The following is a 461,373-nucleotide window of genomic DNA, read 5'->3' as shown; positions in this document are numbered from 1 at the left end:
AGAAAGTGATTCCTTCCCATCGAAATAATTTGGTCCATATTCATAGGTTTTCACAACAAATGAGATAAGACGATTTTTTTCCAAATCAAAATCCTTTCGATCCTTAATTATAAAAACAGGTGCGGTTCTGGAGTTTTTTGGATAGGGCTTTTCATTCACCACTCCTTTTTTTACGAATAACCTAAGCAAAAATCTCACTAAGGCATTTGGTTTAGGATGCTTGTCAGTATAAGCCATCTCATAGGCAACGCAACAATGAGCAAGCATCTGGTCAACACTCATTTTTCCCCACAGTGGAGTCGATTCTTGAGTCAGTGAATTTATCCTTTGGATTGTATCCTCATGAACCTTTTGGTCAAAAATATTTTTCATTTGCCATTAAAATTTCTCTTAAAAATGAAGATAAGAAATAGGCATCGGAAATGATTTTTTAAGCCTCAATTTTTGCCTTTCCATTCATGTGGTAATTAAACTAAGTGTAATCAAGGTGATACTTTGTATAAATTTTTGGAGATGACTTTGAACAGGAGGTAGTAGATAAGCCGAAAGCTATTAGAAAACTCTTCTTGGAATGACACTTCTTGGATATATGAGTTACTGGATTAGAGGTTGAACTATTAATGAAGTAAAAATTATGCGATTAACGAAATCTATTGTTATCGAAGACTTTGAATTATTGAAAATGAATGATATCAATCCACTTTTTATTCCCAAGAGTCTAAACTGTATTCTTAACTTTACTGGCTTAAACTATCCTTTGACTTTCTATTTTGCTGCATGACAATTACGCAAACAATAATCATTGCCATCATTGAGGGCTTAACAGAGTTTTTGCCTGTCTCATCTACTGGACACATGATTCTAGCATCCGCAGCCATGAATATTCATGAGGATGAATTTGTTAAGACCTTCGAAATATTCATTCAGCTGGGCGCCATTCTTGCCATTGCTCTGATGTATATCACTAGATTTCTTAAAGGAATTACTATTTATCTAAAACTATTGGCAGCATTTATCCCAACCGCAGTAATCGGATTGTTAGCTTATGACTATATCAAAGCTTATTTATTTAACCCAATCGTGGTGTCTGTGTCTCTAATAGTAGGTGGAATCATTCTTATTTTCATAGACAAAAAAGTAGTGAACTCTGAGACTGACGTAGACGAAGTAGAAGACATGTCCTATAAAAATGCTTTTTTCATTGGACTTTTCCAGTGTCTTTCCATGGTCCCAGGTACATCAAGAGCTGCCGCCACTATCATTGGGGGAGTGTTTAATGGCTTAAATAAAAAGCAGGCAACGGAATTTTCGTTTCTTTTGGCTGTGCCTACCATGATCGCTGCTTCTGGTTATGACCTATTAAAGACAGATCTGGCCTTTACAAACGAACAATTGACAATGCTGGGAATAGGATCAATAGTTGCTTTCATTACAGCATGGTTTGCTGTAAAAGTTTTTCTTCAGTTCGTATCCAAAAATGGTTTTACCGCATTTGGGTATTATAGAATTGCCTTGGGCATTTTATTTCTGATCTTCATGTGGGGAGCTGAGCTATAAGCTTCAAAAGTTTAACTGATCCTACAGAAAATAAAACTTTCTTAAACTGAAGTTAGATGGGAAATTTCTATAAGTAATAACCACTATTTTTCGAAAAATCCAAGTTAAATTCAGTCTATAGACCTTACTCATTATGAAGGCAAATCTCATTTTCTATCTTATTTTATTTGGATTGTCCCAAACACTCTTTGCACAAGAAAATTATAAGGCATCAGTTCTTGAATTTCAGCATGAACTGAATGAGGAATACAAAAACCCTGATGAATCACCGCTATCCGCCCAAGAACGTGAAGCTTTCGAAGGACATCACTTCTTCCCAATAAATGAGAAATATCATGTAGTAGCAAAATTTGAAAAGCTACCTCCACAAACTTTTTTTCAAATGAAGACTACCGCTAATTCCATTAAAGATTATGACATCTACGGGATAGCTACATTCACTTTGGATGGTACAGAATATAAGCTGAATATCTATCAAAGCCATCAACTCAGGACTCAGGAAAAATATAAAGATTATTTATTTCTTCCCTTTACAGATCAAACTAACGGGGATGAAACCTATGGAGGAGGTAGATATATGGGATTGACTATTCCTTCCGGAGATACGATTGAGCTGGATTTTAATAAGGCTTACAATCCGTATTGTGCTTATGCCACTGGCTATGCATGTCCTATTCCGCCAAAAGAAAATGATTTGAATATCCCAATTAAGGCAGGAGTAATGAAGAATAAATAGTCTTCATACTATCTTCTCAGATCTACTTCCAAGTCAACTATTATTCCTTAAAAATTAAGTATAAACACAAGGGCTTAAATTGGTTTATGCCCTTGTTGTTTATGTAATTCTACCATCTAGGATGCTCTTGTATATAATTATCCAGAGAGAATTTTCCTGAACCATAAATTAAAAACACAATTAATAAAATCAGGACAAGTAGGGATAATTCAAACTCCAGATTATTGGAAACCGAAAGAAATCCGGAATCAATATTCACGAAGAAAACAGCTACCAAGAGAATGGGGATCTGGAAAATCACTGCCACACGGGTAACTAATCCGAGGGCAATCAGAAAACCGCCCATTAAATGCGCAAAAGCTACGTAGTGAGCCAAGCCAAGATTAAAAAACTGCAGATCTTTATTTTTCATGAGATCCATCAGTGCGCTAGTGTTCGAAATGAATAGCACACCCTTGTACATAATAAATAATCCTAAGATTACACGCAGGAAATCAATCCACTGTGGATGATGTTTATCTGCCCAAGATTCAATTTTTGTGATCGCATTCATGTCATTTGGGTTTAAGTGTCTCGTTAAGTTACAAAAATTAACCCTTACATCTTTGACTTACAGCGAATTATAAAACAAATCCCGCTCCTGTAGACAACCAGTAATGTGTACTTCAGCTTTACGAATTTGGGCACAAAAAAGCCCGATCAATTTAATTGATCGGGCTTACAATTTTTATAAGTGTTCTTATTTACCTTTTTCTCCAATTGAAATCATAGCACATCTGAAACCGATATGGTTGGTAGCAGAGTCCTGATGCATAAATCTTCTTGTACCTGGAGCTAGCCAATATGCTACATCTCTCCACGAGCCTCCCTTGTAAACTCTAATTTCATCTGTAAGCATTGAGGTTTGATATTCATCTTCCTCATCACCTACACCGGAATTTCTAATAGGGTTGAGATCATCCATATCTTGATAGGAAAGTGGCCTATAGATATCCTGAACCCATTCATTCATATTTCCAGCCATATTGTAAAGACCAAAATCATTTGGAGCGAAGTCATAAACGTTTGTAGGAATGATATCTCCGTCATTTGATTGACTTCCTGCAATTCCGCCGTAATCACCTCTACCTCTTTTAAAGTTAGCTAGCATATCACCTTGCTTGCCTTTTCTTTTTACATTATAAGGATTTCTTACTCCTCTGCCATCCCATGGGTAAATTCGGCCATACTCTTGATTTTCATCCAGGTATTGTGTTCCGATCATTGCTTTTGCAGCATATTCCCACTCTGCTTCTGTAGGGAGTCTGTAGTCAGCAAGTGCTACACCTCTTTCGATAAGTTGGCTTTTTGTGAATGAAGAATCTATCCCTCTATCTTCTCTGATTACCTCCTGCACATATTCAGTTCTCCATTTACTGTATGCATCAGCTTGAACCCATGAAACACCTGCTACTGGATAGAAGTTGAAGCCAGGAAATCTAAAGTAGTAGGACTGATACATATCATTAAATGTCATCTCTCCACCAGCCCATACATTATCCCGAGGCTCAAGTTTAAGTAGAGAATCTGCACTTACTTTTTTCTTTATCTCGAAAAGAAACTCTCTGAAATCATTATTGGTGATTTCTGTTTCATCTAAATAGAAGTTAGCAAGAGTTACAGTCCTTTCTTGGTTGTCACGAAAAGCCATTACGTCTTCTTCCTGGGAACCGAGAACAGCTCTACCGCCTTGAATAAATTTCAGGTTAGGTCCTGGGATTTGTTCTGCATTTTTGGCTACAAAAAATTGAGTGGAATCATCTTCGTCAAAACTGAATTCAGCCCCAGTGGTAGCACTTCTTTTACCAGGATTATTTGCAGTTCTTCTCCCATATCCAGGAGATTTATTACAAGAGGTTAAAATAGAGCTTCCGACGATTGCCAAAGCTGCTACCCACATTCCCCATGATTTGTTACTCAGACACATATATGTAATTGTTTAAGGTCTTAACCAGTGTGCTAATATAAATGCAATGTCAAGCACTTCCAATGGTTTATGAAGATCTCCTGTTGATCCTGATTACAAAAAACAATCAAAATCCCAGAAAATCAACAAAATCGGTAGTCAAATCTGCAATTTTTATGCCACTAAAATATTTTCAAATTATGCTTCATTCATCTCTTTTAGCTTGATCTGTGCTTTAGAAATAGTCGAAACATTCGATAATGTAAGAATCAAACGATTCTTGTACTCCTTTATTTTGCAAAGTTTACTATTCATCTGGGCAAATCGCATTATTTTCTGGAATATTTCTGAAGCGTAATAATCGTCCCGGCTAGAAGGCAATAAATGACACTTCATTAGACCTCCCTTCAAAATAAGTTTCTCAATACCAAGCTTTTCAGCTTTCCATCTCAAACGAACGGTCTCCATTAGGTCTGTAACAGATTCAGGCAAAGGCCCAAATCTGTCCAACAACATCGCGGAAAATTTAGCCAACTCTTCTTCATTCTTGATTGCATCAAGTTTGGAATATAGTCCAAGTCTTTCGCTGATATTTCCTACGTATTCCTCTGGAATTAATAATTCCAAATCTGTCTCAATTGTACAGTCTTGTACCAAAACTTTGACCTTTTCTGCCAAGTCTGTCTCGAAGAGGGCGGCAAATTCATTCTCTTTTAGCTCCTGTACTGCCTCATCCAGAATTTTGTGATACATTTCAAAGCCCAAATCAGTAATAAAACCACTTTGCTCAGCACCTAATAAATTACCTGCTCCCCGGATATCCAAGTCCTTCATCGCTACCTTAAATCCATCCCCTAAATCCGAGAATTCCTCCAAAGTCTGCATTCGCTTCCTAGCCTCTGCCGTCAATCCAGACATTGGCTGAGTAAGCAGATAGCAAAAAGCTTTCTTATTACTTCTTCCTACTCGTCCGCGCATCTGGTGCAAATCGCTCATTCCAAACATGTGCGCACGATTAATAATAATCGTGTTAGCATTCGGAATATCGAGCCCCGACTCAATAATATTGGTAGAGACCAGTACATCGTATTCGTGATGGATAAAATCCACCATGACCTTCTCCAGTTTTTTGCCATCCATTTGCCCATGCGCACCAACTACTCTGGCATCTGGAACCAACTTCATAATGAGGTTTGCGATGGAGTCAATTTCTCCCACACGATTATGTACAAAGAATACTTGACCACCTCTTCTCAATTCATAAGAAACTGCATCACGGATCACTTCTTCCTGGAAGGTTTGCACTTCAGTAGTCACGGGCTGCCTGTTTGGAGGAGGAGTCGCAATCACGGACAAATCTCTAGCTCCCATGAGGGAAAAGTGCAAAGTCCTTGGAATCGGCGTGGCAGTTAAAGTCAACACATCTACATTTAAACGAAGATTTTTAAGTTGATCTTTTACTTTCACTCCGAACTTCTGTTCTTCATCAATTACCAAAAGTCCCAAATCCCTAAACTCAATATCCTTATTGACAATCCTGTGTGTACCTACGAGGATATCAATCTCACCGGTTTTTACCTGAGCTATGATTTCCTTGATTTCTTTCGCGGTACGAAAGCGGTTGATGTATTCCACTTTCACCGGGAAATTTTCCAATCGCTCACTAAAAGTCCGGTAATGCTGCATAGCCAGGATGGTCGTTGGGACTAAAATGGCAACTTGCTTTCTATCATTCACCGCTTTGAATGCAGCCCGAATAGCTACTTCTGTCTTGCCAAAACCTACATCTCCACACACCAATCGATCCATAGGATAAGATTTCTCCATATCCGACTTTACATCCTGTGTGGCTACAGCCTGATCAGGCGTATCTTCATAAATGAAGGAAGATTCCAGCTCGATCTGCAGTACAGAATCAGGATTGAAAGCAAAACCTGCTGCCGATCTTCTCTTTGCATAAAGCGCGATCAAATCCTTCGCTATATCTTTAACTTGCTTCTTTGCCCGGGATTTTTTGTTTTCCCAATCAGGTGAACCCAGTTTGGACATGGATGGAACGGTACCTTCTTGCCCAGAAAACTTGGATATTTTGTGAAATGAGTGAATGTTTACATACAGCAAGTCGTCATCCCTAAAGATCAAACGAACCGCTTCCTGCATTTTACCTGCCACATCTACTTTCTCCAAACCTGCAAAACGTCCGACACCATAATCCACGTGGACTATGTAGTCCCCAGGATGAAGTGATTTTAGTTCTTTAATTGTCAGTGCCTTTGATTTACTGGCTTTATCCCGGGTTTTGTAGCGATGAAAACGCTCAAAAAGCTGATGATCTGTGAAGCAGGCTATTTTTGACTGCTTATCATCAAACCCTTCACGCAAGCCAAGGAGCATGCTTTGTACTTGCAAAGTAGGATCTAATTCCTTAAAAATCCCCAGTAGTCTATCAATTTGCTTCGCATTTTCGGCTGTCAAAATATTTACAAATCCCTTCTTCTCATTGTCAGAAAGCTGAGTGACCAATAGATCAAAATTCTTATTGAAAGATGCCTGAGGCTGCGATTCCCAAGAGGACTGTTTGGCGTTTTTCAGATAAAACTGCTTGCCAAATTCCACTCTTGAGAAATTAGCAGAAATCGATGCGAAATCCGATCCCTTATCAAATAAGTCCTCAGGACTGAGAACAGTCTTTGTATTATTAGTTTTTTTGACAATTTGGTCGAATGCCTGAGCAGCTTTGTGAAAACACTCGTCCATCACATCAAGTGTCAGCTGATAATCCTTGATCCATACAATTGTTTTCTCCGGCAAAAAGCCCAGAAAAGATTGCCTGACTTCCTGGAGAAGCTTGGTCTGAATATTTGGAATCAAAGCGATTTGATCTACCCTGGCAATAGAGAGCTGAGATTCGGGGTCAAATGTCCGAATGCTTTCTATTTCTTTTCCGAAAAGCTCCAATCTGTAGGGATTTTCATTAGAAAATGAAAACACATCCAAAATCCCGCCCCGGATTGCAAATTGGCCAGGTTCATAGACAAACTCTGTGCGCTCAAAATCGTAGCTGGCCAGAATCTCAGAAACGAATTCCATATCCACCTGCTCTCCGACTTTTGCAGAAAAGGTATTTTCCTGAAGAGAGCGTTTATTGATCACCCGCTCATAGATGGCCTCTGGATAAGTAATGATAATCCGCGATTTACCCTTTTCCTCCAATACCAAATTGAGAATCTCAGATCTCATCAACACATTGGCATTGTCTATTTCCTCATACTGATAAGCCCGCTTAAAACTAGATGGGAAAATCATATGCTCTTCACTGTTAAGGAGATTCTGAAGATCAGAATTGAGGTATGCAGCTTCCTCTTTGTCTTGAGCTACAATAAGATGAAAACCTCCTTTTGCCTGAAATAGAGCTGAAAACAACACCATATCCAAACTGCCTGATAAACCCTTTATCTGGTAAGTAAGCTTCTCCCCACTGGAAATCTCATGGGCGATTGTTTGAAAGATGGGGTCTGATTGGTATATGGAAAGAAAATCCTGACGATCCAAAAGCGTGTGGTTTTAATAGTAGGTTGGCGGGCTAAAGTTAGTGCTTTATGAATTCTAACAATTGACTTCTAGCTCTTTTTCCCTGCTAATAAACACCTGAAAGCGATAAGAGTTCAGAAAGATTAGATGCTTATGAACCAGCGCTAATTGTTTATCTCCAAGGATACCTTCCTTCTTATATTTTTTACCAAAACAGCAATGCACTTTTTTTCCGTTGGAAAAAAATCTTTATAGGTATAGAAGCTTTCCATAAAGATGTTAATTAACTACTTTCTTATTACTCGCACATCACTTTTATAACTAATGCAAGTCCTCCCTTCATACACAAACAATTCCCTATCTTTGCACCCCGATCAAAAACAAAAACATGCCATCAACACTAAGTAGACGGCGTTGACACAAAAATCCATGAGTAGAGAAGTTCGCGTACGATTTGCACCGTCACCCACGGGTCCTTTGCATATTGGCGGGGTAAGAACCGCGCTTTATAATTATCTTTTTGCCCGCAAAATGGGCGGTAAATTCCTGTTAAGAATTGAGGACACAGATCAAACCCGCTTTGTCCCAGGAGCAGAAGATTATATAAAAGAATCTCTGGAATGGTTGGGAATTTCTCCAGACGAAAGCCCTTGGAATCCAGGTGACTGCATATTATATCGTCAGTCAGAGCGCAAGCCCAGCTACATGCAATATGCGGTTCATTTGGTAGAAGCCGGTCACGCTTATTATGCTTTTGATACTTCGGAGGAACTGGAAGCGATGCGTGAGCGATTGACTGCTGCACGGGTTGTTCAGCCGCAATATAACAGCATCACGAGAACTCAGATGAAAAATTCACTGACTCTTTCTGAAGAGGAAGTGAAGGAAAGACTGGCATCTGGTGAACCGTATGTGATCCGAGTGAAAATTCCACGTAAAGAAGAAGTGCGTCTGAATGATATGATCCGCGGATGGGTGATGGTTCACTCTTCCACATTGGATGATAAAGTACTGATGAAATCAGACGGAATGCCTACTTACCACTTGGCAAATATTGTCGATGATCATCTGATGAATATTACTCATGTGATACGTGGAGAAGAATGGCTTCCATCAGCTCCATTGCACGTATTGCTGTACAAATTTTTTGGATGGGAAGACACCATGCCAGAGTTTGCCCACTTACCGCTTTTACTTAAACCTGACGGAAACGGTAAACTTTCCAAGCGTGACGGTGACAAGTTGGGATTTCCGGTATTCCCGTTGAATTGGGAAAATAAGGAGAATGGAGAAAAGGCGTCCGGTTTTCGGGAGCAAGGATATTTTTCTGATGCTTTTTTGAATTTCCTCGCATTTCTTGGATGGAATCCTGGAGATGATCGTGAGATTTTCTCCTTGGCGGAATTGATCGAAGCATTCTCTATTGAGCGTATTGGCAAATCAGGGACGAAGTTTGACATTGCGAAAGCAAAATGGTTCAACGAACAATATCTGAGAGCAAAATCAAATGCAGAGCTTGCACCTTATGTGATAGCAGATGCTGAAAAGGAAGGGATTACCATCCTTCAGGATACTGCTGAAGCTCTAGTAGCTTTAATGAAAGATCGCGTGACTTTTCCTGCTGAAATCTGGCCAGGATGTAAGTTCGTAGTCGAAGCTCCTACTGAATTTGAAGAGGCGATTGCCAGTAAAAAATGGAATACTGATGCGGCTACTTTGCTTTCCGCTTATGCGGCTACATTAGAAGGATACACCGGAGACTTTGACTCAGAAAAAGCCAAAGTGATGCTGGGCGAAACTGCAGAAGCAAAAGAAATTAAATTAGGGAAAGTGATGCAGGCTGTAAGATTAGCTGTGTCAGGTGTAGGTGCAGGCCCGGATTTAATGGAGATTTTTGCTATTTTAGGGACAGAAGAAGTGGCTTCCCGAATTAGATTTGCGTTAGCCACACTAGAGGTAAACGGCTAAAAACACAAGCTATGACAAAGAAGAAAAAGAAAAACGAAGACCCGAAAGTTCATGAAGACTTGAACGGTTTCAAAATGGACATTAATTCCTTCGGTGAGATCTCCTCTTCCTTTTCTATTGATAAAATCAACGAATTTCTCAATAAAAATGTGGAGGATAAAAAACTAAAGGATAGAGACGATTTGAAATCTGATGAAAAGAAATAGATAAAATAATTTCTTTTTTCACTTGTACCACTATAAAAGCTCCTTTAGGGGCTTTTTTTGGTTTCCTGAAATCCTATCTTGTGTTTACAACTATGACTTCATTTCTTGCTGCATGAAAAGATTTTTTACAATTCTATTATTTATCAGCTCAATCCAATCTGTTCTTTCCCAGTCCGGCACCATCACTGGTATTGTGAAAGATTCTGAAACTGCACAAACACTTCCTTACTGTAACGTCTTTGTAAATAACACCACGATTTCCACAGTGACAGATATGGATGGCAAATTTACCTTTTCAGGAATAGAACCTGGGCAGATCGAGGTAAGTTTCTCTTTCTTGGGATATCAAGCAGAAACGAAAAAGGTGACGCTCAATCCAGGTGGAACCTCCACAGTAAATCTCAATATGAAACCCCTTGACCAAGAACTTGACAATGTGGAGATCAAAGCTTCCAGAGACAAATCATGGGAAAAAGACCTTAGAAAATTTGAGAATTTGTTTCTGGGAAATGACGAAGTTGCCGCCAAATGTATCTTGGAGAATCCATGGGTAATTGATTTCCCTGAGTCAACAGAAAAGGGCACTTTTATAGCCCAAGCCTTGCTACCCATTGAGATCACCAATAATTATTTGGGCTACAAAATCACCTTTGATTTAAAAGAGTTTTTCGATTCACCCACCAATTATAGAATCGCAGGCGCTGCCAGATTTGAAGAGATGACCCCAGCATCAGAAGATCAAAAAATAACTTGGGAGCAGAATAGATCTGAGACATATAGCAAATCTCCAATGAATATGTTTCGCTCTATGATTAGCGGAAATCAGGAAAAAGAAGGCTTTTACTTATATGGCGATAAACCCGGAGGATCTCCCAGCATGAATATGCGGTCAGATATTTTTGCCAATGAGCTGGGCAAATCTGTAGTTCCTTACAAACCGGATAACTTGATCACTCCTGCCAATAAACCAGGCGAATACCTTATTGCGATGAAGGGGAGAATTGAAATTCACTACCAAAAAGGCTTTTCTCAACTCAATACCTATAAAGATGCTCCTTATCCTGTTTCTTGGCTGGAGGTAAATAAGAATCAGGTACATGTCCGAGAAAATGGAATGATATTAAATCCACAGGATTTGGTGTTTTCAGGTGACATGGACAGAAAACGGATATCCACAATCCTGCCTTTGGACTATGATGCTGATAAAGCAATACAACTGAAAAACCTCGAGCCCACTGCTGCCAATTATCAGGAAAAAGTCTATTTGCATACTAACAAGCCTTACTATTACGCAGGAGATCAGCTTTTTTTCAAAGCTTATTTTGCGTATGGCAATCAATTTCTGAAAGACGAACTCAGCAAAGTATTGCACGTAGAACTAATCAATATGGAGCGGGATTTTGTCATAGAAAAGAAATTCCAAATCTTCAACGGAGTCGTTGTAGGAGACTTTTACTTGCCGGATACCTTGAGTCAGGAAAAATACTTTTTGCGTGCTTACACCAACTGGAATAGAAACTACGGCCCAAATCATTTTTTCGTAGAGCCTATATCCATACTCACTCCATTTCAACGGATTGACCAGTCTGAGGCCAAAACGTTTAGTGAGCCAAACAGGATTCGGATGCAGCCTGACAGAGAAAGCTACGGTAATCGTGAAAAAGTAACCTTATCATTTCTCACAGAAAATCAGCGAGGTGGTGCGATTCAAGCGAACCTTTCTGTTGCCGTTCTTGATCAATCACAGGTGGTACCAATAGAAGAAGTCGGATCTATAGAATCATTTTTAAAGCTTGAAGAAATTTCCCCTAGTATGGGTTTGGATCGCTTTTCCTATGAGATGGAAAAAAGCCTGACCCAAAAAGGTCTAGTCTTAGATGAAAAGGGAAAACCTCTGCAAGCTGACGTTACCGCATACGTAGATGATTTCAATGGAGTCGTAGAGCGAGAATCTGACAGGACTGGAGAGTTTACATTTGAAGAAATGGAGTTTTTTGGGACTATGAAGCTAGCATTTCAAGCTACAGATAAGAAAGGAAAACCTTCTGGAAAAATAGAACTTGTTGAAGAATTAAAAGTTCCATTTACCTTACCCTCAGGTACTTATTTCCCTAAATCAAACCAAGTAGCTGAACCCATTTGGCCTTTGGAAACCGAAGAAGAATCTCAAGAGCTCGAAGAAGTACTCGTAAAAGAAAAGACTGTGAAAAAACCCAGTTCTATTTATGGATCACCAGATTATGTAGTGGAAGGCAGCAAACTACTGTCCACTGGAAATACAGCTGATCTGGTGTCAAGTTTAGCTGGTAATATTCCTGGTATGCGAGTTACTATTGCAGGAGCATCTGGAAGGCAGCAGATCAGATTAAGAGGCGGTGCCGCTTCCATATCCGGATCCATGGAGCCTATTGTCATGGTGAACGGAGCCATTCTGGTAAGTTCAGGAAGCACGACAGCTGCAGACAATCTTCGGACTATTAATCCTGAAGATATAGAACGGGTAGAGATAGTATCCAAGACAGTTTCAATGCTAGGAGAACAGGGAAGAAATGGAGTGATCGCAATATTTCTTAAATCAGGAGCTGCTGGTAATATGGATTCACCAAATTTGACAAAAAGCAGCATGAGTGAGTTTACGATCGAAGGATATCAGCCTAGTTCAGATTTCTATAATTTGGATTATACTCAGGAGGAGATTCCTGAAGGCGCTGATCAACGACAGATATTATACTGGAATCCATTCCTTGTGACTAGTGAGGGAGGCAAAGTAAGCGTTAGCTTCTATACCAATGACAACGAAGCTCCTATGACAATCATCATTAGAGGTTTGGGAATGGATGGTCTTCCGATCTCCGGCACTTTTACAATCAATGCAAAATAACTGTCCTCAAAATTCTATTATTAGTTACTTTTGGGCATGAATAGAATTCTCCTATTGGGTATTTTAATACTAGCTTCATTTAAATTGTCTGCGCAGACTAGCGTAGGTATACGTGGGGGCTATTCTACTTCTACTTATTCATATCGACCTACTCCTAGCAGCAGACCCTCTTCTGCGGACGGAGTGAGTTCTCCTACTTTTGCATTGGTGTTCGAACATTTTAATGCAAAGAATGCAGGCATTGAAATAAATATACAGTTTCTCAGAATGGGATTCTCGCAAATTGAAGAAGAATCCGAACCTATCTTAACTAACGAAACTCAGTTTGACTATCTGAAGGTCCCTATTCTCTCTAGCTTTTTTATTGGTAGATCCGGAAGATTTCAGATCAAAGCGGGGCCACACCTTGGGTATCTGCTTCAGGCAAAAGACATTACCCGGGAATTTTCCGGAGACACGCCTATGGAAATCCCAACCTACGGAGGGGCAGATGATAAGCCTAGAAAAATCATGTATGGTCTTACTGCGGGTGCAGGCATTTCAAAACTTTTTGGTAAAAGTACCATCGCGGGCGAAGTTAGATTTTCTTACGACTTCACCAATCCAGAGGGACAAGAGCGAATTTTTGATATGAATTCTACAAATCTTGAATTCACTTTGTCTTATCTATTTAGGATCAAAGAGTCAAAAGTTCAACGGTAGCTATGTAATCAAGCCAAGTGATTATTAGCGTACACGTATTAAATTTTTCTCCGTCGGTGTCATATATTTAGCGCTTTTGCCGACTAACCTTTGTAAATGAATCGGAGCCAGCTAGATCATATCCTAAAAGCCCACCATCGGGATGCATACCTTTGGGCTAGGCAATGTTGCTCATTTGAAGATGAAATGGCAAAGGATGTGCTTCAGCAGTCGTATTTGAAGATTCTGGAAGGCCAGGCAAAGCTTAAAGATGCATCTAAGGCAAAAACATGGCTCTTTTCTATCATTAGATATACGGCGATTGACGAGATCCGAAAAGCTGGAAAAGTCGTTTCCCTTTCAGATTCCTATGATCCAATGGAGAGCCACGAGGAGATAGACTCGACCGACTATGAAGGAATAATCAAGCACCTGCCGGAAATGCAGCGAGAAGTAATTTTGATGGTATTTTATCATCAAATGACCATTGCGCAAAGTGCTGAGATCCTCCAAATAGGTTTAGGTACTGCGAGAACACATTATGATCGCGGGAAAAAGAAACTCAAAGAATTAATTACGAAAGTTCAAATCCAGGAAGAACATGGAAAATGACGAACAATTAGAACGGTTTTTTAACCAAATGAAAAAGCAGGATGAACAATTGGAAATACCTGATTTTCCTGAGGTCAAAACCCGAAAATTCAGCTTTTGGATACCGGCAGGAATAGCTGCTTCCATGCTGTTTGCATTCTTGTTTATCCAAGAACCCACACCTGTGGAGAGTGCTTCTCCTGAGGTAGTGATCATTACCCTTCAAACAGACGACCAAGGCGACCAGCATTTTACCATCGAAGAAAGCACCTTCTTGGACACTTGGGAATCTCCTACTGCTTCTTTATTGACAGAATACTAAACATTCAACTATCATGAAAAAAATACTATTTGTATACCTATTATGCTTTGCTGGTTTCGTCCATGGACAGCAAACCTATGTGCATAACCTTAAAGCGTCCAATCAGGATATTTTTCAGCGAAACCTATATTCTGCTGATCATGTCATGGAACTTCGCTCCGAACTCAAGCTAACCGACGCCCAAACCAACAATATCAAAAAAATCCATAGCGAAAATGCCGGTAAATTCAGCACAGTAAAATGGGACCTGGACGAAGAAACAAAAAAGCTAAAGGAACTATTGGACGAAACAAAAATCGATCAGGTAGCGGTTCAGAAGCAAATGGATAAGGTGCTAGCCCTGGAAAACTCCCTAAAAAAGCAACAACTCAGTACTATGGTGGCTATCAAAAATGAATTAACCTCTGAGCAACAGGAAATCCTACAGACTACTAGAGTGCAAACAGTGAATGGGGTTAGTATTTCTGGATACGGTTCAAATACATTTAGCCCAGCAACCGTAAATGGCATTTCGAGTGGTTATAAAGTTGGCAAACCACTTTATGAAGTTGCGGGAGTTGGCTCTATCTCAAGTCCAAAAGTAATTGTACACTCATCCAGTCCTAATCAAGAAGATGCTCCTCTTTATATACTTGACACCAAGGATGGCATGAAGCAATTATCAAATTTCAATAAAATTAATCCTGACGATATCGAAAGCATCAATGTCCTAAAAAACGAGTCTGCAACTGACACTTACGGTGAAAAGGGGAAGAATGGAGTTATAATTATTAAGCTTAAAGAAAATCGAAAAAAATAATCCAATTCTGGTTTAACATGAGTTAGGAGTCCGAAAATTCGGACTCCTAAGTTTTTGTAATTGGGATTAGTAAAAATCTCTTATTCTTTTAATCCAAAAATTTCCAACTCGCTTTGTGATCTTTTTTCAGTGGACTTCCAGTTACTTTAGCCCTTAATATTTCTACTGGCATAGCATTTTGGCTCATGATCAGATCGTGGTATTCTTTTTCAGTCATCTTTCCTGAATCCACCACTTCCTCACGCATTTTATAGAACTCTAGCGCCCCAATCATATAAGCTATCTGGTAGAGTGGACCGTATCTACCTTCGAAGGATCGTCGAACCTCAGCCTCAGCATTTGCCCGCTCATGACCTACTTTGTCCACCAAGAGATCAATACATTCCTGAGGAGTCATTTTTTCCAAGTGATAATTCAGGGAGAAAATAATTCGTGCACATCTATGCATTCTCCAGAAAAGCATTCCCACTTTGTCTTTAGCATCTCTTGGAAAATTCTTATCCCAAAGAATAAACTCCCAATACAGTGACCAGCCCTCTGTCCAGAATGGGGTACCGAACATCCTGCGGTGTGTCATATTTCTTTGGTTCATAAACTGCTGTAAGTGGTGCCCAGGAATCAATTCATGATGAACAGTGGCTCGGGAAAAATGAGGGTTATTCCCGCGCATACTCATCATTTTATCCTCATGACTCATCTCAGAAGTAGGATAAGCGATCTGAATCATCTCTCCTCCCAGAAAAAATGGACTTACACGTTGGCGCTCAGCAGAAATCATGATCGTTCTCCACGTTTCTTTTGCCAATGGCGGTACAGTTATTAAATCATTTTCTTCTACATAATCCGTGGCTTCCTCTGCCAGTCTAATTACCTCACCAGGCCACTCTCCAGCAGGGAAATAAGTTTCTTTCACCATTTCCAATGCCGCTTTCCAATCATCACCAAAACCCAATTCATTGGATGCTTTTAGCATTTCCTTCTCACACCAAGCAAATTGCTTTTCGGCTTCAGCGATCAGTTCCTCTGGACTGTAGGCTATCATTTCAAATGCCAATTGTTTTTCCAGTGCATCTCTCCCAATAGGTCGGCCGATGATTCCGCTTCCATCATCTTTCACAGAATTCGTATAGTGCTCACGCAATGCTTTAGCATAAGCCTTCATGCTTTCGTCCAGTTTCTTCCATGGCTCCGGCATCCACCAGGTGAACATCGGATCAAAATCAAAATAGTAACTATACGCCTCTCCAGTCACTTCATTCATCGACTCAACTGCACTTGCTGCCAAGTCCGCCTTTTGCCAACTGGTATATTTCGGAGTGGAAGTCAGGCCTTTGAGTTTGAAATCCACTTGCTTGGCGACATCATTCCACGATGCTGCCAAAGCCTGAGGATCTGGTTTTACTGCTCTTCTTCTTCCTTGATAGAATTTCTCCAAAGGGCCAGCAAATGACAAAACGCCTGACACTTCATCGAATGAAGTTTTTTCAATCTCCAGCTCTGCAAGTTCTTTTTCAAGGTAATTCCTGAATAAGACGTAATCGATTTTCCCGTCTTCAGACAGAGAACCGTAATTCAGCTTAGAGAGATTTTTAAGATATTCCTCAATAAACAATTTTATTCTGGAAAAATATTCGTCAGAAAGAGCGTTTGAATACAATCGTCTTAAAGCTCCATAATCGGCTTGATAGGTTTGAATTGTCTGAACTAATTCAGTGGAATATCCAAGCGTGGAGATTAAACACAAAATCAGGAATAAGTAGATTTTTTTCATATAGCTGGGAGAAGTGAAGCCTTAAATTAAATATTTTGGGCGTAAGTTCCCGGTAATGAAGTTTCATAGCACCCCATTAATGAAATTCTTTGATCAGCGGTAGAAAAATTATTTTTGGAGAGGAAGAATTAAAAGTAGGTTTTGATTTATACAATATATCGATAGATCGTATTCCCTATCACAATACAATCAATCTAGAAATTGTAGTAAAAAAAAAGGTCGTTTCGGATATGAAACGACCTTTAATAGATTATTTTCTCTTTCGAAGAAGTGCTACCAGTATCAAAACAAAAACAGCTCCTCCAATTACCCACGCCCATGGCTGTTGGTACCATTCCTTCTTACCAATATTGACATCTATGTCTAAGCCTCCATCCTGAGCAAATGCTGCGACAGAAAAGAACATGGTCATTAAGAATACAAATGCATTCTGCGAGTACTTTTTGATTTGATTTTTCATGGTTATTTAGTTTTTATTTAAATCTAATATTATAAGTAGCAGCTACACCAATTGTCTGGATATCAGCGGCATTATCCGAACCAAAAATCTGATTGTAAAAAGCGAAAATATTCCAATCGTAATTATGATAACCTACTTGCGGGCGAATATAAAATCCTCCATCACTACCGATATCTCCCGTCAAAAACGTATAACCTACGTCAGTTCCTACAAAAAAGCCAGTAGGCTCTGGATAATATCTTAACATTAAACCAAGTGGAACCGCACCAAAATTCTCAGCACCTACCACGTCCGATTTCTTAAAGTAATTAGTATAACCTGAAACTACGCCAAGTCCAAAGTTATCTGTTCTCATAAATTGACCAGCAACATCAACTCCAAAAGCAAATGAGGAATAATCACCAATATCACCTACGGGAGCTCCAAGATTAAGGCCAAGCTTCAGCCAAGAATTTTCTTCATTGATATCTTCAATATCACGCGTTGTTTGAGCATATGTAGCAAAAACCGCCGCCATCATGGTAATGGATAAAATTAATTTTTTCATAATTGGTTTGTTTTCGTCTCATTAGCCAAAGCCAATGCCATTAACCAATTAGCAGCTCTCCCAAACGCCTTAGCGACTCATTAAAAGCGTGTTAACATGAATTAACTTTTGGTTTATTCAAGCTTTAAAACTTAAAACAAAGTATTTCCAATGCCCGTTTTTGGGGATTTTTTTTCCCAAAAACTCAATTCCCAATCTCTTGTTACTTTAACTTCCTCCAATCTTTAGGAGTCATTTCCGTCAGGCTCTTGAAGGTTTTATTAAAATGTGACAAGGTCTGAAAACCTACCTGAAAGGAAATCTGTGCAACACTTAAATCTGTCTCCAAGAGTAATTTCTTAGCCTCAGTGATTCGCAATTGCTGCACATACTGCGTAAAAGTTTTACGGGTACGCAACTTAAAAAACCTGCAAAAAGCCTCTTTACTCATATATGCCTGCTCTGCTACTTCTTCCAAGGATATCTGTCTAGTGCTGTTATCTAGGATAAATCTCATCACTTGATCCATTCTGCGTCCATCCCTCTCGGTCATCGTTCGGAGGACCGGAATTTTATTAAGAGCAATTACATTCTCTGAATTAAAATCCAGAAGTGACAAAATGTGAATGCATTCCTGAAGTCTAACGAGACCAGAGAAATCTCCAAATCGAGAAACCAAATTGGCTATTTTATCATTGGTCTCACCAATGATTTTAAAACAACCAGTAATTTTTTCATTCAGATGAGTGAGTTCTTGAAAATCCTCCACTTCCGAAAAAGCTCCATGTATAGCTTTAAAGTCAAAAAAAATGGTGTTCCCTGCAATCCTGAGATCGCTTCCCTCCTGATAATAATCAGCATCACTTCTGAAAACATGAGGAATACTTTCAGCCAATAAATAAACATCTCCAGGCTCAAATCTTCCTACAAAATCGCCCACGAGAAGCTGCCCTCGCCCTTCTACTATAAGTGTCAGTTGAGCTTGGGGATGCTGATGTAGATTGTCATAGAAATGATTTCCACGATCTTCCTGATATTGGATAAACGATTTCTCAGACTTCGGGATTTGAAATGATATAACCTTGCTCATAAGGTAAAATACGCTTGGATTACTAAATTAATTGAAATAAAATTAATTTTTGATCAAAATAGAACCATTATTTACTAAATCACCACTTTCAAAGGCTTGCGTGATGATCTAATTTTGAATAAAAAAAGAAACGATATGAATTGGAAAGGTGTATTCCCCGCTGTGACGACTAAATTCCATGCTGACGGAAGTTTAGATATGGACCTATTTTTTAAAAACATTGACTTCCAACTGGAATCCGGAGTGCACGGGATTATCCTTGGAGGTACACTCGGCGAGAGCTCCGTGCTTTCTCAGGAAGAGAAAATTACATTGACTCGAGAAACTGTAAACTATCTTGACGGTAAAGTTCCTGTGATTTTAAACATTGCTGAAGGCGCTACTCAGGATGCTTTATTTTGGGCAGCAAAAGCCAAAGAGTTAGGCGCTGCAGGCCTGATGATACTTCCTCCTATGAGATATGCAGCTGACGCAAGAGAAGTAGTCGCTTATTTCAAAACTGTAGCTGACAGCACTGATCTACCAATAATGATCTATAACAACCCTGTAGATTACAAAACTTTGGTAACCATAGATATGTTTGCTGAGCTTGCAGAATGCAAAAACATTCAGGCAATCAAAGAATCAACACGGGACATATCAAATGTAACTCGCATGAGAAATAGATTCGGTGACCGTTTCAAATTGCTTTGTGGTGTCGATACACTTGCCATGGAAGAATTAGTAATGGGCGCGGATGGCTGGGTTGCTGGATTAGTTTGTGCTTTCCCTAAGGAAACAGTGACAATTTTTAACCTAATCAACGAAGGTAAAAACGAAGAAGCTAGAGAAATCTACCGTTGGTTCTTACCTCTATTGGAACTTGACATTCATCCTAAACTAGTTCAGTACATCAAGCTAGCTGAGCAGCATTGTGGAATCGGAAGTGAGCATGTAAGAGCACCAAGATTAACCTTGGTCGGCGAAGAGCGCACACGCATTGAGAAAATCATTACAGAAGGAATTGCCAATAGACCTAAGCTATAAGCCTTGGGCAAATGGCACCTGACTTGTGCTTTTTTTACTATCTTCAAGCTATTAACCTTTTAAACCTACAAAACCTATGATCGACGAAATTTTCATTGCAGCACACGAGGCTTTCCTTCACTACAAAAACCTTCCAGCAAATCTCAAAGCTGATTTCTTGGAGACCGTTGCAGAAATCCTGGAAGCAAATCGAGCGAATATAGTACCTGTAGCGGTAAAAGAATCTAATCTTCCTGAAGGTAGAATCAATGGTGAATTGGGAAGAACAACTGGTCAAATCAAGCTTTTCGCTACAATGGTGAGAGACGGAAGCTGGCTGGAAGCAACCATAGACCCAGGGGATAGACACCGGGAGCCTTTACCAAAAGCGGATATCCGAAAAATGCTTACTCCAATCGGGCCTGTAGTTGTATTTGGTGCAAGTAATTTTCCACTAGCATTTTCTACCGCTGGAGGAGATACTATTTCTGCCTTAGCGGCAGGTTGCCCTGTTATTTACAAAGGCCATCCTGCGCACCCAGAGACTTCTAGGTTGGTAGCGGAATGTATACATAAAGCCGTAATCAGTGCGGATCTTCCTGAAGCAGTATTTATTCATGTGGAAGGAGGAATCGAAATAGGACAGGCATTGGTGAAGCATCCTCTTGCAAAAGCAGTGGCTTTCACTGGTTCTCACAAAGGAGGCATGGCCCTGTTTGAATTAGCCAGCCAGCGTGATGAACCGATTCCGGTATATGCGGAAATGGGATCTGTAAATCCTGTTTTCACTTTTCCTGAGAAACTGGGAAATGAACTAGTTCCCCTTGCACAGTCTTACGTGAGTTCTTTGACGCTTGGCTCAGGACAGTTTTGTACCAACCCGGGATTGATTTTCGTACCAAGAGCACATGCCACAGCATTTGAAGCTGCCATGGCTAAAGAAATCAAGGAAATAGCTGGCTCACCAATGTTACATCCGGGAATTGCGAGTGCGTATTATGATTCCATAGAATATTATCAAAGTCGTCAAGAGCTTAAGTGGATTAAAGTAGCAGACCCAAAGCATCTTATCAACGGAAGCCCTGCCTTAGCGGAAATCAAAGCTGCGGATTGGATCGCTGATGACGTATTCCAAAAAGAAGTTTTCGGAGCATTTGCATTGATGGTCGTTTATGATTCGCCAAATGAATTGATGGAAGCAGCTAAAAAGCTTCATGGTCAACTGACAATTACAGTATGGGGAGATATTCCTGAGCTGAAGCAAAATGCAGCACTTATAAATATACTGGAAGAGAAATGTGGCAGATTATTATTTGCAGGTGTCCCTACCGGTGTTGAAGTAGGGTATGCTATGCAGCACGGAGGACCTTATCCATCAACGACAGATTCGAGAAGTACTTCGGTAGGTGCTGGTGCGATCAAGCGTTTTGCACGCCCAATTGCATTCCAGGATATGCCTTCTGATTTACTTCCAGACGCTTTGAAGAATGATAATCCAATGAAAATTGTAAGACAGGTTAACGGAAAATTTACGGTAGAGAAGATTAACTGATTTGGGATTTGAGATACGACATTATGTAAGACTCCATTTCTCATTGAAAACATGTACTCCTTGACCACATTTCTTCCTAATCAATGTCCAACTCTAAACCCCAATTTTCAAATATTCCAATTTTGAATTAATAAATGTCAACACGACACACTTTCTCCTGCATCGATGCCCATACTTGTGGCAATCCGGTGCGGGTAGTTTCGGGCGGAGTTCCCTTTTTGAAAGGTGAAAACATGCTGGAAAAAAGACAGTATTTTCTGGAAAATCTAGACTGGATCAGAACTGGTTTGATGTTCGAACCACGAGGTCACGATATGATGTCTGGGTCGATGCTTTTTCCTCCACACAATCCTGACAATGACGTAGCTGTGCTATTCATAGAAACTAGCGGTTGTCTGCCAATGTGTGGACATGGCACGATTGGCACAGTGACGATTGCTATTGAAGAAGGATTGATTTATCCTAAAACTCCAGGGAAGCTTAAACTTGAAACTCCCGCCGGATTAGTTCTCGTGGAGTACAAGCAAGAAGGTAGAAAAGTCAAGTCCGTCAAGCTGACAAATGTCAAAAGCTTCCTTGCAAATGAGGGTTTGGAAATAGAATCTGACGAATTGGGAAAATTGACAGTGGATGTTTCTTATGGTGGCAACTTTTACTGCATCGTAGATCCACAGGAGAATTTTCCTGGATTGGAGCATTTCAAAGCAGAACAATTGATCTCAATGGCTCGCTTCCTTCGCAAAAAGATGAATGAGAAATATGAGTTTGTGCATCCAGAGCATCCCGCGATCAAAGGACTTTCCCATGTGCTTTGGACTGGAAAAACGCTTGATCCTACGAGTACAGCTCGCAATGCGGTATTCTATGGAGACAAGGCTATTGACCGATCTCCTTGTGGAACTGGGACCTCTGCAAGACTAGCTCAATGGTATGCTAAAGGACTCTTGAAACCGGGAGAAGATTTCATTCACGAGAGCTTCATTGGTTCCATATTCATCGGAAGAATCGAAGAAGAAACAGAAATAGCTGGTAAACCAGCCATAATCCCAAGCATAGAAGGCTGGGCAAAAGTTTACGGATATAATACCATCATTCTTGATGACGATGATCCTTATGTACATGGATTCCAAGTGATTTAAATTGTACAAAATACAATGTCCCAAGTACAAAGTCTTTGTGACTTTACTTGGTACTTTGTACGTGGTACCTGGTACAAAAATATGAAACCAACAATCATTATCGGCGGCGGAGTAATCGGCCTTTTTACAGCCTATTTTCTTCAAAAAGAAGGAATTGAAGTCCAAGTAATTGATCAAGGCGACATGCAGGTAAATTGCTCCACTGGCAATGCCGGCATGATCGTACCAAGCCATATTATTCCTTTGGCAGCTCCGGGCATGATCAGTAAAGGGATTTCCTGGATGTTTTCTTCCAAAAGCCCATTCTACATCCACCCTCGACTCGATGCTAAACTGCTGAAATGGTGCTACCAGTTTTACAAAGCTGCCAGTCCAGCGCACGTAGAGCGAAGTGTTCCTGTTCTAAAAAATCTAAGCTTAGTCAGTAAGGCGCTTTACCAGGAATTTCGGGATGAGCATCCAGAATCAGCTATCGCCCTGCTGGAGAAGGGATTGATGATGATCTATCAGACTGAAGCAGTTGAAAAAGAGGAAATCGAATTTGCACACCTGGCAAATGCTAATGGTTTGCAGGCTGATATTCTTTCTCCAGAGGACATCCGAGGTTTTGAGCCAAACCTAGAGGTGAAAGCACGTGGTGCCGTTCGATTTCCTGGCGATGCACATTTAGACCCAGGGAAATTGTATGGGTTCCTGAAAAGTTACTTACTGGAAAAAGGAGTCAATTTTCTCCCAAATACACAAGTCACTGGTTTTGAAAAAAGTGGAAACAAAGTGAATGCTGTGCTTACAGATCAAGGAAAAATTGAAGCTGAGAAAGTAATTCTTTGTGGCGGATCATGGTCGGGAGAATTGGCTGATTTGTTAGGATTTACACTTCCGATGATGGGAGGAAAAGGGTATTCGTTCCTACAAGAAAACAAGCCTGAGATCATGCAATCATCGATTTTGACTGAGTCGAAAGTAGCTGTAAGTCCTTACGGAAAACAGATTCGTTTTGGTGGAACGATGGAAATCGCTGGGACTAATCAAAAAATAAATCTTAATCGTGTGAAGGGAATCTTCGAATCCATCAATCGCTTTTACCCGGACTTTGAAGCAAAATTCCCAGAAGAAAATAAAATCTGGAAAGGTTTAAGACCCTGCTCCCCTGACGGACTTCCCTATATAGGTATTGCTCCTGGCTACTCCAATGTGATGGTGAACAGCGGGCATTCCATGATGGGAGTGAGTCTGGCTCCTGCCTCCGGTAAAATCATCAGCGAACTTCACCAACAAAAAGATACGACCTTGGAATTGACAGGATTTGAAGTCGATAGATACATGTGAGTCATTTGAGGTTTTAAAAACCTTTAGTGACTTTTTATGATTACTATTTTTTCCACTATTTGATTAAATTGCTTTAATGGAATCAGAGGAGAAAGATCTTATAAAAGAGCCGTTTACAGAATACGGTGTTTATTCTTATGCAGACTATTTGACTTGGGAGATTGACGAAATGGTCGAACTCATCAAGGGGAAAGTGTTTCGTTCTGCAGCTGCAGCGCCTAGAAGAAAACATCAAGAGGTAGCTGGATTACTACATTCCCGATTTTTGGTTCATTTGGAAGGAAAACAGTGTAAGGTATATATTGCCCCATTTGACGTCAGATTACCAATCAAGTCCATACGGAATGAAGATATTTATACCGTAGTTCAGCCAGATATCTGTGTGGTTTGTGACCGTTCCAAATTGGATGAAGCAGGATGTGTGGGTGCCCCTGATTTGATTGTGGAAGTGCTTTCTCCAGGTAACAATAAGAAAGAAGTACGAAACAAATATGAGGTTTATGAGGAATCAGGTGTTCGGGAATATTGGATCATTCATCCTTCTGAAGAGACTATGATTATTTACAGTTTAGTAGAGGGAAAATATAAGCCTTCCCGACTCTTTTCGTCAGGCGATGTAGTAAAGTCAGAATGCATTCCCGGATTTGAACTGGATCTGGAAGAGTTTTTTGAGAAGATAGATTGATTTTTTCCCATATAAAAAATGGCTTCTCTGTATCTCAGAGAAGCCATTTTACTTTCTAACTAGTATTTATCAAGTCGTATAGACTGAGTTGAACATCACGTAATCCGTGGTCAAATCAGATCCCCAACCTATCCCTTGTTCTTCTCCTGTATTCAGTTCGAGTTCCACTCTGATATGAGATTCCCGAAGCAGCTTTTTCATGTAAGACTTTTCAAAATTTACAGGATTTCCTTTATCCAATACCTGAACTAAGTGGTTTTGATCTCCGATAAAGAGATTCACTTTCTTATAGTTAAAGGAAACCCCAGCATTCCCTGCCGCTGCAATAATTCTTCCCCAATTTGGATCGCGACCAAACATGGCCGTCTTCACCAAAGTAGAATCAGAAATAGCCCGAATCAGAGTTCTAGCTATTACTTCTGTTCTTGCTTTAGTCACTTTGTATTCGATAAACTTGGAAGCCCCTTCGCCATCGGAAACAATTAGTTTTGCCAAGTGAGTGAGGATTTGCAATAATTTTTCCAAGAAAATCGCATATCCTGGATCATCCTTACTTTTCACTTGTCTGTTTCCTGCCAAGCCATTCGCCATAACAGCTACCATGTCGTTGGTAGAAGTATCACCATCTACAGTGATCATGTTGAAAGAACGATCCACGCAATAGGAAACAGCTTCTTGAAGAAGCTTTTCTTCGATATTGAAATCAGTCACAATAAATGCGAGCATGGTAGCCATATTGGGATGAATCATTCCTGATCCTTTGGCCACGCCGCCCATATTGATCTTCACACCTTCATACTCAAAATCGATAAATCCTTCTTTGGCAAAAGTATCAGTGGTTAAAATAGCATTCGCCACAAAAGAACCTGCTTTTATTTCTCCGCTTAGTTTTGGGATATTGACTTTCAATCCTTCCACTACATCTTCGGTAGGAAATTCGACTCCGATGATACCGGTAGAAGCTACGATCACATCATCTTCAGGAATCCCCAAAGCCTCAGCTGTTGTGCGAACCATTGCCTCTGCGCCTTCGCGTCCTTGATCTCCTGTACAGGCATTCGCATTACCCGCATTACAGATAATCACCTGAGCTCGGTTATTTTCCAGATTTTTTTCCGTGATTTTGATAGGCTCAGCACGCACTTTATTCTGAGTCAAAGTACCAGCAGCTGCCGCCGGAACTTCCGAATAAATAATCGCCAAATCCCTTTTCATGGATTTTACTCCAGTATGAGCACCCCAGCATTTAATGCCGCGTACATTAGTAATATTTTTAATCATCTTTTTTAAATTAAGATTATTTACATCCTTTTTATTGCCAGTAAACTAACTAATTATAGAAACAGCTCAACTCTAGCATTAAGGCGACTTCGGTCACCTGTCATCGGTCTTCCGTCTCCTTAAGGTTTTAACGGCACTTGGTTTAATCCTTCTGACTCCTTCAAGCCAAACATTAAATTCATATTATGAACCGCTTGGCTAGCGGCGCCTTTTAACAAATTATCAATTGCTGAGATCACAATAACACGCTCCGTTCTTGCATCCCAAACTGGAAAGACATCACAAAAATGGCTTCCACGAACGTCTTTGATTCCTGGAGCCTGATTTCTCAATCTTACAAATGGCTTGTCCTTGTAAAAATGACGGTAGATCTCAGTCAATTTTTCCTGATTCATTTCGCCTTTGATTTTTGCGTAAGCCGTCACCAAAATACCTCTATCAACAGGAAGCAAATGCGGTGTGAATTGAACAGCAGTCTGATGGCCTGCTAGACCACCCAATTGCTCTTCTATCTCAATGGTATGTCTGTGTCCAGCGATCCCATAGGCTTTGAAATTCTCATTCACATTAGAAAAATGTGTTGTAGCACTCGCCTTAATCCCAGCTCCTGTAAGACCCGACTTAGCATCGATGATCAGAGATTTTTCCTCAACCAGTTGCTTTGCAAAAAGCGGAGCCATACTCAATATAGAAGCAGTTGGATAGCAACCTGGGTTTGCGACTAAAGAAGCTGATTTGATTTTATCAGCAAAAAGCTCTGGTAATCCATATACAGCAGTTGCAAATCCTTCTGGATAGCTGTGCTTTTTATTATACCATTCTTCATAAACCTCCTTGGTAGAGAGTCGAAAATCTCCGGAAAGGTCAATAATCTTTGCACAGGAATCCTTCCACTTCGCCACAAAATCCATGGATACACCGTGAGGCAATGCCAAGAAAATAACATCCAGCTTTTCCTTGCTTACCTCTTCAGCACTGACCAAAGGAATGTCTAGTCTAGTAAAAAACTGCGGATGTAAGTCCGAAAAAGGCTTGCCCACATGGGATTCTGAAGTGATCATTTCTATGGAAACTCCTTCGTGATTGAGAAGTAATCTCGCCAGCTCAGAGCCTGTAAATCCAGATGCTCCGACTATGGCTACTTTTAATTTTTGATTGCTCATATTAGGCTGCAACTGTAGTTTCGGTAAGGATTTCGTCAAACTTTTCAAGGAAAATATTCAGCTCATCTCTGCTGATATTAAGTGCAGGAACTAGCCTTAAAATATTTCCAGCTGTCGCATTGGCTACAATTCCTTCTTCCAATAAGCGAAGCACGTAAGGCTTAGCTTCAGATTTCATCTTTACTCCTAGCATCAAACCTAATCCTCTTACAGATTCTAGTTCATCATGCTTTTCAATCAGTACATTCAATTTACCTCTCAGCCACTCGCTGGTTTCCGTAGCTCTTTTGCATAGCTGCTCGTCATTGATCACCTCAATAGTTGCAATCGCTGAAGCCGCAACCAGTGGATTTCCACCGAAAGTCGTCCCGTGATCGCCAAACTCAATTGCACTTGCAACTTTCTCGTTACAAAGGACAGCTCCAATAGGCGCTCCACCACCAAGACCTTTGGCCAAAGTCATGATATCTGGCTGCACACCATAATGATCCTTAGCAAACCAATTCCCAGTTCTTCCGATGCCACATTGGATCTCATCAAAAATCAGCAAAACTCCTTTTTCGTCACACAACTTTCTCAATCCTTCCAAATATGCTTTTTCCGCAGGAACAACTCCACCTTCACCTTGAATTGGCTCTAGGATCACTGCTGCAGTTTGCTCATCAATGGCAGCCTCAATAGCTGCAAGATCATTAAAAGGGACTTGAGCAAAACCTGTAGGAATAGGTCCAAATCCTTGCTGATATTTCTCTTGTCCAGTAGCGATCGTCGCTAAAGTTCTTCCATGAAAGGAATTATGCATGGAAATAATTTTTCCGCCTCGACCCTGCTTGTGCGCATATCTACGGGCAATTTTGATCGCTCCCTCTACAGATTCAGCTCCACTGTTTGTCAGGAAAACACGATCCAAACCTGAGATTTTCACCAACAATTCACTTAATGCTACTTGCTGTGGGCTCACGAAAAAATTAGAAATATGCATCAACTGGGCAGCCTGATCCTGAATCGATTTCACCACCGTCGGATGGCAATGCCCAACATTATTAACAGCTATACCAGCTAATAAATCAATGTATTCTTTCCCATCTGCATCCCACAATCTTGAACCTTTTCCTTTAATAAATGCTAAAGGAAAGCGGTTGAAAGTTGGTAAGTAATTCTCTTTGTCCTTGGTATATAAATCTTGATTGTTCATAGTCTATTTTAGAGTTAAAGTGGTTCCAATTTTCTCATGATTGATCACATAGTCAGCGATTTGCTCTGGCTTGGTCCCATTCAAAATAATCGCTTTCTGTACCCCTTCTTGTAAAGCCAGTAAGCAGGATTGGATTTTAGGGATCATTCCTCCTTGAATTGTTGTCCCCATGTGTTCTTTCACAGCCTTTTCATTTAGTTCGTGAATGATAGATTCAGGATCTGGGTAATTGAGAAAAAGTCCATCCACATCCGTCAATACTATAAGTTGATCGGCATTCACAGCCGCAGCAAGTTTCCCCGCAAAAGTGTCCGCATTGATGTTATATGAAGTACCATCAGCTCCGTCAGCGACACATGCCACCACCGGTACGTAACCCGCTTGGCAGAGTAAATTAATCAGCGTATCATCTATTTCCGTGATTTCACCCACTAAACCAAGATCGACAAAACTCCCATCTGGGGATTTGTGCTGGTACTTTTTGGCCTGCACCATTCCTGCATCCTTACCTGAAAGACCGATGGCTTTTAAATTATTATGATTGAGCGTAGAGATTAAGTCGGCATTGACTTCTCCTATCAGAGCTTTTTGGATTTCTGCGAAAGCTGTAGCTTCCGTCACTCTGAGTCCATCCACAAATTGTGATTTGATGGCAGCTTTTTCTAGTGCTTTATTTATAAAAGGCCCACCTCCGTGCACCATGATGACTTCAAATCCCGCCTCTTGAAGTTTAAAAATCTGTGCTGCTATTTCTTGCTGCAACTGGGGATTGATCATCGCATTCCCACCATACTTGATGAGAATTCTTTGCTTAGACATTTCTACTTTTTTTATATTAAATTGATTTTTTCCAAACCTGGCTCTCCCTTATGGAGCGACAGAAATGGAAATAAATCAGAATTGAATTACAACTATTAAATGGTGATAACTTGATAAATACAGGTTTAACTTATTTAACCTGACACTTTTAAAACAACCTTCGTACCGAAAAAGGATATTTCCGAGATTACGTTAGTGTTATTGGAATAGTGAAACATAAAAGTCCTAAAAGACAAGCATCAATTAATTAATTGATGAAAAAGGTGACAAGCTGACAGTCCCAATGGAAAGTATTTGTATTATAAAATATAATTCAATCAATTCTTCCTCGGACTTTTATGAATTGAACAGCCAATAATCACAAATACAACTTAGCCTGCCATGTGATAGCAAATCAGAAAACCTATGAAGATTTTTCCATTACCTCCACCATTTTATCAAATCCCTTTTTGATTTCTGTGAATTGTCTAGCTCGAGAGGCTTCCAAATCTTCCTTCGTAGCATTTGTTGCAATTATGAATTGCTTGTAAATTTCAGAGAATTCTACTGACCGCTGATTACCTTCCAATCCCCAAGTGGCCAAATAGGCACCTAGCTTTTCTACCTTTAACCCTACATGGGGCACAGCGTAACTTAATGCCGTAATTGCTCCATGCAAACTAGTTCCGACATAGCACTTTGCATTAGCTATTAAGTACATAATGTCCCAGATATTGTCTGCATCAAAGTAAGTGAAAGGGCTTTTTAAAAGTGTCCCAATCTCTTGCAATGCTTCATGATCGTCATGATCCAGCGCTTTCCCGATTGGGCAAAGGCAGATTTCAGTAATGCCTTTTTGATAAATCTCATCCAGACCATCCGCAATAGTCTGTTCATGGCCACGCGTAGTTTTCTTATTTATTTGTGCAAAAACATACTTTCCGGCGTGCTCAGCCACATACATAGCAACCTCTGGTGTCACCCTTTTATGGAGAAAATTCAACGGGTAAAACTCGGACATCAAGATCGCTGAATCAGGAAAGAGGTCTGCGGTTAGACCATTTACCTTCAAATTATCAACCGTCAGTTGATCTCTCACAGCAAAATAATTTGCATTCTGAAGCTTTTCCTTTAGGAAATCATACTTTTCAAAAGTTGCTGCGCTCAGTCCAGAACCACCGAGAGAATTCAGCGTCACAGACTTCACTCCTGCAAAATCAGATTTATCAAACACAAAGGGAAGTGTGGTTTTTCCTTTCAGGATTTTCTTGGTCCAGCCATTCAAATCCAATAATTTATTTACTCTGACATGTCTCTTATTGATACGTTGGAAAAGTGGATTAAGAGCTGCATAGAGAGAATTCCATGTCACGCCCAGTGCCTCTCCGCCAGCAATAATCACATGAACAGGCTGATTTGGATCGCTACATGCTTTGTAGAATTTTTGTAAACCTTTAGTTGGCAACCCTCCAACATTTGTAAGATCACTCTCAACTAAACCGAAATATTCGAATTGAAAATCCTTTCCATAGGTACTCAATTGCCTTTCGATCACGAGTGGAAAAAGTAAATCCCCGTAATTATATCGGTCAAAGGCGCCAATAATTAAGACTTTTGTCATGTGCGTGTTTTTAGTAAATAAACCATTGACCTTAGTCCATGGCTCTTGGTACAGAACCTCAACTCTCTTGGAATATGCTTCAAGTAGTTTGTTAAAAGTTGAGTGTTTCCTAGTCGATGCTATCCTTGCAAAAAAGATACTTGATTTTAAATCCAGAGAAATTAAGCTGAGGAACTATTTTTGGTAAGATGGTCGTAAATTCAGTACAAAATCATCATAAGACTATTTTGAGCACCAAACCAGTTGCAGTCCATCGTATTTTTTCAGGTTCAGTCTGGGGGATTTTAGCTAAAATTCTCGATGCCGCCGCTAAGTTCATTACTATTCCATTATTGGTGGGCTATTATGGCAAAGCCGACTACGGATTGATCGCCCTGGCCTTTTCCCTTAATGCTTATTTAAGGCTCATGGATTTAGGAATGAATGTGGGTTCTGTACGCTTTTTCTCCATGTGGGAAGCAAAAGCTGACTGGGAAAATATCGGAAAAGCTTCCCGCTCCAGTATCATTTTCTATGGCACAATAGGATTAGTAAATGCACTGATATTTGTATTTATGGCCAATTACGGCCAGTTTTTCTTCAACCTAAAAACCGATCAGATCCCAACTTACCGGATCATGATGTACATACTTTCGGCAAGTACAGTCCTGAATTGGCTATCAAATGTGATCATCCAATTGCTTAGCGCTAAAGATGAACTTGGCTATGTAAACCGTGTCACGGTAGTCAGTAGTGTATTGAATTTTCTCGTGGCAATTATTGCGATTCACTTCAAGTGGTCGCTGCCACTTTATTTCCTATTCTACACTATTTCTACGCTTGTCCCTATTCCATTGAATATTTTAAAGTTGGGGGTATTCCCTATTCCTAGAATACAACTTCTTAAGCCGCAATGGGATGGAAAGATTTTTAGAGAAATAATCGGATACAGTTCTGCTATATTCTTGATGGGTTTATTTCAGCTCACAGCAAATGAATTGCGGCCAATTCTTTTGGCGAAATTCGCTTCAGGTATAGACGTATTGACGGATTATCGTGTGATCCAGACTATTGCGATGCTGATTATTTCCTTTGGTACAATCTTCCTGCAGGTGCTTTTGCCATCAGCATCCAAAGTATATCAGGAGGGAAATCATCCTAAAATGGAGAAGATGGTTTTTACCGCAACCCGATACATTTCTATCTTTTTGAGTTTTATTGTCTTTTTGCTGGTGTTGAATTCGGAATCAATCCTACTCCTCTATATGGGGAAAGATTACCTCCATTTGGCAGTTTGGCTGAACATCTGGCTGCTCACTGTACTGCTTAATATGCATAATACTCCTGTTGCCAGCCTAGTTCTTTCTTCGGGCAAAACCCGCTTCCTGATTTACTCTTCAGCGACAGCATGTATTTTATCAATTCCGATTACCATCATTCTAGCGCCCACGCTAAATGTGGGAGCTGCCGTAATTGGGTACTTAGCTTATATGATGATTCAAATAGGTTTTTTCTATATTTATTATATCCCAAAAGTGCTGAAACTTGATAGCAAGAAGATTTTCTTAGGTGCTTTTTCCCCTTCTGTTCTAGGGGCTCTTATTTCATTTGCAGCTGCTTTTGGTGCAGGTAAATGGATAAAGATGCCGGAAGGTCTGCTTGGAATGATTATCAGTTCGGTGATTTTCACTACGGTTTTTGCCGCAATTCATTTTCTGTTTATCATCAAATCCGCAGATATAGAATTTCTGCGCACCAAACTTTTGAAAAGAAAACCATCCAATGAGCAAGAATAAATTTTCGATCTGTATTCCTGCTTACAAGAGCAAATATCTGCAAGAATGTATAGATAGCATCCTTGCGCAAACTGTTGAGGACTTCGAACTGATCATTTTAAATGACTGCTCGCCCGAGCCAGTGGAAGAGATCGTATTGAAAAATGAGGATTCCAGAATCCGACACTTTAAGAACGAAAAGAATGTTGGCGCCTATGATTTGGTGGACAATTGGAACAAATGTCTAGAGTTATCTACTGGGGAATATATCGTCATAATGGGTGATGATGACCGTTTAGCACCGGATTATTTGGCTGAGTTTGAAAATCTCATTCAGAAATACCCAGAACTAAATGTCTACCATTGTCGCAGCAAAATCATTGACGATGATGGTAATGATGTCTTGCTGACACCAGCCCTTCCGGCATTTGAATATGTTTATGATTCGATCTGGCACCGCTTGCGTCAGCTCCGCTCAAATTATATATCAGACTACCTCTACAATACTTCAGCCCTGAAAGCTCAGGGAGGATTCTACAAACTTCCGCTCGCTTGGGGATCAGATGACATTACAGCTTTTATAGCATCTGCAAGTAGGGGAATTGCTCACTCGAACAAGCCAGTTTTCGAATACCGAAGCAACCGCCTTTCCATCACTTCCACAGGAAATGACCTGCATAAAATGATGGCAGATGTAAGTTACTCAGAGTGGCTGAGTAATTTTTTGCGTGATAATCCCCCACACTCTTCGGATACAGTAATTTATAAACATTTGCTGCGGGAAAAGGACAAATACATGCATGATAAGAAATTGTACACCATGATGCTTTCCATGCGTAGTAATCCATTCGAAAAAGCAAAGACATGGATGAATTCCAAGGATAAGTTCGGTTTATCAATTAAGGATATCGGAGTAGCGCTGGCGAAAAGTATCAAATCAAAAAGCTCCTGATACCGATGGCCTCACATACCAAAATCATCTTCAATCCCTGTGAAAACAAGGAAAATCAATACATCGCTATTTTGGTAAATGCGCTGGAAAAACACGGGTACGATGTGAACCGATTGGATGATTTTCTCTCTTCAAGCAAGCATTATAAATCCATCAAATTGCTTCATTTGAATTGGTTTGAAAATTTGGACGACAGCAGTGCTAAGAGCATGTGGAAGAGCTATTTCCGTAAATTGATAGTGCTAGCGGCAGTTAGATTGGGGAAGAAAAAGCTGGTATGGACGATGCACAATAGACTTTCCCACGAGAAAAAGTCGGGCAAATTAAGTAGAGCCTTAACCGAGAAAATCGTCTCACAAGCAGATGCGATCGTAATTCATTCAAAAGTCTCAAAGGAAATATTACGAAGCCAATACCCAAATCTAAACGCAAAAATTGTCCATATTCCTCATCCTGATTTCGTCGGTGTATATGGTCCGATGATTCAAGAAACCGACGAAAAAGAGAACAAAAAATTAAAGTTGCTTTTCCTAGGTGCGATCAAACCTTACAAAAACATTGAGTTGCTAATCGAAATAGCGAAGAAATTTCCAGAATCAGTTCATATAACCATAGCAGGAAACCCTAATTCAGAAGCTTATCGAAGTGATTTACGAAAATTAGCTGAGGGAGCTGGTAACGTTTCTCTTCAACTGAAATTCATCCCTGATAGTGATTTACCAAAATTTATTCATGAGGCCGACTTACTTATTCTTCCATATTCTCTGGAAAGCAGTCTAAATTCGGGAACAGTCATTTTAGGATTTTCCTATGGCAGAACAGTGATTTGTCCGAAAATTGGCACTATTGATGACTTAGAAGCAGGCGAAGATGTTTTTGATTACAGTTATTCTTCCCAATCCGAGCACATACAGGCATTAGAAACACAGGTTCAAAAAGCAATACATGTTCACCAAGCAAACCCGATTTTACTAATCGAAAAAGGTCATAGACTGAAGGATTTGATATTAAAGAAAAATAACAAACAAAACGTGACCGATAATTTGATCAGGCTATACGAAAGCTTATTAAATTAATACATCTTTTTTAGCTAACCCCAACTAATGAAAATACTATACATCAACTCTCTTTATAGTCCGCTGATTGAAGGTGGCGCAGAGATTTCCTTGAAACTGATTGTGGAAGGCATGAAATCTCTCGGACACGAGGTCGTGGTGTTGAGTTTGATGCCCGAAAAAGGATTGAAAAACGAGTTGGTTGATGGTGTAAAAGTCTACAGGGCAGGATTGCAAAATGCCTACTGGCCGTATTCCAAATCCAAGAAAAACATGCTTTCACGACTCAATTGGCATTATCAGGACCAGTTCAACGAAAGAATGGCAGATGTAGTCATGGAAATTTTGGAAGCAGAAAATCCCGATATTGTTTCTTGTCACAACCTTGCTGGTTGGTCAGCAAAAGTTTGGGAACCCATCTCAAAGACTGGAATTCCAATCGTACAAGTGCTGCATGATTTGTATTTGCTTTGTCCAAACAGTAACATGTTTAAAAATGAGCAAAGCTGCGAAACGCAGTGTTTCAGTTGTAAGCTTTTGCGAAGCCACCACGCGGAAAAATCAAAGCAAGTCTCAGCAGTAGTAGGAATCAGCAATAGTATTTTGCAGCGTTTTATTGATTTCGGATACTTCTCCAATGCTTCCAAAAACATTATTTATAATACGCGAACAATTCCAAATCCTGCCCCAAAACCTCTTAGAAAATCCGAACAACCGATTCGTTTTGGATATTTAGGTACTATTTCTAAAGTAAAGGGATTGGAATGGATGATAGAACAATTCAAAATATTGGACTTCGAAGCCACCTTGAGTATAGCTGGAAAGGGAGAAAAATCTTACGAACAGCATCTCAAAGAGTTGTCATCAGGATCAGCAGTTGAGTTTGTAGGTTATGTGAACTCCACTGAATTTCTAGCAAATATTGATGTACTTATTGTGCCTTCGCTTTGGGAAGAGCCTTTGGGAATGGTAGCAATCGAAGCATTAGCGAACCACGTCCCTGTAATTGCTAACAAAAGAGGTGGACTACAGGAAACTGTAAAAGATGGAATCAATGGACTCTATTGTTATGATCATTCGCCTGATTCCTTAAGTGCTGTGATGCGTCAGATTTATTTTGAGCCAGAGCTATACAATCAGTTTAGCAAGGCAGCAAGGGAGTCTGTTGCTTCTATTTTGGATGCTAATCGATTGATCGGAGAATATGAGACAGTTCTGAAAAAGGCTTTGAACAAATCTCAAATAGCTATTTCCAAATGAGTACACCGGAAATTACACTGACAAATCAGACCTCAGTCCTTGAAGGAAACCAATGGAAAGCTATTTCCATTGCTGAGACGCTGTTTTTGCTTTCGCTCATTTCCATGTTTCTCCCCGTGAAAATATATCCAGCTATTTTCCTGTTGAGTTCCTTCTTTTTTTACAGAGAAACTCCACAGATAAAGTTTCCAAATTGGTCAATTGCCTTGGCTGTTTTTAGCACCTATTCGGTAATCAGCTACTTGATTAATTATCCAGGTGAACCTCTTGCTCTGACCAACATCATTAAATTGATAATCAACTTTTGCTTTCTCTTTTTTGCAATAAACTGGCTTGGTTCCCGGGATAATGAGTCACTAGTTGCCAAGCTTGATGCGGTTCTTCTTACTGTATTGGCCTTATCGCTGGTGCAGCTTCTGATTTATCATCAGGCCTATGACTTCAAACTAATCTTCGGAAGCGAGTCCTCGGGTCAGGGAAGCGCACTGTATCGCAAATCATTATTTTATTGGGGATTGGATGACAAAAATATGTTTGGTGCACGCATAGCGCTAATGGGATTTTCCTTCATCTGCTTACCCGTTGTGTTGAAAAATAAGCTTGCCATCTGGAGAATAATTTTTGTTTTTCTGGTTGCTTTCCTAAGTCTTTCCCGCACACCAATAGTGGCTTTACTACTAGCTGTGTTTTTCCTAATCTGGATTTCTGTGGATAAAAAATGGAAAATCGGGTTATTAATTTTGATCGGACTATCACTTCCTATCGTTCTTCAAAAGGTAATACGAGTTGATTCTTTAACTTCTTCCAACGACGGAATGGGTGTCCGTCTCGTCTATTGGAAAGCTTTTTTTCAGCATTTTGATACGATTTCTCCTTTAGGAAATGGCTTCTTAAGCGCACCGGAATTTCTCGGAACTTATGCCGATTTCTATCGTGGAGAGCCACACATTCACAATACATTGATGTCCACTTATCTGGAAATGGGAATTGTAGGATTTATTGCCTACCTGGCATTCTTGGTGTGGTTTGTTAAAGATTGCTGGCTGAAGATGGACAATTCAAGACTTTGGCTTGCACTTTTCCTCCCCATTGTCGCCATTATGATGATTTTGTATTCCGGGTATGACAATGATGTGGTGATGTACTTCTGTCTAATCTACTTGATCGGTTCCCTGCAGGAAGTCAATTTCAAAAAGGTAAAAATCAGTTTATGAATTCACGGAAGAAGATATTGGTTGACAGTCGCTGGGCTGGAAATACCGGAATTGGTAGACTTTATAAAGAGGTAATGAAGTATGCTCCATCGGAAGCATCCTTTGAATTTGTAAGTAGTAAAATGGGATTGGGTAGCCTGCTATCTCCGCTGATGCTGGGTGAGGAAATTATGAAATCAAATGCGGAGGTTTTCTACAGTCCGTCGTTTATGCCTCCGGCTTTCTCCAAAAAACCTTTCATTTTCACCGTGCATGATTTGATGCATTTGTTTTACTATTCCAAGCTTCATAAGATTTACTATCAACAAGTGATAGCTAGGCTGGCCCCTAAAGCCAAGAAAATAATAACGGTATCTCACTTTAGTAAAAGCCAGTTAGTGGAATTACTGGGAATTCCTGAAAGCTTGATAAAAGTAATTTATAATGGGGTGGACAGCCATTTTCTTCATAATGAAGAAGAATTTGAAAGTTCAAGGCCTTATTTTCTGTACGTAGGAAATAGAAGGAAAAACAAGAATGTTCCAGCTATGCTCACTGCTTTCGCGAAAGCAAAAATTCCCCACGAATTCATGTTTTTTCTCTCCGGAAATTCAGATGTGGAACTTGAGTCGTTAATAACGAGTCTAGGCATAGAGAAAAGGGTTCGATATTTGGGATTCATCGAGGAATCAGATTTACCCAAAATATACAAGGGTGCCCATGCTACCTTGTTTGCCTCGCTGATGGAGGGTTTCGGTTTGCCGATAATCGAATCCATGGCTTCAGGCACACCTGTCTTGACTTCCGATACTAGCTCACTTCCTGAGATTGCAGGCGGATCTGCACTCTGTGTAAATCCTACAGATATTTCTGCGATTCAGGCAGGAATAGAAAAACTGGTAAATGACCGGACGTTTTATTTGGACTGCGTAGTGAATGGGCTCGAGCGGGCAAAGGATTTTAGCTGGGAAAAAACTGCAGCTGAAACATGGGAAACTATTCTTTCCTAAACCAACGTATGATAAAACATTTTCAAATCTTAGTTACATTCTTCATCGCGCTACCATTTTTAGGAATGGGCCAAACCGATTCGCTCGAGAGTGGAAATAAAATCAATGTGCTTGAAAATGGAATTTTGGCAAGGTCAACTATTGATCAAACAGAAAAAATCCAACAAATAATTGATCAGGCATCTGAGGGCGACACTGTTTTCTTCCCGGAAGGCCAGTATCTCATAAGAACAATCCTTTTAAAATCAGGTGTAAACATTCTTTGCGAAGGAATCATCAAACATCATGAGTCGGCAAAAGCTGGAGAGTATTCCATCGAAAAGCAAAACTCACCAAATCCTCTTGTTTTTGGTCAGGGAGTAAAGAATGTGAGTATTTCGCTGAATGGACAATCAAAAAACGAAGGAATCTATCTTCTGAAAAGCCACCAGATACGCATTTATAATACAGAACTAATTGGCGATTCGACCAAACGTAGAGCATTTCCAGGCATCATGACATTTGAGTCAAGCGGGATTGAGATTGCTAATACGAAAATCCACCATTTCGGAATGCCTCGAACAGAGACTCACAGCTATCAGCCGGGAACTGGTATCCGCATTTTATCCAGCAACACCATTTCCATCCATGATTCGGAGATATACAGAAATGGGGAGAATGGGGTATTTATCCACGGAAGTAGAAAAGTAGAAGTCATCAACAATGTCATACGGCACAATGGCATGTCTGCTATACAAGTAGCATTTGGCGATAGTGGCAAGGAGAAAGACTACAATTTTTCTTACAATATTCTGGATACAAATGCCTCGGATGCTATCGACATTAACAATAGATCTAAAGAAAAAGCAAAGGATATTGAGTGTTTGATTACTGAAAATATCACCTGCGGAAACGGCTATGTAAAGGGAGAATCTACTCCAGATGGGTCAGGAATCGTAACACTAATCAACGTCTCCAATGTGGCGATTTATAAAAATGAAGCCTATAGAAATAATAGGCCGGCTATCTATGTAGAGAGCTGTGGGTTAATTATGGCAAAAGAAAATTGGGCTGATAACCAAGTAGAAGTCACTCTCGATCTTGAAGAATTGCTCTTGGAGAAAAATAGATTCAGCAGCATTAATTTGATCGCTAACACGAAAGCGCAAAAAATTCATCTCAGAAATAATGAGATGGGTTCCCTTTCACTCCCAAATGATATCCAGGTAGAAAAGTTCGTCGTGGAAAATAACAGCTTTTCGAATGCTAATTTCAATTTCAACATGAAAGGAAGGATGCTTTTAACAGGTAACAAGATTAAAAACACTTCGAAGAATCCTGCGATTTTGATCACCAGAGCGGACGACGCACTTATAGAAAACAATGAAATTATCAGTCAAAATTTCTCAGCGATTATTCTTCGAAAAACGGCTAAAAACGTTCAGATAATAGGCAATCAAATACAATCTTTTAACACCGCCATTTTTGATGACAACTCTAAAGAATTGGTAGTGAAAAATAACAAAATCACATCCATCGCTGGTGGAGATGAAAATCAGGCATTTCGAAGTCACTATCCCAACAAGTTAACGTTGGAGGGAAATGAATATAGAGGAATAAAAAATACTGAAACGGTGCTACTCGTGGGTAATGGGAAAGCGAGCGTCGGTAATGAAAAACTCATCTCAGGCACAGCCAATTATGGAGGTGTGGACATTTCAGAAATTTATTTTTAAGCTATGCGTGTAAATCTTTTTATCCCTACACTGAATGCCGGTCCTATTTGGAAAGATGTGCTTGCCGGAGTGGCTATGCAAAACTACCCGATTTCTAGGTTGATTGTAATAGACTCAGGTTCCACCGATGGTACGCTGGATTTAATCAATGAGGAAACTTGCGACTTGATCCAGATTGACAAGAAGGATTTTGACCATGGCGGTACGAGGCAAATGGCAGCGGAAACTTTTCCAGATGCGGATGTTTTTGTCTTTCTTACCCAAGATGCAATCCTTGCAGATCCAGATGCTATCCGTGTGATGGTAGAGACCTTGGAAGAAAATTCTGAATTAGGAATGGTGTATGGACGCCAGCTTCCACATAGAAACGCCAAGGTTCTAGAAACGCATGCTAGACTGTTTAATTATCCGGCAGAATCTAAAATTCGGAGCTTGGAAGACGCTGATCGTTATGGAATTAGGACAATTTCTTGCTCAAATTCTTTTGCAGCATATAGAAAAACAGCCTTTTTTGAAGTAAATGGCTTCCCTGCCGGATCTATTTTAGGTGAAGACGTATTAATAGCGGGAAAAATGTTGCTTGATGGATGGAAAATGGCGTACCTTTCGAACTCCAAAATACACCACTCACATGATTATTCTGCCACTGAGGAATTCAAAAGGTATTTTGACATCGGCGTGTTCCATGTCAACAATCAATGGATATTCGAAAAGTTTGGCAGGGCAGAAAGTGAGGGCTTCAAATATCTCAAATCAGAACTCAAATACACTTTTAAGCACAATCCGCTATTGCTCCCAAAATGCCTAGTCGCTACTGGAGCCAAATTGATAGGATACAAGTTAGGTCTTCACTACCAATCACTACCTATCTCGCTTCGCAAGTCCTTTTCTATGACAAAGGCCTACTGGAGCCGCGCCTGATATTAGTTTATTAGGTAAATACACTCACGATGTGTGGATAGCCTCCACACAATTTATGTTAATTTCTTCTTAAAACGTCTTCAAATGGGTAAATGAGCCATATATGTACTTGGCACCCCAATTGGATAATGGATACTACCACAATATTTGACTTAAAATACTAAACCAATGATACGTAATTCTTCACACCAACAAGAGATTGTCTTTAAAGGCTACCAATCAGGGCGAATGATCCCTGACCTTTTCTCCTTAACTAATATTTCTAGAAGCTCAGTTTCACAAACAGTGAATGAGGGATTAGAATTAACTACAAGATTTGTAAAAAGAACATTTGATATTCTTTTTTCATCCGTTGCTATTCTTGCAGGCCTACCGGTTTTTCTAACCTTGATGTTGATTACTAAACTAACGTCAAAAGGTCCTATCTTCTACAAGCAGGAAAGAATCGGAAGAAATGGTGAGCCATTTAATATTTTGAAGTACAGAAGTATGATCGTTGATTCTGAGGTGAACGGTCCACAGTTGACTACAGATAATGATCCTAGAATTACTAAGTGGGGTAACTTCATGAGAAAAACTCACTTGGATGAACTTCCACAATTCTTCAATGTATTGATGGGTGATATGTCGATAGTTGGGCCTAGACCTGAGCGTGCTCACTTTATACAACAGATTGTTGCAAGACAACCAAAGTACGCACAACTTCTTACGCTACGTCCAGGTATTACATCCATTGGACAGGTTAATTACGGATATGCAGAAACTGTTGAAGAAATGTGTCAGAGAGTTCTATTGGATTTGAAATATCTGACTAGCATTAATTTATTAACTGATTTGAATATCATAGGTCAAACTGTGATGACCATGATCAACAAAAAAGGTAAATAATTAAGTTATAAAACGTTTAGTATAGTCAAAAGCGATCTCTATTGAGGTCGCTTTTTTTGTGCCATATTATACGAATATGTTACTGGTCATGTAAAAATCCCTAGATTTTAGGAATTCAAATTCTATTTTAGAAGTGTTTGTACTAATTTACCCAAAATGAAAAAAACAGTTATTGAAGATATTGGACTACTGATTTTGAGAATAGGAGCAGGAAGTATGATGTTGACACATGGCTATCCAAAGCTGATGAGATTGTTTGGTGACGAGCCTATTGAATTTATGGATTTTCTTGGTATCGGACCTGTCATTTCCCTATCGCTGGCAGTTTTTGCTGAGTTCCTTTGCTCTATCTTGATTATAATAGGTTTCAAAACAAGACTTGCTGCCATACCTTTGATGATCACTATGCTTACTGCAGCATTAGTTGCTCATGCAGCTGATCCATTTGGTAGAAAAGAATTGCCTTTACTATATTTCATCGTCTTTTTGTGCATACTCATTTTTGGGCCAGGAAAGTTCTCCATCGATGGCCTGAGCGACCGCAAATCCATGTACTACGGAGGATAAACTATCCAATCAATCGGGTAAAGCAAAAGCCACATAAGCGTCCCCACTTTTGGTGCCTTTCCCTCCACCACAGGCGATCACTAGGAATTGTTTACCACCTATTTCATAAACTGCAGGCGTGGCATGTCCCGAGGCAGGAAGTTTAGCTTCCCATAATATTTCACCAGTTTCCTTATCGAAAGCTCTGATTTTCTCATCCTTTGTAGCCGCGATAAAAAGGACACCACCAGCTGTAGCTACAGGACCACCATAATTTTCGGTGCCGGTAGGAGCAAATCCCTGGGCGCTTAACGAATCAATTTCCCCTAAAGTAACCTGCCATTTTTTCTTCCCAGTACTCATGTCAATGGCGGTCAAAAGACCCCAAGGCGGGTTTGATCCGTACATGCCATCTTTAGTGACCAACTTTTTATAGCCATCCATATAATAGCGAGGAAAAAGCTGTGAAGGTGCACCTTCCATTTCTTGCTTATCCCCTTCATCTGGGGCTTTATCCAAGAGATAGTCTAACAGAACCTTCTTATTTTCATCAGCTATATGAGCAAAAGAGGGCATCGCTCCCCTTCCTTTTTGAAGCAAAACAGCCAACGAATCATAGGTGTATTTTTCCTTCACTCCCAATAAACTTGGAATCGCCGGAGGGTTTCCTTTTCTATCTAATCCATGGCAATTCCCACAAAAGTTAGTGTAAACAGATTTACCAATATTTTCAAAATCCGCATTCGGAGTCATTCCTATTACCCAAGGAATTTGATTCGCATTCACATATAACGTCTGATTTGTAGGGTCAAAAGATGCACCGCCCCATTCTCCACCTCCATCCATTCCGGGGAAAAGTACCAGAGGTTTGGTCGGATGAGGAGGAGCCCAAGTATCTCCATAAATCGCATTTTCCAATTGACTGCGGATGTCAGCTTCCCACTGAGGTTTTAGATTTAAAATATTTTTGTCCTCGAAAACCATATTCATAAACGGCTCTGGTAATGATGGAATAGGCTGAGTCGGAGAAGTATACTCCCCCGGCATCGAAGACTGAATCATAGGCGTTTCTACAATGGGCCAAACCGGCTCCCCTGTCTCCCGATCAAAAACATAGGTCATCCCCTGCTTAGAAATCTGTGCGACTGCATCTATCCAATTTCCATCCTTCTGAATTCGAATCAGGTTTGGATTTGCAGGAAAGTCCCTATCCCAGACATCGTGATGAACTGCCTGAAAATGCCAAATTCTTTCACCTGTTTGGGCATTCAGTGCAATCAGAGAATTGGCATAGAGATTATCCCCTTTGCGATAGCCTCCCCAAAAATCATAGGTAGCTGAGCCGGTTGGCACAAATACGATTCCTCGCTCTTGATCCACCGTCATTCCAGCCCAGTTATTGGCGCCGCCAATCTGTTTTATATTCGCTGGGTCCCAAGTTTCATAACCAAATTCGCCCTCCTGAGGAATCGTGTGGAAAATCCATTCCCGCTCACCAGTTCTGATATTGTAGGCACGAATGTGGCCTGGTGCAGCATCCAATCCTTCGGAAAGTCGCATCCCAATAATCAACAAATCACCATACACCACGCCAGGAGCATTTGCTACAATCAGGAAATCCTCGCGTTCTGTATCTAATCCTTTTCGAAGATCAACTTTACCCTGATCTCCAAAACCCAGAATCGGCTCGCCTGTCTCTGCATTTACTGCCATCAACCAATTTCCCGCTCCAAAAAGAATTCGTTTATCATCACCATCCTCCCAATAGCTTACACCACGATTTGTTCCTGCCCAGGAATTTTCTCCTCCCAGCACCTCAAAAGGATCAAATCTCCAAACTTCCTGACCTGTTGCTGCATTTACTGCGAACACATTTAACGTAGGCGTGGAGCTATAAAGTAAACCATTTACTACAATCGGCTGACATTGAATTTGCGAGCGCTCGGTTGCATCTCCAGTATGGTATGTCCAAGCCACTTCCAGCTGGGACACATTTTCCTTAGTGATTTGAGATAAAGAAGAATATCTCGAACCATCTTCTGGGCCTCCATAGTGCGACCAATCGGTGTAGTCAATTTCTGAAGCTTTCTGCTGGCAGGCAGATAAAAGTAAAATAGAGCCAAAAGCAATAGGGAGGAAAGCTTTCATGGAATAGGTTGAGTTGGGTTTGAAAGCAAAATATTCAGAAAAATTCAAGTTACAATTCTCAAATTCAATAATCTAGAGAAAAACAAACAAGAACTTTGCGGTGCTTAGTTGGTAAAAACAACAATCAAGCTTATTGATATGCATTATACAGAGCTATCCTTTCCGCGCAAAAATTTTATGCACCCCATAAATCACAAAACCCAACGCTGTCCAGAGTACCATGTCTGTAATTTCCTCTAGTTGAGTGCTACTGAGAAGCCAGATCGTTGCTGCTATTCCCGCGACTGCCAAGGGTATTCCAAACTTTAACTTGTAGTAATCTGCATCTGGTTGACTTTTGCGCAAGCGAATCAAAGCTCCGCAAACCAATAGGTAAATCAACAATCTAGCGATAACAGAGATCGCCAGTGACCCCATAAAATCCCAGACTGTTGCGACGATAATAATCAGAACAGAAAAGAATAAAACTGCAACTGTTGGCGTGCGAAACCGGGGATGAACAAAGGAAAATATCTTAGGGAATTGCTGGGATTCGCTGAGCGCAAAAGGTAATCTGGAACCACTCAGGATCTGCACATTGAGTGTCCCCAAAATGGAAACTATTGCTCCAATAGTTATAAACAAGCCTCCACCATAGCCCATAATTCGGGACGCAGCATCAGCTAGGGGTTTGTCCGAAGTAGCTAATTGAGGAAGTGTTCCTATTGCCACTACCTGAATAAGAACATAAAAAACAGTAATGATCAGCGCTCCTGTCATCAAAGCAAAAGGAAGGTTTTTTCTTGGATTTTGGACCTCGCCAGAGATTACCAAACCAGCTTCAAATCCGCCAAAAGCAAAGATTAATAACAAGGCAGAATTAGCAAACTCAGGCATCTCTGGTGGTGAACTGAAATCAAAAGCATCAGCATTTAAAAAGAAAAGTCCAATCACAATAAATATCGTCAGCGGAAACAATTTTGAGACGGTCAGGATATTTGTGGTGCGGGTGGAATCTTTGATCCCAAGTAGATTAATCCCAGTCAAAATCCCTGTAATTACGACTATCATCAGAATTCTCATCCATTCTTCCTGAAAAACAGGAGAGAAAAAAGACATGTAAATGACCAGCAAATTGACCAAAGTGGCATAGCTAAAAAGCCGGGTTAGCATCAAAACCCAACCTACTGCGAAAGCAGGAAGATTGCCAAATGCTTCCTTAATGTAAAGGTAGGGTCCACCAGTTCTATCAAACCTAGAACTGACTTCCATAAAGACTAAGATGAGCACCAGCATTACTACTGCACAAACACCAAAAGCCAACAATGAATACGGTCCAGAAAGCGCAAATGCTTTTGCCGGAAGGCCAAAAATACCTGCTCCAATCACAGAATTAATAATCAAAAAAACCAGATCCCATCTGCGAATTCCGCGCTTTAACATAGTTTGAAATTGGGTGAATGAATTCTTAAAGTAGCTAGAAAAATCAATTCCTAATGAACAAATTCAATATTCAAAAATGAAAATATGATGTGCGGTAAATCGACTTTCAAACTCATGGAAGAAAAATTTTCAACCCTTCATCCGTTAATTCTGTTGGATAAATCTCCAAATTCCCGCAAGAACCCGCTTTTACCTCGCCTGTCTTCAGATCAAATCTGTATTGATGCAAGGGACATATAATTTCTCCTTCTGCGGTTAGCATCCCTTGGTTTAAGGATGCTCCTCGATGCGGACAATTCGCCTGAAAACCTTTGAAGAATTCACCTATTCTAGTCAGAGCAATTTCAAGCTCTCCCAAGTGAATTATATGAATAGCTTTCTCAGGAATAATTTCCAAAACTTGGCTTTTCGAACTACCCAAAAGGATTGTTTTCATAAGAAGCAATTTCTCTAGTCAAACCAACATCGAGCCTTTACATAAATAAAGCATTGGTTTTCTGACGAATCTTGTTGAATTTATAGGTGAATAAAATCCGATATTATCATGAAAGCAACTATACTTTTTTTTACAGCCATATTATTCTTTAGTTGGGCAGAAGCTCAAAGCTTAGAAGGAGCATGGAAACTTTCCCACCAAAATGGCAGGGAAGTGACGGATATGGAATACATCAAAATCTACCAAGATGATTATTTTGCTTTTGGTGCAAAGCGAATAGAGGATAATCATTTCGTCAGCGCAGGTGGCGGGCCATTTACCTATGATGATGATAATTATTTGGAGACTTTAGATTTCTTTACCCTAGACCCTTTACAGGTTGGGACTTCTAACAAATACACTTTGGATTGGGTAAATGAAAAAATGGTTATTTCATCTGAGATAAATGGGAAAATGCTCGTAGAAATTTGGGAAAAAGTATCGGAGGCGGAAGACGATCTTACAGGAAACTGGGTAATAACAGGCAGAAAAAGAGGAGAAGAAATCTCCAGGTCAACGCCCGGAGCAAGAAGAACGGTGAAAATTCTGAGTGGGGGTAGATTTCAGTGGATTGCTTTCAACTCTGAAACAAAGGAATTTTCAGGAACTGGAGGAGGTACTTACACTGCTAAGGATGGAAAATACGTGGAAAGTATCACGTTCTTTTCCCGGGACGATAGCCGGGTTGGAGCCAATTTAAACTTCAATTATGAGGTAATCGACGGAGAATGGCATCATAGCGGTCTCAGTTCAAAGGGTGATCCTATTTATGAGATTTGGACTCCTTATGCGATAGGATATCAGGACAAATAGGAATTTAAAATTCTAAAAGCTGAAATTAAAAAAAGGAGCCTTTTGAGCTCCTTTTTCTATTTCTTATGCTTCTACAGCATAAAGTTCTTTCAACTTCCCGACTGTATAGTCAACTTCTTCTATTGTATTGAATCTACTAAAAGAGAATCGAACTGTGTCCCGATCCGGAGTATGATTGATAGCTCTTAAAACGTGGGAACCTACTGTTGCTCCGGAACTACAAGCTGATCCTCCCGAAGCAGAAATACCTTCTAAATCAAGATTGAAAAGCAACATGCCGCTATTTGCTTCAGATGGTGGTAAGCTTACGCTCAGTACAGTGTAAAGACTTTTATCTAAATCAGCAGAAAGTCCATTGAATTCCACTCCTGGAATCTCACGCGTAAGGCTTTGAATAAAATACTTTTTGATTGCTTCTACATGAAGTTTGTGCTCTTCCATATCTTCATAGGCAATCTCCAAAGCTTTCGCGATTCCGATAATTCCGATCACATTCTCCGTTCCACCACGCATATTTCTCTCCTGAGCTCCTCCATGAATCAATGGGTGGATCTTTCTATCCTTTTTCACATAAAGAAACCCTGAGCCTTTAGGTCCATGGAATTTATGGCCACCAGCAACAATTGCATCTACAGGAAGGGATTTCATGTCATGAACATAATGCCCCATCGTCTGTACCGTATCTGAATGGAAAAAAGCACCGTATTCTTTTGCAAGTGATCCGATTTGATTCAAATCATTGATATTTCCTATCTCATTATTTGCATGCATGAGAGAAACTAAGCTTTTTGGATTTGCTTTCAGCAATTCTTCCAGCTGATTCATATCCAATTCACCTTCCTCATTTACATCCAGAATACTAAGCTTGATATGTCCTTTTTTCTCACAAACCTCAAGTGTATGTAACACTGCATGATGCTCAAGAGGAGATGTAATCGCATGGGTGATGCCGTGGCTTTCTATTCCGCAAACAATCGCTGTATTATCAGCTTCGGTCCCTCCAGAGGTAAAGAAAATTTCAGCAGGAGTAGCATTCAACAATTCAGCAACCTTCTTTCTGGATCTCTCAATCGCAGTCCTAACTTCTCTTCCAAAACTATGGACAGAAGAAGGATTACCATAATGATTTCTCATAAAAGGTATCATGGCTTCGATCACCCGATCGTCCATGGCAGTGGTGGCTGCATTGTCTAAATAAACTTTCATCGTACTCGTGTTGGGTTGTATATTCTTTACGGCGATTACCTGGAGGTATGCCAATAATCGTATTTCCTTTTGGTTGGCTGGACGGATGACCGATGACCGGTGACCGAAGTTGCCTCAATGCTAGAGTTACCTTCTCACTTTGAATTTATATATTTTTAATTCTGTGGAGCTTAAATCATGGAAGCGTTTACTACTTCTTTGATGTCAGCAATAAGCTTTTTAGCTAAATGTTCAGCGGTAGCTTCAGATTCAGACTCTGAGTATATCCGAATGATCGGCTCAGTATTTGACTTCCGCAAATGTACCCATTCCTTTTCAAATTCGATTTTGACTCCGTCTATATCGTTGATTGGATGGTTTTTATACTTCTTTTTGATCTCTAACAAAATTTTATCGACGTCAATCTCAGGAGTGAGTTCGATTTTATTTTTTGAGATATGATAATTAGGGTAAGTAGCTCTAAGTCTGGAAATTGTCTTTCCAAAATATGCTAAATGAGTTAAAAACAAACCAATTCCTACTAGGGCATCGCGACCATAATGAGAAGTAGGATAGATGATACCTCCATTTCCTTCGCCTCCTATTACTGCATCCACAGCTTTCATTTGATTTACTACATTCACTTCACCTACAGCTGAGGCATTGTAAGTTCCGCCTCTTTTTTCTGTGACGTCACGTAGTGCGCGTGTAGAGCTAAGGTTGGAAACAGTGTTTCCAGGAGTCTTTGACAGCACATAATCGGCAACTGCTACTAAAGTATATTCTTCACCGAAGGCCGACCCGTCCTCATTAATAAAAGCTAGTCTGTCCACATCAGGATCTACAACGATGCCTAAATCATAACTTCCTCTTTCCAACTTGTGAGAAATATCTCTTAAGTTTTCCGGAAGTGGCTCTGGATTGTGTGGAAAATGACCATCAGGAGTGCAGTACATTTCCTCTATTTCTGTCACACCTAAAGCTCTCAAAAGCATAGGAACCGCTATTCCTCCAGTGGAATTGACTGCATCCACTACTACTTTGAAATTTCTTGCTTTGATGGCTTCTACATCTACCAATTCAAGATCCAACACGTGCTGAACATGACGCTCGATGTAATCAGTGATTTGAGTATAGCTCCCTAATTTTTTCACTTCAGCAAAAGAGAAATCTTCCTTTTCGGCTTTATCCAAAATGTCCTTTCCTTCTGCATCTGAAATAAATTCACCCTTCGCATTGAGCAGCTTTAGGGCGTTCCATTGAACTGGGTTATGGCTTGCTGTCAGGATAATTCCTCCACCCGCTTTTTCCAATGGCACCGCCAATTCCACAGTGGGTGTAGTACTCAAACCAAGATCGATTACGTTAATACCCATACCCCGCAGAGTAGCCGAAACTAATCCAGAAACCATCTCACCTGAAAGACGTGCGTCTCTCCCAATGATTACCTTAGGATTGTTTGTTTTTTCGAGTACCCAAGCTCCATAAGCAGAAGCAAATTTGACTATATCTATGGGAGTAAGTCCATAGCCAGCTTTACCACCTATGGTACCTCTGATGCCAGAGATTGATTTAATTAGTGACACGTATGGTAATTTGAATTGATTAAAAACTAATAAATCCCGTCAGGTGACAGGATTATCTTTATTTGAATTTGGCCATGACCTTGTCCACTTCATTGTCGGGATTTCCGCAGGTGGTATCACCATCCATGGTTTTACCACAGAATCCACAAGTAGCTCCTTCTTTATTCAGATAAGGACTTTGGGAGGCACATGTCCCCTTGAATTCGCCGTTTTTGAGAAATAATAGCCTTACAGACATCATAATGAAGAATAAAGCAACGAAACCAAGTGTTAGAAATACGGTTGTCATAACGGATAAATTTGCGCAAATTTAAGGCTTTACTTCGAAAACGTCCACAAACCTAGCATAGTTTCCTCACCCATGACAAATTTGAGTACCCGAGCCGAGAAATTGGCAGCTTTTGATAGATTACTTACCATCATGGATGAACTCAGGGAGCAATGTCCTTGGGATAAAAAACAGACGACAGAAAGTCTCAGACATCTGACAATCGAAGAAACTTTTGAGCTTTCAGATGCAATTCTCGAAGGAGATCCAGACGAGATCAAAAAGGAATTGGGAGATATTCTCCTTCATATTGTTTTCTATGCAAGAATCGGATCGGAGGAAGGCAATTTTGATATGACTACCATGATCGATTCGCTTTGCGAAAAGCTAATCCGTCGTCATCCTCATATCTATGGAGACACCCAGGCCGAGGATGAAGAGGCAGTGAAGCAAAACTGGGAGAAAATAAAGCTTACCGAAAAAGGAAATAAATCGGTTCTTGGAGGTGTGCCTAAATCTCTTCCAGCCTTAATCAAAGCAATGAGAATTCAGGAAAAAGCCCGAGGAGTTGGTTTCGATTGGAAAGAAAAAAGTCAAGTCTGGGAGAAAGTTGAAGAGGAAATGCACGAATTCAAGGAAGAATTTAATGTAACTGAAGAAAAGGAAATCGATCCGGAGAAAGCCAGCGGCGAATTTGGCGACTTACTCTTTTCTTTGATTAACTATGCACGATTTATTGACATAAATCCGGAAGAAGCTTTAGAACGAACGAATAAGAAATTCATCAAACGGTTTCAGTATTTGGAGGAAGCAGCAAAAGATTCCGGCAAAAAACTTAGTGAGATGACCTTGGCCGAGATGGACGTATATTGGAATGAAGCGAAATTAAAAGCTAAAGGCTAAAAGACTACGTCGACAAAACCATATCCGCACTTCGCACCTTGTACTTTAGACTTAGTCACCAATTTTGATACTTGACACTTAAAAATAAAATGGCAAATCACATAATCTTCACCAATGAGGCTCCAGCGCCAATTGGACCCTATTCTCAGGCAGTTTTAGCAGGCAATACGCTTTATGTTTCCGGACAGATTGCTTTGGATGCAGAGACTGGCGAATTGATCAATGAGAATATCACTGAGGAAACTCATGCGGTGATGAAAAACCTAGAGGCTGTTCTTAGAGCCGCGGATTTCACTTTCAGCGATATCGTCAAATGCAGTATTTTTATCAAAAACATGGATGAGTTTGGCACAATCAATGAAGCCTATGGACAGTACTTCAAATCCAATCCTCCGGCGAGGGAAACTGTAGAAGTGAGTAAACTTCCTAAAAACGTAAATGTGGAAATCTCATGCATCGCCGTTAAATAAAAATTGAATCTCTTACCCTACGATAGCGAAACCTTAGTCAGCGCTCTTTCCAAAGAGGACGTGCTAAGTCATTTGAATCGTGTGACTAGGGAAGTCAATTATTTGGATCCGAGAACTCAGGTCAAAGGAGATATTCTTTTCAATGGCCTGATCGGTCAAAAAGGATTCAGAATTTCAAAGGTTGTGGATAGAGCCGACACATTTCTGCCTTTGATTTTGGGGAAAATTGAAACAACTCCCCGGGGATGCATACTTTTTATTAATTACAGATTATTTCCAGGAGCACTTTTTTTCATTGCTTTTTGGTCTGTCATTCTACTAGCCTTTACTGCATTTTATTGCTTTATACTTCCCAATTACGCCTATGCCAGCATATGTTTTGTGCTGGGAATTATTAATTACGCAGTAGCCTTGTATTTTTTTAACCGGCAGGTGAAAGCTTCACGGGCAGTCTTTCTTAAGCTCATCAACTTCCAAATGAAGGATTAGCCCTTCTTTTTTAGGGAAAAATGGCTTTTGGGGTTAATTTAGCGCCGCAAAAAAGATTCAATAAAACATACAATATGAGCATCCGCATAGAAAAAGACACCATGGGACCTGTAGAGGTGCCTGCTGACAAATACTGGGGCGCGCAGACCCAAAGATCCATTAACAATTTCAAAATCGGTGGTGAGAAAAACCGCATGCCTATTGAAATCACTAGAGCTTTTGCGATTTTGAAAAAAGCTGCTGCCTTGACTAATGCAGAACTAGGAGTTTTGGATCAGGACAAAGCAGATATCATCGGAAAGGTATGTGACGAGATCTTGGCAGGTCAGCACGATGATCAATTTCCTTTAGTAATCTGGCAAACTGGTTCAGGTACGCAGTCCAATATGAACTCTAACGAGGTAATCGCTTACCGTGCTCATGTGCTTCTTGGTGGTTCTTTGGAAGATGCCAAAAAGAAAATCCACCCAAATGACGATGTAAACAAGTCTCAATCTTCCAACGACACCTACCCGACTGCTATGCATATCGCCGCATACAAAATGGTAATGGAGACTACGATTCCTGGAGTTGAAAAACTTAGAGATACACTTGCTGAAAAAGCAGAAGCATTCAAGGATGTGGTGAAAATCGGGCGTACACACTTTATGGATGCAACTCCTCTTACCCTTGGTCAAGAGTTCAGTGGTTATGTGGCGCAGCTTAATCATGGCTTAAAAGCCTTGAGAAACACGCTTTCACATTTATCTGAATTAGCGCTAGGAGGTACTGCTGTAGGAACTGGTCTTAATACGCCAAAAGGATATGCTGAGTTAGTGGCGAAGAAAATTGCTGAACTTTCAGGACAGCCTTTTGTCACTGCTGAGAATAAATTTGAAGCGCTTGCTGCTCACGATGCCATGGTAGAAACTCATGGTGCATTGAAGCAATTGGCAGTTTCCCTGATGAAAATTGCCAATGATGTAAGAATGCTTTCATCAGGTCCTAGATCTGGAATCGGTGAGATTTTAATCCCTGAAAATGAGCCGGGATCTTCCATCATGCCGGGCAAAGTAAACCCAACACAAGTAGAAGCTTTGACCATGGTAGCTGCTCAGGTAATGGGAAATGATGTAGCTATTTCAATAGGCGGTTCAAATGGTCATTTTGAATTGAACGTATTCAAGCCATTGATCGCTTCTAATTTCCTTACTTCCGCTAGACTAATTGGTGATGCATGCGTGTCATTTAACGATCACTGTGCAGTAGGAATCGAGCCAAACACAGCTATGATCCAGAGACATTTGGAGAATTCATTGATGCTCGTGACCGCTTTGAATCCACATATCGGCTATGAAAATGCTGCTGCAATTGCTAAGAAAGCACATAAGGAAGGCACAAGTTTAAGAGAAGCTGCGATTGCGCTTAACTTATTGACTTCTGAGCAGTTTGACGAATGGGTGAAGCCTGAAGAAATGACGGGAAGTCTGAAGTAAATTTTCCCTAGTCTGCTTAAAAGGAGTAAAAAAATTAACACGAAAGGCTAGCCTATTACGGCTAGCCTTTTATGCTTTACTCAAAATATATATTTTGATGTGTGTTAAAACAAGATATCAATCAGTTTAAAACTACTCGCTTTTTGATGTCGCAACTGGTTTAGGAGTTTCCGCCACTAATCTCTCTGGTTCGCCTGGAAGTCTAATTGCAGCTAATCTATCTATGTAATCAGCTTTTGTTGACTCAAATGCTAGCTTGTTAGCGGATGAAATAGGCTCTGAAGGAGGTATTTTTTCTTTCAACCAATCTTCCTGTTTACCATTTTTCCAAAATCTAAAACATAGGTGTGGACCTGTCGCCAAGCCAGTGCTTCCTACATAACCAATTACTTGACCTTGCTTGATGCGAGCGCCAGGCTTGATTCCTTTGGCGATCTTGGACATGTGTAAGTATTGAGTCGTGTATGTGCCATTATGTTTGATTTTTACATAATTGCCATTGGCAGAAGTATAGCGGGCATCTATTACTGTTCCTTCACCTACAGATCTGATATCAGTACCAGTTGGGGCAGCGTAATCAGTTCCTAAATGAGCCTTGTAGCGCTTTTGAACAGGATGATATCTTCTCAAATTATACCGTGAACTGATTCTAGAATATTTCAACGGATCCCTTAGGAAAGCTTTTTTGAAACTATCTCCATTTTGGTCAAAGAATGTTACCTCACCGTTTTGCTCAAAAGGGATTGCATAGTAAGGAGTTCCTTTATGCTCAAAAAATGCTGTTTGAATGTCTGAAACACCAACGACTATACCATCGATGACTTTTTCCTGATAAGAAACTTTAAACTTGTCTCCTTTTTGCAAAGCTCCAAAATCCACTGACCAACCATATAAATCAGCAAATTGATCGACAATATCATATCCCACATTCTGCTTGAGCATTTCAGCTGCAAGATTACTTCTATCTTCAATAATTCCACCCACTTCTTTTTGAACATATTCGACAGGCTTTTCTGCCTTGTAAATATCTATTGAGTCAAGATTGAAAACCACGTACTCCGCGGGATTTGGTTCATAGATGAAAAATGCTGCTTGTGATGAATCTGGAGGAGTAACTACAGTGAATTTTCTGTTTGCCGCTATACCTCTTACATCAAAAATCTCTTTTGACTTTTTGGCTATTTGATCAATAATCTGATAGGGGACATTGAAAGGCGCGAGAATAGATCCGAGTGTCTGGTTTTTACTAACGGTTCCTTCTACAATATTCAGCCCTGTGACGTTGATTCCGTAAAGAAAAACTTGATTCGCTAGGGAATCAATCAATGGTGGTTCAACAATCTTAGGTTCCTCTTCAGCTTGGAAGGGAAGGCTGAAAAATTGGAGTGAAGATGCTGCGCCTATGGTGATAACGAGAGCAACAATTCCTATCCAAATCTTTTTCATTAATCTATAGTATTAAGGGAATTTTTGAAATTTAACTTAAAAAAGCAAAAATGGAACTCTAATCCAAGTTTTGGGATATAAACCTTTCCCTGCCACTTCACCAACTATCATACCAACGTATAAACTGATCTGATTATTTTATCAATTCATTTTGAGATACGCTTCAATAATTTTCACGATAGTTTCCGATTTCATGAAGATCTGAGCGATTTTATATCAAAAACTCAAAGAAATTACTGAAAAGAATGCTAATCATTCAATGATTCGTGTGTACTCACGGTCATTTCTTTATCTTTGACATCCCAAAAAAAACTAAATAAACAATGCTGAGAACGCATACTTGTGGCGAACTTCGCCTGGATCACGTAAATCAAGAAGTAACTCTTGCCGGCTGGGTACAGCGAGTTAGAAATAAAGGAGGTTTAATCTGGGTCGATCTTCGCGATCGATATGGTTTGACTCAATTGATTTTTGAAGAGGATTCCAGTGAAAAAGCATTGTTGGATAAAGCTGCTGAGCTAGGACGTGAGTTCGTAGTACAAACTACTGGGAAAGTAATCGAGCGAACTTCCAAAAATGATAAAATCCCAACTGGGGCTATTGAAATAAAAGTAACAGCACTGGAAGTCTTGAATGCTGCTAAAGTTCCGCCATTTATCATAGAAGACGAAACAGACGGCGGTGATGAGCTCCGTATGAAATACAGATACCTGGATCTTCGCAGAAATGTGGTTCGTGAGAAGCTTCAACTGCGTCACAAAATGATGCAGGAGACTCGTAAATACATGGATGCGCAGGATTTCATTGAAGTGGAAACCCCAGTTTTAATCAAATCCACACCCGAAGGTGCCCGTGACTTTGTGGTGCCTAGCCGTACCAATCCGGGAGAATTCTATGCCTTGCCACAGTCTCCACAGACATTCAAGCAATTGTTGATGGTTTCTGGTTTTGACAGGTACTTCCAAATTGTAAAATGCTTCCGTGACGAAGACCTGAGAGCAGATCGTCAGCCTGAATTTACCCAGATTGACTGCGAAATGGCTTTCGTAGATCAGGAAGATATTTTAAACACGTTCGAGGGTTTGACCAAGCACTTGTTCAGCACTGTGAAAGGTGTGGAACTCGAAGAAGTGAAGCGTATGACATTTGCCGATGCCATGAAGTATTATGGTAACGATAAGCCAGATCTTCGTTTTGAAATGAAATTCGTTGAGCTGAATCATCTTTGCCAAGGTAAAGGATTTAGCATATTTGATAATGCAGAATTGGTGGTCGGTATCTGTGCCAAAGGTGCCGCAGAATATACCCGTAAGCAACTGGATGCGCTGACTGATTGGGTGAAACGCCCACAGATCGGAGCCAAAGGGTTGGTTTACGCGAAATACAATGCAGACGGCACGATCAAATCCACTGTGGATAAGTTTTATTCTGCTGATGATCTTCAGGATTGGGCGGATGCATTCGGCGCAACTCAAGGTGACTTGATGTTGATCCTAAGTGGAGATGCAGATAAAGTTAGGAAGCAACTCTCCGAGCTTCGCTTGAAAATGGGTGAGGATCTTGGACTTCGTGACCGTACAGTTTTCAAGCCTCTATGGGTGATGGACTTTCCATTATTGGAATGGGATGAGGAAACTGCAAGATACCACGCTATGCACCACCCATTCACTTCTCCAAAGAAAGAAGACATTGCTTTGCTGGATTCTGATCCGGGAGCTGTAAGAGCTAATGCGTATGATTTGGTAATTAATGGTGTTGAAATAGGAGGTGGATCTATACGTATTCACGATAGAGCTACCCAACAATTGATGTTCAAGCATCTTGGATTCTCAGATGAAGAGGCACAAAAGCAGTTTGGATTCTTGATGGAAGCTTTCGAATATGGAGCTCCACCACACGGAGGGATAGCTTTCGGATTTGATAGATTGTGTGCGATTTTTGGTGGATCAGATTCGATCAGAGATTATATAGCTTTCCCTAAGAACAATTCAGGAAGAGATGTAATGATCGATTCACCAAGCAGTATTGCAGATGAGCAATTACAGGAATTGTCAATTCAATTGGCTGTTGTGACTAAAAAGTAATCCACTTCGAAGTTGAATAAATATCATTTACGGGCAAGTGTTTATTTTGTCAATCAACTTTTTTTCAAATGCGCAGATCTCCGGATTTGCGCATTTTTTCTATCACAAAATACGATTGTCATTCTTAACGGAGAGGAAGTAAAGCCTTATTACAAAATTCGGAAAAGAGACCCTTCGATCCCATGCTTCAAATGACGTTAACAAACACCAAATCAGAAGTCTTCAATCAGTTTCCTTAACTTGCAGTTCAAATCCAATTAGAAATCCTTGGAAGCAGATCAATACATACGAATCAATAAATACCTCAGCGAAGTTGGCTTTTGCTCTAGACGTGGGGCAGACAAGCTGTTGGAAGAAGGCAGGATAACTATCAATGGAAAAGTCCCTGAACTTGGTACAAAGGTAGGCCCACTTGATGTCGTGGCTGTAGATGGTAAGTCTGTTGGCAAGCCAAAACAAGTCCACACCTATATTGCTTTTAACAAGCCAGTGGGTATTGTGAGTACAACTGACGTCAAAGGAGAGAAGGATAATATCATCGATTATATTGGCCATCCTCAGCGAATTTTCCCTATAGGCAGATTAGACAAAGACAGCGAAGGGCTTATTTTTTTAACCAGTGAAGGTGATATTGTAAACAAGATTCTGCGCTCGAAAAACAATCATGAGAAAGAATATATTGTCACAGTGGATCGACCGGTGAATGATGAATTTATCAAACTTATGGGTGCTGGGGTTCCGATATTGGACACGGTCACTGACCCATGTCAAGTAGAACGCATCAGCAAATTCAAATTTAGAATCATTTTAACTCAAGGTTTAAACCGACAAATTCGAAGGATGTGTGAATATTTTGGATTTAAAGTAGTGCAACTGAAACGCATCAGAATCATGAACGTTCACTTGGATATACCCGTAGGTAAGTGGCGTGATCTGACCGAGAAAGAATTGGCAGAAATCAACGAGATGATCGCTGACAGCTCTAAAACATTTGATTGATCGCATTTACAGCTATCCATGTTTGGTTCTTTATGAAGTCAGGCCGGGAGAAGTCAAAATCCTCTTTATAACTAAAAAAACAATGCTGTTTTTGAATTAACATCATTGCCTAAGTTACCTCAGATCATTTTTTTCTTTCTGATAAACCCTTACATAATCAACTACATATTTGCCTGGAAAAGTAGAAAGTGTCGGATCACCACCATTATTGCCTCCGATAGCGAGGTTCAATAGAATATAATGAGGCTGGTGAAAAGGGTTAAAACCATCGGGGTTGACGGTTCTTGCCAAGTCCACCTCATTCAGTAATTCATTATCCAAAAAGAGTTTTATAGAATTTTCAGTCCACTCCATTCTCCAGAGATGGAATTTACTTGGCCAATCTGGGTCTTTTTTAAGAAAATTGGTGAACGGAATTTTAGCATCATCCCATTTAGCATTGTACTGTCCTTCATCAGCCCAGGCTGCATTGGCTAAAATAGTAGCTTCACCATTCACCCTATAATATTCCATTAAGTCGATTTCGCCATTAGACGGCCAAGGCTTAGTGATCCCAAGCGTCCAAATTGCTGGCCACATGCCCAACGCGGTATCAATTTTTGCACGAACTTCCATTATGCCATATTGAAATTCATAGTTGCCGCGGGTATTAATACTGGCAGAGGTATATTCCGCAAACTCCCGATTTGTTCTCCAATCCTTACTAGAAACATCGAAATTGATGTTTTTGACCTGTTCCCTTTTTCCTGTAATTACAAGGTTTCCCTCTAGCACTACCGCATTTTGTTCCTGATACCATTGCAGTTCATTATTTCTTTTGAATCCCTCTTCAAAGGTCCAAAGATCAGAATTCACTTTTCCCTCCTGATCAAATTCCTCCTGCCACACTAATTTATAATCTGTACCTGTTGGATTAAATTGCGCATGAGCTCCATTGGCAATTACAAATGCGAACATTAGAAGGTATAAGCGTTGCTTTAGCATTTTGAGATAATTTGGGACAAAAATCAGTTCAAGATAAGTCCGAAATGTTTTTATCCAAACCTGGAAGCTCTCGAAGAAATATAGAAATCGCAAAAACCATTGCCTTTGGTTTGAAGTGAATATTTTTTGATGAGAGTACCAAGACCGCCTTTATTAAGTTTATCAGCACGCATTTTTGCAGAATCTGAATTGAAATCAAATATTTCATACGAATAGAATAAGGGCAGGAATTGTCAGAAATTTTAAGTTATGAGGTAAATTGAAAATCTAGCATCTATCAATCACTTCCAATGATGGGTGATTGGTTTTCACTCAGCATTTAATTTTAAAATCTATGCTTTTCTCTTCATCAACGCATCAGGAATCAAGTTCTAAAATCGTGTTTCAATCTCAATTAGAAACTTCGTACTTGTGGAGAACTTCATCAAGTGAGGAAAGAATAGACAGATTAGTAAAAATCAGGAACTGGATAAAAGAACATCAGCAAGACATCCGGCATGCCTTGAAATTAGATTTCGGGAAGCCTGAACCTGAAACTGACCTCAGTGAAATACTTCCCGTCACAGCAGAAATAAATCATTCCATCAAAAACTTGAAAAAATGGATGACTCCCAAATCGGTTCCCACACCTCTTCCAATGCTGGGAACTTCCGGAAAAATACATGTAGAACCGAAAGGAAGATCTCTCATAATTTCTCCTTGGAACTATCCTTTCAATCTTTCTATTGGCCCGCTAATTTCTGCGCTATCTGCTGGATGCACTGCTATCATCAAACCTTCCGAGATGACTCCGAACACCTCTGAATTGATCTCTAAAATGGTTTCAGAACTTTTTAGGACCAATGAAGTAGCAGTTATATTAGGGGAAGTAGAAACTTCTAAAGCATTACTTGAGCTGCCTTTTGATCATATTTTTTTTACTGGAAGTCCTGCCGTTGGGAAAATTGTGATGAAAGCAGCTTCAGAACACCTGACATCAGTGACCTTGGAATTAGGAGGAAAATCTCCTGCTGTAGTAAGTGAAGATGCAAATACAAAGGATGCAGCGGAAAAGCTGGTCTGGGGAAAATATGTCAACTGCGGACAAACCTGCATCGCACCCGATTATTTGCTGGTGCACGATTCTCAATCGGACAGTCTCCTTATGGAAATGAAAGTGGCAATTCAAAAGATGTATGATCCTGAATTCAAAGGAATTGAACAATCTCCTGACATGGCCCGAATTGTAAATGAGAGGCATTTCAATCGCTTAGTAAACTTAATCGAAGATGCGGTAAACAAAGGCGCTAAAATCAGTTTTGGGGGAAAATCAAATCCTCATACCCAGTTCATAGAACCGACGATTTTAACTCATGTGACTGAAGAAATGCTAGTGACGCAAGAGGAAATTTTTGGCCCTATATTTCCAATTTTCTCCTATGACAAACTGGAAAAAGCTATTGCTTACATCAACTCCAAACCAAAACCGTTGGCGCTTTACTACTTTGGGAAAAATGATGAACAATCGGAAGTGATTAAGCAAACCAGCTCTGGAAATGTAGTAATCAACGACTGTGTATTACATTACCTTCACACGGAACTACCTTTTGGTGGAGTAAATACCAGTGGAATAGGTAAAGCCCATGGTTACTTTGGCTTCTTGGAGTTCAGTAATCAAAGAGGTGTTCTTAAGCAGCGGGTAGGACTTAATAATGTAACCTTACTTCGACCTCCATATGGAATCAAGGCCAAACAAATCATCGCTTCGCTCATCAAATGGTTCTAATCATCAAAATAAAGTAGGCCTAAAAACTTACCATTTGAGGGGCAAAAAATAAAAAAACCCGGGCTAGCCGGGTTACCAATTTTTTCAGACTCTTTCAAGTCCCGTAGATTGTGCTCTAGACTTTATAGCCTGAACTACTTTTTCCGAAGGTTGGAGCTGGATCTGATCCATTTGCTCTATTGTGCTCAGCATCTCTACATATTCTTGCATCAGTGAATCATCACTATGCAAGGCTTGCACTAAGAGTTCTTGCTCTACCTCTTTCATTTCCTGATAAATATATCTTATCAGGTCATTTGGGGTAAATGGTTTTATCATATGCAAAATTTAGTTGTTTCATCTTCTTCCGCATGTGAATTAGCGCGTATCGCATTCTTCCCAAAGCGGTGTTAATACTTACACCTGTCTGATCTGCAATCTCCTGGAAACTCAAATCCAAGTAGTGACGCATGATCAATACTTCCTTCTGTGTGTCAGGAAGCTCATCTATCAGTCTCTTCACTAACTCAATATTCTCGTCCCGTACTTGTCTATCTTCCACATTCTCCTCCGCAAATCTCAACGAATTGAAAATATTTGAGCCGTCTTCCATCATTATAGTGGGATATCTCTTAGCTTTTCTGAAATAATCAATAGCCAGATTATGAGATATACGCATCACCCATGGCTGAAATTTCCCTTCTTCGTTGTACTTGTCTGAATTTAGAGTCTTTACGACTTTCACAAATACATCTTGAAGTAAGTCCTCAGCTACCTTCTGATCCTTCACGATCAGAAATATTGTGGTGTACATTTTACTTTGGTATCGATCTACCAATAGATCAAAGGCTGCATCACTACCATTTCGATACTGTGCAATCAACTCGCTGTCCTTAGGACCAATTCGTTTACTCATTTTAAGTTGGTTTATAATAAACGTAAAGGTCTAGGCCATAGTATTTGGTTAGGTGAAAGAAAAAGAATTGTGGTTAAAAATATGATTTCAATAACAACTCTGCAAAGAAAATTCGATGATTTTAACTTTCAATGGGTGCTAAAGAAGGAATCAGAACTATATTTTACAAATCTACTTTTGACAAAATTATATTTGAATCTTTTCTAATTCAGACTTCACTCGAACCAATGTTAATGCCAAAAAATGTTAAAATCACTATTCAAAACAAAGTAATTTACAATAATCAAAACAGAAGATTTCAACTGCATTATGTAACTTCGCCTAGATAGAAATCAAAAAATACGATAATGGAATTGAGTGGAAAAGTAATTCAAAAACTACCCGAAGTAGGTGGAAATTCAAAAAGTGGCAACGCCTGGAGAAAGCAGGAATTCATCTTGGAAACGGGTGGACAGTATCCGAAAAAAGTATGTGTAGCTCTATGGGGGGACAAAATCGATCAGTTTTCTATTAATACAGGTGAGAATGTAACTTTAAGCATAGACGTAGAAAGCCGTGAGTACAATGGACGATGGTACACTGAAGTGAAGGCTTTCAAAGTCGATAAAAACGGCGGGGGATCTGCTGCTCATTCGGCAATGCCTGAGGTAGATTCCTTCCATTCTGAGGGAGAAGAAGACAAATTACCATTCTAAGACTTCTGCCATGTGGGACGATGATGACGATGATGAGGCAGGCTGGGATGAGGATGATGAATTCGATGCGCGCAAGGAGCACGAAAAGGTGTATAAACATCCACTGATGAAAAAAGCCAAGGATATCTTTGCCCTTACGCGTGCTTTAGTGGGAAGTCTTGATGAAGCCCGGAAGGAATTATATGGTAACATCATGATGGAAGACGCTATGGTAATGAGCGCCAAGTTCGCTGGAGCCGAAAGTATTTCGGATTATGTGCTGAAAATGGAAAAAGCTGTAATTATGAAAGTCCATGCCAAAAGCCTCAATTCAATGACCTATCAACTAGCGATGGAAGAAACCCATGCTGAAGAGCACTTGGAACTGTTGAGGGAAGCTATCGAAGAATATCGAAATCTTTTTATTGAATGGGTTCAGGGTTTTGACGCAGGCGAAAAATTTGATGATGGCTGGGGAATCTTTACCGATTAACCACTTCCAAATTGGAAACCAAAGTAAGCACCTACTCCCATCAGCACCAATGCTATTCCTCCCATGAGCACAAGCACATCAAGAGGAACTTCCCAAGGGACATCCCCGATCTTAAATCGAACGATCTTTTTCCAATTCATGGCAACATGTTAAAAATGCGGCTTTTCAGCCGCATTTTTTATTTCTTAAGTATTTCCCTCCAGCCTTTTGCTTCTATCAAAGCGGCAGATTCCTCTACCTTTTCTTTAAGTGTCTTTTTGTAAGCATCTAAGCTTTCTCCTATAGTAGAATCAAAAGAACCTACAATCGATGCAGCCAAAATCCCAGCATTTTTACCACCGTTCAAGGCTACAGTTGCTACAGGGATACCGCCTGGCATCTGCAAAATTGACAAAATACTATCCCAGCCATCAATGGAATTAGAGCTTTTGATGGGTACGCCGATTACCGGGAGACTCGTCATGGAAGCTACCATTCCTGGCAAATGCGCCGCTCCTCCTGCTCCCGCTACGATCACTTTGATCCCTCGCTCACGCGCCGAATGCGCATAATCAATCATCCGCTGTGGGGTCCTGTGCGCTGAAACCACAGTTAATTCATAGTTGACTCCTAATTCTTCAAGCATTTGAGCAGCCTCGGCCATGATCGGAAGATCAGACTGACTTCCCATGATAATTCCTACTTGTGGATTCATTGTATCGCTTTGATTTTAATTAATTCCTTTATCCTCTGTGCCTTTTCCTTCAAACCCTCAACTGTATCCGCTAAAATAGTCACATGTCCCATTTTCCTAAAAGGCTTGGTGATCTTCTTCCCGTACATATGAATGTAAACACCTTGCTCGGCAAGCGCTTCATTCTGTCCTTCCACTACTACAGGTCCGGTGAAGCCGTCCTCGCCAAGTAAATTTATCATTGCTGCTGGACACCTTAAATCCGGATTGCCAAGGGGCCAATTCATTACAGATCTAAGGTGTTGCTCAAATTGAGATGTGAAATTCGCTTCTATGGTGTGGTGTCCGCTGTTATGTGGGCGCGGAGCTACTTCGTTCACCAGTATTTCTCCATCTTTAGTGACAAACATTTCCACGGCAAGAATCCCAACCATCCCCAATTTAAGGATGACATTTTTGGCAATTTCCTCAGCTCTCTCGGCAACTTCTTTACTAATTTCTGCCGGAGCAAAAAGAAATTCAACCAAATTGGCTGTTGGGTGAAAAGCGCATTCCACAGCTGGATAGGCTATCAACTCCCCTGCTTCATTTCTAGCCACAGTCACAGCAATCTCCTTATCAAAGTCAATGAGTTTTTCCAACAAACCTGGCGCATCAAAGGCTTGATCCAAATCTGCCTCGGTTCTCAGTACTTGCACCCCACGCCCATCGTATCCTTCTTTTCCCAGCTTATTCACAGCGGGTAAAAAGCCCGAATTGTGAATAACTTCGGCTTTATCGGAAGTCAAAATAAAATCAGCAGTAGGAATACCGTGTTTTTGATAAAACTGCTTCTGCTTACGTTTATCCTTGATTAGACTTAAGATGTCAGGTTGTGGATAAACCTTCTTTCCCTCTCGCTGCAATTTTTCAAGAGCTTCAGTGTTAACACTTTCAATCTCTACCGTGATCACATCGCAGCCATGGCCGAATGCATAGACTGTATCAAAATCCTTGAGTGAGCCTACTGTAAAACGCTGCGAAATATCCTTACACGGTGCATTTGGATCCGGATCCAAAATGTGGATATCCTGGTTGTAATTGATTGCCGACTGAATGAGCATCCGGCCCAATTGACCTCCTCCGAGGACCCCCAAAATGGGTGATTGCGATGGTATAGCCATAATATTCTAGAAATGTAAACTAATCTCAGGAGGAAATCTACTTTTCTTGCTGAAAGCGAATTCCCATCAATTCCATGAGTTTATGTGCATTGAAACTCGGGCATGCTCCCCGTTTAATTTTATAGTCAAAGTCAATATTCTGATCGTGGATTTCGGAATGAAAACTATAATTTTTCACTGACTCCATTTTTTCCTCCAGTTCAGCAAGCTCTATATCATGAGTACTGATTATTCCCATGGCTCTCGTGTTATCCACCTGCCTAATCAGCGCTTCTGAACCTGCAATTCTATCTTCGGTATTTGTCCCTTTTAGAATTTCATCCAGCAAAAAGAAGATTTGCTCCCCCTTTTCAATCCTGTCAATCAATAGCTTGATACGACTTAGTTCTGCATAAAAGGAGCTCACGCTTTCCCCCAAATTATCAGAATTACGCATACTCGTATAAAGCTGAAATCCAGAAAACCCGAACTCCTTAGCAAATGGACGCAAACCTAGATTGACCAACACACAATTGATGCCCAGCGTTCGCATAAATGTTGTTTTTCCGCTCATATTTGCCCCAGTCAGTAAAATGATCCGTTGCTTCTCTTCGATAGCAAAATCATTTGGCACTGCTACTCCTGGCTTGAGCAAAGGATGTGAAACAGCGCTCCCCTTAATACCCTGAGAAACAGGAATAACTAATCCATTTCCACTTACTTCCGCTTCGAAGGCTCCCAAAGACAACAAAACCTCCCATGCTACCAATTGATCGGGAAAATTAGCCACAAGTCCTGCATGCTTATTCTTCCATGAAATCAACCTGAGGTACAAAAACAGATCAGTCCAAAAAAACAAGTTGAGAGGGATATAAAGAATATTTGCTCTATTCTGAACCCAAAGTCCTAACCTGTCCAACTGATCAAAAAGTGTGGACGCCTTCACCGATTTGGTCAAGAATGGAGCCTGCATTTCATTTAAATGTGCGGAATGAAACTTTTCGCTTTCCAGCACTGCAAGCCAATAGCGATAAGTCTTCAGCTGATTTCTGCTTGGGATAGAATCTGCAGCTTTTTTCAATGGTTTGAAAACCATCCCAAGAAATATCATCCCTATTAAAATCCATACACCAAGCAAGGCTCCCAGTAAAACCCCAAAATACGTCAGCACTGCCAATGTTAGCCCTCCAATGGGACCAATAAAAGCAACGATTGATATTACAATAGAGTTTTTATCCCTTTCATTCAGCCAATTGATCCATCCTGAATTTGACTTTTCTTCATTATAAAAAGCCAGACCTATGCTTTCCATAGCTAGGAGAAAATGTGGCTTAGTAGCTAGTTCAGCTGACGCTTCACGAAAAATCTCTGCTTTGGCCAGATCAAATGATGATTTCATTTTGTCAGCTAATGCCTCTCTCCCTTTTTTAGAAACGGTATGATTCAGCAACTGAAAAAGTGAATGATCTCCAAACAAATCCAAGTCATTGGTGAAAGGATGTGACTTTTCCTGAAATTCTGTCCCAGCGTCTAAGTCTTTCAGCCTTCTACTAATCCTCATTTCCTTCTGGAGATTTATTTTCTCCAAAGCAAGGTAAATAGCTTCCTGATCCTTGTGCTCATTGTATTTCCTGATCAGGAAAACAAACCCAGCTACTGAGGCAGCAAAAGCAATAAACAAAACGGGGCTTTCTGAAACGGACAATATAAACAATCCCCCCATCGCCACAAAGACAAGCAAGCGCAAGAAAGACAGGGATCCTGCCTTACTTTTCACACTTTTAAGTTTCTCTTCGAGACCGGAATTTTCAAAATCAAATCCTTCCATGTGCCAAAGATAGGAATTGAACTATGCTTAGTAATCAACTTGGCGCAATCCTTGCCACTTATTCAAATTTTATACGATTACCTGACGTTAACTACACAACCCAATTGATCCAGATATGCCTACCAATAAAAAGAAAGCGATTAACAAAAAAGAACCTGAAGTGGAAGCTGAAGATTGGGATCTTTCTGAAGGAATGGGAATACTCCCGAGTGATATTCCACTAACTCAAAACATAGGCTGCGTAGGAGGGAAATCAAAAAAGCCAGACTCCTCAAATCAGAAATCAACTAACTAATATAAACTAAACCAATGCGAAACACATTAAGACCAATCACCCTATTTCTTATCCTTTTTGGCGCCATTGCCACCAGTTGTAATATGAATGACGATCCAGTTCCTGACCTATCGGTAGTAAATGACAATACAGAGGTCAATGTAGCAATTGAAGACTTGGATTATCTAACGCTGACCGTACTGAGCAACTCAGGACTGAGCGCCAGAACAACCGCTGGAATTCCTGCAGGAAATATTTGTGAAGGCGCAGAAGTTAAACTTGACAACAGTGCCAAAACAATTACGGTTGATTTTGGTGATGGCTGTACCAGTACAAACGGCGTGACTAGAAAAGGTATTATCAAGTTGGCATATACAGGCAACTTGCTTTTCAACGGGGCAAAAATCACTACTACATTTGATGGGTATGAAGTAGATGGTAAAAAAGTAGAAGGTACTAGAACCATCACTAACAAAGGAGCAAATTTAGAGACCAATACATTAAGCTTGGAAGTAAGCATAACCAATGGAAAAGTGACTTGGCCTGATGAAACATTTGTGACTATTACCAGCGAGCAGTTTCGTGAAATCCAACTTGGTACTCAGGGAGAATATGAAGCTTCTATCACTGGAACAGCTTCAGGTATAAGTCGTGGTGGATTTGAATACACTTCATCTGTCACCACACCATTGATTTACACCAAAAACTGTATTGAATCAGGAGTGACTGCTCCGCTTTCAGGAATCTTAGCGTTAGATTTTAGAGGCATTCAGACGACAGTAGATTACGGAGATGGTGCTTGTGATTCAAGTGCAACGATTTTCTATCCAGGCGGATCTAAAGAAATAATTCTGGACTAATCCAAAACCCATATTTAAATCAAAACGGCTATCTTTCGAGGTAGCCGTTTTTTTTATGGATAAAAAAATAATCGAGGGTTTTGAACATATCCGGTATGAGGGTCTTTGCATAAATCCCGAAGATGCGATTGAGCGTTCCGAAAAGTTTCTTCTAGAAATGGATCAGCGACGGACAGTAAGAGAATTCGATACACGTCCGGTACCATTGAAAGTATTGGAAAATATAATTCTTACCGCCAGTACTGCTCCTTCAGGGGCACACAAGCAGCCTTGGACATTTTGCCTGATTTCGGATCCTACTATTAAAAAAAAGATACGATCCGCTGCCGAAGAAGAGGAAAAAATCAGCTATGCTTCAAGAATGCCAGATCAATGGAAATCTGATTTAAAACCTCTTGGAACTACCTGGGAAAAGCCCTTTTTGGAGGATGCTCCTTATTTGATTGTGGTTTTCAAACAGTCCTATGGGCTGGAAAACGGTGAAAAAATACAGCATTACTACGTGAATGAATCGGTGGGTATTGCTTGTGGTTTTCTGATTGCGGCTATTCACCAAGCGGGCTTGGTGGCAGTGACTCATACACCAAGTCCTATGAATTTCTTACGTGAAATTTTAGAAAGGCCATTTAATGAAAAACCTTATTTATTAATCCCTGTGGGCTATCCTAAGGATGAAACTTACGTCCCTGATATAAAGAGAAAGGCGCTAGCACAAATCATCAAGAAATTCTAAACACGAAAAGGCGATCAAAATTGATCGCCTTTTCATTGAGCTTTTTGCCTCTTAGGAATCAGATTCCTCTTCTGCCGCTTTTTCTTTGATCTGATGAACTACACGTTGAGGGAAAGGAATTTCTATTCCATGTTTCTCAAATTCAGAATTTATTGATTCCATTCCGTCAAAATACATCGGCCACATTTCCGAAGATTTCGCCCAGACTCTGACTACAATATCCAAAGAGCTATCCCCAAAATTATTTAGCGCAACAAACGGAGCAGGCTCTTTCAATGCCCTAGGATCATTATTAAAAATATTCAGAATAATTTCTTTTGCCTGTTTAATATTCGTTCCATAGGCTACTCCCACATTCAGCTCAGCTCTTCTGGTTTCTTGAGTACTCATGTTCACTATATCCGAGTTCGCCAAGCTACCATTTGGAATGATAACTTCCTTATTGTCGAACGTCATTAAGTGCGTATACAATATCTGAATTCGGTTAACCACCCCAGTATGTCCTTGGGCTACTATGACATCACCTATTTGAAATGGCTTAAAGCCTAAAATCAATATTCCGCCTGCAAAATTGGATAGAGAACCCTGAAGAGCAAGACCAATAGCCAGACCTGCAGCTCCAAATACTGCCAAGAAGGAACTTCCCGGCACGCCTAGGATCATTAAAACACCAACAAACATCACGGCAAAAAATACTATCTTAACAAAGCCGAACAGGAACTGGTTAAGTGATGGATTATTATCACGACGCTCTAAAAAGTGATTTAAACCATTAAGTAACTTTTTGATAATATATTTTGCTACAAAGTAAAAAACTAACGCAGCTAAAATTCTGACTGCAATACTTATAGCGATGGTAATACCTTGTGCATAAAGCACATCAGTAGTCTCTTTAGAAATTCCGAATTCTTCCATTTAAATTAACTTTTGGTTGATGATTTACTAAAATAAAATAATGACTTGCCAGCGAAAAGCCCAATGCCAACTGATTTCAAAATTATTAATTTCGGCAGATTCCAATATTCTTTTCCAATCTGACCTAGAAAAGCTCCTTAAGACAGATAGTGAAGCATCATGCCGTACCATTTTGGATTTGCTAAAAATCCTGGTTAGCCACTGTATGCTATAATAAGCAATTCGATGCCTATGGAGATCGTTGATCACTATGCCCAACCTTGATTTTTCCCTGAGAGACCTCAGCAATTGGACTAATTCGCTATCTGTAAAATGATGTGTAAAGAGCGTGCAAGTAGTTATATCTACTTTTTCTTCCGAGAATTCTGCCTCAAAAACATTTTGGACTCTCCAAATAACTTCAGGCAAGTCAGCTAACCTAACTGCTGCGAGGTCAATAATGTTCCTGTTGGCATCGATTCCTATAAAATTCACCTGTTTTTTGACACTTCTGGACCAATCTTTCATCACCCTGATCATATCACCTCCTCCACATCCTATATCTGCTATCATATAAGAGTCTTGGGGATGTCTTTTGAAAACCTGTGCAATGCCTGTTGTTGTCACATAGTTTCCTCCCAGCCAGCGATTGATAGTTTTCAGCTCTTTTAATGTTTGTTTCAGCTCTTCACCAGAGCAATTGAAATCATCCATCAACTCTTTTTGCTCACTTCGCTGCGAAAAAATACTCATTGCTTTTCCAGAAGTAAGGTTTCCAAAGTCAACCCAGGACCAAATCCCATAGATAGAATTTTTCCCTGAACCTTATCATCACGCATCATCCTTTCCAATACAAAAAGTATTGTAACGGAAGACATATTGCCGAATTGCTTTAAGACTTCCATAGCATGTTCATTTACAGCATCAGGCAAGCCAAATGCCTCCTGTACTTTCTGCAAAATCTGTTTTCCTCCGGGATGTATAGCAAAGTTACTCAACCTGGACAACCTAAATTTCTCTTCAAATTTCTCCTTCAATTTGATTATGCCTTGATCCAAGAGTACCGGAATATATTTGCTCAATCGCATTTCGAATCCAAAGTCCCCGATTCCCCAAGCCATATCCTCCTCACCTTCCCGAAGCACTTGGCTCAGGTATGAATCAATTTTCAATCCGGACTCGGAATTCATCACCAGCGCGGCGGCAGCTCCATCCCCAAAAAGTGAGTTGGCAAGAATATTATCTTCCACATACTCTTTCTGAAAATGCAACGTACAAAGCTCAACGCACACCAACATTACTTTAGCCTCAGGCTCTGCCTTAAGTATTTTATCTGCCAATTTCAATCCAGTGAAAGCCGCATAGCATCCCATAAAATGCAGACAATACCTCTCCACAGAATCATCCAACTCCAAGCGCTTCATTAAATCCAGTTCTACTCCCGGTGCCACCATTCCTGTACAGGAGACCAATATCAAATGAGTGATCTCTGAGGCTGATATCTTAGTTTTTTGAAGGCAATCAAATACAGCATCTTCACAAAGCTGAGGCGCAGTTTGTTGAAAAACGGCCATTCTAGCTTTTGTGCCTGGAAACGGCTCTAAATCCTTTGACTTGGGAAAAAATGTAAAGTCTTCTGGTTCAGTTTTTTCAAAATCATCCAAAACGCTGTAACGGCTGGAAATCCCGGATTTTCGATAAAGAAAATTCAGTTTCCTAGCTTCCTCTTCATCGAGCTGATGGGCTTTTTGCATAAAATATGCAATAGAAGCCTGATCAATCGGTTTGCCCGGATTTGCCAAGCCAATACTTACTAAACAACTATTCATAGGGAAATATTTGGACTCAAGGATTTTAAAGAGATTATTTTTTCGGGTGACATGCCAGAATTTCTCACCCTAATACAATGCCGAAAAGTTTCTCTCACCAAATATTTCATTAGATCAAGTTACTTGTTTATTTCTAAATTGGGAGAATGCTGTATAACTTCCCGTGTAGGAAAAAGTTATGATGCTTATTTAAATTAAACTATGGTTTCTATTTCCAGCCTTAAGCATCTTCGCATTCCTTTTTCGCTCTTTTTGATGCCAGTGTTCTTCTTTGCATTGGCACTCACTTCTAATCATAATGAGTCACGGATTCTATGGGTTTTTATAGCACTTCATCTTTTTCTCTATCCATCCAGTAATGGCTACAACAGTTATTTTGACAAGGATGAAGAAAGTATTGGGGGCTTGAAGAATCCCCCAAAAGTTACCAAAGATCTTTATTGGCTTTCCCTGATCTTCTTTCTGACTGCGCTCATAATAGGTGCGAGTATTAATTTCAGTTTTGCTCTCATGCTTTTCATCTATGGAGCAGTCAGCATGGCCTACTCGCATCCCTCTGTAAGAATCAAAAAATATCCGTGGCTTAGCTGGTTTATTGCAGGCTTTTTCCAGGGATATTTCACTTTTGCGATGACTTATGCTGGCATCAGTAATTTACAATGGGAAGTACTTTATAAGCCTCATGTACTTATTCCTGGACTTTTGACCAGTTTGATGCTGTGGGGAAATTACCCACTGACTCAAGTATATCAGCATGGAGAAGATGCCAGAAGAGGTGACCGCACGCTAAGTTTGGTCTTGGGAATCAAAGGTACATTTCTCTTCTCCGCAATAGCCTTTATGCTTACAGGGGCTGCTTTCGCGTGGTTTTTCCTTAACAGAAATCAAACTCAAATACTTTGGGTCTATCTAGCTGCTATGACTCCTATCATGATTTACTTTTTGATTTGGTTTAATTTCATCCGGTTGAATCCCACGAAGTACGCGAACTACAATTGGGCAATGGGAATGAATTACTTCTCCGCCCTTTCTCTAAATGCTTTTTTCATTTATTATTTCTTTGAAAACACGCAAATACTTCAGGCTCTCGGTTATTAAAAAGGTTTGCCGTGGGAATTTTGGATAATTTGGTTGGCTACAGCAGGTGCATGCTGAATTAGATTCTTCATAAAAAATGAGGTGACCTTATAGCCAATTACTTTCTGTACTATTCTTCCCAGCCAAAGCCTTTGTGCAAAAATTGATTTCCAGTTCCTCTCGTAGGATTTTTCTATCTCAATTCTGGATTTCCCGAGTAAAATTGCCTCCGCTGCAAATTTCCCCGATTGTATAGCCATCGCCATTCCATTACCAAAGAGTGGAGTGATTAATCCTGCCGCATCTCCCGCCATCAAGATGTGCTTTTCCACCGGGGCTTTCCTTTCAAAATTGATTTCGTTGATCACTTCCGGTCTTTCAAACAGAAACTCACTTTCATTAAATAGATGCTTAATATTCGGATTTTTCCATAAAACTTCCCGCTCCATCTGCTCGATGGAACCATACTTCCTGAGCTGATCCCGGTTTCCTAAATAACAAAAATTGGCCTTGCCATCTTCTATTGCATTCAAACCACAATAGCCTCCTTCAAAATTGTGAAGCCCGACCGCACTTCTATCAAAATCAGTTTTAATGTGGTATTTCACTCCTATATAGGGACTTCGCTTTTTCATAAAGTGCCGCTGCAACACTTTGTCGACTTTTGATCTCTTACCAAAAGCCCCGATGACATAATCACCTAGTATAAATTCACCGCCTGTCAGTTCAAGTCGAAATCGGTTTTCTACCTCGTCGAATAATACAGAGGTAACCTGAACGCCAGTTTTTACTTCTGCACCTTTTTCAATTATTTTTTGGAAAAGATACTCATCTAAAACATACCTACTAATACCAATCCCTCCAAGATCCAACGCAATTGATGTACTTCTTCCTGAAGTATCAGAAAACAGAAAACTATTCATGCAAGGAAAATCATAGCCTGTCGGCAACAGCTGCTCTCTTTGCAGAAACTCCATCACTTCATTGGATAGATATTCTCCGCACACACGATGAAAAGGATATTTTCTCTTTTCGATCAATAGTACATGATGCCCACTTTTAGCGAGCGTATAGGCCGAAGTAAGACCTGCTAATCCACCGCCAATTATCACTGTTTTGTATGACTTTACCACTGATTTACCTTTAATTCCACTATATAACCGATCATCAAAAATGAATCTGCCTTAAACTTCCAATAGGGAAATTCAGGGTTTAGAATTTACTTAACTAAATAATAATGATGAGAAATACCATACCCAAATTACTTAGAAGATTAACTCTGGTGTTAGGTGTAATGGGTGTTATGTTCTATTCTACAGAATCTTTTGCTCAGAAAAAGAAGAAAAAAGATTCTAAAAAAGAAGCTACAACACCAGCTACTCCTGCCAAACCAAAAGCCAATGATTCAGATCCAAAAGCTTACAAGGAAATAATCACTGCAAAAGCAAAATCAAATGACGGACTTTTTAAAGTTCACCAGATTGAAGATAAGTATTACTATGAGATTCCTGACTCCCTGCTTGGCAGAGACATGCTTATGGTCACCACTATCGCTAAAACCGCAGACGGACTTGGCTATGGAGGCGAGCGTACAAACACGCTGATGCTTCGCTGGGAAAAGAATAACAACGATATCCATCTAAAGGTTATTTCTGTAAATAACTACGCGGCTGACTCTCTTCCTATTGCCATGGCAGTGAAGAACTCAAATTTGGAACCTTTACTTCAGAAGTTTGCCATCAAATCTCTTGCGACAGATTCTACTGGAATTGTTATCGAGGTGACAGATTTGTGGTCGAAGGACGTACAAGCTCTGGGACTTCCTAAAGGAGCTCGGACAGAATATAAAGTAACCCGACTGGATACTGATAGATCTTACATAGATCATATTCACACTTACCCGATTAACATTGAAGCTAGGTATGTAATGACCTACATTGCCAGTGAACCACCTTCTAATAGCTCAACTGGCTCTATCACCTTGGAAATGAACTCTTCCATGCTTTTGCTTCCAAAAGAGCCAATGAAGCAACGCCTCGCTGATCAGCGCGTGGGTTGGTTCAGCCGTTCTATAGTCGATTATGGAGCGAATGCCCAGAAAGCAGCTAACCGCACTTTCCTTGATAGATGGAGATTGGAAGTAAAAGATGAGGATATTGAGAAGTTTAAAGCAGGAGAATTAGTAGAGCCGAAAAAACAAATCGTCTATTATATAGATCCCGCTACTCCAAAACAGTGGATTCCGTATTTGATAGCTGGAGTGAATGACTGGCAAGTCGCATTTGAAGCTGCCGGTTTCAAAAATGCGATTATCGCAAAAGAGGCTCCGACGAAAGAAGAAGATCCTGATTGGAGCCCCGAGGATGCCAGATATTCTGTGATCAGATATTTCGCTTCAGATATCCAGAATGCTTATGGACCTCACGTCTCGGATCCTAGATCGGGAGAGATCTTAGAGTCAGACATCGGATGGTATCACAATGTGATGAATTTGCTGAGAAATTGGTATTTCATCCAAACTGCAGCTATTAATCCTGACGCCCAAAGTGTGCAATTCAAGGATGAGGTGATGGGTAGATTGGTCCAGTTTGTCTCTTCACATGAAGTTGGCCACACATTGGGACTTCCTCACAACTTCGCCTCTTCTCACGCTTATCCAGTAGAAAAGCTAAGAGATCCTGAATTTACAAAAGCAATGGGAACAGCTCCATCTATCATGGATTATGCACGATTCAACTATATCGCGCAACCCGGTGACGAGGGAGTAAGCTTGATGCCAAATGTAGGCCCATATGACAAGTACGCTGTCGCTTGGGGTTATCGTCCTATTTTGGATGCAGCTACTCCTGAAGATGAGCAAGTAATATTGAACGAATGGATCATGGCTAAGCAGGATGATCCTGTCTATAGATATGGACGACAAGGCAACAGCTATGACCCTACTGCGCAAAGTGAAGATTTAGGTGACAATTCAATGAAAGCTTCGGACTATGGCATTGCAAACCTAAAGCGAATTGTGCCAAATCTTAAGAAATGGACAACTGAAACGGACAAGCCTTTCAAAGATTATGATGACTTAAAGGAAATGTATGGCCAAGTGATATCTCAATATAATCGCTACATGGGTCATGTAAAAACGAATGTTGGTGGGGTGGCTGAAGTTTACAGAGCTGTATCTCAGCAAGAACCTATTTACACACATACATCCAAAGACATCCAGAAGTCAGCTGTCGCTTTCCTAAATAAAGAGTTATTCGCTACTCAGGATTGGCTGATGAACGATGAGATTTTCGCAAGAACTGCTGATTTTGGAGCTTTAGAAACTATCCGCGGAGTACAGGTAAATACATTGAACTCTTTGCTGGATCTTGGTCGATTAGGTCGTGTGATTGAAAATGAAGCCTTAAATGGCAATGACGCTTATAAAATCACTGAATTATTTGATGACTTAAGAAAAGGTGTCTGGTCTGAGATTTCAGCAGGAAAAAGCATTGACGTTCATAGAAGAGCTTTGCAGAGAGCTTATGTAGAAAGAATGGAATACTTGATGACCAGTGATGGACCAACTATCCCTGCTGCATACAGAAGGTACCTGGGACCTCAGATCAATGCTTCCCAATCTGACATCAGACCTATGGCAAGGGGAGAATTAAAGACATTACAAAGAGATATTCGGTCAGCTATATCCAGAACTTCAGACAGAATGTCTAAACTTCATCTGGAAGACGCACTCGAAAGAATAAATGCAATCTTGGATCCAAAGTAAAAATTAAACAAAGAAAATGGGCGTCAAATTGACTCCCATTTTTTTTATTAACCCTCCAAGTAAATATTTTATTTAATCGCTTTGGTAAAATAAACGTCAAGACCTAACTCCTCTCGAAGCCATATGGAACAGGATATTTATAACTTGAAATCAATTTTTGATTAGTTTTGTTTCAAACACATGAGCATGTCATCACCTCTTTCCATTTTACAAAGTCATAAACTTCGCATCACAGATTGTCGTCAGGAAATCATCCGCGAGTTTCTGGACAAGCAAGTGGCTTTGGCCCATTCAGATCTTGAGGAATCATTGGACAGTCAGTTTGATCGGGTGACCATCTACCGTACACTTAAGACTTTTGTGGATAAGGATGTGGTTCACAAAGTTCTCGATGACAGTGGGGCAACTAAATATGCGCTTTGCTCGCATGAAGAGAAGGAGCATAATCACGAGCATGTACACTTCAAATGTGAAATTTGTGGGGAAACGACTTGTCTGGAATCCATCAACCTTCCTGGTATTAAACTACCAGCGGGATTCAAAAAGAAAGAAATGAGTTTGTTAGTGCAGGGAATTTGCGACAAGTGTCATTAAAATTCAACTGGCTCCGGAACCCTTGATTTCGGAGAATCACTTGGCCACAACACTCCCGGTGGCAAATCAATTTTGGGAGGAGTAAGATCTTCTACTCCACCATCTCCATCATCCTCACTGCTATCACCCTTTCTCAGGGATTTTTTGGTAATGGTAGCCATCACATAGATGAGAATGACATAAGCCAAACCACAAAGAATCAAATCTACTACAAGACTGCTCATGGTGAAAAATTTTAGATAATATAGTTGAATACCATTAGTAAATCAATGGCTAGCGCAATTTGTTTCAAAGGAAATGCCAGTTTTATGATTTAATTCGGCTTGCTAAATCCCACGGATAGGTGGATATTTGCGCACTGAAAAACCTAAGTGATGATCGTAAAAACAAAGAAATATCAGCTTCCTACCGGGACTTACATAAAAATTGCCCTTGTCAACATACTAAAACAACAGTGGTGGGTGATACCAATAGCTGTAGCTATCGCCTGTGGATATTTCTGGATTCCTTCGATTTGGTGGATTATAGGTGCAGTTTTAGCCTACGGATTATATGTATTGTTTTGGGCAATACAATTTACGGGAGTAACTCAGATGGAGCAAAACAAAGTTATCTTCGACAAGATGGCTTACGAAATTGACAGCCGCCAGATTTTGATGAAAATCAACACGAAGCAAGGAATGCCTGTACAATGGAATATGATTAAAACCGCCGAGAAGAGGAAAGACGCATACCTGCTTTACATGTCCAAAGCGCAGTTTATCCATCTACCATTCCGGATTTTTAATTCTGAAAATGAGCGGAAATTTATGGAAACTATCCTGAAGCGTAAAGAGCTGATCAAATAAGCGCTTCCCCAATATATAGCAAAAGCCTCCCGATTTGGGAGGCTTTTGCATTTACAGATATCAAATAATAGAGTAAAATTAAAGAGGACCAATTATGAATGTCATCAGCTAGGTTTAACTCTAATTGGATTTTATATAAGTAGAACTTGATGGATTAAATACAGTTTATTGGGGGATAGCTTCTACTAAAATCGGTTTGCCGGATTTATCGTAATACGTGCAGCTCATCTTTTCCGTATCAACAACCCATTTTTCAATACCTGCAGTTGCACAGTCGCTACAAAAAGTAGGGTAATCAGTTTCTCCTAGTTGATGTGCTTTCAAACGCGCTTTAAATTGTTCTACATCAGAAGTTTCAGAAACAATCATTACTTGATAGCTAGCAGGACTCGAGGTCTTATAGTCCTTAGCTCCATAATAGTCTGTGTGGCCGTCTGCTACAAATGTTTCATAAAAGCTAACACCCAATTTTTTGATATCCTGTATGTAAGCAGGAAAGTCTGCACCAGATTTCACTTTGCTGTGAACTTCTTTAATTTGAGCTATAGTAAACATGCTTTGCTATATGTTAGGTGTCTGGATTATTATTCTTTATACTTTAAAGATCTATCTTTTTGATAAATGAAATTTGATTTAGCGCGAATGGCTTTCTCTTTAAGTTAATTAAACTCAACCTGCTATGTAATTCTTGGATATTTGATTTATGGATCTAACTCTTTATTGGTTGGTAGTAAATAAGAACAGCTCCTCCACTGAAGCTTTTGGTTTTTACGAGTTTAAAAATAATCCTGTCATTAATCTCTTCAAACAGTGGTAAACCGCTCCCTTCGACCACAGGATATATGCACAATTGCAATTCGTCTATCAGGTTAAGGTTCAATAGTTGAATAATTAAACTGCGGCTACCAACTAAAATATCTCTCCCTGATTTTTTCTTAAGCTCTAAAATTTCATCTTTTAGGTCCCTTTTTGCCAGGGTTGCACTTTCCCAATCAGCATTTTGAAGAGTACGAGAAAAAACAATTTTTGGGATTTTGTCAATGGCTACGGCAAAGTCATTCATTGATTTTTCATCGGAAGGATTTTCGAGCAGAGTTCGCCAGAATTCCATCAATTCGTAAGTCTTCCTCCCGTACAGAATTGCTTCTCCCTGATCTAATAATTCTGTATAGTGTTGATGTATTTCCTCATCCGGCAGTCCAGCGGTGTGGTCACAAATCCCATCCAACGTCATGTTAAATGCTGCAATTACTTTCCTCATACCTTATTTATCTGATTGATTTTCGAAACTCCTTGTAAGATTGGCCTCAACATAATAAGTCAATTTTGCTTTTTTAAAATCTCACTTCACCTTTCCTATTATTATTTCTATAGCCTTATCCAGCTGGTTTTGGTTTCCTTGCACCCTATCCACAAATCCCTCTTCTACCCGGATATCCGGCTCAACTCCATCTTTCTCCAAGTTACGTCCATCCAGCGTATAGCATCCCCATGCCGGAAGTCGGTAGAAAGAACCATCCACCAACCCTTGACCTGAAGTGAATATGATCCATCGATAGGTTTCTGTTCCTACAATTGTACCCAAACCCAGTTGCTTAAAACCCTGTGCTGTCATCTCTGCGTCAGACAGTGACTGCTCATTGATCAGGAGTACTATTGGCTTGTCTGACGGGGAAAAGTTAGGCTGATTGGTCAAAGCGCCATCACGATATTTCCATTGCAGATAGCTCTTTTGACTTAAGAATTGCAATACCTCGTCGTGAACATTTCCACCAGTATTATATCTCAGATCAAGTATTAAACCATCCCGATTTCCTTTATTTGAAACCATGTATTGCAAAAAATGATGGAGCTCTGCTCCTCCCATATTTTTCATATGAACATAGGAAATACGATCACCGGTTTTCTCATTTACGTACGCTTCGTTCTCATCCATCCACTCGTCGTACAGCCAGTTCTTCATCTCAAAGTAAGAGGCTGGATGCACCTTCACCTTGACAGTTTCCCCCTTTCTGTTGAAAGTAAGCTCTACTTCCTTAGCTATAGTTGGTGCAATGAAATACGTCTCCCGGTTTTTGGACTTATCCACAGATATACTGTTCACCGCGATCAACTCATCACCTGGCAAGACAAGCTGTGGTTCCAAATCCATAGGACTATCTTTCAAAACTTTATCCACAACAAATGGAGCATCTTCTTTAAAGACTATACCCGTGACCATTGTTTTGCTACCTAAGTAAATTTCTTCCTCCGAACCATTGGAAGAAAACCCAAAATGTGAAGTATTCAGCTCACCAAGCATATCATTAAAAATCTCCCGAAGATTCTCTCTACTACGTACATACGGCAAAAATTCAGCATAGCGATCACGTAGTTCCTGCCAGTTTTGCCCGTGAAAATCACCATCGTAAAAATTCTGCTCCATACCTGCCCACGCTTCATAATACATCTGCTGAAACTCATTTTGAAGGTTTTTGGCAAAGGTTTCAGAGATTTTAATCTCCTCAGTTTTGTTAGAATTTGGATCCAGCGTACTGACTTTTCCACCAGCCAAAAGATAAAGTTTTTCCTTAGACTCTACGATTTCATAGCCTCCTATACGCTGGTCACTAACCTTCTCGGTTTTGGAATCTTCAAAATCTTCCAAGGTAGTTTTCCACAATTTGGATACTCCCTCATCATGATTTGAAGTATAAAAAACATGTGTTTTGCCATCCTTCTGGTAGATATATGGAGAGGATTGCTCTCCGAAACTTGGACCTATCTGCTCCAACCTATCCATGAAATCCCCGGGAGTTATTTTTACTTTCACTTTTTCTTCAGGCTTTTTATCTTTTTCCTCTTTGGACTTTTCAGCAAACAATTCATCTATCTTATCTGACTGAAAGAGGTCGGCAAACTTGTCCAACTTCATGCGGTAAAGGTGTGCATCAGTAGTTCCAAAAGGATAGCTCGCATGGGTACGATCAGTAATAAAATAAATGTACTTGCCGTCTGGCGACCAAACCGGATTTGTCTCAGTTACCAACGTTTCAGTAAGATTTAGTGTCTTCTTGGTAGCACGGTCATAGATCACTATTTCGCGCTCGAAATTGCGAATCGGGGAAAAGACTACATATTGATCGTCTGGTGAGAAATGAGCTTTAGGAGTATATAGACCCCAAAGCTCATCTTCCACCAGCATTTTACTTTCCAGTGTTTTTAGATCAATCTCACGTACTTCATTTCTGCCACTTATATAGACACCGAGACTTCGGTCCTTATTCAGCGTCAGCTCTCTGTTTTTATCCTTATCATCTGTCAGCTGTTTCTCCTCCCCTGGATTCTGTGCAGATATTGTAAACCAATTATGATAACCCTTTACTGTACGGGAGTATAATAAGGTCTTATTATCCGCTAACCACTTCACCTCTTCCACAGCTTCTTTGGGATCAATTGGGATCCGCTTTACAAACTTCCCTTTTACATCTGAGATAAAGAGCACTCCTCGAGACAGGAATGCCATCTTCTCTCCATCCGGCGAAACATCGAAATAGCTTAGATTACCCTCTACTTTTCTCGGGATATCTTGACCCAATGTTTGATTCTGGAATACACTGATTTCAGGCTTGGTAGTCTCTCCCGAAGCCACATCGTAAACGAATATTTGATAGTCCTTTCTGAAAACAATCTTCTTCCCGTTGGCACTTACTTTTGGCCACATGATAGAAGTGGGAAAATCTGTTAATTGAGTTTTCACTTTCCCTTTGAATGTATACAGATTATATTCCCCATTTGCTTCATCGGACATGAAGAAGACCTCTCCATTTTGATCTATCGTAGCACCGAAATCCTTGCCTTCATAATCAGTATATTGGGTAAAAGCTTTTGTGGTAGGATTGTAAGATTTGATATCGGGATTGTATTCACCTTTGTATCGCTTGCGGTGAGCGAAGTTCTTGCTTTCCCAGGTTTCATTGAAATAGATCTCACCTGTTTTAGGATTAATTACCGTATTGTGGATTGTGTTAAAGTAATGAGGAAAAAGTCGGGTTGGTGTGGACCCATCTAAATCAATGGAATACCCAGAGAAGCGATTATACCGGTCTGATGTGAAATAAATCTTATCACTATCCCAACTCCAGGATTCCACTTCATCCGTTGCTTCATGAAAAGTCATCTGCCGAATCTCACCTCCAGCAATGGGCATCACATATACATCAGTATTACCAAATTGCTCCGCAGAAAAGGCTAACCATTTACCATCAGGAGAAACTGCAGGCTTATTTTCTACTCCTTGCATAGCTGTAATCCGAGCAGATTGACCACCAGAAACGGGGACTTTCCACAAGTCTCCTTCATAGCTGAAAATGATGGTTTCTCCATCAGGAGTTAATGTAGGATCAGAAAGAAAGTAAGGTGAATTTGATGATTGGGATTTTGCTTGAAAAAAAGTGAGTATAAAAAAACAGGTCAGAAATAAATTTTTCATAGACATATGGTTTTTGGAATCTGTCTAATAAAGTTAAAAAAGCGAAGACAATAAAAAAGCCTGTCTATCAAGACAGGCTTCCTTTCATAAATTATCCATCCTTACATAGGAGGCATAATCACTGTATCAATCACATGTACCACACCATTGTCTGCCTCAATATCCGCTTTGGTGACGGTAGCATTGTTAATCATTGCTTTTCCATCCATCAAGGTTACTTCAATAGAGCTCCCCTCCACTGTTTTTGGCATTTGACCATTTTTGAGGTCTGCGGCCATCACTTTACCAGGAACTACATGGTAAGTCAAGATTTTAACAAGCTGAGCTTTATTTTCCGGCTTTAGCAAGTTTTCAACCGTTCCGGCGGGAAGTTTTGCAAAGGCATCATTGGTGGGTGCGAACACTGTAAATGGACCATCTCCTTTCAATGTTTCCACTAAATCACCCGCCTTTACCGCTGCAACCAATGTGCTCAAAAAATCCTGAGACATAGCTAGCTCGACAATATCCGCATCAACTTCCGTCTCGTGAATGCTTCTGGTCTTGGGTACAAATGATGATGCTATAACGAGCATCATTAACATCGTTACTATTCCTAATTTTTTCATGGTTGTTAAATTTTAGAGTTTTGTTGTTTCATTAGCCATAACAAAACGGATAAGTAATTGTTTTTCAATTTCTTAATTCATAAGATTTCAAAATACAGATGTTATAAAAAAGCTGATTCAATTGCCTTCAAAGGCCAAATTCATCACTTTCCAAAAAAATGATATTTAGAATTTCTGATATTTGGATATGCAAATCAAACTCATTGCAATCGGCAAAACTGACAACAAAGCAATTGTAGACCTGATAGAGGAATATGCAAAGCGACTTAATTTTTACATAAAGTTTGATTTAGAAATCATCCCAGACCTGAAAAACACGAAGTCCATTTCAGAGACAGTCCAAAAACAAAAAGAAGGAGAGTTAATTTTGAAAAAAGTGATCTCTTCGGACGATTTGGTTTTGTTGGATGAGCGCGGCAAAAGTTACAATTCCATCGATTTCTCCAGCTATATCCAGAAAAAAATGAACTCGGGTTTGAAACAGTTGACATTTGTAATTGGTGGGCCTTATGGTTTTTCGGAGGAGGTTTATGCACGTGCAAATGGAAAGATTTCCATCTCCAAAATGACTTTTTCACACCAGATGATTCGCCCGTTCTTTATCGAGCAGCTTTATCGTGGGTTTACTATCCTGAGGAATGAACCTTACCATCACGAATAGTTAGTAATCATTTGAACCAAGTATCAGAGGCTTGCATATGTAACTGATACTGAATATTGACCACTTACATTATTCCATTGTTAAGTTTTGGATTACTATATGTTTTAATGTTACCAAATTGTTAACTTTACTTAACATTGTTCGTGTAATAGTAACATTAGCTTCATCCAAGGTGAAAAAAGTATTTCTCACATATCTATTTATCTCTGTTTTTGGCTCTCTAGCCAATGCACAAGATGCTGTGATACCTTCGGAGGAAATACGTTTTGAAAGCAACACAGAAAAGGAATTTTGGGAAGCAGGTCGGGAAAATCCTTATTTACTTTTTAGAGCTGTAAGGGCCGAGCAATCTCTTTCAGATGAGAAATGGTTTGGCCTTCTCGCGGATTTGGATGACAAATACAATAAAAAAGGTAAGCATATAAATGTGCTTCGTCAGCTCTTTGAAAAATCCCATCAGCAATTATTTAAAACTTACGAACAGCATTCTACTTTTAATGACATGCTTGAGCAAGGAAAGTTTGACTGCGTGAGTGCTTCTGCTGCCTTAGCCTTGCTGTTGGATCGCTACCAATTTGACTATAAAGTAGTCGAAACAGATTACCATGTATTTATTGTGGTGAATTTTGAAGGAAAAGACATCATCTTGGAAAGCACACTTCCGATCGGAGGAATGATTACCGCACCTTCAGAAGTTGCTGCCTATCTGGAAAGTTACAAAGCGGACAACACTGTACAACTTCAATCACTTAATCAGCGATTAGGGGCACCAAAAATAGATCTTTCGGACAATGCTATTTTCAGGAAAGTCGATCTTATTCAACTGGCAGGATTACAATATTACAACGATGCCATCTCCCATTTTAATGAGCAAAGCTTCGAGCAGGCATCGAATCAATTAAAGAAAGCACTGAAACTTTATAATTCAGACCGCATAGATGGCCTAAAGGCACTAGCGGAAGAACAGGCAAATCTTACAGCTAGCTCAAAGTAATTTAAATTCTAATCTGAAAAGGGAGCTAAAAAGATTTTTGTGCTATTACGTGAAGAACTAACCTCCCAAATTTGATATAAAAAATGCCCTGTTCTGAGAAAAGGGCATTTTGATTTTTTAGTGATGATGATGTCCATCTGGACCATGTGCATGACCGTGTTCCAATTCTTCAGGAAGTGCGTCTCTTACCGAGATAATTTTGCCTACAAAAGATAAATCGTATCCTGCCAGTGGCGGATTGAAATCCATGTGGACCCCTATGTAATCAATTTTAGTAATCTCTCCGCGGATCTGACCCCCATTATTATCCTGCATAGGAATGACATTCCCAACTCGCAGTAAATCTTTGTTGATCTTCCCTTTTTCCTTAAAGTTTGCTTTTGGAATCACCGTCTTTTTCTCCTCCATATAATCCCCATACGCTTCATCATAGCTTAGATCCGCTGTAAATGAATCCCCTGCAGACTTACCCAGCAAAGCTTCTTCAAACTTTGGAAACACCTCACCTGCGTTATATAAAAAATAAAAGGGTTTGTCCTCAGGTATCGATTCATAGGGAACCATTCCCGTCTCACCATCGTCAACTTTCAGGTCGTAGCACACTGCTACCACTTTATTCTTCTCTATTTTCATAAATCTAATTAATCAAACTCCTATTGGAATATGTAAGCGAAACCAACCTGCCCTACGAAATTTTTCCGGTCATATCCCGGAACAAAATACTGATCAGGATTATTTTCCAAATACCATTTATAGTTCAATGTGCTTACATATTGCAATCGGGCATTGAGCAAAACATTTCCAAATTTCCAATCACCTATCAGTGAAGGTACAAGGTCAACATACTTATTTCTCCAATCTTTAGAAGCCTCGTATCGATAGTAGTAATAATCATTATTATAAACAATCCGCTCCATTTGGAAGCCAATTCTATTCATTTCATTCACCCAGGCAAACTCCACAAAAATCACATTGCTTCCCGGTCCATTTCCTGCGCCTAACACCTGGCCATTATTTGTGTAGCCGTCGACTACGTGATCATGAATATACCAAGTATTAAGAGCTCTAATATCTTCCCTGATGGTTTGTCCTGTTTGTGTCATTTCAGAACTGATCTGGAAATAATGTCCAGGTTGACGCAGATTCATCAAATGTGAAAAGCCAAAGGTAAATGCACGCCCTGCTTCAGGAGTTATCATGAAATCATTGAGTTTCCGGTCATTATCCCTAGTGCCGTATTCTCCATAGAATTCAAAATGTCCTTCAGGACTCAGCCATCTAAAAAAACCTGAACTGAATTGCTGTCTCTTTTCCTGTGTAGGATCTACAATATTCTTAGCTTTTTTTCTCCCATTCAATATAGGTAGCACATCTCCTATATCCGTGATATCTTTTCTATATACTTGGCTAGTAGATCCATACCCTAGGAATAGACCTGGCACCCATTTAGGCTGATAGGTAAGCACCATTCCAGACAAAAACCGCTTATTATCCTCAGGTTTTGGGACTAAAACACTATTTTCCTGAATTCGGTAATCGGGCCAAGGAGGTAAAAATCCGGAGGACTTTAAGAAGCCTCCAATCAATTGCCCCTCAAATGATCCAATAGTAGTTTCTACTGGCTTTCTGGTATTTGCAGTTAGGTGGACAAATCCCGGAGCATTATTTCCTAACAAGAGTGAACTTCTTCTTCCCGGTCCCCACCACAGATTCTCTGAAGAAACACCGACGGAATACTCCTTGAAATTATACCGGATACTGGATTGCCCTAAGTATGCCTGGTTATATGCATCAGTTCCAAATCTCTCGGGCATATCTATTCTATTCATATAATCATAATAGAATAGAATACTCAACTGATGCTCAATCGGAAAACCTAAATAATCTTTGTTTTGAGCCATCAAAAACTCAGGCTGAAATTGCACGCTTAAAGGCCCATACTCTAGATAAGCTCCCGGACTTAAAATAGTTTGGAATCCGCGGTTTGGAATAAAGGCTCCGTCATTGACACCAAAAGCATAAGTAGAATTGTATTGTAATTTTGCCACTGCCGGCATGATCAGAAATTTTCCCTTATTGTCTTTTCCAAAGAAGGTATGAACTTCTGACAAGTCCATATCAACGACTGAGCTATCTAGATCAAACCCATATTTTATTTTGAAGGCGGATTCGGGATAAAGCGGCCTAATCATGAATGAGGAGGAAGAATCCACATCTCCAAGCAACTGAGCCCGTCTCAAGTAATCATCCAATACTGGAGTTCCTACAGGCACAGTCTGAGCCGAAATATAATGACTCATTAAAAGAAACAGCAATGAGGTTCCAAGACAACTGTTCAAAAATTTCCTTGTGTTCAACATTCTCATTTCAAAGTTAAGGCTTCAACAGTTACTCCCGCAAGAGACCAGGACTCATCACATTTCGGATCCCCGGAATTCGTGGCTACCAAATCAGAGTCCATATAAATTCTGGCAGTTGAACTACTATGTTCAATGATTTTGGAAATGCTGTATCTGCTGGTATAGTTTGGTGTGGTGCCAAATAGACACAAGCCGGGCATATCTGTTTGAATGGCTCCAGTTTTAGGTCTATTGGTTTTAGTAAATGTATCTGGATAAGACTGGTATAAACAATAAGTTGATTCGCAGGGAGTATTGGAAAAAGTAGTCCTGAATACCTCTTCATTATCCACTCCAAAAAACCATTGATCTGGACCACTTACTCCGTCTGGAGTATTCCCATCCCAACTATCATGGATTAGGATTTCAAGCGTCACTTTCAGCAAGTTATGCGAAGGAATACCTGATAGATTCACAGCAACTTCCTCATTATGATAGTAGCCTACAATCGTATCATTCTCAAAAATGATAAATCTTCCATTTTCAAATCCTGCAAGATTAGCATCAGAAAAATCATTTGAATAGACTACTCGTTCTGACTCTAGAGTATCGGCACAGGAGAAAAAACAAATTATAGCCGTAAGCAGAATAAAGGCTTTTACTCCTTTTGACCAAAGATTACAATTCATCAAATTCAGTTAGTTAAGCAAATATAACCCTGCAAAGAAACAAAAAAGCAACCAAACCAGACTTACCAAAAGAAGGCTTATTTCCATTCCCTCCAAAATGATTTGCTATTTTTGGGCAGAATATAAATACAAGCGATGGCTACTTTTACTATTGTCGCAGGTGCGCGGCCGAATTTCATGAAAATCGCACCTATCATTCATCAGTTTATCAGAAAACAAAAAGAAGGAATTGCAGTCAAATTCCGCCTCATCCATACAGGTCAGCATTATGATAAAAAGATGTCTGGAGACTTTTTTGAGCAATTGAACATTCCTGAGCCTGATTCTAATTTAGGAGGCGGAGGTGGAACTCAGGCCGAACAAACTGCTGCCATCATGGTAGCTTTTGAAAGTGAACTGCTCGAAAATCGTCCAGATTTGGTATTGGTTGTAGGCGATGTCACTAGCACACTCGCTTGCTCCATCGCAGCCAAAAAGCTTCAAATTGACGTGGCTCATGTCGAAGGAGGAATTCGTTCGGGTGACTTGACCATGCCTGAAGAGATCAACCGAATGGTAACGGATAGCATCACAGACCATTTTTTCACTACCTCGGAGATTGCCAATGCTAATCTCCGAAAAAGTGGTATAGCTGAAGAAAAGATCCATTATGTGGGAAATACTATGATTGACTCATTGATGGCTCAGATGCCCAGATTTCAAAGGCCTGAAGGTAAAATCTTTGAAAGTCTAGTGCCAGGAGAATACTTCGTGTTGACAATGCATAGACCTGCAAATGTAGATCAAGAGCACAAGTTGAAAGCGATGATCGATGCCATCCTAGAAGGAACAGGAGGTCTTCCAATTATTTTTCCAGTGCACCCAAGAACTGCCAAAAATCTGCAGTCCCTTGGAATCTCTGCGCCAAACCTTCATATGAGTGATCCTCTTGGTTACTTGGAATTTAATTTTCTAGTAAAAAATGCAAAAGGAGTCATTACTGATTCCGGGGGGATTACCGAAGAGGCTTCAGTTATGAATGTGCCATGCATCACCTTACGGGATAATACAGAGAGAGCAGAAACCATACATCTGGGCACCAACGAACTGGTAGGTACAGATCCAGTAAAGTTAAAACCCTACTTGCAAAAAATCATGAATGGTGAGTGGAAGCAATATCAGGGAATTCCCCTTTGGGACGGAAAAACCGCTGAACGTATAGTCGAGATATTGATTGAGTCTTACTCTCTTAACTGATATGAGTGTGTCTGAAAGAATCAACTTCTTAATAGAAAAGTTAGGACTTAAAGCTCATCCAGAAGGTGGGTTCTATTCTGAAGCCTATCGATCCGAAAGAAGGATAAATACTGATGCAGGTGAAAGAGACCTAATGACATCTATCTACTTCCTTCTTACCTCAGAAAATGTTTCAAAATTCCATAGGATCAAAAGTGACGAACTCTGGTTCTTTCACGAAGGAAGCAATTTGACAATTCACACTTTAAGTGAGCTCGGTCATCAAAAACGCACCTTAGGAAATCCGTCAGCTAACGTTAATACTTCTTTTCAGCATTTAGTAAAATCCCACACCATCTTTGGTAGCACTGTAGATGCGCCAAATAGTTATGCATTGGTCTCATGTGTAGTTGCTCCAGGATTTGATTTCAAGGATTTTGAGCTCTTCGAAACCAAAGCTCTCCTTCACCAATTTCCTGAATCCAGCGAAATCATAAATAAATTGACATAAAAAAAGGCTCCAAAAGGAGCCTTTTTCAATTGTGGTAATTTGTCTTTTAGAATGAGAATGAAACTCTCATGTTAATTTTGGTCCCTGGAGTTAAGCTGCTGAAAATCTGATCTTCAGCTTGGTACGATTCATACACGTATTGCTTCTTGGAGTTCAGGATGTTATCCACACCTAACCCAGCTTGAATACGCTCATCCGCTCCAAAAGTCTTGTTGATGTTCAAGTTCAAGCTATTGAATGGTACAGAATACGTATCCGTCCTGTTTCCAAATCCTACATATTGTAAGGAAGATCCCTGCACATTATAGAAAATACCTGCTTCCCATCCGGTAGTGAATGAGTTGTAGCTCAAACCTGTATTGATCAGATAAGGAGCCTGACCAGCCATATCTCTCTTGTCATCGATCACTTGGCCTTCTCTAGCACTAAGTTGTCTGGATCTATATTCAGACTCTGACATTTCGATTTGCGATTTAGTAATGGTCACGTTGGTATTCCAAGTGAAATTTTCAAGACTAGGTGCGATCATCTTCAATGACTTTCTAAATTCTAGTTCCAATCCAGCAACAGTACCGTTACCCACGTTTCTTGGTTGGAAAGTACCTGGATCAGCAAGGAACTGCACCATTTCTATTGGCTTCTCAAAAGTCTTATAGAATGCACTTACTGATAGCATTTGTCCTCTATCCTGAAATGCTTCCCATCTCAAATCAAAGTTATTCACGTGAGTTGACACTAGATTTCCGTCCCAAAGAACCTCTGATCCACCATTCGTAGTCTCAGGATAAAGACCACCTATGAACGTTCTACCTGTAATCGGATCAAGGATTTCAGCATAAGAAAGTTCTTTGAAAGAAGGTCTTGCGATAGTTCTGGAAGCTGACGCACGGAAGTTTTGGTTTTCCTTCAGGTTGAAAATTAAGTTTACAGTAGGGAAGAAATCCATATCATCCAATACTTCTACCAAATCATAATTGATAGTTCCTGTTTGGTTTGTACCTGTATAATACTGATTGAACTTCTCAACTCTCAATCCGACAATCGCCTTTAACTTTTCAGTCGGGTTTGTTTCCAATGAAGCATAACCAGCCATGTTTGTTGCGATAGAATTATAGGCATTTGCATTAATTGGAATAAAGTCCGCATTGTATCTTACCCCATTTCTATTGTCTCCAGAGAAAAGATTCTCGTCAAGCAAAACCTCGTTTGGATCTCCATTGAAAAGGGTGTTTCCTGTTGCAAACTGGAAGCTTTGGATATTGAAATCACGCTGCTTGTATACATAGTTTCCACCAAATTTCACTTTACCTTCTCTTTCGAAAAGAGAGATTCTCCTGGTAATATCTCCTTTACCAACGACACTGTATTCTTCCAGATTTCTCCAGATTCTTGCAGGCAAGCCTACTTCCGTAGAAATTGTATTTGTTGGTTCTCTAAACCTTGTAAATCTAATGTCCGGATCATCAATAGTAGATCTAGTAGGAGCTACTTTCCAGTTGATTTCCCAGTCATTTCCATTTAAATAATGCGTACCACCTAGCAAAACACTTGTCAAGCCTCTTTGGCTGTATTCTAGGTTGTACTGCTTGGCTTCGAAATTTGCGCCTAGATTGGTATTGATAAAGTCAAATTCACCTGCTTTTGATTCACCATTCTGTAGGTGCATCAAGTTCAATTTAAATTTGGAATGATCTGTCTTCAATGCGATCCCCGCAAGTCCACCAAGCAACACATTATTTACTCCGAAGTCACCACTCTGTCTTTCCAAAGGTTCTAATTCAGTCTGGTTAGCCTCTCTTGGTTTGGCATACAAATTATATTCAGCATCCTGATAGAATTCAGTTTCATTTTTGTAGGTCAAAGCAAAATTGTAACCCCAAGTTGCTTTAGGTCTAGCGAATTGATTTCCAAGGGAGAAGCTCACACCCACGTCCATTAAGCTATTCGCTCTATATCCACCTAGCGTTTTGTTGAAGTTTCCAAGAATCTCTTGGTACTCCATTCCTTTTGCGCCATTAGGATTCCCTACTGCGTCACCATATTGAGGAATGTCAGTTCTTCCGTCTGTTGGAATTGCTCTCGTTCCATCATCAAAGCCTAAAAAGTCGGTATTTCCACCATCATATTTCAGATAGTTTGAGTTGAAGTGCATCGATGGATTGATCCCACCACTTAAGCTCAACCGCATAGTTTTTTCTTCAGGAAAATCTTTTGTTTCGATATCTACCACACCACCTGTGAAATCAGCAGGTAGCTCGGCGGTGAAAGATTTAGAAACAATAATATTATCGATCACATTGGTAGGAAAAATATCCATCTGAATGGTATTTCTATCAGGATCAAGTCCTGGAATATCCACGCCATTCAAAACAGTTTTGGTGTATCTGTCACCAAGTCCTCTAACGTAGATGTATTTGCCACCTTCAATGGAAACACCCGTCACGCGCTTAACAGCGGAAGCGGCATCGCCATCACCTATCTGGCGAAAAGTACTTGCCGAAATACCATCGATCAGGTTGGCTGCATTTCTTTTTACAGAAAGAAGAGCAGATTCCGTAGTTCTAATAGCAGACGCAGATACAGTCACCGTCTCCAGATCTGACGCTTCTTCGGCCATGAGTAGATCGTTAATCACGTTAACTTCTCCACCTTTTACGACTACTTCGGTAAGGTTGATAGAAGAATAAGAGATATAAGAAATCTGTAAAGTATAGGAGCCAGGAGCTACCTGAATTTCAAATTTACCGTCGAAGTCAGTGACTGCGCCGGTTGAAGTTTCTTTCACTAAGACAGAAACACCAAACAAAGGTTCGCCCGTACCTTCTTCGTAGACAGTACCACGGATAGTACCTGTTTGGGCAAAAGCAAATCCTGCTACTACTTGAGAAAGTACTATCAGAACTAAAATCAGGAATCCCTTCATGAGTGGATTTGTAGATTGATTTTTCATACAGCAATTAGATTGAATACTCAAAAAGAAGGAAGAAAGTAACCTTGCAAGTCTTTCCTTCCTTCTTTAAAAGTGTGTGTTATTTTAGATCAGAAATAGCTCCTGAAGCTGAAGTCCAAGACCATGTGTTAGCGAAAGCAGCCTTATTCGCACCGACAGTATTTGCACCGGCGGCTACAGCAGTCGCTGAAGCTACAGTTCCATTTTTGAAAACAGTTGCTAACGTAACACCGTCAGCAAGAGTAGCTTCAAGGTTCATGAATTTCAAGTCGCCACTAGCGAAAGTTGCCAACGTCTTGTCACCGCTTAGGGAAAGGTCACCACGTCCGTCTGTGGTAGCCGGATCAGCAAAGTTGAAAAAGTAAATGTTCTGGAAAGTACCTCTTGCTCCATCTCTGAAGTCACCTAGCTCAGCTACGTCATTTCCTATGATAGAACCGTTCATTAAAGTATGGCCAGCGTTGTAAGAACCCTCTGGACCGTCAATTTCAAGACAGTGATCAGTTTCGCCACCTGCAACTACGATAAAGTTATCAAGAGTACCAGCCCAAGCTTGGTCAGTATCCAAACCGTCATCACCAGCATTCCAGATGATTGCATTCTTCACGTTTACAGTTCCACCAAACCATTCGATTCCATCATCTTGGTTACCGATGACTTCTATGTTTTCGATTACAGTTCCTGTTCCAACAGCTCCTAAAGTAAGACCGTTGATTTCATTTCCTTCACCGATGTTAGCTCCACCGTGACGGATAGATACATACTTAAGGATTCCAGAATTATCTGCATCATCAGATCCACCGTAAAGTCCGTTCGTATCAGAAGGTGGAATACCTTCGATTTGAGTTTCGGTCACATCACCAGCAAGGGAAGCTTTAGCTTTACCTAAGATGATCAATCCACCCCAAAGTCCGGAAAGGTCTGCCTCAAGGTTAGGAGAAGCGATCTCACCAGGCATGATTTCGTCAGCTACAGTAGTGAAGATTATTGGGGAAGTTGCTGTACCCTGAGCATCAATTTTAGCGCCTCTTGCGATGATCAAAGCAGTAGCGTTAGATCCGGATCCAACTTCACCTTTTACAATTACGCCTGGCTGAATAGTCAGCGTGTTTCCAGAAGTTACTGCGATTCTACCTCCAAGGACATAAGTTTTACCTGTTTCCCAAGTAGTGTTAGAAGAAATGTTCGTATTTACCAATACGTCATCAGTTTCAGGATCAACAGGGACAACTGGTTTGTCATTGCCATCCACACAGCTAGTGAATCCAATCACTACTGCTGCAAACGTGAATAATAGGGAATTGAACTTTTTCATTGAGATATTATAATTGATTATGGTTTTGCCTTATTTGATGTTGCAAATCTGGCTCAATTTTTCACCTCAAAAGAATTATCTGAATTATGCTTTTTTTAATAAAGGGATCAGAACTTAATATTGGAATAACAAAAAGTGCATAAAAAAAGGCTTCTCTTTCGAAAAGCCTTTTTTTACAGAAATAGCTATTATTTCAATGTTACGGATTTGTTAATAGGAACTTTCTCCATCAGGATTTTTACCAGATCTCTTGTATTAATCCCATCTGCTTCAGCTTCATAATTCAAGATAATACGGTGATTTAAGACATCTTCTGCTATTTCCTTGATGTCTTCCGGCAACACATAATCTCTCCCATCCATGAAAGCGACTGCTTTAGAAGCCAAATTCAAATTGATACTCGCTCGTGGAGAAACACCAAACTGAATATATTTTGCCTCTTCCTTCAGTCCGTACTGAGCAGGAAATCTAGTCGCAAACACCAACTCAATGATGTAGTGTTCCAACGGCTCAGCCATTTTCACAGCGTTGATTTGACTGCGGATTTCAAAAATATCTTCCTTGGAAAGTATAGGATTGACCTCTGAGCTAAATGACATGTTAGCCATTCTTCTCATTACTTCCATTTCATCAGCCTTGCTTGGATAATCGATGTGCACTTTCATCATAAATCTATCCACTTGTGCCTCCGGAAGAGGGTAAGTACCTTCTTGATCAACCGGGTTTTGAGTAGCGAGTACCAAAAAAGGTTTATCGAGCATATACGTTGTATCACCAATAGTCACCTGCTTTTCCTGCATGGCTTCCAAAAGTGCAGACTGAACCTTCGCCGGAGATCGGTTAACCTCATCCGCCAAAATAACATTGGAGAAAATTGGTCCTTTCTTCACTTCGAAATTTGCTGCTTGCTGATTATAGATCATCGTCCCGATCAAATCAGCAGGAAGTAAATCCGGTGTAAACTGAATTCTATTGAAATCCAGGTGAAGCACTTTGGCCAACGTGTTTACTGTTAAGGTCTTCGCCAAGCCTGGAACACCTTCCAAAAGTATATGCCCATTTGTAAAAAGACCTATCATAAGCCTGTTTACCATCCGGTCCTGACCTACTACTACTTTTTTGACTTCCTGAATTACGTCTGCTATTTTTTCCTGATGCATGGAATCTGAATCTTTGAGTGCTTTTATCCGGAGACTAAAATAGAGGTTTTTGTCCCAAAGGACAATCTTAAATCTTAGAAGCGGTAATGCCTTACGATTAAAGGGAATTTATGATTTTTTAAGAAGGATTTTTCTTTTCACCTCAGAGTCGCAAAGCGCGCTAAGTTTAAAATGAAGATAATGCTAATCGTAAATCTCCTGAGCTAATTGAAAAGATTTAAAACTTACCGGGTAAGATCTTTGCGGTATTCTTTGCTAACTCGGCGACTTTGCGGTAAAAAAAATCATCTTCCCGATTTCCTATTCCCCTCGGTCTTTTTAAACCCAGTCAGGCCTAACTTATGGTAAATGGTTTTTTCATCGATCTCCTGCACTTCACCCACTTTAAATCCTTGAATGGATAATTTCTCCATTGACCAGCGAACCAGCCTTAGCGTAGGATGACCAATCGCTGCAGTCATTTTACGGACCTGACGGTTTTTCCCCTCTATTAACGTCAAAGAAATCCAGGTATCTGGAATGGAAGCCCGGTAACGAATAGGAGGATCACGGTCTGGAAGCGAAGGAATTGGATCGAGGATTTTAGCTATGGCGGGTTTGGTTTTATAATCACGCCCATCCACATTGATAGTCACACCTTGCATCAATCCTTTCAGAGATTCTGGCTCAGGAGTACCTTCCACTTGTGCATAATACGTGCGTTGATGACCAAAGCGTGGATTTAACAAATGATGATTCAGGGATTTGTCGTCGGTGATAATTAGCAGCCCTTCTGAGTCTTTGTCCAGTCTGCCGACGGGATATACCTCTTTCGGAAAATCAAAAAGAGAGGCAAGTGTCTGCCCCTCTCCAGAAAATTGACATAAAACCCCGAAAGGCTTATAAATGATAAAGTATCTAGCCAAAGTCAGTTAATTAACTTCCGCAGCCTACGCAGTCGATGCTGGAATCAGTAGGTTTTACGCCATCACGCTGCATTTTAAGATTATGAATTTTGTCTCGAATCTCCATGTCTGCAAACATGTCTCCGGTGATTTGTGATTCCAAAGCTTGGATTTGCTCGTTGTAGTTTTGAATTTGTACGTCGTTCATAAAAGTTATAGTTGAAGGGTTGAAATGATATCCTAAAATAGCCAGTGATCTTTAAAAGTTCCTGATCAAAGCCTCATTTTTTTCGTCAAAAATGATTCCAACTGAGCAGTAGAAACTTACCTTTCGAAAATTTATTAGAATAATGCCCCTTTCAGAACTTATAAATCTTCGCCAACTCTTACATCAAAATCCAGAGATTGCCGGCGAAGAATCTACTACAGCAGAGAGAATTTTAACCTTTTTCGCAAAACTTAATCCAGATCAAACTATCCAAAATCTCGGAGGAAATGGACTTGCATTCGTCTTCAAAGGGAAAAACCCAGGTAAAAGAAGCTTGTTTCGTGCGGAACTCGATGCACTACCTATTCAAGAAACAGGTGAACCACAATATAAAAGCAGGATTAAAGGCAAAGCGCATCTGTGTGGTCACGATGGACACATGGCTATAATATGCGGTTTGGGTCAAAAGCTTGCAGAACAAACACCTGAGAGTGGTGAAGTGGTTTTGCTTTTTCAGCCAGCTGAGGAAACTGGAGAAGGCGCACGATTGATTTTGGATGATCCGCAATTCGAGCAGATCAAACCAGATTATGCATTTGCTCTTCACAATCTGCCTGGCTTTCCGCTACATCAATTGGTTGTAAGGAAAGAAACATTTGCTGCGGGAAGTACAGGATTGACTATTGCCCTCACTGGAAAAACTTCCCATGCTGCCCATCCTGACGCAGGAATTAATCCTGCTTTTGCCATCGCCCAGTTAATTCAAAGGCTCCCAAAACTTCCAGAAAAACTGAAAAACTTTGCTTTAGTCACAGTAATCCATGCAGAAATAGGCAGCTTGGCTTTTGGGACTAGTGCTGGGAAAGGAAGTTTAAGTCTGACCATCAGGGCATTTGACCAGGCTGATCTGGAGAACTTAATCAAAATGATAATAGAGGAAGTCAAAAGGATTGCTTCGGCAGAGAAGCTTGGCTGTGAATTCAGCTTCGTAGAATCCTTCGCTGTTTCCAAAAACGATCCTCAAGCTGCCTCAATCGCTGAAGGTGTGATGAAAGAACAAGATTTGAAAGTATTAGAAAAACCTGAGCCCTTTCGCTGGTCCGAGGATTTTGGCTTATTTAGTCAGTCGTGTCCTTCCTATTTGTTCGGCTTAGGTTCAGGGGAAAACTGTCCACAGTTGCATGAGCCGACCTATGATTTCCCAGATGAGTTGATTGAAACAGGGGTAAAGGTATTTGAGGGGATTGCTAGGAAAGTGAATGGGTAATAAAGAGACCTTCCAGGTTTTTCAAACCTGGAAGGTCTCTGGAAGTTCAGCTTTCTTGAAAGCGAGCAACAGAAAAGCCTTGTGCGTAAAAAAACCGACTCACGCCGGCTTTTAATGTTCTTACAAATCTGAATATTCAGCTGGATAGAGCAGCTTCGTATAGTTTCGAGAAACCGTATTGGCGTATTCGGGCAGATCTTTCATAGCAGCCCAAGCTGGATCAGCTCCAAATACTTTCCAATGCTCATTTCTGATATCCATATTTTCATGGGTTGTCATATACACCAAGTTAGGCATGTTTGCACCCGCTATGGTTTCTGCATAGAAAATTGGACTGCAATTTATTCTGCTAAAAATATCCATCTCACCAGAGTTAAACATTTTCACTTTTTGCTTATATAACCTTTCAGTAGCCCCTTCATAGCTTCTCAGCTCATACACTCTATCCTTTTTGGCATTAGTCAATTCCGATTCTGTGAATTTAGGCTGACCAGTCATCGCCTGAAGAATAGAAGTTTCTATTCTTTTATAAGGAGGTTTATCGTGGGGAGCATTGATGTATGCACTTCCGGCAGTCTGATAAGTTTGGTCTTTTGCTAATTTGCCATCAAAAGCCAAGTACTCATCCATAGATTTAAAAGGCACAAATAAATAGACTGCCTTTCCAGCGTTGGGCTGGGATGCTATTGGTTTGAATACACCAACTTTAGCAATACCCTGCTTGTGCGCTGCAGGAATAAAAGCCTTTGCAAGATAGTCATCCAGCATTGCTTCTTGCTCAGCATTTTCGATATGATAGGTTCTCAATTCGTAAAAATCTCTTTTTTGGGCGAAGAGATTTGTACTAATGAAAACACACAAGGCGATAAAGCCAAGAGGAATTAAATTTCTCACTTTCATTTTAGGTTAGGTTTAATTGTTTAAGATAATTTTAATCACAGCGATTAAAATATAATTTCCAAGATATTTATAGAAAGAAAAGCCGACTCCTGTCGGCTTTCTTCTTATTGTTTGCTTTTAGCTTCTTTCATTGGATTGCTACCCGTAGATGCTCCTCTTGCAGCTCCATTTCCTTTGAAAAGATCAAATCTGGAAGGCTGATATTGTCTAGGCCAGTAATTACTTGATTCGTCGATATCCGCTGTTTCTCTTTTTGGATCGAGGATGATCTGAGTGACTTCCTTTTCTTTTACAAATACTTTTGTGACCTGAGTCTCATTTTTTCTCCAGATTTCCACTGGTATTCGATCAATCTCAGAAGTACCATCTGCGTATTGGAATTCCAAAATGATAGGCATCACCAAACCACCTACATTTTTAAAGGTGATCTCATAGAAATTCAAATCACTTTCCATCAGCTCTTTTTCCTTAGAAGAAAGACTAGCCATAAACTTCCTATAGCTCTCTTCATCTTCCGGCGTAACTGTGAAAGGGTCGTAAGTTGTGTAGAAATCGCGTGTAGCCGGGTTAGCTTCTATTACGGTTTCTTTTACTTCAGTTCTATTAAATTCCTTGGAAACATAATCTTCCTCCCGATCTGCTTCAGCTTTCATTGCAGCATTTCTTTCAGCAGGAGTACGGTTATCCATTTTGTATAATGAAACATTTTCAATGGCGATATCCACCGGCTCGGTACCGAAGAACCAGCCTCTCCAAAACCAATCTAGGTCTACTGCAGACGCATCTTCCATCGTACGGAACAAATCATCTGGAGTGGGGTGCTTGAACATCCATCTACGCGCATATTCCTTAAATGCATAGTCAAACAATTCTCTACCCATCACTGTCTCCCGAAGGATATTCAGCGCAGTAGCAGGCTTTGCGTAAGCATTTGGCCCAAATTGAATAATATTCTCAGAGTTTGTCATGATCGGCTCAAGTGTATTCACACTGCTTTTCATGTAAGGCACGATCTTGTGTGCCGGGCCACGACGTGAAGGGAAATTACGATCCCACTCCTGCTCTGCCATAAACTGCATAAAAGTATTCAATCCTTCATCCATCCAAGTCCACTGACGCTCGTCAGAGTTCACGATCATTGGGAAGAAGTTATGTCCCACCTCGTGAATAATCACGCCGATCATTCCATTCTTCACAGCTTCTGAATATGTGCCATCAGAATCTGGGCGCCCATAATTGAAGCAGATCATTGGATACTCCATACCGTTAGCGGCCTCCACAGAGATGGCAGTTGGGTAAGGGTAATCAAATGTATGAGCAGAATATGATTTGATCGTATGAGCTACTACCCGGGTAGAAAACTGACCCCAAAGCGGATTAGCTTCTTTAGCATAATAAGACATCGCCATGACGTCTTTTCCCCCTTGCTTTACGGCCATGGCATCCCAGATGAATTTACGCGAAGACGTCCAAGCAAAATCACGGACATTCTCAGCCTTAAATTTCCAAGTCTTCTTCTCAGACGACTTACTTTTTTCCAGTTCAGTCGCTTCATCCTGAGTACGGATCACAACGGGATTATCATAGGTTTTTTTCGCAGTATTCCATCTGTTCAACTCCGTAGCAGAAAGAACTTGACTCGCATTTTGAAGTTCACCAGTTGCTCCTACCATATGATCCGCAGGCACAGTAATGTTTACCTCATAATTTCCGAAAACCAATGCAAACTCACCGGATCCCATAAATTGCTTGTTTTGCCATCCTTCGAAATCTGAATAAACAGCCATTCGCGGGAACCACTCAGCCATGGTGTACAGGTAGTTGTCATCTCCTTCGAAATACTCATAACCTGGACGCCCGGAAATATAACCGACTCTATTTGTGATGTTGAAAGTCCATTCTACACCAAAAGTAAAGCTATCTCCAGCTTTCAGAGGCGTAGGTAGATCAATTCTCATCATAGTGTGGTTCACGGTCACGGGAAGAGGATTGCCCTTGGCATCCTTAACCTCAAGTACTTTATAGCCAAAATCATCATTTGCCCAGATTATACTTTCAAGAGACCGAAGCGTCATTCTATTATTGATTGAGCTTTCGGCAGCCTTTGGGGAATTTGAATCTGCACTTCTTTGATTTTCTTCCAATTGCACCCAGAGATAAGTCAATTGATCAGGAGAGTTGTTGATATAGGTGACTTTCTCAGAACCCTTAATAGATTGATTAGTATCGTCCAGTTCCACATTTATCACATAGTTAGCCTGCTGTTGCCAATACATGTGGCCCGGAGCTCCAGATGCAGTACGGTAAACATTCGGTGTACGAAGCATGGTACCGAGCTGCTCGAATCGCTCTGCGTGGTTCTGCTCCGAGTGCTGTGCAAAAGCAGGGAAAATCCCCGAGATTGCCAGTGCTGTAAGTGCAAGTAGTTTTTTCATTATCTATTTATTTATTCACAAATACTATTTTCTTTTTAAAGATCACCTCTCTAATGGTTCCCAAGGCATGTTCTTTACCAAAATTTTGCTTCCAACATCAGCATCAATGCCACACCAAACACCATGGATGCCACTACCAGAGTCCATTCCTTACGACTCACTCCAGCTATTCCTACTAAGATGGATGTGACTAGCAGAAATGCCCCCACAATAATCAGTTGGCCTAATTCCAAACCTAAATTAAATGCTAATAATGGCTGCCAAATGCTGGCTTCCTTTCCTAAAAGACTGCGCAGGTAGATAGAAAATCCCAGTCCGTGGATCAGTCCGAAGAAAAGAGCAAAGATATAATTGATGGAAACTCCTTTTCCTGAAGACGGTTTTGGTCTAAGAATGGTGATAAAAGCTGTAATGGCAATTGTTACGGGTATAAGAAATTCGATCAGGTTAGAATTCACGTTGACTAATCTGAAAGTAGCCAGCGCCAAGGTGATAGAATGTCCTATTGTAAAGGCTGTTACCAAAATCACGACTTTACGCCAATCTCTGGGAATAAATACAGCACAAAGTGCCAAGACAAACAGTATATGATCATAGCCATGGATATCCAAGATATGCTGAAGGCCTAGACGAAAATATAATTGAAATGAACTCATAGAAAAGGTGAAATACCTCTAAAGAAGTAAATTGCGCAATTATACAGGATTATTCCCAGAAAAGACAGACGACAGAATACCAAATGCACCAGTTTTACTTATATATGATCAGCTTGGGATGGCTGGTATTTGCCCATCCTTTCCACATCAGTTTAACAGAGATCAAATGGAACGAGGAGACCGAGCATCTTGAGATTTCCCAGAAGATTTTCTGGGATGACTTGGAAATAGCACTTAGCCAGCGTTACGATGAATCCATAGATTTTTTAAATCCAGCCAACAAGGAAAAACTAAGTAAGCAAATCGAATCCTATTTGCAGGAACAGAATATGATTTGGATTGAAGACCATACTGTGCCCCTAAATTTTATTGGCTATGAGATAGAGGAAGACGCTGCTTGGTTCTATCTGGAATCAGGAAAAGTTAATGCGCCAACTTCTATTAAAGTGAAAAACAGTGTATTGGTGGATAATTTTCCAGATCAAAAAAATGTGGTCCAATTTTTTGCCGGTACTTCTTCTCCCAAAAGCCTAATTCTTGGAAAGGGTAGTGAATCTGGAAGCTTGAATTAATAGATCATAACCCACTAAAAGTTAGAATAATAGATAAAACGTTTTATTCTTAAATCAATATTTATTTCATCTATAAACAAATGTTTAATTTTTTAATATAAGTCTGGATAATAACATAACTAATTAATTTTACTATTTATTTATACGATTTTACAGTAATATATTCTGCTTAGAAAGAATTCTTCGGAATATTATTAACAAATCAAAAATATCTATACATTCATAGTTAAGTCATGCTTTAAAGAGCATTACAATTAACCCCATCTCAAACCTAACAGGTTACACGAACCTGTTAAAAATTTTCTAAACTTATGTGTAAAACGATTTACCCAAAATCTCGTGCACTACCCCCATGGAAATACTTTCATGGCACTGTGCTCTCACTGCTCCTGTTAGTTTTTATGACAGGAATCTCTTTCGCCCAAAGCAGAAATGTTAGTGGCGTGATCAAATCATCCTCTGGCGAGACCATGCCTGGAGTGAATGTATTAATCAAAGGTACCACCATCGGTACGGCGTCAGACATCGATGGTAATTTTAGCCTAACGGTCCCATCTGACGATTCCATTTTAATTTTCTCATTTATTGGCTACACCTCGAAGGAAGTTCGAGTGGGTAACTCCAGTGAACTGAGCGTCATTCTGGAAGAGGATTTTTCTTCCTTGACAGAAGTGGTAGTGGTAGGGTATGGTACCCAGGAACGTGCTAAAGTGACTGGCGCTATTTCCTCAGTAGGCTCAGAACAGATCCGGGCTTTGCCAGTACCCAGTTTGGCATCGGCCCTCCAAGGTCGTGCAGCTGGTGTTAACGTCACCAATTCTGGTTCGCCTGGTACAGATCCAATTGTACGTATCCGTGGGATAGGTACAGTAGGGAACAATGATCCGCTATATGTAATTGACGGAATGCCAGCAGGAGGTCTGAATCAGATCAACCCTGCTGATATAGAGTCCATTGAAGTGCTAAAAGATGCTTCCACAGCTGCTATTTACGGATCAAGAGGTGCAAATGGAGTTATTTTGGTAACCACTAAAAAGGGTAAGCTAGGGAAGCCGCTGGTTTCTTTGGATTCTTACTACGGAATGCAAAAAGCATGGAAGACCCTTGATCTACTTAATCGGGATCAATACATCGCGTTCGGAAGAGAGCTTCTGGGCAATGCAGGTAATGAGGCTCCAGCTCGATTTGACAACCTGGGCGAATTTGCAAACAATGATATTGATTATCAAGATGAAATGTTTCGCTCTGCTCCCATTCAAGACCACAATCTAAGTGTTTCGGGAGGTACTGAAAATGTTCTGTATAATTTCTCCCTAGGATATTTTAGTCAGGAAGGAATAATGCGCGGGACAGATTTCGAACGGGTTTCCTTGCGTTCAAACACAGAGTTTAAAGTGCATAAAAGAGTAAAAATAGGTCAGACCTTGACGGTAGCCTACTCAAATAGAAATAATGAACCTTTTTCCGGTGGACGAAGCCAGCTGGAACATATCGTAAAAGCAGTGCCTTATATTCCTGTGAGGGACGCTTCCCGACCTGGAGGATTTAGAGCACCTGACCGAGTGGATGGATCTGATCCTGAAAATCCTGTTCTAAATGCTGAACTAAGAGAAAGTAATATTCAAGACTACAAAATATTGGGCTCCGCTTACATTAATGTAAATATTTTGAACGGACTTGATTATAAATTTTTGGTGGGATTGGACGTGGGAATTGGTGATGGATTTGACTACTCACCAAGCTTCGATGCCGGAGATTTCAGTATTTCAAATTTCGCAACAATCTCGAAAACCAAAACGAATTTTGTTTCGCCACTCTTTAGCAACCAGCTTACTTATTCCAAAGATTTTAACAAGCATCATTTTGATATCCTCGGAGTAGTGGAAAGACAAACTTCTACTTATAACAGCTTAAATGGTTCAGGTCAAAATTCCTTAACCAATGAGGTAAAAGAACTTCAGGGTGTTGAAAATCAGACCACCACTAGTACAAGCACTAACTACGCACTTATTTCTTATGTAGGCAGAATAAACTATGACTACGCACAGAAATACCTAATTAGCGCTAGTATCCGAAGAGATGGAGGTTCCAGATTCGGGCCAGATAATAAGTGGGGTACTTTCCCATCTCTATCCCTAGGATGGAGAGTGAGTGAAGAAAGCTTCATGAATAATCTTACTGCAGTAAGTGATCTGAAATTGCGGGCGAGTTACGGCGAAACAGGTAATGATCGAATAGGGGACTATGTATATCAAGCTACCATCAACTCAAATCTCTTCTACAACTTTGACGACAATCTTCTAACCGGAAGTACAATCTCGGCTCTCGCAAACGCGGATTTGAAATGGGAAACAACCATAATGAAAAACATAGGAATGGATTTGGGTCTTTTCAATGATCAATTCAGTCTTTCCTTGGAATGGTATGAGAATACAACTGAAGGAATGATTCTAGGTGTTCCTATCCCTCCATCATTAGGATACGATGGAGCTCCAGTGGCAAACGTAGGTACTGTCAAAAATACGGGCTTTGAAATCACGGCTGGATATGAATTAAAATCCGGTGATTTCCAGATGGGAATCGATGGAAATATGGCTTTTGTAAATAACGAGCTAACTTCCTTAGGTACAGGTAACACTATTTTTGGTCCTACCTTCCAAGGAGATGCCATGACGCTTACTGAAGAGGGACAGCCGATTGCCTACTTCTATGGATGGATTGCAGATGGAATTTTCCAAAGTGGAGAGGATACAAGTCAACAACCAGACGCATCAGCCGGTGACATCAAATTCCGTGATATTAATGATGATGGTGTTATCGATGCAAATGACCGAACTAATCTTGGCCACTACCTTCCTGATTTCAGTTATGGTGTGAATGTCAACGCATCCTACAAGGGATTTGACTTCACCATGTTTTGGCAAGGTGTTTCAGGTAATGAAATTTTCAACAATCTCCGTTATCACACAGAAGGTATGACCAGACTTTTTGGTGCAAGTGATGTAGTATTAGATCGATGGACACCTACCAATACTGATACTAATGTCCCAAGAGCAATTTCCGGTGATCCAAACAGAAACGCGAGAGCCAGCTCAAGATTCGTTGAAGATGGTTCTTATCTGAGATTAAAAAATATCTCCATAGGATATAGCATTCCAAGCTCCATTTTGAATACATGGAGTAAGGGTAACGTTTCAAAAGTAAGAGTTTATCTATCCGCCCAAAATCTGTTCACTATCACAGATTACACGGGATATGATCCTGAGATCGCGGCAAGAACCGGTATCAATTCATCCCTAGGAACCGGGATAGATTATGGTCAGTTCCCTGCTGCCCGTACGATCATGGGAGGTATTCAACTTGCATTTTAATTATAAATCAGAAAAATCATGAAAATAAGATCCAAGTTTTTAGCCATGATTATGGCTGCCGGATTAGTGGCCTGTGATGAGGAAATATTGAGTCCAGTAAATCCAAATCAATTAGGTACCGAGACTTTCTATCGGACCGGCCCTCAATTAATAGCTGCTATAAATTCAGTATATGCCACACTACAAGGAAATAACCTATACAACAGAGAATATTTCTTCTTGCAAGATTTGCTATCTGACGATGTAGAGTCTGGAGGCGCACAACTTGAGACTCCACGTGCCCAGGTTTTGAATTATGTTTTTGATGCCTCCAATCCTCAAATTGAAGCAAACTGGAGAGGCTGGTATCGATTGATACATCGGGCTAACCTAGTTTTAGAAAATGCAGAAAATGCTACAGAGAATATCACTGAAGATCTACGAAATAGAATTATAGGAGAAGCCTATTTCTTAAGAGGACTGGCATTTTATGAACTTTCTACTTTATGGGGTGGTGTTCCACTTATGCTTTCATCCGCAACTTCTCCTGAAGGACTTCCGAGATCTACACAGGATCAATCGTATGCGCAAAGCTTAAGTGATCTTAATGAAGCAATATCTAGACTTCCTCTTAGTTCAACTTACTCAGGTACAGATGTGGGCCGCGCAAGTAAAGGGACAGCACAAGCAGTTGCAGCGAAACTGTTATTGTTTCAAGGCGATTTCAGCGGAGCAAAACCCTACTTGACAGAAATCATCAATTCAAATCAGTATTCCTTGACAGATAGATATCTGGATAATTTTGAGGAAGAGGATGAGAATAATTCTGAATCAATCTGGGAAATCCAGTTCTCAGAAGCATTCGGAAACGCGGGCGGATGGAATGCAGACGGTACAGGTATCGCAGAAGTAACTTTCAGAGGTCAGGAATACGGTCCCAACGCATGGAGAAACTTAATCCCTAACTCCGGCCTAGTCGCATCCTACGAAAGACCAAGTAACGGTGCCCCCAAAGAAGACCCAAGAGTAAGTTATAACTTCTATAGGTTGGGAGATACCTTCAACGGCGGAGCCAGTGTCTTGGATGAGACTACTGTCCAAGGGGACGTTAGCAAAGCGAGTTGGAGAAAATATCAGACCATATACAAGAGAGCTAATGAGAACACTCAGTCTGGCATCAATTTCAGAGCAATCCGGTATGCAGATATTTTACTGATGATGGCTGAGGTAGAGAATGAACTTACAGGACCAGCTACTGCATTGCCATATCTAAATCAAACCCGCAACAGAGCTGATGTAAAAATGCCAGAATATCCTACTGCACAGTTTCCTACCGGGACTAAAGAGCAGACAAGGATTGCAATCCAGCACGAAAGAAGAGTGGAAATGCCAGGAGAGCAAGTTCGAAACCGGGACATCCGAAGATGGAGAAGATTAGGCTTTTTACAAAGCGAACCTATCACAGGCTATCAGTCTAAGCATGACCTTCTTCCTATTCCCACAGTGGAATTAGATAACAACTCGGCCCTGAGTAATGCTGATCAAAATCCTGGCTACTAAGCCATTTGAATAAAATTTAATGAAAATAGCCGGATCTCTCCGGCTATTTTTTGTCTACACAATTGAGGATTTTTAGTTACTCTACCTTTATTACTTCTACCTTTTCGCTTACACCATTTTCATTGATTGCTTCAATAGTGAAAAAGTAATCTTTGGTACGATCCATTGTTTTAAGCCAATATTCGTTGTTGCCTAAAACCATAATACTGGTATAGAGTTTATCAGGGGCAGTACCATAATAAATGTTATAAGCGTAGGCATTATCCAAGGGTTTCCATTTGATAAAAGCACTTCGCTTATCTTTTTCAGTTCTTAGTACTACGAAGTCCTTTACTTTTCCCGGAGCCTCTCCGTTTCCATTTCCAAAAATTCTGAATCCACTAAGTGCAAATTTTCCAGTTGGCATATGTACATTTTCCAATTTGATAAAGCGTGCCTGGACCGTCTCGGGCAGTTCAATATAATCATGTGGTACGTCAGTCAGATTGGAACTTTTGTCCACCAAGACTTTCCATTTTCTTCCATCGAGAGAATAATGCAGAATGTATTGATGGTATTGATCCGTGCGTTTACCCAAACGATCTGTAGCCACATCCTGATCTGCATAGTTTATTTGTACGGCGTTGACAGTACTTATTTTTCCCAAATCTGTCTGAATCCATTCTCCCTTTTCGCCACTTTCAGCGCTCCAGTAAGTTTTGAGATCTTCATCATTGGCTTTATTAGCAGTGTAATTCCCCAAAGTAGAAGATACAGTCATTGGCTTGTCATAATTAAGCAACATCCATCCGGTAAATTTGCCCGGAGTCTGAGAATCAGGAAGATAATGCGGATAGTCTCCAAAAGCTAAATTCGACCACATCACGCCATCCTTATCAAAACCGGCAGGCCATATGCCAAGTCTCCTTTCAAAAGTGTTTTTGACTGATATCATAATGGTACTCACATGCCAATAGTTTTGATTTGTGTCCTGAAAAGTTGCCCCATGACCGGCACCTCGTGCAAAACCTCCAAGCTTTATGCTCAATGGATCAGACTGTGGGACAAATGGGCCTAGTGGAGAATCTCCCACTACTACCCCGTCAGCATATCCGCTAAATTCTGTTCCAGGCGCACCGTATTGGAGATAATATTTGCCATTGTGGTTTGTCATATGAGCTCCTTCCATAAATGGATCTAAGAATGTATTATCCATGTGCTCTCCGAACCTTTGCCACCCAAATCGCTTTGGCTCCAGCAGATACATTTCCTTCCTCGTTCCAATAGGATCCAGAGTTTTGCTATCCAACTCTATCCCGTAAAGTGGATACTTATTTGAGCTTCCATTGTACATGTACAATCTCCCGTCAGTATCAGTGAAAAAATCTGGATCCCAGCCTCCAATTTCAAACTTCTCTACCAAGGGTTTCCATTTGTTTCCAATCGGATCTGTACTCATCCAGACTGTAAAGTCTTTTTCATAAGTAGAACCCATTACGATTACTGTATCTCCCATTACTCCCACAGCTGGTGCGCATAATTCATCGTATACCTTATTCCACGGTCGAAGAAATAGTCTTTCATGAAAAGTCCAGTCCAGCAAATTACTACTACTCCAATAACCCCATTGGTTGGTACTAAAGAGCAAATAGTCACCTTTGTAATTTACAATTACCGGATCAGCTGTAGCACGATGTCTACCCCACTCACTGAAATTGGGAATAGGAGTGTATCCGTAATCTATATTGATGGGGTTGCAGTAAGTAGTCTGCTGAGCTAAGAGCGCGAAATTCATCTGAAAAACCACTAAAAGCAAAAATAGGTATCGGTTCATAATGGGCATATTAGGTAGTTAAATTTAAAGAACTATACCTGAAATGTGCTTACCAAATCTTCGTTTCCACGGAAGCAGAAAGACTTATTTTATTTTGAGCAGATCTATATCTCTATTATCAGAAATAAAAAAGTCCGACCATAAGGCCGGACTTTGATTCTCTGTATTTCAGATTAAATTAATAACCTGGGTTCTGTTCGATAGGAGCAGTATTGTTATTCTGCAATTCTGAAAGTGGGATAGGCCAAACAAACAGGTCACTGCTATAAGCCAGTGAGTGATCAGTAGGTATGGCAATTGACGTAGTATAGAATTCAATACTAGTTATAGATCTAGAAGTAGCTTTAGGAGGTATACCATTCATATCACCAGAACCTGAAAGTCTGTGAATATCTGGCCATCTTCTTCCTTCTGCAAGAAATTCTATTCTTCTTTCATTCCAAATCGCTGTAAGTAAATTAGCTCCGAGTCCATCTACTGTGTAAGCAGGTACTGAAGCTGGAAGTGCCCGACTTCTTACTGAGTTTAGTAAAGTAACTGCTGCAGCGGTATTTGCACCACCTAATCTTGCATTTGCTTCAGCTGCATTTAGTACTACCTCTGCAAATCTCAAAATATTATTAGGATCTGAGTATGTAGTTGCATCTGTATATTTATCCGTGAAAATACCTAAGGCAGATCTTGTAGTCAATAGCGTTCTACGAGTATCCTCAGGATTCCAGAAATCCGCTCTCCAGATGATTGGACTGATTTTCACCAATCCTCTAGCTCCAAGGTCTGGGTTACCATACATAGCTGGCAAAGCTCCATTTACACCTGGATTAGAAGTAGCGGAATTGATAAAAGAGAAGATATTATCTGTACTTGTGCTTCCTCTAAAAGGGGTAGCTGGACTAGCAGTCACAGCATACTTTGTAGCGAGCTTATTGTACTCAGCCAATACTCCTGTCCAATCTTCCATATGAAGCTTGATTCTAGACTTCAAAGCAATTGCAGCACCTTTATTTGCTCGTCCTGCATCTCCTTCAGGAAGAAATCCCTCTGCAGCATCCAGATCAGCCAATAATTGGGCGTAATCCTCGCCTACGGTAGTTCTACCTACTGCTTCTCCATCAGGAACTTTAGTTACATCATCAATACCAAAAGTTCTGTATGGAATACCCATAGCTGATGGATCATCAGAATACGGTCTTGCAAAGTGAACCAAAAGCTCATGGTGCGCCAAAGCTCTCAAAAACAGCATTTCGCCTTTGTAAGCATTTCCTTCTTCAGAAGTCAACACGCCATCGGTAACTGCTACATCTAAATTTGTAAGAATGATGTTCAACCTATTGATCATTCTATAAAGTGATATCCACATCCCCTGATTATTTGCAGAGTTAGGGCTGTAAGAATTATTATATGTGATCTCATAGAATGCTTGATCATTATACATATCCTCTCCTCTCATATCACCCTGCTCCACATTTGCAGCACCAAAAGGATAGCCTCTTTGTACAGCATCTGCATAGAAACCACGTTGCGCTGACTCATATACACCCAATACTGCCGATTCAATTCTAGGTGCAGTAGAGAATGCTTCAGCATCAGGAATCAAGTTTGCAGGTGACAATTCAGTTACATCACAGGCAGTAGTAAGGCCGACTACAGCAAGCCCCACAAGTACCATTTTGATATTTTTTATTGCGAATTTTTTCATTTCATTATTCTTTTTAGGTCCGATAAATTAAAAACCTACGCTTAGGCCGAGTGTATATGTACGCACGATAGGAGCGACATTCCAATCAACTCCGAACTGCCTTTGATTTGAATAACTATTCGCTTCAGGATCCAATCCAGAATATCCTGTGAAGGTAAATGGATTCTGTACCTGGGCGAAGAATCTTGCATTGGAAATAGCTCCGTTGAATGCAGATTCCAAAGCAGCTGCAGGAATAGTATAGCCCAACACAATATTTTGGATTTTTACATAATCACCTTTCTCCACAAATCTTGAATTGGCAACTGAGTTTTGCCACATGTTCTGATCTTGACCTGAGTATAGCTTCGGCACATCAGTTACCTGACCGCTTTCAGTCCATCTATTAAGGATACTTGCGTGATTATTAGAGAAACCCATTCCAAGCAATCCTCTTTGGGATTCATTTAAGATATAATTACCACCTGAGAATCTGGTAAAGATTTCTGCGTCAAAGTTTCCAAATGTAAAGCTGTTTGACCAGCCTCCTTGCCATTTAGGTAAAGTACGTCCAAGGAAATCTTGAGTTGGACCAGAAGCAGCTGTAGACACATCAGATGGATTAGCAGGATCGTATGTCTTGAATCCAATGGCACCTGGCGTTAAGTTATACTGAACAATATCATCTCCAGAATAGTACATTGGGTTACCATTAGTTGGGTTAACTCCAGCCCATTTAGCACCGTATAGTTCCCCAATTGACCTACCTTCCTGAGTTCTGTTATAAGCGCTTGTGATAGGGCTATTCAAGTTAGTAAGTTCATTTTTGATGAAGGTAACGTTGAAGTCAGTATCCCAGGAGAATTTCCCTCTATTGATGACATTGGAAGCTACTCTCAGTTCAAAGCCTGAATTAGTCATTGCGCCAATATTTTGGTTAATGCTGTTACCAGGAACTCCTAAAGATGGAGCTGTCGGTGCTGCCAGGATCAAACCATCCACATCATTATTGAAATAATCTGCGGCAATTGTCACCTTTCCGATTGTTAAATCCAACCCAACGTTTAGTTTTTTGGAAGTTTCCCATTGAAGACCTGAATTGGCAATTCTGTTATAACCAATGCCAGCGCCTGCTCCACCCAATACAGGAGCATAACCGCCGAATGCAGCAAAAGAATCAATATCTGTGTTACCAACCTCAGCATAAGAAGCTCTAAATTTCAAATCAGAAATCAGCTCAGAATTGAAGAAAGCTTCGTCAGAAACTCTCCATCCAACAGATCCCCCAAAGAAGGTACCTCTTTTGTTATCCCCTACTAAGTCGGAAATACCATCATTTCTAAGTGTAAATGATGCTAAGTATTTGCCTTTGTAGCTATAGTTTAATCTACCAAAATATGAATCAAAACCTCTTTCCGTATAACTACCTGATGAGAATTGATTGTTATATGATCCTGTGATCAAATTGTTTCTTCTGTAATAATCATCAGAAATATCTGTTCCGGATCCGCTAAAACCGTAATACTTAGCAAATTGATATTCCAAACCTGCAGTTACATTCAAGCTATGATCTTCAGCAAAGACTGTCTGATAGTTCAACGTATTCTGCCAGTTCCAAAGGAAAGCAGGGTTAGTAGCCATGTATACGCTACCGTTTGAACTTCTACCATCACCATGTCTAGCATCTAAAGACTGGAAATCATCTGCCAAAGTCAAATCGACACCTATTTGGCTTCTCGCTGTCAATCCAGTCACTATATCAACTTCACCATAAGCATTTCCTATTACTCTGTGCGTGCGGCTTCTATAGATATTATTATCGATCACAAATCCAATGTTCGGAATATTGTTGTCCGGTCCGGCAAGGTTATTTCCAAATCCTGTCGTAGCTCCATTTGGTGTAACATTATATCCGTCAAATGCTGTATTTTCCTCATCGTAAATAGGCACGTTTGGTAAAGCACGGGTTGCATTGTAGATCGCTCCCGATAGAGAGTTAGATCCATTGTTTAGACCCAAAATCTCTGTATATGAGTACGACATTGACATTCCTAATCTTACAGCTTTTGAGATACTGTGGTCGACATTTGCTCTGAAAGAATATCTACTTAATTCATTTGGCTTAACTGCTGACTCCTGATCTGTATATCCTAATGAAAAGAAATACTTTGTAGCAGCAGATCCACCTGAAATGGAAAGATTGTGCTGCTGCACAAATCCCTTTCTAAAGATAAGATCTTGCCAATCTGTATTGACACCTGGATTTGCCAATGCTGGCTGGTTAGCATTTGTTCTTTTCTCATTAGCAATGATAACAAACTCATCACCTGTCAGTAAATCAAATGTGTCAACTGCTTCGTTGAAACCCATAGACGTATTATAGCTCACTTTTGCTTTTCCTTCAGCACCTCTTTTAGTGGTGATCAATATCACACCATTTGCAGCTCTAGAACCGTAAATCGCAGAAGCAGATCCATCTTTCAATACTTCGAAAGAAGATATGTCAGATGGATTAATGTTTGCCAGTGGGTTAGAATCATTGACAGCAGACCTGTCCGAACTTACTACGGGAACTCCGTCAATTACAATAAGGGGACCAGCTCCAGCGGTAAGTGAATTCACACCTCTGATACGGATAATGGGAGCAGCTCCCAAAATACCACTTGGTGTTGTAATTGATACGCCTGGTGCACGACCTGCTAGTTGCGACTCAAAAGAAGGCGCAACTAAGTTTTCGATTGATTTAGAATCAATGGAAGTCACCGAACCGGTTATCTCTCTTCTTTCCTGAGTACCATAACCTACTACTACCACTTCGTTAAGTGTCTTTACATCCACGTCCATTGTAACATTGATAACGGAACTGGAACCAATTGGCATCTCCTTAGTCAGGTAGCCAACGAAGCTAAATACAAGAGTGGTCGCATCAGCGGGAGCATCGATAGAATAACTACCGTCGAGATCTGTAATTACGCCTTGCGTAGTACCTTTCACCACTACACTCGCACCCGGTATGCCCTCAGGCTCTTCGGCCGAAGTAACCCTACCAGTGATGGTCTTACTTTGCGCCAGAACTGACGCGAGCGTCAGAATGGTGAAAGCAAAAGCTAATAAAACTTTCTTCATAGGTTGAACATTTATGTTAAGTTATTTTTATTACGAATATGATCGGAAAGTTTCAAATCAAAAAAAAATAGCATTGAATCAAAATCAAAATCTAAAAATAGATTATACTGAAAAAATGTTAAAAGATTAAATATTACAAATTTTCACCCTATTTCGAGCCTAAAACGAAATAAAGTTTCATTAATACCTTTAATGAAACTAATAATCATTGTTATTTACAAGAAAAAATATACAAAATATCGAATTACAAAGTTTTGCATTTAGTAATAATCACCTAATACTAAACTTCAACTCAATTTTGACGAACAATATTCTTCCCCAGATTAAAATAGGATTAAAAAATTATTAAATCTATCGTTACTGAAATTTCATGATTTGATCGAATAAAAATAATATTTCGAATAACTTAAGAAATGAGAAACATTATACTTAATCAAAAAAAGATATAAAAAAATCATTTCTGATCTGAATTTCTCTTAAAAAAAATCAAATTCTTCAAAAACTCTCCCCTAATTTCAATTTTTTTGAGCATTTCCATGTGGTCTCAATTCTTTTTAAAAGCATAATATGACTTACTTCTAATTTTCCATCGATATTCATTTCAGTAGAAAATTGAAGCATATTTTGAAATTGGGAATTCTTAATGTCTTTGAAGGCTATAGTCATATGAGGATGAAAATTCCTATCACTTAACTCATTAACTAGGTTCAATTCTCTTTTACAAAAAGAGTTAAGAGCTTTTTGAAAATCAAATAATTCTTGTCCAGCTTCTACATTTAGGTAGATAACTCGCTCTCCGAAAGTACGAACACCAGATACTTTAACAGTAATAGGATCATATTCACCCACAAACCCGCTTAGCTTTTCTATTAGCTTTTCCTCTTTAGCCTCGTTGTAAACAAATGGCATCTTCACTGTAATGTGAGCAGGGGATTTAAGTGCGTACTTCGCTTGAAACCGATCCCGAATTTCCAATTTCAAACCTGTAATTTGCTCCTGAAACTCCCCTTCTGGAACTATCGCCAAAAAATACTTTTGCATCACTTTCATTCCATCTGCCTTAAATTCTTGTTCGATTCATCAGGCTAAATTACCTCGAAAAAGAATTCATCAGGTAAAAACAAAAAAACTATTCGATAAACTGGATCAAAGCTTTAAATTAAGGGGAATTAACCCCAAACAGCTATGAAGTATTTTTATAAGGTCATGATAGGCCTCGACCTTACCGAGATGGATGATATCCTGATCAAAAAAACAATTATAATTCTCAAGTTCTTAGGAATAGATAAATGTTATTTTGTGCATGTCGCCAAAGACTTGGCAATTCCCCAAGAAATATTAGATAATCATCCTGAGCTGCTAGCTCCTGGTGATGAATCCATAGAAGCCCTGATTCATGAAAAATTAAAGCAGTACGATTTTCCTCCATCTATGGACATAGAAGTGTTCGCAGAGGAAGGCGCTCATCCTCTGGATACTTTTGTGAGATGGGCTAAAATAAAGGATGTGGATTTGATAATTATGGGCCGTAAGGAAACGCTAGAGGGATCTGGCTCTTTGGCAAAAGGTGTCGCCAAAAAAGCACCTTGCTCCATATTACTTCTTCAGGAAAAACGACCTCCGGGTCTACCGAAGAAGATCATGATCCCAACTGATTTTTCAGATCACACGGATTTGATCTATGATTTTGGGGAAAGAATATCCGAGGAATTAGATGCGGAATTAATACCTGTCCACTTATACGATGTTCCTCACGGCTACTCAAAAACAGGAAAGAGCTACGAGGAATTTGCGGAGATAATGAAGGAAAATGCCAAGAAGGATTACCAACGCTTTATCAATAAATTTGGCCATAAAGAACTTGAATGCCATTTTATTCTGTATGAAGGCGATACGCAAGGCAAGGCGCTGGTGGAAGAAGGTCAAAAGCTCGGTGCAGATATGATTCTACTTGGTTCAAGAGGTAAGACAAAATCCGCAGCGATTCTTTTAGGAAGTGTTGCAGAAAAGTTGGTAATGGCCAATAATGTGCTTCCTATGTTGATCTTTAAGAAAAAAGGTGAGACTATGGGATTCTTTGAAGCACTTTTTAAAGTGTAGAGAGGTTTTCTCAAAAACTGACCTGATCCACCTGCCCTTCATACTAATGGAGGGCTTTTTTTGGATCCAATTTTTGCTTTGGAAAGTCTTTTGTAAATTTATTTAGCAAAAGAATTTCTCTCTCTCACTACTTATGGCCATAAAAACAAAAAGTCGCGGGTTCAAGTGAATTCTTCCAGCTCAAAATATAAAATCAGAGTTTTTAGGCCCAAGAAATGAAAATAATTGAACGTTAGTCCCACTTAGCATTCATTTCAATTTCAAAATTGAGCAAAGAATCCCCGAGGCTGATTACTTTTGTGATTATTTATTAGCCGAAACGCCTTTAGGGCAACGCATGAGTTTTATTTCGAATTTATTTTCACCTTCCGACAATCCCAACTCGTTGGGAGCAAAATTTAGAAACCAGAGACAAAAAGATTTTGAAGAGTTATTCTTTAAGAATTTCTCCAAAGAAGATCCAGTAAGGGTACTTGATTTGGGCGGAGCATCCTATTTCTGGGATACGAGCAGGCTACTCACTATGCCAAATATTGAAATCGTACTTCTCAATTTACGCAAAGAAAAAACCTCTCACCCAAACATTAATTCTGTGGTAGGAGATGCCACCTATATGCCGGAATACGATGATAATAGCTTTGATCTGGTATTCTCAAATTCTGTGATAGAGCATCTATATTCTTGGGAGAATCAGAAAAAAATGGCAGATGAAATTATGCGTGTGGGGAAAAAACATTTTATCCAAACACCTAACCGAACCTTTCCTATAGAAGCACATTACGCAATTCCATTTGCACAATATCTCCCTCATGATTTGCTATATTTTTTCCTTACCAAAACAAAACTGAGCAGGCTCCAAAAATGGAATCCAAAAGATGCTCAGCAATATTTGGATGAAATACGTCTGCTTGATATCAAGGAAATGCAGCTACTGTTTCCAAACTCTAAAATGTACCAGGAAAAATTTATGGGATTGGTCAAATCAATTTGCGCTCACAATTTGTCTTAATCAGCAAATTGCAACCGGACTAAGTTTGCATAGAAGCCATCTTCTCTTCCAAGCAAGTCTGTATGATCACCTTGCTCCACAATTTCTCCATCGCTCAGCACATAGATCCTGTCTACTTTTCGGATAGTTGCCAATCGATGGGCGATAATTATTGTGGTTCTTCCTTTCATCAACTCATCCAAAGCTTCCTGAACCAAATGTTCTGATTCTGCATCCAAAGACGAGGTAGCCTCATCCAATATAAGAATGGAAGGGTCTTTTAATATCGCTCTGGCAATGGCCACCCTCTGTCTTTGTCCACCGGAAAGCTTGACTCCTCTTTCTCCCACTAAAGTATCTAAGCCGTCAGGGAATTGGGAAATGAATTGCCAAGCATTGGCTTTTTTAGAAGCTAAAATGAGTTCTTCCTCAGTCGCATTCGGTTTTGCGTAAGCAATATTTTCTCGAATAGATCCCCCGAAAAGCAATACTTCCTGAGGCACCATGCCTACATGAGAGCGGAGATTTTGTAAATCCCACTCATTCAATGGACGATCATCCACCTTAATTGAGCCCTTCTGTACGTCATAGAAGCGCATCAGCAATTGTATAATGGTTGATTTTCCCGCGCCAGAATGTCCGGCCAAAGCTACTTTTTCTCCAGGATTCACATGAACAGTCAGGTCCTTCAATACTTCCATTTCAGGCCTGGTCGGGTAGTGAAAACCTACGTGATCAAAGGTTATTTTTCCTTGGAAATTAGCAGTTTTTTCTCCCGTTACTGATTCTGGCTCTTCATCCAATATTTCCAATACCCGCTCTGAAGAACCTATAGCTTTCTGTACTTGTCCATATATGTCACCCAAGCCGGCGATCGATCCGCCAATGAACGTAGTGTAAAGCACAAAAGAAACCAGCTCACCAACACTCATATCCCCCGAGCTCACCAAACTCGCACCATACCACATCACAGCCACTATTCCTCCAAACAAAGCAAAAATTATAAATGAGATAAATGCTCCCCTATACTTTGCCGCTTTTAGTGCTACACCCACTACACGATTCAGTCCAGCACCATATCTGGTGGATTCAAATACTTCTCCTACAAAAGATTTCACAGTACTGATAGACTGGAGAGTCTCCTCCACTATCACGTTGGCTGCGGCCAGTTCATCTTGTGTGCTTTTGGAAAGCTTTCGGATAAATCTCCCAAATACCATCGCAATCACTACCAACACAGGAAAAGTAGCTAACATGAAAAACGTCAGCTTGGGGGTATTGACCATGAGAAAAATAACTCCTGCTACTAGCGTAACCACCTGTCTAAAAAGCTCCGCTAATGTCACGGAGAAAGTATCCTGAAGCATACTTACATCTGAGGTAATTCTGCTGATTAATTCTCCCGTCCTTCGCTTATCAAAAAATGTCATTGGCAAGCGTACCATTCTTGAATATAAAGCAAGGCGAATATCCCGCATGGATCTTTCGGATACCAATGCAAAAAGCCAAACCCTGAAAAATGAGAAAATGCTCTGCACTGCTAATATTCCTACCAAAATCAGCGCAATGGAATTAATATCGCTGACTATCCAATTCGTTCCTTGTGCAGTATCAATAAGCTTCCCTGCCACGAAAGGGAATGTAAGCAACGTCAGGGAAGAAAATAAAAGGAAAATAAGCCCCAAAAAGAATGATCCTTTGTAAGGCATTAAAAATTGAAAAATGCCTCCCAGTTTACTTAAATTCTGCTTATTCAACTTCCTCTTTTCATTCTCTTCCAAAGCAGTTCCTCTTTTCTTAGCCATCCTTTAATTTTGGTATTGAGGGCACAAACTTAAAGCTTTTTTGCAAGGATTTCTGCAGTAAAAGTGAAAGGTTTGAATAACAGCTATGACTAATAAATGAAGGGAAGAAAAAATGCGAATTTATTCCTCACAAATTTCCACAGAAACAATCCAATTAATGCTAGTTAGATTTCCAGCATTTAAGCATCTCATCCTCACATTTTGCAAATCCTTTGACCCGTTCTATAAATAAACTGCTACAGATCTAAATGAGGAAGTAAGCCACTACCTGCCCAATTGCGCATCAACTAATTCCCGTTTTAGCTTTCGCTCCCGATCAAGCATATTCTTGCGGTGATTGTCAAATTCCTCCTGCACTTCAGCCAAATCTTTCTGAGCCTTTTTGATTTTTTTAAAGCTACTGAAATATTGAAAAGAGAAAATAGCTAGCGCTCCTGCTAGCACAGCAACTAGTATCCACATAAAAGAGGAATAGACTGCTTTATGAATCCCCATTCCTAAAAAAGAAAAATTATCCTTTTCAGCGATCGCTTCCTGTTTCTCTGTCTCAGTAGAAACCAGCGTATTATTTAAGTTTCCAATAGAATCTTTTTGGCTTGCTATCAATCCTTTAAGATCACTCACTTCCTGTCTCATTGTCCGCATAGAATCCAGCATGTTGGACTTGAGCTGATCGAGATTGGTACGCTTTACTACTTTATATTCCTGGAAGTTATTTGAGATGCTGTAGATATAATCAAACTGGCTATCGATAGTGCCGGAATCTAAAGAACCTTTATTCTCTTCCACTTCTTGAGCATAGGAAGTCGAGAGAGAAATCATTAAGGATAGTAGAATCAGATTAAGGCGGAATAATATTTTCATCGGGAAATAAATTTTCAAACTGTAATGAAACGCTTCAATCCCCAATAAACATGCCTTGACAAGCTTATGCAAGTTTGAATTTCATAAATGTATAAATATTTAGTTTATAAAAATATCACTTTTCATTGATTTTCAGACAATTAAGATGTATTTTAAATTTATATTTTTAATCTAATTTTTTATGAAGCTCAAGACACTTAGAATTTGGCTTTTTTTATTGCCAGTCATCGGAATCATTGGAGTACTCCTGTATGTACAAGCTACAAATAATCAGAGAGAGCTAGAAAATCAACTCCTCCGAAGCATGGAAGCATCCAAAAATGACATCGTGAGAGCATTAAGCGATTACTACGACAGGGTAGACGCGTATTTCATGCAGCACGGAGCATCCATTGCAGCCAAATCTTTAACGACAAAAGAAGAGTCAAACAAGTTGACAATCATAAATCCTTTCAAACCCGCCTATTCTAACGGAAGGATTTTAAATGAAGACTTCCAGCCAAAAGATAGCCTTTTCATTAAAAACGGAGCTATTTACAGGAAAGATCTTAAGGTAAAAGTTGATAAAATAATCGACGAATTAAATAAGCAGAATATTCTTAAACCTTTGCAGATCAGGGACGAAAGAAAAAATGCCGTTGATCAAAATTCTGATGTTTCCTTAGTTGTCGACTTGGAAATCCCAATTTTTGAGCTCCTTAGAAAACAAGAGACCAATAAAATTTTCGAGCGCTTTTTCCTTACAGATAAAGTCGGAAACATAGTGTATCCCGATACAGAATATGGTGTTAGCTTGTTCCAGCCCACCGATTTGAAAATCGATACGCTAGGAGTTACCCATGCAGGAGCATCGATGGTCCCTATTAAGTTTTCTGAGAAAGAATCCAGGGCCTACATTTCCCCCATCCAGATTAATAGTCTAAAACTCTACACAGTAGGCGTCATCTCAGAGGACACCCATCAGAAAGTAGGTCTGCGGCTTAATTTCACTGTCCTCAGTATACTTCTTTTATTTTTGATGGTGCTGATAGCGTTGATCCCGATTTTGGGAATAATGAATCTGTCCAAAGGCGACAACCTAACTCAGGACAAAGTGACCAAAGTGGGTATTTCCTTATTGCTTCTTACAGTCATCATAGGATTTGCCAGTGCACAGTTTAAAAATAAACCAGATGATATAGGCTCCAAAAAGACGTTGGTGGATAGTCTTTCAGCATCTCTTGAGGATTCCCTTACATTTTATCAGCATAAGTTGAAGTCAATGATCAAATCTAATAATTGGACATCAAAAGAATCCAACTATAACGAGCTTATCTGGTTTCGGGACGATGGCTTTGTAAGGAAGATTTTCTACAGAGGGAAAGATGAAACGCTGGATTTTCAAGACGCGCCTTCCTCTGTAGACCTTAGCACCAGGATTTACTATTCCTATTTCTATGACCAAAGGAATGTCAACAATCGGAATGGCTTCTTTTTAAACTCACATTATAGCCGGTTTGATGGAGAACTTGAATCAGTAATCTCCAAGAATTTCTACGCAAATGATGAAAATGAAAAAGGTGTAAGAGCAATTACTTTCCGCTTAAACACGGATCCAAGTATCAGCGAAAATTATAGATTTCTTGTTTTTAAGAAAACTGGAAAAATCTTGCTGAAGAGCAAAAAAATAACGTCTCCGATCGACAATATCGAAGAAGGAATAAGTCCTGAAAAATGGCTGGAAATCAGCTCACTGATGGAAAACAATACAAATTCTCATCAGCAGATCCGTACTTCCTTATATCTGAATGGGTACCAATACAATGGCATACTGAAAAAAATCAGTGGAGTTAATTACGATCAGGATATTTGGATGCTTTTTTTGGTCAATACAAATTTGTCGCATTCTTATGCATCTCTTGTCTCAGCAGAGTCGCTTTTATTTGTTTTAGTTTATTTCTTAAGCTTAATTTTTAGTCTAATCATTCAAAAAAATTCCCGCAGATTTAAAAATAAGCACGGTACAAAATCATTCTTATTTTCCTGGCTGGAACCCACAGAGTCAAACCTTCCTCATCTAACATACCTTACTCTTTGCCATGCATGCTATGGAATTCTCTTACTGATCATCTATTACAATTGCGCAATCAGCCACATCTATTTCCTTGTTTTGATGATTTTTTCCGGCTTTTTGGTGTCTTTAGTCAACCTCTCCACATCTATTGGAACTGACCCTTCCCTAGATCAAACAGAATTTAAACTGAAGAAATATTCAGTTAGGACGCTTATACTGGGAGGGATTGTGGTTATGCTGTTTTTATGGATTGCACTCCAAATCCACGAAATTGTAATTCCAGCTTTGTTTTTGTTATTGATATCATCAGGCTTCATCTTAGCATGGTTTTTTTTAGTTAAACCCGTACAGAAATTACTATTTGTACGCAGCAGAGTAATGACACTTCCTATGTTCCTGGGAGTTTGGTTTTTGATTATCGGGTTTCTTCCGGGTTATTTTATAATGTCGAAAACACAGCAATTCGAACAAACAGTTTGGGATAAGCAGCAACTGACGATAAAAAAAGTGGCACTCGAAGAGGATATTGACCATACGCATCTGTACGAAGAAAGCAGAAGAAACTGGCTGTCCCTGATAGCAGATCCTTTTGATAGCAAAATCAGTAATTTTATAGCTCCTAACATTGAGACCATTCATGATGCTGTCAGAAGTCCTCAAAAACTAAACCCGACTTTGAAGAGCATTTTTCAAAATGGGACGATTGCATCGGTGTTCTTCATCATGTTTGTACTGCTCACCAAACAACTTCAGAGTATCATTTTTTTTCCGATTTTGGTGTTGAAGACCAAGCCTACCAATTTGCATTCACAACGCATATTTATTACCTGTCCAGACTCCGCTCTAATATTGGATTTTGTAAAGCAACACATTTCCCAAATCGATAATCTGGAAATTATCGACTTGTCAATGATGGTTCCCTTCGCAGACATTACTTTGAATCCTGTTAAAAGCATTTACCTCTTCATTAATTTCCACTGTAGAAAAGATAAACTTGAAGTAATCAACTTGATTGGCAAAAAAGATTTTAAGGGAAAGCAGATGATCATGACCTCTGGCAAAACTTGGCATGAGACATTTTCCACAATTGAAAATATTGACGATAGGATACTTTTTGCTGAGACATTCAGCGATTATGAATTCTTCATTTTACCTCTAGATGCAAGTCAATATTCTTCAGAATACAAGGGTGTGGTTAACCCACTTTATCTTCAAGCAAAAAATGAAGAGGAGCTTCAACTATCCACAGCCAAATTCGCAGACATTTGGTCGGAGCTGAATTTTCAGGAAAAGTTAGTTTGTCATGAATTTGCCCTGGAAAGGTTTTTAAACAAGGCGAGGTTAAAAACCATCCACGAACTGTTCAAGAAAGGCCTTTTGGCCGAAAAGGATGCAAAACCAAACTCCTTAATAAATCACTCTAAAACAGAATATTGGAAACGGTATGAATTCTTTAGCCGACTGTTCCAGATTTACATTCTCACCTATGTGAGCGAAGAAGAAATCAAAAGTTTCAGTGAATTTGAAAGCAAAAACGGCAATGCCCATCTCATCCAAGTTTCTGCTTTAAGCTTTGTGTTGATTTGCTTTGCCTTGATTGGTTTCTTTAACAGATCATTCTTTGATCAAATCTACGCTTACCTGACAGGTTCAGTTGGTTTGATAGGAAGTATTTATACTATATTAAATAGTGGCATAGCCAACTTCAAATTTGGCAAACCCAAAGCCTGAATGTGCACTATACTTCCTTAACGGTATCAACCTGAGAAGCAATCCAGGCAGGTCTTGAAGATGCTAAAAAAGTAATTCCGATCATCGCTAAACTTATCCAAAGGAAGTCGCTCCAGATCATTTTCACAGGATAGGCATCAACTACCGCAGAAGTAATCCCAAGTGACACCAAACCAAAAGATTGCTGAATCCAGCATACCAAATAGCCAAGAATCAACCCTATCAAAGCTCCGCTAAACGCAATCAGTGCTCCTTGCTTTAGAAAAATTCTTCGGATTAATCTTTCCTGTGCTCCCATGGCTTTCAGCACAGCGATGTCTTTCTTCTTTTCGATAGCAAGCATACTCAGAGAGAAGAAGATATTGAAAGAGGCAATCGCCAGAATAAAGGTAAGGGTGAGAAAGGTAAATAGCTTCTCCATTTTGACAGTGCGGATTAGCCCGGCATGTTGCTCGTCCGCATTTTTCACTAGGAAATCATCACCCAAATGAGCCTTCAGGCGTTTATGAACATCACTTATAGAATATCCCTCTGCTACTTTTACTTCCAATGAAGTTCTTTTATCACCATATTTAAGCAGATCCCGGACAAAGAAAAGTGGAGCAATCACGTATTCATCATCAAATTGGCGCTCTCCAATACTGAAATAAGCCACAGGATCCAATACTGCTGATGCGTAAAATTGGGAAGGATCTATGGTAGCTGCACTTCTAGGGGCTTTTGGGTAGTATATCTTGAGCGGGACATTCACATTATCCAGATTCACAGAAAGGAAAAAACCCACGCCCCGGCCTAAAATTGCAGCCGGATTTAGTTCCGTTCCAAGGGTAGTATCTCCCCAGAAATAACCTCTTGAGAATCGATCCTGATCCAGAAAATTATCCGAAACACCCTTTAATCTGCCAATCATCTGATTGCCATTATAATCCAGCAATGCATTGTCTTCAATCACTTCTGTAAGAATAGCTACTCCATCCACGCTTCTGATGCTATCCAGCCATTCCTCACTGGTCATAAAGCTTTTTCCGACGGTAGCCTCAATTTTCAGCTCAGCATCAAAGCTGGCAAAAAGACCTCTAATCAGATCCTCCAGCCCATTAAATACAGACATGACAATCACCAACGCCATCGTGCCCACGGCGACTCCTATCATAGAAATCCTGGACAAAATGGTGATGAAGTTCCGCTTCTTTTTGCTGCGGAAATATCTGGAGGCTATGAAAAAACTGAGATTCAACGATAGCTGTATTAATCCTCTTCCTCTTGGTCTTCTTCCTCTTCCGGAGCCGGTGGGATAGACAAATTGGAAATTACTTTATCCATATGCTGGGCATAGGCAGCAGAATCGTCAGGGAAAAAGGCGATTTCAGGAATTACCCTTACTGATTTCCCGATTCGCTTAGCTAGCTGATGTCTGATTTCCTTCTTGTGCTCATTGATCAAGTTAAAGGTAGCTTCAGGCTCCGCCAGCAAAAAGCTGAGGTAAACTTTTGCCAATCCCAAATCCGGGCTCATCAACACTCTTGTGATAGTCACCATAGCCCTGCCGACTAGATGTTTGGATTCTTTTTGAAATATATCACCTAGCTCCTTTTGGATGAGTTTGGCGTATTTTTGTTGTCTTTTACTTTCCATATAAAGTATTTGTGGTACAAATTTAGCGAAATAGTTGGGCAAGCTTTAATTTCGGGCAAAACCAACCAAACACTCTTCTCCAATTTACCTTGTTTAGCTTTTTCAAATTAAATGATCCCTTCAGGCTAATCGGCATAGGAATATACATTCTGTTGTTGACAATCGTCTATTTGACTCTCAATCCTTTCCCGATCACCAATCCACAATTGATGTGGATGCTGCTTGGAGAACGGCTTGGACAAGGGTATTTTTTGTATCAGGACATCATAGATGACAACGGGCCACTTTCCGCAGGGTTCTTTACTTTCATGGATTGGACCTTTGGGAGGAACTTGTTTGCTTATGAAGTAGTGGGTAGAGTTTTAATATCACTACAGATACTTTATTGGAACTCCATGTTGATCAAGTTCCGTGCTTTTGATGTAAATACTTACCTGCCGGCAATCATCATGGCAGCATTATTCCATTTTTCCTTTGACATGTTGAGCTTGAGTCCAGTGTTGTTAGGAAGTACATTTCTGATATTAGCTCTTGGTCAACTGTTTTCCCAAACAGTTCTTCAGAAGGATACAAGTGAATCTACTTTGCTAATAGGAATTTATGCGGGACTAGCTACGGGGTTTAATCCAAATTATATACTTTTTCTTCCCTACATGATATTTACGGGTATTGCCATCAGTAGCTTTTCCTTTCGTCAATTGATGCTTTCTTTAGTTGGATATTTTCTTCCTCTTCTGCTGATCTCCGTATTCTATTTTTGGAACGATGGACTGGAAGAAGCGATCCAGATCTGGCCACTCACTTTTCTTTCCCAGAAATATGAATACCAGTCTCTGTTAAACTGGCTGATTATTGGAATTTTCCCTCTTTTCTTAGCTGTGGTTGGCTATTTTATGGCCACAGTCCTACGTGGCTCTACGATCAATCAGCAAAAGCAAAGGCAGCTCATCATAATTTGGCTACTCTTTTCGGTTGCCGAGTTTTTCGTTATCAAGAAGCAGGCTGCGTATCAATTGGTGATTTTGATCCCTGGGCTCACCTATTTGATCACGCAATTTTTCCTGAACATCAAAAAAGAATTTATCGGCAAAATCGCTTTTTATCTCCTCGTCATAGGTCTTCCTGCATTCAGTTTTTGGTATTGGCAAAGGACTATTAATGATTCAGAGTATTTTGTGGATAAAACCGATAAAGAATACACGGGAAACATTTTGGTGCTAGGGGACAATCTTAGTCCGTATCTAGAATCCAGCTTGGGAGGTCCGTTCCTGAATTATCGCTTGAGCAAACTATACCTAGACCAAGAAAGAGGTCTAAGGGAAAAGGCGAGACTCTTTCAAATGCTTCAAAAGCAAAAACCTGCTATTGTGATAGATCCAAATGGAGATTTTGAGAAATTACTTAAGCAATTCCCAGCGTTGGAGGTACAATACAGCAAAACTTCAACTAATATTTTTAAGCTGAAGTAAAAATTACTAAACTCAATTTTAGCATTGGTATTAATCATTTGAATATCAATGTAATAAAAGTTACTTTTAGATAGGCCTTGTTAGCGCATTTACCTGGCTTTTTCATTGAAAAATTTCTGCAACTTAAAATACCCTAAACTCTTCGGAGAATTCAAAGTTGCCGGAAATAGTTAATCCTTTGTTTACCAATAGTGAAAAAGCTCAAGGTTGATGTGTGCAAATCTTGCATTTCAAATCTTTAAAAGTTGAGAAAACTGAGCGAATGCAAGGCTCTTTTTAGTCCTATATTTTTAACTATTGGTTCAATGGAGCAGCACAGTATAATTAGCGAATGCACCTTACTTTCTGAAGGTCTTCAGCACTATCTTACACTCAACAGACCAGCAAAAGTGGATATGATTTCTCTGAAAGAGATCAAAAATAAAGGAATTACCTCTTTTAGTGTGAATCACTTTATTTGGCTTGATGTAATTCCTGAAATCAAAAAGCTTGTCAAATTAACCCAGAGTCTGTGTCACCAAAGACCTTTGCAAAAGGTATTGGTATTCGGTGAATTCAGAGATTCAGCTAGAATCAGATCAATATTCAAGGCCGGAGCTTCTGGATATTTGCTTTCCAACTGTGGAAAACAAAGCATTGATGGAGCTATTCAGCAGCTAAATAATGGGGGTTATTTTGTAGATCCACAGTTGCTTAACGTATTAGAAGAAAGCCTTTTTCAAGCCAAGCCTGTCCTGTCAACAAACAATCTATTGACCAAAAGGGAAAAACAGGTGCTACAACTAATCGTAGATGAATATACGACCCATGAAATTGCAAATAAACTTTTTATCAGTTTCTGTACGGTCGAGACCCATCGCCTTCATTTGATCCAAAAGTTGGGGGTTAGAAATATGGCAGGTTTAGTAAGGGAAGCCATTTCTGCCAATTTAGTCCAATGATATCCATGAATTCCATGAGTTTTTAAAATCCATGAATACATGGAATTTATTGCAGGCATAATTGGTCAAATTTGATATTTCGTCTCAGAATTTAGACGGTAACCCTTCTCTGGGTAAACGTCTTTTTTCAGAGAAATTTTTGGCACCTTTTATTCTGCACCATGATAGATCAAGTTTTAAGTGCAATAGTTGAATTATTGAATGACCATATTGGCAATACCGAACCTGAGGTTTTGTTGGGAAATCTTGCCTTGATGGATTCCTCCCAGCAGGGTGCAGGCACAAATATCACCGATAGAGTCATTATGTCGGTGATCAATATTCAGGAGGAAAGTACGCTTCGAAATAACCCAGCCAACAAGCAAATCTATGACACTGCAGGCCTTCCCCGAGGTGTCTCCAGAAATCCCGGAATATACCTCAATGTCTTTTTGCTGATAGGTGCGAATAAAGAACAATACAGTACTGGACTTCAACGGATTTCACAGGTCATATCATTTTTTCAATCCAATTCCATCTTCACGGAAACACACATTCCCGGACTTTCAAATTTTGGGCTGGACAAAATCCTCCTAGACTTATACTCAGCCAGTTTCGAAGAACTTAACCAACTCTGGGGAATCATGGGAGGGAAATATATCCCCTCCGTGGTCTATAAAATGAGACTGGCATATTTCAGCAGTATAGAGGAAGGAATGGAGATTCCATTGGTGAAAACAATTGACTCCCAATTCACTAATAAGCGGCTATAATTATGGACAGGATTCTCGACAAGTTTGAAAAGTTATTCTCCATCCGAATTGCCCATGATGCCTTTCCTTTTGCCCCAACAAATGGTGGCTTCTTGACTCCACATGTCAGGATTAATCCTGATCCTACTACCGAGTCTATGTTTAGGAAGCATGCCATCCACTATCGATGGAAGAATGATATCTTGCTCTGCTTCGTAAAAATCCGCAACGGGGAAGATGCTCCATATTTCAGATTGCCCACGAGTTTCAGTGCCCGCTTTTTTATCAATCTGGGTGATCCCATAATCTCTCAAACAGCCGTAGCAGCTGATCACGGAAAGGGAAATATTTATCGCTTTCGGATCAATGTCAGAGCCTCGGCTACTTCCATGACTCTAGCCACTGCCACGCTAGGGCCCATCGCTTCTCTTGAGCCCGTGAAAACATTCAATCCAGGGAATCCAGGCTCTTGGAGCACGAGCATAGAAAATCTCAAGGGGGAGTTTGGAGTCATTGATCTGGTGACCGAAGGCTCTAGCACGCATCGATTGTATACGGACGTGTCAAATCAGCTTCTCTTTTACACCTCAGCCAATGGTAATGAAAAAGAACACCTGTTCACTATTCATTTAAATAATTAAAGAAAATTATAAACTAAAAATTATTTTCAAATGTCACAAATCAATGAATCCGCAATCAAGACGCCGGGAGTTTACATAAATGAAATCCCGCTCTTTCCGCCATCGGTAGCTCAAGTAGAGACTGCAATCCCCGCTTTTATCGGATACACGCAGATCGCCGTCAATGAAATCGGTGAGCCTCTGACCCAAGTGCCTACTAAAATCTATTCCTTAAAAGAATATGAAACTTACTTTGGCAAGGCCGAAAGTGAAGAAGGCATAAGCCTGACAATAATAAGGGAAACCCTTGCCGCAGATGCCACTATCACGGATCCATCTGAATTCACCATGTATTACAATCTCCGGATGTATTTCATCAATGGTGGAGGACCTTGCTATATCATATCTATAGGCAGCACTACTGACACGCCTGATTCGGAAGATTATGATAATGGGCTACTCGCCTGTGAAGCAGAAGATGAGCCTACCATCATTGTATTCCCGGATGCAATCAATACACTTGATGAAGGTGATTATTATACGTTGATGTCTTCAGCCATTGACTTGTGTGCAAAGTTACAGGATCGTTTTACCCTAGTAGATGTCCATACTCCGGGTACAAACAACACTACAACCATCAGTGGTTTCCGAACTGCCTTTACAAAAAATGACAATCTCAATTATGCAGCGGTCTACTATCCTTCACTGAAGACAACCTTTGATTTTGAATATAGTGAAGCGGATGTGGATGTAGTTATCAACACTGGTGGAGTAGATGCCGCAGCAGTGACTCTGGCATCTCTTCGCAGCAGTGAGACCGCTATCTACAATGCCTGTTTGGCCAAAATCAGGGAGAAATTGAGCCCTACTTTACCTCCTTCCTCTGCTATGGCAGGTGTCTATGCAAAAGTAGATGCCTCGAGAGGCGTCTGGAAAGCACCGGCAAATGTCTCTCTGAATGCAGTCTATGATCTAACTGCCAAAATCAGCGAAGCAGAACAAGGAGGAATGAACATCGATCCTACCACTGGCAAATCGGTGAATGCCATCCGAATGTTCCAAGGTAAGGGATATTTGGTCTGGGGGGCTAGAACCTTGGCTGGAAATGACAATGAATGGAGATACGTCAATGTGAGAAGGTTCTTCATTATGGTAGAGGAATCCTCCAAGAAAGCTACCATGCAGTTTGTATTTGAACCTAATGATGCTAACACCTGGGTGAAATTACGAGCGATGTTGGAAAATTACCTGACACTATTATGGAGACAAGGTGCGCTGGCTGGGGCAAAACCTGAACATGCCTTCTATGTAAGATGCGGGCTGGGCCAGACTATGACTGCTCAGGACATTCTCGAAGGACGACTCATCGTCGAAATCGGCATGGCTGCCGTCCGTCCAGCTGAGTTCATTATCCTACGTTTTTCTCACAAAATGCAGGAGTCCTAACCACTTTTTCTTAAAACTTTAAACCAGAATCATCATGGCTAATTATCCTCTTCCAAAGTTCCATTTTCAAGTTGATTGGGGTGGAACAAAAATCGGATTTACTGAAGTGACAGGTCTAGAAGTGACCATAGAGCCTATTGAGTACAGAGATGGCGCTAGCCCTGAATATTCCAAAATCAAAATGCCAGGAATGCAGAGCTTTTCCAACATTACACTCAAACGTGGCATTTTTAAAAGTGACAATGAATTCTACTTGTGGTGGAATACAGTGGCTTTGAATACTATTGAGAGAAGAGACTTGATCATTTCGCTCTTGGACGAAACCCACGCTCCAGTAGTAGTATGGAAAGTAAAAAATGCCTGGCCAATCAAAGTACAGTCTACCGATCTGAACAGTACTGGAAATGAAACGGCTATTGAAACCATAGAAATAGCTCATGAAGGGCTCACCATTGCAAACGAATAAGCTATGTTTCCTTATCCACCAGTAGGATTTCATTTTTCTGTCGTATTCCAATTATTTCCTCAAACCCCGAATGATTTTAGGTTCCAGGAGGTAAGTGGTCTGGACATGGAAATGCAAATGGAAACCATCGTAGAAGGAGGCCAGAATAGGTTTGTATGGGAGCTGCCCGTCCGGGCAAAATATACCGACCTGATTTTGAAAAGAGGAATGTTTATCGGCTCCGGGATTTTGATGTGGTGCAAAAATGCCTTCGAAAACTTTGTCTTCGAACCGGTGAATATCATCATCAGCCTACTTAATGAAAACCATATTCCTATCCAATCCTGGTACGTAGTCAATGCGATTCCTAAGAAATGGTCGGTTTCTAGTTTTAACGCCGAGCAAAATTCCATTGTTATAGAATCCATTACGCTGAGTTACCAATATTTCAACATCATCAGTCTGGATTCTGCCATTTCCTTGGTAGGCAATATCAGTGCATCAGGAAGTATTGGAATTTAATCCCAAAGATATGCCCATCGAGATACGAGAACTCCAAATCAAAGCAACCATAGGATCAAGTAATATTGATTCAGCTTCGCAAAGTTCAAAGCCTGCAAACCTGGATCGAATGAAGCAGGAGATTGTGAAAGAAGTCACTGAAAATGTGTTGAGAATGATTCAATTAAAATTGGAAAGGTAATGCTAGATCTAAGTCAAAAAGCTGAAAAACTATATGTCCAGGCCTATCGGGATGCAGAGTATCGAGAGGAGGTCTCCGGCAATAAATTCAATGCCTTAGTCAATCCCGCAAGCTATAGGGTTGCATACAAATTTGAATTCGATGAATCCCAGGCTCCAGGCACCTCCGGAACCAACATGAAATTCAATAGAATCCTTCCCGGAGATTTTAATTTCGACTTTTTGTTTGATGGTACCGGCGTGGTGAAAGATATGTCTGTGTTGAGTTTGGGTATTGCCAATCCCTTTGAAAAACCGGGAACTGTGACGGAACAGATCGAAGAGTTCAAACAAAAAATCATTGATTACCAGTCCGAAAAACATCGCCCCTATTATTTGAAAATCCATTGGGGAGAACTCCTATTTAAAGGTGTCCTGAAACAGATGGATATAGAGTACAAGGTTTTTGCACCGGACGGCAAACCTATCCGAGCTATCGCCAAATGTCAGTTTGCAGAAAGTATCGCAGATGTAGAGAGAGCTGCCAGAGAAAACCGGGAAAGTCCTGACATAACACACGAAAGGACATTTGGAGGTTCTGATCGATTGGATTTGTTGACTGAAAAAATATATGAAAAGAACACATACTACATCCAGGTAGCAGAATTGAACGCTCTGGACAGTTTTAGAAATATATCTGCCGGATCCAAAATCTATTTTCCCCCATTAGCTAAATAATTTAACTCCATGCCAACCTCAGCAACCAGAGACGTAGTCACTTATAAAATCCTATTGGGAAATGCCCCTTTTTCCAATCCGGATCAAGAAGTGTCTGGACAGATTCAAGTTGAGGAAATGATCATATATAATGAGTTGAATAAAATCCCCTATGCCACTATCAAAATATTGGATGGCTCAGCAGCAGACTCCGACTTTGCGATCAGCAGTAGCGGAGAGTTTGCGTTGGGAAAAAGCATCAACATACAAATGGGCTACAGCTCAGATGATGAATCAGTTTTTAGGGGAATCATTGTTTCCAAATCACATCTGGTGACATCCACTAGATCCAATCTTTTGCTTACCTGCAAACACGAGTCGGTAAAGATGACCATCTCCCCAAAAAGCCGACACTTCAATGACCTTACTGACAAGGACATAGTAGAGCAACTTTTAAGCGAAAATGGGCTTACTGATTTGGATATTCCCTCTTTTGGAAGTGCCCATGAGCAGCTGCTTCAGGCAAATGTGTGCGATTGGGATTTTGCGATGAGCAGGATAGACTCCACGGGCATGGCGAGCCTCATCAGCGGGCCGCAATTCAAAGTGTTGAAGCCAGACCCTTCCCTTGATCCTGTGGAAACCCTCACCTATGGCGCTAATATTCTTTCTCTCTTTTCAGAAACTGATATCCGGTCTCAAGCTACGGCGGTAAAGGCATTTTCCTGGGATTTTACCAATCAGTCCGTCCTGGAATTAGAAGGAACCGATCTGGCCTCGGCTTCTCCCGGCAATGTCCAAGAATCCACAATGGCCGAATTCAATGGGCAGGAATTTGAAATCAGGACCTCTGGGAAATTCACCAATGAAGCACTACAGGGAATCGCTGATGCGAAAAGACAGAAGCAATTCCTATCCAAAATAAAAGGTAAAGTGACCTTCCCAGGAACTGCAAAAGTCAAACCTGGAGATTGGGTTATGCTGGAAGGTCTTGGGGATCAATTCAACGGAAAAGCTTTTGTGAGTGCTGTACAGCATGAAATACGCCTTGGTAATTGGGAAACTGAGGCCACCTTAGGCTGGCAGGAGGATTTTTTCACAGAGAAATTCAACCCATCCTCAACCAGCTCTTCTTCAGGTCAGTATTCCCGGATCCAAGGACTTCATATAGGCATTGTCACAGACATCATGGATCCCTTGGGGGAAGGAAGAGTCAAAGTCCGGTTGCCATTGGTCAACCCCAATGATGCGGGGATCTTTGCCAGAGTGGCCACCTTGGATGCAGGGAATAATCGAGGAATATTTTTCCGGCCTGAGATTGATGATGAGGTCATCATCGGTTTCATCAATGATGACCCTTCCCACCCGGTGATCATTGGGATGGTTCATAGCAGCGCCAAACCCACTCCGATGCAGCCTGAAGAATCCAATGATAAAAAAGGATATGTCTCCAGATCAGAAATCAAGATTACCATTCATGACGGGGACAAAAGCATTGTCATTGAAACTCCGGGGGAAAGAAAATTCACCTTGGATGATACTGCTGGGATCATTCAAGTGGAAGATGCCTCGGGGAATGTAATGACCATGGATTCCAGTGGAATTGTCCTGGAATCGTCCAAGGAGATCATGCTAAAGGCCGGGACTACCCTAAGTTTTGCGGCACCGGAAATAACCATAAAAGCAGATGCAAAAATAAGTGCAGAAGCGGCAGCTGGATTAAGTTTAAAAAGCAACGGTACCACAGATCTCGAAGGTGCTATGGTAAATATTAAAGGAAGTCTTGTCAAAATAAATTAATAATAGAATGCCATTAGCAGCTAGAATATCAGACATGCATACCTGTCCCATGTTGAATCCAAATGGATCTCCTCATGTGGGCGGACCCATCCTTCCACCTGGTGAACCGACTGTACTGATCGGAGGATTGCCAGCGGCAAGAGTGGGCGACATGACTACTTGCGCAGGTCCGCCAGACACCATCATCACTGGATCCTTCTCCGTGCTGATCGGAGGCTTGCCTGCTGCTAGGATGGGAGATTCCACTGCCCACGGTGGAGTAATAATTATCGGATGTCCAACAGTAATCATAGGGTGATAGAATCATGGAAAAAATAAATCAGTCTTTTTTGGGAAGGGGCTGGAGTTTTCCTCCCCAGTTTGACAATGAGGGGGCAAAAACCCGAATGCTCCAAGACGAAAAAGATATTCAAAGCAGTCTTGAAATACTGCTCTCAACCAAAAGAGGAGAGCGGGTGATGCGCTCGGATTATGGATGTAACCTCCACGAGCTGACTTTTGAGCCTCTGATCACCACGTTCAAAACCTATATCAAAGACTTGATCAGAACGGCAATTCTATATCATGAACCGAGGATTGAGGTGGAAAAAATAGAATTAAATGACACAGGAGAATTGGAGGGTAGAATTCTCATTACGATTACCTACAAGGTCAGGACGACAAACTCGAGATTCAACTTTGTCTTTCCATTTTATAAAACAGAAGGTACTGAATTGAAATAATCAACGATGGCTTGCAATGATAAAAACCCATTGACCCGAGAAGGAGTAGACAGGCTCACCAGAAAACTCCTCTCCCTCCCTCCCACTTTTGCCAAAGTGGACGATAGGTCTATGGAGGAAATCCTTCTTTTTGCTAGAAAATATGCCGCTTACCTGAAATACAAAAACACGGATAATGCTGATCAAGGAACTTGGGAACCCTTGATGAAAATGGATATATCAGTCGTCTTGTCGGTTTTATTGGCTCTTGACCTCCTTCAACTCTCCGAATACCTTAAGCTACTTCGCAAAAAAACCAAATTGGCAATCGCAGCTGAGAATGATGCAGAAGCCAGCTTGCAATTCAAATATTTATTTGATCTGATTTTTTCTATTGCCAAGACCATCGATGAACAATGTGGATTATTGAAAGAAGATGCGGATTACCAAAAGAACATCCAATCCATCATCGGCTCAAAGTTAAATAGTCCATTTTCCAGGCTTTCAAATTTCAGAACGGATCAAGTGGCCTTGATTTCTGCCTCAGACCAAACGGACCCCACCGCACCGATCAACACCCTAAATTCGAATGAACCTCTTGTTTTAGAGTATTTTTCGCTGACCTCAGAAGGGATGAATTTGACAATTCCCGGAGCTTCCGTACATGTAAAAATAAGTCATATCATCAACCATAATATTTTCAACAATCAGATCACTGTCTTTTTGGGAGGTACTTCTACCATCATTCAAAATGCCCGGGAATCATTTGAAGCTTCATTGACCACCTATTCCAATCACGAACCCCATTATGGCCTTTTTCTAGCTTTTTTGAAACTCTTCAAAGCAGCCCAGGAAAGCCTCAACGACTTCACCAAAAGGCATCTTGACTTCTATTACAAAGATGTTTTAAGACTAAAAAACAAAAAACCTGTTCCAGATCAAGTGCATTTGACATTCGAACTGCAGAAGCATATCGGTCAACATCAGCTCGAAAAAGGGACGCTTTTCAAGGGAGGAAAAGACTTGAATGGAAAAGAAATGAGCTATAGTCTTTTGGAGGATGTGGTGGTGAACCAAGCGTTGGTCCAGGAAATCAAAGCGTATCAGATCCAGAATAAAAACCTCCTCGCATTTCCCGTGGTGAACAGTGCTGATGGAAAAGGGGAAAAATTCGAAGGAGATGATAAAAGTTGGTTTGCCTTTGGGAATCAAAAATCCGAAGCGACCCAAGAGGCAGGATTTGCCATCGCTTCTAATTTACTTTTCCTGAAAGAAGGCGAAAGGACGGTGACAGTTACAGTGCAGTTTGCCAAGCCATTGAAATCCAAACCAGGATTTACCTACTCCGGATACCAAAAAATCATTCCGTTTCAGGTCAATTTGACGGGAGAAAAAGATTGGCTAGTGAAAAATGTGGATGCCAAATACACCGAAAATCAGAAGACCTTGATTTTGGAATTTACACTTGGCGTAGAAGAACCTCCACTAATTCCTTATCTCGAAAAAACCCATCAAAAAAATATTCGCACGTCGCTTCCGCTGCTTACTGCCACTTTAGATCAGAAAATGAGCAATATGTGGTATGCGGATCTGATGAACAATCCAATCAACTCCATTCAGCTTTCTGTGGAGGTCATCGGGGTAAAGGATCTGGCGCTAAGTAGTGATGGTGGCTCCATCGATGCTTCCAAACCCTTCAAGCCCTTTGGTGATTTCCCTAAATTACACGCAGGTTTTTACATAGGTTCCAAGGAAATTTTTCAGAAAAAACTAGATTACCTAAGGGTAAATTTCCCCATTTCAGAACCTGTCACCTGTCAATACCTGCATGGGAATAGTTGGGATATCTATCCCAAAACAAAGTCAGGGCAAACCTATTCTATCCAACAAAACTCGGATGGCAATCTGTTGAAAGCCACCAATATGGATTTTGGTGCCAACACCTTTTTGCAGGCTACATCTTTTGAAGGAATTTTGAAATTCCGTTTGGACACCTCCAGTTATTCTCTGGCCAGTTTTATGGACGAAGTGAATAAGGCATTGGACAAGGTGGTCATAAATTCACAACAGAGCAATACTGTAGTTACAGCCAGGGCGGTTCGGGCTACTACCGATCCATCCGAAAGCATTGCCGACATAGGATCCATAGGCATCAAAGATCTGAGCGAGATAGGAGCTCTGACTGGGCTGAGCAAAGTGAGTGGAAATTCCGTCCCAGTGCCTAAAGAACTGATCTCTGAATCTTTCTCCATTGACTACTCGGCATCAGAGTTCATTCCAACAGTTGGCTCCAATCCCCGACATACCTTTTACCATTTGTATCCATTCGGTTATGGAAAGCCTATTTCGGATGAAAATCTCTCGTTGATCCCACGATTTATTTACAAGGGGGAGCTTTTAATCGGAATAGCTAAAGCTGCATTTCCTACCACGATTAATTTTCTGTTCCTCCTTTCTGAAGGAAGCTCAAATCCTTTGAAGAAGGAAGAACAAATCTATTGGTCTTATCTAAAAAGTAATGGTGAATGGCAAGTAATTGATTCAAGTAAAGTAGTGGATGGAACTATCAATTTGACCCGGTCAGGTATTGTCACGGTCAGTTTTCCGAAAGATGCAGGTAAAGGGCACACAATTGTCACTACCGACCTTGTGTGGTTGAAAGCATCTGTTGTGGATAACATCGATGCTGTTTGCAAAATTATTGACATCAAGGCCCAAGCGGGATTGGTGGAACTGGTACAAAACGAATCGGAAGGAATTGAATTCAGAAGTACACTTCCTGCTGGCACCATCAGCAAACTACAGCGCTCAGAAAGTGCCATCAAATCCATTCTTCAACCCGCTGATTCCTTTGGAGGAAGGGAAAAAGAGTCTGATGGCGATCAATACCAGCGGGTAAGCGAGCGACTTCGACACAAGCAACGGGCTATTACTATGTGGGATTACGAGCATTTGGTGCTGGAAGAATTCCCATCCATTTACCAGGTAAAATGTCTGAACCATACCGGATTCTATGAAAAAGAAGAAGAGCAGGTTTTCTGCGATAATTACCCTGGTCATATCACCCTAATCTGTGTTCCTGACCTTAAGAAAAAATCCAATGTCAATCCGCTCACTCCTTACACTCCCATCGGTACCTTGACGGATATAGCTCTTTTCCTAGGCAAAATCAAAAATCCTTTTGCCTTACTCCATGTCGTCAATCCAAAATTTGAAGAGGTCCAATTGGATTTTGAAGTACACTTCCATGATCACATGGATGAAGTTTTTTATAGGAATTTATTGGATATGGAAATTGAGAAATTCCTTTGTCCATGGGCTTGGGACAATGAAAAGAAAATCAATTTTGGAGGAAAAATCTCCAAATCCACCTTAATCAATTTTGTGGATGAAAGACCCTATGTGGATTTTTTGAGCTGCTTTAAACTCAACCATATCATCCGGGATAATGAGGGAAACATTGATCTAATTCAATATGATGTAGAGGAGATCGTAGCAACTACTTCCAGGTCGGTATTGGTATCCCATTTCGATGAGACCAGTCTGAGTGCTCCACGACATATCATTCAAGTAATCCAAACCTGCGACTGCTGATGAAAACCTCTCCCACTATACCCAAAAACCCCAAGCTAGCCCATTCTTTGGACTATGAGCTACTACGCAAGGAGGGAATGGAATACATCGAGTCCCTTTCTAGCAGCATCTGGACAGACTACAATTCCCATGATCCTGGAATTACGATTTTAGAGGCTCTTTGCTACGCCATTACTGAGCTAGGATATCGGGTAAATTTTGACATCAAAGATCATCTAGCGGAGGCCAATGGGCAGACATTCTTTACTGCAAGGGATATTTTGACTACGGCTCCATTGACCATAGCTGACTATCGAAAACTGCTGATTGACCTACCCGGTGTAAATAATGCCTGGCTCTTTACTGACGGAAAACAAGAAATTCCCATCTACCTCAATTGTGAAGAGGACTTGCTGCAATATGAGGCAAACAAACGTCCCCTGACCTTGAAAGGTCTCTACACGGTTTTGCTGGATCTTTCGGTAGATATGGAGCTTGGGGATATGAATTCAGGAGATATTGTATTGGAAAACATCGGTTTCCCATTTTCTCCGACCGAGGGTATTGACGCAGGAGAATTTCAAGTAAAATTTGAATTTCCCAGCATCAACCAGATCAATAAAAGGTTACTGGATATCGAGTTTACTGGTTTTACTTTAGAGAAAAACCCCAGTGTGCTTTGGGCTTATATTTTTAAAATCGAATTGATTAATGGTGAGCTAGTCGATTTAAATTTTAGAGTGAGTATTCCAAAAAACCCTTCCCAAGGGAAAATCCTGGACAGCCATCTAGAGACAATGCTTCAGGACAGTGGCTACGTAGATGTGGTTTTAAATACCTATTTGGCTAAAGTTTCCAAAGCAAATTTGATCATCAAAAACTGCATTAAAACCCTCCACGAAAACAGAAATCTATGTGAGGATTTCATCAGCGTAAAACCCATTGATTCTGAGGAAGTAGCATTTTGTTTTGATGTAGTAGTAAGTCCGGAAATAGACATCGAGAAGGTTCAGGCGGAAATTTACTTTACGATAGAAAACTACCTCAATCCTCCTATTACTTTTTACGCGCTTGGCGAACAGTTGAAGAAGGAAATTCCCGTTGAGGAAATCTTCGAAGGACCCAAGCTGGGACATGGTTTTATAGACACGGATGAATTGGAAAACGCTCAATTGAAACAGGTAATCTATGCTTCTGATATTATCAATTTGTTGATGGATCTAGAAGGAGTCAGAGAGATTAAAAATTTCATGATGACTAAATATGACAAAAACGGTAAGCCTGTGCCTGGCCAGATGGGCGTTTCTTGGTGCCTGCCCATCACTCCCATGCATAAACCCGTTTTAAGTCCTGATTATTCCAAAATATTATTTTTTAAGGATGGATTTCCATTCCTTTCCCGATATGAAGAAGTCCGGGATACGGTCCATCTTCTTCATGCCCAGAATAATTCGGGAAAACTGGTCCCAACATTTGAAGACTTACCGATCCCTAAAGGAAATCCAAGGGATACCTTAAGTCATTGGCCCATTCAATATGACTTGCCCATGGTGTATGGGGTCGGGGAATATGGACTTCCTCCCGAACCATCCAACTTGAGAAAAGCCCAACAGCTGCAATTAAAAGGTTACTTGATGTTTTTTGAGCAATTGCTGGCAGATTTTCTGGCACAGCTGACAGAGGCAAAAAATCTTTATTCTACCGATGTGATTCGGCAGACCTATTTTTCTCAATACTTAGGCACCATCAAAGAGGTGGGTGACATTCTTCATCCGGATATGGAAAAGGCTCTAACCAATGATCCTGGTGATCCCTTGAGTCAGGAGCTCTGGCAAAAGCTCTATGAAAACAAAAACCAATTTCAGGAAAGAAGAAATAGGTTTCTGGATCACTTACTGGCACGTTTTGCTGAATCATTCAGTGATTATTCCTTGATGATGTACCGCATCAACATGGAAAACATCAGTCTAGAAAAAATTGAGCCGGAGGAATTGATCGAGGTGAAGTCTAACACGCTTCGAAATTATCCAGAGATCAGTTATGGCAGATCCTTAGCATTCAATTATTTCCCTCAGGATGAAAATTATCAGCTGGACGAAACCAAGCTTTGGGATACATCAAATGTATCTGGCCTTGAAAAAAAAGTAGGTCAAATCACTGGGATCAAGGACTTTACCAGGCGGTTCTTGTATTGTATCAAAAATGTGGAGATACAATGTGAGGAAACTGAAGTTGGAGACGAAATCCATTGCGTACATACTTTTTCTCTCACCTCCATAAGCGGTGTGAAAATGGTCTCCAAACCCTATGAAGATAAATCCGAAGCTGAATCGGTTTTGGAAGAAGTCATGGAATTGGGAGCCAGCCTACAGAACTATCACTACACCACCAAACAGGTCAAACTAAAAAAAGGAAACTCCATCATTTTGACCAGTGAGAATACATTTCCCGATGAAGAGGAAGCAAATCTGGTGATTGAAGAGCTTGTGGCTGAGTTGTCAGGAGAATGCGGGGATCCAGAAGGATTTCATTTGATCGAACATATTCTTTTACGACCCAAGAGCAAAAATTTCAAACTCATGGAAGTCTGTCTTCATGATTGTGATTGTCCTTGCGAAGAAGATATCTACTCCTTTAGAGCCTCGGTAGTTCTTCCGCATTGGCCCAGACACTTCGATAACATGGCCTATCGAAGCTACTTCGAAAAGAAAATTGTGGAAGAAGCACCGGCCCACCTACAGCTGAAAGTCTGCTGGGTGAGTAATGAAAAGCTAAGGCAATTTGAAACTTGCTACAAACGATGGATCGAAGAACATGCAAGATTCAAACAGGATGGGCAAAACCTTACTGCGTATCAGGAGGCCAATGACCGCTTACTGGAAATATTGGCAAAACTCAACTCTGTGTATCCAAAGGCAACACTGCACGATTGTGAAGAAAGTGATGCCAACAAAAACCCTGTCATGCTGGGTAAAACAATTTTAGGAACTCAAAATCTATAATCATGCAGCCGTTATTATCATATCCCGTTTTTGAAGCTGATCAGGTTTTGTCCAATGGGCACTTGAACAACTTATTGAACTACCTAGAACAACAGGAGAGGCTGACGCGAATCAAGCTTATTGGAAGAGGCATCGTCTGCGGTTTGGAGATCCAATCTTCTGCCTCAGAAATTACCCTTAGCAAGGGATGTGGGCTCACCTCTCAGGGATACCTGATCCAACTCTGTGATACCAGTTATTCTTTTTATGCGAGTTATTCCCCACCTGCACTTCCTAGTGACCTTACTTTTTTGACCCAGTGTGGCACTGAGAATCGAAACAAAGTTCCTTTCTATCAACAAAAAGATATTCTGGAACTAATCCCTTCAGACGACAAACAATCAGATGGGAAGAAGCCATTGAATACTCTCAATTTGCAGGATTATGCCATTGTATTGTTTTTGGAAGCAGAGCAAATTGACTTAAAAAACTGCGACACCCAAGACTGCAATGACAAGGGTAGCAAAATGGAATTTGTCCTGAGAGTTTTATTGGTTCATAAAAAGTTTCTGGAATCCAGCAATAAAATTGGCTTTAATTCGATCCTGCTCAAGCGATACAATGTCCCGGTCCAAGAGCTTAAAACTTCAGAAGATATTTTAAAGGGATTTTTGAACATCACGGATGATGTTACGCTCACCCATATGTCTGAAAATTTGATCCGTTGTTGGGATAGGTTTGCTGTACAGTTGGGACTTCCGGAGGAAAATCCAATCAAAGATCTCAATCTGATCTCTTTCAAAAAGAAATTTTCCACTAGTTCTATTCAGAGAATTTACCTCCAATATTTCTACGATTTCATTCATGATCTATTTAAAGCTTATCTGGAATTCCGATCCAAAATCCGGGAAGCTTATGGAGCTTGTTGTCCTGAGGAGATGGAGTTTCCTCTTCATCTGACATTAGGAATGGCTCATGAAGACACGCGCTTAGGAAAAAACAACAGCTATAGAAATTATTTCGAGCCTTCTCCCATCCTCGGTGGACAATCAAAATCGCTGGAAGAAGCAGCCTCACTTTTGGAAAGGCTCGTGGCTATGATCCAGGCTTTTATGGGAGATAAATTGTCAGCCAATGAATCCATCCTAATCACCCCAAATTACCTGGGTCCAGAACCGATCAGTTTACGGTCAATTCCCTACTACTACGACTGGAAAACCATCAATCCAAAATGGTATTTTAGCAAAAATTTTAATGGAAACGAGCGATACAATCTAGGATATCGGGCTGCCAAACAAGCAGGTGCTCCCGAGCCTGTGAAAAACCCCTTACTATATGACATCGAGCGATACAATGCCTTTCGAATCGAAGGACATCTAGGAAAAAACTATAGAACCGCGCTCACAGATATCATCCAGCAGAAGAACAAATTCAACTTGCCTTTCGAAGTGCTGGCTCTGAATGCCATCGATCTTTCCGCGATTTTGAACGGAAAGGAAATCAAGTGCCACATTGAAGACCTTAGTTCCGACTATCGGGTGATGATCACCGGTATAGTCTGCCAACTCCAGCAAATACTTGCTTATGTGGGGAATTTAAGGCCGAAGCGTACAACCGATCCGACACTGAGTATGGCAGCGGTGAACTTCACGCGGGATTTTTATATTTCAAAAAACCTCGTGGATATGAGAAAGGTCATAAAATCTGACCTGTCAAACAACCAGCCACTCAGCATTTCCAATGAAGACATCATCAAAAATCTGGCACTGAGAGATGTAGAGGAGGGAGAGAAATTAGCAGATTTTGTCGCCAAAGATGTAAGCGCCTTTATCGTAAATGACAAAGCATTTTTTGATTACATCATTAAACAGCCCGATCTACTGCTTATTTTCTTGCAGCAATTGGCAGAAATCGTCAAATACCTTTTGGCCTACGATCTGGACAAATTTGACGCGGAGGCATATAATAAACTGTGGACTCCCTATTCCAAAACAGTTGTGAGTCTGATCAAGGAAGCGGCCAACTCAGAAAACGAGGAAATTAAAAGGTATTTCTCCTCCAGCAATACGGAATTGTTGTTCAAATGTGCCAACGAGAAGTTATTTGCACTGAAAGACGAATACCTCAAAAGAATCGAGGAATACCATGCGGCAACTATTTTCAGCGAATACTTTAAAAAACATCCCGGTATGGAGCATAAAGCTGGAGTACCTAAAGGAGGCACTTTTATTTTGGTATATAATGGGGCCACTGACTTGGTGCTGACATTGCCTGATTTGACTTTCAACAGAGAATTATTAGCTGGACTTTCTATAGCCACTCCTTCCCCAAGGCTGACAAACAATCCTCCTACATCGGTAAGATCTTCCTTGGCTTCTGAAGTCATTTCACGAACAGATGAAGCATTAAATGTAAAGTCATTGAACCGAACTGAATTTGAGTTTGCCTCCGAGCTTATTAAAAAGCTGAATCTCGGCGATGCCGCGAAAAATGTGCTGGATGCGCTCAATCTCAAAGACAGAGAAATAAGAGAGCAGGCGACTCCTATTGCCAAAGGAACCGTCATAGCAGATTTTTACCTGCCTTATTTATGCTGCAGTGAATGTCCTCCGATTGCGTACATCATTCCTGAGGAGGAGCCTGTAAACATAGGGCCAGTAGCGGACGCCGGGCAGGACCAAACATTTACGTTAGGACCAAATCAACCCATCTCCTTTACCTTGGACGGTACTGCTTCCAAAGACGAAGATGGTACCATCACCGCTTTTGCATGGTCTCAGATCAGTGGACCTCAGACGACCCTTAAAACTCCCAACAAACCTAAGGCATCTGGCGAAATCAAAACAGTTGGAGAATATGTCTTTGAACTAACCGTGACAGACGATAAAGGAACATCCAGTAAGGATTCTGTCAAAATCACTATTATTGAACCTGAGAATAATGGCCCTATTGCCAATGCCGGAAGAGATCAAACATTTACCATTGCTCCTAACCAACCATTATCTGTTACTTTGGACGGTTCTGACTCTAAGGATCAGGGTGGAACCATCACTGCTTTTGCCTGGTCTCAGATCAGTGGCAATCCTGTCACTTTAAAAACACCAAACAAACCCAAAACTGAGGTTGAATTCAGTGCTGACGGTGAATATGAATTTGAATTGACCGTCACGGATGATAAAGGAGCTTCCAACAAAGATTCGGTTAAAGTCACGGTAATTAGCCCACGTAATAATCCACCGGTAGCAGAAGCAGGAACTGACATTTCCATCACTATCAGAAATCCAAATAGTCCAGGTACCATTATTCTGGATGGAAGCAACTCCCGGGATCCAGAAAATGAAGCACTCACATTCAAGTGGAGCCTAGCCAGTGGTCCTGTCACGCCGACTATAACAAAGCCAAATCAGGCAAAAACAGAGGTCACAGGCCTGCTGGAAGGTGAGTACAAATTCATGCTGGAAGTTACCGACAACGCCGGCAGCAGCAATAGTGATACGGTCATTGTAAAAGTAAATGTATTGCCCGTGGACACAAGGACCAAGACCTGCGGCCCGCTTCCGGATGTGCTTGAGGCATTTGCGGCTTTCGACAAAACGCAACCAGATGATAATTTCAAAAGGTTCCAGGAGGCGTTTGGCCCTTATGCTGAAGTAAAAGAATTTTTCAAGTCGATGAGCACCATTTCAAGTTCCAATGTCTCCAAGCAAACAGATTTCTTCGCTGGTGCTTTTGGAACTGCCGGTTTGATCTCCAAATTAAGTGGATGGCTAGAAAAGCTCCAAAATCTTATAGTAGAGGTTAAAGAAATAAGAGCTTTTGCTTTCCAGCTGTATCAAATCCTGAGCACATTGGTCAGCAACATCGTCTGCATTCAAAATGAAGACTACGATATCGCCAAAATTCCAATGGATAAGGTCTTTGATGTGATTGAAGCACATGCGAAAAACTGGGCGGAATTAAAAGCCAGTGGAGCCTTTGGAAGAATAGAAACAGCTGCCATTGCAAAAATAGAAGCTGTATTTACCTCAGCCTCTGAGCAGACAAGAAATAACGGCGAAGCTTCAGCGAAGCCTAAATATTTGAGGAGATTAAAAATTATAGAAGGAATAATTTAAAGTGAAAGATGAGCCATAGCCAAATCCATAAAATCCAAACTACCTCCCTTCAAGTCCAATTTGATGGGATTGAAGAAGGATTGGGTCTTCAGGACCGGCTTGCGCTGGTGTTTCACGAGAAGATAAAGCCAGCATTGGAGAAAGAATTTGATCAGCTAGCAGATCCGAAGACTACCCTAGTGATCGATTCGCTGGTACTGGACTGTGGCTACCTACCAGACGAAAACTGGGAGGAAACACTCCATCAGCAAATTCTGGAGCAGGTGAGAAAGGAAATAGCAGCAAAACCTTCCAATCAACGCATGCAAATCTCAAAAGAGATCAAGGCTAATCAGGTATATTTTTTTTTTATGGCAAAGGGATATTTCCCTTGGAATAGCCCCTTTGCCTCAACTCGTGAAGTGGAAAAAGCAATTTCCATTGACATCGAGTTTATGGGAAGCTTGATGAAAGCAATGCAAAAATCCTCGCTAGTTACGGATCGCTTATTCCATTCATTTTCTACCACATTCATTTCAGGGATTTATGGGTCTTTGGGGAAAACAGTGAATCCTAAAATCCCAGTAGTTTACTCGTTCCTTCAAAAACAAGGCTGGGAAAATGTACAGAAAGAATTGCTGGGAAAATTGATCCTCCACGCAAATAAAAAACAGGAGTTGACCCATCTGGAATTCCTTAGCCTTCTTATTTATCTTATTCCCAAAGAAAAAATTTCAGATCTCGCGGGTTTCGTCGGGTCAGAACTCATCCAGGACAAGAATTTTCGAGAGGCATTTTCTACTGTAAAGGCAACAGCTAATACATCTGAATCATCCCGGAAGATCGACATGCTGGTTCAAGCATTAGGAGAGAACTATCCAGCTTCACTGAAGAAAATCGATTATTCAAAAATTAACCAAAGAATTCTTAAAGAAGTGAAGGAATCAACTCTACGGAATCGAAAGACAGAGAATTTATTGAATGAAAGAATTGCTGGGGCATCAGAAAATATCGTGGATGTATCAGAGGATATTTTTATTGAGAATGCAGGTTTGGTGATTCTGCATCCATTTATATCGGGACTTTTCGGTCACCTTCAACTGCTGACTGCTGGAAAATTTACAAAACAAGCAAATCAACATTTAGGCGCAAAAATCCTTCAGTTTTTGGTCTATGGAGAGAATGATTTGACTGAGAATTCTTTTGTCCTGAATAAGATCCTATGCGGAATGGATGTCTTTGATGTATTGGAATTAAGTCAGGAAATAGAAGCAGCTAGCAAAGACGAATGCGAGAAGTTACTTCAAGATGTTATTGGACATTGGGCAATTTTGAAAAACACCAGTGTGGACGGCTTGAGAGAAACTTTTTTGCAAAGGGACGGCAAAATCAGCCGGACAGAAAATGGCTGGAAGTTAAAAGTGGAAAGAAAAACTGTGGATATTCTGATGAACAAATTGCCCTGGGGAATCGGAATGATCAAACTTCCTTGGATGGATGAAATGATGTACGTGGATTGGGACTAAATCAAAAATGGCTTTGAAAGATTCTATCAAGAAAATAAAACAGGAAAAACCAGATCTGAGTAGAGGCTCATTTTTTCAGGCAAAGTTGAAAGTCAATCAGCCAAGTGACCGCTATGAGCAGGAAGCAGATAAGATTGCCCAAAATATCTCCTCCGCAAATCAGAAAGAAGCGCACTTATTTTTTAAACCCCAGATTTCGCGGGTAGTCCCTGGGGCAGAAAATTATCAGAAGCTTGCCGTCCCAGAACAGTTGGAAGCTAGCCTGAAGGAAGACTCAGAATCAGGTTCCAGCTTGCCCAAAGAAATAGGATCAACGATGGAGTCTAAGCTTGGCTATGATTTCAGTGATGTGAAAATCCACCATGGCCAAAAGGCGGAAGAGGCTAGCAGTAGCCTGAACGCTAATGCCTTTACTTATGGTAATGATATTTATTTCAATTCGAATAAGTACAATCCAGATTCTCGGGAGGGTAAACAGTTATTGGCACATGAGCTTACCCACGTGGTCCAGCAAAATGCCTCCCCAGCAACTCAAATCCAACGAGATGAGGAAGAGACCACTTCCGAAAATTCAGAAGAAGAGGAATTTGATTTCGATTATAATTTGCTCCCTCCAGCACTGCAATTCTCACTGGGGCAATGGATGCTGGAAGCAAATACCAGTCAAGTTGCACTGCAATTCACGCATGGACTGCTGAGAAGTAGATTTGGATACAATTACGGCGGAAATCTCACCCTTGGAGCTAGAACTCCCTCCAGAAGTGCAGAAGTGGGCTTTAACCCACATTCGCCTGCGGTTTCTTTCGGTTTTTCACAGGACCAATTTAGACTGGGAGCTAATGCAGACCTGACAACGGGAGGATTTGGATTAAACTTTGGATATGGCGCAAGACTATTGCCGATGCCATTTGACTTAGCTGCTCCGGTAAATAGGGGCTGGGGAGGTGCAAGCGGAATACTGGGAGACATTGGCTCCATGCAGGATCCCATAAGTTTCTATCAGTCACACGGCGACAATATCGATGACGTCATGGCAGCGGTGAAGGCTCTTCAACCTTTGGCCAATGAAGAGAATCGTGGCTTCGGTGCTGGTTTGAGGTTCAGCTACAATCCTCAGACCGGAGTATTGATACATGCTGGCGCTCAATGGATGTTTTAACTAACTAATCGCTATGGTACCCTACTTCGACTCGATCAAATTCCTGAATAAGAAGATCAGCGTGTTTGAGTTCTGGGGAACTATGGGAGTTATATTTTCTGCCATTTGCATGGTTTCATATGCCTATTTAGCCGGGCTTTCTGTCAGCATCACATTTATACTCCTACTTCTATCTATAGCTACTTTCTATGTTTTCGATTGGCTTTCCATTCAATTGACCGGAAAGGTAGAGTTGGTATTCTATCACTTGGCCTTGTATATCCTGATCGTTCATTTTAGCTTTTTGAAACTGCTAAGTCTTCCCCTGCTTTCCTATTTGGATATGTCGGTGATAGGGATTTCAGTGCATTTGATTCTGGGCAGGATCGGTTGTTTTTTGTCAGGTTGTTGCCATGGGAGGCCATATATAAAAGGAGTGAGCTATCAGATTTTTCATCTCAAAACAGGATTTCCCCGCAAATATTTTGGGATCAAAGTCCTTCCCGTGCAGCTGATAGAAGCGTTACTAGTAGGAATGGGAATAGTGCTTTTTACAGCTTGGAGATTTTATACAGGTATCCCTGGTAGCATTTTTCAGGCTATGCTGATGTGGTATTTTTTGCTCCGCTTCTTCCTTGAATTCTTCAGGGGAGATACTTCCCGCGGCTATTTTCTGGCGCTTACCTATTGCCAGTGGCTATCGGTACTGTTTGGAGGCCTTTTGCTTGTATTCAGCCAGCCAGTTGCTCCCTGGGTTTATTATTTCACGGTAAGCGTCAATCTACTGCTAGGAGCTGTGGTGCTTCTGACTGTGTCACTGTATTTTATGACCAATAAGGATCTAGAAAAATTCTACCCGGATCATCTCATGGAATTGAGTGAGACTTTTAGACATTTCAAAGCAGATAAGCTATATATCACATCAAAAGGATTGGGAATTTCTTTCAAAGTGATTCCCTTGGAAAACCACAGGAAAATTATTCTCACTTTTTCAAATTTTCATTCCTCCCCTTTTACCCAGTTGCTTTCCGATCGTCTAGCAGGCATTTTATATCATCAGCTAGGTGAAAATGTTCAAAGTCTCCGTAGCAGAAAAAATATCTTCCAATACATCAATAAATAGAAACTCCACTTAAAAAACAGAAACCATGAAAAACACTTCAGATAGCAGGAAAAAGTCCAGCCCGGAAAAATCAAGTGGTTTTTTTGGAAGCAAAAAAGATCCATTCTTTGAAAGAAAGTCCACTACGTTCAATGAGCTGAATTCCACTACCAAACAAAGTCTATCCGGGACTTTTGGAAATGATGTCTCCCAAACCGAGATCATCCAAGGCAAGGAAGGGGAGCAAGTGGCGCGGGATCACAATGCCCGTGCCGTCACCTTTGGAAATCAGATTTATTTCAATGAAGGTCAATTCCGCCCTGGCACTGAGGTAGGAGATGCGCTCCTAGCTCACGAAATGGCCCATATTTCCCAACAGTCAGAGGCAAAAGACTCCAGCAGCGTCTCTCATACCCAAGATCCCTCTCTGGAGCAAGATGCCAATTTTTCGATGTTGACATTTTTGCTGGGGAAAAAATTCGGAATGAAAGGAGATCCAAAATCCGGTAAGAAAAAATCCGGAATGAGATTCAGCGCTTGTCCTTCGGGCACCAGCCAAATAGAGCCACCATCCTACCTAGGGCCGCACTCCTTGGAAGCATTGGAGGAAATAAACAGAGTCATAGACAATACCGAAATCCTCTCCAGAGTGATCGTGGTGGGGGTAGCTGTAAATGCGGGGATGGCAAGTCCGGAAGAAAATATAGCTACCCAAGGCCCTGGAGACACCATCACCGCAGCATCCGAAGCCTTGCGCGGAATCCCGGCAATCCGCCGCGCAAGGATAAATACAATCATTGACTTTTTGTTTCTAGAACATGAAAACGACATGAATGATCAGGAGAAAGCATTCTGGAATCGAGTCAGAGAATTATTTTAACTGAACGATACATGAAAAAACTTGAGGAAAGCTATGATTTGCTAATCCCTTTTTTCCAGAATTGGATTAAAGCCAGACTGGAAGCTACATTTTCCAACAAGGAATTTATCCGGCCCACATTTGATTACAGCTTGCTGGATCCAGATCTGCCCATTTCCAAAATGATTGGCAATTTTAATCTGGACAGTGAGAATATTATCTTATTGATGACGGCATTGACGCCTCATTTGGAACCGGGATTGTTTGATCGGCTGGTCAAAGATTTCCTGCCTGAAGGAGGTGAATTTCCGGAAATTGGCGGCACCCGAACCAAATCCCATCGGGGATTACTCCCTACTGGAGAGACCGCACTGTTTTTGGTTGCCGGCAGTGTCACCAAAAACAGGCTGGCCTACCTTACTTATTTCGATGAGTCCAGTCCGCTTTTCAAAAACAAAATTCTATTTCTGGAACCTGTAAATAAATTTGACCCCAAGCTATGTGGTAGGTTGATCATCGATCAGGAATTCGTAGAAGTACTCACCACTGGGAAAATCGGAATACCTCCGCTGAGTATCAATTTCCCGGCTGAGCACTTGCATACATCAATGACTTGGGATGATCTGGTGCTTCCGGACCAAGTCTGGAAGCAAATCAATGAGCTGCAGATCTGGCTCAAACACAAAGAAACCCTGTTGTCGGATTTTGATCTGGGTAGGAAAATCAAACCGGGTTACAGAGCTTTGTTTTATGGACCTCCCGGAACGGGGAAGACGCTGACCGCTACTCTTTTAGGGAAATACACACAGAAAGATGTGTTTCGAATAGACCTTTCCATGATCGTCTCCAAGTACATCGGGGAAACAGAAAAGAATCTCTCCAATTTGTTTGACAAAGCAGAAAACAAAGACTGGATCCTTTTTTTTGATGAAGCTGATGCCATCTTCGGTAAAAGAACCGGAGTCAGGGATGCCCATGACAAATATGCCAACCAGGAAGTTTCCTATTTGCTTCAGCGGATAGAGAGCTACAATGGGCTGGTTATTTTGGCTTCCAACTTTAAAAATAATATTGATACGGCGTTTATCAGGCGTTTTAGTTCGCTGATATACTTCCCAGCTCCAAGACCTGAAGACCGTCTGCAGCTATGGACCAAGTCTATCCCCGGTCAATTCAACTTACAAGATGAAGGAATTCTGAAGGAACTTGCCGAAAAATACGAACTTACAGGCTCTCATATCATCAATATCATGCAGCACCTCACTTTAGCTTCCCTGGAAAGTGGAAACTTCAGCCTTTCCAATGAGTTGATTTTGAAAAGCATCAAAAGAGAAATGGAGAAAGAAGGGAAATAAGCACATAGGCTGAATACTCACTAAGATTGCAAATCTGATTAGACCAGCTTCATATTATTGGAAAAATTAAAATAAATCCCCACTTTAATTAGATGATTTACCAGCATTCTGTCGGAAACTTTAACTTCTCTTTTCCCGACCTAAAGACAGTTTTAGCAAAAGCGTCTCCTGAAAAATCCGGAGATCAAATGGCTGGATTGGCTGCAAAAAGTGAACAGGAACGAATTGCTGCCAAACTGGTATTAGCAGATTTACCCCTAAAACATTTTCTAGCTGAGGAAATCATCCAATCCGAAATTGATAATGTCTCCCAACTGATTCAAGATTCCTTTGATGCCAAAGCTTTCGAAGTAATCAGCCATCTTACCGTTGGAGGATTTAGAGATTGGCTTCTTGACTACAAAACTGATGGAGAAAAAATCAAACAGGTTTCTCCCGGATTAACACCGGAAATGGTGGCTGCCGTAAGTAAAATCATGGCAAACCAAGACTTGATTCTAGTCGCTTCCAAAATCGAAATTATTACCAAATTCAGAAATACTATCGGCCTGAAAGGCAATTTCTCCACGCGACTTCAACCCAATAATGCCACCGATGATCCAAAAGGCATCATGGCGAGTACCATAGACGGATTGATGTATGGCGTTGGGGATGCGGTGATCGGGATTAATCCAGCTTCAGATTCTGCAGATGCAACTTTGAAGCTGCTGGAAATGCTCGATAAGCTCCGACAGCAATACGATATTCCGACCCAAACTTGTGTCCTTTCCCACGTCACCACGACGCTTGAATTGATCAATAAAAAAGCGCCAGTGGATCTGGTTTTCCAATCCATCGGAGGTACAGAAAAAACCAATTCCAGCTTCGGCTTTTCCATGGAAAATCTAGATGAAGCATACCAAGCAGGTTTGGAACTGAATAGAGGGACAGTTGGCAATAACTTGATGTATTTTGAAACCGGGCAGGGAAGTGCTCATTCTGCCAATGCACATCACGGCATCGACCAGCAAACTTGTGAAGTCAGGGCCTACGCAGTGGCTAGAAAATTCAATCCTTTCTTGGTCAATACCGTCGTGGGATTTATTGGTCCCGAATACTTATACGATGGCAAACAAGTGATCAGAGCGGGCTTGGAGGATCATTTCTGTGGCAAACTAATGGGTTTACCGATGGGATGTGACATTTGCTATACCAACCATATCAGCGCGGATCAAGACGATATGGATAATCTTTTGACGCTGCTGGGCGTGGCTGGTTGCAACTTTATCATGGGAGTGCCCGGCGCAGATGATGTGATGCTGAACTACCAAAGCACTTCTTTTCATGACCAGCTTTATATCCGACAAGTGTTGGGCTTAAAGAGAGCACCGGAATTTGAGGAATGGCTTTTCAAAATGGAAATGACAGATCAGTCCGGCAAAATACTGGAAGTAAAAAGCGCAAATAAACTTCTAAGTATATGAGTAATGAAAGCGCTTGGGAAAAACTCAAATCCTATACGGACGCAAGAATTGCTCTTGGAAGATCGGGAGGAAGTTTGCCGACATCAGAATTATTGAAATTCAGGAAAGACCATGCCTTGGCAAAAGATGCTGTCTGGACGGAACTGGATGTCAACTTACTGGAACGGGAAATCGAAGGCCTGCAACTTTCAACTTTGAAATTAAGCAGCCAAGCTACCGATCGGCTCTCTTTCATCAAACGGCCGGATTTAGGAAGAAAACTTGATCAAATATCTATTGATAAGATCGATGCCTCTCCAAAGAACGAATACGATATTTCCATCATCCTAGCCGATGGCTTATCTGCGCAGGCAATCTCACTTCATGCCATTCCTTTTTTGAAGGAGTTTTTACCCATGATATCGGCATATGATCTTGCTCCGATTTGCCTGGTAAATCAAGGAAGAGTAGCTATCAGCGATGAGATCGGTGAGCTATTTTCCAGTAAACTATCCATAATCCTGATCGGGGAAAGACCCGGCCTCAGCTCCCCATACAGCATGGGAATTTATTTGACATACAACCCAAAAGCAGGAAATACAGACGAAAAACGAAACTGTATTTCCAATATCCGATCCGGTGGATTACCCTATTCCTATGCCGCCGGGAAACTAGCCTTTTTGACCTCAGAGGCACTCAGATTAAAACTTTCAGGTGTCCATCTCAAAGACACTTTTGACAGCCAACTTTTAAAAAATGACGACAGAAAACAGTGAATTAAAGCGAACGCTTGGACCTTTTATGCTTTGGGGTTTGGGCGTCGGCTATGTGATTTCGGGGATGTATTTTGGGTGGAATCTAGGACTTGCCGAGGGCGGAACCTTAGGTCTCGCAGTGGCTACCTTCTTTATCATCATCATGTATGTGACTTTTACCTTCAGCTATACCGAGATGGCATGCGCCATTCCCAAAGCCGGAGGAGCATTTGATTATGCCCGATTGGGACTAGGAAAAAACTGGGGATTCTTGGCAGGAATGGCCCAAAGTATAGAGTTTATATTCGCTCCACCTGCCATTGCAGCAGCGATAGGGGCCTATTTCAATGTCTTTTTCCCTGAGATCGGAGTTACTACGATTGCGATCACAGCCTACCTGATTTTCACGGCGATCAATATCAGCGGAGTGAAATTCGCCGCCTATTTCGAACTGGTTATTACCATTATTGCGGTCATTGAATTGTTACTTTTTTCTGGAGTCAGCTTTACTGCTTTTGAAGTGGAGAACCTCACTACGAATGCCCTTCCCAATGGTTGGGGAGGAGCTTTTGCAGCGATTCCATTTGCGATCTGGTTTTTCCTGGCCATCGAAGGCGTGGCCAATGTAGCCGAAGAAGCCAAAAACCCGCAGCGAAACATCCTGATCGGGTTTGGTTCGGCGATTCTCACCTTGGTGATTTTATGTATTCTAACCTTTACTTCCGAAGTCGGAGTGGATGGTTGGGAGGCGATCGTCTATCCTCCGGGAAGCACAGAGCCATCTGATTCTCCTCTGCCTCTGGCTCTTGCCAAAATTGTAGGAGAAAGCAATATCCTTTACCATTTGCTGATTACCGTGGGACTTTTCGGATTGGTGGCTTCTTTTCATGGGATTATTCTGGCTGCTGGTCGATCTACTTTAGAACTGGGACGTGAGCGCTACGTCTCCCCTTTTGTGGGGAAAGTAAATGCTAAAACCAAGACTCCAATGAATGCCCTGATCGTGAATATGGGAATCGGGATTCTGGCCTTGCTGACAGGTAAAACCGGTGAAATCATTACCATCGCCTGCTTTGGAGCCCTGACCTTATATATCGTCTCGATGATTGCTTTCTTTGCCTTACGGAAAAATCATGCGGACTTGGAGCGACCATTTCGGGTTCCGGCCTTTCCTTATTTCCCAGCTATAGCTTTGTTCATTGCAGTAATTGCGATGGTTGCGATGAGCATTTATAATCTAGAATTAATGCTGATTTTCTGGGGATTGGTAGGCTTTGGATATGTGAGTTTTCGGTGGTATCAGAGGGAGGGGTGAGGAAAATACCCTGTACTGGGTATAAAATTATAGTTGGAAATGCTTTTATTGGAAAGTCAAATTTTGCAGGTGGTTTAAATCAGGAAATCGAGTATTAGAAAAAGCAGTATTCAAGGCTATCGAATTAACAGAAATTATTAGGCAAAAAACGGACAGTGGCAATAACTGGCAATTAATTACCAAATTAGTTTTTTTACCAACGTTAATTGCTAGCCTAAAAAAATAGATATATAAACATAAAAATATGAACAAAGTAAAGCTCACGACATTAGTAAAATCAATAAAAATTGAAGGACTTTTTGGAATGTTTAATTATCTCATTGAATATCCGACAACTGAAAATGTTTTAATAATAACAGGACCTAATGGGTTTGGAAAAACTCAGGTGCTTAACATATTATTTAACCTTTTCAATAGGAAGTTCTTATTCTTCAACAAACTAGTATTTGATAAGATAACAGTATGCTTAAGTGGTAATATAAAAATTGTTATTGATAAGACTTCGATTTCGAATGAATATCAATTAGAACTTATTGAATTCGAAGAAGAAGTAATAAAAACACCAAAGAAAGATTTAAAATTTGGCTTCTATGAAAATGAACAGGAAATTGAAGTCTTTAATTACTCAGTAGACTTAAATGAAAATTTGATCAGGACAATTGATAGATACCTACCAGTTAGTAGAATATCTATTGACAAGTGGATTGACAGACGAAATGACCAGATTGTTGGTATTGATGAATTACTTCATATATACACCGACCAACTACCAACTGAAATAAGCAAAAATATCCTAAGAATTAAAACACTAAAAGGAAATGAAATTCTTAAATCTATAAATGTTCACCTAATTAGAGAACAGCGATTATTTAAGAAAGTCTCTAACCCTGAAAAAAATTATAGAAATGATAGGGAGCAGACAATCATGATTGAAACTATTCAATCTTATGCAAATGAATTAAGAGAAATTATTCTTGAAAGATCACAACAATCCTTTATTATTTCTCAATCATTGGATAGCACATATCCGAATAGACTTATTTCAGAAAAAAGTAGAGTTTCTAAAGATGAATATGATGAAAGATTTGAAAAATTGAAAATCAAACAAGACAAACTAACCAGAAACGGCCTATATGAAAGTAAACAGAAAGTATTAAGCTATAGTCAAGACGATGCAAAAGCCTTATTGGTCTACCTAAACGACCTTGAACAGAAATTAAGTGTATTCGATGAACTTCTTGAAAAATTAGAACTTTTCACAAGCATTTTAAATGAAAGACGATTCACTTACAAATCAATTGCAATTGACAGAGAAAAAGGCTTTTACTTCAAAACTACTAAAGAAAAAATTCTCGACTTAAATGAGTTGTCTTCAGGTGAACAACACGAAGTGGTCTTGCTTTATGAATTAATCTTTAAAACTAGGCCTGGTATAATGGTTTTGATTGATGAACCAGAAATTTCCTTACATATTTCTTGGCAAAAAGAATTCCTAGACGACTTATTAAGGATAATTAAAATTCAAGATTTTCAAGTTTTGATTGCAACCCACTCTCCATCAATCATAAATGACAGATGGGATTTAGTTTATAATTTGGAAATGAAAGACTAACATGAAAAAGTCGGACATTTCATATCAAGAGAAGCTAAATGAACTAAGGTTAGACATTTCGCATCCAAACAGTAAGGGTTTAAGTTTTATTTTACTTGAAGGCGAAACTGATATACGCCTTTTCAGGAAATTATTCAACCTAAATAATTGCAAAGTTGAAAATATACCAGGTGGTAATATAAAATTAGAAGAATGTGTTCAAAACTTAGTAAACATTTATCCTCTAATAATCGGAATAAGAGACGCAGACTTTATCCGAATTAACAAATCAGAATATTTACTCAACAACATGTTTTTAACCGATTTGCACGATATAGAAATAACGATATTAAATTTTGAGCCAATATTGAATGCAATTGTGTTTGAATATTCAAACATTAAAAAGGATAATCACTTGATTATTAAAAATGAGTTCATAGAAACAATTAAGCACATTAGCTTTCTGAAATTGCTCAATGACAAGGACAATCTTGAGCTCAATTTTAGTTCAGGTTTTCAAGATTTAATTTCATTTTCTAATAAAAAAATTGACTTTGAGCAGTATTTAAATAGAGTTATTGCAAAATCACCGAATGCAGTAATTAAAGACAAAGACAAATTGAAAGAAATGATTATTTTAATTGAAAATAGTGAACCAGATTTACTTCAAATTACAAACGGGCACGATTTACTAAATTCCTTTGCGAAGTATTTTAGAGAAGAAGAAAAAAGAAATGGAGTAAAAGGAGAAAATTTAGAAGCAACACTGAGGATGTTGTTTAATATTGACTTCTTCAAACATACTAATCTCTACCAAAAACTAAACGATTGGCAAAACCAAAACAATGTTGAAATCTTCGCATAAAAATTCAACTCCCATCTAGGTGTAGTTTGTAACTACACCTTTCTGTTTTTTTTAATTTTATACTTAGATATTTAACATTCAACCTTTTTACCTGAAGGTTCAGCCTCAGAACTTGAATGTTCAGGCTTTACTACTGAAACTTTATATCTAGAACATGAAATTTTATACGTTGATACTGAATGTTCGACCTTTTTACCTGAAGTTTCAGGCTCAGAACTCGAATGTTCAAGCTTTACCACTGAAAATTTATACCTAGAACATAAAATTTCATTCTTTGTAACTGAACCTTCACTCTTTTTACCTGAATCTTCAAACTCAGAAATCTTATCGTCCTTATTTTTTAGGAAATGCTCAAAACTTATAGGTATTGTAACCGTAAATACCTAAAAATATAATTTATCAATTTTTATTTTCTCTTTTTTACAACCAATAAACCCACTCTTTATGCGTAATCTTCTATTAGTTTTAATTGCATTCCTCGTTTCATTTAGCCTGCAGGCTCAAGACCTAAATTTTGGGCTCCGAGGAGGGCCAAGCTTCACGACTTTCGGAGGGGAAGAAGGTGGAGATGGATCTAAGTTCAAAGTTGGATTCCATATAGGAGGATATATCAACCTCCCTTTGTCGGAGACTTTGCAGTTCGAGCCAGGCATTCAATATTCCACCAAAGGTGCTAAAGGTACAGAAGCAGGAACTACTACCAGCATCCGAAATGGCTATCTGGATATCCCTTTGCTTTTGAAATATCAAGGTGCAGGAAATTTCTTTATCCTAGCTGGAGCGCAGCCATCCTTTCTGATGTCCTCGGCACTTATAGTTGGAAATGGTGACAATAAAGTAACCTTTGACGGAAACGATACCCGAGATCTATGGAAAGGCACTGACATTGCTGCTGTAGTAGGTTTTGGCTTCAACCTTGGAAGTCAAATGAACATTCAGACTACTTACGAACATGGTTTTGCAAACGTCAGTGAATTCTCTGATACAGTTTACAATCGGATCTTCAAACTCAGTATAGGAAGGAGCTTTTAGCCCACTCACAAAGTAAGTTCTGTACCACAAACTACAGGATGTATAATCAAGCTCCTTCTAGGTGTAGTGTTCAACTACACCTTTTATTTTTCCAAATTAAACTCCTCCAAAAACCCTATTAATCTTCCAAACCTGAGCCAATAACCTACAGTAAAACGAAAATTAATTTCCAATTTCAGATATATTGGGCTGTAATTAATTCATTTAGGATATGAAAAAAATCAGAGTTTTTGGAGCAATTTTTATAATCATTTTTTCCATTTCAGCTTGTACGCAATCATCTGAAAAAGTCTCGGAAGCCGAGGAAACTAACATTGATTCAGAATTTACACTAGCTAAACCAGAGGCTGTTGGGCTTAATTCAGTGATCATCAACGAACTGATAGATAGCATCCAAACTGGATATTACCCAAATCGTCATTCTTTGCTTATTTACAAAGATAAGCAGTTGGTGGTAGAAGAATATTTTACCGGCAAAGATGAAAACTGGGGTGATGATCTTGGAATTGTAACTTACAATGACAGCCTGTTGCACGATTTGCGAAGCGTGTCCAAAAGCGTGGTTTCTGCCTGTATCGGAATTGCGATTGCGCAGGGAAAAATCAAATCTGTGGACCAACCCATTTTTGATTTCTTTGAAGATTATCAACAATTTAACTCCGAGGGCAGGGAGGAGTTGACAATCAAACATCTGTTGACCATGACTTCGGGATTGAAATGGAATGAGGAAATATCCTATGACAATCCGGAAAACAGTGAAATTCAAATGATAGAAAGTGGGGATGCGATTGGATTTGTCTTAAGTAGAGAGATTGTGGATAAGCCTGGGACGGTTTGGAAATATAATGGGGGAACTACGGAGCTTCTCGCAGAAATCATCCATCGTGTTTCGGACAAAAATGTGCATGAGTTTGCAAAGGAATTTCTCTTTCTGCCGATTGGAATCTCAAACTCTGAGTGGACCATTTCCCCGGCTACTAATTCCCCTGCGGCTGCATCCGGATTACGTTTAACGCCAAGAGCTATGCTGAAATTTGGAATGCTTTACCTGCAAGATGGAATCTGGGATGGCAAACAAATAATCCCAAAGGAATGGGTGAAAGAGTCCTTTGAGCCCCATATTATGCGTCCAGATGGTCAGGGATACGGATATCAGTTTTGGATTTTGGATTACCAAATCGATGGAAAAACTTTGCATGTACCTGTGGCAGTTGGAAATGGCGATCAGCGTATTTTTTTCGACCTTCAAAATAAGATGCTGCTAATTACTACAGCCGGTAATTACAATCAGTGGGACATTGAAAACGATGCAAGTGCTTTGCTCAAAAAAATCTATTCCTCCTTTACACTGAATAATTGAAACCATAAGTTTTCCTATCTGATTTGCTAGGAAGCAATTTGCCAGGCGGAGCAGATAAACTGTTCAAAATACCCTAAATTGATTCGAATAGAAATTCTGCCAAACTTGGGGCAATGTTTTGAATGACTCATGAATTTTAACAAAGAAAATATTGCACGCTTTGGCATTGCGACCAAGGGTTTTGTCTACACCTTGATGGGGGCGCTCACTTTCATGGCAGCTATTGGTTCCGGAGGTTCGAAATCAGGTACCAGTGATGCGCTGAAGTTTTTACAAAATAATATGGTTGGTACCATTTTACTCGGAATCACGGCAGCTGGACTGGTGGCTTATGTATTTTGGCGTTTTTATCAAGCCATCAAGGATCCCGACAATGAAGGAAATGATCTCAAAGGAATAGGAAATCGGTTAGGGTTCTTTTCCAGTGGTGTTTTTTACGGTCTGTTGGCCTTTTCTGCTTTTGAGATACTTTTAGGATCTGGAAGTGGATCTGGAGACGGCCAAGAATCTATCATTGCAAGCACCTTAAATAAGCCATTTGGGCAGGTCATTGTACTGATAATAGCCACCATCTTCTTAGGAAGAGCTATTTTTCAGATGGTCATAGCCTATACGAACATGTACAAAAAGAAAATAAAAGCTCAAAATATTGAACCTAGAGTGCAAAAATTGATGGTTACCCTCGGAAAAATAGGCCATACCTCAAGAGGAATAGTAATCGGTGTAGTCGCATTTCTAACGTACAGGGCCGCATTTTCCTACAGTTCTGATGAAGCAGGAGGCACCAAGGATGCGTTTAGTTTTCTTCAGGATGAATTTGGTACACTTGTATTATCGTTAGTTGCCTTGGGCTTGGCTATGTATGGGATATTTTTGATAATAAATGCCCGCTATCGTGATATGAAGAGTGTATAAAACCAAAAGCAATTTTGGGTTTTGCTACTCAAGAATTTAATCCGATCGGTTCCCCGTGTTCGGTCTTCTGACCGGGTAAGCAAAGAAATTCTGGTTAATGGAAAGATTGCGGAAAATCATAATAAGTATCACCTACTTTCCCATAATCTGACTTCTGTGGAGCAAACCCCAAAAATGCAATTCATCCAATACTTTTTCTAAGGAGATGCCGTGCGGGGTTATTGAATATTGGACTTTCGGTGGAAATGAATCGAATACTTCCCTTTTGACTAGCTGATTTGTCTCCAGGCTTTTCAATTCCTTTGACAAAATCTTATCTGTGATTTCACCGACTTCCCTACTGATTTCTTTAAAGCGCTTCGGGCCTCCAGCCAAAGAAAATAAGATTAATAATTTCCACTTTCCTTCCAGTGCCTCCAAGGCATCTTTGATGGAAAGCATGGTTTTAGGACAACCTCCCTTTGATATCATAGCTTTATATTTTTCGATACTATCCCCGTAGATAGCGCTATCCATGGGGATAGTAATATCATTTGGAAAGCGAATTTATATAATCTTGGGTCTAGTAAACAAACCGACACACAGACTATGGCAATTCAAAAAAGATCAAACCCCTTAAATATTTCCCTTTGGATAGTGCAGATTTTACTTTCCCTCACCTTTATCTACGCAGGGTTTATGAAGTTATTTCTCCCAGCCGAGTTGCCTTGGCCTTGGATCAGTGAAAATCCTGAATTGGTCTGGATATCAGGAATAGTTGACTTGCTCGCTGGGTTGGGACTGACCTTGCCTTCCCTGCTTAGAATTCGACCTATTTTGACTGTGTATGCTGCTTTTGGAACCATCGCACTTATGATTTCTGCCATCCTTTTTCATGTATTGAGAGGCGAAGGAGACCAGATTGGGTTTAATGTTTTCATTCTTATTTCTGCTGCATTTATTGCCTGGGGCAGAGGAAAAAAATATCGATTGGTAGGAAGATAAAATGTCGGTGAGCTCCGGGAAGTATATAAGGGATAATTACCTCATGGGTTAACGGTGAGTCTAAAAAGTTTTCCTGATAATTTTAAGGTTTATTTCCTGTCAACCTTAGCTTACAGATCTACTCTACATGGGTAACCAGCAATTATTCACTGATCAATTAGTAGAAAAAAAACCATCCCGATTTCTCAGGATGGCTTTCTATTTTTATTTCGTTCCAAACTTATAGATACAAGTCTGTTCGTATTTTTCGCCAGGCTCCAAAATAGTAGAAGGGAAACTAGGCTGATTCGGAGAATCTGGATAATGCTGGGTTTCCAAGCAGAATGCTGATCTCAGTTCATATACTTTGCCTCCCTTTCCTGATACTGATCCATCAAGAAAGTTACCACTATAGAATTGGATCGCTGGCTCGGTAGTCCAAACTTCCATTTCTATTCCTGTCTGAGGAGAAGATATCACTGCTGCCTCTGTCAATTCATTTCCAGTCTTGTCCAACACCCAGTTGTGGTCATATCCACCACCGAACTTCAGCTGTTCGTTTTCCTGATCGATACGGTCACCGATTTTGGTAGGAGTAGTAAAGTCAAAAGGAGTTTCCTTCACTGATGCCACTTCGCCTGTAGGAATGAGTACCTCATCGACAGGAGTGTATTTGCTCGCGTTTAACTTTAGCGTATGGTCTAGCACATTGCCGTTTCCAGCACCATTTAGGTTAAAAAATGAGTGATGAGTCAAATTCACAGGAGTGGCTTTATCAGTTTCCGCTTCATAAGTGACTTTGAATTCATTTTCATCTGTAAGCGTGTAGATCATTTTCACTTTTAGCTCACCCGGAAAACCTTCTTCTCCATCTGGCGAAGTATAGCTGAAGATTAAACCATTATCCCCTGATTTCTCCACATCCCAAATCACATAGTCCATTCCGCCTGGACCACCGTGAAGCGTCTGTCCATTGTTATTCTGAGGAAGTGTATATTCCTCTCCATTCAATGTGAATTTCCCTTTTGCAATCCGATTGCCATAGCGGCCTATCGCTGCTCCAAAGTATTTCTCACCACTTGAAGTGTATTCGTCAAGGGTTTCAAACCCAAGTACCACATCCACCAAGTTTCCATCCTTGTCAGGAACCCAAAGATTGGTAACCCGTGCACCGAAATTGGTGACTTTCATTTTCATGCCATTGGCATTCTTGATTTCGTATGTTTCCACTTTTTTATCTTGAAAAGTTGTGCCGAAAACCTGCTCTTCCACAGTGTCCTCAACTTTAATTTCTTCTTTTGGTTTGCTATCGCAGCTGTAAAGTAAAATACCCAGTGCCGCAGCACCAAGAGTTTTATTGAAATGATTCTTCATTGGGCTTACTTTTTATATAAAGGTGAATGTATGCTTTTCATCTTTGACACATCGAATTTGATGATTTTTCTATCGTAAGTCATCAGTCCATTGGTCTCCACTTCCACATCGGTGGTCTGAGTGTAAACTGCCGCAGAAAGTCCCGCTTCCACTAATTCTCCTAAGCGTGTCATCAGACCAGCATAGCGATTGTACAGCTCTTCCTGGTTTTTGAAACTCTGGTAACCCCAGTTGTCTTTTTGCTGCCAAACGTGTCCATCTACAGGAAGGCCCAAACCTCCGAATTCACCCAAAACTATGATATTGTCCTTACCATAAATTTTTGGATCAGGCATTTTAGCATCTGGATAGTTATGCAAATCGATGATGTCACCCGCAATCTTGGTTCCTTCCATTTCGAAGTTTCCACCACTTGCACTGTTCACTAATCGTGAAGGATCATGATCTTTCGTCCAAGCTGCGATTTCCTTGGTTTTGAACTGACCCCAAGCTTCGTTGAAAGGTACCCAAACTACGATAGAAGGGAAATTATAGAAATCATCCATGATCTCTTTCCACTCCTCCTTGTAAATAGCCTCTGACTCAGGTGTTCTATCACGATCTGTTCCACTTCCCAGTACGGCAAGCTTCATCTCCCAACCGTTACCCATGTCTCCGCTAGGCATGTCTTGCCACACTAACATTCCCATTTTGTCACAGGCATGATACCAAGTTGCAGGCTCCACTTTCACGTGCTTTCTGATCATGTTGAAACCCATATCCTGAGTCTTTTGAATGTCAAAAACCATAGCTTCATGACTTGGAGCTGTGTATAATCCGTCAGGAAACCAGCCTTGGTCGAGTGGGCCATATTGGAATAAAAACTCACCATTCAGCATCATTCGCTGAATTCCGTTTTCATCGGGAGCCATGCTGATTTCTCTCAAAGCCGCATAGCTTCCAACAGCATCAAGGACCTTTTTGCCATCTACTAATTCTACTTTCAGATCGTAAAGTACTGGATTCCCTGGAGCCCAAAGTTCAGCATCTTTGATTGTTAACTTAGCGGTTTCGCTAGGAGATATTGTTTGCTCAGTGAGCATTGTTCCATCTTTCCAAGCAGACACTTTAACCTGTTGTCCTGAGGATTCTCCAGCAATTTCCGGTGTCACCAATATCTGCTTGCTTTGAATATCTGATGCATTTCTCAGTCCGGAAATATATGCTGCTGGGACAGTTTCCAGCCATACAGTCTGCCAGATTCCTGTCACTGGAGTGTACCAAATTCCGTTCGGATTGTTGATCTGTTTGCCTCGTGGCTGAGGTCCGTCATCATTAGGGTCCCAAACTCGAACTTGCAGATTTTGGGTTTTTCCTGATTTCAGATGCTCAGTGATATCGAAATCAAACGGATCATATCCACCTTTATGCATTCCTACACTTTGACCATTTACGAAAACTTCTGTCTCCCAATCCGATGCGCCGAAGTGCAATAAAACCTTGTCTTTGCTAGATTTCTTAGGAGTGTTAAAAGTCGTGTTGTACCAAAGTTCATTGTCCTTACCTACAGTTTTTCCGACTCCAGAAAGCGCTGATTCTACAGCAAAGGGAACAAGGATTTCCCCGTCAAAACTTGTTGGGACAGCTTGTCCTTTTGGTTTGATCGCATAGTCCCAAAGCCCGTTCAGGTTTACCCAGTTTTCTCGGGTCATCTGCGGTCTTGGATATTCCTGATGTACGTTTTCAGGAGTCACCTGAGTAGCCCATTCAGTCATGATCTTCCCTTCCACAGGCTTGTAGGTGGATGTTTGTGCTGTCGCTAGCTGCTGCGCAAAAAGCAGGCATGCGCCAATTATAAGAGTGTTCTTCATATGCATAAGGTTTATCGGTTTCTAATTATGGGGTAAAATCAATTCGTTTACTTAATGGTACTTTGTACATGATTCTTTTTACAACATTTTCAATAAATTTTCACTTCCTTGAAATGGGCAAAAGAATCTGTTGGTCCTTTGGCCACTAATCCAAGTCGGAAGCCCATTCCCCAAGGCACTAGATGCTTCACGTCTTGTGTCTCGCCTACTTGAATTGTTTCTCCGTCAACGATCGCTGAGGTAGTCATTTTATAACCATCCTCCATATTCAAAATCAACTTTACTTGCTCATTAACTGGGATTGTGACAGCAGCAATTTCTGTGGTTTTTTGGTTGATCGTTTCCCAAAGGATCAGCTGGTTTCCCTTAACAGAAATCCCCATGCCGGCTGGAGGAGCACCGAAGCCATTATTAGCCCCACCAATTACCGCCAATCCAGCTGCGGCTTTACCGTCAGGAATTACTGTCGCTTCGTATTGATAATCCAGAGATTTTGTGCCTTGAACCAATAGCGTTCCCAAGGTTTCATTTTCCTCAGAAGCCTGAAGTCTCAGTCCTTTTTTACCAGTTTCATACTGAATATCCTGCGTAACACGCCATTGCCAAATTGGATCCAGTCGTTTTTTGAAATTATCAGTGAATTCCAAGGAGGCTTTGCTTCGCTCGTATTTTTCGTCATTTGCAAAAACTGGCCATTCATCAGCAGTCCATTCTACTTTTTGCAATACACCTTGCCGACCTACATACACAGATCCTTCCTGATTATAAGCATGGTTTAATAACCAAAGCTCTCCATCTTTTTCCACTACAGTTCCATGTCCTGGGCATTTCCAATTCTCATTATCCTTGATGACTGGATTCATGTCATACTTTTCCCATGGTCCCAATAAAGTTTTGCTTCTTGCTACCCCAGTGACGTAATCGCAGGTAATCTCGCAGCAGCCACGGGCAGAATAAGTCGCATAGAAATAGCCGTTCTTTCTGAAAATGGCAATGCCTTCTACTAAACCACCTTCCCAATCCTGATCATTGTGGAAAAGCTCATGCTTCTCACCGATCAGTTTGGTGCGCTCCTCGTTCACTTCCTGAGCCCATATCGGAGTTTTTTGCCCCTTACTATTTCCATCTTCCTTCCAAAGGACATAGAGTTTGCCATTTTCATCACGGGTTTCAAAAGCATCGATCGATCCATATTCCTGAGCGACAAGTGGGCCATGATCTTTAAAACTTCCTTCGGGAGAATCAGCGCTAGCTACTGCGACGGAAAGCCTATTGCTTTCTTTATCCCTAGCGGTATAGTAAGCGTAGATTTTATTTTGCTCCGCATCATACGAAAGCTCGGGAGCCCAAAAGTTATTCTTTGCCCAATCTGGAGCTCCATCTGGAAAAACATAGTTTACCAGCTCCCAATTCACCAAATCATCGGACTTGAAAATTGGAAAAAGCGGTGCCCATTCATTGGAGGTGGCAGAAGCATAATATGATTTGCCAATCTTCACTACCGTAGGATCTGGACGGTCTCCCTCCAAAACTGGATTAGCAAAAGTCAGGCTTTGTGCTAGTGCTGAGCTAGAAACACCAATTATTAGGCAAAGTGTAGCAAGAATTCTATGATAATTAAAAAGCCTATTCATTAATTTTTGGGTTATTTTCTAATTGGGGAAATGCAGTAATCCTTAATCTCGCAGCGCCCATTGGCACCAGCGTCACGTCTACCACCGGCTGATCTGAGGTTTTCGGAAGGTCTTTTAATTCTCCCACCAATCCGTATTGATCCAGTTGCCACTCGGTAATCTGGCGGGCTTTTGCTACTATTTTAATAGGAACTTCTTCCAGGGAAAATGGAAAATCAGACTTTGGCCAATGTCCTTCCATAACTTCGAAAGAGGATGCAGGATCATTTTCGTCCACTACCAAACTGTAGTTCCAATCTGTTACCGGATGAATTTCCCAAGAAGGCCACTTTTTGGTATCTGCACCTTTCTGCCATTTGGAATCCCATTGTGCAGTCTCGTCACTGTCCTTTTTGAAATACTTTTCCCTGATTTTCAAAGAATAAGTCAAAGGACCTCTGCTTACGCTCAGACTATTGCTGTTTTTCTCCCAGGTTTTGGTTTGGATTTCCATTGGAAGTGTCAGTGAAATTTGATCTCCGTTTGTCCAAGTTCGGCTGATCTTAGCATAGCCGATTCCGGAAATATTCTCTTTGACTACTTCACCATTCACAGTGATAGAGGCTCCTTTTGCCCATGCAGGAATACGTAAATAAAGAGGGAAGTCTACCGCTTTTTCTGTGCTCAAGGCAAATTTGATTACTTCTTCAAATGGATAGTGCGTTGTTTCTTCGATGTTTACAACTGTTCCATCACCAACTTTTACTTCCACTTTGCTTGCACCATACATTGCCGCTACGACGCCATTATCAGGAGTTGCCATCCAGAGATTTTCTATAAAATAGGGCCAGCCTTGCGCATGATTATGCTGGCAGCAACGGGAACTGAAAGGATTCATCATCAAAAATGGGCCAGAGTTAGCAATTCCTGGCGAATGATTTTCCGCATCCAGCAAAGCCATATTAGGCGAGGTAATGTAATGTAAAGCCTTGAAATCAGGCATCACAGCCGCTGGATATGTATTAAATGCAACTTCTTCTGCATGATCTGCCCAGAAGGGATCTCCCGTGATTCTCAGTAAATGTTCATCGGAATTCATCTGCTCCACCATCCCACAAGTTTCAACGCCTTGGCGAGGATCAGCATAGCCCGGTCTGGCATTTTCATCCGAACCAAACATTCCTCCAGGCACCTGACCGAAGTGCTCGCGGATGATGTTAAAGTTTTCATAAGTGGCCTGAAGGTCTTTTTCGTTTTTGGTCAGCAGATAATACTGAGCTGGTTCGCGAAAAGCTTGCGCATGGTTTACATTGTGCCAATCGACTTGATCGCGATACCAATCAGGAACTTCGCCTCCATCACGTACTTCATAATAATTTTTTACCTGTTCTATTGGCAGGTCTCTACCTTCCCAATTGGAAGTGTTTTGATGGATTTTTTCTGCTAGTTCAAGCAAAAACTCATCTCCAGTTCGGTTGTAAAGCCAAATTACGCTGTGAAGATTGTCTCCACCACGCAGTCTTTGCCAGTATCCTTCGAGGAATTCTTCATCAGACACTGTCAGTTCATATTTGAAATAATTAGTCATAAGCGTGATCACCCGCTCATCCTGAGAATGCTCGTAATACGACTGCAAACAGTAAAGCATAATCATCTTTGCCCAAAAATCCGGATGATCTCCATCCATGAGTTTGGGTCCAAAATCACCGTTTTCCCGCTGACTGGTAAGCACAGATTCCAGCCAAATCATGGATTCATCGATCATTTCCTGATCATCCATGATGTAGCCGATATTGGCGTAGCCTTTTAGCCAATAAGGCACTTCTTCCCAGCCCCATTCACCAGTGCCGTCTTTAGAAAGCCACGCATTATTCTCTTTCTGAAGCCATGCAGATATCTCTCCGAGGTTTCCCGTGAGACCATTTTTCTGGCGAACCAGATATTCTTTTAAAAAACCCTCCGGCTTTACAGCTCCGACGGGGAGCTTGATCAGCGCACTGGGCGCAAGCGGCGCCCGGTTGCTGATGTAAAATTGATTTGTATTTTCTGTAGGAATTCTGTCAACAAGAGTGACTGAATTAGTGGAATTATTTCCAGTGTTACAAGAAACCAGTCCGGCACTAACAACTAGTGCCAGTGTTACTTTAAAGCGGTTTTTTAACATTCTTTGGAGGTTTTGGAACGATGAAAGTCCCCGAAATTGCAACACCTTGTTTCAAACTAGGTTTGATTTTAGTAGTATTTCTGGTGTATGTCTTTTTCATAATAGGTTTGGGTTATTGTTAAAGAATTTATTGAGTATAACTGCTAAAGTTAAGACAGCAGGACTAGAATGAAAACATTATCGGCATTACTAAATGCCGAAATTTCACTCTATCCAAACCGGCTGGGTAAATGCCCCGTTAGCTGCCACATCCCAAACTTCTAATCTGACCCATTTTTTACCTTTTATGTTAATAGGGAATTGAAAATTCTGTGTTTTAAAAGATTCTGTATTACTGAGATCAATTTTCTCCCGAGAGACACTTTCCCCGTCTCCGGAAATGATCTCAATATAATTAAGTGGGAAAGTCCAATCCACAGTAACTTTCACCTCTGCCTTTCCTCCACTTTCCATCTTCAGTGTCTCTCCACTTCCTTTTCCATTTACTGAGAAAGAAGGTAAAAGAATCTCTCCCGTGCCGGAGAAAAACTTGCCAGTCTGCATCGCATCCAGCACAGACTGCCAACCATCTTCAAATTTTGGAAGCTTGTCCATCTGTAGGTAGTTGATATTCATTGGTCCGTAGATTTCATAGTCAGGTTCCAATTTGAAAAGATCAGCTTCAGCGATTACGTATTTTCTTTCTCCCCAATTTGCCATATCGTCCATCAAACCCAACACTCTTCTTCCCATATTTGGAATAGACAAATCTGCAGGGATTACTTTCCAAGCCGCACCATTAAAGCGATCAGACTTGAAAAAGGCCTCCTCTTTGTACTTATCAGGAAATCCAGTTGATCCTTTGGTTCGAGCATGGGCTATCCAGGCGAGACCTTTTTCAGCTTCCAAAAGCTGTAACATCTCTTCCTTATTACCCACGCGGTATACTTTGCCATACTTCTCGGTTTCTTCTACAAAAGGCTGTCCTTCTTTCCGGGACATGATCCAGTATACAGGTTTCGGAAACATATTCATCCAATGTCCACCAAAGTGAACATTTGGCTCTTCGCCTGGAATCATCAAAAAATCTCCCTTTGACAGACGTGCACTTTCTTTGAACATAAGGTCCAATTCCGGCAATCTTCTCGGACCTGTATCCCCTGGATTTCCTGCCAAATGATACTCACCTAAATGCATAATATTTACACCCATACTTCGCAGCGCTTTGACATGACCAGGCACATCCGGCAAAGGTTTATTGGTCAGAATATCGTCCATATGCTCAGTGTGAAAATGACTTGCCATGGTACGATAGCCACTTAGCGGCTTGTATTGGTCATCATGAGTGTAAGCTTTCACATCTTGGAGAATTTGCCCGTCCTTGGAATCAGAAAGAAGAACAAAGAAATTCAGCCGCTGAAGGGTATTAGGAGGAGCATTGAACCAAGGAACGTGACGATTGTCTCCCATAAGGTCTTGTCGTATGCCTATCCCATATCCATCCACCATCTCCCGATTAGCTTCTCCATGCCATACATATTTTAGATTATAGGCATTGTCAAGTGGATAAAAATACTGGTGTGGGGGAGGAAAAATGGCCAGACTTCCAGCTTTTCCTTCTCCTATTATTGTTCTGTATTTGACTGCCAGATTCTCTGCAGGAGAATCAGTTTGAGTAGCCATAGAGGATTGCAAATACCCATCTGTATCAGACCAAAAAATCTCATCCCAAACATTGGAATCGCTTACTAAACCCGCATCGTAGATGATTGCCTTGGCATCCTCATCCGTGCTCATCACGGCTGCCATATTCATCAATGAACTGCCATGATATAGGGTAATTTCTAGAGCTCCTTCGAAATTTCCGGCTTTCAGGGAATTTATCTGAATGATCGTTCGCTTTCCCTGACTTTTGACAGTGATAGTTTCCTTTTCCAAATTGACCTTAAAAGCCTCGTATGGATTGTATGCCGTTCGGTCAAAAAAGATATTCCAACCGCTTTCCTTACTTAGATCCCGCTGCCCGACTGTGAGCAGAAACAGAGGATCGACATTTTGAGCGATTGGATAAACTCCCTTAGCGTTCTCCAGTTCGATACTGCTTATAAGAGGATTTTCTTTACGCATATCAATTTGCAAAGTCCCTTTTTCCTCAAGATCAGTTGGCCAGGAAATAATAACATTCCCATACTGCTCGGTGACGGAAGCGCCATTTTCAGATGAAAAATCTTTCAGATTAACTTTCGTCTGAGAGAAGGTAATGTGGCTGGATAAAAGAAGTAAAAAGCTTAAAAATATTTTATCTGAAGAATTCATGAAAACAGATTTAGTGAAAAACAGGTGATTCTTGTGAAGAAATGCTAGGTTCTTTTCCCGACACACTAGGCCAGCCGTCTACCCAAATTAGCCTATCTAATAGCAAAACACGCCGATTCGTGCCGTTATTCAGTTTAGGTTTTTGCTTAGCCATTCCATGATACAGGAGCCAATCCTGACCTTCGTCATCAGTAACAATTTCGGCGTTATGCCCTGGACCGGCATAGCCATTTCCGCTAGTATTTGTACCAACGACTAAAGTTCCAGAGTCAGTTTCCAACATGCTTTTACCATCCTGATCTAAATAAGGTCCTTCCAGATTTTCAGATCGCCCTACCAAAACTTTGTACGTGCTATTAGCTCCTTCACAGCAAGTTCCTGCTGATCCAAAGAGGTAATAATATTCGTTTTTTTGGAAGACATAAGCTGCTTCCAGATGGTTACCGGCAACTTGGATTTTTTGCCCTTGAGGCTTTAGGCCATCGGCAGTCAATTCTGTAAGAAATAATCCGTGGAAACTTCCCCAGATCAAATATTTCTTCCCGTCTTTTTCTATATAAAATGGATCAATTGAATTGGCGACACCAATTTCTTCGGAGTCAAAAACCTTTCCCTGATCTACAAAAGGACCTTGTGGATTTTTGGCAATGGCCAATCCTACCCCCGGATTTGGGTCTCCCCAGGTGGAAAATGAATAATACATGTAAAACTGATCCCCAACTTTAGTCACATCAGGTGCCCAAATACCGCCACGCTCTTTCCAGTCTGGTTTTTTGGCCATGGAGTTTCCTACCACTTCCCAGTTTACCAGATCCTTGGATTTGATCACAGGCACTAAATGATAGCCACCTTCTTCTCCCCAGTTGTCTTCTGTGCCATAGGCAAAAAATTCATCACCCACTTGAACGACTGAAGGATCTGCTAATACGGGCTCGAAAACAGGATTGGTATAAACTAGAGTATCACTTACTATTGGATCTGCAGAAGTTGTTTTTTGCTTATCCGCGGGAACAGCGCAAGACCAGAATATGAGGGTAAGATAGACGAGTAGATTCATGTGATAGTTTTTTCCAAACATAACTAAAAAAGCCGGCTCGTCCAGAACCCATCTCACTGGCTGGACTCCCCGGCTTATCCATAAGAGGCTTATAGATTTACTTTAACTATTTCTGAGAAGATTCTATCTTCAACTCCATCTATTTTGACTCCTACACGTGCGTAAGCATAGTCTTGTGTAGGAACTCTTTCAGGAACCGTCACTTCCAGCGCTATCGATGATAAGCTCTCCAGATCACCTCCACCCCTATTGGCAGTAGCTATACTGGTTCTATTATCCACAAATGCTGTCTTACTTACATACAGGGAAACCTCCTGTACGTTTTTAGCATCGACTCCTGTGATGATCTGATCCAGGTCGAAAGTCGCAGTCACATTATTCCCTCCAGCCACGATATTCGCGTTTCGGATCATATAATAAGGCATCACCTCTATGTCCATCGTAAGACTTCCTGTCAAGTTTACTGGAATTGTGTCGTTACCGGATTGGTCATTGGTGATTTTCCGAAAAGGTCCCTGATTATTTGGGATGATCATCTTATAATCTCCTTTGAAAAGAAGAGAGGAATAGGATCCATCCTGATCCACAGCCACACCGATATTACCAAGTCGCTGCCAGCCTGACTCCCAAAGCTCGATATATACGTCATTATAACTCACACCGATCGGCTCTCCTTGATAAGTAATTCTTCCATCCAATTGGAAGCTAGGCTCATCGTAATTATCATATTTACAGGATACGAGGGAAGCCGCTATTCCCATCATTCCCAGTATATTTTTGAAATTTAATTTCATGTCTTTTGAGTTTAGGGGAATACTTATTGATTAGGATTTCTGACAATTTTCGGATTGTTGTTCCGCACATCATCTCCAATCCAAGAGTAGTAATTTCCTAATCTGAATCGGTGGGCATTAAATACCGGAGCAGGAACAAACTCTTCAAAAAGCCATTTACCGTTGTTCGGAGAACCAGGCTCGTAGTATTTGTAAGGTTTTAACCCAAAAACCCGAGTGCTGATTGCCAAAGCATTTCCAGGATTATTCGTCAGATCTGTGGTTACACCATTCCAAACCCGGTGAGCCAGTCTCCATCTTTTTTTATCCCAAAGAACATGGTTTTCAAAAGCCAATTCCACTTTTCGCTCATGAACGATTCTATCAAAATCAATTTCACCTGGAGTCAAATCAATTGGAAAACCAGCTCTTCTTCTCACCTGATTCATATAATCGGCAGCTTTTTCAAGTTGCCCTAATTCAAAGGCAGCTTCCGCAGCATTCAACAATACTTCAGCATATCTGAATCTCACCAGCCAAACAGCTGATCCTGTACCTCTTTGACCAGAACCCACAGAAGTATCCACATATTTTCTCAGATAAAAACCATTCTGAGCAGACCATTCAAGTTGGTCTATAGGACCGTCAAATCCTACTACCTGTACAGAAGCAGAGCTTCCAGGAAGTTGTGCTTGTCCGCCTAATTGACCTGATGTGATCACGGAACCATCAGCTAATTTATATCCAGCCCAGATATCCACTTCCTTTCCTCGGAAAGATGATCCTGGTACGATTACCGTTCCCAACAATCTTGGATCTCTTCCTTCGAAAATATCCATAGGATCATCGTAATAAATAGGATTTCCAGAAGCATCCTTTGTTGGCAATTCAGCAAATGTATTGTCAAGCAATTCATAGGATTGTACCAAGTTAAGCGATGGGTTCATTTTACCTCCCGAGGTATTTTCTTCTCTTAGAGAGCGCGGAATATTCTCAATAGTGAATCCGTGAGTTCTTCCCTGTACAAGGAAGTCCTTGGCCATGATAATCTCAGGGTTAGCATTTTTGTTTAGGAAAATGTTGGTGTAGTTCTCAGATCTATCAGGATCCTGATCATACAATTCATAGGTTCCCAATCCCATTACTTCTTCAGAAGCTCTCAAAGCGGTAGTGTAATATCCATCAGCCATTCCGGAAGGAATTCCCACTTCTCCGCCAGGAAGTGATACTTCTGGAGTTATCTGTCCATAATTTGCTATGGATCCTGCATAAAGGGCTGCTCTGGAAATCAGGGCAAGTGCTGCACCTTTCGTAGCTCTGGAGCGAGTGTTTCCATTTGGAAGATCATCCTTCACAGCATCCATTTCAGCAATCACAAAATCATACACCTCATGCTCTTTTGCTCTAGCATATTGCAAATAGGAAGGATCGCCACTATAATCATATTCCAGTGGTTCCAAAATCAACGGCACGCCGCCCATTCTCTTTACATGCTCGAAGTAAACCATAGCTCTGATGAACTTGGCTTCGGCTAGAAATTGTGATTTTGATTCTGGAGAAATCTCAGTCGCAGCCTCACATTTCTGAATGAATAGATTCAAATCACGGATATATCCGTAATCCCACATTCCCCAGTTATCATAGCCATATTCTTGATTTTGATGTCTCCAATAATCTCCTGCATTACTGGCAAAAGTCTCATCGAAATTGGCGTATTCCCACCAGTTTTCTAATCCCTGATAGTCAGGAAGTCGATTGTACAAGTCAGCTAAAACTGAAAATACTAAATCCTCATTAGCCCAGACCTGATCTTCGCCGAGGATATCAGTCGGCTCTCTATCCAAAAACTCGTCATTGTTACATCCTGCAAAAGCCAGGAAAATGACTAGGTATATATATCTCAAATTTTTCATTGTTCGTTCTTTCGGGTTTATTAGAATGACACGTTGAAACCTACATTCACCACCTTGTTCTGTGGATACTGCAAGCCATTTTCATCTGCTACTTCAGGATCAATACCGAACTGATGCACATTATCCAATGCAAACAAGTTGTAGCTGCTGACGAAAATTCTGGCTCTATCCATATTCCACCTGTTAAGTAATTTCTCAGGAAGTGTGTAACCAAGCTCCAGTGTTCTCATTCTTAAGTATTTCACGTTGGTAAGCCACCAAGTAGAGTTTTTATTGTAGTTGCTATGACCGCCGGTATTGAATCTAAGTGGAGGATTTTCTCCGGCCACCCAAGGACTGTTGATATCGAGGATATCTTCTCTGTGATATCTGTCGTCATACATGGAAGCCAATAAGTTACCCCCATTTTGATATGGCCATCTCATTTCCCAGTTTTGATTGTAGGAGTACATTCCTCCTCCTGAGAAGTCAGCTGTCAAATCAAAACCTTTGTACTGGAAGTTAAAATTTAGACCGAAATTCAAGCTTGGCAAAGCACCTGACTGATAACCGATTGGCCGTTCGTCATATCCATCGATTTTGCCATCGTTGTTCACATCTTTGTAGATCAGATCACCTGGTAGTAATGTTTTGTTTCCCTGTCCATCAATGTTAACTGGATAGTCGTTGATTGCTTCGAAGGACTCAAACTGTCCAGTGACTTCATAGCCCCAGAAAATTCCATTGTAACGGTCTTCCCTTGAGTTTCTGTATTGATCCCAAGATGAACTGAATGTAGGATTGTAAGACTGAACGAATTTACTGCGGGCATAGGAAATGTTACCACCAATTCTGAATACAAAATCTCCAGCTTTGCCATTCCAATTAACCGCCAACTCAGCTCCTGAATTTGAATCTTTGTTTAGATTCTCATCTGTCAGTCCATATCCAAGTTCCAGTGGAAGGAATATATCATTTCTAACTCCTCTCAGGCCGGTTCTTTGTCTATTGAAATAATCTACCGCACCGGTGATTTTTCCACTACCAAAAGAGAAATCCAATCCTATATCTGTGATAGTGGCCACGTACCAGGAAAGGTTATCTATTGGCTGTCCAGTATTTGCCGATCCCTGAATGTTTTCTCCATCTACGATCACTGTAGAAGCTCCATATCTGTAACCTGACAGGTAATCAAACGGACCAATACCAATATTATCATCTCCAAGCTGGCCATAGGATGCTCTGATTTTCAATTCATCCATATTCATGTTTGCTGAGAAATTATCCATAAATCCCTCTTCTGAGATTCTCCAACCTGCGGACACAGAAGGGAAAAAGCCCCAACGATTCTCAGGAGAGAATTTCCAAGAAGCATCTGCACGTCCTGCTAACTCCAATAGGTATTTGCCGGCGTAGTCATAATTCACTCTTCCCACATACCCAATTCTCGCTTCTACCTGACGCTCGTCATTGTAAGTATCCGTATCAGCAAACTTGATGATATCCAAGAAATTATTGGTTGGCACCGAGTGAAGGAAGTTGTACAGTCTGGTTCGCTCGATACGCTCGTTAAGTGCAAAAGCAGCGAAATTATGCTTCTCACCAAAGGTCTTGTTATAGGTCAAAGACAATTGCCACACATTCTCCATAATCTTAGTTTGTCCACGGTCACGATACGGATTGTCATTTCCTCCTGAGCGGAAGTATTCATCTGTTTCTGGATTATACCCAAATACATCGTAGGTATATTCAAAGGTGTTGAACATATTGTCAGCCAGGTAATAGGAATACAATCCTTTGGCTTTCAACCCTTCTACTATTTCGTATTCAGCAGTAAAGTTGGTCTGTAATACCTGCCACTTATTTTCGTAAAAGCCTGTACGATCATAGTTCAACAGTGCCCAGTTGGTCTCGATGTTGTTGATGTTTGCAGGATAATCAGGATTATCATTGGCATAAGGACGCTCAGTAGGTCTGTTTCTAAAAAGAGCGAATCTTGGCTGCCAGTAATCATCTCCACCTGGGACACCTGGGTTTTCCCGGTTTTCAATCCGTCCATTGATCTGCATTCCTACCGTCAACTTATCAGTGATATTAGTCGTGATATTTGACTGAATGTTAGTTCTGTTGAACTCAAATTCGTCTGAGAAGACAGACTTTTGATCAAATCTTGTTACTGAGAGGTAATAGTTTGTTTTTTCAGATCCCCCTGATACAGAAGCGTTGAAATTGCTTTGCGGCGCGTTTCCCTGAATTATAAAATCTCTCCAGTTGAATGATTTGTAACCATACTCGGTGCCTTGGTCCCATTTTGCAAGTTCCTCCGCAGTAATATTGGTACTCCCAAATTGGTTGATGTCCGCATCTGCTTTGCCTAGCATCCACTCATAGGCATCTACCCCATCCGGAAATCTTGACCAATTTTGCAATCCATAATATCCATTGATATTAATGGTTGGTGTTTCGCCACGCTTGCCTTGTTTTGTTTTCACCACAACTACACCATTTGCAGCCCGTGAGCCATAAACGGCTGCGGAAGCATCTTTCAGAATTGTGATACTCTCAATATCTCCAGGTGCAAGGTTGTTGAACTGCCCTTCGTCCTTCTGGATTCCGTCAATTACAAATAGTGGAGTACCCATATTTCGAATCTGGAGCCAAGCTCCCGCTCCAGGACGGCCGTCTGGCTGACGGAAAGCTAGACCTGCCATTTTACCGGCAAGTGCTCCTGAAACTGTTGCTGACGGAGCTTTATCTATATCACGGCTAGTAACGTTGGCAATTGCGCCCGTGATTGTCTCCTTTTGCTGTTCGCCGTAGCCAACTACTATCACTTCATCCAAACTTCCCAAATCACTTTCTAACGTGAGATTGAGATCTGTTTGAGTACCTATGATTACCTCTTGCGTTTTAAATCCGATAAAAGATAATCTCAAGGTGGAATTATCACTCTTAAGTGTAATTGCAAATTTTCCGTCAAGATCAGTGACGGTACCGTTAGTAGTTCCTTTTTCAAGGATACTGACACCTGGCAAAGGTTCACCGGTGGATTCCTCCAGTACAGTTCCTTGGATTGTCGTGCCTGTCTGCGCCAAGAGCGGGATTACCGCCAGCATTCCTAAAAGGAGCATCAGACTAGACTTCATGAGAAGAATTCTTTTCATAAATAATCATTTTGGGTTAGAAATTATTTGAATAAATAGGTGTTCTTTTTGGGCAATAGTTTTCCATTTGCCTTTGAAAAGGCTTCATCTAAAAATGGAATTCGATTGAATTTGGTGTTGCCCGGACTTGGACAATCACTCAGCCGAGGGATTTGGCTAGATTGTAATAGTTATTTTATGCATAGCAAATTTTTAGGGTTTAGTGTAAATAATTGAGTTCGGAATAGGGCTAAATCAATAGGGAATGAGTTCTATTTCCGAAAGCATAAATGTAAATTTTCCATCAGGGGGGCTATATTAAAAAAGCTTCAAAAAATGAAAGATTTACTGCTAGATTTTATCAAAAAGTTTGTTAAAATGAAATTTTAACGAATAAAACAGCTATAAAATCGTTTAATAAATTAATATGTTTTGTAAAATGAGTGAAAATAAAATTAATCAGCAGAATCTTCTGAATTTATCCATGATTGGAAAAGACGCTCCGCAACCGATTTCGGAAAACGCAATCGTTTGCGGAGTAATTGTAACTTTTCAGTCAGCAAATGAAAATAAACCTCCAATTACCTGACATCGACTACAAAATTTGAAATCAAAATGAGCTAGCTAAAGGGATTTTGATAATTTCAGATTTACAACCCAAAACCCTATCGCCTTGTCAAAAAGTTTACTGGCAGGTTTTCTAAGCCTCATCCTTATACTTTGTATTTTCCGCCCAGGATTGGCGCAGGATAAGCGATACTATTTCCGGAATTACGATATTAATTCAGGTCTCTCTCACAACTCTGTTTTTTCTATTTTTCAGGATCGTCAGGGATTTATGTGGTTTGGCACCAAATACGGACTAAATCGATTTGATGGCCAGCGATGGAAAATTTACAATTCAGATTCTAAAGGAAATCCGGAAGACAAATTGGGAAGCGATTACGTGCACGTAATCCATGAAGATAAAGATGGAATTTTTTGGCTGGGGACGGATGAAGGAATTTATCTCTTCGACAAATCGCTGGACAAATTCACAGCTTTTCCCTACAAAACAGCTGATGGAAAATTTCCTTTAAACATTATTTCTTCCTTGACTGAAGACAAAGCTGGTAATATCTGGATTGCAGGTAATAATCAGGGGCTATTCAAGTTTGACTTTCAGAAAAAGGAGTTGAAATTAATTTCTCACGATCCAACCAAAAAAGGGAGCATTCCTTCAGGTAACGTTTCAGCTGTCAAAGTTGATGACCAAAATGTGGTTTGGATAGGATTGCTCAGTCAGGGAGTGGGACGGTACATCGAAGACAGTGATACTTTTTCCATGTATATGGATGAGGAAGGCAAGCTTTCCCAAGATCAGGTTTTAGGATTGCAAAACTGGGGAGATTTCATGCTGATCGGCACAAAAAATTCCGGGGTTAAAAAACTTGAAAAGAGTAGTGGGAAGGTGACGGACCTGCTAACTGAAGATGCAAAAGGAAACCCTATCTATGTTCGTGATATGTTCCAATTCAGCCAAAATGAATTAGGAATAGGAACTGAATCCGGGCTTTTCATTTATGATTTTGTAACCAACACCTTCCAAAACCTTCAAGAAAATTCGGATGATCCCTATTCACTTGCTAACAATGCGATTTATTCGCTTTGGAAGGATAATGAAGGAGGTATATGGGTTGGTAGCTATTTCGGTGGAGTAGATTTCCTACCAAACCAGTCTGTCAAATTCGAAAAATACTATCCTATCACAAATGCAAATACCATTAGCGGAATGCGGGTGAGGGAGATGGTAGGAAACGGTGACGGTAGAATATGGATTGGAACTGAAGATGCTGGGCTTAACTTGTTTGATCCTCAGACTGGGAAGTTTGAGCAATTGCCAACTGGGGATTCGGATCGGGAGTTGCCTTATAGAAACGTGCATGGCTTGGCAAAACAGGGGGATAAACTCTGGATTGGGACATTCAATACAGGTGTAAATATTTTAGACACCACTACAGGCAAAATCAAAAAAATCACTTCCAATACCCAAGGTTCTGGCTTGACGAATGATGACCCTTTTGCAATTCTTGCCGATAGCAAAGGCAAGATTTGGGTTGGGACCCCCTCTGGGCTATTTCTTTATGAAAAAGAGCTGGATAAGTTCAGAAAGATAGAGCAGTTTAGAAGTTACTTTGTTTACGATCTGCTTGAGGACAAATCCGGATTAATCTGGGCAGGGACGTATAATGATGGTTTGTTTAGTTTTAATCCAACTACTGAAGAAATTAGACAGTATACTCCTGATCCGTCCAAACCTGGAAGTATCCCGCATCAAACGGTAATTGATTTATATGAGGATTCTGAGCATACCCTTTGGATAGCCACAGCTGGTGCTGGATTTGCTAAATTCAATAAAGCAGATCAGACCTTTACGTCTTATACTATTGAAAAGGGATTCCCTGCAAATACCTATTTCAAGATATTGGAAGATAATTTTGGAGCACTTTGGATCACTTCCAATAAAGGTCTGGTACAGTTTGATCCAAAAACTGAAGCGCTAAAATTATATGATGAGAAAAGCGGGTTGATTCCTAGTCCTTTTAACTACCGCTCTGGCTATAAGGCGGAAGATGGCACCTTGTATTTTGGTTCACAGGGAGGATTTATTTCTTTTCAACCTGACAAAATCGAATCAAGTAATACCCCTTCCAAACTTATCTTCACTGGTATTGAGCTGTTCAACGAAGAAATTCCTATAGATCCTGAAGATGGAATTCTCAAAAAGTCCATTTTATACACGGATAAAATCTCATTGATGTCCCATCAAAACTCGCTGACTTTTGAAGTAGCATCGCTGGGTTACACGAATTCACAGAATTGGAATTTTCTTTATCGATTGAAAGGATTGGAAAAGGACTGGCGGCAGATGTCTGAGTCCCAAGCTATTTCATATTCATATTTACCTCCTGGCAATTACACGCTGCAAGTGAGGTCTCCTCAGATACAAGGCTCAGATTCTTATCAGGAGACTCAGCTAGAGATTGAGATTCTTCCTCCATTCTACAAGACACCACTGGCTTATGCTTTCTATCTCCTGCTTTCAATTTTGGTGATATACTGGCTCATAACTATCTATAAAAACCGTGTAAACAACCGTCATCTAGTTCAGATTAATTTGCTCGAAGCCGAAAAGGAAAAAGAACTCTACGAAGCTAAAATCGAGTTTTTCACCAATATCACTCATGAAATTAGGACTCCTCTTACTTTGATAAAAGGACCTTTGGAGGATATTCTGAGTAAGAATCGCAATACCGATCCTGAGGTGAAAAACGATCTATTAATCATCGAGAAAAACACAAACCGACTGATTGACCTCAGCAATCAACTGCTCGACTTCCGCAAAACTGAGCAGCGTGGATTTAAATTGAGTTTTCTTAAAACAGAGATTTCAGGAATCCTGGATGAATTATATTTCAGATTTAAAGTTACCACCAGCCAGTCAGGATTAAATTTCACTCTTGAAAAGTCCACCTCCACACTTTTTGCAGATGTGGATAAGGAAGCTATCATCAAGATTCTGAGTAATCTTCTGATCAATGCACTGAAAAATGCCGAGAGCATGATTCATATCCGGATGATCTACGATCCCACCCATCCTGCCCTTTTCCAGATCGAGATTTCTAATGACGGAGACCTTATCCCAAAGGAAATGGCCGAGAAAATCTTTGAGCCATTCTTTCAAATTGCGGATAATAACATTTCTAAAGCTAAACAGGGAACCGGATTGGGATTGCCTCTGGCCAAATCGCTAGCTGAAATGCATCACGGATCACTGATAATGGCCAACGATAGGGAGCTGAATCGGTTTGTGTTGGAATTGCCTATTAAGCAAAAAGAAGCCATACATTTTGAAGAGGAGAATGATCCTTTGATTGAAAATAAATCAACCGAAGAGGCAGATGCATTTGCTGAGAAGAGTATAAAAACAAAGAAAAAAGGAAGTCTCCCAGCCATATTATTAGTGGAAGACAATAAAGAACTACTCCAGTTTCTTGGGGAAAAGCTGAAAGGGAAATATGTGATTCACAAAGCAGCAAATGGTCTTTTGGCATTGGATGTTCTTAATAGAGAACCCATTGATTTGGTGATTTCTGATGTGATGATGCCTGAAATGGACGGCTTTAAACTCTGTGAACATATCAAATCAGATTTGGCTACCAGCCATATTCCAGTGGTACTTCTCACTGCAAAAAACAACATAAACGCCAAAATTACCGGTTTGGAAATGGGCGCCGACGTTTATCTGGAGAAGCCTTTTTCCCTGGAATTTCTTTACCTACAGATCAAAAACTTATTACAGCATAGAGATCAGATCAAAAAAGCTTTTGCCAGCCTTCCACTGGTAAATTCTGATACCATCGCCCATTCAAAGGCAGATGAAGAGTTTTTGAAGAAAATCAATGAAGCAATTTTGGCAAATATAGAAAATGAGCTTTTTGGTGTTTCCGAGCTGGCTGATCAGCTGCACATGAGCCAGTCGAGTTTGCTGCGCAAAATCAAAGGAATCTCCGAATTGACTCCAAATGGATATATCCGTCTAGTCCGTTTAAAAAGATCTGCAGAATTGCTGGGAGACGGACTTCATAGTATTGCTGAGATCAGTGAAATGGTGGGCTTTAATAGTCCTTCCTATTTCACCAAGTGCTTCCAAAAGCATTTCGGGGAGCTTCCAAAGGATTTTGTGAAGAAAGCTGATGTATTATAAGCATTAATTATCTACAATTGAAGACGTTTCCATGCGGGAAATTCTAACTCTATTGGGATTAGGGACTGATGAAATCTCCATCAATTGGGAATCAGTCTTTTATAAAAACTGCTAACTTTCAAAAAGAAGGGAATTTGCTATTTTTTGAAGTTTTGGGACTAATTCAAAAGTGTGTCAATACCTAGTTTTACAAACTAAGTGGAGTCAAAGAGCTGACTTTATCTGATCAACATATTGATAAACCCTGATAAACCGAATTAATCATGCGATTATGTAGAAACATCAACGTTCTATTCCTGCTGATTGTGACTATTTTTCTCAGTCACAGTTCAGTCTCTCTAGCTTCCAAAATCACAGGCAAGCCCGAACCTCGACGCGCCGAAGTACTTTTTCTTGGACATGCCAGTGAGCATCACAATTCCAGATTATATGCGCCTTGGCTTGCCACAGCACTTTTTGAAAGTGGGATTAACATTACTTACACTGAAAAACTCGAAGACCTAACTAAAGAGAATCTCTCCAAGTACGACGGTTTGGTGATTTATGCCAACCATGACGTGCTCTCAAAAGAGCAGGAAGCAGCGATGAAGAGTTTTGTGGAAAGTGGTAAAGGATTGATTCCGCTTCACTCAGCTACTGGCTGTTTCAAAAACTCGGATTGGTACATAGAAACTATTGGCGGTCAGTTTGCCTCTCATGGTGAAGGTGATTTTACAGGAACTATTGTAGCGCCAAATAATGAGGTAATGAAAGGATTGAAGCCTTTCGAAACCTGGGATGAAACTTACGTGCATCAGAATATCAATCCTGACATGACTGTGCTCATTGAGCGAGTAGATGGGGATCATAAGGAGCCTTACACTTGGGTTAGAAATGTGGGTAAAGGGCGTGTTTTCTATACTGCTTATGGACATGACGAAAAGACTTGGAAGAATGCAGGCTTTTTAGCTTTGGTGAAAAACGGCATTTTCTATGCAATGGGAGACGATGTAAAAGCAAGTGTCGCTGCTTTGAATATTCCGGATGTGTCCATCTACGATGAAACGATTTCTGATTTCACTAAAAGATATGAGGTGCCGAAAATGCAGGATGCCTTGGCACCTGAAGAATCTAAAAAACTGATTCAAAAGCCTGTTGACTTTTCGATTGAGCTTTTTGCTTCTGAGCCAGATATCCAAAACCCAATTGCTATGGCATGGGACGAAAGAGGAAGATTGTGGATCGTAGAGTCTGTGGATTATCCGAATACTTTTAAAGAAACTGATGGATTGGCGAATGACCGCATCAAAATCTGTGAAGATACCGATGGTGACGGCAAAGCTGATAAATTCACCGTTTTCGCAGATGGCCTGAATATCCCAACCAGTATGGTATTTGCAAATGGCGGAATTGTAGTGTCCATGGCGCCTGACTTTGTCTTTATGAAAGATACTGATGGTGATGATGTGGCCGATGTCAAAGAAGTCATCATGACTGGCTGGGGCAAAAACGATACGCATGCTGGGCCTTCCAATCTGCAGTATGGATTTGACAATAAGATCTGGGGAGTGACTGGCTACTCAGGTTTCAATGGTACTATCAATGGCGAGCAGATGAGTTTTCCTCAGGGGATCTACCGATTTGATCCTGATGGAAAAGACTTTGAATACCTAGCTGGATCCAGCAATAATACTTGGGGACTAGGCTTTTCTGAAGATAACAACGTCTTCATGTCCACTGCAAACAATACCCACGCTGGATACTATTCAATCCCAGCAAAATATCTACAACGCGTATTTACTAAAGCTGGTGAGGGAGAAGCAGCTCCAGAGTTTGAAATCCAACCGATCCAGAAAATCGATGGACACTACGATGCGCATGCGATGACACCAAACCTGAGACAGGTGGATGTGGTAGGTGGATTCACATCTGCTGCTGGATTTAGATTATATACTGCTCGGGATTTCCCTAAGGAATATTGGAACAGAATCGCTTTTGTAAATGAGCCAACGATCAGATTGACCCATAATGCGATCATAGAGCCAAATGGAGCAGGGTTCAGCGAAAAAGATGGATGGAATTTCCTAGCGAGCTCCGACGAATGGTTCGGACCTGTTCAGGCTGAAGTTGGCCCTGATGGAGCTGTTTGGATAGCCGATTGGTATAATTTCATCATTCAACACAACGTATTTGTGGAGCGTCAGGCTCCTTCAAGAATGGTGTTGCCTTTCGAGGATCAGCCACATGGTCAGGGAAATGCCTTCCAGAGTAAGCTTCGCGATACCAACCATGGCAGAATTTACCGTGTAGTTTATAAAGACGGCAGCAGTGACAAGTCTATGAAACTTTCTAAGGAAGATTCAAAAGGTCTGATTGCTGCATTGAAAAATGACAATATGTTCTGGAGAATGACTGCTCAGCGACTGCTTGTGGAGTCTGGAAACCAAAAAGTATTCGGTGATTTGTACAAGATCGTCAATGATAAATCTGTGGATGAGATTGGGCTGAATAGCCCGGCAGTTCATGCACTGTGGGCACTTCATGGCCTAGGTGTTTTTGAATCAACTAATGCTGAGGCGATCAAAGTAGCCACTACTGCATTAACACATCCTGCTGCTGGAGTGAGAAAAGCTGCAATCGCTGTTTTGCCAAATACCCAGGCAACGACTCAGGCGATCAAATCCGCTGGGCTAACTCAGGACAAAGATCTAAATGTAAGGATGCATGCAATCTTGAAGCTGGCAGAAGTTCCTGGAAGTGCAGAAGCTGGTGCAATGCTTTATCAGGCGAGTTTGGATGAGGCAAATGCCAAAGACGATTGGTTGCAAAAGGCGATTTTCGCGGCAGCAGCTGAGCAGGGTAAATTCTTTACAGATGCTGTTGGTTCTGACAAAACAGATCTTACCAATAGATTGATGACTTCCGTGGCAAACGAGAAATACGATTTGGGAAGAAGAAGCACGCTACAATATTCTCCGGATGTAAAAGGCAAAGCGATTTCTATTTCCACACAGATTTCCAAAAGAAGAGATGATGAGCCTTTCGGTGTGATCACGGCGCACGGCGATGCGCAGAATGGCTATTCTTTCTATCTGGAAGAAGGCAAATTACACTGGGTAGTGAAGCAAAACGGGAAATCTTTCGAAGCTGTAACGAACGCTGCTTTGCCAGAAAGCTATGAAACCGAAGCAACTATTTCCAAGGATGGAAAAATGGAAATTCTGGTAGATGGCAAGTCTGTCGCTACTGCCAAGGCAAATGGAGCTTTTACTGGCAAACTTGCGCCTAGTGTAAGATCTGGCCGTGATTTCGGAGGAGATAGAAATGTAGGTTCTTATAAAGACGAGTTCAGTTTTGAAGGCTACCTTAGAAACGTAGTATTAGAGTTAAAATAAGCATACCATGATTAAAGCAACCTTATTTCCCTTAGCAGCTATTCTGCTGCTAGGGAATTGGTTTTCTCCAAATGAGGTGAAATCGTCTGAAGCGATTGCTCTTTGCGAAGCAAAACCAAGTATAGAAAACATAGACCAACCAAAGAGTAATATCCGAATCGTGCGAAATGAAGAATTGCGTGAGACGACTATTTTACTGGAAATAGTACCGGAGATGATGAAGTTCGATCAGGATACTTTCAAAGTGAAAGCCGGAGATAAAATCATACTGGAAATTGACAATCTGGACGGTATGCAGCATAATCTACTTATCGCTAAACCTGGAACCTTGGATAAGGTAGGTGCAGCGGCAGATGCTATGCTTCGTGACCCAAAAGCATCAGAGAAATTTTATATACCTGAAGTTCCGGAAGTGCTTTTTTCCACAAAAATGATCGGACCTCAAGAACTCTATACCTTGACTTTCACTGCTCCGACTAAGTCTGGTAATTATCCCTTTGCCTGCACATTTCCTGGGCATTGGAGAATGATGAATGGTATCATGGTCGTGGAGGGATGATAAATGTTTGATGTCGGAAGAAGTGCTTCGGTCTTGGTGAAGAAGGAAATTAATGCTTCTGTCAACATTGTGGAAATTCATAAATGACCTAATAAATATTCTAAACACAACCCATAAATATGAACCTTAAAAAAACAATCATTCCTTTTCTTAGCCTATTGCTGGTTTTTGGAATTGGAACAAGCCTGCTGGCAAAGGAAAACCCTGCTAAAAAGCCAATCAAAGTATTGATGGTAGGTGGCGGATCCTCCCACGATTTTGACAAATGGTACAAAGGTGCCGACGTCGCCACTTTGGAAAGAGATGGCTTGGCAGAGGTAACTTATACTGATGATCCAACTTCCATTTTGCAACACTTAGGTGAGACCGATGTGCTCTTTTTGGCAAATAATCAGCCTATAGCAGACGAGGCTACCCGCAAGGCAATTTTTGCTTTTGCAGATGCAGGAAAAGGTTTAGTTCTGGCACATCCTGCGCTTTGGTACAATTGGAATGATTGGCCGGAATACAACAAAACCATGGTTAGTGGCGGGTCAAGAGGCCATAATGCCTATGGGAATTTCAATGTGGATTTGACTGAAAAGCATCCTGTTACCAAAGGCCTTCCAGCACATTTCTCTCTGGATGACGAGCTATACTATTTCAAAGTAGATGCAGCAGGTCCTGGAATCGAAATCCTGGCAAATGCAAGCAATGCTGATACAGATCCATTTCCTTCCATTTTCATTGTAAAAAATCCAAAGGCGAAAATCGTCGGCATTGCCTTAGGCCATGATGCAGCTTCACATGAGCTGGAAGCCTATCAGACACTAATTCGAAATGCAGTAAAATGGGCTGCGAAATAAGTTAAAAACCTATTTTCCCCCGGTCTGTGTCTGCACAGACCGGAATAATCTTAAACGAGTAGCATAATTACTCTGAATCTATTAAACCTATCTTTTTCAACAGTTAATCAAAAACCTAAAGCATACACTAATGAGTCAAAAACAAATCACTGTAGTTATAGTCGGACTGGGTTTCGGCAAGGAGTTTATTCCAATCTATCAAGCACATCCAAATATCAAGGCGGTGGGTATCTGTACTAGAAATCCAAAAACAATTGATGAATTGGCGACCAAGTTTAATTTGGACAGAAACCTTTGCTTCACCAATTTCGAAGATGTGCCAAAGCGTGACGATGTGGATGCGATTCATATTGTGACACCAGTTCCAGATCATGCAAGAATGACTTTGGCATCTCTGAATGCCAATAAGCACACAGCTTGTACCATCCCAATGGCGATGACTAAGGAAGATTGTGCTGCTATCGTGGATGCGAAGAAAAAGTCTGGCAAAGTCTATATGATGATGGAGACTGCACTATATACCCGTGAGTTTTTATATGGCTTGAACTTGGCAGAAACAGGCCAGCTGGGCAAGATACAAATGGTAAGAGGTTCGCATATTCAGGATATGAGCATGCCTGGCTGGGATGAATATTGGAAAGGTTTCCCACCGATGTTGAACGGAACGCATGCGATTTCTCCGCTTTTGAGAATCAACAATACAAAAGCTGAGACAGTAGTTTGTCACGGTTCGGGTCGTTTGAGCGAAGATTTGGCAAGCCGCTATGGATCTCCATTCGCAATGGAAACGGCAACTTTCACGCTTAAAAACTCAGATGTAATTGCAGAAGCGACTCGTTCTCTTTTTGATGTGGTTAGACAATATCGTGAGTCATACGATGTCTATGGCACCAAGATGTCCTTTGAATGGGAGCAGCTGGAGGATGAAAGCCATGTAATTTTTGATGGAGGCGAAAATGCCCGAAGAATTGATGTGCCTGATACAGATGAGTTGCTGATCGAACCAATCAAGCACTTCACCAAGAGACAGACAATCGACGATCCTAATCACGTGTCATTCCTTCAGGGAGCTGGTCATGGTGGATCACATCCACATTTGGTGCAGGAATTCGTCGCTGCCATAGTAGAAGGAAGAGATTCTGCTGTAGATGCGACTACTGCCGCAAATTATACCTGTGCGGGAATTTGCGCACACGAGTCTGCTATGAAAGGTGGGGAAAGAATTCAAGTTCCAACCTTCGACTAAGATGCAATTTGGAGTAAGTACATTTTTATGGGTATCGCCTTTCGATACCCATTCTTTTGACCTTGTGCATAAAGTGAAGGAGATGGGCTTCGATATCATCGAGGTCCCTGTGGAAGACAAAGAGTTGGTGGATTGGGATGCACTGAAAAAACTCACGGACGAACTTGGATTGCAAGTAAGTATCAGCGGAGCATTCGGAGCAGACCGGGATATTTCCAGTGAGGATCCTGACATTCGTGCAAATGGTTTGAAATACATCGAAGATTCCATCAAGATCGCTGCGAAAATGGGTAGCCCATTATTCGGCGGTCCGCTTTATTCTGCGGTGGGAAAGCTTCGCTCTATTTCTGCTGATCAGAAAAAGCAGGAATTCGATTGGTGTGTGGATAACTTGAAAAAAGCCTGTCAAACTGCGGAGGAATTTGGAATAACGCTGGGGTTGGAACCTCTTAATCGCTTTGAAAGTGATATGGTCAATACCGTAGATCAGGCATTGGAGATTGTAAAAGCTGTGGACTCTCCTTGGTTGAAAATCCAGCTGGATACCTTCCACAATAATATTGAAGAGAAAAATATTGCTGCATCCATCCGTAAAGTTGGCAAGGACTTGCTTTGCCATGTGCAGGGGAATGAAAGTGACCGCGGAACTCCAGGGACAGGGAATCTTGCCTGGGATGAGATCAAAGATGCTTTGGAGGAAATAGGCTACGAGGGTGCGATTGTGATTGAAACCTTCGGTGCTGTATCAAAGGAAATGGCAAAAGCTACTTGCATTTGGAGACCTTTAGCTGAAAGTCCCGATGCATTGGCTAGGGAAGGACTAGCTTTTTATAAGAGTCATTTTGAATAAAAGAGGCTTCGACTTCGCTCAGCCTGACTATACCTCCGTGGTCTGTGTCCTCACAGACCACTCAACCAATTTCTGTCTGTGAGACAAAGACTGATGTGTAACAGCTTTTAAAAACCCAATAATCCATCAAACTATGAACGTTACCCATATCCTTTTTATAGCATTTTGGTTTAGCCTGAGCCTTTTTTCATCTCCTGAGAAAAGCCCTATTCTTCTTGCAGACCCAACTATTTTCTATCATGATGGCACCTATTATCTCTATGGTACCAGTGGAAATGACAAGAATTTGGGTTTTGAAGTGTATGTTTCCAAAAACCTGAAATCATGGAACCGATCTGAGAAAAGCGATGGCTATGCGCTCAAAAAAGGCGAATCCTATGGAGATATTGGTTTTTGGGCACCTCAGGTTTTCGAGTACGAAGGGAAGTTTTATATGGCTTACACTGCCAATGAACACATTGCAATCGCAACTTCAGATAGTCCGTTAGGGCCATTTACCCAAGCAGAAAAGAAAGATCTGGAAGCGCCTGTGAAGCAGATTGATCCTTACATTTTCATTGATGATGACGGGAAAAAGTACATGTACCACGTACGTTTGACTGAGGGAAATCGATTGTTTGTTGCGGAATTAAAGGATGATTTTTCAGGTATTAAAGAAGAAACCTTGACCTACTGCTTCCATGCGGAAGAACCTTGGGAAAATACTCAAAATGTGGATTGGACAGTATCTGAAGGTCCAGCGATTATTAAGCATGAGGGATTGTATTACTTTATTTACTCCGCTAATGATTTCAGAAATCCAGACTACGCTGTCGGCTATGCGGTAAGTGAAAGTCCGATGGGACCTTGGAGAAAAAGTCCTACAAATCCTATTTTTGACAAAAGCGATGCAGGAATCAACGGTTCCGGGCATGGAGATTTTTTCTTCGATTCAAAAGGGAAATTTCGATACGTGCTACACACTCATAATTCGGATGAGAAGGTATCTCCCAGGAAAACGGCTTTGATTGAATTGGAATTTAAGGAGGATGGAAACGAAGCGGATCTTTTGGAAGTGAAGAAAGGGAGCTTTAAATTTCTAGAATTGAACTGATATAAGTTGGAAGGTTTCGACTTCGCTCAACCTGACAGCCTCTGAGGAAACTACAATAGCTTGTTACCTTGAGCACTTGAGAGACGAGAGTCTCGAAATCGAAAGGTTTAGCAAAGCCAAGGTCTGTGTCTCACGGACCACCACGATTTATGGTTTGTGAGGACACAAACCATGGCAAAAGACAATATAAATACTACCACAAACCATGACCCAAAAACCTACAATCCTTATGCTCGGCTGCTTCGATACGAAAGGGGAAATCTTCTCTTTTCTACGAGACTGTCTATTGGCACAAGGAGCAGAAGTGGTTACGGTTAATGTAGGTGCCATGGGTTCGACCACGCTATTTCCAATAGATGTGGAGGCAACTAAAGTCTCTGAAACTGGCGGAGGAAATCTAGAAGATATTCGAAGTAAAAATGACCGTGGCTATGCCATGGAAATCATGGGGCGGGGATCATCAGAAATATTGGAGGAGCTTTATAAGCAGAAGAAATTTGATGCAGTAATCGGTATGGGTGGAGGTAGCGGAACTTATGTTACGCTGAAGTCCATGCAAAACCTACCTCTGGGTTTACCGAAAATCTGTATTTCTACTTTGGCCAGCAAGGATCTTTCTGAGCAGATTGGGGCGAAGGACATTGTGATGATGCCTTCCGTGGTAGATGTAGCGGCATTGAATAGTATCATCAAACCAATTATCCAGCAAGCAGCTGCCGCAATAGTAGCAATGTGCGGTGTGGAGGTTTTCGATAAATCTACTACTTCTAAGCGCATTGCCATCAGCATGTTTGGTAACACTAGCGTTTGTGTAGGTTTTTGCACGGATTTGCTGGAGGCTAAAGGCTATGAAGTGATGACTTTTCATGCTAATGGTTTGGGTGGAAAAGCAATGGAAAGCCTTGTGCTCGAAGGTTGCTTTGCAGGAGTTTTGGATATTACCACCACAGAATTGGCTGACGATCTTTGTGCAGGTGTCTGTAGTGCAGGTGGACAAAGGTTGGAAGCTGCTGGGAAATTGGGAATTCCGCAAGTAGTGGTACCGGGATGCATGGACATGGTCAACTTTGGCACCATGGAGTCTGTACCGGATAAATACAAAAATCGTCAATTGTATAGCTGGGTACCAACAGTAACCCTAATACGAACTAATGCCAAGGAAAATCAAATACTAGGTGAGATCCTAGCCAAAAAACTAAATCATGCCACAGGCCCAACAGCTGTTCTTTTTCCGGAAAGAGGCCTTTCCCAAATAGATTCAGAAGGAAATGTATTTTATAATCCAGCCGTAAACCAGATACTTTCAGATTCAATCGAAAAGAATTTGAATTCGGATATCGCTTTTATAAACTTGCCTTTACATATCAATGAAAAAGAATTTGCTGAGAAAGCGGTGGAAACGTTGATGGAGATGATGAAATATTAGAGAAGAGAGATTGGAGATTAAGAGAATAAAAATTAGTAACATTTACTGCTTCTGGAGAAGCAGGACAACCTCGGACATCACGGTCTATATCCATACAAACTGGGGCTGAAGTTCAGCCCGAAAATACTCGCTAATTGCGTCCTCTGCGGAAAACTCTGTGTGCTCCGCGGTTATTAAAAAAGACAAACCATAAAAGTAAAAAATATGCCAAATCCATGGACAGGAAAGGGAAATCCCTACACCAGACAGGAAGTAAGAGATAGACTTAAAGAAACTTTAGCTCAGAAAAAAGCCATTATCGCTGCGGGAGCAGGTACCGGTATTTCCGCCAAATTCATAGAAAAAGGTGGAGCTGATCTACTGATTATCTACAATTCCGGTAGATTCCGTATGTCAGGACACGGATCAACTGCCGGTTTAATGGCCTATGGTGATGCCAATGCAGTAGCTATGGAAATAGGCGAATTTGAGGTACTCCCTGTGGTAGAAGAGATTCCAGTGATCTGTGGTGTTCATGGTTCTGACCCGAGAAGACGCATGTGGCATCATTTGCTGAAAGTGAAAGAAATGGGTTTTTCGGGCATCAATAATTTCCCAACACATTCCATTGTGGACGGGCATTTCCGTCAGGTTTTGGAAGAAACCGGCATGGGCTTCGACAAAGAAGTAGAAATGGTAAGAATAGCCAATAAAATGGATCTGTTTTCTATCGTATACGTGGCTTCACCTGAAGACGCAAGACAGATGGCAGAAGCTGGTGCCGATGCAATTATCTCTCATGTGGGAACAACTGTAGGAGGCTCCATTGGTGTAACTGGAGCGAGCTGTAGCATGGATGAGGCAGTTGCGAGGACAAATGAAATCGTTGCTGCAGCCAAAGCTGTAAATCCTGATTTATTCTTTTTGGCACATGGTGGTCCGATCAACACACCAGAAGACGTCCGTGAAGTTTTGGAAAAAGCAGATGTCCAAGGATTTGTTGGTGCTTCCTCTTTGGAAAGAATGGGAGTGGAGGAGTCGCTGACGAATTTGACCCGGGAGTTTAAAAAGCTGACGATTAAGTAGGTATTCTTAAAGTGGTCTGTACAATCACAGACCACTTAATTTTTAAGATTATTCTCTCTAAAAAATCTTTTGATAAACCTCCTCCAGTTTACTAACTGGCATTACTTCTATTTTATATTTATCAAGATCTAAGCCTTTCACGGCGTATTTTGATACAATGATTTTTTTGAAGCCTAATTTCTCAGCTTCTGCAATTCGGTTTTCGATGCGGTGAACCGCCCTTATTTCTCCTCCCAAACCAACTTCTGCCGCAAAGCAAATCTGCTCAGATACAGGTGTGTCTTCGTAGCTTGAAATCAAGGATGCACAAACTGCCAAGTCCAAAGCAGGATCATCCACTCTTAGTCCTCCAGCGACATTTAAAAAAACATCTTGCTGCCCAAGTCGCATTCCGCCTCGCTTTTCCAAAACTGCCAGTAACATATTCAAGCGCTTGGCATCGTGACCTGTACTGCTTCGTTGTGGTGTACCATATGTAGCAGGACTGACAAGAGACTGTATTTCTATTAGCAATGGGCGGTTTCCTTCCATCATGGCACCTATGGCCACACCGTTCAAGACTTCTTCTCTTTGCGTCAATAGGATTTCCGAAGGATTCGCTACAGGACGAAGACCTTCTACCCTCATCTCGTAGATTCCAAGTTCACGAGTTGAACCAAAGCGGTTTTTGGAAGTCCGCAGGATTCTATAGCTCATGTGTCTATCTCCTTCGAACTGTAAAACCGTATCTACCATGTGTTCCAGCACCTTTGGTCCTGCGATAGATCCGTCTTTGGTAATATGTCCAATCAGGAAAACTGGAGATCCGGTTTCCTTGGCAAATTTCATGAGTTCGGCAGTACATTCCCGAACCTGAGAAACTGACCCAGCGGCTGATTCCACATATTGAGAAGTCAATGTTTGGATGGAATCTATTATCAGCAAATCAGGCTTTAGCGCTTCTATTTGCTGGAAAATTTGCTGAGTATTTGTTTCAGAAAGTACGTAGCATTCAGGGTTTTTTGCAGACATACGATCTGCACGCATCTTGATTTGAGCCTCGCTTTCCTCACCGGAGACGTAAAGGATTTTCTTATTTTTTAGGATCAAGGCAATCTGAAGCATCAAGGTTGACTTGCCTATTCCAGGTTCGCCTCCTATCAGAACCAGCGAACCGGGTACGATCCCTCCGCCTAAAACCCGATCAAGCTCGGCATCTCCAGTTACATATCGTGGTTGCTCCTCGTAATTAACTTCCTGGATTTTCTTTGGAACACTTGCTTTTTTGGTACCTGATGTTGGTGTCTTCCAAGAACCTTTCCCTGATTCCTCCTTTTGGATCACTTCTTCCACATAGGTATTCCATTCCCCGCAAGCAGGGCATTTCCCAAGCCATTTGGGACTTTGTGCACCGCAGTTTTGACAGAAGAATGTTGTTTTTATTTTGGCCATGTGGAGTTAAGAATTACGAAATACGATTTACGAGATTTAAAGAACCTCAGAGATCAAATCAGTTAGTCAATTGTCTTTATTTTTATTGATGAGCATCGAACTGCTTGGTACTTTGTACTCAAATCAGTGCGCCTTCAGCCAATCCGTGCCTGTTCCAACCTCTACTTCTACTGGCACGGCCATTTTGATAGCGTTGGACATAAGTCCAGGAATGTTGGCTTTTAGAATTTCCACTTCATCCTTGTGCGCATCAAAGACCAATTCATCATGCACCTGAAGGATCATTTTGGACTTCAGTTTTTCCTTTTTCATCCATTTATGCACATCGATCATAGCAACTTTGATAAGATCAGCAGCAGATCCTTGGATTGGTGCGTTAATCGCATTTCGCTCCGCAAAGCCACGCATGGTAGCATTTCGGCTATTGATATCACGGAGATATCTACGACGACCGAGGATAGTTTCCACGTATTCGTGAGTTTTGGCCTTTTCGATTGCGCCATCCATGTATTCTTTCACTGCTGGGAATTCCTTGAAATAAGAATCTATAATTTCCTTGGCCTCTCCTCGTGGAATAGAAAGTCTCTGCGAAAGTCCGAAAGCAGAAATACCGTAAATAATCCCAAAATTGGCTGTTTTGGCTTTTCTACGCATATCAGAAGTTACTTCTTCAAGCGGCACTTGAAAGATCTTTGCCGCAGTAGTTGCATGAATATCCCGCCCCGTTCGGAATGCCTCAATCATAGATTCATCACCTGAGAAGGATGCCATGATTCTCAATTCGATCTGGGAATAATCCGCTGCCAAAAGGATGTGGTTTTCATCTCGAGGCACAAAAGCCTTACGAATCTCACGCCCTCTTTGAGTTCGGATAGGAATGTTCTGAAGGTTTGGATTGATGGAAGAAAGGCGGCCTGTCGCTGCCACAAACTGATTGTAAGTCGTATGAACACGGCCTGTTTTGGAATTGATCATCGTAGGAAGAGCATCTACATAGGTCGATTTCAATTTTACCATTTGGCGGAAATCCAGAATGTTTTGGATGATTTCGTGCTCATTTGCCAACTTGCTCAACACTTCTTCGCCAGTAGCATATTGGCCGCTTTTTGTCTTTTTTGCTTTAGGATCGAGTTTTAGTTTATCAAAAAGTACTTCCCCCAGTTGCTTTGGTGAAGCTAGATTGAAGCGAACTCCTGCCATTTCATAGACTGTGTTCTCGATCTCCTTACTTTCTTTTTCCAACAAAAGGGACATTTCTGCAAGACTATCCATATCAATCCGCACCCCTTCAAATTCCATATCCGCGAGTACAGGAATCAGGGGGTTTTCTACCTCACCAAAAAGTTTTTCCAGGTTATTTTCCTTCAGCAAGGGATCAAATTCTGCTTTCAATCTCAAGGTAATATCTGCATCTTCAGAAGCGTAAGCTGTAACTTCATCTTCTTCCACATCACGCATATTGCCCTGATTTTTACCTTTTTTGCCAATCAATTCTGTGATGGAAACAGGTTCATAATTCAGGTATTGCTTTGCCAGCCAATCCATGGAATGCTTCCCATCGGCATCGATCAGATAATGTGCAAGCATCGTGTCATACAGCACGCCTTTGACTTCAACATAGTAATTTTTCAATACCAAAATATCGTATTTGATATTTTGCCCTACTTTTAAAATGCTTTCATTTTCAAATACCGGCTTCAGTAATTCCAGAATTTTTAAAGTTTCCTCTCTACTTTCAGGACAAGGGAGGTAGTATGCTTCACCGGAAACATAAGCAAATGAAATCCCAACCAATTCAGCTTCCATAGGATTTACAGATGTAGTCTCCGTATCAAAGCAAAGCTCTTTTTGAATCTCTAAATACTCAACTAGCTCCAAGATTTCGGCTTCTCCTTTGACTTTATGATAATTTTGGATGTTGCTGTGAATAGTGTCAGGAGCTTTTTGCTCGACTAGGTTTACTGATTCTTCTTCAAATTCAATTTGCGTAGTAGCTGAAGAAGTGGAGGAAGGAGCTTCGCCAAATAGTCCTAGTTGCTCATTTTTCTGAATTGCTCCCTTCTTGTCCGTTCCCTTGAAAACCCTGGAAGCAAGTGTCCTGAATTCCAGTTCTGTGAAAATTGCGCGCACTTTTTCCTCATCAATTCCCTCATATTCCAAATGTTCTTTCACATATACTATTGGGACGTCGCACTTGATGGTCGCGAGTTCTTTGGAAAGAAGGCCTTGTGCAGCAAAAGTCTCCACATTCTCCTTTTGCTTGCCCTTGAGATCTGCCGTATTTTTCAACAATTCCTCGACTGTGCCATAGGTTTTTAAAAGTTTTACAGCTGTTTTTTGGCCAATTCCAGGTATTCCGGGAATATTATCTACTGCATCCCCCATTAGGCCAAGTATATCCCGAACCTGATCTACATGCTCAATATCCCATTTTGCACAGATCTCTTTTGGCCCCATGATATCCACACCATTCCCCATAAAGGATGGTTTGTATAGGAAAATATGGTCGTCCACAAGTTGACCATAATCCTTATCCGGTGTCATCATGTAAACGGTGAAGTTTTCCTTCTCTGCCTGCTTTGCCAAGGTGCCGATGATATCATCAGCCTCATACCCGTCCAATTCCAATATCGGGATATTGAATGCCTTCACAATTTCCTTAACCCAAGGGATACCAACTGCAATATCTTCAGGTTGTTCTTGACGATTTGACTTATAGGCCTCAAACTGCACATGTCTGAAAGTTGGTGCCTGCGTATCGAATGCCACCCCAATGTGGGTAGGTTTTTCCTTCTCTATCACTTCAAGAAGTGTGTTGGTGAACCCCAGCATTACCCCGGTATTCAATCCTTTAGAATTTATTCTTGGGTTTTTGCTAAAGGCAAAATGCGCTCTATAGATAAGCGCCATGGCATCAAGTAAAAAAAGCTTACAGGGCTGTTTTTGAGACATTTTATGATAATTTTTGGTAATAGGCCAAGTGTAATATAGACGCCTAAGGTACAAAATTTTGGCTAGGAGCTTGCCAAAATCCAGGCTTATCAAAGCTTCTTGACAGTCTTTGGCGGCAATTTTGGATGGAGGAATCCACAGACCATAAATTAACATAACTTATGAAAAAACTATTCGCCATTCTAGCCCTATTTGCTTCGACGCAACTGCTTGTCGCTGCCTCTGCAAATGATGATAATTCAAAAAAAGGCAAAACTGAATTGACAGAAGCTCAAAAAGAGAGACTCGCTGAGATAGAAGCAAGAGTCGATGAAATCAAGGCTATGGATTTTAGTACCATGAGCAAAGAAGAAAAGAAAGATGTCCGTATGGAGTTGAAGGATATGAAAGAAGAAGCTAAGCGTGCAGGTGGAGGAGTTTATATTTCCGTAGGTGCCATTATCATTATTTTATTGATCCTTATTCTAGTGACCTAATCCTTATTTACCACCAATCAACCATAAGGCTGACATCAATTTGTCAGCCTTTTTTTTTATCCGTTCTGGAAAAAGTTATTATTTGAATGAAAAAATTACGAAGTGTATTTTTTTAATCAATCATTTCACCCTGATCTAAGAGATAATTTTTCACCTGTAAGGCGCGAAGAAACACTACTATCAAAGGAATTAACCAGAGTATTTCATTGAAAATCAACATAAAAGCAGTTCTTTTATTCCAACCAAGCGCAGATACAAAATCAAGCCCAAACCAAATGGCAAGAATTATTTTTCCTGTAATACCTGCTATGATCAGGTATACCCAACTGATGGGATAAAAAGCGCTAAAAAAAATCATCAAACCAACTAAAATCCCCAATCCTCCATAATAATTCACGGGCAAGGACTCAATTACTGCATTGCCATCGGCAAGCCATTCCATAAGTGAGCTTCCCACCAGTCTAATTATAGCTGACCAAGCAAGTGTGTACATTCCAGCAAGGAGAAGAATTCCACGAAAATGCATAGGGAATACAGGAAAGGAAGGGTTTTCGTCCATGGGTTGATTAACTTGGATATTGGATTAGCGGTTACCTGCTTGAATCACTTTACTACAAAACTATTCAATGGAATTAAAAAACACAGTTTCATCACAGTCTTTTATACTAATCGGCGCTGCGGCCTGTTTGCTTCTGGGGTTTACAATTGGAAAAAACTCAGGTGAAATCACTCCTAACTCTATAGAAGGCGCATCCGAGATTTTTGGCTTGTCATTCTCTCCTGCGGAAAAAGATAGCATGATTGGCTCTTTGGAAAATCAGAGGAGCAGATATGAGTCTTTGAGGGAAGTTTCAATAGATAACTCTGTGGCGCCTTCACTGGTTTTCAACCCCCTACCTGCGGGATTTCAGCCTGATCAAAACCAGCAACCACTTAATTGGGGATTGCCAACAGAAGTTGACCTTCCTGAGAAGGAATCAGATATCGCCTATTTACCTGTTCATGAGCTTTCCGTTTTGATCAAGTCTAGGAAAATTTCAAGCGAACGACTTACCACCATATATCTTGATCGGATCAAAACATATTCAGATACACTTCAATGCCTTATTTCATTATTGGAGGATTCTGCGTTGGAAAAAGCTAGAGCAATGGATGCTGAATTAGCAGCCGGAAATTATCGAGGTCCACTGCATGGAATCCCTTACGGCATTAAAGATCTGTTGGCAGTAGAAGGTACGAAGACCACGTGGGGCGCTATGCCATTCAAAGATCAGGAGATCGATATGACGGCAACTGTAGTAAATAAATTGAATGATGCTGGCGGAGTATTGGTAGGGAAATTCACTCTTGGTGCTCTCGCGATGGGGGATGTCTGGTATGGTGGCGTGACAAAAAATCCATGGAATCTAACCCAAGGTTCCAGTGGTTCATCGGCCGGATCTGCCTCGGCAGTAAGCGCTGGACTGGTCCCTTTCGCTATTGGCACTGAAACACTGGGATCAATCGTATCTCCTTCCACTAGAAATGGCGTAACTGGGCTGCGCCCAACTTACGGCCGAGTAAGCAAAAACGGCGCAATGGCCTTGAGCTGGTCTATGGATAAAATCGGTCCGATATCGAGATCTGCTTTGGATGATGGGATAGTCTTATCGGTAATAAATGGAGAAGACCCTATGGATGCCAGCACTATTAAATCTTCATTTAATTACTCGTCTAAAACGGATGTAAAAAAACTAAAAGTTGGCTACTTCAATTCTTTCTTTGAAGGTGATGGCTCGGGCTCTCAAAACAACAACGACGTACTTGAACTTCTGAGAAATCAGGGATTTGAACTTCATCCTGTTGAATTGAAAACTTCTGTAAATCCTAGAGCAATTCAAATTATGCTTTCGGTTGAAGGGGCGGCAGCATTCGATGAACTGACAAGACTAGGTTGGGATGATCAACTGGTAGCACAGCATAAAAATGCCTGGCCTAATACATTTCGGGCTGCAAGATTTATTCCAGCCGTGGAGTATGTTCAGGCAGCCAGACAAAGGACCATCCTAATTCAGGAAATGCATGAGATCATGAAGGATTATGATGTGATCGTCACTCCTAGCTTTGGAGGTCAGCAGCTGCAGATCACCAATCTTACAGGACATCCGGCACTCTGCCTTCCAAATGGATTCAATGAGCAAGGCTCTCCTACTTCCATCACCTTATTGGCGAATCTTTTCGAGGAAGAGAAATTGGTTATGCTTGGGCATTTGATCCAGTCAGCAAGTGATTGGCAAGCCAAGCGACCACCTATGTTTGACAAATAGATAAAGAAAAAAGGCAAGAATTAGAGTATCCTTCTATTCTTGCCTTTTAATGTTTTATGCTATCCAATTTTATTTCTTAGGGCCAAGCACACCCTGAATTCTCATATTGTTAGCATCCATAAACCAAATCTTCTGAGTCGTCTCTATAGAATAATGATCAATTAATTTGGTGGAATTATTCATGTAAATTTCTCCCAGCGTAGTAGAGCTATAAAACATATTATCCTCTGCGATCTTGATAGATACAGAACTCACCTTGTCCTCGAAATACGTAACCTTGATGTATTTCACCTTGCCTTTAGAATTGGGGAAAAGCTCATGAGTCAATGTGGCCTTGTCCACCTTGGTATCATAAGACTTAATTAAAGAGGTCTTGTTAATATCTGCTTCTGTAAAAACGCTGAACTCCTCTTCCCAATCCTTTGTGGAAAAGGTTGACTCAACTTTATTTTCCTGCCCTTGAATCCTAGAAACTTTGATCACGTTGACGCTATCAATTTCTTGGATTTTCATTTCTATGAATCCTTTTAGATCGAAATAGGGAAGTTTTTCAAAAGTGTTTACAGACTCATCCACACAAGAAAATAGCCCAAAAATGGCCAGAAAGAGAATCCCGAAGGAAAAACCTTTAATCTGCTTCATTAAGTCAATAAAATATTTCCAGTCATATCTTCCGGCTTTTCTATTCCCATCAATTTTAGAATGGTTGGAGCCAAATCTCCTAATTTTCCGTCGGTAATGGTAAGCTTGTCATTTTTGTCTACCATAATACATGGTACCAAGTTGGTGGTATGGGCCGTATTTGGTGTGCCGTCTTCATTGATCATCATGTCACTATTACCATGATCTGCTATGACGATGATCGTATAGTCATTTGCCAAAGCAGTGGTGATCACACTGTCTGCGCATGCATCTACTGCTTCACAAGCTTTTACTGCAGCATCAAAGTCACCGGTATGGCCGACCATATCTGCATTGGCAAAGTTTAGGCAGATGAAATCAGCACTTTTCTTTTTCAGCTCTCCATTGATTTTAGATGCAATTTCAAAAGCACTCATTTCCGGCTTGAGATCATATGTGGCAACTTTTGGTGAGGGACAAAGCAATCTACTCTCTCCAATAAATTCCTTTTCCCTTCCTCCAGAAAAGAAGAAGGTAACGTGTGGATATTTCTCCGTTTCGGCAATTCTGATCTGCTTTTTATTCGCTCCTTCCAGAACTTCTCCCAGAGTATTATTAAGGTTGTCTTTTTCAAAAAGTACTTCTACTCCTTTGAACGTCGCATCGTAATTTGTGAAGGTGACATAATCAACATTTAGCTTTTTCATATTGAAATCCTCGTAATCGCGCTGGGTAAGTGCCTGAGAAATTTCTCTACCGCGGTCAGTACGGAAGTTGAAGCAAATCACCAAATCACCATCTTGTATGGTTGCCAGAGGTTTATTATCAGAACCAACATGGATGATTGGGCGGATAAATTCGTCAGTGACATTATTCTCGTAAGATTTCTTCATGGCGGCTATGATGTCTTTGGACTTCTCACCTTCGCCTTTTACCATCGCATCGTATGCTAGCTTCACTCGCTCCCAACGATTGTCTCTGTCCATGGCATAATACCTACCTACTACTGAAGCTATCTTCCCAGCAGAATGAGTCAAATGAGCTTGAAGATCTTCCAGATAACCTATACCGCCTTTCGGATCAGTATCTCTTCCATCTGTGAAAGCATGTATAAATACATCATCCATTCCGTGAAATTTTGCCGCATCACAAAGACCTTTTAGGTGGGAAATATGTGCGTGAACACCACCATCAGAAAGTAATCCCATGAAGTGGACTTTCCTTTTGGAAGCTTTAGCTTTGGCAAAAGCAGCTTCCAAAACAGGGTGAGCGTTTAATTCTCCATTTTCAACAGCAAGGTTTATTTTCACCAAATCCTGATAGACTACACGACCGGCACCGATGTTCATGTGACCAACCTCGGAATTGCCCATTTGGCCTTCCGGCAAACCTACTGCGAGACCGGAAGCTTCCAATTTAGCGTGTGGATATTTGGTGTAAAGGCTATCAACAAAAGGTGTTTTGGCTTTATCAATAGCAGAAACTGAGGGATTGGTGGCGATTCCCCAACCATCCAAAATCATTAAAAGTACTTTCTTATCCATACCACAAATATATTATAATTCAGAGCAAAGTAGTCCCGAAATCCCGATTAGACAAAACTTCAAAGGGAAGCAATTTGGTAAACTAAAAAACGTAGAACATGATTCCTTTTTTGGCGTAGTATTTGCCTAGCATGGGCAATGACCTCAGTATTAAGTTTAATCGTTTCAATTTTCTTGTTTTTCCAATCTCCTGAGACGGGAAGGATCGATACGTTAAATTCCATCGAAACGGTTATTTCTGCCATTGACAGTGGCTCAAGCAGTGACTTAGCCAAATTTTTCGATTCCAGTTTGTCCTTAAATGTCAACGGATTACAAGGAGATTATTCCAAAAATCAGGCAGAACTGGTTTTAAAAGATTTTTTTAAGAAAAATCCACCCACAGGATTTAACCTTGTTTTTCGCAGTGAAACCAATCCAAGCATGAGCTCTTATATCGGTGATTATCAGACTGGTCAGGGGATGTTTAAGGTATTTATAAAAGTGTCCCAACAAGCTGCTGATTTTAAAATCTATAGTCTGGAATTTGTGAAAGGCTGAGAATTTCAATACTCAGCGGTCCTTTTGCCAATCAAATTATTTTTAAAAGTGGATGTACGGTTTTTTAATCACTTTATATACTGAGACTTCCCTTAAAAAATGAGTTTGAGCAGTCGATATTGAAAGTATTATAGAAATTTAATCTTTCGATCAAACAAAAGAAATTTGCCCTTTTGCGCCGCTGCGGGAGCTTCAAATCCCTATTTTTGGGCATGAAACCATCCTATCTCTCAGAAGAAGCAATTTCCACTTTTATTGAGTCTGCCTTTGCCGAGGATATTGGCCCAGGTGATTATTCTTCACTTTCAGCTATTCCATCAGGTAAAACCGGCCACGCAAAATTACTTATCAAGGGTAATGGAATCATTGCCGGAGTTGAATTGGCGGAGAAAATTTTCAAGACTTTTGACTCAAATCTTCAAGTAGAATTGCTTGTAAAAGACGGAGATGAGGTGAAATTCGGAGATATAGGACTTATTGTAAGCGGGCCATCCGCATCCATTTTATCTTCAGAACGACTGGTTTTGAACTGTATGCAAAGGATGTCCGGAATAGCCACCTTGACCCATCGTCTCACAGAGAAAATCCTACACACAAAAGCCCGGCTGATGGATACGCGAAAAACCACTCCAAATTTCAGGTTAATGGAAAAGTGGGCCGTTCATATCGGCGGAGGTGTAAACCATCGATTTGCGCTCTATGATATGGTGATGCTAAAAGATAATCATGTGGACTTCGCAGGCGGAATTGAAGCTGCAATTGCGCAGACCAAAGCCTACCTTAAAGAGAACAACCTTGACTTAAAGATTGAAGTAGAAACCAGAAATCTTGAAGAAGTGGCCGAAGTGATTGAGATTGGAGGCATTGATTTTATAATGTTGGATAATATGGACTATGCCACCATGAGAAAAGCGGTAGAGATGGTTGGGGACAATTTTAAAACTGAAGCTTCAGGAGGTATTACAGAAGAGACATTGGTAGACGTAGCCGAATGTGGAGTGGATTTTATATCCATGGGTGCGTTAACCCATTCAGTTCAAAGCATGGATATCAGTTTGAAAGCATTCTAAATCTTGATCTTTGAAATCTTGGCTTGGTTTCTGCCTAAATTAAAGAACTAAACTGAACCAACTATGAAGAACATATTATATATTTTCTTAATTTTTTCACTCGCTTCCTGTAGCTCCAAATCATTCCCGGATTCTAAATGGGAAAACAAACAATGGACTCTAGTAGAAATTTTGGGAGTTCCAGTTCAGACTTCAGGCTTGGCCAGTGATGCCAATTTAATCTTTGATGCGGATGATCAGCGCGTAAGTGGATCCGGAGGATGTAATAGAATTTTTGCTCCTTACGAAATCGGTAAGAAAAACACGTTGAAGTTTGGTGAAGTTGGAGCCACAAGAATGGCTTGTCCGAATACCGCTTTCGAAAATAAATTCCTGGAAACAATGAAGTCAGTACGGTATTTTCAACAAGCCGGCGGACAATTGCTGCTGAAAAACGGCGAAAAGAAAGTGATAATGAAACTTCAATAGACTAAAGCCAATTTTTCTTTCTAAAGAAAATAAGCATTCCGATCACCGCTGCTGTCATTCCGGCAATGACAATAAAATATCCATATTTATAGTGAAGCTCGGGCATATTGTCAAAGTTCATCCCATAGACTCCTGCTACAAAACTCAGCGGAATAAAGATCGTGGAGATAATAGTCAGCACTTTCATGATGTTATTCATGCGGTTGGAAAGACTATTCATATAAAGATCTAGTACCCCCGATGACATATCCCTGAACACTTCCATAGTCTCAATGACCTGAATAGTGTTTTCATAAAGATCCCGAATAAAAGGCCTGGTTTCGGGACTGATTTTATCGTCCGCATATTTGTCAAAAGATCCAATTACTTCACGAAGCGGATAGACCGTACGGCGAAGATCCATCATTTCCCTTCTTTGGACATATAGAGAATTAAGCGTTTCATTTCCCGGAGAAGTCATCGCTTGTGACTCCAAATTTTCAATTCGCTCGCCCACATTTTCCATTACGATGAAGTAATTGTCAATCACGGCATCAAGTAGCGCATAAAGCAAATAATCTGCCTTCCGTTGCCGTATTGCTCGCTTTGGGTCTGTAAGCCTACTACGGACAAAATCAAATACATCTCCTTTTTTCTCCTGAAAAGTCAGAAGAATTCCATCTTTCAATACAAAGCTGACTTGCTCATCGTCTATAGGCGCTTCTGGTGATTCACATTGGATCATCTTCATGGCTGCAAAAAGATAATCTTCGAAAGCTTCCATTTTCGGGCGCTGGTCCACATTCAGAATATCCTCCATAGTTAGCTTATGTATCCCAAAGAGCAACCCGATTTTCTCCAGCAATTCTACATCATGCAAACCGATGATATCTATCCATAATACTTTCTTCTTTAGCTTTAGATGCTCCTCAAGCTGGTCCAGATGAATAGATTCTTCATATAGATCCCTCTCATCGTACGTGATGATATTGATTAATACCTTATCCAGCTTTTTCTCTCCAGTGTAAATCAAAGCACCTGGAGGTAAACCTACCTTGTGAGTATTGTTTTTTTTCTTCTTTTTAGGTTTGAAAAGCTTTTGAACAGATTTAAAATTTGGAGTTTGAGGGCTCATAAAAAACTCGGTTCTTTTTATTTGGAATTAAGAAAGTCGACATTTCTTTTTAGTCCAGCAAGTTTAGTGCGCTTTACTGCCGATTTTTTAAAAACCTTTCGAAAAGTTTCTTGGGTGATTTCTTTCCAATCAGCCTTAGAGATATCTTTTAGCTCAGCACTAGGAGCAAACCTAGGTTCTTGATGAGGCTTGGAAAAGCGATTCCATGGACAGACATCCTGACAGATATCGCAGCCGAAAGCCCAATTTTCCATTTGACCTTTGAATTCACTTGGTATCGCATCTTTCAGTTCAATCGTCAAGTAAGAAATGCATCGGGAACCGTCAATGACTCCATTTTCCACAATCGCATCTGTGGGACAAGCATCGATGCAAGCGGTGCAAGTACCGCAGTAATCCTTGGCAAGGGGAGAATCGGGAGTCACCTCTAAATCAATGATGAGTTCTGCAAGGAAGAAGAAACTACCTTGTTGTTTATTCAATAAAAGACTGTTTTTACCAAGCCAGCCAAGTCCAGCTTTTTGTGCCCATTGTCGCTCCATGACGGGAGCGGAATCCACAAAACCACGACCGTCGATTTCACCGATTTCATCACGTAGGGTTTCCAGAAATTCATTGAGTTTGTCTCGAATCACAAAGTGATAATCCTCTCCGTAGGCGTATTTGGCGAGCTTGATGTCGGAGTTACCTCTTGGCAATTCATCCTTTGGATAATAATTATAAACCAAAGAAACCACCGATTTAGCACCTTCCACGAGTTTGGTAGGATCAAGTCGCTTGTCAAAGTGGTTGGCCAGATAACCCATTTCACCGTTGTAATTTCGGTTAAGCCAGTCTTCCAGTCTCGGAGCTTCCTCTTCCAAAAAACCCGCTTTCGCTATCCCGCAAAAGTCAAAGCCCAGCCGTTTGGCGGTGGATTTGATAATTGAGGCGCTTTTTTCGGCTAGGGTCATTCGGTAAAGTTAAGGGAAAGGGATTAAGTGTAAAGTGTTGAAATCTCCAAGTATTTAATTTTACAATCACTTTTATACTATAGCATCGACACCAAACAACTGAGTGATATTCTTAAACTATTCCTTACTTGATAAAACTTTTCTGTTTTCAATTAAACTCATCAGCCACTTCATCTGTTACAGCTACTATGAAAGGATTTCGATTTACTCAGTTCGTACCCACTCAGGATCCTGAGAAGAATACGTTCGAGAATCTACTGAATATATTTTTGCAACTCGTCACCATGACTGGCGGTGATGTAGCTGAAGCCTTGAGTTGGCTTACCAATCTGGATAATCGCTACCAAATGACCAATCCAAATTATGGCATTGGAGATTTTATTGAAGACCTTAAAAGCAAAGGCTATCTAACCGAGGAAAATCAAAAAGGTGAATTCAAAATCACTGGAAAAGCCGAGCAGACCATACGCAAGTCAGCTTTGGAAGAGATTTTCGGTAAGCTCAAGCGAGGAAAATCGGGTCAGCATAAAACCACTCATTCTGGACAAGGAGATGAACGGGGTACTGATCGCAGAGCTTATGAATTTGGGGATAATCTGGATCAGATTGCATTGACGGATTCACTGCGGAATGCGCAGGCCAACCATGGGTTTTCTGGGGATTACTTATTAACAGAGGGGGATTTGGAAGTGGCGGAAAATGAATTTCGCTCACAAACTTCCACAGTGTTGATGATCGATATTTCCCATTCCATGATTTTATATGGCGAGGACAGAATCACCCCTGCGAAAAAAGTAGCTATGGCTTTGGCAGAATTGATTAAAACCCGCTATCCAAAAGACACTTTGGATATAATTGTTTTCGGAAATGATGCATGGCAGATTGAGATCAAAGATTTGCCTTATCTGCAAGTTGGGCCATATCATACAAATACTGTAGCTGGGCTTGAATTAGCCATGGATTTACTTCGAAGAAGGAAAAATCCAAATAAGCAGATTTTCATGATCACCGATGGCAAACCGACTTGCCTAAAAGTCGGAATCAAATATTACAAAAATGCTTTTGGGATAGATAGTAAGATTCTGAGCGAAACGCTGAAACTCGCCGCCCAATGTCGAAAGCTTAAAATACCGGTGACGACTTTTATGATTGCTTCAGATCCTTATCTGAAGGAGTTTGTGAAAGAATTTACCAAAGTGAATAATGGGAATGCCTACTACAGCAGCTTGAAAGGGCTTGGCGACCTGATTTTTGAAGATTATAGACGAAATAGAACGAAACGCTTTTAAGCAATATGGACTACCAAAAACTGACACCAAAGGAACTCACCCAGATAAAAACACTTGGCCAACTGAAGGCAGCTGGCTACCAACCCAAATCAATCAAAGAAGAACTTCGCGATAATTTGATTTTGAAGATCAAGCGAAAGGAAAACGTCTTTGAAGGAATCTGGGGATATGAGGATACTGTGATTCCAGACATTGAGCGGGCGATTCTTTCTCGACACAACATCAACTTACTTGGTCTGAGAGGTCAAGCGAAAACCAGGATTGCCAGAATGATGACACATCTCTTGGATGAATACGTTCCTGTAGTTTTTGGTGCGGAACTGAATGATGATCCTTTGCTACCCTTGACTTCTTTTGCCAAAGATTTGATTGAGGAAAAGGGCGATAATACGCCTGTCACATGGTGGCATAGATCAGATAGATATACAGAGAAATTGGCCACGCCAGATGTATCCGTGGCGGATTTGATTGGTGATGTGGATCCAATCAAGGCTGCTACAATGAAGTTGAGCTATAACGACGAACGTGTAATTCACTATGGTTTGGTGCCAAGGTCACATCGTTCCATTTTCGTGATCAACGAATTGCCGGATTTACAGGCTAGAATTCAAGTAGCGCTATTCAATATTTTGCAGGAAGGTGATATTCAGATCCGTGGTTTCAAATTGAGATTGCCGTTGGATATTCAATTTGTATTTACAGCCAATCCGGAAGATTACACTAATCGTGGTAGCATAGTGACTCCGCTGAAGGATAGAATAGAAAGTCAGATCATTACGCATTATCCTAAGTCTATAGAGATCGGGAGAAGGATTACCGCACAGGAATCCAATCTTAAAGGCAAGCCTGTGGATAATATCTATGTTCCTGAATTGATGAAAGACTTGATCGAGCAGATTGCTATTGAGGCTCGAGGTTCTGAATTTGTGGATGAGAAAAGCGGTGTTTCTGCGAGATTGACGATTTCGGCTTACGAAAACTTGATTTCCGCTGCTGAGCGCAGAATGTATATGAATGGAGAAAGCAATACAATTATTCGGATTGCGGATCTGATTGGAGTGATCCCTGCTATTACTGGAAAGGTGGAACTTGTCTATGAAGGCGAGCAGGAAGGCGCAGGTTTAGTTGCTTATAATTTGATCGGAAAAGCCATCCGTTCGCAGTTTGTAAATTATTTCCCTTCACCTGAGCAGAAGAAAAAAGAAAAACAAGGCAACCCATATGTGCTGCCACTGGCTTGGTTTGGAGAGGGGAATGAGTTGGATATTCTAGCTTCCCAAGCGGACAAGGAATATAAATCAGCACTTCATTCCGTTCCAGGATTGGAAGAGGTAGTGACTCAATTGGTAAAAGATATGTCGGAAAAGGAGAAGGAATTCTTTATGGAATTTGCACTTCATGGATTGGCGGAATTCTCTCAGCTGAGCAAAAAAGTGCTTGATACAGGATTACAATTCAAGGACCTTTTTAGCTCCATGTTTGATATGGGGCCGGGCGATGAAGATGATTTTGAGGAGGATGATTTATAAGGTTTAAAACCGCAGAGACGCAGAGGGCGCAAAGTTTATTAAGATGAACCTTGCGCCTTTTGTTTTAAAAGGGATTATTTAAAGATGCAACAATACCAAGGCGATTAGCGCTGGTAAACCCTGCACCCAAAAGATTTTTTTACTTGCCGTCAGTGCACCAAAAATTCCAGCAACCAACACACAACTCAGGAAGAATATCGCTACATAAAAGGCCCATTTGTGATCCTCAATGAACAGCGACCAAACCAATCCTGCTACCAGAAAGCCATTGTATAGTCCCTGATTGGCAGCTAGTCCTTTGGTTTTAGGAAATAATTCTGCTGGTAGGGATTTGAAAGTTTTTTTTCCGATTGTTTCCCAAGCGAACATTTCGAAGTATAAAAAGTATAGGTGAAGGGCAGCAATGACGCCAATGAGAATTTTAGCGAGGATTTCCATAAATCTTTAGAATTTAGACAATCTAGCAATCTCTAAGATTTGGTAAAGCATTTCAGTTTCTGAAAACTGATTACTGAGACTGCGAACTGTTGACTTATATTTGTTCCATGCCAGAAACCAATCTTCCTAAGGAATTCGAGTCTCAGATGCTCGAACTACTCGGTCAAGCCGAATTTGAGCAATTCAAAGAAGCAATTAATAATCCTTCCCGAACTTCCATCAGGTTAAATTCTGCCAAAACTTTTTCACTTTCATGGAAAAACACGCCCATACCATGGTCCAAAACGGGCTTTTTTTTGGAAGAACGACCTTCATTTACTCTTGATCCTGCGATACATGCAGGAGCCTATTATGTGCAGGAAGCATCCTCTATTTTTATCGAGCATATTCTTAATTCCCTGGAAATTCCCAAGGGAATTTATCTCGATTTGGCCGCTGCACCTGGCGGTAAATCAACCTTGCTTTCTTCCTATTTAGGTAGTGAAGGAATGCTGGTTGCCAATGAGGTCATCCAGCCTAGAGCTCAGATTTTGAAAGAAAATATTATCAAGTGGGGATTGGGAAATGCTGTGGTTACCAACAATGATCCTGGTCATTTTTCTCCTCTGGAGGGCTTTTTTGACTTGGTTCTTGTTGACGCACCTTGCTCTGGAGAAGGAATGTTTCGCAAGGATCCTCAGGCTAGGGAAGAATGGTCCATTGACAATGTGCAGCTTTGTTCTGCCCGGCAAAAACGGATCATGGATCAAGCCGGCGCTTTGGTTAAGGCTGATGGATATTTGGTTTACAGTACCTGCACGTTCAATGAGGAGGAAAATGAAGATATGATCCGGTTTTTGACGGAAGAGTTTTCGTATGAGCCGGTTCGAATTCCGTTAGATGCTAGTTGGAATATCAGGGAAACCGAGGTAGAAGCTGAAGGAAAAACATTTTATGGCTATCGATTCTTCCCGCATTTGGTGGAGGGAGAAGGCTTTTTTATTACGGTTTTGAAGCGATCAACAGAGGCTTATATCCAAGAACCGAAGCGAATAAAAGATTTCAAACATCCTTACCTGAAGGAAGTATTTAATCGGGAATCCAGCGATTTGGATGCGGAATTAGGGTTTGATGGTAGCGGAAAATTCTATACACTAAATGATTCTTATTTCAGGTTTTCCAAAGATTGGAATCTGCATTTTCAGAAAATTTCACACCATTTGAGCTTGAAGTATTTTGGAGTGGAAATTGGGAAAAAGCAGAAAAACGACTGGATTCCAAATCATGAGTGGGCTTTATCCACATTACCTAAAAAGAACTTCCCTTCCCATGAGCTTTCGGAAACTGAAGCCATTGAATTTTTGCGTAAAAATGAGTTTGAAATCCCTGATTTACCAGTTGGCTGGGTGTTGATAACTTATAATAACTTACCTCTTGGCTGGATCAAAAACTTAGGAAACCGTGTGAATAACTATTATCCGAAAGAGTGGAGAATTAGGCTATAAAGTTTAAAGTACGAAGTAAAAAGTCTCAAGTACAAAGTAGGTGGTCCATCATAGCATTGAAATGTTGGTTAAAACTGGTTGTTGGGGAATTGAAGTTTAGAAGTGCCTCCTATCTTCGATTTACTACAAGTAAAGATGCAAATGCGTATTAGGATTTGGTAAACACTTAGATTTAGGTGACTTCGGTCATCGGTCTTCCGTCCAGTATATCAAAGAGAATTTGGTTGCTGGCATCATTACGGGTAATTACATAATTTTCACTACTTTCACCGCTGAAATAGTTCTTAACTTTATTTCTTTATCAACCGGAAGAGGTTTTACTTAGCTGTAGATTAATAGGGAATCGTGTGAAAATCACGAACTGTCGCGCAACTGTAAGTAACATACCAAAGACGATCATCCTCGCATGTCCACTGTCGCCCACACCACGGAGACGGGAAGGACGATGAAAGTCGTTACAAGTCAGGAGACCTGCCTATTCCGAATTGACGATGCTTCCGCGAAATGAGGCCTTTTAGTCTAGTTTGATGCGTTTTCTTAGTATACTATTATCTGTGTCCCTCGGCTCAGACAATTCCTGCTATGCGCGTATTTTACTTTTCGATTTGCCCTCAATTCGCCTGCATGGTGAGATCGAGCTAAAGAGCTTTTAACTAATTATTCATCATTAAAAGTTAAAAGAGATGCAAACGCATAATCTTGGCTATCCGCGAATTGGTAGCCACCGAGAACTCAAAAAAGCCTGCGAACAATATTGGTCAGGTAAAATCACAACTTCTGATCTGCTTACATCGGGAGAAAAAATCCGAAAAGCGAACTGGCAGTTTCAAAAGGATGCTGGAATTGACCTCATTCCGTCAAATGATTTTTCATTTTACGATCAAGTGTTAGACATGTCTTTGATGGTCGGTGCCATCCCTGAGCGCTATCATGAGGTGATACTCCAAAAAGGAGGAAATGAGCTGGACTTGTACTTTGCGATGGCGCGTGGCTACCAGCAAAATGGACTGGACATCACTGCGATGGAGATGACCAAATGGTTTGATACGAATTATCATTACATCGTTCCTGAGTTTACCAAAAATCAAGAATTCAAATTGTTCTCCACCAAGGTTATTATGGAATTCACTGAAGCTAAACAAGTAGGAATAACGACCAAGCCAGTTTTGATCGGCCCAGTTTCCTATTTGCTTTTGGGTAAAGAAAAGGAAGAAGGTTTTGAGCGTATCGACCTGATCAAAAACCTCCTTCCAGTTTATCTGGAAATACTGAAAAAACTCGATTCTCTGCATGTGGAATATGTTCAGTTTGATGAGCCTTTCTTTGCGATGGATTTAACCGAGAAAGAGAAAAATGCTTTTACATACGTCTATAAAGAGATCAAAAAAGCTTTCCCTTCTCTTAAAATCACCCTTGCTAATTACTTCGATTGCTTCGGGGAGAACTTGGAAACAGCACTTTCCCTTCCCATACACACACTTCACTTAGACTTAGTAAGATGTCCTTCACAGCTAGACGACATTCTTGATTCGGGGAAATTGAATGCCAATGTGAAGCTTTCTTTGGGAGTAGTAGACGGCAGAAATATCTGGAAAAATGACTTTCAACATTCACTTTCGCTTATCAATAAAGCGGTAGATAAAATTGGTAAGGATCGTGTTTGGATAGCACCATCTTGCTCATTGATACATTCACCTTGTGATTTAGATTTGGAGGAAAATACAGAATCTCTTCCTGCTGAAGTGAAGCAATGGTTGGCCTTTGCGAAGCAGAAAATCAAAGAGGTGGTAGCTCTCAAAAAACTTGTAGAAGATGGTAGTTCCATAGAGAATTTGGATGTTTTGGCACAAAATCTACAAGAAGTGGAAGACAGGAAAAATTCCACTCTTATCCACAATGATCAGGTGAAAAACAGAGTAAATGCTATCAAATCAACGGATGATAAGAGGCGAAATGAGTTTTCTACTCGCCAGTCCATCCAAAAAAAGGCATTAAACCTCCCACTTTTTCCCACTACGACTATTGGCTCTTTTCCGCAGACCACAGAGGTAAGATCCTGGAGGGCTCGATTCAAAAAAGGGGATTTGACTAAGCAGCTGTATGAAAAGCTCTTGGAAGATGAGACTAGAGAATCCATTCTTTGGCAGGAAGAAATCGGCATGGATGTTCTCGTGCATGGAGAATTTGAGCGGAATGATATGGTCGAGTATTTTGGTGAGCAGTTGGCAGGATTTGCTTTTACGAAATTTGGCTGGGTGCAGAGCTATGGAAGCAGATGCGTGAAGCCGCCGATTATCTATGGCGATGTGTATAGACCGGAACCGATGACGGTTCGCTGGTCAGCTTTTGCGCAGTCGCTTACCGAAAAACCTGTGAAAGGAATGCTCACTGGCCCAGTTACGATTTTGCAATGGAGTTTTGTACGAAACGATCAGCCAAGATCTCAGACTTGCACACAAATCGCGTTGGCGATACGCGATGAAGTGATCGATCTTGAGAAAGCCGGAATAGGTGTTATTCAGATTGATGAGCCTGCTATCAGAGAAGGTTTACCTCTGCGCAAAGCTGACTGGCAAAATTACTTGGAATGGGCGGTTCGGGCCTTCCGACTTTCGGCAAGTGGAGTGAAAGATGAAACCCAGATTCACACGCACATGTGCTATTCGGAATTCAATGACATCATCCAGAATATTGCGGACATGGATGCCGATGTGATTACGATCGAGTGTTCGAGATCTCAAATGGAATTGTTGGATGCCTTCGCGGAGTTTAACTATCCAAATGAAATTGGACCAGGAGTATATGACATCCATTCGCCACGAGTGCCCTCGAGAACTGAGATGATCCAACTAATGGAAAAAGCTAAAGCTGTAATCCCAGCGGCAAATCTATGGGTGAATCCTGATTGTGGCCTGAAAACCCGTCACTGGGAAGAAACCAGAAAGGCTTTGATTGAAATGGTGGCTGCTGCGAAAGAACTTCGTGAAGCTGTTTCTGAGCCCGTGAGCTAAAAAATATGCCTGGCGGGTTTTGAATCCGCTGGGCATTTTACTTTTCAGGATTTCATCTTTGATGGGTTTTGTCTTGAATCAAAAAAATCGATTACATATATCACATCCTTTTCAATCCTATAGATTACTTTGATATTCATGTGAAAAATGCGCCGATGATTTTTACCCAAGTGAGATAAGAATGGTTCCTCCTGACCCAAAAAAGGGTTTTTTACCAGATTTTCTATTTTTTTAAATAGCTCGGCAACAATTTTATCTACAATAAATTCAGGTATTTCAAGTTCAAAAAGGTAGAAATTAATTGTATTATCCAATGATTTCCATGCTCCTTCGGAAAAGCGAAGTTTCATTTACCTAGTTTGTTGGATACGCGTCTTTTTATTTCATCCATATCCATCACTCTATCATATTTTATATCCTCCTCCGATGCCTGGGCAGCAGATAGTAACCTTTCTTGATAGTCAGCTTTATTGGCTAAAAAAGTTTTGATTTCCTCTAGCCATTCTTCACTTTCCACATCAGCGATCATGGAATATATATCTAATTTCAATTTTTCCTTTTTCATAATCGTTTGATTTAAAACACTCTAATATACGATAAAACCAATTTTAGTATTGCTTCGATCTAGCAATTTCGTAACATCAAACACCCAGCATCGAACATCCAACCTGCACTCAAATCTCCTCTACTACACTTTTCCCTTTAGACCGATCACCAGAAGTCCATTCCCAGGTTTCATGGAGACGGATTTTACCATTTTCTAGGATTTCTGGTTTGGAATGGCAGATACCAGTCATCAGTTCCCCAGCGGAATTCACCTGATGATAGCGCATCGTAATATTTCCGGCTTCATCTACCAGACCAATTAGATGTCCTTTGAGGATTTTTCCGCCAGAATATTCTGCAGTCAGAATAGTACCTTCTTGGTGATAGTGGAAAACTGTCTCGGCGGAGGTTTCGCCGTTTTCTGTGTTTTGCACTGCGCGGAAAGCACGGTTATTATAATTGATCGGATTCATTACAATTGATTAAGCCATTTTTTTGCTTCCTCATCATCTGTAAATGACTTCATCGGAATCGGCGGTTTCTGGAATTTGAATAAGATACGCATGATGAATTGGGAAAGTCCAGGCTTCGAAACCATTGCCATTGAGGTGTAGATTTCAGGAAGTTTAGCCGTGGAAAATTTCCTCGTAGCCTTATCAGGAACTGGTGAATCGCAAAGATAAATCAGCAAAGGAACTGGCTTATTTCCAGTAATGCTTTTTACCAAAGCCACATTGTCGGCTATCAGCTGGACCGTGCGCTTGATGGATTTGGAATAGGAATACAGAATTTTTCCATCGAAATAATAGTCCGCAATTTCGCCTTTGATTAGTGACGATTCGGCTGGTTTCTTCATGCGTTGACAAGATTCATTTCACTAAAATTAAGTCCTTTCGTGGAAATGTATGGCTTTTCAATAAATCCTTCCAAGTATCTTGTGAGTTCAAATCCCAAATTTTGACTTCGCCATGAGATTTATACTTCTAAGTTTTTCCCTACTTCTTTGTCTTAGTGCTCAAGCACAGATGTTTCCTCATGGAGAGGAATTTACAAGACAGGATACCCTTCGAGGTACGATCACTCCTGAGCGTGCCTGGTGGGATCTACAATATTATCATTTGGAAGTAAAAGTAGATCCCGAGACCAAGTCGCTTTCAGGCAAAAATACCGTGCGATACAAAGTGTTGGAAGATGCAAAGCGCATGCAGATTGACTTGCAAGCGCCTATGCAACTCACCAAAGCGGTGCAGGATGGAATCGAATTAGAAATTGAGCACGAGGGAAATGCGCATTTTATCACTATGAAAGCTTCGCAAAAAGTGGGAGAAGAAAAGGAAGTGATTTTGACTTTTTCAGGAACACCTGTGGAGGCAGTTCGCCCACCTTGGGATGGTGGATTGACTTGGAAAAAGGACAGCAATGGCCTTCCCTTTATTGCTAATTCCAATCAAGGACTTGGCGCTAGCATCTGGTGGCCAAACAAGGATCATATGTATGATGAAACTGATCAGGGAGTTTTGATGAGCGTGACTGTTCCGGAAAATTTGATGGACGTTTCCAATGGTCGATTGATAGGAACGGATCATGACAAGGACGCCAAGACCAAAACCTATCACTGGGAAGTGAAAAACCCAATAAATAACTACGGAATCAATATCAATGTGGGCGATTATGTCCATTTCGGAGAAAAATACAAAGGCGAAAAAGGCGAACTGGACATGGATTATTATGTGCTGCGGGAGAACTTAAAGAAAGCCAAAAAGCAATTTGCCGATGCGGCCAGAATGATGGAAGCCTTTGAACATTGGTTTGGACCGTATCCGTTTTATGAGGACAGTTATAAACTAGTGGAAGCACCCTATTTGGGTATGGAGCATCAAAGTTCTGTGACCTATGGGAATGAATATGAAAATGGCTATTTGGGTCGTGATCTGAGTGGAACAGGCTGGGGATTGAAGTTTGATTTTATCATCATCCACGAGTCAGGTCACGAGTGGTTTGCGAATAATATCACCTACCGAGATATCGCCGATATGTGGGTACATGAAGGCTTCACTTCTTATTCTGAGAACTTGTTCTTGGATTATTTCTATGGAAAAGAAGCTGGGTCAGCTTATACCTTAGGTTTGAGAAAAGGTATCAAAAACGATATTCCAGTGATAGGCACATACGGTGTGAATCAGGAAGGTTCTGGCGACATGTATAACAAAGGTCACAACATGCTGCATATGATCCGCCAGATTGTAAATGATGATGAGAAATGGAGATCAATATTGAGAGGCTTGAATTCTGAGTTTTACCATAAAACAGTCACCACCCGACAAATCGAAAATTACATCTCTCAGAAAGCTGGAATTGATCTAAGCCCTGTTTTTGATCAATACTTAAGGGATATTCGAATTCCTATTTTCAGCTATTATTTGGAGGAAGGTAAGTTGTTTTATCGTTGGGAAAATGTAATCGATGGATTCGATATGCCGGTGAAAATCTATGTCGATGGAAAGGAAATGGTTTTGAAACCTACTCAGGGTTGGCAATCAGTTGATGTTTCGCAGAAAAATGCCGAAATCATTGTGGATAAAGATTACTATGTTGGCTCGATGAATATTTTGGGAAATTAATTCAAAAAGGGAATAAGCACTTCCTTTGCTTTTTCTTCAGTGAATAGAACCAGGCCGGTCATGTTATCGCCTGGGTATTTGAAGACAATCATTTGATTTCCCAAACACTTCACCTCAAATCGCAGCGGAGGATCTATGTCATCGATGAATTCTAGAATTCCTTCAGGAGTTAGTTTACAGTCCAATTCGTATTCTTCACCGTTTTCTGTCTTAACTGAAGTACCATCTTCAAAGAAAGTGTAATAGGAGTTAATCTTTCGGGTTTCGTCTAGACAATACCAAGGGTTTGCAATTAACAGTTCTCTGGTAATTACCTTACCGAAAAAAATGATATCAACGGACAACTGATTGATAAAGTCGAACATAGCAATTCAATTTACTAATTCGTTTCAACTTTAGCTGTATAAGTTTTTAAGCTTTTAGATAGGAATTATTCTAATCCTTGATCTTGTAGATTTTTCCGTCGGCTTTGGTCATCAAATAAATTTGGCCTGTCTTGTCCTGTCCAAATTTGAGGTCCACTCGTTTGCTTCCACAAAGTTCCTGGAGATCCATTTCCTTTCCTTGAAAAGTAATTCCCCAACTTTTGACAGGGACATTGTTCAAGTCACTAAGATCTGCAAAAAGAAGGCGTCCAGACGTTATATTTCCAAAAACCCATTTGCCCTCAAGCGGGCCTGAAGGCATGAAATATCCTCCAATAATTGCTGCAATTTCATCGTGGTCGATTTGAATAATAGGGTGAGTAACATCTAGCTTATTATCCTGATCATTTATCGGATAAACACTGCCCATATCACCATAAGGATTGATAATGAAACTACCTTCTCTTATTGGCCAGCCATAAAATTTGCCCGGCTCGATTCGATTTAGTTCCTCTACGTTATGATGGCCAATTTCTGTGGCAAACATTCTACCTGTATTGTCCCAGAAAACACGGTTAGGATTTCGGAAACCGTAGGCATATACTTCTCCGGCCTTTCCTGCTTTCCCAACAAAGGGATTATTTTCAGGAATCCCATACTTGCCATTTTTACTATTTCTCTCTGCTGGATCAATGCGCATGATACTACTCCAGATTTTTGAACCCTGATGATCAGCCAAAAAAGCAAAGCCACTTTCCGCACTTCCTCCATCACCAAGAGCAATATAAAGCAAACCGTAACCCTCACTTCCGGGTTTGGAGTTTGGATTAAAAGCTAATTCCTGAACTCCATGAATCTGGGTTACTACATCTATTCGCATGAATTCACGTCCTTCTCCTTGAAAAGTAGGAGCTTCAGGATTATCAGTTTTCCATTCCGTCAATACCCATTGCATTGTGACTTTTATGCTATCTGCATAGTCAAAATCAGCGGGCATAGTTCCGGAAGGCTCTGTATGCGAAGTATATAAAAGCCCATTGCTGCTGAATTCGGGGTGGAATGCATAGCTCCCAAATCCTGTGGCCAAGCCTGGCTTAGAAACCAATTTTGGTCGAAGTTCTTTTAAAGGGAGATAAACTGAATGTTTCCCATCTTTTAGCTCGTAAAGTGTGCCATGCTGATCACTCACAAATGTCCTTCCCGAAACAGGCTCAGACTCCAATTTGGTGATCTTGGCTAGTGGTGGTTCAGGATTTGATGCGGGAATCTGGGTATAAAACTCTAGTTCTAATCGTACGCCGGAATCAGGAATACTATCGGGAATAGGATCCGCTAAACCAGTTTGAGGAACTGTATCGGGTAAAGTTGCATAAGTATGAATGTATGCCAAAAGTGAATTTATGTCCTGATCGGTCAAGCTAGAAAAAGCTGGCATGTAGGTATTATAAACTTCAAAAAGCGCTGCCGCTCTAGGGTCATTTGAATCGATGACTTTAGCAGGATCTTGAATGAAATTCCTAACCCATTCTGTTTCTACACTATGAGTGACCCCGCTAAGATTGGGACCAATTCCATTCTGCTGGAAATTGTGACAAGTGCTGCAATTATTTTCAAAAAGTACTTTTCCAGCTTGGATTTGCTCCTGATCAGTGCTGATATCACTGCCAAATTCATTTTTTTTTTGTGAACAGGAAAAAAGAGCTATTGCTGTAAAAAAGAATAGGATTACTGATTTATACATTGCTGCTAATTAGTGGTTTTACACTTTTGTGGCAAACAATTTATTTTGATCGGTTAAACTGTCCTGCTTATATAGTGCAATTTCGAAAAACGCAATAAATTTTGCTCTATATGGGCTATTGGTTTACTATGATTGTAAATGTTGTTCCGTGATTGAGTTCACTTTCTACTTCTATAGTTCCACCGAGACTTTGGACATGGTTGTACACCAAATAAAGGCCAATTCCTCTGCTGTCTTTTTGAGTTGTGAATGATTGCTGGAATCCAAAAATCTTATCCCCAACCTTATTCAAATCAAAACCTAATCCATTATCTGAAAATTTCAAGTAGACTTTATCACCAATCAGAGCAGAAGAAATTTTAATAACAGGTGAGGTGTGTGCTTTTTTATATTTTACCGAGTTAGTGACCAAGTTTAGGAAAATGCTTTCTAAATATGTGGCGTTCGAATTGATTTTAGAGATCGCATCAAAATTTACATCTATTCTTGCACCCGCATTTTTAAGAATAGAACCTATAGATTTAGACACATTCCTAACCACCTTTCGAAGATCCACCTCCTTAACTGGTATATAAAGAGATTTTTTTTCCTGTAATTCTTTTGAGTAGATATTTAGTTTATCCCGCAAATCTTCACAACACATTTTGAAAACCTCCATCAGTTCGAAGGTTTCTTTGTCCGTAATATGTGAATAGTTTATTAGCTCAAAAAGGGATAGCAGGTTATTGATCGGAGACCTTAGATCATGTGCAGTCATGTGCCCTATATGACGAAGATCTTTATTGGTTTCCGTCAAGTCCGCCAAAAGTGCATTTCGCTCAGCTTCCAGCTCCTTTTTAGGAGTTATATTCTTAGCTATCGCAAATACTATTTGAGAATCCTGTACGGGCTGGGAAGTCCAAGAGAGCCAAACTATTTCACCCGATTTAGTAACGTACCTGTTTTCGAAGTTAAGCAGAGGACAGGAATTAAGTAATTCAGTCCTTACTCTGGCAGTGGTCTGCTTATCTTCATGATAGATAAAATTATGAATAGGTGAATCGTACAATTCCTCATAAGAGTACCCCAAAAGTTGCTGTACGGAAGGATTTACTTTCTTAAAATATCCATCGAACCCGGCAATGCAAACTAAGTCAGGAGTCAATTCAAAGAAAATATCGTACTGGGAAAATTCCGAATTCATTATCGTGGGTTTATTGAAACTCTATTGCCAAAATATTAGCTAGAATAATCAAAGATCCATCGAAACAGAAAGAAATTTAATCATACGCATACTAGGTTAAGAATTGATTGCTACTTACTTCTATTTATTCTTGCTCGATCTTAAAAGTTTCGTCTTCCAAATAATGAGGATAGATTTTTCGATGTTGCTTTTTCACTTCTGTGATCAAAGCCTCGCGGAAACCCTCCACATTCAGTCCGCTTGCAGCAGCCATAAACACTGGTGGAATTCCGGTCTTCTTACCGTAAGCCTCCGCCAGCGCGTCGAAATCATGAAAATCAGCTTCTTCCAATTCCAATTCCGTCATATGCATGCTTTCTTCCTCGCTTGGCATAGTTTCTACCAGATCGATTTTATTAAACACAAGCAAAATAGGCTTGTCTCCGGCTTTGATTTCATTCAAAGTTTCGGTGACTACAGCGATATGATCCTCGAAATGCGGATGGGAAATATCCACAACATGTACCAAAAGATCCGCCTCACGAATTTCATCCAAGGTAGATTTGAAAGCTGCGATTAAGTGGGTCGGGAGTTTCCTAATAAACCCAACAGTATCAGAAAGTAGGAATGGAACATTTTCCAAAACCACTTTCCGTACAGTAGAATCTACCGTAGCGAAAAGCTTATTCTCAGCTAAAATATTTGTCTTGGTGATGAGGTTCATCAGTGTAGATTTTCCTACGTTGGTATAACCGACTACTGCTACCCGCACAATTCCTTTTCTACCTTTTCGCTGGGTTTCACCTTGCTTTTCTATCTCACGGAGCTTCTCTTTCAAAAGTGTGATTCTCCCTCTGATATCTCGCTTATCCGTTTCAATTTCCTTTTCACCTGATCCTCCACGTGTGGTCGTGCCCCCTCTCTGGCGCTCCAAGTGAGTCCAAAGGTTAGTGAGTCGAGGAAGTAAATATTGGAATCGAGCAAGTTCTACCTGCGTTTTCGCTTGGGCGGTTTGTGCTCTTTTTAAAAAAATGTCCAGAATCAAAAGAGATCTATCGTAGATCGTGACCTTCAGTTCATTTTCCAAGTTTCTCATCTGGGAAGGAGATAGGTCATCATCAAAAATGACCATGTCGACATCAAAATGCTTGATATACGCTTGAATTTCTTCAAGTTTTCCTGAACCCACGAAAGTCTTGATATCCGGCTTTTCCATTTTTTGGGTAAAGCGATGTACAGTCTTTGCGCCTAAAGTTTCTGTCAGAAATGCCAATTCATCCAGATATTCATCGGTTTGCTGATCAGTTTGATATTGACGTATTACACTTACTAAAATAGCCGTTTCCTCTTTGACGGCTGTTTCATGAAGTTTTTGAAGTTTTCGGGAATGTTTACTCATATTTTAATTGCTATATCGAAACAATGCGAATAACTGAAATATAGTTTCCTATTAGTCTCAGAACCCTCATTATTACTCTTGCATTTTGCGACTTCTTACTTTGGAGAACTTAAAGTTCGACATATTTCCTTAAAATTGATTAGGATAGTGAACTGTCTGTTGGTTATTTTGCCTTTTAAACGCGAAACAATAGCTCAAGATGGCCCAAATAAAAAAAGCAAACCTGAATGGTGTTTTAGAGATATTCCCTAGAATTTTTGAAGACCAAAGAGGATATTTCTTTGAATCATATCGTGAAGACTGGCTACTTGCTGAAGGTGTAACACATGGATGGGTACAAGATAATCAGAGTTATTCCCAGAAGGGAACCGTCAGAGGACTTCATTTCCAGAGAGGTGAATTTGCTCAGGCAAAACTGGTTCGGGTGATACAAGGAAAAGTTTTGGACGTGATCGTGGATTTGAGAAAAGACTCGGCGACATTTGGACAAAAATATTCTACCATCCTGGATGCGGAAAGAAACAATCTAATGTATGTTCCGGCAGGTTTTGCACATGGATTTTCTGTATTGGAGGATTCGATTTTTGCCTACAAATGTTCCAATTACTATAATAAAGAAAGTGAAGGTGGAATCCTTTGGAATGATCCCGCTCTGCAGATAGACTGGCAGGTAGAAGTTCCTATGACTTCTGATAAAGATGCTGTGTGGCCAACTTTGGAAGAATTCAAAACTAGCGAAGGAGGATTATAATGGGGTTTTTAGATCTGTTCAAGAAAAAGCCAGAGGAAATCGAAGAATTGGACCTAAGTTGGTTGGAGGTAGACATGCATTCGCATTTAATTCCAGGTATAGATGACGGGTCTAAAAACATGGAGGAATCCATTCAATTAATCAAGAGGCTTTCCGGTTACGGCTTGCGTAAAATTATTACCACTCCGCATATTATGGCAGAGTATTATAGGAATACTCCTGAGATAATCAATATGGGGCTGGAAGATCTTCGGAGAGCGATAAAAAACGAGGGTATATCCATAGAAATTGAAGCGGCTGCGGAGTATTACATGGATGAAATTTTCCTTGAGAAAATTAAAGATGGGGAAGAAATCCTGACTTTTGGTGACAACTACATTCTGGTAGAGACAGGGTTTATCAATAAGCCTCAGATGCTTTTGGAAATCATCTTTCAACTCGAAATGGCAGGTCTTAAACCTATTCTAGCGCACCCAGAGCGTTATCAATATTTAATCGCAGACAAAGGTCTACTTCAGGATCTCACTGACCGAAAGATTATCTTTCAGGTAAACCTGCTTTCTCTTACAGGTTTTTATTCTAAGCCTGTTAAGGACTTCGGCGAAATGCTGGTGGAAACAGGCTTGGTTAGATTTTTTGGTACTGACTGCCACAATCCACGTTATTTAGACATGATGGAGACTTTACCTAAATCAAAATTGTACAGTAAAATCAAGCAACTTCAGTTGCTAAATTCCTCTCTTTGATTAGTCATATTAGTCAATGAAAATTCTCATTACAGGCATTACAGGCTTATTTGGTAGCTATCTGGCTAAGGAATTTGCAGCTCTTGGTGAGATTCATGGCTTCCGCAGAAAAAAATCCTCTTTAAGACTTCTTGAAGGAATTGATTTTCAGATTATTTGGCATGAAGGTGAGCTTTCGGATATAGAATCTCTGGAGTCCGCAATCACCGGAATGGATTTGGTCGTTCATGCAGCAGGTAAAGTTTCTTTCGATTCCTATGACGAAGATAATCTACATCGAATCAATGTAGATGGCACGACTAACCTGGTAAATGCAATGCTGAATGTAGGGGTGAAAAGACTAGTTCATATAAGTTCTGTCGCAGCAATAGGCAGAAGCCCAGAATTGAGTGAAATAGATGAGAATTTCAAATGGGTAGAATCTCCTTACAATACACATTATGGGATTTCCAAATACTTGGCTGAGCTGGAGGCTTGGAGGGGAGAACAGGAAGGCCTGGACCTTATTGTGGTGAACCCTTCAATATTATTAGGAAAAATCAGTGATGACCGAAGCTCTTCAGATATCTATCATTATGTGTTGGAGGAAAATTCCTATTACCCCACAGGAGATCTAAACTACATTGATGTACGGGATGCAGCGAGACAAGTAAGGGAATTAGTGGAAAAAGAAGCTTGGGGAGAGCGCTTTATCTTAAACAAAGAGAAGATTTCTTATAAGAAATTCTTTGAAATCATGGCTTCCGTATTCGGAAAAAAACCACCTGCTACTGCAGTAAACCAAGTAATGCTAAAAACGGCCGTTTTCTTTAATAACTTCTTTAGGAAAATAGGATTGAGCAAAAGTCCTTTAAATAAGAAAACAGCAATGATCTCTCAGCAAAAAGTATTCTTTGATAATTCTAAAGTAAATAAGACACTTAAAAGTAATTATCGTAGTCTGGAAGACACCTTTAGATGGGCAAAGTAAACTTATTTTTGATCACCATCGTTTCTACTCCAACTCGCCAGATGAGATTCAGCTGTTTCTTACAAATGCGAAAATAAAATTTTAACAAATCGAGATTTTGAGAGACCAAATTAATTGGTAACTTAAATAAACCATAATACATCCTAATGACCGGAGATCACGATCACGATTGGGAAAATGATAAGAAGCTGGTAGAGCGATTTGAAAATTCCCTGCAATCCAATCTGGACCTTTATTTTGAAGAGGAAGAATTGGAAGATATCATCCGATTTTACTTTGATCAACAGAAGTTTCTAAAGGCTTTACGTGCTGCTGAGTTTTCTCTGGAAAGGTTCCCTTTTTCAGTAGAAATCAAGCTCTTGCAGGCTCAGTGTCTTATTTTCAACGACGAGTTGGAAGAGGGATTGGGTATTTTGGAAAACATCAATAATATTTCTCCCAATAACGAAGAGATTATTCTTGCTTTAGCTAACGCACACATCTTGGCAGGAACACCTAGAGAAGGAATTGAATTACTGGAGAAGTTTCTTCCATTGGCAGAAGATAAAGCAGAGGTATTTTACTCGTTAGGTAATCTATACCGTGTCCAAAACAATAACGAAAAAGCAAGTTTCTACTTTAAAGAAGCTGTAAAAAATCGCATCAATCATGAGGACGCTCTTTTTCAGTTGGCGATGATCACTGAGGAAGAAGGCTCTTTCGATGAGATACTTGATTTCTATCAGGAATTTATTGATCAAGATCCTTATAGCGCAGGTGCCTGGTACAATCTGGGCGTGGTATATAATCGCCTGGGAAGATTTGAAGATGCAATTAAGGCGTATGATTATGCCATTTTGATCGATGACACCTTCGCTTCGGCCTATTTTAATCTGGGAAATGCCTTAATGAATACCCAGCAGTATGAACTCGCATTGGAAGCTTATCAAAACACCATTAACTGTGAAGGCGCAAATGCGGAGAACTGCTGCTATATGGGTGCTGCATATGAGAAGCTGGATAAAATCGAGGAGGCTTTCAAATATTTTAAGAAATCTGCCAAGTTTGATGAGGAGTACGACGATGCCTGGTTTGGACTCGGAATGTGCATGTTGAAGAAGGAAAAATTCTTCGAAGCGATACATTATTTTAAAAAAGCGTTAAATCTTACTAAAGAAAACGCAAATTATTGGGTAGGTCTTGCGGACGCTGAATTCAATCTTGGCAATATGCAGGCAAGCTCCGAAGCTTATGAGGAAGCTATCAATCTAGAGCCCGGAATTCTGGAAACCTATGTGAATCTGGGACTTATATATTTCGAGCAAAACCGCTTTGAGGAAGCTATCGATGTGACCCGTGAAGGTATTGAGGAAATGCCGGAAGAGGCAGAGCTATATTATCGCTTGGTAGTGTACCTTATCAAAATGGGCAATTACAAAGAGGCGTTTTCATTTTTGGAAAATGGGTTAACTTTGGACTTTGAAAAGCATACCATCATGTATGATTTGATGCCGGAGCTTAAGCAGCAGAAAGCCTTATACAAGATTATTGCCCAATATCGAGAGCAAAATCTCGAGTCGTAACATTAAAACCTCGCTAATGAATTATGAGCTGAATAATATCCCTGTTCGGACTGAAAAGCCGCGAACCAAAGGATTTACCATGGCTATGGACAAAGGCCTAAGCCTCCGTGCCACAGAAGATTTTGTAGACAGTTGTTCTGATTTTGTAGACATCGTAAAGCTAGGCTGGGCAACATCCTATGTGACCAAAAACTTATCTCAAAAACTGGCAATCTATAAGGAGGCTGGAATACCCGTATACCTAGGAGGAACTCTTTTTGAAGCTTTTATTGTAAGAGGTCAATTTGATGACTACAGAAAAGTGCTAGATAAATACGATCTGTCATTTGCTGAAGTATCAGATGGTTCTATCTCTCTAAACCACGATAAGAAATGTGAATTCATTTCTACACTGGCCAAGCAAGTAACTGTACTATCTGAAGTGGGATCTAAGGATGCTGCTAAAATAATACCTCCTTACAAGTGGATAGAGCAGATGCAGACAGAGTTGGATGCAGGAGCTTGGAAAGTAATAGGAGAAGCCAGAGAAGGGGGAAATGTTGGCCTTTTCAGAGATTCCGGGGAAGTTCGACAAGGATTAGTGGAAGAAATTTTGACTCAGATCCCTGAGGAAAGAATCATCTGGGAGGCTCCGATCAAGTCACAGCAGGTCTGGTTCATTAAATTAATCGGTGCAAATGTGAATCTTGGAAATATTAGCCCTTCGGAAATAATTCCTTTGGAAACAATTCGACTAGGTTTGAGAGGGGATACATTTGATCACTTTTTGGGAGAAATAAAATTGTAATTCGACTTAACTCACTACAGGCTGATTGGAATATTCCTATCAGCCTTTATTTTTGACCATGGATTCTATTAGAAAGTATGTGCTCACCTACCTAAAGGGCATGAGCATGGGAGCGGCAGACATCGTACCGGGAGTATCCGGTGGTTCTATTGCGCTAATCACCGGCATATACGAAGAGTTACTTCGTAGTATTAATTCCTTCAATGGAGATAGTCTAAAGCTGTTGCTAAGGTTTGAATTCAAAGAATTCTTCAAAGCAGTGAATGGGGCCTTTCTAGTAAGTCTATTTTTGGGAATTCTTACAAGCATTTTTTCGCTATCCAAGCTCATCACTTATTTGATGGACGAGCACCCAATTCCACTATGGTCATTTTTCTGCGGGCTGATTTTGATCAGTGCCTTTCTTATTCTGAAAGACATCAAGAAATGGAGCATAGGCGTAATAATCGCATTAATCATCGGCACAGTTGCTGCGTATTTTATCACCGAATTACCGCCTACATCTAGTCCTGATGCACTATGGTTTACCTTTGTAGCAGGTGCTATTGCTATTTGTGCCATGATTTTGCCAGGAATCAGCGGAAGCTTTATTCTTCTGATTTTAGGGAAATATGAGCCAATATTACATGCAGTTTCAGAGCGTGATTTTGTTACTCTTGCTGTTTTTGCTTTGGGATGTATTGTTGGTTTATTGTCCTTCAGCCGTGTCATTTCTTGGTTGCTCAAACATTATTATTCCATCACTATAGGATTGCTTTCAGGCTTTATGCTTGGATCAATCAATAAATTATGGCCTTGGAAAATTGTCACAGCCTACCGAACTTCCTCTAGTGGAGAAGAAAAGCCGTTTTTGACTAAAAATCTATTCCCAAGTGACTACTTAGATCAGACAGGTTTTGAACCAAAATTAGTATTGGCTGTATCTGCATTCCTATTTGGGATTATTTTAGTGTATGGGATAGATCGTCTAGCAGCATATTTAAAGAAATCATGAGGAAATTCGGACTGATAGGGCATCCGCTTACACATTCATTTTCCAAGAAATATTTCAGCGAGAAATTTGAAAGGGAAGGTATAGAAAATTGTTCCTATGAATTATTTGATATTCCAAACGCATTTGAGCTAGATGATATTCTTAATGATAATCCAGAAATCGAAGGCATCAATGTGACCATTCCCCACAAGGAAGACGTGATCGCATTGATGGATGACTTGGAAGAAGCCTGCGAGGAAATCGGTGCGGTAAACTGCATTCATATTCAGGACGGGATTCGAACAGGATACAATACAGATTACATTGGGTTTAAAAATTCACTTTCTCCTTGGCTCGGTGGCGTAAAACCAAAAGCATTGATTCTAGGCACTGGAGGAGCTTCGAAAGCCATCACACAGGCATTAATAGATTTGGATATAGAGTTCCTGAATGTATCCCGCTCGGAAGATGAGGACCAAATCACATATGAGGATCTGGCCTCAGATCCAGAAATACTGAAGACTCATCATCTTATCATAAACACCACTCCACTAGGCACATTCCCAAATGTAGAGGGAATTCCAGCTATTCCTTTAGCGCAATTTTCTTCTTCGCATTTTGTGTATGATCTAGTGTATAACCCTCCGGTGACCACTCTAATGAAGGCCTGCCTTGATGCCGGAGGAAAGGCTAAGAATGGATATGAAATGCTTGTTTTACAGGCAGAGGCCTCTTGGGATATCTGGAATAGTTAATTATTCGTCGTGAAAAAAGCCATTCTCATTATTCAATGTCCTGATCAAAAGGGAATAGTAGCTGCAGTCTCCGGATTCCTTTATTCCTACCAAGGAAACATACTGGAAGTAGATCAGCATGTAGACGAGGAAATGGGTATGTTTTTTATGAGAGCAGCATGGGAATTAGATACTTTTTCTCTGGAGAAAGAAAAGATTGCTGAACAGTTTAAGTCAGAAGTTGGGCAGCGGTTTCAGATGGATTTTAAACTTCATTTTAATTTCCCAAAGCCGAGAATGGCCATTTTCGTTAGCAAACTTTCTCATTGTTTGTTTGATATTTTGGGCCGACACTATGCAGGACAGTTAGACGTTGATATTCCTTTGGTATTGTCAAACCATGAAAGTTTGAAAGAAATCGTGGAGGCATTTGGAATTCCATTTCATCATATTCCCCTTACTCCGAAAACCAAAGCTGCTGCCGAAACAAACCAGCTGGAGTTGATGAAGGCCAATCAAATTGATTTCGTGGTGCTGGCAAGATACATGCAGATCTTATCGGTAGAATTTATCCAGCATTTCCCAAATCGGATTATCAATATTCACCATTCATTTTTGCCTGCTTTTGTAGGGGCTAAGCCCTACCATGCCGCATTTGAACGAGGCGTGAAAATCATTGGCGCAACGGCACATTACGTCACAGAAGAATTGGATGCAGGGCCTATTATAGAGCAAGAAGTTGCCAGAGTTAGACATCATAATACAGTCGCTGAATTAGTGCAAATCGGTCAGGACGTAGAAAAAGTAGTGCTCTCCAAAGCCATCAAATATCACATAGATCGCAAAGTGATGCCGATCAATAACAAGACAGTGATTTTCTATTAAGGGATAATTTTCCTTGGAATGTCTTTGGGTAATCGGGTAAGCATTTCATAGTTTACCATCTGAGTAGACTCGGAAAAGGATGCGACAGTTATTTCTTTACCACCTTGCTTTCCGATGAGTACAACTTCATCTCCCACTTTCAGATCTTTAATTTTGCTGACATTCACAGCAATGGCATTCATAGTGACAGTGCCTACGACTTGGCAATATTGCCCCTTAATCAGCACCATGCCCTGATTACTCAGCAGGCGACTATATCCATGTCCATACCCTACTGGGATGATGGCAAGTCGGATATTTTCAAGCGCCATATAGCTATTACCATATCCAACAAACTCACCTGTCTTCACAGCTTTCAGACTCATGATGCAGCTTTTCCAGGTGATGAGACGTTTTAATGGGTTTTTATTTCCTTTGGGTAGAGAATTTAGCTTCGCAAAAAAAGTCTCCTTTGTAGGCCAAAAACCATATCCAGCTATACCGATTCTTACCATATCCATGATAGTTTCAGGGAAAATAAGAGTTGCAGCAGAGCAGGCTGTATGATATATTTTGAATTCTATATTCTGCCCGTTAAAAAATTCCTTAAAATCGTGATATCGTGCGATCTGGTTTTTAACTCTCACGAAATTGCTCACTGATTCTGCTCCTGCATAATGAGTACATAGCCCTTCTATAGAAATGAAATCAATATTTTTCAAGAGTTTTTCAGCAAGTTTTTCACGCTGAATCCAATCAAATCCAGTTCTATGAAATCCAGTTTCTACTTCAATATGAACTTTTGCCCTGACACCGATTTGCCTTGAAACGGAAATTGCTTTTTCAAGCCTTTCAAAGTCAAAAACATAAAAGCTGATTCCCTTTCTAATCAGTTCAGGAAGCTCTTCCAAGTGAAGCATTCCGAGAATCATGATTTCTGATCCTTTTTTTGAATTTTCTAAAACTTCCCAAGCTTCGTCTGAACTAAAAGTACTGAAATGACGAATTCCTGCCTTTTCAGCTATTTCGACCATTTGCGATATCCCATGACCATAAGCGTTTCCTTTTACCACAGCAGAGATGGTGGGTTTTGGCCCTATTTCAGAACGTATGTATCGGATATTCTGTCTGTAAGCTTTTGCGCTGATCTCAAGCGTAGATGTTGCAATCATTTTATACTGTCAATTGAAGTCAAAAAGTAAGGCTCTCTACCTCCTTATCCCAATTCTTGGTTAATTTTATTCATCTAAATTGATTCAAATGAAAAATACTTTTCAAGTTTCTGATCATAAAAGCCGCTGTCCATGGTGCCTTGGTTTCGAAGATTATGTTACTTATCACGATAAGGAGTGGGGAGTTCCGGTTTGGGATGATCAAATACACTTTGAATTTTTAATCCTTGAATCTGCTCAAGCTGGCTTGAGTTGGGCCACTATTTTGAAAAAGCGTGAAGGATATCGCAAAGCATTTGCGGACTTTGATTATAACGTGGTGGCAGAATTTCCTGAGAGTTATGTTCAGGAATTGATGCAAGATCCTGGTATAATACGGAATGTCCTGAAAATCCGCGCAGCAATAAATAATGCAAAACGCTTCATAGAAGTACAGCAGGAGTTCGGCTCATTTTCCAAGTATATCTGGAGCTTCGTCGGAGATAAACCTGTTAAAAACCGACTTTCTTCCATGGCTGAAGTCCAGACTACCACTATAGAATCTGATTTACTTGCCAAAGACTTAAAGAAACGCGGATTCAAATTTTTGGGTAGCACGACAGTTTACGCACATATGCAGGCAACTGGGCTTTACAATGACCATCTTGAATCCTGTTTTCGATTTAGCGAGGTATAGAACTTATACGAAGGCGAAGAATACTAGCCAGACTAAGAACAATATTGGCAATAAAATAGGTAGCGAGAATCGGATGATATAGCCAAAGAAAGAAGGCATTTTAATACCGTTTTGCTCAGCTATGGACTTCACCATGAAGTTTGGCCCATTACCTATATAAGTCATCGCACCAAAGAATACAGATGCGATCGCAATAGCCATCAATTCAAATGCGGAGTCGTGATACCCATCCGCAGCAAATTGACGTACTTCTTCAATATTGTTGATTGAAGCACCTTTAGACGCCATGGCTGCAGCTAGGAAGTTTAGGTAAGTTGGTGCATTATCCAAGAATCCGGACAGAACTCCAGTGCCCCAATACAGTGTGTTATGAGTGATCATTGCCGCACCTTCAGGGGATTTGGCAAAAGCCCCTACTAGCTCCAAGGCCGGCATCATGGTACCAAATATCCCTATAAATATAAAGGCCACTTCCCTGATAGGTTCAAAGTTGAATTCATTGCCTTTGATTGCTCGCTGATCTGCAAAACGGTAAGAAAGGAAAGCTACCGAAAGCATGATGATTTCTCGGATATAAGAGAATTTCTGTCCGTCATAGATGATGGCTGGAACACCTTCTATTACATTAGGATCCAGAAATACTGAGCAGATGATAATAAATAACCATCCAAAATTTTTCACCCCAATTAGAGATAGCTTGTTTGAATAAGTAGTCTCCGCCAGCTCACTATCATCATTAGCCCTTCCTAATTTTTTATCTATAAAATAGAATGCAGTAGCTAGTACCATTAGTGCAAACACCCACGCTGGCCAGTTATGTGCCAATGTCCAGAAAAATGGTATACCCTTTAAGAATCCCAGAAATAAAGGAGGGTCACCGATTGGAGTCAACGATCCACCAATATTACTTACCATAAAAATGAAGAAAATAATATGGTATGCCTGAATGTTACCTTTATTCAGACGGATAAAAGGCCGTATTAAAAGCATAGAAGCTCCTGTAGTTCCAATTAAATTGGAAATCAATGCTCCGACAATCAATAGAGTTACATTAGCAAAAGGAGTAGCCTTTTTGTCTATATCAATGAGGATTCCCCCAGAAGCAATATATAGTGAGGCAAGAAGCGCAATAAACTGAATGTACTCTGCCATGGCATGGACAGGTGCATGGACATTCCCGAGAATAAATAAATAATAGAAAACTACCAGCAACGCAAAGCCTATGGCAATTTTTGGATAATTTTTGTGCCAGAAGTGCTCATAAAATAACGGCCCAGTGGCAATCATTAGTAATAATGCAACGAATGGAATGACTAACCATATTGGTGCGGAATGGTGATCTTCTTCCCCGGTTTCTGCAAGGGCTTCTCCATGGACAACAGCTTCATCGGAATCACCATGATCCGCCTGAGCTAGATATACTTGCTCAGTATCAGTATTTTGGGCATATAGGGCTTGCATTTCCAGCCCGCCAAAAAACAATATTCCGAAAAGTATGGAGAAACATAGGACAAAATTCTTCATTAGGCTGATAGGGTATGCTGGGGGTTCTTTTCGGTTAATTTAAGCAAATATTCAATTGCTGCTAATCATTAGTGGCTTCCGCTAAACTACAGCTTTTGCCCGATACAGCACAATCTAAATTTGCCATCCTCATGGATTTAATCAAAAATTAACTACATGAAGTGATTGACAAAGTACGATTTTACACGAGTTGTGCTAGGGCTATACTAAAGGAGCTTTCAGCTAGTTTAACTTTTTCAGGATTTTTGGAATGTACCTTTTTTAAAGCTTCTTCAATCTTCTTACTTACATCAGTAAATATAGCCATATCAGTGACCTCTGCATTATCACTCATCAAATAGGCAAATACACGGGCCATACCACAATTGGCTATAAAATCGGGAATTACAGAAACCCGCTGATCTGTCCATACACCTATGGGGCCGAAGAATATCTCCGGATCGGCAAAGGGCACATTAGCTCCACAAGAAATAACTTCCAAACCAGAATTAACCATTCGCTGAACCTGATCTTGGGTGATAAGTCTGGAAGCTGCTGCCGGGATAAATATCTCATTGTTTAAATCCCAGATTTTCCCGTTTATCTCTTCAAAGGAAATTTGGTTTGGTGCGACTAATTTGTTTTTATTTCTAGCCAGAAATAGCTCCCTAACTTCATCTACTGAAAATCCCCCTTCATTAATAATTCCTCCATCCCGGTCTATAATGCCAACAATTTTGACTCCCTCTACAGCTAGAAAGCATGCAGCTGCGGCTCCTACATTTCCCCAGCCTTGAATGACGGCGCGTTTGCCATGGATATTCCCACCCCAAATGTTATAGTAATGTCTTACTGCTTCTGCTACTCCAAAACCTGTAATCATGTCTGCGACAGTATATTTTTTAGAGCCATTCGGAGTGAAAAGTGGATCCTCAAGTACTTTGGATACCCCCTGTCTGAGCTGGCCTATCTTCCGGATTTTTTCTGGCTCAGTTGCGTGATAGTAGCCATTCACTACACCTTCCTGTGGATGCCAGAGCCCGTAGGATTCGGTAATAGGGATTACTTCATGGATTTCATCCACATTGAGATCGCCTCCTGTACCATAATAACTTTTAAGTAAAGGGATCACAGCTTTGTACCAGCGTCGTAGTACCTCATCTTTCCGGGGATCGCTTGGATCAAAGTTGATTCCTGATTTAGCTCCTCCAATAGCGGGACCTGAAACAGTAAATTTCACCTCCATGGTTTTGGCAAGAGATTCTACCTCCCTCTTGTCCAATCCCTTTCTCATTCGGGTACCACCACCTGCAGCACCGCCTCTAAGACTATTTATCACCACCCAGCCTTCAGCTTCAGACTCACTGTCGCTCCATTCAAAAGTGATTTCAGGCTTTTTGTTCTCAAACTTTTTAAGTAATTCCTGCATTCAATTTGGGTTTATTATTGAGCAAAAATATAAAAATTACACTCTCCTGCTGTACTTAGTCTGACGGTGGTCAACTATATATAGTACCTCCTGAAGAATCGTATTTTGCCCCAGTGACGGAGGCGAGGCAATTATTTTCATTGCGTAGCCGCAATACACCCAAAAAACCAAAAATCAATGCTTCTTTGAATTCTATCAATTCATTGGAGGCTTTTACTTGAATCCAGTTAGAACCCAGCTGATGTTCCAGGCGCTCAATAAAAAAGGAATTGTATGCTCCTCCTCCCGTGATCAGAACCGAGGGAGTATCATTGCTTTGATTTTCGCTAATGACTTTTGCAATTTGATATGAGTAATGCTCCACAAGTGTTCGCAGGATATTTTTGCTAGAAAGTCCACTGGATGCAATCAATGGAATAAAATCATTTTCCAAATCTTCTCTCCCTAGGGATTTTGCTTCTGTAGTGCCATAATAAGGCAAAGCGTTCAGGGCATCCAGTAACTTTTCATCGATTTCGCCCTCTTTAGCCCATGCACCTTCTTTATCGTATTCTGCTCCTAACGTATTTGCCTGAGCATTAAGCAATAGATTAAATGGACAAGTATCGAAAGCAATTCTCCTACCTTTTGATTCCATACTGATATTTGCAATCCCTCCTAGATTAATACAGAAATCTATGCTTGAAAAAAGCAACCTATCTCCAATAGGGACTAAAGGAGCCCCCTGCCCTCCCAGTTGTATATCTTTCATCCGAAAGTCGTTGATCACTTTTTGCCCTGAGGCTTCACGAAGTGCCCATCCATTTCCTATCTGCAGGCTTAGGCCCTTTGAAGGCTGATGAAAAACGGTATGACCGTGTGAGCAAATTGCCAAAGGTTTGATCTGCTTCTCGCTGCAATAGTCTTTGACTTTTTCTCCCATCCATCTCCCGAAATCCACGTCGAGAAGCGACAAGTCCAGAGCCGTTATCCTATGACTATTCATAAGTTTTTGTCCCAAATCTTTTGGAAATGGAATTGTAGTAGCATCCAAGATTTCATAAGACCATTGATTGTGAAGCTCGTAACTGCAAAAAGCTATATCAAGTCCATCACCTGAAGTCCCGGACATCAATCCGATCATGGTATAATTAATAGGTCTCATGGGTTAAAGAATGTTAAGTGAAGTCTCAGACAAAGATAATTTAACAACTATAGAACGTCGCCTTTTTTATGAATGGCTATTTTGCGGAATATTAATTAAACTGGATGACAAATCTGATCATAGATATTAAGAACACTAGAATCAAAACGGCTCTCTTTGAAAGAAAAAAGTTAGTCGAAAAACGTGTTTTCGATGGATTAAAGTTTGTATTAAACTATTGTAAAATAGATGAAAATAACTCCTTTAGAGGAGGAGATATCAGTTCAGGTGCCGAAATGCGTATGAAATTGATGAACGATCAAACGGCAAGATTACCCCTAGTAGACCTGAAAGTGACAACAAATGATCTAATTGGCAAAAACACGATCACCTGTATGCAAATTGGATTTTGGTACAGTTTTAAGCTGGAACTACAAGGCCAAATCGAAGCATACACCAAAAAAATTCCGAAAATCGAGGTCTTTGTTAGCAGCAGAGATGCCCAATCTTTTGATTCATTGGCAAAAGACCTCATATTTGTAGTCCCAAATTTGGTCCTTTATGGATTGAATTCTATTCTAAACCACAATGTTGAGTAAAATCAAATTGCAATTGCTGGGTGTACTATGCACCCTTTTCTTATTTACGGAAGCCCAAGCACAGTCGAGTGCTTCCACTTACAGTGCTCTTGGTATCGGAGAATTTAATTATTCCGGTCTTACCCATAATCAAGCAATGGGGGGACTTGGTATCAGTTATGGAAGTATCTGGAATCCCAATGTGGTCAACCCAGCGCTTTCTACCAGAAATACGATTTTTAATTTTGAGGCAGCACTGAATTATAAAAAAATCGCAGCTGACAACGGTACTGAAAAATCAGATGTAGACGGTGGCGGACTGTCCTATGTAGCCTTTTCTCTTCCTGTGAAACCAAATAAAATGACGGTTGGCCTAGGATTGAATCAAATAACCAGTGTAAATTATCGCCTGCTAATCGAAAGTCCGGTAAGCAATACTGAAATTCAGGCTTTAAATTATATTGAAGGCGACGGAGGTATTTCGGAAGCTTATGCAAGCTTCGGGTTAATTGTTGCTAAAAATCTTAGTATTGGAGCACAGGGTTCCTACATATTTGGATCTACCATCAGAACGGATCAACTCACCCTGCTGGATGATGAAGGTACCCAAGTAGGCATCACCACAGAATATTATGAAAGATTAACAGTCAGTGACGTGGGCTTAAAACTTGGCGCACATTACTTTTTCCCATTGAATGAAAAGAGCAACCTACACTTGGGTGCCATCTATCAGCATTTAGGGGATGTTAATGGAAAAGCTTTTGCCAAGCTCGCTTCATTTGGCCAAGCTAGCGACCCCGATTCAGATGGCGACTTGATCGCTAATGATGAACCAGGAAGCATTTATATCCCCAATCGCTACGGATTCGGGGTTTCTTTTGAAAAAACCAACAAGTTTGTAATCGGTCTGGAAGGCCAATATCAAGACTTCAAAGAATATAGATCTATACTGGATGATCCTTTGCAACTGAAGGAAGCCATCAAAGTAGGTCTGGGTTTCCAGATTATTCCTGATTATCTTAATATTGATAACGGTCTATTGCGGGGCACTTATCGTGTGGGTTTGGAATACCAGCAGACACCATACTACCTGAACCAGACTAATATAAATGATCTTGGCATTAACTTTGGAGCTTCACTTCCTGTAAATCAACTTTCATTAGTGAACTTCGCAGTGAAAGTCGGACAGCGGGGAACCACAGATAATGGCCTCATCCGAGAAAGTTATGTAAACTTCACTTTAGGTTTGTCACTTAATGATAACAGTTGGTTTTACAAACGAGTATTTGAATAATTAACCAAACCAAACCATACAATCAAAATGGTTAAAGACGAGTCCCAAAACTTGGATTTAGACATGAAGATTAAATTGTGCCGAATTAAACCATTATGAAAATGAAAATTAAATCTACACTACTTGGGCTAGCAGCCCTGCTTGTTGCTGGAATGGTCCAAGCTCAGGATTTCAAATTCCCGTCAGATCCTGCGCAAGAAGCTAAAGCTAGAGAACTAAATGCTGCTTACACTGATTACATGAGTTCTGAACAGTATATAGAAGCTACTCACCCACTGCACTGGTTACTAGTCAATGTACCTGAGTTGAATCCTTCAATTTATCAGAACGGTACGAAGATATATGATGAAGCGTCAAAAGTTACTACCGATGAAGCTCAGAAGAGAGTGTATCAGGATTCTGTAATGGCTCTCTATGAGAAAAGAGGAGAGATTTATAATGATGAAGCTAAATGGATAGAAAATAAAGCATACTACGGTTACCAATATTACAAAGGAGATAAGGATAGACTAGCGGAACCAATTGCTGATTTCGAAAAAGCATTGGAACTTAATGGTACAATCAATTATCAATTGACTGCCGCATATTTCGATTTAATTTATAGAAACTATGCTTATAATCAAGCTTATACTGGTGAAGAGATTCTTGCCATACATGACAAAGTCAATAAAATGCTTGATGATGCAGCCGCTGATGGTACAGACGTTTCCAGCCAAAGAGCTACGTTAGAGACTCTTTTAGTTGCTATGGAACTGATTGATTGTGATTTCATTGAAAATACAATGGGACCAAAATTAGCAGCTGACCCAACAAATGAGGCATTGGCAGATCAGATATTTAAGTATTCTGTACAATACAAGTGCTTCTCTTCTAAATCGTTCTTGCAAGCTCTGGAAATTAAGCATGCTAAAGAACCATCTTTCTCTACTTCACAAGTGATTGCGATGAGATATATTCAAGATGATAAGTTGGCTGAAGCAGAGGAGATGTGGAAGCAAGCACTGACACTTGCTGAAAATGATGCTCAGAAAGCTGAAGGTCACATGGAACTGGCTACTATCTATGCTAAGCAAGGCAAAAAATCTGCCGCAAGAAATGAAGCTAAGGAAGCAGCAAATATAGATTCTTCTAGAACAGCTGATGTATACTCAATGATAGCAGGAATGTATATGAACTCTTTCAATGATTGTAAAGGTGGAGTGAGTGTAATCAAAGATAGAGCGGTATTTATTGCAGCATATAATGCTTATCAAAGAGCGGGAGATTCTAAGGGAATGGCTCAAGCTAGAGCGCAATTTCCATCTAAAGAAGAGGTCTTCACTGAAGGCATGCAAGTAGGTCAATCATTAAGCACTGGATGTTGGGTTGGCGAGACTGTAACTTTGGCTACAAGAGATTAATTAATTTTATTATACGAAAAGGCAGTCTTCGGGCTGCCTTTTTTGGTTTGTAAGCATGAAACTTTTTTCCAGTATCTTTGAGGTGTGAAGAATCTCTTATTTTCATTTATAGTTGTAGGCATGATGGTTCTGGTAAGCTCCTGCAGAGATGACGTGGATGCATCAGCCTTGGAAGTATATGATGGACCAATGAATTTGGCTCTTAATATACATCTGAAACGAAGTGACTCAGCCATGGTCAGGTCAGAGATCAGGGCGCCTAAGCAGCTTGAGTTTGCAAATGGAAACCTTGAGTTTCCGGAAGGAATAGAAATCCAGATTTTTGAGAAAGACGGCCAGTTGAGTACCACATTGAGAGCAGACACAGGATATTTTTTGAGTCAGGAAAATATTTACAAAGGTGAGGGAGATGTTCAAGTTCACAACTTGCTCAAAGATCAAAAGCTTCAATCTGAGGAGCTTTTTTGGGATACGAGAAAGAAAATAATATACACCGAGAAATTTGTGAGGGTTCAAAATGGAGGTACCTTTTCCTATGGTTCAGGATTTGAAGCAGATGAAACGTTCACCAATTATTCCCTTAAAAATCCTCATGATGGTCAGATCCCAATGTCAGATGACGGGCTTTAATTCGATCTTTAAGAAATTTATTCCTTGGTAATTAGAATTGAAATTCGGTACGCCTCTTCTCTATTTAATTTATAATGAAGTTACTTGACGCATTATTATTATCACTCTCTCTCGCGCTTATGATCGTAGGGATTCACCAGACTGTCACCCAAGGAGTGGGCGCTTCCTATGCTATTTTTATGTTTGCGGTAGCCTTGTTATTTTGGTTCCAATATCGCAAAATGCAAAAGCCAGAAGAACCCCCTACACCTAAGAAAAAAGCCAAACCAGGCAAAAAACGCTAAGCATGGAAGTAAGTTATGATTTTATTTATGTGATCCTTACGCTGGTATTTTCAGCTTTTTTTTCAGGGATGGAGATTGCATTTATTTCTGCGAATAAGCTACAGATCGAACTTCAAAATAAACAGGGAGATCTGACAGGGAAGATTCTAAGCATGTTTGTTCAAAGACCGGGACAGTTCATCGGTACCACTCTGATGGGCAACACGATTATGTTGGTGCTTTATGGGATTTTCATGGCATTCCTTATGGAAGATCCACTTAAAATGTTCCTGCAAAATTCATTTGGATTCGAGAGTGATGCAGTAGTACTCCTATTACAAACTATTATTTCTACTATCGTGGTTCTGGTGACGGCCGAGTTTTTGCCGAAAAGCCTTTTCATGCTCAACCCAAACAGCATGTTAAATTTTTTCGCCATGCCGTTTTGGATCATTTATATACTTTTTTACCCTGTCGTTTGGGCAGTGGTTGGACTTTCAAGATTCTTTATCACCAAGGTTCTGAGGTTAGAATATAGTGAAGATAAACCTGTATTTACGGTAACTGACCTGAACAGCTTCGTCCAAAACCATATACATAAGGGTAAGGAAGAAGGTCATGTGGAGATTGATACTAAAATTTTTGACAATGCGGTGGAATTCAAAACTGTACGGGTGCGGGAATGTATGGTGCCGCGAACAGACATTGTATCTGTAGAAGTGGAGGATACCATAGAAGAATTGAAGCAGGTCTTTGAAGAAAGTGGGCATTCCAAAGTGATTGTTTATCGAGAATCTATCGATGATGTCATTGGCTATTGTCACCAATTAGAGCTTTTCAAAAAGCCCAAAACCATTGAAGAAATTCTGACTCCTATTATAATTGCCCCAGAATCAGCATTGGCAAATGAGCTGTTAATTCAATTTATACAGGAGCGAAAAAGCTTGGCTTTGGTTGTTGATGAGTTTGGTGGCACTTCCGGGATAGTTTCTATGGAAGATATTATTGAGGAGATTTTTGGTGAAATCGAGGACGAATATGACAGCGACGACCTGATGGAACAGAAAGTTTCCGAGCAGGAATATCTGCTCAGTGCGCGTCACGAAATCGATTACCTTAATGATAAATATGGATGGGAATTGCCGATTGGAGACTTTGAGACCCTATCTGGACTGATTCTTTCCCTTACAGAGAACCTTCCAAAGAAGGGCGAATCCGTTACTTTTGAGTCCTATACGTTTACCATTGTGACCAAGCAAGAGCATAGAATTGAGACTGTTCGCTTGAAAATCAATAGCTCCGGAATTTTCTAGTTAAGCGTTTGATTCAGAATATATTTTGAATTTCGTTAGTAATGCTATTATTTTGCGACACTCTAAAAAAGCGTAGTAACAATAATGGCGTTAATTAAACAAATTAGACAAAGGACAGGTCTATTGATCGGCGTAATTGCCGGCGGATTAATTTTATTCCTCTTGGGAGGAGACTTATTAAGTCCAAATTCCACACTTCTCAGTTCCAGTCAAAATATCGTAGGCGAGATCGCAGGTGAAGATATCACTTACGAAGAGTATATAGCCCGAGTCGAAGAATTCAAAGCTGCCAATCAGCAACGTACTGGAAGAGTACCTTCTGAAGTAGAAATGTATTCCATCAGAGAACAAGCTTGGCAGTCTATGATCGTGGAGCGCGTGTTCAAAGAAGAATACGAAAAACTGGGTCTGACGATTTCGGATGCTGAACTGGTGGATTTGGTGCAGGGAAAAAATATTGTGCCTGAATTGCGTCAACAGTTAATCAACCCTCAGACAGGTGAGTTTGATAAAAGTCAGCTGGTATCTTTCCTTCAATCTCTGGAGACAGCAGATCCTGCTCAGCAGGCTTATTGGAACCAGCAAGAGCGTCTTTTCGCTGACTCTAGATTGAGAATCAAATATGATAACATGCTGGCAACTTCCGAGTTTGCTACGCAGGCTGAAGCTAAAGAAGAATACAAAGCAGCAAACACAATTGCAGATGCCTCCATTCTATTTGTTCCGTTTTATGCAGTAGCCGATGCGGACGTGACTGTTTCAGACAGTGAGATGGAAGCATATTTGAGTAAAAATAAAAGCAAATTCAAATCTGGAAATACGGCTAACCTGGAATACGTAAGCTTCAGTATTCAGCCAAGCGGAACAGATTCAGCTGAAGTAATTTCTCAGATCAATGAATTGACTGAGCAGTTGAAAACAGCTGAAAACGATTCTCTTTTTGTGTTGAGAAATTCCGAAGGACAATCTCCTTATTTGACTGTAAGACCTGGTGATGAACTACCAGCTAATTTGACTAACAACGTTTCAGACATTGAGCAAGGACAAACTTACGGTCCCTTCATCACGCCTAACTCTACTTACGTTTCATACAAAGTCTCTGATCAATACGAAGGAACCCCTCGCTTAAGAGCTTCACACATATTGTTCAGTACGGAAGGAATGGATGATGCTGCTAAAGAAGCTGTCAAGGCTCAGGCTGAAACCGTCCTATCTGAGGTAAAAGCTGATGGAAACTTTGAAGTAGCTGCAAGGCAATATGGACAGGATGGTACCGCACAGACAGGTGGAGATCTAGGCTGGTTTGCAAAAGCAGATTTCGTTTCGGAATTCGCAGATGCTGCCTATGCCGCCAAGTCAACTGGAATCCTTCCGAACTTGGTAGAAACAGAGTATGGCTACCACATCATCAAAGTGACAGAACTACCTAAGAGCACATACACTAAAGTGGCAACTTTAGAATTGGAACTGGTCGCTAGCGATGCAACTAGAAATGAGGCTTTCAGAAATGCAGATTCGTTTGCAGCTAATGCTGGAAATAGAAATGAGTTTACTGAAAACGCTGCGACAGATAATTATAGAATTCTACAGGCAAACAATGTGGACGCCAACTCAAGAAACATCAATAATCTTCAAAATGCCAGAGAAGTTATTCGCTGGGCATTCGATGATGGTACCTCTACCGGTGAAGTTTCCACTGTTTTCGAATTAGACAATGCTTACGTGGTAGCTACGTTGATAAGTAAAAGAGATGAGGGTGATGTAGAATTGGCTGATGTAAAGGAGCAAGTAGAAGCCCAAGTGAGAAATGAGAAGAAGGCTGAAGTCATCAAATCTAAGTTAGCTGACAAAACTTCTCTGGAAGATATGAAAGCTGTCTACGCAAATGAAGCTTCCCTAAATGAAGTTCCTGATTTGAAGCTTAGTGCCAATGTAATCCCTGGTGTAGGTTTCGCTCCTCGAGCTATCGGCGCTATCTTCGGAGTGAAGCAGGGAGAAATCACACAGCCCATCCGTGAAGATGTTGGGGTGATTGTAGGTAAATTAAATGCCTTGACTCCAGCAGCGGAAATAGGCGACTATTCTGCATATCAAGGCCAATTGACCCAAAATGCTTCCCAGCGTACGACATATTCTGTAATGATGGCGCTACAGGATCTGGCAGGCGTCAAGGATTATCGATATAAATTCTTTTAATAAGAAAGAAACTAGATTCGGAACCCATGCCATATAGCATGGGTTCTTTGTTTATATTCGAAAAGTAAAGTGCAATCAAGTTGACAAATGGGCAATAAGGAATTTGATAAAGAGAATTTTAAAGAGAAATTAGAAGCAAGTGGAGAGTTCCCACAGCTTTATATGTTTAAATTTATAGTTCCGAATGGAAAAGAAAGTGAGGTAGCAGCTCTATTTCCAAAACATGGAATGACTACTAAAGAGAGTTCCGGAGGAAAATATGTGAGTGCTACTATCCAGGCCATGATGAAAGATGCAGACCAGATAGTAAGCATCTACGAAGAGGCTGCCAAAATTGAAGGATTAATATCACTTTAAACTCATTGAAATTATGTGGAAAGAAGAAGATAATAAGCTTAAAAAAACATTCAAATTCAGCGATTTTAAGGAAGCATTTGCTTTTATGACCCGAGTAGCTTTTTTGGCTGAAGGAATGAATCATCATCCTGACTGGAGTAATTCTTATGATACAGTTGAGATTGCACTGACCTCACACGATAAAGGAAACAAGGTCACCAATAGGGATCATGATTTGGCAAAGGCAATTGATGGAATTCTTGAATGAGTGAAATTTCCCCTAACCTTTACTTAGTACCTACTCCCATTGGAAATTTAAAAGACATCACCCTTAGGGCGATAGAAGTCTTGAAAACAGCCGATGTGATCCTGGCAGAAGATACACGTACCAGTGGGCAATTGTTAAAACATCTGGAGATCTCAAGACCTCTTCAGAGTTACCATATTTTCAATGAGCACAAGACTGTCGAAAAACTGGTAGACAGAATGAATAAGGGTGAAGTGTTTGCTCTAATATCTGATGCCGGTACACCTGCTATTTCAGATCCTGGTTTTCTATTGGTGAGAGAAGTACTTGCTGCCGGACTCGATGTACAATGCCTTCCAGGAGCCACTGCTTTTGTTCCCGCTCTGGTGAATAGTGGTTTACCAAACGACCGTTTCGTATTTGAAGGATTTTTGCCGCATAAAAAAGGAAGAAAAACCAGGATAGATGGATTGATGGAAGAAGTGAGGACCATCATCTTTTACGAATCCCCTCACCGACTTCTTAAAACGCTGAGACAGCTTGCGGAAGCTTTTGGAGCGGAAAGGCAAGGATGTGTATCGCGGGAGCTCACCAAGCTTCACGAGGAGAACGTAAGAGGTACCTTAGCCGAGTTAATAGAATATTATGAGACCAATACACTGAAAGGCGAAATAGTCTTAACTGTGGCCGGAAAGAATCCAAAAACCTGATTTAACAATCAACCTTTATGATCCAAATTGAAAAACTAAAACAGCTTCTAGAGAATACTCAGGATATAGCCAAAGAAGCTGGCGCCTTCATCCGGAAGGAAAGGCAGCGTTTTAAAATTGACAGCGTAGAGCACAAAGGCTTCAATGACTTGGTCTCTTATGTGGACAAGGAAGCAGAAAAGATCATTGTGGACAAGCTATCCAAGATCCTTCCTGAGGCAGGTTTTATCACTGAAGAAGGAACTAATACTACAAAGGGAGAGGAATTCAATTGGGTGATAGATCCTTTAGATGGCACAACTAATTTCGTTCATGGTGTACCTATTTTTTGCGTAAGCATAGCGTTAATGCAGCATGAAGAGGTAATTCTCGGAGTAGTCTATGAAGTGAATCTACACGAGTGCTTTTACGCTATGAAAGGAGGAGGAGCATTTTGTAATGATACCCGAATCAGAGTAAGTGCAGCCGAGACGCTCTCCGCATCTCTGATTGCTACTGGATTTCCTTATTACAGTTTTGATCTGATTGATAAATATCTTGCTGTTCTGAAGATGCTAATGCAGTCTTCGCATGGGGCACGTAGACTAGGTAGTGCCGCTGCAGATCTTTGTTACGTCGCATCAGGGCGTGTGGAAGGTTTTTTTGAATACAACCTGAATTCCTATGATGTGGCAGCCGGGGCGCTGATCGTAGAAGAAGCTGGAGGTAAAGTCACTGATTTCTCTGGTGGGAGAGATTTTATTTTTGGCAGACAGATTTTGGCGACTAATGAGAGTATCCACGAGGAGATTCTTTCTAATCTGAAAAAAGCTTGGGCTTAACCTAAAAAGTAATACCAAATCATAATGGTCACAATAGAGATTGGGATTCCAAGTCCGGCTAAAAGCGTAGCGAGCTTCGGCTTGAGGTCATACTGAATTGCAACTATTGATCCTGTGATCATCGGAGCCATGCCGCTTTCCAGGACCGTGACTTTAAACTCGAGGCTTTCCTCAGGTAGGAAATTCCTATAAATCAACCAGACCATCATAGGAGCAAGTAACAGTCTATAGCCCATCCCAAACCAATAGTATTTGGAGCTAAGTGAATCGAAGTCTATTGAGAATTTTAAACCAATGGCGAAAATAGCCATCGGTGCCATTGTTTTTCCGATAACTGAAACAATAGGAATTAGAAATTCCGGGGTTTTCCATCCCAAAATGCTCATGACAATCGTCAACATTAAAAATCCAAAGGGTGGGAATTTCAGGATTTTCAAAGGGATCTCACGCAAGTTGCCTTCTTTGTGAGAATAAATAGAGCCTACCAAAATAGAAAGGGAGGAAACTAACAAGAAAGACCCACCTTGGTCTATCAGCAATGCAATAGGTAAAGCCTCCTTCCCATACAGACCTTCTACTACCGGAAAGCCCAAAAATGATGTATTCGCAAGACCAGCCACGATCACTAAGCATCCAGTGGTCTGATTATCCCATTTGAGAAGTTTTCCCAACAACCCAAAAATTAGCCAGGAAAGTAGAAAGGTAAACCATGCTGAGGAGATCGGTATCAGTAACTCTAATCCTGGATTTATTTGAGGGATATAGAGTAATGCAAGTGCCGGCAAAACTATGTTTAGTAGGTAGGCATTGACCCATTTGGTTATTTTTTCCAGCGGCAGATTTGATTGCTTCTGAAGAAACAGCCCCAGTAAAAGGCATAAAAATGCGATGATAGCTCCTGTCATGCTGCTTTTTATTAAAACGTAGTTTTTATTAACATAAAAATAATTTTGTATAATTGTACTTTGCTGGTTATCAGTATACTTTTGATTGAAATAATTCTTCGTCTATGACCAAACTTATACCGATTTTTATCAACGGAGGAAAATGGATTCAGCTCTCACAGCTTTCCAAGGAGCAATCTTCAAATCTGAGATCCTGGCTTCCGGTTAACTGTTTAAAGAAAATTATATTTCAGGGAAATGAAATTTCTGATTGCCTAGAGTTCGAAACATACGAGTACTGGTTTCGAAGTAATCAGGTTTCTATGCAAAAACAGGCTTTATTGGATTTTTAATCCAAGCCAAAGTTTTTTCTTTTCTCCTCAAAATACTTTCCTAACTCAGGGTAGAAGTCACTTTCGACTTCCGGAATCCCGTCCAGAATTAATTCCATATTACCTTCCATGGAATCGCTATTCACTTGCATCCCCTCCAAAAGGAAGATGATGTCCTCCAGTGTGAGCGCCTCATAGCTAGATGAGGGATACAGCAGGTATTCATTACCATAGAAATCTACCGCTTCAAATTGTATTTTTCCTTCCAACCAATGGGCATAAATGCTAATCTGCTCACCCCACTGACTCTCTGGGTAATTCATTTTCACTAATAAAACGGAAGTTGTTTCCTCTGTAAAATAGCTTTCAGGGCGGAATTTGAAATCAATCATCAGTCAAAAATAGTAATTCCTTAGAATAGAAATTCCCAAACCATTTTTTGGATTGGATAATCGGGACTTTCGGGCTATTTTTGGGCACATTTGCAGGTAGGCCTTCTGGGCTACCATTCCATAAAAATTGGCTTTCAAACCCCTGATTATGAAAAGAGACTCGCTTATTTTCGACCTTATCAATGAGGAAGAGGATAGACAAAAGAGAGGCATCGAATTGATTGCTTCCGAAAATTTCACCAGTAAGCAAGTAATGGAAGCCGCAGGAAGCGTGCTTACAAACAAATATGCGGAAGGTCTTCCCAGCAAGCGCTATTATGGAGGTTGCGAAGTAGTAGATAAGATTGAGCAGCTGGCAATCGACCGCGCCAAAGAGCTTTTCGGTGCTACTTGGGCAAACGTTCAGCCGCATTCCGGTGCGCAAGCGAATGCAGCAGTGATGTTAGCTTGCCTTGAACCTGGTGATGCCATTTTGGGTTTTGACCTTTCTCATGGTGGTCACCTCACTCATGGATCTCCTGTAAATTTCTCAGGAAAACTTTACGAGCCGTATTTTTACGGAGTGGAAGAAGCTACCGGAAGAATTGACTACGATAAGCTTCATGAGAAAGCGCTTGAAGTATCTCCGAAGATGATTATCTGTGGTGCATCAGCTTACTCCAGAGATTGGGATTATGCGAGATTGAGAGAAATTGCTGACGAAGTAGATGCAATTCTTTTGGCTGATATTTCCCATCCATCAGGATTAATCGCAAAAGGACTATTGAATGATCCGCTGGATCATTGCCATATCGTGACTACTACTACGCACAAGACGCTGAGAGGCCCAAGAGGTGGGTTGATTATGATGCGTGAAGATTTTGACAATCCTTGGGGCATCACTACTCCAAAAGGAGAAATCAAAAAAATGTCTGCACTGCTGGACATGGGAGTATTCCCAGGTACTCAAGGTGGACCATTGGAGCATGTGATAGCTGCTAAAGCTGTTGCTTTCCAAGAGTGTCTTTCTGATGAATACATGCATTATGTGCTTCAGGTGAAAAAGAATGCATCCGTAATGGCGGACAAGTTCGTAAGTCTGGGATATCAAATCATCTCAGGAGGAACGGACAATCATATGATGCTTATCGATCTTCGTAATAAAGACCTTACCGGCAAGATTGCGGAAGCAACTTTAGGTAAAGTAGATATCACGATCAACAAAAACATGGTGCCGTTTGACACCAAATCTCCTTTTGTCACTTCAGGTATGAGAGTAGGAACAGCGGCCGTGACTACAAGAGGCTTGAAAGAAGATGATATGGTGAAAATCGTCGGCTTGATAGATAGAGCTTTGACAAATCACGAGAATGAAGCCGAATTGGCTAACATCCGCAGCGAAGTAAATGCTTGGATGAATCAGTTTCCACTATACTAGAAATAGATACCACCCGTGGCGTTAGATCAATACCAAGAAGAGGAAGAAGAAGGAATGTCCTTTTTGGACCATTTAGAAGCTTTGCGTTGGCATTTGCTTCGTTCTGTAGCAGCAATTCTTATTTTATCTGTTGCGGCCTTTCTGGCCAAAAGCTTTGTTTTCGGCGTAGTAATATTAGGTCCTTCCAAGGTTGACTTTGTAACCTACAGGTGGCTTTGTGAGCTCAGTGACTATGTAGGCTTGCCAGCCCTTTGCATTGATGAATTGCCGTTTACCATTCAAAGCAGGCAGATGACAGGGCAGTTTACCATGCACATGACATCCAGTTTTGTGGTAGGTTTTATAGCTTCTTTTCCGTTTGTTTTCTGGGAAGTTTGGCGATTTATCAGCCCGGGATTATACGATCAAGAGAAAAATGCTGCAAGAGGAGCTGTCTTCTTTGTGAGTTTACTCTTCTTCCTAGGAGCTGGATTTGGATATTTTATCCTTTCTCCGCTTTCCATCAATTTCCTGTCAAACTACCAGCTGGATCCTTCCATTCTGAATGAGTTTGATATTACTTCCTACATTTCCACGCTGACCATGCTGGTGCTTGCATCGGCCATTATGTTCCAGCTACCTGTAGTGGTCTATTTCCTGGCAATGTCGGGATTGGTGACTTCCAGTATGCTGAAAGCTTACCGAAGACATGCAATAGTGGTTATTTTGGTTGTATCTGCAATCATTACTCCTCCGGACGTTATTTCGCAGATTTTGATCGCTATGCCGATTTTGGTGCTTTATGAAGCTGGAATCCAAATAGCAAAAAGACTGGAAAAGAAAAGAGCTAAGAGAAAAGCTCAGGAAGAAATAGATGATGCGCTTTAAATCTAGACGTTAGACATAAGTAGTAAGATTTTAGAATCTAGAGTCAAGAGCCAAAATATGAGGATCAAGGCTTTAGGGTAAAAGAGTTATTTGATAGAATAAAAATTAAAGACGCGATAGAAGACATTAATTACTAATGTCTTGTATCTAACGTCTTGTGTCTTCAAGGAATTATGGCAAAGAAAATAGCAATAGGAGGAGATCATGCGGGTTTTGAATATAAAACCAAAATGGTCAGTAAACTGGAATCCCTAGGATATGAAGTAAAGGATTTTGGTCCTTTCTCTAATGCTTCGGTGGATTATCCAGATTACGTACATCCTCTGAGTTCAGCTATTGAAGCTGGTGAATTTGACTTGGGTATTGTGATTTGTGGATCTGGAAATGGTGTGGCAATCACTGCCAACAAACATCAGGGAATCCGGGCTGCACTCTGCTGGAATGAGGAATTGGCTGCTTTGTCGAGACAGCATAACAATGCCAATGTAATTGCTATTCCTGCCCGATTTATTTCTTATGAATTGGCAGAAAAGCTCGCCGAGACTTTCCTTACTACTGACTTCGAAGGTGGAAGACATCAGAATCGGGTAAGTAAGATTGCATGTAGTTAAAAAATGCTGGAAGCCCGGTGTGAAATATTAAAGCCCAAACATGAATAATCAAGTTTGGGCTTCTTTGTAAAATAGATTATTGAATGTAGCTTTTTATAAGGTGGTATTGCCATTAGCAACTTCGCTTGCCAAAATCAGGGCATTATAAAGATTGGCTATTTTGCCGGATTTGGAGATTTCTGAAAAGCTCTTTTCGGCTCCTTCTGGACCACCCACGTGAACTTTTACCAAAGGTGAAATCCCTGACTCCATGATTACTTGTTTGACCTCCACTGCAGTCAAGGATGGAAAATAAGACCGGATCATTGCCGCCAAACCTGCTACTGCCGGTGCTGCCATCGATGTTCCTCCCTGAAATTCATAGGAATTCTCAGGCATAGTAGAATAAATCTCATCGCCTGGGGCGAAGATGTCTACATTTTCTCTTCCATAGTTTGAAAACACTGCAATCATATCTGTTCCATAAAAGGGAGTCAACGCCCCAACCGTGAGGTAATTGTTAATAAATTCCTGCGTGGGAGATTCGCGATGATCGTTAGGGAAATTCGGGTTATCCGAGGAGTCAAGATCTATCCCGTCATTGCCAGCCGCGTGCACAAAGAGCACATCCTTTGATGCGGCGTAGCTTAAGGCATCATACACCCATTCTGAATTGGGGGAAAAACCCTTACCAAAGCTGGCATTGATGACCTTTGCTCCATTATCTGCTGCATAGCGGATAGCAAGAGCGATATCTTTATCGTACTCATCACCATTCGGCACAGCTCTGATGGACATGATTTTCACGTTGGAAGCTACACCATCCATTCCCTTTTTATTGTTTCGGGTAGCCCCAATGATCCCCGTCACATGGGATCCATGACTTTCGTCAGGGCCGCTGGAATTTGGATTTCCGTTTCCATACTGATCATCTGAAATATCATAAGGATCATCTCCCACTGGTGTCCTCCCGTTGAAATCAACATTCAGGTTGTAGTTTACCTGAGTCTCATAATACTTGATGCCTTCCTGAAGATCCTTGATCGCTTCAGGAATCTCCTGTCCCATCGTCATTACCTGCATTAGCATGCCTACAGTTCTTTCTTCTTGAGCATTTTTAGGTTGATATGCTTTCAGATCATCAAGGCTATAGCTTTCCTTACTTATAGTTTCTTTAATATTCTTATCTGCCATGGTTACCATGGCTTCGATTTGCTTAAGCTGAGGAAGTGCTGCCTCGGCTTCTGGAAGTTTTTCATTTAACTTTTCCTGGGCAGCATTTTGATAAGAGGCGTCACCTATTTTTAGGCGAAGTATCCGAGCCATTTCCATCTGCTCATTATAGGATTCTCCCAGAAAATTGTATCCGTGTATATCGTCGATGTAACCATTCCCATCGTTATCAATACCGTCTCCAGGTTTCTCACCAGGATTGGTCCAGAGAATATCTTTAAAATCCTCATGATCGAGGTCAATGCCGGAATCTATCACCGCAACGATTACCTCTTCTCCTTTTTTCTTTTTCAGTAGTTCGGAATAGGCACGGTCAACACTCATTCCGGGAATAGTGTCCTTTTGCAAATCGAGATGGCCCCAATGCCGGGATTGCTGATCTGATAGTTCGGCTACTTTGGGGCTTGTATTTGTGTAGTTGATAGGAGGAGCTTTCAACACTAATGAGGAATTGCATCCCATCACTAGCAGGCCAATGCCAAGTCCTGCCATAATTTGAATTTTGCTTTTAATCATAGTTAAAAGTAACGACCAGTAATGAAAAGGAGTGGATAATTCTTTGTTAAAAATGGTGAAGGTCTTTAGGTTTTACTTGAATGGCTAAGACAGAACACTTAAAGGCTGTCGGTAGATATATTAATGACCTCTTTTTTGCTCATCTATTTTCGTCAGAAACTAGAAATCCGAAGCCTTTCTATAGAAGGAAAACCGCACTCTCATAAGACCAAAAGTCAGTTGCATAAAAACTATCAAGAGAGGTAACACTTACTGCAGTTATAGAATTTGCCGATACATTATCGAACAAAAAAATGTGAAATCGTGATTTGCCTAATTCCGAATCAACGAGCTAATGCATTGATAGTTAGATTCATTATAACTATATTCAGGAATAATTTTTCATTTTTAACATAACTACTTTTCTATGAATACTACAGATGTTATTATTTTTATTCAGACCTGGTTAAAACATAAGGGTTACTATTTGGGAGCAATCAATGGAAATTTTGACCCGGCAATTATTGAAGCAATCGATAAGACTCAAAAAGTTCCTATTATCTGGTCCACTAAACGAAAGATGGTTGGCATGCTTCAGATTATTTGTCTGGAATACGATGAAGACCCGGGGGACATCGATGGCTACATAGGCCCAAGTACGAAATACGCGTATGACAATGTAATGGCCTTTATCAACACAGGAAAGAAACCTGCTGTCTGGAGACCTGAAGAATTGATAACTCAGGTTCCCATTAAATGGCCAAAGCAAAATAGCACTGAGTTTATGGATTTCTATGGAGCTAAGGGAAGCCAGCTGGTGTATGCAGATTGTCCCTATCCTATGAAAATAGCTTGGAATCCAAATCAGGTGGTGAATAGGTTCTCTTGCCACACAAAAGTAAAAAGCAGTATTGAGAAGGTACTGAGAGAAGTGCTTAACCACTATGGAGACGATCAAGTAAGAAAGTTGAGACTAAACTATTTTGGTGGCTGCTATAATGATAGGCCCATGCGTGGTGGCACTTTGCCTAGTATGCATAGTTGGGGAATAGCGATTGATTTTGATCCAGCCAATAATGGATTACACTGGGGACGTGATAAGGCTACTTTTGCCCAGCCGGCTTATGAAGCGTGGTGGAATATTTGGGAAAAAGAAGGTTGGGTAAGTCTGGGAAGGCTGCGAAATTTTGATTGGATGCATGTGCAAGCCGCAACGCTTTAGCTTCTAATTTCAATACTGGTAGTAATTGTTACAGTAGATTTCATCCACAAATTTGGAAGTAGAAAACATGACCAGACTTGTGGATAATTATGGAAGAAAGTAAAATTAGAAAGCCATCTCATAAAGTTGGGATGGCTTTTCATATTAGTGTTATTTGATAGTTAGGTGATTTTCTGCTTCATTTACCGCAAATGATCTGCTCAAGGAAATGCTATAAAAATCATTGAGCGAAAAACTACATGGATTTGCTGGCGTATTCAAAAATTGTCTTCGAAATGCCAGCCAATTGCTCTGTGCTTTTATCGTAATCCTCCAGGTTTTTGGATAGCAAAACCAATACATACGATCTTCCATCAGGTAAGTATATAATTCCTGCATCGTGATGAACGCCGGTTATTGATCCGGTTTTGTGGGCTACTGATACATTTTTAGGGAGGTAAAAAGGGATGATGGTATTAAACTGTTGGTCTTTCAAGATCTTGATCATTGCTTCACAATCCTCTTTTGCACCTGCTTTGTTCTGAGCAATTGCGCTCATAATGATCATTAGATCTTTCGCAGTAGTGGAATTACTTAGGCCAAGTTCGTAGGCTTTGGTATCTTCTACGCCACGTAAAACTTCGATTTTAGAAGCACCCAAATCCCTCATCGTAGCAGTTACATTTTTTGCCCCGACCAATTCAATCAGAACATTCGTGGCAAGATTACTACTTACGGTAATCATGCTATACATCAAGTCTTTCAGCGCGACAGTTTTGCCTATTTTGCTATAGATGATATCATCACTGTCGTCCCCTACGTCCATACTGTACAAGCTGCTATCGACAATGCTCTTAAATTCATTTTTCAACAAAATAGAGTCATTGAGGTTAAGCTTCCCCACTTCCTGTTGCTTATAAAGCTCGATCATTACGGGTACCTTCATGGTACTGGCAGCATGAAATTCTTCGTCTCCGTTGATCAACAATGTGTCGCCTGGATCAGATAGATTATAATAAGCTACTGAGACATCACCCTGAATAGAATCAAGCTGGGCCTCAATAATCTTCTTAAACAGTTCCTTATCCGATTGTTCCTTCTCACATGAAATGAGAAAGCTAAGCGCCAAAACAGAAGCGAGTATATTTTTTAATAAAGACATGTAGGTAGAAAGGCTTGGTGGTTATGAGATTAAATTTACACCTAATGATCAGAAACCATAGTGCCAATTATCAAAAACGATGGCGTTGAAATGTAGCGTCGATGGTGAATATTTTTAAAGGCGGTAAGTTTTCCAGTCTTAGCCACAAAGCAAAGTGGACGTTTAACTTCAGATTCCCAATTCTTTCCAGATTTGTCAACTATTTTTGCTACGATGAAAATTTTGCTGATCGAAGATGAACCAGAATTGGCGGAAGTGATCCGCGCAAGTCTTGAGAAAGAACTTTACTTGGTAGAGCTTGCCGAAGATTTTGAGTCAGCGATCGAAAAAGTCGCACTGTACGAATATGACTGCATTTTGCTGGATATTATGCTCCCAGGAGGAAGTGGTTTGGATATTCTAGAAGAGTTGAAAAAAAACAAAATCGATGGCAATGTGATTATAATATCTGCTAAAGATTCATTGGATGATAAGTTGGTAGGATTAGAATTGGGAGCAGATGATTACCTGACAAAGCCTTTTCATATCGCAGAATTAAACGCCCGGATCAAGGCAGTTTTCCGTAGGAAAAATCTAAGTGGTGAAAACACCATTGTCACTGGAAATACAGTTTTGGATCTGAACGAGCGGGAATTTAAAGTGGATGGTTCTCCTTTTCCACTGAATAGAAAAGAGTTTAATATTCTCAATTATTTCTTGGTAAACAAAAATCGATTGATTACTAAAAATGCCCTTGCAGAGCACGTTTGGGGTGATCATATTGATCAGGCAGACAATTTTGACTTTATCTACTATCAGATCAAGAATCTACGTAAAAAGCTTCAGACTTCTAATGCGCAGATCGAAATCCAGTCGATCTATGGGGTTGGCTATAAACTCATCGAACTGTGAAGCTTCTTAATCAATCCATCAAATACCTGTCTGTTTCTATCTTCCTAATCGTCACTGTTTGGTCTGCGATTTTTTACGTCAACATGCTGGATGAGATCCATGATAGCATTGATGATGGGCTGGACAATTATAAACTATTAATCATCAAGCGAACTGAAGATGATGAGCAGATTTTTGAGCAAAAAGACTTTGAAGAGGGCAACTTCACCATTCATGAGATTTCAGAAGAAGAGGCATTGGGCATGCGGGATTACTTTACAGACACTCTTCTTTATATGGAAAATGAGGACGATCTGGAGCCTGTCCGTATGCTGACCTCAGCGTTCAAACATAAAGACTCGTATTATCAGCTTACCGTTTTCAACTCTACCGTGGAAGAGGATGATCTGATAGAGGATCTTTTTTATTCTATTATTTGGCTCTATCTGATTTTGGTAGTCAGTATAATCTTAATAAATAATGTAGTGCTGCAGCGACTTTGGAAACCTTTTTATGCGCTATTGAACGACCTAAAATCCTTTCGTATTGATAAAGAAAGTCCCTTGCCGAAGATCAACAGTGACACTAAAGAGTTTAAAGAACTGGAAGAAGCTTTGAATTCTCTGATTATTCATGCGAGAGAAACCTATTCCAATCAAAAGAAATTCACAGAAAATGCCTCCCACGAGCTGCAAACACCACTTGCGATCATTTCTACTAAGTTGGAGTTGATGCTGGAAAAGGAAAGTCTACACCCTGAAAATGTGGAAAATGTAGGACAAATATTACAGACCATCCAACGCTTGACACGTCTCAACAAGTCCCTTTTGCTGTTGACCAAAATTGAAAATAAGCAGTTCGCAGACAATAAATCTGTCCATTTCAATCAACTCGTCAATCAATCTGTGGAAGATTTGGAGGACTTTGCCAGCTTTAGAAATGTGGAAATAGCTGTCCAAAAAACCGCTGATCTCTATCAAAACATGGATGAAAGCTTGGCTTCCATTCTTATCAGCAACCTGTTGAGAAATTCCATTTTTCACAATGTGGAAGGAGGAAAAGTACAAGTAAAAATCAAAGAAAACTCCTTTCTCGTAAGAAATTCGGGCAAGGGAAAAGCCCTGGATAATTCAAAAATATTTGACCGCTTCCAGAAAGAAACCACCAATAATTCCAGCACTGGATTAGGACTTGCTATTGTACATGCAATCTGCAGATTGTATGGATTTGAAGTGAAGTATAGCTACGACGGAGAGCATTGTTTTGAGGTGAAAATGGGTAAAGGATTCTAAGCGGCTAAAATCAAAAGGTTAAGAGATCTGAAAAAAACTTTAAAGAGCTATCCCAACATTTGGCAAGAACTTACTTAAAGCTGGGGCATAGAAGCATACCACGAAGTGACATCTTTGATAAGTCTTTTAACTACTTCAGAATTGGCCTCGGCTAGGTTTTTTGTTTCTCCTGGATCTTCGGATATGTTATAGAGTTCCGGACGACTTCCGTCGTAGTCGCAAAGCAATTTCCACTTTCCATCCCTCACAGCAAGATCAGGTAGATTCTCAATTCCATAATAATTCTTTCGATCAGGAGGACGGCTATAGAAAATAGGAGCTTGTCGGGAATCATCAGACCTTCCCAGAATAGTTTCTATCACATTTTCCCCATCCGTCATGCTGGTTTTGGGGCTTTCTGTAAAAGCCAAAAGCGAGGGAGTAAAATCAATGGCAGAAAATACGGATTCCTGATTTCGGCTACCCACAGCACTCTTATTAATAAACCCTGGCCCCCAAACAATTAATGAAGATCGTATTCCTCCTTCGTAAAGATGAGTTTTGTAACCTTTCAAATCGCCTGCTTTGCCAGCTCCTAATTCCGGACCGTTGTCAGAGCAAAAGAGTATCAAGGTATTTTCTTTCAACTCTTCGTCAGACTGGATGTAATCAAACAGCTTTCCCATTTGCTTATCCATTGCCTCCAATACCGCCAAATACAAAGCTCTTTTACCAGCTTCCTTTGCCAATCCGTATTCTTCAAATGGAGGCCAATAAGGACTGTGGACATCATCAGGCCAAAGATTTACATAGAATGGCTTGCCTTCTTTATTTGCTTCCGACATAAAATTTATCGCAGCATCCACAAAGCCTGTGGTGATTTCAGAACGCTGCATCCAGGTAAAAGGCTCACCCAAAATCTCAGCATCTTGCCAAATCCTCCCGACGTTTCCCGTCTCATCTTTGGTCAAAGGCAGAAGTTTTGGACCCATCCCTTCGAAATTTGTCAAGGACTCATCAAAACCATATTCCTTAATCGGAGGAGCATCTGTAACGTCCCGCTGCCCACCCATGTGCCACTTGCCAAAGTGACCGGTGGCATAGCCAGCCTGTTGCAGATTTCTAGCGAGCATAGGAGCTGAAGGATCCAACCAATTGGCCATACCACGGGCACTATTATTCTTTTGATGATCCAGATAAGAGGTGATATTCCATCGCTGTGGATAGGTGCCAGTAGAGATTGCCACTCGTGAAGGGGAGCAAATGGGAGAGTTCACATAAAACTGCTCAAAGGAAATTCCCTCGCTGGCAATCTTATCAATATTCGGCGTTTGCGCGTCCGTGTTTCCAAAAGAGGACAAGTCTGCCCAGCCCATATCGTCAATAAAAATCAGGACAATATTGGGCTTTTTATTCTTTACCTGGGAATATCCAAAGGAATAGAAAGCCAGGAATAGTATCGTAAGAATGAGTAATTTCTTCATCAGTTGAGATTGGGTAATTGCAGGAAAATAATTCCGGAAAAATAGGACAATGATCAACCTAATTTAAAATTTTCGTTGTATGGAAACAATGTGATTTCGCATCTCTTGACCAATTTCTGGATAAAAGGCTGAGAGCATATTCAGGAGCGTATACTATAAAATCATTTTAACTTTTTGAGAGGTATTTTTCCATCCCTTACATTTTCCCAATTGTTTCCAGATTCCCCCTTTTTCTTTGAGGTATAACTTAAAACTATATACCAATGAAAAAGCAAATCACACTTATCGCCACAGTACTTTCACTTATTTCCACAGCTACTTTTGCTCAGGACATCCATGCAAGCGAAGTACCTTCTGTAGTCTCAAACAATTTCAAAAAGCAATTCCCCAAAGCAACTGACATCGAGTGGGAACTGGATGGGGAAAACTTTAATGTGGATTTTGAAATTGGCTGGGGTACAGATCATGAAATCTGGTATGACGCCGCAGGCAATATACTTAAACATGAAGAGGAAATCTCCAAAGGCAATCTCCCAAATGAAGTGACTTCAAAAATCAATACTGAATTCAAAGACCTAAGTATTGACGGAGTAAAGAAAATCACAGAAGGAAAGCAGGTCACTTACGAAGTTGAGCTTGAGAACTATAAAGAGGAATGGAAAGTGTTTTTCAGTACCACTGGAGAAATACTCCATAAAATCAACGACTAACCTTAGTCCATTTGATCCTTTTCCCATTGCCAAATCCAGTTGGCTTTTACCTCAATGAACAGCAAAATGTTTAAGAAACTCACACTTGCCACATTCCTAATTCTTATCAGCTTTACTCTGGTGCAGGCTCAAGAAGGAAATAAAGCGGAGCAAACATCTACCTTAGGATGGTTTGATAAAATCCATCTGGGCGGATATATGCAAGTTCGGTACAACGGATTGCAGAGTAATCCAGAACTGGAATGTGAGCAATGTGATGAGGGCTGGGGAGGGGAAGAAAATTCTTTGTCTCTTAGAAGACTGCGCTTTAAACTCTACGGTCAGATTCATCCACGTGTATTCTTTTACTTCCAGCCCGATTTCGCAAAATCTGTTGGCGATGCCCACCATGTCGGTAGATTGAAGGATGCCTACTTTGATTTGGGATTGGATAGGAACAATGAGTTCCGTCTTAGAATCGGTCAAAGTAAGGTGCCTTTTGGCTATGAGAATATGCAATCCAGCAGTCAGCGCCTTCCTTTGGACCGGGACGATGCGCTGAATAGTGGGTTAAAAGACGAGCGGGATGTTGGGGTGTTTTTTTACTGGGCAAACAAGCAACAGAGGAATATGATGAATGAACTGAAAAAAGACGGGATGAAGCACTCAGGTGATTTTGGAGTATTCGCTTTAGGGATTTACAATGGACAGACAGCAAATCATAAAGACAGAAACGGTAAATTCCACGTAGTCACCCGATTCTCTCTTCCTATAGAAGTGGGGAATCAAGTGATTGAGCCGGGAATTCAGGCATATCATGGCAAGTATGTATTGCAGGAAACAAGTCCTGAAATCAATGCAAATGCAAGCAAGGAATACCTGGATGAACGTGCGGCCGTTTCATTCGTGCTCTATCCGAAACCATTCGGGATTCAGGCTGAATATGTGATTGGTAAAGGCCCTGAGTTTAACAAAGAAACTCAGAAAATAGAAGTTCAAAATCTAAGTGGAGGTTATGTAACCTTCTCTTATATAACGGGAAATTTCATTCCATTTACCAGATTGCAATACTACGATGGAGGGAAAAAGCACGAAATGGATGCAAGAAGCTACACTGTAAAAGAACTGGAACTTGGACTAGAGTGGCAACCGATGAAAGCTTTTGAATTAGTGGCGATGTACACTTTCTCAAATCGTAGATATGAAGATTTCCAGGTGCAGGATAACCGACAAGCTGGAAGTTTATTGCGATTGCAGGCTCAATTGAATTTTTGAGTTTTTCACTTGACTTCGAAGAGAGTTTTATGAAAAAGTTTAATGGATTTCTCCATCGTTCATCTTGCTCAAAATACTGCCTGATAGGAAGATTGTTAGTTGGTCATTTTTGTTAATTCAATTTCAAGTCTGTCAAAATTTTCCTCGTTCTTGTCCACTGCAAAAGCTTTAATTTTTCGACATTCTTCTGCCGTATCAAACAGCATTTTGAAAACGAGTTTTGTTTTGTCAGGTGACATTTCTTCAAAACTTGCTACGACCTGGAAAAGAGGTTTAGAGTAGCGTTTCCAAGCAATTAAATAAGGTTCGTCTATTTTAATAAATTCACATTCATTATTGAAATTTCCCTTGTCAGGAGCATGCATAATGAAACTCCATCTGCCACCAACCCGAAAATCGAACTCGTTAAAAGTATTTGTAAAGCCTTTCGGTCCCCACCAATTTTTGAGATGATTTGGGTCAGACCAAGCCCGAAATAGTTTATTTATTCCCGTGTCAAATATTCTTGAACTTACTATTTCGCAATCTGGGGTTGTGTTTATAATTTCAGTTGCCATATTCCGATTCCTTCCGGCTTAATTGGATTATTTGAGTTTAAGTGTTGTGAATAATTTGCAGTTACAAACTGCCATGTACTCCAAAATTAGAGCAAATCAAAAATCTAATCTTATATAAAAGACTTATTGCCTGAAATAATCCCTCAGCTTTAAACTGAGGGATTAAATTGATTTCTTTTACTTCAAACTTGTATTAGGCACCGGAGCAACTTTAGTCCAAGGTGTCACATCCATTTTTCTTGGTGTTGGATAGACTTCATCCAACGTATTTCCATCGTAGATCCTTCCGTTTTTCATCACTTTGCTGATTGTATTTGTATTACGTATGTTTTCCAGAGGATTGCTGTCCATGATTACCAAATCGGCAAGTTTGCCTACTTCTATACTTCCTAAATCTTTATCCAACCCAAGTGCTTCAGCACCTGATATGGTTGCTACCTTAAGAGCGTTGTGATTGTTCATTCCTCCGCTTGCAACTGACCAAAGTTCCCAATGGTATCCTAAACCTTGGAGCTGGCCGTGTGAGCCAATACCTGCCAAGCCGCCCTGTTCATAAATTGAGTTGATTCCTTCTGCATGCTTGGAAAACACGTGATCTTCCGGAGCAAACCAACCTCCCAAGCCGCCTGCTCTTCTGCGGGCTTTGGCATTCAGTTCTTCGTAAGGGGTGAAGCGGTTCAGCTTAACATCGTGAAGCGGACTTTCGGTAGTGTAATAGAAGTTTTCTGCCCACGGACCTCCGTAAGCCACCAACAAGGTGGGCGTTACCGCCATTTTGCTTTCTGCAATGGTTTTCGTCACATCACCGTAAAGTGGATGGATAGGTATAGCATGCTCATGACCAGGATAGCCATCGATTAACTGGGTCATATTTAACTTAAAGTCCAATCCACCTTCAGTGGTTGGCATCAGCTTTTGCTCCTTTGCAGCCATGATTACCCACTGTCTGTGCTGGCGATTCCCAACTAGATACATTTTGATGTATTGGGTATTGAAGTATTTGCTGAATTGCTTCAAGACGTCTTTGGTCTGATCCAGAGACTTCAGATTATACATCCAGTAGCCAACCCCAGGTCCTGTAGAATAGATTCTTGGGCCAGGAATCATCCCGGCATCCACCATATTTCCGTAGGTAAGTACATCTGTGGTTGCTGTCTGAGGATCACGGGTAGTGGTGACACCATAAGCAAGATTTGCTGCATAGATCCAAACACTGTTTTTATGCAATCCCCAAGTTGGCCACATGTGGGCATGCGTATCTATAAAGCCAGGTGTGATGGTCTTACCCGACATATCCATGACTTTGGCATTTCCTGCATCCAATGACCCCGAGCTTCCTACCGCTTTGATCCGATTATTTTCGATCAGGATGTCTCCCTTTTCTATAACCTCATCCCCCTTCATGGTCACTATTCTTGCATTGGTCAGCAAAACAGATCCCTTAGGAATATCTTTCTCGTAGTAAACCTTTACCTGCTTTTCAGCTGGCTTATATGTCTCTTTTTCCTTTAGTTCAGCCTTATGTACGCTGTCCGCCTTGGCTTTTTCCTTGTCATTTTTCAATAGTTCTGCAAGAGCTTCTTTCTTTAGCTTCGCTACAGAATCTGCAGCTTTCACTGCTTCAGGCCCAAGTGCTTTCAACGCTGCGACGCTGTCTGCATCTGCCATAATTTTGGTTTTTTTAGCAGCTTTCACAGAATCTTCTACAGCTTCTGCTCTGTCTATGTCATACACCCAGTGTCCATTTCCAAGTGACCAATGGACTTTCTTACCATTTTCTTCCCAAGCCGGCCACTCGCCGCCTATTTCAGTCAGTTGGCGGGAAGGGAAATTACTTGAACTTGGATCGCCTACGTTGATACTTGGGGTTTTACCCACAGTTGGCACTTTAATGACATATACATTATTGTTCACTTGTGCCAAAGCAAGATTTCCTTCTGGAGCCATCAGAATAGTGCTAGCGCTGCTAGGTCTCATTTGAGGTTCCTGCGCAGTAGCTCCTTCTGGAAGCATACAATAGTTAACAGCATCTGCATTGGAAATTGGCATCCCCATTACATAGCGCACGTCTGTTGCTTGGCTAGGATCAGTAGTATGTTCATGTGTGTCATGAGATTCTGCAACGGATCCAAAAGGAGTAATGCCTGTGATTTTTGCATATTCCTTTTCATCCTTTCCACTCCAATTCACACTCAGCAAAGTCCCACCCGAACCATTCAGATACACTCTGGAAGTGTCTTTAGTGAAATGCACATTTCCGTGATTATTGGCATCCATGATCTTTCTGAACTGGCCTCCTGCAGCCGGTATCCAAATCAATTCAGCCTCTGATCCATCAATGCTTGCCCCTTCATTGTCTTTAAGCAGTCTATTTGCTCCTTTGAAAACAGCGATTCTATTATCGTAACTCCAAGCAGGCTGAGAGTATAGAGCTGTTTCTGTGCTTAATTTTGTAATGGTTCCTCTACCAGAAAGAGTTGCTTTGTAAAGATTCCCACCAGTTTCTTCTTCCCAGGTTACAAAAGCCAATTGATTTCCGTCTGGGCTCCAAGCTGGCATAGCTTCAGTGAAATTATTGGAAGTCAGTCTCCGCGGCTCTCCATCTGGATAATCCATCACATATAGTCTATCCAATGCTGTGAAAGCCAGTTTCTTACCATCAGGAGAGGGAACTCCATCCCGAATCTGGGTGACCAACGCAGCCGTGGTGTCTTTGATTTCATAATTGAAATAAAGGCGTGGTCCCATGGCAAGATTCACATCCACCTCAAAGGGTATTTCCTGAGGATCTCCGGATTCTGTAGGTATTTTCCAGATCTTTCCTCCATAGGATGCAAACACAAACTTACTGTCAGGGGTAAAAGCCATAGCAGGAAGAACACCCTGAGGAGCAATTGATTCTTGCTCATCACGCTGCACCGGGTAAGCCAACCATCTTTCGTCCCCTGACTTTAGATCCCTGATTACCAAACCGGTTTTCTCTTCCCATCTTGACCCGTAAACCATCCAGCGTCCATCCTTACTTAAGGTAGGTGTGAAAGCTGAGCCATATCTGGAGGTAATACCGCTAATTTCTCCTTTGTCAAAATCGTAGGTACCGATCTGATATTGAGGGAGCAGCGCATTGTAATTCCACGATCCCGACCGATAGGAGAAATAGATTTTCTTACCATCAGGACTTACCACCGGATCAATAGTTTTCATACTTGATGGTTCCTCATTCAGCTGGATTCCTCCACCCCCATCCTTATGATACATCCAGAGTTTGGTGACTCTCCTTCCCTTTGCTACTACGATGTAATCTCCATCGGGAGTCCAGGCAGCACTAGGCACATCACCGTTTTTATCCTTGGTGATTTGTACCGTGTCTTTTTTCATCATGTCGATGTACCACAGATTGTCACTTCCTTCACGATCGGAGGTAAAAAGTATTTTTTCCCCATCAGGTGAATAACGAGGATGGGTCTCATAGGCCATTCCAGATGTGATCGGAGTAGCTTTTCCACCGGTAATCGGAATAGTATAAATATCTCCCAAAAGATCAAATGCAAGTGATTGTCCATCAGGGCTCACATCAATACTCATCCATGTTCCCTCTTTAGTGTTAAATTTGACTTCCCGCTCAGGCTTGAGAGGTAGATCTTTAAACTTAGGAGAAATGATGGAGTCCTTCTTTGTGCTATCAGAAATGGAAATGTCTGAGTTTGACAAAAGCGCAAGTTGCTGATTGGATTTTGGTACCAAAGCTGCAAAGCTAAATGTGGCCCCAAACGCGAGAAGCACAGCTGGCTGTAAAAGTTTTTTCATGCTGATGGTGGAATAATTCGGCAATAATTTAACTCAAAACCTTGACTTCCTAAACATGAATTATTTGAAATGAGAAAGTATGAATAAAATCTAAAGACTTCGAAAAAACGAGGCGTGATATCGTATAATCTTTGGGGCAACTGTAAATCAGATTTTTTAGAAAACCTGCTCTAAGGACAGGTCAATTAACTGTATACCGGAGATTAAAATTATCATTAAACCTCCACCACTTTACTATTCTTTGAAGAAATTTTATTGCAAATAGACAGCGGTTTTTTGACTTTCTATGTAGAAAATCCGAGCTATGTTACCCATTTTTACTCTGAATAATCAAACCTTCTTTCCGGTAATGAAATCTAAGTTTTACTCTTTTCTAGCACTTCCATTTTTCTGCCTCCTCTCATTTACTTCCCTGGCAGGTGTAGACACCGTATCCACTTACAGCGCAGCTATGCAAAAAGAGATCAAAGCAGTAGTGATCACCCCAAAAGACTATAATGAGTCCAAAAATTACCCGGTGGTATATCTCCTGCATGGATATTCAGGGAATTATAAAAACTGGATCGAAAAAGTGCCGAAAATAGAATCCTATGCGGATTTATATAATCTTATTATAGTGACGCCTGACGGAAACTTTGGAAGCTGGTATTGGGATAGCCCCGAAGTCGAGAGTTCTAAATATGAAACCTATGTAGGAAAAGAGTTGGTAGAGTTTATTGACCAAAAGTATAGCACTATCCAAAGCCGGGAAGGTAGAGCAATTACTGGGTTGAGCATGGGTGGACATGGCGCACTGTATCTTGCATTTCGCCATCAAGAAACCTTCGGAACTGCAGGAAGTTTAAGCGGAGGGGTGGATATTGGGCCGTTTCCTGAGAATTGGGAGATGAAAAAATACCTAGGCAACAAATCCGCAAATCCTGAGCGCTGGGAAGAATATTCTGTGATGTATCAAAGCAACCGCCTGATTCCAAATAAACTGAAATTAATCATTAGTTGTGGTACCGAGGATTTCTTTTACGATGTAAATGTGAAACTCCATGAAAAACTGGTCTATAACAACATTCCCCATTCTTTCATAACAGGTCCAGGTGGGCATACTTGGGACTATTGGAGTGACGCCGTGCAGTATCAGTTGCTGTTCTTCCATACTTTTTTTGAAGAAGGGAAGAATAAAAGCTAATGTACATATACTCGGCAAATCTGCCGGTTCCCATCTTAACTAGCAAGCAGTCTAGCTGAGATTGAAATTATAATTTTACCCAAAGCCTACATTTATGTTAAACCGTCGTGATGTCATCAAACGGACAGCACTAAGTATCTCTGCTGCTTCTTTTGGACTTTTAAGTTTCAATATTCCGAAAAAAAACTCATACAAAATGGGGCTTCAGCTGTTTACCATCAGGGAACCAATGGCTGAAGATCCTATTAAAGCCTTAAAAACCATTGCAGGCTTTGGTTATCAGGATACAGAAACCTACGGATATGATGGAGCCAAAAAGCAATTCTATGGAATACCTGCGGAAGATTTCAAGAAAATTTTGGAAGATAATTCCTTAATAAGCACCAGTGGGCATTACGATTTTATCAAATTTTTCAACAGCTCTACAGAAGAGCTCCTTAGATATACTGACCAAAGTATAGAAGGGGCACATGCACTAGGACAAAAATATATCACTTGGCCTTGGTTGGATCCTGAAAACCGATCCATAGAAAAGTTTAAAGTATTAACCGGAAAGCTAAATAGAATCAGTGAGCGCGTGAACAAGGCCGGACTTGGTTTCGCTTATCACAACCATGATTTCGAGTTTGTAGATCACCAAGGCGAAAACGGCTACGACATAATTCTTCAAAACACAGATCCAAATCTAGTCAAACTTCAGCTCGATCTTTATTGGTTAGCCCATAGTGCCCCATTTACAGCGCATGAACTTTTCGTGAAATCACCTGGAAGATTTGTCATGTGGCATATCAAAGACATGGATAAAGTCAGCAGAGATTATACAGAAATGGGGAATGGATCGATTGATTATACTAAGATTCTCCCAGATGCCGCTCTGTCAGGAATGGAATATTATTACATCGAACAAGGAGGAAATTTTGCGGATAACCCCATTCAAAGTGTTAAGGATAGTGCAGATTACTTCCAAAAAAACTTGGCCCATTTGTTTGATTAACCCAAAGCGGAAGCGATGCCTGATTCAGAAGTAAACTATTAAGATATTGAATTGTTTTCACTGGCCCAGGAATCAATATAGGCTCAATAATCCACCAGCGGTACGGAAATCAGCGGTCCAAAGCATAATTTTAAACATAAATTAAATTAACTGTCTGGATTTCTTTTAGGCGGAAAAAACCAAATATATACACATGAAAAAGAGATACTTATTAGGTATTGGCCTAATGCTGCTACTTGGCAGCAATGTCCATGCGCAAAATGAGGTGATTGACAAAATCATTAAAGAGGAAACTGAAAACTCCCAACTAAAGCAGATTGCACATGAGTTGATGGACGGCATCGGTCCTAGATTAGTCGGAACACCTCAGATGAAGAAGGCACATGATTGGGCTGTAGAAAAATATAAGGGATGGGGAATCGAAGCCCGCAATGAGCAGTGGGGAGAGTGGAGAGGATGGGAAAGAGGAATTACCCATATAGATATGGTCGCTCCTTGGACTAGATCTCTAGCGGGAACTCAATTAGCGTGGAGCCCGGCTTCACCAAAAGGGGGAGCTCAGGGCGAGGTGATCGTACTTCCTGAGTTGGCGGATTCTGTTGCTTTCGCTAAATGGCTTCCTACAGTGAAAGGAAAATATGTGATGATTTCGGCTCCTCAGGTGACGGGGCGTCCTGATTACAACTGGGAAGAATTTGCTACAGAAGAGTCTTTCGAAAAAATGAAAGAAGAGCGTACTGAATCCAATACAGCTTGGAACCAAAGACTCCAGAAGACAGGAAAAGGAAGAAGAGAATTACCTCTTGCCCTCGAGGATGCAGGAGCTTTGGGAATTATTACTTCTTATTGGTCTCAGGGATTCGGTGCTAATAAAATCTTTTCTGCTTATACCAAGAAAGTACCTACGGTAGATCTTTCCCTGGAAGATTATGGCCTACTTTTCAGATTGGCTGAGGGTGGAGAAAAACCAATGATTAACCTTAACGCACAATCCAAGGAAAACGGGATGGTGCCAACGTTCAACACGATTGCTGAAATCAAAGGAACCGAAAAGCCTGACGAATACGTGATGCTTTCCGCACATTTCGACTCATGGGATGGCGGTACAGGAGCAACTGACAACGGAACTGGATCTATCATGATGATGGAAGTAATGAGAGTTTTGAAAGAAGTGTATCCTAATCCTAAGCGCACAATCTTGGTAGGCCACTGGGGTTCTGAAGAGCAAGGCCTGAATGGCTCAAGAGCATTCGTGGAAGATCATCCTGAAATGATACCGAAGATTCAGGCATTATTTAACCAGGATAATGGCACTGGACGTGTTGCCAATGTATCTGGACAGGGCTTCATCCATAGCTATGAGTATTTAGGCAGATGGATGTCAAAAGTTCCACGAAATATCACCACAGACATAGAAACTAACTTTCCTGGAAATCCAGGTGGTGGCGGATCTGATTATGCTTCCTTCGTGGCTGCCGGAGTGCCTGCGTTTTCTTTAAGTTCTTTGAACTGGTCCTACTTCAATTACACTTGGCATACGAATTTGGATACCTATGACAAAATCATCTTTGACGACGTGCAAAACAATGTAATCATGGCAGCTATTATGGTGTACATGGCAAGTGAAGAAGATGAGATGGTATCCAGGGAGGTACGTGTTCCGGTAGGAAGAGGCGGCGAGCCATCAGAATGGCCTGCTGTTCGATCTCCGACTAGAAAAGGTGGGGTTGATTAATTCTTAGAGCTCTAGCAATAATTTAAAGCCACGGAAATTATCCGTGGCTTTTTCATTTAAAAAAGTTTATATCTACACTGATCTGGAATACAGATATAAGAATCATTAGAGCGTTTTAAAAATACCAGCAGATTAATTAGTTGAGTGATTAAGAATTTTGAAAAACAATTATAAAAAGCTAATAAAAGAATAAGACCCATCCGACTTTTCAAGATAAAACGAATTGTTACATTGAAAGGAATAATGGATTTGGAAAACCTTTTGTAAATTTCAGATAAACTCCCTTGCTATGGATAGGATCCTCACTCTCTTTCTTCTGTCTTTTTTTTTCATACAAACCAACATTTTTGCCCAGCAAAAAATCCTAAGGGAAGCTGTTGAGCGAGCCGAAAAAGAAGGGTTTTCAGGGGTGATACTTGTAGCTGAAAAAGGGGAAATCCTATATGAAGACGCAATGGGAATGCGCAATTATGAAACTCGTATCCTCCTTCATGAAGATGATATCTTCGAGCTGGCATCAGTTTCTAAGCAATTCACAGCCATGATGATAATGATGTGTAAGGAAAAAGGCTTGTTGGATTTTGACGACATGGCTTCAAAATATGTAGAAACTCCCTATCCGGGAATTAGCATCCGAAACCTTTTGACTCACACTAGCGGCTTACCGGACTATCAGGCCATCATGGATGAGCACTGGGATAAAAGCAAAGTGGCAGGAAATCCCGATATACTTGAATACCTGCGGGAGTATGAACCTACTAAAGCGTTTGAACCAGGTGAAAAGTATGAGTACAGCAACACGGGATACGTTATTCTCGCCAGCATTGTGGAAAAAGCAACGGGTAGGGATTTTGTTGAACTAATGCGGGAGTGGATTTTTAAACCGCTTGGAATGAATAATACAGATATTCGTTCATTGGATGAAAAAGCAAAAGTGCAAACATTTGCGGCTGGCCATCTCAAGGATGAAAATGGAAAGTATGTCAATGCAAATACATTTCATTCTTCGGATTATACCGTCTGGCTTGGTAACAGAAAAGGCCCAGGTAGAGTGAGCAGCAATGCAGAAGATTTGTATAAGTGGGATCAGGCTCTTTACACAGAAAAACTGGTTTCTAAGGAGACGATGGATAAAGCCTACACTCCATTCAAACTAGACGAAGGTTACCTGAGTTATTACGGGTTTGGCTGGGAAATAAAACCACAAAGCCCTTTTGGAAAAATGGTCATGCATACGGGAGATAATCCAGGATACAAAACCATCATTGTTCGATTTATCGAAGAGAATAAGACCGTCATTATTCTAAACAACAACGCTCATCCAGATATGATGAGGTTGGTGGAAGCAGCTACACTATCCTTAGGGAAATGGTAGACCAAAAAGAAATTAGATAAATAGTCAGCTTATAAAGCTTCTTTATCGAGCGAATTTATTACCTGAATTGCAGTATCCTTCCTTCTCTTTTTATTACCTGATATGAGGTAAAATGGAAACCCGCTTTGCTCTGCCAGTTTCTTATATAAGTCTAGGAAGTAATTGCGCATTTCCAGTTCAGGATATTCCCGCTGCGGATCTGGAGTCCAAGGCAAATCAGTATCAGTCAGCAGAATCACATCATACTTGCGTTGTTTGATTTGATCCAAAACCCAAGGGTCAGTCTTCCCAAATCTATGCTCAGACCAAATTTGGATAACTCTCAGATCCGTGTCGCAAAAAAGGTATTCTTCAGCCTTATTTGCTGTTTTATCTTCCAAGGCAACTTGTCCTTTTCCGATTTTGACTAGATCCTCATAAACATATGCTCTTCCTAAATGTTCAAGGTATTCGCGCGCATATTCAGGAACCCAAGGTTCTTCAAAATGATTGGCCAAATCTTCGGCCAGCGTACTTTTTCCTGTAGATTCCGGACCGAGAATTAAGATTCGTTTTGGCTTAGACATTTTTCCTAGCTGATTTGATCCAGGCTATTAATCCCATGATGGCTAAAATAGTAAAGAATAGGTACTGAAAAGAGGTTAAAATTAAGCCTTTATAAAAATAGAGTGGCACAGCCACTAAATCTGTCAAAATCCAGAATATCCAATTTTCAACTTTCTTTTTGGCCATTAGCCACATCCCTACAAATGCGGAAGCTGTCGTAAACGAATCCCAATAAGGAACGTCGCTATCCGTAAAATTGACCAGCACATAGGATAAGATAAAGTAGGATAGGATAAAAATTGCTATAGAAATGGCCCATCCACTAGCTTTAAGCCATGTCACTGGTAATTCTACTTTTCCCTCATTAGGATGAGTCCATACATACCAGCCGTAAATGGACATGCTAAAATAATAAGCATTAATTCCCATGTCAGCATAGAGCTTGTACTGAATACAAATCCATACATAGATCAACGTTGAAATAATCCCGGTAGGATACACCCAGATGTGCTCTCTCATGGAATAAAATACCGAGGCAACTCCGAAAAATACGGCGATAGCTTCCAGCCAGGTCATATTCTGCAAGCCTTCCGCTAATCCATCCAGCAGGTATTGTAATTCCATTGCTCGAAATAACGAATTTTTGCGCTATTAAAAACTGTAAAAATAGATAAGCCTGCTTGATCCTTTATCAAGTAGGCTTTCATCTAGTGCGGTAAACGTGTCATCGGTGGACCATTTCTGGCAATTTTGGCATTACTGGCCGGAATTGCTCCCGAGGGAGTGTTAGTGACATAAACAGCAAAAAGCGTATTGGACACCCAAGTGCCCTGATTTGGTATGCTGGGAAAAGGATTCTGAGCTTCGATCCCACCGAAAATATATCCTGCTAGGATTTTACTGTCTGAAGGGACATTGCTCAATCTAATTACTCCATTGTCAAAAGCCATCAATTCAGCTTCCAGCGCTCTATTTTCTATAAATGTAATACTAGATCCCAACAGTCTATTGCCAACAATGGGATTTGGTAGAATAAATTCCTGGTAAGTGCCCGATGAGGATTGCTGAAAAGTGGTGACGTCGGCAATAAACGGCAGTCCATCGTTTCTTCCCTGAAAAGTAGCCGTATCAAATACCGCGCGCTGATCAGGAGTCTGAGAATAATAATACCTGCTAATTCCCCCAAACATGGTTTGATACATTGAGGAATCTTGGGGAGTTTCGTTATAAATTCTAATTACCGGACACTCATATTGGCTGAACATCTGATGAACGGACGAATCCATGGCAACCGTGGATGGTCCCGAGATGAAAATAGGGTAATCATATGCGCCGATAATTCCCGGTTTAAAAACCCCTCCCAGAGCAGTGATTATTTGTTTTCCAGTCGCAGGGTCTATGCTTTCAAATATATTTCCGTCTCTTCTGTGAAAAGGTTGATCGGCTCCGGAATTAGGAGTAGCACCATAAGCGGTGACTTTCAAGGATTGTGGGTCAAGACGGAAAACACGGATTTCATTAGAGTATTCCTGAGTAAAATCGGTCCCGCCAAATGCCCGGTATTGCCCATCAAACCTCTGTCCAAAAATCAGGTAAAAACTCCCGTTCATCATAAACAATTCACCTCCAGTTATCGCCAGCCTATCATCCTTACCGATCTGCATCATCGCTTCAATGTCACTTGCAGAAGCCCCGGATTTAATAGCTGCGGAGACATCTTCCAGTTTAAAGCGGATCACTGTGCCGAAAGTCACCATATCCGTCCCATCTGCTTTCCAGCCATAACCACCGAGGATATACATGTAATCGGAAGATTCATCATGATAGGATTGAAGATTGGTGCTTTGTAGCGGAGCTGAAAAATCATCACTCAGCTGGTTCACATCAAAGGACCATTGGTCACCCGCCATAGGATCGATGATATAAAGAAAATTATTTGCACTATCCTTCACGAAATTGTGAGCAGGAGCTGGATTGAAGGTATGCAGTCCTTGCCTTCTTCCTCCAGCTATAAAAAGTTCACCGTCCTGATTCATAGCGCTCACATAGGATTGCAAGCTCGGAAAGGCTTGCTTAGCTCCATAGTTCTGCTCCACAAACTCTATAGTAAATGGCAATGCGCCTTCAACCTCGTTGGAATCCAACATTGGTTTGGAGACCAAAACCTCTGGAGTCGCACTTTCCTCAGTCTTTTGTGAAGTGGAGCAACTGGAAAAAGCAATCACGCTGAATCCAATAACAGTAAGTTGTATTATTTGAAGTCGTTTCATGATGTCGGGGGAGTAATTGGAGTGTCTTGCATATTCTTGATAAAATATAAAACTGTCATGGTTCGCTCAGGAGACATATCCCTAGTCACAGGCATATACCTAGGGTCTGTCACATCTCTGCTCATGAAAAAAGGAATTGCTCCCCGATCTATTCCCAAAGGGCCTGGAGGCGACTTATAAAATCCAAAAGGAGGATTCAAAGCAAAAGTCTGGAATGAATTATAGTCGCTTAGGTTGATCTTCTCGGTCATTCCTGGAAATAGTTTTACATAACCTTGGAAGATATCCTGTATTTCCTCCCATGTCGGGTTTTCATTGATGGGATAAGCAGACCAAACCAAACAGGAAATCATTGCACTTTGAGAGATAGGCTGGGAAAGCAACTGATCTGGATCAGAAACATTGATGAAATAAAGTTGCCCGTCAAGCTGTGGAGTACGTGCCCCAGGATCAGAAAGCACATTGATAGTCACCGTAGCGTATCCATTTTCATTAGTCGGAGAAATAGCTGCCTCGATTGCGCCTTCAGCCTGGGGAGTGTTACCTGGATTGCTTGGTGGTACAGTTGCTCCTGGAGTATTCCCGTGCACGCTCACCACATCCACCTGAAGTTGTTTTCCTACCAAAGGCTGTTGAAGCTTACTTACATATACGCTAGTGGAAGCGGTAGTACCCGGAAATCCAGACATCCGGATCGGCCGGACCTCCACTTCTATATTGGTCTGGGTAATATCCTCCAGAAAAACTACCTGTGGACCAATGTCCGTTCGGGACATATTCAGACTGATCGCTCCGGTAAGTGCCAATGCCAGCTGTTGGTCAGTCAATGGCATTTCCACAATATGTGAATAGAGATTATAGCAAAACTCTGAATAATCCACATTTCCCAAAGACACCTGAGATCCATCAATCTGTGTAACCAAAGCTGTTAATGTACCCAAATCGACAGGCGCACCACCGGCTTTCTGTCTACAGATTCCATTTGCTAGATCTATGATTAGGAGCTTACGGCTTTGATCTATTACAAAAGGGCAATTGTTAAACATTGGCCAGTTCCAAGGCACACTCTTATCCTGAGTTCTACCCGCCAAGATTCTCGCTCCAGGATTATATCTTGGCTCGAATCCTAAAACAGGACCTAGTGATCCGGTGATTCTGCCGGTCTGGAAGTTGACATCTTCGGGTACATTGCGATATCCATCCACTATAAATCTCATAGAGATCAGGTATTCATCCTCTTCAAGTGTGGTCCGGCTTTTTAGCAAGGCTAAAACCGGCGAAACAGAATCATCGGGCCAGCTAACTTGTGGAACTCGTATGACTGTCTGGAAAACACCACAAGCATTCATATCACCACCGAAGCTATCCATGACATAATCTGAATCCTGCCAGCTTCTAGTAGCTAGGACCGCCACCCACCAAATTTGGTTTAAAACTGGCGGATCAACCAATCCTGTAAGACTCACCCCATCGGAAATAGGTATGCTCACCTGCATGCCAAAAATAGTTGGGACACCTTGCTGATATACGTCTATGTCAGCAATTTTAGCAGAAGAAGGATTGTCGGTTGTAATAAAAGGGAGATTCACCAATGGATCGGAGACTTCCCCATTTGCTCCGATAGCTGAAACTACAGTACACTCCTGCAGCTGAAAACGGTGGAGGCCTTTTGGATTTTGCCATGGAGAAGGAACTGTATTGTCCACTTCATAATGGGTGGGATCGTTATTTACGGTGGATGGATCTGTAAAAAATCTACCGTAAAAATTGATCCTGGGATAGGATAGATAACTCATAAATCTGGGCTTAAAATGAATAACTAAAATTTATCACTCTATTGACCCAAACTATTAAGAGCGCTTGGATCAAATTTTACTTTCTACAAAATACATCTCTACAAGTCCCTTGTTTTTCACCTCTATCTTTCCGCGTGGAGAGCAAGCAAATTTGCCCTTGATCAACTCGTAAGTGTGTCCACTAATGTTTATTTTACTTGCATCACCTGCTGTCTCCATTCTTGAAGCAATGTTTACAGTGTCTCCCCAGATGTCGTAAGCAAATTTTTTAAGACCCACGATACCTGCAATCACTGGCCCCGTATGTATACCTATCCGCATGCTTATGGCAGGTTTTCCTTCAGAAATTTTCGATTGCTCGTGTGCATGAATGAAGTCTTTAATTTCAAAAGCAGCCAAAATGATATTTGATGCGTCAAATTCCTTTTGAAGATTCAGTCCTCCGGCGCACATATAGCTGTCTCCTACAGTTTTGATTTTTTCCACACCGTATTTCTCCACAATCCGGTCAAACTCACAATAAAAATAATTCAGCTCAGCCACCAATTCTTCGGCAGAAAGCTTCTCGCATAGTCCAGAAAAATTCACAATATCAGTGAACATCACACTGACATTGCTAAAATGCCTCGCTTTTGATGTGCCATGATTTTTGAGCTCGTAAGCTATTTCAGGAGGCAAAATATTTAAAAGTAAATGGTCGGCCTTTTCTTTCTCCTCATTGAGCTGCTTCGTCCTCAGATGGATTTTATCTTCCATATTCTGATAAAGCAAAGCGTTTTCCAGAGAAATGGCCATCTGACTGGAAAGTATATTGATAAGATTTAGCCGCTCTTCGGTGAAAGCCCCCTCAATGAGGTTATTTTCCAAGTAGATAATACCTGTCACTTCGTTATGCTTCATGAGCGGGACAGACATAATGGATTTCATCCTTTCATGCTGAATATAAGTGTCCTTCGCAAAGCGGAGATCCTGAGTGGCGTTCTCCAAAATCAAGCTTTTACTGGTCTTGGCCACATACATAACCACTTCCTTTGCAATAGAATCAAATTGTTTCAGCGGAAGATTTTCAAAAAGTTTAGGTTCCGGAAATTTTGTGGAAGATTCGGATTGCACATTAAATCCTTCTTCATTTTTGAGAAGTAACACCATCCGCTGCGCTCCCGCATTTTCTATAATGATTCTCATCAGGATAGTTAAGAGGTCCTTCAGTCTGATTTCCTTCGAGATCGCTTCTGATGATTTCATCACGGACTTTAGATCCAAATCTTGATTGGAAAACTTCTGAACGTTGCCTTTATCATCCGCCCGCTGTCCAAATCTGAATTCTTTCTGGGAAAAATTGCTAGAACTCCGTTTAGAAGCCATTAAATCTGCAATTCCTTTAGCACCAAGCAAATCATAGGCGTATTCAGAATCACTCAAATGAATTGCCGCAATTTTCTTTTTTTCGCCAGTAAGATGCAATTCAAACAACCTTCTGTTTGCGAGTGCCTGCATCTGCAAGTATTCGTAATTCTCTGCAGCTTCCAAAGCCTGGTAATAGTGCTTTTGAGCACCATCTACTGAGCCTTTCACTCTCTCTAGTTCTCCTGCCAATAGCTCATACTTGTGCAAAAAATTACTTGGACTATGAAGGGAAAACTTCCTGAATTTACTTACAATTCCCCTCAATGCTCTCCCCCATTTGAGTTTATTCGTAGCATTAGCTTTAGGTAATAGTGCTGCCAATATTAATCCTTTGTAGAAATAATGCTCTGCTGTGTGAAGCATTCCCGGAGAATCCTTCAAGTACTGATCAGATTGTAGGGAGATCTTGTACGCTTCATCGTACTGCTCCCATAGATAGAGCGACTGCATCTTATTGATGTAATAAAAATGAGCAAAATGTCGGGAGTTAAATCCACTCAATTGCTGTATATAGTGCTCTTCATCAAAACTCTGGTCAGAAAAAGAAAGGTTGTTTACTGTCTGACCTTTTAAATTTTTTATCGCCTGATTTACCGCTGCGATGGTGAGTACAGCTTCTTCCAATTGGATTCTGTTGAGAAAATCCAAATAGGCTGCACTTGAATCCAGTATTGAATCAAACTGCACCCCGCGCATAAAATAACTTTGGACCATTGCACAACTTGCACAACTTGCATGGAAAAGGTCACCGACTTCCAATCCTGAATCGTAGGCATTTTGCCAATAAGTCTCCATTTCCAAGGCAGATTTTCTCCAGGGAATGGCAAAATATCCCGTTACAAAATTAGCCTCAGCTCTAGCCCCATAGCTATGGTATTTTTCTATAAGTGCCAAAGTAAGTTGCCCGATTTTATAACCTGTGGTTCTAAAGCCTAGAATACCGCTATGAAATACAGGACCGAATCCCAGGAAGCCGATAAATCCTCCATCCGTATTTCCATGTTTCAAACATAGATTAACCATGATGGCACAGACAAGCACACAAAGCTCCGGTCGGATCTGAAAAGCAGACTGCCCTGCTGCAGCCATAAGCAACATAGCCGTTTTGAGTTTTTGATCCTGCATCTCAGGCAGATTGATCAGATCTTCCACTTGGCGATTGCCCATCAGGCTTTTATATTTCACAAACTCTATCGCCAAACTGGGTGGAGAGAAAGTTGCGGGAATTTTGACCCCTAGCTCTGAAGTGACCTCTCTACAGGCTTTGTAAGCAGCATCAAAATTTCGAATGTTATTGAAAAATTGAATTTTTCGAATGGTAACTTTTGCTTTATCTACGACATCATCGGTATGCAGTAATGCTTCGTCAAAAAATGCCTCCACCACTGTATTATTTCCTACGAGGTGCTCCGATTCTGCACGCTGTAGATTGAGATTCCGAAAAACATGTTTGGGCAAATTGAGATTTTTAAGCTCTACCAGATCCATCGCTGTTTTAATATAGCTTAAAGCTGATTCGTACGCATTTGCATATTTTGCGCGAACGCTGGCGGCTATATTCAGCGAAACCAATTTTCTTAGGATTTTTTCATCATCAATCAGGCTTTGCGCAAAATTGAAATGATCAGTGACCGTATAGATGTGGTCTGAGTTCTCAATATTTCCAAGTTTGGCTGAAATACTCTTTGCTATAGCATAGCGCACTGCTTTCTTTTCCTGGTCAGGAAGCATTCCTAGGGCAGCCTGTTGAATCTTATCATGCTGAAATCCATAATCATCATCCCCAGACCGTTCCTTGGTTTTGATATTTTCGATGATGCACAATTTCTCTGCAAGCTTAAGCTGCATGTCCAATTCCTCTTCACTGATATCAACTAATCCGCTTAAAATTTCAATGGAGAATGTATTGCCAATGCAGGAGGCATATTTCAATGTGACCTGAACTTCAGCAGGAAGCCTGAAAAACAGCTCCGCCATCAGGTCAATGACATTATCAGAGATTTTTACCCGATGGGCTTTTTCAGCACTGTAGGTCCAATAGTGTGAATTATTCGATAAATAGATTGCTCCGCTTTCGTAAAGCGTAAGAAGGCACTGTCGGATAAAAAACGGATTACCAAGTGTCTTGCGGAAGATAATCTGAGCCAGTTCGGAGGATTTATCCAGTGGAATAGACAAAGAATCTGATACTATCTCAGCCACCGAATTCTGATCAAGTGGCTTTAATTCTATCAGCGTAGAAATAGTATTGTGCGCCTTCAGCCTATCCAGCATCAGCATAAGGGGATGAGATGGAGACACCTCGTTTTCCCTATAAGCACAGATAATCAGTAAATGCCGTAGGCTATGATCTTGCAAGGTTGTTTCCAACCATCGTCTGGTAGTAGAATCAAGCCACTGCAAATCATCCAGAAAAATACACATAGGATGATCCTGGCTGGCAAATGATCGAATGAAATTATTAAAAACCTGATTAAATCGGTTCTTGGATTCATTCATAGGCAACTGCGGCACCTCTGGCTGTGGACCAATTAGAAGCTCCAAATCCGGCATGATATCAATGATCAACTTTCCGGAATTTCCCACTGCGTGAAGAATACTGCTTTTCCAATATTCGCGCTGCTCATCACCTCTAATCAGAATCTGATCAACCAAATCATTCAACGCCAGCAAGAGCGAACTCAGCGGAGGATTCTTTTTGTATTGCTCGAACTTTCCCGAGATAAAAAAACCCCCTTCCAAATCGATGTACTTCTGAAACTCCCGAACGAAACTTGATTTACCAACCCCGGAATAACCACTAACAAGCGCTAGCTCGGCCTTTTGACTTTTGGTGCGCTGGAAAATCTCATTCAGCTGTGATAATTCCAGGTCTCTACCATAAATTTTTGAAGAGATCTGAAACTGATCCAAGTGATCTTGAGTGCCCAGTGTAAAATCAGTTATTTCGTTTATGTCCAAAAGTCTATCCAAACACTGCTGTAGATCATTTAGCAACCCTGAGCAACCCTGATATCTCTCTTCAGTATTTTTCTTTAAGAGTTTCAGAATCACTTTCTCCAGAACATCAGGAATATCTTTCCGGTATTTTTTTGGGGATTCCGGCAAAAGTGCCAAATGAGCATGCATTAATTCTACAGGGTCATTTAGCTTAAAAAGAGGCCTTCCTGTAATCATTTCAAATAACACTGCCCCAATGGAATACAGGTCAGTCCGGTGATCAATCGGTCGGTTCATCCGCCCAGTTTGCTCTGGAGAAATATAATGAAGCCCTAGTTCAAGGGCCTCACCCACATTAGAATAATTCAAATCCCGACCTCGCTCAATCGCAAAGTCAAATCCCCATACCTTGATTTCTCCGTGGCTGTCCACGATGATATTGGTAGGGTTAATATTTTTGTGAATAATATTTTTACTGTGCAGGTAGAGAACCGCTCTGGTGATTCCCATGGCTATTTTGAGGAAATCAATTATGTCCAGCTTACCTCTTTTTAAGTATTCTGCGAGCGTCTCGCCAGTGACATCCTCATTGACTAAAATCGGCAAATTCTCTAAATGCTCCAAGCCTATGGGTTGTACTATATTAGGATGGGAGAGTTTAGAGAGAATGGAAAATTCCTGCTTCATATGATTAAGATCGCGAAAAGTAGGATAAGCAGATCGGAAGGTCTGAATCGTCACGGGCTTGGAATCCAAGACACGATTCGCTTTATATACGATGTATCTGGAATTCTCCCTAACCTTATTGAGTATATTAAATCTTAGATCAGACATTTAAAAAATTTGGGTAATTGGTAGTAAGTGTTGGGTCATTTGGTAAAATAATAGTACAATTTAGCAGATGTATCTTAGTAAAGTACAAAATCCAATTAATTATTTTGTATGTAAAAAGTGTCAAACCTGCCTTTCACCACCTAAATATTGTATTCTGCCCTGAATTGAATCAAGCTATAATCAGGCGTTCGAATGATTCTATTGGTGACTTAAATAATAGCAAATCCTATTTCTCAACATTTAGTGAGAACCTTCCCAACTTTTTCCTGACTTTGACTGTTGGTTTTGTAACTTTGCCAGCTATGACTTTGAGCACTTTACCCGCTAAAACAGATATCGACTCACTCGATCCCAAAGAATTCATCATCATCAAAAACGCCCGGGTGAATAACCTAAAAAGTCTGAGCGTTGCGATTCCAAGAAATAAATTTGTGGTAGTTACCGGACTTTCAGGTTCTGGTAAGTCCTCTTTAGCATTTGATACACTTTTCGCCGAAGGACAACGCATGTATGTGGAAAGCCTTAGTTCCTATGCTCGCCAATTCCTTGGCAGGATGGAAAAACCTGATGTAGAATACATAAAGGGCGTGGCTCCAGCCATCGCAATCCAGCAAAAAGTCAACACCAAAAATCCAAGATCCACCGTCGGAACAACTACGGAGATTTATGATTACCTGAAATTACTTTACTCCAGAATAGGTAAGACGATCTCCCCAATTTCTGGCAAGGAAGTGAAGCATCATACCGTCACAGACATCGTGGATTATATTCAGTCTTTTGACGAGGGATCCAAAGTCATGATTTCATGTCCGCTACAAGTGGAGCGCGGAAGAAAAATTAACCAAGAGCTGGAATTGCTTTTACAAAAAGGCTACACTCGAATTTTGATCGATGATGAAGCCTATTATGTAGAAGATTTGCTTCAGGAAAAAAAAATCCAAAAAGGAGAATATGAGATCTTGATCGACCGTGTGTCAGTGCAAAAAGAAGATGAGGATAATCAGTTCCGAATTGCCGATTCTGTGCAGACAGCACTTTTTGAAGGTCACGGAGATTGTAAAGTGACTATCCCTGGTAAGGAGACCAAAAGCTTTTCAGATAGATTTGAGCTCGATGGAATGCAATTCGAGCTTCCTTCAGTAAACTTTTTCTCTTTTAACAATCCCTTTGGAGCTTGCCGAACTTGCGAAGGTTTTGGTAATGTGCTGGGCATTGATCCAGACTTGGTAATTCCTGAGAAAGATCTTTCTGTCTACGAAGGTGCGATTGCTCCTTGGCGCGGTGAGTCTTCCAAAGCTTGGGTGGAGCCACTTTTGAAAAAAGGAATTGAGTTTGATTTCCCAATACATCGCGCATATGAAGACCTGAACGAAAAGGAAAAAGCTCTTCTTTGGACAGGAAATAAATACTTCAAAGGGCTAGATGCTTTCTTCAAAGACCTGGAAACCAAAACCCATAAAATCCAATACCGGGTTATGCTTTCCCGCTTCCGTGGCCGTACCACTTGTCCGGATTGCAAAGGCACACGCTTGCGCAAAGATGCTTCTTATGTCAAAATCGCCGACAAATCCATTATCGATATTGTATTGATGCCAATAGATGAGGCATTGCCATTTTTCAATAATCTAGATCTTCCTCCACATCAGGCTAAGATCGCCAACCGATTATTAAAAGAAATCCAAAGTCGATTGGAATACATGGATCAGGTTGGGTTGGGTTATTTGACGTTGAATAGGCTTACTTCCTCGCTTTCCGGAGGTGAATTTCAGCGAATCAAATTGGCTACATCTTTAGGTTCTGCACTAGTGGGATCCATGTATATTTTGGATGAACCAAGCATTGGGCTTCACCCAAGGGATACAGATAGACTGGTTGGTGTGCTGAAATCCCTTCGGGACATGGGAAATACTGTCATTGTGGTGGAGCATGAGGAAAAAGTGATGAAGGCGGCAGATCAAATTATTGACATCGGCCCGGATGCTGGGGTTCACGGTGGAGAATTACTTTTTCAGGGCAGCATCGAGGAGCTCATGACTTCAGCCCAAACTCACACAGCCAAGTACCTTCGTGGTGAGGAGCAAATTTTCCAAAAGGATGGCAATAGAAAATGGAAAGATTCCATCTTGGTAAAAGGAGCTAGAGAGAACAACCTAAAAAATATTTCAGTCAAATTCCCACTTAATACACTCACCTGTATAACAGGTGTTTCCGGTTCGGGCAAGTCTACCCTAATCAAGAAAGTTCTTTACCCTGCCCTAGGTAAAATGTTGGGTACAGTCATCGACGAATCTGGTAAATACGATAAGATAGAAGGAGATTTCAAGTCGATAACTCAAGTAGAGTTCGTTGATCAAAACCCAATTGGGAAGTCTTCCCGCTCAAATCCAGTTACCTACGTGAAGGCTTACGATGCGATCAGAATGCTATTCTCAGAGCAGACTATTTCCAAGCAACGCGGATATAAACCAGCTTTCTTCTCCTTCAATGTCGATGGAGGTCGCTGCGAAAACTGCGCCGGCGAGGGTATCACTACTGTAGAAATGCAGTTCATGGCGGATATCACCTTGACCTGCGAGTCCTGCAAAGGCAAGCGGTTTAAGAATGAAATACTGGATGTCAAATACAAGGAGAAAGACATATCTGATGTATTGAATATGACCATAGATGAGGCTTTGGACTTCTTCAAGGGTAAAACTCAGATCATCAATAAACTTCAACCGCTTCAGGAAGTAGGCTTGGGATATATTGGGATGGGACAAAGCTCCAATACACTCTCTGGAGGTGAGGCTCAAAGAGTGAAACTCGCTTCCTTCCTAGGAAAAGGAGGCACCAAGCAAAGCGATCACATTCTCTTTATCTTCGATGAACCGACGACAGGACTACATTTCCACGACATCAAAAAACTCCTCCACTCTATCAATGCACTAATCGACCAAGGTCATTCGGTCATCATCATCGAGCATAACACCGAGGTAATCAAATCGGCTGATTGGGTAATTGACTTAGGTCCGGAAGGGGGAAACAAGGGAGGTTATTTGACTTTCACAGGAACGCCGGAATACATGATGAAGGAAGAAAACAATTATACTGCTAAGTATCTGAAGGAGGCTTTTGTGTAAATATTCAATTAGATTACTTCAAAAGTGCCCAACTCCTTTGTAATCTAATTTCTTAATTATCCTTAAAGTTGCGGTCAATTATTTTGGAAAGGTACACTTGATGGATATATTAATACCCAGCACTAATAAATTCAGATGTGTAAGTATCTAACTCAAAAGACACTATGATCCACCGTTTGCTAGTTTTCTTTATTTTGTCTGTCATTCCAATGATTTCTTCGGCACAAAAAAGAGTCGAGGTAAAAGATCCCGAAATTAAATTTAGCTATGTTTTGCCACAAGGCTGGGAGGTAAAAGACGACGGGTATGATTATAAGATTATATCCAATAGCATTGATAACACAGTTATATCCATGACTTACCTAGAGAGCGCTCAGGGATCTGGAAATTTTGAAGCAATAGGTGCACAATCTCTAGAAGAAAATTTTCTTTTTGATTTAAAATATGTTTTACCTGAGGAGTTTTCAAATTTAAAACCACAGGAAACCGGAAGCTCTACGATCGATGATACTTTTGCTAACTGGGTGAAGTTTCAACATGGTAAAAATGGAGACCAAGTGGGTATTTATTACATGTACGAAAAGCTCAACCAAACCTTTAAAATAACTGTGTCATCTCCGGCGGCACAATTCGAAAAAGCACAACCGGTTTTTAATTCAGTAGTCAACAGTTTCCATGCGGAAAAGCTGTAGTAAAAATAGTGCTTCTGAGGATAGCCGAAGACCTCAATTCGAGGCTTAGACCATATGGGAATCCTAGAAAATTATTCATCTTCTTAAAATCTTCCCCAATTCCGCAGGACTCACTTTTCAGATATCGGATAAATCTCTTCGAGTCTGCTAGTTACGATTCCATCGTATACAGCAAAGAGTGTTAATTAAATACGCCGTACTAGTCTATCACTCATTTAAGATGTATGAGCTTTTTTTTAATCGGTGTCAATGCAAATCACAATTCCTTATAACTTTCAGGATAGCATTTACACCACCCCCTATGAAAAAACTCTTACTCTTATCACTATTCGTTTTTTCGATCACCATCAGCTCTTGGGCACAGATCCAAACTCCAGAGCAGTTTTTGGGCTATAAGCCCGGAGATCGATTTACTCCCCATCACCGTATGGTCGATTACTTCGAGCATGTCGCTGCGAATAATCCAAATGTTAAACTCATCCAATATGGCGAGACCAATGAGAAACGTCCACTGATAATTGCAATACTTTCCAGCTCCGAAAACATGTCAAATCTGGAACAAATACGTACAGATAATCTGAAAAGAGCTGGTCTGATGGAAGGCTCTTCTACTACTTCTGTTCCGATCAACTGGATGTCCTTCAATGTCCACGGAAATGAATCTGTGGGAATGGAAGCTGCTATTTCATCCTTTTATACACTAGCAAATCCTGCTAATGCGACTTCTCAGGATTGGCTAAAAAATCAAATTGTGATCATCGATCCTGCTATCAACCCAGATGGTCGTGACCGCTACGCAAACTGGTACAACCAGAAAATGAACACTACGCTTCAGCCAGATTTGCAATCCGTAGAGCACAATGAACCTTGGCCTGGTGGACGTGCAAACCACTATCTATTCGACCTGAACCGTGATTGGGCATGGCAAGTGCAAGTGGAGTCTCAGGCAAGAATGAAAGTATATCAGCAATGGATGCCGCAGCTACATTTGGATTTTCATGAGCAAGGCATCAACAATCCATTTTATATGGCACCCGCAGCTGAGCCTCTTCATGAGCAGCTGAGTCCATTTCAACTTGAGTTTCAGGATATTTTTGGTAGAAATACTGCCAAGTACTTTGATGAGGCAGGAAGATTTTACTTCACCAAAGAGCGCTTCGATTTGCTTTATCCTTCTTATGGTGACTCTTACCCGATGTTTAATGGAGCTATCGGAATGACTATCGAGCAAGGTGGCGGTGGTCAGGCTGGTATTGGTGGATTTGATGCAGTTGGAGATACGGTGACCTTGAGCTATAGAATAGAAGGACACTACACTGCGGCAATGTCTGCGGCGGAAGTGACTAGTAAAAATGCTGATCGCTTACTTTCTGAGTTTGAAAAATTCTATAAAGACAATTCAACTAACCCTAAAGGGCAGTACAAAAGTTTTATCATCAAAGGTGAAAGCAATCCTGCGCAGGTAGCCAAGTTGCTGGAATTACTCGACAAAAATGGGATTCGCTATGCAAAAGCGGCTTCTAAATCCGGATTGAAAGGATTTTCCTATGGAACAGGAAAAACTGAATCCTTTGCCATCTCTGACCAGGATATAATCATCAGTGCCCACCAGCCAAAATCTGTTCTAACTCAGGTGCTTTTTGAACCAAATCCTGCCCTTCATGACAGTATCACCTATGATATTACAAGCTGGTCTATGCCATATGCATATGGATTGGATGCTTTTGCTGTAGAAACTAAGCTTGAAGCGGAATCAGCCTATGAGAAACCATCTTTCACTGAAAATCAAGTAGGCAAAACTCCGGTTGCGTACATTGCAGCTTGGCAAGGAACCCGTGACGTAGCTTTTTTATCTGCTCTTTTAAATGCTGGCATTCGGGTAAAATTTAATGAATTTGATTTCGAAGTGGAAGGAAAGAGTTTCCCTGCTGGATCACTGATGATCACCAAAGGGGGAAATGAATATGTTCCTAATTTTGACCAGAAGATGGTAGAGATAGCCAATAAGTTTGGTGTGACCCTCGCCACCACCATGAGCGGATACGTGGATAAAGGAAAAGATTTTGGCTCGCCAAATATCCGCATTCTGCAAGCTCCAAAAGTAGCACTAATCGGTGGAGAAGGCACCAATTCCCTGAACTATGGAGCTATCTGGCATTTCTTTGAGCAGGAGCTGAACTATCCATTATCCAATTTGGAAACTGGAAATATGTCTCGCTATGATCTTAATAAATACGATGTAATCATCATGCCATCTACCCGTGGAAGTGCGCTTACTGAATCTTCTCAGAAGAGCCTAATGGAATGGGTACGCGGAGGCGGAAAACTGATTGCCATCGACGGAGCCCTAAGTATGTTTGCCAATAAAGAAGGCTTTTCATTGAAGACTTATGACTCGGAAGATGACAAAAAGGCCGCTGAAAAAGTCGCTGATTCACTGGCGAAAGCTGAGCGTCTAGCTCCTTACCAAGAAGGTGAGCGTGTGGCGATCTCGGGAGGAGCAGCTGGCGCCATCTATCAAGTGGATATGGATGTCACCCATCCATTGGGCTATGGCACTGGTGGAAAATATTATACCTTGAAAAACAATTCCAGTCGATATGCCTACTTGAATAATGGTGTGAACGCAGGTGTCATCTCTTCAAATGAAGCCCATCGTACAGGCTACATTGGATACAAAATCAAATCTTCGATGGGTCAATCAATGGCAATCGGTGTTGAAAATGCCGGACGGGGTGAGATCGTTTACTTTGTAGATGATCCGATTTTCAGAGGATTCTGGGAAGCTGGTAAATTAGTTTTAAGCAATGCTATCTTTATGGTAGGACAGTAAGTTAGAGCCAAGAGATTAGATTCAAGAATTAAGAATATACAATAAAGACCGGCCACTTAAAAAGGGTCGGTTTTTCCATTATATAACTCCTCCGGTCCATACGAATCAAACATTTCCGGCAATTTTCATTAGGTAAGTATAACTTTTATGAATTGCCATACGTGCCAAGTTTTACCAATCTACCAATTCCTTTATGGTCTTTACCGCCCAAAACATACTTTTAATCAGTTCTCTTCTACTTTTAGCCGGAGTTTTAGCCAGTCGAACCTCCGGAAAAACAGGCGTACCACTGCTGTTGATTTTCTTAGGAGTGGGAATGCTTGCGGGTTCCGATGGCATCGGGGGAATAAAATTTGACAGCCCAGCGATCACTCAGCTACTTGGAATTATCGCACTGACCTATATCCTTTTCTCGGGAGGTATGGATACCAAGTGGCCAAGCATCAAGCCTGTTGTATGGGCGGGAGTTTCACTGTCCACCATTGGAGTATTGTTGACCAGTATGTCTCTAGGTGGCTTTGTTTATTGGATTACAGATTTATCTCTTTTGGAAAGTATGCTTCTCGGAGCAATAGTGTCCTCCACCGATGCCGCAGCGGTATTTTCTGTATTACGTGCGAAAAGTCTTGGGCTGAAAGGAAATATTCGTCCGCTACTAGAACTGGAAAGTGGAAGTAATGATCCGATGGCTTATTTCCTAACTATTTCTATTCTAGGTTTCATCACCTTGGAAACAAATTCTGTCTGGGAAATTATACCGCTATTTCTGATCCAAATGGCTGTTGGTGGATTGTTTGGATGGTTATTTGGACGAGCGATTGTATTACTTATCAATAAAGTTAAGCTGGACTTTGAAGGATTATATCCGGTGATGCTGCTGGCCATGGTGTTGATCACCTACACCGTAGTGGACCTTGCCAAAGGCAACGGATTTCTTGCAGTTTACATCGCTGCGATCACGGTAGGCAATGCAAACATGGCCCATAAGAAAAGTCTGATGAAGTTTTTTGATGGGGTGGCTTGGTTGATGCAAGTTGTGATGTTTATTACACTTGGGCTTCTAGTGTTTCCAAAACAGCTTTTCCCAGTTGCTGGTATCGCTTTAGGTGCTGCAATGTTTTTGATATTTATTGCCAGGCCATTAGGCGTTTTCTTCGCACTTTCCTTTTTCAAATTTAGCCTTAAAGAAAAAACATTTATTTCCTGGGTCGGATTGCGTGGAGCTGTTCCGATTGTATTTGCCACACTTCCGCTAATCGCAGGAATAGAGATGTCTTGGACGATCTTCCACATTGTGTTCTTTATTGTTCTTACCTCAGTAGCAATTCAGGCTCCCACGCTTCCTTTGGCCGCCAAGTTATTAGGACTTGCACTTCCAGCAGAACTTAAGCGAAAGACACTCTTAGATTTGGAACTATCAGATGATTTCAAAAATGCCGTAATGGAAATTCGACTGGAAAAAGACAGCGTGGCCAATGGTAAAAAAATTCTGGAAGTAGGTTTTCCTGCCAGCTCATTGGTGGTGGTGGTCAAACGTGACAGAAAATTCATCACTCCTAATGGCCACACCCAATTGATGGAAGGAGACAATCTAATGATTATGCTGGAAGATTCTTCTCAGGAAACAGCAATTAGAAATTTATTGCGAATTGGGTCTTAGCTCAAAGGAGAAAATAAACACTTCACTCATCGTACTTCTGTCTCTAGGGCTAAGAAATGCGTAATATTTTGATTCGAATTGAACAAGGGAATAATGGAAATTTGGCAGATGTATTCTTCGCCATTACTACGATAGTTTGTAATATTTTCGGTCAGACGTTTTCCCATACTCAAGTTTTTTTGAATTCTTGACTTTGCTTTTATGGAAGTTTTATCTCCTTGAAGAAAGCTCGGCCTTTTACCCAAAGCAAATTTTGAAGAGTATCCAGTCATCGCCTGGAAGCCCTGATTCACCCATAGAATCACCTGATCAAAGCCTGTCAAGACTAATGCCTCGTACCCAACTGCCAACTCTTCCTTGAGGTTTACTTGCCAGCCATTTAATTCTGATAGTTGCACAAGAGCTTGCAACTCCTCCATTTTTTTTGTCCTAAGTCCATAAGCAGGATTGCTGATATCCCAACTCATCAAAGGCATTCTCTTATCGGGATGTTTTTTCTTCATATTGAGTAAATCCCTGATAAGCGAAATTGTTCAAATTTCTTTAAGAATTAAAAAAATATTCCAATATCCTGGCGACTGAATCAGGAAACGACCAGCGAAGCGAAGTTCGATTCGCTGATGAAAAAGAATTATTACAGTATGTATTGAATATCCCATTTACTCAAACTTTTTACCTTCAGCTCGCCTTAAGAATAGAAGTAAAAAAATACCTGGGAATATTCACCTGTAAAGCGGTTCACTTCTTTTTTATTTATTATTTATTCATATTGAAACAATATGAATCCATTCAAGTAATTTATCTGAAATTAAATTCAACTGGCTTCTTTGCTAAAATTGGCAATTGCTATATTTTACTCAACATCAAACATTTACCAATAACCCAAAATCATGAAAAACCATAGACGCGAATTCTTCAAGAAAGTTGGCGTGGGCACCGCCGGCATTGGACTAGCTGCTAGCGTTCCATTTTCCACTCATGCAAATCCAATTGCAAAACAAACTGGCAGCGGCCAATTTCTTCAAATTGGAGATGACATTGCAATTGCCAGCACCGATTCTGGAAAAGTAAGAGGATACATCCTCAATGACGTATATACTTTTCTAGGTGTGCCTTACGGTGCAGATACTTCCGGAAAAAACCGTTTTATGCCTCCGCAAAAACCTGAAAAGTGGGACAATGTAAAGCCAACAATTTGGTGGGGAAATACTGCTCCGCAAATCATGGATAATCGCTATGCAAGTCCGGATTATTCCTTTGCGGATCATTGGAATTACGATGATGTAAGCGAAGATTGTTTGAAACTGAATGTTTGGACTCCAGCTTTGGACACCAATAAGAGACCTGTGCTTGTTTGGCTACATGGAGGTGGATTTACCAATGGAAATGGCATCGAGCAAGACGGATATCATGGAGAAAATATCAGCAAAAACGGAGACATCGTTTTTGTGTCCATCAACCATAGACTTGGCCCAATTGGTTTCACAGATCTTTCCGGTGTAGGTGGATCTAAATATGCTCATTCCGGAAATGTAAGCCAGCTGGATATTATCGCTTCTTTGGAATGGGTTCGGGACAACATCGCAAATTTTGGTGGTGATCCTACTAATGTGACGATCATGGGCCAATCCGGTGGTGGTGCAAAAGTTACAGCAACTATGTCCATGCCAGCAGCAAAGGGTTTAGTGCATAAAGGTGTTCCTTTGAGTGGCTCTATGCTCGTGGCCAACGACCAGGAGTATTCCAGAACTCTTGGGGAATATGTATTAAAAGAAGCAGGTTTGACAGCAGATAATGTAGATAAACTTCAGGACTTAAGCTGGAGAGAATACATAGACTGTGCTAACAGAGCTTTGGAAAAGATGCGGAAAGATCATCCGACCCCAGGTTTCAGAGGTGGATTTGGTCCTGTGGCTGATGGAGTAAATATTCCAAAAGGAGAGTTTTTCTCTGACCCTAATGGACTTGCATCAGATATTCCTATGATGATCTGCACCACTTTCCATGAGTGGAATCCTACCCGGACAGCACCTGAGTTGGAAAAGATAGAATGGGAAGGAGTAGCGGAAAAGCTAACTTCCAACTATGGCGCAGATACTGGGAAAATTATCGCTGCCTACAGAAAAGATTTCCCAGATGCATCTCCAGCAGATATTTGGGCAATGATTTTATCCAATAGAAGGGGCGCTATAAACACCGCAAATGCTAAATCCACTCAGAAAGCACCTGTTTATCTTGCTTGGTTTGGTTGGGAGCCTGAATTGTACTCGGGAAGAATGAAAGCATTTCATTGTATAGACATCTGCTTCTGGTTTGACAACACCGATAGGATGTACACACATACCGGTGGAGGAGATAGGCCAAGGAAGCTCTCTGAGAAAATGTCCACTTCACTTTTAGCCTTCATGAGGACAGGAAATCCAAACGCAGGAGCTCTACCAAATTGGACCGCTTACACTTCGGAGACTGGAGCTACTATGATTTTAAATGATACACCAATGCTAAAAAATAAACCGGATGGAAATGGTTTAGCTGCTTTGCCAGTGTAACCAAATTTAGAGTAAAACTTTTAAGCGCAGGATTCTATTGATCCTGCGCGCTTATTATTCAAATGTGCTTTCAAGATTAACCAGTCTATAGAATCCTGGAGGAATCATATAAAAAAGAGTTTGACTCTATGGATATTTGGTTTGATGTATTGCTCATTTTTAGGGTTAGCCCTGTCAAATTCTTTGTGATTCACTAATTCCTTTTTTGTGGCCAATCATTTGATTTCGATTAAATTGAATACTTAACCACAAGACAATGACAGACTTTTCTAATTACACAATTCCCTACGAAACCAATCCAGATTTTAGCAAGCCAGTTGCCTATTTTTCCATGGAATTCGCAGTGCACCAGCCTCTCAAAATCTACAGCGGTGGACTTGGCTTTTTGTCAGGATCACATCTACGCTCGGCATTCGAACTCAAACAAAATCTAATTGGAATCGGAATTTTGTGGAAGTTTGGTTATTACGACCAGAGCCGAAACCAGGATCTAACGATGAAAGCGGAGTGGTACGAAAAAATCTACAGCTTCCTTGTGGACACTGGAATCAAATACCAGATAACTATCCATAATAATCCTGTTTGGGTAAAGGCATGGTATCTGGCGCCGGAAACTTTTAAAAGTGCACCGCTTTTTCTACTTAGTACTGATTTGCCGGAAAACGATTACCTCAGCCAGACAATTTCCCACCGATTATATGATGCTGATACTGCGGCAAAAATTGCCCAGTTTATTTTGCTAGGCTTAGGGGGAGCCAAATTATTGGATGAACTAAATTTTAATCCTGAGATATATCATCTCAACGAAGCGCATGGGGTCAGCGCCGTATTTCATCTAATGAGAAAATTCGGGACTAAGGATGAGGTCAAAAAGCACTTGGTATTCACTACACATACGCCGGAGGAGGCTGGAAATGAGAAACACGACATTTATTTATGTGACGAGATGGGCTATTTCAATGGTTTTCCATTAGAAGAAGTCAGGGAATTGACAGGCATGGAAGGAGATCTTTTCAACCATAGTTTGGCGGCATTTCGTTTTGCAAGAAAAGCCAACGGTGTCAGTAAGCTACATGGGGAGGTAAGTCGAAAAATGTGGAGTAAGTACGATAACATACCTGAAATCACCTCGATCACCAACTCTCAGAACTATAAGTATTGGGCAGATAAGCCTCTTTACAAACTGATGGAAGAAGATGACACGAAGGCTTTTTTAGATAGAAAACATGCTTTGAAAAAAATGGCGTTTGAAATAGTCGCTGATCAGACGGGTCAATTGCTAAATCCAAATGTGCTGACTATCGTCTGGGCCAGAAGATTTGCTGGATATAAAAGACCAGATCTAATTACAAGAGATATTCAAAGGTTTGAAGCTTTAGTCTCCGACCAAGACTTTCCTATTCAGATTATTTGGGCGGGAAAGCCTTATCCTTCGGATTACGGAGCGATTTCCACATTCAATCAACTTGTTCATCTAAGCAAAAAATACCCAAATGTGGCAGTCTGCGTCAGTTATGAATTGACTCTAAGCCTGCATTTGAAGCAAGCCGCAGACCTTTGGCTTAATAATCCTAGAGTGCCTAGAGAAGCGAGTGGAACTTCAGGAATGACTGCCGCAATGAATGGAGCAATCAACTTCAGCACATTTGACGGGTGGATCTGTGAATTTGCCGAGCATGGCAAAAACAGCTTTATAGTTCCCACCGCAGATTACCCCAATCTTAGTATTCCAGAACAGGATAATTTTGACCTTCAAAACATTTACGATGTATTGGAAAAGGAAATCGTTCCCACCTATTATAAAGACAAAGATGCCTGGATAAAAATCCTACAACAAGGAATGAAGGACGTCCATGATAACTTCGAAAGTAATAGAATGGCAACTGAATATTATGAGATCATGTACAATAGCTAACTCTTAAGGTGAGTCAGGCTTCCTTATAATAATAAAAGGCGATTTCATTATAGAAATCGCCTTTTATTATTAGTAACCAGGATTTTGGTCTGATTGAGGATCCATTGCCTTATTGAAATTCAGCTCTTCCAGAGGAATCGGCCATAGGTAGTGTTTCTCGGAAATCATGATTCCTTTGTTTTTCATCACAAATTCCTCTGCTCTTCCCGTACGCTTAAGATCCAACCAGCGCTTCCCTTCAAACTGTGTTTCGTAGGCTTTTTCCTGAAGGATCGCATCCAAAAATTCATTCAAGTCTGTGATCAAGTAATCAATTTCGCTAGGTTGATTTGGAGAAAGACCAAATGCCCTTTTTCTAACCATATTTAATGCTTCCAAGGCTTCAGGATTTACAGCTCCGCTCAATCTCGCGTCTGCTTCGGCGTAAATCAGAAGCAATTCCGGATAACGGTAAATTGGCTGATTATTTCCCGCACCTGTATTATCGGGAGCCTGAGACTCAACGTATTTTCCATTAACAAGCGTGGAATCTCCAAGTCCAAAATCCACCACTTTCCAAAGCGCTTTTCGCAAATCCCCATCTTCCCATTCTTTATAAAATGGGTTGGTAGCATCACCATAATGCGCATATGCTCCACCAAAATTATATAGTCCTGTACTAGGATGATTCATTATCCACGGAAGTCCATTTCCTTGCCCCGTTTGTCTTGCAAATTGCAACGCAAAAATTTCTTCAGAAGTAGAAACCAAGTCCGGTCCAAATATTTTCTGCTGAATATCCGCTACAGAACTAATTGGAACGAGAGAAAACAATCCAGAATTCATTACTTCTAAAGCTAAAGTGGATGCCTTTTGATAATCTTCCAGCTGCAAATAGACGTCGGCTAGAAGTGTTTTCGCTGCCATTTTGCTTGGCCTTCCAGCTATGCTAGCAACATCCGGTAGGGCAAGCTCTGCTTCTGCCAAGTCTGCAATGATTAAGGAATATATCTCATCTGCTGAAGCTTTTGGCACATCTACCTCATCCACATTGAGATCTGTTCTCAGCGGTACACCTCCCCAATTTCTCACCAAATCAAAATAGGTCAAAGCACGCAAGAATTTGGCCTCTGCGATAAACTGCATGCGATCTTCCTCAGCTACCTCTGTTGCCAGCGGTGTGTTTTTGATAACCAAATTTGCATTGCGGATTCCTTGGTAGAAGCTATTCCATCTGGATGCAGCTGCATTTACATTGGTAGGATTGAACCCAACGAAATCATTGTATTGGGCGCGGCTTCCTCTTCCGTATCCCCAATCTGTGTGCGCACTTAGTACAGCAATCTGTTCGGATCGCACCATGCGGAGCGGAAAGTAAATGGAATTTACGGCAGCTTGTAAGTCCTCTCGGGTTTGGTAGAAATTTTCCGTCACAATAGTACGCGGCTCTTCTTCCAATAAGGATTCACAAGCGGTAAACATCAGCAAAGAGCAAAATGCCAATAGGATAGATTTCGGATTTCTCAGTGAAGAGTTGAAGGAATTTAGTATAGAAAAGTTAGATAACGTTTTCATGGGATTTAGATTTTGGGTTTAAAAAGTTGCGTTAAGACCAATGGTATATGACTTGGGGATAGGATAACTAAAGTGATCTATACCCAAACGATTATCACTTCCCTTACTGTTCACTTCAGGATCCCACCAAGAGTAATCCGTGATAGTCAAGAGGTTTTGTCCGCTGACATATAGTCTAAGACTTTGCATAAACTTTGATTCCTTGATCGGAAAATTATATGCAAGCATGATGTTTTTCATACGGAAATAAGATCCATTTTCCACGAAGCGATCTGAAACTCTAGCCACTGACCCCCGGCTGATCGCAGGATATTTTGCATCTGTATTTTGTGGGGTCCAATGATCCAGAAGAACTTCCTCAGGCATATTCAACCCCTGTCCATAATCCATTGTGCTGCTGATCGCACTTACATTTAAAATGTCATTTCCTTTGGTTCCTTGGAAAAACACATCCAGCTGGAAGCCTTTGTAGGTCATATTAGAATTGATTCCGTAGAAGAAATCAGGGTTTGGATCGCCTATATAGGTTTTATCACTTTCATTTATTTCCCCATCTCCATTCAGATCTCTAAACCGAATGGCTCCTTCTTCTGTGTAGCCATCTTCTTGATAACCCCAAAATTGTCCAAGCGGTCTGCCTTCTTCCATGATGGAGAAATTATCCGACACAGTTACTACGTTGATGAAGTTTGTCAGAATTGGTTCTCCGTCATTCAGACTTACTACTTTGTTTCGGTTGAATGAGATATTTCCATTTAAGTTCCAGTTAAATTCCTTATCCAAAATCTGTGCATCAAGGCTTAGTTCAACTCCCTTATTTTGAATTTCTCCAACATTAGCAATTGTAGTGGTATAGCCAAATGAGCTTGGAAGCCTAACCGTACTTAGCAAATCACTGGTTGTTTTTTGGTAATAATCTGCTCCTAGAATGACTCTGTTTTGCAAGATCCCAAAGTCAAGTCCTATATCGAATTGCTCGGTAGTTTCCCATTTTAAATCACCCGGCAAAGTAGACCCTGGAGCAAAGAAGCTGTAAAGTTCATTTTCAAATGGAGTGTATCCAGGAAAGAGTCGATTGAGCGTGGAATATGGATCGATAGCCTGGCTTCCGGTTTTACCCCAGCTTGCACGGATTTTCAAATCTGATATAGCCTGCTGATCCTGCATAAAGTTTTCCTCTGAGACTTTCCATGCGAAAGCTCCTGAAGGAAAATACCCCCACTTGTTCCCCTCACTGTATCGGGAAGAACCATCAGATCTGAACGTGGCAGTAAACAAGTACTTATTGTCAAAACTATAATTTACCCTTCCGAGATAGGAAAGCAACACGGATTTGGAATAGCCGGATGTAGGAATTCCGGGTACATCAGCGGCGCCAAGATTGTCAGTTTCGAAAATGTCACTCAAGAAACCAGATCCACCACCAGCTAAAAATGTTGTTTTGAAATCCTGGTAAGTAAATCCTGCCAAAACAGAAAGTACATGTTTTTCATTGAACGTCTTTTCGTAAGTAATCGTGTTTTCGTTAAGTCGGCTGAGGTATTGGCTAGTAGTGATGTTAGCACTTCCATTACTATTAATGAAATCCCGGGTTTGATAGGTATCTGTTCTATCATCCCGATTTTCGATACCACCAGCAATTTTAATTGTGATATCCGGGATAGGATTGTAGCTGATTGCTGCGTTAGCCAAAATTACGTTTGCACTGATAACAGTAGATTGCTCATTGATAAAGTTCATCGGGTTGATAATATCCGGTGAAATAAATGCGAAATCATCTGAAAGCACATTAATCGAACCGTCTGGATCGAATGGAGATGAAAGTGGAGAAGCCATCAAAGCAGCACCGATCATGGAATTACCTCGAGCCCCGCCTTCACTATCTCTTCTGGCCGTGGTTAATTTTGAAAGCGTACTGGAAAAATCAACTTTAAATTTTTCACTTATATCGTGGTGAATATTGGAGCGGAGAGAATAGCGGCTGTAATCACTTCCTTTAATTATACCATCTTGATCAAAAATACTTCCACCAACAGAGAATTGCGTTTTTTCTCCGCCTCCGGAAATGCTAAGAGAAGTTGATTTAATCGGTGCTTGTTCAAATACTTGGTCTTGCCAATCTGTTCCTTCCCCAAAGCTATTAATCTGGCCTTGATCAAAGTATGGAGCTAATCCATCATTTTCCGCCTGAATATTCATCAATTGAGCATATTGCTGACCATTCATCAGATTCAGTTTCTTACGCAGAGATTGCATAGTATAGTATGCGTCAAACTCTACCTGTGACTGCTCGGATCTTCCGCTTTTTGTGGTGATTAGAACAACTCCATTTGCTCCTCTCGAACCGTAAATCGCTGTTGCGGAAGCATCTTTTAAAACCTCTATACTAGCTATATCGGAATTATTAAGGTTAGTTGGGTTTCCAGAAAAAGGGAATCCATCGATCACATAGAGTGGGTCATTATCACCTTGTATGGAGTTTGCCCCACGTATCCGAACAGAAACTCCTCCTCCTGGAGCTCCATTGTTTTGGATCACCTGTACTCCAGGAGCCCTACCGTTTAGGGCCTGCAATACATTGGTGGTCGGGAAAGCATTGATTTCATCTGTATTGACTTGAGCCACGGATCCCGTCAGATCACTTTTTCTGGCTGAGCCATACCCGATCACCACAACTTCTTCAAGTTCTGATTCCTCATTTGCAAGTGTAACGTTGATTTCACTTTGTCCTCCGACTTTTACTTCTTTAGTAGCAAAACCTAGAAAAGAGAATAAAAGAACTGGGTCATTTTGAGAGCTTGGGATATCTATTTTATAGATTCCATTATCGTCTGCCACTGTTCCTGTTTCAGTTCCTTTGATTTGCACAGTTGCTCCAGGAAGAAAATTGCCATCTTGGTCGGATATCAATCCAGTCACAGTTTGGCTTTCATTCACTGCTTGCGATCTTGGAACAGTATCCTGGAATTCAAGCGATGTACCTGAATATCCGAAAATTGGATTGATGAACAGGGTAGCCAATCCGAGGGATAAAAAGATTGGTAGGTTATTTTTCATGGTAAAAGTTATTTAGCCGAGAAATAGTTGGTTGGAGTTTACTCTAGTTTGACTGATGGCATACGCTATTCCACTTATTGAAAAAATTATCGATCATGATAAAAATGTTAGTTTAAGCATTGTAAAACATACAGCAATTGGCTCTTTAGTCCAATCCTTGAATAAGCCAACTAATTCTAGATATGATTACTTATTGCACAGAATGAGGAAAATAAATACCATAATGTTCAGGCACTGTGCGAAAAAAAATCCCTGAATTTGATATAATTCAGGGATTTAGCTTTATGCGGTTTGTCCGGAGTGTTTACCCTCCCGGAATTCCTCAACCATTTTCTTATTGAAAGCGGCTAAATCTTTCGGGCTCCTTGAGGTCACCAATCCACTGTCGACGACTACATCCTCATCTATCCAGTGAGCTCCAGCGTTTTCGAGATCTTTTTTAATGGATTCAAATGAAGTTAGAGTTCGGCCATTTACTACTCCTGCCTCAATCAGCATTTGCGGACCATGGCAGATTGCAGCCACAGGTTTGTGATCAGCAAAGAAGCTCTTCACAAATTCTACAGACGCCATATCCCTTCTCAATAGATCAGGATTAATTACACCACCAGGAAGTACAAGTGAATCAAAATCTTTTGCGCTGACCTGATCTACGCGGGCATCTACCTTTATCGATTCACTCCATTCACCATGTTTCCATCCTTTGATATGATCATTTTCCGGGGAAATAATATATACTTCAGCTCCTTCTTTTTCCAATGCCCTCTGAGGCTCTATCAATTCCGATTCTTCAAATCCGTTAGTTGCAAGAATCGCTACTTTTACATCTTTTAATAAACTCATGATTTTTGTGGTTAAGTTGGTACTCACTTCCTACTAAGAGAAAGTCGCTTCTGTTCAGAAGCAAATTGAAGATCGCCAACGCCATTCCAAAAAATAAAATCCTCTGTAAGCACAATTAGAAGGGGTTGTTAGTTATTTACTTTTGTAATTATTCCACAGTTTGAGAATTGAACTATCAATTTTGGGATATAAACATAGACTATGAAAACACTATAAATTCGAATTTTTCATGGAATCGAAAATTAAGACTTAATGCTCGAGTGATAAAGATTTTTCAAATTGCAATTATCTCTTTCCCCATTCCAACAGCGCTGTTTATCCAAAATTTCATTATCGCTTCAGAAGTACTTCCGATATTTGAGCAAATAACTTCCTATGAAAAAATCTGTACAGTATCTTCTTTTCACGGTCATAAGTTTAGGTTCTCCCATCATCACTTTAGCCCAAGATATTATGCCTCCTCTTCTTCCATGGGATGGAAAAAGCAAGGAATTGATAGTGGATAAAACGCATAAATGGGTAACTCCTTTTGAACTATCTGATGGATTGGAATCTCCAACTTATGCCGAAACTATGGAGTGGATTGAGAACTTGGTAAAGGAATCTGAATATCTTGAACTAATTCCAATTGGAAAAAGCGAACAGGGAAGAGAAATTAAAATGGTGATTGCCACCAGTGAAAATAATAGCAGTCCCGAACAGTTATCAACATCGGATAAACCCCTAATTATGTTTCAAGCTGGAATTCATGCAGGTGAAATTGATGGAAAAGATGCGGGAATGATGCTACTTAGAGATATAAGTCAGGGCAACAAAATGGACCTCCTAGATATAGCAAATCTACTTTTTATCCCCATTCTAAATGTAGATGGTCACGAGAGAAGAAGCGAATTCGGCAGAGTAAATCAGAGAGGACCAAAAGAAATGGGGTGGAGAACTAATGCAGTAAACCTGAATCTTAATAGAGATTACACTAAACTCGAGACTGCGGGAATTCGGGCGGTAGCAGAAGTTATCAACAGTTATGATCCGGACTTATATGTTGATATTCATGTGACAGACGGAGCGGATTATCAGTATGACGTAACGTACGGGTATGTAGCGACAGGCGGCTATTCACCTGAGATTTCCGCTTGGCTAGGCACTTTTTTCCAGCCTGAAGTTGATCAAGCTTTGAAAAACCATGGACACATTCCTGGTCCATTACTTTTTGCGGCAAATGGTAATGATTTTACTGAAGGAAATATAGCGTTTTCCTTCAGCCCGAGATTTTCTCACACCTATGGAGATATCAAGCATATTCCTTCCATTTTGATAGAAAATCATTCATTGAAGCCCTTTGAACAACGTGTTTTGGGGACTTACGTATTTTTGGAGCAAGCAATAAAATCTGTTGGAGCGCATTTCGAGAGGCTAAAAGAAGCTATCGAAGCTGACAAAAACCAGAATCCGGAAAAGGTCACAGTTAAATTTGCTTTCAGAGAAACTCCTGCAGACTCTATGGAATTTTTGGGAATTGCTTCCAGAAAAGAGATTTCTCCAATTACAGGGAGAGAATATGTGGTATGGGAAGGGAAGAAAATAATTCAGCAAGTACCCAGCATTTTGATGGATAGGCCCGTAGAAAATGTAGCTGTACCTAAAGCTTATTATATTCCTGCAGAATGGTCTGAAGTGATCAAAAAAATGGAACTGCATGGAATAGAAATGGAGATTTTGGAGGAGCCAATAGAGTTAACTCTTGAGTTTTCCACAGTTAGCGATTACAAAATGGTCAATCAACCCTACGAGGGATTGATGCGTATGCAGTCTTTCGATCTGGATAAAATTGAAAGAAAAATCATACTCCAGCCAGGCTCCGCAAGAATCAGCACTATACAGTCGCTTGGAGAATTATCCGTCATTTTGATGGAGCCTGAGTCAGTAGATAGCTTTTTTCAATGGGGATATTTTAATTCTGTTCTAGCTCAAACTGAATACATGGAAACCTACATTATGGAGTCTCTGATTTCGAAAATGCTCGAAGAAGATGCGGATTTGAAGAAGCGATTTGAGGCAGAGAAAGCTTCGAATCCGGACTTTGCAGATTCCCCAAGAACAATCTATTCATGGTTTTATAAGCAGACTCCTTATTTCGACCAAAATTGGAAAGTAATTCCTGTGGGCAGAGAATGGTAAAAAATGTAGAAATATGAAAATTGAACATCTCGCAATTTGGGTTGACAAGCTGGAGCAAATGAAAGATTGGTACTGTCAGTCATTTAATCTCTCTGCCGGAGAAAAGTATATAAATGACACCAAAGGTTTTAGCTCATATTTTCTAAGTTTTTCATCAGGCGCTAGAATTGAATTGATGAAAGGAGCAGATATAAAGGGCACTTCGGGCCCAAGAGGTAAATTATCAGGCTATGCACATATTGCGATTTCAGTAGGTTCAAAGGAGAAAGTTCTCGAGCTCACTGAAGCATTTCGAATAGCAGGAATTACTATCGTCGGAGAACCAAGAACTACAGGAGATGGATATTTTGAGTCAGTTATAGAAGACCCAGAAGGAAATTGGATTGAGATTACTGTATAACGTTTACAGTGATTTAGATTCTCTGATTTTGTCCAGTTATCCTTTTTTACACTTCAGTCGCCAATTCTTACACTTCAGTCAGCTTTAATTTTTTCAACATAACATGACGTGCACTTTTGATTCAAATCTGAATCGAAATGAATCCACGACTACTACTTTTTATCGCCTTTCTTCTTTTGCAAACTCAGGCTTTTGCGCAAGCAACTATCCAAGGAAAAGTTCTCGATGAAAAAGGTGTACCCCTGCCAGGAGCCAATATCCAGATCAAAGGAAGCTATGACGGAGGTACTAGTGACCAAGATGGAAGTTATCAGTTCAAAACTTCTGAAATGGAGGCTCAAGTTTTGGTTTTCAAATTTCTTGGCTTCAAAACAGAAGAACTTGCGATTACTGTTGCGCAAGGTTCCAATGAAATTCAGCCGATCGAATTAATCGAGGCAATCACCGAAATGAACGCCGTGACTATCTCTGCCGGATCAATGGAAGCTTCCGATGCAAGCAAATCTGTGATCCTTAAGCCTCTCGACATCGTGACTACTCCAAGTGCGATGGGCGATATCATGGGGGCATTTCAGACACTTCCAGGCACAAGTACCGTGGGAAATGATGGGAGATTGTTTGTTCGTGGTGGAGATGCGAGTGAAGTGGGAATCTACATAGATGGAATGCGGGTAGGAAATGCCTACGGAACTACTGCCGGAAATGTACCGACCCGAACCCGATTCAACCCAAACCTATTTAAAGGAACATTCTTCAGCACCGGAGGCTATTCAGCTGAATACGGGCAGGCACTTTCCTCAGCCCTAGCTTTAAATACAAAAGACCTCTCAAAAAGAAGCCAAGGAGACCTAAGCTTGATGACTATCGGCGGAGGGTATTCTCATACGCTTGCTAATGATAAGCAAAGCATCACCGCAAGTGCCAACTACTTCAATCTTGGTCCATACCAAGGAATGATCAAGCAAGATGTTGATTTTGAAAAAGCTCCAAATGGCTGGGATGTAGAAGTCGCTGCACAAAAGAAAACCGGAGAAAATGGACTGCTTAAAGTAATGGCAAGAACTGAGTCAGGCGGAATGAGCCTCTGGCAGCCACTTCCTGGAATTGAAAAGCGGGTTTTGGTGGATCTAAAAAATAACTACAGCTATGCTCAGGCAAATTGGAGAACAACATTGAAAAATGACTGGATGATTTTTACAGGAATATCCTATTCTAATAATTTTGACAAGATCGCCTATGATAGCTTAATCATCGAGCGCAAGAGTGAATTAGCTCATATAAAAGCAACTGCCATCAAGGACTTTTCCGATCGGCTTTCTGCAAAATTCGGTGTTGAGCATTTCATCCATCCCTATTCTGAAAAGCTGGTTGCTGAAGGTTGGAAAAGAGATTTTGATGATCGTGAAACTTATCTTTTTACTGAGTGGGATTTCTATCTGAACAAGGACCTCGTTCTTAGGGGAGGTTTGAGAGGTGGTGCAAGCTCAGTATCTAGTGAGAAATGGTTGGACCCAAGATTCTCTATAGCCTATCAGTTAGCGGATAAAGGTCAACTTTCCTTCGCTGCTGGCAGCTTTCATCAATTGCCTGCTGAGAACTTCCGTGTGTTGAATACCAATCTAGAAAATTCCGAATCAAATCACTTGATTTTAAACTACCTGTTTTCCAAAGAAGGCTTCACATTCAGAGCAGAAACATTTTACAAATCATACGATCAGCTGGTAACATTTGAAGGATTGCCTGACGATCCAAAAGAATTAAAAAATGATGGATCTGGCTACGCCAAAGGAATTGATTTCTTTTTCAGAGATCGTGAGACTTTCCGAAATACGGACTACTGGATCACCTACAGCTTTGTGGATAGCAAAAGAAGCTTCAATCAATATGAAACCCAAGTTCAGCCAAGTTTCGCACCAAAGCATAATATCTCTGCAGTTATGAAGCATTTTATCGCTCCCCTCAAATCCCAGATCGGAGCCTCATTAGCCTTCAATGATGGCTACAGCTATACCAACCCAAACTTGGATGACTCAGAAATGAACTCCAAAACCAAAAGCTTTCAAAACCTAAGCTTGTCTTGGAGCTACTTACCAAAGCCGAACATCATTATTCATATGGCTTGCTCCAATGTATTGGGCAGAGACAATGTCTTCGGATATACCTACAGTCCAAAAACGAATTCCCAAGGTGTATTTGAATTCATTCCTCAAGGCCAAGTCGCTCCGAGATTCCTATTCTTAGGAGTTTTCCTCACTCTTTCAAAAGACAAAACAGCAAATAATCTAAACAATCTTTAATCCATAAAATCATGAAAAAGTCAATCTTAACCATCGCTCTTTCCTTTATTTTAATCGCTTTAGCACAAGCATCTGATCCAGCTTTCATAGCTGCTATGCAAAAGCAACTTGCGGCAAAAGCAACTATTGAAACCTTTGAACAATCCCAAGAAGTCACCAATGGATTTATGAGAATAGCTGATGCGACAGAAACAGAATGGCTCCCTTTTTATTATGGGGCTTTATTGAAAACAGAAGCAGCTTTTCGATTCGATATTGACAAAGATAAAATCTTAGACGAAGCCCTAGAATTAGTCAATAAAGCAGACAAATTAGCTCCAGGAAACTCCGAAATCACGGCACTTATAGGATATGTTTTGATTGGAAAAATATCTTTGGACCCTGCAAGCCGTGGTCAGTCCATGAGCCCAGAGGCAATGCAGCTGTTAGGAAAAGCCATTAACCTAGACCGTGAAAACCCGAGAGCAGTTTCTTTGATGTCACAAATGGAACTAGGCATGTCTCAGTTCTTTGGCACAGGACCAGAAAAAGCATGTGGAATGGCAAGAATGAGCTTGGAGCTTTACAAAAAAGAACAGACAAAAATCACAGAAGATTATATACTACCTACTTGGGGAAAAACCCAAGCTGATCAGGTAGCATCTAAATGCAATTAATACGCATCCACAAAGGGAAGTTCCTAACTTTCGCGTCAGAGAGAAAGGAATTGCCTCTTTTTAATTAATTTCCCAATATGCCAAAAGTTAACCAAACAGGTACTTACAAATCTAACGGTGGAATATTGAGCACCATTCCTAAGTTCATAATCATCAACCTAGGAATTGTGACGATTCTTATGTTGTATTTCTGCCCTAGATGCTTTTTAAGTTGGGAAGGAATCAAGAGTCTCGCACCAGATTTCATTTTCTCACTAGCTATCACCATTGCGATGAGTTATGGCGGCAATGCAGTGGAGGACTTTTACGATAAACGAATCTCATGGATTCATCATCCGGCTAAGAGATTTCTATTGACAAGCGGTACATATATGAGCTATGCTTTTATCGTATCATTTAGCTTAGTTTTTATGTATTCGTTTGTCAAAGGAAATTTTACTCTAAACAATATTCCGTATAAGCTACTATTCGAATATTCCCTAATGCCAATGGGAATAGCATTGGGGTTTATGGCTTTGTTTACTACACGATCTTGGCTGTTGGAATGGAGAAAGTCAGCACTTGAGGCCGAGATTCTTCGCAACGAAAAATTAGTAAGTCAATATCAGTCTCTCAAGGATCAATTGAACCCCCACTTTTTATTCAATTCCCTTAATGTGCTTTCCAGTCTAGTCTATGAAAATGCAGACAAATCTGCAGCTTTCATTCAGAAGCTATCCCGAATATATCGCTACGTATTGGAGGCACAAAAAGAGGAATTAATCGAGCTGGAAAAGGAAGAGAGTTTTGCCAGAAATTATCTGGAACTTCAGAAAATTAGATTTGAAGAAAGCTTACAGTTTTCTATAGATATAGAAAATCAAAATGGGTATATACCACCACTTTCTCTCCAACTCCTATTGGAAAATGCAATCAAACATAATATTGTGAGCCAAAGTGAACCACTGTTTATCCACATCTACAGAAAGGATGATGATTTATGGATTAGTAATACTTTTCAGCCTAAGTCTAGCCAAACTGAACCATCGACAGGAATAGGATTGAATAATATCAGAATGAGATATCAACTACTTTCTGAAAGAAATATGGAAGTAATTGAGACGGAAGATGAGTTCTTGGTCAAACTGCCAATTTTAGAGTTATCCACATGAGAATCGTTATTATAGAAGACGAAAAACCAGCTGCTAATCTGCTTAGAATGCAAATAAAGAGGCATTTTCCAGATGCTGAAATAATTAATAATTTAGACAGCGTCTCTAATTCTGTTCGATGGTTTCAACAAAATAATCAGCCAGATTTAATATTCAGCGATATACAACTAGCAGATGGAATCAGCTTTTCCATTTTTGAAAAAATAAGTTTATCCACACCAATTATTTTCACTACAGCATTCGATCAATATGCCATCAAAGCTTTTCAAGTAAACGCTATCGACTACCTTTTGAAGCCAATTGATCCGAATGATTTGGCTAGAGCTGTGGATAAGTTCAAAAGCAACCAAATCCGATCATCCATAGAATTGGATGTCTTGAAAACTCTACTTAATCCAACAAAATCAACCTACAAATCCCGGTTTTTGGTACGCTTTGGAGAGAAGATTCAAAGTATTCCAGTGGATGATATTTTGTATTTTAACAGTGAAGAACGGATAACCTTTTTGCATACACTTGATGGAAAAAAGTACGTGCTAGAAAGCACTTTGGAACAAACGGAATCCCAGGTAGACCCAGTAAAATTCTTTCGGCTAAACCGAAAATACTTGAGCAGCCTAAATGGGATAGATGGAATTTTCTCCTATTCCAATAGTCGTTTGAAAGTGACTTTGAAAAATTGCCGGGATCAGGATATTTTAATCAGCCGTGAAAAAGTATCGGATTTCAAAAGCTGGCTCGATCAATAATTTAGATAAATCGAATTTCTAATGTATTTTTTGAATGATGAATAAAGGCACAGATTACGAACGAAAGCAGGAAGAACTCACTTGGCTCGAAAATCTCCAGCGGAATAGCTGGGAACCAGAGGTGATAATATCAGGTATAACACTTGCATTTTTGTTTGTCTTCCCAGCGAAAATATATGAGTTCTCTGTTTACCTTATTCAAGAAGTTGGTGTGGGGTATCTTCCGAGTTTGTTGATACTTTTTTATCTGACCACGGTTGTTTCAGTTTTTAAGATATTTTTCGTGGTGCACCTTTGTCTTCGATTTGTGTGGGCAGGACTCTTAGGGCTTAGTTATGCATTTCCAGAAGGTGTCATCAATAAAAACCTTTTCAAAATGGCTCAGGACTATGAATATCAAAAGCCAGCAGATATGGTGCTCAGGTTAGAAAAAGTCTGCAGTATGACATTCGCCTATCCAGTTTCACTAGTGTTGGTTTTCCTGACTTTTACAGTCTATCTAGGATTATTGATTGGTATTTACGTCTGGTTCGATCTCAATTTTTTTATCATATATGTGATTTTCATGGTGAGTATGATTGGTTTCATGGCATTGACGTTTGCCAAAAAGAAAACTAAACTCAAAACATGGTATACTCAAAGTATGTTAAACTCTATTTCAGCCATATATCAAAGTAACATCGGTAAATGGCTAGCTGTAGTTTACGCTTTTTTGATTTTTGCTTTCTCTACTCCTATTATTATTTCTGATACTCAAGACTTCACTACTTTTAGTAATGATCGGGGATTAATTGAAAAGGAATTGGAGTGGTCAGCCAAGTATCTGCATTATGAAACAGAACACGATTTCAATACAAGGTATCCAAGAAGCTTTATCCCATCCGAAGAAATCAGTGACGACTATCTGAGATTAGGCATTGCCAGATATGAGGGAGATGGAAAAATAATTGAACAATTGAATACAGATTTTGCTAAAGAGTTAGATTCTCTGGGATGGAAAACCCTTGAAGAAACTGCAGACCTTCACCGGGTTTATATAGATGAAGAATTGGTTAAAATAGATTCTTGGTCGAAACATAGAATCGGAACCACTAAGCAAAAAATATATCAAACAGGAATAGATATCTCAAATCTTGAAAATGGTACCCATTCGCTTAGGGTGCAAAAACTGCTATTAGAATATGGATTTGTGGATAATGAGCCTACTCTGATTATTTTAAACCAATGGGATCAGTTTCAATTTGTTAAACGGTAAGTTTTTTTGTACCGAAATAGTTAATTTAAAAAGCACTCCGGTTCATCATTCATGAAAAAACTTACATTACTTAATTTTTTCTTCTTGAATAATGCGTCTAAGAAGAATTTGTGAGATCTAAGAATAAAAAATTCATAAAAAAAGCGAGACTATTCAGTCTCGCTTTTTACTTGTAGTTCGATTTCCTCTCCAGATTCATCTAAGAATCTGTATTCCGTCACGGGTAGGGAAGAATCTTTGATCAGTTTTATCCACTTATTATACTTGAAAAACCACTTCACTCTTCGGCTAATTATGCCGGTAGTAAAGTATGCGTGCAGGTAGGGATGCAGCCCAATTTGTATTTTACTCACATTCTGGATAGTAGCAATATGATCTACGTCTTTTTCTAGCTTATCAGCTATCAAGATGGACGCTTGTATTTTGCCGGTGCCGTTGCATGCCGGGCAAGTCTCTTTGGTCACAATATTGACCTCAGGCCTTACTCGCTGTCTGGTGATCTGCATGAGCCCAAATTTGCTCAGAGGCAAAACAGTATGCTTAGACCTGTCAAACTTAAGCTCGTTATTCATCGCTTCGTAGATGGCCTTTTTATTCTCGGCCTTCTTCATGTCGATAAAATCGACCACGATGATTCCTCCCATATCCCGGAGGCGGAGCTGTCTGCCAATTTCTTTAGCAGCAACCAGATTGGTTTTTAATGCCGTTGATTCCTGGTCACTTTCCTGGTTGGACTTATTACCACTGTTCACGTCAATGACGTGCAGGGCTTCTGTATGCTCGATGATCACATACCCTCCTTGCGGAAGGCTGACCGTCTGTCCAAACAGGCTTTTGATCTGCTTTTCTATTCCAAAATTTTCAAAGAGCTTAGCTTTACCAGTGTAAAGCTTTACAATTTTTTCTTTTTCAGGAGCTATGTTCCTGATGTAGGATCTGATCTGATCGTAAGTTGATTCTTCTTCTACGGTGATTGCGTCGAATGATTCGTTGAGCAGGTCTCTCACGAGTGAGGAAGCCATGCTCATCTCTCCAATTATTTTGTCGCGACTCTTGGCTTTCAGCAATTTACCCATGCCTTCTTCCCAGCTATTGAGAAGATTTCGAAGGTCTTTATCTAAGTCACTAACGGACTGACCTTCTGCCACTGTACGGATAATTACTCCGAAATTGGCGGGCTTGATAGAATTGATGAGTCTCAGGAGACGTCTTCTTTCCTCGTTGCTTCGGATCTTCTTAGATACGTTGACCGAATCAGAAAAAGGAACTAGCACTAGGTAGCGACCTGGTAGAGAGAGCTCACAGGATAGTCGAGGCCCCTTCGTAGAGATGGGTTCTTTGACGACCTGAACTAAAATCTGTTGATTTTTGGACAGAGGACCGGAGATTTTTCCAATCTTGTCGATTTCAAGTTCGTTTTCAAAACCCTTCAAATTATAATTGCCGTAGTTATTGTTGCGCACCATTTTGGTGAACTTCGTCAGGCTGTTGAAATTTGCCCCGAGGTCCTGGTAATGAAGAAAGGCGTCTTTCTCATAACCTACGTCAATGAAGGCTGCGTTGAGCCCATTGACGATTTTGCGGACCGTACCGAGATAAATATCTCCAACTTTAAACTGATTGTCCATTCCTTCGGAATGCAACTCAACCAGGCTCTTGTCTTGAAGGAGAGCAATTCGACTTCCGTTTTGAGCAGAATCGATTAACAATTCCGTACTCAAAATCTCGTCTTATTATACTATGTAAATGAACGTTTACTCAAATGACAATAAGAAGAAGTGTATTACTTCTTCTTATGTCTGTTTTTTCTTAGTCTCTTCTTACGCTTGTGCGTAGCGATCTTATGTCTTTTTCTTTTCTTTCCGCAAGGCATAGTCTTTGGATTTAGTAGTGTACAAATAATTTATAGCTTTTCGAGATAGCCTTCGATGCTTCCAAGGATCATCTCATCCTCAGTCATCGTTTTCACTTTCTCGAAATGAGCTTTCGCTTTGTTGTTTTGTTTGGCTTCGAAATAACTCACGCCTAAGTAAAACTGCCCCTGAAGGTTGTCCGGGTGATATTGGATCAATTCTTCGAATCTTTCAATGGCACGCTTATACTGGCCTGACTGCATAGATAGAACGCCCATATTGAACAACCCGTCCTCATTTTGCGGATCCTGCTCCAAGATTTCTCTTAGCATCGTGATTCCTTGCATTGGGTTGGACGAGGACACATAAGTCATCGCTACCTTAGTTTTCAAATCCAAACGGGTGGGATCATTATCCAACACCATTGTTAAATACTTTCGGGTCTGCTCGGCAGTGGAATTTACTTTCTCTGGATCAAGCGCAAAGCTGAATGCCTCATAATAGGCGTTTCCAGCTTTTTCTGCTAATTCCATGTTTGACTGCTGATCCGCTGCCAAACTTAGATAATATCCTGCACTATCGTACTTCCCAAGTTCCTGATAAATCGCAGCGAGTTCCTCAGTGGAAGATTTCAACTTCTCCTTGGAAGAGTTTTCAGCGATCTGAAGTTTCAGTGTATTTATCTGAACTCTCTGATCAGGACTTAACTCAGTCTCATGCATCGCTACCGGATCAGTGGATGAAGTGGAAGCAGGTGGGTTTTCCTGAGAAACTCCATCTGCTTTACTTTCATTGTCCACGACCACACTAGGAAGAGCATACAGTCCTCCGACTGCTATGACTCCTATTGCGATTAGTATGATCTGAGATCTTTTCATGTCAAAAGCTCTCCTGACTTAGTCCTGAGGCGCTAATTCTTTGATTTTTTTACTGTTCTTAATCTTCTCTACAAAAACCTTTGATGGCTTGAAAGCCGGAATGTAATGCTCGTCGATGACGATAGCTGTGTTTTTGGAGATGTTTCGGGCGATTTTTTTAGCTCTCTTCTTATTGATGAAGCTACCAAATCCTCTCACGTAGATATTGTCTCCTTCGGACATTGAATCCTTCACTACTTTGAAGAACGCCTCAATGGCTTGTGTAACATCATCCTTTTGGATACCTGTTTTGTCCGAAATCTTAGTGATTACTTCTGCTTTAGTCACTGTAATATTAATTTAGAAATTACGAAATAAGCTTAACAACCTATTAACCAAGTGTTTTTGGGACTGCAAATGTAAGACAACCATTGTAATTAAAAAACATATTCATAAAAATTAGCTTGATTTGTATGATAGATTAATATTGACTATGGTCCACAAAACCTCTGAATATCAGGCTTTTTCGCATCAAATACTAACTTGGTATAAGGAAAATCCAAGAGATTTACCTTGGAGAGAAACCCTTGATCCATATAAAATTTGGCTCTCAGAAATCATTCTTCAGCAGACTCGAGTGGCTCAGGGGTTACCTTATTATTATACTTTTGTGGAGAACTTTCCAACTGTAAAGGATCTTGCCTTGGCGACGGAAGAAGAAGTTCTTAGGCTATGGCAAGGACTAGGTTATTATAGCCGGGCGAGAAATCTTCATGCTTGCGCAAAAAGTATTTGGTTTGATATGGGTGGAGAATTTCCAAAAACCTATGATGAACTCTTAAAACTAAAAGGAGTTGGTAGCTATACCGCTTCTGCGATTGCCAGTTTTGCTTATGGAGAGGTTAAAGCAGTAGTAGATGGTAACGTTTTTCGAGTGCTCGCACGCTATTTTGGAATCGAGACAGACATCGCCGGCTCAAAGGCTAAAAAAGAATTTGAACACCTAGCCAATCAAATCATCCCAAAAGATCAACCAGCGGATTTTAATCAAGCAATGATGGATTTCGGTGCACGAAAATGCACCCCCAAAAATCCAGGTTGCGAGACTTGTCCTCTAAGCAACTCCTGCTTTGCATACCTATATAATATGGTGTCCGAACTTCCACTGAAGACCAATAAGGTAAAAATCAGGGAGCGACATTTTCATTATTATGTAATTAAGTGTGGTGAAAAATGGGTGTGGAAAAAAAGAACATCAGGAGATATCTGGGAAGGACTTTTTGATTTTCCTCAGATAGAATTCAGTGAAGGTAAAGAATATGTGCAGATGGAAATACCCTCCAGCTCGGAAAAAGAAACACTTCATTTACCAAAAAAATACCGACACATTCTGTCACACCAGCGATTAAATGCTATTTTCTCTGAAGTGGAAATCAAAGAAGAAAATAGGGAGGAACTGGAAAACTGGTGCGAAAATGAGGGGTTTGTGTTGGTAGCAGAAGAAAAGATTGAATATTTGGCTAAGCCAAAGTTGATTGTTAATTTTTTGAACGATCAAGGGATTTGAGTACCTTCAACTATTAGACTTTTTTAACCTTAAATTAAAACTAATTATGGCAGGAGTAAATAAAGTAATCCTAGTAGGAAATCTTGGTGCAGATCCAGAAGTAAAGTATTTAGAAGGTGATAATGCAGTTGCGAACGTTAGTCTGGCAACCACTGAAGCTTATAAAAACCGGAATGGCGAAAGAGTAGAACAAACAGAATGGCATGACCTTGAAATGTGGGGAGCACAGGCGAAAATAGCCGAGCAATACCTTAAAAAAGGAAGCCAGATTTACGTAGAAGGAAAAATCAAAACAGACAAATGGCAAGATGAGCAAGGACAAAATCGCTATCGAACCAAAATTAGAGTATTGAGTTTTACCATGCTCGGTGCTAGGCCAGATGGAGCACCAAATTCCGGAGCACCTCAACAATCCGCACAGCAAAGGCCCGCATCATCAGCGCCCACTTCTGCGCCTAAAGCACAGGAAATGGTTTCAGATACAGAAGATGACGATCTGCCGTTTTAATAATTTATTCCCCTGGAGACAATTTTCAGGGGAATGTTTTAATTTTGCATTAACCATTGCGGTTTAATACATGGACGATCCCTACCCGAGTTACCATTTACTAGCTCAGATAAGCATACCCTCGGTTAGCTACCTGATTGTAAATGGACTTATTTTTATAGTACTTTTAATAGGCTCTGCCCTAGTTTCTGGATCAGAGGTAGCATTTTTTTCCCTAAGCAACGAAGACTTGTTAAATCTGGAAGAGGAAAATACACCTCGAGGGAAAAAAGTTTTGAGCTTAGTTGAATCCCCGAACAAACTGCTTAGCACTATACTTATCCTGAACAACCTTATCAATATTGGGATAGTTACGCTGACCACATTTGTAGCTTGGACGATCTTTGGGAAAAATGCCACTGGAATTATCGTCATTCTGATACAGACCATCGGAGTAACTTTCGCGATTGTATTTTTCGGAGAGATTGTACCGAAGGTATATGCTAACAAAGCGAAAGTTAGTTTTAGTTTGATAATGGCGCCAAGCATCAGCTTTTTTTCCTCAGTGCTAAAACCGTTTTCCAATTTTTTGATGGCATTTAGCAGCTTACTGGAAAGACGAATTGAAAGGAAGGGTTATTCACTCTCTGTGAATGAGCTAAATCAAGCCTTGGATTTGTCCACAGAGGATGCTCCAAATGAAGAGCGGGAGATCTTACGTGGCATAGTAAACTTCGGTACGCTCACAGTAAAGCAGGTCATGCAAAGTCGCATGGATATTACTGCTATCGACATGGAAATAGATTTTCATGAATTGATGGATAAAATCAATAAAAGCGGCTATTCCAGAATACCAGTGTATGAAGAGACCATTGACAATATTCAGGGCATTCTTTATATCAAGGATTTGCTGCCATTCATTGAGCGTGACGAGGATTTCAAGTGGAATGAGTTGATCCGAAAAAGCTTCTTTGTTCCAGAGAACAAGAAGGTAGATACCTTGCTAAAGGATTTCCAGCTTAAGCGTGTTCACATGGCAATTGTAGTGGATGAGTACGGGGGAACTTCAGGGTTGGTCACTTTGGAAGATCTGATTGAGGAAATAATTGGTGAAATCAACGATGAGTTTGATGATCACGATGATATTTTCTTCCAGGAATTGGATCCAGCTACCTTTATTTTTGAAGGGAAAGTATCGCTCAACGATTTTTGCAAAAAGCTCGACTTGGATTCTCAGGTATTCGAAGACGTAAAGGGAGAAAGTGAATCACTAGGTGGATTGCTTTTGGAGTTAAATTCCAAATTGCCAAAAAACGGGACGAAGATAAAATTCGAAGATTTCGAGTTTACTATCCTAGCCGTAGATGCGCGTAAAATTAAGAAGATCAAAGTTCATTTAAATTCTCTTGACAAGGACGGCCTTGGTCCTCATACAGACTGATGTAGAGAGTATTATAAAATTTTTGATTTTTGCATTTTTGCCAAATATTATTTTAATGTACTTTTTGCAGGGAATGCATTCTAGGAGTCTCTAGTAATTTATACGAAAAATAATTTTATATTTTTTTTAAGATTTATTTAGTATCCTACTACGTTATATTTTTCTCAGTTTTTTATGAATTTGCTTGAAAAAGCATCCTAATTATTCAATAACTGTTAAAATATTAGCCTCAGATTAAATTTTTTATACCAAAAAGTTAATTACCAAAAAATCAAAAAAGTCAATTTCCATAAAAAATAAGGCACTAAAGCAGCCGTTTTGTTGCCGTAATTTTAATAGGACAATTTTTTTCTGTAATTTTTGGAAATTTTGAACCTAATAAATTCTATAAAAATGCAAGAAGGTTTGTATCGATCGGAGTTTGAGCATGACTCCTGCGGTATAGGTGCGGTTGTCGATTTGAGTGCAGTGCCCTCTCATGAGACAATTAGCGATGCCTTATATATGCTGAGCAATATGGAGCACCGTGGAGGACGTGGAGCTGATCCCAAGTCCGGTGATGGTGCCGGTATCCTGATTCAGGTACCTCATCAATTCCTTAAGGATATAACCGCCCGTACTGAAGTCAATTTACCAGAAGCTGGGTCTTATGGCGTAGGGATGACCTTTTTCCCGAAAAATAAGCAACTCTTCCATAAATCAAAAGAACTGCTAAATCAGCTGATCGAAGAATTGGATTTCGAGCTGATAGGCTATAGATCTGTACCTGTAGATGAGACAGTGCCAGGCTCAGCAGCATTGGAAGTAATGCCAAATATTGAGCAGTTATTTGTCAAGCATAAAAAAGGACTTACCGGCATTGAGCTTGAGCGCAAGCTATACGTACTTAGAAACTATTCAACTTCAGAAATCAATACGAAGATTCCTGGCGTCAATCAGTCATTCTATTTTGCCAGCCTAAGTAGCCAGACACTTATATATAAAGGTCAGTTGAGAACCGATCAGGTTTTGGCTTTCTATAAAGATCTTCAGAATCCAAGAATTGGGTCTGCATTTGCCATTGTCCATTCCCGTTTTTCTACCAACACATTTCCGAACTGGAGACTGGCGCAGCCATTCCGTTTTCTTTCCCACAATGGTGAGATTAACACGATCAAAGGGAATTTGAACAAAATGAAATCTAAGGAAAACCTCATGAAATCGAAATATTTCACTGATGAGGAGCTTTCCAGATTGATGCCAATCACCGATAAGCAAAAGTCAGATTCAGCTAATCTAGATGCAATGGTAGAACTACTGACTTTAAGCGGTAGATCTCTTCCACACGCGATGATGATGCTTGTACCGGAAGCGTGGCAGGATAATGAAGTCATGGACCGTGATAGAAAATCCTTCTATAAATTCCATGCATCTCTTGTAGAACCATGGGATGGGCCAGCAGCTTTGCTGTTTACAGATGGAAAATCTGTAGGTGCGACCTTGGATAGAAATGGATTACGACCACTTAGATATTTTATCACAAAGGATAATAGACTTATTCTTTCCTCTGAAGCAGGTGCTCTCCCAATACGTGAGGCTACGATTATCGAAAAGGGAAGGATTAGTCCAGGTAGAATGATATGGGCCGATTTGGAAAAGGGCCGTGTCGTATTTGATGAAGAAGTAAAGGGAGAAATCTGCAGAAAGCAGCCCTATGAGCAGTGGGTTGCAGATCAGCGAATCAAACTTCGTCTTGAGGATGCTCCTAAAACTCTAACTCATCCATATTCTACTGAGAATATTAAAAAACAGCAGACAATATTTGGATATACTTCCGAAGAACTGAAAGTAGTGTTAAGTCCTATGGGAGATACTGCCTATGAAGCTATAGGCTCTATGGGAGCGGATACACCTCTTGCAGTACTATCCAAAGAAAGTCAACATATTTCCAATTACTTCAAACAGTTATTTGCTCAAGTAAGTAATCCTCCAATTGATCCTATCCGTGAGCGATTGGTAATGTCGCTATTCACCCGTCTGGGTGTTGGGCAGAACATCTTGGAAGAAAGTCCAAAGCACACCAGACAGATCCATATTTCCCAGCCAGTTCTTTTAAATGAAGACTTGGAAAAGGTTAAAAACATGGAAGGCCAGGGCTATAGATGTGCTACTTTAACAAGTCTTTTCTTGGCGGATCATAAGCCTGGAAGACTTTTGGAAGCACTCGACAAACTTTGCAATGAAGCAGAAAAGGCGATCTCTGAAGGTAAAAATGTCATTATCATTTCTGATAGAAAGAGCACTGAAGAATATGCTCCGATTCCATCTTTATTGGCTATAGGAGCAGTTCATCATCACTTGGTGAAAAAGAAAATCAGAACAAGTGCAGGCTTAGTCCTTGAATCGGGTGATATCCGCGAAACACACCATTTTGCAACTGCGATTGGTTATGGAGCATCAGCAATCAACCCTTACATGGCATTGGAGTCATTGCTGGATATGTTTGAAAAAGGCGAGTTGCCAAACGCCAAAAATCAGAAGAAATTATTCAATAATTATCAAGCTGCTATAGGAAAAGGGCTGTTGAAAGTTCTTTCTAAAATGGGAATTAGTACCCTTCAGTCTTACCAAAGTGCCCAGATTTTCGAAGCAATTGGCTTAGGTCCTGAGGTAATAGATAGATGCTTCAAGGGAACAATTTCCAGAATTTCCGGAATTTCCTTTGACGAGTTAGCAGAGGAAGTATTAATACGACACAGAGCAGCTTACGAAACGGAAACTCCGATTCTTGAGCAAGGTGGAGTGTATCAATGGAAAAGAAGAGGAGAAAAACACCTATTCAATCCTGAAACTATCCATTTGCTTCAAAAATCTACACGCTTAAATGATTACGGGCTGTACAAAAAATTTGCAGCTAAAATCAATGAGCAAAGTAAAGATGCTCTGACATTAAGAGGCTTATTTGAATTTAAAAAACGAATCACCGTACCAATTGACGAAGTAGAACCTGCATCTGCTATCATGCGCAGATTTGCTACTGGTGCTATGTCGTTTGGCTCGATCTCACACGAAGCTCACTCTACATTGGCGATAGCCATGAACAGGATGGGTGCGAAAAGTAATAGCGGAGAAGGTGGAGAAGACGAGATTCGTTTTGAAAAGAAAGAAAATGGTGATTGGGAGCGCTCAGCTATCAAACAAGTCGCTTCAGGAAGATTCGGTGTAACGAGCAACTATCTGACTAACGCAGCAGAACTTCAAATCAAAATGGCTCAGGGAGCAAAGCCTGGAGAAGGTGGACAGCTTCCTGGACATAAAGTAGATGAGTGGATAGGTAGAGTAAGGCACTCCACTCCGGGAGTGGGATTGATTTCTCCTCCACCACATCACGATATTTATTCTATCGAAGATTTGGCTCAGTTAATATATGATCTGAAGAATGCGAATAGAAAAGCAAGAATTAATACCAAATTGGTATCTCAAGCTGGAGTAGGAACTGTAGCGGCAGGTGTGGCAAAAGCAATGTCTGATGTAATTCTGATCTCAGGAGCAGATGGCGGTACAGGTGCATCTCCGTTGAGTTCTATTCGCCATGCGGGTTTGCCATGGGAGCTAGGCCTTTCTGAAGCACATCAAACTTTGGTAAAGAACAACCTTCGTAGCCGTGTAACACTTCAAACTGATGGACAGCTTAGAACTGGTCGCGATCTTGCCATTGCAACACTATTGGGTGCTGAAGAGTGGGGAATTTCCACTGCGGCCCTGGTAGTAGAAGGTTGTATTATGATGAGAAAGTGCCACCTGAATACTTGTCCAGTGGGTATAGCAACGCAAAATCCTGAATTAAGAAAGTTATTTACTGGGGATCCTGATCACGTGGTGAATTATTTCCAGTTCCTTGTGCAAGATCTAAGAGAGATTATGGCGTCACTTGGATTCCGTACTATTGACGAAATGGTTGGGCAAAGTAATGTCCTTCAATCCACAGGTCACTTGAACCATTGGAAGTGGGATAAAGTGGACTTGAGTCCAATTTTCCACAAAGTGGAAGTTCCAGATCACGTAGGAATTCATAAGCAAATTGATCAGGATTTCGAGCTGAAAAGGGTATTAGACCGTCAGCTGATCAAAGCTGCTCATCCATCATTGGAACAAGCAATGCCTTCTTCCGGCAGTTTCCAGATCAAAAACATTGACAGGACTGTGGGAGCAATGCTTTCCAACGAGATTTCCAAAATATATGGCAGCCCGGGATTACCTGAGGATACGATCAACTTCAAATTCACTGGCTCTGCCGGTCAGACTTTTGGTGGGTTCCTTACCAAAGGCGTCAATTTCGAATTGGAAGGAGAAGCAAATGATTACTTTGGAAAAGGTCTTTCAGGTGGAAAACTGATTATCTACCCAAGTAGAAATGCCAAGTTCGTTCCAGAAGAAAACATCATAATCGGTAACGTAGCATTCTACGGAGCTACTTCTGGAGAAGCATATATTAATGGAAAAGGTGGTGAAAGATTCTGCGTAAGAAACTCTGGCGTTCAAACCGTAGTAGAAGGAATCGGTGATCACGGCTGTGAATATATGACAGGTGGGCTAGTAGTGAACCTTGGAGAAATAGGCAGAAACTTCGCTGCAGGAATGAGTGGTGGGATTGCTTATATTCTAAAAGAATACATCACTGAGATCAATCCTGAATTGGTGGACATAGATATTCTCGAAGAGGAGGATTTCAGCACAATTAAAACTTTCCTGAAAAGACACGTGAAACTTACCAGATCAGGTCTTGCAACTAAATTCTTGGATGATTGGGATAACGCCAAAGAAAAATTCATCAAGGTTATTCCTAGAGATTACAAGGCAGTTTTAGAGAAAAGAGCATTAGAACAATCAAAATCATTGGCGTAAAATGGGAGCAAAAGAAGGATTTATTCAATTCAAAAGAGAAACCCCGGTTACCCGTGACGCGAAAGCTAGAATAGGTGACTACAAGGAAATATATGAGCCATTTGGTGGCGAAAAATTAAATAATCAGGCTGCTAGATGCATGGATTGCGGAGTACCGTTTTGCCATAATGGATGCCCACTTGGTAATGTGATTCCGGATTTCAACGATGCGGTTTACAAAAACGAATGGGAGCAGGCAATAAAAATATTACGGAGCACAAATAATTTCCCAGAGTTCACAGGGAGAATTTGTCCAGCTCCTTGCGAAGCAAGCTGTGTTCTAGGTATCAATAAAGATCCTGTTGCGATCGAATTGATCGAGAAAAACATTGCTGAGAAAGCCTATGAACTGGGCCTGATCAAAGCAAATCCGCCTAAAAGAAGAACTGGGAAATCCGTAGCCGTAGTTGGCTCCGGACCAGCAGGCCTTGCTGCGGCAGATCAGTTGAATCAAGCAGGTCATGAGGTAACACTTTTCGAAAAAGACTCAAAGCCAGGAGGGTTACTTCGATTTGGTATCCCGGATTTCAAACTGGAAAAATGGGTAATAGATCGTCGAATTGAATTCATGAAGCAAGAAGGAGTGATTTTCTCATGTGATACTGAAATCGGCTACAATATTAAGGCAGAAAATATCCTGAAAAACTTCGATGCTGTAGTGCTTTCTACAGGAGCGGGTCAGCCAAGAGGGCTGAATATTAAAGGATCTGACGCAAAAGGAGTTCATTTTGCTATGGAGTTCTTAGGTCATCAAAACAAAGTGGTTTCAGGTGAGATCAAGGAAAATCCAATTTCTGCCAAAGGAAAACATGTCATCGTCATCGGTGGTGGTGATACTGGAAGTGATTGTATTGGTACATCTAATAGGCATGGTGCTGCTTCCATCACACAGTTGGAGCTGCTTCCTAAGCCTCCTCAACAAAGAAATACGTTAAATCCATGGCCAGAATGGCCAATGACACTTCGCACTTCGAGTTCGCATGAAGAAGGTGCTGAACGAATATTTTCTATTCTGACCAAAGAGTTTGTAGTAAATGATGAGGGTCAGGTAACAGGATTAAGTCTTGTTGATCTAGAATGGGTTCACAAAGAAGGTCGAATGGTTTTTGAAGAAATCGCCGGAACGGAACGTACTGTTCAATGTGACCTTGCATTCTTGGCAATCGGATACACCGGTCCTGCTCAAAATGGATTACTTGAAGCTTTCGGTGCTGAAACGATGGAAAACACACTTCCAAAGTCAAAAAACTATCAGAGCACTAATTCCAAAGTATTCCTTGCCGGAGATATGCGTCGTGGGCAATCATTGGTTGTGTGGGCAATATCAGAAGGTAGAGAAGCTGCCGTCAAAGTGGATGAATATCTCATGGGAGAATCTGCACTACCACAGAAAGATGAGTCTTTCTTTCAAGTAGATACGGAAATCGCAGAGTAGAATCTTCGATATACTTACAAAATAAAAATGCATCCCGAATATTCAGGATGCATTTTTATTTTTTTCTTTTTAAGACTAGTTGACGCCTTTTCTCCCTTTTCTAGGATCTCCTTCTATCTGGGCATTGGGCCTGCCTCTTCTACGATCTTCCATTCTTTCAGCTTTAATTTCCGTCCACTTAGTCCTTTGTTCTTCAGTTAACACAGCCTGAATTTTAGCATCCTGTTCTTTTAACTCAGCTCTTTTAGCATCCATTTGTGCTTTTCTAGCTTCCATTTCAGCCTCCTTTTTCATAGCATATTCAAGATTGATATCCAAAATCTGCTTTTTCTGAGCATCCGTTAGTGTAAGAGCCTCAGCCATTCGATCGGTATTTCTTTGAGCCCTTTCTTCCGGACTTGGTCTTTCACCCTCTCTTTTCTGTGCCATTGTGCTTAGGCTAATCATTAACAACAAGCCAGTAGCGAAAATCCATCTCTTCATGCGTTTTGTTTATTTAGTTACGTTGATTAGACAGCTCCTGCTAGTCTCGGTTTAATTGAAACCAAAAGGGTTTTTGTTAAGAAATCTAAAAGACCTATCTCTCCTCGGTCAATTCTTTACGCTCGCTTGGCCTCACTTCTTTTGGTTTGATCAATAATCTGAGACTTGGATCAAAGCTTAGGTAATTCCAAGACCAGTCCAGAAATATGACCACTTTATTTTTCACCCCAAGAATAGCCATCAGGTGCACAAATAGCCATGTAAACCAGGCAAGTATTCCTTGAAACTTAATAAAAGGCAAATCAACCACCGCAAGTTTTCTACCCACAGTAGCCATAGAGCCTAAATCTTTATATTTGAAAATCTTCCTTTGCTTCCCTTCCTCAATTTTCTGAAGATTATTCGCAAGACAAACCGCCTGTTGAATCGCAACCTGTGCTACCTGAGGATGCCCTCTAGGATAATCTTCTTGGATCATGATGCTAATATCTCCTAGCGCATAGACATCTGGACATCCTTTAATTTCTGAAAAATCATCCACATATATCCTCCCATTTGGGGCGTACATTTCATCCTCTAATCCACCAATCCTATTTGGCTTAATACCCGCAGCCCATAATAATGTCTGGGTTTGAATAGGCTCTTTGTCCTTCAATATAACTTCATTGCCATTATAATCTTGCACCATCGTGTTGAGCATCACATCTACTCCTAGATCCTCCAAGTATTTCAAAGCATATTCCTTGGATTTTTTGGACATTGGAGGCAAGAGCTCTGGCCCAGCTTCTATGAGAACTATCTTCATATTCTGAAAATTCAGCTCAGGGTAATCTTTGGGAAAAACATTGTTCCTGAGATCGGCCATTGCTCCCGCCAGCTCCACTCCAGTAGGACCTCCACCCACAATTACCATATTCATCAGTGATTTGCGGTCCTCTGACTTTTCTATATTGATCGCTCGCTCGTAATTTGAAATTATTTTATTCCGTATATAAAGTGCTTCTGACACAGTTTTCATTGGAGAAGAAGTCTCTTCAATGTTTTTGTTTCCAAAGTAATTTGTATCAGCTCCCATAGCCATTACTAGGTAGGTGTAATCCAGGTAGCCCATATCGGTATAGACTCGCTTTATCTTAGGATCAAAATGATCCACTTGGGCCATCCGAAAAGTAGCATTTTTAGTCCCGTGGAAAATCTTACGAAGAGGAAATGAAATAGCGCTCGGCTCCAATCCAGAGGTGGCCACTTGGTAAAAAAGTGGCTGAAATTGATGATAGTTGTGCTTGTCAAGGAGGATTACTTGAAATTTCTTATTCATCAGCTTCATGGCTAACTTCAAGCCACCGAAGCCAGCTCCCACAATTACTACTTTTGGCAAATCCGATTTAGGAATATTTGGCAGAGGTTGGGATAGAAAATCCGGCATGGTAAGAGTGTTTTAATTACTTATCGGGTACTGGATATTTTGGGCAAATTTCTGAATGGAAATTACCAAATCTTTTCTTTGAACATCTGATTTTTCAGCCTAAACGAAAAGAATTGCTAATTTTACCACCCTAATATTTATAACCATGGGAAGAGCATTTGAATTCAGAAAAGAACGAAAATTCAAGCGTTGGGACAAAATGTCCAAAGTTTTCACGCGACTAGGCAAAGAAATCGTAATGGCGGTAAAATCAGGTGGACCTGATCCTGCTTCAAATCCCAGACTTCGTACCATAATACAAAATGCCAAGGGTGCCCAAATGCCCAAGGACAGAATAGAAGCGGCCATCAAGCGTGCTTCAAATAAAGACGAGAAAGATTATGAGGAAGTAGTTTATGAAGGTTATGGGCCATTTGGAATCGCTGTAGTAGTAGAAACCTCCACAGACAACATCAATCGTACGGTAGCTAACGTAAGGAGCTATTTCTCCAAAGCCGGTGGTTCACTAGGTACTTCTGGCTCGGTGGTATTCATGTTCGATAGAAAAGCTGTTTTCCGATTTGCAAAAGCAGACTTTGATCTCGAAGAACTGGAGTTTGAATTAATTGATTTTGGATTAGTTGATATAGATGAAAACGAAGGAGAGATTTTCGTTTACACGGAGTTTGAAGACTTCGGAACAATGCAAAAAGCACTTGAAGAGAAACATATTGAAGTAATCAGCGCGGATTTTCAGCGCTTCCCCTCCACCCTTACTGAGCTTGATGAAGAGCAGGAAGAGATCATCAATAAGATGATCGAAAAAATGGAAGAGGATGATGACGTAAACCAAATTTTCACAAACATGGCCTAGGCACCTGCCTAGGCTTTTTTATTCTATGAATTTCCCCAAAAGAGAAAATTTTCAGGCTTCACAAAAGCCACTAATAATTGTCGGAAGCAAAAATCCAGTAAAAGTAGCCTGCACAGAGTCTGCATTCACTGAAGCATTCCTTAAGGGCTTTGTTGTAAACGGGATTCATGCAGCATCTCAAGTATCAAATCAACCCAGAGGTGATGATGAAACTTATCTGGGAGCAAGAAACCGGGTAATGAATGCTAAATCAAGCTTCCCGGAAGCAGATTATTGGGTGGGTATAGAAGGTGGTATCGCAGAAGATGAACGAGGAATGTATGCTTTTGCATGGATATTTATTGAAGATAAATCAGGATTGAATGGAAAATCAAAGACTGGCACTTTCTATCTTCCAGAAGGGATAGCCAAGCTAATTCATTCGGGTATGGAACTTGGTGAAGCTGACGATGAATTTTTCAAGCAAGAAAATTCCAAGCAAAATGGAGGATCTGTAGGAATTCTAACTCACGGAACTTTAACAAGACAAGGCTATTATAATCAGGCGATTATACTTGCCCTTATTCCATTTCTAAATAAGGACCTTTATTAAATGAAATGGTTTCTATAATTTTTTTATAAAAGTTTCTCATATTCGAAAAAAAAATGAGTATTATTGAATAATTGAAATTTAAAACTTTGATTTATCCAAATGTTACGGAATATTACAATTCGCTTTTGGACATCAACGGTAGTAAAAGTTGCTTAAATCACCCCTATCATTAAGTAGCTATAGACCTCTCAGATGAGAGGTCTATTTTTTTAAATTTCTTAAGAAATTGTGTAATGCAATTCTCCAATCTGGGTCCGCATCCCATTCGGGCCCAATATAGAGTTCATCTCGAACTAATAATTTGATGTAATATTTTACTACAATACGAGAACCTTCCTCGCTTTCTTTAGGCTCCAATCCCATGCTCTTCATCAAATCTGCCTCTCTTCCTTCTACCTTAACTAAAAGGAATTGGACTCTATCGCTAATCAACTCCTGATCCGTTTTTGCTTCTGTAAGCCATTCGATTTGATATGGATATTCCTGCTTAAGTACTTGCTCTATCCCGGATTTCTGAGCTGCTTGATCAGCCAAAATTGCCCCTTGCGATTTGCCATACATGTCATATCTAAAATAACTCAGCAAGCCTGTCTGCGCTGATGATCCTTCAATTGTAATTCCCAATTTAAATACATCAAGATTAAGAGGGTTACTTGCTAAAAACTTTTCACTGGTAGAAGTTTCCGCAGCTTCAACTGTAAGAAATTCAGGCACATCCAATACCAAGATATTATGAGAAGGTTGATTCTTCCCGATTAAGGCAAACTGACTTGCAGCCTCTCCTATATCACTACCACTAATTCCAAATAATGATGTAGAAGGAATAATCTGTCCGTCTCCCGAAAATGGCGCCACATGAATGCTCATTCTATCCTTTTGTCGGGTCACCAGAATAATATTTTTAACAATTCTGCTTTGAAATTCTTTAGCATAAACAGCCTGAACAGCCTCCGAAAGTGCTACTTTCTCCAACTCATAATATGCTACAGGATCCCCACCAGCTTTTACGAGGGAATTATGAATGCTATCTGCCACTTCCATCCATGTCATGACTGGTCTAGCTCCCGGATCAGCAGAAATAAATACCACAGATTTTCCATCAAAAAATGTCTGTGGTAAATTCCCCTGAGCAGAAACCAAGGAAAGATTTGTACATAGAATAATAACTAGCAGGATATTATATTTCATGAATTCAGAGGTGTGATCCACTAAGCTTATTAATTTTACCAATATACATAACGCAAAATACTTTCATTGATGCATCCAACAATCAAAAGTGCCCTAAGTTGTTTATTATTTCTAGTTATTCTTCAGGCAAACTGCCAAAGTATTGCTAGCAAAAGCCTACTGGAAAATATTAAGTTTTTGTCCTCAGATGAGCTAAAAGGAAGGAAAACAGGCAGCGAAGGAAACTTAGAAGCAAGGAAATTTATTTTGGATCAATTCAAAAGTATGGAACTGCAAACACATTACGAAGATCATCAGCAGAAATTCAGTTTTGAAAACAGAAGAGAAAAAAAGACCTACGAGGACGCAGTAAATATTGTGGGCTTCGTAGCTGGTAATTCCACCAAGAAGTTAATAGTCATTACAGCCCATTATGATCACGTCGGTATAGGAAAACCCAACGCATCAGGTGACTCAATATACAATGGAGCAGATGATAATGCTTCTGGAACGGCTGCGTTGATTGAGCTGGCAAAATATTTCAAAGAAAACAGGCCGGAGCATTCTATGATTTTTGCTGCTTTGGATGGCGAAGAGATGGGTTTACAGGGAGCTAAAGCGCTTGTGAAAGACTTTCCATTCGCTATGGATCAAGTCGTATTAAATATTAATATGGATATGATTTCCAGAAATGAAAAAGGAGAATTATACGCATCTGGTACATATTATAATCCATCACTAAAGACTATTCTGGAATCTGCAGCAAATGGATCCACTCCCAAGCTGATGTTTGGGCATGATGAGCCAAATACTGGCGGGGATAACTGGACCCAATCTTCAGACCATGGTCCTTTCTTCACTGCGAATGTCCCTCACATCTATTTTGGAGTAGAGGATCATCCAGATTATCATAAGCCAAGTGATTCTTTTGAAAATATAGATGAGGATTTTTATGTCAATGCGGTCAATCTTATCCTGAAGTGTACCTTAGCATTGGACGCAGAATTACCTAAAGAGTAGCGAATACTCTTTTCATTCATATACTTCTTACTTACATTAGAATTTAAAGCACGCTACTAACGCGATATTTTGGCTAAACCAGACTTCATCACCAGGCTCTTGATATGGAGGCTCAGACACATGAGCAACCAAACCTTTATCCTAATTCTTAGTGGGATAATTGGAATTCTCTCTGGCCTTGCCGCAGTTATTCTAAAACAAAGTGTTCATGCGATACAGCATTTTCTTACAGAAGGATTCTATAAAGAATATGCTAATTTTCTCTATATCATATACCCACTTATAGGTATTTCGGCGGCCTATTTCCTTGGAAAATTTATTTTCAAAGATGGAGGGGGTCATGGTATACCGGATATTCTATTTACAATATCAAAGAAACAAAGCATCATAGCTAGAGTAAAGACCTACAGTCGGGTGTTCACTTCTGCCATTACAGTAGGGTTTGGAGGATCAGTGGGTCTTGAAGCTCCTATGCTGGTTACGGGATCGGCCATTGGCTCCAATGTAGGTTCTCTGGTACATCTAAATGCCAAAAAGCGAACGCTTTTGATAGGTTGTGGAGCAGCAGCAGCGATTTCTTCCATTTTCGGAGCTCCTATTGGAGGAGTGATTTTCGCTATTGAAGTTATCTTGATGGAGATCAGTACAGCTAGCTTTATTCCGCTACTGATAGCCACAGTGACTGGTTCTTTGACCTCCATGGTTCTTATTGGTAAAGATTCAGCATTTAATTTCAAATTGACAGATAGTTTTCAGGCGTCGCATATGCCTTATTACTTACTGTTGGGAATTGCATGTGGATTGGTTTCTCTCTATTTCAGCCAAGCAGTGCGAAAGACAGAATCTCTTATGGAAGGTCTGGAAAGCCAAGCATTGAGAATTCTCTATGGGGGAGCTATTTTGGGAATCATGGTATTTTTCCTGCCTCCAATCTATGGCGAGGGGTATGATACCCTGAATACACTCATAGAGGGAAATTCAAGTCAGTTGTTGGAAAAAAGCCCCTTCTTTTCAATTATTGAAAATCCATATTTGATTATCGTTTTCTTGATTTTTATAATCCTGGTTAAACCTGTAGCAGCCGCAGTTACACTCGGTGCTGGCGGGAGCGGAGGAGTCTTTGCACCTTCACTTTATGTTGGAGGCATATTAGGTTTTCTTTTTGCGTATTCCAGCAACCTATTCCACTTTACGATTCCGCTTCCGCTGGCCCACTTTACTTTAGTCGCCATGTGTGGGGTAATGGCTGGGGCTCAGCACGCTCCACTTTCGGCAATATTCTTAATCGCAGAAATCACTGGAGGATACGAACTCTTCATTCCATTAATGTTTGTCTCAGCAATCTCATACGTCACCAAAACAGCTTATCAGAAAGATAGCATCTATATGCTACAGCTCAAGGAAAAGGGTCGACACCTTCCAGAATCAAAAGATCAGGAGCTACTTGAACTCATCACAATCACCCATGTAATCGAGCGGGACCTACTTCCAATACATCCTGATTCCAAACTGAAAGATTTAATCAGCCTTGTAAAAATCTCTAAAAGGAATATTTTTCCTGTTGTAGATGAGCACAAAGCTTTACGTGGAATAGTTACTTTGGATGATATCAGGGACATTATGTTTGATAGGGAAAAGCAAGAAAGAATTCTCATCAAAGAACTGATGCACAGTCCTCCAGAAATCCTATTGGCTACTGAGAATATGCAAAAAGCAATGGAGAAATTTGAATTATCGGGTGCTTGGAACCTCCCTGTAATAGAAGATGGTAAATATTTAGGCTTCGTGTCAAAGTCTAGAATCTTCAATGCATACCGAAAACGCCTCATTAAACAAAAGCAGGATTAATCGATTTAAGAAGAATCTTTGGAGGTACAGATTATCCACTTATTTACTCGCATATAATAAGAAGTTTTTTCAAGTTAGCCTCCTTTATCCACAATATTACCTTTAAAAACTTACTTATAAATATCTGAATTACTGATAGTTAGAAGTGTTGTGTTAATAAGTGTGGATAAATTATCTAAAATGTGGATAAAAATCTCTTGCATTTTTTAAACCGCAAATAAAGCCTTTAGAAAGGGGTTTTCCGCTATTTAAAATCTGTTGTGATGTCGCCTTTCAAATCCAAAAACACGTCCGATATCGCCCGTTTCTAAAATAAAATTCTGAACAAGCATTTTTCAGTTTAATAAAAATATATTCATGCATCCCTCAAACTCAATTGAAGGAATTATACTATCAAATCAGTAAAATAATCCAAATTTAACAGGGGAAATCCAACTCTTATATACCCATACCGATTGGAGGTAGATTATTCATTTGCCTCAGGATCCAGCTTTGTCGACCAGTGATATAGCCAGTTGGCTTTGCAGGCGACCAGCGTCGTGGATTAGGGAGTACTGCAGCGATGAGAGCAGCCTGATTACGATTAAGTTTGGCAGCAGGTTTATTGAAGAAGGTCTGAGAAGCAGCTTCAATCCCATAGATTCCATCTCCCATTTCTATCACATTCAGGTACACTTCCATGATTCGCTCCTTAGGCCAGATGAGTTCTACCAGTACTGTGAAATAGGCTTCAAGCCCTTTTCTTAGATAAGTTCTAGAAGGCCACAAAAACACATTCTTTACTGTCTGCTGAGTAATTGTACTTGCTCCTTTCACTCGCTTTCCCTTTTTATTATTCTCCCAGGCTTTTTCCATAGCATCAATATCAAACCCATGATGATCCAGAAATTTTTGATCTTCTGCAGCAAAAACAGCCTGTGGGGCGTTTTTGGAAATCTCACTAAAAGGTACCCAGTCTTTGCGAAAACGAACTTCCTTTTCTGAATCAAAGGTTTGCTCAAAAAAACGAATCACCATTAATGGTGTGATGGGCACAGGTAGAAATCGGTAGATTACAGTCAGTCCTATGGAAATAATAAAAAACCACATCGTGACTTTCCAAATCAATCTCCAAACCCATTTTAAAATCTTCATAAAACAAAGTTAAACTGTAGCACTAATCTGTACAAAATGGTAGAAGAAGACTGCATTTTCATCTTCTGAGAGTAAATCAAGATCATTTTCCATAGCCAAAATATCATGAGATGAAATTAGTCCGGCATCTATCATCCCTAAACCAGCACTTTTCATCAATCCTTTCCAATACTGTGTAATCTTTTTAAGGTCACCCGGAGTTCTCTGATCAAGATGAAATCCTCCATGAAATAATTCGATTTCTTTGTACCCAGCTTGCAAAAGCAAATTTCCAAGATTGGCTCCTATGTCAGGATTCCCCCCGATACTTCTCTGGAAACGATTATACGCATCATAGTATTTGGACAATCCAGATAAGGGAGGGTTAAAGTAAAAACTAGAATTAAATACCTCAGTAAACCAAAGTTTAGCACCAGAAAGTAAGTAGGGTTTAATAGCTTCCAAAACATCATAGGCATTAGGAATGTGTTCCAAAGTCCAGCAGACAAACAAACTATCATACTTCCCATCCAGCTTCAACTTTATAGCATCTTGGCAGACAAATCTTAGCCTATCTTCAGCAAAGGCCAAATTCTGTTTGGCTCTTTCAATTTGGCTTTGAGAATAATCAACGCAAGTTATCTCCACATTAGGATATAGTCTCAGCAAGGTGTCTGTCTGTGCTCCTACTCCTGATCCGATTTCAAGTAGCTTTTTGCATCCATCAAAATCGATTCTACTATAAATAAGGGATCCGAGCACTCCCGCCTGATCCATCAGTCGCTGCTGCTCAGCCGGGATAAATCCGTGTAAGTACGTCGTCATTTGCCTTCGATTTTGGATTCGAAATTATCATTTAAAAATAGGATAATGGTAATTATCCTATTTTATAGCTTCTTTAATATAATTGGCTCAGACATTTTTGACGCGACGCTTTCCATGATAAATTTTAGATCACCGTATTCCAATGCAGGAAATGTGGAATTTATTAATTCAACCTTAGAACTGACCTTCAACTCTTTTTCTAACGCATCTACCTGAAAAGAGAATTTTACTCCCTTGGAAGGAATTGTAATTACTTGATCCTCAGGAAAATCATCCAACACATATCCTTCGGGGATGGTGAAACTAACATTAAAACTTTCGAAAATCGGGAAATCAAATTCTATAGGAAGTATTCTGCTATCCTGAGTAAAAGGGTTGTTTGCGAAAGAAGAAAGTTCAAACGGCTTTACAAATACAAAGTCGTCAGAGGTTTCCACATCTGTTTTATACCGCATAGTCACCATTCGTTTATCCTTCAGCTGATTGTCATAAGTGAAATCAATTATTTCCGCATCAATCCCCATTTCCTTCAATGATTTCTCATAAGAACTATTCTCCAGCATATCTACAGCTTCCATTGCACTGTAATCCAAAAATCTCAGCGTATGGGAAAGTTGAAGATTTTGCGTGGAATCAACCTCCAAATTAACTAAGTGAATAATTCCAGAGCGATGCTTTACTTTGATATTATCTAATCTTCCTTTGTTTTCCTCCATGAAAAATCCTCTTGGAACAAACTTTCTCATCGGCACCAGACCAAAAGGGGTAATGGAGTCAGCGGCATCCAAAAAAACTTCTTCGCCATCTATCTTCGTTAGCAAAATAGAGCTACGAAATTGATTGATATATGGCTTTTCAATCAAAGTACTTCTACCTATTCCACGCTCGTTTACCATCACTATATAAGAATCTATACCCTCTAACTTCAATAAATGTGAAAGCAATAAATTCTTATCGAAGCTATTCCCTTCCTTCTTTACTAAAAAATCCTGCACCGTATAATAGGGTTCTAGCCAGCGTGAAGAGTATGCCTTATAATTTCTTGAAACGTAATCGAAAATCTTAATTGCAGTAGCTTTCTGGGTGGAGTCTTTAAATACTACTTCGGGGTATTTAGCTTTTGCGACCTTCCCTCCTAAATAGGTAGCTGTCTCAGTCCCTTTCAATAGCATATTTGCAGTCTGATTCCATGATGCATAAAAAATATCCGATGTTTCCACTGTTTTCTCATCCACATACTCACTGGTAAAGAGATATCCGTCTACTCTAACCTGAAAATCCATTATGCTTCCCACATGTGGCTCCTCAGGAAGAGAGTGAATATTCTTTACAGTCCAAGAATAGGTATTCTTTCTATCAGATATTTGAGCAACTTCCTGAAGTACCTTTCCCTGAGTGATCATTTGGTATTGGTAAAAATCAGGAGCTTTAAAAGTATATTTACTTACTAACGCAGGGATGTTTTTTTGAAAAGCCCAACCATCCAATAAACTAATGGAGCGATCCATTTTGGTGTAAGTATATTCCAAAATAGATCCTTTTTTCACATTTGGAAAAACTATTCGGAACTCAAACATCCCATCGCCTAAATCAACTTCTTTGATATGAACCTTATTGGAAAGCTGCACTATTTTTCTTTCCGCACCGTCCAGATAGCTTACTTGTGCTTTTAGCCTTGTGATATCCTCAGTTAGGTAATCTCCTTTGTAGAAAAGAATCCTAAAATCTCCAAAACCTTCTGAATTGTCATCCAAAACCTTAATTCTGAAGCTATAGTCAGTGTATATACCATTAATTTTAAAATAGGAGTTTGCCTCCTCATATAAGGTCACCTGTTTCGCTTCGGGTTCAAACGGGACAAGTTCAAGTGCTAATTCTTCTTCAGAATACTCACCAAATACAACCTGACCATGTGACAATAAAGGGAAAAGTAAAATGAGAAAGCAGGGGATTTTAAATCCCCCGAAATTCAGTCTCATTAGGGATTAGATTGCTTTTTTAAGACCACAGGCTCAGAAAGTTTTGATGCTACACTTTCCATAAAATACTTCAGATTTTGATATTCGCTTGCTGGGATCAGTGGAGCATTCACCATAAGCCTAGCTGTAATTTTAAGATTATCATTTATTATTGAAGGGGAGTAAATAAAAGTCACATATTCTCCTTCTATGGTATAACCCGCCTCCAGCGGATAATCGTCTATTTCATATCCGTTAGGGACACTAACTATAGTATTGTATGTCTCAGTAAATGCATATCCAAAATCAACTGGAAAAACCCGATACTCTTGTGTAAAAGGATTTTCTGCAAATGAAGAAAATTTAAGTGGACTAAAGAGAATCATTTCTTCATCAACATTCTCAGCGAATTTCATGTCAAAATTTATAGTTACCATATCCTTTTCTTCCAGGATATTATTCACTTTAAAATTTTCATAAACCACACCTTCTTCTTCATCGAAGAGCTTTTCCAAAGTTTCATTTCTTTTTTGAATCCCTTCTATCTTCTGAGCCAAGTTGAGACCTCTATAACTAAAATTTCGGAGAGAATTCTGCATCACCAATTGGCCTTCTTCATTTAACTTTACCTGACTGTAATATGAGGAATTGGAATTATGTTGAATGGCTATAGGAATTAGTCTGCTTTGTTCTTTTTGCAAATACAATCCACCTGAAACATGCTTGTCCAGGTCCACATATCCAAAAGGTGCATCCGAGAGAGACAAGTCCAAATATTGCGGTTTACCATCTAGATCAGCAAGCAAAATGATTTCATCAAACTGGTTTAGAAATGGAAAGGGAACTATGTCACTGCGGCCATAGCCTTTACTGCCGATCAAAACAGGTTCGCACGTTATTCCTTCAGACTTTAATACTCCCATTAGTGCCAACATGAGTTCCGCTGGGCTTCCTACTTTTGATTTTAATAGCTGATTAAGGTTTTGCTCCGGATAAATCCAATCTTCTCCCTCCACCCTAAAGTTATTTCTTAAATAATAGTAAGCATTTTTCGCAGTTTCTAACTGTGTATTTCCTTTTAAATTCACCTCAAGCAATTCCTTCTCAATGGGATTGCTTCTATAAAAACCTTTTTGATTATAAATAGAGATTACTTCATTTCCGAGCACCTCCCAAGTATTCAACATATTCTTCCATTCTGGTCCATTCAAACCTGAGATTTGGTACGATGCTAATTGAAACTCTATCCTATCCACATAATCCCTATAATTCTTCATAAATGGCTCTTCTTTAAGAGAATGAATATTCCTGAGAGTCCAACTATGATTATCATATTCAGAAGATTTTTCTACGTTTACTGAATAGTTTTGTCCTTGGCCCAGCGTCCTATATTCTAAGGACGGGATCATTTTAATCCCATACTTGCTATAAAGTGTAGGTAATTTATTTTGAAATGTCCACCCGTCGATGAATGTGATATTTTTATCAGCCTTCTTATATTGATATTCAATAATTGACCCTACCTGTACATTAGGAAATGAGATCCGCATCTCCCGATAGCCATCATTCAGATCCACATCAAAAATCCCATCCTTGGAAACCTTAATGGTTTCTCCCTTTCCATTTTCAAAATTTGTTGTCTGTGCTTTTATCGCACTTATGTTTTCAGTGCCTTTACCGCCAACGTAATAACGTACTCGAATATCAGCATACTCTTTGCCCGCATCTGCCAGAACTTTCAACCGAACATAATAGGTGGTTTCCAATATTCCTGAGAAGAATTTCGAGTCTCCCTGGGAGACCAATATTACGGCTGGAGCATCTTTCTCATAGGGCACTTCGGATAGGCCAATATCACTTTCATCGAACTCACCCATCTTATACGATTGGGAAAAAGCCAGACTGGAAACAAGTAAACAAACAAGGGTAAGTAGAGTTTTATTCATGTGATTGGGCAGATATGTTTTTGATAAAATAGAAATTTGTTGCGCCTAATGAGTTTATACGTTTTATAAGTTCTGTTTTAGATTCATCAGTGAATGTTTCATCGAGGGATAGATTAATTCCTCTGCTGACATTAAGCTTTTTTCCATCAAGCTTAGTCTGCAGCGTCACTTTTACTCCTTGTTCCTCCAGCACGATATTTTCAGATAAATTTTCAGCATCCATAGCTTCAGGAAGTTCAATCTGATATTCATCAATCTGGTTCAAAGAATTATTGGCAAGCATTTCCTCAGTTATCTTCCCCAAAAACGGCTTTAGAATCAGACGCTTGGAAGTATTCTGTACAAATTTCTGAATAAATCCATCGTAGCGGACGTCTGCCAATAACAGGGAGTCTTTGCGATCAACGTTAAGTTCATACTGATCTATGATCAAACCGGAGACAGGAGAATTGCGATTGAAATAATCCCTCTGCTGTCTGGTATCCATGTATTGCTTAACCGAGAGAATGTTCTCCGCAAAATTTCCCTCCACATTTATTTTTGTAGAGATGGTTGCATTACCTTCTTTGTTAATAATGACCTCATTTTTACTGTGTATAGCATTCCAGTCAGATGAATTATAGGAAGGTGTCTTGGTGAGGTAGCCACCTTTTTCATTGATCACCAGCACGTGCCTATCCTTGGTAAAATCTCCAAGAAATCCCGCAGGAAGAGAATTGGAAGTGCACTCCAGCCATATTGGACTTTTGCCATCTTTCATTGGAACTTGTAAGATCACGTGGTTGAACTGACTGGAGGGAAGATCAATCTCGATATCGTCAGCATCTTTTCCCGCTAGCACCAATGTGTAATTTGAAGGAATTTCAACTGCACTTAGCATAGCTTGCATTAGATTTGTCAAACCTTTGCAATCTCCATAAGAGTATTTTACAACATCTTCAGCAAGCATGGTCTGCCATCCACCAATTCCTAGCTGAATGCTTACATAGCGGTAGTTTTTTTGCAGATATCCATAGAGGATTTGAATCTTCTCATAGTCCGTTTCAGCCTTAGAGACCATTTCAAAAAGCTTGGCCTTAAAAGCTGGAGGTAAAGTCTTACGCCCTTCATTAAGTTTGTATTGCCAGGCAGCAAGTCCTGACCAATCTTCCATCTTTCCTACATAATCCCCCATGGCAAATCCTATAGGTGCTAGCAGTAGCTTGTGATCATCTTCCTTTTTCAAGTCGGGAGTTTGGACGGGCAGATCAGTTTCCACCCAAGTCACTTCTACTTTATTATCAACAATTTTTTCAGACTTTTCTCCAAGCAGATTCAGAGCTTTATACCGAATCCCAATTTTCTCCGGATATACTACTGTAAGTACAGACTTAGTTACCTTTTGATTATAGCGTTGTACTGGAATCCAATTACCAATTTGGAAATTGCTGGACGATTTTGTTTTTATTTTAACATTGACCTCAACTGGAAATTTGCTGCTTCTTATTTCATAATATTTATGTCTATTGTCGTCAAAGATGCTACTGGTGGAATATATAGAAGCATCATTCATATCTCTAGCCTTTGCTTTTTGTATAGTTTTACCACTCTCAGGATCTATTATTTCTATCTCTACATTTTCTATTTCTACAAGCTTATCATAGAAGACAGAAGTGAAGGCATGTGGTAATCCTTCCGGAGAAAAAATTGTAAATTTTCTTTCAATAGTTTCTATAACTTCATAAGAATCTAATATTTCAATTCGCTGATTTTCTGAAAGAAATGAGTGAACAGGAACTGGATCAACTTTAGTTATAGAATCAGCTGGATGTTGAAATCCAAATAACAAGTGAGCAACTACAATTATTAAATACATAAGAAAATCGCCTAATATATCGCACAAAGTAGAAGGATTTTTAATAAAACTAAACTTCTATTAAAAAAATAATTTTAGTAAAATATGCACTTATCTCAGCCCGTAAAGTTGCCTTAATACTAAATTATTTCGCTTGTAAATACGGGCAAAACTTCCCTAATTTGGCCTCTAACAAATGAAATAACCCCATGCCTCCTGTAATTATTGGTAGTTTTGAAGAGTTCGAACAGCATAACGGACAAGATCTAGGGACCTCTGAATATTTCCACATCACCCAAGAGCAGATAAATATTTTTGCCAAAGCAACACATGACCATCAATGGATCCACACGGACCCGGATCGAGCAAAAGTCGAAGGCGCTTTTGGTAACACGATTGCACATGGCTATCTCACGCTTAGCATTGTCCCTCATCTATGGGAACAAATTGTGGATGTGAGGAATTTAAAAATGATGATCAACTATGGCATTGAGTCGCTCCGATTTGCAAATCCAGTGCTCGTGGATAGTGAGGTACGTCTGGCTGCAAAATTAAAGAATGTAGCTAATCTGCGGGGAACTGTGAAGGCCGAGGTAGAGGTAAAACTCGAAATCAAAGATCAAAAGAAGCCTGCTTTTACGGGTGTGCTGATCTTCTTATATCACTTTCAGTAAGTCTTAGTACTCCTTATTTAATGTTAAAACTCTCTGTTTAAGCGAAATATAAATATAAAATCAATAGTACGATTAGGTAATTAAAAGTTGAGCAAATATATTAGTTGATGCCAATCTCTAATTATATGAAACTTATTTCAGCTCTTATTATCCTTTTAGCATTTTCATTTTTTGCTTGCGAATCACCTAGTTCTTCTTCAGAAACAGAAGTCAGTAATCTTAACTTAGAGATCACTGACTCAATTCGTATAGACTACATCGGTAAACTCAACCTCATGGATGTCAATCCGGATTTCAAAATGATTCTGCTTTTTGATCCTCAAAAAATGAAATTCGTCAGTACTGATTTTGAAGGAAAAATTCTCGGTGAATTCAGTAAAAACAGGGATGCTCCAGATGGATTTGGCTCTTACCCAATGGCGGCTGGAAGATTTAATGAAAACAAAAATATTCAGGTAGTTTCAATGTTTGGAATCTTCGAATACGACCTTGAAGGCAATTTGCTGAATAGTGCTAAGATCCCAAGAGATGAAATTCTACCTTTCAGTGGTAGGGCAGATGCTAAGCGTGAGATCAAATTTGTAAATGATAAAATACTTCTAGCTGGATCAATTGCTCGTGGAGAGTACAACAAGACCCAACCAGAGTTTTACGACACCTATTTGCAGCTAGTCTGGGCTGATCCTAAAACTACAACATTTGAACAGTTTCTATCATTAGATTCCGCCAGTATATTCCAAAACAACATGTCCCATGAGCCATCAACTCTGTCAACTTCCTTTGATGTGGTAAATGATCAGCTGTATGTCATTTCTGGGATAGATCCATTTTTGAATATTTACGAAATTGAACCTCCCTATTCCAAACTAAAAAGAATTCCTCTAGAGCTAACAGACTATAAATTAAATATGGGTGAGGATCCAAAAAAAGCAGACCCAAGAGCAATAAGCTATGATCCGTCATATGGTATTATTCAGAAATTGGTACAAGTCGGAGATAAGCTGTTAATCACTTATGAAACTGGATATAGTGAAGAGGATGCATTACGTTCACGGGAAAAGATGTCTCAAACAGAATGGGAAGATTTTTATTCCCGCCTCAAAGAAAAATATAAACTTCGCTACCAAATTCTTGATCTAGATGGCAAATTGCTCACTGATGCTGAAATCACTAACGGTCTCAGCGATATGTATGTTGGTCGTAATGGGGCACTCTGGTTTTTGGGAAAAGCAGAAACTGACGTAGAAGAGGATTTTTATACAGTTTACGAAGTGAATATTAAATAGAAAAGCCGGATCAAAGACCCGGCTTTATCAATCTACATTATCATTTAATCCAATCTATTTCTTTCTTCCGAACTTCCGGAGCTACTTTTTACTCGGAAGCTTTCTCCTTTGGAGAAATTATATTTTAAAGTAAACCGAACACCTTGATTACTTCTATATTGTCTGAAATTGGTATCTATGGCAGCAAAGTCAATGTCTGCTTTGATCACTTGCGTACGGAATAGATCAGTCCCATTCACTGAAAGGGTGATTTTGTCCTTCATGATTGATTTGGTCACTCCGGCATCCACCCATCCGAATCCTGCAATCTCGCCCTGTCCCCAGATCTGTGGTCCTAAATAGATGCCCATCACCTCTACTTTGAATCCCAATGGCAAGGTCAGATTATGCTGAGAGCGTATCATAAACGAGGTATTGGAAGTGTTTAGATAATCATCACCAATCTGTGATTTGTATTGGTTATAATTGACTTGCACCATATTGGAAGTCGCCCACCACTCTTTAATATCTACCGGGATGATTGCACGAAAGTTTGCATTGCGGGTTTTGTCAAAATTGTCTGTGTAAGTGGTCGTGGTGCGATCATCTTCATTCTGTACGAAAACTTGCATAAATGCGTCTTCAGTTTCACTATAGCCCAAGGTGAACTGATAAACTCCTTTCAGCACATGATTCATCTCAAAATTATTAGAATACTGAGGAGTCAGATTTGGATTACCAGTTTCTGTCGTCAATGGATCTATGTAGTATACAAAAGGATTCAATAATCGATAATTAGGTCTAGTAATTCTACGATTGACGTTGTAGACGATCTGGTAGTTATCACTTAGTTTATGCTGTAGGAAAGCACTTGGGAATAAATTGAAGTACTTCTGATTATTTATCTGATTTAGTGTTACAGAGTTACCCGTGATATCTGAATGCTCTCCTCTCAGTCCTACTTGATATGTCAATTTCTCTGAGAACTTTCCCTTGTAAGAAGCATATGCAGCGAGCACATTCTCATTATAAATAAAACTGTTGCTGCTTGGATCTGGGACGAATGGTCCGTCTTCTTGGGATTTACTCAAGTTTAGGTTGTTGTCAGATTTCACCCAACTGCCCTTCACACCAGTCTCAATAGTATTTCCTTTGCCAACCGGCTTCACAAAATCAACCTTTGCCGTGAATATATTATAGTACATATCATTTAATGTCAGAATCTTACTGTTCATGATCTGAGAAATATCCTCTCCGGTCCATTGCCTATTAGTGAGCAGGGATTCACTGTCCGAATTCATCCGGGTAAAGTCAACATCTGAACTAATCTTGGTTCCTAAAGTATCCAATTTAGCGTCGTAATGAAGGTTGGCAAATATTCTACTTCCTGTACCTTCAGCATCATTCTGAGAATCCAAATAACTTACCTCCGCCACTCCCGGAGTAATAATATCTGTCAATGAGTTATTATCATTTTTATCACGTGAGTCAGATGCCTGAATATTTAATCCAATATTCTGATTTTCGTTAATCTCATAATTTGCAGCCCCATTGAAAAAAAGGTTTTTGTTTCTCGTAGTAATCCTTGAATCCTGGCTGAAATTTGAAACGCCTTCCGGCAAACTGAAATTTCTGTTGATTTCCAAATCATTGAAATTTCCATAGTGATTATAATTCAGATTCGCATTTGTGCTCCACTTACCTTTCTTCACATTCAGTGCAACTCCAGTATTTGGCAACCACTGTCCATTATATAAGGCGCCAGCCTGAATATTTCCAAACATCCCATCTACTGTGTTTTTCTTTAGCTTGATATTAATCACACCTGCAGAACCCTCGGCATCAAATCTCGCCGATGGATTATTGATCACCTCAATACTCTTAATATTGTCCGCAGGCATTGAACGTAGGAAGTTTGCTAAATCTGTAGCACTCATGTAAGTCAATCGATCGTTGATCATTACTGTAGCTCCGGTGCGGCCATTAAGATTAATTATTCCATCCTGATCCACATATATTCCAGGAGATCTTCCGATCACGTCCAAAGCATTTGATCCTTCCGCCATTACAGTTCCCTCTACATTAATGGTAGTTTTATCAGGCTCGATGATGATTTCAGGTCGGGTGGATTGTACGGTCACCTGATCTAGTCCAGTCATTTCGTCCTGAACAGTCACTGTCCCAAAATCTTTTATCAATCCTGGAGCTAGCTCAAAAACCTCAGATTCGAAGGCGGTGAAACCAATAGAAGTAATTACCAATTTTACTTTGGCAGTTTTGGTAGATTCTATTAGAAAAACTCCATTTTCATCGGATACCGCTCCGTCTACAAGATTTCCACTGGAAGCATCGATTAATGCCACATTAGCATAAGGGACTGATTGCTCATTTTGGTCGATGATTTTTCCGGAAATCTGGCTAAGGTCTTTGGCGGCAAGGTTACTTAATCCGAAGAGGTAACAGAAAAGTGTCAAAAATAGTAAGTTGGTAGTTTTCATTTCAATAGTACTTTGTGTGCGTTGTATGCCACCTATTGAAAAAGAAATGCCAAGGCTTGGAAACAGCGATAATAAGCCATAAAAGCAACTTTTCCAGCTCGTCAAAAAAATGACTGTATCATAATCGTACAGTTATATCTCAGCTTTGAACATAAAAAAATCCCCGGACAGAAGTCCGAGGATCTTATTAATAGTCAGGCGAAGCCTATTTTTTTAATGCCTCTGCATAGTTTTCATTTGCTTGATCCCAATTGATTACATTCCAAAATGCTTCAATGTAACTAGGACGCAAATTCTGATAATTCAGGTAATATGCATGCTCCCACACATCGAGTCCAATGATAGGTGTTCCCTTGATTTCAGCTACGTCCATTAACGGATTATCCTGATTTGCAGTGGAAACAACTTCAAGAGAGCCAGAAGCAGTAAGAATCAACCAGGCCCAGCCTGAACCGAATCTTGTGGCAGCTGCTTTATTGAATACTTCTTTGAAAGCTTCAAAATTGCCAAACTTGGCATTGATTGCATTAGCTAGATCGCCAGTTGGAGCTCCACCACCTGTCGGAGACATAATCTTCCAGAAAAGGCTGTGATTGTAATGTCCACCGCCATTGTTTCTAACCGCTGTATTTGATCCAGCTACCAAAAGAAGTTCGTCTAAAGACTTGCTCTCTAGATCAGTTCCGGCAATTGCGTTGTTAAGGTTAGTTACATATCCATTGTGGTGCTTGCCATGGTGTATTTCCATAGTTTTTGCGTCAATGCTTGGTTCCAAAGCCGTAGTGGCATATGGTAAAGAAGGAAGTTCGAAAGCCATTGTTATTAGTTTTTAAGGTTAAAAGATAGATTTAAAATTGTGCAAATAATCTGCCTTAGCAACCAAGGCGGGCTGAAAAAGGTTCTCTAGGTTATAATTTCCTTCTATTTTCTTAATTTTTTAAAAAATTCAAGGAGAAGCTGTTCTGATTTTACAGCCAGACTACCGGAAAAGACTTTGGTTTTCGGGTGCAAAATCCCCGGATTGCTCTGCAAGTACCCTCTTCTCGGATCTGGAGCTCCGTAATGAATCTCACTGATTTGCGACCAGGAGAGGGCTCCTCCACACATTACACAAGGCTCAAGAGTTACATACAGCCTGCAATCAATCAAATACTTCGCTCCCATATAGTTTGCGGCGGAAGTGATAGCTAACATTTCTGCATGGGCAGTTACGTCATTGAGCTTTTCCGTTTGATTGTAAGCTTTTGCAATGATTCTATTTTTCGAAACAATCACAGCACCCACAGGTATTTCACCTTCTTCAAAGGCAATCTTTGCCTGCTTCAAGGCTTCGTTCATGAAGTACTCGTGGCTGTACAGTTCGATTTCCAAAATGACCTAGAAAAAGTCCAGAATCTCGTTTCTCACACCATCATTGATAATGAATGCAAGAATCAATGATACTACCAATCCGATAAATGCTTTGTACACATCATTTCTGGCAAGTCTGTAAGCTCTAAAAAGCCAGGCATTTCGCTTCTCTGCCTTAGCGTGCTTTCCTAGAGCGATTGCAAGCTCTCTACCGCCAAGCAACCCGATAAATACCCAAGTGGTACTCATAGGTACGTTACTGTAAAGTTTGAAGTAGAATAAGATAATAGCGTACACAAAATCCACAATAGTGGCTGCACGTACATCAGTGACGTTTGTTTTCTCATTTACAATGCCTTGGATTTTGTCTCCTTTCATATAGAAAAGAAAACCCAAACCAATAAATACAAACCCGGTATAGACTGCAAATTCCATCGGGCCCAATTGGCGAGGAAGAAAAACTGCAATATTTGCAGCATCCTGCATGATCCACACCGCCCATAAAGTACCTGAAGTGATCCATTGAAGGAAAATCCAATAAGGAGCTGGCTTACCTTTAAGATAGTTTTTGACAAATCGCTCAAGTACAAACCAAACGACAATAGCTATGGTAAATGCCAAAAGGTATCCTATAAAACTTTTAAACATCACATCCACGATGGTACCTGCCTTATAGGTGAATACGTTTAATAAAAGAAACGTCGTGGAAACTGGCATTCTCAGCCTAGTCATTATAAGGAGAACAATTGGCGCAGCAAGCTGAAGAAACACAAAGCTAGTAGGAGCTTTGTCAAGACCCGGCACGCTCAATCTCTGATAACTCACATCCCCATCAAAAGTAATCCAGCTGTAGGTCACAGTGATAACAAATATCAACCCCATAAATAACCATAGCCAATACCATTTCCGGTTATGGTTGGAGGCTATGAACGTACCTATGGTTTGTATACTATCATTTGCGATTGCAGAATAGGCTGCCAAAGCAAAACCAAACCACATTGCAGCATAGGTATAAGGAGTCAGTAAGCCGGCAATAGAAATAAGGACGCAGATGACAATTAAAAACGATTTCTCTTTTTTGGTGAAATCAAAGAGCGAATAAGCACTTTTGGAAAGCTTATCCTGGTTAATGTTTTGATCTAATTTTTTGTTGGCCATGGTTCGGCTTTTGTTCGGTCACGCAAAATTAAAGAAGATCTCCATGTATGCATGTTATGAAATTGTTAAGTAAACACATTTCAAGGTTTAAAAGATAGTTTTACCTTGTTTTTCGCAAAAAAATTTCAACTTTTGCCCAATATTTTATCAAAAATTTGGATTCTCGGATAAATAAAGAATGCTTTGATAAGCAGGCAATCCTGAGGTAAAAACGCAATAATAAACAGGGTAAAATTCTGAATCTGAGAGATGGAAAGCTTAGAGCTGGAAAAAGGCAAAATAAATAAGACGATAAGCTATCTGAAGATGCTTTTGGCACTTCTGTTATTCATTTTTGCGATTGACTTGCTTACTGTGGCGATGAGCCATTTAAACAACGAAGTGGCAGAAAACATACTTTTCGCCACCCGAAATCCATTCGTCAGCCTTTTTATTGGGCTTCTTATGACAGCCCTTATTCAGAGCAGTTCTACAGTCACGGCAAGTGTAGTCGCTGTAGTCGCTTCAGGCCACCTTAGCCTGGAGCAGGCAGTTCCAATGGTAATGGGAGCAAACATAGGAACCACACTTACTTCTACTTTAGTGTCATTTTCTTATATCATGAATCGAAAAGAATTCAAACGAGCCCTGTCTGCTGGAATTCTACACGATCTTTTCAACATCTTTACTGTTATCATATTGTTACCATTGGAAGTGTATTTTGGTTTTTTATCAAAGCTTTCCATATCCATAGCGAGCCTTTTCATTTCCGATGAATCCTACTCTGGGCCTGTGGTTTACAATAAGGTATTCACCAGGCCTATAACGGAATGGATATCTTCCACTATTGGTATTCCCTTCCTGACCATGATTCTCTCAGTCTTCCTGGTTTTTGCTGCCATTAAGCTGCTTTCCTCTTCAGTATATAAAGCATTTGTTCTTGACAATTTCCAGAACATCAATAATCTGATCTTTAAAAATCCGTTCATGGCTTGTGTATACGGCACCTTTTTTACTGCTGCCGTACAATCAAGTACTGTGACCACCTCTCTTATCGTGCCGCTGGTGGCAAATAAGAAAGTATCTCTTAAAAAGGCTTTTCCATTTATTATAGGAGCAAATATAGGGACCACCATTACCGCTGCGATTGCTGCTATCTATAAGACCGAAGCAGCGATAGCACTAGCGATAGTCCACTTTCTATTTAACCTGATTGGTGCGATGATTTTTCTACCTTTTCCGACGATAAGAGAAATTCCTGTGAGGCTTTCTGTGTATATGGGTGAAAAATCAGTAAAAAGTAGATTTCTGGGATTCGCCTATGTGCTGCTCACTTTTTTTATCATTCCCTTCTTGCTGATTTATTTTAGCAACGATTGAGATTTTCTCCAGGCTTCCATTAATGTTTTTGCAGAACTGGTTCCAATCCTATCTGCACCGGCTTTTATCAGCTCCTGAGCAACATCCAATGTCTTGATCCCTCCACTGGCTTTGATGCCTACTGAAGATGACAAATTCTCCCGCATCAACTTAATATCTTTTACATTGGCTCCGGAGGAAGCATATCCTGTGGATGTTTTCACAAAATCAGCCCCTGCATCCTGGCAGATCAAGCATGCTTCTACAATCTGCGGTTCACTCAAATTTGCCGTCTCGATGATGACTTTAAGTAATCGTTCTTCCTCGTGACATATCTTTGCGATCTGAGCAATTTCTATTTTGGGCCAATTCATTCCAGAATGAAATGCAGTCTGCGACCACACCAAATCCAGTTCATCTGCGCCGTTTCGGATTGCTTCTCTAGTTTCAAATACCTTTGTAGCGGTGCCAGTATATCCAAAAGGAAAACCAATGACTGTTACTAATTGAATGTTCTTCTCTATTAATTCTCTTCCCACTTTTTTCAGCCAAAATGGAGGAACGCATACACCAACAAATTGCTCCTCAATAGCCTCTCTTACCAACAGATCCACCTCTAAACCAGTCATAGTTGGCCTTAATAAAGTAGACTCTAAAAACCGATTTAGGTTATTCATGTTCTGATACAAAATCTGTGAGGTAAATAAACTCAATAGTCAAATCTCCATCTCTAGCAATGGTAGCCCTTTCAAGAATTCCTGCGTTTTCTTCCATAAGTGCCGGAATTACCCATTTAGTCAATTGCAAACCGAATTCATGACTTGCTTCCCTAGGAAGTTCACAAGGTAAATTATCAATGGCCATGACAGAAATACTCGTCTGACTTCCAAAGGCCGGTAACTTTTTTCCAGTCTGACGATCAATATCATAAACTGGTTCCCTGATCGTGGAGGAGGAAACAGTAGTAGGAATAGCACCTCCTACATCACAACTTATATCGGCAATCACTGAAAGCTGAAAATCCTCACTGGCAATATCTTTCATTTCAAATAGTCGTGGTGCATCAGCATCCCAGTAACCTCCGACAATCAGCATTTCTCCAGCTTCGGCAAACTTTTGAAAATGGCTTTCATAGCGCTCCGGAAAAGCATAGAACTCTTCCTTATCAAAGGCACCGTCAGATTTCCTCCGATAGTAATCTGCAGAACCCAGTTTAACAAATACAGCCTCTTCAAAGTATAGATGCAGAAAATCATGTATGGAAACCTCACGGATATTTAATGATTTTAAAATTTCCAAAGCTCCATTTCCTACACGACCCGATCCCGTCAAAACAATTTTCACTGGAGGTAACTGCACTTTGGAAAGTTCATGATGCAGGTCCATCAGATTGACACAGTCATTTGCACGCTTTAGATCAAACAGACCTGTCTTCTTTCCATACGTCCAAAATGCATTGTAAGCTCCTATGATACCAGCCCATCTTCCAAAAGCTACTACTCGATTTCCGTCACTATCTTTCAACGTCTCGTAGTCTATTAGCCGGATATTCTTATGTAAAACTGCTTGAAGCAATTTTCTATTATTCTTTTGCTTCTTGATGGTGTGGGAAAAGAAAAAATATGTTTTGCCCTCAATCAACTCCTCTACTGGTACTTCTTTCACTCCAAAAAGCACGTCACTATCAGAAATATCCTCAAATACCTGAATTCCAGCATCTATAAATTCCTGATCGGAAAAGGCTCGTGAGGAACTGGATTGCACCTGAAAAGAAAGCTTTCCTTTGTATTCTTCCTGAAGTGCCTTTAGTTGATCAGGAGTAAAAGGAACTCGTTTGTCTGGAGGGTTTTTTCCTTCACGGATTATTCCGATTTTCATAAAATTATAGTTGCTCTGAAACTTAATATTCCTCGATGAATTATGTGATTTTAGTACTGGGTTGGTCAATATTTTACTCACTTCATTCTGTACTGGCTGCTTCCAAGTTAAAAAAAATCCTGACGCGAAAATGGCCAAATGCTTACAAATGGTACCGCTTAGCTTATACCATTATTTCCTTGATACTCTTAGTAGGTATTCTTTTCCAGACATTGTCAATTCCCAAAACTATACTAATCCCAAAAAGTGATTTAACGAACTACCTGAGCTACCTATTTGCAGGATTCGGAACGATTATCTCCATGAAATCAATGAAAGGCTATTCATTAAAGAATTTTCTCGGTTTCGATCCATTATCAAAAGAAGGCGAAACATTAACCACTACTGGCTTATATGCCAAAGTCCGACATCCACTTTACTTAGGACTGATTCTAATTTTCTTAGGTTACTTTCTCTTTTCTGGTACGCTTAGTTCTGCAGTCCATTTGATTTGCCTGCTCATTTATTTGCCTTTTGGGATATATTTTGAGGAAAAAAATCTAGTAGCCCAGTACGGCGAAGCTTATCAGAAATATCAATCAGATGTCCCTCCACTATTTCCAAGGATGAAATCGAAATAATTTGCGAGAAAATTCTTAATCCAACCTTGGCAAACTCAATTTATATTTCATCGAAACAAGGCGAATCGCAATTATCACCGCAATGGATGCCAGTAAATTAATATCACGCGACACTCCAAAGTAGTTTAAAATCAAATAAAAAATTGCACCGGCAAGACATGCTGAAGCGTAAATTTCCTTGCGGAAAAGGATAGGAATTTCATTTGTAAGTGTGTCCCGGATCACTCCTCCCATTACAGCTGAGAACATGCCCATGATTGCTGCAATCTCAGGCCTCACGCCTAGATTTAATGCCTTTTCTACCCCGAGTACTGTGAAAAAGGCTATTCCAACAGTATCGAATAAAAAGAATGTTTTTCTAAGCTTGCTTAGAAAATTTGGGAATATGAATGCCGCCATAATCCCGCAAAGTATTGCATAAAGAAACCACACATCTCCAATCCAAACCAGAGGATAACTATCCAGCAGGATATCGCGGAGCGTACCTCCACCAATTGCTGTAATAAACCCAGTAAATCCAGCCCCAAACATGTCATGCTCGCGCTCACGGATCGCCAGCGCTCCTGAGATTGCAAATACAAATGTTCCAACCAGTTCTAATGCGTATTGTAAATCCATTCGGGATATTGATTTACTTTTGGTGTAACTCTATCATTCTCTTGGATTTATGCTTAGGGTTCAGACACAATTCAGAGTAACCAAGCTAGCAAATGATGAGTTAAAATTATGAACCTACTATACTTAGGTAAGAATTCAGATTATAAAAATCTATTTTATAAATATCCCCTTCCCGAACAATTACGAGGCGAAGAGAGCAAACCTAAAACTTCAGGCTTCCACAACATAATTGATAGAAGAAATGATACTGATCCTTCCTCTACAAAAGAGGCCTGAACTGTTTCAGAAATCTCACATCATTCTCAGTGAATAGACGCAAATCTTTGATCTGATATTTCAACATTGCGATTCGCTCAATACCCATACCGAAGGCAAAGCCAGTGTATTTCCTGGAATCAATCCCACAGTTTTCCAATACATTAGGATCTACCATGCCTGAGCCACCGATCTCTACCCAGCCACTACCTTTACAGACATTACAGCCTTTGCCTCCACAGATCAGACAAGTGATATCAATCTCCGCACTTGGCTCTGTAAAAGGGAAATAGGAAGGTCTGAACCGCACTTTGGTTTCCTTACCAAACATTTCTTTGGCGAAATGATACAAGGTGTTTTTCAAATCTGCAAAACCAACATTTTCATCCACATACAGTCCTTCCACTTGATGGAATATGCAATGTGCGCGAGCTGATATAGCTTCATTTCTATAAACTCTTCCTGGAGAGAGCGTACGGATTGGTGGCTTTTGATTTTCCATCACACGTACTTGCACAGATGACGTATGTGTTCTCAGAGCGATATCAGGATTTTTCTCAATGAAAAAGGTATCCTGCATCTCACGGGCTGGATGATTTTCAGGAAAATTAAGTGCAGTGAAATTATGCCAATCATCCTCTATCTCCGGACCTTCGGAAAGATTGAATCCGATCCGTTCAAAAATCTCGATTATTCTTTGACGTGTTGCGGTCAGGGGATGAATTCCTCCAAGAGCTTGGTTAGATGGAGGAAGAGTAAGATCAATATCTGCTGATTTTGACTTCTTATTTGCTTGATTGACTTTTTCGATAAGTTCCTGAAATCTCTCCTCAGCAAGTTGCTTTACACCATTCACTAACTGGCCGTAAGATTTTTTCTCCTCATTTGGGATTTTTCCCATATCGGCAAAAAGTGCTCCTACCACAGATTTCTTGGAGATATATTCCATTCTGTAGGCTTCCAGTTCTTCTGGATTAGTTGCATTAGCAGCTGAAATAGCGGCTTTTATAGATTCGATTTTCTCCTGGTACATCACTTACTTGTTAATCAAGCCACAAAGCTAATGCTTTTGAGCTTTTTTGGATATAAAAGCTAAGGGAATACACAATTGCCGTAGAGGTAAAGCTGTCATTGTTTTTTCAAAAGGATTTATTTTGATGCGCTCTAAATCCATCTAATCAAATCCGCTCGTATCTCATCACAAATACAGAAACAAAAAAAACATCAAACTAACCTGATTATGAAAATTCAAAATTTCTTTAAAGTGGCTTTGGCAGCCTTCATTTTTCTTTCTGCAAACATGGCTTTTGCTCAAATGGAAAAAACAGTTAAAGTAGGTGGCGCTGAAATGTACCCTTCCAAAAACATCGTGGAAAATGCAATAAATTCTGCTGATCACACCACGCTAGTTGCTGCGGTTCAAGCAGCAGATCTTGTAGAGACTTTACAAGGTGCTGGACCATTCACAGTATTTGCTCCGGATAATAAAGCGTTTGAAAAACTTCCAGCAGGAACTGTAGATACTCTTCTAAAGCCGGAAAACAAAGCACAACTTCAGGCAGTCTTGACTTACCATGTAGTTGCTGGAAAAATGGGTTCCGCTGAGATCGCCGAAGCAATCGAAAAAGGGAATGGAAAAGCAGTTCTTACTACTGTTCAAGGTGGTAAACTAACTGCTTGGATGAAAGGTAAAAAACTTTACATCACAGACGAAAACGGAACTGAATCCAAAGTAACAATCGCGGATGTATGGCAATCAAATGGTGTCATCCACTCGGTAGATACAGTGGTTCTTCCCAAAATGTAATCGTTGCTTGTTACCCAATTGCTAAGCCGACTCCAAATATGGAGTCGGCTTTTTTTTATTTATATACCACTAGTACAATCAGCAGTATTATTGATATAAATATTTCTACCTGATTCATCTACTATATCACAGGAGCTGCTATTAAGGACTGTGTTGTTTTTAAAAATATTAGGATCAGAGCCTTCCTCAAGGGCTAAAGAATTGATTCCATACATATATTGATAAGAAATTAGATTACCTGATATTTCATTTCCAGAATTAAAGTCCGTAATCAGAATACCTATCGTTCCATCACTTATATCATTGTTTTTAATTTCGTTATAGTCACAGTTGCCATTTAGAGCAATGCCACCTCCATACAGACGTACTCTATAAAAAGCGTGGACGGATACTGAATTATTTTTTATTGAATTTTCATTTAGATTACCACTTAAGCTAATTCCAGAAACAAAATATCTTTTTACAGTATTATTTAAAACAGTATTATTTTGGCTTACTCCAAGAGTTCCATCATTCATTAATGCTATCCCATTACTAGCTCCATCAATAGAATTCTTATGAATACTGGATCCACTTGTATTGCAAAGAATAATCCCATAATTTCCTACCAGTGGATAATCATTAATTACATTTTGACTGATGCTGAGATTGTCGGCGTTGTAGGAAAAAATTCCATGACTATCGCTATAAAGGTTAATTTCGAAATTTTGAATGGTGGTTTCATCTGCCTCGTCATTCAAAATAAATCCTCCCATTAATTGAACTGCTCCGACTGCTTTTATTTTTATGCCAGGCTTGCCAACAAAAACTCTCTCAAAGTAAGTACCAGAGCTAACCATAACACTTCCTCCTACACAAACATTATCCACAGCTTCCTGAATAGTTGGATAATCGGATGGCACTTTAATATTTGAATCACATCCTTTCTTCAAATGAGAGGCATTGGCTAACCTTTCCCGATTCTGTTGCTCATAAATCCTCATTTCCTTCTCAAGATCAAACACTTCAAATTCAGGAGTTGGTTTTTCCAACTCATATTGGTTCGGAAGGCTTTCGTCTTGGACGATACCCGTACAACCTGCTACAAAAAGTAAAAAGAGACCACATAAAAATAAATTTTTCATAAGAATACGCTAATAAATTAATGATGATAGAAATTGAGAAAATTAAACAAATGCTAGTTGAGCCGTTAGCTATTTTAAAGTTATGCTTGGCTTAACAACTCGCTCTTCACACTAATTTAAATGTATTTTGAATTAAAAAAAATGTAGTCGCTCATTTTGGTTTAGAAAGTTGCTGTTTATGTTTATCACATGCTGATTTTTCTATACCCTGTGCAAGAATAGGTTATGCTTCTTTTTCATGTTTGGGCAAAAAGTTCATGAGTAAAATTGTCTAGGCAGACGCAGGAGGAAAAGGAAATTCAATCTTTACTACAGTTCACTGGAGCATATCTAGTAAAAAGATGCAGGAGTAAAAATTAAGACAGCGACGATAACCGACTGAATTTAATTTACTTAAAAAAATTTTCGGCAATAGTCAATGATACCTCTGGGACCACGGTCATTCTTTCTATTAATCATGCTTTTTTTCCTAATGGGAAAGCCGACCCTTATTGGGATCGGCTTTTGATATTTACTCAGTTTATATCCTCTTTTGTTAGAAAAGCGATAAAAGAATTTGCCAAGATTATCACCTACGACTAGTTCAATCTTCCATGACTAGCATGCTGAATGAACATAAAAATCATATCAACTGACAAAACGGGAGGTAACCAAATTACTTATTTCTCAGTAGTGCAACCAAATGTGTTATTATTATAAACGTTTTTACTTGATTCATCTACAATATCACATCCTGTATTACCGAGAGCTTTATTCTCTTTAAAAATATTTGGATCTGATCCCTGTTTAAGTGTGGAAGCATAAATGCCGTATTGGATATTCTCGGAAAACTCGTTACCGATTATTTCATTACCAGCATTGTCATCATCGATTATTAAACCGTTCGTTCCTCTGCTCGCCACATTTCCTTTTATTAGATTATTGTCACAGGTATCATCAGAAGTAGAAGTCTCATTTTTTACAAGGACAATATTACCGTAAGGCAGGAGCCTGTAACTGGCAGCATCGACCACTGAATTATTCAACAATAAATTTTCATCCATATTTCCTCCTAGCAAAATTCCAACGTTAGTGAACTCACTTATTGAATTCTCTTCTAGCGTATTTTTATGACTAACGACTCCATTGTAAGAAAATAAGCTGATGCCATTGTTAGCTCCATAAATCTTATTTTTGTGAATATAGGACTCATTTGTCATCCCTAAGACAATGGCATTAATCCGGATGAATGGGTAAACATCAATCTCATTTTCACAGATATGAAGCTTATCCGCTTTGTATGATAGAATTCCATTGAAGTCGTAGCGAAGTATAATCTTAAAATTATGTACAGACGTTTCATCTGCTTCTTCATTTAGGATAAAACCTCCATACAATTCTACTTCATCAAGTGCCTTTAATTTAATCCCCGGCTTATTGATATAAACCTCTTCAAAATAACTTCCAGCGCTCACTATGACAGTTCCACCTGCGGTGACATGATCCACTGCTTCCTGTATGGTAGGATATTCGGAAGGAACTTTAGTAACAGCAGAACATTCTGTAATTGGGGAAGCATTAGTTAATCTTTCCTCATTCAACTGCGCATAGACTTGCATCCGGCCTTCGACTTCAGGATAGTCTAGAATAAGATTAGCAATTGGTTTTTCATATCCACTTTTTTCTTCTTTTGGATTTAAAATTTCTTCTTGGGAAAAGTATGTACAACTCGTAAAAACTGTAATGATAAGTCCAAATAAAAATAATTTTTTCATGAGTGTGCTTTAAATAATTAATATAAAATCATAATTCTGGCCACCGCCAGATTGATCTCTTCAACCAAATGCCCAAAAAGAACTAACTCTGATGATTTAACCTTCGCACGAATTTAAATGTATTTCGTAATAAAAAAAATGTGATTATACCTGTTGCTTCGGAAAGTTGTTGGAAAACATTTCAACTAAACTTTTACTCTTCTGATAACTTATCTGCTAGTTTTAACTAGCAAGAATATTGTATTGGGAAAACACAAAAAGTTATCCTAGGAACAGGCTTGGTTTCCTTCTTCCGATTCAGCTGCACAAGAAAAGAGAAAGATGAGAACAGATAATTGGTATACAATCTTCATTAACAAATAATATAGTTGTTTTACTAAAACTTAGTAATTCTGTTTATAAAAAAGACCGCCTGAAAATTTTCAGTCGGTCAAAAGATAATGTCATCTCGCAAAACTTAGTTCAAACTCCGAATTTCACGGCTTACCAAGTTCTTCCACCTCTTGGAGGTCCGCCTCTCCATGGCATTTGACCTCCGTCATTTTCAGGTTGTTTGAAATTTCCAATAATATAAGTGAAGGTAAGCAAACCATACCTTGTCAAAACATTGGTATAAACATCAGATACAGACACATCTGAAATTGTACGAGAAATACTATTATTCTGATTAAGAAGATCGAAGATCACCACCTTCAATTCAGCTTTATTGTTTTTGGCAAATCTGTAACCCGCTTCCATATTCCAAAGCCAGACCGACTGGTCAAATCCCTCTGAAAGCCCACGATACAAACTGTTGTTGATTGTATTGCCTATAAATAGTTTTCCTCCATTTGGTGAATAGTACAAGCGAAGATTTGATTCTTGGATGTAATAATTATTGTTAAGATTCTCTTGCAAACTTGAATTCACGATCGTGTAGGTTCCTGTAGTACTGATAGTAAAATCAAAGTCCTTGCTGATGTTCGAAGTGAAAGTTATTCCCTGACCCAGATTGATATTATCATTGATGTTCTTCTCTCCATTAATTAGGCCTGGAGATCTATTGAAACCAATGCGAGTGTTTAAGTTGATATTTGTTTTGATGCCTTTGATCGGAGCACCATAATTCATAAACATGTTGCTATTAAAATTTCCATCCAAGTTTACCGGCTGAGAAATCTGACCTCCCGGACGAAGTAAAATTTCACCATTAATCAACGTATCCTGGGCAGCAATATAAGTACTGCTGCCAATGTAATTCTTGGTTGCAGAAATGTTGGCAAACATGAAGAAAGTGCGGTTTTTCTCCATGTTAAACTTACCAATATTCGCAAATAAGCTATTTTGATAGCTTTGTGCCAAATTAGGATTACCCACACTGAGGCTCAAAGGATTTTGATTGTTAACCACATTCTGCAATTGGCTTACAGAAGGCTCATCTGTATTTGTTCTATACCTTAGCCGGAAATTAAGTCCAGACTCTCTGTTTCTATAGCTCACACTGGCACTTGGCAGGATATTATTGAAATCCCTTACAAAAACCCCTTCTGTGGGGAAGAATGCCTCATTATCCAATTTGGCGTATTGGTAATCTAAGTTGGCACTCACATTCCATCCTTGACTGTTGTAGGCATAGCCGGTTCTCAATCTCTGGGTAATGAATTTATTGTTGAATTCATTACTTAACGCTGTATCCAGAACGGCAATGTTTTCATCATTGAGCACTCTGGTCTTTTGATCCGAATCAGTTTTATTATTACCAACTTGGTAACCGATAGTTGCTATTGATTTTTCACCTAATGGTTCAGTCAGCGTAGCATTTATACGATAGTTAAAGCCTTTGGAAATTAAATCAGTTTGCTGTAGTGTAGTATCCAGTTGGTTTCTGTTATAATCCTTACTAGCGCCAGAAAGCTCAGAATCTTGATCATTGTTACTCCAAGAGGTATTAATATCTGTGGAAAGTGTTCTCCCTTTTTTATCAAACTTATAGCGGTAAGTCAAGTTGTTTCCTATACTAAAAGAGTTGGTCTCTGCATTCGTAATAGATCGCAAAGAGGAAAGAGAATCCGTATCATTTGCCAAAGTCAAAGCATCACGATCGCTAAAATTATTGCTGGTTCGAAATGAAATGTCAGGTGTTATGATCAAGGAATTTTTGTCATTGAGATCTGCCTCTATACGGGCATTAGCTCTGTGGTTAAAGTTCTCAACGGAATTAATCAAATTCTCTTGATAATTCTGAGTTGTAGTTTCGTTTATCACCGTTTGGCGGTTAGTGATTTGGCGTAAAGTATTCTGGGTATTATTGAAAAAGTAGCTGCCAGTGAAATTTACCTTAGACCCCCATTTGTCACTATAGTTTAGGCCCATCGCATTTGTAGTTATGGAACCAATATCATTTCCTCCATAGAAATTGTTATTACCGCCGCCAAATCCTCCCGGGCCTCTTCTTCTTCCTCCACCTGAGGAATTCGCATTAACTCCAGCAAGATCATCGCTTGAGAAATTCTGTTGATTTATGTTATTGAAAAGTCCTAATATGGAAATTCGTCTATCTCCGCTGAAGAGATTCATACTTCCTCCCGCATTGTATTTATCATCTGTCCCATAGCCGGCATATGCTCTACCAAACTGGCCATTCTTTCTATCTTCTCTTAAAATGATATTAATTGTTTTCGTATACGTTCCATCATCAAAACCTGTCAATCGGCTTTGATCGGACTTTTGATCTAGTACCTCTACTCTATCAATCGCATCTGCAGGAAGATTTCTCAAGGCGATGTTTGGATCAGAACCGAAAAATTCACGACCATCTACGAGAATTTTTTGAACATTTTCTCCCTGAGCTTGTACTTGGCCGTTTTGAATAGTTACACCTGGCAGCTTGCCAATGAGATCCTCTGCCATTCCGTTTTCCTTAGTTTTAAATGCATTTGCATTGAATGAAGTGGTATCTCCTCTCATTTCACCTAGTGGATTCTGACCTTCGATCACCACCTCGCCAAGCACCTGAGCATCTTCAACCAAGGTAAACACGCCCAGTTCCACAGGTTCCCTCCCAGTATGAGTTTTTGATATCGTTTCATAACCTATGAACTTTATCTCGATTTTAACAGAAGGTATAGTTGGCCTAGCAATCTCAAAATTGCCTTTAGCATCTGTTACAGTACCTGCCAAAAGCGAATCTGTAACTGTTTTTATCAAAACATTAGCCCCGGCCATCGGGGTTTTGGTGCCACCGTCCATCACAGTTCCTGTAAATTTCCTAACTGGTCGATCTTGCCCAGAAGGTCTTTGGCCAAAAGCTGAAGTGCCAAGTAATAGGCTAAAAATCAGGATAATAAAAGAGTAGTTTTTCTTCATGTCGATGCAAATTTCTACTACTTTGACCAATAGGCAAGGTCTATGGTTTATTCTGCATCGAAACAAAAATAAGAATGGAAGTGTGCTTGGATAAATGGTTCAAAAACCATTTAAAATTTCGAAGGGCTAGATCTTTTCCATCAAGTCTGCATAGGAAATGCTGAAATGACTGGTGTCATAAATGGCTCCTCCATTTTTAATCAACAAAACCTGAGGAGATTCATGGGGAACTCTAAATTCTTTCGCCACTAAATCAGAGATATGTCGACTTGCTATCAAATCCAAATAATAGGGAATCACCTTTTCTTCATCACCTTGTTTCCACTTTCGAAGTAACCTATCCAGAGACATACTGCTAATGGAGCATCTGGTGCTATGTTTAAAAATCATCACAGGCTTCTCCTCGCTTAGAGATTTGATTTCCTGTATTTGTTCCGCATCTGTCAGTTTATTCCAATTCATATGCTTGATTCTGTATTTTTGGGGCAATAGTTGTAGAAGAATTGCAGTTCATTAAGAAAACCAACTTTATTTATGAAAATACAGTTCATTCCTAGATTGCCTAAAATACTTTTGTCAATTATTATACCCACTGTATTTTTTTCCGCCTGCAAAAGTATAAATCCTGCTATAGATCCTGGCCCATCTTCTGCTCCTCAATTAGCTATTACGGAAATTAATGTGCCATTGGAAATCCCTAAGCAGACCCTTAGTAAGCTTCTTAATAGTCAGATTCCCAGTGTTTTGCTAAAAGAAAAAGGATTAAATATGGGAAGTGGTATCACAGGAGATTTGATGCTGAAAAGAAATGGACAAATCACCTGGATGGCACTTGACAATCAGCGTATCCAATTAACAGTTCCCATTAATGTTATCGGGGAAGTAGGACTCAAGCCAAAAGGTCTGGGAAACTTATTTCAGTCAAAACTACCCTTAGATGAGGATTTTTCTCCAGTTTTTGTGATCGATCCTGTGATTAATCCAGACTGGAGTATAGGTGCTGAGAGCTTCGAGCTCGTTGATTTAGGAGGAAATCTTGGCGTGGATGTACTGGGAATGCAAGTCGACCTCAGTGGACTACTAAGTAAAGAAATACGAAAGTGGGGAAATGAAAATCTGACAGGAGGGAAGGAAGTTGCTAGCTTGAAAACCTTGGTAGATCTTGCTTGGGCACAGGTGGGCAAGCCATTTTCAATTGATTGGATTGGTGGACAAGAAGCATTTTCTATCCAACCTCAAAACATCAGGCTGAACGAGTTTTTCGATGAAGAGCAGAATTACAATATCTGGCTAGGAATGCAAGGTAAAGTAAATACCCATCCAGCTGATGCAGCACCTTCTCGTGCATTTCCTCTTCCCGGGCTGAGCAAAAATGACAACTCCAAAAATGAGTTGGAAATAGTAATGCCTTTGTCTGTGAGCTATTCAAAACTTGACGATCTTTTAAAACAGAATCTAGAAGGAAAGTCATTTCGGATAGACAAAAAGACCACAATGATCCCTTCGAATATCAAGACACAGGCATTTGGGGACTTGTTAGCCATTAACATGGATTTCTCTGCCGAGCAGACTAATGGTAAGACGTTAAGTGGAACCTTATTCGTGGTAGGAAAACCAGAATACGATGTTACTTCGGAAAGTTTGATTTTTAAGTATGTCAATTTCAAAATGGAAAGTGGAAGCTTTGGAGCCCAAGCTGGTGTGGGTCTGAAAAAAGGCAAAATTATCCGAAGGATAGAGAGTAAAGCGGTTTTCCCGATTGGGGAATTACTCAAGGAAAGTTTGGGAAGTATCTCAGAGCGATTAGGATTAAGCACACCCATTATGAATCTGAAGATTGCTGATCTTATCGTCGAACCCTCAGGATTCTATCCTATGTCAAAAGAATTAGTAATACATATGAAAGCAACGGGTCACGTGGATGTACAGTGGAAATAAAAAAGCCGTCTTTGAGACGGCTTTCGTTCTCTAAAGAATTACTTCATCTTTTTCATCATGTTCAGCGCATCGAGTTTAATTTCGTCCTGATGAAAAGATTTTGAAATCTTATCAATCTTTGTTTTGAAGGTTTTTTCCATCTTCATTGCGGTAGCTGCTCTTAGAGCGAATTTTACCACAGAAGGATCAGAATCATCCAATGATTTGCTGAGTATGGCTTCGGCAGCTTTTGCACCTCTTTTCTGTGCACCAAAAGCAGCTGCAATTCTTACAGGAGCACTGCCTTTTTCCGCAGCCATTTGCAATATGTCATTTCCTGCTTCATCATCTATATACCCGACCAAGTAAGCCGCTTTAATGGATAGATTTTCATCACTACCTTGAACCAATTCTGAAAGAAAGGGTAGAGCTTCTTTACCAAATTTTTTCGCCCCTGCGGGATAATCCAGTTCATCTTGTCTGAGAAAAGCAAGGAGTTCTTGCGCATCAAAATCTTGCCCTGCTGTATTTGTGTTTGATTTTGCCATGATTTTTTCAGTTTAAAGTGGAGTAGTAAGACTAGAATTACGCATTTTGGTAATTTCACTTGAAATAAGATCCGGTGGAGGATTTGTGATGTTGAAAGTACCAAGACCAGTCATGAGACGGTTATTATCGCTCACGTGGTGAATCCCCAAGACGTGACCAAATTCATGACCTAAGGTCCATCGACTCGCTGATCGAACCACTACACAACCTGGCCTACCGGAGGGATGTGCTGCACAGCCATTGTAGCCAGGAACAGTGCTTCTTACATAGTAGACCACGATATCATTTGTACCTACAAAATTCCTATTACTAAAAAGGCTGACTTGTTCTGAAGTGACAGAGCCCATGATACATCCTCCTACATCCACATCCTTCAATGCAGGTAGATTAAGATTTTCGGTAGAAGCACAGTCAACTCTTACACCAGCCACAGCATATACTTCTTGCATAGCCGCTAATTGCTCGTTAATAGTAAAAGAGGTTGGTGTTTCTAAAATCTTAACGTGTACTCGGACACGCTCTTTCAAAACCCTTACTCCTGCAGTGGGTGACCAATAAATACTGCCATGCTGGAAGTGGGAAATTCTTGCCGCACCTCCAAATACTACTAATTCATCTGAAGTAGGATAGCCTAAATTACTTCTTTCCCATCCTAAGGAAGCCCAATGCGATCTTATCGCTCCGTGGACTTCATGCGCTCCAGTACTTGGAGACCAGTAAATACTTCCTCCTTGGAAGTGATTATACCTACCAACTCCATCAGGACAAGTATTCTCATTGGTTAGTGGATATCGGAGAAAGCTTCTTTCCCATCCTAAACTAGAATACTTACCTCTAATCGCTCCATGTACTTCCCACGCTCCTGAAGATGGACTCCAGTAGATACTGCCACCCTGAAAATGATTGTATCTGCCTATTCCGTCAGGACATGCTGATTCATCAGTGAGAGGATAGCCAAGCAAGCTCCTTTCCCAGCCCATGGATGACCATCTGGCTCTGATAAGCCCATGAACTTCGTGAGCTCCTATCGAAGGGTGATAGTAAATCGAACCGTTTACATAGTGCTGATACTTTCCAACTTCGTCCGGGCATGTAAGAATCGTTGTCGTATTAGTACCCAGCCAACCACTAGCTCCACCCAAGGCCCAATATTTTTGGGTAATGGGGTGAACTTGCAAGACCTGAAGCTGTTTAAGCAGCTCCACATTTAGCTCCTGTTTAAGGGCAACTTTTGGATCAATTGTTAGTTTTGCCATAGAATTAAAAGTTATAAATGAATAGAAAAATTCTACTCAAATTTACTTTTAATACATTGTATATAAGCCAGTTAAGAGTTCTGTGATTTGCGAAAATCGCAAAAAATGAAAATTTATTTAGTGTCAAATATTCTATATGGAAGCTATTCAGTAGTGAAGTGATTTTTTATCGTATTTTAATTATCTGACAAAAACAAAACTTACATTAACCACTACATCTAGTCAGTTTTAAGATTCTGACATATTGACAAATAAACGCTTGGGAATATTTATTGTAGATTTTAATTTATGAAAAAATACCATCCCATCATTCGTTACATCAGGCGCATCATGTGGTCTTTGATCGTAGCTTTTATGGTTGGCGTTCACAATTTTTACAAGCAGGAAATGGATTCCCCTGATTCAATTGTTTCTTCCATTCAATTGGATGAGGAGGATGAAGATTCTGCCCCTAAAGATTAGTATCCATCTTAAAATAATAAGAGCCAAGAATTATAACTCTTGGCTCTTTTAGTAATTGCTTATTTTTTCCCTTCAATAATCTTGGTCACTACATCCGGATCAAGCAGCGTGCTGGTATCGCCCATGTTATCAAGTGAGCCTTCTGCCACTTTTCGAAGTATTCTTCGCATAATTTTTCCAGAGCGAGTCTTAGGAAGACCAGGTACCAGTTGTATTTTATCCGGTTTGGCAATTGGGCCAATGATCTTCGAAACCATCTCTTTAATTTCATTGATTAGATTATCCTCCGTACGATTAGTCAAATCAGCAATCACATAAGCATAAATGCCTTGACCTTTGACCTCATGTGGATAACCAACCACTGCGGATTCTATCACCTTTGGATGCTCATTAATTGCATTTTCCACTTCGGCTGTCCCCATTCTATGGCCTGACACATTGATCACATCATCTACTCGACCAAGAATTCTATAATATCCATCGTGATCACGTTTCACGCCATCACCTGTAAAGTACATTCCCTTGTAAGTAGAGAAATAGGTTTGCTTGCAACGCTCATGATCACCATAAGTGGTTCGTATCATGGACGGCCAAGGGAACTTGATGCAGAGATTTCCCTCCACAGAATTTCCAGTTAGCTCATTTCCTTCTGGATCTACGATACAAAGCTGAACTCCTGGAAGTGGAAGCGTGGCATAAGCGGGTTTCGTGGGCGTAATTCCAGCAATTGGAGAAACCATAATTCCACCTGTCTCTGTTTGCCACCAGGTATCGACTATAGGACATTTATTCTTACCTATATGCGTATGATACCAGTGCCAAGCTTCTTCATTGATCGGCTCACCAACAGAACCCAAGACTTTCAAGGAGCTTAAATCGTATTTTTGAATTGGTTCTGTGCCATAGGCTTGAAGTGCTCTGATTGCCGTAGGAGCAGTATAGAAGACATTTACTTTATGTTTCTCCACAACAGCCCAGAATCGACCTGCATCTGGAAAAGTAGGAACCCCTTCAAACATCAATGTCGTTGCGCCAGCTAAAAGTGGCCCGTAAACTATATACGAGTGTCCTGTAATCCAGCCCACATCGGCGGTACACCAATAGACATCACCTTCGGAATATTGGAATACATTGTCAAAAGAATACTGGGAATACACCATGTATCCGCCTGTTGTATGAACCACGCCTTTAGGCTTACCTGTAGACCCAGAAGTGTAGAGAATGAAAAGCATGTCTTCACTGTCCATTTCTTCCGCTGGACATTGTTCCGACTCGGATGCAATTACCTCATGCCACCAGAAATCACGACCTTCTTTCATCGTCACCTCTTGCTTGGTGCGCTCATAGACAATAACTGTTTCCACTGAGCTTTTTTCCAAAGCCTCATCCACAACTGCTTTCACGGCTATTTTCTTGCTGCCACGGAAATTCCCATCAGAAGTCAATATCGCTTTTGCCTCACAATCATTTACTCTATCTGCTAGAGCTGAACTGGAAAAACCAGCAAAAACAACAGAATGAATAGCGCCTATTCTGGCACAAGCAAGCATAGCAATAGCTGCTTCAGGCACCATTGGCATATAGATAATTACTTTATCTCCTTTGCCGATTCCTCTACTTTTTAGTGCATTTGCGAAGCGATTTACTTCGTAAAAAAGCTCTTTATAAGTTAGCGTTCTGCCAGCTTCATTGGGGTCATTAGCTTCCCAGATAATTGCTGGTCGGTCACCAATAGTAAAAAGGTGACGCTCAAAAATATTCTCTGTAATATTAAGTTTACCTCCGATGAACCACTGCACATTTGGCTCGTCAAAATTCCATTTCAATACCTTTGACCATCGTTTTCTCCAGTGAAATGAATCTGCAATTCTAGCCCAAAACTCCTCAGGCTGGGTTACACTTTTTTGGTATTCGTAGAGGTACCCGCTGAGGGTATAAATTCTGTCACTCATGATAATCTTGGTTTATTGTTTTCAATTTCGGGTTAAATCTGCCCTAATTTAATGATCCTGCGCTTTACCAGCACCACGTGGAATCCTAATTTCCTCCACCATGTCCTGTACTTCCTGGGGAGGAGGAGGCGTGAGATGGGAAATAATCCCACATACTAGAAAATTAAGTATCATTCCTAAAGACCCAATGCCTTCCGGAGAAATTCCAAACCACCAGTTCTCTGCAGTACTCAATTCAGGACTGATAAATTTAAAATAAACGATATAGCCAATTGTAAATACTAGGCCGGTGATCATTCCAGCGATAGCGCCTTCTTTATTTATTCTCGTAGAGAAAATACCCATAATAATGACAGGAAAGAACGATGCAGCTGCTAAGCCAAAGGCAAAAGCTACAACTTGGGCGACAAAGCCAGGGGGATTTACTCCGAAATAACCGGCAAGAAGAACAGCACCGGCAGCTGCAAAACGGGCAATCCTTAATTCCTTTTTATCCGAAATATCTGGTCTGAACGTCTTAAATAAATCTCTTGAAACCGAAGTAGAGATCACCAATAATAAACCAGCAGCGGTAGAAAGTGCAGCAGCCATCGCTCCGGCGGCTACCAATCCGACTACCCAGTTTGGAAGCTTGGCTATTTCCGGGCTTGCCAATACCATAATATCTCTATCAATCGTCAGCTCGTTTGCATCCGGATCTGCCACATATTGGACTTTCCCATCTACATTCTTATCATCTACTTTGATCAGATCTGTTTTTTGCCAAGTGGCAATCCACTCTGGAAGCTCAGAAATATTCTTCTCTGAAGTAGTTTCTATAGCATTATACATTCCAAAAGCAGCAATCGCTGGAGCTGTGGTATAAAGAATAGCAATAAATACTAAAGCATATCCAGCCGAAAGCCTCGCGTCTTTTACCCGTGGAACGGTGAAAAAACGAACAATCACATGCGGCAATCCAGCTGTTCCAACCATCAAAGCCAACGTGATCATAAACATGTCCGTGATACTTTTCCTCCCGGAAGTATAAGCAGCAAAGCCAAGCTCAGTCAGCACTCCATCCAATTTATCCAAAAGTGGTGTGCCATCAGCGACAGTTCCGCCTAAGCCAAGCTGAGGGATAGGGTTTCCAGTCAATTGCATGGAAATGAAAATCGCAGGTACCATGTACGCGAAGATCAATACACAATACTGTGCGACTTGCGTGTAAGTGATGCCTTTCATTCCACCTAAAACAGCATAGAAGAAAACTATACACATCCCGATGACTACGCCCCATTCGATAGGAACTTCCAAGTATCTGGAAAATACGATTCCAACGCCTCGCATCTGCCCAGCTACATAGGTGAAGGAGATAAATAAGGCACAGATCACTGCAACCACTTTAGCAGTTTTCGAGTAATAGCGGTCTCCCACAAAGTCCGGAACGGTGAACTTGCCGAATTTCCGAAGGTAAGGTGCAAGCAAAAGTGCAAGCAAAACATAGCCGCCTGTCCAGCCCATCAGATATACTGAGCCATCATATCCAGCAAAGGAAATGATGCCGGCCATAGAGATAAAGGAAGCAGCAGACATCCAGTCCGCAGCAGTTGCCATTCCATTGGCTAAAGGTGAAACCCCGCCACCGGCAACATAGAATTCTTGGGTAGATCCGGCGCGTGACCAGATAGCAATACCAATGTAAAGTGCAAAAGATAGTCCTACGAGAATGTAGGTCCAGGTTAAAATTTCCATAGTTTTTTAGCTTAAAAAGTTATTCCTCGTCCACATCAAATTCCCTATCCAAACGGTTCATTCTCACCACATAGACAAAAATCAGAATCACAAAAGCGAAAATGGAACCTTGCTGTGCAAACCAAAACCCAAGTTTATATCCACCAAGTCGAAACTGATTGAGCTGATCGACGAAAAGAATTCCACATCCGAAAGAGACGACAAACCAGACAAATAATAGTATGAAAAGTGTTTGGAGATTCTTCCTCCAATAGGCTTTCATTTTTTCATTTTTTGCAGACATAGGTTAGGGTTTAGGCTAAGAAAATAAAACTTGCCTTGAAGCTAGCGATTGCATCCATAGGAATGCAAGCTGTTTTCCACGAAATATTCGAAATTTTACCGCAGGACCCTTAGATTACCTGAGATTATTTGGGAAAAAGCGCTCTTTTACGTACGAAAAGAATGGCTACAACCTGCCGTTATTTCATTAAAAACTCTGAAAGAATGGCTAACCCAGCGGCAAAAAAACTTACCAACAACTTATTAAGTTGGAATTTGTGATGAGGACTACTTTCGAAAAAGATTGTCGTGGAGATATGTAGAAATCCTCCGGCTACTAAACCGTATAGAATACCGATGCCCCGCTTTTCGAGAAGCCCAGTTTCAAACAAAAAGGAGCTTGACATCATCCCCAATGGTGAAGCCAGTGCAAAAAGTGTCAATAATATCAGTGTAGCTTTCTTGCTCAATGAACTCGAAAGCACAGCAGCCAAAGCAAATGCTGCAGGACCTTTGTGCAGGACTATTCCCAGCAGTACTGTTTTACTATTGTGAACATGACCAAGCACATGCTCTCCTTGATCCATCAATTCTCCATGAGAAAGGAGTGTTCCTTCAAGAAATGCATGAATAAATAATCCAAGCATAACGGTGCTCATGGCCTTGCTTCCCTGATGCTCATGTGCGTGAATGTGTCCATGCTCAATCCCACTAGACCAAAACTCCAATAATTGCTGTAAAAGAAATCCAATGAGGATATACAATCCCATACTCTTACTATCAAATCCACTGTCAAACAGTTCAGGAAGTATGTGGAGAATAGTAATTGAAAACAGGTAGGAACCTGCAAATACCAAAACCAAACGAAAGTATTTCTCCCTGAAACTAGGAGCAAAAAAAACCAATGATCCAGCGATCATTGCGGTAAGAAAAAGAAGCAAAAATTTAAATTCCATCGGCCTGAGTTACTTTTCTTTTTTATTGATGAAAAGGAAAAAGTTATAACTCAGGCAAAGGTAATAAAATTCAATAATGTTGCATTTAAAATTAATTTTCCTGAGGGAATGATAAGAATGGCTTCAGACTTTCACTAGCAAAAGTCTTAAATCCTCCCATCCCATCATCATAAATTAGGAAGACTTCAATTTCGTTTAACGCTGAGTCCAAAGCCATTGCTTTATCTTTTCCCAATACCATCATTGCGGTAGCATAAGCATCAGCGGTCATACAATTGTCTGCTAGCACTGTGGCTGAAAGTAGGGTGTGATTCACTGGATAACCCGTAGCCGGGTCGATTGTATGCGAAATTTTCACAGAGTCCCGAACATAGAAATTCCGATAATTTCCTGAAGTAGCCATTCCACGATCCTGCAAAGCAATGATGCTAATCAGGTCAGCTGCATTTGCAGATTCTATAGGTCGATTTACACCTACTTTCCAAAGTTCCCCTTTTTCATTCACTCCTTTTGCAACAAGCTCTCCTCCGATTTCTACCAGATAATTGGAAATCCCTTTCTTAATCAGAAATTCACCGACTACATCGGAACCGTAACCTTTTGCTATGGCAGAAAAATCAAGGTAAATTCCTGGCACTTTCTTGCGAAGTTGCTTCTGATCAAATTCAATTTTATTGAAGCCCACTGTGGTTAGGAGATTTCTAATATCCACGCTATCCTTAAGTTCCGGGCCACTTGGACCAAAGCCCCAAATGTTCACCAAAGGCCCAACTGTCGGATCAAAAGCTCCATTAGTATTATCATAAACGGTTTGGGATTCTTTTAAAACTGGCAGTAGGTAAGGCAAATTGAAATCCAGAGTATCTCCTTGGTTGAATTTACTTAATTCGGAGTCTGGGATGTAAGTAGAAAGGCTTTGGTTGAAAACCACCAAAAGTGAATCTATAGAAGATTGCAAATCCCGGTTTTCTTCATCCAAATAAGTGATATTATAAGTAGTCCCCATCGTTTTTCCCGAAAGGGTCATTTTTCCTGCTATGACCTCTGTCTCGGTCAGGGTCACTTCCGTTTGGTCACGGTTGCGCCATAGGTAAACTACCATAATTACGGTAAGCAAGACAATTGAATAGATGATGTTTTTCCGGGCGTTGGGGCGCATGAGCTAAAGGATTTGAGGGCGAATTTAATGCTTATTTTTCAGTTTCACAGGAAAGGCCAGGATTCAAAAATGCAGGGGAAGGCATTCGTATTTTTCTATATTTGTATGCGTAGGATAAATATATGAGAGAAGATTATTTAAGCGGGAACGATGAAAGTCTGAGCCCAAAGGACAAGGATTTCGAGAAAGCTTTACGGCCGCTGAGTTTTGAGGACTTCACTGGCCAATTCAAAATCGTGGAAAATTTGCGGGTATTCGTGCTGGCGGCAAAGAACAGAAATGAGCCTTTGGATCACGTGCTTCTACATGGTCCTCCAGGCTTGGGTAAAACTACCCTTAGTCATATAATAGCAAATGAATTAAATGCTGGTCTCAAAATTACTTCTGGACCTGTCCTGGATAAACCTTCTGATTTGGCGGGCTTGCTAACAAATTTGGAAGAAGGTGATGTACTTTTTATAGATGAGATACATAGGCTAAATCCTATAGTTGAAGAATACCTTTATTCTGCAATGGAGGATTTCCGCATTGATATTATGCTGGATTCTGGCCCGAATGCCCGTTCGGTCCAGATCTCGTTAAGCCCTTTTACGCTAATTGGAGCGACCACACGCTCGGGCCTTCTTACATCGCCGTTGCGTGCGAGATTTGGGATTAATTCCAGACTGGAATATTACGATGCTAAATTATTGACAGATATCGTGTCACGGTCTGCTGGAATTTTACAGACACCAATTGATGAAATCGCAGCTTATGAAATTGCCAGAAGAAGCAGAGGCACACCACGAATTGCAAATATGCTTCTTCGCAGAACTCGTGATTTCGCTGAAGTGAAAGGCGACGGTACGATCACACTGGAAATTTCTAAGATCGCGCTGGATGCGCTGGATGTGGACGTGAATGGTTTGGATGAAATGGATAATAGGATCCTGTTGACAATTATAGAAAAATTCAAAGGAGGTCCAGTAGGGTTAAGTACAATTGCTACCGCCTGTGGGGAAGAAGCAGAGACAATTGAGGAAGTTTATGAGCCATTTTTGATCCAAGAAGGCTATTTGAAGAGAACTGCCCGAGGTCGTATGGCTACGGAACTGGCTTATAACCACTTAAAAATCAAACCCAATTTCGGAATGGGTGGCTTATTTGAGGGAATATAAAAGGAAAAAACTCAACTCTATTTGCCAAATACATACGCTGATTTTCTAAATAAAATGTGCTAACAATACATGCAAAAAAACACCGTCGCTCATCAAAGACCGACGGTGTTTTTATATTTTTTCCCTTTTTTATCCGTAAATCTCCTCTAGAATTTGAGCTAAACGGACGCTTGCGGCAATTAATCGCTCTTCTAGAAGTGGACTGTTTTCGTAGCCATAAGCATAAGATATTTTATTGTTTTCGGGAAGATTATAGACCGCAGTCCTGGCTGAAACCGCCTCAGCAAGCCAATCCTGCATTGTCGCTGCCCGGTATCCTTTTTTTAACTCTTTATTTAATCGTCGGGAAAGCTCGTCGCCAATCTCCGTATAACTCATTGATTTGCTATCAAGAATACCGCTATCCCAAACAGCATGTAGATTGGTTGGTTTACCAAAGTATTCCAACCTAACATCATTTCCTCCTTTGTCTTCACCAGTTCCCACGTGTAGCGGCTGATGAATATCTTCTACCATGTGAATCAGCATTTTGAGCAATTCGGCTTCCTTCTCAGGAGCTAGATTCCCTTGCTTTAATTCTCCTTTTATGCGATTGATTTCAGCATACACGTTGCCACCTTTTTCCTGAATAGACTCATCGTAGTCACCAGCAATGCTAGTCATGTAATGCCATGAATAAGCATAGTCAAAGGCATGATCTGATTTGATCTCATCCATCCAAGTTCCGCTTCTTCCAATGGACATCGGGTAAAGGACTCTTTCTACTTTCTTTCGAACAGATTTCTTTATCTGTTTTTCGGCCATATATCCGATCAAATAGTGGCCTAACTGTCCCCAGGCAAAGCCCTGCATAGCAATAAATAAAACAAAAACTGTAGTAGTAAGGAGTTTTTTCATATCGTTCAAAATGAGAAGGGCAAAGATACTTCAGAAAAAAGGAGATAAGGTTACCGAAAGATTATGCTTTCTCAAGTTCTGAAACTGCCAGGAAAGCCATCAAACCTGATCCGATTTCCAATGCATCTTCATCAATATCAAATGTGGGAGTATGAACTCCTGATGTAATTCCTTTGGCTTCATTTCTTGTTCCTAACCTATAGAAACAACCTTCAACTTCCTGAGAATAGAAAGCAAAGTCCTCGGCAGCCATCCAAATATCCAGATCAAGTACGTTTTCTTCACCAAGGTAAGCTATCGCAGCCTGATGTGATCTTTGGGTCAACTCAGGATCATTCTTCAAAAATGGATACCCTTTCTTGATTTCAAAATCTACTTCTCCTCCCATACCTTCTACTATGCCATGAGCTATTGACAGCATTTTTTCATGGGCTTTTGCCCGCCATTCCTCATCAAGCGTCCGGAAAGTACCTTGGATTTTAACTTCATTAGGAATGACGTTGGTAGCTCCCAATGCCTCTACTCTTCCAAAAGAAAGAACGGAAGGGATTTTGGGACTTGCCGCTCGACTCACAACTTGCTGCAAGGCGACAATCATATGAGAAGCTATCAACACCGGATCGATCAACGTTTCCGGCATGGCAGCGTGACCGCCTTTTCCTTTTACAGTCACGTAGATTTCATCTGCACTGGCCATGTAAATACCAGGCCTAAAACCGACTTTACCAACTTCTATAAAAGGCATTACGTGTTGGCCGATAATTCCATTAGGGCGTGGATTTTCAAGTACTTTATCAGCGATCATCAACGATGCGCCTCCCGGAGCCACTTCCTCTCCAGGTTGAAAAATAAGTTTTATTGTACCTTCAAAGTCGTCTTTTAACTCATTGAGGATTTTTGCAGCTCCAAGAAGCGATGCGGTGTGTGCATCGTGTCCACAGGCATGCATAACACCATGGTTTTTAGATTTATAGAGAACCTCATTTGCCTCAATGATCGGCAATGCATCCATGTCTGCACGAAGCGCAACTACTCGTTTATTTGGGTTTTTGCCTTCTATCAGAGCCGCCCAACCCGTATCTGCTTTCGATTCAATATTAGTAATTCCGATTGCCTGAAGCTTCTCTTTTACATATTTAGAAGTATTGTATTCTTCAAAGGAAAGCTCAGGATTGGCATGAAGATGGCGACGATTTGCAATTACTTCTTCTTTATAGGCCTTGGCCAGAGATTTAATTTTGTCTTTCAACATCTTCTTGATTGAGTTCGTTTAGCGTCTTGAATTCTTCACGCTGAAAGCGATCCTGGATAATTCTCGCTGTTGGAAATTGTGTTTTTACTTCTGCGAAGCTTTTTTGGGCTTCAATTTTATGGGCGTATTTACCGACTTTCACCAAATATCGAGGTTGCTCATATTGCATTTCTGGTACTAGATCCGGGAAACTCGAAGCTAAATCATCGCGGGTTTTGAAGGCTTTGTTCCGATCAATTCCTGAATAAACCAATACTGAATATCCATTGAAGTAGGGTTCAGATTTATTTTTGCTGATCAAAGACGCTTGCACTTGTGTCAATTGATCATCAACTGCTTTAGCTGATTTGGAGGATTCCAAGGATGATTTGGACGCCATCTGCGCACGATAATCCGGATAGACCGGAAGAGAAGAGTTCAAATCTTCCTGATAACTGCCATAATTTGATGCAGAACCCGAAGTCCTACTTGTAGATTTACAACTTGCAAAAATCAGTACCAATCCTAAAACCCAGAAAATTCTCATGCTTTTTTAATTATCGATGATTACACATTTTCCTTCCTGCACATCCTGTTCCACACTTTTATACTTCACATCTGATTTAGTAGTGCCATTCGTGTATTGAACCGAAACCTTATCATTCCTGCCATATGCTTTATCTGATTTTCTTGGAGCTACTACCTGTGGAGCTGGTCTGCCTGCATTGGATGCAGCGGCAGCTGCACGGTTAGCGCCAGGGTTTAGCGTACTTCCAGCCTCTTCTTTGGAAGCTTGGACGTGAGTCTCTGCTACTCGTTGAGGAGCTGCAGCATGTACCTGATTCGGATCTTGCTTAGGCAAATCTGCTCTAGTCAGAAAAGTAGTCATATCTTCATTTAGCTTGCCGATAAAGCGCTTAAACATTTCAAAAGCTTCAAACTTGTAGATCAATAGAGGATCTTTTTGCTCATATACGGCATTTTGAACCGACTGCTTCAAGTCGTCCATATCTCGAAGATGTTCTTTCCAGTTTTGGTCTATTATGGCGAGTGAGACGTTCTTTTCAATTGCTCTCACTAAATCCCTTCCCTCAGAATTAACTGTAGATTCTAAATTAACTACTACACCGATCTGCTTGATTCCATCTGAAATAGGCACCATGATATCTTTCACTGTAGCTCCTCTTTCTTCCTGCACGCGTTTAAAAATCGGAAGAGCAGTATTCATCATCGTTTCGCTTTTCTTCTGATACGCTTCAAAAGCAATTGTATAAAGCTCCTGAGTCAATTGACCGGCATCTTTGGATTTCAGTTCATTTTCAGAAACATGATAGTCTATCCCCAATGTAGTGAACACATTCATTCTAAAATCCTCAGGGTCACTGCTAGACTTGCCGATATCTACCAAACCTTCACAGACATCGTACAAAATATTCAAAATATCCAACTCCAGTCTTTCACCTTTCAGTGCATTACGTCTTCTCTTATAGACCACTTCACGCTGTGAGTTCATCACATCATCATACTCGAGTAGCCTCTTTCTAGTACCAAAGTTATTTTCCTCCACCTTGCGCTGAGCACGTTCGATTGACTTTGAAATCATGCTGTGTTGGATCACTTCTCCTTCTTCGAGACCCATTCTATCCATTAACTTGGCAATACGGTCCGAACCAAAAAGACGCATTAAGCTATCTTCCAGTGACACGAAAAACTGTGAAGATCCAACATCACCCTGACGTCCAGATCTACCTCTTAACTGTCTATCTACGCGTCTAGATTCGTGACGTTCAGTACCGATAATGGCTAATCCTCCCGCTTTTTTAGCTTCAGGGGAAAGCTTAATATCCGTACCACGACCAGCCATGTTGGTTGCAATGGTAACCGTGCCAGCTTGCCCGGCAATCGCTACTACATCTGCCTCTCTAGCATGCTGCTTGGCGTTCAATACCTGATGAGGAATTTTCTTTAGTGTCAGCATTCTACTGAGGACCTCGGAGATTTCTACGGAAGTAGTACCCACAAGAACAGGTCTTCCGGCAGCAACTAGCTCATTGATCTCGTCACCTACAGCATTGAATTTTTCACGTACTGTTTTGTATACTTTATCATCCCGGTCAGATCTGATAATCGGCTTGTTTGTTGGAATCACAACCACATCCAACTTGTAAATCTCCCAAAATTCACCTGCTTCAGTCTCCGCTGTACCAGTCATACCAGCCAGCTTATGATACATTCTAAAGTAGTTCTGAAGGGTAATTGTAGCGTAAGTCTGAGTAGCATCTTCCACCTTCACATTTTCCTTTGCCTCAATGGCCTGATGTAATCCGTCTGAATATCGACGACCTTCCATCACACGACCGGTCTGCTCATCTACAATCTTCACTTTGCCGTCAACCAAAATGTATTCGGTATCACGCTCAAACATACAATATGCTTTAAGCAACTGATTCACAGTGTGAATACGCTGAGCTTTAACGCTATAATCTTTGATCGCTTCTTCTTTTCGAACAAGTTTTTCTGTATCTGTTATACTTTGTTCTTTCTCCAAATCCGCGATCAATATCCCAATATCCGGAAGAATGAAAAACTCAGCATTTTCATTCTTAGTAGTCATCGTCTCGATGCCAAGATCTGTCAAATCGACTACGTTTGTTTTCTCGTCTATAGTGAATAAAAGCGGTTCATCTGCTTCGGGCATTTGACGCTTATTATCCTGTAGGTAGTAATTCTCAGTTTTCTGAAGGATTACTCTTATTCCAGGCTCGGAAAGATATTTGATCAAAGGCTTGTATTTAGGCATTCCACGGAATGCGCGGAACAAAGCCAATCCACCATCTTTCTCGTTTCCATCAGCAATCATTTTCTTGGCAGAGCTTAAGAAACCCTGAACCAATTTACGCTGCTCATCCACTAAAGTCGAAACGCGGGGCTTCATATCGTCAAACTCGTGCACATCGCCTTTAGGCACAGGTCCCGAGATGATCAACGGCGTCCTCGCATCATCAATCAGCACAGAATCGACTTCATCAATCATTGCAAAGTGGTGCTTGCCCTGAACCAGATCTCCAGCTTCTCGAGCCATGTTATCTCTCAGGTAATCGAAGCCAAACTCATTATTCGTTCCATAGACGATGTCAGAAGCATACGCTTTCTTACGGGCAGCAGAGTTAGGAGTATATTTATCAATGCAGTCCACAGTCAATCCGTGGAATTCAAAAAGTGGCGCATTCCATTCGGAGTCACGCTTGGCCAAGTAATCATTCACTGTTACGATGTGAACTCCTCGTCCTGCAAGCGCATTAAGATAAGCGGGTAGGGTAGATACAAGCGTCTTACCTTCACCTGTAGCCATCTCGGCAATATTCCCTTTGTGTAGAACCATACCTCCGATAAGCTGCACATCGTAATGAAGCATGTCCCAAACAACTTCTGTCCCGGCTGCGATCCATCTATTATGCCAGATAGCTTTCTCACCTTGGATCTCTACATTCGGTTTGCTTGCAGAAAGTTCACGATCACGGTCGTTTGCTGTCACTATCAATGTGCCATTTTCTTTCAAACGTCTCGCTGTCTCCTTCACTACTGCGAAAGCCACTGGCAAAACCTTCTCCAAAACAACCTCCAAAGCAGCATTCCGATCTTTTTCGATCTGGTCAATCTGATTGAATAGCTGATCCTTTTCATGGATAGCTTTAGCCGGCAACTCATCCACTTTAAGTCTGATCGCAACGATCTTATCGTCAAATTCCTTTAAATGGGCGTTAATTTCAGCTTTGATTTCTCCAGTCTTGGCTCGCAATTGATCATCACTGAGGTTTTTCAATCCAGAAAAAGATTCATTGATCTTTGTTACGATCGGCAGAAGTTCTTTAATATCTCTGTCGGACTTGGTTCCAAATACTTTTGCAAGTCCCTTTGCTATAATATCTAACATGCTAGCTTATTGTTATTCTCTATCAGGGCTTCAAAAATAAGCCCTTTTTTTATAATTGATGATAAAACCAGTCCATCGGAGAAGGACTCAATTTATTGGTTAAACTTTTATTTGCCCGGCATAAACTTGCTCTGCAGGACCTATCAACCAGACTTCTTTAAAAGATCCATTTTCTGAAGCTTTAAAATTCACGCTTAGTTGGCCGCCAAGAGTCTTTATTTTAATCGTTGCTTCGCTTTGCTCTTTACCAAAAGCAATAGCAGCTGCAGTTACTCCAGTACCGCAGGAAAGTGTTTCGTCTTCTACTCCTCTTTCATAGGTACGAACGAAGATTTCATCAGCACTTACTTTTTGGACAAAATTGACATTGGTGCCTTTAGGAGCATATTCTTGGTCGTATCTTACTTTCTTACCTTCTGCGAAAATGGGATAATTCTGAACATCTTCCACAAATCGAATGTGATGAGGTGAACCCGTGTTGACGAAGGAATCTTCTCCTTTTTCTTCTATTCCGGCTACATCTCCCATAAGTAAATGCACCAGACCATCTTTCAAAATTGCTTCATGAGCCCCGTCAATAGCAAGGAAACTTGTCTTTTCTTCTAGAATCCCAAGAAATGATGAAAATGCAACCGCACAACGAGCTCCATTTCCACACATGCTTTGACTTCCGTCTGCATTGAAATAGATCATCTCAAAATCATAATCTTTATGATTTCTGATCAAAATCAGCCCGTCAGCACCTACACCAAATTTTCGATCGCAAAGCTTAGATACTAGTTTCAAATCAGTATCGTCAAACTTCTGCGCACGATCATCGATCATGACAAAGTCATTACCAGTTCCTTGATATTTGTAAAATGAAATTTCCATGGAAAATCGTTGTGGATATCGGGACAAAAACCCATCCAAGCCAATGTTGAAACACAAACTTAAACATCTTGTCACAAAAACAGACTTATTGTCTGATTCTCAATTTCAAATAAGTCAAAAATTGGTGCGTTTAGTTTGATTTAAAAGAATCCCTGATTAAAACATTCAGATCCTATCATTTCATATAATTTGAGAAAATTCTCAAATCACAGCCAAAAGCCAGTCTTTTTCATTTATTTCAAACTTTCATTTACATCAACATTATGCAAGATCCCAAGTCCCTTACTTCCGTAGCTCTATTTCACGAAACTTTCAAGCACCCAGTTTTGCCATCGCCTGTAATTCCTGAAAAAGTAAGATGCGATTTACGTGTTTCCCTTTTGGCTGAGGAACTGAAAGAACTGGAGGAGGCTATCGCAAATAATGATTTGGTTGAAGTAGCGGATGCCCTTTGCGATCTGCAATACGTACTTTCTGGAGCAATTTTAGAGTTTGGATTGGGAGAAAAATTCAAAACACTCTTCGACGAAGTTCAGCGCTCTAACATGAGTAAAGCCTGCAAAACTGAAGACGAGGCCAAAGCTACTGTGGCACACTACAATGCAAAGGGGACAGAATGCTTCTATGAAAAAGAGGGCGATCTGTATTTGGTCTTCCGGGAAGGTGATAGAAAGACTTTGAAATCTGTTGCTTATTCTCCTGCAGATCTCGCAGGAATCATCAAATCATAAGGATTCTATTACGGAAGTTTTCAACTCTGTACCCTGGTAATTCTTCAATTCTACAATCCGGGCCGGCATATTAAAGTCGGCCTTTTCTAATGCAGTTAGCACCATCAGAATGGCAGAGCTTTTCACAACTGCATCGGAAATACTTCGCTCAAAAGTATCTACCCAGAAAGTAACTTGGATATTTAAGGTACTTTCTGCAAGATCCGTCACCCAGACTTCAGGTGATTTTTTGCTTCCTAAAACCCCCGGAACTTCAGAGATCGTTTTTTTAATAAGAGCTAAAGCAACGTCATAATCAGAACCGTAGTCCAAGCCAACAATAAAATCATAGCGAAGAAAACCATCTATGGTGAAATTGATCAACGGATTTTTTAGAATAATCCCATTTGGGATAAAAACATCCTTGCCATCTCCGGTTTTGATCTGAGTATCTCGGAGATTCAGTGTCAGCACCTGGCCGCGCATTCCATTAATATCGACTATATCTCCAACTCTGAAAGGTCGCTTAAATGCCAAAATAATTCCAGCGAGGAAGTTTTCCCCAATGTCTTTCAGCGCAAAACCAATGATAAAAGCTGAAATCCCAGCACCAGCTAACATACCAGAGATAACTCCAGTCAGTCCAATAATTCGAAATACAATTAATAACCCAATCAAAATTACGATTGAACCAAAAATTCCCGCCAGGAAATTAGCGAGCAAGTCATCGTCCATTCTTTTGACTAATCTTTTACTTAGGAGTGTTCGGGACTTTCTGGCTAAAAAGAGAAAAAATAAAAATGTAGCCAGCGCAATTCCTCCAATAATCAACCAGTGTTTAACCGTGGGCCAGTCTGTTGACAAAAATTCTAATTCATTCATAGCTCTCAAAATACAAAAAATGGTTGGGTACCTTAAATTATTGGAATTCATTTATCTCTGAATTAAAAAATATAGGATTCTGAAACCGCTTAAAAACAAAAAGCCCCACATTTCTGTGAGGCTTATGGATTTATCTCCTTCAGGGAGGCTAGGAGCGGGAATCGAACCTGCCTGCAGCAGGCAGGCCCGCACGGCCTTACGGCCACAAGATTTTAACCATTTGATAAGAATCGTTTACCCGATGATGTCTTAAGAAATTTCTCATGTTCTCGGGCTTGGGGTCTGGTGGAAAATTCTTTTTGATATATTAAAATGAAAGGAGAGTATGGACGAGTAGTTCGCTCATATCCCGAATTATGCCTTTGAAGTCTATTTTCTAAATTAGAAGTAAGCCCGACATAAATGTAGTTCCTAGATATGCTCGAAATTGCGTAAACAGTAAACACAAAATAATATAAACAAAAAGCCCCACATTTCTGTGAGGCTTATGTACCAGGAGCGGGAATCGAACCTGCCTGCAGCAGGCAGGCCCGCACGGCCTTACGGCCACAAGATTTTAACCATTTGATAAGAATCGTTTACCCGATGATGTCTTAAGAAATTTCTCATGTTCTCGGGCTTGGGGTCTGGTGGAAAATTCTTTTTGATATATTAAAATGAAAGGAGAGTATGGACGAGTAGTTCGCTCATATCCCGAATTATGCCTTTGAAGTCTATTTTCTAAATTAGAAGTAAGCCCGACATAAATGTAGTTCCTAGATATGCTCGAAATTGCGTAAACAGTAAACACAAAATAATATAAACAAAAAGCCCCACATTTCTGTGAGGCTTATGTACCAGGAGCGGGAATCGAACCCGCACGGCCTTACGGCCACAAGATTTTAAGTCTTGTCTGTTTTGGTTTCATATGGCTCTAAATGTGGCCATTTGAACGAATATAGGCACTTTTTATTCCAGATCAAGACAGGTAAAATCAAGAAAAACCGCGATTTGTTGTACCTATGTTGTACCCAAATGTTGTACCTTTGGGAAAGAAGCCCAAACTCTTTTCCTTATGGCAACCATCAAAGCGGTACTCAGACCAAAGCCAAACGCCCAAGGGCAATACCCTATAGCGATCCGTATCACCAAAGACCGCCAATCGACCTATATATTCACAGGTCAGTATTTAGCCGATAAAGACTGGGACAAAGGTAAGTGCCGTGTCAAAAAGTCACATCCGAACTCTGTCAGGCTGAATAATCTCATCTTGAGCAAACTGGCTGAAGCGAACGACAAGGTAATAGAACTGGAAACCCAGAAAAAAGGAACGAGTGCCAAATCTATTAAAAAATCTGTTGCTGGTGAAAAAGAAGGCACATTTCTTAAGCAAGCTCAAATCTATCTGGACAACCTCAAGAAATCTGGAAAATACAACCGCCATAACAATGACAGCCCAAAGATCGAACGGGTAAAAGAGTTTGCAGGTGGCGATATTGCCTTTAGCGATATCACGGTTCCGTTCTTAAGAAATTTCCAAGCCTGGATGAAAGGCACACGGCAGATAACCGAACGAACTGTGGTTAATCATTTGGTTATTATCCGATCCATCTACAATCAAGCTGTCCAAGCAGGAGCAGCTGATTTGAAAAATTATCCGTTCGGTAAGGGCAAAATCAGTATCAAGTTTCCCGACAGTAAGAAGGTCGGCATGACCAAGGAAGAGATTGCCATGCTTGAAACTGCCAATCTCCCAAATGTGGGACAGCATCATGCCCGTAATATTTACCTGATCTCCTATTATTTTGCTGGAATGCGGGTTTCAGATGTACTCCGCATGAAATGGTCCGATTTCCAGAACGGAAGGCTTTACTACACCATGGGTAAGAACAGCAAAACAGACAGCCTTAAGGTTCCTGAAAAGGCACTGGAAATAATTGACCAGTACAAAAACGACACCCCGCAGCATGATCTTGTGTTCCCATTTCTCAAAAGCCTGCCTGATCTTAAGGATGAATTTGAGGTTCAGAAATACATCAAGGTCAAGGTTCGGAGCATCAATACCTATCTGAAAACCATTGCTACCGATCTTAAGATCAATAAGAAACTGACCATGCACGTTTCAAGACACAGCTTTGCCCAAGTGTCGGCTGATAAAATTCCGGTGCAAATCCTGCAAAAGCTCTATAGGCACTCCAATATCACCACGACTATTGGCTACCAGTCCAATTTCTCCAATAAGGACATGGATGATGCTTTGAATAAGGTTTTGAAATGAAATTTTATTGCTCCTCTCGGATCAAGTGCGTATGATGATGGAAACTTTTTAAGGATTGGATCATGTGGGGATATATCGCCGTTTTTTACCTTGGTTTAATGGTAGGGTATTTTGTCTGCGCTGTTGCAAGGAACTGGCGCATTCAGGGTGAAAACAATAATCCTGATGATTTCAAGCCTTAAACCTTCCTATCCATTTTTGATAGCTGAGTAATGCTCACATGAAAATTTCTGTAAAATCTAAAAATGCCATACTGACTCTTATTGGCATAGGATTGTTTTTCGCATTCTCACATCTCTATCCTGAACATATCAATGAAGTATCAGGGAAGGTGGTCGCTGTACAAGATGGTGACACGGTAACCATTCTGACGGATGAAAATAAAAGCGTTAAAGTCCGTCTTTCTCAGATCGATGCACCGGAGAAGAATCAACCCTTCGGTCAAAGTTCAAAACAGATACTATCGGATTTGGTCTATTTAAAAGAAGTATCTGTCATTGAGGATGATGTTGACCGCTATGGTCGAGTTGTCGCGACACTATATTTGAATGATCAAGATATTAATGCCCAAATGGTTCAAAAGGGTGCTGCTTGGGTTTATACGCAATACGTATATGACCACAATCTGTATCTGCTACAAGATGAAGCAAAGCTGGAAAAAAGAGGTTTATGGGCTTTACCTGAAAAGGATCAAATCCCGCCTTGGAAGTGGCGTAAAAAGAAAAAAACAACTACGCCGACTTTGGAGTAATAGAAGATATTTCTTCACAGTTTGAAAAATCAGACAAGTCAATTTTTGCGCCAAAAAAGATAATCTTCTCTAGGTTAGATTCAAGATTTTGAAGATTAAACTTCTTGGAGTATAAATCCAGCTTATCTTTTCTGTTTATAGCATTATCCTCAAGATCAAAATCTAAGTGCATTAAAAGCTTTTTTCCGCTTTCGGTAGCAGAAACAGCCAGTATCGTTTTGTCTTGATTTAAATCATAAAATTTTTTCAAATAGAGAAAGGCAGTATATAATAAGTACCCAGAAAAAATTTTACTTTGTTGTGTGTGATGATCTTTAATTGCGACGCCTGCAAAATAAATGAAATTAGCATTTTTCATTTCTTCTACGGGCAAAATATGGGTGTCCCTAATATCTTTTTCGCCCTTTTTACCACTGATAAATTCATGTGCAAATTCATCTGAAAGAGGAAGCATATCATAGTAACCAATTATGTTTCTATTTTTGTCTGCAAGCGTAACTAAAGAGTAGGGGTTTTTTTCGTACCAACTTTTGATGTACTTACTACTTGCGCTAGATTTCCCGTAATAGGAATTAGCAATTTTATTTAGAGGCTTTAAATATTTCTCTTGATAGGGAAATAATATTTTCGCTGAGTAACTATCATTAAAAAGTATTTGATCCAAAGGTAAGTTCTCTATTGTTTGATTTATTGGCTTAATAACCAGAACAATTATAGTACTAAGAACTAAGCATAAGATTAAAATAGACAGTTTAGAAAGGTCTCCTTCGATTTTAATGCTAGGCAGAAAAAAGATAAACGAGGCGGTAAAACCGACTATTGTCGCAAAAATTTGAATCCATGTGGGAAATACCTTGTAGAGGTATTGAATGAATGATCTCACTTACCTATAAATTTTTGCCATAGGAAGAAGTCTTGTCCGTACCAATGGTTTTTAATTTCTACGATTTTACTAAATCCATTTTTTTCCAGAACGTCTGAAGACCTTTTGTTTTCTGTTCTAGTATCACACCATATTTTATGACATTTTCTTGCTTCCGCCGAAAATTCAAGTTTTTCAAGTAGAAGTTTTGCTATGCCTTGTCTTTGATGATTTGGGCTAATACCGAACCACTCAAGCCATATGGTAAAATCATCAAATCGAGAAAAGCAAAAGCCAATGACTATCCCATCCTGTTTGGCTGAAATGATGGAAAAGGGGTCTTCTACCAATTTGAATTCCAACTCAGCTTTTGTGTATCGTTTGATTTCATTTTCTTTCGCTAGATCATTGTAATAAGGAATTGATTCAATAATCTCCAAAAAAAGTGATTCAATCTGCTCTAAATCTGTGGATTTGGCAAAGTCAATTTCAGTACCTAGCATAATTTATTACTCTGGGATCAGTTTTTATTGCTTTTCAAAGCAAATTATATTTTTTCGATAGAATATCAAGAAAAACAAAATATCAGTTCAGGCTTGCTGGAAAAACAGTAATTGCCGCCCTGAGATGTGTGAAAGGACTAAGGCTTTTATCGGGCAAATATAAATCATCATTTTGTTGAACAACTAATCATTGTCTTCGGGGCAAATAAGTAGGCTTTTTTAAGGATTTGATATTCTAGGAAAGTAGTATTTACAATTTAATTTTTATGGTGCTAACCTATTGGCTAAAGGAAAGAATTAAAGGAAAAAACCATGAAAGAACTGTTGATAGGTATGATGTTTACACTGATGCTTGCCGCCCCTGCAGCAGCAACTGAAATATCAACCCATGTTTTAGATCTAACTAGCGGCAAGGGTGGTGAAGATATTCCGGTCGTTTTATCGAAAAAAGAAGAGGGAAAATGGGTATCTATCACTAAGAGTAAAACGGGTGAAAATGGGCGTATAAAACAATTTGTAGAATACGCTGATTTTAAGTCAGGTACCTATAAACTTACTTTCGATATGACCAGTTACGATAACGGATCAAAGGTGCCGTTTTTCCCTGAGATTGATGTTATTTTTATGGTTGATGAAAAGACGGATCATTATCATGTGCCCGTTGTTGTCAGCCCCTTTGGATATTCGACATATCGCGGAAACTAAAAAAGATGGGCAAATCCTCTGAGGATGATTTTTCTGCCCTTACATAGTTTGTGTGTTCATAAATAAACCACAAACCCAAACGTTTGCAGTAATTTTAAAACAGAGATTAACGAGAATAAAATGATAACCATAGATAACTATTTAGACAGTCACTACATAAACCGAAGTAACTGGTTGAGAGCTGCCGTTTTAGGGGCGAATGACGGAATTATCTCCATCTCAAGTTTGGCAATAGGTGTTGCAGCAGCCAGCACGACAAGAGACCCCATTTTATTGGCAACAATTGCAGGACTTGTAGCTGGTGCATTATCTATGGCGGCAGGTGAATACGTTTCGGTAAGTTCTCAAACCGACATTGAAAAAGCTGACATTGAAAGAGAAAAACAAGAACTTAAAGAAATGCCGGAATCAGAACTTAAAATACTGGCAGAAATTTATGAAAGAAGGGGACTAAAAAAGGAAACCGCTTTACAAGTAGCAAAAGAGCTTACAGATGCAGACGCATTGGGAACACATATTCGAGACGAACTTGGAATAAATGAAATAAGTCAAGCAAATCCAATACAAGCGGCTTTTGCTTCGGGTGCTGCATTTACTGTTGGCGGACTATTACCATTGTTGGTAATTATCTTCGCACCAGTTTCAAGTATGGAGTACTTTCTATACGGCTTTACAATACTGTCTCTTGTTGTTCTTGGTGCAGTTTCCGCAAAGACAGGTGGTTCAAGTATAACAAAAGCAATAATCAGAATTGTAATCTGGGGGACAATTGCGATGGGCTTATCCGCCTTAGTTGGTTACGTTTTTGGTGTCAAAGTATAACCGGTATTTGCTCTAAGACGAAGGGAAGCTGGAAAAAAGAGGTTTATGGGCTTTACCTGAAAAAGACCAGATTCCACCGTGGAAGTGGCGGAAAAGAAAAAGACCTATTGACTAGGCTAGAAAACCATGCATTGTAAATCGGTATTTTATAAAGGATTTACAATGCGTTTCATATTTCCAATGCTTATCTCAGCCCTGCTAACATCGGCTTGCGCCTCTATTATTGATGGAACTTCACAAACTCTCACAATCAATACTACACCAGAGGGGGCCGATTGCGCCCTAAATAGAGAAGGAAGAACAATTGGTAGAATTGAACCTACTCCTGGAAGCGTAGTCGTAGAAAAAACCAAGCATGATATTTTTGTTGAATGTAACAAGCAAGGATACCACACCGCCAAATTTATAAATGAAAGCGGTACTGCTGGCGCAACATGGGGTAATATTGCCGCTGGCGGCTTAATAGGATGGGGTGTTGATAGTGCTTCAGGAGCTGACAATAAATATACTGAAATCATGAATATTTCTTTGAGCAAGAAATAAATCATAAACTGCATTCATCTGCAAAAGAGTAATACCCTTGCTTAGAAACGATTAAGTGATCTAGTAACTCTAGATCCAATAATTTTCCTGCTTCGCGAATTCTTCGCGTTAATCGCACATCTTGTTCACTAGGTTGAAGGTTTCCTGAAGGGTGGTTGTGCGCTAGAATTATCGAAGAAGCATTTGCCTTAAGAGCAGCGGCAAAGACAAGTTTCGGATCAACTATTGTTCCGGCAGTTCCACCAGAAGACAAATTATAAATCCCGAGAACGCCAGATCCTCTGCTTAGCAAAAGCAGCTTAGCTTCCTCAAGATATTCAATCTTGTCTTGATTCCAATTCTCGATGAATAGCCTATAGACATCCCTTGAGGATTTCACTTTAGGGCGTTGCGAGGCAGGAACCTTGGAGCGATAAACGAGCTCTACTTCTGCAACCCTAAAAAGATCCAATTCAGACATCGTTCCGACTCCTAAGCAAAAAAGTGAGGAGTGGTTATACAGTATTCTTTGACCAATTTGGGCAGATGAGTCGGGTAGAAAAGGGCAGTAAATAAGAAATAATAACTGTTAAAAAATTTTCTTTTGGGAGCAGATTAACGATTATTTATTAACGGTGGCGGTAGCACCAGGGTAGCACCAGCATTTTCAGTCGTTTTGAAAGTCTAATTAAGTTCTTGATTTATTGGTTGCGGGGGCAGGATTTGAACCTGCGGCCTTCAGGTTATGAGCCGACTTTTTGGACATATATACTGAATTTGATGGAGCTTATTATTCGTAACTATTCATTATAAAATCAATGACTTGACTTGCATTTTTGGGTGCCTGTGATATAACTCAATTTAACGGTTTTTACTCCCCAAGGTAGCACCAGGGTAGCACCAGAATATTGTCATATCACGAACCTGAGGGCCGCAAAATGGATACAACGACCTTTAATTTTACCAAAACAGCACTTCAAAATATTGAACCGTCTACGAGCTCTAAAAGAAGGGTTTACTATCGAGATAATCAGGTAAAAGGGTTGATTTTGGATGTAAGAAAAAGCGGAACAAAATCGTTTTATCTCTACAAAAAGGTCATGGGAAAGCCTGAACGTATATTCCTTGGTATATTCCCAGATATGAGTGTCGAGGTAGCACGAAAACAGGCATTTTTGAGGCTTGCAGACATTGCTGTTGGTAAAAACCCTCAAGATGAGCTTCGCTCATCGAAAAACGAATATACGTTTGAAAAGCTCTTTGAAGAGTACATGGAGCGATACAGTAAAAAACACAAGAAGTCTTGGAAATACGATGAAAGAGAGGTGCACAAATTCCTGTCTCATTGGTTCAAGAAAAAAATCAGCACCATTCGTAAATCAGAAGTCCAAAGACTGATTGAGAAAGTGCATGATGAAAATGGCCTTTACCAAGCCAATAGATTGCTAGAGCGTATCAGGCACATCTTCAATAAAGCAATCGAATGGGGCTATGAAGGGATCAATCCTGCCTTGGGTATCAAAAAGTACAAGGAGAAATCACGGGAACGCTTTGTACTGCCAAATGAGATGCCCTATCTTCTGAAGGCTCTGGAAGCGGAGCATAACCAAACGGTCAAAGACTATTTCTGGATGCTTCTATTAACGGGTGCAAGAAGGACAAATACCCTCCACATGCGATGGGAGGAGATCAATTGGGAAATGAAAGTCTGGACTATCCCAATGACCAAAAACGGCGAATCCCAAAAAGTACCCCTGATTGGTAAGGCAATGGAAATTCTTCAAACACGGAAATCACAAAGCCAAAGCCCTTGGGTATTTCCAAGTGATGATTTCCCAGATCAGCCATTGACTAATTTCAAGCGTCCTTGGAAAAAGCTTCTACAACTGGCTACCATGCAAATGTGGAAAGATGACGCAATGTATTCTGAAATGTTATCTAAGGAAAGTTTAATATCTTTGAGCTATAAGCATACAGAAGATGAATTTAAAAAAATTCAAAGAAAAGCTAAAAAGCAAAATATTACCTTACCTGTCGGTTTGACGGACTTGTACTTACACGATATCCGCCGAACCTTTGGAAGCTACCAAGCGATTACCGGAGCGAGCTTGCAGATCATAGGGAAGAGTTTGGGCCATAAATCCCCACTTTCCACGCAGGTTTATGCCCGACTAAACCTTGATCCCGTAAGGGATTCCATCGAAAAAGCTATGAGTGTGATGTTTGGCTAAGCCTTCGCTCACCACGCAACCTTTGATCCTATTTGTGATTCGATTGAGAAATCCATAGATGTTAAGTTTGATTAATTAAGAGAAACCTGCTGAAATATCATTGAAATTGCTTAATACTTCCAGAGTTCAATTGTTAAGATTTGTTCCTAAGGATATAAATCTATGATTTATATCTTTGATACAAGGAACAAATGATTTGAAGAAGGAAAAGTATTGAAAGGCAGTATTGAAAAATTAACTCCGTAAAGGCACAACTAAAACAGAATAAAATATTAAAGACACTAAGGAATGAACACAATGGACGGCAAATCTTTGAATCTTACGGACGACATCATTTCCAAATTAAAGGAAATCATTCCTGGTGCCTTTACTGAGGATAAAATCAATGTTGAGCAACTCAAGCAGATTTTAGGAGAAAGCATCAATACCGATTCTGAAAGGTATCAACTGAATTGGGCTGGTAAAACGGACGCATACAAAGTCCTACAAACCCCAACCACGTCAACATTAAATCCTTCTATTTCAGATTCGATAAATTGGGAGGATGCAGAAAATATCCTTATTGAAGGCGAAAACTTAGAAGTTTTAAAGGTTTTGCAGAAATCCTACTATGGAAAAGTAAAGGTAATTTGCGTTGATCCTCCTTACAATACTGGCTCCGACAGTTTCATTTATCCCGACAAATTTTCAGAAACAAAAGAAGAGTATTCACGAAGAGTTGGAGATAAAGACGAAGAAGGGCATTTGATGAAGGAGGGATTGTTCCGTCCAAATAGGAAAGAAAATGGTCAATTTCATTCCAATTGGCTTTCTATGATGCTTCCAAGAATGTTTTTGGCAAGGAATCTTCTAAGAGACGATGGAATCATTTTCGTTCATATAGACGATAATGAAATAACAAATTTGAGGCTTTTAATGAATGAGGTATTCGGGGAAGAAAACTACATTCAGGAAATAGTCTGGCAACGACATGCAGGTGGCGGAAATGATTCCAAATACTTCGCAGTTGATCATGAATATATTCTTTGTTATGCTAAGAATATTAATTCAATAGACAAACTCAGAATGCCTCTTTCACAAAATGACGTTGCTCAGTACAAACATAAAGACAAGCATTTTGCAACTTTAGGCCCATACAAGACCAAGTCGTTCTTAAGGATGCGTCCTGATGATCCTCGTCCAGGTCTCCAATATTCAATTAAATGCCCAGATGATTCAGAAATTTTCAATGAATGGAAATGGGAAGAAAATTCTTTCCTTGATGCATTAAAAGAAGATAAGGTAATTATTAGAAAAGACGATAAAGACCGCTGGGTTGTTGAGTACAAACTTTATCTTAATAGCTCAGATGGTGAAACAAAGGAAAAAGTACCTCGCTCACTTTTCCTCAATGAAGCTCGCAACAGCCAAGGAAAACAAGCCTTAACAAAAGTTCTGGGTAAGGCGAATATTTTCAATAATCCTAAGCCGATAGAATTACTAAAAACTCTAATTAATCTTGGCTCCACACATGATAATAATGATATAATTCTTGACTTTTTTGGAGGTTCTGGATCTACAGGCCAAGCAGTAATAGAGTTAAACAATGAGAAGAACGGTAATCGGAAATTTATACTCGTTCAAATGCCTGAAAAAACTGAGTCCAATACTGAAGCCTACAAAGCTGGCTTTAAGTATATCTCAGAAATTACAAGAAAGAGATTATCAAATGTAATTAAGCAAATAGGAAAGAGTGATGAGTCTCAATTACAGTTCGAGAAAAAGAGACCTCAAGGCTTTAGATTTTTCAGGCTGTCTCACTCTAACTTCAAAGTTTGGAGAAGTGATCAAATTACAAATGAAGACGAATTAAAAGCCCAAGTAGAACTGTTCAAAAGTTCACACGAAGACAACGTTGCGGAATTGAAATTCCTTTGGGAGTTAATGATAAAGAATGGTTTAAGCCTGAACTCAAAAGTTAATACTAAAGCGATTGCAAATTCAACAATCTATTATTTTGAGAAACCCAATATTTCATTTTGCTTCGGACAAGTAACAGATGCTGTTGTTAAAGAGTTGGTTTCAATTAAGCCAAACCTATTTATTTGTCTTGATAGCTCCTTCAATAGTGAGGATTGTGTTAAAACGAACATAATCTTAAAACTTCAAGAGAATGGGATAGAATTGAAATCAATATAAAAAGCTCAGCAAATGATTCTAACACCAGTAACTATAAATTGTCAGGTACCGCCAAACGCAAGATATTCGGCTCGTACCTTTAACATTATTCAGTGTTCCTTAATACGTGGCACTCCTGAATACAATTCAATTCTTGAACGATCAGAGCAGTTAGCCCGTCTCGTATGTGCTGGAGCAGCAAATAATGCCCAATTCGAACGGAACCTTCAAAGAAGAAGAATCGATTCATTTGGGGGCTTGTGTGCAGAATCTGGTTGGGAACAGTACATAAATTCGACATTCAATAATATTGCATCTCCAACCCCATTTACGAGTGCATCGGTGCAAATTGACATTCAATTAAATCAAGGACACCGTGTAGAAGTACGTTCTTCTTTTCCTCGGAATGGGGTAAGATTTGCTTTATGTAATACCAATGCAAACTTCAAAAATATTGGCCCTTATTCAAACAGCATAAAGCCTGGCGAAGTACAAAAAAATCTCTATTTGGCTGTATTGTTTGACACTCAGAAAGATAATTTACTTACCTCAGAAACAGTAACTTTTTCACTTGTCGGAGGCTCAACATGGGACATGATGGTAGAAAGAGGTGTTAATGAAACCTTAACCCCGTGGGATGATGATTCATTTGCAGTAAGGAGTACTTACCGTGTTGTTTACTTGAATAACGCTCTTGATGCACCTCAAGTAATTAATGCAATTGAGCAATTAGGTTATCAAAGACGTTATAGATGAAACTACAGTTTGATAAAAACCAAGAATACCAGCTTCAAGCCATTCAATCAGTCATTGACCTGTTTGACGGCCAGCCTTTGAGCAATTCAGATTTTGAGTTTTCTATGGCTGATACCAATAGCGGTAGTATTACCTTCACCGAGGCAGGTGTAGGCAACAATCTTGCCCTTAGTGAGGAAGAATTGCTCACAAACCTCAACAAAGTTCAGACGGAAAATGAGCTAAGAGAAGAGGAAATATCATCCGCCATTGAAAAGCTTTGGTACAATGAAGATGCATCCGTAAAAGGTGTTCTGGAAGGTAAATCAGTAGTAACCGAGTTTCCCAACTACTCAATAGAAATGGAAACCGGAACGGGCAAAACCTATGTGTATCTCCGCTCTATTTACGAACTCAACAAAGTGTATGGCTTCAAGAAGTTTGTGATTGTAGTTCCCTCCGTGGCTATCCGTGAAGGAGTTATCAAATCACTTCAAATCACTTTCGACCACTTGCAGGAAATCTACGAAAACCAACCTGCGGATTACAAGGTGTATGATTCAGGTCGTTTGACAGACTTGGGCAATTTTGCCAAAAGCAACGCCATTCAAATTTTAGTCATCAATATTGATTCCTTCACCAAAGATGCCAACGTCATCAATCAGGTAAGGGAATCAGGCATAAAGCCCATAGAGTACATTCAGAAATCCAATCCGATTGTGATTATAGACGAGCCGCAGAATATGGAAACCGATATTCGAAAGCGAGCTATTGCCAATCTCAATCCCCTATTTACGCTGAGGTATTCTGCAACACACAAGAACCTTTACAACCTGGTCTACAAGCTCGACCCGGTGAAGGCGTATGATTTAGGCTTGGTAAAGCAAATTGAAGTTGATTCTGTAGTGGCCAGAAACGACAGCTCAGGAGCGTTCATCAGTGTGGATGGTTTCCGTATGGCCAAGAAATCGGTTACTGCCAAGGTTTCAATATTCGTTAATGAAAAAACAGGCGTTCAGAAAAAACAGGTTTCCGCAAAGGTTGGTGATGATCTATACAAGCTGTCCAAAAATTGGGACATATATAAAGACGGCTATGTAGTCAATGAGCTTGATGCCGACAATCAGTTCATTGAGTTCTCAAGTGGTCAAATTGTCTATCAGGGTCAAGCCGTGGGAGGTCTTACCGACCAGATACTTAGGGAAATGGTAGATGCCACGGTAGAGAACCACTTCAAGAAAGAGAAAGAGCTGCAGGGCAAAGGAATCAAGGTCTTATCAATATTTTTTATCGACCGTGTGGCCAATTATCGTGAGTATGATGATGCAGGGAACACAATACAAGGAAAATATTCCGAATGGTTTGAAGAAAGCTATGCCAAATGGCAGAATATGCCAGCATACAGGGGTTTAATGAGCTTCAAGGCTAAAGATGTGCATGATGGATATTTCAGCCAGGATAAAGCAGGTAAATATAAAGACACCAAAGAAACGAGAACTACCAAAGCTGATGATGATACCTTCAACCTAATCATGAGAGATAAGGAAAGGCTATTGGATGAAAAAGTGCCGCTCCGCTTTATTTTCAGTCACTCTGCATTGCGTGAAGGTTGGGACAATCCCAATGTATTTCAAATCTGTACGCTCAATGAAACCAAGTCGGATATAAAGAAGCGACAGGAAATCGGTAGAGGTCTCCGCTTATGCGTTGAACAAACAGGAGCAAGAAATCTTGATCGTGCTATCAATAGGCTTACTGTCATTGCAAATGAATCCTATGATTCATTCTCCAAAGCACTTCAAAAAGAAATAGAAGAAGATTGTGGCGTGAAGTTCGAAGGTCGCATCAAAAATGCCAGAGCAAGAACCAGCGTAAGGCTCAAAGACAAATGGATAGAAGATTCTTTATTCCTTGAGCTTTGGGAGAAAATCAAAGCCAAAACAGAATACAAAGTTGATTACAGTACCGAAGAGCTAATTGCATATTGTGTCGCTGCATTGCAAGCAATGCCACCTATCGAGCGTCCAGTAATCTATCGTGAAAAGAATGTAGCAAAATTCGTTAGAGATGCCATGGGCAAGCTGATTGAATTAGGTGGGGAGCAGAAAAGCTCAAAGGAGAAAATGGTAAAGGACACCAATTATGAAATCCCTGATTTTATCGCTTATATCCAATCTAAAACAGAGCTTACCCGAGACACCATTACCCAAATCGTATTGAACTCAAACCGCTTGGGCGAAATCTTCAACAACCCTCAATTATTCATGGATAGCGTGGTACGCATCATCAAACATGAATTTGACCGCATCAAGATCAATGGTATCCAATACGAAAAGATTGCCGGACAGGTCTATGAAATGAAGTTGTTTGAATCCGCAGAAATTGAGCAGTATTTGGAAAATCTATTAGAGGTTAAGAAGCAAGCCAAAACACTTTACAACTATGTGGCAATTGATTCACTCAGTTCACCGGAACGCAGTTTTGCCGAAGATTGCGAAAGCAGGGATGATATACTTTTCTATGTAAAGCTTCCAAGAACATTTGTGGTCAAAACTCCAATTGGTCCCTACAACCCCGATTGGGCTTTGATTAAAAAAGAGGACGGTGAGGAAACCAAAATCTACTTTGTAGCTGAAACCAAAGATCCTAAAGCAGCAAAAGACCGCACCTTATTAAGAGATAGCGAACGATTGAAGATAGCATGTGCAGAGAAGCACTTTGAAGTGATAGACCATGTGAACTATCGTGTAGTTGGCTCAGTGAGTGAACTGAAAGTGTGATTAGTTATAATTTTTTGTATATTTAAATTCGTTACTTTGAAAACTTTATATAGAGTAACATTTGGTTACAATAGTGTTATCTAATGTTCAAAAAGAAAAGTAGCGATGTAGATTAATTAAGTTACTTTTACGGAAATTTTTAACAGGTTATGCTGAATAAAGAACTCTATACTTCAAAGATAGAGATAAATAATTTTTTTGTTCTGGAACTTCCATAGGCTGAAACAATACGCTTTAATTTAGCAAGATCCAGCTTTCCAGCTTTTTCTTTTGCCTTTGATAAAACCATCTCTTTATCCTCTGCCAAAGTGTCCAAGTTATTGACTAGATCGACCAATAGAAACTCAGGGCTGAGGTTCTTGGGAAACTTGGGCTTCATGTGGAAAAAGAACTTCCGTCCGCCAAGATCAAACTCACCATGGCGTTTGTGATTATAGACTACCCGCTTGTTGTACAGCTGAGTAGTGCCCACCTCCAGCGCATTGTAGGCATTGGGGGAGGTGATTAAAAACTCATCGTCCTTCAAGAAGGATCGAACCAAAGCGGACTCGTCCGGTGGAGCCGCTCCGAATACTGTTTCCTTTGGATAATAGTAAACCCCTTGGGACATTTTTTGCAAAGTCCCTTCGGTTAGAAGCTGTTTTAAATGACGATCCACGGAACTAGACCATCGTTCCAGATCGGAGCGGCGATATACGCTTCCACGGCGCAAATGGCGCTTTAATTTTCTTAAGGTGTCCATAATGACCAAATATAACACCGTTATGTCTTTTTGTCTATATTCTTATTGAAAATTCATGCAAATATGAATGTAAAAGGGTACTAATACACATTCATTTTCAGTAGGATAAATCCATTTAAATGAGGCGTTCAAGCCTATCGTTTTGCATTATTTTCTTGAAAAGCAGGGAAGCTAAACTCGATAATACGGCGGATTGAATGCGTTCAAGCCTACATTTAACCCTTCTTATCTAAACCTATTTGTTTAATATAGGATGAAATTCCTCTTCAGTTTTCGATTTACTATGATATAAGGATTGTATTCCTAGTTTCGGAATGGAAACGGGTTTCATATGGGCACGGAAAGGATTTTTATATGACACGCAATTTTCAAGATGATCCACAAAACCAGCTGATGGATCGAAAGACTGCCGCCAAATATCTCGGCATTTCACCCAATACCATGGCTGTTTGGGATTGCACAAAACGCTATGACCTCAAACCGCTCAAAGTCGGTCGTGCGGTACGTTACCGCAAATCCGATTTGGACGCTTTCATGCAGCGGAATTTGCAAAGTTAGCATTGAGCTGACCCCGTGAGGGCTTCAGCCCTTGCGACCTCATTTCTCAACATTTGATCTTATCAGGAGTCTTCGATGAACATCGAACAGGCTAAAGCTATTCCTATTTCTGAAATCCTAAATCGAGTAGGGCTCAAGCCTACACGCAGCTACAACCAAGAAAGCTGGTTTCTCTCTCCGCTTCGTGCTGAGAAAACCGCAAGCTTCCATGTTCACAATGAAAAAAACCTATGGTTTGATTTTGGCGAAGCCATAGGAGGTGATACCGTCCGATTGGCTCAGGCCATCTTACAATCCCAAGGCCACGCCAATTCCGTATCCGATGCCTTGAAGTGGCTGGATCGTCTGATTGGCAGCAATGTCGTCTTTGTGAAGTTTGAAAAGCAGCCTGAAATCAAAAAACAGCCTGTTTATTCTTTGGATTATGTTTCACCTATCACAAGGCCGCAATTAATTCACTACCTCCACAAGCGAGGCATTCCGTTATCTCTTGGCCAGCATTATTTGAAACAGGCTTGTGTCCTTAATACCAATACGGGACGGCTTATCACGGCTCTTGCTTGGGATACAGAAAATGGCGGCTTGGAATTGACAAAGCCAGGCTTCAAAGCCTCAGTCGGGGCAAAGACAATATCCTTCATCCGTGGCCGGAAATCAAAGCCGCCTGGCATCCATATTTTTGAAGGGATGATGGATTATCTCTCCGCCATTACGCAACTGGAAGGGCGACCGTTCCAAGACGATACCATTATCCTCAATTCGGTCAGTAATATGACCCAAATCCTGCCTTACCTCTACCAATACGGCTATTCGGTTGGCTACACGTGGATGGATAATGATGAGGCGGGGCGTAAAGCTCAAAATGCCCTCACACATATTTTCAAGCAAGAACACAGTCTCATGGTTCATACGCCCATGAATGAGGTTTACCGACCTTTTAAAGATGTCAATGCGTGGCACATGCAAAAGCTAGGTCTCTGACTTCCACACAAAGGATCTGATCCGGCTATAGGTGCCAGAAAACGGACAGGAAGCCAACAGCTCCCACATTTACAGACCTGAATACCTAAATCCAAAGTCTAAATACTCTCTGATTTTGGAAGGTATCAGGCGATTGATTTAGGGCGTGATGGACAATGGTTTTCCATGTTCTTTTCTCAACGAGGCAGACGGTTTTGGGACAGGAGATGTACCGCAAGCGTTCCCGTCTCCAACTATTATTTTCCCCGCCCTTCGGGCTTCCTCGCGCACCAAAATAACAGCCGGTTTGGTCACTTTTCTTGCGGTCTTTCATCACCTGTAACCGTCAACCACTCGAGAAAAGGAACAACACCATGTCTCAAACAATCACTCAAACAAAATCCCGCCAAGATATTCACCAAGTTGTCACAGATCGCATTATCAGCCAATTGGAAAAAGGTAATATCCCTTGGTACAAGCCTTGGAAAGGTCAGGGGGCAACATTGGAGCTTCCATACAATACCGTTTCCAAAAACCACTATAACGGGATCAACAATTTGCTCTTGTGGTGTACCTCACACGAAAAGCAATTTGCATCGCCAGAATGGGCAACTTTCAAGCAATGGTCAGAAAACAAAGAGCTCATTCGCAAAGGCGAAAAAGGAACCATGGTTGTTTACTATGACTTTTTGGAAAAAGAAGTTGAGGGACACGATGAATTGCAAAAAATCCCTTTTCTTAAAACTTACCACGTGTTCAACCGCTGCCAATTAGAGAGCTATAACTGGGAGGATTTTAAAAGTTCTGATCAAGTTGAAGAAAAGGAACCACTCGTAACACGCATCCATGCAGTTGATGCTTTTGTAGAAAATACAAAAGCCATCATCAGACATGGAGGGGAGCAGGCTTTCTTCAGCCCGAAAGAAGATTTTATCCAAATGCCGTATCTCTTGAGTTTTATGGATACGCCAGCATGTTCTGCCACAGAAGGATATTATTCCGTTCTCATGCATGAGCTGATCCACTGGTCAGGAGCCGATAGCCGATTGGATAGATTCAAAGCAAAATCCGATTTCAAAGCCAATAAGCAAGAGCTTTACGCCAAAGAAGAATTAGTCGCTGAATTAGGTGCTGCGTTCCTTTGTGCAGAGTTTGGGATTAATACCCTAGAAAAAGCAAACCATGCTGCTTATATTGCTTCTTGGCTAGAAGCTTTGAAAAGCGATAAAGGCTTGATTATTCCTGCCGCAAATCAGGCAACAAAAGCTGTCCGCTTCTTGAAGGAATTACGGCCAGAATAACGGCTAGGCTCCAGCCCATTAAAGGTGGGCTGGAGCGTTTACTTTCAATTAGATAGTGACAAAATCAAGAAAATTGGCAATAATTACAAAATTAAAAGAAAGAATAATTTGTAAATGCAAAACGATATATTGTTCAAAGGAGCCCGATGGTATAAATGTGATTTGCATTTACATACTACTTCAAGCTTATGTTTTCTGGATAAAACCGTAACTGCTAAACAGTGGGTAGATAGAGCCATCGAACAAGGCTTAGATTGTGTAGCAGTTACAGACCACAACTCATCATTAGGAATTTCATCAATTCAAGATGCTGCCCGTGGAACGAAATTGGTGGTTTTTCCAGGAGTTGAAATAACTTGTGATACATCAAAAATACACCTCCTAATTCTATTTGACCCATCAAAAGGTGAAGAAGATGTGAAAAGCTTTTTGAGTAAATGTGATATTGAATATACCCAATACGGTCAACAAGATGCAACAACAACTAAATCCGTTTTTGAAATTGCTGATATAGCTACTGCTAGAAGCGGTGCTTTGATTATACCTGCTCACATTGACGAATATGCAGGACTAAATACATTAAGCGCCCAAAATTTAGAAAAATTCTACTCGCGAGACGATATAAACGCCGTACAAGTTGTTCATAAAGAATTTTTGGACACTTCGCTCCAAACTTCGGGAAATACAGATCTAAAGTCCTTTTTAAACAACTATTATAACAATCCTAATCCTCAAATTGATGATTCATTCTTAAAGGCGTGGTTTACTCCAGTGAAATATGCTTTAGAAAATCAATTAGCAATTCTAACATTCTCTGATAATCCACATGAGCCAAAAAACCCAAAACACGGTCTTTGGGGTATTGGTAGACGTTTTACTTGGATAAAAATGGATGAATGCCCTTCTTTGGAAGGGTTAAGGCAAGCATTTCTTTTACCTGATTATCGTATCAAGAATGATTTTGACTCAAATGATACTCCATATACAAAGCCAAATCTTTGGATTAAATCAATTTCTATATTAAATACTACTATTACAGAGGAAAAAATACCTCTAATAATTGATTTTAATCCACAGCTAAATACTTTAATAGGAGGCAGAGGTAGTGGAAAATCGAGTATTTTAAGATTTATTCGTGGAGTATTTAATAAGACGAGCGATTTAAATGAATTAAAAGAAATTCTTGAAGATCATAATGAATTTTACAAGAAAGTATCTGGCAGGCAAAAAAAAGGTGTCTTAACAGATGAATCTATAATTGAAATTGAGTTCATAAGAAATGAAGTTCCTCATAAGATAATTGCTTCCAATATTACTGATTCAAAAGCTCAAACAATCAATATTCAGAAAAGAAATGAGGAAGGGATTTGGGAAGATATAAAAGATGAGGGATATATAGATTTTTTTGAATTTGAACACTATTCTCAGAAGCAGATTTATGAAATTGCACAAGAGCCTAATGCATTAAGAGAACGAATTGATAGAGCTATTGAAGGGCTTGAGAAAATAAAAATAGATAGAGAACATATAAAAAAATTATTTTTAGAAAAATCTGCAGCAATTAGAACGGCAGATGTAGTAATAGCAGGAAAAGGTAAAATTGAAACACGGATTAAGGATCTAGAAGCAAACATTAAAAAACTTCAGCAAAGTGGAATTGCCAGTTTATTAAAAGCAAAAGAAACATATACAAATCAAGACCACTTGATAAACGCATTTCGCTCTGAAATCGAGGATAGGAAAAATCAAATAGATCAATTAGCACAAAATATTAAAATTGAAGATTTCGATACTACAATTTTTAATCAAACGCATGAGGTAGAATTGAAGTCCGCCTCTAAAATTGTAATAGCAGAATTTGAAAATATAAAAAAATCGTTAGAAAAGTTAAAAGAAGAAGTAGTTCAAATTAATTCTGGTTTTGAGAAATCAATTAATACATCTCAATGGAAAAAAGATTTGACAAGGACCTCAGAAGAATTTTTCCAAAAACGAGAAGAACTTGAAAAAGATGGTATCGATTCAATTTCAAGTTTTGAAAGATTTTCAATGGAAAAATCAGAGCTAGAAATAGAACTTGAAAATATAATTGCTAAAAATGAGACACGAAAATTCGATAAAAAAGAAAGAGAAAGACTGCGAGATGAATATCTCCGCTTAAGTAAGGAAATTACAGATCTAAGACAAAAATTTGTTAAAGGGGTTTTGGTTGGTGACAAAGTAAAGGTTAATATCAAGCCATTCAGAAATAAAGTGGACTTTGAGGCTCGATTAAGAACAATTTTGCAAAGAGAAAACACCTCATTTCAATCTGATGTAGATGCTCTAGTGGAGCTTTGTTTCAATGGAAATGTAGAAAATAAAATAAAGGATTTAAGAAGTATTTTTTTAAAGATAAAAGAGAATAAAGATGTCGGTTCTATCGTTTCAGGATTTTTTGTAAATCTAGTTAGAACGTTGAATGATGCTCAAATTGACGAAATAGAATTGATGTTGCCCGAAGATGAGATCGAGATTCAATATAAACCAACCGCCACTTCTACCTTTAGGTCATTATCAACTGCATCTGCGGGACAAAAAACAACTGCAATCTTAACCTTCATTTTGTCATACGGAAGGTTACCTCTAATTCTTGATCAACCTGAAGATGACTTGGATAACAGATTGGTTTATGAGTTGATCGTAGATAGACTTAAGCAAGCAAAAGAAAGAAGACAATTAATTGTGGTAACTCACAATGCGAATGTTCCTGTAAATGGTGATGCTGAATTTATTGTTTCTATGGATACAGAAAGCAATACGTTAAAAGTCTTGCATTCAGGAACCGTTGAACAAGCAGCAATTAAGAAAGAAATATGTGATGTTATGGAAGGTGGTGAAACTGCCTTTGAAATGAGATCAAAAAGATATAAGTCTAATTGAAAAATTTTAATTAGGTTATTTTCAATTCAAAAACAGTAGGAATGCTATTTCTGATTTCAATGTATCGTTTATCCTGTTGAACAATTTCTTTGACCTGATTTTCCATGAGCTGGTAGTATAATTTTTCTAGGTGTATTCCTTCCAGTTCAATCAAATTTTCTGAGAAATTCAATTTGATCCTTTGTACTGTAGGATCATATTCCGCTGAAAGCATTCGACTGTAGTTAAAAAAACTTCGTTTCTGCTTTAGGTCTACAAAGCTGATGTACAGCGAAAATTCTCCTTTCTGATAATAGCGGATCGCTTCAAATTTGTCTTTTTCCTCTTCTTTGGGCTCATATGATTGACCTTCTGATCTGCCAAACATACTATCAAAGAAATCATCGCTCTGGCTCATAGGATAGATGGTCTAGTTGCTTTTCTTTTTCCTTATGTTGATTTATCCCTTTCGATTTTTCTTTAATTATCTCCATTGTTTTGTTGAAGGCATGATCACTTGAAATACCATTTTCTCGGGCAAGTTCTAGAGCAGATTTACGGTCACCTATGTCACTTGCATGCTTCAAAAGCTCTTCCCTATCATCCGTGTAAATATGAGCAGCTTTCCTGCCCCTGGATGCAGAAACATAAAATTGTTTGGCATCTGTAGCCGGAAAGGTTGCAGCAGGCTGAGAGATAAACACCTCATCGACTGTTTTGCCTTGTGATGCATGAGAGGTGAGAACATACCCATGCTTGAGATGTCCAAAGTCCTGATCCACTGTATAGGAATGATTGCTTTTTGGATTTACAAGAACGATTTTCTTGTCTTTGGTAAAACCATCGACTTTGTAAAAATCGCCATTACTCATACGATGTTGATATTGATCAACAGCGTTTCGGGTGACAATGATTTGATCACCTTTCGATAACGAAAACGGTCTTTTCTCAAAAACATCAAAATGGTTCCCGTTCTTAAATGGGATAGGCGCCTTGTTTCCATTCTTATTTTTCAAATACAAGGAGCCGTCTTTGGTTTCATCAATCGTCCACATCGAGCCTCTTAAACACCGTCCGACATTCTGATTAAACTGAATGACCTGACCTTTGCGGAAATTCCGCTGATCCTGTTTTTGGCTTTCTGTCAAATTCGTGTTTTCCAAGCGTTCCAGTTTCTTTTCACGCTTGGACACCAAGCGATGATCCTTTAAGGACTTGCGAATATCATCGGTGACTTTTTCCCCTTGGGCATGGGTCGGTGAAATCACTAAAGCTGATTTCTTGCCCTTTACGGCATTAACATAGTCCTCCACCAGTTCCTTATTGGGGTTGAGAGGATCAACCTCCTTGATAAACCCAATTTGATCCAGACGATTGAAGCCAGACCGAATAGACCCATTCGCTAAATCTTGGATCGCTTCTCGGTAATGGATATTTTCTTGTCTTCTGATTTGGCTTACTTCAGACGTTTGAATACCGCCAACCGTATTAAGGATGCGCAAAGCATCTCCTCTAACAACACTTGCGTGCTGACGAGTGTCACCCATGAGAACCAAACGGGCGTTTTGTTCACGTGTGACCCTTAGCAGGCTGACCATATCCTTTGTCCCCAAAAGTCCGGCTTCATCCACCCAAAGCACTTGGTCTTTGATCTCCTGCTTCATTTTGGGGTCATTCAGGAACTTGGCCACGGTTTCCGCCTTTTGGAATCCATCTTCGCGTAACACTCCACGGGACGCTTGGGCGGTCGGAGCAATCAAGGTCACTTGTTTGCCTTTTGCCTCAATCTTGGCCACAGCTTCTTTGAGCAAATAGGTCTTTCCTGATCCTGCTGCCCCTCGAATAATGGAGACACGGTTCCCATTGGTCAAAATATCCGCCACAGCGGCCTTTTGCTTGCCCTGGAGCCCTTTGATTTGAGGCGGGAAGGAGTAGAGGGGTGCAGCGTTGCCAAGGCCTTCCTTGGCCAAATAAACCATTTCTCGCTCTTCCTCGATTACGAAATGCGTTGTAACCATGTCTCGGCCAGCTTCCTTAAGATGGATCAAGCTTTTTTTGTCCTTCAAGGCAAAATTAATATCACCAATAGATGTGCGATTGTCTCCAATGGCATGACGGTAGCTTTCTGCTAGAATACGGGAAGTCGGCATCACCGATGCCCGTTCAAAGCCATGGTTAATGGCGTGATTAACGCTTACCTCTGCCGTTAATCGGTGTTCTTTCTCCTTCAGTTTATCGGGATCGGTATGACGGATTTGAGGATTTGTATCCAAGTCTGGCTCGAGTGCCGCTTCACTTTCTTTGATTTGGGCGCGCCAGTTGTCCCGCAATTCTGCCATGGACATACCGGAGGCTTTTTTGCCTCGGGTCATGGCTCCAAGCTTATCTAGCTCTTTAGCATCCGTGATACCTTTTTCCTGGGCAATCTGCCCGATCTCATTTGTACGCTTGGAAAACTGATCAATGGCGTGTTGTGGCACACCCACAATCTCAAAAGAGGATTTGGTGCGTCTGATCTCATATCCGGCATCCATCAATTTATCGGATAGCACTTTATGAAATCGCGCTTGATAAAACGGCATATCCCGTTTGATATTACCGAACTGACCAGCTTTATATTCCTTTTCAACATCATCCCACGTGGCATTGAAGACAAAGCAATGCGCATGAAGGTGAGGGTCGGGTGCATGATTTTCTGTAGGCCGTGCCGTTTGGTGGATAAACTCCGTCCAAACCAGTTCGCCTGTGTGTCGGTCATGGGTTTTACCGAACTTACGGACGCGGGTGTCGGACGCCTTTTCAATTTCAGTCATGGTCTCTCTTACGCTTGACTGAAAAATATCCATGACATGAGTGTCTTTGGAAAAAGCATGGATAATCGAAACCGACTTCGGACAATGAAAATTAATGTCGTAGCCAATGCGCCTGTTCTCATAGGTGCGCATGGTGAGTGGTTCTTGGGTAATCGGATTTTTGTTTTCGCATAGGGCGAAAAACTGATCTTTGGTGGCTTCTTGGGATAGGCCTAAACGGTTGGCAAGTTTGCCATGAAAACTGCCTTTGAGTTCCTGATCGTTGATGTAATAATCTGCCTTTGCCAAACTCTCCGAAAAGTAGGATTTGGCAGCTTCGGAAGATGACGATAAAATCATGCGGATCATGACGCTGAGTGTAGTTAATTTTATGGATGATTTGGGTCAAATTTCACTTGGATAAGCACAGGATAAGAAACCCTAATACAGATAAATTATTCCTGCTTTTTGCTCATGTGTGAGCTTGTAAGTGCTGGTGGTTTTCTCTCAAATAAAGCCTCAGTAATGCCTATACAATTCGGTCTATCATTTAGGCTCTGCAAAGCAATCCTGAAAACTTATTCATCGAGCTTAACCGAGATATGGCATTCCGAAAGGCCGTTTTCAAACCTGCAAATGCAAACGTGCCAATCGGAGCCAATCTTAATCATCAGACATCTCCCCTATGCAGAGCCCCCCACCTGTCAAACCTAATTGCTCTGCAGAGCCCCCCCTAGTTGTTCCCTAATTACTCTGCAGAGCCCCCTTCAGGTGAGGGGCAATTTTTCTTACATCTTATTGAAGTAGTTCAAGCTGGGATTGCCTTCGTCATCAAAGGCATTCTTTTTCAGCCAATCCCAGTCTACAGGCTGACCCGATTTATCCTTTAAATCACCAGTCGAGGATGTTGCCAGCTTCGCCACAGCTTGTTGCATCTTTTTGCCTACAGGTCGCCTACCGTTAATCTTAAACCCTTTGGTTTCCGATGTTGGGCGATTATCCACAAAGTACCGCTCAAACTGCTCGGCTTCAATCAAACGGTCGATCCAATCCATGATCATATGATCACCTTGGTTGTATGAAATCTGATTAGCCAGCATATAGCACAATGCACATAGGATAATGAAAACCCCGATGAAGACAAATTGGAAGGTGACGAGAACGACACCCACTAGGAAATAGAATCCTGGCTCTACCCAGATATCTATCAATCGAGGGGTGAGCTTGCCAAATCGGCTTAAGACAAGTTTTTGGAACCATTCCTGATGTTCCCCATCAAAGAGACTATGCTTGGCAAAGTCAAAGACGGACGGTTCATGCCTGATTTCTAAATACCGCAACACACACATGGTGGTGAATCCTGCCAAGTATAGGTACCAGCTCATATTTGCGCCGATCATTTGCCAGACGCTAAATGGGTATCTGTCTGTCGTTGGGAAGATCATCGGCACAATCGCCAGAATGATGATCCCAAAGACGCTTATAAACGGGCTGAAATACCGTTCTCCGAAGCTCTTTCTCGAAAAGACCTCCAGGGCCATTTTCGGGATTGAGAGGATATTGTAAATCAGCTTTAGAAGCGCTTCTTCCAATGGGAATTGACGCTGCATTTTTACAGAAGAATAATAAGTGATATTCATGGTTTCTATGATTTTAAAGTGAATAAAGATTTGAGATAAAGTGAACTGAAGGTTAGACAGACCAATCCTAATCACCTCCATGAGAGAGGTGTGACATGGACATACGTTTCCATGGTCAGGCAAAATGGTTTGTCTGAATATTCTTTAGGTCAAGACAGGGCGTAACGATCCTGTGGCCTTCTCGTGCGCAATTAGGCAGGTCAGGATGTTCAACTCTTGTACTGTTGATTATTGGGGATAGTCTCTATGAAGGCGTGAACTTCTGATCAAAAGTCAGCTTCATATAGTTATTTCCATCAAACAAAGGATCGCCCTGACGGTGGATTATCCCTTCCACCATATAGGCATTGTTTGGCGATCCCGTCTTGAGTGGGATAAAATCTTCTGGCCGGAAGACTTTCTCAAGCTCTATGGATTTGTTCTGAGAGAAATTGGGGGATTCTTTGGAAAGACCAGTGGTCTCCGTGTATTTCTCAATATAGGCTTCACCCACGAGGTCTGAAGCATATTGATTGGTTTCGATGTCTGCATTGGCATGGAAGATCTTGGTGCCCATCGTGCCTAAGAAGCTTTTGACCCGTGCAGAACCATTATCGCTTTCCATCATCGCATAGTAGTTTGGCAAGTTTTGCGTGATGTACACAGTCGAAATACAAGAGGATCGAGCGGTTGCCTGATATACAGGATCATGCTCATGAATGAAGTTTTGTGCTTCATCCGCCCATAGGAAAACGGGGCGGGGGTTTTCTTTGATATTCCGCTTCTCCATAGCCCTTTGCCAAATGTATTTGAAGAGAATTTGGCAATCACGCCCCACTTTATGGAGCGATTTGACGGGCAGGTTTAACAAGATGATTTTACCCTTCAAGCTATCGTCAGGGGTCACATTGTAGTTCCCTTTGCAGAAGAGAGAGAAAATCGGTTCGCGTAATAAACGGAACAGGAAGCCTGTGAATGAGAATTCAATGATGCTGCGGGTTTTTTCATTGAGTGTTCGAAATGACTCCATGAAAAACTGCCAGAGATGGTGAAATGTGCGGATATGAGGAAACTCACTTTTCAAGAAGTCGGATAAATCCTGACTGCCCTTGAGTGTATCCAGATTATCTCGGTTGGCCTCCACATACGCATCTACCTTTTCTTTGAATCTCCGATGGGCTTCCACCATGGCTTTTTCAAAAGGGGTCGGTTGTTTGGAAGGGGTATATTTTCGCTCTTTGAACTCTTGGGAATGTGGCGTTTGAGCACGCCTATTTTCCTCCTGTTCCATCCATTTTTTACGATCCTCCATATAAAAGGCATCCCATTCTTTTTGAGAGGCCATGGCAGGTTTCTTTGCGTTGGGTAGCGATTGAACAATGTCGTGAAGAAGCTGGACAGTTACTTTGTCATAGGCCATCAAGCACAGATCAATGACGTTGAATATCAGCATATCCAAAGCCTGCTGCCAGAAGGGATCGTCTTTTGAAACCCCTCGGTCTTTGATCTTGGAGGACTCAATAACGACCTTTAGAACTTCGGCTACATTTTCGGTAAAGGCATTGCCTGTGCCGTTTTGGGAGGATTCATAGGCCAGGAAGTCAAACCAATATTTACCGCCTGGCTCAATGATAATCAGGTCATCCAGCCGACCTGCTTTTGTGCAATAGTCTATCCAAAGATCTTTCTCGTCAGGCTTTGCAGTCATGACAAGACCGCCAAATCCAAGTTTGAGATAGTTGAGGGCTAGAAAACGGCCTGAACCAGATGTTTTTCCGGAGCCGATACCACCGACAATTTGAATGCCTTCAACAGCGTGCCGAATAGTAAAGGCACTTTGGCCTTCGGGTGTGGGGAAGTGGAATACGGGTATATCCAAGAAGGATTTGCCGTGGGCATATGTATCCATGGTTTGAATCATTTAAAGTGGATTGTATTGAACGAGCGTGCATTAAAAGGTGAAAAACGGGCTGAACAGTCCATCTTTCCCTCTAACCGAAAGCGGTAGCGGAGTATGTTTTGCTACAATGGTTCTCTTCCCTTTTTGAAGTTTTTAAGAAGAGTAATCTGGTTTATATTATCAATACTTATAGCGGATTGACTTTCGCTGAAGGGTCGGGATTTTTTTGTCTTCCCTACATTAAAAAATGGTTTTTTTCTCTTATTTAGTTTGGTTTAACGATTATAAAACTTATTCGATTAAATCCCAAAAGATTTTCAAATAAAATTTAATAATTTTTTCTTGAGTAAATCTTCCTAACTTTTTCTAATAAAGGCCGTTCTAGGACGATATTTTAGCAGTCGTTTTTATCGATCTAATTCAGGGCCATCATAAGAGTCTCTTTCTTGTGATGGACCGCCTGTAATATCTTTTCCATTATCATTAAATTGGTCTTTTTTAGGATCAACATCTTCTTTTGATGGATCTTTTGTAATGTCCTTTTCATTGTCATCAAATTGATCTCTTATAGGATCGACGCCTTCCATCCAATCGGGGAGTTTGTTCTCATAGAACTCATTGACACGGTCATCGGTACGTCCTTGACGTAACCCATCAAAATACGCCCCATCCGCCTTGATAGAATCAAGCTCTTTGACCAAATCAGGTTCATACTGTTTTATAAAACTAAAAGCATTATAGCCTCTGGCGTATTTTTCTTCTTCTTCCTTCGTTAAAGCTGAGTCACTCATACTCTTTTGATTTAATGGTTAAGACTAGAATGTATCTTTTGCATTTTTCTCCAAGAACTCTTTGATCGAGTCATTATCGTAAAGGATGATCCGTTTCTCCGGTTGGGTGAAACGAATGCGTCCTTCATCCCGCCATTTTTGCAGTGTGGTCTTACTGGTAATACCAAGCTTACGCATAGCCTCATCGGTTGTGATCCATTTATCTTCCTTGATGCCATGCGTCTCTTTGATCCGCTTGACCACCGTATCAATCAGGGCATAGAAAGCCTCCTCATGCAGACATATGACATTCATAGAATAAGGATTTTTGGTGATACAACATAGCTTCAGGAAGAAGCTTCAAGCAAAATAATATTTTGTTCAAAAAGAAGAAATTTTTTTACGAAAAATTCCGCGATTATTTTAAAGTTTTTTAGGATGGAAAAAGTGAGTAAAAATTTGTTGTACCTATGTTGTACCCGTGATTTTAAAAAGAAAGAGCTTCCCTTTTGAGGAAGCTCTAAATCGCTGATTATCAGCTGTACCAGGAGCGGGAATCGAACCCGCACGAGATTGCTCTCACAAGATTTTAAGTCTTGCGTGTCTACCTATTCCACCATCCCGGCTTAATCTATGTTCTAAAACATAGATTTTGACTTTCCTGCATTCAATTGATAATTACCAATACGAACGCCGTGAAACAAGAAAGCCCTTGAATCAAGGGCTTTTTGAGCGGGAGACGAGATTCGAACTCGCGACCCCGACCTTGGCAAGGTCGTGCTCTACCAGCTGAGCTACTCTCGCGTTTTGTCAACTGAAACGTGATCCAGTTGAATTGTGGATGCAAAGGTAAGAGCCAGAAATAAAATCACAAACATTACTCCGTTATTTTTTTAACAATTGAGAACCACAACCACCTTCTTAATTGATTTTCAAGCTTCTATCAAAATGTATACGTAGATAAAATTTTCACCATTTCCCCCACATTTCTGGCATTTAGCTTCTTTAGGATGTTTTTTCGATGAGTACTAACAGTATTCACGGAAATATGTAATTGCTTCGCAATTTCTTTAGATTCCTTTCCTTCCAAAATCAAGCTAACAATTTCCTTCTCCTTCTTTGTAAGAGAGACTACTCTACTCTGAGGAGAATTCTTACTTACAAATATTCTGGTACCGTCTTCCTTCCGGTAAGAATAATTCCAATCATATCCATTGGATTTTGGAGGTGTATGCAACTGTACTATTATGTGTAAATCCATTGCAAAATTACCGGCAGCATCTATCAGATAGGGTCTAACTTTACCGAGCATCCAACTGATTTTCTTGGAAGTTCGATGAACCCAGCGAGTTGTATAGGAAAATTCAAAGGTATGCTTCTCGGATAAAGTAAGCTTATGGAAATTCTCGAAGATAATCTTTTGAAAGCGAATGAACTCATCTCTATCCTCGGGATGAATCAATTCGAAAGTTGTCTCCATACCCTTTGATCGAAGAATAGAGGCAGGATATCCTGTCAATTCTTCCACATTGCCTGCGAAAAAAGCTAGACTCAAATCTCTATAATCAAAGCAGGCAATGGTGAGCCCTTCCCGCATCCCTATAGTTTCACTTAACTGCTCTAATTCAATTACTTTATTTTGTTCTTCCGGGTTTATTTGAAATTCTTGCTCTTGCCATTTTTTAAAAAATTGTGTGTATTTATTTTGCTTACGCAAATCCTTCAACAATACCTTATCCATAAAAAATTATTTAGTGTCAAAACTAAGTTAACACACGAAATCCAATTTTTTAGGTTTCAATTTTCTTTTTGATCTCATGTAATTTCAAAAGTGCCTCAATAGGTGAAATAGCATTGATATCTATTCCTTCAATTAATTCTTTCGCTTCTTGGAATTTCGGATCCAACTCGAACATGCTTAGCTGATAGTTGTTCTTAGGAATGGATTTAACTTTGCTTTTTTGATCCGCCACCGCTTTATCCTTTTCCAAATGGGACATGATCTCCGAAGCTCTTAACACAATTGGATTAGGCATTCCCGCCATTTGGGCAACGTGAATACCGAAACTGTGCTCACTACCTCCTTTCTTAAGCTTTCGCATGAAAATCACCTTATTTCCGACTTCTTTCACAGAAACATTGAAGTTTTTGATTTTAGGAAAATCAGAGGCCAATTGATTCAGCTCATGATAATGCGTAGCAAAAAGTGTTTTGGCCCGGAACGTCGGATGATTGTGCAGGTACTCCACAATAGACCAAGCGATGGAAATACCGTCGTAAGTAGATGTTCCACGGCCGATTTCATCCATTAGCACCAAGCTTCGATCCGATAGGTTATTCAAAATGCTTGCCGTCTCGGTCATCTCCACCATAAAGGTTGATTCGCCTTTGGAAAGATTATCTGAAGCTCCTACACGAGTGAAAACCTTGTCTATAATACCTATTCTAGCGAAAGATGCAGGCACAAAGCTCCCCATTTGAGCCATTAGCACGGTTAAGGCAGTCTGTCGTAGCAAAGCTGACTTACCAGCCATATTGGGACCGGTGATGATCATGATCTGCTGTGAATCGTGATCTAGGTAAATATCATTTGGAACGTAGTCTTCGCCTGGAGGCAATTGCTTTTCGATGACCGGATGACGACCGTCTTTGATTTCGAGCGTCTCGGTCTCAGATATTTTTGGTCTAGCATAGCCATTAGAAAGTGCCACTTGCGCAAAAGAAAGTAAAACATCCAATGTGCCAAGAATTCTTGCGTTTTGCTGGATTTGTGTGACAAACTGAGCAGTCTCCTGTACAAGCGCCAGAAAAAAGCGTTGCTCGATAGCAATCATTTTATCCTCTGCATTCAGGATTTTATCCTCATAATCTTTTAGCTCAGGAGTAATATAGCGCTCAGCATTTACCAGCGTTTGTTTACGAATCCACTCCGCCGGAACTTTGTCTTTGTGCGAATGCGTCACTTCCAGATAGTATCCGAATACCTTATTGAAAGCTATTTTCAGGGAAGTTATTCCAGTTTTCTGAACTTCACGTTGTTGGATTTGCACCAAGAAATCCTTTCCGGTATTCGCCAATCCACGGTATTCATCCAGCTCCTCGTCGACTCCATCATTGATAATTCCACCCTGGTGCGTCAGCATAGGTGCATCTTCCTTGAGCTCCTTAATTATTTTTTCTCTCAAAAACTCACAGGGATGCAGCTGATCAGAAAGTCGCTGAAGTGTAGGGTTCTTTTGATTTTTGAGAAGCTCTTTGATAGGTAAAATATTGACTAGCGCACGCTTTATCTGATTAATCTCACGAGGATTTGCACGTCCTACCACGACTTTGGAAATCAGTCGCTCCAAATCACCAATGTGCTTCAACGGGTCCACCATTTCCTCAATTAGGGCCGAGTTTTGGTAGAAAAAGTCAACAACATTCAGTCGCTCCTCGATAGCAGATTTTTCCTTCAAAGGCAGAACCATCCACTTTTTCATCATTCGAGAACCCATAGGAGTCACAGTCTGATCTAGGATATTGATCAAAGGAACTCCGCCTTCGTGCTGTGGAAATACAAGTTCCAGATTTCGAATAGTGAACTTATCCAACCACACATATTTCTCCTCAGCAATTCTTGAAATCGAAGAAATATGCTGAATCTCTTTATGCTCAGTTTCTTCCAGGTAATATAAAATCGCTCCTGCGGCGATGATTCCGGATTCGATTTCCTCTATCCCAAATCCTTTTAGGTTGGCTGTACCAAAATGAGTTTTGAGCTTTTCATAAGTGAAGTCGTATTGATAAACCCAATCCTCGCAGTGAAAAGTGATAAAATCATTTTTCAGCATGTCAGCGGCAGCCTTTTTTGCTGCTTTGGAAAAGATGATCTCTGCTGGCGCAAAGCTCTGAATCAATTTTTCCAAATAAGATGCAGTCCCCTCAGCACACATAAATTCCCCCGTAGAAAGATCAAGGAAAGCAATTCCATGCTTGTCTTTTCCAAAGGAAATCGAAGCTAAATAATTGTTCTTCTTGGTGTCCAGCACCTGATCATTAAATGAAAGCCCTGGAGTCACTAGTTCAGTCACACCACGCTTCACAATGCCTTTTACAGACTTGGGATCCTCCAACTGATCGCAAATAGCTACCCGATTCCCCGCTCTCACCAATTTTGGTAAGTAGGTATCTAACGAATGGTGCGGAAAACCCGCCAACTCGATATGTGATGCCGAACCATTCGCCCGCTTTGTAAGCACGATATCCAAGATTTTGCTTGCACGAACAGCATCCTCTCCAAATGTTTCATAAAAATCCCCGACACGAAAAAGTAACAAGGCACCTGGATGCTTGGCTTTTATCGCATTATACTGCTTCATTAAAGGAGTTTCTTTTCCGTCTTTTAACTTACTCATGGGGGTATGCTTACTTTTATACTAATTTTGGGAGGAGTATTCGAAGGGAATATGCCCGAAAATAAGCCATTCACAAAGCAGAACAAAAAAGGATGAAAAAATTAAGTATGGAAGAGCTCGAAAGAGTTTCGGTTGAGGAGTTTAAAAAAATGGATAAATCCCCAATTGTACTCGTCCTGGACAACGTACGAAGCCTAAATAATGTGGGTTCTGCCTTTCGGACTGGTGATGCATTTGGTGTAGCTAAAATTTTTCTTTGTGGAATCACAGGAACTCCTCCTCATCGAGATATTCAGAAAACCGCCTTGGGAGCAACTGAATCTGTAGAATGGGAATATTGCCTGAATACTATGATTGCCATGGAAAAATTAAAAACTGAAGGCTATCAAATCTGCGGGTTAGAGCAGGTAGATCGATCTGTGATGCTGAATGAATTCACACCTGAGAAAGGTAAAAAATATGCCTTGGTATTCGGAAATGAAGTATTTGGGGTAGAAGAAGAAGTGCTCAATGCCTGCGATGCAGTATTAGAAATCCCACAATTAGGCACCAAACACTCCTTGAATATCTCCGTTTCGCTAGGAATAGCAGTTTGGGATCTTATGGTGAAAATGGAGCAATTTTAATTTTTGGCAAATCTGTATCGAAGACCAAAAGACCCTCGGAATAAAGAGTCATCACCAAAGCCAATGATCGGTGCACCTTCTATATGAAAGCCAAAATCCTTTTGCTCAAAAGGATAAATATTTAATCCAACAGGTATTACTATTCCGTCAATAAAGCCTACTCTTAAACCTGCTCCTCCATAAAACTGAAAACGATCTGTTTTTTTGAAAATGTAATTGGCGGCAAGTTCTCCTGTCAAATTCTCAAAATACATGTCTGTACCAACTCGAAATTCCGGGATAAAACGCTCACCAAACTGATAATTCACGCCTATAAAAGGCAAATTGCTCTGATGAAAACTAATGGTCGTTTGTGAAAAAGAAGTCATAGAAAATAGACCGAAAAGAGCAATAAAAATAAGTTTTTTCACTTTTGTAAAATTAAGTTGTGTAAAAGATTAAAGACCAAGTTCACTTACCTTCAAATGAGTTTTGATCATGTTGGAGCTGGCTTTCGCCACAAGTTTACCTGAATCTTTAGTGATTACGGCGTCCCAATGATTTAGGTTTGCACCTGATCGAACTAATTTTGCAGAAACTTCAATATTCTCTCCAATTTTTACTGAGGATAAAAAATCTACATTTAGATTGATGCTTGTCATTAGGTATTCAGAACCTGTTGCGAAGTTTGCCATCCCGATCACATCGTCCATCATAAGCGATGCCACGCCACCATGCAGTATTTTAGCAGGATTACACATTGCTGGAGTGATAGTATAGGATACTTTGATAAAACCATTTTCAATTTCCAAAAGCGTTCCACCAAGCCAATTACCAGCCTTAGAAGGGGTTTTATCTAATTTCTGCCCAATTAACGTTTTGAATTGGGCTAACATTGGATTTGGCTTTTCCATAGGATTATTCTTGTTCATTTATCAATCTGAAATAGTCTTCCAATATAGTTTTTAATGCTTCCTTCTCTTTTGGTTTTGACCAAATAGGTGTCCAAGCAGCGTCTTTTTTAACCTCAAAAGAAGCATCAGCAATTATCCAAGGTTGGAGCTCCCTCACATAGGCAAGAAACTCAGCATTGTTTGTGTTTTGAAGATGAAAGATCTCTTCTTTACCCTCTTGGGAAGCACGGATTTCCAAAGGCCAATCAATATTTGTTGGTTCAAGGTAAAGGTATGCGTCGTCTTTTTGGCTATTAAGAATTATCACTAAATCCAGCAAAGGATCTGCCTCAGAAACTTCTCTTTTCCCATGACGAAAAAGGACCATTCCCGCATCTGATCTACTTTCTCTATCATATTTAATTGCTCGCACATTCAAAAAATAAAGACGGCTTGAAGAGGTCATGCGAAATGTCAGGTCATCTCCAGAGTTATTTGCTCGTTTTGTATTGAAAAAAGAGAGTAATAAAACCAGACCAACGGAAATCAAGCCAAAAATCTTAAAGACTCTGATTAATTCTGGGGTGAAAATTTCATTTGTTTTTTGCCTATTAGGCATGGAATGGTAGCTTAGGTTTAAGTATGAGTCTTAATGTACATACGAACCTGCATTGATATCGATACTGGCTCCAGTAGCATGATCAGCAAGTCCAGAGCAAAGCAAGGTCACCATTGGCGCAATATCCTCAGGCTTTGTCAACTCTTTCAGTGCAATGTCATTTAGCGCGAAACCCTCTCCGTATTCAGCTAGAATTTCATCCGCCATATCCGTACGAGTAAAGCCCGGTGCGATCAAAAAAGCTTTGATTCCTTGTTTACCGTAATGTCTGGCAATGGATCTTGTCAAACTAACAATTGCGCCTTTAGAAGCAGCATACGCTATGTAATCTGTTGTATCTCCACGAAAAGCGGCTCTGGAGGAAATGTTGACAATCCTGCCATTTTGATTAATCAATGCTTGATCGACAAACTCTTTACAGAGAATACCAAGAGCGGTTGTATTTACTTGAATGGTTTCCTGCCAAATCTTTACCCATTCTTGGGTAGATAGACTATCTGGAGCTGATCTGGAAATTCCTGCATTATTGACCAATCCTGAAATCGGACCATATTTTTCCACCAGTTTGGGAATAAAACCAATTACTTGATCGACATTGGAAAGATCGCAAGATTCAATAAAAGCAGGATTTTCTAGTTCTGATTTGAGCTTTTCTGCCTCAGCAACATTGTTATTGCAATGAATAATTATTTCAGCTCCAGAATCAGATAATTGCTTTGCAATCGCTCTACCTATGCCTCTTGAAGCACCAGTGACAAGTATTCGTTGATTTTTAAGGGAAATATTCATGATTGAATATACTGGCTAAAATCAATAATACCGTGAAATAAATAGCTGGAAGGTGAGGTTAGTCACCACTTTTCCCGAATCATCAAGTGCTGTATATGTGCCAAATGATGCTGAGAATGCCATTGATACATCAGTGTTATTTCGGAAAGAGGTGCAGAGGATTGAGATTCCGGATGGAAATAGGTTTTCTGAAAATCTGAAGGAGTCATACTTTCAAGTATAACAGCCCATTTAGAATGTATTCCATCTATCAAGTTGAGCGATACCTCAATTGGTAATGAATAATCAGGCAATTTTGCCCAAGCAGCCTCATCATAAGGCTTAATAGTAGGGTTTTCCTCTGTCAGGACCAATTTAAAGCGCGTCAGCGCGTTCATATGAGAATCGGCAACATGATGGACTACTTGTTTCACCGTCCAACCTCCAGGGCGATAGGCTGTATTTAACTGAGCCTCACTAAAATCTTTCACCGTATCCTTCAAATATTGAGGATACGAACCTATATAAGTACTAGCCTCCTTTAGATTTTGAACCGAGATTTTCTCAGGTTTCAAAAATTTACCTATCGGGTATTTCAATAATTCTATATCTATCATAGTATTTATCCACCTGCTGCGATGGTAACCAAATCTACATTTTTTGCCCCATTTGCCAAAAGTACATTCGCACACGCACACATAGTTGCTCCTGTAGTCATTACATCATCTACCAAAAGAATGGATTTGCCTGTGAGAATAGTATAATTAGAAGCTTCAAAGACATCGTCCATATTATCCATTCGCTGCAATCGGGACTTTTGAGTTTGAGTTTCCGTGAATTTCTCCCGCTTTAGTCCATTTACCAGATTCAGAGAAAGAGCTTCACTTAGCCCCAATCCAAACTGTTCACTCTGATTATAGCCCCTTCGGCTTTGTTTTAGCGGATGTAATGGTACTGGAATTATAATATCCCAATAATTAGTAAAGCCATTATCGTTCAGAATTTTTCCATACATACTTCCTAATTCCTTTGCCAGCTGTGGCTTATTTCTATACTTAAGCTGATGCAAAAGCTTTTGACTATTTCCTCCTTTGGTAAATTTTAGAAAAGCCATGACCATACCTACATTACTTAGTCCTCTCACTTTATCACACAAATCATTGTCAACTGGCCTCATATGGTAGCTTGTAACAGGAAGCGAGCCTTTACAAACTGTGCATAGATTATTTTCTTGATCATAAAGAGAACTTCCGCAAAGAAGACAATTGCGCGGAAATACTAAATCCAAAAAATCTTTTACAAAAAATAAACGCATTGTGAAAAAGGCTTGTTCCTATCTGCCACGGGCAAATAGTGGTATATTTGCTACTTAATTCTTTCCTAAACAGTTAAGTTAATGAATCTCATAGAGGAATTCAACGAGTACCGTAGTCAGATGAACGAAAAGATTTTGGCTGAGGACAACAAAGTAATCAAGCGTATATTTAATCTTGATACCAATGCTTATACAGAAGGATCAGTAGATATAAAATCTAAAGAAATGATTGGACTAGCATGTTCAATGGTATTGAGATGTGATGACTGTGTCAAATATCATTTAGGAAAGTGCCATGAAGTTGGATTAACGAAAGAGCAAATATTTGAAGTATTCTCAATTGCTACTTTGATAGGAGGGACAATTGTAATTCCTCATTTGAGAAGAGCAGCAGAATATTGGCAAACACTTGAAAATCAATAACTTACAATGTTCAAACGCGATCTGGAATTAGAAAAACGTTGGTCCAAATTGTTAGAAGGCCTCAAAGAAACCATAGGAAAGAAACCTGCGGACTTAAATGGCGTACTCTTTCTTATTGGTGTTCAAGAACTTGGACAAGGCAATAAGATATTTAGTAAAGAGCAAAAGCAAGATTTGATGCACATTGCTGTTTGTAAGGTGCTAAGCTATGATGGCTTTTATGAACTTGACTATGTAGATCAGGATGGTTGGCCCCATTGGAAATTAATTAAAGAACTTCCTCATTTTGATTTATTGGATCAGGAGAAGCTTTTAAAAATTCAAGTATTGGAATACTTTGAAAAAGAGTATGAAATAATTATTGAATAAATCGTGAAAATAATATCATATAACGTGAATGGCATTCGTGCCGCTATGAATAAAGGTTTTATAGATTGGTTAAAGCTAGTAAATCCTGATGTAATAGGTTTACAAGAAGTTAAGGCAAATTTAGACCAAATAGATGCGAATATTTTTCACGATTTAGGATATGAAATCTTTTGGTACCATGCTTTCAAAAAAGGATATAGCGGAGTAGCTATATTGACTAAAATAAAACCAAAATCTGTAAAGCTTGGAATGGATTATTCAAAGTATGATGAGGAAGGAAGGTTAATTCAAATTGATTTTGATGACTTTTCTTTTTTGACTGCCTATTTCCCATCCGGTACTACAGGAGATATTCGTCAGACCTTCAAATATGAATTTCTAGACGATATTTATGGATATATGCAAGATTTAAGACAAAGTAATCCAAATTTGATTCTAAGTGGTGATTATAATATTTGTCATAAAGCTATAGATATTCATAACCCAAAATCAAATAAAAATACCTCTGGTTTCTTGCCCGAGGAGAGAGCTTGGATGGATAAGTTCACAGAATCAGGATTTGTGGATAGTTTCAGAAAATTCAACGATCAGCCACATAATTATACTTGGTGGAGTTATAGAGCAAATTCAAGAGCAAAAAATCTAGGATGGAGAATTGATTACCATATGGCAACTAAGCCGATGGAGGACCGGCTAAAAAGCTCATCGATATTAGCAGACGCTAAACATTCTGATCACTGTCCAATATTAATCGAAATAGAATAAGATATCAATCATTGAACACAATTATGATGAAAAGCATAAAAATTTCTATTCCTTCTCTTATTGAGAACATAAAAATAATTGAGAGTTTCATCGACAACGCGCGAGAAAACTTTGAGATCAATGATGATATTTATGGGAATATAATGATATCAGTAACTGAATGTATTAGCAATGCAATTATTCATGGAAACCATGGAGACAAAAACAAACTCGTTCACTTAGAATTAGCGTTGGAAGAAGATCAGCTTTTATTCACTATTCAAGATGAAGGAGAAGGATTTGATCATAATGAGCTCAAGGATCCTACTGCACCTGAAAACTTAGAAAAAACAGGGGGAAGGGGAATATTCTTAATAAAACACCTTTCAGATGATGTGAAATTTGAGGAGAATGGAACAAAAACTGTTTTATCATTTTACATGAATTAAACTATGGCGATTAATTTCTTTCAAGAAGAAGTGTCATTTTCCCTTAAAGAGAAAAGAAAAAGAAAGACTTGGCTAAAAAAAATTGCTGAAACAGAAAATTATAAAATATCAGAACTCAATTATATTTTCTGTTCTGATGAGTATCTATTAAATATCAACGTGGAATACCTAGATCATGATACTTATACAGATATTATTACGTTTGATAATTCCGAAGATGAAAAAGTAATTGAAGGAGACATTTTCATAAGCATAGAAAGGATCAGAGAAAATTCTCAAATATTAGAAGTTAACGAAGAAAAAGAGCTAAGCAGAGTAATAAGTCACGGTCTTTTTCACTTGCTAGGTTATAAAGACAAATCTGATGAGGAAGCAAATCTGATGAGAAAAAAGGAGGAATTTGCTATTAACTTATTCGAGGAGATTTAAACGTTCCACGTGAAACAGTAATCTGATGAAGAGATAGAATTTAACTGTTCCACGTGAAACATTAAACAAAAAAAGGATACAATGTTTCCAATATATGATGTCATAGTAGTAGGAGCAGGACATGCTGGATGTGAAGCTGCACATGCGGCCGCAGCGATGGGCTCAAAAGTACTATTATGTACTATGAACATGAATACAATTGCTCAAATGTCTTGTAACCCAGCCATGGGCGGTGTGGCAAAGGGCCAAATAGTACGAGAAATTGATGCGTTAGGTGGAATGTCGGGTATAGTATCAGACAAGTCTATGATTCAGTTTAGGATGCTAAACAGGTCCAAAGGTCCTGCTATGTGGTCTCCTAGGTCTCAGAATGACCGCATGAAATTCGCAGAAGAATGGAGGTTGTCTCTAGAACAAACGCCAAACGTTGATTTCTGGCAAGAAATGATCACTGGACTTCTTGTAAAAAATGGAGAGCTTAAAGGCGTTAGAACTAGTATTGGGCTAGAAATACCAGCGAAAAGTGTGGTTTTAACAAATGGAACATTCCTAAATGGGTTAATTCATATTGGAGAAAAGCAATTTGGTGGTGGCAGGACAGGTGAGGCTGCAGCTAGAGGAATCACTGAACAATTGGTAGAACTCGGCTTTGAATCTGGAAGAATGAAAACAGGAACTCCGCCTAGAGTAGATGGAAGAAGCTTGGATTATTCTAAAATGGAAGTTCAACATGGCGATGAAAATCCAGAGAAATTCAGCTACTCTGATTTAACCACAACCTTAAAAGATCAAAGAACTTGCTGGATAACCTATACAAATAAAGAAGTTCACTCAAGTTTGGAAGAAGGATTTGATAGATCTCCGATGTTTAATGGAAGAATTCAAGGATTAGGACCAAGATATTGCCCATCAATAGAAGACAAAATCAATCGCTTTGCAGAAAGAGACAGACATCAGATCTTCGTAGAACCTGAAGGATGGAACACTGTCGAAATGTATATTAACGGCTTTTCTACCTCTCTCCCAGAAGATGTTCAATTTAAGGCCCTAAGAAAAATAGCTGGTTTTGAAAACGCAAAGATGTTCAGGCCTGGATATGCTATAGAATATGATTTTTTCCCGCCAACGCAGCTAAAGCTTACTTTAGAAACTCAATTGATTGAAAACCTGTATTTCGCCGGCCAAATAAACGGCACCACGGGATATGAAGAAGCAGCTTCTCAAGGATTGGTAGCAGGAATTAATGCAAGCTTAAAAGTTCAGGAAAAAGATCCATTCTTGCTGAAAAGATCAGATGCTTACATAGGTGTTCTTATTGATGATTTGATCAATAAAGGTACAGAAGAACCTTACAGAATGTTTACTTCCAGAGCTGAATTCAGACTTCTTTTGCGTCAGGATAACGCTGACATAAGATTAACTCACAAAGGACATGATATAGGATTAGCATCTGATGAGCGCCTAGAAAAAATGAATCAAAAGAAGGAATCCACGGCTAAACTCATAAATGACCTAAAACAAAAGAAATTTTCGCCTGATAGCATTAATTCAGGATTAACAGAATCTGGAACAGCTCAAATAAGTGAAAAAATATCTGCTGAGAAGCTTTTAAAACGACCTCAGATTGGTCTTCATAATCTAAAGACTTTCAATCCAGAAATTGGGGCATACTTAGCTAAATATCCAAATGAAGTATTGGAACAAGCAGAAATACAAATCAAATATGATAGCTATATAGAAAAGGAACAGCAGATGGTAGATAAGCTAAGTAGTATGGAAAACTTTAAAATTCCATTACAATTTGATTACAAAGCTATTCCAGCTCTTTCATCAGAAGGTAAACAAAAACTGACTAAAATAAGACCTGAGACAATGGGTCAAGCTTCAAGAATAAGTGGCGTAACCCCAGCAGATTTATCAATAATAACGGTTTACCTTGGAAGATAAAATGCTTGAAAGACTTACTAAATGTCCACTTTGCAAGAGTGGACATTTTCTTAATTCTGAAGAAATAAAAGATTTTGCTGTTAGTCAAGAGTCTTTTATCATATGCAATTGCACGAAGTGCGGTTTAAAATTTACAAACCCTAGACCAGCCGCAGAAGCAATTGCTCCGTATTATGATTTTCCAGAATATTTCTCACATGATGATAAAGCAAAAAATCTAACCCAATTTGTATATCAAAAGGTTAGAAAGTATGCTGTTGCTAAAAAAGTAAAACATCTAAATAATCTAAGGCCTTCCAAAGGAAAATATCTGGATTATGGATGTGGAACTGGGGAGCTTCTCACTAAAGCCAAAGAAGAGGGATGGAAGGTAAAAGGTATTGAACCCAACGGAAAAGCAAGAAAACTCGCTAATTCAAAACTAAAGGGAAAAGTTTATGAATCGATAGATGAATTACCAAAAGAAGCCTCCTTTGATATTATTACTTTATACCACGTGTTAGAGCATGTTCATTTGTTAAGAAAAACAGTAAAAAAAATCATAAAGCACTTAAAATCAAAAGGTTACATCATAATTGCAGTTCCAAATCCAGATAGCCATGATGCCATTAAATATAAAGAGCATTGGGCAGGTTGGGACGTTCCTAGACACTTATATCATTTCAACCATAAATCAATTGAGTATTTCTCTGACCTATTTGAACTACAGCTCATTTCACAAATGCCAATGCCATTTGATAGCTACTATGTATCCCTTTTATCAGAGGGCTATAGAAACCCAAAACAATCAATAATAAGTAAATATTGGAAGGCAATTATCTCAGGCAAAAAATCCAATCGTTCAGCTAGCAAGACTGTAGGTAATTATTCAAGTAACTTATTCGTTTTCAAAAAGAAGTGAAACTAAACAACCTAATCATATTTTTCTTATTAAGCTTTTTAGCTTTCTCTTGTGCCAAACAGAGCACCCCGATGGGAGGACCGCAAGACGAAGAACCACCAGTCGTATTAGAAATGTATCCAAAAGATCAAAGTCTAAATACTAAGCCAAAGGAGATCACAATCATTTTCGACGAATACATCAAACTGGATAATGCCAATAAAAACATCCTGATCACTCCAAGAATTAACAAGGATGAAGTAATTTTTACAGCACTCAAAAATACTCTTGTAATCGAATTAAATCAGGAACTAGAAGATAGTACAACGTATGTATTCAACTTCCAAAAATCGATACAGGACTTATCAGAAGGGAATCCCGCCGAAAACCTCAAACTTGTATTTTCAACTGGTGAAAACATAGATAGCTTAAATTTATCAGGATCTGTAAACACTTATTTTCCCGGCAGAAATGATAAGCTGGAGGATGCCATAGTTGGTTTATATCCAATTGACGACACCACCAATGTATTTATAGCACCTCCGTATTACTTAAGTCAGGTAGATTCATCCGGCAACTTTAATATATCCAATATTAAAGCTGGAAAATACTTTGCATATGCCTGGCAAGATGATAATAACAGCTTAAAAGCTGAATACAAATCTGAAGCATTTGATTTTATCAAAGACACTATAACAATTAATGAAAATATAGACGGACTACATTTTAATCTTTCGAAAGGAGATCAAAACCCAATTAGATTACTAAGATCTTCCCCACTTGGACCAGGCTACACCATTGTATTAAATAAAACACCACTTGAAATAGACCTGGAAAATGAAAATCTGGGTAGTGAAATATTTTATACACTTGGTGATAAAAGAATAAACCTTTACTCAAAAGCGCCCATTGCAGATAGCCTTGCTTTTAAAGTCAATTTAATAGACTCAGTAGGATATCAAGTCGATTCTTTAATCTGGGCCAAGTTTGAAGAATCTGAAAGGAAACCTGAGAAACTGACGGTTACACCGAATTCAGGTAAAAGCTTTTATCAAAATCTCCTAATTGAATTAACCTTTAATAAGCCTGTTAAAGACATCAATTACGATTCACTGTACTTAGCCTATGATACTGCATCTGTTATGCGCATTATACCGGAAATGCTAAGTTTCAAGGACTCTATAAAGAGAGATGTGTTGCAAATAATGCTTAAAGTAGCCGATTCTATTTCTTCTGAAATAATCACACTAAAAGCTGCGGAGTCTACTTTTAGAGATATAGAAGGACAATTCAATGAGACTCCGTTATCAGCCAATTACAAAAAATTGAAAAAGGAAACATTGGCAGATGCTATTGAAGGGACGATAGTAGGAGCAGATGCACCATTTATTATTCAACTTTTAGATAGTAAAGGGGAAATAAAAAGTGAATCGTACTTAGAGACAGGTAATAAATTTTCATTCACTTTAATGGAAGCAGGAAACTATCAGCTTCGAGTGATAGAAGATGCAAATGGCAATAGAAGATGGGACCCAGCTAATTTTGGAGAAAGAAGGTATGCTGAAAGGACTTTTGATTTTATCGATCCAGAGACAGGCACCAAAAATATTACTATAAGAGGAGGCTGGATAGTAAACGGGCTAATAATTACAGCCACACCGAAAACCGGTATGAAAATCATTTCAGATTAGGCGTGGATAAGTAGAATAACTGCTGTGGATAAAAGTGGGTTATCCAGACATAACTCAGGACTTATACACCTACCCGCGGTAAGAATTTCCTCCATGAGGTTATTTTGGGGAAAAGCCAACACTTATCCACTACATCAAATCATTCTATCCACAGCGATTTTCCCAACAGTTGATTACACAACAAAATCCACAAAAAATAGACAGAATATTTACACTCATCATTTACAAAGAGTTGCATGTGGACAAAAGGAGGATAAGTCGTGGGTAAGTCAAAAGTTAAATATGCATAAGCGTGGAAAATAAGAAATCATCATCTTTTCCACAAATCCACAGTCCTAATAACCTTAGTAAAGAATTTTTTTAAAAATCTATTTTACAATTACTATAAAAAGAGAGCGTGGATAACTCTTTGTAATCGCCCCGCATTTTGGTAATATTATAAATACCCAAAATGATTTATATGAACCCTTCAAGACTTTTTGATTTGATTCCTTATCAAATTACTAACTACGATAAAGAGATAGCGCTTTCTAAAAAGGCAAATGGTGAATGGAAATCATTTTCATCAAGAGACCTCAAAGAAATAGTAGACAATCTCAGCTTGGCATTTTTAAAGGTCGGATTGAAAAAAGATGAAAAAGTTGCAATAATCTCTGAAAACTGTCCAGAATGGAATTTTATCGATTTTGCACTCCAGCAAATCGGGGCAATTTCAGTTCCGGTTTACCCAACGATTACTTCATCTGATTTTGAATATATATTTGATCATTCTGAGGTGAAGATGATTTTCGTTGGAGATCAAACTATTTTCGACAAAGCGAAAGAAGTTTGCGGTGAGCGTTTGATCTATAGTTTTGCTCAAATTGATGGAGCAATTTACTGGGAGGATTTTTTAGCAATTGGAGTAAATGAAAGTATTGCAGAGTTGGAGCTTTTGAAAGAGCAGATTCAACCCGATGACTTGCTTACGATCATATACACCTCCGGGACTACTGGAAGACCAAAGGGAGTTATGCTTTCGCATTCAAATGTACTTTCGAATGTGATTTCTATTGCCTCCATTATGACTCCTCCAAAAGGATCTTCCAGAGTGCTTAGTTTTCTTCCTCTTTGTCATATTTATGAGCGTACAGGCTCATTTTGTTTTATGTATTTGGGGTTCTCTATTTACTATGCAGAAAGCTTGGAAACAATTGGAGAAAACATGAAGGAAGTCAAACCCCATGCGTTTAATACTGTTCCTCGTCTTTTGGAGAAAGTCTATGATAAAATAGTAGCCAAAGGATACGAACTTTCTGGGATTAAGAAGCAGCTTTTCTTCTGGGCTCTAAATCTGGGATTGGAATATGATCCTGGAGGAAAAATGGGATCTTGGTATGATTTTCAGCTGAAAATGGCCAATAAACTTATTTTCAGTAAGTGGCGAGAAGCTTTAGGTGGAGAAGTACTTCAGATTAATTCAGGAGCCTCTGCTTTGCAACCTAGACTGGCCAGAGTATTTTGGGCCGCTGGGATTAAAGTCTGTGAAGGATATGGCTTGACGGAAACTTCTCCGGTAGTTTCAGCATCTATATGCACTACAGAAGAGATAAGAATTGGATGGGTGGGTAAAATAGTTAAAGATGTAAAAGTCAAAGTCGCTAAAGACGGCGAAATCCTAGTCAAAGGACCTAACGTCATGCAAGGATACTACAGAGAACCTGAAATGTCCGCAGAGGTACTTCAAAACGGCTGGTTTCACACAGGTGACATTGGGGAGTTAGATGGGGAATTCCTTAAGATTACTGATCGTAAGAAGGAAATGTTCAAAACCTCCGGAGGCAAATACATTGCGCCTCAGCTGATGGAGAATAAATTCAAAGAATCCACTCTGATTGATCAATTGATGGTAGTTGGTGAAAATAGAAATTACCCGAGTGCTCTCATAGTTCCAAGTTTTGATGGATTAAAGGAATATTGCAAGCATAAAGGGATTCCGTATACCACTGATGAGGAAATGATCCTGAAGCCAGAAATTATCGAAAAATACGATCGCGAGATCGAGCAGTTGAATAAATACTTTGGGAAGTGGGAGCAAATCAAGCGTTTTAGACTTTTAGCAGAACCTTGGGGAATTGAATCAGGCGAACTAACACCTACCATGAAACTCAAGAGAAAAGTGATCAAGCAGAAATACGGTAAGGAAATAGAACATATTTACCAGGAATGAAGCATATGGCCTGATAGCTTTACTATTTTTTGAACATTAGTACATCATTTTATTAAATGATCCTTTTCTTGTTATTTATTCTGTTTTATCCTTTTTGGTAATAGAATAACCTAGTAAAGTATCGTTCAATTGGATTTATATGGAAAATAATTTGTGATGCATGCATAACTTTTTTTCAATATAGTATGCATGCATACATTATTTTTACTAAATTGGATTTCCTCAATAATTGAAGAATTCCGTAGAGATGAAGAGAGAAGAAACAGTTGATTATCATATAAAAAGTGCCTGGCATGCGATTTCCAGAATGTATAATCAGGAAGCTGCAGAAGAGGGATTTACTACGGCCATAGGATTTGTGCTGATCAATATCAATTCAAAAGATGGTACACCAGCTACTAAAATTGCTCCCAAGCTTGGTCTAGAGACAAGAAGTCTTACCAGAATGCTGAAAACAATGGAGGAAAAGGGATTGATTTATAAAAAGCCAGACCTGATCGATAAGCGCTCAGTGCGTATTTATCTTACAGAAGAAGGAAAAAGAAAGAAGGAAATCTCCGTTAATACGATTAGGGAATTTAACGAACAAGTGAGAGAAGTCGTAAGTGAAGAAGAGCTTCAGGCTTTTTTCAAAGTATTTGAGAAAATCCAATTGGTGATTGATCAGGTACAAACTTCCAAAGGAGTAGATATCAATAGACCAATATTTGAATTATAAACCAGATAACGACCACGAGGTAGCATCTACCAAAAGCCCAAAATTATGAACAGAACCATTAAGAAAGTTGCCATTTTAGGTTCGGGTGTTATGGGATCCAGAATTGCCTGTCATTTTGCCAATATCGGCGTGCAGGTGCTTTTATTGGACATAGTACCGTTTGAACTTACCGAGCAGGAACAGAAGAAAGGACTGACCAAAGAAGATCCTATTGTTAGAAATAGGATCGTTACAGAAGCTTTGCAGAGCACACTCAAGTCAAATCCATCAGCTATTTATGATAAGGCATTTGCATCCAGGATAATTACTGGAAATTTCGATGACGATCTCCCAAAAATCAAAGATTATGATTGGGTGATGGAAGTCGTGGTGGAAAGACTGGACATTAAGCAGTCACTTTTTGAAAAAGTAGAAAAATACAGAAAGCCAGGAACACTCATTACTTCCAATACTTCCGGTATTCCTATGCATATGATGTGTGAAGGAAGATCCGACGATTTCCAGGAAAATTTCGCAGGTACACACTTTTTCAATCCACCTCGATATTTACGTTTATTGGAGATAATCCCAGGACCAAAATCCAAGCCGGAAAACATCGATTTTCTAATGCAGTACGGGGACAAGTTCCTTGGCAAGGAAACCGTCCTTTGTAAGGATACACCTGCATTTATTGCTAACAGAATAGGCGTTTACGCCATTATTTCTGCCATGCATACCATCGAGAAAATGGGCCTAGGCGTATCTGAAGTAGATAAATTGACTGGAACACTAATCGGCCGGGCAAAATCTGCTACGTTCAGAACAATGGATGTGGTTGGTTTGGATACTACGGTAAATGTGGCAAACAACCTTTACAAAGCTTTACCGCATGATGAGTCTCGTGAGAAATTCAAACTTCCAAAAATCATGGAAGTACTGTACGAGAAAAAATGGTTAGGAGACAAGACTGGATCTGGATATTTCAATATGATCCGACACAAAGATGGATCTAAAGAGCTGAAAGAAATTGACTTCGAAACATTCGAATACAAGGATATAGAAAAGCCAAAATTCAAAGCGTTGGAAGCTGCTAAGGAGTTTGAAGACCTGAAAAAGAGAATCAAATTCTTGGTGAATTTTGATGATAAAGCTGGAGAATTCTACCGAGCTACTTTTTATGATTTGTTCAAGTATTGCTCTAATAGAATCCCTGAGATAGCGGATGAACTATTCAGAATAGATCAAGCAGTTTGTGCTGGATTTGGATGGGAACTTGGGCCTTTCGAAAACTGGGATTTACTCGGGGTGAAAGAAACGGTTGAAAAAATGGAAGCTGCTGGAGAAAAGCCAGCTGCATGGGTTTTTGAAATGCTTGAAGCAGGAAATGAATCCTTTTATAAGGTGGAAAATGGCAAGAAGCATTTCTATGATATTCCAAGCAAATCTTACAAGGAAGTGTCAGGAATGGATGATTTCATCATTTTGGATACACTTAAATCTGCTGGAAAAGTCATTTGGAATAATGCCGGAGCATCAGTTTATGACCTAGGCGATGATGTAATCGGTTTGGAATTCCATACTAAGATGAATTCCATGGGAGCTGAAGTGATCGAAGGGATCAATACAGCCATTGGAATGGCGGAGAAATCATACAAAGGACTAGTGGTAGGTAATGAAGGAGCTAATTTCTCCGCAGGAGCCAACTTAGCCATGCTATTTATGTTCGCTGGAGACCAAGACTTTGATGAGATCAATCTAATGATTGCACAATTCCAGAATACGATGATGAGAGCTAGATACTCATCAATTCCAGTGATTTCTGCTCCGCATAATATGGCTTTGGGTGGTGGTTGTGAGTTTTCACTTCATTCAGATCACATTCAGGCGCATGCAGAATTGTACATGGGCTTGGTGGAAGTTGGAGTTGGATTAATTCCTGCCGGTGGCGGTACCAAGGAAATGACATTAAGATTTTCCAATGCCGTAAAATCCGGAGACGTAGAATTGAACCGTCTGCAGGATGCTTTTATGAATATTGCCATGGCGAAAGTTTCTACCTCTGCTGAGGAAGCCAGAAACTTGGGCTACATGAGAAAAGATGATGGTATTACCCTCAATCGAAAGCGACAATTGGCGGAAGCAAAATCCAAAGTCATTTCTATGAATGAAGCCGGCTATACTCAGCCAATTGAGCAAACAGATATTCGTGTACTTGGAAAAGAGTCTTTGGCACTTTTTGAAGCTGGAATTACTGGGATGAGGTATGGTGCATATATATCTGAGCATGACGCTTTGATCGCTAAAAAACTAGCCTACGTAATGTCTGGAGGGGATTTGTCCTCGCCAACTGAGGTTTCTGAGCGATACCTACTGGACTTGGAGCGCGAAGCATTCTTGAGCTTGACAGGTGAAAAGAAAACGCTGGAGAGAATCCACAGTATTTTATTCAAAGGAAAACCGCTTAGAAATTGATGTCTAAAGTACTAAGTACACTGTACCAAGTAATTCAATACTCAAAAAACTCGAAATAACATGGAAGCATATATAGTAAATGGATATAGATCAGCGGTTGGAAAGGCCAAAAAAGGTGGATTCAGATTTTACCGCCCAGATGATCTAGCTTCAGATGTGATCAAACATCTGGTAGCAAATACACAGGGATTGGAAGCCAGAATGGTGGATGACCTGATCGTAGGAAATGCAGTTCCGGAGGCGGAACAAGGAATGCAAATGGGGAGAATGATTTCTCTTCTCGCTTTAGGAATAGAGAATCCTGGCTTTATCGTCAACCGTTATTGCGGTTCTGGAATTGAAGCGATTGCCTTGGCCGTAGGAAAAGTAAAAGCAGGAATGGCAGATTGTATCATCGCTGGCGGTACAGAATCTATGTCTATGGTGCCAATGATGGGATATAAGACAGTGCTGAATTATAAAATAGCTACTGAGCATCCTTCCTATTACATCAGTATGGGTTTGACCGCAGAGGAATTAGCAAAGGAATACGGAATCACTCGCGAAGAATCAGATGCTTTTGCTGTCAAATCACATGAAAAAGCCATTGCTGCTATTGCTGCTGGCAAGTTCAAAGATGAGATCGTTCCTGTAGAAGTGGAAGAAACCTATCTCGATGAAAAAGGCAAAAAGAAAACCCGCAAATATGTAGTAGACACGGATGAAGGACCTCGTCCTGGAACGTCCATGGATGTACTTTCAAGTTTGAAACCAGCTTTCAAAAATGGCGGGCAAGTGACAGCAGGAAATTCCTCACAAACTTCTGATGGAGCTGCTTTCGTTGTAGTGATGTCAGATCGAATGGTAAAGGAATTAAATATTGAGCCAGTTGCTAGAATGATGTCTTATAGTGCAGCAGGAGTTGATCCTAGAATTATGGGAATTGGCCCAAAAGAAGCCGTTCCTAAAGCATTAAAGCAGGCAGGACTAACTCTAAATGACATTGATCTGATCGAACTGAATGAAGCATTTGCAGCACAGGGATTATCAGTAATCAAGGCGCTGGACCTCAATCCAGATATCGTAAACGTAAATGGTGGAGCTGTTGCTCTTGGTCATCCGCTAGGATGTACCGGTGCTAAACTTTCCATTCAAATGTTCAATGAACTTCGTCGCCAGAATAAAAAGTACGGACTTGTCACTGCCTGTGTTGGTGGTGGTCAGGGCGTTGCCGGAGTGTACGAACTTTTAAAGTAACCTATCCCCAAACTTCATTATTCAACATTTTTCATTCATCATTCGATATTGAAAATGTAAAATTTCTAATGATGAAGTTTGAACCTTGAAGAAAATAATCTGAAAATTATATTAGAATATGGCCACCATAACAAAATCCACACAAGGAGGAGAATTCCTCATAAAGGAAACTGACGCGAAAGACATTTTTATTTTTGAGGAATTCACAGAAGAGCAACAAATGATGGCTCAGGCATGTCAGGATTTTATTGATACGGAGATCACTCCAAATATTAATGAAATTGACAGTATGAAAAATCCAGACTTGGTTCCTTCTATTTTTAAGAAAGCAGGAGATTTGGGACTTTTGGGAATTACAGTCCCTGAGGAATACGCAGGGATGGGAATGAGTTTCAACACTTCTATGCTCATTGCTGATATTATAGGGGCAGCGGGTTCATTTTCTACTACATATGGAGCTCATACAGGTATTGGTACGCTTCCAATTCTTTATTATGGAAATGAAGAGCAAAAGGCAAAATACCTTCCCAAGCTTGCTACTGGAGAATGGGCTGCCTGTTATTGCCTTACAGAACCAGATGCGGGCTCAGATGCAAATAGTGGCAAAACCAAAGCTAAACTTTCTGAAGATGGAAAGACTTACCTAATCAACGGCCAGAAAATGTGGATTTCCAATGCTGGGTTTGCAGATTTATTTATCGTTTTTGCGAAAATCGATGATGATAAGAATCTAACTGCGTTTATCGTTGAAAAGTCGTTTGGTGGGATTACAATGAATGAGGAGGAGAAAAAGATGGGAATCAAAGGCTCCTCTACCCGACAGGTATTCTTTAACGATTGCCCAGTTCCTGTTGAAAATATGCTTTATGAGAGACAAAGTGGGTTTAAAATTGCTGTGAATATTCTAAATATTGGCAGAATCAAATTGGGATCTGGAGTGCTTGGTGGAGTACGTACTGTGATATCTCAGGCCGTTAAATATGCAAATGAGCGTAAGCAATTTGGAGTAAGCATCAGCAGTTTTGGAGCGATCAAGTCAAAGCTGGCCGAAATGGCTGTAAAGTCTTACGTCTCAGAATCTCTTTGCTATCGTGCTGGTCAGGATATTGAGGATAAAATCACAGCACTTGAAACTGACGGAATGGATCCTACCCAGGCTAAATTGAAAGGTGTTGAAGCATTTGCCATAGAGTGTGCTATTTCAAAAGTGCATGGATCAGAAGTTCTTGACTACGTAGTGGATCAAGGTGTTCAAATCTATGGAGGTATGGGTTATTCTGCAGATGCTCCTATGGAGCGTGCATACCGTGATGCAAGGATTGCGAGAATCTACGAGGGAACAAACGAAATCAATCGCATGCTGATGGTGGGAATGCTTCTGAAGCGAGCGATGAAAGGTGAGATCAATATTTTTGACCCCGCAATGGCTGTTTCCAAAGAACTTACCTCTGTTCCTTCATTTGAGACAATCGACACTTCTGAGCTTTTCGCAGCAGAAAAAGAAGTACTGAAAAAGTTAAAGAAAGTATTCCTGATGGTAGGTGGCAAAGCTGCTATGACTCTTCAGGATAAAATTGAAGATGAGCAGGAAATCATGATGAATCTGGCTGATGTGATGATCGAGATTTACGCAAGTGAATCCGCGATTCTTCGTACCGAGAAGTTAGTTTCTATAAAGGGAGAAGATGCCTGCAAGAACCAAATTGCTATGGCACAGATTTATCTTTCAGAGGCTGTGGACAAAGTCAATACTGCTGCGAAAGAAGCGATTGGTAGTTTCACTAAAGGTGATGAGCAAAAAGTCATGCTGATGGGCTTAAAAAGATTTACGAAATCTGAGCTTTATAACACAAAAGAACTGAGAAGACAGGTGGCTGATTATATGATTGATCAGGGTAAATATCCCTTTTAAAGCTTGATTTTAATTACAGATTTTTCTTTAAAAAATAATTAAACCTTCTTTGATTGAGAGCTTGAGAATTCCCCATAACTTAACGGAATTCACAATTAACATCAGAGAAATCATGGCTAAGCAACCAGAAGGTAAACCTAAGAACGATAAATCTGCGGCTACCAAAACGTTAAAAGAAAAGCGTGCTGTAAAAGCCGCTAAGAAAGAAAGTAAGAAAAAGGATTAGATCAGATTAAAAAAACAGGGGCTTATCACTCCTGTTTTTTTATGCGGACATTTTAGAAATTTTTAGCGTTGGCTTTCATTAGCAGGTCTATATTTTAAGAGTTACTAAATTCTAATTTAATCAGGAGAATATGTAAAACTCAGTGAATCTCGATGCCCCATTGAGAAAATTCATCAATTACTTGATAGTCATGATGAATTTGGTGTTACTAGTATGTAATGTTAAAAGCAGGTGATATCGCATATTACTGAATCTAGATTAAAGCGTTTGACATGATATCCTGCAGGCATACTCGCTTATTTTCTTGGGTAAATTGAAAGTAATAAATGAAAAGTCAGATTCATTTTACGATCTGTTTTGTAAGTAGTAAAAAAAGATTATAAACGGTTCAAATATTAATAAGGATTAATTTAGCTTAGTAGAAATATAATTTTGAACATGAAAAAAAGTATTAAGAATACATTTTTATGGATTAGATCAAAAATTTTGCTTATTACTCCAGGCAAATCATCAACTAAGGGAGCAGCTGTTGGTTTGATCATTCTTATTGTTTCATTGGTTCTTATTAATTCAATTTTATCGGCTTTTCAGATAGGAGATCCGTGGTATTTACTTTTTGGCATCTTGACACTTCTATTAGCCTACTTACTGGGATTATTAGGTGCTTGGCTAATCGTAATTATTTCTGGGATTCCACGATTATATAGGGTCGCTTTGATCATGTCGGTTCCATTACTGTTCTTATTGGTATATGGACAACTCGTTTTAATTGTTGGTCTGATTATAATCTCCTCACTTTTAGGAGCTGCGTTTTATATATTCAGAAGGTCTAGATTTTCATCATTGAAAGTACCCCAGCGAGTTATTTCTGTGTTGGGATTGATAATTGGCCTATTCGGTTTGGGATTGGCCGTATACTTTTACTCACTTACGGGAATGGAAGTAGATCCAATTGAAAATGCTGCCTTACTTTCTACTGTTAAAATCTCTGCTATTCTCGGGGATTCTCCCGCTAAACTTGGTACTTATAAAGTTAAAACTATTACCTATGGAAGTGGGAACGATAAACACCGACCTGATTTCGCAGAAAAGGTTACATATAATTTTTTGACTGATTCTGTTAATGGAGTCGCATTTTTAGATAATTGGAAGGACTTTTCAGGCTGGTGGAGAGAGAAGTATTGGGGTTTTGACGATAAATCCTTGCCGATAAACGGGAGGGTATGGTATCCTGACGGGCCTGGAACTTTCCCTCTTGTTTTAATAGTCCACGGAAATCACAGCATGCAGGACTATTCTGATCCAGGATATGAGTACCTCGGAGAGCTGCTCGCTTCCAGGGGGATGATTTTGGTATCTGTAGACGAGAATTTCATAAATGGATCTTGGACAGACATTTTTAAAGGATTGGAAAAGGAAAATGATGCTAGAGCTTGGCTATTGCTGGAGCACTTAAAGGTTTGGCACAAGTGGAATTCTAAGGACGATCATCCTTTCTATAATAAAGTTGATATAGATAGAATCGCGCTTATTGGACACTCCCGAGGTGGGGAAGCCGTCGCACATGCAGCGTTGCTAAATGAGTTGGACTATTATCCTGATGATGCTACCATTAAGCTTGATTATCATTATAAAATTAAATCTATCATTGCGATAGCTCCAGTAGACGGGCAGTATGAATCGGGAGATACTAGAACCAAACTCAAGGATATCAATTATTTTGTAATTCATGGCGCTCAGGATGCGGATGTTTCTTCTTACATGGGGTCTATGCAATATGAAAGAATAACTTTTGAAGATACCAGCTACCATTTCAAATCAGGGCTATATGTATATGGTGCTAACCATGGTCAATTTAATAGTTCATGGGGGCAGAATGACACCGGAAGTCCGTTTTTAGGACTTTTAAACCTTAAGCAGCAGCTTGATGAGGATGCTCAGCAACAGATTGCTAAAGTTTACATTTCAGCTTTTCTGGATGCTACTTTGTTAGGCAAAAAGCAGTTTCTGCCTCTTTTTGTGGATGCTCGAAAAGGAAAGAATTGGCTGCCAGAGACTATTTATCTAAGTCAATTTGAGGATTCTAAAACGAAAATCCTGGCTGACTTCGAAGAAGATTTCGATGTAGAAACTGCATCTTTGGACTCAAGCTTTATCCAATCTGAAAAACTCACTGTTTGGAGAGAAGCAGAAATCCAATTGAAATGGGACAAAAAGGGCTCTCGAGCCTCACATATTGGATGGGACTATGAAGTGGAGGATAGCCTAAAGGAAAAAAAAGCGATAGATGTAGTAGCGGACTCTTTAATTGCAAGTTATAGCTTGAATTTTAACCCTTCTCCTTTTTTGCTTGATTCTACAAGTGTTTTGACATTTTCTATGGCTGAATCAACAGAGGATTCCAATCCAAAATCATCCGGAAAATGGGTGGCTGATGATGATGATTCAAATAATGATAACGTAGAAGAGAAAGAGAAGCCTGAAATCAATAATAAAGAGGAGAACGGTAAGGAGAAAAAAGCTAAGACTCCACTGGATTTTTCTATCTATCTGATTGATTCTGCAGGTCAATCTGTCAAATTTCTTTTGAGTGAATTTTCACCTTTACAGCGGGAAATAGCAGTCAAAATCTGGAAATCTGATTTTATCAAAGGTGATTCTGAGTCTGAAAATATTTTTCAAACCTTCTATTTTAATTTAGGAAGATTTGCAAAACTTAATCCGTCATTCAGATTGAGCAAGCTTAAAACTGTAAAGTTTGTCTTTGACCAAAGTACTTCAGGAGTCGTGTTAGTTGACAATATTGGATTTAGTAGCAGGTTGAATTAAAGTAGTTTGAATTGTAATACTTTGCTTGATCAAATTACGCTGGAATTGGAGAGTATTTCCATTGCTATAAGCATAGGATTTCTCTTAATTTTTTCTACTGTGAATTTCGTTGCCTGTAAGTGTTCAGCTAACGTGAAAAGCAAAAAATCAATCACACTTCTAGGCGTCATTCTATGTAGTATAGCTACTTTAGTTTTAATTGTTCAGCAATTTGCCACCAATGTCTTCGGGGTGTTATTGCTCTAGGAATTATTTAGACATGTTCTTGTATAGAATGGATAAATAAGAAAAGAAGCCAAGGATACAATAATTCAGAAGTATACTTTCCAGCCCCAGTAATTATACAACAGGTCACTGAGACTGGAAACGTAAAAATCAATCCTTTTTAACTCCTGTAGTATCCGGCTTAGCCGGTGGAGTACTTTTAGGGAAAAATCCCTTCAGCAACTTCTTTGCTTCATCTACCGCCTTGTCTTTGGCCACGTCTACCTGTTTCTCTAATTCCTTTTTAGCACTATCCTGAGCTACTTCGGACTTGGCCTTAAGCACCTGCTTCAAACTATCCTGAGCATTATTGAATTGCTCTGTAGCTTGGGTTTGAAGTCCTTTTGCTTCTCCAGTCACTCTAGCTTTGAGCGCATTTGCGAGTAAGGATTCAATACTATTACCACCAGCCAGAGAAATTTTAGGAGAATTGTATGTTCCAGATAAATTCAATGCAAGTGGAATTGTAGTGTTTTCATCCATTGCAGTTCCGGATATAGATGAAAGTAATGTATTAGCTTGAGCTCCAAATTTCCCTGCAGGAATCTGCATGTTCAGTAAGTAATTTATGGATCCATCAAAGCCAGCAGTTCCCTGCACGTTAGCCTGATAGTCCCAAAGTTTCACGTCAAAAGGCTTTACATCCATTATTCCATTTTCTATGGTGATAGGAATGGATATATTCTTCATCTGTAGCGTATTAATATCCTTAAGCTTGGTAAGACTTGTGATTCCTTCCAAAATTTTACTGTCTTTCAGAGCTGTTTCAAGCACTTTTAATACCCCTTGGCCATCCAAGCTGGATAGAAGCGGCATCATATCCTGACCAAGTTTTCCTGAAAAATTAAGATTGGAATTAAATTTTCCAGTTAGGTTTTGGGCAATCGGCGCAAAAGCTTTGACTGTATTAAATGACTTGAAAGCCTCTGCAATACTTAACTCAGCAATGTTCAGATTGAATTTAAAGGAAGGAGCAGTTAGATCTCTGGGATCGTAGTTTCCTGCCAAACCTATCGTACCACCCAATGTCTTCATGGAAGCATCAGAGAAGGTTAAGACCCCATCTTTTAGAGACATGTTTCCTTTTACATCTTTGAGGTCCAAGTTATCGTAGAGCACTTCAGTTGCTGCCACGCTCATGTTAAAATCAATATTTTTCGGTAGTTCGATGACGGTAAGCTCAGCGTTGGTAGTATCTGTTGAAGTGTCCTCACTCATCCACTCGTTCACATTGAATCGGCTACTGTTCATGGTAAGCTGGCCTTTTAGTGTGCCATTTTCTCCCAAGAAATAGTCCATGTAGTTTGATAGGAAACCAGTTGCCTGAAGAGGGCTTTCGCCGATCTTAGAATCAAATTCCGTCAGATTTATTCGCTCTGGAGTGAATTCGGCTTTTGCATTGTTTATTTGCACACCCTGTGGTACGTCGGTAGAGCTGTACTTAAAATTACTCACATTCATTGTACCTTGGGTTTCCAATTGATTGTATTTCTCTGCTTCCAGTGCTGCATAAGAACCTTTGGTGTTGATATCTGCCTGAATTCGTCCTTCCATAGTCATATCATCCATAGGAAAAATGGCCAAAATCTTTTTGAGATCTACTCCGCCTTTGATTTCCCCATCCCAAATCAACTTTTCAAAATCACGGATTTTCATATTTCCGTTGATTGCCTCACCTTCCAGTTCAAACCCAAATCGACTTAAATCAACTAGAAAATCTGTCATACTTCCACTTGGATTTTGGACTGAGGCATTCACATTCAGTTTCTCGATAGGTGCTGGATAATCGGCACTTTTTACATAGCCGTTTGCCAAAAGCATCTTGGCATTGATAGCAGGAATAATCCCAGCCACAGAATCATATCTGCCTTTTGCGGTAGCATCCACATCCAGATTTCCTTTCATCGCCATTCCTTCAATGGGAAAAATGGAGGTCAGTTCTTCCAGGTCCAGTTTGCCTTTCAGCGCAGCATCAATGGTGTAGGTAATTAAATCGGATAGGTATAATTTTCCGGAAATAGGATTGCTTCCAAAGTCCAAATTGAATGAAGGAATGGAAACTGATGTATTATCAATATTGTCCGTGTCGTTTTTGACTTGCAGATCAAGGTTCACGTTTTTTACAGGCCGTGGCAAATCCGGATATTGAAACATTCCATCTGCCACTTTCAGTGAAATATCGAAAGAGGGAGTTTTGTTTTCGTTATAAATTCCTTTGACTTTCCCGTTAAAATCCATGGTTCCGGAAGTCTTCAAACTAGAAAAACTCTCTGAATAGATTCCAGGAACTAGAGATAAAATACTTTTAAATTCGTTATCTATTCCTTCCATAGCGATATCCATTTCCGTGTCATCGCCTGGCATAGCGAGATAGCCGCTAAGTCCAAACTTAAAATCATTCAGCTGAAAATTGCTTTCGCCGAGAGTGAATTTCATGTTTTCCAAGTCGATGTTTAGAAGCGTTTCGCCTTTCAACGTTTTATCTGAAATATAGCTTACATCTTCATAGGTTATGTCAGCAATAAGCGCTTCTAGCTCAATTGGCAAATCATAAACATCAGCGGTGAAATCTCCTGAACCTTTGGCATTTATTCCTCCCAATGCCATGAAATAATTTAGTTGTCTGTCGTCATACACAACGTTTAAGTTGCTGATTTGCATCTCATCCACACCAATTTTGAAATTGCTTTCGGATGATACTTCAACGGTATCTTCCGAAGGAAATGTAATATCGTAGTTGGCGGTGCCGTCTTCCAGAACACTTATGTACAGATTTCCTCCATTTAGATGTACTCCAGTAAGAGTGGGATAATCGTCGAAAAGCACAGATTTTAGGTTTAAATCTATTGCGAACTCACGAAGTGAAACCAAGGTGTCATTTTCAAAGGGAGCGTTCCCAACAATATCAAAATCCTTAATCCGGGCAGAGACGTTAGGGAATCTTCTAAAGAGACTTAGGCTAACGTTGTCAATATCATAGATCACTTTGGCATTCACAGATTGGGCAATTTCCTTGTTAATCCGTTCAACGATTTTGTCTTTGAATATAAAAGGAACAGTTGCAGCTGCAACTATCAAAAAGATAAATACACCAAGGATGATTAGGAGTGTCTTTTTCATAAAGAGTCTTTAATAAGTCAATTTGAGAAATAATCCCATGCCATTTAAGTAAATGCAAATAATAGCATTAGCAAGAGTAATTACGAAGTTTCGCTAACAAGAGGTTAGTTACTAACAATTTTTAAACCTTAAAAGGTCAGAAACGCTAATTAACTACCTGGAAAAGAGATACCCTTCACACGTCGGTAGAGATTCAGCGCATATTTGTCTGTCATGCCTGATATGAAATCCACCAGAGAGCGAAGCAGAGGGTATGGGTTCACTTCTGCACCCCAGCCTTTCATCGGAAAGTCTTCTGGCAAAAGCCTGAGGATACTTTTGTCCTTGCCAGAGAAATTTTCCGGGTCGTAAAACTGGTGATAAAGCGCTTTGGAAAAAACCTCTAATAATCCTTCCAACACCTGAAAACCTGCCGCTTCTTTTTCCAACACAATCTGCGATCTGTAAATTTTCTGAACTGAGACTTCTGTGATTTTCTGTAGAAATTTGGAGGATGGAATAATATCCGTCAAGGCTTTGTCAAAATTCCCCTTGCACATACTTTCCTCATAATTGGAGAAAACTTCTACACATTCCTGTATCAGTTCACCGATCGCCAAGGCACGCAGCGCTCCTAAATTCTGGGTTTCTGTTCTAGGTTCTTCCAATTTTTTAGGATCAAATTTATCCTTTAAAATTGGCGCAAGAAGGGTTACTGTTTCTTCAAAACTTACCAGCCCCAATGTACATCCATCTTCAAGATCGATGATGCTGTAGCAAATGTCATCGGCTGCTTCCACCAAGAATGCTAGTGGATGTCTATACCAGCATTCAGGACTTGATTTTTGCATCCCTAACACTGCGCCCATCTGCTCAAAATCCACCAGCTGATTTATGAAAAACCCATACTTCTTTTGACTTCTGCGTGCAATATCACGCTGTGCAATCATACTAGGTCTTGGATATTTAGTAAAAGCCGCCAGCGTAGCATAAGTCAACTTTAGGCCAAATTGCTTGGAAACAAGCATTCTAAACCCTTGGGCATTCCCTTCGAAACTATGCAGATCTGCCAATTGCTCTGTGCGCACATGAGTTTCCCAGCATTTTCCGGCAGGGTGGAATTTGAAAAAATCAGAAATAGCTTCTTCACCGGCATGACCAAACGGAGGATTGCCAATATCATGGGTCAAAGCTGCTGCTGCTACTATAGCCCCGATTTCAAATGGGGTGACTCCTGTCTTAATTAGTTGGGGGTATTTTTCCAGAAGCATTTCGCCTGCCGCTTTACCTAAAGACCTACCTACACTCGATACTTCGAGGCTATGGGTTAATCTAGTGTGTACGAATGCTTGTTCAGGCAGTGGAAAGACCTGTGTTTTATCCTGAAGGTTACGAAACGGAGCCGAAAAAATAATGCGATCATAATCGACTTCAAATTCACTTCTTGCTACTTGTGTAGGTATAAAACCCGGCTTGTCTCCAAATCTGCCCCTAGCTAAAAGGCGTTCCCATTTCATCATTCCCAAAAATAAGAAGGATTCCCTGAAGGAGTAAGTTTTTGTTATCAAGTCTTGGCATGGAACTTGGAATTTCCTTGGCTCAAATATTTAATTACTCATATGAAAAATTTATTTTCTTACTTAATTATTTCAATTCTTGCTTTTGCAGGCTTCTCCTGCACCTCAGATGATGAAAACCCAAGCGGGGGATCCGCGCGCGTTAATATTTATCTCGTGGACGCACCTGCATCGTATGATGAAGTATGGATAGAAGTATTGGCCGTTCGTGTCAAAGTCCACGAAAATGGGACAGATGATGATGATTTTGATGATGATGACGATGAATCTTCTTGGGAAGAGATCGTATATGATGAAAGTCAACCCATAAATCTTTTGGACTTGACAGGTGGAAACAGTGAGCTTCTGGGAACAGAAGATTTTCCGGAGGGAGAGATCAGCCAGATTAGATTAATACTCGGTGAGAATAATTATGTAGTCAAAAATGGGGATAGATATGATATGAAAACTCCAAGTGCACAGCAGAGTGGTTTGAAAATTAAAGTAGATGAGTATATCGAAGCAGGTATGTCGTATGATTTGGTTATCGATTTTGATGCTGCCAAATCAATTGTGGAGGCTGGTAATTCGGGTCAGATTATCCTGAAGCCTGTATTGAGAGCATACTTGGATGAGATATCTGCTGGGATCATGGGTCAGACACTTCCTGTGGGAGCTCGACCTGTTCAAGTGAGCGCTCAAAAAGGCGATGAAGAAATGAACACATTTGTAGATGCCAATGGAAATTATAAAATCACCGGATTAGATGATGGTATATACACGCTTACTTTCACTCCTAACAATACCTACAAAGTTCTGGTATTGGAGGGGATTGAAGTTGAGGATGGGTTGATTACTACGGTCGACCCCGTTGTGCTAAGTCTCAATTAAAGCATATAAGACCAGCTTAGGCTGGTCTTTTTTTATCTAGGTTCGCTTGAATCTCTGCATTTAAGAGATTTGGACTAAATTTACTTTGTGAAAAAACTGCGCTTACTCCTTTTATCTATCATCTGTGTGCTCTTTATATCTTCCTGCGAAGATCCGGATTCCAGTCCTAAAGCACTTTTAAATCTTCTTTTGGTAGATAGTCCTGCTTCTTGGGATTCTGTTTTTGTGGAAATAAAAGGTGTTGATATTGAAGTGTTGGTAGAAGGGAGGGAAACTCAAACACAGACATTTTTCTTAGAATATAAATCAGGAGATAAACGGATAAAAGTAAGTGAGCTAGTCGGCGGAAATACGTTATTAGTCGGGAGAAGTGAGCTTCCTGTTGGACAGATTACCAAGGCTACCATAGTATTGGGCGAAGATCATTCTATGTTTTTTGATGAAAAAGAATATGTTCTGGCACTGGCTGATGGCTCTTCAAGCCAAATAATTTTGCCAACAGCAATAGATACTGATCAGGGAGTATCTTATGATATAATCTTGGATTTAGATCTTGAAAAATCAATCGTTCAAGTCTCGGAATCTCCACTTACTTATGAGCTTGATCCTATCTTTAAGTTGATAAAAGGGGCAGGAACTGTAGAATTGAGTGGGAATCTAAAACCAGTATCGCTCTATCCCGCAATCTATTTATTCAATGAAAAAGACTCTTTTTCCACCCACATCAATACTTCCGGAAATTTTTTGTTTCGAGTTCCTATGGATAAATACCAAGTATTCATGGACCCTAAAAATGAACTCTACCAGGATACCACATTCAATCTAGACCTGACAGCTGATCTGGATAGCGTGCTAAAGAACATTACATTTAAACTCAAACCCTAATGGCTTCAGATGAACTCTACATGCAAAGAGCTCTCGAACTTGCTGAGAATGGACGGGGAAAAGTAAGTCCAAACCCCATGGTGGGCTGTGTAATCGTGCATGAAGATAAGATTATCGGGGAAGGTTATCATCAGGAATTTGGCAAAGCCCATGCAGAAGTCAATGCGGTAAATTCTGTGAAAAATCCGGGATTACTTTCCCATGCGACAGTATATGTAACTCTTGAGCCTTGTGCCCATTTCGGTAAGACACCACCTTGCGCCAATTTATTGGTAGAGAAGAAAGTTAAAAAAGTAATTATAGCGGCTTTCGACTCCAACCCTTTGGTCGGTGGAAAAGGGATTCAGATATTGAAAGATGCAGGAATTGATGTTCAAACGGGCCTTTTGGAAAAGGAGGCTCGAATCCAAAACAAGCGATTTTTCACTCAGATCGAAAAGAAACGGCCGTATGTGATTTTGAAATGGGCACAAACTCTCGATGGTTTTGTTGCTAGGGAAGATTACACTTCAAAGTGGATTACCAATTCATCCAGCCGCCAATTAGTACACAAATGGAGAGCCGAGGAAGACTCGATTATGGTTGGTAAAAATACAGCCAAATACGATGATCCTGCATTAAATGTTAGAGATTGGGTGGGGAAAAACCCAGTTAGAATAGTTTTAGATGCCAAGTTGGAACTTCAAAATTCCCTTAAATTATTTGATGAAGCGGTTCCTACGATTTGCTTCAACACGCTGAAATCCGAAATCCGGGGAACTCTTGAGTATGTTAAACTTAGTCCCAATTTTCAGATCAAGGATATTTTAGAGGAGCTATATCAGCGGAATATTCAAAGTGTAATCATTGAAGGCGGAAGTTATTTATTAAATAAGTTTCTGGCTTCCGAACTTTGGGATGAAGCCCGTGTGTTTACAAGCAGTAACAAATTCGGGAGCGGCATAGCAGCGCCAATCCCTCCTGCCCCAGTATCGGAAACCATTCAGATATTGGAAGATACCTTAAGAATTTATCATCATGTCTGAAAGCCTATACATACCAGAATCCGCTACAAAAGCAGAAAAATACGAAGCAATTTTGCCACAGATTGAAGCCCTTATTACAGGAGAACCAGATCTATATGCGAATCTTGCTAATATCTCCGCTGCATTAAAAGAAGCTTTTGACTTTTTCTGGTGTGGTTTCTACTTGGTCAAAGAAAACCAGTTGGTCTTAGGGCCCTTTCAAGGTCCGATTGCTTGCACCAGGATTTCTCTAGGAAAAGGGGTATGCGGTACAGCCTGGCAAGAAGGTAAAACAATTGTTGTACCTGATGTAGATGCTTTCCCAGGTCATATCGCCTGTAGCTCTGCCTCCAAATCCGAGATTGTTGTTCCTGTATTTAAAGGTGGAATAGTCGCAATGGTTCTTGATGTGGATTCTGATCAGCTGGATGATTTTGATAGTGTGGATCAGGAATATCTGGAGAAGTTGATGGGGATTTTTGGAAGACAGTTATAAATATTAAACGTCTTTTATTTTCCTACAAAACTCTCTTAGGATCTCTATACACTCTTCCTTTTGCTCTATCATTCCGAGATGTCCCACACCTTCTAATTCGTAATAATCAGAGACTGAGGATTTGTGAGCACGACTGTCATCAATTTTTACAGCACCGTCTTGCATTCCTGCAATCATCAATTTCGGGCCTGAGAAATTACTTAAAATTTGGAGGCGGTCCTTTCTATTCCGCATAGCTTTAGTGTAAAGAATTAGCCCTTGCAAAGTCGATTGCTTTGCTTGGTCGATTGCTATTGCAATTTCACCTTGTAAATTATCTCTTTTATTCTCCGGGATAAGTGGAGGCACAAACGAAGTCACAAAGGTATCTACACCATGCTTTTTCAAAAAAGTAATTGTTCTATCCCTCATGCCTTTCTTCTCCTCTGTATCTGCAAAGGCAGTAGAATGGAACAGCCCCACTCCTTTCAATTTGGAGCCCATTAACTCCAACAATGCCAAAGTCACATAACCTCCAAGAGAATGTCCTATGACAATGGGTTCATGAATTGAGTTCTCCTCCATCCATTCTTCTAGTTGGACGGCTAATTCTTCCAAGTTATTTTGAGAAAGTGTCAAAGGGGATTTTCCACATCCTGGGAGATCTGGACATATCACTCTAAAATCAACGGAAAGTTTCTCTGCGAAATCTCTCCACATTTCTCCGATTTCGCAAAAACCATGAATAAGAATAACAGGCTGACCTTGGCCTTTTTCAAAAAAATGAATCGCTGACATTTGTTGTTTAAACTGTTTTGGCAATTTCAGCCATAGTTCTCACGGCTGCTGCTATACCCTCTGGATCAAAGCCGCATTCACGATGAAGCTCCATTTGCTCTCCATGCTCAATGATCGCATCAGGAATGCCTAGACGTTTCACTTGAGCCTGATATCCATGATCCATCATCCATTCGATCACTGCGGAGCCGAAACCTCCCATCAGGCAGCCATCTTCCACCGTGATTACTTTCTTGAATTTTCCAAAAATTTCGTGAAGAAGCTCCCCATCAAGAGGCTTCACAAATCGCATATCGTATTGAGCTGGGTTTAGTCCTTCGATAGCTAGTTTTTCGCAGGCTTCTCCCGCATAATTCCCTATGTGGCCAATAGTAAGAATAGCTATTTCTTCACCTTCTTTCACGATTCGCCCCTGACCTAGCGGAATTTCCTCAAATGGCGTTTTCCATTCTGGCATGACACCTTTTCCCCTAGGATATCTTATAGAATAAGGACCATTATGTATGGATGCTGAATACATCATGTTGCGAAGCTCTTCTTCGTTCATTGGTGCAGAAACAACCAAATTTGGAACACATCTGAAGAAAGCAATGTCATATGCTCCATGATGCGTAGGTCCGTCAGCTCCAGCAAAGCCAGCTCTATCCAGGCAAAATACTACCGGAAGATTTTGAAGACATACATCATGAAGTACCTGATCGTATGCACGTTGCATAAATGTGGAGTAAATATTACAGAAAGGAACAAGTCCTTGTGTAGCCAAGCCGGCAGAAAAAGTTACCGCATGCTGCTCAGCAATTCCTACGTCAAAAGCTCTATCCGGCATTGCTTTCATCATAATATTCATAGAAGAACCAGAAGGCATTGCAGGAGTAACTCCCATAATTCTATCATCCTGTTCAGCCAATTCTACTAAAGTATGTCCAAAAACATCTTGATATTTGGGTGCTTGAGGAGTGCTTGGAGTATGTTTGTATATTTCCCCGGTTACTTTATCAAAAGCTCCAGGAGCATGCCAGGTCGTTTGGTTTCCTTTTTCAGCTGGACCATATCCTTTACCTTTCATTGTCACGCAATGAAGGATTTTAGGTCCTGGAATATCTTTTAAATCTTTAAGTACTTCAGCCAAATGATTCACATCGTGTCCATCCACAGGACCGAAATATCGCAGATTTAATGACTCAAATAAATTGCTTTGATTGAGTAAGGCGGATTTTATTCCTCCTTCTACTTTGGACAATACATCTTGTGCGCTAATCCCAAACTTGCTCAGCTTTCCCAATATCTTCCAAACTTCATCTTTCGCTTTATTGTAAGTTTTGGAAGTAGTAATGTCAGTAAGATAATCTTTAAGAGCACCAACGTTTGGGTCGATAGCCATGCAATTATCATTTAGGATGATCAGCAAGTTGGTGTCTGTGACACCGGCATGGTTCATTGCTTCAAAAGCCATTCCTCCCGTCATTGACCCATCGCCGATTACAGCAACGTGTTGTTTTTTGGGAAGGCCTTTGTATTGGGAGGCCACCGCCATTCCCAATGCAGCTGATATAGATGTGCTGGAGTGCCCTACTCCAAACGTATCATATTGACTTTCTTTTCTTTTTGGAAATCCAGAAAGTCCTCCGTAAACACGGTTGGTATGAAAACGATCTTTTCTTTCTGTAAGGATCTTATGGCCATAAGCCTGATGCCCTACATCCCAAACAAGCTGATCTTCGGGAGTATCGAGCACGTAATGAAGGGCAACTGTAAGCTCTACTACACCAAGACTAGCACTGAAATGGCCTCCGTAAACGGATACATTATCAATGATAAACTGTCGAAGTTCATCACAGATTTGTACCAGTTTTTCCTTAGGAAATTTCTTAAGGTCAGCGGGGCTGTTAATTTGGGCTAATAATTCTCCTGGTTTAATGAGCATTTTACAGCGGTAATGTGTTCAAACAAGCATAACAACAACTATGCTTCTTTGTTTTCCAATCTACAAATTTTGTCGAAAAGGCAATAGCCTCTTTCTCCTGCCGTTTCCAATTAATTTAGCTTAATTGAATATCTTTGGCTACAAGGTGGCAAAATTAACCAATAATTTAAATATCCTTTGAGTTTCGAAATCAAATTACCACTCTTCGAAGGTCCTTTTGACCTGATGCTCTTCTTCATCGAGCGCGATGAACTGGATATTTATGATATTCCTATTTCCAAGATTACCAATGACTTCTTGGATTATGTGCATCATATGGAGCAAATGGAAATGGAAGTCGCCAGTGATTTTATTCTCTTTGCAGCTACTTTGATGAAGATTAAATCACGTATGCTACTTCCTAGACCGGAACTAAATGAGGATGGTGAGGAAATAGATCCGCGTGAGGAATTGATCAGAAATCTATTAGAATATAAAAAATACAAGTCTGTCATCGAAGAGCTATCGGCCATGGAGGGAGAAGAGCTTTCGAAGGAAAAGCGAGGAAATATAGAAGCGGAATTGAAAGCACTACGTAAAGTCGATGATGTGGATGCCGAAATGCAGGATATGGATCTGTACAAATTACTGAAAGTGTTTCAGCGCACGATGGCCAAAATGGCTTCACGAGTAGATGAAACAAAACATACTGTAATCCAGTATCCTTATACTATTGAACAGCAAAAAGACTTTGTGTTGGAGAAAATCAGTTTTAAGAATAAAGTGCCATTTGCTGATTTCATCAGCTATAAACCCGATAAAATTTTTGTGATATACACCTTCCTAGCAATTTTAGAATTACTGCAACTTTCCAAGGTTACCATCGTGATCGGAGATGGTTTTAACAACTTTTGGGTAGAAAAGACTGAGCCAATAGCTGCTGCCTAGCGTATGAAATCAAGCATGTCACAGGCGGCTAACACCCCCATATTTCTTTCCGATACGAAATTCCATCTGACCATAAAATGCAACTAAACAGATGAAATTGGATAACAAAAAAATCTTTCAGACACTCAATCCAAATAAAATCTGGGTTCCGGTGATTATTGGCTTAGCAATAGTCTTTGCCATGTTTTACTTTGACCCATCGGTGACGAAGGATTCCCTGAAAAGTATTTTTGATGCATCTGTCCCTTGGGTAATATTGGCCGTAGTGGTAATCTTATTTCGGGATGCAGGATATGTATACAGGATCCGGGAAGTTACTGGTAAGCATTTGACTTGGAAGAGGTCTGTCTATACTATAATTCTCTGGGAGTTTGCATCTGCAGTTACTCCTTCGGTAGTAGGAGGTTCAGCTGTCGCAATTTTTATCTTAAATAAGGAAGGAATCAAATTAGGGAGAGCAGTTGCTTATGTGATGGTGACTGCGATTTTGGATAATTTATTCTTCGTCATAGGTGCCCCAATTATATTGTTTTTTGCACGAGGAGAAATATTTCCTTCAAGCAAGATGCTGGAAGTGCATCTGGAAAATAGTATGGAAGCGATTTTCTGGATATCCTATTCCCTTTATGCTACCTACAGTATAGTGATGGCGGCTGCATTGTTTTATAGACCAAGAGTTTTCAAGTGGGTATTGATAAAAGTATTCTCTATCAAATGGCTTCGCAAATGGAAGCATGATGCTCAAGAATATGGGGACCAGATTATCGAAGCTTCCAAGGAGCTTTCTGGCAAAAGATGGAATTATTGGCTTCCTATTGTAACGGCAACCATCTTTATTTGGAGTTCCAGATACTTGATGTTAAATGCGCTGATATCTGCATTTGTGCCCTTAGTGGCTCACGAGCATGTCATTGTATTTGCAAGACAAGTGATTATGTGGATCGTAATGATGATCTCCCCTACACCTGGTAGTAGCGGCACCGCTGAGTTTTTCTTTGGGCAGTTCTTTACTGAATTCTTGAATGATTACACCTTTGTGACCAGCATTTTATGGAGATTATTATCCTATTACCCCTATTTGATTTTAGGAGCTATTTTCCTTCCACGTTGGGTTAAGCAGGTGTTTTTTAAGAAAAAGCAAAAAAATCCGAAGCAGGATGTTTCAGGAAATTAGTCAAAAACAAATCGCAGAGATCACGGATGGAAGCCGGGCAAATGGAAATGATGAGTTAGCAATAACTCAAATTGCCATAGATTCCCGTCAGATACTTCATCCGCAAAAAACGCTTTTTGTAGCATTAAGGGGTGCTAAAGCTGATGGGGCTGACTTTGTACCTCAATTGGTTGATTTAGGTGTTAAGACATTTTTGGTTCATCAAGATTTTGACGAGAGATCCTTCCCTGATATTTGTTTCATTAAAGTGTCTGATACTAGAAGGGCCTTGCAATTATTGGCCAAATACCAGAGATCATTATTTAAAAATCCTGTTGTAAGTATAGCTGGGAGCAATGGAAAAACGATCGTAAAGGAATGGCTGGGTCAGATCTTGGGACAAAAATACGCCGTGGCCAAAAGCCCAAAAAGTTACAATTCGCAGGTAGGTGTACCGCTTTCGATTTTTGGAATTGAATCCTATCATCAGGTCGCAATTTTGGAAGCAGGAATTTCCAAGGCTGGAGAAATGGCAGCTTTGGAAGAAATGATCAAGCCTAATCTGGGCATTTTCACCAATCTCGGAACAGCACACCAGGAAGGATTTGAAAGTATGGATTCAAAGCTTCAGGAGAAGCTTTCAATTTTCGAAGGTTCAAATTTCCTGATTTATTGCGCGGATCAAAAGCAGGTTTCTGATCAAATAGAGAGCAGGTTTGCACCGGAAAAGCGGATAGGATGGTCTGATAGAGCTGGCTTTGAATTTACTAGATCTGTGAAATTTAAGGGAAATGGATCTCGGTTGATCTTGATGAAATCAGACCTGAGTACACACACATTTCAGGTGCCATTCACCGATGTCGCTTCATTGGAAAATATCACTCATGTGATCATAGCGGCTATGACTTTGGGATTAAGTGTTGAATCCATCCAGGAAGGAATTGCTCATTTGAAGTCGGTGGATATGCGACTAACGCTAAAGGCTGGTATCAATGATTCACTTCTGATCGACGACACCTATAATAATGACTTGGCGGGGCTGAAGGTTGCGCTTGATTTTATGCAGCAGCAGCGCCCAAAGCGACGCAAAATATTGATTTTGTCGGATTTGCTTCAGCAAGGCTCCCCGGAGAAAATCTATGGGGAAGTGTCTGAGTTGATCAAAAAGTACCAGTTTGATCTGCTTTTTGGTGTAGGTAAAGAGATCTTCTATTTAGAAAAAGAGTTTTCTGAATCGTTCCAAGGCTTCAAATCCACTGAGGAGCTATTGGCTAAGCTAGATCCAGAGAGCTTCGCAAATGATATGATATTGATTACCGGAGCTAGAGTATTTGGCTTTGAGGAGGTTGTTAATCGATTGCAGCAGAGAATCCATGGCACGACACTAGAGATCAATCTCAATGCGCTTACCCATAATTATAATTTCTATAAAAAGCTCATTTCCCCAAAAACCAAAGTAATGGTGATGGTGAAGGCTTTCGCCTATGGTGGAGGAGCCGTGGAGATTGCTAATCAGATCCAAACCATGGGGGCAGATTACTTGGGTGTCGCCTTTTCGGATGAAGGTGTCGCTTTGCGAAAGCAGGGGATCAAGCTACCTATAATGGTTTTGAATACTATGCAAGAATCATTTGGGTTGTGCAGTGAATTTAATTTAGAGCCGGTTGTGTTCAGTCCGGATTTTTTTGAGAGTCTGGCCTCTTGGTGTAGTATTCACCAGCAACGAATGAAAATCCATCTCGATATGGATACAGGCATGCATAGATTGGGTTTTGAGAAAAGGCACTTGGCAGAATTGAAAAGCTTGATTAAGGCAAATTCTCAGCTGGATATTGCTTCCATTTATACACATTTGGTAGGTGCTGATGAGGATATTCATCAGGAATTTTCCTTATCTCAATTAAAAACTTTCGAAGAAATGAAAGATGAGATACTGAAAATTCTACCTTATAAACCGATTATTCACGCCCTTAATTCTGCAGGAATAGTCGCATTTCCTGACTTTCAATATGACATGGTAAGGTTGGGAATTGGCTTGTACGGCATAGAAGTTACGGGTAAACATGGCTTGGCTTTGAGGGCTATCAGCACTTTGAAAACCACTATATCTCAGATTAAAGAACTTGAGCCAGGTGAGACAATTGGCTATTCAAGGAAAGGAGTCTTAAACGCAGGAGGAAAAATAGCTACAATTGCCATAGGCTATGCAGATGGTTACGATCGTCGGTTCAGCAATGGAAAAGGCTATGTGCTGGTAAATGGACAAAAAGCTCCTATCATCGGAAACGTGTGTATGGACATGTGCATGGTGGACGTTTCTGGCATGGATGTGAAAGCAGGAGATGAAGCAATCATTTATGGGGACAAAATCTCCTTGAAAGAACTCGCAGACCAAATCGGGACTATCCCTTACGAATTGCTGACGAATATCAGTACTCGGGTGAAGCGTGTATATTACCTGGACTAGGTTTGGTTTTGACTTTGAAATTTCTCTAAATTCCCTCATGATAATCACAAAAAAGCGATTAGCACATATCGTATTTGAATCCGATGACAGGGCGTCAAAGACATTTGACGTTGTCCTCTTGTTTATGATTTTCGGGAGTATTTTCGTTGCTATTTTAGATTCAGTTTCCAGTCTTAGAGCGCAGTATGGAGAGTTTTTTCTTATTTTGGAATGGCTGTTTACGCTCCTTTTTACCATTGAATATTTTCTGAGGGTTTGGCTATCGAGGAAGCCAAGTGGCTATATTTTCAGCTTTTTTGGGGTAGTAGATTTATTGGCAATTTTACCAACTTACCTGAGCTTCTTTGTGCTCAATTCCCAGCTTTTTACAGTAGTGAGAGCATTGCGACTTCTGCGTGTGATCCGAATATTGAAGCTTGGTCGTTATGTGGCAGAAGCTGAATACTTGACAAAATCCCTCCGCTCGAGTTCTCATAAAATCCTAATATTCATTGGATTCGTGATCACCATAGTACTGATTATGGGCACCTTCATGTTTATCATCGAGGGGCCGCAGCATGGATTTACCAGTATTCCTATCGGGATGTATTGGGCAATCGTGACATTGACTACGGTTGGTTTTGGTGATATTTACCCGGTGACCCCACTAGGCCAGTTAGTTTCCTCGCTGATTATGCTTCTGGGTTATGCCATTATTGCAGTTCCTACGGGTATTGTATCTTCTGAGATGGCTTCGCAAAAGAGAAAAGATGAGAAGTTACTAGGCGATAAAGCCTGTCCAAAGTGCAGATATAGCCCAATTCACCTCGCTGACAATTATTGTAAAAATTGCGGGGAGAAACTTTTTTAATCTCCTAATTGTAAGAATTCCTGGATGTTTTTAATTTTTCCGAAAAGCAATAAAATATCTTCTGAAGCGAATTTATAATCAGGGGTCACTACTCCTATGACGTTTTTGTGTGGAGTATTTATTCCGAGCAGGTTTTTCTTTTGCTCCACTTTAATAATCGTCAGAATATTAAGGTAGAACTCTTTGCGGATATCAGCTTCTGCTACAGACATACCCACATACCTAGGTGGTACTTTCACTTCGACAATGTTGTATTCATCGGAGATCTCCAAAGAGTCCAGAACACCTTTCATTTCAAGTCGCTTAGAAAGCCTATCTGCAGTCTCCTCTTCTGGATGGATAATTTCATCCACACCTATAGCTTGAATAACGGTCTCGTGTAGGTCATTGATTGCACGCGCGATGATACGCTTGGATTTCAGTTGCTTAAAAATAGCTGTACTCATGATCGATGCACCGATATCTTCCCCTATTGCAATAATCACGACATCTGTATCTTTCAGAGGCAAATTCTTCACCGCGGTCTGATCTGTTGCATCCATTACTATGGAATGGGTAATGCTATCCTTGATTGTTTCAATCTTGCCCTCATTCGTATCCACACCGATCACTTCGTGTCCTAAGTTTGTAAGGCGCTTTGCTAAATAGCCTCCAAAGTTTCCTATGCCTACAATTATATATTTCATCTGTTTTTATATTACGTGATATAGACTGTTTCCTCAGGATATTTATATCGCTGCTCGCCTATTTTGCGCACGATAGCTATCAGCATCGTAAGTGTCCCCACTCTACCTATTAGCATGATTGCCATTAGTACCAATTTACTGCCTGTACTCAATTGTGGAGTAATACCAAGCGTAAGTCCTACTGTGGAAAATGCACTAAACACCTCAAAAGACACATCAATCATAGGTAGTTCTGGGTCAAATATCATTAGTAAAAAGACCCCAAGTCCGATTACTAACACAGAAAGTGAAATTACGGCAAAAGCCTTTTTAAGCGTTTCATTTGTAATTTGTCTTCGGAAAACTTCTACCCTGGTTTTGCCCGACGCAATACTAAATGTATTAAGCATCGCTACCGCAAATGTACTGGTTTTCAACCCACCACCGGTGGATCCTGGTGAGGCACCTATCCACATTAGAAAAAGATAAATAAGTATCGTAGGAACAGCTAATTGCCTCATGTCTACCGTATTGAAACCTGCCGTTCTGGGTGTAACAGCTCCAAAAATTGTTGTGGCAAACTTTCCATAAGGACTAAGCCCTTTTAAAGTAGCGTCTTGCTCGGATATCCAGTAAACTACCATACCGATAAGTAGCAAGATCCCGGTTGTATAAACTACCAGTCTCGTATTGACACTGGAAACGCGGGAAGCATGCCTGTATTTTTCTATTCCCAGAAGACTTCTTGCCTGCCCTCGGGCTACGTGCTTTAGGTAAGAATAGTAATTTAAAACCACTGGAAATCCAATTCCGCCAAGAATAATAGCCAAAGAAATAGTCAAATGCATATTATATGCTTCCCGGAAACCCTCTTCATATAGACCGTTACTGAGAGTGGAAAATCCAGCATTGCAAAAAGCAGAAATAGCATGGAATAGCGAAAAGAACAATTGATCTCCACGTCCAGTAAACTGAGCTGAATCAATAAAATGATAAATCAGGAATGCACAAAATCCCTCTACTAAAATGGTAAATGAGATGATTTTAAATAAAGTGGAGTAAATCTCATTTACGTTATTTTCATTGATGTAGTCCCGTATAAAAAGCCTGTTTTCCAAGGTATAGCTTCCTTTAAAAAAGAATCCAAAAAAACTGGTGAACACCATGATTCCAAGTCCACCAATCTGGAATAGAATCATAATCACAACCTGACCAAAAAAGGTGAAATCCTTTGCTGTATCCAATACGATCAGCCCCGTTACGCAAACCGCTGAAGTAGAAGTAAATAAAGCATCAATGAGCGTAATGTCTCTATTCGTGGCCTCTGGGAGGCTGAGCAGTCCTGTGCCAACTAGAATAAGGAACACGAATGACATGATGAAAACTAGCGAGGGACTGAGTTTAAGTTCATTTATAGTGAGACTAAACTTGCTCAATTCTATAAAAAACAGCGTGATTACCAATCCATTAACTAAATGATAATGAGCAGTAAACTCAAGAATCAAGATGGACATTTCCTCACCAAAAACATTCCATCTAACTAAGGCTGTTAGAATCAGAATGACGGAGAGAAGTAGTTCTAAAATTACCCGTGCTGGAAATATGGATTTTTCTACCAAAAGCACTCTGACCAAATATCCAAATCCGATTAGGATTAGGAAGATATTAAAGAGTGATGACGTGGTGACTTGATCTTGAGGATCTATAGAATAACCTAGATGAAACAACAGAATACCAAAAGCAAAAAAACTGCTTAACTGAACTACTTTTTCCTGAACTTTTACCACCCTCTTCAAAAAGATGATATTCTTGTCTGGGTTGGAAAAGATTTTCAGTTTGCGAATCATGATTTGGGGAAAGGCTTGGAAGAAAAATCAATCATTCTTTGGAGAGGTATTTCGTGAAAAGTTAAAAATCCCTTTCTCAGGATACAAATGGAATTTTTTATCCAGATTTTGTGAGGAATAGATACTTGATCTTCCACTGAAAAGGTAGGCTACCAAGCAGGAGATTCCCAAAAAGACTCCACTTTCGTAGCCAAACAATTCCATTCCCATCACTGTACATGCCATGGGTGTATTTGTAGCTCCGGAGAAGACTCCTACAAAACCCATTCCTGCCATTAATGCTAACGGAAGAGGAATCCAGGTTGCTAGCGCGTTGCCAAGCGTTGCTCCCGTGAAAAATAAAGGCGTTACTTCTCCACCTTTGAAGCCAGCTCCTAAAGTAAAACTTGTTAACCCGGTCTTTGCCAGCCAATCATACCAAGGAAGTGGCGTCTCAAATGCTTCTACTATTCTAGGAACACCTAACCCGATATAGGTGGTACTGTCCGAAAAGTATACAAAAACTGCAATCAACAGTCCGCCTATGACCGGACGAAGAGGGGGATATTTGATGACGTGGGAAAATTGATGAGAAAAAAAGTGAGTGCTTTGGGCAAATAATCTCCCCGAAAGTCCGAAAGCAATTCCTGCAGGAATGATCCAAAGTAGACTGGTCAAATTATGTGGAGGAACGAGATCAACCAAATAATGCGTATGACCTACGGCGAAAAGTGATGCGCAAACCCAATTAGCTACAAATGCGGTCAAAAATGCCGGAAACAGCGATTTCCAGCGGATTTGTCGGTGAAGCATCCATTCTAAAGAAAATATTGCTCCTGCCATAGGTGTTCCGAAAACAGATGCAAATCCCCCTGAAACACCGGCGATAATTATAATCCTTCGATCTGATGTGTCCAGCGGAAAAAACTTGGTGAGCTGATCAGCAAGTGACCCTCCCATTTGCACTGCTGTACCTTCACGACCGGCTGATCCACCGAATAAATGTGTCAGAATCGTCCCAAAAAGGACCAAGGGAGTCATTCTTAGCGGAATTGGCTTTTCAGTTTTATAGAGCTCATCAAGCAAAAGATTGTTTCCTTTCACAGAATTTTCCCCAAATCTGTAATAACTCCAACCTATTAAAAAACCAGCAATTGGAAGAAATGCAATGATCCAAAGATGAGATTCCCGATAATCAGTAGCCCAGTTTAATGCGAGAAGAAAAACAGCAGAGGCAGATCCAGATAGGAAGCCTATTAAAAGACTCAATACGATCCAGAGTAATAGATACCGAAAAAAAGAAGCGCTGTTCAAACTAGTTTTTTCAATTAGTTAGGCCAAATTAGGAATAGATATTGAATTTAAAGAAACGTACATAACCTTATATTATCCAGAGTGGATCAACTTATTCGGGAGTTATCGGGTTATCTAAATACAAATCACCTAATTATGAAATCGAGCATCTAACAATAATTAGACATTTGAATGGAAACATTTAGGCAGAATTCATAATACCCTTTGTAAAACAAATTATAAACACATGAAAAATATTCTTATTTCCGGAGGTTCTGGTCTCATTGGCCACAAAATCACCCAACTACTGGAACTGAAAGGATATACAGTGGCTTGGCTCAGTAGATCTCAACAAAAGCAAAAATCATTTGTATGGGATGTAGAAAAACAAACTATCGATCCCAAAGCCATAGAGTGGGCAGATGCAATTATCCACTTAGCTGGTGCAAGTGTGGCTGAGAAGCGTTGGACAGATGAGCGCAAAAAAATCATTTTGGAATCCCGCGTCGATAGTACTAGACTCCTTTTTACTGCAGTAAAGAATGCATCCGAAAAGCCAAACACGTTCATTTCAGCCTCCGCTGTTGGTTATTATGGATTCAGTACTGGAACGTCTCTTATGGATGAGACTCATGGTCCTGGCTCGGATTTTTTGGCTCAAACTGTTGTAGCATGGGAAGATGAAGTTAAGAAAATGGAAGAATTGCATCTTCGTACAGTAATGCTGAGAATAGGAATTGTGCTCGACTCGAAAGGAGGCGCACTTGGTGAAATGATGAAGCCACCTATTGCTGCACCTCTAGGGAAAGGAGATCAATGGATGAGTTGGATTGCGATTGAAGACTTAGCGAGAATGTTTGTGTTTGCTTTGGAGAAGACAACGCTTCAGGGAGTATTTAATGCTGTCGGTCCGAACCCAGCGACTAATCAGCAATTGACTCAAGCAGCAGCAAAAGCGAAAGGAAAGCCTTACGTGGGAATAGGAGTGCCAGGGTTTGTCCTTAAAATAATACTTGGTGAAATGGCGGCAATGGTGCTTGGCGGTAATCGTGTTTCTTCACAAAAAATCCAAAAAGCGGGATTCGATTTTGAATGTCCGGACTTAATCCCTGCGCTAAAGCATATTTATAGTTAATAGTTAAATTCTTTTCCCTCTACCAATCAAGAACCAAAGAACGGTTCCCAGAAGTGGTACTAATACCACGATAATTACCCAAATGAGTTTATCGTTCTGGTTTGCAAACTTGCTACTCACCACATCGAAAATGGTAATAGCATAAATTATTAATCCAATAGCTCCCAGTCCAAACATATCAGGCGCTATAGGTGGATTTCGTGCTTTTCCTCATCGCCAAATAGACTATTGGCCCGATAACCTGAGCAAATAGGATAACCACGATCCAGATTATTTTCATATTGGGATCTTTAAAATCTGATCGGATAATATCAACTAAGCAATAAATCCATAGTACCCCATAGATCAGAACCAACAAAATGGAAGCGCCGCCGATGTTTTGAATAAAAGAAAGTGTCATTTAGTTTGAATTAGTGTTTTTCGAAAAGGTAGGGTTAAAACTACGTGTTTCTCTTCTATTCTTTGTTGCCATCGCTAGGTATAATAAAGTACCTATAAAGGGTGCGAATAGAATTACAAGTATTCAAAGTAACTTACTGTGTGTTGCTACAAAATCGGAGTTTATAGCGTCAATTAGCGCATAAACCCACAATCCAAGGTAAATAGCAGATATTAGGAATGAAATTTGCCAAAAGAATTGCCCTTCTCCGGGCTCTATTAAGTCCATATGTATTCTTCAATTATTTTAACCATTGAACCAAAATAGCTTTTTTTGAGGAACTAAAGCATCAATTTAGCTAAAAGTTAAACCACCACACTGTATGAAAAGAAGCCTGCTCTCCCTGATATTATCCTTTTTTGCCCTTTGCGCTTACGCTCAAGTTGATTTAAGCTATTATTTGCCTGAGGGATATACCTACGATGAGTCTATCCCTACTCCAAAGGAGGTTTTGGGATATGATGTTGGTGAATGGCATGTAAGCCACGATCAGTTGGTCATGTATATGAAGGCGGTGGCCGAGGCTTCTGACCGGGTGACTTTCGAGGAAACGGGCAGAACCTATGAGAAAAGGCCGCAAGTTCTCCTGACTATTACATCTCCTGCAAATCTTGCTAAAATCGATCAAATCAAAGCAGATCGAAAAAAACTTCGGGATGTTGGAGCTTCAGCAGATATAGCAAATATGCCGATTGTGATGTTTATGGGCTATTCTGTTCACGGAAATGAGCCAAGTGGAGCCAATGCGTCTCTTTTGGCAGCCTATCATTTTGCAGCAGCCGAGGAAATCGCGGGAGATCTTGATCAAATGGTTTTGCTACTTGATCCGGCAATCAATCCGGATGGATTGAATCGCTTTGCTTCTTGGGTAAATACACACAAATCCTACAACATGAATGGTGACCCAAACAATGTGGAGTTTAGCGAAGCTTGGCCAAGAGGTAGAACTAACCATTATTGGTTTGACCTAAATCGAGATTGGCTTCCTGTGCAGCATCCGGAATCCAGAAATAGAGTAAGAATTTTTCAAGAGTGGCTTCCAAATATTCATCTTGATTTTCACGAGATGGGAACAAATAGCACCTTCTTTTTCCAGCCAGGAGTTCCAGCGCGAATGCATCCGCTGACACCAGAGAAGAATTTTGAACTGACCAAGAAAATCGGCACCTACCACGCCAAAGCTTTGGATGAGATAGGTTCCCTGTATTTCAATCAGGAGAATTATGACGATTACTATTACGGAAAGGGATCAACCTATCCCGACGTACAAGGATCTATTGGGATTTTGTTTGAGCAAGCCAGCTCCAGAGGTCATTTACAGGAAAGTGTAAACGGAATGCTCAGCTTTCCTTTTACTATCAGAAACCAATTCACTGCCAATCTTTCCTCTTATCAGGCTGCCAAGGAAATGCGTCAGGAACTGAATCAATTCATGAAGGACTTCTACAATGAAATTCAAAGTGAAATTGACGCTGATGTGAATAAGGCTTACATTTTCGGAAGCAAGGAAGACGATGCCAGAAGCTATCATTTGGCCGATTTGATCCTTCAGCACGATATCAAAGTGTTCAGTCTGAATGACGACATCACAGTAAACGGAGAAGAATTCAAAAAAGAAAACTCTTACATCGTGCCTGCAGATCAGCCGCAATACAGGCTAATCAAAGCGATGTTTGAGACAAGAAATACATTCAAGGATAGCTTGTTCTATGATATTTCTGCTTGGACGTATCCTATGGCGTTCAATTTGGATTATATGGCGCTGAATAGTCAGATTTTGAATCTGGCAAGTGTAAATGAAATCACCAAAAGCTCAATATCCCTTTCGCCGGGTAAGGTAATAGGTGAAGTGGGAGCATATCAGTATGCTATGGAGTGGACGGATTATTATGCTCCAAAAGCTGCTTATAAACTGATGGCGGCCAATTTCCAGGTGAGAGTGGCTACTGGAGAATTTTCAACTTCCGATGGCAAAAAATATGGAAGAGGAACATTATTGATTAGCAAAGGAGACAGCGGGTTGGATGATCAGGCTTTTTTCGACAAGCTTTCTGAAATAGCCCAGAAATCAACTGTTGATATTTATGGATTGACTTCAGGTTATACCGGGGGAATGAATATTGGTTCGCCAAATATGATGCCTCTGGATAAACCAGAAATCGCACTTTTGGTCGAAGGTGGAGTGGATAGTTACGAAGCTGGTGAGATCTGGCATTTGCTGGATCAACGATACGAAATGCCGATTACACTCCTGTCAATGGATAACATTGGAGGAAGCACGCTGGATAGGTATAATGTACTCCTAATGCCTGACGGTAGATACAGTGGTTTAGGAAAGGGAGGAGCTGCTACACTCAAATCCTGGATTTCCGGTGGAGGTACGTTACTGGCCAAAGGTGGAGCTATTCAGTTTTTAGCCCAGAATGAAGTTGGAGATTTCAAGTTTAGAGAGGCAGCGGAGCCGGAGGCAGGTCTTCAAAAAAGCTATGCTGATTACGAAAATGAAAGAGGTGCAAAAGTAACCGGTGGAGCGATCTTCAATGCTACTTTAGACATCACCCATCCCATTGGATACGGATATTTGAATTCAGCTATTCATACATTTAGAAACGATAACTTGTTTATGGAGCCTTCCGAAAATCCATATGCAAATCCTTTGGTTTATACAGAAAACCCACTCGCCTCGGGATACCTTCATCCCTCTAATCTTGCCGGAATTCAAAATGGATCTGTGATTCAGGTTTCTGGAGTTGGTCGGGGACGAATTGTAGCCTTTGCAGATAACATGAATTTCAGAGCATTTTGGTTTGGTACGAACAAACTCTATATGAATGCGATTTTCTTTGGGCAGGTGATCGATGGAGGCACAGCTAGATAATTTAATAGCGCATAATTCCCGGGTTTTGGCTCGGGATTTTTGTTTCTTAACATTTCAGTAAAATTTTGCGTAAGCAAGCCAAACCTATTTCACTTATTGCACATGAACCACGCTACCAAATTATTTATTGCATTTAGTTTTCTCTCCTTCGTAAATGTCTCATTCGCTCAGGAAATGAGTTTTGAAGAGTATAATCCCCCATCCACCTTGAAAGTACCAGAGCATCCGGTTCAAAAAGCCAAATATCCATTTGTGGATATTCACAGTCACCAGGGAGGAATAAATGAGGAAAGAATAGATCAACTTATCGGTGAAATGGATGAGTTAAACATGGGAGTTTTGGTCAATCTCAGTGGTCGTGGATTTGGGCGAGGTGATAGCAATTCCCAGCAGGATTATATCAAGTCTATGCTAAAGGAATTTAACACCCATTCACCAGGAAGGTTTATGGTTTTTACCAATCTGAACTTTGCTGGTTTCGGTGATGAAAATTGGACTAGAATAGCTGTGAAGGAACTTGAAGAAGATGTGGCTGCTGGAGCTAGTGGTCTGAAAATTTATAAAAGTTTGGGTTTGAATGTGAATGATGTCAGTGGCAATCGCGTACCGGTGAATCATCCGGATCTGGATGCAGTTTGGGCAAAAGCTGGGGAACTGGGAATTCCAGTGATCATTCATTCCGCTGATCCAGCCCAGTTTTGGCAACCGATGAATGCAAACAATGAGCGTTGGTTAGAATTAAAAACTCATCCAAACCGTATGCGTGGAGCAGATAATCCTGCGCCTTTTGAGCAGATTATCGCTGAGCAGCATGATGTGTTCAAAAAGCATCCTGAGACCACTTTTATAAATGCACATATGGGTTGGATGGCAAACGATCTAGATGCTGCAAGTGCACATTTGGATAAATATCCCAACGTCAATTTTGGAATCGGAGCTGTAATTGCGGAGTTTGGCCGTCAACCTAGACGTGCCAAAGAGTTTTTTGAAAAATATCAGGATAGACTGCTTTTCGGTAAAGATGCTTACAACAAGGAGGAATATTACACCTACTTCCGAGTTTTAGAAACTGAGGACGAATACTTTCCTTATTACAAAAAATATCATGCATTCTGGGCAATGTACGGACTGGGACTTTCTGATGAGGTCTTGAAAAAGCTGTATTACAAAAACGCGCTGAGGATAGTGCCGGGAATGGATAAGAGCATTTTTCCGGATTAGGAAAGAATCTTTTTTTGAATTCGGTATATTCACTAAGCTTTTACAATTGAATATTTTGTTATGGACAATACCATCGAATCCTTAATCCCACATCGGTTTCCGTTTTTATTTGTTGACGAAATTCTGACCGCAACCCCAGAAGAAATAATCGGGAGTAAAACATTTAGGAGGGGAGCCGATGAAATGCTTTGTGGAAGTTTTCCGGATTCTGGATTTATTCCTGGAATGATTTTAATAGAATCTATGGCTCAATGTGGGGGAGCAAGAATCAAGCAACTTGGTCTTGCATATGGCTTTTTTGGGCTTGTGAGTCTGGATAAAGTTAGATTTTTTAAAGGCGTATCGTATGAGACGGAAGTTAAATATGTTATAAAAAATATCAGAATAAGTGTTCGGTTGATCAAACAGGAGGGTGTAGCATATGTAATGAACGAACCTGTAGCAGAGGCGTCTTGGATTTGTGCTAAATTGAATACCTAGATTTTATTTGTTGAATTGGTAGGGCGAAAAATCTTTCCCCCTACAATTTTAAAACCCCATGTAAAGCTGCTTTACTCATCTCCTCACCTATGTAAAGAAAATGCGAAAATCTTTACATAGAGTCCTCCTTGTGTAAAGAAACCATAGCTTTTATTTACATATAAGACTACCTTTGTAAAGAAAATCAGATAATCTTTACATATGGCCTGGAATCTTATCCCTTTGCCTTATGAGGCAGAATTGGAGACAAGGACAATTCTCAAGCAACTTCCGCCTGCTCATGCTGCTTTGGCTGAGCTGAAGGGCTTGGTCTATTCCATTCCCAATCATGAGATTTTACTCAATACGCTGGCTATTCAGGAAGCGAAGGATAGTTCTGCAGTGGAAAATATTATTACCACCCACGACGAGTTATTCAAATCGGATTTGGAGTTTGAGTCCATGTCGCCAGCAATCAAAGAAGTTCAAAACTACGTAGCAGCGATGAAGCGTGGATTTGAGTTGGTGGACGAGAAAGCCATGCTAACAAATCATATTATACTTCAGATCCAGGAGACATTGGAAGGTAATAATGCTGGATTTCGAAAAATGCCTGGAACAGCATTAAAAAATGCACAGACTGGAGAGACAGTCTATCTGCCTCCACAAGATGGAGATGAGATTCTCTCGTTGATGGACAATTTGGAGCAATTTATCAATCGACCAGAGTTGAGCGATTATGATCCATTGGTAAAGATGGCAATTATCCACTTTCAATTTGAGAGCATTCACCCATTCTATGATGGAAATGGTCGAGCAGGAAGAATTTTAAATATTTTGTATCTCATCTTGAGCGGCTTGCAAAAGTTGCCAATTCTGTATCTAAGTTCTCACATTATCCGCAATAAAGCAGACTATTATAAGCTGCTTCAGGGAGTCCGAGAAAATGAAGATTGGGAAAGTTGGTTATCTTATATGATCCGGGGAGTGGAAAATACTGCAAGGGAAACCATCCTTTTGATCGAAAACCTGAAGGTTCTGATGGCTGAAATGAAGGTTCAATTGCGGGATAATTATAAATTTTACTCTCAGGAACTCTTGAATAACCTGTTCAAGCATCCTTATACGAAGATTGAGTTTATCGTGCGCGACTTGGGAGTATCTAGAATAACAGCTGCAAATTATCTCAACAAGCTCGCCGAGGATGGGGTGCTTCGCAAAGAGAAACTTGGAACGGGTAATTATTATGTAAATGAGAAGCTATTTGCGCTATTGACAGCTAAATCATAGACCAATGAATATCCTGCAAAAAAATCCGAGAATCAAAGCAACGCTGAAATATCTCGTTGTTTTGGTTTTGGTGCTTTTGGTAACAGTTTTTCAGGATTTACTAGGATCAGATAACCCACGGTTTGAAAAATATTACTCAGAGCTTTTGATTCGAAATATGTTCTGGGTTTTGGTCCTTCCGATAGCGCTTCTTTCTGGCGGTATTTTCAGAAAAGTTTCTCTACTTGCCAAAATCCCTGTATTATTGATCAAACGACTGCTTTTCGTAATTCTGGCATCGGCTGTGCATCTTATATTCTTTGCTGGTTTGATGCACTTGGCTTCCATATTATTTTATAAGGAAAGGTATTCTTTCTCAAACAATCTACGGTTTGCGATCTCCGAGGATTTGTACAAATATTTCCTTATCTATTCGGTAATTGCGCTGGTGCTGGTACGAAAAATTAAGGCCCTTCCTACAAACTGATTGTTACATGGATCAATTCACCTATATAAGGCAAAATGATGGAACAAGGAGTCCTAGACTTCTTGGCCAGATACTTCTTGCATCAGGGATATTTGTGATCCTGGTCCCATTATTCGTTGATTTGGATACAGATCCTCTTAAACTAGCATTAGTAGGAGGCGGAGCCGTATTATTTGGGATAATTTTGAGCTCTATCAAATCAAGGATTGTGTTTGATTTTGAAAGAAAACTATTCAAAGAATCCCATAGCATCCTCTGGTTTAAATCAGGCGAATGGGAGCCACTTCCAGAGATAGATCATGCGGAATTGATACACCACAGTTTTCGAACTTCTTATACTCCGAATGGGATTACACCTACCTTAAATGGCCAAGTAACTTTATATAAAATCGTCTTGTTAGCAAACGGAGCCAAATTTTTAGTGCTGGATTTCAATCGGGAGAAAGATGCCGTTGTTGCCTTGGAGAAGATAAAAAGTGCATTAGAAGCTATGCATATCCGCATTTCTGAAAATGAGTAAAAAGCAATAAAGGATCAGCTAAACTTAAGAATTGAAGGCGATTTCAGTCATCAGGCTAGATAGGTGAAGAACTTACGTGACTGGCATCATTAAGGATAATCATATTAGAATTTCTCTGAACCTTTATCCAATAACCTGAAAGCCTTAATCTCCTTTCCTTCGAGTTCCTTTTGCCAGCGATCCAAAACTGGCTGCTCCAGTTGAGCTTCACGGTATTCGTCAGGATTCATGATTGGAATTCCCTTAATGATGGGATATAGTCGAGAACAGGTTTTACAGGTCAGCCAGCCTTCGATTATACTTCCTTGATCATCAGTTAGGATGGTTTTCAATTCTAAATCTTGCTTATCAAATGGACAGCATAATTTCTCTATAGTTTCTAGTTTCATGATTTAAGTGTTGAAAGTTCACGTTGATAATTTAAAATGGCGGCTTGTGGGTCTTTAGAACTCATCACACCTGAAATAGCAGCAATGCCATCAAAATTTAAAGTCTGTAGTTTGCTGATGTTACCAGGGTTTATTCCGCCAGCCAAAAAAATTGGTATGTCCGTTATTTTCCGGGTTTTTCTAATGGTTTCAAATTCAACCAATTCACAGCTGGTGCTAGTGCTGGATGGGAAAATGGAGCAAAAGGAAAGGTAGTCCACTCCCATTTCAATTGATTTTCGAATGATTTCAAAATCATTATTGATTGTGATTCCCATTATCTTTTCCTGATTCCTTAAAGCTCGGAGCCTATCTGCCGAAAGCTCTGAAAACTCATCAAAATGCACTCCGTCTAAGTCAAAAAGCTCCACCCATTCCGGGTGATTATTGATTAGAAGTGGGATTTTTGGGTCTTTACAAAGTCCCTTTATCTTGCTAATTAGTGCAGGAACAGAAGTTGTCGGGGAGAAATTATCCCAAATCTGAACTGCACAAGGACTTGCTTCTAAAGCTCTGGCTAAAGCTTCCAACAGTTGGTTTTCTTCCTTGCTAGGATCAATTACCAAGTAAACCCCTCCAGGTATTTTTGACTCTTTTTTCATTTCCAGCCTGATTTTAAAGCTTCAAAATAGGCAGCCCAATAAGGATCAGTTTCTAGATAAATCAGAGGTGCAACTGCATCATGTGACTTCAACATAATCCCAAAATCCTGAGATTTCACTTTTCCGACGGCTGTACAGGAAATAGAGGAATTTGCTAGACGGCTAATGAGATTTTCCGATTTTTCTGCTTTACAGGAAATTATCATTGCTCCAGCGCCTACACAATACGTTGGATCAAGCCCAAAAAGATTTGAGATGGCTGAGGTAGTTTCTCCCACTGGTATCGACACTTTTTCCATTAAAGCACCTTTTCCCGAAGCAATCATCATTTCATAGATTGCACCCAGTACTCCTCCCTCGGTCACATCGTGCATGGCTGTGATTTCAGGATATTTCTCCGTTTCACCGGCGGCAATCAGCGCATCGGAGAGTGAGGAAGTTTCATAAAATTGCTCACAGGCAGATTGGTAGATGTCAAGTCCACATTTGTTTTTTACGGTCTCAGGAAAACTCATCCCTAAAATGGCAGTAGCAGTAAGTGCACAGGATTTGGTAACCAAAATTACATCTCCTTCCTGAGCTCCAGTGGCAGTGATCATTTTTGACTCCGGAGCAATAGTGATCAGTGTTCCACCTCCGGCGAAAGTTGAATTTTGGCCCTGGACAAATCCTGTATGTCCGCCCGTAATTGCCACACCTATTTCTTTGCAGTATCGATCAATAAATCCCCAATAGGTGCTAAACTCCTCATTACTCAGTGTAACAGGTAGATTCAGCACAAACTGGCCATATTGGGGCGCAAAGCCAGTTGTAGCCATATCATTTGCCATTAAATGCACGCTGAGCCAGGCAGATTCCTGCAAACCTAAGGAAGGAATCAATGACAAAGGATCACTCGTTGCCGCCATGGCTAAGCCTCCGGGCAGAGAAGTGATGGAAACATCCACCCCAAAAGCAGGTCCTTGCTTTACTTCCTTACGTGAAGCACCCAATCGCCCAGCGAGTAATTTTTGATAGCCTTCGTGATTGATTTTTCCAAGATCTGCCATCAGTCCACGTCAGTAAATTTGACATACAAACCGAAAAAGTCTCCATATGGAACACTCCATTGCTGAACTGGAAACCACTTTGGTAAGCCTGTGCAAGACCATTCGATCGTGTATTCTCTGCCTTGTAGAGCCTCTTCTATGATCTTGATCAGCATTGCCGGCGTGTAAAAAGTTGCTGTAACGTAGAATGGATTTTTACCAAAAACCTGCTGAACCCTTCTCCTGAGCACTTTTGGAGAGTTCCGGTTCATCATTCCCATGGCAATTCCATATTTGGCAACGCGGGCTGATTCCCGTATCACTTTTACTGGATCTTTGTAGTATTCAAAAGTCGTGATGAATGCAAGGGAATCGAACGTATGATCCTTGAAGGGCATGTGATGCGAATCCGCCATGACCAAGTCTCCATCAAATAGATTGATGGCTTGAGAAAGCATCAGAGGGGAAATATCCCCTCCGGTTGCTTTTATTCCTATTTCCTTCCACCAGCGAGTGAATCGGGTCGTTCCGCAACCAAATTCTAGCAATGTTTTAATACGAGTGTCTTTGGATACCAATTGCTCCATGACTTTCTTTTGCCAGACTTCTGCTCTTTTGTATCGGCCTTCGTACCAGAGCTCATAGGTATCTGTATGAGCTCGGTTAAAGAACCACTCAGGGCGGTTTTGCCAGTTTTGCTGCGCTTTTGGAAGTATTTCAAAATGTTTTTTTTCGAGTTGCATGATTTTCTGCTCGTTTTATTTCTGCTAAAACTTCATAGTCAACCCCAGCATAAAATTGGTTCCTGCCATCGGGTAATAGTAATTCTCTGTCACTAATTCCTTCTGGCTTTCTCCCGGTACGAAATAGCTAAAGGTGTAGCCATTCGGCTCGTACATTTCATTGAAAATGTTATTGACCAAAAGATTCAACTCCAAGCTTTTGAAGAATCTCGGTTGCACTTGGTAGCTGATTCGGATATCATTGGTAAAAAATGCATCTAGAGATCTGCTGTCACTAGCTGAATTGTCCAAGTATTGCTTGCCAACGTACTTTGACATCCAGTTCAAAGAAAGATTTTCAATTGGTCTATACTCGATAATTGCCGAAGCAATTGTATTTGGCGAAAACGCAATGTCAGTATCCTCGTAAGTAAAAGCTTCTTGCTGAAATTCTGCTGTGCTGTAGTCATCTACATACTCGGTGAATTCCTCGATCTTATTTTGGCTCAGTGTCAAATTCCCGCCCAAAGTCAAAGACTTCGAAAACTGATAAGCCCCAGAAAGCTCGATTCCAGCTCGGTAGGAATTAGCTACATTTTCCCGGATATATGCTCCAACGTCATTGATTTGGCCAGTTAGAATTAACTGATCTTTGTAATCCATGTAGTAGAGGTTGGCATTGTAATTAAACTTGCCTTTTTGAGCTCTTACGCCAGCTTCGATATCATTCAGTCTTTCTGGTCTTGGAATTTCTGAAATTGGATTATCCGTAAAGTCCGAGCGCTTTGGCTCTCTATTGGCTACAGCATAGCTCGCATACCAAACCTGACCATTGCTTCGCTCATAACTCAAACCGAATTTTGGATTGAAAAAGGTATAGGTTTGATTGCCATCCACGATTCTTTGATCGTCATTGACTCCATAAAATGTATAATCAATCCCACGAACCTGCAAATCCCCGAACAGATTTAATCCAGGACTTATTTCGTGCGTTGCTTTCAGGTAAATATTTCTATCGTCCTTCACAGCATTGTTGTCATAATACCGATCTCGAATATTGGTAGCTCCCGCAACTCTTGCCCAGATAATTTCACCGAAGTGATCTCCATCGTAACGATTGGCTCCACCGCCTAAGATGACATCCCATTTACCATCATCCGAGATATAATTTACTGAAGCAATACCTCCAAAGAAGTCGTTGTCCAGCCATCTTCTTCGAATAATATCCGTGCTGGAAATAACCTCTCCTCCAATTTCTACATCAGGAAGAGCATAGCTTGCAAAGTCATCGTCTTCACGAAACTGCTCGTAATAACCTCTTCCATAGGTATAATGAAGTGCGGCGTTGGTTTTCCAATTGCTACCAATTTTACCAGTATAAATCAACTGATAATGATCTTGTTGGTAATTGTCAGTTTCATTATCGTATGTGTAATAATTGAAGGTTCGATCGTCCTCCAGCTTAGACTCAGGAAGCCCATACCAAGCTTGGTAAGTTTGCTCCTGACCGGAAAACACGTTCAGCTTTACAACTGAATTTTCCCCATAGTATCCTGCGGAAACGAAGAAGGATTTCAAGTCCGAAAAGGCACGGTCCACATAACCATCTGAAGTGATTTTGGAAAGCCGGGCGTCGACGGCAAAACGGTTGTTTAGAAGGCCGGTGCCTGCTTTCACGGTGTGCTTCCAGGAATTAAATGAACCAACTGAGTTTGAAATTTCAGCATAGGGATCATCTTTTCGGGTATCGGTTTGTATGTTCAAACTTGCTCCAAAAGTCGCAGCACCATTTGTGGATGTTCCAACACCTCGCTGGATTTGGATATTGTCCACAGAGGAGGCAAAATCCGGCATGTTGACATAAAATACTCCATGAGATTCTGCATCATTCATAGGAATTCCGTTGACGGTCACATTGATTCTGCTTTGATCTGATCCTCTGATGCTCATGCTGGTGTATCCAATTCCGGCTCCTGCATCTGAATTGGTCACAACGGAAGGAGTGAAATTCAGTAGAATCGGGATATCCTGTCCCAGATTTCTTTTGGCAAGTTCCGCCTTATCGATGGTTTGAAAGGTAGTTGGAGTGGTAGAGGAAGCTCGAGTCGCATACACGATAAACTCTTCAGAAAGCAGATCTGTGGGATTTAGCTGTAGCTTTAATTCTCCTGCATAAGGCACTGTTAGGGTTTCTTTAATTGTTCCAAAGCCTACATAAGAAACCCGAAGTTGAATCTCTCCTTCTTTTAATTTGGTTAAGGTAAAATTCCCATTCTCATCGGTAACAGCCCCCCGTCCCTGTTTTTCTGTCCAGACAGATGCTCCTATTAAGGGTTCGCCGGATGAGGCATCCAGCACTTTTCCACTAAGGCTACTTTGTGCCCAGGCGGAAATTGCAAACAGGCATAAAGCCAAGTTTAACAGTAATTTTTTCATGTGTAATTTTCCCTATCGGAAGATTGAGTGAAACATGAGAAAGCTCTAGGGAAGCTCCTCTTATTTGTTTACCCTGTAGCATTGCCAAAATCCGACTTTCAGAAGGGTACCACTTCTTAGGTTTGATATTATCCTTTGCTACGCTTGTTCATTTCCCTTCGCCGGCATTATCCGGATCAGGTCTTATGGGTATGATCTCAGCCCGTTTTGTTAAGGCACCCCCTATGATCTATTCTCAAAGGTAATGGGGAAAAGTTGCTTCGCAAATCTCTTGATTAGAAAATTATTTTTGCGCATTCCAAAAAATCTGAGCAGAATTGAAGGATGAATATTAATCCGTTGTCCTCTTCTCAGATCTTTTTCCTAAATTTCTATCCAAACCCTATTAACCTATGAAAATATACAAACTGCCTGCGGGCACACTTTTGCAACATGAGAATCAGGCTTTTTTAGGTCCAGAAATAGATTGGGACGTTTTACTTGCCAATGAAAATTTAGAAAATCATCTCAGTTCTGAGTCCAAATCCTGGAAAGCAATTTCATCAGAAGAAGCGGAAGTAATCCTTTCCAAGGGCATTTTATCTCCAATGGGAAATCAAGAAATTTGGGCAGCAGGAGTGACTTATTATCGTAGCAGGACTGCTAGAATGGAAGAATCCCAAGATGCTGGAGGAGCTGACTTTTACGATAAAGTTTACAATGCAGATCGCCCAGAATTATTTTTCAAAGCCACTGCAAGTCGTGTTTCGGCTCCTGGAGGAACTGTAAACATCCGAAAGGATTCTACTTGGGATGTACCGGAACCAGAGTTGACTTTGGTGATTTCCCCTTCCGGTAAAATACAAGGTTATACCTGTGGTAATGATATGAGCAGTAGAAGTATTGAGGGAGAAAATCCTCTTTATCTACCGCAAGCAAAGGTTTATGCAGGTTGTGCGGCGATAGGCCCATGCCTCTACATCACAGGTAAAGCAATTCAAGAAACAGCCACGATTCGATTGGAAATCTTCCGAGATGATGTTTTAGCCTTTGTTGGCGAGACTCCTTTGACACAACTGAAACGCAAACCTCATGAATTGGCAGGATGGCTTTTCCGCGGGAATACGTTTCCGATTGGTTGCTTTCTGATGACAGGAACAGGGATTGTTCCGGATGATTTCACTTTAGAAGTTGGAGACAAAGTAAGAATTGGTATAGATGAAATCGGGGTGCTTGAAAACACAATTGCCAAAATCTGAGACGGATAGATCATGGCCTATGA

The 461,373-nt window shown here is 40.3% G+C and carries 380 protein-coding genes, 3 tRNA genes and 2 riboswitches (2 of these 385 running past the window's edge); of the genes, 209 read left to right on the top strand and 174 right to left on the bottom strand.

Annotated features, from left to right (window positions below; genetic code table 11):
• A protein-coding gene (locus AACZ73_RS04820) for a DUF1569 domain-containing protein (RefSeq protein ID WP_339875890.1) crosses the window boundary here: on the bottom strand, positions 1-372 show its 5' portion. It extends 81 nt beyond the left edge of the window; the window shows 372 of its 453 coding nt (coding positions 1-372); it begins with the start codon at positions 370-372; the stop codon falls past the left edge of the window.
• A gap of 405 nt (positions 373-777) precedes the next feature.
• Between AACZ73_RS04820 and AACZ73_RS04815 the strand changes: the two genes are divergently transcribed.
• A complete protein-coding gene (locus AACZ73_RS04815; RefSeq protein ID WP_339875888.1) occupies positions 778-1,557 on the top strand; it encodes an undecaprenyl-diphosphate phosphatase in 780 nt (259 codons plus the stop codon).
• 133 nt (positions 1,558-1,690) lie between these two features.
• A complete protein-coding gene (locus AACZ73_RS04810; protein ID WP_339875886.1) occupies positions 1,691-2,293 on the top strand; it encodes a DUF1684 domain-containing protein in 603 nt (200 codons plus the stop codon).
• 109 nt (positions 2,294-2,402) lie between these two features.
• On the opposite strand, the gene AACZ73_RS04805 is transcribed toward AACZ73_RS04810, so the two are convergent.
• The 3 genes from AACZ73_RS04805 to mfd form a co-directional block, all read right to left on the bottom strand.
• Positions 2,403-2,846: a DoxX family protein gene (locus AACZ73_RS04805; RefSeq protein WP_339875884.1), complete on the bottom strand. Its 444-nt coding sequence runs from the start codon at positions 2,844-2,846 to the stop codon at positions 2,403-2,405.
• A gap of 186 nt (positions 2,847-3,032) precedes the next feature.
• A complete protein-coding gene (gene gldJ / locus AACZ73_RS04800; protein WP_339875882.1) occupies positions 3,033-4,259 on the bottom strand; it encodes a gliding motility lipoprotein GldJ in 1,227 nt (408 codons plus the stop codon).
• 177 nt (positions 4,260-4,436) lie between these two features.
• Positions 4,437-7,790 carry a transcription-repair coupling factor gene (gene mfd, locus AACZ73_RS04795; RefSeq protein WP_339875880.1) on the bottom strand — a complete coding sequence of 1,118 codons (3,354 nt, stop codon included), beginning with the start codon at positions 7,788-7,790 and terminating at the stop codon, positions 4,437-4,439.
• Positions 7,791-8,198: 408 nt separating this feature from the next.
• On the opposite strand from mfd, the gene gltX reads away from it, so the two are divergent.
• From gltX to AACZ73_RS04760, 7 genes are all read left to right on the top strand, one after another.
• Complete coding sequence (gene gltX, locus AACZ73_RS04790) at positions 8,199-9,737, top strand: glutamate--tRNA ligase (RefSeq protein WP_339875878.1); 1,539 nt, start codon at positions 8,199-8,201, stop codon at positions 9,735-9,737.
• A gap of 11 nt (positions 9,738-9,748) precedes the next feature.
• Positions 9,749-9,943, top strand: a complete 195-nt coding sequence (locus AACZ73_RS04785; RefSeq protein WP_339875876.1) for a hypothetical protein — start codon at positions 9,749-9,751, stop codon at positions 9,941-9,943.
• A gap of 112 nt (positions 9,944-10,055) precedes the next feature.
• A complete protein-coding gene (locus AACZ73_RS04780) occupies positions 10,056-12,824 on the top strand; it encodes a carboxypeptidase regulatory-like domain-containing protein (RefSeq protein WP_339875874.1) in 2,769 nt (922 codons plus the stop codon).
• Positions 12,825-12,860: 36 nt separating this feature from the next.
• Complete coding sequence (locus AACZ73_RS04775; protein ID WP_339875872.1) at positions 12,861-13,526, top strand: porin family protein; 666 nt, start codon at positions 12,861-12,863, stop codon at positions 13,524-13,526.
• Between the two features lie 96 nt (positions 13,527-13,622).
• Positions 13,623-14,117, top strand: coding sequence for an RNA polymerase sigma factor (locus tag AACZ73_RS04770; RefSeq protein ID WP_339875870.1), 495 nt, complete (start codon positions 13,623-13,625; stop codon positions 14,115-14,117).
• Positions 14,107-14,418, top strand: a complete 312-nt coding sequence (locus AACZ73_RS04765; protein WP_339875868.1) for a hypothetical protein — start codon at positions 14,107-14,109, stop codon at positions 14,416-14,418. The genes AACZ73_RS04770 and AACZ73_RS04765 overlap by 11 nt, the downstream gene beginning before the upstream one ends.
• A gap of 13 nt (positions 14,419-14,431) precedes the next feature.
• A complete protein-coding gene (locus AACZ73_RS04760) occupies positions 14,432-15,217 on the top strand; it encodes a Spy/CpxP family protein refolding chaperone (protein WP_339875866.1) in 786 nt (261 codons plus the stop codon).
• Between the two features lie 88 nt (positions 15,218-15,305).
• Here the strand turns inward: AACZ73_RS04760 and AACZ73_RS04755 are convergent, their stop codons facing one another.
• The 4 genes from AACZ73_RS04755 to AACZ73_RS04740 all read right to left on the bottom strand — a co-directional run bounded on the left by AACZ73_RS04755 (position 15,306) and on the right by AACZ73_RS04740 (position 19,064).
• A complete protein-coding gene (locus AACZ73_RS04755; protein ID WP_339875864.1) occupies positions 15,306-16,988 on the bottom strand; it encodes a DUF885 family protein in 1,683 nt (560 codons plus the stop codon).
• A 250-nt stretch (positions 16,989-17,238) separates the two neighbouring features.
• A complete protein-coding gene (locus tag AACZ73_RS04750) occupies positions 17,239-17,448 on the bottom strand; it encodes a hypothetical protein (RefSeq protein WP_339875862.1) in 210 nt (69 codons plus the stop codon).
• Between the two features lie 13 nt (positions 17,449-17,461).
• Positions 17,462-17,995, bottom strand: a complete 534-nt coding sequence (locus tag AACZ73_RS04745) for a hypothetical protein (RefSeq protein ID WP_339875860.1) — start codon at positions 17,993-17,995, stop codon at positions 17,462-17,464.
• Between the two features lie 202 nt (positions 17,996-18,197).
• Positions 18,198-19,064 carry an AraC family transcriptional regulator gene (locus AACZ73_RS04740; protein WP_339875858.1) on the bottom strand — a complete coding sequence of 289 codons (867 nt, stop codon included), beginning with the start codon at positions 19,062-19,064 and terminating at the stop codon, positions 18,198-18,200.
• A gap of 135 nt (positions 19,065-19,199) precedes the next feature.
• On the opposite strand from AACZ73_RS04740, the gene AACZ73_RS04735 reads away from it, so the two are divergent.
• From AACZ73_RS04735 to AACZ73_RS04715, 5 genes are all read left to right on the top strand, one after another.
• Positions 19,200-20,090, top strand: coding sequence for a dihydrodipicolinate synthase family protein (locus AACZ73_RS04735; protein ID WP_339875856.1), 891 nt, complete (start codon positions 19,200-19,202; stop codon positions 20,088-20,090).
• A gap of 76 nt (positions 20,091-20,166) precedes the next feature.
• The gene (locus AACZ73_RS04730) at positions 20,167-21,621 is read left to right on the top strand and encodes an aldehyde dehydrogenase (NADP(+)) (protein WP_339875854.1); all 1,455 of its coding nucleotides are present in this window, start codon (positions 20,167-20,169) and stop codon (positions 21,619-21,621) included.
• 134 nt (positions 21,622-21,755) lie between these two features.
• On the top strand, positions 21,756-22,760 hold the full coding sequence (locus AACZ73_RS04725) for a 4-hydroxyproline epimerase (protein ID WP_339875852.1): 1,005 nt from the start codon (positions 21,756-21,758) through the stop codon (positions 22,758-22,760).
• A gap of 81 nt (positions 22,761-22,841) precedes the next feature.
• Complete coding sequence (locus tag AACZ73_RS04720; protein ID WP_339876345.1) at positions 22,842-24,089, top strand: FAD-dependent oxidoreductase; 1,248 nt, start codon at positions 22,842-22,844, stop codon at positions 24,087-24,089.
• A gap of 76 nt (positions 24,090-24,165) precedes the next feature.
• Positions 24,166-24,774 (top strand): Uma2 family endonuclease, encoded by a 609-nt coding sequence (locus AACZ73_RS04715; RefSeq protein ID WP_339875850.1) that lies wholly within the window; start codon positions 24,166-24,168, stop codon positions 24,772-24,774.
• Positions 24,775-24,843: 69 nt separating this feature from the next.
• On the opposite strand, the gene argJ is transcribed toward AACZ73_RS04715, so the two are convergent.
• The 5 genes from argJ to AACZ73_RS04690 all read right to left on the bottom strand — a co-directional run bounded on the left by argJ (position 24,844) and on the right by AACZ73_RS04690 (position 30,832).
• Positions 24,844-26,055: a bifunctional glutamate N-acetyltransferase/amino-acid acetyltransferase ArgJ gene (argJ, locus tag AACZ73_RS04710; protein ID WP_339875849.1), complete on the bottom strand. Its 1,212-nt coding sequence runs from the start codon at positions 26,053-26,055 to the stop codon at positions 24,844-24,846.
• A gap of 119 nt (positions 26,056-26,174) precedes the next feature.
• A complete protein-coding gene (argC, locus tag AACZ73_RS04705) occupies positions 26,175-27,218 on the bottom strand; it encodes an N-acetyl-gamma-glutamyl-phosphate reductase (protein ID WP_339875847.1) in 1,044 nt (347 codons plus the stop codon).
• 1 nt (position 27,219) lies between these two features.
• The gene (locus tag AACZ73_RS04700) at positions 27,220-28,413 is read right to left on the bottom strand and encodes an aspartate aminotransferase family protein (protein WP_339875845.1); all 1,194 of its coding nucleotides are present in this window, start codon (positions 28,411-28,413) and stop codon (positions 27,220-27,222) included.
• Between the two features lie 3 nt (positions 28,414-28,416).
• Positions 28,417-29,232 (bottom strand): acetylglutamate kinase, encoded by an 816-nt coding sequence (gene argB / locus AACZ73_RS04695; RefSeq protein ID WP_339875843.1) that lies wholly within the window; start codon positions 29,230-29,232, stop codon positions 28,417-28,419.
• A 403-nt stretch (positions 29,233-29,635) separates the two neighbouring features.
• Positions 29,636-30,832, bottom strand: coding sequence for a polysaccharide pyruvyl transferase family protein (locus AACZ73_RS04690; protein WP_339875842.1), 1,197 nt, complete (start codon positions 30,830-30,832; stop codon positions 29,636-29,638).
• Positions 30,833-31,020: 188 nt separating this feature from the next.
• Between AACZ73_RS04690 and AACZ73_RS04685 the strand changes: the two genes are divergently transcribed.
• From AACZ73_RS04685 to AACZ73_RS04640, 10 genes are all read left to right on the top strand, one after another.
• The gene (locus tag AACZ73_RS04685; protein ID WP_339875841.1) at positions 31,021-32,607 is read left to right on the top strand and encodes a hypothetical protein; all 1,587 of its coding nucleotides are present in this window, start codon (positions 31,021-31,023) and stop codon (positions 32,605-32,607) included.
• A complete protein-coding gene (locus AACZ73_RS04680; RefSeq protein ID WP_339875840.1) occupies positions 32,594-33,538 on the top strand; it encodes a glycosyltransferase in 945 nt (314 codons plus the stop codon). The genes AACZ73_RS04685 and AACZ73_RS04680 overlap by 14 nt, the downstream gene beginning before the upstream one ends.
• 5 nt (positions 33,539-33,543) lie before the next feature.
• The gene (locus AACZ73_RS04675; RefSeq protein WP_339875838.1) at positions 33,544-34,614 is read left to right on the top strand and encodes a glycosyltransferase family 4 protein; all 1,071 of its coding nucleotides are present in this window, start codon (positions 33,544-33,546) and stop codon (positions 34,612-34,614) included.
• Positions 34,615-34,641: 27 nt separating this feature from the next.
• Positions 34,642-35,853: a glycosyltransferase family 4 protein gene (locus tag AACZ73_RS04670; RefSeq protein WP_339875836.1), complete on the top strand. Its 1,212-nt coding sequence runs from the start codon at positions 34,642-34,644 to the stop codon at positions 35,851-35,853.
• A complete protein-coding gene (locus AACZ73_RS04665) occupies positions 35,850-37,067 on the top strand; it encodes an O-antigen ligase family protein (protein WP_339875834.1) in 1,218 nt (405 codons plus the stop codon). Before AACZ73_RS04670 ends, AACZ73_RS04665 begins: the two co-directional genes overlap by 4 nt.
• Positions 37,064-38,056, top strand: a complete 993-nt coding sequence (locus AACZ73_RS04660; protein WP_339875832.1) for a glycosyltransferase family 1 protein — start codon at positions 37,064-37,066, stop codon at positions 38,054-38,056. Before AACZ73_RS04665 ends, AACZ73_RS04660 begins: the two co-directional genes overlap by 4 nt.
• A gap of 8 nt (positions 38,057-38,064) precedes the next feature.
• The gene (locus AACZ73_RS04655) at positions 38,065-39,771 is read left to right on the top strand and encodes a right-handed parallel beta-helix repeat-containing protein (RefSeq protein ID WP_339875830.1); all 1,707 of its coding nucleotides are present in this window, start codon (positions 38,065-38,067) and stop codon (positions 39,769-39,771) included.
• A 3-nt stretch (positions 39,772-39,774) separates the two neighbouring features.
• On the top strand, positions 39,775-40,692 hold the full coding sequence (locus tag AACZ73_RS04650) for a glycosyltransferase family A protein (protein ID WP_339875828.1): 918 nt from the start codon (positions 39,775-39,777) through the stop codon (positions 40,690-40,692).
• A 168-nt stretch (positions 40,693-40,860) separates the two neighbouring features.
• Positions 40,861-41,580, top strand: coding sequence for a sugar transferase (locus AACZ73_RS04645; protein ID WP_339875827.1), 720 nt, complete (start codon positions 40,861-40,863; stop codon positions 41,578-41,580).
• Between the two features lie 156 nt (positions 41,581-41,736).
• Positions 41,737-42,147 carry a DoxX family protein gene (locus AACZ73_RS04640; RefSeq protein WP_339875826.1) on the top strand — a complete coding sequence of 137 codons (411 nt, stop codon included), beginning with the start codon at positions 41,737-41,739 and terminating at the stop codon, positions 42,145-42,147.
• Between the two features lie 9 nt (positions 42,148-42,156).
• Here the strand turns inward: AACZ73_RS04640 and AACZ73_RS04635 are convergent, their stop codons facing one another.
• The 3 genes from AACZ73_RS04635 to AACZ73_RS04625 form a co-directional block, all read right to left on the bottom strand.
• The gene (locus AACZ73_RS04635; RefSeq protein WP_339875824.1) at positions 42,157-44,274 is read right to left on the bottom strand and encodes a PQQ-binding-like beta-propeller repeat protein; all 2,118 of its coding nucleotides are present in this window, start codon (positions 44,272-44,274) and stop codon (positions 42,157-42,159) included.
• Positions 44,275-44,427: 153 nt separating this feature from the next.
• Positions 44,428-45,696: an APC family permease gene (locus tag AACZ73_RS04630; protein WP_339875822.1), complete on the bottom strand. Its 1,269-nt coding sequence runs from the start codon at positions 45,694-45,696 to the stop codon at positions 44,428-44,430.
• Between the two features lie 112 nt (positions 45,697-45,808).
• On the bottom strand, positions 45,809-46,132 hold the full coding sequence (locus AACZ73_RS04625; RefSeq protein ID WP_339875820.1) for a Rieske 2Fe-2S domain-containing protein: 324 nt from the start codon (positions 46,130-46,132) through the stop codon (positions 45,809-45,811).
• A gap of 108 nt (positions 46,133-46,240) precedes the next feature.
• Between AACZ73_RS04625 and AACZ73_RS04620 the strand changes: the two genes are divergently transcribed.
• Positions 46,241-46,984 carry a hypothetical protein gene (locus AACZ73_RS04620; RefSeq protein ID WP_339875818.1) on the top strand — a complete coding sequence of 248 codons (744 nt, stop codon included), beginning with the start codon at positions 46,241-46,243 and terminating at the stop codon, positions 46,982-46,984.
• Between the two features lie 63 nt (positions 46,985-47,047).
• Here AACZ73_RS04620 and AACZ73_RS04615 read toward each other — a convergent pair whose 3' ends face one another.
• The 3 genes from AACZ73_RS04615 to AACZ73_RS04605 form a co-directional block, all read right to left on the bottom strand.
• Positions 47,048-48,190, bottom strand: a complete 1,143-nt coding sequence (locus AACZ73_RS04615) for a cysteine desulfurase family protein (protein ID WP_339875816.1) — start codon at positions 48,188-48,190, stop codon at positions 47,048-47,050.
• 170 nt (positions 48,191-48,360) lie between these two features.
• A complete protein-coding gene (gene glmM / locus AACZ73_RS04610) occupies positions 48,361-49,755 on the bottom strand; it encodes a phosphoglucosamine mutase (protein WP_339875814.1) in 1,395 nt (464 codons plus the stop codon).
• A gap of 58 nt (positions 49,756-49,813) precedes the next feature.
• On the bottom strand, positions 49,814-50,044 hold the full coding sequence (locus tag AACZ73_RS04605) for a hypothetical protein (RefSeq protein WP_339875812.1): 231 nt from the start codon (positions 50,042-50,044) through the stop codon (positions 49,814-49,816).
• Positions 50,045-50,116: 72 nt separating this feature from the next.
• On the opposite strand from AACZ73_RS04605, the gene mazG reads away from it, so the two are divergent.
• The 4 genes from mazG (at position 50,117) to fumC (ending at position 53,360) form a co-directional block, all read left to right on the top strand.
• On the top strand, positions 50,117-50,926 hold the full coding sequence (gene mazG, locus AACZ73_RS04600) for a nucleoside triphosphate pyrophosphohydrolase (protein WP_339875810.1): 810 nt from the start codon (positions 50,117-50,119) through the stop codon (positions 50,924-50,926).
• 89 nt (positions 50,927-51,015) lie between these two features.
• Positions 51,016-51,396: a RidA family protein gene (locus AACZ73_RS04595; RefSeq protein WP_339875808.1), complete on the top strand. Its 381-nt coding sequence runs from the start codon at positions 51,016-51,018 to the stop codon at positions 51,394-51,396.
• Positions 51,397-51,399: 3 nt separating this feature from the next.
• Complete coding sequence (locus AACZ73_RS04590; protein ID WP_339875806.1) at positions 51,400-51,885, top strand: hypothetical protein; 486 nt, start codon at positions 51,400-51,402, stop codon at positions 51,883-51,885.
• Between the two features lie 74 nt (positions 51,886-51,959).
• A complete protein-coding gene (gene fumC / locus AACZ73_RS04585) occupies positions 51,960-53,360 on the top strand; it encodes a class II fumarate hydratase (protein WP_339875804.1) in 1,401 nt (466 codons plus the stop codon).
• Between the two features lie 132 nt (positions 53,361-53,492).
• Here fumC and AACZ73_RS04580 read toward each other — a convergent pair whose 3' ends face one another.
• Positions 53,493-54,806 carry a peptidoglycan DD-metalloendopeptidase family protein gene (locus tag AACZ73_RS04580; protein WP_339875803.1) on the bottom strand — a complete coding sequence of 438 codons (1,314 nt, stop codon included), beginning with the start codon at positions 54,804-54,806 and terminating at the stop codon, positions 53,493-53,495.
• Positions 54,807-55,129: 323 nt separating this feature from the next.
• On the opposite strand from AACZ73_RS04580, the gene aspS reads away from it, so the two are divergent.
• Together aspS and rluF are read left to right on the top strand one after the other, a co-directional pair.
• On the top strand, positions 55,130-56,890 hold the full coding sequence (gene aspS / locus AACZ73_RS04575; RefSeq protein WP_339875802.1) for an aspartate--tRNA ligase: 1,761 nt from the start codon (positions 55,130-55,132) through the stop codon (positions 56,888-56,890).
• A gap of 267 nt (positions 56,891-57,157) precedes the next feature.
• Positions 57,158-57,889 carry a 23S rRNA pseudouridine(2604) synthase RluF gene (rluF, locus tag AACZ73_RS04570; protein ID WP_339875800.1) on the top strand — a complete coding sequence of 244 codons (732 nt, stop codon included), beginning with the start codon at positions 57,158-57,160 and terminating at the stop codon, positions 57,887-57,889.
• A gap of 114 nt (positions 57,890-58,003) precedes the next feature.
• Here rluF and AACZ73_RS04565 read toward each other — a convergent pair whose 3' ends face one another.
• Positions 58,004-58,873, bottom strand: a complete 870-nt coding sequence (locus tag AACZ73_RS04565; protein ID WP_339875798.1) for a glycoside hydrolase family 16 protein — start codon at positions 58,871-58,873, stop codon at positions 58,004-58,006.
• A 334-nt stretch (positions 58,874-59,207) separates the two neighbouring features.
• Between AACZ73_RS04565 and AACZ73_RS04560 the strand changes: the two genes are divergently transcribed.
• Positions 59,208-60,638 carry an aldehyde dehydrogenase family protein gene (locus tag AACZ73_RS04560; protein WP_339875796.1) on the top strand — a complete coding sequence of 477 codons (1,431 nt, stop codon included), beginning with the start codon at positions 59,208-59,210 and terminating at the stop codon, positions 60,636-60,638.
• An 84-nt stretch (positions 60,639-60,722) separates the two neighbouring features.
• On the opposite strand, the gene AACZ73_RS04555 is transcribed toward AACZ73_RS04560, so the two are convergent.
• Together AACZ73_RS04555 and AACZ73_RS04550 are read right to left on the bottom strand one after the other, a co-directional pair.
• Complete coding sequence (locus AACZ73_RS04555; protein ID WP_339875794.1) at positions 60,723-60,956, bottom strand: hypothetical protein; 234 nt, start codon at positions 60,954-60,956, stop codon at positions 60,723-60,725.
• Complete coding sequence (locus AACZ73_RS04550; RefSeq protein ID WP_339875792.1) at positions 60,931-61,533, bottom strand: sigma-70 family RNA polymerase sigma factor; 603 nt, start codon at positions 61,531-61,533, stop codon at positions 60,931-60,933. The genes AACZ73_RS04555 and AACZ73_RS04550 overlap by 26 nt, the downstream gene beginning before the upstream one ends.
• 347 nt (positions 61,534-61,880) lie before the next feature.
• Here AACZ73_RS04550 and AACZ73_RS04545 point away from each other — a divergent pair, with 347 nt between their 5' ends.
• Entirely contained in the window at positions 61,881-62,228 is a 348-nt protein-coding gene (locus AACZ73_RS04545; RefSeq protein ID WP_339875790.1) for a DUF3127 domain-containing protein, read from the top strand.
• A 10-nt stretch (positions 62,229-62,238) separates the two neighbouring features.
• On the top strand, positions 62,239-62,700 hold the full coding sequence (locus AACZ73_RS04540; protein ID WP_339875788.1) for a hypothetical protein: 462 nt from the start codon (positions 62,239-62,241) through the stop codon (positions 62,698-62,700).
• Here the strand turns inward: AACZ73_RS04540 and AACZ73_RS04535 are convergent.
• From AACZ73_RS04535 to AACZ73_RS04520, 4 genes are read right to left on the bottom strand one after another with little or no spacing between them, the layout of a single operon-like run.
• The gene (locus tag AACZ73_RS04535; RefSeq protein WP_339875786.1) at positions 62,697-62,840 is read right to left on the bottom strand and encodes a hypothetical protein; all 144 of its coding nucleotides are present in this window, start codon (positions 62,838-62,840) and stop codon (positions 62,697-62,699) included. The two genes, AACZ73_RS04540 and AACZ73_RS04535, sit on opposite strands and share 4 nt — an antisense overlap.
• A gap of 38 nt (positions 62,841-62,878) precedes the next feature.
• Complete coding sequence (purE, locus tag AACZ73_RS04530; RefSeq protein ID WP_339875784.1) at positions 62,879-63,394, bottom strand: 5-(carboxyamino)imidazole ribonucleotide mutase; 516 nt, start codon at positions 63,392-63,394, stop codon at positions 62,879-62,881.
• Entirely contained in the window at positions 63,391-64,536 is a 1,146-nt protein-coding gene (locus tag AACZ73_RS04525) for a 5-(carboxyamino)imidazole ribonucleotide synthase (RefSeq protein ID WP_339875782.1), read from the bottom strand. Before AACZ73_RS04525 ends, purE begins: the two co-directional genes overlap by 4 nt.
• 37 nt (positions 64,537-64,573) lie before the next feature.
• Positions 64,574-66,343 carry a DNA mismatch repair protein gene (locus AACZ73_RS04520; RefSeq protein WP_339875779.1) on the bottom strand — a complete coding sequence of 590 codons (1,770 nt, stop codon included), beginning with the start codon at positions 66,341-66,343 and terminating at the stop codon, positions 64,574-64,576.
• A 115-nt stretch (positions 66,344-66,458) separates the two neighbouring features.
• Between AACZ73_RS04520 and AACZ73_RS04515 the strand changes: the two genes are divergently transcribed.
• From AACZ73_RS04515 to AACZ73_RS04505, 3 genes are read left to right on the top strand one after another with little or no spacing between them, the layout of a single operon-like run.
• On the top strand, positions 66,459-66,638 hold the full coding sequence (locus AACZ73_RS04515; RefSeq protein ID WP_339875778.1) for a hypothetical protein: 180 nt from the start codon (positions 66,459-66,461) through the stop codon (positions 66,636-66,638).
• A 14-nt stretch (positions 66,639-66,652) separates the two neighbouring features.
• Positions 66,653-67,477, top strand: a complete 825-nt coding sequence (locus AACZ73_RS04510) for a hypothetical protein (protein ID WP_339875776.1) — start codon at positions 66,653-66,655, stop codon at positions 67,475-67,477.
• 55 nt (positions 67,478-67,532) lie between these two features.
• Positions 67,533-68,210, top strand: a complete 678-nt coding sequence (locus AACZ73_RS04505) for a nitroreductase family protein (RefSeq protein WP_339875775.1) — start codon at positions 67,533-67,535, stop codon at positions 68,208-68,210.
• 51 nt (positions 68,211-68,261) lie between these two features.
• Here the strand turns inward: AACZ73_RS04505 and AACZ73_RS04500 are convergent, their stop codons facing one another.
• From AACZ73_RS04500 to AACZ73_RS04490, 3 genes are read right to left on the bottom strand one after another with little or no spacing between them, the layout of a single operon-like run.
• The gene (locus AACZ73_RS04500) at positions 68,262-69,125 is read right to left on the bottom strand and encodes a mechanosensitive ion channel domain-containing protein (RefSeq protein ID WP_339875773.1); all 864 of its coding nucleotides are present in this window, start codon (positions 69,123-69,125) and stop codon (positions 68,262-68,264) included.
• Between the two features lie 27 nt (positions 69,126-69,152).
• Positions 69,153-69,857 carry a methyltransferase domain-containing protein gene (locus tag AACZ73_RS04495; RefSeq protein ID WP_339875771.1) on the bottom strand — a complete coding sequence of 235 codons (705 nt, stop codon included), beginning with the start codon at positions 69,855-69,857 and terminating at the stop codon, positions 69,153-69,155.
• Entirely contained in the window at positions 69,854-70,933 is a 1,080-nt protein-coding gene (locus AACZ73_RS04490) for a type III polyketide synthase (protein ID WP_339875769.1), read from the bottom strand. Before AACZ73_RS04490 ends, AACZ73_RS04495 begins: the two co-directional genes overlap by 4 nt.
• Before the next feature lie 201 nt (positions 70,934-71,134).
• Between AACZ73_RS04490 and AACZ73_RS04485 the strand changes: the two genes are divergently transcribed.
• Entirely contained in the window at positions 71,135-72,031 is an 897-nt protein-coding gene (locus AACZ73_RS04485; protein WP_339875767.1) for a UbiA family prenyltransferase, read from the top strand.
• Here the strand turns inward: AACZ73_RS04485 and AACZ73_RS04480 are convergent.
• Entirely contained in the window at positions 72,028-73,143 is a 1,116-nt protein-coding gene (locus AACZ73_RS04480) for an NAD(P)/FAD-dependent oxidoreductase (protein ID WP_339875766.1), read from the bottom strand. The two genes, AACZ73_RS04485 and AACZ73_RS04480, sit on opposite strands and share 4 nt — an antisense overlap.
• Positions 73,144-73,247: 104 nt before the next feature.
• Here AACZ73_RS04480 and AACZ73_RS04475 point away from each other — a divergent pair, with 104 nt between their 5' ends.
• Both AACZ73_RS04475 and AACZ73_RS04470 read left to right on the top strand, forming a co-directional pair.
• Complete coding sequence (locus tag AACZ73_RS04475) at positions 73,248-75,776, top strand: zinc-dependent metalloprotease (RefSeq protein WP_339875764.1); 2,529 nt, start codon at positions 73,248-73,250, stop codon at positions 75,774-75,776.
• A 186-nt stretch (positions 75,777-75,962) separates the two neighbouring features.
• Complete coding sequence (locus tag AACZ73_RS04470; RefSeq protein WP_339875762.1) at positions 75,963-76,370, top strand: transcriptional repressor; 408 nt, start codon at positions 75,963-75,965, stop codon at positions 76,368-76,370.
• Here AACZ73_RS04470 and AACZ73_RS04465 read toward each other — a convergent pair.
• Positions 76,367-76,594, bottom strand: a complete 228-nt coding sequence (locus tag AACZ73_RS04465) for a hypothetical protein (protein ID WP_339875760.1) — start codon at positions 76,592-76,594, stop codon at positions 76,367-76,369. The two genes, AACZ73_RS04470 and AACZ73_RS04465, sit on opposite strands and share 4 nt — an antisense overlap.
• Positions 76,595-76,744: 150 nt before the next feature.
• Here AACZ73_RS04465 and AACZ73_RS04460 point away from each other — a divergent pair, with 150 nt between their 5' ends.
• Positions 76,745-77,218, top strand: coding sequence for a YcxB family protein (locus AACZ73_RS04460; protein ID WP_339875758.1), 474 nt, complete (start codon positions 76,745-76,747; stop codon positions 77,216-77,218).
• A 165-nt stretch (positions 77,219-77,383) separates the two neighbouring features.
• Here AACZ73_RS04460 and AACZ73_RS04455 read toward each other — a convergent pair whose 3' ends face one another.
• The 4 genes from AACZ73_RS04455 to AACZ73_RS04440 all read right to left on the bottom strand — a co-directional run bounded on the left by AACZ73_RS04455 (position 77,384) and on the right by AACZ73_RS04440 (position 82,297).
• Positions 77,384-77,773, bottom strand: a complete 390-nt coding sequence (locus AACZ73_RS04455) for a DUF1398 family protein (protein WP_339875756.1) — start codon at positions 77,771-77,773, stop codon at positions 77,384-77,386.
• A gap of 154 nt (positions 77,774-77,927) precedes the next feature.
• Positions 77,928-78,479, bottom strand: a complete 552-nt coding sequence (locus AACZ73_RS04450) for a dihydrofolate reductase family protein (RefSeq protein WP_339875755.1) — start codon at positions 78,477-78,479, stop codon at positions 77,928-77,930.
• Between the two features lie 81 nt (positions 78,480-78,560).
• A complete protein-coding gene (locus AACZ73_RS04445; protein WP_339875754.1) occupies positions 78,561-81,689 on the bottom strand; it encodes a S41 family peptidase in 3,129 nt (1,042 codons plus the stop codon).
• 101 nt (positions 81,690-81,790) lie between these two features.
• Positions 81,791-82,297 carry a fasciclin domain-containing protein gene (locus tag AACZ73_RS04440; RefSeq protein WP_339875753.1) on the bottom strand — a complete coding sequence of 169 codons (507 nt, stop codon included), beginning with the start codon at positions 82,295-82,297 and terminating at the stop codon, positions 81,791-81,793.
• A gap of 187 nt (positions 82,298-82,484) precedes the next feature.
• Between AACZ73_RS04440 and rlmH the strand changes: the two genes are divergently transcribed.
• Positions 82,485-82,958: a 23S rRNA (pseudouridine(1915)-N(3))-methyltransferase RlmH gene (rlmH, locus tag AACZ73_RS04435; protein WP_339875751.1), complete on the top strand. Its 474-nt coding sequence runs from the start codon at positions 82,485-82,487 to the stop codon at positions 82,956-82,958.
• A gap of 172 nt (positions 82,959-83,130) precedes the next feature.
• Positions 83,131-83,952 (top strand): hypothetical protein, encoded by an 822-nt coding sequence (locus AACZ73_RS04430; RefSeq protein ID WP_339875749.1) that lies wholly within the window; start codon positions 83,131-83,133, stop codon positions 83,950-83,952.
• Between the two features lie 117 nt (positions 83,953-84,069).
• On the opposite strand, the gene AACZ73_RS04425 is transcribed toward AACZ73_RS04430, so the two are convergent.
• The 3 genes from AACZ73_RS04425 to AACZ73_RS04415 all read right to left on the bottom strand — a co-directional run bounded on the left by AACZ73_RS04425 (position 84,070) and on the right by AACZ73_RS04415 (position 86,980).
• Positions 84,070-84,585 carry a peptidylprolyl isomerase gene (locus AACZ73_RS04425; RefSeq protein WP_339875748.1) on the bottom strand — a complete coding sequence of 172 codons (516 nt, stop codon included), beginning with the start codon at positions 84,583-84,585 and terminating at the stop codon, positions 84,070-84,072.
• A gap of 20 nt (positions 84,586-84,605) precedes the next feature.
• Positions 84,606-86,252, bottom strand: a complete 1,647-nt coding sequence (locus AACZ73_RS04420; protein ID WP_339875746.1) for a capsule assembly Wzi family protein — start codon at positions 86,250-86,252, stop codon at positions 84,606-84,608.
• A gap of 62 nt (positions 86,253-86,314) precedes the next feature.
• Positions 86,315-86,980: a hypothetical protein gene (locus tag AACZ73_RS04415; RefSeq protein WP_339875744.1), complete on the bottom strand. Its 666-nt coding sequence runs from the start codon at positions 86,978-86,980 to the stop codon at positions 86,315-86,317.
• 135 nt (positions 86,981-87,115) lie between these two features.
• Here AACZ73_RS04415 and wecB point away from each other — a divergent pair, with 135 nt between their 5' ends.
• Complete coding sequence (wecB, locus tag AACZ73_RS04410) at positions 87,116-88,216, top strand: UDP-N-acetylglucosamine 2-epimerase (non-hydrolyzing) (RefSeq protein WP_339875742.1); 1,101 nt, start codon at positions 87,116-87,118, stop codon at positions 88,214-88,216.
• A gap of 7 nt (positions 88,217-88,223) precedes the next feature.
• Positions 88,224-88,706 (top strand): cupin domain-containing protein, encoded by a 483-nt coding sequence (locus AACZ73_RS04405; RefSeq protein ID WP_339875741.1) that lies wholly within the window; start codon positions 88,224-88,226, stop codon positions 88,704-88,706.
• Between the two features lie 46 nt (positions 88,707-88,752).
• Here AACZ73_RS04405 and AACZ73_RS04400 read toward each other — a convergent pair whose 3' ends face one another.
• The 5 genes from AACZ73_RS04400 to AACZ73_RS04380 all read right to left on the bottom strand — a co-directional run bounded on the left by AACZ73_RS04400 (position 88,753) and on the right by AACZ73_RS04380 (position 95,223).
• Positions 88,753-91,656 (bottom strand): TonB-dependent receptor, encoded by a 2,904-nt coding sequence (locus AACZ73_RS04400; RefSeq protein ID WP_339875740.1) that lies wholly within the window; start codon positions 91,654-91,656, stop codon positions 88,753-88,755.
• A 79-nt stretch (positions 91,657-91,735) separates the two neighbouring features.
• A complete protein-coding gene (locus AACZ73_RS04395) occupies positions 91,736-92,971 on the bottom strand; it encodes a hypothetical protein (protein WP_339875738.1) in 1,236 nt (411 codons plus the stop codon).
• A gap of 188 nt (positions 92,972-93,159) precedes the next feature.
• Positions 93,160-94,131: a MoxR family ATPase gene (locus AACZ73_RS04390; RefSeq protein WP_339875737.1), complete on the bottom strand. Its 972-nt coding sequence runs from the start codon at positions 94,129-94,131 to the stop codon at positions 93,160-93,162.
• Between the two features lie 284 nt (positions 94,132-94,415).
• Positions 94,416-95,042, bottom strand: coding sequence for a pseudouridine synthase (locus AACZ73_RS04385; protein WP_339876343.1), 627 nt, complete (start codon positions 95,040-95,042; stop codon positions 94,416-94,418).
• A 4-nt stretch (positions 95,043-95,046) separates the two neighbouring features.
• On the bottom strand, positions 95,047-95,223 hold the full coding sequence (locus AACZ73_RS04380; RefSeq protein ID WP_339875735.1) for a hypothetical protein: 177 nt from the start codon (positions 95,221-95,223) through the stop codon (positions 95,047-95,049).
• Positions 95,224-95,365: 142 nt separating this feature from the next.
• Between AACZ73_RS04380 and AACZ73_RS04375 the strand changes: the two genes are divergently transcribed.
• Positions 95,366-96,490: an amidohydrolase gene (locus AACZ73_RS04375; RefSeq protein ID WP_339875733.1), complete on the top strand. Its 1,125-nt coding sequence runs from the start codon at positions 95,366-95,368 to the stop codon at positions 96,488-96,490.
• 120 nt (positions 96,491-96,610) lie between these two features.
• Here the strand turns inward: AACZ73_RS04375 and AACZ73_RS04370 are convergent, their stop codons facing one another.
• The 3 genes from AACZ73_RS04370 to AACZ73_RS04360 form a co-directional block, all read right to left on the bottom strand.
• Positions 96,611-97,390 (bottom strand): NIPSNAP family protein, encoded by a 780-nt coding sequence (locus AACZ73_RS04370; protein ID WP_339875731.1) that lies wholly within the window; start codon positions 97,388-97,390, stop codon positions 96,611-96,613.
• Positions 97,391-97,494: 104 nt separating this feature from the next.
• Positions 97,495-99,825 carry a M1 family metallopeptidase gene (locus AACZ73_RS04365; RefSeq protein WP_339875730.1) on the bottom strand — a complete coding sequence of 777 codons (2,331 nt, stop codon included), beginning with the start codon at positions 99,823-99,825 and terminating at the stop codon, positions 97,495-97,497.
• Positions 99,826-99,899: 74 nt separating this feature from the next.
• The gene (locus AACZ73_RS04360) at positions 99,900-100,481 is read right to left on the bottom strand and encodes a HupE/UreJ family protein (protein ID WP_339875728.1); all 582 of its coding nucleotides are present in this window, start codon (positions 100,479-100,481) and stop codon (positions 99,900-99,902) included.
• 104 nt (positions 100,482-100,585) lie between these two features.
• Between AACZ73_RS04360 and AACZ73_RS04355 the strand changes: the two genes are divergently transcribed.
• The 3 genes from AACZ73_RS04355 (at position 100,586) to AACZ73_RS04345 (ending at position 105,963) form a co-directional block, all read left to right on the top strand.
• Positions 100,586-101,053: a DUF6702 family protein gene (locus tag AACZ73_RS04355; protein WP_339875726.1), complete on the top strand. Its 468-nt coding sequence runs from the start codon at positions 100,586-100,588 to the stop codon at positions 101,051-101,053.
• 311 nt (positions 101,054-101,364) lie between these two features.
• On the top strand, positions 101,365-104,424 hold the full coding sequence (locus AACZ73_RS04350) for a TonB-dependent receptor (RefSeq protein ID WP_339875724.1): 3,060 nt from the start codon (positions 101,365-101,367) through the stop codon (positions 104,422-104,424).
• Positions 104,425-104,442: 18 nt separating this feature from the next.
• The gene (locus tag AACZ73_RS04345) at positions 104,443-105,963 is read left to right on the top strand and encodes a RagB/SusD family nutrient uptake outer membrane protein (RefSeq protein WP_339875722.1); all 1,521 of its coding nucleotides are present in this window, start codon (positions 104,443-104,445) and stop codon (positions 105,961-105,963) included.
• Positions 105,964-106,039: 76 nt separating this feature from the next.
• Here the strand turns inward: AACZ73_RS04345 and AACZ73_RS04340 are convergent, their stop codons facing one another.
• From AACZ73_RS04340 to AACZ73_RS04325, 4 genes are all read right to left on the bottom strand, one after another.
• Positions 106,040-107,776 carry a family 43 glycosylhydrolase gene (locus AACZ73_RS04340; RefSeq protein ID WP_339875720.1) on the bottom strand — a complete coding sequence of 579 codons (1,737 nt, stop codon included), beginning with the start codon at positions 107,774-107,776 and terminating at the stop codon, positions 106,040-106,042.
• A gap of 178 nt (positions 107,777-107,954) precedes the next feature.
• Positions 107,955-109,475, bottom strand: a complete 1,521-nt coding sequence (locus tag AACZ73_RS04335) for a RagB/SusD family nutrient uptake outer membrane protein (protein WP_339875718.1) — start codon at positions 109,473-109,475, stop codon at positions 107,955-107,957.
• A gap of 27 nt (positions 109,476-109,502) precedes the next feature.
• The gene (locus AACZ73_RS04330; RefSeq protein WP_339875716.1) at positions 109,503-112,580 is read right to left on the bottom strand and encodes a TonB-dependent receptor; all 3,078 of its coding nucleotides are present in this window, start codon (positions 112,578-112,580) and stop codon (positions 109,503-109,505) included.
• A gap of 495 nt (positions 112,581-113,075) precedes the next feature.
• The gene (locus AACZ73_RS04325; RefSeq protein ID WP_339875714.1) at positions 113,076-113,621 is read right to left on the bottom strand and encodes a 2'-5' RNA ligase family protein; all 546 of its coding nucleotides are present in this window, start codon (positions 113,619-113,621) and stop codon (positions 113,076-113,078) included.
• Between the two features lie 144 nt (positions 113,622-113,765).
• Here AACZ73_RS04325 and AACZ73_RS04320 point away from each other — a divergent pair, with 144 nt between their 5' ends.
• Complete coding sequence (locus tag AACZ73_RS04320) at positions 113,766-114,680, top strand: universal stress protein (protein ID WP_339875712.1); 915 nt, start codon at positions 113,766-113,768, stop codon at positions 114,678-114,680.
• Positions 114,681-115,017: 337 nt separating this feature from the next.
• Complete coding sequence (locus tag AACZ73_RS04315) at positions 115,018-115,689, top strand: class I SAM-dependent methyltransferase (RefSeq protein ID WP_339875711.1); 672 nt, start codon at positions 115,018-115,020, stop codon at positions 115,687-115,689.
• Here AACZ73_RS04315 and AACZ73_RS04310 read toward each other — a convergent pair.
• Together AACZ73_RS04310 and AACZ73_RS04305 are read right to left on the bottom strand one after the other, a co-directional pair.
• Positions 115,686-117,473, bottom strand: a complete 1,788-nt coding sequence (locus AACZ73_RS04310) for an ABC transporter transmembrane domain-containing protein (protein ID WP_339875710.1) — start codon at positions 117,471-117,473, stop codon at positions 115,686-115,688. The two genes, AACZ73_RS04315 and AACZ73_RS04310, sit on opposite strands and share 4 nt — an antisense overlap.
• A 264-nt stretch (positions 117,474-117,737) precedes the next feature.
• On the bottom strand, positions 117,738-118,337 hold the full coding sequence (locus AACZ73_RS04305) for a hypothetical protein (protein WP_339875709.1): 600 nt from the start codon (positions 118,335-118,337) through the stop codon (positions 117,738-117,740).
• Between the two features lie 181 nt (positions 118,338-118,518).
• Here AACZ73_RS04305 and AACZ73_RS04300 point away from each other — a divergent pair, with 181 nt between their 5' ends.
• A complete protein-coding gene (locus tag AACZ73_RS04300; RefSeq protein ID WP_339875708.1) occupies positions 118,519-122,121 on the top strand; it encodes a hypothetical protein in 3,603 nt (1,200 codons plus the stop codon).
• Positions 122,122-122,128: 7 nt separating this feature from the next.
• Here AACZ73_RS04300 and AACZ73_RS04295 read toward each other — a convergent pair whose 3' ends face one another.
• A complete protein-coding gene (locus tag AACZ73_RS04295; RefSeq protein ID WP_339875706.1) occupies positions 122,129-123,358 on the bottom strand; it encodes an FtsX-like permease family protein in 1,230 nt (409 codons plus the stop codon).
• An 11-nt stretch (positions 123,359-123,369) separates the two neighbouring features.
• Positions 123,370-123,756 (bottom strand): 30S ribosome-binding factor RbfA, encoded by a 387-nt coding sequence (gene rbfA, locus AACZ73_RS04290; RefSeq protein ID WP_339875705.1) that lies wholly within the window; start codon positions 123,754-123,756, stop codon positions 123,370-123,372.
• 155 nt (positions 123,757-123,911) lie between these two features.
• Between rbfA and AACZ73_RS04285 the strand changes: the two genes are divergently transcribed.
• The 28 genes from AACZ73_RS04285 to AACZ73_RS04150 all read left to right on the top strand — a co-directional run bounded on the left by AACZ73_RS04285 (position 123,912) and on the right by AACZ73_RS04150 (position 159,210).
• Positions 123,912-125,225: a hypothetical protein gene (locus AACZ73_RS04285; RefSeq protein WP_339875703.1), complete on the top strand. Its 1,314-nt coding sequence runs from the start codon at positions 123,912-123,914 to the stop codon at positions 125,223-125,225.
• Positions 125,226-125,530: 305 nt separating this feature from the next.
• Complete coding sequence (locus AACZ73_RS04280) at positions 125,531-126,166, top strand: response regulator transcription factor (RefSeq protein ID WP_339875701.1); 636 nt, start codon at positions 125,531-125,533, stop codon at positions 126,164-126,166.
• A 161-nt stretch (positions 126,167-126,327) separates the two neighbouring features.
• Positions 126,328-126,918 (top strand): DUF4255 domain-containing protein, encoded by a 591-nt coding sequence (locus AACZ73_RS04275; protein ID WP_339875700.1) that lies wholly within the window; start codon positions 126,328-126,330, stop codon positions 126,916-126,918.
• A gap of 2 nt (positions 126,919-126,920) precedes the next feature.
• Positions 126,921-127,538, top strand: coding sequence for a hypothetical protein (locus AACZ73_RS04270; protein WP_339875698.1), 618 nt, complete (start codon positions 126,921-126,923; stop codon positions 127,536-127,538).
• 30 nt (positions 127,539-127,568) lie between these two features.
• Positions 127,569-128,963 (top strand): phage tail sheath C-terminal domain-containing protein, encoded by a 1,395-nt coding sequence (locus AACZ73_RS04265; RefSeq protein WP_339875696.1) that lies wholly within the window; start codon positions 127,569-127,571, stop codon positions 128,961-128,963.
• Positions 128,964-128,997: 34 nt separating this feature from the next.
• Complete coding sequence (locus AACZ73_RS04260; RefSeq protein WP_339875694.1) at positions 128,998-129,429, top strand: phage tail protein; 432 nt, start codon at positions 128,998-129,000, stop codon at positions 129,427-129,429.
• A gap of 3 nt (positions 129,430-129,432) precedes the next feature.
• The gene (locus AACZ73_RS04255) at positions 129,433-129,930 is read left to right on the top strand and encodes a phage tail protein (protein WP_339875691.1); all 498 of its coding nucleotides are present in this window, start codon (positions 129,433-129,435) and stop codon (positions 129,928-129,930) included.
• 10 nt (positions 129,931-129,940) lie between these two features.
• On the top strand, positions 129,941-130,111 hold the full coding sequence (locus AACZ73_RS04250; protein WP_339875689.1) for a DUF5908 family protein: 171 nt from the start codon (positions 129,941-129,943) through the stop codon (positions 130,109-130,111).
• Positions 130,111-130,827 carry a LysM peptidoglycan-binding domain-containing protein gene (locus AACZ73_RS04245; RefSeq protein ID WP_339875687.1) on the top strand — a complete coding sequence of 239 codons (717 nt, stop codon included), beginning with the start codon at positions 130,111-130,113 and terminating at the stop codon, positions 130,825-130,827. The genes AACZ73_RS04250 and AACZ73_RS04245 overlap by 1 nt, the downstream gene beginning before the upstream one ends.
• 9 nt (positions 130,828-130,836) lie before the next feature.
• Positions 130,837-132,606, top strand: coding sequence for a type VI secretion system tip protein VgrG (vgrG, locus tag AACZ73_RS04240; protein WP_339875685.1), 1,770 nt, complete (start codon positions 130,837-130,839; stop codon positions 132,604-132,606).
• Between the two features lie 7 nt (positions 132,607-132,613).
• On the top strand, positions 132,614-132,904 hold the full coding sequence (locus AACZ73_RS04235; protein WP_339875683.1) for a PAAR domain-containing protein: 291 nt from the start codon (positions 132,614-132,616) through the stop codon (positions 132,902-132,904).
• A gap of 7 nt (positions 132,905-132,911) precedes the next feature.
• Positions 132,912-133,328 carry a GPW/gp25 family protein gene (locus AACZ73_RS04230; protein ID WP_339875681.1) on the top strand — a complete coding sequence of 139 codons (417 nt, stop codon included), beginning with the start codon at positions 132,912-132,914 and terminating at the stop codon, positions 133,326-133,328.
• A 6-nt stretch (positions 133,329-133,334) separates the two neighbouring features.
• A complete protein-coding gene (locus AACZ73_RS04225) occupies positions 133,335-136,901 on the top strand; it encodes a hypothetical protein (RefSeq protein WP_339875680.1) in 3,567 nt (1,188 codons plus the stop codon).
• A complete protein-coding gene (locus AACZ73_RS04220) occupies positions 136,901-139,882 on the top strand; it encodes a hypothetical protein (RefSeq protein WP_339875678.1) in 2,982 nt (993 codons plus the stop codon). Before AACZ73_RS04225 ends, AACZ73_RS04220 begins: the two co-directional genes overlap by 1 nt.
• A 2-nt stretch (positions 139,883-139,884) precedes the next feature.
• Positions 139,885-143,976: a PKD domain-containing protein gene (locus AACZ73_RS04215; protein ID WP_339875676.1), complete on the top strand. Its 4,092-nt coding sequence runs from the start codon at positions 139,885-139,887 to the stop codon at positions 143,974-143,976.
• Between the two features lie 8 nt (positions 143,977-143,984).
• Complete coding sequence (locus tag AACZ73_RS04210; protein WP_339875674.1) at positions 143,985-145,481, top strand: contractile injection system tape measure protein; 1,497 nt, start codon at positions 143,985-143,987, stop codon at positions 145,479-145,481.
• Positions 145,482-145,488: 7 nt separating this feature from the next.
• On the top strand, positions 145,489-146,640 hold the full coding sequence (locus tag AACZ73_RS04205) for a DUF4157 domain-containing protein (protein WP_339875672.1): 1,152 nt from the start codon (positions 145,489-145,491) through the stop codon (positions 146,638-146,640).
• 13 nt (positions 146,641-146,653) lie between these two features.
• Positions 146,654-147,742 carry a prolipoprotein diacylglyceryl transferase family protein gene (locus tag AACZ73_RS04200; protein ID WP_339875671.1) on the top strand — a complete coding sequence of 363 codons (1,089 nt, stop codon included), beginning with the start codon at positions 146,654-146,656 and terminating at the stop codon, positions 147,740-147,742.
• A 25-nt stretch (positions 147,743-147,767) separates the two neighbouring features.
• On the top strand, positions 147,768-148,601 hold the full coding sequence (locus AACZ73_RS04195; protein WP_339875670.1) for a DUF4157 domain-containing protein: 834 nt from the start codon (positions 147,768-147,770) through the stop codon (positions 148,599-148,601).
• An 11-nt stretch (positions 148,602-148,612) separates the two neighbouring features.
• Entirely contained in the window at positions 148,613-149,935 is a 1,323-nt protein-coding gene (locus AACZ73_RS04190; RefSeq protein ID WP_339875669.1) for an ATP-binding protein, read from the top strand.
• Between the two features lie 92 nt (positions 149,936-150,027).
• On the top strand, positions 150,028-151,398 hold the full coding sequence (locus tag AACZ73_RS04185) for an ethanolamine ammonia-lyase subunit EutB (protein ID WP_339875667.1): 1,371 nt from the start codon (positions 150,028-150,030) through the stop codon (positions 151,396-151,398).
• Complete coding sequence (eutC, locus tag AACZ73_RS04180) at positions 151,395-152,153, top strand: ethanolamine ammonia-lyase subunit EutC (RefSeq protein WP_339875665.1); 759 nt, start codon at positions 151,395-151,397, stop codon at positions 152,151-152,153. The genes AACZ73_RS04185 and eutC overlap by 4 nt, the downstream gene beginning before the upstream one ends.
• Positions 152,134-153,447, top strand: a complete 1,314-nt coding sequence (gene eat, locus AACZ73_RS04175; protein ID WP_339875663.1) for an ethanolamine permease — start codon at positions 152,134-152,136, stop codon at positions 153,445-153,447. Before eutC ends, eat begins: the two co-directional genes overlap by 20 nt.
• Positions 153,448-153,691: 244 nt before the next feature.
• On the top strand, positions 153,692-155,059 hold the full coding sequence (locus AACZ73_RS04170) for an AAA family ATPase (protein WP_339875661.1): 1,368 nt from the start codon (positions 153,692-153,694) through the stop codon (positions 155,057-155,059).
• 1 nt (position 155,060) lies between these two features.
• Positions 155,061-155,903 carry a hypothetical protein gene (locus AACZ73_RS04165; protein ID WP_339875659.1) on the top strand — a complete coding sequence of 281 codons (843 nt, stop codon included), beginning with the start codon at positions 155,061-155,063 and terminating at the stop codon, positions 155,901-155,903.
• A gap of 444 nt (positions 155,904-156,347) precedes the next feature.
• A complete protein-coding gene (locus tag AACZ73_RS04160) occupies positions 156,348-156,935 on the top strand; it encodes a porin family protein (RefSeq protein WP_339875657.1) in 588 nt (195 codons plus the stop codon).
• A gap of 211 nt (positions 156,936-157,146) precedes the next feature.
• The gene (locus AACZ73_RS04155; protein WP_339875656.1) at positions 157,147-158,295 is read left to right on the top strand and encodes a serine hydrolase; all 1,149 of its coding nucleotides are present in this window, start codon (positions 157,147-157,149) and stop codon (positions 158,293-158,295) included.
• A gap of 129 nt (positions 158,296-158,424) precedes the next feature.
• Positions 158,425-159,210: a DUF1206 domain-containing protein gene (locus AACZ73_RS04150; protein WP_339875654.1), complete on the top strand. Its 786-nt coding sequence runs from the start codon at positions 158,425-158,427 to the stop codon at positions 159,208-159,210.
• 132 nt (positions 159,211-159,342) lie between these two features.
• Here the strand turns inward: AACZ73_RS04150 and AACZ73_RS04145 are convergent, their stop codons facing one another.
• Positions 159,343-159,726 (bottom strand): helix-turn-helix domain-containing protein, encoded by a 384-nt coding sequence (locus tag AACZ73_RS04145; RefSeq protein ID WP_339875653.1) that lies wholly within the window; start codon positions 159,724-159,726, stop codon positions 159,343-159,345.
• 72 nt (positions 159,727-159,798) lie between these two features.
• On the opposite strand from AACZ73_RS04145, the gene AACZ73_RS04140 reads away from it, so the two are divergent.
• A complete protein-coding gene (locus AACZ73_RS04140) occupies positions 159,799-160,194 on the top strand; it encodes a DoxX family protein (RefSeq protein WP_339875651.1) in 396 nt (131 codons plus the stop codon).
• A 204-nt stretch (positions 160,195-160,398) separates the two neighbouring features.
• Here AACZ73_RS04140 and AACZ73_RS04135 read toward each other — a convergent pair whose 3' ends face one another.
• The 9 genes from AACZ73_RS04135 to AACZ73_RS04095 form a co-directional block, all read right to left on the bottom strand.
• Positions 160,399-161,547, bottom strand: a complete 1,149-nt coding sequence (locus AACZ73_RS04135; protein WP_339875649.1) for an aldose epimerase family protein — start codon at positions 161,545-161,547, stop codon at positions 160,399-160,401.
• Positions 161,548-161,552: 5 nt separating this feature from the next.
• Positions 161,553-163,397, bottom strand: coding sequence for a sugar-binding domain-containing protein (locus AACZ73_RS04130; RefSeq protein WP_339875647.1), 1,845 nt, complete (start codon positions 163,395-163,397; stop codon positions 161,553-161,555).
• Between the two features lie 89 nt (positions 163,398-163,486).
• Positions 163,487-165,031 (bottom strand): glycoside hydrolase family 43 protein, encoded by a 1,545-nt coding sequence (locus tag AACZ73_RS04125; RefSeq protein WP_339875645.1) that lies wholly within the window; start codon positions 165,029-165,031, stop codon positions 163,487-163,489.
• Positions 165,024-167,174, bottom strand: coding sequence for a beta-L-arabinofuranosidase domain-containing protein (locus AACZ73_RS04120; protein ID WP_339875644.1), 2,151 nt, complete (start codon positions 167,172-167,174; stop codon positions 165,024-165,026). The genes AACZ73_RS04125 and AACZ73_RS04120 overlap by 8 nt, the downstream gene beginning before the upstream one ends.
• A 204-nt stretch (positions 167,175-167,378) precedes the next feature.
• Positions 167,379-169,469, bottom strand: a complete 2,091-nt coding sequence (locus AACZ73_RS04115) for a hypothetical protein (RefSeq protein WP_339875643.1) — start codon at positions 169,467-169,469, stop codon at positions 167,379-167,381.
• Between the two features lie 10 nt (positions 169,470-169,479).
• Positions 169,480-170,526 (bottom strand): family 43 glycosylhydrolase, encoded by a 1,047-nt coding sequence (locus tag AACZ73_RS04110; protein ID WP_339875641.1) that lies wholly within the window; start codon positions 170,524-170,526, stop codon positions 169,480-169,482.
• A gap of 89 nt (positions 170,527-170,615) precedes the next feature.
• Entirely contained in the window at positions 170,616-171,320 is a 705-nt protein-coding gene (locus AACZ73_RS04105) for a DUF3823 domain-containing protein (RefSeq protein ID WP_339875640.1), read from the bottom strand.
• Positions 171,321-171,343: 23 nt separating this feature from the next.
• On the bottom strand, positions 171,344-173,212 hold the full coding sequence (locus AACZ73_RS04100; protein ID WP_339875639.1) for a RagB/SusD family nutrient uptake outer membrane protein: 1,869 nt from the start codon (positions 173,210-173,212) through the stop codon (positions 171,344-171,346).
• A 20-nt stretch (positions 173,213-173,232) separates the two neighbouring features.
• The gene (locus tag AACZ73_RS04095) at positions 173,233-176,355 is read right to left on the bottom strand and encodes a TonB-dependent receptor (protein ID WP_339875638.1); all 3,123 of its coding nucleotides are present in this window, start codon (positions 176,353-176,355) and stop codon (positions 173,233-173,235) included.
• A 652-nt stretch (positions 176,356-177,007) separates the two neighbouring features.
• Here AACZ73_RS04095 and AACZ73_RS04090 point away from each other — a divergent pair.
• The 9 genes from AACZ73_RS04090 to AACZ73_RS04050 all read left to right on the top strand — a co-directional run bounded on the left by AACZ73_RS04090 (position 177,008) and on the right by AACZ73_RS04050 (position 191,539).
• The gene (locus AACZ73_RS04090; RefSeq protein ID WP_339875637.1) at positions 177,008-181,081 is read left to right on the top strand and encodes a two-component regulator propeller domain-containing protein; all 4,074 of its coding nucleotides are present in this window, start codon (positions 177,008-177,010) and stop codon (positions 181,079-181,081) included.
• A 263-nt stretch (positions 181,082-181,344) separates the two neighbouring features.
• Positions 181,345-184,455, top strand: coding sequence for a PVC-type heme-binding CxxCH protein (locus AACZ73_RS04085; protein WP_339875636.1), 3,111 nt, complete (start codon positions 181,345-181,347; stop codon positions 184,453-184,455).
• Between the two features lie 7 nt (positions 184,456-184,462).
• On the top strand, positions 184,463-185,014 hold the full coding sequence (locus AACZ73_RS04080; protein ID WP_339875635.1) for a plastocyanin/azurin family copper-binding protein: 552 nt from the start codon (positions 184,463-184,465) through the stop codon (positions 185,012-185,014).
• Positions 185,015-185,133: 119 nt separating this feature from the next.
• The gene (locus AACZ73_RS04075) at positions 185,134-185,859 is read left to right on the top strand and encodes a ThuA domain-containing protein (RefSeq protein WP_339875633.1); all 726 of its coding nucleotides are present in this window, start codon (positions 185,134-185,136) and stop codon (positions 185,857-185,859) included.
• Between the two features lie 130 nt (positions 185,860-185,989).
• Positions 185,990-187,105 carry a Gfo/Idh/MocA family oxidoreductase gene (locus AACZ73_RS04070; protein ID WP_339864317.1) on the top strand — a complete coding sequence of 372 codons (1,116 nt, stop codon included), beginning with the start codon at positions 185,990-185,992 and terminating at the stop codon, positions 187,103-187,105.
• 1 nt (position 187,106) lies between these two features.
• A complete protein-coding gene (locus tag AACZ73_RS04065; RefSeq protein ID WP_339875631.1) occupies positions 187,107-187,955 on the top strand; it encodes a sugar phosphate isomerase/epimerase family protein in 849 nt (282 codons plus the stop codon).
• 133 nt (positions 187,956-188,088) lie between these two features.
• The gene (locus tag AACZ73_RS04060; protein WP_339875629.1) at positions 188,089-189,048 is read left to right on the top strand and encodes a glycoside hydrolase family 43 protein; all 960 of its coding nucleotides are present in this window, start codon (positions 188,089-188,091) and stop codon (positions 189,046-189,048) included.
• 205 nt (positions 189,049-189,253) lie between these two features.
• Entirely contained in the window at positions 189,254-190,474 is a 1,221-nt protein-coding gene (locus tag AACZ73_RS04055; RefSeq protein WP_339875628.1) for a Tm-1-like ATP-binding domain-containing protein, read from the top strand.
• Positions 190,475-190,678: 204 nt separating this feature from the next.
• The gene (locus AACZ73_RS04050; protein ID WP_339875627.1) at positions 190,679-191,539 is read left to right on the top strand and encodes a phosphoenolpyruvate hydrolase family protein; all 861 of its coding nucleotides are present in this window, start codon (positions 190,679-190,681) and stop codon (positions 191,537-191,539) included.
• 57 nt (positions 191,540-191,596) lie between these two features.
• Here the strand turns inward: AACZ73_RS04050 and radA are convergent, their stop codons facing one another.
• Both radA and polA read right to left on the bottom strand, forming a co-directional pair.
• Positions 191,597-192,970, bottom strand: coding sequence for a DNA repair protein RadA (gene radA, locus AACZ73_RS04045; protein ID WP_339875625.1), 1,374 nt, complete (start codon positions 192,968-192,970; stop codon positions 191,597-191,599).
• A gap of 123 nt (positions 192,971-193,093) precedes the next feature.
• Positions 193,094-195,922, bottom strand: a complete 2,829-nt coding sequence (gene polA, locus AACZ73_RS04040) for a DNA polymerase I (protein ID WP_339875623.1) — start codon at positions 195,920-195,922, stop codon at positions 193,094-193,096.
• A gap of 161 nt (positions 195,923-196,083) precedes the next feature.
• Between polA and AACZ73_RS04035 the strand changes: the two genes are divergently transcribed.
• Positions 196,084-196,398 (top strand): hypothetical protein, encoded by a 315-nt coding sequence (locus AACZ73_RS04035; protein ID WP_339875621.1) that lies wholly within the window; start codon positions 196,084-196,086, stop codon positions 196,396-196,398.
• A 112-nt stretch (positions 196,399-196,510) separates the two neighbouring features.
• On the opposite strand, the gene AACZ73_RS04030 is transcribed toward AACZ73_RS04035, so the two are convergent.
• Positions 196,511-196,957 carry a hypothetical protein gene (locus tag AACZ73_RS04030; protein WP_339875619.1) on the bottom strand — a complete coding sequence of 149 codons (447 nt, stop codon included), beginning with the start codon at positions 196,955-196,957 and terminating at the stop codon, positions 196,511-196,513.
• A gap of 67 nt (positions 196,958-197,024) precedes the next feature.
• Between AACZ73_RS04030 and AACZ73_RS04025 the strand changes: the two genes are divergently transcribed.
• The gene (locus tag AACZ73_RS04025) at positions 197,025-198,704 is read left to right on the top strand and encodes an amidase (RefSeq protein ID WP_339875617.1); all 1,680 of its coding nucleotides are present in this window, start codon (positions 197,025-197,027) and stop codon (positions 198,702-198,704) included.
• Positions 198,705-198,773: 69 nt separating this feature from the next.
• On the opposite strand, the gene AACZ73_RS04020 is transcribed toward AACZ73_RS04025, so the two are convergent.
• Together AACZ73_RS04020 and gpmI are read right to left on the bottom strand one after the other, a co-directional pair.
• Positions 198,774-199,346: a hypothetical protein gene (locus tag AACZ73_RS04020; protein ID WP_339875616.1), complete on the bottom strand. Its 573-nt coding sequence runs from the start codon at positions 199,344-199,346 to the stop codon at positions 198,774-198,776.
• Positions 199,346-200,869 (bottom strand): 2,3-bisphosphoglycerate-independent phosphoglycerate mutase, encoded by a 1,524-nt coding sequence (gene gpmI / locus AACZ73_RS04015; RefSeq protein ID WP_339875615.1) that lies wholly within the window; start codon positions 200,867-200,869, stop codon positions 199,346-199,348. Before gpmI ends, AACZ73_RS04020 begins: the two co-directional genes overlap by 1 nt.
• Positions 200,870-201,007: 138 nt before the next feature.
• On the opposite strand from gpmI, the gene AACZ73_RS04010 reads away from it, so the two are divergent.
• From AACZ73_RS04010 to AACZ73_RS04000, 3 genes are all read left to right on the top strand, one after another.
• Positions 201,008-201,409, top strand: a complete 402-nt coding sequence (locus tag AACZ73_RS04010; protein ID WP_339875613.1) for a DUF4783 domain-containing protein — start codon at positions 201,008-201,010, stop codon at positions 201,407-201,409.
• 212 nt (positions 201,410-201,621) lie between these two features.
• Positions 201,622-202,479, top strand: coding sequence for a carboxylating nicotinate-nucleotide diphosphorylase (nadC, locus tag AACZ73_RS04005; RefSeq protein WP_339875612.1), 858 nt, complete (start codon positions 201,622-201,624; stop codon positions 202,477-202,479).
• Positions 202,480-202,542: 63 nt separating this feature from the next.
• Positions 202,543-202,947, top strand: coding sequence for an META domain-containing protein (locus tag AACZ73_RS04000; protein ID WP_339875610.1), 405 nt, complete (start codon positions 202,543-202,545; stop codon positions 202,945-202,947).
• A 1-nt stretch (position 202,948) separates the two neighbouring features.
• Here the strand turns inward: AACZ73_RS04000 and corA are convergent, their stop codons facing one another.
• Positions 202,949-204,061, bottom strand: a complete 1,113-nt coding sequence (gene corA, locus AACZ73_RS03995; RefSeq protein ID WP_339875609.1) for a magnesium/cobalt transporter CorA — start codon at positions 204,059-204,061, stop codon at positions 202,949-202,951.
• A gap of 17 nt (positions 204,062-204,078) precedes the next feature.
• Positions 204,079-205,014 (bottom strand): tRNA epoxyqueuosine(34) reductase QueG, encoded by a 936-nt coding sequence (queG, locus tag AACZ73_RS03990; RefSeq protein ID WP_339875607.1) that lies wholly within the window; start codon positions 205,012-205,014, stop codon positions 204,079-204,081.
• Positions 205,015-205,202: 188 nt separating this feature from the next.
• Here queG and AACZ73_RS03985 point away from each other — a divergent pair, with 188 nt between their 5' ends.
• Positions 205,203-206,303, top strand: coding sequence for a VWA domain-containing protein (locus tag AACZ73_RS03985; RefSeq protein ID WP_339875605.1), 1,101 nt, complete (start codon positions 205,203-205,205; stop codon positions 206,301-206,303).
• A 5-nt stretch (positions 206,304-206,308) separates the two neighbouring features.
• Positions 206,309-207,832, top strand: coding sequence for a magnesium chelatase (locus AACZ73_RS03980; protein ID WP_339875603.1), 1,524 nt, complete (start codon positions 206,309-206,311; stop codon positions 207,830-207,832).
• A 78-nt stretch (positions 207,833-207,910) separates the two neighbouring features.
• Here AACZ73_RS03980 and AACZ73_RS03975 read toward each other — a convergent pair whose 3' ends face one another.
• Positions 207,911-208,270, bottom strand: coding sequence for a DUF1304 domain-containing protein (locus AACZ73_RS03975; RefSeq protein WP_339875601.1), 360 nt, complete (start codon positions 208,268-208,270; stop codon positions 207,911-207,913).
• Between the two features lie 107 nt (positions 208,271-208,377).
• Here AACZ73_RS03975 and AACZ73_RS03970 point away from each other — a divergent pair, with 107 nt between their 5' ends.
• Together AACZ73_RS03970 and metE are read left to right on the top strand one after the other, a co-directional pair.
• The gene (locus AACZ73_RS03970) at positions 208,378-209,754 is read left to right on the top strand and encodes a tRNA/rRNA cytosine-C5-methylase (protein ID WP_339875600.1); all 1,377 of its coding nucleotides are present in this window, start codon (positions 208,378-208,380) and stop codon (positions 209,752-209,754) included.
• 295 nt (positions 209,755-210,049) lie between these two features.
• Positions 210,050-210,248: riboswitch (cobalamin riboswitch) on the top strand.
• Between the two features lie 189 nt (positions 210,249-210,437).
• The gene (metE, locus tag AACZ73_RS03965) at positions 210,438-212,765 is read left to right on the top strand and encodes a 5-methyltetrahydropteroyltriglutamate--homocysteine S-methyltransferase (protein WP_339875598.1); all 2,328 of its coding nucleotides are present in this window, start codon (positions 210,438-210,440) and stop codon (positions 212,763-212,765) included.
• Between the two features lie 44 nt (positions 212,766-212,809).
• Here metE and AACZ73_RS03960 read toward each other — a convergent pair whose 3' ends face one another.
• The 4 genes from AACZ73_RS03960 to AACZ73_RS03945 form a co-directional block, all read right to left on the bottom strand.
• Positions 212,810-213,115, bottom strand: coding sequence for a type II toxin-antitoxin system RelE/ParE family toxin (locus AACZ73_RS03960; RefSeq protein ID WP_339870135.1), 306 nt, complete (start codon positions 213,113-213,115; stop codon positions 212,810-212,812).
• The gene (locus AACZ73_RS03955; RefSeq protein WP_339870136.1) at positions 213,112-213,330 is read right to left on the bottom strand and encodes a hypothetical protein; all 219 of its coding nucleotides are present in this window, start codon (positions 213,328-213,330) and stop codon (positions 213,112-213,114) included. The genes AACZ73_RS03960 and AACZ73_RS03955 overlap by 4 nt, the downstream gene beginning before the upstream one ends.
• A 109-nt stretch (positions 213,331-213,439) precedes the next feature.
• A complete protein-coding gene (locus AACZ73_RS03950; protein WP_339870137.1) occupies positions 213,440-213,784 on the bottom strand; it encodes a n-acetylglutamate synthase in 345 nt (114 codons plus the stop codon).
• Complete coding sequence (locus AACZ73_RS03945) at positions 213,784-214,167, bottom strand: STAS/SEC14 domain-containing protein (protein WP_339875596.1); 384 nt, start codon at positions 214,165-214,167, stop codon at positions 213,784-213,786. The genes AACZ73_RS03950 and AACZ73_RS03945 overlap by 1 nt, the downstream gene beginning before the upstream one ends.
• Before the next feature lie 112 nt (positions 214,168-214,279).
• On the opposite strand from AACZ73_RS03945, the gene AACZ73_RS03940 reads away from it, so the two are divergent.
• On the top strand, positions 214,280-215,932 hold the full coding sequence (locus AACZ73_RS03940) for a M1 family metallopeptidase (RefSeq protein WP_339875594.1): 1,653 nt from the start codon (positions 214,280-214,282) through the stop codon (positions 215,930-215,932).
• Here AACZ73_RS03940 and AACZ73_RS03935 read toward each other — a convergent pair.
• From AACZ73_RS03935 to hflX, 4 genes are all read right to left on the bottom strand, one after another.
• Positions 215,929-216,297, bottom strand: a complete 369-nt coding sequence (locus AACZ73_RS03935) for a hypothetical protein (protein ID WP_339875593.1) — start codon at positions 216,295-216,297, stop codon at positions 215,929-215,931. The two genes, AACZ73_RS03940 and AACZ73_RS03935, sit on opposite strands and share 4 nt — an antisense overlap.
• A 70-nt stretch (positions 216,298-216,367) precedes the next feature.
• The gene (locus AACZ73_RS03930) at positions 216,368-218,038 is read right to left on the bottom strand and encodes a PQQ-dependent sugar dehydrogenase (protein WP_339875591.1); all 1,671 of its coding nucleotides are present in this window, start codon (positions 218,036-218,038) and stop codon (positions 216,368-216,370) included.
• A gap of 115 nt (positions 218,039-218,153) precedes the next feature.
• Positions 218,154-219,221 carry a PAS domain-containing sensor histidine kinase gene (locus AACZ73_RS03925; RefSeq protein WP_339875589.1) on the bottom strand — a complete coding sequence of 356 codons (1,068 nt, stop codon included), beginning with the start codon at positions 219,219-219,221 and terminating at the stop codon, positions 218,154-218,156.
• A 124-nt stretch (positions 219,222-219,345) separates the two neighbouring features.
• Positions 219,346-220,599: a GTPase HflX gene (hflX, locus tag AACZ73_RS03920; protein WP_339875587.1), complete on the bottom strand. Its 1,254-nt coding sequence runs from the start codon at positions 220,597-220,599 to the stop codon at positions 219,346-219,348.
• 199 nt (positions 220,600-220,798) lie between these two features.
• Between hflX and rfbC the strand changes: the two genes are divergently transcribed.
• The 8 genes from rfbC to purU all read left to right on the top strand — a co-directional run bounded on the left by rfbC (position 220,799) and on the right by purU (position 228,007).
• Complete coding sequence (gene rfbC / locus AACZ73_RS03915; protein WP_339875585.1) at positions 220,799-221,350, top strand: dTDP-4-dehydrorhamnose 3,5-epimerase; 552 nt, start codon at positions 220,799-220,801, stop codon at positions 221,348-221,350.
• Positions 221,350-222,096, top strand: coding sequence for a CpsB/CapC family capsule biosynthesis tyrosine phosphatase (locus tag AACZ73_RS03910; RefSeq protein WP_339875583.1), 747 nt, complete (start codon positions 221,350-221,352; stop codon positions 222,094-222,096). The genes rfbC and AACZ73_RS03910 overlap by 1 nt, the downstream gene beginning before the upstream one ends.
• A 16-nt stretch (positions 222,097-222,112) precedes the next feature.
• On the top strand, positions 222,113-223,066 hold the full coding sequence (locus AACZ73_RS03905) for an NAD-dependent epimerase/dehydratase family protein (RefSeq protein WP_339875581.1): 954 nt from the start codon (positions 222,113-222,115) through the stop codon (positions 223,064-223,066).
• A 146-nt stretch (positions 223,067-223,212) separates the two neighbouring features.
• Entirely contained in the window at positions 223,213-224,628 is a 1,416-nt protein-coding gene (locus AACZ73_RS03900; protein WP_339875580.1) for a tetratricopeptide repeat protein, read from the top strand.
• Positions 224,629-224,644: 16 nt separating this feature from the next.
• The gene (locus tag AACZ73_RS03895) at positions 224,645-225,415 is read left to right on the top strand and encodes a phosphosulfolactate synthase (protein WP_339875579.1); all 771 of its coding nucleotides are present in this window, start codon (positions 224,645-224,647) and stop codon (positions 225,413-225,415) included.
• A 58-nt stretch (positions 225,416-225,473) separates the two neighbouring features.
• Positions 225,474-226,409 carry a DUF368 domain-containing protein gene (locus tag AACZ73_RS03890; protein ID WP_339875578.1) on the top strand — a complete coding sequence of 312 codons (936 nt, stop codon included), beginning with the start codon at positions 225,474-225,476 and terminating at the stop codon, positions 226,407-226,409.
• Positions 226,406-227,143, top strand: a complete 738-nt coding sequence (locus tag AACZ73_RS03885) for a shikimate dehydrogenase (RefSeq protein ID WP_339875576.1) — start codon at positions 226,406-226,408, stop codon at positions 227,141-227,143. The genes AACZ73_RS03890 and AACZ73_RS03885 overlap by 4 nt, the downstream gene beginning before the upstream one ends.
• A 9-nt stretch (positions 227,144-227,152) precedes the next feature.
• On the top strand, positions 227,153-228,007 hold the full coding sequence (gene purU / locus AACZ73_RS03880; protein ID WP_339875574.1) for a formyltetrahydrofolate deformylase: 855 nt from the start codon (positions 227,153-227,155) through the stop codon (positions 228,005-228,007).
• Here purU and alr read toward each other — a convergent pair.
• Positions 228,004-229,158 (bottom strand): alanine racemase, encoded by a 1,155-nt coding sequence (gene alr, locus AACZ73_RS03875; protein ID WP_339875572.1) that lies wholly within the window; start codon positions 229,156-229,158, stop codon positions 228,004-228,006. The genes purU and alr overlap by 4 nt on opposite strands.
• A gap of 88 nt (positions 229,159-229,246) precedes the next feature.
• On the opposite strand from alr, the gene AACZ73_RS03870 reads away from it, so the two are divergent.
• Positions 229,247-229,834, top strand: a complete 588-nt coding sequence (locus AACZ73_RS03870; protein WP_339875570.1) for a DNA-3-methyladenine glycosylase I — start codon at positions 229,247-229,249, stop codon at positions 229,832-229,834.
• Positions 229,835-229,837: 3 nt separating this feature from the next.
• Here AACZ73_RS03870 and AACZ73_RS03865 read toward each other — a convergent pair whose 3' ends face one another.
• The 3 genes from AACZ73_RS03865 to AACZ73_RS03855 form a co-directional block, all read right to left on the bottom strand.
• On the bottom strand, positions 229,838-231,358 hold the full coding sequence (locus tag AACZ73_RS03865) for a sodium:proton antiporter (protein WP_339875568.1): 1,521 nt from the start codon (positions 231,356-231,358) through the stop codon (positions 229,838-229,840).
• 181 nt (positions 231,359-231,539) lie between these two features.
• A complete protein-coding gene (locus tag AACZ73_RS03860) occupies positions 231,540-232,766 on the bottom strand; it encodes a Glu/Leu/Phe/Val dehydrogenase dimerization domain-containing protein (protein WP_339875567.1) in 1,227 nt (408 codons plus the stop codon).
• Between the two features lie 70 nt (positions 232,767-232,836).
• A complete protein-coding gene (locus AACZ73_RS03855) occupies positions 232,837-233,910 on the bottom strand; it encodes an anhydro-N-acetylmuramic acid kinase (RefSeq protein WP_339875565.1) in 1,074 nt (357 codons plus the stop codon).
• Between the two features lie 104 nt (positions 233,911-234,014).
• On the opposite strand from AACZ73_RS03855, the gene AACZ73_RS03850 reads away from it, so the two are divergent.
• From AACZ73_RS03850 to AACZ73_RS03800, 11 genes are all read left to right on the top strand, one after another.
• Positions 234,015-234,488 carry a type III pantothenate kinase gene (locus tag AACZ73_RS03850; protein WP_339875563.1) on the top strand — a complete coding sequence of 158 codons (474 nt, stop codon included), beginning with the start codon at positions 234,015-234,017 and terminating at the stop codon, positions 234,486-234,488.
• On the top strand, positions 234,478-235,761 hold the full coding sequence (locus AACZ73_RS03845) for a hypothetical protein (protein WP_339875562.1): 1,284 nt from the start codon (positions 234,478-234,480) through the stop codon (positions 235,759-235,761). Before AACZ73_RS03850 ends, AACZ73_RS03845 begins: the two co-directional genes overlap by 11 nt.
• A gap of 101 nt (positions 235,762-235,862) precedes the next feature.
• A complete protein-coding gene (locus AACZ73_RS03840; protein WP_339875560.1) occupies positions 235,863-237,161 on the top strand; it encodes a hypothetical protein in 1,299 nt (432 codons plus the stop codon).
• An 84-nt stretch (positions 237,162-237,245) separates the two neighbouring features.
• The gene (gene lptC, locus AACZ73_RS03835; RefSeq protein ID WP_339875558.1) at positions 237,246-237,791 is read left to right on the top strand and encodes an LPS export ABC transporter periplasmic protein LptC; all 546 of its coding nucleotides are present in this window, start codon (positions 237,246-237,248) and stop codon (positions 237,789-237,791) included.
• 74 nt (positions 237,792-237,865) lie between these two features.
• Positions 237,866-238,075, top strand: a complete 210-nt coding sequence (locus AACZ73_RS03830) for a hypothetical protein (protein ID WP_339875556.1) — start codon at positions 237,866-237,868, stop codon at positions 238,073-238,075.
• Positions 238,076-238,077: 2 nt separating this feature from the next.
• A complete protein-coding gene (locus AACZ73_RS03825) occupies positions 238,078-239,367 on the top strand; it encodes a hemolysin family protein (protein WP_339875555.1) in 1,290 nt (429 codons plus the stop codon).
• A gap of 84 nt (positions 239,368-239,451) precedes the next feature.
• Positions 239,452-241,563 carry a SurA N-terminal domain-containing protein gene (locus AACZ73_RS03820; protein ID WP_339875553.1) on the top strand — a complete coding sequence of 704 codons (2,112 nt, stop codon included), beginning with the start codon at positions 239,452-239,454 and terminating at the stop codon, positions 241,561-241,563.
• A gap of 87 nt (positions 241,564-241,650) precedes the next feature.
• On the top strand, positions 241,651-241,920 hold the full coding sequence (locus tag AACZ73_RS03815) for a DUF493 family protein (protein ID WP_339875552.1): 270 nt from the start codon (positions 241,651-241,653) through the stop codon (positions 241,918-241,920).
• Between the two features lie 13 nt (positions 241,921-241,933).
• Positions 241,934-242,167, top strand: a complete 234-nt coding sequence (locus tag AACZ73_RS03810) for a 4a-hydroxytetrahydrobiopterin dehydratase (protein ID WP_339875551.1) — start codon at positions 241,934-241,936, stop codon at positions 242,165-242,167.
• Entirely contained in the window at positions 242,164-242,856 is a 693-nt protein-coding gene (gene rsmI / locus AACZ73_RS03805; protein ID WP_339875549.1) for a 16S rRNA (cytidine(1402)-2'-O)-methyltransferase, read from the top strand. The genes AACZ73_RS03810 and rsmI overlap by 4 nt, the downstream gene beginning before the upstream one ends.
• Before the next feature lie 17 nt (positions 242,857-242,873).
• Positions 242,874-243,677 carry an inositol monophosphatase family protein gene (locus AACZ73_RS03800; protein WP_339875548.1) on the top strand — a complete coding sequence of 268 codons (804 nt, stop codon included), beginning with the start codon at positions 242,874-242,876 and terminating at the stop codon, positions 243,675-243,677.
• On the opposite strand, the gene AACZ73_RS03795 is transcribed toward AACZ73_RS03800, so the two are convergent.
• A complete protein-coding gene (locus tag AACZ73_RS03795; RefSeq protein ID WP_339875546.1) occupies positions 243,674-244,582 on the bottom strand; it encodes an AEC family transporter in 909 nt (302 codons plus the stop codon). The two genes, AACZ73_RS03800 and AACZ73_RS03795, sit on opposite strands and share 4 nt — an antisense overlap.
• 104 nt (positions 244,583-244,686) lie before the next feature.
• Between AACZ73_RS03795 and AACZ73_RS03790 the strand changes: the two genes are divergently transcribed.
• Positions 244,687-244,914 (top strand): hypothetical protein, encoded by a 228-nt coding sequence (locus tag AACZ73_RS03790; protein ID WP_339875545.1) that lies wholly within the window; start codon positions 244,687-244,689, stop codon positions 244,912-244,914.
• On the opposite strand, the gene AACZ73_RS03785 is transcribed toward AACZ73_RS03790, so the two are convergent.
• Positions 244,911-245,285, bottom strand: coding sequence for a UDP-glucuronosyltransferase (locus AACZ73_RS03785; protein WP_339875544.1), 375 nt, complete (start codon positions 245,283-245,285; stop codon positions 244,911-244,913). The genes AACZ73_RS03790 and AACZ73_RS03785 overlap by 4 nt on opposite strands.
• A 148-nt stretch (positions 245,286-245,433) precedes the next feature.
• Between AACZ73_RS03785 and glyA the strand changes: the two genes are divergently transcribed.
• The 3 genes from glyA to rpiB all read left to right on the top strand — a co-directional run bounded on the left by glyA (position 245,434) and on the right by rpiB (position 248,180).
• Positions 245,434-246,702 carry a serine hydroxymethyltransferase gene (gene glyA, locus AACZ73_RS03780; RefSeq protein WP_339875543.1) on the top strand — a complete coding sequence of 423 codons (1,269 nt, stop codon included), beginning with the start codon at positions 245,434-245,436 and terminating at the stop codon, positions 246,700-246,702.
• A 15-nt stretch (positions 246,703-246,717) separates the two neighbouring features.
• Entirely contained in the window at positions 246,718-247,569 is an 852-nt protein-coding gene (gene tatC, locus AACZ73_RS03775) for a twin-arginine translocase subunit TatC (protein ID WP_339875541.1), read from the top strand.
• Positions 247,570-247,742: 173 nt separating this feature from the next.
• The gene (gene rpiB, locus AACZ73_RS03770) at positions 247,743-248,180 is read left to right on the top strand and encodes a ribose 5-phosphate isomerase B (RefSeq protein ID WP_339875539.1); all 438 of its coding nucleotides are present in this window, start codon (positions 247,743-247,745) and stop codon (positions 248,178-248,180) included.
• 93 nt (positions 248,181-248,273) lie between these two features.
• Here rpiB and AACZ73_RS03765 read toward each other — a convergent pair whose 3' ends face one another.
• On the bottom strand, positions 248,274-249,908 hold the full coding sequence (locus AACZ73_RS03765; RefSeq protein ID WP_339875537.1) for a S8 family peptidase: 1,635 nt from the start codon (positions 249,906-249,908) through the stop codon (positions 248,274-248,276).
• 406 nt (positions 249,909-250,314) lie between these two features.
• Here AACZ73_RS03765 and AACZ73_RS03760 point away from each other — a divergent pair, with 406 nt between their 5' ends.
• Positions 250,315-251,109, top strand: a complete 795-nt coding sequence (locus tag AACZ73_RS03760; RefSeq protein WP_339875536.1) for a M15 family metallopeptidase — start codon at positions 250,315-250,317, stop codon at positions 251,107-251,109.
• A gap of 235 nt (positions 251,110-251,344) precedes the next feature.
• On the opposite strand, the gene AACZ73_RS03755 is transcribed toward AACZ73_RS03760, so the two are convergent.
• The gene (locus AACZ73_RS03755) at positions 251,345-252,250 is read right to left on the bottom strand and encodes a serine hydrolase (protein ID WP_339875535.1); all 906 of its coding nucleotides are present in this window, start codon (positions 252,248-252,250) and stop codon (positions 251,345-251,347) included.
• A gap of 213 nt (positions 252,251-252,463) precedes the next feature.
• Between AACZ73_RS03755 and AACZ73_RS03750 the strand changes: the two genes are divergently transcribed.
• Positions 252,464-253,141 carry a response regulator transcription factor gene (locus AACZ73_RS03750; protein WP_339876341.1) on the top strand — a complete coding sequence of 226 codons (678 nt, stop codon included), beginning with the start codon at positions 252,464-252,466 and terminating at the stop codon, positions 253,139-253,141.
• The gene (locus tag AACZ73_RS03745) at positions 253,138-254,412 is read left to right on the top strand and encodes a HAMP domain-containing sensor histidine kinase (protein WP_339875533.1); all 1,275 of its coding nucleotides are present in this window, start codon (positions 253,138-253,140) and stop codon (positions 254,410-254,412) included. The genes AACZ73_RS03750 and AACZ73_RS03745 overlap by 4 nt, the downstream gene beginning before the upstream one ends.
• 74 nt (positions 254,413-254,486) lie before the next feature.
• On the opposite strand, the gene AACZ73_RS03740 is transcribed toward AACZ73_RS03745, so the two are convergent.
• Complete coding sequence (locus AACZ73_RS03740) at positions 254,487-255,875, bottom strand: sulfatase-like hydrolase/transferase (RefSeq protein ID WP_339875531.1); 1,389 nt, start codon at positions 255,873-255,875, stop codon at positions 254,487-254,489.
• A gap of 263 nt (positions 255,876-256,138) precedes the next feature.
• Between AACZ73_RS03740 and AACZ73_RS03735 the strand changes: the two genes are divergently transcribed.
• Both AACZ73_RS03735 and AACZ73_RS03730 read left to right on the top strand, forming a co-directional pair.
• Positions 256,139-256,585, top strand: a complete 447-nt coding sequence (locus tag AACZ73_RS03735; RefSeq protein ID WP_339875529.1) for a PepSY-like domain-containing protein — start codon at positions 256,139-256,141, stop codon at positions 256,583-256,585.
• A gap of 66 nt (positions 256,586-256,651) precedes the next feature.
• The gene (locus AACZ73_RS03730; protein ID WP_339875527.1) at positions 256,652-257,839 is read left to right on the top strand and encodes a porin; all 1,188 of its coding nucleotides are present in this window, start codon (positions 256,652-256,654) and stop codon (positions 257,837-257,839) included.
• A 95-nt stretch (positions 257,840-257,934) separates the two neighbouring features.
• On the opposite strand, the gene AACZ73_RS03725 is transcribed toward AACZ73_RS03730, so the two are convergent.
• Both AACZ73_RS03725 and AACZ73_RS03720 read right to left on the bottom strand, forming a co-directional pair.
• Positions 257,935-258,396 (bottom strand): SRPBCC family protein, encoded by a 462-nt coding sequence (locus AACZ73_RS03725; RefSeq protein ID WP_339875526.1) that lies wholly within the window; start codon positions 258,394-258,396, stop codon positions 257,935-257,937.
• Between the two features lie 177 nt (positions 258,397-258,573).
• Positions 258,574-262,203, bottom strand: a complete 3,630-nt coding sequence (locus AACZ73_RS03720; RefSeq protein WP_339875525.1) for an amidohydrolase family protein — start codon at positions 262,201-262,203, stop codon at positions 258,574-258,576.
• 349 nt (positions 262,204-262,552) lie between these two features.
• On the opposite strand from AACZ73_RS03720, the gene AACZ73_RS03715 reads away from it, so the two are divergent.
• From AACZ73_RS03715 to AACZ73_RS03700, 4 genes are all read left to right on the top strand, one after another.
• Positions 262,553-263,386 (top strand): alpha/beta hydrolase family protein, encoded by an 834-nt coding sequence (locus AACZ73_RS03715; protein ID WP_339875523.1) that lies wholly within the window; start codon positions 262,553-262,555, stop codon positions 263,384-263,386.
• 94 nt (positions 263,387-263,480) lie between these two features.
• Entirely contained in the window at positions 263,481-264,380 is a 900-nt protein-coding gene (locus tag AACZ73_RS03710) for a sugar phosphate isomerase/epimerase (protein ID WP_339875522.1), read from the top strand.
• Between the two features lie 193 nt (positions 264,381-264,573).
• The gene (locus AACZ73_RS03705) at positions 264,574-266,115 is read left to right on the top strand and encodes a M20/M25/M40 family metallo-hydrolase (RefSeq protein ID WP_339875520.1); all 1,542 of its coding nucleotides are present in this window, start codon (positions 264,574-264,576) and stop codon (positions 266,113-266,115) included.
• 289 nt (positions 266,116-266,404) lie between these two features.
• Positions 266,405-267,490: a serine hydrolase domain-containing protein gene (locus tag AACZ73_RS03700; RefSeq protein WP_339875518.1), complete on the top strand. Its 1,086-nt coding sequence runs from the start codon at positions 266,405-266,407 to the stop codon at positions 267,488-267,490.
• A gap of 29 nt (positions 267,491-267,519) precedes the next feature.
• Here AACZ73_RS03700 and AACZ73_RS03695 read toward each other — a convergent pair whose 3' ends face one another.
• From AACZ73_RS03695 to AACZ73_RS03675, 5 genes are all read right to left on the bottom strand, one after another.
• Positions 267,520-268,056 (bottom strand): ATP-binding protein, encoded by a 537-nt coding sequence (locus tag AACZ73_RS03695; RefSeq protein ID WP_339875516.1) that lies wholly within the window; start codon positions 268,054-268,056, stop codon positions 267,520-267,522.
• Positions 268,049-268,660, bottom strand: coding sequence for a nicotinamide riboside transporter PnuC (gene pnuC / locus AACZ73_RS03690; protein WP_339875514.1), 612 nt, complete (start codon positions 268,658-268,660; stop codon positions 268,049-268,051). Before pnuC ends, AACZ73_RS03695 begins: the two co-directional genes overlap by 8 nt.
• 83 nt (positions 268,661-268,743) lie before the next feature.
• Positions 268,744-270,306 carry a hypothetical protein gene (locus tag AACZ73_RS03685; RefSeq protein ID WP_339875513.1) on the bottom strand — a complete coding sequence of 521 codons (1,563 nt, stop codon included), beginning with the start codon at positions 270,304-270,306 and terminating at the stop codon, positions 268,744-268,746.
• The gene (locus tag AACZ73_RS03680; protein WP_339875511.1) at positions 270,303-272,102 is read right to left on the bottom strand and encodes a hypothetical protein; all 1,800 of its coding nucleotides are present in this window, start codon (positions 272,100-272,102) and stop codon (positions 270,303-270,305) included. Before AACZ73_RS03680 ends, AACZ73_RS03685 begins: the two co-directional genes overlap by 4 nt.
• Before the next feature lie 69 nt (positions 272,103-272,171).
• Positions 272,172-277,283 (bottom strand): adenylate/guanylate cyclase domain-containing protein, encoded by a 5,112-nt coding sequence (locus tag AACZ73_RS03675; protein ID WP_339875510.1) that lies wholly within the window; start codon positions 277,281-277,283, stop codon positions 272,172-272,174.
• 302 nt (positions 277,284-277,585) lie between these two features.
• On the opposite strand from AACZ73_RS03675, the gene uvrA reads away from it, so the two are divergent.
• From uvrA to AACZ73_RS03655, 4 genes are all read left to right on the top strand, one after another.
• On the top strand, positions 277,586-280,402 hold the full coding sequence (gene uvrA / locus AACZ73_RS03670; protein WP_339875508.1) for an excinuclease ABC subunit UvrA: 2,817 nt from the start codon (positions 277,586-277,588) through the stop codon (positions 280,400-280,402).
• A gap of 164 nt (positions 280,403-280,566) precedes the next feature.
• Entirely contained in the window at positions 280,567-281,094 is a 528-nt protein-coding gene (locus AACZ73_RS03665) for a hypothetical protein (RefSeq protein WP_339875506.1), read from the top strand.
• A 301-nt stretch (positions 281,095-281,395) separates the two neighbouring features.
• A complete protein-coding gene (locus AACZ73_RS03660; RefSeq protein ID WP_339875504.1) occupies positions 281,396-283,927 on the top strand; it encodes a M14 family zinc carboxypeptidase in 2,532 nt (843 codons plus the stop codon).
• Positions 283,928-284,120: 193 nt separating this feature from the next.
• The gene (locus tag AACZ73_RS03655) at positions 284,121-285,587 is read left to right on the top strand and encodes a potassium/proton antiporter (protein WP_339875503.1); all 1,467 of its coding nucleotides are present in this window, start codon (positions 284,121-284,123) and stop codon (positions 285,585-285,587) included.
• 26 nt (positions 285,588-285,613) lie between these two features.
• Here AACZ73_RS03655 and AACZ73_RS03650 read toward each other — a convergent pair whose 3' ends face one another.
• Positions 285,614-286,090 (bottom strand): PAS domain-containing protein, encoded by a 477-nt coding sequence (locus AACZ73_RS03650; RefSeq protein WP_339875502.1) that lies wholly within the window; start codon positions 286,088-286,090, stop codon positions 285,614-285,616.
• A gap of 387 nt (positions 286,091-286,477) precedes the next feature.
• Here AACZ73_RS03650 and AACZ73_RS03645 point away from each other — a divergent pair, with 387 nt between their 5' ends.
• On the top strand, positions 286,478-288,136 hold the full coding sequence (locus AACZ73_RS03645; RefSeq protein ID WP_339875500.1) for a carboxylesterase family protein: 1,659 nt from the start codon (positions 286,478-286,480) through the stop codon (positions 288,134-288,136).
• 256 nt (positions 288,137-288,392) lie between these two features.
• Positions 288,393-290,051, top strand: coding sequence for an alpha-glucan family phosphorylase (glgP, locus tag AACZ73_RS03640; RefSeq protein ID WP_339875498.1), 1,659 nt, complete (start codon positions 288,393-288,395; stop codon positions 290,049-290,051).
• A gap of 69 nt (positions 290,052-290,120) precedes the next feature.
• Here the strand turns inward: glgP and AACZ73_RS03635 are convergent, their stop codons facing one another.
• From AACZ73_RS03635 to AACZ73_RS03625, 3 genes are all read right to left on the bottom strand, one after another.
• Positions 290,121-291,605, bottom strand: a complete 1,485-nt coding sequence (locus tag AACZ73_RS03635) for a RagB/SusD family nutrient uptake outer membrane protein (protein WP_339875497.1) — start codon at positions 291,603-291,605, stop codon at positions 290,121-290,123.
• Between the two features lie 18 nt (positions 291,606-291,623).
• A complete protein-coding gene (locus AACZ73_RS03630; protein WP_339875495.1) occupies positions 291,624-294,662 on the bottom strand; it encodes a TonB-dependent receptor in 3,039 nt (1,012 codons plus the stop codon).
• Between the two features lie 282 nt (positions 294,663-294,944).
• Positions 294,945-295,505: a type 1 glutamine amidotransferase domain-containing protein gene (locus AACZ73_RS03625; protein WP_339875493.1), complete on the bottom strand. Its 561-nt coding sequence runs from the start codon at positions 295,503-295,505 to the stop codon at positions 294,945-294,947.
• A 375-nt stretch (positions 295,506-295,880) separates the two neighbouring features.
• On the opposite strand from AACZ73_RS03625, the gene AACZ73_RS03620 reads away from it, so the two are divergent.
• The 7 genes from AACZ73_RS03620 to AACZ73_RS03590 all read left to right on the top strand — a co-directional run bounded on the left by AACZ73_RS03620 (position 295,881) and on the right by AACZ73_RS03590 (position 304,191).
• Entirely contained in the window at positions 295,881-297,683 is a 1,803-nt protein-coding gene (locus AACZ73_RS03620; RefSeq protein WP_339875491.1) for a M14 family metallopeptidase, read from the top strand.
• Between the two features lie 13 nt (positions 297,684-297,696).
• Positions 297,697-298,083, top strand: coding sequence for a VOC family protein (locus tag AACZ73_RS03615; protein ID WP_339875489.1), 387 nt, complete (start codon positions 297,697-297,699; stop codon positions 298,081-298,083).
• A gap of 137 nt (positions 298,084-298,220) precedes the next feature.
• Positions 298,221-300,380: a TonB-dependent receptor gene (locus AACZ73_RS03610; protein ID WP_339875487.1), complete on the top strand. Its 2,160-nt coding sequence runs from the start codon at positions 298,221-298,223 to the stop codon at positions 300,378-300,380.
• Positions 300,381-300,391: 11 nt separating this feature from the next.
• Positions 300,392-301,036, top strand: coding sequence for a hypothetical protein (locus AACZ73_RS03605; protein ID WP_339875485.1), 645 nt, complete (start codon positions 300,392-300,394; stop codon positions 301,034-301,036).
• 77 nt (positions 301,037-301,113) lie between these two features.
• Entirely contained in the window at positions 301,114-302,187 is a 1,074-nt protein-coding gene (locus AACZ73_RS03600) for a histidine kinase (protein ID WP_339875484.1), read from the top strand.
• Entirely contained in the window at positions 302,184-302,936 is a 753-nt protein-coding gene (locus AACZ73_RS03595; RefSeq protein WP_339875482.1) for a LytTR family DNA-binding domain-containing protein, read from the top strand. Before AACZ73_RS03600 ends, AACZ73_RS03595 begins: the two co-directional genes overlap by 4 nt.
• A gap of 37 nt (positions 302,937-302,973) precedes the next feature.
• Complete coding sequence (locus tag AACZ73_RS03590; RefSeq protein WP_339875480.1) at positions 302,974-304,191, top strand: hypothetical protein; 1,218 nt, start codon at positions 302,974-302,976, stop codon at positions 304,189-304,191.
• Positions 304,192-304,340: 149 nt separating this feature from the next.
• Here AACZ73_RS03590 and AACZ73_RS03585 read toward each other — a convergent pair whose 3' ends face one another.
• The 3 genes from AACZ73_RS03585 to AACZ73_RS03575 form a co-directional block, all read right to left on the bottom strand.
• The gene (locus tag AACZ73_RS03585; protein ID WP_339875479.1) at positions 304,341-305,912 is read right to left on the bottom strand and encodes an Rne/Rng family ribonuclease; all 1,572 of its coding nucleotides are present in this window, start codon (positions 305,910-305,912) and stop codon (positions 304,341-304,343) included.
• A gap of 182 nt (positions 305,913-306,094) precedes the next feature.
• Positions 306,095-306,922, bottom strand: a complete 828-nt coding sequence (locus AACZ73_RS03580; RefSeq protein ID WP_339875477.1) for a tetratricopeptide repeat protein — start codon at positions 306,920-306,922, stop codon at positions 306,095-306,097.
• An 18-nt stretch (positions 306,923-306,940) separates the two neighbouring features.
• Complete coding sequence (locus AACZ73_RS03575) at positions 306,941-307,249, bottom strand: HU family DNA-binding protein (RefSeq protein WP_091696410.1); 309 nt, start codon at positions 307,247-307,249, stop codon at positions 306,941-306,943.
• Between the two features lie 145 nt (positions 307,250-307,394).
• Between AACZ73_RS03575 and mutY the strand changes: the two genes are divergently transcribed.
• The 5 genes from mutY to AACZ73_RS03550 all read left to right on the top strand — a co-directional run bounded on the left by mutY (position 307,395) and on the right by AACZ73_RS03550 (position 316,754).
• A complete protein-coding gene (mutY, locus tag AACZ73_RS03570; RefSeq protein ID WP_339875475.1) occupies positions 307,395-308,468 on the top strand; it encodes an A/G-specific adenine glycosylase in 1,074 nt (357 codons plus the stop codon).
• Between the two features lie 46 nt (positions 308,469-308,514).
• Positions 308,515-308,976: a single-stranded DNA-binding protein gene (locus tag AACZ73_RS03565; RefSeq protein ID WP_339875473.1), complete on the top strand. Its 462-nt coding sequence runs from the start codon at positions 308,515-308,517 to the stop codon at positions 308,974-308,976.
• Between the two features lie 70 nt (positions 308,977-309,046).
• Positions 309,047-310,396: a gliding motility-associated protein GldE gene (gene gldE / locus AACZ73_RS03560; RefSeq protein WP_339875471.1), complete on the top strand. Its 1,350-nt coding sequence runs from the start codon at positions 309,047-309,049 to the stop codon at positions 310,394-310,396.
• 393 nt (positions 310,397-310,789) lie between these two features.
• Entirely contained in the window at positions 310,790-315,280 is a 4,491-nt protein-coding gene (gltB, locus tag AACZ73_RS03555) for a glutamate synthase large subunit (RefSeq protein ID WP_339875469.1), read from the top strand.
• A 1-nt stretch (position 315,281) separates the two neighbouring features.
• Positions 315,282-316,754 (top strand): glutamate synthase subunit beta, encoded by a 1,473-nt coding sequence (locus AACZ73_RS03550; RefSeq protein ID WP_339875468.1) that lies wholly within the window; start codon positions 315,282-315,284, stop codon positions 316,752-316,754.
• A 75-nt stretch (positions 316,755-316,829) separates the two neighbouring features.
• Here the strand turns inward: AACZ73_RS03550 and AACZ73_RS03545 are convergent, their stop codons facing one another.
• Both AACZ73_RS03545 and AACZ73_RS03540 read right to left on the bottom strand, forming a co-directional pair.
• Positions 316,830-317,237, bottom strand: coding sequence for a DUF4890 domain-containing protein (locus tag AACZ73_RS03545; RefSeq protein WP_339875466.1), 408 nt, complete (start codon positions 317,235-317,237; stop codon positions 316,830-316,832).
• Positions 317,238-317,331: 94 nt separating this feature from the next.
• The gene (locus AACZ73_RS03540; RefSeq protein ID WP_339875465.1) at positions 317,332-318,663 is read right to left on the bottom strand and encodes an NAD(P)/FAD-dependent oxidoreductase; all 1,332 of its coding nucleotides are present in this window, start codon (positions 318,661-318,663) and stop codon (positions 317,332-317,334) included.
• A 145-nt stretch (positions 318,664-318,808) separates the two neighbouring features.
• On the opposite strand from AACZ73_RS03540, the gene AACZ73_RS03535 reads away from it, so the two are divergent.
• Together AACZ73_RS03535 and yjjX are read left to right on the top strand one after the other, a co-directional pair.
• Positions 318,809-319,516, top strand: coding sequence for a YebC/PmpR family DNA-binding transcriptional regulator (locus AACZ73_RS03535; RefSeq protein ID WP_339875464.1), 708 nt, complete (start codon positions 318,809-318,811; stop codon positions 319,514-319,516).
• Positions 319,517-319,541: 25 nt separating this feature from the next.
• Positions 319,542-320,108: an inosine/xanthosine triphosphatase gene (gene yjjX / locus AACZ73_RS03530; RefSeq protein ID WP_339875462.1), complete on the top strand. Its 567-nt coding sequence runs from the start codon at positions 319,542-319,544 to the stop codon at positions 320,106-320,108.
• 201 nt (positions 320,109-320,309) lie between these two features.
• On the opposite strand, the gene AACZ73_RS03525 is transcribed toward yjjX, so the two are convergent.
• Positions 320,310-321,296 carry an NTPase gene (locus AACZ73_RS03525; protein ID WP_339875460.1) on the bottom strand — a complete coding sequence of 329 codons (987 nt, stop codon included), beginning with the start codon at positions 321,294-321,296 and terminating at the stop codon, positions 320,310-320,312.
• Positions 321,297-321,365: 69 nt separating this feature from the next.
• Between AACZ73_RS03525 and AACZ73_RS03520 the strand changes: the two genes are divergently transcribed.
• Together AACZ73_RS03520 and AACZ73_RS03515 are read left to right on the top strand one after the other, a co-directional pair.
• Positions 321,366-322,295, top strand: coding sequence for a M28 family peptidase (locus tag AACZ73_RS03520; protein ID WP_339875459.1), 930 nt, complete (start codon positions 321,366-321,368; stop codon positions 322,293-322,295).
• 120 nt (positions 322,296-322,415) lie between these two features.
• Complete coding sequence (locus AACZ73_RS03515) at positions 322,416-324,143, top strand: chloride channel protein (RefSeq protein ID WP_339875457.1); 1,728 nt, start codon at positions 322,416-322,418, stop codon at positions 324,141-324,143.
• Positions 324,144-324,581: 438 nt separating this feature from the next.
• On the opposite strand, the gene mtgA is transcribed toward AACZ73_RS03515, so the two are convergent.
• The 5 genes from mtgA to AACZ73_RS03490 all read right to left on the bottom strand — a co-directional run bounded on the left by mtgA (position 324,582) and on the right by AACZ73_RS03490 (position 331,840).
• The gene (gene mtgA, locus AACZ73_RS03510; RefSeq protein WP_339875455.1) at positions 324,582-325,277 is read right to left on the bottom strand and encodes a monofunctional biosynthetic peptidoglycan transglycosylase; all 696 of its coding nucleotides are present in this window, start codon (positions 325,275-325,277) and stop codon (positions 324,582-324,584) included.
• Between the two features lie 9 nt (positions 325,278-325,286).
• Positions 325,287-326,081: a methyltransferase gene (locus AACZ73_RS03505; protein WP_339875453.1), complete on the bottom strand. Its 795-nt coding sequence runs from the start codon at positions 326,079-326,081 to the stop codon at positions 325,287-325,289.
• A gap of 62 nt (positions 326,082-326,143) precedes the next feature.
• Complete coding sequence (locus tag AACZ73_RS03500; RefSeq protein WP_339875451.1) at positions 326,144-328,060, bottom strand: DUF3857 domain-containing protein; 1,917 nt, start codon at positions 328,058-328,060, stop codon at positions 326,144-326,146.
• Positions 328,060-329,985, bottom strand: a complete 1,926-nt coding sequence (locus tag AACZ73_RS03495; RefSeq protein ID WP_339875449.1) for a DUF3857 domain-containing protein — start codon at positions 329,983-329,985, stop codon at positions 328,060-328,062. The genes AACZ73_RS03500 and AACZ73_RS03495 overlap by 1 nt, the downstream gene beginning before the upstream one ends.
• Positions 329,978-331,840 carry a transglutaminase-like domain-containing protein gene (locus tag AACZ73_RS03490; protein WP_339875447.1) on the bottom strand — a complete coding sequence of 621 codons (1,863 nt, stop codon included), beginning with the start codon at positions 331,838-331,840 and terminating at the stop codon, positions 329,978-329,980. Before AACZ73_RS03490 ends, AACZ73_RS03495 begins: the two co-directional genes overlap by 8 nt.
• A gap of 188 nt (positions 331,841-332,028) precedes the next feature.
• On the opposite strand from AACZ73_RS03490, the gene AACZ73_RS03485 reads away from it, so the two are divergent.
• Both AACZ73_RS03485 and AACZ73_RS03480 read left to right on the top strand, forming a co-directional pair.
• On the top strand, positions 332,029-332,493 hold the full coding sequence (locus AACZ73_RS03485) for a MaoC family dehydratase (protein WP_339875445.1): 465 nt from the start codon (positions 332,029-332,031) through the stop codon (positions 332,491-332,493).
• 125 nt (positions 332,494-332,618) lie between these two features.
• On the top strand, positions 332,619-333,779 hold the full coding sequence (locus AACZ73_RS03480; protein ID WP_339875443.1) for a hypothetical protein: 1,161 nt from the start codon (positions 332,619-332,621) through the stop codon (positions 333,777-333,779).
• A gap of 44 nt (positions 333,780-333,823) precedes the next feature.
• Here AACZ73_RS03480 and AACZ73_RS03475 read toward each other — a convergent pair whose 3' ends face one another.
• The 4 genes from AACZ73_RS03475 to AACZ73_RS03460 all read right to left on the bottom strand — a co-directional run bounded on the left by AACZ73_RS03475 (position 333,824) and on the right by AACZ73_RS03460 (position 338,764).
• Positions 333,824-336,256 carry a TonB-dependent receptor gene (locus AACZ73_RS03475; protein ID WP_339875441.1) on the bottom strand — a complete coding sequence of 811 codons (2,433 nt, stop codon included), beginning with the start codon at positions 336,254-336,256 and terminating at the stop codon, positions 333,824-333,826.
• A gap of 205 nt (positions 336,257-336,461) precedes the next feature.
• Positions 336,462-337,073, bottom strand: a complete 612-nt coding sequence (locus tag AACZ73_RS03470; RefSeq protein ID WP_339875439.1) for a superoxide dismutase — start codon at positions 337,071-337,073, stop codon at positions 336,462-336,464.
• 104 nt (positions 337,074-337,177) lie between these two features.
• Complete coding sequence (locus tag AACZ73_RS03465) at positions 337,178-337,621, bottom strand: nucleoside deaminase (protein WP_339876339.1); 444 nt, start codon at positions 337,619-337,621, stop codon at positions 337,178-337,180.
• Between the two features lie 12 nt (positions 337,622-337,633).
• Positions 337,634-338,764, bottom strand: coding sequence for a hypothetical protein (locus AACZ73_RS03460; protein ID WP_339875437.1), 1,131 nt, complete (start codon positions 338,762-338,764; stop codon positions 337,634-337,636).
• A gap of 249 nt (positions 338,765-339,013) precedes the next feature.
• Here AACZ73_RS03460 and AACZ73_RS03455 point away from each other — a divergent pair, with 249 nt between their 5' ends.
• Positions 339,014-340,123: a Na/Pi symporter gene (locus AACZ73_RS03455; protein ID WP_339875435.1), complete on the top strand. Its 1,110-nt coding sequence runs from the start codon at positions 339,014-339,016 to the stop codon at positions 340,121-340,123.
• Here AACZ73_RS03455 and deoC read toward each other — a convergent pair.
• Both deoC and AACZ73_RS03445 read right to left on the bottom strand, forming a co-directional pair.
• Positions 340,105-340,779 carry a deoxyribose-phosphate aldolase gene (gene deoC, locus AACZ73_RS03450; protein ID WP_339875433.1) on the bottom strand — a complete coding sequence of 225 codons (675 nt, stop codon included), beginning with the start codon at positions 340,777-340,779 and terminating at the stop codon, positions 340,105-340,107. The genes AACZ73_RS03455 and deoC overlap by 19 nt on opposite strands.
• Positions 340,772-341,980, bottom strand: coding sequence for an NAD(P)-dependent oxidoreductase (locus AACZ73_RS03445; protein ID WP_339875432.1), 1,209 nt, complete (start codon positions 341,978-341,980; stop codon positions 340,772-340,774). Before AACZ73_RS03445 ends, deoC begins: the two co-directional genes overlap by 8 nt.
• A 35-nt stretch (positions 341,981-342,015) precedes the next feature.
• Here AACZ73_RS03445 and AACZ73_RS03440 point away from each other — a divergent pair, with 35 nt between their 5' ends.
• Entirely contained in the window at positions 342,016-342,600 is a 585-nt protein-coding gene (locus AACZ73_RS03440; protein ID WP_339875430.1) for an isoprenylcysteine carboxylmethyltransferase family protein, read from the top strand.
• Positions 342,601-342,615: 15 nt separating this feature from the next.
• Here AACZ73_RS03440 and AACZ73_RS03435 read toward each other — a convergent pair whose 3' ends face one another.
• Both AACZ73_RS03435 and pheS read right to left on the bottom strand, forming a co-directional pair.
• Positions 342,616-343,218, bottom strand: a complete 603-nt coding sequence (locus AACZ73_RS03435; RefSeq protein WP_339875429.1) for a trimeric intracellular cation channel family protein — start codon at positions 343,216-343,218, stop codon at positions 342,616-342,618.
• A 259-nt stretch (positions 343,219-343,477) separates the two neighbouring features.
• Positions 343,478-344,506 carry a phenylalanine--tRNA ligase subunit alpha gene (gene pheS / locus AACZ73_RS03430; protein ID WP_339875426.1) on the bottom strand — a complete coding sequence of 343 codons (1,029 nt, stop codon included), beginning with the start codon at positions 344,504-344,506 and terminating at the stop codon, positions 343,478-343,480.
• A 207-nt stretch (positions 344,507-344,713) separates the two neighbouring features.
• Here pheS and AACZ73_RS03425 point away from each other — a divergent pair, with 207 nt between their 5' ends.
• Positions 344,714-345,280 (top strand): fasciclin domain-containing protein, encoded by a 567-nt coding sequence (locus AACZ73_RS03425; protein ID WP_339875424.1) that lies wholly within the window; start codon positions 344,714-344,716, stop codon positions 345,278-345,280.
• 59 nt (positions 345,281-345,339) lie between these two features.
• On the opposite strand, the gene AACZ73_RS03420 is transcribed toward AACZ73_RS03425, so the two are convergent.
• The 4 genes from AACZ73_RS03420 to ytxJ form a co-directional block, all read right to left on the bottom strand.
• Positions 345,340-346,404 carry a NosD domain-containing protein gene (locus tag AACZ73_RS03420; protein ID WP_339875422.1) on the bottom strand — a complete coding sequence of 355 codons (1,065 nt, stop codon included), beginning with the start codon at positions 346,402-346,404 and terminating at the stop codon, positions 345,340-345,342.
• 659 nt (positions 346,405-347,063) lie between these two features.
• Complete coding sequence (locus AACZ73_RS03415) at positions 347,064-348,158, bottom strand: hypothetical protein (protein ID WP_339875420.1); 1,095 nt, start codon at positions 348,156-348,158, stop codon at positions 347,064-347,066.
• 483 nt (positions 348,159-348,641) lie between these two features.
• Positions 348,642-351,503, bottom strand: a complete 2,862-nt coding sequence (locus AACZ73_RS03410) for a TonB-dependent receptor (protein WP_339875418.1) — start codon at positions 351,501-351,503, stop codon at positions 348,642-348,644.
• A gap of 126 nt (positions 351,504-351,629) precedes the next feature.
• Complete coding sequence (gene ytxJ, locus AACZ73_RS03405; protein WP_339875416.1) at positions 351,630-351,965, bottom strand: bacillithiol system redox-active protein YtxJ; 336 nt, start codon at positions 351,963-351,965, stop codon at positions 351,630-351,632.
• Between the two features lie 72 nt (positions 351,966-352,037).
• Here ytxJ and AACZ73_RS03400 point away from each other — a divergent pair, with 72 nt between their 5' ends.
• The gene (locus AACZ73_RS03400; RefSeq protein WP_339875414.1) at positions 352,038-353,441 is read left to right on the top strand and encodes a DUF4403 family protein; all 1,404 of its coding nucleotides are present in this window, start codon (positions 352,038-352,040) and stop codon (positions 353,439-353,441) included.
• Between the two features lie 38 nt (positions 353,442-353,479).
• Here AACZ73_RS03400 and AACZ73_RS03395 read toward each other — a convergent pair whose 3' ends face one another.
• Both AACZ73_RS03395 and AACZ73_RS03390 read right to left on the bottom strand, forming a co-directional pair.
• Positions 353,480-353,968, bottom strand: coding sequence for a HEAT repeat domain-containing protein (locus AACZ73_RS03395; RefSeq protein WP_339875412.1), 489 nt, complete (start codon positions 353,966-353,968; stop codon positions 353,480-353,482).
• A gap of 12 nt (positions 353,969-353,980) precedes the next feature.
• The gene (locus AACZ73_RS03390) at positions 353,981-355,225 is read right to left on the bottom strand and encodes a hypothetical protein (protein WP_339875410.1); all 1,245 of its coding nucleotides are present in this window, start codon (positions 355,223-355,225) and stop codon (positions 353,981-353,983) included.
• Between the two features lie 288 nt (positions 355,226-355,513).
• Between AACZ73_RS03390 and AACZ73_RS03385 the strand changes: the two genes are divergently transcribed.
• Entirely contained in the window at positions 355,514-355,687 is a 174-nt protein-coding gene (locus AACZ73_RS03385) for a hypothetical protein (RefSeq protein ID WP_339875409.1), read from the top strand.
• Positions 355,688-355,746: 59 nt separating this feature from the next.
• Here AACZ73_RS03385 and acs read toward each other — a convergent pair whose 3' ends face one another.
• The 5 genes from acs to AACZ73_RS03360 all read right to left on the bottom strand — a co-directional run bounded on the left by acs (position 355,747) and on the right by AACZ73_RS03360 (position 361,749).
• Positions 355,747-357,639: an acetate--CoA ligase gene (gene acs / locus AACZ73_RS03380; protein ID WP_339875407.1), complete on the bottom strand. Its 1,893-nt coding sequence runs from the start codon at positions 357,637-357,639 to the stop codon at positions 355,747-355,749.
• Positions 357,640-357,687: 48 nt separating this feature from the next.
• Positions 357,688-359,373, bottom strand: coding sequence for a sodium:solute symporter family protein (locus AACZ73_RS03375; protein WP_339875405.1), 1,686 nt, complete (start codon positions 359,371-359,373; stop codon positions 357,688-357,690).
• 19 nt (positions 359,374-359,392) lie between these two features.
• Positions 359,393-359,656: a DUF4212 domain-containing protein gene (locus AACZ73_RS03370; protein ID WP_339875403.1), complete on the bottom strand. Its 264-nt coding sequence runs from the start codon at positions 359,654-359,656 to the stop codon at positions 359,393-359,395.
• Positions 359,657-359,834: 178 nt separating this feature from the next.
• Positions 359,835-360,590 (bottom strand): zinc permease, encoded by a 756-nt coding sequence (locus tag AACZ73_RS03365; protein WP_339875401.1) that lies wholly within the window; start codon positions 360,588-360,590, stop codon positions 359,835-359,837.
• Between the two features lie 91 nt (positions 360,591-360,681).
• Complete coding sequence (locus tag AACZ73_RS03360) at positions 360,682-361,749, bottom strand: FAD:protein FMN transferase (RefSeq protein ID WP_339875399.1); 1,068 nt, start codon at positions 361,747-361,749, stop codon at positions 360,682-360,684.
• Between the two features lie 122 nt (positions 361,750-361,871).
• Here AACZ73_RS03360 and ruvB point away from each other — a divergent pair, with 122 nt between their 5' ends.
• On the top strand, positions 361,872-362,906 hold the full coding sequence (ruvB, locus tag AACZ73_RS03355; RefSeq protein WP_339875397.1) for a Holliday junction branch migration DNA helicase RuvB: 1,035 nt from the start codon (positions 361,872-361,874) through the stop codon (positions 362,904-362,906).
• Between the two features lie 129 nt (positions 362,907-363,035).
• Here the strand turns inward: ruvB and AACZ73_RS03350 are convergent, their stop codons facing one another.
• From AACZ73_RS03350 to dapF, 5 genes are all read right to left on the bottom strand, one after another.
• Positions 363,036-363,803 carry a S1/P1 nuclease gene (locus tag AACZ73_RS03350; protein ID WP_339875395.1) on the bottom strand — a complete coding sequence of 256 codons (768 nt, stop codon included), beginning with the start codon at positions 363,801-363,803 and terminating at the stop codon, positions 363,036-363,038.
• A gap of 61 nt (positions 363,804-363,864) precedes the next feature.
• Positions 363,865-365,055, bottom strand: a complete 1,191-nt coding sequence (locus AACZ73_RS03345; protein ID WP_339875393.1) for a M20 family metallopeptidase — start codon at positions 365,053-365,055, stop codon at positions 363,865-363,867.
• Entirely contained in the window at positions 365,036-365,581 is a 546-nt protein-coding gene (locus tag AACZ73_RS03340; protein WP_339875391.1) for a hypothetical protein, read from the bottom strand. Before AACZ73_RS03340 ends, AACZ73_RS03345 begins: the two co-directional genes overlap by 20 nt.
• Before the next feature lie 6 nt (positions 365,582-365,587).
• Positions 365,588-368,968 (bottom strand): preprotein translocase subunit SecA, encoded by a 3,381-nt coding sequence (gene secA, locus AACZ73_RS03335; protein ID WP_339875388.1) that lies wholly within the window; start codon positions 368,966-368,968, stop codon positions 365,588-365,590.
• 99 nt (positions 368,969-369,067) lie between these two features.
• Entirely contained in the window at positions 369,068-369,841 is a 774-nt protein-coding gene (gene dapF / locus AACZ73_RS03330; protein WP_339875386.1) for a diaminopimelate epimerase, read from the bottom strand.
• Between the two features lie 263 nt (positions 369,842-370,104).
• Here dapF and AACZ73_RS03325 point away from each other — a divergent pair, with 263 nt between their 5' ends.
• Positions 370,105-370,572, top strand: a complete 468-nt coding sequence (locus tag AACZ73_RS03325; RefSeq protein ID WP_339875384.1) for a nucleoside triphosphate pyrophosphohydrolase family protein — start codon at positions 370,105-370,107, stop codon at positions 370,570-370,572.
• Here AACZ73_RS03325 and AACZ73_RS03320 read toward each other — a convergent pair.
• The 4 genes from AACZ73_RS03320 to AACZ73_RS03305 all read right to left on the bottom strand — a co-directional run bounded on the left by AACZ73_RS03320 (position 370,567) and on the right by AACZ73_RS03305 (position 372,345).
• Positions 370,567-371,433: a mechanosensitive ion channel family protein gene (locus tag AACZ73_RS03320; protein WP_339875382.1), complete on the bottom strand. Its 867-nt coding sequence runs from the start codon at positions 371,431-371,433 to the stop codon at positions 370,567-370,569. The genes AACZ73_RS03325 and AACZ73_RS03320 overlap by 6 nt on opposite strands.
• A gap of 212 nt (positions 371,434-371,645) precedes the next feature.
• Positions 371,646-371,879 carry a GIY-YIG nuclease family protein gene (locus tag AACZ73_RS03315; RefSeq protein WP_339875380.1) on the bottom strand — a complete coding sequence of 78 codons (234 nt, stop codon included), beginning with the start codon at positions 371,877-371,879 and terminating at the stop codon, positions 371,646-371,648.
• Positions 371,880-371,989: 110 nt separating this feature from the next.
• The gene (locus AACZ73_RS03310) at positions 371,990-372,223 is read right to left on the bottom strand and encodes a GIY-YIG nuclease family protein (protein WP_339875380.1); all 234 of its coding nucleotides are present in this window, start codon (positions 372,221-372,223) and stop codon (positions 371,990-371,992) included.
• Between the two features lie 44 nt (positions 372,224-372,267).
• Positions 372,268-372,345 (bottom strand) — tRNA-Leu (locus tag AACZ73_RS03305).
• Positions 372,346-372,487: 142 nt separating this feature from the next.
• Here AACZ73_RS03305 and AACZ73_RS03300 point away from each other — a divergent pair.
• Positions 372,488-373,690 (top strand): site-specific integrase, encoded by a 1,203-nt coding sequence (locus AACZ73_RS03300; protein WP_339875378.1) that lies wholly within the window; start codon positions 372,488-372,490, stop codon positions 373,688-373,690.
• A 220-nt stretch (positions 373,691-373,910) separates the two neighbouring features.
• Positions 373,911-374,441 carry a thermonuclease family protein gene (locus AACZ73_RS03295; RefSeq protein WP_339875376.1) on the top strand — a complete coding sequence of 177 codons (531 nt, stop codon included), beginning with the start codon at positions 373,911-373,913 and terminating at the stop codon, positions 374,439-374,441.
• Here AACZ73_RS03295 and AACZ73_RS03290 read toward each other — a convergent pair.
• Both AACZ73_RS03290 and AACZ73_RS03285 read right to left on the bottom strand, forming a co-directional pair.
• A complete protein-coding gene (locus AACZ73_RS03290; protein WP_339875374.1) occupies positions 374,422-375,324 on the bottom strand; it encodes a hypothetical protein in 903 nt (300 codons plus the stop codon). The two genes, AACZ73_RS03295 and AACZ73_RS03290, sit on opposite strands and share 20 nt — an antisense overlap.
• Positions 375,321-375,806, bottom strand: a complete 486-nt coding sequence (locus tag AACZ73_RS03285) for a GNAT family N-acetyltransferase (protein ID WP_339875372.1) — start codon at positions 375,804-375,806, stop codon at positions 375,321-375,323. The genes AACZ73_RS03290 and AACZ73_RS03285 overlap by 4 nt, the downstream gene beginning before the upstream one ends.
• Before the next feature lie 312 nt (positions 375,807-376,118).
• On the opposite strand from AACZ73_RS03285, the gene uraH reads away from it, so the two are divergent.
• The 3 genes from uraH to AACZ73_RS03270 all read left to right on the top strand — a co-directional run bounded on the left by uraH (position 376,119) and on the right by AACZ73_RS03270 (position 377,876).
• Positions 376,119-376,511 carry a hydroxyisourate hydrolase gene (uraH, locus tag AACZ73_RS03280; RefSeq protein WP_339875371.1) on the top strand — a complete coding sequence of 131 codons (393 nt, stop codon included), beginning with the start codon at positions 376,119-376,121 and terminating at the stop codon, positions 376,509-376,511.
• A 120-nt stretch (positions 376,512-376,631) separates the two neighbouring features.
• A complete protein-coding gene (locus AACZ73_RS03275; protein ID WP_339875370.1) occupies positions 376,632-377,333 on the top strand; it encodes a VIT family protein in 702 nt (233 codons plus the stop codon).
• Positions 377,334-377,459: 126 nt separating this feature from the next.
• Positions 377,460-377,876 (top strand): hypothetical protein, encoded by a 417-nt coding sequence (locus AACZ73_RS03270; protein WP_339875369.1) that lies wholly within the window; start codon positions 377,460-377,462, stop codon positions 377,874-377,876.
• Position 377,877: 1 nt separating this feature from the next.
• Here AACZ73_RS03270 and AACZ73_RS03265 read toward each other — a convergent pair whose 3' ends face one another.
• Positions 377,878-378,336, bottom strand: coding sequence for a JAB domain-containing protein (locus tag AACZ73_RS03265; protein ID WP_339875367.1), 459 nt, complete (start codon positions 378,334-378,336; stop codon positions 377,878-377,880).
• A 457-nt stretch (positions 378,337-378,793) separates the two neighbouring features.
• On the opposite strand from AACZ73_RS03265, the gene AACZ73_RS03260 reads away from it, so the two are divergent.
• The 4 genes from AACZ73_RS03260 (at position 378,794) to AACZ73_RS03245 (ending at position 385,758) form a co-directional block, all read left to right on the top strand.
• A complete protein-coding gene (locus tag AACZ73_RS03260; RefSeq protein WP_339875366.1) occupies positions 378,794-380,086 on the top strand; it encodes a tyrosine-type recombinase/integrase in 1,293 nt (430 codons plus the stop codon).
• Between the two features lie 288 nt (positions 380,087-380,374).
• Positions 380,375-382,264, top strand: coding sequence for a site-specific DNA-methyltransferase (locus tag AACZ73_RS03255; RefSeq protein ID WP_339875365.1), 1,890 nt, complete (start codon positions 380,375-380,377; stop codon positions 382,262-382,264).
• A gap of 12 nt (positions 382,265-382,276) precedes the next feature.
• Positions 382,277-382,999, top strand: coding sequence for a hypothetical protein (locus tag AACZ73_RS03250; RefSeq protein ID WP_339875363.1), 723 nt, complete (start codon positions 382,277-382,279; stop codon positions 382,997-382,999).
• Positions 382,996-385,758 carry a DEAD/DEAH box helicase family protein gene (locus tag AACZ73_RS03245; protein WP_339875361.1) on the top strand — a complete coding sequence of 921 codons (2,763 nt, stop codon included), beginning with the start codon at positions 382,996-382,998 and terminating at the stop codon, positions 385,756-385,758. The genes AACZ73_RS03250 and AACZ73_RS03245 overlap by 4 nt, the downstream gene beginning before the upstream one ends.
• 166 nt (positions 385,759-385,924) lie before the next feature.
• On the opposite strand, the gene AACZ73_RS03240 is transcribed toward AACZ73_RS03245, so the two are convergent.
• Positions 385,925-386,500 carry a DUF6088 family protein gene (locus tag AACZ73_RS03240; RefSeq protein ID WP_339875359.1) on the bottom strand — a complete coding sequence of 192 codons (576 nt, stop codon included), beginning with the start codon at positions 386,498-386,500 and terminating at the stop codon, positions 385,925-385,927.
• Positions 386,501-386,854: 354 nt separating this feature from the next.
• Here AACZ73_RS03240 and AACZ73_RS03235 point away from each other — a divergent pair, with 354 nt between their 5' ends.
• The 4 genes from AACZ73_RS03235 (at position 386,855) to AACZ73_RS03220 (ending at position 392,241) form a co-directional block, all read left to right on the top strand.
• The gene (locus tag AACZ73_RS03235; RefSeq protein ID WP_092728146.1) at positions 386,855-387,058 is read left to right on the top strand and encodes a helix-turn-helix domain-containing protein; all 204 of its coding nucleotides are present in this window, start codon (positions 386,855-386,857) and stop codon (positions 387,056-387,058) included.
• 75 nt (positions 387,059-387,133) lie between these two features.
• The gene (locus AACZ73_RS03230) at positions 387,134-388,039 is read left to right on the top strand and encodes a toprim domain-containing protein (RefSeq protein ID WP_339875357.1); all 906 of its coding nucleotides are present in this window, start codon (positions 387,134-387,136) and stop codon (positions 388,037-388,039) included.
• 353 nt (positions 388,040-388,392) lie between these two features.
• The gene (locus AACZ73_RS03225; RefSeq protein WP_339875355.1) at positions 388,393-389,319 is read left to right on the top strand and encodes a zincin-like metallopeptidase domain-containing protein; all 927 of its coding nucleotides are present in this window, start codon (positions 388,393-388,395) and stop codon (positions 389,317-389,319) included.
• Positions 389,320-389,433: 114 nt separating this feature from the next.
• Positions 389,434-392,241 (top strand): TrlF family AAA-like ATPase, encoded by a 2,808-nt coding sequence (locus tag AACZ73_RS03220; RefSeq protein WP_339875353.1) that lies wholly within the window; start codon positions 389,434-389,436, stop codon positions 392,239-392,241.
• A 10-nt stretch (positions 392,242-392,251) separates the two neighbouring features.
• On the opposite strand, the gene AACZ73_RS03215 is transcribed toward AACZ73_RS03220, so the two are convergent.
• The 10 genes from AACZ73_RS03215 to mutS form a co-directional block, all read right to left on the bottom strand.
• Positions 392,252-392,638, bottom strand: a complete 387-nt coding sequence (locus AACZ73_RS03215; RefSeq protein ID WP_339875351.1) for a hypothetical protein — start codon at positions 392,636-392,638, stop codon at positions 392,252-392,254.
• Complete coding sequence (gene mobF / locus AACZ73_RS03210) at positions 392,622-395,381, bottom strand: MobF family relaxase (RefSeq protein ID WP_339875349.1); 2,760 nt, start codon at positions 395,379-395,381, stop codon at positions 392,622-392,624. Before mobF ends, AACZ73_RS03215 begins: the two co-directional genes overlap by 17 nt.
• A 419-nt stretch (positions 395,382-395,800) precedes the next feature.
• Entirely contained in the window at positions 395,801-396,652 is an 852-nt protein-coding gene (locus AACZ73_RS03205; protein WP_339875347.1) for a hypothetical protein, read from the bottom strand.
• A 244-nt stretch (positions 396,653-396,896) separates the two neighbouring features.
• Positions 396,897-398,540: a TraM recognition domain-containing protein gene (locus AACZ73_RS03200; RefSeq protein WP_339875346.1), complete on the bottom strand. Its 1,644-nt coding sequence runs from the start codon at positions 398,538-398,540 to the stop codon at positions 396,897-396,899.
• 398 nt (positions 398,541-398,938) lie between these two features.
• The gene (locus AACZ73_RS03195; RefSeq protein WP_339875344.1) at positions 398,939-399,322 is read right to left on the bottom strand and encodes a hypothetical protein; all 384 of its coding nucleotides are present in this window, start codon (positions 399,320-399,322) and stop codon (positions 398,939-398,941) included.
• Positions 399,323-399,346: 24 nt separating this feature from the next.
• Entirely contained in the window at positions 399,347-399,616 is a 270-nt protein-coding gene (locus tag AACZ73_RS03190; protein ID WP_339875343.1) for a helix-turn-helix domain-containing protein, read from the bottom strand.
• Between the two features lie 227 nt (positions 399,617-399,843).
• A tRNA-Leu gene (locus AACZ73_RS03185) sits at positions 399,844-399,927 on the bottom strand.
• A gap of 105 nt (positions 399,928-400,032) precedes the next feature.
• Positions 400,033-400,105, bottom strand: a tRNA-Gly gene (locus AACZ73_RS03180).
• Between the two features lie 139 nt (positions 400,106-400,244).
• A complete protein-coding gene (locus tag AACZ73_RS03175; RefSeq protein WP_339875341.1) occupies positions 400,245-401,042 on the bottom strand; it encodes a LuxR C-terminal-related transcriptional regulator in 798 nt (265 codons plus the stop codon).
• 49 nt (positions 401,043-401,091) lie between these two features.
• A complete protein-coding gene (mutS, locus tag AACZ73_RS03170; protein ID WP_339875340.1) occupies positions 401,092-403,698 on the bottom strand; it encodes a DNA mismatch repair protein MutS in 2,607 nt (868 codons plus the stop codon).
• Positions 403,699-403,790: 92 nt separating this feature from the next.
• Between mutS and AACZ73_RS03165 the strand changes: the two genes are divergently transcribed.
• A complete protein-coding gene (locus tag AACZ73_RS03165; protein WP_339875338.1) occupies positions 403,791-404,324 on the top strand; it encodes an RNA methyltransferase in 534 nt (177 codons plus the stop codon).
• Here the strand turns inward: AACZ73_RS03165 and AACZ73_RS03160 are convergent.
• The 6 genes from AACZ73_RS03160 to AACZ73_RS03135 all read right to left on the bottom strand — a co-directional run bounded on the left by AACZ73_RS03160 (position 404,321) and on the right by AACZ73_RS03135 (position 407,898).
• Positions 404,321-404,734 carry a hypothetical protein gene (locus AACZ73_RS03160; protein ID WP_339875336.1) on the bottom strand — a complete coding sequence of 138 codons (414 nt, stop codon included), beginning with the start codon at positions 404,732-404,734 and terminating at the stop codon, positions 404,321-404,323. The genes AACZ73_RS03165 and AACZ73_RS03160 overlap by 4 nt on opposite strands.
• A gap of 27 nt (positions 404,735-404,761) precedes the next feature.
• Positions 404,762-405,235, bottom strand: coding sequence for a PaaI family thioesterase (locus AACZ73_RS03155; protein ID WP_339875334.1), 474 nt, complete (start codon positions 405,233-405,235; stop codon positions 404,762-404,764).
• Positions 405,222-405,815, bottom strand: a complete 594-nt coding sequence (locus AACZ73_RS03150; RefSeq protein WP_339875332.1) for a hypothetical protein — start codon at positions 405,813-405,815, stop codon at positions 405,222-405,224. Before AACZ73_RS03150 ends, AACZ73_RS03155 begins: the two co-directional genes overlap by 14 nt.
• A 30-nt stretch (positions 405,816-405,845) precedes the next feature.
• Positions 405,846-406,604 carry an SDR family oxidoreductase gene (locus AACZ73_RS03145; RefSeq protein ID WP_339875330.1) on the bottom strand — a complete coding sequence of 253 codons (759 nt, stop codon included), beginning with the start codon at positions 406,602-406,604 and terminating at the stop codon, positions 405,846-405,848.
• A gap of 62 nt (positions 406,605-406,666) precedes the next feature.
• The gene (locus tag AACZ73_RS03140) at positions 406,667-407,200 is read right to left on the bottom strand and encodes a YfiT family bacillithiol transferase (protein ID WP_339875328.1); all 534 of its coding nucleotides are present in this window, start codon (positions 407,198-407,200) and stop codon (positions 406,667-406,669) included.
• A 5-nt stretch (positions 407,201-407,205) separates the two neighbouring features.
• Positions 407,206-407,898 (bottom strand): ComF family protein, encoded by a 693-nt coding sequence (locus AACZ73_RS03135; protein ID WP_339875326.1) that lies wholly within the window; start codon positions 407,896-407,898, stop codon positions 407,206-407,208.
• Positions 407,899-407,979: 81 nt separating this feature from the next.
• On the opposite strand from AACZ73_RS03135, the gene AACZ73_RS03130 reads away from it, so the two are divergent.
• From AACZ73_RS03130 to AACZ73_RS03065, 14 genes are all read left to right on the top strand, one after another.
• Positions 407,980-408,321 (top strand): carboxymuconolactone decarboxylase family protein, encoded by a 342-nt coding sequence (locus AACZ73_RS03130; RefSeq protein ID WP_339875324.1) that lies wholly within the window; start codon positions 407,980-407,982, stop codon positions 408,319-408,321.
• A gap of 6 nt (positions 408,322-408,327) precedes the next feature.
• Positions 408,328-408,690 carry a hypothetical protein gene (locus AACZ73_RS03125; protein ID WP_339875321.1) on the top strand — a complete coding sequence of 121 codons (363 nt, stop codon included), beginning with the start codon at positions 408,328-408,330 and terminating at the stop codon, positions 408,688-408,690.
• A 3-nt stretch (positions 408,691-408,693) separates the two neighbouring features.
• A complete protein-coding gene (locus AACZ73_RS03120; RefSeq protein WP_339875319.1) occupies positions 408,694-409,455 on the top strand; it encodes an exodeoxyribonuclease III in 762 nt (253 codons plus the stop codon).
• Between the two features lie 26 nt (positions 409,456-409,481).
• Complete coding sequence (locus tag AACZ73_RS03115; protein WP_339875317.1) at positions 409,482-409,883, top strand: ATP-binding protein; 402 nt, start codon at positions 409,482-409,484, stop codon at positions 409,881-409,883.
• 3 nt (positions 409,884-409,886) lie between these two features.
• A complete protein-coding gene (gene ybeY, locus AACZ73_RS03110) occupies positions 409,887-410,312 on the top strand; it encodes an rRNA maturation RNase YbeY (protein WP_339875316.1) in 426 nt (141 codons plus the stop codon).
• Between the two features lie 81 nt (positions 410,313-410,393).
• The gene (mnmG, locus tag AACZ73_RS03105) at positions 410,394-412,259 is read left to right on the top strand and encodes a tRNA uridine-5-carboxymethylaminomethyl(34) synthesis enzyme MnmG (RefSeq protein WP_339875314.1); all 1,866 of its coding nucleotides are present in this window, start codon (positions 410,394-410,396) and stop codon (positions 412,257-412,259) included.
• The gene (locus AACZ73_RS03100; protein ID WP_339875312.1) at positions 412,249-413,160 is read left to right on the top strand and encodes a class I SAM-dependent methyltransferase; all 912 of its coding nucleotides are present in this window, start codon (positions 412,249-412,251) and stop codon (positions 413,158-413,160) included. Before mnmG ends, AACZ73_RS03100 begins: the two co-directional genes overlap by 11 nt.
• A gap of 71 nt (positions 413,161-413,231) precedes the next feature.
• Positions 413,232-414,830 (top strand): Ig-like domain-containing domain, encoded by a 1,599-nt coding sequence (locus AACZ73_RS03095; RefSeq protein WP_339875310.1) that lies wholly within the window; start codon positions 413,232-413,234, stop codon positions 414,828-414,830.
• A gap of 460 nt (positions 414,831-415,290) precedes the next feature.
• The gene (locus AACZ73_RS03090; protein ID WP_339875309.1) at positions 415,291-417,039 is read left to right on the top strand and encodes a long-chain fatty acid--CoA ligase; all 1,749 of its coding nucleotides are present in this window, start codon (positions 415,291-415,293) and stop codon (positions 417,037-417,039) included.
• Between the two features lie 247 nt (positions 417,040-417,286).
• The gene (locus AACZ73_RS03085; protein ID WP_339875307.1) at positions 417,287-417,757 is read left to right on the top strand and encodes a MarR family winged helix-turn-helix transcriptional regulator; all 471 of its coding nucleotides are present in this window, start codon (positions 417,287-417,289) and stop codon (positions 417,755-417,757) included.
• A 45-nt stretch (positions 417,758-417,802) separates the two neighbouring features.
• Positions 417,803-420,208 carry a 3-hydroxyacyl-CoA dehydrogenase/enoyl-CoA hydratase family protein gene (locus tag AACZ73_RS03080; RefSeq protein ID WP_339875305.1) on the top strand — a complete coding sequence of 802 codons (2,406 nt, stop codon included), beginning with the start codon at positions 417,803-417,805 and terminating at the stop codon, positions 420,206-420,208.
• A gap of 60 nt (positions 420,209-420,268) precedes the next feature.
• A complete protein-coding gene (locus AACZ73_RS03075) occupies positions 420,269-421,444 on the top strand; it encodes an acetyl-CoA C-acyltransferase (protein WP_339875304.1) in 1,176 nt (391 codons plus the stop codon).
• Positions 421,445-421,562: 118 nt separating this feature from the next.
• A complete protein-coding gene (locus AACZ73_RS03070; protein WP_339875302.1) occupies positions 421,563-423,356 on the top strand; it encodes an acyl-CoA dehydrogenase family protein in 1,794 nt (597 codons plus the stop codon).
• Between the two features lie 664 nt (positions 423,357-424,020).
• Complete coding sequence (locus AACZ73_RS03065; protein ID WP_339875300.1) at positions 424,021-426,411, top strand: hypothetical protein; 2,391 nt, start codon at positions 424,021-424,023, stop codon at positions 426,409-426,411.
• 375 nt (positions 426,412-426,786) lie between these two features.
• On the opposite strand, the gene AACZ73_RS03060 is transcribed toward AACZ73_RS03065, so the two are convergent.
• Positions 426,787-429,795 carry an AsmA-like C-terminal region-containing protein gene (locus AACZ73_RS03060; protein WP_339875298.1) on the bottom strand — a complete coding sequence of 1,003 codons (3,009 nt, stop codon included), beginning with the start codon at positions 429,793-429,795 and terminating at the stop codon, positions 426,787-426,789.
• Positions 429,796-429,944: 149 nt separating this feature from the next.
• Positions 429,945-431,291, bottom strand: coding sequence for a dGTP triphosphohydrolase (gene dgt / locus AACZ73_RS03055; RefSeq protein ID WP_339876338.1), 1,347 nt, complete (start codon positions 431,289-431,291; stop codon positions 429,945-429,947).
• A gap of 102 nt (positions 431,292-431,393) precedes the next feature.
• Between dgt and AACZ73_RS03050 the strand changes: the two genes are divergently transcribed.
• From AACZ73_RS03050 to AACZ73_RS03035, 4 genes are all read left to right on the top strand, one after another.
• Positions 431,394-432,221: a DUF4382 domain-containing protein gene (locus AACZ73_RS03050; RefSeq protein ID WP_339875296.1), complete on the top strand. Its 828-nt coding sequence runs from the start codon at positions 431,394-431,396 to the stop codon at positions 432,219-432,221.
• Between the two features lie 87 nt (positions 432,222-432,308).
• Positions 432,309-433,106, top strand: coding sequence for a DUF4382 domain-containing protein (locus tag AACZ73_RS03045; RefSeq protein ID WP_339875294.1), 798 nt, complete (start codon positions 432,309-432,311; stop codon positions 433,104-433,106).
• Entirely contained in the window at positions 433,106-434,131 is a 1,026-nt protein-coding gene (gene ribD, locus AACZ73_RS03040; RefSeq protein ID WP_339875293.1) for a bifunctional diaminohydroxyphosphoribosylaminopyrimidine deaminase/5-amino-6-(5-phosphoribosylamino)uracil reductase RibD, read from the top strand. Before AACZ73_RS03045 ends, ribD begins: the two co-directional genes overlap by 1 nt.
• On the top strand, positions 434,124-434,606 hold the full coding sequence (locus AACZ73_RS03035) for a GAF domain-containing protein (protein WP_339875291.1): 483 nt from the start codon (positions 434,124-434,126) through the stop codon (positions 434,604-434,606). The genes ribD and AACZ73_RS03035 overlap by 8 nt, the downstream gene beginning before the upstream one ends.
• A 3-nt stretch (positions 434,607-434,609) precedes the next feature.
• On the opposite strand, the gene AACZ73_RS03030 is transcribed toward AACZ73_RS03035, so the two are convergent.
• Together AACZ73_RS03030 and dxs are read right to left on the bottom strand one after the other, a co-directional pair.
• Positions 434,610-435,383, bottom strand: a complete 774-nt coding sequence (locus AACZ73_RS03030; protein ID WP_339875289.1) for an alpha/beta hydrolase — start codon at positions 435,381-435,383, stop codon at positions 434,610-434,612.
• 7 nt (positions 435,384-435,390) lie between these two features.
• Complete coding sequence (gene dxs / locus AACZ73_RS03025) at positions 435,391-437,307, bottom strand: 1-deoxy-D-xylulose-5-phosphate synthase (RefSeq protein ID WP_339875287.1); 1,917 nt, start codon at positions 437,305-437,307, stop codon at positions 435,391-435,393.
• A 177-nt stretch (positions 437,308-437,484) separates the two neighbouring features.
• Between dxs and AACZ73_RS03020 the strand changes: the two genes are divergently transcribed.
• The 4 genes from AACZ73_RS03020 to AACZ73_RS03005 all read left to right on the top strand — a co-directional run bounded on the left by AACZ73_RS03020 (position 437,485) and on the right by AACZ73_RS03005 (position 442,704).
• Complete coding sequence (locus tag AACZ73_RS03020; protein WP_339875285.1) at positions 437,485-438,234, top strand: segregation/condensation protein A; 750 nt, start codon at positions 437,485-437,487, stop codon at positions 438,232-438,234.
• Between the two features lie 91 nt (positions 438,235-438,325).
• On the top strand, positions 438,326-439,408 hold the full coding sequence (locus AACZ73_RS03015) for a lysylphosphatidylglycerol synthase transmembrane domain-containing protein (RefSeq protein WP_339875283.1): 1,083 nt from the start codon (positions 438,326-438,328) through the stop codon (positions 439,406-439,408).
• Positions 439,392-441,854 carry a bifunctional UDP-N-acetylmuramoyl-tripeptide:D-alanyl-D-alanine ligase/alanine racemase gene (locus AACZ73_RS03010; RefSeq protein WP_339875281.1) on the top strand — a complete coding sequence of 821 codons (2,463 nt, stop codon included), beginning with the start codon at positions 439,392-439,394 and terminating at the stop codon, positions 441,852-441,854. Before AACZ73_RS03015 ends, AACZ73_RS03010 begins: the two co-directional genes overlap by 17 nt.
• Positions 441,855-441,891: 37 nt before the next feature.
• Positions 441,892-442,704: an ion transporter gene (locus AACZ73_RS03005; protein WP_339875279.1), complete on the top strand. Its 813-nt coding sequence runs from the start codon at positions 441,892-441,894 to the stop codon at positions 442,702-442,704.
• On the opposite strand, the gene AACZ73_RS03000 is transcribed toward AACZ73_RS03005, so the two are convergent.
• From AACZ73_RS03000 to AACZ73_RS02990, 3 genes are read right to left on the bottom strand one after another with little or no spacing between them, the layout of a single operon-like run.
• Positions 442,701-443,390, bottom strand: coding sequence for a TrkA family potassium uptake protein (locus tag AACZ73_RS03000; protein ID WP_339875277.1), 690 nt, complete (start codon positions 443,388-443,390; stop codon positions 442,701-442,703). The two genes, AACZ73_RS03005 and AACZ73_RS03000, sit on opposite strands and share 4 nt — an antisense overlap.
• Before the next feature lie 11 nt (positions 443,391-443,401).
• Positions 443,402-445,216: a potassium transporter TrkG gene (locus tag AACZ73_RS02995; protein WP_339875275.1), complete on the bottom strand. Its 1,815-nt coding sequence runs from the start codon at positions 445,214-445,216 to the stop codon at positions 443,402-443,404.
• Positions 445,217-445,243: 27 nt separating this feature from the next.
• On the bottom strand, positions 445,244-446,464 hold the full coding sequence (locus AACZ73_RS02990) for a voltage-gated chloride channel family protein (RefSeq protein WP_339875273.1): 1,221 nt from the start codon (positions 446,462-446,464) through the stop codon (positions 445,244-445,246).
• Between the two features lie 271 nt (positions 446,465-446,735).
• Between AACZ73_RS02990 and AACZ73_RS02985 the strand changes: the two genes are divergently transcribed.
• Positions 446,736-447,623 carry a TIGR01777 family oxidoreductase gene (locus AACZ73_RS02985; RefSeq protein ID WP_339875271.1) on the top strand — a complete coding sequence of 296 codons (888 nt, stop codon included), beginning with the start codon at positions 446,736-446,738 and terminating at the stop codon, positions 447,621-447,623.
• Positions 447,624-447,626: 3 nt separating this feature from the next.
• On the opposite strand, the gene AACZ73_RS02980 is transcribed toward AACZ73_RS02985, so the two are convergent.
• On the bottom strand, positions 447,627-447,800 hold the full coding sequence (locus AACZ73_RS02980; protein ID WP_339875269.1) for a PLDc N-terminal domain-containing protein: 174 nt from the start codon (positions 447,798-447,800) through the stop codon (positions 447,627-447,629).
• Position 447,801: 1 nt separating this feature from the next.
• Positions 447,802-448,023, bottom strand: coding sequence for a PLD nuclease N-terminal domain-containing protein (locus AACZ73_RS02975; protein WP_339875267.1), 222 nt, complete (start codon positions 448,021-448,023; stop codon positions 447,802-447,804).
• A 361-nt stretch (positions 448,024-448,384) separates the two neighbouring features.
• On the opposite strand from AACZ73_RS02975, the gene AACZ73_RS02970 reads away from it, so the two are divergent.
• The 6 genes from AACZ73_RS02970 (at position 448,385) to AACZ73_RS02945 (ending at position 454,896) form a co-directional block, all read left to right on the top strand.
• Positions 448,385-450,940, top strand: a complete 2,556-nt coding sequence (locus AACZ73_RS02970) for a M14 family zinc carboxypeptidase (protein ID WP_339875265.1) — start codon at positions 448,385-448,387, stop codon at positions 450,938-450,940.
• A gap of 102 nt (positions 450,941-451,042) precedes the next feature.
• Complete coding sequence (locus AACZ73_RS02965; RefSeq protein WP_339875263.1) at positions 451,043-452,161, top strand: amidohydrolase family protein; 1,119 nt, start codon at positions 451,043-451,045, stop codon at positions 452,159-452,161.
• A 60-nt stretch (positions 452,162-452,221) separates the two neighbouring features.
• Complete coding sequence (locus AACZ73_RS02960) at positions 452,222-452,641, top strand: beta-hydroxyacyl-ACP dehydratase (protein ID WP_339875261.1); 420 nt, start codon at positions 452,222-452,224, stop codon at positions 452,639-452,641.
• Between the two features lie 201 nt (positions 452,642-452,842).
• On the top strand, positions 452,843-453,910 hold the full coding sequence (locus AACZ73_RS02955) for a Fic family protein (protein ID WP_339875259.1): 1,068 nt from the start codon (positions 452,843-452,845) through the stop codon (positions 453,908-453,910).
• A 4-nt stretch (positions 453,911-453,914) separates the two neighbouring features.
• A complete protein-coding gene (locus tag AACZ73_RS02950) occupies positions 453,915-454,376 on the top strand; it encodes a hypothetical protein (protein WP_339875257.1) in 462 nt (153 codons plus the stop codon).
• A 7-nt stretch (positions 454,377-454,383) separates the two neighbouring features.
• On the top strand, positions 454,384-454,896 hold the full coding sequence (locus tag AACZ73_RS02945) for a hypothetical protein (RefSeq protein WP_339875255.1): 513 nt from the start codon (positions 454,384-454,386) through the stop codon (positions 454,894-454,896).
• 104 nt (positions 454,897-455,000) lie between these two features.
• Here AACZ73_RS02945 and AACZ73_RS02940 read toward each other — a convergent pair whose 3' ends face one another.
• From AACZ73_RS02940 to AACZ73_RS02920, 5 genes are read right to left on the bottom strand one after another with little or no spacing between them, the layout of a single operon-like run.
• Complete coding sequence (locus AACZ73_RS02940; protein ID WP_339875252.1) at positions 455,001-455,285, bottom strand: Trm112 family protein; 285 nt, start codon at positions 455,283-455,285, stop codon at positions 455,001-455,003.
• Complete coding sequence (locus tag AACZ73_RS02935; protein ID WP_339875250.1) at positions 455,282-455,926, bottom strand: thiamine phosphate synthase; 645 nt, start codon at positions 455,924-455,926, stop codon at positions 455,282-455,284. Before AACZ73_RS02935 ends, AACZ73_RS02940 begins: the two co-directional genes overlap by 4 nt.
• Positions 455,923-456,975 (bottom strand): AIR synthase family protein, encoded by a 1,053-nt coding sequence (locus tag AACZ73_RS02930; protein WP_339875248.1) that lies wholly within the window; start codon positions 456,973-456,975, stop codon positions 455,923-455,925. Before AACZ73_RS02930 ends, AACZ73_RS02935 begins: the two co-directional genes overlap by 4 nt.
• Positions 456,975-457,697 (bottom strand): class I SAM-dependent methyltransferase, encoded by a 723-nt coding sequence (locus AACZ73_RS02925; protein ID WP_339875246.1) that lies wholly within the window; start codon positions 457,695-457,697, stop codon positions 456,975-456,977. The genes AACZ73_RS02930 and AACZ73_RS02925 overlap by 1 nt, the downstream gene beginning before the upstream one ends.
• Before the next feature lie 24 nt (positions 457,698-457,721).
• Entirely contained in the window at positions 457,722-460,112 is a 2,391-nt protein-coding gene (locus AACZ73_RS02920) for a TonB-dependent receptor (protein WP_339875244.1), read from the bottom strand.
• Positions 460,113-460,248: 136 nt separating this feature from the next.
• A riboswitch (TPP riboswitch) is annotated at positions 460,249-460,345 on the bottom strand.
• A 159-nt stretch (positions 460,346-460,504) separates the two neighbouring features.
• Here AACZ73_RS02920 and AACZ73_RS02915 point away from each other — a divergent pair.
• Both AACZ73_RS02915 and AACZ73_RS02910 read left to right on the top strand, forming a co-directional pair.
• Positions 460,505-461,350: a fumarylacetoacetate hydrolase family protein gene (locus AACZ73_RS02915; protein ID WP_339875242.1), complete on the top strand. Its 846-nt coding sequence runs from the start codon at positions 460,505-460,507 to the stop codon at positions 461,348-461,350.
• Between the two features lie 12 nt (positions 461,351-461,362).
• On the top strand, positions 461,363-461,373 hold the start of the coding sequence (locus tag AACZ73_RS02910) for a TfoX/Sxy family protein (RefSeq protein WP_339875240.1). 346 nt of this gene lie beyond the right edge of the window; only the first 11 of its 357 coding nucleotides appear in the window; the start codon lies at positions 461,363-461,365; its stop codon lies off the right edge, out of view.

This window comes from uncultured Algoriphagus sp. (assembly GCF_963974835.1).
Taxonomy (GTDB): domain Bacteria; phylum Bacteroidota; class Bacteroidia; order Cytophagales; family Cyclobacteriaceae; genus Algoriphagus.
The sequence above is the reverse complement of the archived record's forward strand: the minus strand, read 5'-3'. Positions and strand labels throughout refer to the sequence as shown.

Bases quoted from the DNA above. Each gene is read 5' to 3' on its own strand.
- AACZ73_RS04815 (WP_339875888.1), top strand. From the start codon at position 778: ATGACAATTACGCAAACAATAATCATTGCCATCATTGAGGGCTTAACA.
- AACZ73_RS04810 (WP_339875886.1), top strand. From the start codon at position 1,691: ATGAAGGCAAATCTCATTTTCTATCTTATTTTATTTGGATTGTCCCAA.
- AACZ73_RS04805 (WP_339875884.1), bottom strand. From the start codon at position 2,846: ATGAATGCGATCACAAAAATTGAATCTTGGGCAGATAAACATCATCCA.
- gldJ (WP_339875882.1), bottom strand. From the start codon at position 4,259: ATGTGTCTGAGTAACAAATCATGGGGAATGTGGGTAGCAGCTTTGGCA.
- gltX (WP_339875878.1), top strand. From the start codon at position 8,199: ATGAGTAGAGAAGTTCGCGTACGATTTGCACCGTCACCCACGGGTCCT.
- AACZ73_RS04785 (WP_339875876.1), top strand. From the start codon at position 9,749: ATGACAAAGAAGAAAAAGAAAAACGAAGACCCGAAAGTTCATGAAGAC.
- AACZ73_RS04780 (WP_339875874.1), top strand. From the start codon at position 10,056: ATGAAAAGATTTTTTACAATTCTATTATTTATCAGCTCAATCCAATCT.
- AACZ73_RS04775 (WP_339875872.1), top strand. From the start codon at position 12,861: ATGAATAGAATTCTCCTATTGGGTATTTTAATACTAGCTTCATTTAAA.
- AACZ73_RS04770 (WP_339875870.1), top strand. From the start codon at position 13,623: ATGAATCGGAGCCAGCTAGATCATATCCTAAAAGCCCACCATCGGGAT.
- AACZ73_RS04765 (WP_339875868.1), top strand. From the start codon at position 14,107: ATGGAAAATGACGAACAATTAGAACGGTTTTTTAACCAAATGAAAAAG.
- AACZ73_RS04760 (WP_339875866.1), top strand. From the start codon at position 14,432: ATGAAAAAAATACTATTTGTATACCTATTATGCTTTGCTGGTTTCGTC.
- AACZ73_RS04755 (WP_339875864.1), bottom strand. From the start codon at position 16,988: ATGAAAAAAATCTACTTATTCCTGATTTTGTGTTTAATCTCCACGCTT.
- AACZ73_RS04750 (WP_339875862.1), bottom strand. From the start codon at position 17,448: ATGAAAAATCAAATCAAAAAGTACTCGCAGAATGCATTTGTATTCTTA.
- AACZ73_RS04745 (WP_339875860.1), bottom strand. From the start codon at position 17,995: ATGAAAAAATTAATTTTATCCATTACCATGATGGCGGCGGTTTTTGCT.
- AACZ73_RS04740 (WP_339875858.1), bottom strand. From the start codon at position 19,064: ATGAGCAAGGTTATATCATTTCAAATCCCGAAGTCTGAGAAATCGTTT.
- AACZ73_RS04735 (WP_339875856.1), top strand. From the start codon at position 19,200: ATGAATTGGAAAGGTGTATTCCCCGCTGTGACGACTAAATTCCATGCT.
- AACZ73_RS04730 (WP_339875854.1), top strand. From the start codon at position 20,167: ATGATCGACGAAATTTTCATTGCAGCACACGAGGCTTTCCTTCACTAC.
- AACZ73_RS04725 (WP_339875852.1), top strand. From the start codon at position 21,756: ATGTCAACACGACACACTTTCTCCTGCATCGATGCCCATACTTGTGGC.
- AACZ73_RS04720 (WP_339876345.1), top strand. From the start codon at position 22,842: ATGAAACCAACAATCATTATCGGCGGCGGAGTAATCGGCCTTTTTACA.
- AACZ73_RS04715 (WP_339875850.1), top strand. From the start codon at position 24,166: ATGGAATCAGAGGAGAAAGATCTTATAAAAGAGCCGTTTACAGAATAC.
- argJ (WP_339875849.1), bottom strand. From the start codon at position 26,055: ATGATTAAAAATATTACTAATGTACGCGGCATTAAATGCTGGGGTGCT.
- argC (WP_339875847.1), bottom strand. From the start codon at position 27,218: ATGAGCAATCAAAAATTAAAAGTAGCCATAGTCGGAGCATCTGGATTT.
- AACZ73_RS04700 (WP_339875845.1), bottom strand. From the start codon at position 28,413: ATGAACAATCAAGATTTATATACCAAGGACAAAGAGAATTACTTACCA.
- argB (WP_339875843.1), bottom strand. From the start codon at position 29,232: ATGTCTAAGCAAAGAATTCTCATCAAGTATGGTGGGAATGCGATGATC.
- AACZ73_RS04690 (WP_339875842.1), bottom strand. From the start codon at position 30,832: ATGACAAAAGTCTTAATTATTGGCGCCTTTGACCGATATAATTACGGG.
- AACZ73_RS04685 (WP_339875841.1), top strand. From the start codon at position 31,021: ATGGTCGTAAATTCAGTACAAAATCATCATAAGACTATTTTGAGCACC.
- AACZ73_RS04680 (WP_339875840.1), top strand. From the start codon at position 32,594: ATGAGCAAGAATAAATTTTCGATCTGTATTCCTGCTTACAAGAGCAAA.
- AACZ73_RS04675 (WP_339875838.1), top strand. From the start codon at position 33,544: ATGGCCTCACATACCAAAATCATCTTCAATCCCTGTGAAAACAAGGAA.
- AACZ73_RS04670 (WP_339875836.1), top strand. From the start codon at position 34,642: ATGAAAATACTATACATCAACTCTCTTTATAGTCCGCTGATTGAAGGT.
- AACZ73_RS04665 (WP_339875834.1), top strand. From the start codon at position 35,850: ATGAGTACACCGGAAATTACACTGACAAATCAGACCTCAGTCCTTGAA.
- AACZ73_RS04660 (WP_339875832.1), top strand. From the start codon at position 37,064: ATGAATTCACGGAAGAAGATATTGGTTGACAGTCGCTGGGCTGGAAAT.
- AACZ73_RS04655 (WP_339875830.1), top strand. From the start codon at position 38,065: ATGATAAAACATTTTCAAATCTTAGTTACATTCTTCATCGCGCTACCA.
- AACZ73_RS04650 (WP_339875828.1), top strand. From the start codon at position 39,775: ATGCGTGTAAATCTTTTTATCCCTACACTGAATGCCGGTCCTATTTGG.
- AACZ73_RS04645 (WP_339875827.1), top strand. From the start codon at position 40,861: ATGATACGTAATTCTTCACACCAACAAGAGATTGTCTTTAAAGGCTAC.
- AACZ73_RS04640 (WP_339875826.1), top strand. From the start codon at position 41,737: ATGAAAAAAACAGTTATTGAAGATATTGGACTACTGATTTTGAGAATA.
- AACZ73_RS04635 (WP_339875824.1), bottom strand. From the start codon at position 44,274: ATGAAAGCTTTCCTCCCTATTGCTTTTGGCTCTATTTTACTTTTATCT.
- AACZ73_RS04630 (WP_339875822.1), bottom strand. From the start codon at position 45,696: ATGTTAAAGCGCGGAATTCGCAGATGGGATCTGGTTTTTTTGATTATT.
- AACZ73_RS04625 (WP_339875820.1), bottom strand. From the start codon at position 46,132: ATGAAAACAATCCTTTTGGGTAGTTCGAAAAGCCAAGTTTTGGAAATT.
- AACZ73_RS04620 (WP_339875818.1), top strand. From the start codon at position 46,241: ATGAAAGCAACTATACTTTTTTTTACAGCCATATTATTCTTTAGTTGG.
- AACZ73_RS04615 (WP_339875816.1), bottom strand. From the start codon at position 48,190: ATGAAAGTTTATTTAGACAATGCAGCCACCACTGCCATGGACGATCGG.
- AACZ73_RS04605 (WP_339875812.1), bottom strand. From the start codon at position 50,044: ATGACAACCGTATTTCTAACACTTGGTTTCGTTGCTTTATTCTTCATT.
- mazG (WP_339875810.1), top strand. From the start codon at position 50,117: ATGACAAATTTGAGTACCCGAGCCGAGAAATTGGCAGCTTTTGATAGA.
- AACZ73_RS04595 (WP_339875808.1), top strand. From the start codon at position 51,016: ATGGCAAATCACATAATCTTCACCAATGAGGCTCCAGCGCCAATTGGA.
- fumC (WP_339875804.1), top strand. From the start codon at position 51,960: ATGAGCATCCGCATAGAAAAAGACACCATGGGACCTGTAGAGGTGCCT.
- AACZ73_RS04580 (WP_339875803.1), bottom strand. From the start codon at position 54,806: ATGAAAAAGATTTGGATAGGAATTGTTGCTCTCGTTATCACCATAGGC.
- aspS (WP_339875802.1), top strand. From the start codon at position 55,130: ATGCTGAGAACGCATACTTGTGGCGAACTTCGCCTGGATCACGTAAAT.
- AACZ73_RS04565 (WP_339875798.1), bottom strand. From the start codon at position 58,873: ATGCTAAAGCAACGCTTATACCTTCTAATGTTCGCATTTGTAATTGCC.
- AACZ73_RS04560 (WP_339875796.1), top strand. From the start codon at position 59,208: ATGCTTTTCTCTTCATCAACGCATCAGGAATCAAGTTCTAAAATCGTG.
- AACZ73_RS04555 (WP_339875794.1), bottom strand. From the start codon at position 60,956: ATGATAAAACCATTTACCCCAAATGACCTGATAAGATATATTTATCAG.
- AACZ73_RS04550 (WP_339875792.1), bottom strand. From the start codon at position 61,533: ATGAGTAAACGAATTGGTCCTAAGGACAGCGAGTTGATTGCACAGTAT.
- AACZ73_RS04545 (WP_339875790.1), top strand. From the start codon at position 61,881: ATGGAATTGAGTGGAAAAGTAATTCAAAAACTACCCGAAGTAGGTGGA.
- AACZ73_RS04540 (WP_339875788.1), top strand. From the start codon at position 62,239: ATGTGGGACGATGATGACGATGATGAGGCAGGCTGGGATGAGGATGAT.
- AACZ73_RS04535 (WP_339875786.1), bottom strand. From the start codon at position 62,840: ATGAATTGGAAAAAGATCGTTCGATTTAAGATCGGGGATGTCCCTTGG.
- purE (WP_339875784.1), bottom strand. From the start codon at position 63,394: ATGAATCCACAAGTAGGAATTATCATGGGAAGTCAGTCTGATCTTCCG.
- AACZ73_RS04525 (WP_339875782.1), bottom strand. From the start codon at position 64,536: ATGGCTATACCATCGCAATCACCCATTTTGGGGGTCCTCGGAGGAGGT.
- AACZ73_RS04520 (WP_339875779.1), bottom strand. From the start codon at position 66,343: ATGGAAGGATTTGATTTTGAAAATTCCGGTCTCGAAGAGAAACTTAAA.
- AACZ73_RS04515 (WP_339875778.1), top strand. From the start codon at position 66,459: ATGCCTACCAATAAAAAGAAAGCGATTAACAAAAAAGAACCTGAAGTG.
- AACZ73_RS04510 (WP_339875776.1), top strand. From the start codon at position 66,653: ATGCGAAACACATTAAGACCAATCACCCTATTTCTTATCCTTTTTGGC.
- AACZ73_RS04505 (WP_339875775.1), top strand. From the start codon at position 67,533: ATGGATAAAAAAATAATCGAGGGTTTTGAACATATCCGGTATGAGGGT.
- AACZ73_RS04500 (WP_339875773.1), bottom strand. From the start codon at position 69,125: ATGGAAGAATTCGGAATTTCTAAAGAGACTACTGATGTGCTTTATGCA.
- AACZ73_RS04495 (WP_339875771.1), bottom strand. From the start codon at position 69,857: ATGAGTATTTTTTCGCAGCGAAGTGAGCAAAAAGAGTTGATGGATGAT.
- AACZ73_RS04490 (WP_339875769.1), bottom strand. From the start codon at position 70,933: ATGAATAGTTGTTTAGTAAGTATTGGCTTGGCAAATCCGGGCAAACCG.
- AACZ73_RS04485 (WP_339875767.1), top strand. From the start codon at position 71,135: ATGGTTTCTATTTCCAGCCTTAAGCATCTTCGCATTCCTTTTTCGCTC.
- AACZ73_RS04475 (WP_339875764.1), top strand. From the start codon at position 73,248: ATGATGAGAAATACCATACCCAAATTACTTAGAAGATTAACTCTGGTG.
- AACZ73_RS04470 (WP_339875762.1), top strand. From the start codon at position 75,963: ATGTCATCACCTCTTTCCATTTTACAAAGTCATAAACTTCGCATCACA.
- AACZ73_RS04465 (WP_339875760.1), bottom strand. From the start codon at position 76,594: ATGAGCAGTCTTGTAGTAGATTTGATTCTTTGTGGTTTGGCTTATGTC.
- AACZ73_RS04460 (WP_339875758.1), top strand. From the start codon at position 76,745: ATGATCGTAAAAACAAAGAAATATCAGCTTCCTACCGGGACTTACATA.
- AACZ73_RS04455 (WP_339875756.1), bottom strand. From the start codon at position 77,773: ATGTTTACTATAGCTCAAATTAAAGAAGTTCACAGCAAAGTGAAATCT.
- AACZ73_RS04450 (WP_339875755.1), bottom strand. From the start codon at position 78,479: ATGAGGAAAGTAATTGCAGCATTTAACATGACGTTGGATGGGATTTGT.
- AACZ73_RS04445 (WP_339875754.1), bottom strand. From the start codon at position 81,689: ATGAAAAATTTATTTCTGACCTGTTTTTTTATACTCACTTTTTTTCAA.
- AACZ73_RS04440 (WP_339875753.1), bottom strand. From the start codon at position 82,297: ATGAAAAAATTAGGAATAGTAACGATGTTAATGATGCTCGTTATAGCA.
- rlmH (WP_339875751.1), top strand. From the start codon at position 82,485: ATGCAAATCAAACTCATTGCAATCGGCAAAACTGACAACAAAGCAATT.
- AACZ73_RS04425 (WP_339875748.1), bottom strand. From the start codon at position 84,585: ATGAAAATAGAGAAGAATAAAGTGGTAGCAGTGTGCTACGACCTGAAA.
- AACZ73_RS04420 (WP_339875746.1), bottom strand. From the start codon at position 86,252: ATGAGTCATTATATTTCGGCTCAGACTGTGCCTGTAGGAACTCCAGTA.
- AACZ73_RS04415 (WP_339875744.1), bottom strand. From the start codon at position 86,980: ATGAATTGTAATCTTTGGTCAAAAGGAGTAAAAGCCTTTATTCTGCTT.
- wecB (WP_339875742.1), top strand. From the start codon at position 87,116: ATGGCTACTTTTACTATTGTCGCAGGTGCGCGGCCGAATTTCATGAAA.
- AACZ73_RS04400 (WP_339875740.1), bottom strand. From the start codon at position 91,656: ATGAAAAATCAATCTACAAATCCACTCATGAAGGGATTCCTGATTTTA.
- AACZ73_RS04395 (WP_339875738.1), bottom strand. From the start codon at position 92,971: ATGAAAAAGTTCAATTCCCTATTATTCACGTTTGCAGCAGTAGTGATT.
- AACZ73_RS04390 (WP_339875737.1), bottom strand. From the start codon at position 94,131: ATGCATCAGGAAAAAATAGCAGACGTAATTCAGGAAGTCAAAAAAGTA.
- AACZ73_RS04380 (WP_339875735.1), bottom strand. From the start codon at position 95,223: ATGAACGACGTACAAATTCAAAACTACAACGAGCAAATCCAAGCTTTG.
- AACZ73_RS04375 (WP_339875733.1), top strand. From the start codon at position 95,366: ATGCCCCTTTCAGAACTTATAAATCTTCGCCAACTCTTACATCAAAAT.
- AACZ73_RS04370 (WP_339875731.1), bottom strand. From the start codon at position 97,390: ATGAAAGTGAGAAATTTAATTCCTCTTGGCTTTATCGCCTTGTGTGTT.
- AACZ73_RS04365 (WP_339875730.1), bottom strand. From the start codon at position 99,825: ATGAAAAAACTACTTGCACTTACAGCACTGGCAATCTCGGGGATTTTC.
- AACZ73_RS04360 (WP_339875728.1), bottom strand. From the start codon at position 100,481: ATGAGTTCATTTCAATTATATTTTCGTCTAGGCCTTCAGCATATCTTG.
- AACZ73_RS04355 (WP_339875726.1), top strand. From the start codon at position 100,586: ATGATCAGCTTGGGATGGCTGGTATTTGCCCATCCTTTCCACATCAGT.
- AACZ73_RS04350 (WP_339875724.1), top strand. From the start codon at position 101,365: ATGTGTAAAACGATTTACCCAAAATCTCGTGCACTACCCCCATGGAAA.
- AACZ73_RS04345 (WP_339875722.1), top strand. From the start codon at position 104,443: ATGAAAATAAGATCCAAGTTTTTAGCCATGATTATGGCTGCCGGATTA.
- AACZ73_RS04340 (WP_339875720.1), bottom strand. From the start codon at position 107,776: ATGAACCGATACCTATTTTTGCTTTTAGTGGTTTTTCAGATGAATTTC.
- AACZ73_RS04335 (WP_339875718.1), bottom strand. From the start codon at position 109,475: ATGAAAAAATTCGCAATAAAAAATATCAAAATGGTACTTGTGGGGCTT.
- AACZ73_RS04330 (WP_339875716.1), bottom strand. From the start codon at position 112,580: ATGAAGAAAGTTTTATTAGCTTTTGCTTTCACCATTCTGACGCTCGCG.
- AACZ73_RS04325 (WP_339875714.1), bottom strand. From the start codon at position 113,621: ATGCAAAAGTATTTTTTGGCGATAGTTCCAGAAGGGGAGTTTCAGGAG.
- AACZ73_RS04320 (WP_339875712.1), top strand. From the start codon at position 113,766: ATGAAGTATTTTTATAAGGTCATGATAGGCCTCGACCTTACCGAGATG.
- AACZ73_RS04315 (WP_339875711.1), top strand. From the start codon at position 115,018: ATGAGTTTTATTTCGAATTTATTTTCACCTTCCGACAATCCCAACTCG.
- AACZ73_RS04310 (WP_339875710.1), bottom strand. From the start codon at position 117,473: ATGGCTAAGAAAAGAGGAACTGCTTTGGAAGAGAATGAAAAGAGGAAG.
- AACZ73_RS04305 (WP_339875709.1), bottom strand. From the start codon at position 118,337: ATGAAAATATTATTCCGCCTTAATCTGATTCTACTATCCTTAATGATT.
- AACZ73_RS04300 (WP_339875708.1), top strand. From the start codon at position 118,519: ATGAAGCTCAAGACACTTAGAATTTGGCTTTTTTTATTGCCAGTCATC.
- rbfA (WP_339875705.1), bottom strand. From the start codon at position 123,756: ATGGAAAGTAAAAGACAACAAAAATACGCCAAACTCATCCAAAAGGAG.
- AACZ73_RS04280 (WP_339875701.1), top strand. From the start codon at position 125,531: ATGGAGCAGCACAGTATAATTAGCGAATGCACCTTACTTTCTGAAGGT.
- AACZ73_RS04275 (WP_339875700.1), top strand. From the start codon at position 126,328: ATGATAGATCAAGTTTTAAGTGCAATAGTTGAATTATTGAATGACCAT.
- AACZ73_RS04270 (WP_339875698.1), top strand. From the start codon at position 126,921: ATGGACAGGATTCTCGACAAGTTTGAAAAGTTATTCTCCATCCGAATT.
- AACZ73_RS04265 (WP_339875696.1), top strand. From the start codon at position 127,569: ATGTCACAAATCAATGAATCCGCAATCAAGACGCCGGGAGTTTACATA.
- AACZ73_RS04260 (WP_339875694.1), top strand. From the start codon at position 128,998: ATGGCTAATTATCCTCTTCCAAAGTTCCATTTTCAAGTTGATTGGGGT.
- AACZ73_RS04255 (WP_339875691.1), top strand. From the start codon at position 129,433: ATGTTTCCTTATCCACCAGTAGGATTTCATTTTTCTGTCGTATTCCAA.
- AACZ73_RS04250 (WP_339875689.1), top strand. From the start codon at position 129,941: ATGCCCATCGAGATACGAGAACTCCAAATCAAAGCAACCATAGGATCA.
- AACZ73_RS04245 (WP_339875687.1), top strand. From the start codon at position 130,111: ATGCTAGATCTAAGTCAAAAAGCTGAAAAACTATATGTCCAGGCCTAT.
- vgrG (WP_339875685.1), top strand. From the start codon at position 130,837: ATGCCAACCTCAGCAACCAGAGACGTAGTCACTTATAAAATCCTATTG.
- AACZ73_RS04235 (WP_339875683.1), top strand. From the start codon at position 132,614: ATGCCATTAGCAGCTAGAATATCAGACATGCATACCTGTCCCATGTTG.
- AACZ73_RS04230 (WP_339875681.1), top strand. From the start codon at position 132,912: ATGGAAAAAATAAATCAGTCTTTTTTGGGAAGGGGCTGGAGTTTTCCT.
- AACZ73_RS04225 (WP_339875680.1), top strand. From the start codon at position 133,335: ATGGCTTGCAATGATAAAAACCCATTGACCCGAGAAGGAGTAGACAGG.
- AACZ73_RS04220 (WP_339875678.1), top strand. From the start codon at position 136,901: ATGAAAACCTCTCCCACTATACCCAAAAACCCCAAGCTAGCCCATTCT.
- AACZ73_RS04215 (WP_339875676.1), top strand. From the start codon at position 139,885: ATGCAGCCGTTATTATCATATCCCGTTTTTGAAGCTGATCAGGTTTTG.
- AACZ73_RS04210 (WP_339875674.1), top strand. From the start codon at position 143,985: ATGAGCCATAGCCAAATCCATAAAATCCAAACTACCTCCCTTCAAGTC.
- AACZ73_RS04205 (WP_339875672.1), top strand. From the start codon at position 145,489: ATGGCTTTGAAAGATTCTATCAAGAAAATAAAACAGGAAAAACCAGAT.
- AACZ73_RS04200 (WP_339875671.1), top strand. From the start codon at position 146,654: ATGGTACCCTACTTCGACTCGATCAAATTCCTGAATAAGAAGATCAGC.
- AACZ73_RS04195 (WP_339875670.1), top strand. From the start codon at position 147,768: ATGAAAAACACTTCAGATAGCAGGAAAAAGTCCAGCCCGGAAAAATCA.
- AACZ73_RS04190 (WP_339875669.1), top strand. From the start codon at position 148,613: ATGAAAAAACTTGAGGAAAGCTATGATTTGCTAATCCCTTTTTTCCAG.
- AACZ73_RS04185 (WP_339875667.1), top strand. From the start codon at position 150,028: ATGATTTACCAGCATTCTGTCGGAAACTTTAACTTCTCTTTTCCCGAC.
- eutC (WP_339875665.1), top strand. From the start codon at position 151,395: ATGAGTAATGAAAGCGCTTGGGAAAAACTCAAATCCTATACGGACGCA.
- eat (WP_339875663.1), top strand. From the start codon at position 152,134: ATGACGACAGAAAACAGTGAATTAAAGCGAACGCTTGGACCTTTTATG.
- AACZ73_RS04170 (WP_339875661.1), top strand. From the start codon at position 153,692: ATGAACAAAGTAAAGCTCACGACATTAGTAAAATCAATAAAAATTGAA.
- AACZ73_RS04165 (WP_339875659.1), top strand. From the start codon at position 155,061: ATGAAAAAGTCGGACATTTCATATCAAGAGAAGCTAAATGAACTAAGG.
- AACZ73_RS04160 (WP_339875657.1), top strand. From the start codon at position 156,348: ATGCGTAATCTTCTATTAGTTTTAATTGCATTCCTCGTTTCATTTAGC.
- AACZ73_RS04155 (WP_339875656.1), top strand. From the start codon at position 157,147: ATGAAAAAAATCAGAGTTTTTGGAGCAATTTTTATAATCATTTTTTCC.
- AACZ73_RS04150 (WP_339875654.1), top strand. From the start codon at position 158,425: ATGAATTTTAACAAAGAAAATATTGCACGCTTTGGCATTGCGACCAAG.
- AACZ73_RS04145 (WP_339875653.1), bottom strand. From the start codon at position 159,726: ATGGATAGCGCTATCTACGGGGATAGTATCGAAAAATATAAAGCTATG.
- AACZ73_RS04140 (WP_339875651.1), top strand. From the start codon at position 159,799: ATGGCAATTCAAAAAAGATCAAACCCCTTAAATATTTCCCTTTGGATA.
- AACZ73_RS04135 (WP_339875649.1), bottom strand. From the start codon at position 161,547: ATGAAGAATCATTTCAATAAAACTCTTGGTGCTGCGGCACTGGGTATT.
- AACZ73_RS04130 (WP_339875647.1), bottom strand. From the start codon at position 163,397: ATGAAGAACACTCTTATAATTGGCGCATGCCTGCTTTTTGCGCAGCAG.
- AACZ73_RS04125 (WP_339875645.1), bottom strand. From the start codon at position 165,031: ATGAATAGGCTTTTTAATTATCATAGAATTCTTGCTACACTTTGCCTA.
- AACZ73_RS04120 (WP_339875644.1), bottom strand. From the start codon at position 167,174: ATGTTAAAAAACCGCTTTAAAGTAACACTGGCACTAGTTGTTAGTGCC.
- AACZ73_RS04115 (WP_339875643.1), bottom strand. From the start codon at position 169,469: ATGAATTCTTCAGATAAAATATTTTTAAGCTTTTTACTTCTTTTATCC.
- AACZ73_RS04110 (WP_339875641.1), bottom strand. From the start codon at position 170,526: ATGAATCTACTCGTCTATCTTACCCTCATATTCTGGTCTTGCGCTGTT.
- AACZ73_RS04105 (WP_339875640.1), bottom strand. From the start codon at position 171,320: ATGAAATTAAATTTCAAAAATATACTGGGAATGATGGGAATAGCGGCT.
- AACZ73_RS04100 (WP_339875639.1), bottom strand. From the start codon at position 173,212: ATGAAAAATTTGAGATATATATACCTAGTCATTTTCCTGGCTTTTGCA.
- AACZ73_RS04095 (WP_339875638.1), bottom strand. From the start codon at position 176,355: ATGAAAAGAATTCTTCTCATGAAGTCTAGTCTGATGCTCCTTTTAGGA.
- AACZ73_RS04085 (WP_339875636.1), top strand. From the start codon at position 181,345: ATGCGATTATGTAGAAACATCAACGTTCTATTCCTGCTGATTGTGACT.
- AACZ73_RS04080 (WP_339875635.1), top strand. From the start codon at position 184,463: ATGATTAAAGCAACCTTATTTCCCTTAGCAGCTATTCTGCTGCTAGGG.
- AACZ73_RS04075 (WP_339875633.1), top strand. From the start codon at position 185,134: ATGAACCTTAAAAAAACAATCATTCCTTTTCTTAGCCTATTGCTGGTT.
- AACZ73_RS04070 (WP_339864317.1), top strand. From the start codon at position 185,990: ATGAGTCAAAAACAAATCACTGTAGTTATAGTCGGACTGGGTTTCGGC.
- AACZ73_RS04065 (WP_339875631.1), top strand. From the start codon at position 187,107: ATGCAATTTGGAGTAAGTACATTTTTATGGGTATCGCCTTTCGATACC.
- AACZ73_RS04060 (WP_339875629.1), top strand. From the start codon at position 188,089: ATGAACGTTACCCATATCCTTTTTATAGCATTTTGGTTTAGCCTGAGC.
- AACZ73_RS04055 (WP_339875628.1), top strand. From the start codon at position 189,254: ATGACCCAAAAACCTACAATCCTTATGCTCGGCTGCTTCGATACGAAA.
- AACZ73_RS04050 (WP_339875627.1), top strand. From the start codon at position 190,679: ATGCCAAATCCATGGACAGGAAAGGGAAATCCCTACACCAGACAGGAA.
- radA (WP_339875625.1), bottom strand. From the start codon at position 192,970: ATGGCCAAAATAAAAACAACATTCTTCTGTCAAAACTGCGGTGCACAA.
- polA (WP_339875623.1), bottom strand. From the start codon at position 195,922: ATGTCTCAAAAACAGCCCTGTAAGCTTTTTTTACTTGATGCCATGGCG.
- AACZ73_RS04035 (WP_339875621.1), top strand. From the start codon at position 196,084: ATGAAAAAACTATTCGCCATTCTAGCCCTATTTGCTTCGACGCAACTG.
- AACZ73_RS04030 (WP_339875619.1), bottom strand. From the start codon at position 196,957: ATGGACGAAAACCCTTCCTTTCCTGTATTCCCTATGCATTTTCGTGGA.
- AACZ73_RS04025 (WP_339875617.1), top strand. From the start codon at position 197,025: ATGGAATTAAAAAACACAGTTTCATCACAGTCTTTTATACTAATCGGC.
- AACZ73_RS04020 (WP_339875616.1), bottom strand. From the start codon at position 199,346: ATGAAGCAGATTAAAGGTTTTTCCTTCGGGATTCTCTTTCTGGCCATT.
- gpmI (WP_339875615.1), bottom strand. From the start codon at position 200,869: ATGGATAAGAAAGTACTTTTAATGATTTTGGATGGTTGGGGAATCGCC.
- AACZ73_RS04010 (WP_339875613.1), top strand. From the start codon at position 201,008: ATGACCTCAGTATTAAGTTTAATCGTTTCAATTTTCTTGTTTTTCCAA.
- nadC (WP_339875612.1), top strand. From the start codon at position 201,622: ATGAAACCATCCTATCTCTCAGAAGAAGCAATTTCCACTTTTATTGAG.
- AACZ73_RS04000 (WP_339875610.1), top strand. From the start codon at position 202,543: ATGAAGAACATATTATATATTTTCTTAATTTTTTCACTCGCTTCCTGT.
- corA (WP_339875609.1), bottom strand. From the start codon at position 204,061: ATGAGCCCTCAAACTCCAAATTTTAAATCTGTTCAAAAGCTTTTCAAA.
- queG (WP_339875607.1), bottom strand. From the start codon at position 205,014: ATGACCCTAGCCGAAAAAAGCGCCTCAATTATCAAATCCACCGCCAAA.
- AACZ73_RS03985 (WP_339875605.1), top strand. From the start codon at position 205,203: ATGAAAGGATTTCGATTTACTCAGTTCGTACCCACTCAGGATCCTGAG.
- AACZ73_RS03980 (WP_339875603.1), top strand. From the start codon at position 206,309: ATGGACTACCAAAAACTGACACCAAAGGAACTCACCCAGATAAAAACA.
- AACZ73_RS03975 (WP_339875601.1), bottom strand. From the start codon at position 208,270: ATGGAAATCCTCGCTAAAATTCTCATTGGCGTCATTGCTGCCCTTCAC.
- AACZ73_RS03970 (WP_339875600.1), top strand. From the start codon at position 208,378: ATGCCAGAAACCAATCTTCCTAAGGAATTCGAGTCTCAGATGCTCGAA.
- metE (WP_339875598.1), top strand. From the start codon at position 210,438: ATGCAAACGCATAATCTTGGCTATCCGCGAATTGGTAGCCACCGAGAA.
- AACZ73_RS03960 (WP_339870135.1), bottom strand. From the start codon at position 213,115: ATGAAACTTCGCTTTTCCGAAGGAGCATGGAAATCATTGGATAATACA.
- AACZ73_RS03955 (WP_339870136.1), bottom strand. From the start codon at position 213,330: ATGAAAAAGGAAAAATTGAAATTAGATATATATTCCATGATCGCTGAT.
- AACZ73_RS03950 (WP_339870137.1), bottom strand. From the start codon at position 213,784: ATGAATCCGATCAATTATAATAACCGTGCTTTCCGCGCAGTGCAAAAC.
- AACZ73_RS03945 (WP_339875596.1), bottom strand. From the start codon at position 214,167: ATGAAGAAACCAGCCGAATCGTCACTAATCAAAGGCGAAATTGCGGAC.
- AACZ73_RS03940 (WP_339875594.1), top strand. From the start codon at position 214,280: ATGAGATTTATACTTCTAAGTTTTTCCCTACTTCTTTGTCTTAGTGCT.
- AACZ73_RS03935 (WP_339875593.1), bottom strand. From the start codon at position 216,297: ATGTTCGACTTTATCAATCAGTTGTCCGTTGATATCATTTTTTTCGGT.
- AACZ73_RS03930 (WP_339875591.1), bottom strand. From the start codon at position 218,038: ATGTATAAATCAGTAATCCTATTCTTTTTTACAGCAATAGCTCTTTTT.
- AACZ73_RS03925 (WP_339875589.1), bottom strand. From the start codon at position 219,221: ATGAATTCGGAATTTTCCCAGTACGATATTTTCTTTGAATTGACTCCT.
- hflX (WP_339875587.1), bottom strand. From the start codon at position 220,599: ATGAGTAAACATTCCCGAAAACTTCAAAAACTTCATGAAACAGCCGTC.
- rfbC (WP_339875585.1), top strand. From the start codon at position 220,799: ATGGCCCAAATAAAAAAAGCAAACCTGAATGGTGTTTTAGAGATATTC.
- AACZ73_RS03910 (WP_339875583.1), top strand. From the start codon at position 221,350: ATGGGGTTTTTAGATCTGTTCAAGAAAAAGCCAGAGGAAATCGAAGAA.
- AACZ73_RS03905 (WP_339875581.1), top strand. From the start codon at position 222,113: ATGAAAATTCTCATTACAGGCATTACAGGCTTATTTGGTAGCTATCTG.
- AACZ73_RS03900 (WP_339875580.1), top strand. From the start codon at position 223,213: ATGACCGGAGATCACGATCACGATTGGGAAAATGATAAGAAGCTGGTA.
- AACZ73_RS03895 (WP_339875579.1), top strand. From the start codon at position 224,645: ATGAATTATGAGCTGAATAATATCCCTGTTCGGACTGAAAAGCCGCGA.
- AACZ73_RS03890 (WP_339875578.1), top strand. From the start codon at position 225,474: ATGGATTCTATTAGAAAGTATGTGCTCACCTACCTAAAGGGCATGAGC.
- AACZ73_RS03885 (WP_339875576.1), top strand. From the start codon at position 226,406: ATGAGGAAATTCGGACTGATAGGGCATCCGCTTACACATTCATTTTCC.
- alr (WP_339875572.1), bottom strand. From the start codon at position 229,158: ATGATTGCAACATCTACGCTTGAGATCAGCGCAAAAGCTTACAGACAG.
- AACZ73_RS03870 (WP_339875570.1), top strand. From the start codon at position 229,247: ATGAAAAATACTTTTCAAGTTTCTGATCATAAAAGCCGCTGTCCATGG.
- AACZ73_RS03865 (WP_339875568.1), bottom strand. From the start codon at position 231,358: ATGAAGAATTTTGTCCTATGTTTCTCCATACTTTTCGGAATATTGTTT.
- AACZ73_RS03860 (WP_339875567.1), bottom strand. From the start codon at position 232,766: ATGCAGGAATTACTTAAAAAGTTTGAGAACAAAAAGCCTGAAATCACT.
- AACZ73_RS03855 (WP_339875565.1), bottom strand. From the start codon at position 233,910: ATGAGACCTATTAATTATACCATGATCGGATTGATGTCCGGGACTTCA.
- AACZ73_RS03850 (WP_339875563.1), top strand. From the start codon at position 234,015: ATGACAAATCTGATCATAGATATTAAGAACACTAGAATCAAAACGGCT.
- AACZ73_RS03845 (WP_339875562.1), top strand. From the start codon at position 234,478: ATGTTGAGTAAAATCAAATTGCAATTGCTGGGTGTACTATGCACCCTT.
- AACZ73_RS03840 (WP_339875560.1), top strand. From the start codon at position 235,863: ATGAAAATTAAATCTACACTACTTGGGCTAGCAGCCCTGCTTGTTGCT.
- AACZ73_RS03830 (WP_339875556.1), top strand. From the start codon at position 237,866: ATGAAGTTACTTGACGCATTATTATTATCACTCTCTCTCGCGCTTATG.
- AACZ73_RS03825 (WP_339875555.1), top strand. From the start codon at position 238,078: ATGGAAGTAAGTTATGATTTTATTTATGTGATCCTTACGCTGGTATTT.
- AACZ73_RS03820 (WP_339875553.1), top strand. From the start codon at position 239,452: ATGGCGTTAATTAAACAAATTAGACAAAGGACAGGTCTATTGATCGGC.
- AACZ73_RS03815 (WP_339875552.1), top strand. From the start codon at position 241,651: ATGGGCAATAAGGAATTTGATAAAGAGAATTTTAAAGAGAAATTAGAA.
- AACZ73_RS03810 (WP_339875551.1), top strand. From the start codon at position 241,934: ATGTGGAAAGAAGAAGATAATAAGCTTAAAAAAACATTCAAATTCAGC.
- rsmI (WP_339875549.1), top strand. From the start codon at position 242,164: ATGAGTGAAATTTCCCCTAACCTTTACTTAGTACCTACTCCCATTGGA.
- AACZ73_RS03800 (WP_339875548.1), top strand. From the start codon at position 242,874: ATGATCCAAATTGAAAAACTAAAACAGCTTCTAGAGAATACTCAGGAT.
- AACZ73_RS03795 (WP_339875546.1), bottom strand. From the start codon at position 244,582: ATGACAGGAGCTATCATCGCATTTTTATGCCTTTTACTGGGGCTGTTT.
- AACZ73_RS03790 (WP_339875545.1), top strand. From the start codon at position 244,687: ATGACCAAACTTATACCGATTTTTATCAACGGAGGAAAATGGATTCAG.
- AACZ73_RS03785 (WP_339875544.1), bottom strand. From the start codon at position 245,285: ATGATTGATTTCAAATTCCGCCCTGAAAGCTATTTTACAGAGGAAACA.
- glyA (WP_339875543.1), top strand. From the start codon at position 245,434: ATGAAAAGAGACTCGCTTATTTTCGACCTTATCAATGAGGAAGAGGAT.
- rpiB (WP_339875539.1), top strand. From the start codon at position 247,743: ATGGCAAAGAAAATAGCAATAGGAGGAGATCATGCGGGTTTTGAATAT.
- AACZ73_RS03765 (WP_339875537.1), bottom strand. From the start codon at position 249,908: ATGATTAAAAGCAAAATTCAAATTATGGCAGGACTTGGCATTGGCCTG.
- AACZ73_RS03760 (WP_339875536.1), top strand. From the start codon at position 250,315: ATGAATACTACAGATGTTATTATTTTTATTCAGACCTGGTTAAAACAT.
- AACZ73_RS03755 (WP_339875535.1), bottom strand. From the start codon at position 252,250: ATGTCTTTATTAAAAAATATACTCGCTTCTGTTTTGGCGCTTAGCTTT.
- AACZ73_RS03750 (WP_339876341.1), top strand. From the start codon at position 252,464: ATGAAAATTTTGCTGATCGAAGATGAACCAGAATTGGCGGAAGTGATC.
- AACZ73_RS03740 (WP_339875531.1), bottom strand. From the start codon at position 255,875: ATGAAGAAATTACTCATTCTTACGATACTATTCCTGGCTTTCTATTCC.
- AACZ73_RS03735 (WP_339875529.1), top strand. From the start codon at position 256,139: ATGAAAAAGCAAATCACACTTATCGCCACAGTACTTTCACTTATTTCC.
- AACZ73_RS03730 (WP_339875527.1), top strand. From the start codon at position 256,652: ATGTTTAAGAAACTCACACTTGCCACATTCCTAATTCTTATCAGCTTT.
- AACZ73_RS03725 (WP_339875526.1), bottom strand. From the start codon at position 258,396: ATGGCAACTGAAATTATAAACACAACCCCAGATTGCGAAATAGTAAGT.
- AACZ73_RS03720 (WP_339875525.1), bottom strand. From the start codon at position 262,203: ATGAAAAAACTTTTACAGCCAGCTGTGCTTCTCGCGTTTGGGGCCACA.
- AACZ73_RS03715 (WP_339875523.1), top strand. From the start codon at position 262,553: ATGAAATCTAAGTTTTACTCTTTTCTAGCACTTCCATTTTTCTGCCTC.
- AACZ73_RS03710 (WP_339875522.1), top strand. From the start codon at position 263,481: ATGTTAAACCGTCGTGATGTCATCAAACGGACAGCACTAAGTATCTCT.
- AACZ73_RS03705 (WP_339875520.1), top strand. From the start codon at position 264,574: ATGAAAAAGAGATACTTATTAGGTATTGGCCTAATGCTGCTACTTGGC.
- AACZ73_RS03700 (WP_339875518.1), top strand. From the start codon at position 266,405: ATGGATAGGATCCTCACTCTCTTTCTTCTGTCTTTTTTTTTCATACAA.
- AACZ73_RS03695 (WP_339875516.1), bottom strand. From the start codon at position 268,056: ATGTCTAAGCCAAAACGAATCTTAATTCTCGGTCCGGAATCTACAGGA.
- pnuC (WP_339875514.1), bottom strand. From the start codon at position 268,660: ATGGAATTACAATACCTGCTGGATGGATTAGCGGAAGGCTTGCAGAAT.
- AACZ73_RS03685 (WP_339875513.1), bottom strand. From the start codon at position 270,306: ATGAAACGACTTCAAATAATACAACTTACTGTTATTGGATTCAGCGTG.
- AACZ73_RS03680 (WP_339875511.1), bottom strand. From the start codon at position 272,102: ATGAGTTATCTATCCTATCCCAGGATCAATTTTTACGGTAGATTTTTT.
- AACZ73_RS03675 (WP_339875510.1), bottom strand. From the start codon at position 277,283: ATGTCTGATCTAAGATTTAATATACTCAATAAGGTTAGGGAGAATTCC.
- uvrA (WP_339875508.1), top strand. From the start codon at position 277,586: ATGACTTTGAGCACTTTACCCGCTAAAACAGATATCGACTCACTCGAT.
- AACZ73_RS03665 (WP_339875506.1), top strand. From the start codon at position 280,567: ATGATCCACCGTTTGCTAGTTTTCTTTATTTTGTCTGTCATTCCAATG.
- AACZ73_RS03660 (WP_339875504.1), top strand. From the start codon at position 281,396: ATGAAAAAACTCTTACTCTTATCACTATTCGTTTTTTCGATCACCATC.
- AACZ73_RS03655 (WP_339875503.1), top strand. From the start codon at position 284,121: ATGGTCTTTACCGCCCAAAACATACTTTTAATCAGTTCTCTTCTACTT.
- AACZ73_RS03650 (WP_339875502.1), bottom strand. From the start codon at position 286,090: ATGAAGAAAAAACATCCCGATAAGAGAATGCCTTTGATGAGTTGGGAT.
- AACZ73_RS03645 (WP_339875500.1), top strand. From the start codon at position 286,478: ATGAAAAACCATAGACGCGAATTCTTCAAGAAAGTTGGCGTGGGCACC.
- glgP (WP_339875498.1), top strand. From the start codon at position 288,393: ATGACAGACTTTTCTAATTACACAATTCCCTACGAAACCAATCCAGAT.
- AACZ73_RS03635 (WP_339875497.1), bottom strand. From the start codon at position 291,605: ATGAAAACGTTATCTAACTTTTCTATACTAAATTCCTTCAACTCTTCA.
- AACZ73_RS03630 (WP_339875495.1), bottom strand. From the start codon at position 294,662: ATGAAAAATAACCTACCAATCTTTTTATCCCTCGGATTGGCTACCCTG.
- AACZ73_RS03625 (WP_339875493.1), bottom strand. From the start codon at position 295,505: ATGAGTTTATTAAAAGATGTAAAAGTAGCGATTCTTGCAACTAACGGA.
- AACZ73_RS03620 (WP_339875491.1), top strand. From the start codon at position 295,881: ATGAAAAAATCTGTACAGTATCTTCTTTTCACGGTCATAAGTTTAGGT.
- AACZ73_RS03615 (WP_339875489.1), top strand. From the start codon at position 297,697: ATGAAAATTGAACATCTCGCAATTTGGGTTGACAAGCTGGAGCAAATG.
- AACZ73_RS03610 (WP_339875487.1), top strand. From the start codon at position 298,221: ATGAATCCACGACTACTACTTTTTATCGCCTTTCTTCTTTTGCAAACT.
- AACZ73_RS03605 (WP_339875485.1), top strand. From the start codon at position 300,392: ATGAAAAAGTCAATCTTAACCATCGCTCTTTCCTTTATTTTAATCGCT.
- AACZ73_RS03600 (WP_339875484.1), top strand. From the start codon at position 301,114: ATGCCAAAAGTTAACCAAACAGGTACTTACAAATCTAACGGTGGAATA.
- AACZ73_RS03595 (WP_339875482.1), top strand. From the start codon at position 302,184: ATGAGAATCGTTATTATAGAAGACGAAAAACCAGCTGCTAATCTGCTT.
- AACZ73_RS03590 (WP_339875480.1), top strand. From the start codon at position 302,974: ATGAATAAAGGCACAGATTACGAACGAAAGCAGGAAGAACTCACTTGG.
- AACZ73_RS03580 (WP_339875477.1), bottom strand. From the start codon at position 306,922: ATGAAAAGATCTCAGATCATACTAATCGCAATAGGAGTCATAGCAGTC.
- mutY (WP_339875475.1), top strand. From the start codon at position 307,395: ATGGTCCACAAAACCTCTGAATATCAGGCTTTTTCGCATCAAATACTA.
- AACZ73_RS03565 (WP_339875473.1), top strand. From the start codon at position 308,515: ATGGCAGGAGTAAATAAAGTAATCCTAGTAGGAAATCTTGGTGCAGAT.
- gldE (WP_339875471.1), top strand. From the start codon at position 309,047: ATGGACGATCCCTACCCGAGTTACCATTTACTAGCTCAGATAAGCATA.
- gltB (WP_339875469.1), top strand. From the start codon at position 310,790: ATGCAAGAAGGTTTGTATCGATCGGAGTTTGAGCATGACTCCTGCGGT.
- AACZ73_RS03550 (WP_339875468.1), top strand. From the start codon at position 315,282: ATGGGAGCAAAAGAAGGATTTATTCAATTCAAAAGAGAAACCCCGGTT.
- AACZ73_RS03545 (WP_339875466.1), bottom strand. From the start codon at position 317,237: ATGAAGAGATGGATTTTCGCTACTGGCTTGTTGTTAATGATTAGCCTA.
- AACZ73_RS03540 (WP_339875465.1), bottom strand. From the start codon at position 318,663: ATGCCGGATTTTCTATCCCAACCTCTGCCAAATATTCCTAAATCGGAT.
- AACZ73_RS03535 (WP_339875464.1), top strand. From the start codon at position 318,809: ATGGGAAGAGCATTTGAATTCAGAAAAGAACGAAAATTCAAGCGTTGG.
- yjjX (WP_339875462.1), top strand. From the start codon at position 319,542: ATGAATTTCCCCAAAAGAGAAAATTTTCAGGCTTCACAAAAGCCACTA.
- AACZ73_RS03525 (WP_339875460.1), bottom strand. From the start codon at position 321,296: ATGAAATATAATATCCTGCTAGTTATTATTCTATGTACAAATCTTTCC.
- AACZ73_RS03520 (WP_339875459.1), top strand. From the start codon at position 321,366: ATGCATCCAACAATCAAAAGTGCCCTAAGTTGTTTATTATTTCTAGTT.
- AACZ73_RS03515 (WP_339875457.1), top strand. From the start codon at position 322,416: ATGAGCAACCAAACCTTTATCCTAATTCTTAGTGGGATAATTGGAATT.
- mtgA (WP_339875455.1), bottom strand. From the start codon at position 325,277: ATGAAGATTTTAAAATGGGTTTGGAGATTGATTTGGAAAGTCACGATG.
- AACZ73_RS03505 (WP_339875453.1), bottom strand. From the start codon at position 326,081: ATGACGACGTACTTACACGGATTTATCCCGGCTGAGCAGCAGCGACTG.
- AACZ73_RS03500 (WP_339875451.1), bottom strand. From the start codon at position 328,060: ATGAGACTGAATTTCGGGGGATTTAAAATCCCCTGCTTTCTCATTTTA.
- AACZ73_RS03495 (WP_339875449.1), bottom strand. From the start codon at position 329,985: ATGAATAAAACTCTACTTACCCTTGTTTGTTTACTTGTTTCCAGTCTG.
- AACZ73_RS03490 (WP_339875447.1), bottom strand. From the start codon at position 331,840: ATGTATTTAATAATTGTAGTTGCTCACTTGTTATTTGGATTTCAACAT.
- AACZ73_RS03485 (WP_339875445.1), top strand. From the start codon at position 332,029: ATGCCTCCTGTAATTATTGGTAGTTTTGAAGAGTTCGAACAGCATAAC.
- AACZ73_RS03480 (WP_339875443.1), top strand. From the start codon at position 332,619: ATGAAACTTATTTCAGCTCTTATTATCCTTTTAGCATTTTCATTTTTT.
- AACZ73_RS03475 (WP_339875441.1), bottom strand. From the start codon at position 336,256: ATGAAAACTACCAACTTACTATTTTTGACACTTTTCTGTTACCTCTTC.
- AACZ73_RS03470 (WP_339875439.1), bottom strand. From the start codon at position 337,073: ATGGCTTTCGAACTTCCTTCTTTACCATATGCCACTACGGCTTTGGAA.
- AACZ73_RS03460 (WP_339875437.1), bottom strand. From the start codon at position 338,764: ATGGCCAACAAAAAATTAGATCAAAACATTAACCAGGATAAGCTTTCC.
- AACZ73_RS03455 (WP_339875435.1), top strand. From the start codon at position 339,014: ATGGAAAGCTTAGAGCTGGAAAAAGGCAAAATAAATAAGACGATAAGC.
- deoC (WP_339875433.1), bottom strand. From the start codon at position 340,779: ATGAATAACCTAAATCGGTTTTTAGAGTCTACTTTATTAAGGCCAACT.
- AACZ73_RS03445 (WP_339875432.1), bottom strand. From the start codon at position 341,980: ATGAAAATCGGAATAATCCGTGAAGGAAAAAACCCTCCAGACAAACGA.
- AACZ73_RS03440 (WP_339875430.1), top strand. From the start codon at position 342,016: ATGAATTATGTGATTTTAGTACTGGGTTGGTCAATATTTTACTCACTT.
- AACZ73_RS03435 (WP_339875429.1), bottom strand. From the start codon at position 343,218: ATGGATTTACAATACGCATTAGAACTGGTTGGAACATTTGTATTTGCA.
- pheS (WP_339875426.1), bottom strand. From the start codon at position 344,506: ATGTACCAGGAGAAAATCGAATCTATAAAAGCCGCTATTTCAGCTGCT.
- AACZ73_RS03425 (WP_339875424.1), top strand. From the start codon at position 344,714: ATGAAAATTCAAAATTTCTTTAAAGTGGCTTTGGCAGCCTTCATTTTT.
- AACZ73_RS03420 (WP_339875422.1), bottom strand. From the start codon at position 346,404: ATGAAAAATTTATTTTTATGTGGTCTCTTTTTACTTTTTGTAGCAGGT.
- AACZ73_RS03415 (WP_339875420.1), bottom strand. From the start codon at position 348,158: ATGAAAAAATTATTTTTATTTGGACTTATCATTACAGTTTTTACGAGT.
- AACZ73_RS03410 (WP_339875418.1), bottom strand. From the start codon at position 351,503: ATGAAGAAAAACTACTCTTTTATTATCCTGATTTTTAGCCTATTACTT.
- ytxJ (WP_339875416.1), bottom strand. From the start codon at position 351,965: ATGAATTGGAATAAACTGACAGATGCGGAACAAATACAGGAAATCAAA.
- AACZ73_RS03400 (WP_339875414.1), top strand. From the start codon at position 352,038: ATGAAAATACAGTTCATTCCTAGATTGCCTAAAATACTTTTGTCAATT.
- AACZ73_RS03395 (WP_339875412.1), bottom strand. From the start codon at position 353,968: ATGGCAAAATCAAACACAAATACAGCAGGGCAAGATTTTGATGCGCAA.
- AACZ73_RS03390 (WP_339875410.1), bottom strand. From the start codon at position 355,225: ATGGCAAAACTAACAATTGATCCAAAAGTTGCCCTTAAACAGGAGCTA.
- AACZ73_RS03385 (WP_339875409.1), top strand. From the start codon at position 355,514: ATGAAAAAATACCATCCCATCATTCGTTACATCAGGCGCATCATGTGG.
- acs (WP_339875407.1), bottom strand. From the start codon at position 357,639: ATGAGTGACAGAATTTATACCCTCAGCGGGTACCTCTACGAATACCAA.
- AACZ73_RS03375 (WP_339875405.1), bottom strand. From the start codon at position 359,373: ATGGAAATTTTAACCTGGACCTACATTCTCGTAGGACTATCTTTTGCA.
- AACZ73_RS03370 (WP_339875403.1), bottom strand. From the start codon at position 359,656: ATGTCTGCAAAAAATGAAAAAATGAAAGCCTATTGGAGGAAGAATCTC.
- AACZ73_RS03365 (WP_339875401.1), bottom strand. From the start codon at position 360,590: ATGGAATTTAAATTTTTGCTTCTTTTTCTTACCGCAATGATCGCTGGA.
- AACZ73_RS03360 (WP_339875399.1), bottom strand. From the start codon at position 361,749: ATGCGCCCCAACGCCCGGAAAAACATCATCTATTCAATTGTCTTGCTT.
- ruvB (WP_339875397.1), top strand. From the start codon at position 361,872: ATGAGAGAAGATTATTTAAGCGGGAACGATGAAAGTCTGAGCCCAAAG.
- AACZ73_RS03350 (WP_339875395.1), bottom strand. From the start codon at position 363,803: ATGAAAAAACTCCTTACTACTACAGTTTTTGTTTTATTTATTGCTATG.
- AACZ73_RS03345 (WP_339875393.1), bottom strand. From the start codon at position 365,055: ATGTTGAAAGACAAAATTAAATCTCTGGCCAAGGCCTATAAAGAAGAA.
- AACZ73_RS03340 (WP_339875391.1), bottom strand. From the start codon at position 365,581: ATGAGAATTTTCTGGGTTTTAGGATTGGTACTGATTTTTGCAAGTTGT.
- secA (WP_339875388.1), bottom strand. From the start codon at position 368,968: ATGTTAGATATTATAGCAAAGGGACTTGCAAAAGTATTTGGAACCAAG.
- dapF (WP_339875386.1), bottom strand. From the start codon at position 369,841: ATGGAAATTTCATTTTACAAATATCAAGGAACTGGTAATGACTTTGTC.
- AACZ73_RS03325 (WP_339875384.1), top strand. From the start codon at position 370,105: ATGCAAGATCCCAAGTCCCTTACTTCCGTAGCTCTATTTCACGAAACT.
- AACZ73_RS03320 (WP_339875382.1), bottom strand. From the start codon at position 371,433: ATGAATGAATTAGAATTTTTGTCAACAGACTGGCCCACGGTTAAACAC.
- AACZ73_RS03300 (WP_339875378.1), top strand. From the start codon at position 372,488: ATGGCAACCATCAAAGCGGTACTCAGACCAAAGCCAAACGCCCAAGGG.
- AACZ73_RS03295 (WP_339875376.1), top strand. From the start codon at position 373,911: ATGAAAATTTCTGTAAAATCTAAAAATGCCATACTGACTCTTATTGGC.
- AACZ73_RS03285 (WP_339875372.1), bottom strand. From the start codon at position 375,806: ATGCTAGGTACTGAAATTGACTTTGCCAAATCCACAGATTTAGAGCAG.
- uraH (WP_339875371.1), top strand. From the start codon at position 376,119: ATGAAAGAACTGTTGATAGGTATGATGTTTACACTGATGCTTGCCGCC.
- AACZ73_RS03275 (WP_339875370.1), top strand. From the start codon at position 376,632: ATGATAACCATAGATAACTATTTAGACAGTCACTACATAAACCGAAGT.
- AACZ73_RS03270 (WP_339875369.1), top strand. From the start codon at position 377,460: ATGCATTGTAAATCGGTATTTTATAAAGGATTTACAATGCGTTTCATA.
- AACZ73_RS03265 (WP_339875367.1), bottom strand. From the start codon at position 378,336: ATGTCTGAATTGGATCTTTTTAGGGTTGCAGAAGTAGAGCTCGTTTAT.
- AACZ73_RS03260 (WP_339875366.1), top strand. From the start codon at position 378,794: ATGGATACAACGACCTTTAATTTTACCAAAACAGCACTTCAAAATATT.
- AACZ73_RS03255 (WP_339875365.1), top strand. From the start codon at position 380,375: ATGAACACAATGGACGGCAAATCTTTGAATCTTACGGACGACATCATT.
- AACZ73_RS03250 (WP_339875363.1), top strand. From the start codon at position 382,277: ATGATTCTAACACCAGTAACTATAAATTGTCAGGTACCGCCAAACGCA.
- AACZ73_RS03245 (WP_339875361.1), top strand. From the start codon at position 382,996: ATGAAACTACAGTTTGATAAAAACCAAGAATACCAGCTTCAAGCCATT.
- AACZ73_RS03240 (WP_339875359.1), bottom strand. From the start codon at position 386,500: ATGGACACCTTAAGAAAATTAAAGCGCCATTTGCGCCGTGGAAGCGTA.
- AACZ73_RS03235 (WP_092728146.1), top strand. From the start codon at position 386,855: ATGACACGCAATTTTCAAGATGATCCACAAAACCAGCTGATGGATCGA.
- AACZ73_RS03230 (WP_339875357.1), top strand. From the start codon at position 387,134: ATGAACATCGAACAGGCTAAAGCTATTCCTATTTCTGAAATCCTAAAT.
- AACZ73_RS03225 (WP_339875355.1), top strand. From the start codon at position 388,393: ATGTCTCAAACAATCACTCAAACAAAATCCCGCCAAGATATTCACCAA.
- AACZ73_RS03220 (WP_339875353.1), top strand. From the start codon at position 389,434: ATGCAAAACGATATATTGTTCAAAGGAGCCCGATGGTATAAATGTGAT.
- AACZ73_RS03215 (WP_339875351.1), bottom strand. From the start codon at position 392,638: ATGAGCCAGAGCGATGATTTCTTTGATAGTATGTTTGGCAGATCAGAA.
- mobF (WP_339875349.1), bottom strand. From the start codon at position 395,381: ATGATCCGCATGATTTTATCGTCATCTTCCGAAGCTGCCAAATCCTAC.
- AACZ73_RS03205 (WP_339875347.1), bottom strand. From the start codon at position 396,652: ATGAATATCACTTATTATTCTTCTGTAAAAATGCAGCGTCAATTCCCA.
- AACZ73_RS03200 (WP_339875346.1), bottom strand. From the start codon at position 398,540: ATGGATACATATGCCCACGGCAAATCCTTCTTGGATATACCCGTATTC.
- AACZ73_RS03195 (WP_339875344.1), bottom strand. From the start codon at position 399,322: ATGAGTGACTCAGCTTTAACGAAGGAAGAAGAAGAAAAATACGCCAGA.
- AACZ73_RS03190 (WP_339875343.1), bottom strand. From the start codon at position 399,616: ATGAATGTCATATGTCTGCATGAGGAGGCTTTCTATGCCCTGATTGAT.
- AACZ73_RS03175 (WP_339875341.1), bottom strand. From the start codon at position 401,042: ATGGATAAGGTATTGTTGAAGGATTTGCGTAAGCAAAATAAATACACA.
- mutS (WP_339875340.1), bottom strand. From the start codon at position 403,698: ATGAGTAAGTTAAAAGACGGAAAAGAAACTCCTTTAATGAAGCAGTAT.
- AACZ73_RS03165 (WP_339875338.1), top strand. From the start codon at position 403,791: ATGAAAAAATTAAGTATGGAAGAGCTCGAAAGAGTTTCGGTTGAGGAG.
- AACZ73_RS03155 (WP_339875334.1), bottom strand. From the start codon at position 405,235: ATGAACAAGAATAATCCTATGGAAAAGCCAAATCCAATGTTAGCCCAA.
- AACZ73_RS03150 (WP_339875332.1), bottom strand. From the start codon at position 405,815: ATGCCTAATAGGCAAAAAACAAATGAAATTTTCACCCCAGAATTAATC.
- AACZ73_RS03145 (WP_339875330.1), bottom strand. From the start codon at position 406,604: ATGAATATTTCCCTTAAAAATCAACGAATACTTGTCACTGGTGCTTCA.
- AACZ73_RS03140 (WP_339875328.1), bottom strand. From the start codon at position 407,200: ATGATAGATATAGAATTATTGAAATACCCGATAGGTAAATTTTTGAAA.
- AACZ73_RS03135 (WP_339875326.1), bottom strand. From the start codon at position 407,898: ATGCGTTTATTTTTTGTAAAAGATTTTTTGGATTTAGTATTTCCGCGC.
- AACZ73_RS03130 (WP_339875324.1), top strand. From the start codon at position 407,980: ATGAATCTCATAGAGGAATTCAACGAGTACCGTAGTCAGATGAACGAA.
- AACZ73_RS03125 (WP_339875321.1), top strand. From the start codon at position 408,328: ATGTTCAAACGCGATCTGGAATTAGAAAAACGTTGGTCCAAATTGTTA.
- AACZ73_RS03115 (WP_339875317.1), top strand. From the start codon at position 409,482: ATGAAAAGCATAAAAATTTCTATTCCTTCTCTTATTGAGAACATAAAA.
- ybeY (WP_339875316.1), top strand. From the start codon at position 409,887: ATGGCGATTAATTTCTTTCAAGAAGAAGTGTCATTTTCCCTTAAAGAG.
- mnmG (WP_339875314.1), top strand. From the start codon at position 410,394: ATGTTTCCAATATATGATGTCATAGTAGTAGGAGCAGGACATGCTGGA.
- AACZ73_RS03095 (WP_339875310.1), top strand. From the start codon at position 413,232: ATGGGAGGACCGCAAGACGAAGAACCACCAGTCGTATTAGAAATGTAT.
- AACZ73_RS03090 (WP_339875309.1), top strand. From the start codon at position 415,291: ATGAACCCTTCAAGACTTTTTGATTTGATTCCTTATCAAATTACTAAC.
- AACZ73_RS03085 (WP_339875307.1), top strand. From the start codon at position 417,287: ATGAAGAGAGAAGAAACAGTTGATTATCATATAAAAAGTGCCTGGCAT.
- AACZ73_RS03080 (WP_339875305.1), top strand. From the start codon at position 417,803: ATGAACAGAACCATTAAGAAAGTTGCCATTTTAGGTTCGGGTGTTATG.
- AACZ73_RS03075 (WP_339875304.1), top strand. From the start codon at position 420,269: ATGGAAGCATATATAGTAAATGGATATAGATCAGCGGTTGGAAAGGCC.
- AACZ73_RS03070 (WP_339875302.1), top strand. From the start codon at position 421,563: ATGGCCACCATAACAAAATCCACACAAGGAGGAGAATTCCTCATAAAG.
- AACZ73_RS03065 (WP_339875300.1), top strand. From the start codon at position 424,021: ATGAAAAAAAGTATTAAGAATACATTTTTATGGATTAGATCAAAAATT.
- AACZ73_RS03060 (WP_339875298.1), bottom strand. From the start codon at position 429,795: ATGAAAAAGACACTCCTAATCATCCTTGGTGTATTTATCTTTTTGATA.
- dgt (WP_339876338.1), bottom strand. From the start codon at position 431,291: ATGAAATGGGAACGCCTTTTAGCTAGGGGCAGATTTGGAGACAAGCCG.
- AACZ73_RS03050 (WP_339875296.1), top strand. From the start codon at position 431,394: ATGAAAAATTTATTTTCTTACTTAATTATTTCAATTCTTGCTTTTGCA.
- ribD (WP_339875293.1), top strand. From the start codon at position 433,106: ATGGCTTCAGATGAACTCTACATGCAAAGAGCTCTCGAACTTGCTGAG.
- AACZ73_RS03035 (WP_339875291.1), top strand. From the start codon at position 434,124: ATGTCTGAAAGCCTATACATACCAGAATCCGCTACAAAAGCAGAAAAA.
- AACZ73_RS03030 (WP_339875289.1), bottom strand. From the start codon at position 435,383: ATGTCAGCGATTCATTTTTTTGAAAAAGGCCAAGGTCAGCCTGTTATT.
- dxs (WP_339875287.1), bottom strand. From the start codon at position 437,307: ATGCTCATTAAACCAGGAGAATTATTAGCCCAAATTAACAGCCCCGCT.
- AACZ73_RS03015 (WP_339875283.1), top strand. From the start codon at position 438,326: ATGAAATTGGATAACAAAAAAATCTTTCAGACACTCAATCCAAATAAA.
- AACZ73_RS03010 (WP_339875281.1), top strand. From the start codon at position 439,392: ATGTTTCAGGAAATTAGTCAAAAACAAATCGCAGAGATCACGGATGGA.
- AACZ73_RS03005 (WP_339875279.1), top strand. From the start codon at position 441,892: ATGATAATCACAAAAAAGCGATTAGCACATATCGTATTTGAATCCGAT.
- AACZ73_RS03000 (WP_339875277.1), bottom strand. From the start codon at position 443,390: ATGAAATATATAATTGTAGGCATAGGAAACTTTGGAGGCTATTTAGCA.
- AACZ73_RS02995 (WP_339875275.1), bottom strand. From the start codon at position 445,216: ATGATTCGCAAACTGAAAATCTTTTCCAACCCAGACAAGAATATCATC.
- AACZ73_RS02985 (WP_339875271.1), top strand. From the start codon at position 446,736: ATGAAAAATATTCTTATTTCCGGAGGTTCTGGTCTCATTGGCCACAAA.
- AACZ73_RS02980 (WP_339875269.1), bottom strand. From the start codon at position 447,800: ATGTTTGGACTGGGAGCTATTGGATTAATAATTTATGCTATTACCATT.
- AACZ73_RS02975 (WP_339875267.1), bottom strand. From the start codon at position 448,023: ATGACACTTTCTTTTATTCAAAACATCGGCGGCGCTTCCATTTTGTTG.
- AACZ73_RS02970 (WP_339875265.1), top strand. From the start codon at position 448,385: ATGAAAAGAAGCCTGCTCTCCCTGATATTATCCTTTTTTGCCCTTTGC.
- AACZ73_RS02965 (WP_339875263.1), top strand. From the start codon at position 451,043: ATGAACCACGCTACCAAATTATTTATTGCATTTAGTTTTCTCTCCTTC.
- AACZ73_RS02960 (WP_339875261.1), top strand. From the start codon at position 452,222: ATGGACAATACCATCGAATCCTTAATCCCACATCGGTTTCCGTTTTTA.
- AACZ73_RS02955 (WP_339875259.1), top strand. From the start codon at position 452,843: ATGGCCTGGAATCTTATCCCTTTGCCTTATGAGGCAGAATTGGAGACA.
- AACZ73_RS02950 (WP_339875257.1), top strand. From the start codon at position 453,915: ATGAATATCCTGCAAAAAAATCCGAGAATCAAAGCAACGCTGAAATAT.
- AACZ73_RS02945 (WP_339875255.1), top strand. From the start codon at position 454,384: ATGGATCAATTCACCTATATAAGGCAAAATGATGGAACAAGGAGTCCT.
- AACZ73_RS02940 (WP_339875252.1), bottom strand. From the start codon at position 455,285: ATGAAACTAGAAACTATAGAGAAATTATGCTGTCCATTTGATAAGCAA.
- AACZ73_RS02935 (WP_339875250.1), bottom strand. From the start codon at position 455,926: ATGAAAAAAGAGTCAAAAATACCTGGAGGGGTTTACTTGGTAATTGAT.
- AACZ73_RS02930 (WP_339875248.1), bottom strand. From the start codon at position 456,975: ATGGCAGATCTTGGAAAAATCAATCACGAAGGCTATCAAAAATTACTC.
- AACZ73_RS02925 (WP_339875246.1), bottom strand. From the start codon at position 457,697: ATGCAACTCGAAAAAAAACATTTTGAAATACTTCCAAAAGCGCAGCAA.
- AACZ73_RS02920 (WP_339875244.1), bottom strand. From the start codon at position 460,112: ATGAAAAAATTACTGTTAAACTTGGCTTTATGCCTGTTTGCAATTTCC.
- AACZ73_RS02915 (WP_339875242.1), top strand. From the start codon at position 460,505: ATGAAAATATACAAACTGCCTGCGGGCACACTTTTGCAACATGAGAAT.